This is a genomic window from Eubacterium sp. MSJ-33, from assembly GCF_022174665.1.
Classification (GTDB): domain Bacteria; phylum Bacillota; class Clostridia; order Lachnospirales; family Lachnospiraceae; genus Coprococcus_C.
Map to the genome: position 1 here is coordinate 519,042 of NZ_CP076562.1, position 461,373 is coordinate 980,414.

Annotated in this window: 427 protein-coding genes, 2 tRNA genes and 1 other RNA gene (2 of these 430 running past the window's edge); 125 read left to right on the forward strand and 305 right to left on the reverse strand. The window is 42.4% G+C overall.

Annotated elements, in window-relative coordinates; genetic code table 11:
* The 18 genes from KP625_RS02380 to ssrA form a co-directional block, all read left to right on the forward strand.
* Window positions 1-1,251, forward strand: the 3' portion of a protein-coding gene (locus KP625_RS02380) for a DUF6034 family protein (protein WP_238299081.1). Its footprint begins 396 nt before the window's first position; only the last 1,251 of its 1,647 coding nucleotides appear in the window; the start codon falls outside the window, past its left edge; its stop codon occupies window positions 1,249-1,251.
* A 21-nt stretch (window positions 1,252-1,272) separates the two neighbouring features.
* Window positions 1,273-1,875, forward strand: coding sequence for a hypothetical protein (locus tag KP625_RS02385; RefSeq protein ID WP_238299082.1), 603 nt, complete (start codon window positions 1,273-1,275; stop codon window positions 1,873-1,875).
* On the forward strand, window positions 1,868-2,764 hold the full coding sequence (locus KP625_RS02390; RefSeq protein WP_238299083.1) for a hypothetical protein: 897 nt from the start codon (window positions 1,868-1,870) through the stop codon (window positions 2,762-2,764). The genes KP625_RS02385 and KP625_RS02390 overlap by 8 nt, the downstream gene beginning before the upstream one ends.
* 75 nt (window positions 2,765-2,839) lie before the next feature.
* Window positions 2,840-3,511, forward strand: coding sequence for an ABC transporter ATP-binding protein (locus tag KP625_RS02395; RefSeq protein ID WP_238299084.1), 672 nt, complete (start codon window positions 2,840-2,842; stop codon window positions 3,509-3,511).
* On the forward strand, window positions 3,508-5,058 hold the full coding sequence (locus KP625_RS02400; protein ID WP_238299085.1) for a COG1361 S-layer family protein: 1,551 nt from the start codon (window positions 3,508-3,510) through the stop codon (window positions 5,056-5,058). The genes KP625_RS02395 and KP625_RS02400 overlap by 4 nt, the downstream gene beginning before the upstream one ends.
* Before the next feature lie 39 nt (window positions 5,059-5,097).
* Complete coding sequence (locus KP625_RS02405) at window positions 5,098-5,937, forward strand: hypothetical protein (RefSeq protein WP_238299086.1); 840 nt, start codon at window positions 5,098-5,100, stop codon at window positions 5,935-5,937.
* A gap of 161 nt (window positions 5,938-6,098) precedes the next feature.
* Window positions 6,099-6,446 (forward strand): LytR/AlgR family response regulator transcription factor, encoded by a 348-nt coding sequence (locus tag KP625_RS02410; protein WP_238299087.1) that lies wholly within the window; start codon window positions 6,099-6,101, stop codon window positions 6,444-6,446.
* Between the two features lie 146 nt (window positions 6,447-6,592).
* Entirely contained in the window at window positions 6,593-8,113 is a 1,521-nt protein-coding gene (locus KP625_RS02415) for a glycoside hydrolase family 5 protein (RefSeq protein ID WP_238299088.1), read from the forward strand.
* Window positions 8,114-8,237: 124 nt separating this feature from the next.
* On the forward strand, window positions 8,238-9,779 hold the full coding sequence (gene gpmI / locus KP625_RS02420) for a 2,3-bisphosphoglycerate-independent phosphoglycerate mutase (protein WP_238299089.1): 1,542 nt from the start codon (window positions 8,238-8,240) through the stop codon (window positions 9,777-9,779).
* Between the two features lie 65 nt (window positions 9,780-9,844).
* The gene (gene mscL, locus KP625_RS02425; RefSeq protein ID WP_238299090.1) at window positions 9,845-10,288 is read left to right on the forward strand and encodes a large conductance mechanosensitive channel protein MscL; all 444 of its coding nucleotides are present in this window, start codon (window positions 9,845-9,847) and stop codon (window positions 10,286-10,288) included.
* Window positions 10,289-10,373: 85 nt separating this feature from the next.
* Window positions 10,374-10,958 (forward strand): xanthine phosphoribosyltransferase, encoded by a 585-nt coding sequence (locus KP625_RS02430; protein WP_238299091.1) that lies wholly within the window; start codon window positions 10,374-10,376, stop codon window positions 10,956-10,958.
* Between the two features lies 1 nt (window position 10,959).
* Complete coding sequence (locus KP625_RS02435) at window positions 10,960-12,312, forward strand: uracil-xanthine permease family protein (RefSeq protein ID WP_238299092.1); 1,353 nt, start codon at window positions 10,960-10,962, stop codon at window positions 12,310-12,312.
* A gap of 140 nt (window positions 12,313-12,452) precedes the next feature.
* A complete protein-coding gene (gene eno / locus KP625_RS02440) occupies window positions 12,453-13,742 on the forward strand; it encodes a phosphopyruvate hydratase (protein ID WP_238299093.1) in 1,290 nt (429 codons plus the stop codon).
* 176 nt (window positions 13,743-13,918) lie between these two features.
* The gene (gene secG / locus KP625_RS02445) at window positions 13,919-14,152 is read left to right on the forward strand and encodes a preprotein translocase subunit SecG (RefSeq protein ID WP_370641394.1); all 234 of its coding nucleotides are present in this window, start codon (window positions 13,919-13,921) and stop codon (window positions 14,150-14,152) included.
* Between the two features lie 52 nt (window positions 14,153-14,204).
* Window positions 14,205-16,388 (forward strand): ribonuclease R, encoded by a 2,184-nt coding sequence (rnr, locus tag KP625_RS02450; protein WP_238299094.1) that lies wholly within the window; start codon window positions 14,205-14,207, stop codon window positions 16,386-16,388.
* Window positions 16,351-16,821, forward strand: coding sequence for an SsrA-binding protein SmpB (gene smpB, locus KP625_RS02455; protein WP_238299095.1), 471 nt, complete (start codon window positions 16,351-16,353; stop codon window positions 16,819-16,821). The genes rnr and smpB overlap by 38 nt, the downstream gene beginning before the upstream one ends.
* Window positions 16,822-16,847: 26 nt before the next feature.
* Window positions 16,848-17,165, forward strand: a complete 318-nt coding sequence (locus KP625_RS02460) for a hypothetical protein (protein WP_238299096.1) — start codon at window positions 16,848-16,850, stop codon at window positions 17,163-17,165.
* 53 nt (window positions 17,166-17,218) lie between these two features.
* Window positions 17,219-17,566, forward strand: a transfer-messenger RNA (tmRNA) gene (ssrA, locus tag KP625_RS02465).
* A 37-nt stretch (window positions 17,567-17,603) separates the two neighbouring features.
* Here ssrA and KP625_RS02470 read toward each other — a convergent pair.
* Window positions 17,604-18,065, reverse strand: coding sequence for a hypothetical protein (locus tag KP625_RS02470; protein ID WP_238299097.1), 462 nt, complete (start codon window positions 18,063-18,065; stop codon window positions 17,604-17,606).
* A gap of 191 nt (window positions 18,066-18,256) precedes the next feature.
* Here KP625_RS02470 and KP625_RS02475 point away from each other — a divergent pair, with 191 nt between their 5' ends.
* The 18 genes from KP625_RS02475 (at window position 18,257) to KP625_RS02560 (ending at window position 41,671) form a co-directional block, all read left to right on the forward strand.
* On the forward strand, window positions 18,257-18,925 hold the full coding sequence (locus KP625_RS02475; protein WP_238299098.1) for a GTP pyrophosphokinase: 669 nt from the start codon (window positions 18,257-18,259) through the stop codon (window positions 18,923-18,925).
* Window positions 18,926-19,123: 198 nt separating this feature from the next.
* Window positions 19,124-20,806 (forward strand): Na/Pi cotransporter family protein, encoded by a 1,683-nt coding sequence (locus tag KP625_RS02480; protein WP_238299099.1) that lies wholly within the window; start codon window positions 19,124-19,126, stop codon window positions 20,804-20,806.
* A 1-nt stretch (window position 20,807) separates the two neighbouring features.
* Window positions 20,808-21,722: a substrate-binding domain-containing protein gene (locus tag KP625_RS02485; RefSeq protein WP_238299100.1), complete on the forward strand. Its 915-nt coding sequence runs from the start codon at window positions 20,808-20,810 to the stop codon at window positions 21,720-21,722.
* Between the two features lie 82 nt (window positions 21,723-21,804).
* Window positions 21,805-23,850 carry a polyphosphate kinase 1 gene (gene ppk1, locus KP625_RS02490; protein WP_238299101.1) on the forward strand — a complete coding sequence of 682 codons (2,046 nt, stop codon included), beginning with the start codon at window positions 21,805-21,807 and terminating at the stop codon, window positions 23,848-23,850.
* A gap of 379 nt (window positions 23,851-24,229) precedes the next feature.
* Window positions 24,230-25,195 carry an aldolase catalytic domain-containing protein gene (locus tag KP625_RS02495; protein WP_118373301.1) on the forward strand — a complete coding sequence of 322 codons (966 nt, stop codon included), beginning with the start codon at window positions 24,230-24,232 and terminating at the stop codon, window positions 25,193-25,195.
* 424 nt (window positions 25,196-25,619) lie between these two features.
* Entirely contained in the window at window positions 25,620-26,483 is an 864-nt protein-coding gene (locus KP625_RS02500; protein ID WP_177969928.1) for a substrate-binding domain-containing protein, read from the forward strand.
* 43 nt (window positions 26,484-26,526) lie between these two features.
* On the forward strand, window positions 26,527-27,378 hold the full coding sequence (gene pstC / locus KP625_RS02505) for a phosphate ABC transporter permease subunit PstC (protein WP_021985450.1): 852 nt from the start codon (window positions 26,527-26,529) through the stop codon (window positions 27,376-27,378).
* 2 nt (window positions 27,379-27,380) lie between these two features.
* Window positions 27,381-28,289: a phosphate ABC transporter permease PstA gene (pstA, locus tag KP625_RS02510; protein ID WP_370641396.1), complete on the forward strand. Its 909-nt coding sequence runs from the start codon at window positions 27,381-27,383 to the stop codon at window positions 28,287-28,289.
* Window positions 28,290-28,311: 22 nt separating this feature from the next.
* A complete protein-coding gene (gene pstB / locus KP625_RS02515) occupies window positions 28,312-29,061 on the forward strand; it encodes a phosphate ABC transporter ATP-binding protein PstB (RefSeq protein ID WP_021985452.1) in 750 nt (249 codons plus the stop codon).
* 6 nt (window positions 29,062-29,067) lie between these two features.
* Window positions 29,068-29,706, forward strand: coding sequence for a phosphate signaling complex protein PhoU (gene phoU / locus KP625_RS02520; protein ID WP_238299102.1), 639 nt, complete (start codon window positions 29,068-29,070; stop codon window positions 29,704-29,706).
* Between the two features lies 1 nt (window position 29,707).
* Complete coding sequence (locus KP625_RS02525) at window positions 29,708-30,388, forward strand: response regulator transcription factor (RefSeq protein ID WP_117780931.1); 681 nt, start codon at window positions 29,708-29,710, stop codon at window positions 30,386-30,388.
* A gap of 1 nt (window position 30,389) precedes the next feature.
* Window positions 30,390-32,045, forward strand: coding sequence for a sensor histidine kinase (locus KP625_RS02530; RefSeq protein ID WP_238299103.1), 1,656 nt, complete (start codon window positions 30,390-30,392; stop codon window positions 32,043-32,045).
* A gap of 118 nt (window positions 32,046-32,163) precedes the next feature.
* Entirely contained in the window at window positions 32,164-33,339 is a 1,176-nt protein-coding gene (locus tag KP625_RS02535; RefSeq protein WP_238299104.1) for an L-aspartate oxidase, read from the forward strand.
* A gap of 341 nt (window positions 33,340-33,680) precedes the next feature.
* Window positions 33,681-34,553, forward strand: coding sequence for a carboxylating nicotinate-nucleotide diphosphorylase (gene nadC / locus KP625_RS02540; protein ID WP_238299105.1), 873 nt, complete (start codon window positions 33,681-33,683; stop codon window positions 34,551-34,553).
* A gap of 100 nt (window positions 34,554-34,653) precedes the next feature.
* A complete protein-coding gene (locus KP625_RS02545) occupies window positions 34,654-35,214 on the forward strand; it encodes a transcription repressor NadR (RefSeq protein WP_238299106.1) in 561 nt (186 codons plus the stop codon).
* A gap of 419 nt (window positions 35,215-35,633) precedes the next feature.
* Complete coding sequence (locus tag KP625_RS02550; RefSeq protein ID WP_238299107.1) at window positions 35,634-36,845, forward strand: NADP-dependent isocitrate dehydrogenase; 1,212 nt, start codon at window positions 35,634-35,636, stop codon at window positions 36,843-36,845.
* Window positions 36,845-39,967 (forward strand): tetratricopeptide repeat protein, encoded by a 3,123-nt coding sequence (locus KP625_RS02555; protein WP_238299108.1) that lies wholly within the window; start codon window positions 36,845-36,847, stop codon window positions 39,965-39,967. Before KP625_RS02550 ends, KP625_RS02555 begins: the two co-directional genes overlap by 1 nt.
* Before the next feature lie 9 nt (window positions 39,968-39,976).
* Window positions 39,977-41,671: a molecular chaperone HscC gene (locus KP625_RS02560; protein WP_238299109.1), complete on the forward strand. Its 1,695-nt coding sequence runs from the start codon at window positions 39,977-39,979 to the stop codon at window positions 41,669-41,671.
* A 16-nt stretch (window positions 41,672-41,687) separates the two neighbouring features.
* On the opposite strand, the gene KP625_RS02565 is transcribed toward KP625_RS02560, so the two are convergent.
* A complete protein-coding gene (locus tag KP625_RS02565) occupies window positions 41,688-42,755 on the reverse strand; it encodes a ribonuclease H-like domain-containing protein (protein WP_238299110.1) in 1,068 nt (355 codons plus the stop codon).
* Window positions 42,756-42,902: 147 nt separating this feature from the next.
* Here KP625_RS02565 and KP625_RS02570 point away from each other — a divergent pair, with 147 nt between their 5' ends.
* The 10 genes from KP625_RS02570 to KP625_RS02615 all read left to right on the forward strand — a co-directional run bounded on the left by KP625_RS02570 (window position 42,903) and on the right by KP625_RS02615 (window position 52,335).
* Window positions 42,903-43,475, forward strand: a complete 573-nt coding sequence (locus KP625_RS02570) for a DivIVA domain-containing protein (protein ID WP_238299111.1) — start codon at window positions 42,903-42,905, stop codon at window positions 43,473-43,475.
* Window positions 43,476-43,552: 77 nt separating this feature from the next.
* The gene (ruvA, locus tag KP625_RS02575) at window positions 43,553-44,149 is read left to right on the forward strand and encodes a Holliday junction branch migration protein RuvA (RefSeq protein ID WP_238299112.1); all 597 of its coding nucleotides are present in this window, start codon (window positions 43,553-43,555) and stop codon (window positions 44,147-44,149) included.
* 21 nt (window positions 44,150-44,170) lie between these two features.
* Window positions 44,171-45,169 carry a Holliday junction branch migration DNA helicase RuvB gene (gene ruvB, locus KP625_RS02580; RefSeq protein ID WP_238299113.1) on the forward strand — a complete coding sequence of 333 codons (999 nt, stop codon included), beginning with the start codon at window positions 44,171-44,173 and terminating at the stop codon, window positions 45,167-45,169.
* Between the two features lie 18 nt (window positions 45,170-45,187).
* Complete coding sequence (locus KP625_RS02585; protein ID WP_021985472.1) at window positions 45,188-45,592, forward strand: cell division protein ZapA; 405 nt, start codon at window positions 45,188-45,190, stop codon at window positions 45,590-45,592.
* Window positions 45,585-47,954: a peptidase U32 family protein gene (locus tag KP625_RS02590; RefSeq protein WP_238299114.1), complete on the forward strand. Its 2,370-nt coding sequence runs from the start codon at window positions 45,585-45,587 to the stop codon at window positions 47,952-47,954. The genes KP625_RS02585 and KP625_RS02590 overlap by 8 nt, the downstream gene beginning before the upstream one ends.
* The gene (locus KP625_RS02595) at window positions 47,954-49,390 is read left to right on the forward strand and encodes an FtsW/RodA/SpoVE family cell cycle protein (RefSeq protein WP_238299115.1); all 1,437 of its coding nucleotides are present in this window, start codon (window positions 47,954-47,956) and stop codon (window positions 49,388-49,390) included. The genes KP625_RS02590 and KP625_RS02595 overlap by 1 nt, the downstream gene beginning before the upstream one ends.
* A complete protein-coding gene (locus KP625_RS02600; protein ID WP_238299116.1) occupies window positions 49,284-50,810 on the forward strand; it encodes a peptidoglycan D,D-transpeptidase FtsI family protein in 1,527 nt (508 codons plus the stop codon). The genes KP625_RS02595 and KP625_RS02600 overlap by 107 nt, the downstream gene beginning before the upstream one ends.
* Window positions 50,811-50,892: 82 nt before the next feature.
* Window positions 50,893-51,345, forward strand: coding sequence for an NUDIX hydrolase (locus KP625_RS02605; protein ID WP_021985476.1), 453 nt, complete (start codon window positions 50,893-50,895; stop codon window positions 51,343-51,345).
* A gap of 8 nt (window positions 51,346-51,353) precedes the next feature.
* Window positions 51,354-52,172, forward strand: coding sequence for a class B sortase (locus KP625_RS02610; protein ID WP_238299117.1), 819 nt, complete (start codon window positions 51,354-51,356; stop codon window positions 52,170-52,172).
* A 79-nt stretch (window positions 52,173-52,251) separates the two neighbouring features.
* A tRNA-Leu gene (locus KP625_RS02615) sits at window positions 52,252-52,335 on the forward strand.
* 91 nt (window positions 52,336-52,426) lie between these two features.
* Here KP625_RS02615 and sigE read toward each other — a convergent pair.
* Complete coding sequence (gene sigE, locus KP625_RS02620; RefSeq protein ID WP_238299894.1) at window positions 52,427-53,131, reverse strand: RNA polymerase sporulation sigma factor SigE; 705 nt, start codon at window positions 53,129-53,131, stop codon at window positions 52,427-52,429.
* Between the two features lie 20 nt (window positions 53,132-53,151).
* Complete coding sequence (locus KP625_RS02625) at window positions 53,152-54,021, reverse strand: sigma-E processing peptidase SpoIIGA (RefSeq protein WP_238299118.1); 870 nt, start codon at window positions 54,019-54,021, stop codon at window positions 53,152-53,154.
* A gap of 160 nt (window positions 54,022-54,181) precedes the next feature.
* Between KP625_RS02625 and KP625_RS02630 the strand changes: the two genes are divergently transcribed.
* The 48 genes from KP625_RS02630 (at window position 54,182) to KP625_RS02865 (ending at window position 105,967) form a co-directional block, all read left to right on the forward strand.
* Window positions 54,182-55,831, forward strand: coding sequence for a S8 family serine peptidase (locus KP625_RS02630; protein ID WP_238299895.1), 1,650 nt, complete (start codon window positions 54,182-54,184; stop codon window positions 55,829-55,831).
* Between the two features lie 58 nt (window positions 55,832-55,889).
* The gene (locus tag KP625_RS02635) at window positions 55,890-58,508 is read left to right on the forward strand and encodes a translation factor GTPase family protein (protein WP_238299119.1); all 2,619 of its coding nucleotides are present in this window, start codon (window positions 55,890-55,892) and stop codon (window positions 58,506-58,508) included.
* 124 nt (window positions 58,509-58,632) lie between these two features.
* Window positions 58,633-59,937 (forward strand): phosphomethylpyrimidine synthase ThiC, encoded by a 1,305-nt coding sequence (gene thiC, locus KP625_RS02640; protein WP_238299120.1) that lies wholly within the window; start codon window positions 58,633-58,635, stop codon window positions 59,935-59,937.
* Window positions 59,938-59,959: 22 nt separating this feature from the next.
* Window positions 59,960-60,976, forward strand: a complete 1,017-nt coding sequence (locus KP625_RS02645) for a M15 family metallopeptidase (protein ID WP_238299121.1) — start codon at window positions 59,960-59,962, stop codon at window positions 60,974-60,976.
* A gap of 23 nt (window positions 60,977-60,999) precedes the next feature.
* On the forward strand, window positions 61,000-61,926 hold the full coding sequence (locus KP625_RS02650; RefSeq protein WP_238299122.1) for a tetratricopeptide repeat protein: 927 nt from the start codon (window positions 61,000-61,002) through the stop codon (window positions 61,924-61,926).
* 27 nt (window positions 61,927-61,953) lie between these two features.
* Window positions 61,954-63,189, forward strand: coding sequence for a GTPase HflX (hflX, locus tag KP625_RS02655; protein ID WP_238299123.1), 1,236 nt, complete (start codon window positions 61,954-61,956; stop codon window positions 63,187-63,189).
* Entirely contained in the window at window positions 63,164-64,570 is a 1,407-nt protein-coding gene (locus tag KP625_RS02660) for an RsmF rRNA methyltransferase first C-terminal domain-containing protein (RefSeq protein ID WP_370641398.1), read from the forward strand. Before hflX ends, KP625_RS02660 begins: the two co-directional genes overlap by 26 nt.
* A complete protein-coding gene (locus tag KP625_RS02665) occupies window positions 64,567-65,322 on the forward strand; it encodes an SDR family NAD(P)-dependent oxidoreductase (protein ID WP_238299124.1) in 756 nt (251 codons plus the stop codon). Before KP625_RS02660 ends, KP625_RS02665 begins: the two co-directional genes overlap by 4 nt.
* Window positions 65,323-65,362: 40 nt before the next feature.
* On the forward strand, window positions 65,363-65,932 hold the full coding sequence (locus KP625_RS02670; RefSeq protein ID WP_238299125.1) for a hypothetical protein: 570 nt from the start codon (window positions 65,363-65,365) through the stop codon (window positions 65,930-65,932).
* A 77-nt stretch (window positions 65,933-66,009) separates the two neighbouring features.
* Window positions 66,010-66,978, forward strand: coding sequence for an RluA family pseudouridine synthase (locus tag KP625_RS02675; protein ID WP_238299126.1), 969 nt, complete (start codon window positions 66,010-66,012; stop codon window positions 66,976-66,978).
* A gap of 86 nt (window positions 66,979-67,064) precedes the next feature.
* Window positions 67,065-67,601 (forward strand): Holliday junction resolvase RecU, encoded by a 537-nt coding sequence (locus tag KP625_RS02680; protein WP_177970774.1) that lies wholly within the window; start codon window positions 67,065-67,067, stop codon window positions 67,599-67,601.
* Window positions 67,602-67,604: 3 nt separating this feature from the next.
* Window positions 67,605-69,566, forward strand: coding sequence for an NAD(+) synthase (locus tag KP625_RS02685; protein ID WP_238299127.1), 1,962 nt, complete (start codon window positions 67,605-67,607; stop codon window positions 69,564-69,566).
* 81 nt (window positions 69,567-69,647) lie between these two features.
* Complete coding sequence (locus KP625_RS02690; protein WP_238299128.1) at window positions 69,648-70,175, forward strand: hypothetical protein; 528 nt, start codon at window positions 69,648-69,650, stop codon at window positions 70,173-70,175.
* Complete coding sequence (locus tag KP625_RS02695) at window positions 70,138-70,800, forward strand: hypothetical protein (protein ID WP_238299129.1); 663 nt, start codon at window positions 70,138-70,140, stop codon at window positions 70,798-70,800. The genes KP625_RS02690 and KP625_RS02695 overlap by 38 nt, the downstream gene beginning before the upstream one ends.
* Window positions 70,801-70,983: 183 nt before the next feature.
* On the forward strand, window positions 70,984-71,277 hold the full coding sequence (yneA, locus tag KP625_RS02700) for a cell division suppressor protein YneA (RefSeq protein ID WP_238299130.1): 294 nt from the start codon (window positions 70,984-70,986) through the stop codon (window positions 71,275-71,277).
* Between the two features lie 168 nt (window positions 71,278-71,445).
* Window positions 71,446-72,900, forward strand: a complete 1,455-nt coding sequence (miaB, locus tag KP625_RS02705; protein WP_238299131.1) for a tRNA (N6-isopentenyl adenosine(37)-C2)-methylthiotransferase MiaB — start codon at window positions 71,446-71,448, stop codon at window positions 72,898-72,900.
* A 23-nt stretch (window positions 72,901-72,923) separates the two neighbouring features.
* On the forward strand, window positions 72,924-75,548 hold the full coding sequence (gene mutS, locus KP625_RS02710; protein ID WP_238299897.1) for a DNA mismatch repair protein MutS: 2,625 nt from the start codon (window positions 72,924-72,926) through the stop codon (window positions 75,546-75,548).
* 74 nt (window positions 75,549-75,622) lie between these two features.
* A complete protein-coding gene (gene mutL / locus KP625_RS02715) occupies window positions 75,623-77,668 on the forward strand; it encodes a DNA mismatch repair endonuclease MutL (protein ID WP_238299132.1) in 2,046 nt (681 codons plus the stop codon).
* Between the two features lies 1 nt (window position 77,669).
* Window positions 77,670-78,629 carry a tRNA (adenosine(37)-N6)-dimethylallyltransferase MiaA gene (miaA, locus tag KP625_RS02720; RefSeq protein WP_238299133.1) on the forward strand — a complete coding sequence of 320 codons (960 nt, stop codon included), beginning with the start codon at window positions 77,670-77,672 and terminating at the stop codon, window positions 78,627-78,629.
* Between the two features lie 56 nt (window positions 78,630-78,685).
* On the forward strand, window positions 78,686-79,978 hold the full coding sequence (locus KP625_RS02725) for a methionine gamma-lyase family protein (protein WP_177970850.1): 1,293 nt from the start codon (window positions 78,686-78,688) through the stop codon (window positions 79,976-79,978).
* A 47-nt stretch (window positions 79,979-80,025) separates the two neighbouring features.
* On the forward strand, window positions 80,026-80,715 hold the full coding sequence (gene radC / locus KP625_RS02730; protein ID WP_238299134.1) for a RadC family protein: 690 nt from the start codon (window positions 80,026-80,028) through the stop codon (window positions 80,713-80,715).
* Window positions 80,712-81,566: a rod shape-determining protein MreC gene (gene mreC, locus KP625_RS02735; protein ID WP_238299135.1), complete on the forward strand. Its 855-nt coding sequence runs from the start codon at window positions 80,712-80,714 to the stop codon at window positions 81,564-81,566. Before radC ends, mreC begins: the two co-directional genes overlap by 4 nt.
* A 27-nt stretch (window positions 81,567-81,593) precedes the next feature.
* Window positions 81,594-82,100, forward strand: coding sequence for a rod shape-determining protein MreD (gene mreD / locus KP625_RS02740; RefSeq protein WP_238299136.1), 507 nt, complete (start codon window positions 81,594-81,596; stop codon window positions 82,098-82,100).
* A 3-nt stretch (window positions 82,101-82,103) separates the two neighbouring features.
* The gene (locus tag KP625_RS02745) at window positions 82,104-84,944 is read left to right on the forward strand and encodes a penicillin-binding transpeptidase domain-containing protein (protein ID WP_238299137.1); all 2,841 of its coding nucleotides are present in this window, start codon (window positions 82,104-82,106) and stop codon (window positions 84,942-84,944) included.
* A gap of 32 nt (window positions 84,945-84,976) precedes the next feature.
* A complete protein-coding gene (locus KP625_RS02750; RefSeq protein ID WP_238299138.1) occupies window positions 84,977-85,444 on the forward strand; it encodes a septum site-determining protein MinC in 468 nt (155 codons plus the stop codon).
* A 16-nt stretch (window positions 85,445-85,460) separates the two neighbouring features.
* The gene (minD, locus tag KP625_RS02755) at window positions 85,461-86,270 is read left to right on the forward strand and encodes a septum site-determining protein MinD (RefSeq protein WP_238299139.1); all 810 of its coding nucleotides are present in this window, start codon (window positions 85,461-85,463) and stop codon (window positions 86,268-86,270) included.
* Window positions 86,239-87,357 (forward strand): FtsW/RodA/SpoVE family cell cycle protein, encoded by a 1,119-nt coding sequence (locus KP625_RS02760; RefSeq protein ID WP_238299140.1) that lies wholly within the window; start codon window positions 86,239-86,241, stop codon window positions 87,355-87,357. Before minD ends, KP625_RS02760 begins: the two co-directional genes overlap by 32 nt.
* Before the next feature lie 34 nt (window positions 87,358-87,391).
* Complete coding sequence (locus tag KP625_RS02765; RefSeq protein WP_238299141.1) at window positions 87,392-87,790, forward strand: methylglyoxal synthase; 399 nt, start codon at window positions 87,392-87,394, stop codon at window positions 87,788-87,790.
* 7 nt (window positions 87,791-87,797) lie between these two features.
* The gene (locus tag KP625_RS02770) at window positions 87,798-88,787 is read left to right on the forward strand and encodes a D-alanyl-D-alanine carboxypeptidase family protein (protein WP_238299142.1); all 990 of its coding nucleotides are present in this window, start codon (window positions 87,798-87,800) and stop codon (window positions 88,785-88,787) included.
* A 12-nt stretch (window positions 88,788-88,799) separates the two neighbouring features.
* Window positions 88,800-89,219 carry a twitching motility protein PilT gene (locus KP625_RS02775; protein ID WP_238299143.1) on the forward strand — a complete coding sequence of 140 codons (420 nt, stop codon included), beginning with the start codon at window positions 88,800-88,802 and terminating at the stop codon, window positions 89,217-89,219.
* Window positions 89,220-89,255: 36 nt separating this feature from the next.
* Window positions 89,256-90,641 (forward strand): HlyD family efflux transporter periplasmic adaptor subunit, encoded by a 1,386-nt coding sequence (locus KP625_RS02780; protein WP_238299144.1) that lies wholly within the window; start codon window positions 89,256-89,258, stop codon window positions 90,639-90,641.
* 25 nt (window positions 90,642-90,666) lie between these two features.
* Window positions 90,667-91,359, forward strand: coding sequence for a YggS family pyridoxal phosphate-dependent enzyme (locus tag KP625_RS02785; RefSeq protein WP_238299145.1), 693 nt, complete (start codon window positions 90,667-90,669; stop codon window positions 91,357-91,359).
* A gap of 16 nt (window positions 91,360-91,375) precedes the next feature.
* A complete protein-coding gene (locus tag KP625_RS02790) occupies window positions 91,376-91,999 on the forward strand; it encodes a cell division protein SepF (protein ID WP_238299146.1) in 624 nt (207 codons plus the stop codon).
* Between the two features lie 21 nt (window positions 92,000-92,020).
* The gene (locus tag KP625_RS02795; protein ID WP_238299147.1) at window positions 92,021-93,232 is read left to right on the forward strand and encodes a DivIVA domain-containing protein; all 1,212 of its coding nucleotides are present in this window, start codon (window positions 92,021-92,023) and stop codon (window positions 93,230-93,232) included.
* Between the two features lie 36 nt (window positions 93,233-93,268).
* On the forward strand, window positions 93,269-94,384 hold the full coding sequence (gene aroB / locus KP625_RS02800; RefSeq protein ID WP_238299148.1) for a 3-dehydroquinate synthase: 1,116 nt from the start codon (window positions 93,269-93,271) through the stop codon (window positions 94,382-94,384).
* The gene (gene lspA / locus KP625_RS02805; RefSeq protein ID WP_238299149.1) at window positions 94,362-94,952 is read left to right on the forward strand and encodes a signal peptidase II; all 591 of its coding nucleotides are present in this window, start codon (window positions 94,362-94,364) and stop codon (window positions 94,950-94,952) included. Before aroB ends, lspA begins: the two co-directional genes overlap by 23 nt.
* A 21-nt stretch (window positions 94,953-94,973) precedes the next feature.
* Entirely contained in the window at window positions 94,974-95,891 is a 918-nt protein-coding gene (locus KP625_RS02810; protein ID WP_238299150.1) for an RluA family pseudouridine synthase, read from the forward strand.
* A 177-nt stretch (window positions 95,892-96,068) separates the two neighbouring features.
* Entirely contained in the window at window positions 96,069-97,823 is a 1,755-nt protein-coding gene (locus tag KP625_RS02815) for a 1-deoxy-D-xylulose-5-phosphate synthase (protein WP_238299151.1), read from the forward strand.
* A gap of 679 nt (window positions 97,824-98,502) precedes the next feature.
* Window positions 98,503-98,778: an acylphosphatase gene (locus tag KP625_RS02820; RefSeq protein WP_238299152.1), complete on the forward strand. Its 276-nt coding sequence runs from the start codon at window positions 98,503-98,505 to the stop codon at window positions 98,776-98,778.
* 210 nt (window positions 98,779-98,988) lie between these two features.
* Window positions 98,989-99,174: a hypothetical protein gene (locus tag KP625_RS02825; protein WP_238299153.1), complete on the forward strand. Its 186-nt coding sequence runs from the start codon at window positions 98,989-98,991 to the stop codon at window positions 99,172-99,174.
* Entirely contained in the window at window positions 99,175-100,776 is a 1,602-nt protein-coding gene (locus KP625_RS02830; protein WP_238299154.1) for a DNA cytosine methyltransferase, read from the forward strand.
* A 182-nt stretch (window positions 100,777-100,958) separates the two neighbouring features.
* Window positions 100,959-101,189, forward strand: a complete 231-nt coding sequence (locus KP625_RS02835; RefSeq protein ID WP_238299155.1) for a hypothetical protein — start codon at window positions 100,959-100,961, stop codon at window positions 101,187-101,189.
* Between the two features lie 63 nt (window positions 101,190-101,252).
* The gene (locus KP625_RS02840; RefSeq protein ID WP_238299156.1) at window positions 101,253-103,127 is read left to right on the forward strand and encodes a hypothetical protein; all 1,875 of its coding nucleotides are present in this window, start codon (window positions 101,253-101,255) and stop codon (window positions 103,125-103,127) included.
* On the forward strand, window positions 103,117-104,004 hold the full coding sequence (locus KP625_RS02845) for a hypothetical protein (RefSeq protein ID WP_238299157.1): 888 nt from the start codon (window positions 103,117-103,119) through the stop codon (window positions 104,002-104,004). The genes KP625_RS02840 and KP625_RS02845 overlap by 11 nt, the downstream gene beginning before the upstream one ends.
* The gene (locus KP625_RS02850; protein WP_238299158.1) at window positions 104,001-104,747 is read left to right on the forward strand and encodes a DUF6339 family protein; all 747 of its coding nucleotides are present in this window, start codon (window positions 104,001-104,003) and stop codon (window positions 104,745-104,747) included. Before KP625_RS02845 ends, KP625_RS02850 begins: the two co-directional genes overlap by 4 nt.
* A 113-nt stretch (window positions 104,748-104,860) precedes the next feature.
* Entirely contained in the window at window positions 104,861-105,139 is a 279-nt protein-coding gene (locus tag KP625_RS02855; protein WP_238299159.1) for a DUF1653 domain-containing protein, read from the forward strand.
* Between the two features lie 41 nt (window positions 105,140-105,180).
* Window positions 105,181-105,396, forward strand: coding sequence for an aspartate dehydrogenase (locus tag KP625_RS02860; protein ID WP_238299160.1), 216 nt, complete (start codon window positions 105,181-105,183; stop codon window positions 105,394-105,396).
* A 28-nt stretch (window positions 105,397-105,424) separates the two neighbouring features.
* Window positions 105,425-105,967, forward strand: a complete 543-nt coding sequence (locus tag KP625_RS02865; RefSeq protein WP_370641401.1) for a hypothetical protein — start codon at window positions 105,425-105,427, stop codon at window positions 105,965-105,967.
* 79 nt (window positions 105,968-106,046) lie between these two features.
* Here KP625_RS02865 and KP625_RS02870 read toward each other — a convergent pair whose 3' ends face one another.
* Window positions 106,047-106,952: a hypothetical protein gene (locus KP625_RS02870; RefSeq protein ID WP_238299161.1), complete on the reverse strand. Its 906-nt coding sequence runs from the start codon at window positions 106,950-106,952 to the stop codon at window positions 106,047-106,049.
* 339 nt (window positions 106,953-107,291) lie between these two features.
* Here KP625_RS02870 and KP625_RS02875 point away from each other — a divergent pair, with 339 nt between their 5' ends.
* Window positions 107,292-108,374 carry a tyrosine-type recombinase/integrase gene (locus KP625_RS02875; RefSeq protein WP_305000016.1) on the forward strand — a complete coding sequence of 361 codons (1,083 nt, stop codon included), beginning with the start codon at window positions 107,292-107,294 and terminating at the stop codon, window positions 108,372-108,374.
* A 109-nt stretch (window positions 108,375-108,483) separates the two neighbouring features.
* Here KP625_RS02875 and KP625_RS02880 read toward each other — a convergent pair whose 3' ends face one another.
* From KP625_RS02880 to hisZ, 22 genes are all read right to left on the reverse strand, one after another.
* Complete coding sequence (locus KP625_RS02880) at window positions 108,484-109,098, reverse strand: AAA family ATPase (RefSeq protein ID WP_238299163.1); 615 nt, start codon at window positions 109,096-109,098, stop codon at window positions 108,484-108,486.
* A gap of 85 nt (window positions 109,099-109,183) precedes the next feature.
* Window positions 109,184-110,107, reverse strand: a complete 924-nt coding sequence (locus KP625_RS02885) for a patatin-like phospholipase family protein (protein ID WP_238299165.1) — start codon at window positions 110,105-110,107, stop codon at window positions 109,184-109,186.
* Between the two features lie 79 nt (window positions 110,108-110,186).
* A complete protein-coding gene (locus KP625_RS02890) occupies window positions 110,187-110,750 on the reverse strand; it encodes a 5-formyltetrahydrofolate cyclo-ligase (protein WP_238299167.1) in 564 nt (187 codons plus the stop codon).
* 17 nt (window positions 110,751-110,767) lie between these two features.
* Window positions 110,768-111,013 carry a DUF896 domain-containing protein gene (locus KP625_RS02895; protein ID WP_238299169.1) on the reverse strand — a complete coding sequence of 82 codons (246 nt, stop codon included), beginning with the start codon at window positions 111,011-111,013 and terminating at the stop codon, window positions 110,768-110,770.
* Between the two features lie 22 nt (window positions 111,014-111,035).
* Complete coding sequence (proB, locus tag KP625_RS02900) at window positions 111,036-111,896, reverse strand: glutamate 5-kinase (protein WP_238299170.1); 861 nt, start codon at window positions 111,894-111,896, stop codon at window positions 111,036-111,038.
* 13 nt (window positions 111,897-111,909) lie between these two features.
* Window positions 111,910-113,538: an NAD(P)/FAD-dependent oxidoreductase gene (locus KP625_RS02905; protein WP_238299172.1), complete on the reverse strand. Its 1,629-nt coding sequence runs from the start codon at window positions 113,536-113,538 to the stop codon at window positions 111,910-111,912.
* Window positions 113,525-114,742: an aminoacetone oxidase family FAD-binding enzyme gene (locus KP625_RS02910; RefSeq protein WP_238299174.1), complete on the reverse strand. Its 1,218-nt coding sequence runs from the start codon at window positions 114,740-114,742 to the stop codon at window positions 113,525-113,527. The genes KP625_RS02905 and KP625_RS02910 overlap by 14 nt, the downstream gene beginning before the upstream one ends.
* A gap of 19 nt (window positions 114,743-114,761) precedes the next feature.
* Window positions 114,762-115,118 carry a hypothetical protein gene (locus tag KP625_RS02915; RefSeq protein WP_238299176.1) on the reverse strand — a complete coding sequence of 119 codons (357 nt, stop codon included), beginning with the start codon at window positions 115,116-115,118 and terminating at the stop codon, window positions 114,762-114,764.
* Window positions 115,119-115,161: 43 nt separating this feature from the next.
* Entirely contained in the window at window positions 115,162-116,235 is a 1,074-nt protein-coding gene (locus tag KP625_RS02920; protein ID WP_238299178.1) for a DUF3048 domain-containing protein, read from the reverse strand.
* The gene (gene ybeY, locus KP625_RS02925) at window positions 116,222-116,734 is read right to left on the reverse strand and encodes an rRNA maturation RNase YbeY (protein ID WP_238299187.1); all 513 of its coding nucleotides are present in this window, start codon (window positions 116,732-116,734) and stop codon (window positions 116,222-116,224) included. The genes KP625_RS02920 and ybeY overlap by 14 nt, the downstream gene beginning before the upstream one ends.
* Window positions 116,735-116,803: 69 nt before the next feature.
* Window positions 116,804-117,802 carry a PhoH family protein gene (locus KP625_RS02930; RefSeq protein WP_238299189.1) on the reverse strand — a complete coding sequence of 333 codons (999 nt, stop codon included), beginning with the start codon at window positions 117,800-117,802 and terminating at the stop codon, window positions 116,804-116,806.
* 8 nt (window positions 117,803-117,810) lie between these two features.
* Entirely contained in the window at window positions 117,811-119,028 is a 1,218-nt protein-coding gene (locus KP625_RS02935) for a sporulation protein YqfD (protein ID WP_238299191.1), read from the reverse strand.
* The gene (locus KP625_RS02940; protein ID WP_238299192.1) at window positions 119,021-119,269 is read right to left on the reverse strand and encodes a YabP/YqfC family sporulation protein; all 249 of its coding nucleotides are present in this window, start codon (window positions 119,267-119,269) and stop codon (window positions 119,021-119,023) included. Before KP625_RS02940 ends, KP625_RS02935 begins: the two co-directional genes overlap by 8 nt.
* A 104-nt stretch (window positions 119,270-119,373) precedes the next feature.
* Window positions 119,374-119,550 (reverse strand): 30S ribosomal protein S21, encoded by a 177-nt coding sequence (rpsU, locus tag KP625_RS02945; protein WP_021985542.1) that lies wholly within the window; start codon window positions 119,548-119,550, stop codon window positions 119,374-119,376.
* A gap of 160 nt (window positions 119,551-119,710) precedes the next feature.
* Window positions 119,711-120,310, reverse strand: a complete 600-nt coding sequence (gene clpP / locus KP625_RS02950) for an ATP-dependent Clp endopeptidase proteolytic subunit ClpP (protein WP_238299194.1) — start codon at window positions 120,308-120,310, stop codon at window positions 119,711-119,713.
* A gap of 33 nt (window positions 120,311-120,343) precedes the next feature.
* A complete protein-coding gene (gene alaS, locus KP625_RS02955; RefSeq protein WP_238299196.1) occupies window positions 120,344-122,983 on the reverse strand; it encodes an alanine--tRNA ligase in 2,640 nt (879 codons plus the stop codon).
* A gap of 1 nt (window position 122,984) precedes the next feature.
* Window positions 122,985-123,119, reverse strand: coding sequence for a hypothetical protein (locus tag KP625_RS13555; RefSeq protein WP_255731647.1), 135 nt, complete (start codon window positions 123,117-123,119; stop codon window positions 122,985-122,987).
* A 14-nt stretch (window positions 123,120-123,133) separates the two neighbouring features.
* Window positions 123,134-123,487: a phosphoribosyl-AMP cyclohydrolase gene (hisI, locus tag KP625_RS02960; RefSeq protein ID WP_370641435.1), complete on the reverse strand. Its 354-nt coding sequence runs from the start codon at window positions 123,485-123,487 to the stop codon at window positions 123,134-123,136.
* 35 nt (window positions 123,488-123,522) lie between these two features.
* Entirely contained in the window at window positions 123,523-124,116 is a 594-nt protein-coding gene (hisB, locus tag KP625_RS02965) for an imidazoleglycerol-phosphate dehydratase HisB (protein WP_177970728.1), read from the reverse strand.
* Between the two features lie 15 nt (window positions 124,117-124,131).
* Window positions 124,132-125,424, reverse strand: a complete 1,293-nt coding sequence (hisD, locus tag KP625_RS02970) for a histidinol dehydrogenase (protein ID WP_177970729.1) — start codon at window positions 125,422-125,424, stop codon at window positions 124,132-124,134.
* A gap of 45 nt (window positions 125,425-125,469) precedes the next feature.
* On the reverse strand, window positions 125,470-126,108 hold the full coding sequence (gene hisG / locus KP625_RS02975) for an ATP phosphoribosyltransferase (RefSeq protein ID WP_177970730.1): 639 nt from the start codon (window positions 126,106-126,108) through the stop codon (window positions 125,470-125,472).
* A 9-nt stretch (window positions 126,109-126,117) separates the two neighbouring features.
* Window positions 126,118-127,326, reverse strand: a complete 1,209-nt coding sequence (gene hisZ / locus KP625_RS02980) for an ATP phosphoribosyltransferase regulatory subunit (RefSeq protein ID WP_238299197.1) — start codon at window positions 127,324-127,326, stop codon at window positions 126,118-126,120.
* A gap of 193 nt (window positions 127,327-127,519) precedes the next feature.
* Here hisZ and lexA point away from each other — a divergent pair, with 193 nt between their 5' ends.
* Complete coding sequence (gene lexA, locus KP625_RS02985) at window positions 127,520-128,146, forward strand: transcriptional repressor LexA (RefSeq protein ID WP_238299199.1); 627 nt, start codon at window positions 127,520-127,522, stop codon at window positions 128,144-128,146.
* 77 nt (window positions 128,147-128,223) lie between these two features.
* Here lexA and KP625_RS02990 read toward each other — a convergent pair whose 3' ends face one another.
* The 38 genes from KP625_RS02990 to KP625_RS03175 form a co-directional block, all read right to left on the reverse strand.
* A complete protein-coding gene (locus KP625_RS02990; RefSeq protein WP_238299201.1) occupies window positions 128,224-128,553 on the reverse strand; it encodes a hypothetical protein in 330 nt (109 codons plus the stop codon).
* Between the two features lie 20 nt (window positions 128,554-128,573).
* Entirely contained in the window at window positions 128,574-129,764 is a 1,191-nt protein-coding gene (locus KP625_RS02995; RefSeq protein ID WP_238299202.1) for an HD-GYP domain-containing protein, read from the reverse strand.
* 1 nt (window position 129,765) lies between these two features.
* The gene (gene rsfS / locus KP625_RS03000) at window positions 129,766-130,113 is read right to left on the reverse strand and encodes a ribosome silencing factor (protein WP_177970139.1); all 348 of its coding nucleotides are present in this window, start codon (window positions 130,111-130,113) and stop codon (window positions 129,766-129,768) included.
* A gap of 12 nt (window positions 130,114-130,125) precedes the next feature.
* Window positions 130,126-130,704 (reverse strand): bis(5'-nucleosyl)-tetraphosphatase (symmetrical) YqeK, encoded by a 579-nt coding sequence (gene yqeK / locus KP625_RS03005; RefSeq protein ID WP_238299204.1) that lies wholly within the window; start codon window positions 130,702-130,704, stop codon window positions 130,126-130,128.
* The gene (nadD, locus tag KP625_RS03010) at window positions 130,701-131,354 is read right to left on the reverse strand and encodes a nicotinate (nicotinamide) nucleotide adenylyltransferase (protein WP_238299206.1); all 654 of its coding nucleotides are present in this window, start codon (window positions 131,352-131,354) and stop codon (window positions 130,701-130,703) included. The genes yqeK and nadD overlap by 4 nt, the downstream gene beginning before the upstream one ends.
* A gap of 1 nt (window position 131,355) precedes the next feature.
* Window positions 131,356-131,646 (reverse strand): YhbY family RNA-binding protein, encoded by a 291-nt coding sequence (locus tag KP625_RS03015; RefSeq protein ID WP_021985557.1) that lies wholly within the window; start codon window positions 131,644-131,646, stop codon window positions 131,356-131,358.
* 22 nt (window positions 131,647-131,668) lie between these two features.
* On the reverse strand, window positions 131,669-132,958 hold the full coding sequence (gene obgE, locus KP625_RS03020; protein ID WP_177970137.1) for a GTPase ObgE: 1,290 nt from the start codon (window positions 132,956-132,958) through the stop codon (window positions 131,669-131,671).
* Window positions 132,959-133,048: 90 nt separating this feature from the next.
* Window positions 133,049-133,339, reverse strand: a complete 291-nt coding sequence (rpmA, locus tag KP625_RS03025; RefSeq protein WP_196019899.1) for a 50S ribosomal protein L27 — start codon at window positions 133,337-133,339, stop codon at window positions 133,049-133,051.
* Between the two features lie 5 nt (window positions 133,340-133,344).
* Window positions 133,345-133,671, reverse strand: a complete 327-nt coding sequence (locus tag KP625_RS03030; protein WP_238299209.1) for a ribosomal-processing cysteine protease Prp — start codon at window positions 133,669-133,671, stop codon at window positions 133,345-133,347.
* A gap of 8 nt (window positions 133,672-133,679) precedes the next feature.
* Complete coding sequence (rplU, locus tag KP625_RS03035) at window positions 133,680-133,985, reverse strand: 50S ribosomal protein L21 (protein ID WP_021985561.1); 306 nt, start codon at window positions 133,983-133,985, stop codon at window positions 133,680-133,682.
* Between the two features lie 141 nt (window positions 133,986-134,126).
* Window positions 134,127-135,314 (reverse strand): ribonuclease E/G, encoded by a 1,188-nt coding sequence (locus KP625_RS03040; protein ID WP_238299211.1) that lies wholly within the window; start codon window positions 135,312-135,314, stop codon window positions 134,127-134,129.
* 98 nt (window positions 135,315-135,412) lie between these two features.
* On the reverse strand, window positions 135,413-136,117 hold the full coding sequence (locus KP625_RS03045; protein WP_238299900.1) for a TIGR03936 family radical SAM-associated protein: 705 nt from the start codon (window positions 136,115-136,117) through the stop codon (window positions 135,413-135,415).
* Window positions 136,092-137,963 carry a TIGR03960 family B12-binding radical SAM protein gene (locus KP625_RS03050; protein ID WP_238299212.1) on the reverse strand — a complete coding sequence of 624 codons (1,872 nt, stop codon included), beginning with the start codon at window positions 137,961-137,963 and terminating at the stop codon, window positions 136,092-136,094. The genes KP625_RS03045 and KP625_RS03050 overlap by 26 nt, the downstream gene beginning before the upstream one ends.
* 24 nt (window positions 137,964-137,987) lie before the next feature.
* Window positions 137,988-139,352 carry a PFL family protein gene (locus KP625_RS03055; protein WP_177983172.1) on the reverse strand — a complete coding sequence of 455 codons (1,365 nt, stop codon included), beginning with the start codon at window positions 139,350-139,352 and terminating at the stop codon, window positions 137,988-137,990.
* 18 nt (window positions 139,353-139,370) lie between these two features.
* Window positions 139,371-139,643 (reverse strand): ACT domain-containing protein, encoded by a 273-nt coding sequence (locus tag KP625_RS03060; protein ID WP_238299213.1) that lies wholly within the window; start codon window positions 139,641-139,643, stop codon window positions 139,371-139,373.
* Between the two features lie 31 nt (window positions 139,644-139,674).
* Window positions 139,675-140,472, reverse strand: a complete 798-nt coding sequence (locus tag KP625_RS03065; RefSeq protein WP_238299214.1) for an MBL fold metallo-hydrolase — start codon at window positions 140,470-140,472, stop codon at window positions 139,675-139,677.
* A gap of 3 nt (window positions 140,473-140,475) precedes the next feature.
* On the reverse strand, window positions 140,476-142,212 hold the full coding sequence (locus KP625_RS03070; protein WP_238299215.1) for a serine hydrolase domain-containing protein: 1,737 nt from the start codon (window positions 142,210-142,212) through the stop codon (window positions 140,476-140,478).
* 19 nt (window positions 142,213-142,231) lie between these two features.
* Entirely contained in the window at window positions 142,232-143,404 is a 1,173-nt protein-coding gene (locus KP625_RS03075) for an ASKHA domain-containing protein (RefSeq protein WP_238299216.1), read from the reverse strand.
* Between the two features lie 16 nt (window positions 143,405-143,420).
* Window positions 143,421-144,665 (reverse strand): threonine ammonia-lyase, encoded by a 1,245-nt coding sequence (ilvA, locus tag KP625_RS03080; RefSeq protein WP_238299217.1) that lies wholly within the window; start codon window positions 144,663-144,665, stop codon window positions 143,421-143,423.
* A 49-nt stretch (window positions 144,666-144,714) separates the two neighbouring features.
* Entirely contained in the window at window positions 144,715-145,902 is a 1,188-nt protein-coding gene (gene ftsY / locus KP625_RS03085) for a signal recognition particle-docking protein FtsY (protein ID WP_370641404.1), read from the reverse strand.
* A gap of 13 nt (window positions 145,903-145,915) precedes the next feature.
* Window positions 145,916-149,473 carry a chromosome segregation protein SMC gene (smc, locus tag KP625_RS03090; protein ID WP_238299218.1) on the reverse strand — a complete coding sequence of 1,186 codons (3,558 nt, stop codon included), beginning with the start codon at window positions 149,471-149,473 and terminating at the stop codon, window positions 145,916-145,918.
* A gap of 8 nt (window positions 149,474-149,481) precedes the next feature.
* On the reverse strand, window positions 149,482-150,183 hold the full coding sequence (gene rnc, locus KP625_RS03095; protein WP_370641405.1) for a ribonuclease III: 702 nt from the start codon (window positions 150,181-150,183) through the stop codon (window positions 149,482-149,484).
* Window positions 150,184-150,187: 4 nt separating this feature from the next.
* A complete protein-coding gene (gene plsX, locus KP625_RS03100; protein WP_238299220.1) occupies window positions 150,188-151,180 on the reverse strand; it encodes a phosphate acyltransferase PlsX in 993 nt (330 codons plus the stop codon).
* A 184-nt stretch (window positions 151,181-151,364) separates the two neighbouring features.
* Window positions 151,365-151,544 carry a 50S ribosomal protein L32 gene (gene rpmF / locus KP625_RS03105; protein ID WP_021985575.1) on the reverse strand — a complete coding sequence of 60 codons (180 nt, stop codon included), beginning with the start codon at window positions 151,542-151,544 and terminating at the stop codon, window positions 151,365-151,367.
* Between the two features lie 101 nt (window positions 151,545-151,645).
* On the reverse strand, window positions 151,646-152,836 hold the full coding sequence (locus KP625_RS03110; RefSeq protein WP_238299903.1) for an acetate/propionate family kinase: 1,191 nt from the start codon (window positions 152,834-152,836) through the stop codon (window positions 151,646-151,648).
* Window positions 152,837-152,856: 20 nt separating this feature from the next.
* Window positions 152,857-153,861 (reverse strand): phosphate acetyltransferase, encoded by a 1,005-nt coding sequence (gene pta / locus KP625_RS03115; protein ID WP_238299222.1) that lies wholly within the window; start codon window positions 153,859-153,861, stop codon window positions 152,857-152,859.
* Window positions 153,862-154,000: 139 nt separating this feature from the next.
* Window positions 154,001-155,692 carry a diguanylate cyclase gene (locus tag KP625_RS03120; RefSeq protein WP_238299224.1) on the reverse strand — a complete coding sequence of 564 codons (1,692 nt, stop codon included), beginning with the start codon at window positions 155,690-155,692 and terminating at the stop codon, window positions 154,001-154,003.
* 2 nt (window positions 155,693-155,694) lie between these two features.
* The gene (locus KP625_RS03125; RefSeq protein WP_238299226.1) at window positions 155,695-157,809 is read right to left on the reverse strand and encodes a cell division FtsA domain-containing protein; all 2,115 of its coding nucleotides are present in this window, start codon (window positions 157,807-157,809) and stop codon (window positions 155,695-155,697) included.
* 18 nt (window positions 157,810-157,827) lie between these two features.
* On the reverse strand, window positions 157,828-158,466 hold the full coding sequence (gene coaE, locus KP625_RS03130; RefSeq protein WP_238299228.1) for a dephospho-CoA kinase: 639 nt from the start codon (window positions 158,464-158,466) through the stop codon (window positions 157,828-157,830).
* 60 nt (window positions 158,467-158,526) lie between these two features.
* Window positions 158,527-161,157: a DNA polymerase I gene (polA, locus tag KP625_RS03135; protein ID WP_238299229.1), complete on the reverse strand. Its 2,631-nt coding sequence runs from the start codon at window positions 161,155-161,157 to the stop codon at window positions 158,527-158,529.
* The gene (locus KP625_RS03140) at window positions 161,150-161,659 is read right to left on the reverse strand and encodes a zf-HC2 domain-containing protein (protein ID WP_238299231.1); all 510 of its coding nucleotides are present in this window, start codon (window positions 161,657-161,659) and stop codon (window positions 161,150-161,152) included. Before KP625_RS03140 ends, polA begins: the two co-directional genes overlap by 8 nt.
* Window positions 161,660-161,815: 156 nt before the next feature.
* Entirely contained in the window at window positions 161,816-162,835 is a 1,020-nt protein-coding gene (gene ilvC / locus KP625_RS03145; RefSeq protein ID WP_118545023.1) for a ketol-acid reductoisomerase, read from the reverse strand.
* A 62-nt stretch (window positions 162,836-162,897) separates the two neighbouring features.
* Window positions 162,898-163,389 (reverse strand): acetolactate synthase small subunit, encoded by a 492-nt coding sequence (gene ilvN, locus KP625_RS03150; protein ID WP_021985584.1) that lies wholly within the window; start codon window positions 163,387-163,389, stop codon window positions 162,898-162,900.
* A gap of 61 nt (window positions 163,390-163,450) precedes the next feature.
* Entirely contained in the window at window positions 163,451-165,874 is a 2,424-nt protein-coding gene (locus KP625_RS03155; RefSeq protein WP_238299233.1) for a homocysteine S-methyltransferase family protein, read from the reverse strand.
* Between the two features lie 8 nt (window positions 165,875-165,882).
* Window positions 165,883-166,713, reverse strand: coding sequence for a purine-nucleoside phosphorylase (locus tag KP625_RS03160; RefSeq protein WP_238299242.1), 831 nt, complete (start codon window positions 166,711-166,713; stop codon window positions 165,883-165,885).
* A gap of 23 nt (window positions 166,714-166,736) precedes the next feature.
* Entirely contained in the window at window positions 166,737-168,389 is a 1,653-nt protein-coding gene (locus KP625_RS03165) for a L,D-transpeptidase family protein (protein WP_238299244.1), read from the reverse strand.
* Window positions 168,390-168,514: 125 nt separating this feature from the next.
* Entirely contained in the window at window positions 168,515-169,318 is an 804-nt protein-coding gene (locus tag KP625_RS03170) for a metallophosphoesterase (RefSeq protein WP_238299246.1), read from the reverse strand.
* 24 nt (window positions 169,319-169,342) lie between these two features.
* On the reverse strand, window positions 169,343-170,587 hold the full coding sequence (locus KP625_RS03175; RefSeq protein WP_238299248.1) for a D-alanyl-D-alanine carboxypeptidase family protein: 1,245 nt from the start codon (window positions 170,585-170,587) through the stop codon (window positions 169,343-169,345).
* Between the two features lie 103 nt (window positions 170,588-170,690).
* Here KP625_RS03175 and asnB point away from each other — a divergent pair, with 103 nt between their 5' ends.
* Window positions 170,691-172,529, forward strand: a complete 1,839-nt coding sequence (asnB, locus tag KP625_RS03180; protein WP_238299250.1) for an asparagine synthase (glutamine-hydrolyzing) — start codon at window positions 170,691-170,693, stop codon at window positions 172,527-172,529.
* 76 nt (window positions 172,530-172,605) lie between these two features.
* Here asnB and KP625_RS03185 read toward each other — a convergent pair whose 3' ends face one another.
* From KP625_RS03185 to KP625_RS03195, 3 genes are read right to left on the reverse strand one after another with little or no spacing between them, the layout of a single operon-like run.
* Complete coding sequence (locus KP625_RS03185) at window positions 172,606-173,181, reverse strand: dipicolinate synthase subunit B (protein ID WP_238299252.1); 576 nt, start codon at window positions 173,179-173,181, stop codon at window positions 172,606-172,608.
* A 17-nt stretch (window positions 173,182-173,198) separates the two neighbouring features.
* Window positions 173,199-173,981, reverse strand: a complete 783-nt coding sequence (locus KP625_RS03190) for a hypothetical protein (protein WP_238299254.1) — start codon at window positions 173,979-173,981, stop codon at window positions 173,199-173,201.
* Between the two features lie 41 nt (window positions 173,982-174,022).
* Window positions 174,023-175,183, reverse strand: a complete 1,161-nt coding sequence (locus KP625_RS03195; RefSeq protein ID WP_238299256.1) for a D-alanyl-D-alanine carboxypeptidase family protein — start codon at window positions 175,181-175,183, stop codon at window positions 174,023-174,025.
* A gap of 184 nt (window positions 175,184-175,367) precedes the next feature.
* On the opposite strand from KP625_RS03195, the gene KP625_RS03200 reads away from it, so the two are divergent.
* Window positions 175,368-176,453: an HD-GYP domain-containing protein gene (locus KP625_RS03200; protein ID WP_238299258.1), complete on the forward strand. Its 1,086-nt coding sequence runs from the start codon at window positions 175,368-175,370 to the stop codon at window positions 176,451-176,453.
* A 40-nt stretch (window positions 176,454-176,493) separates the two neighbouring features.
* Here KP625_RS03200 and scpB read toward each other — a convergent pair whose 3' ends face one another.
* The 33 genes from scpB to KP625_RS03365 form a co-directional block, all read right to left on the reverse strand.
* Window positions 176,494-177,069 carry an SMC-Scp complex subunit ScpB gene (scpB, locus tag KP625_RS03205; protein ID WP_238299266.1) on the reverse strand — a complete coding sequence of 192 codons (576 nt, stop codon included), beginning with the start codon at window positions 177,067-177,069 and terminating at the stop codon, window positions 176,494-176,496.
* A gap of 35 nt (window positions 177,070-177,104) precedes the next feature.
* Window positions 177,105-177,857 carry a segregation and condensation protein A gene (locus KP625_RS03210; protein WP_238299274.1) on the reverse strand — a complete coding sequence of 251 codons (753 nt, stop codon included), beginning with the start codon at window positions 177,855-177,857 and terminating at the stop codon, window positions 177,105-177,107.
* A 21-nt stretch (window positions 177,858-177,878) separates the two neighbouring features.
* A complete protein-coding gene (gene spoIVA / locus KP625_RS03215) occupies window positions 177,879-179,339 on the reverse strand; it encodes a stage IV sporulation protein A (protein WP_238299283.1) in 1,461 nt (486 codons plus the stop codon).
* 160 nt (window positions 179,340-179,499) lie between these two features.
* Window positions 179,500-180,510 carry an NAD(P)H-dependent glycerol-3-phosphate dehydrogenase gene (locus KP625_RS03220; RefSeq protein WP_238299285.1) on the reverse strand — a complete coding sequence of 337 codons (1,011 nt, stop codon included), beginning with the start codon at window positions 180,508-180,510 and terminating at the stop codon, window positions 179,500-179,502.
* 44 nt (window positions 180,511-180,554) lie between these two features.
* Window positions 180,555-181,223 carry a glycerol-3-phosphate 1-O-acyltransferase PlsY gene (plsY, locus tag KP625_RS03225; protein WP_177970158.1) on the reverse strand — a complete coding sequence of 223 codons (669 nt, stop codon included), beginning with the start codon at window positions 181,221-181,223 and terminating at the stop codon, window positions 180,555-180,557.
* A 2-nt stretch (window positions 181,224-181,225) separates the two neighbouring features.
* A complete protein-coding gene (gene der, locus KP625_RS03230) occupies window positions 181,226-182,548 on the reverse strand; it encodes a ribosome biogenesis GTPase Der (protein WP_238299291.1) in 1,323 nt (440 codons plus the stop codon).
* A complete protein-coding gene (locus KP625_RS03235; RefSeq protein WP_238299292.1) occupies window positions 182,541-183,881 on the reverse strand; it encodes a DUF512 domain-containing protein in 1,341 nt (446 codons plus the stop codon). Before KP625_RS03235 ends, der begins: the two co-directional genes overlap by 8 nt.
* A gap of 71 nt (window positions 183,882-183,952) precedes the next feature.
* Complete coding sequence (gene pgeF, locus KP625_RS03240) at window positions 183,953-184,879, reverse strand: peptidoglycan editing factor PgeF (RefSeq protein WP_238299297.1); 927 nt, start codon at window positions 184,877-184,879, stop codon at window positions 183,953-183,955.
* A 74-nt stretch (window positions 184,880-184,953) separates the two neighbouring features.
* Window positions 184,954-185,331, reverse strand: a complete 378-nt coding sequence (locus KP625_RS03245) for a YraN family protein (protein ID WP_238299299.1) — start codon at window positions 185,329-185,331, stop codon at window positions 184,954-184,956.
* A 19-nt stretch (window positions 185,332-185,350) separates the two neighbouring features.
* The gene (locus tag KP625_RS03250; RefSeq protein WP_238299301.1) at window positions 185,351-185,656 is read right to left on the reverse strand and encodes an EscU/YscU/HrcU family type III secretion system export apparatus switch protein; all 306 of its coding nucleotides are present in this window, start codon (window positions 185,654-185,656) and stop codon (window positions 185,351-185,353) included.
* A gap of 43 nt (window positions 185,657-185,699) precedes the next feature.
* Window positions 185,700-187,391 (reverse strand): flagellar hook-length control protein FliK, encoded by a 1,692-nt coding sequence (fliK, locus tag KP625_RS03255; protein WP_238299304.1) that lies wholly within the window; start codon window positions 187,389-187,391, stop codon window positions 185,700-185,702.
* On the reverse strand, window positions 187,388-188,170 hold the full coding sequence (locus KP625_RS03260) for a ribonuclease HII (RefSeq protein WP_370641406.1): 783 nt from the start codon (window positions 188,168-188,170) through the stop codon (window positions 187,388-187,390). Before KP625_RS03260 ends, fliK begins: the two co-directional genes overlap by 4 nt.
* A 110-nt stretch (window positions 188,171-188,280) precedes the next feature.
* Window positions 188,281-189,042 carry a signal peptidase I gene (lepB, locus tag KP625_RS03265; RefSeq protein WP_370641407.1) on the reverse strand — a complete coding sequence of 254 codons (762 nt, stop codon included), beginning with the start codon at window positions 189,040-189,042 and terminating at the stop codon, window positions 188,281-188,283.
* An 11-nt stretch (window positions 189,043-189,053) separates the two neighbouring features.
* On the reverse strand, window positions 189,054-189,908 hold the full coding sequence (gene ylqF, locus KP625_RS03270; protein ID WP_238299306.1) for a ribosome biogenesis GTPase YlqF: 855 nt from the start codon (window positions 189,906-189,908) through the stop codon (window positions 189,054-189,056).
* Window positions 189,909-189,911: 3 nt separating this feature from the next.
* A complete protein-coding gene (lepB, locus tag KP625_RS03275; protein ID WP_238299308.1) occupies window positions 189,912-190,517 on the reverse strand; it encodes a signal peptidase I in 606 nt (201 codons plus the stop codon).
* Between the two features lie 91 nt (window positions 190,518-190,608).
* A complete protein-coding gene (rplS, locus tag KP625_RS03280; protein WP_021985611.1) occupies window positions 190,609-190,968 on the reverse strand; it encodes a 50S ribosomal protein L19 in 360 nt (119 codons plus the stop codon).
* 109 nt (window positions 190,969-191,077) lie between these two features.
* Window positions 191,078-191,863 (reverse strand): CheR family methyltransferase, encoded by a 786-nt coding sequence (locus tag KP625_RS03285; protein ID WP_238299310.1) that lies wholly within the window; start codon window positions 191,861-191,863, stop codon window positions 191,078-191,080.
* 2 nt (window positions 191,864-191,865) lie between these two features.
* The gene (locus tag KP625_RS03290; protein WP_238299312.1) at window positions 191,866-193,806 is read right to left on the reverse strand and encodes a bifunctional 4-hydroxy-3-methylbut-2-enyl diphosphate reductase/30S ribosomal protein S1; all 1,941 of its coding nucleotides are present in this window, start codon (window positions 193,804-193,806) and stop codon (window positions 191,866-191,868) included.
* 13 nt (window positions 193,807-193,819) lie between these two features.
* On the reverse strand, window positions 193,820-194,476 hold the full coding sequence (gene cmk / locus KP625_RS03295; protein WP_238299314.1) for a (d)CMP kinase: 657 nt from the start codon (window positions 194,474-194,476) through the stop codon (window positions 193,820-193,822).
* A gap of 112 nt (window positions 194,477-194,588) precedes the next feature.
* The gene (locus KP625_RS03300) at window positions 194,589-195,857 is read right to left on the reverse strand and encodes an NAD(P)/FAD-dependent oxidoreductase (protein WP_238299316.1); all 1,269 of its coding nucleotides are present in this window, start codon (window positions 195,855-195,857) and stop codon (window positions 194,589-194,591) included.
* On the reverse strand, window positions 195,857-196,504 hold the full coding sequence (locus tag KP625_RS03305) for a potassium channel family protein (RefSeq protein ID WP_238299317.1): 648 nt from the start codon (window positions 196,502-196,504) through the stop codon (window positions 195,857-195,859). The genes KP625_RS03300 and KP625_RS03305 overlap by 1 nt, the downstream gene beginning before the upstream one ends.
* A 14-nt stretch (window positions 196,505-196,518) precedes the next feature.
* On the reverse strand, window positions 196,519-197,907 hold the full coding sequence (locus KP625_RS03310; RefSeq protein ID WP_238299318.1) for a TrkH family potassium uptake protein: 1,389 nt from the start codon (window positions 197,905-197,907) through the stop codon (window positions 196,519-196,521).
* Window positions 197,908-198,047: 140 nt separating this feature from the next.
* A complete protein-coding gene (locus KP625_RS03315) occupies window positions 198,048-199,466 on the reverse strand; it encodes an oxaloacetate decarboxylase subunit alpha (RefSeq protein WP_238299320.1) in 1,419 nt (472 codons plus the stop codon).
* Window positions 199,467-199,492: 26 nt separating this feature from the next.
* Entirely contained in the window at window positions 199,493-200,620 is a 1,128-nt protein-coding gene (locus tag KP625_RS03320; RefSeq protein WP_238299322.1) for a sodium ion-translocating decarboxylase subunit beta, read from the reverse strand.
* 49 nt (window positions 200,621-200,669) lie between these two features.
* Window positions 200,670-201,044 carry a biotin/lipoyl-containing protein gene (locus tag KP625_RS03325; RefSeq protein WP_238299324.1) on the reverse strand — a complete coding sequence of 125 codons (375 nt, stop codon included), beginning with the start codon at window positions 201,042-201,044 and terminating at the stop codon, window positions 200,670-200,672.
* Between the two features lie 24 nt (window positions 201,045-201,068).
* The gene (locus tag KP625_RS03330) at window positions 201,069-202,034 is read right to left on the reverse strand and encodes an OadG family protein (protein ID WP_238299326.1); all 966 of its coding nucleotides are present in this window, start codon (window positions 202,032-202,034) and stop codon (window positions 201,069-201,071) included.
* A gap of 17 nt (window positions 202,035-202,051) precedes the next feature.
* A complete protein-coding gene (locus KP625_RS03335) occupies window positions 202,052-203,476 on the reverse strand; it encodes an acyl-CoA carboxylase subunit beta (RefSeq protein WP_177970511.1) in 1,425 nt (474 codons plus the stop codon).
* A gap of 201 nt (window positions 203,477-203,677) precedes the next feature.
* On the reverse strand, window positions 203,678-204,217 hold the full coding sequence (gene pgsA / locus KP625_RS03340; protein WP_177970512.1) for a CDP-diacylglycerol--glycerol-3-phosphate 3-phosphatidyltransferase: 540 nt from the start codon (window positions 204,215-204,217) through the stop codon (window positions 203,678-203,680).
* On the reverse strand, window positions 204,201-205,556 hold the full coding sequence (rimO, locus tag KP625_RS03345; RefSeq protein WP_238299334.1) for a 30S ribosomal protein S12 methylthiotransferase RimO: 1,356 nt from the start codon (window positions 205,554-205,556) through the stop codon (window positions 204,201-204,203). The genes pgsA and rimO overlap by 17 nt, the downstream gene beginning before the upstream one ends.
* Window positions 205,557-205,563: 7 nt before the next feature.
* Window positions 205,564-206,409 carry a bifunctional methylenetetrahydrofolate dehydrogenase/methenyltetrahydrofolate cyclohydrolase FolD gene (gene folD / locus KP625_RS03350; protein ID WP_238299336.1) on the reverse strand — a complete coding sequence of 282 codons (846 nt, stop codon included), beginning with the start codon at window positions 206,407-206,409 and terminating at the stop codon, window positions 205,564-205,566.
* A gap of 144 nt (window positions 206,410-206,553) precedes the next feature.
* Entirely contained in the window at window positions 206,554-208,224 is a 1,671-nt protein-coding gene (locus KP625_RS03355; RefSeq protein WP_238299337.1) for a formate--tetrahydrofolate ligase, read from the reverse strand.
* 23 nt (window positions 208,225-208,247) lie between these two features.
* Window positions 208,248-211,121 carry a DNA translocase FtsK gene (locus KP625_RS03360; RefSeq protein ID WP_238299338.1) on the reverse strand — a complete coding sequence of 958 codons (2,874 nt, stop codon included), beginning with the start codon at window positions 211,119-211,121 and terminating at the stop codon, window positions 208,248-208,250.
* 100 nt (window positions 211,122-211,221) lie between these two features.
* Window positions 211,222-211,998 carry a ClpP family protease gene (locus KP625_RS03365; RefSeq protein ID WP_238299340.1) on the reverse strand — a complete coding sequence of 259 codons (777 nt, stop codon included), beginning with the start codon at window positions 211,996-211,998 and terminating at the stop codon, window positions 211,222-211,224.
* A gap of 136 nt (window positions 211,999-212,134) precedes the next feature.
* On the opposite strand from KP625_RS03365, the gene KP625_RS03370 reads away from it, so the two are divergent.
* Together KP625_RS03370 and KP625_RS03375 are read left to right on the forward strand one after the other, a co-directional pair.
* On the forward strand, window positions 212,135-213,793 hold the full coding sequence (locus KP625_RS03370) for a putative manganese-dependent inorganic diphosphatase (RefSeq protein ID WP_238299341.1): 1,659 nt from the start codon (window positions 212,135-212,137) through the stop codon (window positions 213,791-213,793).
* Between the two features lie 115 nt (window positions 213,794-213,908).
* A protein-coding gene (locus KP625_RS03375; RefSeq protein ID WP_238297613.1) for an IS3 family transposase occupies window positions 213,909-215,332 on the forward strand; the annotation gives its coding sequence in 2 pieces (ribosomal slippage) (window positions 213,909-214,398 and window positions 214,398-215,332; 1,425 coding nt in all).
* A gap of 121 nt (window positions 215,333-215,453) precedes the next feature.
* On the opposite strand, the gene KP625_RS03380 is transcribed toward KP625_RS03375, so the two are convergent.
* The 3 genes from KP625_RS03380 to KP625_RS03390 all read right to left on the reverse strand — a co-directional run bounded on the left by KP625_RS03380 (window position 215,454) and on the right by KP625_RS03390 (window position 221,595).
* On the reverse strand, window positions 215,454-216,848 hold the full coding sequence (locus KP625_RS03380; RefSeq protein ID WP_238299343.1) for an MATE family efflux transporter: 1,395 nt from the start codon (window positions 216,846-216,848) through the stop codon (window positions 215,454-215,456).
* 122 nt (window positions 216,849-216,970) lie between these two features.
* Entirely contained in the window at window positions 216,971-219,373 is a 2,403-nt protein-coding gene (locus KP625_RS03385) for a GH36-type glycosyl hydrolase domain-containing protein (RefSeq protein ID WP_238299345.1), read from the reverse strand.
* A 134-nt stretch (window positions 219,374-219,507) separates the two neighbouring features.
* Complete coding sequence (locus tag KP625_RS03390) at window positions 219,508-221,595, reverse strand: polyribonucleotide nucleotidyltransferase (RefSeq protein ID WP_177969297.1); 2,088 nt, start codon at window positions 221,593-221,595, stop codon at window positions 219,508-219,510.
* 915 nt (window positions 221,596-222,510) lie between these two features.
* Here KP625_RS03390 and KP625_RS03395 point away from each other — a divergent pair.
* Window positions 222,511-223,284, forward strand: coding sequence for a hypothetical protein (locus KP625_RS03395; RefSeq protein WP_238299347.1), 774 nt, complete (start codon window positions 222,511-222,513; stop codon window positions 223,282-223,284).
* 516 nt (window positions 223,285-223,800) lie between these two features.
* Here the strand turns inward: KP625_RS03395 and KP625_RS03400 are convergent.
* The 15 genes from KP625_RS03400 to aroE all read right to left on the reverse strand — a co-directional run bounded on the left by KP625_RS03400 (window position 223,801) and on the right by aroE (window position 244,283).
* On the reverse strand, window positions 223,801-224,316 hold the full coding sequence (locus tag KP625_RS03400; RefSeq protein WP_238299349.1) for a type II secretion system protein: 516 nt from the start codon (window positions 224,314-224,316) through the stop codon (window positions 223,801-223,803).
* 138 nt (window positions 224,317-224,454) lie between these two features.
* On the reverse strand, window positions 224,455-225,501 hold the full coding sequence (locus KP625_RS03405) for a type IV pilus twitching motility protein PilT (RefSeq protein WP_238299351.1): 1,047 nt from the start codon (window positions 225,499-225,501) through the stop codon (window positions 224,455-224,457).
* Between the two features lie 1,320 nt (window positions 225,502-226,821).
* Complete coding sequence (locus KP625_RS03410) at window positions 226,822-226,986, reverse strand: hypothetical protein (RefSeq protein ID WP_238299353.1); 165 nt, start codon at window positions 226,984-226,986, stop codon at window positions 226,822-226,824.
* A 52-nt stretch (window positions 226,987-227,038) separates the two neighbouring features.
* Entirely contained in the window at window positions 227,039-228,724 is a 1,686-nt protein-coding gene (locus KP625_RS03415) for a GspE/PulE family protein (protein WP_238299364.1), read from the reverse strand.
* Window positions 228,708-229,496 carry a hypothetical protein gene (locus KP625_RS03420; protein WP_238299365.1) on the reverse strand — a complete coding sequence of 263 codons (789 nt, stop codon included), beginning with the start codon at window positions 229,494-229,496 and terminating at the stop codon, window positions 228,708-228,710. Before KP625_RS03420 ends, KP625_RS03415 begins: the two co-directional genes overlap by 17 nt.
* A gap of 13 nt (window positions 229,497-229,509) precedes the next feature.
* On the reverse strand, window positions 229,510-231,036 hold the full coding sequence (locus KP625_RS03425; RefSeq protein ID WP_238299367.1) for a hypothetical protein: 1,527 nt from the start codon (window positions 231,034-231,036) through the stop codon (window positions 229,510-229,512).
* 83 nt (window positions 231,037-231,119) lie between these two features.
* Complete coding sequence (locus KP625_RS03430; RefSeq protein ID WP_238299369.1) at window positions 231,120-232,319, reverse strand: type II secretion system F family protein; 1,200 nt, start codon at window positions 232,317-232,319, stop codon at window positions 231,120-231,122.
* A 142-nt stretch (window positions 232,320-232,461) separates the two neighbouring features.
* Entirely contained in the window at window positions 232,462-233,250 is a 789-nt protein-coding gene (locus KP625_RS03435) for a prepilin peptidase (protein WP_238299371.1), read from the reverse strand.
* 12 nt (window positions 233,251-233,262) lie between these two features.
* Complete coding sequence (locus KP625_RS03440; RefSeq protein ID WP_238299373.1) at window positions 233,263-233,943, reverse strand: PilW family protein; 681 nt, start codon at window positions 233,941-233,943, stop codon at window positions 233,263-233,265.
* Between the two features lie 20 nt (window positions 233,944-233,963).
* The gene (locus KP625_RS03445) at window positions 233,964-234,347 is read right to left on the reverse strand and encodes a hypothetical protein (RefSeq protein ID WP_238299375.1); all 384 of its coding nucleotides are present in this window, start codon (window positions 234,345-234,347) and stop codon (window positions 233,964-233,966) included.
* A gap of 1 nt (window position 234,348) precedes the next feature.
* Window positions 234,349-235,035, reverse strand: a complete 687-nt coding sequence (locus KP625_RS03450; protein ID WP_238299381.1) for a hypothetical protein — start codon at window positions 235,033-235,035, stop codon at window positions 234,349-234,351.
* A gap of 21 nt (window positions 235,036-235,056) precedes the next feature.
* The gene (locus KP625_RS03455) at window positions 235,057-241,725 is read right to left on the reverse strand and encodes a type II secretion system protein (protein WP_238299383.1); all 6,669 of its coding nucleotides are present in this window, start codon (window positions 241,723-241,725) and stop codon (window positions 235,057-235,059) included.
* A gap of 122 nt (window positions 241,726-241,847) precedes the next feature.
* Window positions 241,848-242,153 carry an AzlD domain-containing protein gene (locus tag KP625_RS03460; protein WP_238299385.1) on the reverse strand — a complete coding sequence of 102 codons (306 nt, stop codon included), beginning with the start codon at window positions 242,151-242,153 and terminating at the stop codon, window positions 241,848-241,850.
* Window positions 242,143-242,892 carry an AzlC family ABC transporter permease gene (locus KP625_RS03465; RefSeq protein WP_238299387.1) on the reverse strand — a complete coding sequence of 250 codons (750 nt, stop codon included), beginning with the start codon at window positions 242,890-242,892 and terminating at the stop codon, window positions 242,143-242,145. The genes KP625_RS03460 and KP625_RS03465 overlap by 11 nt, the downstream gene beginning before the upstream one ends.
* On the reverse strand, window positions 242,889-244,283 hold the full coding sequence (aroE, locus tag KP625_RS03470; RefSeq protein ID WP_238299389.1) for a shikimate dehydrogenase: 1,395 nt from the start codon (window positions 244,281-244,283) through the stop codon (window positions 242,889-242,891). Before aroE ends, KP625_RS03465 begins: the two co-directional genes overlap by 4 nt.
* A 152-nt stretch (window positions 244,284-244,435) precedes the next feature.
* Between aroE and KP625_RS03475 the strand changes: the two genes are divergently transcribed.
* Window positions 244,436-245,863: a DUF6034 family protein gene (locus KP625_RS03475; RefSeq protein WP_238299390.1), complete on the forward strand. Its 1,428-nt coding sequence runs from the start codon at window positions 244,436-244,438 to the stop codon at window positions 245,861-245,863.
* Window positions 245,864-245,880: 17 nt separating this feature from the next.
* Entirely contained in the window at window positions 245,881-247,392 is a 1,512-nt protein-coding gene (locus KP625_RS03480) for a DUF6034 family protein (protein ID WP_238299391.1), read from the forward strand.
* An 84-nt stretch (window positions 247,393-247,476) separates the two neighbouring features.
* On the opposite strand, the gene rpsO is transcribed toward KP625_RS03480, so the two are convergent.
* Entirely contained in the window at window positions 247,477-247,743 is a 267-nt protein-coding gene (gene rpsO, locus KP625_RS03485) for a 30S ribosomal protein S15 (RefSeq protein WP_021986042.1), read from the reverse strand.
* Window positions 247,744-247,943: 200 nt separating this feature from the next.
* Between rpsO and aroC the strand changes: the two genes are divergently transcribed.
* From aroC to KP625_RS03500, 3 genes are read left to right on the forward strand one after another with little or no spacing between them, the layout of a single operon-like run.
* Entirely contained in the window at window positions 247,944-249,041 is a 1,098-nt protein-coding gene (aroC, locus tag KP625_RS03490) for a chorismate synthase (protein ID WP_238299398.1), read from the forward strand.
* 33 nt (window positions 249,042-249,074) lie between these two features.
* Entirely contained in the window at window positions 249,075-250,499 is a 1,425-nt protein-coding gene (locus KP625_RS03495) for an MBOAT family O-acyltransferase (RefSeq protein ID WP_238299400.1), read from the forward strand.
* 24 nt (window positions 250,500-250,523) lie between these two features.
* On the forward strand, window positions 250,524-251,582 hold the full coding sequence (locus KP625_RS03500; RefSeq protein WP_238299401.1) for a GDSL-type esterase/lipase family protein: 1,059 nt from the start codon (window positions 250,524-250,526) through the stop codon (window positions 251,580-251,582).
* A 134-nt stretch (window positions 251,583-251,716) separates the two neighbouring features.
* On the opposite strand, the gene xerD is transcribed toward KP625_RS03500, so the two are convergent.
* The 6 genes from xerD to recA form a co-directional block, all read right to left on the reverse strand.
* Window positions 251,717-252,604: a site-specific tyrosine recombinase XerD gene (xerD, locus tag KP625_RS03505; protein ID WP_238299403.1), complete on the reverse strand. Its 888-nt coding sequence runs from the start codon at window positions 252,602-252,604 to the stop codon at window positions 251,717-251,719.
* Window positions 252,605-252,776: 172 nt separating this feature from the next.
* Window positions 252,777-253,253 (reverse strand): hypothetical protein, encoded by a 477-nt coding sequence (locus KP625_RS03510; RefSeq protein WP_238299404.1) that lies wholly within the window; start codon window positions 253,251-253,253, stop codon window positions 252,777-252,779.
* 138 nt (window positions 253,254-253,391) lie between these two features.
* Window positions 253,392-253,946: an NUDIX hydrolase gene (locus KP625_RS03515; protein WP_238299406.1), complete on the reverse strand. Its 555-nt coding sequence runs from the start codon at window positions 253,944-253,946 to the stop codon at window positions 253,392-253,394.
* 191 nt (window positions 253,947-254,137) lie between these two features.
* A complete protein-coding gene (rny, locus tag KP625_RS03520) occupies window positions 254,138-255,628 on the reverse strand; it encodes a ribonuclease Y (protein WP_370641436.1) in 1,491 nt (496 codons plus the stop codon).
* 201 nt (window positions 255,629-255,829) lie between these two features.
* Window positions 255,830-256,324: a regulatory protein RecX gene (locus KP625_RS03525; RefSeq protein WP_238299408.1), complete on the reverse strand. Its 495-nt coding sequence runs from the start codon at window positions 256,322-256,324 to the stop codon at window positions 255,830-255,832.
* On the reverse strand, window positions 256,293-257,321 hold the full coding sequence (recA, locus tag KP625_RS03530) for a recombinase RecA (RefSeq protein WP_238299409.1): 1,029 nt from the start codon (window positions 257,319-257,321) through the stop codon (window positions 256,293-256,295). Before recA ends, KP625_RS03525 begins: the two co-directional genes overlap by 32 nt.
* A 384-nt stretch (window positions 257,322-257,705) precedes the next feature.
* Between recA and KP625_RS03535 the strand changes: the two genes are divergently transcribed.
* Complete coding sequence (locus tag KP625_RS03535; protein WP_238299410.1) at window positions 257,706-258,452, forward strand: helix-turn-helix domain-containing protein; 747 nt, start codon at window positions 257,706-257,708, stop codon at window positions 258,450-258,452.
* A gap of 2 nt (window positions 258,453-258,454) precedes the next feature.
* Here KP625_RS03535 and KP625_RS03540 read toward each other — a convergent pair whose 3' ends face one another.
* The 12 genes from KP625_RS03540 to KP625_RS03595 form a co-directional block, all read right to left on the reverse strand.
* Window positions 258,455-260,869 (reverse strand): GH36-type glycosyl hydrolase domain-containing protein, encoded by a 2,415-nt coding sequence (locus KP625_RS03540; protein WP_238299411.1) that lies wholly within the window; start codon window positions 260,867-260,869, stop codon window positions 258,455-258,457.
* A gap of 466 nt (window positions 260,870-261,335) precedes the next feature.
* A complete protein-coding gene (locus tag KP625_RS03545; protein WP_238299412.1) occupies window positions 261,336-261,794 on the reverse strand; it encodes an Hsp20/alpha crystallin family protein in 459 nt (152 codons plus the stop codon).
* Between the two features lie 159 nt (window positions 261,795-261,953).
* Window positions 261,954-262,229, reverse strand: coding sequence for a hypothetical protein (locus KP625_RS03550; RefSeq protein ID WP_238299413.1), 276 nt, complete (start codon window positions 262,227-262,229; stop codon window positions 261,954-261,956).
* A 17-nt stretch (window positions 262,230-262,246) separates the two neighbouring features.
* Window positions 262,247-262,639 (reverse strand): pyridoxamine 5'-phosphate oxidase family protein, encoded by a 393-nt coding sequence (locus KP625_RS03555; protein ID WP_117780230.1) that lies wholly within the window; start codon window positions 262,637-262,639, stop codon window positions 262,247-262,249.
* 28 nt (window positions 262,640-262,667) lie between these two features.
* Window positions 262,668-263,324: a CpXC domain-containing protein gene (locus tag KP625_RS03560; RefSeq protein WP_238299414.1), complete on the reverse strand. Its 657-nt coding sequence runs from the start codon at window positions 263,322-263,324 to the stop codon at window positions 262,668-262,670.
* A 14-nt stretch (window positions 263,325-263,338) separates the two neighbouring features.
* Window positions 263,339-264,385, reverse strand: a complete 1,047-nt coding sequence (locus tag KP625_RS03565; RefSeq protein ID WP_238299415.1) for a hypothetical protein — start codon at window positions 264,383-264,385, stop codon at window positions 263,339-263,341.
* Window positions 264,386-264,387: 2 nt separating this feature from the next.
* Entirely contained in the window at window positions 264,388-265,314 is a 927-nt protein-coding gene (locus KP625_RS03570; RefSeq protein ID WP_238299416.1) for an abortive infection system antitoxin AbiGi family protein, read from the reverse strand.
* A gap of 148 nt (window positions 265,315-265,462) precedes the next feature.
* Window positions 265,463-266,371, reverse strand: a complete 909-nt coding sequence (locus KP625_RS03575) for a DUF4238 domain-containing protein (RefSeq protein ID WP_238299417.1) — start codon at window positions 266,369-266,371, stop codon at window positions 265,463-265,465.
* Window positions 266,372-266,507: 136 nt separating this feature from the next.
* The gene (locus tag KP625_RS03580) at window positions 266,508-268,319 is read right to left on the reverse strand and encodes a GmrSD restriction endonuclease domain-containing protein (protein ID WP_238299418.1); all 1,812 of its coding nucleotides are present in this window, start codon (window positions 268,317-268,319) and stop codon (window positions 266,508-266,510) included.
* Window positions 268,320-268,344: 25 nt separating this feature from the next.
* Window positions 268,345-269,709, reverse strand: a complete 1,365-nt coding sequence (locus KP625_RS03585) for a KAP family P-loop NTPase fold protein (protein ID WP_238299419.1) — start codon at window positions 269,707-269,709, stop codon at window positions 268,345-268,347.
* Window positions 269,710-270,127: 418 nt separating this feature from the next.
* Window positions 270,128-272,605, reverse strand: a complete 2,478-nt coding sequence (locus KP625_RS03590; protein ID WP_238299420.1) for a DEAD/DEAH box helicase family protein — start codon at window positions 272,603-272,605, stop codon at window positions 270,128-270,130.
* Window positions 272,575-273,168: a class I SAM-dependent methyltransferase gene (locus KP625_RS03595; protein ID WP_238299421.1), complete on the reverse strand. Its 594-nt coding sequence runs from the start codon at window positions 273,166-273,168 to the stop codon at window positions 272,575-272,577. The genes KP625_RS03590 and KP625_RS03595 overlap by 31 nt, the downstream gene beginning before the upstream one ends.
* A 278-nt stretch (window positions 273,169-273,446) precedes the next feature.
* Here KP625_RS03595 and KP625_RS03600 point away from each other — a divergent pair, with 278 nt between their 5' ends.
* Window positions 273,447-273,740 (forward strand): hypothetical protein, encoded by a 294-nt coding sequence (locus KP625_RS03600; RefSeq protein WP_238299422.1) that lies wholly within the window; start codon window positions 273,447-273,449, stop codon window positions 273,738-273,740.
* A gap of 116 nt (window positions 273,741-273,856) precedes the next feature.
* On the opposite strand, the gene KP625_RS03605 is transcribed toward KP625_RS03600, so the two are convergent.
* The 10 genes from KP625_RS03605 to KP625_RS03650 form a co-directional block, all read right to left on the reverse strand.
* The gene (locus KP625_RS03605) at window positions 273,857-274,378 is read right to left on the reverse strand and encodes a SprT-like domain-containing protein (RefSeq protein WP_238299423.1); all 522 of its coding nucleotides are present in this window, start codon (window positions 274,376-274,378) and stop codon (window positions 273,857-273,859) included.
* Window positions 274,379-274,455: 77 nt separating this feature from the next.
* Window positions 274,456-274,959, reverse strand: coding sequence for a hypothetical protein (locus KP625_RS03610; protein ID WP_238299424.1), 504 nt, complete (start codon window positions 274,957-274,959; stop codon window positions 274,456-274,458).
* Between the two features lie 142 nt (window positions 274,960-275,101).
* Complete coding sequence (locus tag KP625_RS03615) at window positions 275,102-275,512, reverse strand: peptide deformylase (RefSeq protein ID WP_238299425.1); 411 nt, start codon at window positions 275,510-275,512, stop codon at window positions 275,102-275,104.
* A gap of 53 nt (window positions 275,513-275,565) precedes the next feature.
* A complete protein-coding gene (locus KP625_RS03620) occupies window positions 275,566-276,606 on the reverse strand; it encodes a helix-turn-helix transcriptional regulator (protein ID WP_117780680.1) in 1,041 nt (346 codons plus the stop codon).
* Window positions 276,607-276,811: 205 nt separating this feature from the next.
* A complete protein-coding gene (locus KP625_RS03625; RefSeq protein ID WP_238299426.1) occupies window positions 276,812-278,071 on the reverse strand; it encodes an SHOCT domain-containing protein in 1,260 nt (419 codons plus the stop codon).
* A 107-nt stretch (window positions 278,072-278,178) separates the two neighbouring features.
* On the reverse strand, window positions 278,179-278,631 hold the full coding sequence (locus KP625_RS03630) for a hypothetical protein (RefSeq protein WP_238299427.1): 453 nt from the start codon (window positions 278,629-278,631) through the stop codon (window positions 278,179-278,181).
* A gap of 1 nt (window position 278,632) precedes the next feature.
* Window positions 278,633-279,970, reverse strand: a complete 1,338-nt coding sequence (locus KP625_RS03635; protein WP_238299428.1) for a leucine-rich repeat protein — start codon at window positions 279,968-279,970, stop codon at window positions 278,633-278,635.
* A 12-nt stretch (window positions 279,971-279,982) separates the two neighbouring features.
* The gene (locus KP625_RS03640) at window positions 279,983-280,327 is read right to left on the reverse strand and encodes a helix-turn-helix transcriptional regulator (RefSeq protein WP_238299429.1); all 345 of its coding nucleotides are present in this window, start codon (window positions 280,325-280,327) and stop codon (window positions 279,983-279,985) included.
* 151 nt (window positions 280,328-280,478) lie between these two features.
* Window positions 280,479-280,934, reverse strand: coding sequence for a hypothetical protein (locus KP625_RS03645; protein WP_238299430.1), 456 nt, complete (start codon window positions 280,932-280,934; stop codon window positions 280,479-280,481).
* Entirely contained in the window at window positions 280,927-282,021 is a 1,095-nt protein-coding gene (locus KP625_RS03650) for a protein kinase domain-containing protein (protein ID WP_238299431.1), read from the reverse strand. Before KP625_RS03650 ends, KP625_RS03645 begins: the two co-directional genes overlap by 8 nt.
* Before the next feature lie 264 nt (window positions 282,022-282,285).
* Between KP625_RS03650 and KP625_RS03655 the strand changes: the two genes are divergently transcribed.
* Window positions 282,286-283,614: an MATE family efflux transporter gene (locus KP625_RS03655; RefSeq protein WP_238299432.1), complete on the forward strand. Its 1,329-nt coding sequence runs from the start codon at window positions 282,286-282,288 to the stop codon at window positions 283,612-283,614.
* Window positions 283,615-283,687: 73 nt separating this feature from the next.
* On the opposite strand, the gene KP625_RS03660 is transcribed toward KP625_RS03655, so the two are convergent.
* The 4 genes from KP625_RS03660 to KP625_RS03675 form a co-directional block, all read right to left on the reverse strand.
* Complete coding sequence (locus KP625_RS03660) at window positions 283,688-284,149, reverse strand: NUDIX hydrolase (protein WP_177970540.1); 462 nt, start codon at window positions 284,147-284,149, stop codon at window positions 283,688-283,690.
* Window positions 284,140-285,303, reverse strand: a complete 1,164-nt coding sequence (locus KP625_RS03665) for a MalY/PatB family protein (RefSeq protein WP_238299433.1) — start codon at window positions 285,301-285,303, stop codon at window positions 284,140-284,142. Before KP625_RS03665 ends, KP625_RS03660 begins: the two co-directional genes overlap by 10 nt.
* 95 nt (window positions 285,304-285,398) lie before the next feature.
* A complete protein-coding gene (locus KP625_RS03670) occupies window positions 285,399-286,271 on the reverse strand; it encodes a DUF3737 family protein (protein WP_177970538.1) in 873 nt (290 codons plus the stop codon).
* A gap of 75 nt (window positions 286,272-286,346) precedes the next feature.
* Entirely contained in the window at window positions 286,347-287,285 is a 939-nt protein-coding gene (locus tag KP625_RS03675; protein WP_238299434.1) for a DMT family transporter, read from the reverse strand.
* A 158-nt stretch (window positions 287,286-287,443) separates the two neighbouring features.
* On the opposite strand from KP625_RS03675, the gene KP625_RS03680 reads away from it, so the two are divergent.
* Window positions 287,444-288,679: a tRNA(Met) cytidine acetate ligase gene (locus KP625_RS03680; protein WP_238299435.1), complete on the forward strand. Its 1,236-nt coding sequence runs from the start codon at window positions 287,444-287,446 to the stop codon at window positions 288,677-288,679.
* Window positions 288,680-288,778: 99 nt separating this feature from the next.
* Window positions 288,779-289,747 (forward strand): hypothetical protein, encoded by a 969-nt coding sequence (locus tag KP625_RS03685; RefSeq protein ID WP_238299436.1) that lies wholly within the window; start codon window positions 288,779-288,781, stop codon window positions 289,745-289,747.
* On the opposite strand, the gene KP625_RS03690 is transcribed toward KP625_RS03685, so the two are convergent.
* The 38 genes from KP625_RS03690 to leuC form a co-directional block, all read right to left on the reverse strand.
* Window positions 289,736-290,500: a hypothetical protein gene (locus KP625_RS03690; protein WP_238299437.1), complete on the reverse strand. Its 765-nt coding sequence runs from the start codon at window positions 290,498-290,500 to the stop codon at window positions 289,736-289,738. The genes KP625_RS03685 and KP625_RS03690 overlap by 12 nt on opposite strands.
* Window positions 290,501-290,513: 13 nt before the next feature.
* Window positions 290,514-291,011, reverse strand: coding sequence for a pantetheine-phosphate adenylyltransferase (gene coaD / locus KP625_RS03695; RefSeq protein WP_177970533.1), 498 nt, complete (start codon window positions 291,009-291,011; stop codon window positions 290,514-290,516).
* Entirely contained in the window at window positions 291,008-291,562 is a 555-nt protein-coding gene (gene rsmD / locus KP625_RS03700) for a 16S rRNA (guanine(966)-N(2))-methyltransferase RsmD (RefSeq protein ID WP_177970532.1), read from the reverse strand. Before rsmD ends, coaD begins: the two co-directional genes overlap by 4 nt.
* Window positions 291,563-291,581: 19 nt before the next feature.
* Entirely contained in the window at window positions 291,582-293,132 is a 1,551-nt protein-coding gene (locus KP625_RS03705; protein ID WP_238299438.1) for a cellulase family glycosylhydrolase, read from the reverse strand.
* 27 nt (window positions 293,133-293,159) lie between these two features.
* Window positions 293,160-293,639 (reverse strand): hypothetical protein, encoded by a 480-nt coding sequence (locus KP625_RS03710; RefSeq protein WP_238299439.1) that lies wholly within the window; start codon window positions 293,637-293,639, stop codon window positions 293,160-293,162.
* A 142-nt stretch (window positions 293,640-293,781) separates the two neighbouring features.
* Window positions 293,782-295,794, reverse strand: coding sequence for an ATP-dependent DNA helicase RecG (gene recG / locus KP625_RS03715; protein WP_238299440.1), 2,013 nt, complete (start codon window positions 295,792-295,794; stop codon window positions 293,782-293,784).
* A 146-nt stretch (window positions 295,795-295,940) separates the two neighbouring features.
* Window positions 295,941-297,620 carry a DAK2 domain-containing protein gene (locus tag KP625_RS03720; RefSeq protein WP_238299441.1) on the reverse strand — a complete coding sequence of 560 codons (1,680 nt, stop codon included), beginning with the start codon at window positions 297,618-297,620 and terminating at the stop codon, window positions 295,941-295,943.
* Window positions 297,621-297,651: 31 nt separating this feature from the next.
* On the reverse strand, window positions 297,652-298,011 hold the full coding sequence (locus KP625_RS03725) for an Asp23/Gls24 family envelope stress response protein (protein WP_177970527.1): 360 nt from the start codon (window positions 298,009-298,011) through the stop codon (window positions 297,652-297,654).
* 205 nt (window positions 298,012-298,216) lie between these two features.
* Complete coding sequence (gene rpmB, locus KP625_RS03730) at window positions 298,217-298,402, reverse strand: 50S ribosomal protein L28 (RefSeq protein WP_117780688.1); 186 nt, start codon at window positions 298,400-298,402, stop codon at window positions 298,217-298,219.
* Window positions 298,403-298,563: 161 nt separating this feature from the next.
* On the reverse strand, window positions 298,564-300,705 hold the full coding sequence (locus tag KP625_RS03735) for a Tex family protein (protein ID WP_238299442.1): 2,142 nt from the start codon (window positions 300,703-300,705) through the stop codon (window positions 298,564-298,566).
* A 13-nt stretch (window positions 300,706-300,718) separates the two neighbouring features.
* Complete coding sequence (locus KP625_RS03740; protein WP_238299443.1) at window positions 300,719-301,624, reverse strand: radical SAM protein; 906 nt, start codon at window positions 301,622-301,624, stop codon at window positions 300,719-300,721.
* Between the two features lie 25 nt (window positions 301,625-301,649).
* Window positions 301,650-302,546, reverse strand: coding sequence for a DMT family transporter (locus KP625_RS03745; protein WP_177971167.1), 897 nt, complete (start codon window positions 302,544-302,546; stop codon window positions 301,650-301,652).
* A gap of 59 nt (window positions 302,547-302,605) precedes the next feature.
* Window positions 302,606-303,787, reverse strand: a complete 1,182-nt coding sequence (gene thiI / locus KP625_RS03750) for a tRNA uracil 4-sulfurtransferase ThiI (RefSeq protein ID WP_238299444.1) — start codon at window positions 303,785-303,787, stop codon at window positions 302,606-302,608.
* Window positions 303,788-303,802: 15 nt separating this feature from the next.
* Window positions 303,803-304,948, reverse strand: a complete 1,146-nt coding sequence (locus KP625_RS03755) for a cysteine desulfurase family protein (RefSeq protein ID WP_177969905.1) — start codon at window positions 304,946-304,948, stop codon at window positions 303,803-303,805.
* 2 nt (window positions 304,949-304,950) lie between these two features.
* The gene (locus KP625_RS03760; RefSeq protein WP_238299445.1) at window positions 304,951-305,715 is read right to left on the reverse strand and encodes a 16S rRNA (uracil(1498)-N(3))-methyltransferase; all 765 of its coding nucleotides are present in this window, start codon (window positions 305,713-305,715) and stop codon (window positions 304,951-304,953) included.
* Window positions 305,716-305,845: 130 nt separating this feature from the next.
* Entirely contained in the window at window positions 305,846-306,853 is a 1,008-nt protein-coding gene (gene prmA, locus KP625_RS03765; RefSeq protein ID WP_238299446.1) for a 50S ribosomal protein L11 methyltransferase, read from the reverse strand.
* 10 nt (window positions 306,854-306,863) lie between these two features.
* On the reverse strand, window positions 306,864-308,030 hold the full coding sequence (gene dnaJ, locus KP625_RS03770; protein ID WP_177969902.1) for a molecular chaperone DnaJ: 1,167 nt from the start codon (window positions 308,028-308,030) through the stop codon (window positions 306,864-306,866).
* A gap of 59 nt (window positions 308,031-308,089) precedes the next feature.
* Window positions 308,090-309,934 carry a molecular chaperone DnaK gene (gene dnaK, locus KP625_RS03775; protein WP_021984331.1) on the reverse strand — a complete coding sequence of 615 codons (1,845 nt, stop codon included), beginning with the start codon at window positions 309,932-309,934 and terminating at the stop codon, window positions 308,090-308,092.
* Window positions 309,935-309,993: 59 nt separating this feature from the next.
* On the reverse strand, window positions 309,994-310,647 hold the full coding sequence (grpE, locus tag KP625_RS03780) for a nucleotide exchange factor GrpE (RefSeq protein WP_238299447.1): 654 nt from the start codon (window positions 310,645-310,647) through the stop codon (window positions 309,994-309,996).
* A complete protein-coding gene (hrcA, locus tag KP625_RS03785; RefSeq protein ID WP_238299448.1) occupies window positions 310,637-311,689 on the reverse strand; it encodes a heat-inducible transcriptional repressor HrcA in 1,053 nt (350 codons plus the stop codon). The genes grpE and hrcA overlap by 11 nt, the downstream gene beginning before the upstream one ends.
* A gap of 195 nt (window positions 311,690-311,884) precedes the next feature.
* On the reverse strand, window positions 311,885-313,480 hold the full coding sequence (locus tag KP625_RS03790; RefSeq protein WP_238299449.1) for a S1C family serine protease: 1,596 nt from the start codon (window positions 313,478-313,480) through the stop codon (window positions 311,885-311,887).
* A 111-nt stretch (window positions 313,481-313,591) separates the two neighbouring features.
* The gene (locus KP625_RS03795) at window positions 313,592-314,668 is read right to left on the reverse strand and encodes a metal ABC transporter substrate-binding protein (RefSeq protein ID WP_238299450.1); all 1,077 of its coding nucleotides are present in this window, start codon (window positions 314,666-314,668) and stop codon (window positions 313,592-313,594) included.
* Window positions 314,669-314,676: 8 nt separating this feature from the next.
* Window positions 314,677-315,516: a metal ABC transporter permease gene (locus tag KP625_RS03800; RefSeq protein ID WP_177969494.1), complete on the reverse strand. Its 840-nt coding sequence runs from the start codon at window positions 315,514-315,516 to the stop codon at window positions 314,677-314,679.
* Window positions 315,517-315,518: 2 nt separating this feature from the next.
* Window positions 315,519-316,238: a metal ABC transporter ATP-binding protein gene (locus KP625_RS03805; RefSeq protein WP_238299451.1), complete on the reverse strand. Its 720-nt coding sequence runs from the start codon at window positions 316,236-316,238 to the stop codon at window positions 315,519-315,521.
* Window positions 316,239-316,598: 360 nt separating this feature from the next.
* Entirely contained in the window at window positions 316,599-317,561 is a 963-nt protein-coding gene (locus KP625_RS03810) for a TIGR03943 family putative permease subunit (RefSeq protein WP_177969492.1), read from the reverse strand.
* Window positions 317,562-317,673: 112 nt separating this feature from the next.
* Window positions 317,674-318,828: a CobW family GTP-binding protein gene (locus tag KP625_RS03815; RefSeq protein WP_238299452.1), complete on the reverse strand. Its 1,155-nt coding sequence runs from the start codon at window positions 318,826-318,828 to the stop codon at window positions 317,674-317,676.
* 76 nt (window positions 318,829-318,904) lie between these two features.
* Complete coding sequence (locus KP625_RS03820) at window positions 318,905-319,756, reverse strand: mechanosensitive ion channel family protein (protein WP_177970920.1); 852 nt, start codon at window positions 319,754-319,756, stop codon at window positions 318,905-318,907.
* 109 nt (window positions 319,757-319,865) lie between these two features.
* Complete coding sequence (gene glgB, locus KP625_RS03825; protein ID WP_238299453.1) at window positions 319,866-322,073, reverse strand: 1,4-alpha-glucan branching protein GlgB; 2,208 nt, start codon at window positions 322,071-322,073, stop codon at window positions 319,866-319,868.
* An 18-nt stretch (window positions 322,074-322,091) separates the two neighbouring features.
* Window positions 322,092-323,324 (reverse strand): DUF1015 domain-containing protein, encoded by a 1,233-nt coding sequence (locus tag KP625_RS03830; RefSeq protein WP_238299454.1) that lies wholly within the window; start codon window positions 323,322-323,324, stop codon window positions 322,092-322,094.
* 44 nt (window positions 323,325-323,368) lie between these two features.
* Window positions 323,369-323,935, reverse strand: coding sequence for an AAA family ATPase (locus tag KP625_RS03835; protein WP_216506887.1), 567 nt, complete (start codon window positions 323,933-323,935; stop codon window positions 323,369-323,371).
* Window positions 323,936-324,133: 198 nt separating this feature from the next.
* Complete coding sequence (asd, locus tag KP625_RS03840) at window positions 324,134-325,225, reverse strand: aspartate-semialdehyde dehydrogenase (RefSeq protein WP_177983463.1); 1,092 nt, start codon at window positions 325,223-325,225, stop codon at window positions 324,134-324,136.
* A gap of 22 nt (window positions 325,226-325,247) precedes the next feature.
* Window positions 325,248-326,411 (reverse strand): phosphoglycerate dehydrogenase, encoded by a 1,164-nt coding sequence (locus tag KP625_RS03845; RefSeq protein ID WP_238299455.1) that lies wholly within the window; start codon window positions 326,409-326,411, stop codon window positions 325,248-325,250.
* Between the two features lie 16 nt (window positions 326,412-326,427).
* Complete coding sequence (gene serC / locus KP625_RS03850; RefSeq protein ID WP_238299456.1) at window positions 326,428-327,510, reverse strand: 3-phosphoserine/phosphohydroxythreonine transaminase; 1,083 nt, start codon at window positions 327,508-327,510, stop codon at window positions 326,428-326,430.
* Between the two features lie 14 nt (window positions 327,511-327,524).
* Window positions 327,525-329,207, reverse strand: a complete 1,683-nt coding sequence (gene ilvB / locus KP625_RS03855; RefSeq protein WP_238299457.1) for a biosynthetic-type acetolactate synthase large subunit — start codon at window positions 329,205-329,207, stop codon at window positions 327,525-327,527.
* Between the two features lie 102 nt (window positions 329,208-329,309).
* Window positions 329,310-330,974, reverse strand: coding sequence for a dihydroxy-acid dehydratase (gene ilvD / locus KP625_RS03860; protein ID WP_238299458.1), 1,665 nt, complete (start codon window positions 330,972-330,974; stop codon window positions 329,310-329,312).
* A 365-nt stretch (window positions 330,975-331,339) separates the two neighbouring features.
* Window positions 331,340-332,422, reverse strand: coding sequence for a 3-isopropylmalate dehydrogenase (leuB, locus tag KP625_RS03865; RefSeq protein ID WP_238299459.1), 1,083 nt, complete (start codon window positions 332,420-332,422; stop codon window positions 331,340-331,342).
* 20 nt (window positions 332,423-332,442) lie between these two features.
* Window positions 332,443-332,934, reverse strand: a complete 492-nt coding sequence (leuD, locus tag KP625_RS03870) for a 3-isopropylmalate dehydratase small subunit (RefSeq protein ID WP_238299460.1) — start codon at window positions 332,932-332,934, stop codon at window positions 332,443-332,445.
* Window positions 332,935-332,949: 15 nt separating this feature from the next.
* Complete coding sequence (leuC, locus tag KP625_RS03875; protein ID WP_238299461.1) at window positions 332,950-334,212, reverse strand: 3-isopropylmalate dehydratase large subunit; 1,263 nt, start codon at window positions 334,210-334,212, stop codon at window positions 332,950-332,952.
* A 110-nt stretch (window positions 334,213-334,322) separates the two neighbouring features.
* On the opposite strand from leuC, the gene KP625_RS03880 reads away from it, so the two are divergent.
* Window positions 334,323-335,447, forward strand: coding sequence for a LysR family transcriptional regulator (locus KP625_RS03880; protein WP_238299462.1), 1,125 nt, complete (start codon window positions 334,323-334,325; stop codon window positions 335,445-335,447).
* Here KP625_RS03880 and KP625_RS03885 read toward each other — a convergent pair.
* The 10 genes from KP625_RS03885 to KP625_RS03930 form a co-directional block, all read right to left on the reverse strand.
* Window positions 335,444-335,839, reverse strand: coding sequence for a type II toxin-antitoxin system HicB family antitoxin (locus KP625_RS03885; protein WP_238299463.1), 396 nt, complete (start codon window positions 335,837-335,839; stop codon window positions 335,444-335,446). The two genes, KP625_RS03880 and KP625_RS03885, sit on opposite strands and share 4 nt — an antisense overlap.
* 2 nt (window positions 335,840-335,841) lie before the next feature.
* Window positions 335,842-336,039, reverse strand: a complete 198-nt coding sequence (locus tag KP625_RS03890; protein ID WP_238299464.1) for a type II toxin-antitoxin system HicA family toxin — start codon at window positions 336,037-336,039, stop codon at window positions 335,842-335,844.
* Between the two features lie 278 nt (window positions 336,040-336,317).
* Window positions 336,318-337,946 (reverse strand): chaperonin GroEL, encoded by a 1,629-nt coding sequence (gene groL / locus KP625_RS03895; RefSeq protein ID WP_177970337.1) that lies wholly within the window; start codon window positions 337,944-337,946, stop codon window positions 336,318-336,320.
* A gap of 79 nt (window positions 337,947-338,025) precedes the next feature.
* On the reverse strand, window positions 338,026-338,310 hold the full coding sequence (locus KP625_RS03900; RefSeq protein WP_021984306.1) for a co-chaperone GroES: 285 nt from the start codon (window positions 338,308-338,310) through the stop codon (window positions 338,026-338,028).
* A 268-nt stretch (window positions 338,311-338,578) separates the two neighbouring features.
* Window positions 338,579-339,298 carry a DUF6062 family protein gene (locus KP625_RS03905; protein WP_238299465.1) on the reverse strand — a complete coding sequence of 240 codons (720 nt, stop codon included), beginning with the start codon at window positions 339,296-339,298 and terminating at the stop codon, window positions 338,579-338,581.
* 95 nt (window positions 339,299-339,393) lie between these two features.
* Window positions 339,394-340,035, reverse strand: coding sequence for a hypothetical protein (locus KP625_RS03910; protein ID WP_238299466.1), 642 nt, complete (start codon window positions 340,033-340,035; stop codon window positions 339,394-339,396).
* A gap of 36 nt (window positions 340,036-340,071) precedes the next feature.
* Complete coding sequence (locus tag KP625_RS03915; protein WP_177970352.1) at window positions 340,072-340,941, reverse strand: DUF2225 domain-containing protein; 870 nt, start codon at window positions 340,939-340,941, stop codon at window positions 340,072-340,074.
* Between the two features lie 37 nt (window positions 340,942-340,978).
* Complete coding sequence (locus KP625_RS03920; protein WP_238299467.1) at window positions 340,979-342,646, reverse strand: glutamine--tRNA ligase/YqeY domain fusion protein; 1,668 nt, start codon at window positions 342,644-342,646, stop codon at window positions 340,979-340,981.
* A 63-nt stretch (window positions 342,647-342,709) separates the two neighbouring features.
* A complete protein-coding gene (locus KP625_RS03925; RefSeq protein WP_238299468.1) occupies window positions 342,710-344,641 on the reverse strand; it encodes a cadherin-like beta sandwich domain-containing protein in 1,932 nt (643 codons plus the stop codon).
* A gap of 39 nt (window positions 344,642-344,680) precedes the next feature.
* On the reverse strand, window positions 344,681-346,501 hold the full coding sequence (locus KP625_RS03930; RefSeq protein ID WP_238299469.1) for a dockerin type I domain-containing protein: 1,821 nt from the start codon (window positions 346,499-346,501) through the stop codon (window positions 344,681-344,683).
* A 241-nt stretch (window positions 346,502-346,742) separates the two neighbouring features.
* Here KP625_RS03930 and KP625_RS03935 point away from each other — a divergent pair.
* Window positions 346,743-346,815 (forward strand) — tRNA-Thr (locus tag KP625_RS03935).
* 126 nt (window positions 346,816-346,941) lie between these two features.
* Here the strand turns inward: KP625_RS03935 and KP625_RS03940 are convergent.
* The 37 genes from KP625_RS03940 to KP625_RS04120 form a co-directional block, all read right to left on the reverse strand.
* A complete protein-coding gene (locus tag KP625_RS03940) occupies window positions 346,942-348,288 on the reverse strand; it encodes a hypothetical protein (protein WP_238299470.1) in 1,347 nt (448 codons plus the stop codon).
* Between the two features lies 1 nt (window position 348,289).
* Window positions 348,290-350,752, reverse strand: coding sequence for a hypothetical protein (locus KP625_RS03945; protein WP_238299471.1), 2,463 nt, complete (start codon window positions 350,750-350,752; stop codon window positions 348,290-348,292).
* A gap of 187 nt (window positions 350,753-350,939) precedes the next feature.
* On the reverse strand, window positions 350,940-351,287 hold the full coding sequence (locus KP625_RS03950; protein WP_238299472.1) for a hypothetical protein: 348 nt from the start codon (window positions 351,285-351,287) through the stop codon (window positions 350,940-350,942).
* Window positions 351,287-353,737 (reverse strand): phage tail tape measure protein, encoded by a 2,451-nt coding sequence (locus tag KP625_RS03955; RefSeq protein WP_238299473.1) that lies wholly within the window; start codon window positions 353,735-353,737, stop codon window positions 351,287-351,289. Before KP625_RS03955 ends, KP625_RS03950 begins: the two co-directional genes overlap by 1 nt.
* Window positions 353,738-353,749: 12 nt before the next feature.
* Entirely contained in the window at window positions 353,750-353,923 is a 174-nt protein-coding gene (locus tag KP625_RS03960) for a hypothetical protein (RefSeq protein ID WP_178016600.1), read from the reverse strand.
* Between the two features lie 5 nt (window positions 353,924-353,928).
* Complete coding sequence (locus KP625_RS03965; protein ID WP_195541256.1) at window positions 353,929-354,288, reverse strand: hypothetical protein; 360 nt, start codon at window positions 354,286-354,288, stop codon at window positions 353,929-353,931.
* 92 nt (window positions 354,289-354,380) lie between these two features.
* A complete protein-coding gene (locus KP625_RS03970) occupies window positions 354,381-355,001 on the reverse strand; it encodes a major tail protein (RefSeq protein ID WP_238299474.1) in 621 nt (206 codons plus the stop codon).
* 2 nt (window positions 355,002-355,003) lie between these two features.
* Window positions 355,004-355,321 (reverse strand): hypothetical protein, encoded by a 318-nt coding sequence (locus tag KP625_RS03975; protein WP_238299475.1) that lies wholly within the window; start codon window positions 355,319-355,321, stop codon window positions 355,004-355,006.
* On the reverse strand, window positions 355,318-355,710 hold the full coding sequence (locus KP625_RS03980; RefSeq protein ID WP_238299476.1) for a hypothetical protein: 393 nt from the start codon (window positions 355,708-355,710) through the stop codon (window positions 355,318-355,320). Before KP625_RS03980 ends, KP625_RS03975 begins: the two co-directional genes overlap by 4 nt.
* Window positions 355,691-356,014: a head-tail adaptor protein gene (locus KP625_RS03985; RefSeq protein ID WP_238299477.1), complete on the reverse strand. Its 324-nt coding sequence runs from the start codon at window positions 356,012-356,014 to the stop codon at window positions 355,691-355,693. The genes KP625_RS03980 and KP625_RS03985 overlap by 20 nt, the downstream gene beginning before the upstream one ends.
* Complete coding sequence (locus tag KP625_RS03990) at window positions 356,007-356,291, reverse strand: hypothetical protein (protein ID WP_238299478.1); 285 nt, start codon at window positions 356,289-356,291, stop codon at window positions 356,007-356,009. Before KP625_RS03990 ends, KP625_RS03985 begins: the two co-directional genes overlap by 8 nt.
* A gap of 10 nt (window positions 356,292-356,301) precedes the next feature.
* Complete coding sequence (locus KP625_RS03995; RefSeq protein ID WP_238299479.1) at window positions 356,302-357,702, reverse strand: phage major capsid protein; 1,401 nt, start codon at window positions 357,700-357,702, stop codon at window positions 356,302-356,304.
* Window positions 357,696-358,280 carry an HK97 family phage prohead protease gene (locus KP625_RS04000; protein WP_238299480.1) on the reverse strand — a complete coding sequence of 195 codons (585 nt, stop codon included), beginning with the start codon at window positions 358,278-358,280 and terminating at the stop codon, window positions 357,696-357,698. Before KP625_RS04000 ends, KP625_RS03995 begins: the two co-directional genes overlap by 7 nt.
* Complete coding sequence (locus KP625_RS04005) at window positions 358,273-359,472, reverse strand: phage portal protein (protein WP_238299481.1); 1,200 nt, start codon at window positions 359,470-359,472, stop codon at window positions 358,273-358,275. Before KP625_RS04005 ends, KP625_RS04000 begins: the two co-directional genes overlap by 8 nt.
* Entirely contained in the window at window positions 359,465-361,213 is a 1,749-nt protein-coding gene (locus KP625_RS04010) for a terminase large subunit (protein WP_238299482.1), read from the reverse strand. The genes KP625_RS04005 and KP625_RS04010 overlap by 8 nt, the downstream gene beginning before the upstream one ends.
* Window positions 361,203-361,565: a P27 family phage terminase small subunit gene (locus tag KP625_RS04015; RefSeq protein ID WP_238299483.1), complete on the reverse strand. Its 363-nt coding sequence runs from the start codon at window positions 361,563-361,565 to the stop codon at window positions 361,203-361,205. The genes KP625_RS04010 and KP625_RS04015 overlap by 11 nt, the downstream gene beginning before the upstream one ends.
* 82 nt (window positions 361,566-361,647) lie before the next feature.
* Window positions 361,648-361,944, reverse strand: coding sequence for an HNH endonuclease (locus tag KP625_RS04020; protein ID WP_238299484.1), 297 nt, complete (start codon window positions 361,942-361,944; stop codon window positions 361,648-361,650).
* A complete protein-coding gene (locus KP625_RS04025) occupies window positions 361,941-362,357 on the reverse strand; it encodes a phage holin family protein (protein ID WP_238299485.1) in 417 nt (138 codons plus the stop codon). Before KP625_RS04025 ends, KP625_RS04020 begins: the two co-directional genes overlap by 4 nt.
* Window positions 362,358-362,479: 122 nt before the next feature.
* Entirely contained in the window at window positions 362,480-362,665 is a 186-nt protein-coding gene (locus KP625_RS04030) for a hypothetical protein (protein ID WP_238299486.1), read from the reverse strand.
* Between the two features lie 6 nt (window positions 362,666-362,671).
* Window positions 362,672-363,064 carry a hypothetical protein gene (locus tag KP625_RS04035; protein WP_238299487.1) on the reverse strand — a complete coding sequence of 131 codons (393 nt, stop codon included), beginning with the start codon at window positions 363,062-363,064 and terminating at the stop codon, window positions 362,672-362,674.
* 15 nt (window positions 363,065-363,079) lie between these two features.
* Window positions 363,080-363,889 carry an N-acetylmuramoyl-L-alanine amidase gene (locus KP625_RS04040; protein ID WP_238299488.1) on the reverse strand — a complete coding sequence of 270 codons (810 nt, stop codon included), beginning with the start codon at window positions 363,887-363,889 and terminating at the stop codon, window positions 363,080-363,082.
* Window positions 363,890-364,047: 158 nt separating this feature from the next.
* Entirely contained in the window at window positions 364,048-364,230 is a 183-nt protein-coding gene (locus KP625_RS04045) for a hypothetical protein (RefSeq protein ID WP_227573467.1), read from the reverse strand.
* Window positions 364,211-364,384 (reverse strand): hypothetical protein, encoded by a 174-nt coding sequence (locus KP625_RS04050; RefSeq protein ID WP_238299489.1) that lies wholly within the window; start codon window positions 364,382-364,384, stop codon window positions 364,211-364,213. Before KP625_RS04050 ends, KP625_RS04045 begins: the two co-directional genes overlap by 20 nt.
* 315 nt (window positions 364,385-364,699) lie before the next feature.
* Entirely contained in the window at window positions 364,700-364,999 is a 300-nt protein-coding gene (locus KP625_RS04055; RefSeq protein ID WP_238299490.1) for a hypothetical protein, read from the reverse strand.
* Window positions 364,996-365,289, reverse strand: a complete 294-nt coding sequence (locus KP625_RS04060; RefSeq protein ID WP_238299491.1) for a hypothetical protein — start codon at window positions 365,287-365,289, stop codon at window positions 364,996-364,998. Before KP625_RS04060 ends, KP625_RS04055 begins: the two co-directional genes overlap by 4 nt.
* On the reverse strand, window positions 365,276-365,590 hold the full coding sequence (locus KP625_RS04065; protein WP_238299492.1) for a hypothetical protein: 315 nt from the start codon (window positions 365,588-365,590) through the stop codon (window positions 365,276-365,278). The genes KP625_RS04060 and KP625_RS04065 overlap by 14 nt, the downstream gene beginning before the upstream one ends.
* A gap of 26 nt (window positions 365,591-365,616) precedes the next feature.
* Window positions 365,617-365,754, reverse strand: a complete 138-nt coding sequence (locus KP625_RS04070; RefSeq protein ID WP_238299493.1) for a hypothetical protein — start codon at window positions 365,752-365,754, stop codon at window positions 365,617-365,619.
* Window positions 365,747-366,106 carry a hypothetical protein gene (locus tag KP625_RS04075; protein WP_238299494.1) on the reverse strand — a complete coding sequence of 120 codons (360 nt, stop codon included), beginning with the start codon at window positions 366,104-366,106 and terminating at the stop codon, window positions 365,747-365,749. The genes KP625_RS04070 and KP625_RS04075 overlap by 8 nt, the downstream gene beginning before the upstream one ends.
* Before the next feature lie 271 nt (window positions 366,107-366,377).
* Window positions 366,378-366,626, reverse strand: a complete 249-nt coding sequence (locus KP625_RS04080) for a hypothetical protein (protein ID WP_238299495.1) — start codon at window positions 366,624-366,626, stop codon at window positions 366,378-366,380.
* Window positions 366,627-366,712: 86 nt separating this feature from the next.
* Complete coding sequence (locus KP625_RS04085; RefSeq protein ID WP_370641411.1) at window positions 366,713-368,323, reverse strand: DNA cytosine methyltransferase; 1,611 nt, start codon at window positions 368,321-368,323, stop codon at window positions 366,713-366,715.
* Window positions 368,320-370,842: a DNA methyltransferase gene (locus KP625_RS04090; RefSeq protein WP_238299496.1), complete on the reverse strand. Its 2,523-nt coding sequence runs from the start codon at window positions 370,840-370,842 to the stop codon at window positions 368,320-368,322. Before KP625_RS04090 ends, KP625_RS04085 begins: the two co-directional genes overlap by 4 nt.
* Window position 370,843: 1 nt before the next feature.
* Entirely contained in the window at window positions 370,844-371,377 is a 534-nt protein-coding gene (locus KP625_RS04095; RefSeq protein WP_238299497.1) for a hypothetical protein, read from the reverse strand.
* Window positions 371,378-371,405: 28 nt separating this feature from the next.
* Window positions 371,406-371,864, reverse strand: a complete 459-nt coding sequence (locus KP625_RS04100; RefSeq protein WP_238299498.1) for an RNase H family protein — start codon at window positions 371,862-371,864, stop codon at window positions 371,406-371,408.
* Window positions 371,852-372,694: a rolling circle replication-associated protein gene (locus KP625_RS04105; protein ID WP_238299499.1), complete on the reverse strand. Its 843-nt coding sequence runs from the start codon at window positions 372,692-372,694 to the stop codon at window positions 371,852-371,854. Before KP625_RS04105 ends, KP625_RS04100 begins: the two co-directional genes overlap by 13 nt.
* Window positions 372,695-372,831: 137 nt before the next feature.
* Entirely contained in the window at window positions 372,832-373,365 is a 534-nt protein-coding gene (locus tag KP625_RS04110) for a hypothetical protein (RefSeq protein WP_238299500.1), read from the reverse strand.
* Window positions 373,366-373,378: 13 nt separating this feature from the next.
* Window positions 373,379-373,693 (reverse strand): hypothetical protein, encoded by a 315-nt coding sequence (locus tag KP625_RS04115; protein ID WP_238299501.1) that lies wholly within the window; start codon window positions 373,691-373,693, stop codon window positions 373,379-373,381.
* A gap of 47 nt (window positions 373,694-373,740) precedes the next feature.
* Window positions 373,741-374,037 carry a hypothetical protein gene (locus KP625_RS04120; RefSeq protein WP_238299502.1) on the reverse strand — a complete coding sequence of 99 codons (297 nt, stop codon included), beginning with the start codon at window positions 374,035-374,037 and terminating at the stop codon, window positions 373,741-373,743.
* Between the two features lie 161 nt (window positions 374,038-374,198).
* Between KP625_RS04120 and KP625_RS04125 the strand changes: the two genes are divergently transcribed.
* Window positions 374,199-374,390, forward strand: a complete 192-nt coding sequence (locus tag KP625_RS04125) for a hypothetical protein (protein ID WP_178016573.1) — start codon at window positions 374,199-374,201, stop codon at window positions 374,388-374,390.
* Window positions 374,391-374,428: 38 nt separating this feature from the next.
* Here the strand turns inward: KP625_RS04125 and KP625_RS04130 are convergent, their stop codons facing one another.
* The 4 genes from KP625_RS04130 to KP625_RS04145 form a co-directional block, all read right to left on the reverse strand.
* On the reverse strand, window positions 374,429-374,617 hold the full coding sequence (locus tag KP625_RS04130; RefSeq protein WP_238299503.1) for a hypothetical protein: 189 nt from the start codon (window positions 374,615-374,617) through the stop codon (window positions 374,429-374,431).
* Window positions 374,618-374,684: 67 nt separating this feature from the next.
* On the reverse strand, window positions 374,685-375,002 hold the full coding sequence (locus tag KP625_RS04135; RefSeq protein WP_238299504.1) for a hypothetical protein: 318 nt from the start codon (window positions 375,000-375,002) through the stop codon (window positions 374,685-374,687).
* A gap of 37 nt (window positions 375,003-375,039) precedes the next feature.
* Window positions 375,040-375,249, reverse strand: a complete 210-nt coding sequence (locus KP625_RS04140) for a hypothetical protein (RefSeq protein ID WP_238299505.1) — start codon at window positions 375,247-375,249, stop codon at window positions 375,040-375,042.
* Between the two features lie 137 nt (window positions 375,250-375,386).
* On the reverse strand, window positions 375,387-375,620 hold the full coding sequence (locus tag KP625_RS04145) for a helix-turn-helix transcriptional regulator (RefSeq protein ID WP_238299506.1): 234 nt from the start codon (window positions 375,618-375,620) through the stop codon (window positions 375,387-375,389).
* A 142-nt stretch (window positions 375,621-375,762) separates the two neighbouring features.
* Between KP625_RS04145 and KP625_RS04150 the strand changes: the two genes are divergently transcribed.
* From KP625_RS04150 to KP625_RS04165, 4 genes are all read left to right on the forward strand, one after another.
* On the forward strand, window positions 375,763-376,395 hold the full coding sequence (locus KP625_RS04150) for a LexA family protein (protein WP_238299507.1): 633 nt from the start codon (window positions 375,763-375,765) through the stop codon (window positions 376,393-376,395).
* Window positions 376,396-376,419: 24 nt separating this feature from the next.
* Window positions 376,420-376,887: a hypothetical protein gene (locus tag KP625_RS04155; RefSeq protein ID WP_238299508.1), complete on the forward strand. Its 468-nt coding sequence runs from the start codon at window positions 376,420-376,422 to the stop codon at window positions 376,885-376,887.
* A complete protein-coding gene (locus tag KP625_RS04160; RefSeq protein WP_238299509.1) occupies window positions 376,880-377,641 on the forward strand; it encodes a potassium channel family protein in 762 nt (253 codons plus the stop codon). Before KP625_RS04155 ends, KP625_RS04160 begins: the two co-directional genes overlap by 8 nt.
* Before the next feature lie 489 nt (window positions 377,642-378,130).
* On the forward strand, window positions 378,131-379,273 hold the full coding sequence (locus tag KP625_RS04165) for a tyrosine-type recombinase/integrase (RefSeq protein WP_238299510.1): 1,143 nt from the start codon (window positions 378,131-378,133) through the stop codon (window positions 379,271-379,273).
* Window positions 379,274-379,431: 158 nt separating this feature from the next.
* Here KP625_RS04165 and KP625_RS04170 read toward each other — a convergent pair whose 3' ends face one another.
* From KP625_RS04170 to KP625_RS04195, 6 genes are all read right to left on the reverse strand, one after another.
* Window positions 379,432-380,025, reverse strand: a complete 594-nt coding sequence (locus KP625_RS04170; protein ID WP_238299511.1) for a sigma-70 family RNA polymerase sigma factor — start codon at window positions 380,023-380,025, stop codon at window positions 379,432-379,434.
* A gap of 17 nt (window positions 380,026-380,042) precedes the next feature.
* Entirely contained in the window at window positions 380,043-380,816 is a 774-nt protein-coding gene (rlmB, locus tag KP625_RS04175) for a 23S rRNA (guanosine(2251)-2'-O)-methyltransferase RlmB (RefSeq protein ID WP_238299512.1), read from the reverse strand.
* Window positions 380,817-380,945: 129 nt separating this feature from the next.
* Complete coding sequence (locus tag KP625_RS04180; RefSeq protein ID WP_177970280.1) at window positions 380,946-381,362, reverse strand: Mini-ribonuclease 3; 417 nt, start codon at window positions 381,360-381,362, stop codon at window positions 380,946-380,948.
* The gene (gene cysS / locus KP625_RS04185; RefSeq protein WP_238299513.1) at window positions 381,347-382,756 is read right to left on the reverse strand and encodes a cysteine--tRNA ligase; all 1,410 of its coding nucleotides are present in this window, start codon (window positions 382,754-382,756) and stop codon (window positions 381,347-381,349) included. Before cysS ends, KP625_RS04180 begins: the two co-directional genes overlap by 16 nt.
* Before the next feature lie 82 nt (window positions 382,757-382,838).
* Complete coding sequence (locus tag KP625_RS04190) at window positions 382,839-384,605, reverse strand: ABC transporter ATP-binding protein (RefSeq protein ID WP_238299514.1); 1,767 nt, start codon at window positions 384,603-384,605, stop codon at window positions 382,839-382,841.
* Window positions 384,598-386,334: an ABC transporter ATP-binding protein gene (locus tag KP625_RS04195; protein ID WP_238299515.1), complete on the reverse strand. Its 1,737-nt coding sequence runs from the start codon at window positions 386,332-386,334 to the stop codon at window positions 384,598-384,600. Before KP625_RS04195 ends, KP625_RS04190 begins: the two co-directional genes overlap by 8 nt.
* Window positions 386,335-386,458: 124 nt before the next feature.
* Between KP625_RS04195 and KP625_RS04200 the strand changes: the two genes are divergently transcribed.
* Window positions 386,459-386,773 carry a DUF1292 domain-containing protein gene (locus KP625_RS04200; RefSeq protein WP_238299516.1) on the forward strand — a complete coding sequence of 105 codons (315 nt, stop codon included), beginning with the start codon at window positions 386,459-386,461 and terminating at the stop codon, window positions 386,771-386,773.
* 64 nt (window positions 386,774-386,837) lie between these two features.
* On the opposite strand, the gene KP625_RS04205 is transcribed toward KP625_RS04200, so the two are convergent.
* The 21 genes from KP625_RS04205 to KP625_RS04305 form a co-directional block, all read right to left on the reverse strand.
* Window positions 386,838-388,670, reverse strand: a complete 1,833-nt coding sequence (locus KP625_RS04205) for an ATP-dependent helicase (RefSeq protein WP_238299517.1) — start codon at window positions 388,668-388,670, stop codon at window positions 386,838-386,840.
* A 1-nt stretch (window position 388,671) separates the two neighbouring features.
* Entirely contained in the window at window positions 388,672-389,178 is a 507-nt protein-coding gene (locus KP625_RS04210; protein ID WP_238299518.1) for an SEC-C metal-binding domain-containing protein, read from the reverse strand.
* 86 nt (window positions 389,179-389,264) lie between these two features.
* Entirely contained in the window at window positions 389,265-389,510 is a 246-nt protein-coding gene (locus tag KP625_RS04215; protein ID WP_238299519.1) for a hypothetical protein, read from the reverse strand.
* A gap of 60 nt (window positions 389,511-389,570) precedes the next feature.
* A complete protein-coding gene (locus KP625_RS04220; RefSeq protein WP_238299520.1) occupies window positions 389,571-390,860 on the reverse strand; it encodes an ABC transporter permease in 1,290 nt (429 codons plus the stop codon).
* A gap of 19 nt (window positions 390,861-390,879) precedes the next feature.
* Complete coding sequence (locus tag KP625_RS04225; protein ID WP_177971317.1) at window positions 390,880-392,109, reverse strand: efflux RND transporter periplasmic adaptor subunit; 1,230 nt, start codon at window positions 392,107-392,109, stop codon at window positions 390,880-390,882.
* Window positions 392,102-392,881 carry an ABC transporter ATP-binding protein gene (locus KP625_RS04230; protein ID WP_305000017.1) on the reverse strand — a complete coding sequence of 260 codons (780 nt, stop codon included), beginning with the start codon at window positions 392,879-392,881 and terminating at the stop codon, window positions 392,102-392,104. The genes KP625_RS04225 and KP625_RS04230 overlap by 8 nt, the downstream gene beginning before the upstream one ends.
* Window positions 392,881-394,296 carry an efflux RND transporter periplasmic adaptor subunit gene (locus KP625_RS04235; RefSeq protein ID WP_238299521.1) on the reverse strand — a complete coding sequence of 472 codons (1,416 nt, stop codon included), beginning with the start codon at window positions 394,294-394,296 and terminating at the stop codon, window positions 392,881-392,883. The genes KP625_RS04230 and KP625_RS04235 overlap by 1 nt, the downstream gene beginning before the upstream one ends.
* A gap of 10 nt (window positions 394,297-394,306) precedes the next feature.
* Window positions 394,307-395,632 (reverse strand): replication-associated recombination protein A, encoded by a 1,326-nt coding sequence (locus tag KP625_RS04240; RefSeq protein ID WP_238299522.1) that lies wholly within the window; start codon window positions 395,630-395,632, stop codon window positions 394,307-394,309.
* 10 nt (window positions 395,633-395,642) lie between these two features.
* On the reverse strand, window positions 395,643-396,032 hold the full coding sequence (locus KP625_RS04245) for a response regulator (RefSeq protein WP_238299523.1): 390 nt from the start codon (window positions 396,030-396,032) through the stop codon (window positions 395,643-395,645).
* A gap of 27 nt (window positions 396,033-396,059) precedes the next feature.
* Window positions 396,060-396,653: a TetR/AcrR family transcriptional regulator gene (locus KP625_RS04250; RefSeq protein WP_238299524.1), complete on the reverse strand. Its 594-nt coding sequence runs from the start codon at window positions 396,651-396,653 to the stop codon at window positions 396,060-396,062.
* 214 nt (window positions 396,654-396,867) lie between these two features.
* A complete protein-coding gene (locus KP625_RS04255; RefSeq protein ID WP_178016552.1) occupies window positions 396,868-397,071 on the reverse strand; it encodes a cold-shock protein in 204 nt (67 codons plus the stop codon).
* An 84-nt stretch (window positions 397,072-397,155) separates the two neighbouring features.
* Window positions 397,156-398,043, reverse strand: coding sequence for a DUF5688 family protein (locus KP625_RS04260; RefSeq protein WP_238299525.1), 888 nt, complete (start codon window positions 398,041-398,043; stop codon window positions 397,156-397,158).
* A gap of 120 nt (window positions 398,044-398,163) precedes the next feature.
* Window positions 398,164-399,210 (reverse strand): histidinol-phosphate transaminase, encoded by a 1,047-nt coding sequence (hisC, locus tag KP625_RS04265; RefSeq protein ID WP_238299526.1) that lies wholly within the window; start codon window positions 399,208-399,210, stop codon window positions 398,164-398,166.
* A 41-nt stretch (window positions 399,211-399,251) separates the two neighbouring features.
* Window positions 399,252-400,709 (reverse strand): aminoacyl-histidine dipeptidase, encoded by a 1,458-nt coding sequence (locus KP625_RS04270; protein ID WP_238299527.1) that lies wholly within the window; start codon window positions 400,707-400,709, stop codon window positions 399,252-399,254.
* Between the two features lie 30 nt (window positions 400,710-400,739).
* On the reverse strand, window positions 400,740-403,112 hold the full coding sequence (locus tag KP625_RS04275) for a beta-glucosidase (protein WP_238299528.1): 2,373 nt from the start codon (window positions 403,110-403,112) through the stop codon (window positions 400,740-400,742).
* Window positions 403,113-403,151: 39 nt separating this feature from the next.
* Window positions 403,152-403,985 (reverse strand): undecaprenyl-diphosphate phosphatase, encoded by an 834-nt coding sequence (locus KP625_RS04280; RefSeq protein ID WP_238299529.1) that lies wholly within the window; start codon window positions 403,983-403,985, stop codon window positions 403,152-403,154.
* Window positions 403,986-404,021: 36 nt separating this feature from the next.
* Window positions 404,022-405,497, reverse strand: a complete 1,476-nt coding sequence (gene pap / locus KP625_RS04285; protein WP_238299530.1) for a polyphosphate:AMP phosphotransferase — start codon at window positions 405,495-405,497, stop codon at window positions 404,022-404,024.
* Window positions 405,498-405,518: 21 nt separating this feature from the next.
* Window positions 405,519-406,799 (reverse strand): glutamate-5-semialdehyde dehydrogenase, encoded by a 1,281-nt coding sequence (locus KP625_RS04290; RefSeq protein WP_238299531.1) that lies wholly within the window; start codon window positions 406,797-406,799, stop codon window positions 405,519-405,521.
* Window positions 406,800-406,880: 81 nt separating this feature from the next.
* Window positions 406,881-407,501 carry a flavodoxin family protein gene (locus KP625_RS04295; RefSeq protein WP_177970062.1) on the reverse strand — a complete coding sequence of 207 codons (621 nt, stop codon included), beginning with the start codon at window positions 407,499-407,501 and terminating at the stop codon, window positions 406,881-406,883.
* Window positions 407,502-407,621: 120 nt separating this feature from the next.
* Window positions 407,622-408,398 (reverse strand): ZIP family metal transporter, encoded by a 777-nt coding sequence (locus KP625_RS04300; protein ID WP_238299532.1) that lies wholly within the window; start codon window positions 408,396-408,398, stop codon window positions 407,622-407,624.
* Window positions 408,399-408,529: 131 nt separating this feature from the next.
* Entirely contained in the window at window positions 408,530-409,366 is an 837-nt protein-coding gene (locus tag KP625_RS04305) for a pyridoxamine kinase (RefSeq protein WP_238299533.1), read from the reverse strand.
* 265 nt (window positions 409,367-409,631) lie between these two features.
* Between KP625_RS04305 and pdxR the strand changes: the two genes are divergently transcribed.
* Together pdxR and KP625_RS04315 are read left to right on the forward strand one after the other, a co-directional pair.
* Window positions 409,632-410,987 carry a MocR-like pyridoxine biosynthesis transcription factor PdxR gene (gene pdxR / locus KP625_RS04310; protein WP_370641412.1) on the forward strand — a complete coding sequence of 452 codons (1,356 nt, stop codon included), beginning with the start codon at window positions 409,632-409,634 and terminating at the stop codon, window positions 410,985-410,987.
* 125 nt (window positions 410,988-411,112) lie between these two features.
* Window positions 411,113-411,952, forward strand: coding sequence for a putative ABC transporter permease (locus KP625_RS04315; protein WP_238299535.1), 840 nt, complete (start codon window positions 411,113-411,115; stop codon window positions 411,950-411,952).
* A gap of 24 nt (window positions 411,953-411,976) precedes the next feature.
* Here the strand turns inward: KP625_RS04315 and KP625_RS04320 are convergent, their stop codons facing one another.
* From KP625_RS04320 to rho, 8 genes are all read right to left on the reverse strand, one after another.
* Window positions 411,977-413,932, reverse strand: a complete 1,956-nt coding sequence (locus KP625_RS04320; RefSeq protein ID WP_238299536.1) for an EAL domain-containing protein — start codon at window positions 413,930-413,932, stop codon at window positions 411,977-411,979.
* Window positions 413,933-413,935: 3 nt separating this feature from the next.
* A complete protein-coding gene (locus KP625_RS04325) occupies window positions 413,936-414,736 on the reverse strand; it encodes a hypothetical protein (RefSeq protein WP_238299537.1) in 801 nt (266 codons plus the stop codon).
* Between the two features lie 64 nt (window positions 414,737-414,800).
* On the reverse strand, window positions 414,801-415,238 hold the full coding sequence (locus KP625_RS04330) for a GatB/YqeY domain-containing protein (RefSeq protein ID WP_238299538.1): 438 nt from the start codon (window positions 415,236-415,238) through the stop codon (window positions 414,801-414,803).
* A 109-nt stretch (window positions 415,239-415,347) separates the two neighbouring features.
* Window positions 415,348-416,424: a peptide chain release factor 1 gene (gene prfA / locus KP625_RS04335; RefSeq protein ID WP_238299539.1), complete on the reverse strand. Its 1,077-nt coding sequence runs from the start codon at window positions 416,422-416,424 to the stop codon at window positions 415,348-415,350.
* An 84-nt stretch (window positions 416,425-416,508) separates the two neighbouring features.
* A complete protein-coding gene (gene prmC, locus KP625_RS04340; protein WP_238299540.1) occupies window positions 416,509-417,384 on the reverse strand; it encodes a peptide chain release factor N(5)-glutamine methyltransferase in 876 nt (291 codons plus the stop codon).
* Between the two features lie 8 nt (window positions 417,385-417,392).
* Window positions 417,393-418,340 carry a DUF1385 domain-containing protein gene (locus KP625_RS04345; protein WP_238299541.1) on the reverse strand — a complete coding sequence of 316 codons (948 nt, stop codon included), beginning with the start codon at window positions 418,338-418,340 and terminating at the stop codon, window positions 417,393-417,395.
* 72 nt (window positions 418,341-418,412) lie between these two features.
* Window positions 418,413-418,616, reverse strand: a complete 204-nt coding sequence (rpmE, locus tag KP625_RS04350; RefSeq protein ID WP_177986900.1) for a 50S ribosomal protein L31 — start codon at window positions 418,614-418,616, stop codon at window positions 418,413-418,415.
* A 150-nt stretch (window positions 418,617-418,766) separates the two neighbouring features.
* Window positions 418,767-420,239, reverse strand: coding sequence for a transcription termination factor Rho (gene rho / locus KP625_RS04355; protein ID WP_238299542.1), 1,473 nt, complete (start codon window positions 420,237-420,239; stop codon window positions 418,767-418,769).
* A gap of 235 nt (window positions 420,240-420,474) precedes the next feature.
* Here rho and KP625_RS04360 point away from each other — a divergent pair, with 235 nt between their 5' ends.
* Window positions 420,475-420,993 (forward strand): DUF4364 family protein, encoded by a 519-nt coding sequence (locus tag KP625_RS04360; protein ID WP_238299543.1) that lies wholly within the window; start codon window positions 420,475-420,477, stop codon window positions 420,991-420,993.
* On the opposite strand, the gene yihA is transcribed toward KP625_RS04360, so the two are convergent.
* From yihA to thyA, 22 genes are all read right to left on the reverse strand, one after another.
* Entirely contained in the window at window positions 420,968-421,567 is a 600-nt protein-coding gene (gene yihA / locus KP625_RS04365; RefSeq protein ID WP_238299544.1) for a ribosome biogenesis GTP-binding protein YihA/YsxC, read from the reverse strand. The genes KP625_RS04360 and yihA overlap by 26 nt on opposite strands.
* A complete protein-coding gene (gene clpX, locus KP625_RS04370) occupies window positions 421,567-422,859 on the reverse strand; it encodes an ATP-dependent Clp protease ATP-binding subunit ClpX (protein WP_238299545.1) in 1,293 nt (430 codons plus the stop codon). The genes yihA and clpX overlap by 1 nt, the downstream gene beginning before the upstream one ends.
* Before the next feature lie 35 nt (window positions 422,860-422,894).
* Window positions 422,895-424,181 (reverse strand): trigger factor, encoded by a 1,287-nt coding sequence (gene tig / locus KP625_RS04375; RefSeq protein ID WP_238299546.1) that lies wholly within the window; start codon window positions 424,179-424,181, stop codon window positions 422,895-422,897.
* A 210-nt stretch (window positions 424,182-424,391) separates the two neighbouring features.
* Window positions 424,392-424,595, reverse strand: coding sequence for an alpha/beta-type small acid-soluble spore protein (locus KP625_RS04380; RefSeq protein ID WP_117780736.1), 204 nt, complete (start codon window positions 424,593-424,595; stop codon window positions 424,392-424,394).
* An 87-nt stretch (window positions 424,596-424,682) separates the two neighbouring features.
* A complete protein-coding gene (locus tag KP625_RS04385; protein ID WP_238299547.1) occupies window positions 424,683-430,418 on the reverse strand; it encodes a hypothetical protein in 5,736 nt (1,911 codons plus the stop codon).
* A 204-nt stretch (window positions 430,419-430,622) separates the two neighbouring features.
* Complete coding sequence (locus tag KP625_RS04390) at window positions 430,623-430,841, reverse strand: hypothetical protein (RefSeq protein WP_238299548.1); 219 nt, start codon at window positions 430,839-430,841, stop codon at window positions 430,623-430,625.
* Between the two features lie 161 nt (window positions 430,842-431,002).
* Entirely contained in the window at window positions 431,003-431,482 is a 480-nt protein-coding gene (locus tag KP625_RS04395; RefSeq protein ID WP_238299549.1) for an S-ribosylhomocysteine lyase, read from the reverse strand.
* 167 nt (window positions 431,483-431,649) lie between these two features.
* Complete coding sequence (locus tag KP625_RS04400) at window positions 431,650-432,351, reverse strand: 5'-methylthioadenosine/adenosylhomocysteine nucleosidase (protein ID WP_238299550.1); 702 nt, start codon at window positions 432,349-432,351, stop codon at window positions 431,650-431,652.
* Window positions 432,352-432,679: 328 nt separating this feature from the next.
* On the reverse strand, window positions 432,680-433,393 hold the full coding sequence (locus KP625_RS04405; RefSeq protein ID WP_238299551.1) for a YkgJ family cysteine cluster protein: 714 nt from the start codon (window positions 433,391-433,393) through the stop codon (window positions 432,680-432,682).
* 1,100 nt (window positions 433,394-434,493) lie between these two features.
* Window positions 434,494-435,555, reverse strand: a complete 1,062-nt coding sequence (locus KP625_RS04410; protein ID WP_021986153.1) for an electron transfer flavoprotein subunit alpha/FixB family protein — start codon at window positions 435,553-435,555, stop codon at window positions 434,494-434,496.
* 25 nt (window positions 435,556-435,580) lie between these two features.
* The gene (locus KP625_RS04415; protein ID WP_021986152.1) at window positions 435,581-436,360 is read right to left on the reverse strand and encodes an electron transfer flavoprotein subunit beta/FixA family protein; all 780 of its coding nucleotides are present in this window, start codon (window positions 436,358-436,360) and stop codon (window positions 435,581-435,583) included.
* A gap of 13 nt (window positions 436,361-436,373) precedes the next feature.
* Window positions 436,374-437,540 (reverse strand): acyl-CoA dehydrogenase, encoded by a 1,167-nt coding sequence (locus tag KP625_RS04420; protein WP_238299552.1) that lies wholly within the window; start codon window positions 437,538-437,540, stop codon window positions 436,374-436,376.
* 76 nt (window positions 437,541-437,616) lie between these two features.
* A complete protein-coding gene (locus KP625_RS04425) occupies window positions 437,617-438,489 on the reverse strand; it encodes a 3-hydroxyacyl-CoA dehydrogenase family protein (RefSeq protein WP_238299553.1) in 873 nt (290 codons plus the stop codon).
* 39 nt (window positions 438,490-438,528) lie between these two features.
* On the reverse strand, window positions 438,529-439,320 hold the full coding sequence (locus KP625_RS04430; RefSeq protein ID WP_238299554.1) for an enoyl-CoA hydratase-related protein: 792 nt from the start codon (window positions 439,318-439,320) through the stop codon (window positions 438,529-438,531).
* A gap of 43 nt (window positions 439,321-439,363) precedes the next feature.
* Window positions 439,364-440,548, reverse strand: coding sequence for an acetyl-CoA C-acetyltransferase (locus tag KP625_RS04435; RefSeq protein WP_021986148.1), 1,185 nt, complete (start codon window positions 440,546-440,548; stop codon window positions 439,364-439,366).
* Window positions 440,549-440,663: 115 nt separating this feature from the next.
* A complete protein-coding gene (locus KP625_RS04440) occupies window positions 440,664-442,607 on the reverse strand; it encodes a YgiQ family radical SAM protein (RefSeq protein WP_238299907.1) in 1,944 nt (647 codons plus the stop codon).
* 102 nt (window positions 442,608-442,709) lie between these two features.
* Window positions 442,710-443,711, reverse strand: coding sequence for a rod shape-determining protein (locus tag KP625_RS04445; protein ID WP_238299555.1), 1,002 nt, complete (start codon window positions 443,709-443,711; stop codon window positions 442,710-442,712).
* A gap of 109 nt (window positions 443,712-443,820) precedes the next feature.
* The gene (locus KP625_RS04450) at window positions 443,821-446,553 is read right to left on the reverse strand and encodes a hypothetical protein (RefSeq protein ID WP_238299556.1); all 2,733 of its coding nucleotides are present in this window, start codon (window positions 446,551-446,553) and stop codon (window positions 443,821-443,823) included.
* Between the two features lie 39 nt (window positions 446,554-446,592).
* Window positions 446,593-449,397, reverse strand: a complete 2,805-nt coding sequence (locus KP625_RS04455) for a tetratricopeptide repeat protein (protein WP_238299557.1) — start codon at window positions 449,395-449,397, stop codon at window positions 446,593-446,595.
* A gap of 50 nt (window positions 449,398-449,447) precedes the next feature.
* Window positions 449,448-450,545 (reverse strand): heavy metal-binding domain-containing protein, encoded by a 1,098-nt coding sequence (locus KP625_RS04460; protein WP_238299558.1) that lies wholly within the window; start codon window positions 450,543-450,545, stop codon window positions 449,448-449,450.
* 143 nt (window positions 450,546-450,688) lie between these two features.
* Complete coding sequence (locus tag KP625_RS04465) at window positions 450,689-451,192, reverse strand: dihydrofolate reductase (RefSeq protein WP_238299559.1); 504 nt, start codon at window positions 451,190-451,192, stop codon at window positions 450,689-450,691.
* A gap of 21 nt (window positions 451,193-451,213) precedes the next feature.
* Window positions 451,214-452,044, reverse strand: a complete 831-nt coding sequence (gene thyA / locus KP625_RS04470; RefSeq protein WP_238299560.1) for a thymidylate synthase — start codon at window positions 452,042-452,044, stop codon at window positions 451,214-451,216.
* Between the two features lie 123 nt (window positions 452,045-452,167).
* On the opposite strand from thyA, the gene KP625_RS04475 reads away from it, so the two are divergent.
* On the forward strand, window positions 452,168-452,506 hold the full coding sequence (locus KP625_RS04475; protein WP_238299561.1) for a helix-turn-helix domain-containing protein: 339 nt from the start codon (window positions 452,168-452,170) through the stop codon (window positions 452,504-452,506).
* Window positions 452,431-452,766 (forward strand): helix-turn-helix domain-containing protein, encoded by a 336-nt coding sequence (locus tag KP625_RS13650; RefSeq protein ID WP_370641414.1) that lies wholly within the window; start codon window positions 452,431-452,433, stop codon window positions 452,764-452,766. The genes KP625_RS04475 and KP625_RS13650 overlap by 76 nt, the downstream gene beginning before the upstream one ends.
* On the opposite strand, the gene KP625_RS04480 is transcribed toward KP625_RS13650, so the two are convergent.
* The 4 genes from KP625_RS04480 to KP625_RS04495 all read right to left on the reverse strand — a co-directional run bounded on the left by KP625_RS04480 (window position 452,756) and on the right by KP625_RS04495 (window position 458,275).
* Window positions 452,756-453,220 (reverse strand): hypothetical protein, encoded by a 465-nt coding sequence (locus KP625_RS04480; protein WP_238299562.1) that lies wholly within the window; start codon window positions 453,218-453,220, stop codon window positions 452,756-452,758. The genes KP625_RS13650 and KP625_RS04480 overlap by 11 nt on opposite strands.
* A 60-nt stretch (window positions 453,221-453,280) precedes the next feature.
* On the reverse strand, window positions 453,281-456,481 hold the full coding sequence (gene carB / locus KP625_RS04485; protein ID WP_238299563.1) for a carbamoyl-phosphate synthase large subunit: 3,201 nt from the start codon (window positions 456,479-456,481) through the stop codon (window positions 453,281-453,283).
* Window positions 456,481-457,554, reverse strand: a complete 1,074-nt coding sequence (locus tag KP625_RS04490; RefSeq protein WP_238299564.1) for a carbamoyl phosphate synthase small subunit — start codon at window positions 457,552-457,554, stop codon at window positions 456,481-456,483. The genes carB and KP625_RS04490 overlap by 1 nt, the downstream gene beginning before the upstream one ends.
* Window positions 457,555-457,708: 154 nt before the next feature.
* Window positions 457,709-458,275, reverse strand: a complete 567-nt coding sequence (locus KP625_RS04495) for an epoxyqueuosine reductase QueH (protein WP_370641415.1) — start codon at window positions 458,273-458,275, stop codon at window positions 457,709-457,711.
* Between the two features lie 260 nt (window positions 458,276-458,535).
* Here KP625_RS04495 and KP625_RS04500 point away from each other — a divergent pair, with 260 nt between their 5' ends.
* Window positions 458,536-458,769: a hypothetical protein gene (locus KP625_RS04500; RefSeq protein WP_177983650.1), complete on the forward strand. Its 234-nt coding sequence runs from the start codon at window positions 458,536-458,538 to the stop codon at window positions 458,767-458,769.
* A gap of 50 nt (window positions 458,770-458,819) precedes the next feature.
* Here KP625_RS04500 and KP625_RS04505 read toward each other — a convergent pair whose 3' ends face one another.
* The 3 genes in view from KP625_RS04505 to KP625_RS04515 are tightly spaced (at most 13 nt apart) and all read right to left on the reverse strand, a layout consistent with a single transcriptional unit that may run on beyond the window.
* Entirely contained in the window at window positions 458,820-459,341 is a 522-nt protein-coding gene (locus KP625_RS04505; RefSeq protein WP_238299566.1) for a DUF6106 family protein, read from the reverse strand.
* A 2-nt stretch (window positions 459,342-459,343) separates the two neighbouring features.
* A complete protein-coding gene (gene gltA, locus KP625_RS04510; protein ID WP_117781526.1) occupies window positions 459,344-460,732 on the reverse strand; it encodes an NADPH-dependent glutamate synthase in 1,389 nt (462 codons plus the stop codon).
* Window positions 460,733-460,745: 13 nt separating this feature from the next.
* Window positions 460,746-461,373, reverse strand: partial view of a sulfide/dihydroorotate dehydrogenase-like FAD/NAD-binding protein gene (locus KP625_RS04515; protein WP_118670837.1) — the 3' portion only. It continues 218 nt past the right edge of the window; the window shows 628 of its 846 coding nt (coding positions 219-846); its start codon lies beyond the right edge, outside the window — the gene reads right to left on this strand; the stop codon is at window positions 460,746-460,748.

A 461,373-nucleotide genomic window follows, 5' to 3' on the forward strand; every position in this document is an offset into this window, starting at 1 on the left:
GATATTGAGACAGAAATGCAGGAAAGCAGAAACTCAATTGCAGAATATGAAAATGATACAAACGGATTGTACTCCGAAAGCGACAAAGAGGTTTTGATACAGGAAGTTCAGGATCGTCTGGACAGTCTACAGGAAGAATATGAAAATTCGGATGATGCGATTAATTACACAGCAAATCCATCCGACAATCAAATCCACAGTATAGAAGAATTGCTTGCTCAGAATCCGGACAATGGATATTATCAATGGCAAAATTCATTTGAAGGTGCAGATTCCAGCATCTTTTATGGGATTAATGATGCAGCCAATGGTTCCTATCAGTCTTTGTATCTGCAGAACAATTTAAATTATGGAAATCTAATCCGGTATCGCAGTTCAAGACTCGGATATATCGGTGTTGGTTCATCTGTTATGGATGGAGATTTTTATTCGGAGATTGTAAAGCCGGAATATAATTTTGCAACGCGGGAAGCCAGATGGGTATGGCCGAAAGAAGAAGGCGTTCCGATTGATGCTATTAATAGCGAATTATATGATGAACAAAAAACAGCCGATGATTTTGTTGAAAATCAAAAGGATAAAACAACAATTTCCGAGACAGAAGCCAGAGAGAAGGCAGATGCATTTTTAAACGAGCTCGGTTTGACTGAATTTGCATATTATAATGGCGGTTTGATCAGTGAAGTAACAGAATATAATCGTAATTTGGATATCCAGCAGGAGTTAGGTGCAACACCATATCGAAATGTCTATGCGTTCCGGTATCAGAGATGTATGGATGGTGTTTTCGTGAATAATGATGGTGGCGGAAAAATCGTCGATGAATGGCAGGGAGACAGTTATAAAAAGATGCTTTGGACTGCAGAAGATATCGCAGTGTTTGTGAATGATGATGGAATCGTCGGATTTGATTATATGACGCCACTTACTGTTACAGAAACAGTTGTAGAAAAATCAACATTAAAGAATTTTGATGAGATCAAGGATATCTTTGAGCAGATGGTTGTGACGATGAATGCCGTGGAGTCAGAAGATGCAACGGAAGGAAATGTAACGATTGATATTGATTCTGTGAAGCTTCGTTATACAAGAATCAGCGAGAAGGACAGCTTTGATACCGGACTGTTAGTTCCGGTCTGGGATTTTATCGGAACGAAAACCGACCAGTATGGATATGAGGTACATGACGCTATCATCATGTCTGTCAACGCAATCGATGGAACCGTCATTGATAAAGATCTGGGGTATTAAATGAACAGTTTTGAGACAGACATGAAACGAGCGATAATTTCAAAAGGATTTCTTGCAGGATTTATACTGGAACTACTGATCCTGTGGAAAGCGGGCGGTGACTCGGAGTTATTCCGGGTGACCGTTCCTGTCATATCCACGTTTCCGTATGCAACTGCATGGCTTGCTGATTACCAGAGCGGATATATCAAGGCTTATCTGCCAAGATGCGGAATAACATCTTATATCTGTGGCAAATTCTTCGCATGTGGAATTGCAGGTGGATTGGTCGAGATGCTTCCATGCCTGTTATATCTGCGTTTTGCCAAGAATGCCGTAGCTTTAAAACCAATGCTCATTTTCTCCTCGGCAATGGTGTGGGCACTGCTTTCCGCAACACTTGCAGCCATCTCGAACAGCCGGTATATCGCGTATGGCGGAAGTTTTGTGATCTATTACATACTTGTGATCCTGCATGATCGGTATTTCGAAGAGATTTACTGTCTGTATCCATATGAGTGGATCCAGTTTCAGCATAACTGGATTTTTGACGAACAGGGTATTGTGATCCTGCTCACCGGTCTGTCGATTCTGCTTTTTTTAATCTATTACAATACGGTAAGGAGGTGCATCGAACGTGTATAAGCTAAGACAGATTCTGCTTACCGCATTTGCAAATTTCAGAAGATGGAAGAAGAATCCGCAGATTATCCTCGCGTTCTGCCTTGCATTTATCGTAAGTTTCCTGCTTTCTGACAAAGTGCTTGTGTTTGCAAAGGAGCATGACACGATCCTTCAGTTGGCAGAGCCGTTTATCTGGACGTTTGGTGATGCACAATCGGTGCTGATTATCTCGTTGTTATTGCTTTTATTGTTTGCCGAGATGCCGAACCTTGGAAATGATGTCCCGCTTTTTCTGGTACGGATTGACAGAAAGGTGTGGGTGCTCGGGCAGATTCTGTATCTGATTCTTGCAACGTTTTTCTTCCTTTGCTTTATCCTGCTTTCTACCTGTATCTTGGCAAGCAGTCAGGCATTTGTGGCAAATATGTGGAGCGATACAGCGGCAGTGCTTGGGTATTCGGACATCGGTTATGAGCTGAATGTGCCATCGTTCGTGAAGGTGATGGAGTTGAATTTCCCGTATCAGGTGATGTTCCACATATTTGGACTGATGCTTGGGTATTCAATCGTGATGGCGGGAATCATATTATTTTTCAATATGGTGAAAGACAACGGCGGCATGATCGCAGGTATCATCTATTCGGGATTCGGGTTTCTGCTTACACCGGATACACTGTCGGATATTCTGCATATCCCGGCGGTGCAATCGCGGTATGCCAATATCATATTCGGCTGGATATCGCCGCTCAATCATGCCACGTATTACATGCATAGCTTCGGCTATGATAATCTGCCCAAACTATGGGTGTCGTATGTATTTTTTGCAGGGGTGGCAGTGCTTGTATTCCTGTTATGTCTGCTTCGGATAAGACGGTATACATTTAATTTTACTGGAACACAGATGCGGTAATGGATGGATTTCGTGGCAGTTTATGCGTACATTTTAGAAAAATGATTTGTTGTCACGTGAGAAAGAGGTTCATAGATGGAAGAAACCAGAAATGAAAATAAGAATGAAAAAACAAACGAACGTAAACAGGGAATCGTCGTAGAACATGTCTATAAATCTTTCGGGAAAGAGCAGGTGTTAGTCGATGTGAATCTGGAGATTCCACCGGGAAAGATCTACGGCGTCGTTGGAAATAACGGAAGCGGAAAAACCGTGCTGATGAAATGCATCTGCGGGTTTATGCATCCGGACAAGGGGCAGATTCATGTCGGGGGCATCCGCATCGGGAAGGAATGCGATTTCCCGGACAAGCTCGGTGTGATCATCGAGACACCGGGATTTCTGCCCGGGTTAAGTGGATACAAGAACCTGAAGATTTTAGCGGATTTAAAAGGGCGGATTGGTAAAAACGAGATTATTCAGACTTTGCAGCGCGTCGGCTTAAATCCAAAGATGAAAAAACCGGTTTCGAAATATTCACTCGGTATGCGGCAGAGACTTGGCATTGCACAGGCAATTATGGAGAATCCGGACGTGCTGATCTTGGATGAGCCATTTAACGGACTTGACAAAGCGGGTGTCGCGGAGATGCGGCAGCTCTTATTATCCCTGAAGGAAAGTGGCAAAGCAATTATGCTGGCAAGCCATAATGCACAGGATATCGAGATGTTGTGTGACTGTGTACATGAAATGGAGGACTGGAAATGAAACGAAAGCATATAGCAACAAAAATACTTGCGATGACGATCGCGGCAACGATGTGTATGGGACTATCTCCGGCAGGAAGCGTGTTTGCAGCATCCGGTCAGACGGATATCCATATGTATGCCATGCAGATGGTATCCTATACCGCAGTGCAGGCTGATCCTGCCCAGCCAACGACACAGGAGCCGGCAACGACACAGGCAGACACAAATATAAAAGATGACAAAGATACGCAGAGCGAGGCAGTGACATTGAACATCGACAATGAGAACCAGTACGACGGCATGGAAAAACCCTATGCACAGGGCTATGTGCCAACCAATGCCAACGGCTCGGTCCGCATTGTATTTCCTATACTCAGTGAAGGGGAACTTCGGGGGAACACATTACGGGCGGCGCTTGACTTAGGCGACGCCCAGACAGCACCGTTCGTATTTAAGAACTACGAGAAGGATATCAAGCTGCAGACCGTCAAGGTGAATGCAGATACCAAAGAGGTTTCTGCTTATGTAGCGGATTTTACGGTTGAATTAAAGAAAAAACGAAACAACGGCTCCTACCCGGTGATCCTGAAGGCCACGGCAAAGGATGCAAAGGGCAGTGCGGTAGAGCAGGAATTTACCACGTATGTGACGATCAGTGATGGTATCGATCCGGATGCAACGACGGAAGCCGTGGTAGAGCCTGTAGCCGAAGACCTTCCGACTTTTGCACCGAAGGTCATGGTGGAGTCATATAAATTCTCAAAGGATGAGATTTTATCCGGCGATGAGATTACGGCAGAGATCACATTGCTAAACACAAGTAAGGAAAATACTGTGAAGAATATGACGGTAGCTGTGACTGCAGATACAGAGAGTTTTACCCTGCTGAGTCAGTCCGATAGTGTCTATATAGAAAAGATCGCTCCGCAGGAGAAAACAACGATTTCCTTTTCTTATCGGGTAAATGCGAAGACTGCTGCCGGTCAATATGATTTAGAACTCGCCATGGACTACGCGGACGGCGATGGAAATACATATTCTACTTCCGGTAAGGCTAAGATTACAGTACAGCAATCCTCTGAGATGAAATTTGATACACTGAATTTTCCTGAGAAAGTTGTCGTTTCCGATGTTGTGGAAGCAAAGGTACAGGCGATGAACTTGAGTCGAAGCAGGATTTATAATGTGCGTGCTGAGATTGCAGCAGATGGTCTGAAACCTCAAGGCACGATTTTTATCGGAGATATGGAAGCTGGAACTGCTGCAAGCGGAAGTACGCAGGTGACAGTCAGCTCGTTGTCCGGAAATAAGATGTATGGAACCACAGACGGAACAATTACTTACTACTATGAAGATGAAAGTGGCAAAGAATATACAGAATCAGCAACATTTACGACAACAATCAAATCACCTTTTTCAGATCAGAAAGAACAGACAGTACCGGATGATACAAATCAGTGGTGGGTGATTATGGCGGTTGTGCTCGGCTGTATCATTGCTGCCGCAGGTATGATTATCGTACGGAAAATACGCCTTAAGAAGCAGGAGGAAGATGACACGGAATAGATATTCCGGAGATATCTGTGTGGAGAGATTAGACAGACTATGAAGATACGAGAGTTTCTGCGTCTGCGACGACAGCAGGATGCAGTGAAGATTATAATTTTATATGTAATTGCAATTGGTGTCTGCTGCGGTTCCCTGATTAGGGACGGCTTGCACTATTCAAAAAATTCTCGGACAAAAGAAGAATTCAAACTGATTGGAAATGATCAGGTTTTGACAGACAGCAAAGTACAGCAGATACGGGAAATCGATGGTGTCACAGCCGTAAGCTATGATGTAAGTGATTCTGTTATAGTGACATATCAGACGAATACAACATCATTTGAGGCGGAACTTTTGAGCGAGGCGTATATACAGGAAGTTTACGGCATCTCACAGGAAAGCTCAATGATGACCTATTATGCCAATACTGCCGCATACGAGCAGATCCGTCAGAGTCTGTCACAGAATGTCACACCGATTCAGACAGATGAGATCACAGTCACCTATACTTCTTCCATTGCGAAAAGTCATCACACAGATTCAGCAACAGATGATGATGGTATTGCATCACAGTCAGAAAATAGCCAAACTGCGCGGATTATACGGACGGATATTGGAGGAGATGTACCGTTTATATGTGCCATCGGAGATCCGGTTATACTCAAAAAAACCGGAAATCTGCGTATTCAGATAGCCAGACAGGATCAAAGTCAAAGGGTGCTTACTCTTGCATCGAATTTATCTTTCTCAAACGATAACACACTGGAAATCTATCGGACACAATCGGAACTTGACCGGTTATTTATTCAAATGAAATTTGAACTGTTATTGATAATAACATGTTTGATTGCATCAATTTCCTTGCGTAGGTATGCAGTAAGGCCACTAAAAAAATAGTGGTCTTTCTTTTATAGAAAATTACATAAAGTGTATTTTCCTCTTGAAATTCAATTGGTTGTTTATGCAAGATTATAAGTTGTTTATACAAGGTGCATAGATTTTGTATAATAAACGAAATAATATAGTAATATCGGACTTACGGGGGAGAGTACATATAAATGATGACGATTACGAATGAACCAAAGAATTTATTGACAACCAAAAGCAAATTTATAGAAATTGTGTGTGAGAAGGAGAAAGTTTTAATCAATTTAAATGAAGTGCTGTATATTGAAAGAAACGCACGAAAAATTCGTTTTGTGGCAAAAGGGGTTGAATATACATCCTATATTTCACTGGCATCTTTGTTAAAGCGATTGCCAGACAATTTTGTACGTTGTCATACCGGATATATTGTAAATATGGATTATGTTGTTTCGATTCATTCGAATTATCTTATTATAAACGATGGGAATAAAATCAGTATTGGACGTACTTATAAAAATGCTATAACGACCTGGAGATAAATGTGTAAGAGAGGATTTGCTTTCATGGCAAGAGTGAAAGCAAGCCTCTCTTTTTTTGTAGCATTTTGATTGATGTAGACAGATGTTCATGATAAAATCTGTTATATAACAATTAACGAATAAAAAGGAAGGGTACAGGGGGATATATGAACAAAAATTTAAAAAAAATAGTAGTGGGATTACTGTTTATCATCGTATTTCTATTGGGCATGCTGCTTGGTATGCAGATACAGGGAAAATGGGATAAGGCCGGGAACAACAAGTCTGCATCCGGTTCGGCAGAAGCTCAGGCGGATGCGGAAATAGACGGAAATTCAGACAACCAAAATGATACCTCGACCAATGATTCTGCCACGAACGATACTTCGGATGACTCTGCGAACGAGACAGCATCTGCCAATCATGTGTCCGTAGACCGGGATGTGGATTATGGCGCAATGGATGTGCCGGAACCAACGACAGATGACTGGCTGTTTACGGATGGCAATAAGATCGTAGATGCGGATGGAAACGAAGTGTGGCTGACCGGCATCAACTGGTTTGGCTACAATACGGGAACGAACACATTTGACGGGTTATGGGCTTCCGACCTGAATCAATCGATTCAGGAGATTGCAAACCATGGTTTCAATGTGATACGTGTGCCTTTCTCCGCAGAGCTGATCCTACAGTGGGCAGGCGGCGAGTATCCGGATGCGAACTTCAATCAGGCGACAAACGATTATCTCGTTGGGATGGACAGCCTGCAGATCTTCGAGTATGTGATCGGACAGTGCCGTGCGAATGGGTTGAAGCTGATTATTGATATCCATTGTGCGGAGACAAATGCAAGCGGACATATGGTGAATCTCTGGTACACGGACCGGATATCCACGGACGATTATCTGTATGCACTTTCATGGATGGCTGACCGCTACAAGAACGATGATACAATCATCGCCTACGACCTAAAGAATGAGCCACACGGAAAGCCAAACGAAGGAGACGGTGCGGCAATCTGGAACGATTCCAAATCCGAGAACAACTGGAAGTATATAGCAGAGCGAGCTGCAAATGCTGTGCTGTCGAAGAATCCGAATGTACTCGTGCTCGTCGAAGGAACTGAAATCTATCCGGTTGATATCAAGAAGAACGGCGATTATACATCGACAAATGAGGAGGATTATTATTTCAATTGGTGGGGCGGAAACCTACGAGGTGTCGCAGATTATTCGGTTGAACTTGGCAAATATCAGAACAAGCTTGTATATTCACCGCACGATTATGGCCCGACCGTATACGAACAGCCTTGGTTTCAAGGCAGTTATACCTACGACAGCCTGATGAAGGACTGCTGGCATGATAACTGGTTTTATATCCATGAGGAGAATATCGCGCCACTTCTGATCGGTGAGTGGGGCGGTTTCATGAGTGAACCGAATATTACATGGATGACTTACATGCGGGAGCTCATACAGAAGAACAAGCTGAATCACACATTTTGGTGCTTCAATGCCAATTCTGGGGATACCGGTGGCATGGTCTTAGATGATTTTACAACATGGGACGAGGAGAAGTATGCATTTGTCAAGGAAGTCCTGTGGAACAACGGCGGGAAATTTATCGGTCTTGACCATGCGATTCCGCTTGGCATCAATGGAATCAGTCTGGGAGAGTATTACAAATAACATGTATACATGCAAATATATGATAATTTCATGTCGATAAAATCTTGAAAAATAGCGCATAACTGTATATAATCAAACAGGAAATTACAAAGAATAAATTATTATAATATAAAGGAGATAAACAATGAATAAGAAACCAGTTGTATTGATGGTACTTGATGGCTATGGCATTACAGACAAGACAGAAGGTAATGCAATTTATATGGCAAACACACCTGTGATGGATAAGCTGATGGCAGAGTGCCCATATGTAAGAGGAAACGCTTCCGGGCTTGCAGTCGGACTTCCGGACGGACAGATGGGTAACTCCGAGGTTGGACATATGAATATTGGTGCCGGAAGAATTATTTATCAGGATCTGACATCAATCACAAAGGCAATCGAGGATGGTGATTTCTTCGAGAACGAAGCAATGCTTGAGGCGATTGAAAACTGTAAGAAGAACAATTCAGACCTTCATCTGTGGGGACTTCTTTCCGATGGTGGTGTTCACAGCCACAATACACATCTGTATGGTATCTTAGAGCTTTGCAAGAAGCAGGGCTTTGATCGTGTATATGTACATCCATTCTTAGATGGTAGAGATACACCTCCGGCATCTGGTAAGGACTATGTTGCAGCACTCGTTGACAAGATGCAGGAGATCGGAGTCGGTAAGGTCGCAAGTATTTCTGGCCGTTACTATGCAATGGATCGTGATAACAACTGGGATCGTGTAGAGAAAGCTTATGCAGCTATGGTATATGGCGATGGCGTAAAGGCTGTAGATCCTGTGCAGGCAGTTGCAGATTCTTATGCAAATGATAAGACAGATGAGTTTGTTCTTCCAACCGTCATCGAAGCAGATGGAAAGCCGGTTGCAACGGTAAAGGCAAATGATTCCGTTATCTTCTTTAACTTCCGTCCAGACCGTGCACGTGAGATCACAAGAGCGTTCTGTGCAGATGAGTTTACAGGATTTGAGCGGAAAGGTGGAAAGCTTCCGCTGACATATGTATGCTTCAAGGATTACGATGAGTCTATCCCGAACAAGATTATCGCTTTCAAGAAGCAGGAAATCAAGAATACACTTGGCGAGTATCTTGCTGCAAATGGCTTGAAGCAACTTCGTACCGCTGAAACAGAGAAATATGCGCACGTTACATTCTTCTTTAATGGTGGTGTGGAAGAGCCGAACAAGGATGAGGACAGAGTACTCGTGAAGTCTCCGGCCGTTGCAACTTATGATCTGCAGCCAGAGATGAGTGCACCGGAAGTATCTGAGAAGCTCAATGCAGCCATCCGTTCCGGCAAGTATGATGTCATTATCATCAACTTTGCGAACCCGGACATGGTAGGACATACCGGTGTAATCCCTGCTGCTGTAAAGGCTGTTGAGACAGTTGACCAGTGTGTGGGAACTGCTGTAGAGGCAATCAAGGAAGTAGACGGCGTTCTCTTTATCTGTGCAGACCACGGAAATGCAGAGCAGATGATTGATTACAAGACAAAGGCACCTCATACGGCACATACAACCAACCCGGTTCCATTTATCCTTGTAAATTACGACGACAGCGTAAAGCTTCGTGAGGGTGGATGCTTAGCTGATATCGCTCCGACATTACTTGAGATCATGGGACTTCCACAGCCGGCAGAGATGACAGGTAAGTCATTGATCGTAAGATAATTGATTTCTATGCTGTAGATAAGTCATATAGGTTTTAAGATACTATAAGAGAAAGGACTACAGATATGAAGAAGTTTATTGAAGAATTTAAGAAATTTGCTTTAAAGGGCAATGTGATGGACTTAGCAATCGGTGTTATCATCGGTGCAGCATTTCAGAATATTGTATCTGCGCTGACGAATGATTTTATCACACCGCTGATTGCAGCAATTACAGGTAAGACAGATGAAAATGGCGGTGTTAAGCTCGGTGGACAATTTACCATCAATGGTGCAACCTTCAATTATGGAGATTTTATTTCCTCCATTATCAATTTCCTGATTATGGCACTCATTTTATTCCTTCTGATCAAGGGTGTGAACAAGGTGATGTCACTCGGTCATAAGAAGGAAGAGGAGGAATCAGCTCCGCTTACCAGAAAATGCCCATATTGCTACGGAGAGATCGACATCAAAGCAACGAAATGTATGCATTGTACATCCGACGTCTCTGATAGTGCACAGTTGTAAAATATAAAAAAATAGAAAACCTTTTTCGATAGAGTTATCTACCGCAAAAAGGTTTTTCTTGTTCTAATAGCAGGAGGAAAGAAGATTGAATTTTCTAGAGGAACGTATCTTAAAAGATGGAATAGTAAAAGAAGGAAATGTATTGAAGGTCGACAGCTTTCTGAATCACCAGATGGATGTCCGCCTGTTCGATCAGATCGGTGAGGAGTTCAAGCGCCGGTTTGCAGAGGAGAAGATCAATAAGATCCTGACGATCGAAGCATCCGGCATCGGTATCGCCTGTATCGTTGCAAGACATTTTGATGTACCGGTGATCTTCGCGAAGAAGTCGAAAAGCATCAACATTGAAGGTGATGTGTATGTGGCAGAGGTAGAATCATTCACGCACAAGTGTAAGAATCAGGTTATCGTATCGAAGAAATTCTTACATCCAGAAGATAAAGTACTGATTATCGATGATTTCCTTGCGAACGGTTGTGCTCTGCAGGGACTTATCTCTATCGTGAAATCCGCCGGTGCGGAAGTATCCGGTATCGGTATCGCAATCGAAAAGGGCTTCCAACCGGGCGGACAGGTAATCCGGAATCTCGGATTCCATCTGGAGTCCCTTGCAATCGTAGACAGTATGGATTATACAACAGGCGAAATCAAATTCAGGGAGAATGCATAAGATGAGTAAGACAGAAGCTTCGATTGAAAATATTTATAAACTAGAGGGAAGAGTGCCGGTTGCCAAGGCAATTCCCTTTGGATTACAGCATATTTTGGCAATGTTCGTAGCAAATATTGCACCGATTATCATTGTGGCTGCAGCGTGTGGGTTAGATGCTGGCGAGAGTGCCGGATTGATTCAGAGCGCAATGATTATTGCAGGTATCGGTACACTAATCCAGTTATTCCCGGTATGGAAGATTGGATCAGGGCTGCCGATTGTTATGGGTATCAGCTTTACGTTCGTATCCGTAATGTGCTACATAGGACCAACTTATGGCTATAATGCGGTTGTTGGCGCAGTTCTGGTTGGCGGTATCATCGAAGGTGTGCTTGGACTTTTCGCAAAATACTGGACGAAACTGATCACACCGGTTGTTGCAGCCAGTGTCGTTACAGCGATTGGGTTTTCACTTCTTTCGGTTGGAGCCGCTTCGTTTGGCGGTGGCAGTGGAAGTGAAAATTTCGGATCTGTGGAGAACTGGATCTTAGGAGTTGTAACTCTTTTATGTTGTCTGTTATTCCATATCTTTGCAAAAGGATATTTCAAGCAGCTTTCCGTGTTATTTGGATTAGTTGTCGGTTATATTGTGGCAATTTGTATGCATATGGTAGATTTTTCAGCGATTTCCGGGACATCTGTGATTGCATTGCCGAAGCTTCTGCCAGCAAAGCCGGAATTTAATGTCAATGCAATCGTATCTGTGACATTAATCTTCCTTGTCTCTGCGACAGAGACGATCGGAGATACATCAGCACTTGCAGTATCCGGACTTGGCAGAGATGCAACGACAAAGGAGACTTCCGGTTCGATTGCCTGTGACGGTTTTGTCAGTGCATTATCGTCTGTATTTGGCTGTCTGCCGATTACTTCGTTCAGCCAAAATGTCGGTTTGGTTGCCATGACAAAGGTTGTAAACCGTTTCGCAATTGCAACCGGTGCGGTTATTATGATCTTAGCGGGTATTTTCCCGATTTTCGGAGCTGTGCTTGCAACACTTCCGGATGCAGTACTTGGAGGATGTACGATTATGATGTTCGGTACGATAGTCGTAAGCGGTATCCAGATGCTTGGCAGATGTGGCTATACGCAGAGAAATATCACAATCACTGCACTTTCATTGAGTATCGGTCTTGGGTTTACGCAGGTGCCGGAGATTTTCGCAATCTTCCCACGTATCGTCCAGACGGTATTTGCTGAAAATTGTGTGGCTGTTGTATTTATCGTAGCGATTATCTTGAATCTTGTACTTCCAAAGAATATGGATGCGCATACTCCAGATGCAGAATCAGAAACAATTGCTGAAGAATAAAAACAAAATTCAATATTGAAACGATACAATCGCCCTGTAGCAAAACCGGTTACAGGGCGATTTTTATATGTAAAATGTATAAAAAGCTCCGATTCGGAAATAATTAGCTTAGATGTAAAAATTTTGGGAGGCTGATTTGGATGGATCGGATTAAATATATACACGCAAGAGAAATACTGGATTCCCGTGGAAATCCAACGGTGGAAGTAGAAGTCGTCACAGAGAGTGGTGCGGCAGCAATCGCATCGGTGCCTTCCGGCGCTTCGACCGGAGAATATGAGGCACATGAGCTGCGCGATGATGAGCGTAGATATATGGGAAAAGGTGTGGAGAAGGCTGTGACGAATGTCAATACTCGCATCAGTGACCGGCTGGTTGGTATAGATGTATTCAGTCAGGCGTTGATTGACAAATACCTGACAGAAGCAGATGGTACGGAGAATAAATCCCGGTTTGGTGCTAACGCCATCTTAGGAGTGTCACTGGCAGTTGCCCGTGCGGCAGCAAATTCACTTCGGATGCCATTATACCGTTATATCGGAGGAATCAACGCGAAGAAAATGCCGCTTCCGATGATGAATATATTAAATGGTGGCTGTCATGCGGATAACACGGTAGATCTGCAAGAGTTTATGATTGCTCCGGTCGGTGCAGATGCTTTTAAGCATTGTCTGGAAATGAGTGCAGAGATCTATCACACATTGAAACGCGTGCTGCATGAAAACGGACTTTCAAACGGCGTAGGTGACGAAGGTGGATTTGCACCGAACCTTGCAACTTCTGCGGAGGTACTTGATTATCTGGTACTTGCAATCAAAGAGGCAGGGTATAAGCCATATGAAGATGTGAAGATTGCCATTGATGCAGCCGCAAGTGAGCTATACGATGAGACAAGCGGGCTTTATTATTTCCCTGGCGAAAGTCGTATGGCAGGCAGGGAGATTTATCGGAACTCGGAAGAGATGGTACAGTATTACGAGGATCTGATCGGAAAATATCCGATTTACTCGATTGAAGATGGACTGGATGAAAATGATATGAAAGGCTGGAAGGTGCTTACATTTCGGTTAGGTGACAAAGTGCAGCTTGTTGGAGATGATCTGTTTGTAACGAATGTAGGAAGGCTGAAGCAGGGAATTGATGATGGAATAGCAAATGCAATTTTGATCAAATACAATCAGATTGGTACGCTGACAGAGGCAATGGATGCGATTGAACTTGCAAAAAAATCCGGATATAATACGGTAATTTCACACCGTTCCGGCGAGACAGAAGATTCTTTTATTGCAGATCTGGCAGTAGCTGTGAATGCCGGACAGATTAAGACGGGCGCTCCATGCCGTTCGGATCGCACCTCGAAATATAATCAGCTTCTTCGAATAGAGGAAGAACTTGGAAAACTGGCGATATATAATACAATTTCAAAATGATAAAACAGGATGCATAGCAAAAACCATAATAACCAGATATCTGGAATAGCTATAAATAATGTTCCAAAAAGAATATATTCATATTTGTCTCATATTTTGGAAAATTAATATTGAATTTACAAAATTCTTATGGTAATATATGCAGGTATGAGTTAATATATTAAGGAGGAACTATCGTGAAGACAGCGTTGATTATAGTATTTTTGGTTATATCGGTTATTTTGGCAGTTATTGTTATGATGCAGGAGGGAAAAGGCGGTTTATCCGGTGCGATTAGCGGCGGTGGCGCAGATACCTACTGGAGCAAGAACAAAGGAAAATCCAAAGAGTCTGTATTGAAAAAGATTACAGTCGTACTTGGTATTCTGTATTTTGCACTTGCTTTGTTCCTGTCATCAAAATTCATTTAGATTAGACAAGCTGCTTTGATTAAAAGCAGCTTATTTTTTTGGAGGCGTTACTATGGGAGAAAAAAGAGAACGAATCAAACAGAAGTTATATGATTTTATTTGTGATGAACAATACAAACCGATGCGGTTAAAAGATATCCGTTTTCTGCTTCAGGTTGGGGATGAGGATAAGAAACGCGTCGAAGAAGCTTTGAGCGAACTTGTGGAAGAGGGAAAAATTACAGTCACTCCAAAGGGAAAATATAAGAAGTTAGAGGACAAATTCTTAGTCGGTGATTTTATCGGCAACAAGAAAGGGTATGGTTTTGTACGCGTAGAGGGGTACAAAGACGATTTCTTCATTCCGGCGAAATTCTCTATGGGGGCATTTCATGGAGACCGTGTTATGATTGCTCCGGATTCCTATACAAAACAGGGGAAGAGCACGGAAGCGAAAGTAGTTCAGATCTTAAAGCGCGCTCTTACGACAATTGTCGGAACATATGACAAACAGCAGAATTTCGGCTTTGTAATTCCGGATAATCAGAAGATTTCAGATGATATCTTTGTTGCAAAGAAAGATTCCATGGGTGCCATGACCGGACATAAGGTCGTCTGCCGAATCACAAATTATGGAGAGAATCACAAGTCTCCGGAAGGTGAGATTATCGAGATCTTAGGGCATGTGAATGATCCTGGAACAGACATACTTTCGGTTGTTCGAGCATATGATATTCCTGTGGAGTATCCGGACAAGGTCATGGATTCCCTGAAGGATATTCCGGATGAAGTGGACGAAGCAGATTTTGTTGGACGAACAGATTTCCGCGCACTGCCAACAGTAACGATTGATGGCGAGGATGCGAAGGACTTAGACGATGCAATTACGTTATCATCTGCGGATGGCATTTATACATTGGGTGTTCATATTGCGGATGTATCACATTATGTAAAGGAGAAATCTCCACTTGACAAAGAAGCCTTAAAGCGTGGTACAAGCTGTTATCTTGTGGATAGTGTTATCCCAATGCTTCCGCATAAATTATCCAATGGTATCTGTTCATTGAATGCAGGTACTGATCGTCTGACACTTAGCTGTGTGATGAAGTTCGATAAGAAGGGCAAACTGTTAGACCATACAATCTGTGAAGGTATTCTGCATGTTGATGAGCGAATGACCTATACGAATGTTGAGAAGATCTTAGAGCGGAGTGATGAGAAAGTATTGAAGAGGTATGAGCCACTCATTCCAATGTTTGATTTGATGCTTGAGTTGTCTCAGATTCTCCGTGAGAACCGCCGGAAACGTGGTTCGATTGATTTTGATGTTGCTGAAACAAAAATCATTGTGGATGAAAACCACAAACCGATTGAAATCAAGCCATATGATCGAAATCCCGCAACCAAGATTATTGAAGATTTCATGTTGGCTGCGAATGAGACGATTGCAGAAGATTATTTCTGGCAGGAACTTCCGTTTGAATACCGTGTACATGAACATCCGGACGAAGAAAAGATTGATATTTTAGCTGCATTTATCAATAATTTTGGCTTGTTTATCAAAGCATCCAGAGACGAAACACATCCAAAAGAACTGCAAAAGATTCTGGATCAGATAGAAGGAAAGCCATATGAAGCTTTGATTAGTAAAATGATGCTTCGTTCTATGAAACAGGCTCGTTATTCAACGGAATGTACTGGACATTTTGGCCTTTCCTGCAAGTACTACTGCCATTTTACTTCACCAATCCGGCGGTATCCGGATCTGCAGATACACCGGATCATCAAAGAAAATCTGCATGGAGAACTTTCAGAGAAGCGGATTGAACATTATCGTCATATCCTGCCGACAGTTGCAAATGACAATTCTGCAAAGGAGCGTCGGGCGGAGGAAGCAGAACGGGATGTAATCAAACTCAAAGAAATCGAGTATATGTCCGAACATATTGGAGAAGAATTCGACGGAGTGATTTCAGGCGTTACATCAAACTATATCTTTGTAGAACTGGATAATACGGTAGAAGGCGCAGTATCGGTGGCCTATATGTATGATGATTTTTATTATTTCCGGGAGCAGGATTATGCTATGGTCGGAGAAAAGACAAAAAAGAAATATCAATTGGGTGACAAAGTACGTATCAAAGTGTTAAAATGTGATAAAATTAAGAAAACCATTGATTTTTCACTAATTGATGGTAATATAGAAGGAGTTGAAAAAAGTGGCGAAACAACGAGGGACGAAGCTGATAGCCAATAACAAAAAAGCATATCATGATTACTTTATAGAGGACACATATGAGGCTGGGATTGCTTTAGTTGGTACGGAAGTGAAATCTCTTCGTATGGGAAAATGCAGTATCAAAGAAGCGTTTGTTGGATTGGATGGCGATGAGGTATATGTTTATCGTATGAATATTTCTCCTTATGAGAAGGGAAATATTTTCAATAAAGATCCATTACGGACAAGAAAATTGTTATTGCATCGATATGAAATCAACAAATTAATCGGACAACAGAAGATGAAGGGATATACTTTGGTGCCATTGAAGGTATATTTTAAAGACAGTTTAGTCAAAGTTGAGATTGGACTGGCACGAGGCAAGAAGTTGTACGATAAGAGAGAAGATATCGCCAAGAAAGATATGAAACGTGAAGTTGAACGTGACTTCAAGGTTCGTAATCTTGGATAAAAAGAGTTATTAAGGTAGGAGAACATATGAGTCAGGCAAAAGTAGATCGTTATAAGGAAGAGAAGAAGAATCGTAAAAAAATCCAGAAAAAACAGAGAGTCAAGCAAGTGGTTGAAATCTTAGTATGTGCTGCAATATTAGGTGCTTTGGTTGGCTTTCCTATAGGAAGACACGCATATCAGAAAAGCTATGATACGCGTCAGGCAAATAAGACTATACAAGCATCTATCTACGATTACTGGGGTCAACAGTATTGGGCTGCAAATTATGCAGGCTCTATCTTCCAGACGGCAAGTGACAGTGATGCTACGCCTGTAGATGCATCTGCAACAGATGCAGAATAAATAAATGATATATGCACTGTAAAGTGGTATATATAGATTTTCGTCAAAAACCAGGGGTTGTACTGGTTTCGACGGGGGTTTAGAAATTACGGTAGCCATTCGTGGACCAGGACCACGCTAAAACTTGGAAAATAAATATAAACGCAGACGAAAATTACGCGTACGCTGCCTAGTATGGCAGCTGTCAGCTCTAGGTTCCCCACAACTTAGAATCCTGGCATCGACTTAGTGGGACACTCCGGAGCTTAAGCTTTGCGGTTTCGGAAAATTCATGAAGCTACTATATAGGAAAGCCTGTTTGTAGGCGTTTCTGTATGGGAAATCCAATATACAAACTGTAATGGGAGAAGCTGTAATGGAAGAGCTTTCGGACAGGGGTTCGATTCCCCTCAGCTCCACTAATTTTCATTAGGAGAGAAAAAAGGAAAAGACACGGAACTAATCTTCCGTGTCTTTCTTTGGTAATCGTGCATGCATAAACTCATAGATATTCTCACATAATTCCTTCTGCATTGTAAACGAAATTGTATAACGCTCTTTTTCTGTGAATATATTCAGAATATAGAAGAGCATACTTTCATCTGGAATGACCATCGTCACATGCTTGATCTGGTCAAAATCGTAATGGGTCGTGCCATATTTGTGTTCAATCGTAAATCCGGTATCATCGAAGATATACGTAGCTGAAAACGCCTGCTTTCGGAAGGACATCACTACGAGATAGATTCCGTAGGCTCCAACAAATGTTACAAACAATGAGGTTAATACCAGATGTTTGGCATAACCATGTATCATTGTAAATACCTGCAAAGTAGCAACAAGAAGAAAAACCAATCCTAGGAACCGATAAGCAAGTCGATTTGCTCGCCGTTTATTGACTGTATATTTATACCCCTTCATATTAGAAAATCCTTTCTTTTGGTAATCATCTTATAAGTCTGTATTGGAAATACATAATGTATGATGAATACTCGTACAAGAATAGTATAGGGGCTTAAAACACTTTATGCAAGTGCATTTTGCATGGATTTAACAAACTTTAACCTGATATTGATAGAATAAAAAGAATAAAAGAGGCATATATAAATAGTATGGAACAAGAAAAGCAGTTACAATTACATATTACAAAAAATGACCGTAAGATTATTACGGATTTTGCAAATTCCTTATCCGATAAGGAATATCAGCTTCGGTGCATGTGGGCAATCCAGATCTTAGAGTCGAAGCTCACGATGATTAATCTCGAACTGCAGGAGAATCTGGAACGGGAGGTTGTTGTGCGGCTGACACACCGCATCAAAAGTGCGGAAAGCATCTTCCTGAAGCTTCGACGCAAAGGTTATACCATTAATCTGGATAACGCCAAGAAGAAATTAAACGATATCGTTGGCGTCAGGGTAACCTGTATGTTTCGGGATGATATCTATGCGCTGATGGATTGTCTGAAAATCCAGCATGATATCAAGATATTAAAGATAAAGGATTATATAAAAACGCCGAAATCTTCCGGCTATCAGGGAGTACATATGATTCTGTCTGTGCCAATCTATCTGTCAAAAAAGGCGGACTGGATGAAGGTAGAATTACAGCTTCGGACCGTTGCAATGGATTCATGGTCGGTACTTGATTATCAGCTACTCTATAAGAAGGATCTGGCTGATACCGGAGAAATCGTTCAGGAACTAAAACGATATTCCGATGTGATTGCCGATATGGATACAAATATGATGCGGTTACGGGATAAGATCAAAGAGATTTAAGCGCCGGTCTGGCGTTTTTTCTTATGTCTGGAAATGCCGCTTTACATAGATTTAACAATTCTTTACCTTCTGTTGATAGAAGCCGATTCCATATTTCGATATTATTCAAGCTATGAAAGCCATTCTGCTTACGGGAAATGCTTGCAAAACGGCTTTTAAATCGGTTAAAAATGCCCAAAAGAGGAAGGAAGAATCAAAATGAACGAAAGTATGGCGACTGTGTTCGGTTTGCTGGGAGGTCTGGCACTTTTTATATTCGGAATGAATATGATGAGTGAATCGCTCCAAAAGGTAGCCGGAGACAAAATGAAGAAGGTGTTGGGAGTACTTACACGAAATGCCGTGTGCGGAATGTTGGCGGGCGCACTTGTAACGGCAGTTCTGCAAAGCTCCAGTGCGACAACTGTATTGGTGATTGGTTTTGTCAGTGCCGGATTGATGTCCTTAAAGCAAGGTATCTCTGTTATATTCGGGGCAAACATCGGAACGACAATGACCGCACAGTTGATGGCGTTTAAAATTAGTGATTATATTATGCCGATTGTATTTATCGGATTTCTGATCGCATTTATCGCGAAGAAAGAGAAGATAAAGTTTGTCGGACAGACAATCTTCGCATTCGGTTTGTTGTTTGTTGGTATCGAGATGATGGGCGATGTCATGAAGCCGCTTGCAACAAGCCCGGTATTTATCAATATGATGGAGAAAGTCAGCCATATTCCGGTACTCGGTGTTGGCGTCGGTATGCTTATGACACTCGTTGTACAGAGCAGCTCCGCAACGATTGCGGTATTGCAGAGCTTCGCATCACAGGCAGGCCCGGATGGTGCGAGTGTGATCGGATTAGTTGGCGCAATTCCGATTCTGCTTGGCGATAATATCGGTACAACCATTACCGCATTATTGGCAAGTATCGGTCAGTCCAAGGATGCAAAACGCTGTGCGGTTGCACATAGTGTATTTAATATTACCGGATCCTTTATCTTTATCTGGATCATTAAACCATTTGCAAAGTTTGTGGAGATAATCTCTCCAAAGGGAAATGAACTGGATGTGATTTCAAGACAGATTGCAAATGCACATATGAGCTTTAATATCATCAATACTCTGATCTGGCTACCGCTTCTTCCGGTTATGGTGAAGATTGTTATGTTTATTGTCAGAGATGACAAGAAGGCGGTTGTAAGTGATGACAAAACAAAGAGTTTTCTTGACCGCAATGTCATTGGGCAGCCGGTTGCCGCAATGTACCTTGTCTCACAGGAGATCCGTCGCGCCGGACGTCTTGTTGCTGAAATGATCGGGAATATGAAGGCAATCGTTTTAAACAATGATAGCAAAGCACTTACAAATCTCGAAGAAGATGGAAAGCTGGTAGACCAGATTGATGAAGATACCGTCAGCTATATTTCCAGCATGTTTTCGACAGGTTCGCTTACGGAAGAACAGTCCTCCACAACAGCCGGACTTATGTATGTATTAAACGATATCGCCCGTGTCAGCAAACGGTGCGAGGATATTACACCAGTGCTCCGTGCAAAACTCGAAGGAAAATATAAGTTTTCAAAGGACGCCATGGAAGAGCTTGCCAGAGGAATTGATGCAGTGGAAGTGATGTATCAAACGACAATTTCTGCTCTCGACAATGGTGATTCGAAGCTTGCGAAAAAAGTACTTGATTATAGAAAAGAACTTCGCAGTATGGAGAAACGCTTTAATAAGAACCATTTAAAACGTCTGCGCAAGAAAAATTGCAAACCGGAATTTACCTATCCGTTTTCCAATATGCTTCACAGCTTAGAGCGTATCGGTGACAGCTGTAGCGGCATGGTGGAAGAAGTGATGGACAATGTCCGTTTCCTGGAATTGGAGGAAGCATAGCATGAAGCTTAGAGCAAAACATAGATTTCGAATATGCATCGTAAGTTTTTTGTGCGTGGGTACATTGGCTGCATCCTTATGCAGCTGTGGAAAAAAAGAAACGCAGGACTATGCATTTGCCGGAACAAATGGAGACGCTTCTTCCCTTGGTATGATTTCGGTGCAGGTTCGTGAGGATGGTTCCGGTACCAGGAGCCAGTTTGAAGAATATCTCGGGATTTCCATGTCTGATGATAACACGGATAAATACAAGGATATGAAACAGTGCATGGTTTTATCAAGCGGGAGTGCCATGGCGAGCGCTATTAATGTATTAAAAAACGGAATCGGATATGTATCCTACGGACAAATGCAGGGAGATTCCAAAGCACTTGCTGTAGATGGAATTGTCTGTACCAGAGAAAGTATTGCAGATCATGCGTATCCATTGACCAGAGATTTTACACTTGCATGGGTAGACAGCCCGAATGCACTGCGGGATGATTTTGTCAAATATATAGCAGGTGCCGGTCAGAAAATCGTGGGTCAGACATATGTGCCAGTGGCGGAAGAGACAACATTTCTGGCAGATCCGGATGCACAGGGAACACTCAGCATCCGCGGTTCTTCCTCTATGGCAGAGCTGCTTTCGGAGCTTGCAGATGCGTATATGGCAGTGAATAAAAATGCAACGATCCATGTGTATGCGACAGATTCTACGAAGGGGTTGAACGATGCCATGGAAGGAAAATCCGATATGGCTATGGTATCACGCAGCCTAAAGGATTACGAGACAGATCTTGTAGAATCAACGGTGATCGCAACGGACGGAATCGCAGTGATTGTCCAAAAGGATAATCCGATCAATCAGGTAACAAAAGATGAATTGAAAGGTATCTTCAATGGAAACATCACATCTTGGAATGATATTCAATAAAATAAAAAATCTGTTTCGTAAAATATTAAAGAAACGTAACAAAGAAACAGAAACGATAACCGAAAATACGGAGGAAAATAACATGTTACAGGAAACAATTTATGATAACCGGGAACTTTCCTGGTTAAAGTTCAATAAAAGAGTATTGGAAGAAGCAGTGGATGAGAACAATCCGCTCTGCGAACGTCTGTCGTTCGTGTCAATCTTCCAAAGTAATCTCGATGAGTTCCTAATGGTGCGTGTTGGTTCGTTAGACGCAGGAAAAGACAGTAAAGTCCGCGAAAATAAGACGAATATGACCTGTCAGGAACAGCTTGACCGCATTATCGTCAAGGAGAAGAAGCTTCGGGAGAAGAAGGACGAAATCTACCTGCGCCTGATGTATGAGATGGAAGAATATGGTGTCAAGGAGCTTTTGTATAAGGATCTGAACGAGGATGAGCAGGATTCCATGAAGCTTTACTTTGAGAATGAGATCCAGCCGTTTATTTCACCACAGGTTGTCGGCAAACGCCAGCCATTTCCATTTTTACGTAACAAGGAAATCTACGCTGTGGTAGAGCTGCGAACAAAATCTAACAATACGAAGATTGGCATTATTCCATGTAACAATCCGGTCATTAAGCGCATGATCCCGGTTTCTTCCGACGGAAGACGTTTTATGCTCGCAGAAGAATTGATTCTGCATTTTGTTGGGGAAGTATTCCCGGGTTATAAGGTAATCAGCAAATCCCTGATCCGTATCCTGCGGAGTGCGGAAATAGACGTGGATGATGCATTAGACGATGATGAAAAAGATTACCGCAAGGGGGTGGAGAAGGTGCTTCGTACAAGAAGCCGTTTGTGCCCGCTCCGTATGGAATATACAAGAATGATGAATGACTCCATCATCGAGAAAATGTGTGGATTTTTAGACCTCACAAAAAAGCAGGTATTTCATTCCATCTCACCACTTGACCTGTCGTTCTTATTCAAGGTGGAGGATCTGCTTCGAAATGAAAAGCATTTATTTTACGAACGCCGCGTGCCACAGCAGCCGGCTATGATAGACCGGACACGCCCGGTGATGGAACAGGTTAGAGAGCGTGATTTATTCCTGTCTTACCCATATGAGAGCATGAAGCCTTTTATCCAGCTCTTAAATGAGGCAGCAAATGATCCGGAGGTCGTATCAATCAAGATGACCTTATATCGTCTTGCCAGCGATTCGAAGATTGTAGAGGCGTTGGTTGAAGCCGCAGAGCAGGGCAAAGAGGTTGTTGTGTTAGTCGAACTACGGGCACGTTTTGACGAGGAGAATAACATCCGCTGGTCGAGACAGCTTGAGGATGCCGGATGCCGCGTAATCTATGGATTGAATCATATGAAGGTACATTCCAAACTCTGTCTGATCACAGGAAAGCGGAATAATAAAATCGAATATATCACACAGATTGGTACCGGTAATTACAACGAGAAGACTTCCCGTATATACACTGACTATTCTCTGATCACATCTTCGGTAGATATCGGAAATGAAGCTGCCAATGTGTTCAATCATTTGTCAATGGGAACTACCGTCGATGAGACAGAGCATCTGCTTGTAGCTCCAAACTGCCTGCAGAATAAGGTCCTTGCAATGATTGATGAAGAAATTGCAAAGGCGAAGGAAGGAAAAGAAGGTTATGTCGGTGTGAAAATCAATTCCCTGACGGATAAGAAGATCATCGACAAGCTTATCGAGGCCGGCAAATCCGGCGTGAAAATCCGCATGATCGTGCGTGGAATCTGCTGCCTGAAATCAGGCGTGGCTGGAGAGACGGATAATATCCGAATCATCAGCATTGTAGGAAGATTTCTGGAACATTCCAGAATCTATATATTCGGCAAAGATGACCCGAAGGTGTATATTGCTTCTGCCGATTTTATGACACGGAATACCGTTCACCGTGTAGAGGTAGCGGCTCCGGTCTATGATCCTGCAATCAAAGCCCGGATTCTCGATGATTTTGAATTGTTCTACGAGGATGACCAGAAGGCAAGAGAGCAGATCAACGGTATCTACCTTCCAAAACAGGGAGACTGTCATATCAATGCACAGGAAGCACAATATGCACAAGCTTACAAAAACAATGAGATACATGCATAGGTACATAGACATAGCTTTCCTGTATGCATACTGTTATAACAATTACATCCGCTATACAATACTGCGCCATCAGTATTATGTATAGATTCGAGACTTCCTCTCGACTGACAGTGAATAAATATTACTGTCATAGGAGCGCCTGTTAACGCCATACACAGGCGCTTTTTCTTTCTCCGGGAGTGGAATTTGAGACGGATACTGTGAAAAAAATCCATTATGCATCTGGGACGATTACGCAAAGACGGTGGATTGTCATATGAAAAAGCAGTAGAAAAATATTGGGGTTGACTATCCGGAAAATCTCTGTTAATATATCCATATTCTCTTTATTGCATTAAAGCAGTAACGCGACAGAGAAAGAAAGATGAGGAACAAAGACATGAAAGAATTATCAAATTTACTTGGATTTCGGGAAAGTATCAAGGTAGTAGACGCAACCTTACGTGATGGTGGACTGGTGAATGACTTTTATTTTACAGATGACTTTGTAAAAGCATTGTATCAGGCAAATATCGACGCAGGTGTTGACTATATGGAGATGGGTTATCGTGCATCGAAGAAGGTATTTGATGAATCGAAGTTCGGTAAATGGAAATTCTGTAGTGATGACCATATCCGCGAGATCGTTGGAGATAACGACACAGACTTAAAGCTTGCAATCATGGCAGATATCGGGCGCCATGATAAGAACGATTTCGATGAGAAAGTAAATTCACCGGTTGATTTAGTCCGCGTGGCAGCATACATCCATCAGATGCCGGAAGCAATCGACATGGTAGAGGATGCGGCAAAGAAGGGATACGAGACAAGCTGTAATATCATGGCTATCTCGAATTCACAGGAGGAAGACATCAAGGTTGCACTTGATATGCTTGGCAAGACACCGGTTGATGTTATCTACATTGTGGACAGCTTTGGTTCGCTGTATCCGGAGCAGATTGCCCGTATCGCTGATTTGTACCTGAATTTCGCAGCGAAATACAATAAGAAGATCGGTATCCATGCACACAACAACCAGCAGCTCGCCTTTGCAAATACGATTGAAGCGTGTGGTGATGGTGTAGACTGGTTAGACGGAACCTACCTGTCCATGGGAAGAGGAGCCGGCAACTGCGCGATGGAGCTATTGCTTGGATTCCTGAAAAATCCAAAATACAACGTATACCCGGTATTCAAATTCATTGAAGACCACATGATGAAATTAAAGGATGACGGCATCGTCTGGGGCTACGATCTCCAGTACCTGATGACCGGACTTTTAAACCAGCATCCCCGTTCTGCAATCGCTTTCACAAAAGAGAATCGCCGCGACTACGCAGAATATTACAAGGAACTGTTAATTTAGAATAGAAAGTAATTAAATAACATAAAAGCTGAAAAGTGTGTTATTTCATTAACTCATTATTGTAGTAAAAGAAGTATATTCGATATAAAATGAATTGATGTCATATACATATGTTTGAAACTTAGAAGTGCTTAATGTTCTGTATTACATTAGCAATGTTTGAACACGATGTTCAAACAAGCCGCCACTGAGCCACGGATGGCGAATTGGCGGCGGTTGCGTACGGTAAAATACCGTAGATCAGAACATTTAGCACTTTTTAGTTTCAATACATCGTATATGACATCAATTCATTTTTATACAGACACTTGTTTTACGTACATTTTACAAAACTACGATAACGCACTTTACTTACATTCTGTATATTCTCATTTGTAAGTTAAATCAAAAAGAAAATCTTTAAGAGAAAAAGGAGACAGAGAAAATGAGAAAGTTAAAGAAAGCAATCATTGGAGTTTTAGCATCAGCCATGCTTATGGGAGCAATGACAGGATGTGGTAAAGCAGCAAGTGATGATATCACCGTAATTTCCCGTGAGGATGGATCCGGTACAAGAGGCGCATTTATCGAACTGTTCGGTATCGAGGAGAAGGATGCAGATGGTAACAAGATTGATAATACAATCTCTACTGCAGATATCACAAACTCAACATCCGTTATGATGACGAGCGTAGCAGATGATGAGGCAGCCATCGGATACATATCGCTTGGTTCCCTGGATGATTCTGTAAAGGCATTGAAAATTGATGGTGCGGAAGCAACCGCTGATAATATCTCAAACGGAAGCTACAAGGTATCCCGTCCGTTCAACATTGCAACAAAGGGTACCCCAAATGAAGTAACACAGGATTTCATCAACTTCATCTTAAGTGAGGATGGACAGAAGGTTGTTGAAGATGCAGGATATATCAGCCAGGGTAATACAGGTGCATTCAAGGCTGCAGGCGTAAAGGGTAAGATCAATGTTGCAGGTTCATCTTCCGTAACACCGGTTATGGAGAAGCTCAAGGAGGCATATGTTGCAGTCAATCCGGATGTACAGATTGAAGTACAGCAGAGTGACTCTACAACAGGTATGACAAGTGCGGCAGAAGGTGTCTGCGATATCGGTATGGCATCCAGAGAGCTCAAAGACAGCGAGCTTAGTGCAGGTCTTACACCGACAGTGATCGCAATTGATGGTATCGCAGTTGTTGTAAATAAAAACAACGACGTCGATGGTCTTACAAGCGATCAGGTAAAGAGCATCTACACAGGCTCTATCACAAAGTGGTCAGAAGTAAAGTAATAGATTGATAAAAACTTATCAGAAAGAAAATACGAGGCATACTATGACGAAAGTAAAAGAAAGAACTATGCATATCGTATTCCTGGTGGCTGCCTGTATGTCCATACTGGCAGTCGCCATGATATGTCTGTTCATGTTTGCCAATGGCGTACCTGCCATCCGGCAGATCGGATTTGTGAATTTCATATTTGGTAAAACATGGATGCCGGGTGCGAATAAATTCGGTATCTTCCCTATGATCATCGGCAGTATCTATGTGACAGCAGGTGCAATCATCATCGGTGTTCCAATCGGACTTTTATGTGCCGTATTCATGGCAAAGTTCTGTCCACCGAAGCTTCATAAGATTATGAAACCGGCTGTGGATCTGCTTGCAGGTATTCCATCCATTGTATATGGATTCTTCGGTCTGGTTGTGATCACACCGATGATCCGGAACACATTCGGCGGAAGCGGTAAAAATATTCTGACCGCCTGCATCCTGCTTGGAATCATGATTCTGCCAACTATCATCAGTGTATCGGAATCGGCAATCCGTGCGGTTCCGGAAAGCTATTACGAAGGAGCGTTAGCACTCGGTGATACGCATGAGAGAAGTGTCTTCAAGGCAGTACTCCCTGCAGCAAAATCCGGAATCCTTGCAGCCATCATTCTTGGAATCGGACGTGCGATCGGTGAGACAATGGCAGTCATCATGATTGCCGGAAACCATGCAGTTATGCCGGACAGTTTGTTAGCCGGTGTGCGGACACTTACATCGAATATTGTACTGGAGCTCGGATATGCAACAGATTTGCACAGAGAAGCACTGATAGCAACCGGAGTGGTTCTGTTCGTATTCATCCTGATTATTAATCTGTTGTTCTCAGTTGTGAAAAAGAAAGGGGCGAAATAGGCATGAGTGAACAAGCTGTAGCAGCAAAGGCAGATATGGAAGCAATCAGGCCGATCAATGTCGTTACCTGGAAGGATAAGCTCGCTGCATACAAAAAACGGCCGTTTTCCATGTTTTTACTGATTGCAGTCACTGTATCTGCTGTCATTACGGTTGGCGTGCTCGGCGCACTTGTTATCTATATTCTGGCAAATGGTATCATGAATCTTTCTCCGGAGCTTTTTGCATGGAAATATACAACCGAAAATGTATCGATGCTTCCGGCCATTATCAATACATTTCTTATGACCGCGCTTTCCCTGCTCATCGCAGTTCCAATCGGTATTTGTTCTGCTATTTATCTGGTAGAATATGCCAAGCGCGGAAATAAACTTGTGAGTGTTGTCAGAATCACAACCGAGACATTATCCGGTATCCCTTCCATTGTCTATGGTCTGTTCGGATATCTGATGTTTGTTATCGCATTCGGCTGGGGGCTTTCGTTCTTCGGTGGTGCACTTACACTTTCCATTATGGTGCTTCCAACCATTATGCGTACGACAGAAGAAGCGCTCTTAAGCGTACCGGATTCTTACCGGGAAGGAAGCTTCGGACTTGGAGCCGGTAGACTACGGACGATATTCAAGGTTGTTCTTCCATCTGCGGTACCCGGTATTTTATCCGGAGTTATTCTGGCAATCGGACGTATCGTCGGTGAGACGGCCGCTTTAATCTTTACATCCGGTACAACTGCCGAGATACCAAAAAGCTTATTTGATTCCGGATGTACACTGGCTGTTCATATGTATAAACTGCTTTCGGAAGGACTCTACACAAAGCAGGCATATGCAACCGCCGTTGTGCTGCTTGTAATGGTTGTCATAATCAATGCAGCATCCGGAAAGCTTGCCAAAAAACTGCAGGCAAAATAAGTACTGGAATTTGGAGGAAAAAATGGGTAATTTTAAAATTAAGGACATGGATTTATATTACAGCGATTTCCATGCGTTAAAAGATATCAACTTGGATATTCCATCAACAAAGATTACTGCGTTCATCGGTCCGTCCGGCTGTGGAAAATCCACACTTTTAAAAAGCCTGAATCGAATGAATGATCTGGTCGAAGGATGCAAGATCACAGGCGAGGTAACACTGGATGGCGAAAATATATACAAAGGAATGGATGTCAATACATTGCGCAAGCGCGTCGGCATGGTGTTTCAAAAACCAAATCCGTTTCCGATGAGCATCTACGACAATATTGCATATGGACCGCGTACACACGGAATCCATAAAAAAGCAGAATTAGATGAAATTGTGGAACGTTCCTTAAAGCAGGCTGCTATCTGGGATGAAGTCAAGGACCGTCTGAAGAAAAGCGCGCTCGGTATGTCAGGTGGACAGCAGCAGCGTCTGTGTATTGCGCGTGCACTTGCGGTGGAACCGGATGTGCTTTTGATGGATGAGCCGACATCTGCCCTCGATCCGATTTCCACCTCGAAGATTGAGGATCTGGCTGTCGATCTGAAAGATAAATATACGATCATCATGGTAACACACAATATGCAGCAGGCTGCACGTATCTCAGATAATACAGCATTTTTCCTGCTCGGAGAAGTTGTTGAGTTTGACAATACAGAGAAACTGTTTGCAAATCCAAGCGACAAGCGGACAGAGGATTATATCACAGGAAGGTTTGGTTGATAAATTATGAGAAATGAATACGAGAAGCAATTAGAGAATCTGAATGTCGAACTGATCCGTATGGGTGCACTTTGCGAGAAGGTAATCGCGGGTACTACAAAGGCGCTTTTTTGCGGCGATGCCAAATACACATCGAAATCCCATGCAGTGGAAGAGGAGATCGACAAAAGCGAGCATAATATCGAGCATATCTGTATGAGCCTGCTTTTAAAGCAGCAGCCGGTCGCATCGGATTTCCGTTTTGTATCAGCTGCATTAAAGCTTATATCTGATCTCGAACGGATTGGTGACCAATGCGCCGATATCGCGGATATGATTCGTTTCACAGCACCCTATGACTTAAAGGAATTTAAAGACCTTGAAGAAATGTCAGGTGCTGCGAAAGATATGCTGTCAAATGCTGTGGAGGCATATGTCAAAAAAGACAAGGATCTGGCGATCACTGTGATGCAGGCTGATGATAAAGTCGATGCATTATTTGATTCGGTAAAGAAACGTCTCATTAAAGAGATCGGAAAAAAAGCAGAAGATGGTGAATTTTATATAGACATTATCATGATTGCAAAGTATTATGAAAGAATAGGCGACCATGCAACGAATGTTGCGGAATGGGTGTATTATTCAATCACAGGAGAGCATATATAAAATGATTTATGTTTTAGAAGATGACAATAGCATACGTGAATTTGTAGTTTACACATTATGTCACATGGATTTGGAAGCAAAAGGCTTTGAACGTCCATCAGAATTCTGGGCAGGGATGGAAGAAACACTTCCGTCCCTGATTCTGCTTGATATCATGCTGCCGGAGGAGGATGGCTTGTCTGTCTTAAAAAAGCTGCGGGAACATGCTGATACCAAAGAGGTTCCGGTAATTATGTTAACTGCAAAGGATAGTGAATACGACAAAGTACTGGGGCTTGACAGCGGTGCGGATGACTATGTGCCGAAGCCGTTTGGCATTATGGAGTTAGTTGCCAGAATCAAGGCTTTGCTTCGCCGGACAGAAAACCGTGCAGATACGACAGATGACGGTGAGAAGCTTATTGCAGGAAGTATTGCCTTAGATACAAAGCGCCACATTGTTTTAGTGGATGGAGAGCGCATCAATCTTACATTGAAGGAGTTTGAACTTCTGCATCTGTTTATGGAAAACCAAGGGCAGGTGTTTACACGTGATCAGCTGCTAAACCGTATCTGGGGATATGAATTCGACGGGGAAAGCCGTACGGTTGACGTCCATATACGAAGTCTCCGGATGAAATTAAAGGAAGCCGGGAATATGATTGAAACCGTCCGCGGTGTCGGCTACAAGATCGGAGATTAAGATGAAAAAGAAGATATTCAAGAATACAATTTTAATCATCCTCCTTTTGGTTGTTCTATGCGGCATATCCATCATCGGTGTCTTATACAGCTATTTTAACAAGCAATACGTTGCCTCCCTGAATCAGGCGGCAGGCTATATTGCGGAAGGGGTCAACCTATCCGGACTGGATTTTCTCACTGACCTTGATGAGAATGAAAAGCGTATCACCTGGGTTGCGGCAGACGGAACAGTCCTTTATGACAACAAAGCCGATCCCCATACGATGGAAAATCATAAAAATCGTACAGAGATCAAACAGGCAATGACATCTTCAGCAGGCACAAGCGTAAGGTATTCGAAGACGCTTTCCGAGGAGACAATCTACCACGCCATCCGTATCGCGGACGGAAGTGTAGTCCGTGTCTCTGTAGTCCGTAAATCGGTACCTGCCCTTTTGATGAAGGTGCTGCTTCCGATTATTCTCGTATTACTGCTTGGTGTTGAATTTTCTGCGATTCTTGCCTACCGCTTATCGAGACAGATTACAACACCGTTAGAAGCAATCGACTTAGATCATCCGGATGAATCGACGGTTTATGACGAGTTGTCACCGTTTATCCGTAAAATCCGCATCCAGAATGAACAGATTCAGAAAGCGATGACGCAGCTGCAGACACAGAAAAATGAGTTTGCACTGATTACGGAAAACATGCAGGAAGGTTTTCTTGTTGTGGATAAAAAGGAAATTGTTCTCTCACACAACCGAAGTATCTCAACCTTGTTTGATGTGGATGAATCGGTAGATGGAAAACATGTGTTGGAGATTAACCGGTCGGAAGAGTTTATCGACTGTATCAAGAAGGCGATCCAGGGGATCCACAGCGAGTATATCTGTCCGGTTAAGGGACGCTTTTATAATATCTATGCGAATCCGGTATTCCGGAATAACGAGGTTGCCGGTGCGGTAGTTATCATCACGGATGTCACAGAGAAGGAAGAACGCGAGAATTTGAGACGAGAATTCTCGGCGAACGTATCGCACGAATTAAAGACACCGCTTACTTCCATATCCGGCATTGCAGAAATTATTAAAAATGGAATTGTTGACGAAAAGGATGTCAAAACATTTGCAGGTAAGATCTATGACGAAGCACGCCGGCTGATCCATCTGGTAGAAGATATCATCAAGCTGTCCCAGCTCGATGAGGGAGAGCAGGCAGTGGAAAAAACTCCGATTGATATATATGACCTGTCAAGAATCGAAATCCATCATTTGGAGCCGGTAGCAGAGGAACGGCATATCAAAATCAATCTGCAGGGTGAGCATATGATGATTTCCGGTATACATTCTGTGTTAGAAGAGATGGTATACAATCTGATTGAAAATGCCATTAAATATAACAAAGAGGATGGCACCATAGATGTCACGATCAAAAAGGAAAAACATCGTTGTGAGTTTTGCGTCAAAGATTCCGGCATCGGAATTCCGGCAGACCAGCTTGACCGGATATTTGAACGTTTTTACCGGGTCGATAAGAGCCATTCCAAGGAAATAGGCGGTACGGGGCTTGGACTTTCTATTGTAAAGCATGGCGCAAAGCTGCACAATGCGGAGATCAAGATTGAAAGTGCATTAAATGTCGGAACTGAAATAAAATTAATCTTTCCGATATAGGTGTCTTGTCACCTGTCAAAACATGTGCTATACTGCATGTACATTCGGAGCGAAAACGCAGGCGGAATGTCTGCGTTTTTGAGTTATGTACAGGTATAAATTCAAAGGAGACAGGAAGATGCGAGAATTACATTACGATGTTGTGATCGTCGGCTGCGGTGTCGGTGGATTATATACAGCATTGAATTTACCGGAAGACAAACAGATTTTGATGCTTTCAAAAGCAGAGCTTGAAACCTGTGATTCGATGCTGGCTCAGGGCGGTATCTGCGTGCTGCTAGACGAGGACGACTATGATTCCTATTTTGAGGATACCATGCGTGCCGGTCATTATGAAAACCGCAAGGAAAGTGTTGACATCATGATCCGTGGCAGTCGGGATGTCATCAACGATCTGATCGGATACGGTGTGGAATTTGAGAGAAACGCAGACGGAAGTCTTGCCTATACAAAGGAAGGAGCACATTCTAAGCCGCGTATCTGCTTCCATGAGGATATAACCGGGGAAGAGATTACGACCCGTTTATTATCTGCTGTGAAGCAGTTGAACAATGTTACCATTTTTGAACATACAACAATGACTGATATTATAGAGGATATCAATCATGCCTGCGTGGGTATACTTGCAAAATGTGCGGATGGTGAAGAATTAGAGATCTATGCGGAAAACACAGTATTTGCAACAGGTGGAATCGGCGGACAATACAAACATTCCACGAACTACCCGATCCTGACCGGCGATGGCTGTGAGATTGCGAAAAAACACGGCGTAGAATTAGAGCATATGGACTATGTACAGATTCATCCAACCTGCTTTTACACGGAGAATCCGGGCAGAAGTTTCCTGATTTCAGAGTCGGCAAGAGGTGAGGGTGCAATTATCTTGAATCACAAGAAAGAGCGTTTCGTCGACGAATTGCAGCCGCGAGATGTTGTGACGAAGGCGATTCAGGCAGAGATGGAAAAAGAAGGCGTGAAATACGAATTCTTATCCTTTGAGAATGTTCCACGCGAGACAATCCTGAACCATTTTCCGCATATCTACGAGCATTGCATGAAGTATGGCTTTGATATTCTGATGATGCCGATTCCGATCGTTCCGGCACAGCATTATTTCATGGGAGGTATCCATGTAGATAAGTTTTCACACACAACGATGCCACATTTGTATGCCGTCGGAGAAACAAGCTGTAACGGGGTACACGGAAAGAACCGCTTAGCCAGCAACAGTTTGCTTGAAAGTTTAGTGTTCGCAAAACGTGCTGCAAAGCACATGATTGGTGAGCTTGTGTAAATTTTATAGATCATTGTGCATGATTATTCCATTACGTAGATACATATATTTTATTTTTGAATATGTTCGCATATACAATATGTTTGGAACTTAGAAATTCTTGATGTTCTGTACTATATCAGCAATGATTGAACACGATGTTCAATCAAGCCGCCACTGAGCCATGGATGGCGAATTGGCGGCGGTTGCGTACGGGTTCATAATTTATATCAGAACATCTTAGAATTTCTTAGTTTCAATACATCGTATATGGAACAATTCAAAATAAAATATATGTACTACCAATACAAAAAATCATGTACAATGATCGTGTACATTTAATAAAAAAGGAGATTAGACACATGAATGAGATTACAATGCAGTTAGTTGCAGATAAGTATATTAAGATGGCTTTGGAGGAGGATATCAACAGTGAAGATATCAGCACAAATGCCGTGATGCCGGAGTATAAGAAGGGCGAAGTTACATTGCTTGCGAAACAGGACGGAATCATCGCCGGATTGCAGGTATTTAAGCGTGTATTTACGATGTTGGATCCGAATACGGAAGTGATCTTTGCTAAGAAGGATGGAAAACAGATCAAGGATGGCGATACCGTGACAAACGGTCAGGTGCTTGCAACGGTTGTCGGAGATATCCGTGTGCTGCTATCCGGTGAGCGTACGGCACTGAATTACCTGCAGCGCATGAGTGGTATTGCAACCTATACGAACAATGTTGCAGCACTTTTAAAAGGGACAAATACCAAACTGCTTGACACAAGAAAGACAACACCTTGCATGCGTATCTTCGAGAAATATGCGGTTCGTGCCGGCGGTGGAAATAATCACAGATACAATCTGTCTGATGCCGTTATGCTGAAGGATAATCACATTGATGCTGCAGGCGGTGTGGCAAAGGCAATTCAGATGGCAAGAGATTATGCATCGTTTGTCTGCAAGATTGAAGTAGAAACTGAGAATCTGGATATGGTAAGAGAAGCAGTGGAAGCTGGTGCCGATATTATTATGTTAGATAATATGTCCCCGGATCTGATGGCGGAAGCAATTAAGATCATCGACGGACGTGCCAAAACGGAGTGTTCCGGAAATATTACAAAAGAAAATATTGAGACAATCACAAAGCTTGGTGTAGACTACGTATCCAGTGGTGCACTGACACACTCAGCACCTATTTTAGATATCAGTCTGAAGCATCTGCATTCGGTTGACTAATCATTTTGTATGCCGGGTTACAATAATTTAATTATGTATACTTATCAGCTGTTTTTAATTATGTATGCACGAATGAATATCAATCAAGGAGGAAAAGCAGATGGAGCAGACAATTATATCCGGTGATGAGCGCAGAGAGAAGCTGCTTGCATTGTTACTGCGTTCTGATGAACCGTTGTCGGGTGGAAAAATCGGGGATATCTACCATGTTAGCCGTCAGGTTGTCGTGCAGGATATTGCATTGCTGCGCTCAAAGGGGCATTCAATCGTATCGACACCACGTGGATATATGTATGAGAAAGATGCGGACAATCAGAATTGCCGGCGGATTGTGAAGGTCTGCCACACGGATGATCAGGCAGAAGAAGAATTAAGCACGATTGTCGATTTCGGTGGAGTCGTTTTAGATGTTATGGTCAATCACCGCACCTACGGCAAGGTCACGGCACCGCTGAACATCAAAAGCCGCCGTGACATCCGCAAATTTATTGAAGACCTGAAAGCAAGCAAATCTTCCCTTTTATCAAACACAACTTCCGGCTACCATTTTCACACAATCGAAGCCGAAAGCGAAGATATTCTTGACGAAATTGAAGAAGCCCTGAAGGAAAAACACTTCCTTGTCGACTTCCTCGATTATGAAACCACCTTCAAGCAATAACCCTAAGGTCAAATTTTTGAGGTAATTAACACAGATATTTGTATTTTCGTACACAAATAAATAATCAATCCAACGATTATTATAAAAAGTGATATTTTCAAATAACTGCCAATATGTTACAATAGCAATCGTGTATAACTTATAAGATAACGTAAATAGCGAATTGTATCCATTCAAATTGTATATTGTGTTGTCTGTAATTATTAATTTGTTTGCAGACCATTGGAACACGCTGGTACTTAATGAGCAAGTTCTATATTTTCAACAATGAATTATTATATCTTGCGAATTTAGTACCACTGCGTGTGGAAGTGAGCGAGAGCGCGTCTGCAAGCAATTATATAATTACAGACAATACTTAGATAACGTATAGGATACAATTCGCGAATCAAGCAATTAAACTCAGGAGGATAATTACAATGGCAAAAATTCAGATGAAGACTCCACTGGTAGAGATGGACGGAGACGAGATGACACGAATCCTTTGGAAGATTATCAAGGACGAACTGATCTACCCATTTATCGACTTGAAGTCCGAGTATTACGACCTTGGCCTTGAGTACAGAAACGAGACAAACGATAAGGTTACTTTTGATTCTGCATACGCAACACAGAAGTATGGTGTCGCAGTCAAGTGTGCTACAATCACACCGAACGCTGCCCGTATGACAGAGTACAACCTGAAAGAAATGTGGAAGAGTCCAAACGGAACGATTCGTGCGATCTTAGACGGAACCGTATTCCGTGCCCCAATCGTTGTCAAGGGAATTGAGCCTTGCGTAAAGAACTGGAAGAAACCTATCACAATCGCAAGACATGCATACGGCGATGTGTATAAGAGTGTGGAAATCGATGTGCCGGGTGCCGGTACAGCCGAGCTTGTATTTACAGGTGAGGACGGACAGGTAATCAAGGAAACAATTCATAAGTTTGATGGCCCGGGTGTGATTCAGGGACAGCATAATATCGACAAGTCCATCGAGAGCTTTGCAAGAAGCTGCTTTAACTATGCACTTGATACAAAGCAGACACTGTGGTTTGCTACAAAGGATACGATTTCCAAGAAATACGACCATACATTTAAAGATATCTTCCAGGAGATCTTCGATAAAGAATACAAAGAGAAGTTTGACGCTGCAGGCATCGAGTATTTCTATACACTGATTGATGATGCGGTTGCCCGTGTTATGAAGTCTGAGGGTGGATTTATCTGGGCTTGTAAGAACTACGATGGCGATGTTATGAGTGATATGATTTCGTCTGCATTCGGTTCTCTTGCCATGATGACATCTGTACTTGTTTCTCCGGATGGAAAATATGAGTACGAAGCAGCACACGGAACCGTTCAGAGACATTACTACAAGCACTTAAAAGGTGAGGAAACATCAACAAACTCTGTTGCAACGATTTTCGCTTGGACAGGTGCTTTGAGAAAACGTGGCGAGCTTGACCATATCCCGGAGCTGATGGGATTTGCAGATAAGCTCGAGCAGGCTACAATCAAGACGATTGAAGATGGCAAGATGACTAAGGATCTTGCACTTATTACAACGATGAAAGATGTCACTGTATTAAACAGCGAGAACTTTATCAAAGCAATCCGAGAAACACTTGAGGGAATGTTATCTTAATGAATATATGGGATGTTCTGAAAATTGAACAGACAAAGGATAAAGACGCATTGAAGAAAGCCTATCGAATGCGTCTTTCTTCTGTCAATCCGGAAGATAATCCGGAAGGGTTTATGGAACTTCGGAAAGCGTACGAAGAGGCTGTGCGCCTTGCTGACCAATCGGAAGAAATACCATCGGAAAAATCAAAAAAAACGTCTACAGAAGAACAGGATGCATTGTCCGATATATACAATCATTTTGAACAACGAATCAATCCAGACTGCTGGCAGGCACTTTTTGATACTGATTTCTATGTGGCGCTTGATACTTGCGAAGATGCATTGGATGATCTTATGCATTTTTTACTGGAGCATGTATTCCTGCCACAGAAAGTATGGAAGGTGATTGTAGATCGGTTTGATATTGCAGAAAATAAAAGGGAACTTGCAGAACGTATTCCCGAGAATTTTCTCGATTATATCTTAAATAATGCGAAGTATGATGATATTATCAACTATGAATTATTCAATCTGCAAGGGGACGAGACTCCACAGCAAATTGATGATTATATCCGTGATTATATTGAACTCGACCGGCTGATTCGGGCGCATAACAAAGAAGAAGCAGAAAAAAAGTATATATATATTCGTGATGCCTATTCTTTTAAGAATCAGTATCTTACACTCTGTGCGCTTCGCATCCGGTTACAATTCTGTCATGATGCGTTTGCTGACAAGATTGAAGCTATGTCAGAGGAAGAAAAAGAACATTCCGATCTCGACAATCTTTATGCTGAAACTAACGCGGATGAACTACAATCAATCTTCGTGGATGCTATCAAATTGACAGAAGCAGCCCCTGAGGATATTACGATTTTGTTATTTTGCGGAGATATTGCTATCACCCGGCAGGAATATGTCCAGGCAAAAGAGTTTTACGACAGAGCAAAGTCGTTGGATACGGATAATTATTTTGTGCGCGTCAAACAGGCGGAGATTGCTTTTCGTACCGGACTGTATAAAGAATCCAGAGACTTGTTTATGGATCTGCTTAAGGAAAATCATTATGATGACAATGTACGTATTGGTATGGTACGTGCCAATCAGAAGATGATTGAACAAAACCGGAAGCGCTTGAAAGAATATCCGGATGATTTGAAAGCGAAGATGGAAATCGGTTGGAGTTATTACCAAAGCTATCAGTTTCAAGAAGCAATTGACTTTTTGAAAACAGTAACTCCGGACCAGGAAACAAAATTTGAATATTATAACGTGCTTGGTCGATGTTACCTTGGAAATGCGGATTATAAAAATGCAAGAGAATGTTTTCACACATGGGAAAATCTAATCGAATCCATTCCGGAAAATGATGAATCGGAAAACGCACAAAAGAAGCGGAAACGATATCCGTATGTAAATTTTCTGCTTTCTGACTGCTATATGAAGTTGAAGGACTATACACAGGCAGAGCAATATCTGAAGAAAGCACTATCCACAGAACATGAAGAAATCATTCTGTCTTATGAAGCCCTTTGTGAGTTATCCTATCTTCAGGGGAAATATGCATACTGTCTTAAAGCCTGTGAATTTTTGATTGATAAAGAACCACAGGATTATGTTGGATATCTGTTCAAGGCAAAAGCATGCAGAGAATTGAATTATATACAGGATACTTATAATTCCTGTGAACGTGCCATACATCTATATCCGTATCTTGCACAGCCATATGCTATAGAAGCGGAAATTTTTCTGGATGCACGTCAATATGAAGATGCACAGGCAACAATCAAACGGTTTGATGCTATGAAAAACGGAAGCGACTGGATTGATTACTGCCGCGCAAGGCTTTATTTTGGTAAAGGGAATGTGCAGCAGGCAGTTCAAACATTGGCAAAGATTGTTGCGCAATCCAATTTGAAACTGACCGATATGGATCATTTTGAAGATGTCACAATGCTACTCGGCATCTGTTATAAACAAACCGGTATGTACAAAGAGGCTTTACAGCAATTTATAAAAACCAGAGAGTTAAACGACAGAACGTCTCTTGTAAATTACTATATAGGATCTATGTACCTGAAGCTTGGGGAGTTGAACAAATCCATCACATATCTGGATGTTCAGATAAAAAAATCCCCCATTGCACAGGCATACAGCGACCGCGGAACTGCCTATTTCATTTTGCAGGATTACAATCATGCGATGAGTGATTACCTTACGCTTCTCAAACTGGAACCTGAAAATGCATTTGCATATATGCAGATTGGAAGAATTCATGAGGCAAGGAACAGTTTTAAAGCGGCTGCGGATGCATATCAGAAGGTTTATACACTTGCTCCGGATAATGTCAAATTACTACAGGACTGCATGCAGTTTTTAGCACGTGTATACCAATGTATGAACTGGTTTACAGAAAGCAGAAAGCTCTATGAAACATATCGCGAACGTTTTGAATGGAACGCGGATATTGCATATGACTATGCGGTATTGTTAGTTCGTATAGGAGATGTGAAAACGGCAATCTCCATGCTTCAGCCGTTTATTGATGATCCGGCATGCGCACGTAAACTGATTGAAATCTATGGAGATGAGGAATATATTGATTTAGCTCATGAGACCTTTGAATATATAATTAGCAAAGATGAAAAAGACATCCTTACTTATGGTGTTATGGGTGATGTTTTCCGTAAAAACGGCCTATATGAAGACGCAAAAAATCTTTATGAGAAAGCAATAGAACTTGACACTCGAAAAGAAGCCAATTATTATAGTGAGTGGTTAGAATGCATGCTAAAATTAAAACCTCTTCGAAGTATTAAGAAATATCTTCCACTTGCAACAATTGCCAAAGATCGTATGAATACACCGTTTGCATATATTAAATCGTCCCGGATTTCCCGACTGACCAAAGATTATGCAACCGCATTCACCCTTTTACGTCAGGCATTGAAAGTTCCGCGTTGCAAAGGCTGCTTTTACAGTGTCTGTCATCGAGTGATTTACGAACAAGCTGTCTTGTACGAGAAACAACGTAATTATGCAATGGCACGAAGTATGTACGAAGAAGCAATCAATATATGCGGACAGAACGCTTTTTATGAAGCATGTTTAAAACGAATAGATGATAAAATTAAGAAATAGGATGAATATATGATAGTTGGAATTGATTTAGGAACTACTAACAGTTTAATTGCATATTTTGATGGTGATCACGCGAAGGTCATCCCAAACCGTCTGGGGGAGAATCTTACACCGTCCGTAGTCAGTGTGGATGAGGAAGGGGTTGTCTATGTTGGCAAGACAGCAAAAGAGCGAAAATTGCTGTATCCGGATCAGACAGCAGATGTATTCAAACGGAATATGGGTAGTTCTAAAGTATTTACCCTTGGAACCCGTAAATTCTCTGCGGAGGAACTTTCCAGTCTTGTATTGAAATCATTAAAGGAAGATGCAGAAAGTTATCTCAAATGTGAGATTGCAGAAGCAGTTATCAGCGTACCGGCATATTTTAATGATGCCCAGAGAAAAGCAACAAAAAAAGCCGGAGAACTGGCTGGTTTTATTGTAGAGCGGATTGTAAGTGAACCAACAGCAGCGGCCATTGCATATGGATTGGACAAAAAGAATGCAGATACCAAATTCCTTGTTTTTGATTTGGGCGGTGGTACCTTTGATGTGTCTATTCTGGAATTATATCAGAATATTATGGAGGTTCGCGCGGTTGCAGGAGATAATTTTCTCGGTGGTGAAGATTTCACGGTTGTATTGGAACAGATGTTCTTGCGTGAACATGAGATTGACGAGGATACACTTAATCAGAAAACCCGCGCACACATTCACAAGCAGGCAGAGCTTTGCAAGCTTGGATTTGCAGATGCAAAAACATCAACGATGAAATGTAATATTAACGGAGAAGTTGTTGAAAGCGAAATCGATCTGGATGAATACGAGAAATCCTGTCAGGTATTGCTCGGACGTATCCGAAAGCCTATTGAACGCAGCTTAAAGGATGCAAATATCAAATTAAAAGATATCGAAGAAGTTATATTGGTTGGTGGTTCTACAAAGCTTTCCATCGTACGTCGTTTTGTCAGCCGTTTATTTGGACGTCTGCCGAATACAAGCATCAATCCGGACGAAGTAGTTGCAGTAGGTGCAGCAACACAGGCTGCTATGAAGGAACGGAATGAAGCCGTAAAAGAAATCATTCTGACAGATGTCTGTCCATTTACATTGGGTACAGAAGTTGTATCCAGAAGAGCTGGCGGTGTTATTGAAGCAGGGCATTATCTACCTTTGATTGAGCGTAATTCCGTTATTCCGGTCAGCCATACTGAACGACTCTATACCGTCAGTGACCGCCAGACACATATCAAAGTCGATATTTTACAGGGAGAAAGCCGGCTTGCTGCAAACAATGTCTATCTAGGAAGTATTGAAGTAATGGTTCCTCCCGGACCAGCCGGACAGGAATCAGTTGACGTCACATACACCTATGATGTGAATTCTATATTGGAGGTTATCGTCAAAGTCATTTCTACTAATATAGAAAAAAGGCTGGTGATTAAGAATGAGGAAACCGATTTGACAGATGAAGAGATTGACGCAAGATTTGCAGAACTTTCTTCTTTAAAGATTCATCCACGTGAACAGGAGGCAAACAAGCTGTTACTTCTACGTGCAGACCGTATGTATGAAGAGTCAATCGGAGACAGGCGAAAGCTTTTGGAACATGAGATTAATATGTTTGAAGATATATTAAATAAACAGAATCCATCCGAGATCAGCAGTGCAAGAGAATCCTTCAAAGAATTCCTTGACAATATGGAAGATGATTTATTCTAAGAAAAAGGCTGGCGCTTCAAGAAAGCGCCAGCCTTATTATATGCCTTGCATATGCATGCAGCAAATCAAGATCCTGCAGAAATGAATCCGTTAATTCAATAAAGGATTCATTTTCTGCGTAGGTGCGTTTGTATCCGGACAAAATACCTTCATCAATCTGCGAGATAAAATATCCACGCTTTCGAAGATAACAGTTTTCTTTTTTTGCCGGTTCACGATAGTCTTTATCCACATAGCTTGCAACACTTTTATGTACAGCCATATCTTCAGCAGGCAGATAATAATATTCTTTATAATTATCAAAGAAAAATTTCAGTTCTTCTGTGTAAATCGGAGCATTGATTGTAGCTTCTTTTTGAAAACCGGTAATCATGATGTCATTAATCCCAAGTGTAATCCTGCGTGGAAGCGGGTATTCCAGCTCCAACGAAAAAAGCAATCGGTTCTGACGAACTGACATCTTGCGCACAAGCAGGCATCCTGCTTTCAATCTGCAATAAGCAAGCATACTGGATGCATCCAGCAGGCCTTCCAGATCTTCATAATTATGCTGCAATAAAAGCTGCTTATTGGTCTTGACCGGAAGTTTAACATAATCCTGATATACCTTGATTAAATCCCCACCGGAATATTTATCCAGCCGGTGAATCCCCAGAAAACGTTCTACGCTTTTCTGTTTCATATTTTCCATATGCAAATATTCCTTTAAAAAACGAATCTGCTTATAGATATCAATGCTTTCTTTGTCTGCGAAAGGATTTCCAAGCTTATAATAAGCCGCTTTTTTAGAAAGATAGGGAATGTCAAAGCCATCTCCGTTATAGGTAATCAAATACTTATAATTACACATAAAAGAAAAGAATTGCTCGAGTATATTTTTTTCAGATTGCTCATCCTGATTAAACCACTGGCATATTTTCCATTGATGGTTTTCATAATAGGCGCATCCAATCATGTACAAAACCGTATGTTCTGCTGTAAATCCCGTAGTTTCAATATCAAACACAAGCAGATCTTCCGACGGATAATAATTTTCTAATTTCTGAAATTTGCTTTTATGTGCATTATTTATTATTTTCTCCATGAAAAATACCTTTCCGTTTTATCCATTATAACCTGCCTGATTTGTTTTAAATTATAGCATAAATACCATAGAAGTAAAGAAAATGCTTGTTTTTTTTAGGCAATATGATATAATTTTATCTAAAGTATGATGTACGGAGGAAATAGAATGTTACGACCAGACGATATTAGATCAACAAGCTTTAAAAAAGGCTTATTTGGTTACAAAGCCTCAGATGTTGACAGCTTCAAAGACACTGTATTCAGAGCGTACAGCGACCTTTCCAAAGATTATGAGGAAACAAAAGAAAAATTTGATAAACTCACAAAAGCAATGGAAGAGACCAGACTCAAGTTATTTGATCTTGAGAACAAGCTTCAGCAGGCAGAGAATGTATCAACCGATGCAGGAGACAGCGTAGAAGCCAAGAAACGTGCAGAGCAGATTATCAAGAACGCAGAAGCAACCGCTGCTGATATTATTGCAAAAGCAAAAGCACAGAGTGATAAATTAGAGGGTGTTGCCAAGCCAAAGGCAGAAACTCCAAAAGCAGAGCCGGAACCTGCAAAGGAATCAGCATCATCTAAGTTCTTTAAAAAGGCAGAAGAGGATGTACATACTGCTGCAACAAACGATGATGACGATGAAATCTTCGTAGGTGAGATTGAAGACGCAAGAAAGCCGGATCGCATGATGATCGGAGATGGTGAGGAAGAAGACGAAGGATTTGAATTCTTATAAGCCAGACAATCGGTGTAGGGAAAGACAGGGAGTTGTCGTATTGTTGCGACAACTCCTTTCATTGTTAGGAGAACAAGATGCTTGCATATATTAAAGGTACTATCACAGATATCGGAAGTGATGAAATCATTGTAGAAACAGGTGGTGTTGGCTTTTTAGTATTTACCTCTTCACAGGCAACTACCAGATTGACAAAGAATCAACAGGCAATAATCTACACACATCTGAACGTCCGTGAAGATGATATGAGTCTGTTTGGATTTCTGACAAAAGAAGAACGTTCGGTTTTTCGAATGTTAATCAATGTCAGTGGAGTTGGACCGAAAAGTGCACTTTCCATTCTGTCCTGCCTGTCTGTAGATGAACTACGAATGGCGGTATTATCAGATGATTACAAAGCAATTGCAAAAGCAAATGGTATCGGTCCGAAAACTGCCCAGCGATTAATTATTGAGCTTCGTGACAAATTCCATCTGGAAGATGTTTTGGATAGTTATGAAGAAAATACCACAGATACATCCGTACCGGAAGATCTTATATCTGAAGCAGCCATGGCTTTAAGCAGTCTTGGATATTCCAATGTAGAAGCACTTCGGGCTATCAAAAAAGTACCAAACAGTGAAGGTATGACTGTAGAGCAACTATTAAAAGCTGCTTTAAAGAATATTATCTAAGAATGAGCAGGAGAACAATATATGGAACGAATCATTCAGGCGGATATTATTCCGGAAGATGATAAAATAGAACAAGGATTACGTCCCAGCCATCTGTCTGAATATATCGGACAGGAAAAAGCAAAAAAAAATCTTCGTGTATTTATCGAAGCGGCAAAAAAACGTGGCGAGCCATTAGATCATGTACTTCTGTATGGACCACCGGGACTTGGAAAAACAACACTGGCATCCATTGTCGCAACAGAGATGGGGGTGAATTTGAAGATTACCTCCGGTCCGGCAATTGATAAACCCGGAGACCTGGCTGCAATCTTAAATAACTTATCTGAAAATGATGTGCTGTTTATCGACGAAATCCATCGATTGAATAAACAGGTAGAAGAAGTTTTATATCCGGCAATGGAAGATTTTGCAATTGATATTGTCATTGGCAAAGGTGCTGGTGCCCGTTCAATCCGATTAGATCTTCCCAAATTCACATTAGTCGGTGCAACAACACGAGCTGGCATGTTGACGGCCCCGTTGCGAGATCGGTTCGGCGTAGTAAACCGGTTGGAATTTTACAATGTGACAGAATTAATGCAGATCATCATCCGTTCAGCTTCGGTTCTCGATGTAAAAATCGATGACGAAGGTGCTTTGGAAGTTGCCAAACGTTCACGTGGTACACCGCGTCTTGCAAACAGGCTCTTAAAGCGTGTGCGAGATTTTGCCCAGGTAGAAGGGAATGGCTTCATTGATTATGATGTTGCGAAAACAGCATTGGATCGTCTGGAGGTTGATTCCATGGGATTAGATAATACAGACCGGAATATTCTGGAAACCATGATTCATAAATTCGGTGGTGGTCCGGTCGGCTTAGATACTTTAGCGGCGGCCATCGGAGAAGATTCCGGCACACTGGAAGAAGTGTATGAACCATATTTAATAAAAAATGGCTTTATAAATCGGACACCACGTGGTAGAATTGTTACGGAACATTGTTACCGACATTTTGGATTGGAAAATCTGATAGAATAGCAAAGGAGAATTTGTATTATGGCAAACAAAGTGGATATCCCGGTTGTCATCAACGGGAAGGTATATACATTAAGCGGATACGAAGGTGAGGATTATCTTCAGAATGTCGCAACCTATATAAACGGTAAGATTGCAGAATGTAAAACTTCTGACCAATATCGTCGCATGAATACAGAATATCAGGGTATTTTGCTTGCATTGAATATTGCGGATGATTATTTCAAGGCGAAAAATCAAGCAGATTCCATGGTGACAGAGGATAGCAACAAAGAACAACAGTTATATGATCTTCGCCATGAAGTGATTGAATCCCAGATTAAATTAGAGAGTTCCGCCCGCATGATTGAAGAATATAAGGAACAGATTAACGCATTGCAGCGAAAGATTATTCAGTTAGAGGCAGAGAAAAACCGAAATGAATAACAATCATAAAAAAATTGAAGTGCTCGCACCTTGCGGGTCCTATGACATTTTAATTGCCGCTATACATGCAGGTGCAGATGCCTGCTATATTGGCGGCAATTGTTTTGGTGCACGAGCATATGCAGAAAACTTTGATCAGGAAACAATCGTAAAAGCGGTTTCCTATGCACATCTGCATGGTGTAAAAGTTTATCTGACAGTAAATACATTATTAAAGCAAAATGAACTATCTGAATTATATGATTATATCAAACCATTCTATGAATCAGGCGGAGATGCACTGATTATTCAGGATCTTGGTGTCTTCTCCTATGTAAGAGCGCAGTTTCCGGATATTGACATCCATTGCAGCACACAGATGAATATTACATCCCGTTATGGTGCAAAGCTTATGAAAGAGCAGGGGGCATCCAGAGTTGTCACAGCCCGGGAGATGTCTCTTGCGGAAATTCGTGATATCAAAGAACACGTAGATATCGAAGTGGAAACCTTCGTTCACGGAGCCATGTGCTATTCTTATAGCGGACAATGTCTGATGAGTTCTCTTGCCGGTGGCAGAAGCGGAAATCGCGGACGTTGCGCTCAGCCATGCAGAAAATGTTACGATAACAGCTATTTGCTGTCTATGAAGGATATGTGTGCACTTTTCTATATTCCGGAACTCATAGAAGCCGGTATCGATTCTTTAAAAATTGAAGGTCGTATGAAAAATGCCTACTATGTGGCATCAACCGTTCATGCATACCGTACAATGGTAGACGACTATCAAAAAGGACATTTTAACAAAAAGAAAGCAGAATCGCTTGCCTTTGAACTGGCAAATATTTATAACCGTGGTGGTTTTTCTGATGGATATTTCTTCCGTCACAATGGGCCGGAGATGATTTCATTTGCACGGCCAAACAATCAGGGCGTTGCAATCGGAACACTGGAACAGATCGGTAAAGGAACAGTTACCATGCGTTTGCAGGAAGATGTATATCCACAGGATGTATTAGAATTGGCAACTATTGACGATGATTTTGTTGAGATTACTTCATCAAAAGTCGGAAAAGCAGGACAATCCCTGACATTAAACTGCCCTAAAACCAGGCAGCTGAAAAAAACACAGATCCTATATCGAACAAAATGCCCGCATATTCTAAACCATGTACAGGAAGATTATATCGATAAATTTGCTAAAATACCGATTACTTTTACTTTGAACGCTCACATTGGCATGCCAATATCTGTAACAGTCCAAAGAGAATTATCGGGAACCAATTATGAAGCTACGCTTACAAGCCAGATTGTAGAGCAAAGTCAAAAGCAAAATGCGTCATACGATATGATCAAAAAGCCGTTTTCCCAGCTTGGAAATACGGAATATATACTAAATGATTTTGTTTGCGATATTGATAGAAATGTATTTTTACCAAACAGCGTACTAAAAAATATGCGCAGGGATGTGTTAGAAAAACTGGAAGATAATATTTTAACCGCTCAGCGCCGGGAGGCATCCGGGAAACTCGCATGGGATGCAATTTATGACACACGAAATGTCGAAAAAAATCCAAATATTCCAACTACAGAACATATAACAGATCATATTATCAGTGTATCCGATTTCTCACAGTTTCTGGCTGTAAAGAAAATGCTTTTACAAACGAAACTGAAAGTTGATGCAATCACGGTTCCTGATACAATATATGCCGATTGCATAAAACAGGCTCCCGCATCAATATCTATCTATATAGAACTGCCACATGTCATTCACTCAGATTACGCGTTACATTTGCAAGAAACGCAAATCCGTGGTATATATATTAGAAACATTGATGAACTGGCAATTTTAAACGATTTGGAACTGCCATCCGGATGCAGGATATTATGTGATGCCGGTCTGTATTGTTACAACCGTCTGGCGCATGCATTTATAAAAGGATTGCTTTCTTCTCCGGTTGCTTTTATAACTCCAAGAGAACTAAAGCTGGATGAATTAGCCACGCTTGCAAAAGAGCCTCTCTGCCTGATGCTCTATGAATACCAGCCTGTTATGATTTCTGCGAATTGTGTGAAGAAATCAAAACAGCATTGTACGAAGAAAGATGGTCTGCTTTCCATCACAGATGAGAGAGGGAATACTTTTTATGCAAGAACATACTGCAAATATTGTTACAATGTAATTTACAACAAAGTTCCATATTCTATATTGGATAAATATAAAGAACCCGATTTTTCTGACTTGCATTCTGCCGGTTATATGATGCGTTTCACAATCGAAACAGAAGACCAGACAGTACAGATTCTTCGCATTCTGACAGGAGAAGACAGCAGACTCAAAGAGAAGACGGGCGGACATTTATATCGAGGTGTATTATAATGGTCAACATTATCTGTGAAATTTCAAAGTATCTGGTTTTGCTGTTTATGGTTTTATATACTGTAAAATGCTTTTCTGTACTTTCGTCAAAAGACGAAGAAAAAAAGAGAAAAAATCTGAATAAGCAGATTGGATATGTTTTCATGATCCATTTCCTGTGTTATTTGATTTTGTATCTGCGGTTAGGAGAACTGAAAATCGTAATTTTTTATGTTGCCCAGATCTTTGTAGCCATATTATATATGGTGCTGTATCACAGCATCTACAAAGACTCCTCAAGGCTTCTGACAAACAATGCAGCATTTCTTTTATTAATCGGATATATTATGTTAACGAGATTAAGCTTCAGTCTTGCAGTCAAACAGTTTATCATGGCAACTGCAGGTCTTATCATCACAGCATTTATCCCATATATCATGCTGAAATGGAAGAAGATGAAGGATCTCGGTGTGTTCTATGGGATTACAGGTCTGATTTTCCTTGTTACAGTATTTATACCGGGGCTTGGAAGCGAAAAATATGGTTCCAGAAACTGGATTCATATCGGAAGTTTTTCACTTCAACCGATGGAGTTTGTTAAGATATTATTCGTATTTTTTGTAGCATCCATGCTGGTAAAAGCAAGCACCTTTAAAGAACTTTTTGTGAATGCAGTAATCTCTGCCGCATTTATGGGTGTTTTAGTTTTGGAAAAGGACTTAGGTGCAGCCGTTATTTTTTACATAACCTATGTACTGATGGTTTATGTAGCGACTTCCCGGCCAGTATTTCTAATTGGTGGAATCTCGCTTGGGGCAGGAGCTGTCATGCTTGGATACACGTTGTTTAAAGATTCGCTGTTCCGGCACGTCATGGTCCGGGTTCATGCCTGGCAGAATCCATTTGCAGACATTGATGGTGGCGGATATCAGTTATCCCAGTCACTTTTCGCAATTGGAACCGGCGGATATACAGGTTCCGGTCTGACACAGGGCGCAGCCGGAAGCATACCGGTTAGTGAGAGTGATTTTATATTCTCCGCAATCTGTGAAGAATTAGGTGTCATCTTTGGATTGGCGATGATTCTTGTTATTGTCAGCATTTTTATCTCATTTGCCAATGTGGCAATGAAATGCAAAGAACCATTTTATAAATACGTTGCCCTTGGATTTTCAAGTATTTATATTGTGCAGTGTTTCCTGAATCTTGGCGGTGTTACCAAATTTATCCCGTCAACCGGAGTTACACTTCCACTTGTAAGTTATGGTGTAAGTTCTGTATTAAGCACTTTGATCCTGTTTGCAGTTGCACAGGGGGTCTATCTAATAAGCAGTAGTGAGGCAGTGAAATATGAGCGAGAAAAAGAAAAAGCAAGACAAAAACTCCGCGAACAACAGCAACAGCCGGCCATTAACACCGGAAGAAGAGCTGATCGCGAAAGAAAAACAACGAATTAAGAAAAATAAGATCAAGAACCGTCCTATCATTGTAATTACTTATATGATGGTTACTTTGTTTGTCGGTATGATTGCCTATGTTATCTATTTCATGCAATTCAAATCCGAAACGGTGATTGCAAATTCGCGAAATGTAAGACAGGATTCCTTTGCGAGTACCGTGGAACGCGGAGACATCATCACAAGTGATGGCGTTGTGATTGCAACAAGCGAAACCGACGAAAACGGAAATATAAGCCGTTCTTATCCATACAGCAATATGTTTGCACATCTGGTCGGATACGATGAGTACGGAAAAGCAGGGCTGGAGCTTTCCGGTAACTTTTATATGCTACGTTCCCATATAAATATATTCGAACGCGTCTACCGTGAATTCAAAGAAGAGAAAAACCGCGGTGACAATGTAGTTACTACCGTAGATTACGATTTGCAGGCGGCAGCATACAACGCACTTGGCAGCTGTAAAGGTGCGGTTGTCGCAATAGAACCATCCACAGGAAAGATATTATGTATGGTTTCCAAACCAGATTATGATCCAAACGACATAGAAAATGTATGGAGTTATCTGCAGACAGAAGAAGGGGCGCAGAGTACCATACTTTTGAACCGTGCAACACAGGGATTATATGCACCGGGTTCTACATTCAAGGTCGTATCCCTCTTGGAATTTATACGCGAAAATCCAACAACCTATGACAGTTATCGTTTTCACTGTGACGGAACCTCTACATTTTCAGGTGTCACAATCAGTTGCAGCAACAACAATGTACATGGTGATTTGTCCTTGGCGGATGCCCTTGCATATTCCTGCAATGTCAGTTTTGCTACAATAGGAGAAACGTTAGACAAAGCATCTTATCGTTCCACAGCCGAAGATTTACTTTTTAACAAAGATCTGCCATACGATGGAACATATAATTCTTCCCAATTCAAGATAAACAAAGGCTCTGCAAATGATGAGATTCCGCAGACGGTCATCGGACAGGGAGACACAAAGATTACGCCACTGCACAATGCAATGATCATGTCAGCCATCGCTAACGACGGTGTTTTGATGAAACCATATACAATAGATTCAATTGAAAATGATGATGGTGCAACCATCCGGACATTCCGTTCCAAACAGGCAGGAACCCTTATGAGTGCAGATGAGGCAAACGTACTTACTGAGTATATGAAAGGTGTCTGCGAATATGGTACCGGCTCAGGTTATTTCTCCGGACTTTCGTATCAGGTTGCCGGCAAAACAGGAACTGCCGAGTTTGATAACGAAGGAAACTGTAACTCATGGTTTGTAGGTTTTTCCAACCCGGATGATCCGGATCTCGTTGTCTGTGCAATTGCCGAACAATCTAATGTCACAGGTGTGACCGGTGCATGGGTTGCCAGACAGGTTTTTGATGCCTACTACAGCAAATAGTTAATCTTGCGACATGCTATAGAATCTGCTATAATAAATTCAATTTTGGTACACACCAATGGAAAAAGCAGGAGGAATTGCAATGATTGAAGCAACAAGCTGTGGTGGTGTGGTAATCTTTCGAGGAAAAATCCTGTTATTGTACAAGAATTACAGGAACAAATACGAAGGCTGGGTTCTTCCGAAAGGAACCGTCGAGGAAGGTGAGCAGCATAACGAGACGGCTCTTCGTGAAGTAAAGGAGGAAACCGGCGTAAGCGCGCAGATTATCAAATACGTAGGAAAAAGTAACTACACATTTAACACCTCTTACGATGTCGTAAACAAAGATGTACACTGGTATCTGATGATGGCTGACAGCTATTACAGTAAACCACAACGAGAGGAATATTTTATGGACTCCGGATATTACAAATATCACGAGGCGTATCATTTATTAAAATTTCCGAATGAAAAACAAATTCTGGATCAGGCATATGAAGAATATACTGCCTTAAAACAGAATAATCTATGGGGGAGTAAGAAATATTTTTAATCTGATCTATGAAAAAAAAGAAGCATATCCTATATAATTTATGTTTGATTGTATTAATCTGTGTATTTATCGGCTCTGGCGGATATCTTGCATATTATTTTCTACAAAGCAAAAAAAGCGAAGAGCAATTTCAGGAACTCGAAGCAAAGATTGGAGACCTAACTGACGCAGATGAAACCGCGTATATTGCAACGGATGGGGATGCAGAACCCGGTCTTGAGTTTGTAAATATCAATGGTGTACTAATCCAGAAAAAGTACGCAGCTTTGTATCGTGAAAATCATTCATTTATCGGCTGGCTTTCCATCGAAGATACTAATATTGATTATCCGGTCATGCAGACGCCGGATGATGAAGAGTATTATATTCACCGGGATTTTTATGGTGCATACAGCAGCGCAGGTACATTGTTTGCAGACACAGATTCCAGCATACAAAGACCGTCTGATAACATTCTGATTTATGGTCATAATATGAAAACCGGAAAAATGTTTCATGACCTTCTAAAATACGAAGATGAAGCTTTTTATAAGAATCATAAATATATCCAGTTTGATACCATTTACGGAAATGGAACATATGAGGTAATTGCAGCATTCCGTACAAGGATTATGAATGAAGAAGATCAAGATTTTCGATATTATCAGTTTTTTAATGCTGCAGATGCATCTGAATTCAATCAATTTGTCTCCGGATGTAAAGCTCTTACAAACTATTCCATTGATACAGAAGCTTCTTACGGAGATTCTCTGATTACGCTTTCAACCTGTGCGTACCATACAGAAAACGGAAGATTTGTCGTTGTAGCAAAGAAAATCCAACCCTGAATAACAGTCAAAATGCGTAAATAGAATGTGTTTTTTTATTGACAAGCGTATTCATGTATGATATAGTATCAAATGTTCCGCCGGTGTGTCGGAATTGGCAGACGAGGCAGACTCAAAATCTGTTGATGGCAACATCGTGCGGGTTCAAGTCCCGCCACCGGCATTGAATGAAAAAGCGAGATTCCTTAAAACTTAAGGATTCCCGCTTTTTTTCATTTTATACAATCATCATGCGAAAAGCACAGCTATGATAATTATCCTAGACGAATCATCTCCTTTCTCAGACGCCGGATGATTTTTTTCTCCAGTCGAGAAATATAAGACTGCGAAATCCCTAATAAATCTGCAACTTCCTTTTGCGTCATTTCTTCATCATCATGGCCAATTCCATAACGAAGTTCTATAATGGTACGTTCCCGGTCACTCAAGATATCCATTGCCTGTTCCAAAAGTTTCAAATCCACTTCATCTTCAATATCTTTATAGACTGAGTCTTCCTCTGTGCCAAGAATATCTGATAACAACAATTCATTTCCATCCCAATCCACATTCAATGGCTCATCAATGGAAACTTCCGTTTTGACGCGTAAATTCCGGCGCAGGTGCATCAAAATTTCATTCTCAATACAGCGGCTGGCATAGGTAGCTAACTTAATATTTTTATCGGATTTAAATGTATTGATTGCTTTAATCAGACCGATTGTTCCTATGGATATTAAATCTTCCACACCAACGCCTGTGTTATCGAATTTCTTCGCTATATATACAACCAGACGCAGATTATGTTCAATTAATGTCTGTCTGGCTTCTAAGACATTATCATCGAGATGTGTTAATAGCAGATTTTCTTCTTCTGCTGAAAGCGGGGCCGGAAGGATCTCCGCTCCACCGATGTAATGTACTTCGTTTTTTGGAAATAATAGATAATTGGCTATACTCTTGATATTAAAGCGAATCATATTATTGCTGACGATGCTAATCATACTGGTTCCTCCTTGATTGGTTGTAATTTTTCATTAAGTAATACATCATATTGATTTTCAAAAAATGATTCCCTGCTGATTCCCGCAGTCACAGCATATATGACTGCATGCTCATTTTTATATACGAGCTTAGGAACCGTAATTGCCGGCATAAATGAAAATCGATTTCCGATTGTATGATAGGGGAGAGGATAGAAACTTAATGTGCCATTCCCGTTCATCTTTGTGTACGAAAAATGCCCTGTTTTATGGTATTGTACGAGATACGCATAGCTTTGCTCCGGCAGATACTGTTTTAATAAGTGATAATCAATTACAATTGCCGGTTTATTTGTATACGGATTTTTCAAGCGATTTCCTGTATCCAGAAATGCATTTGCGCGGATTGTTTTATCCGGAAATACAAGTTCTACTACATAATTCTTTTTTTTCGCTGCACGTCGTTCATACAAACACCGAACTATGCGACACAGAAGAATTGATATGATACATGCTTCAAAAAATAATGGATTATGCAGTGCATGACGGCTTTGAACACGAAAAAGCTCCAACATACCTGCAAGCCATATGCAGCATCCGATGACTGTCAGCAAAACAACAATCTGCGACGCATGCGCTCTACAACATTTTGTAAAAAAATATGTCATAAAAAAGCAGCATATGCCATATAATATGTAATAGAGAAAACTATTTGATCTCGTTATTACAAAAATACCGGTTGACAAAGCTGCCATAAGAATCGTCCAAAGTAACGTGCGGGAGATTCTTATGGTCTGGCCAAGAATTGTCTGTACCATAAAAAAGAGTGTTAGATTAATCAGCACATGATACAGAAACAACACATCGGCATAAACAATGTATGTCATATTCACCTCCTTTTCACTGTTCGTAAGTATTATAAAGAATTGTTTCAAAAAACACTGTCGCATTTCGTATTCTGATTTCGTAAAATCACAAGATTATTCGACATAGAAATATATAGCTATAAGAAGAAAAAAAGTATAAAAAAGAGTAAGTGTGAGAATTATGGATGTATTTGTCAATTATTCCGACAAAATAAGCACAGGGCTGCAATTATCACTGGAAACGGAAACTGGCGAACGTGCATATACCATACTATTGCGTTATAGCGGCAATTATAATGAGTTGCATACACAGACTGACATTCTTATGATACCGCTTTTAAATCAGTTCGCAATTGGTTCTGCATCCAAAGAACAGATTCAGGTTCTTGCCTATCTTCCGCAGATTCTATACATTGATCTGACAAGGCGGATGGAATATGAACAGGCTGTCTCAGCCAAAACACGAATTGCGTCCTGTTTTCCCATGTATGATACTTCCGGTCAGGTTCTGCGCGGTAACGGTATTGTCTGTGGCATTGTCGACTCTGGTGTAGATATCAATCATCCTGCATTCCGAAAAAATGACGGAAAAAGCCGTATTGTCACCTATTGGGATCAGATGCAGTCAGGAAATGCACCTGCTCCATACGCTTTTGGAGCTGTCTATACATATAATCAAATTAACGATTTCATCCGCAACGGGCAAAACATTCCGCGATTTGATATAAGTGGGCATGGAACTTCTGTTGCAAGCATAATAAGTGCACTAAGCCCAGAGGCTGAGCTGGCTGTTGTGGCTGCAATGCCGGATACAGCAGCATTTTTATGTGCCATTGATTATCTCGTCCGATATGCAGCAGACCGCAGGCAGCCGCTCGTATTAAACTTAAGCTATGGAAACAATTATGGAGATCATGCCGGAAACTCTCTTATAGAACAATACATAAATACCCTTCGGGCAAATGGAAAGATCACAATCGTTACAGGTACGGGAAATGAAGGCAACACGGGAAGACATCGGTATATCCATGGTTCAAAAGCCCAAAGCGTTGGTATAGCACTTGAAGACGGACTTTCAGTATTCAATCTACAATTCTGGTCTGACCCGGTGAATCCATACCAGTTTCAAGTACGCTCTCCGAGTGGTGAAACCACTATTTTTATGCATTCCGATAATCAGGGACAGTTTTATTCTTATCAGTTTCGCTCAGTCAATATCTCCATTCAGATTGGCAGTCCAAGTCCCTACAATCAAAAGCAGGAGATATTTTTCTCATTTCATGCAGCTTCGGAAGCAATCCAATCCGGTTACTGGAGCATAGAAATACGTCCATTCTTATCCAATTACTATGCAATTGATGCATGGCTTCCGGTTGCAGCATCTACGAGTGCAGACATAGAATTTGAAATACCAACTCCTGATTTGTCATTGACGATACCTGCAACAGCAGATATTGCAATCAGTGTGGCAGCTTACGATCCGTCTTTGCAAAGCATTGCTGTCTTTTCGGGTAAAGGCAGCACCACCATTCAAAAGCCGGATTTTGCCGCCCCGGGAGTCAATATTCTGACAGCACGCAGCGGTGGTGGTTATGTTTTGCAGACTGGTACATCATTTTCGGCACCGTTTGTATCTGCGGCTGCTGCAAATCTTATGCAATGGGGGATTACTGATGGAAATGATCCTTTTTTATATGGTGACCGTATGAAAGCATATCTGAAAAATGGTGCCATTCCGTTGCCTGGTGATTCAAAAATCCCCAATATTTTGGAAGGTTGGGGCAGATTGTGTGCCAATGCCAGCATACCACATAAATCCACCTCGTTGTAATATACATACAAATTCCAATATCGACTAGACAAAAAAACTGTGTTATGATAGTTACTGTATGAACGAAAGAAAAGCGAGGTTGCTGACAATGCCTGAAGGAGAAAAAAAGCATATTACAATTGGAATACTTGCGCATGTTGATGCCGGTAAAACGACACTTTCCGAACAGTTTCTCTATGAAACCGGTGTAAAAAAACAGGCTGGAAGAGTCGATAACGGAGACACCCTGCTCGATCATGACGAAATGGAGCGAAGCCGTGGTATCACTATATTTTCCAAACAGGCAGAGTTCACTGTTTCTGATACACAAATCACGTTACTGGATACGCCCGGTCACGTAGACTTTACAGCAGAGATGGAACGTACATTGCAGGTGCTCGACTATGCCATTCTTGTAATCAGCGCCTCGGATGGAATTCAGGCACATACAAAAACTGTTTGGAGATTGCTGAAAGAGTATCACATTCCGGTATTTATATTTGTGAACAAGATGGATCAGCCGGATACGGTTGAGGCAGAGATTCTTGCCGAATTACAAACATTGTCGGACAAAATCATTCCATTTACACACTATACACAGGGTGAGATTACAATTCCGGATGATCTGTATGAAAATCTGGCAATTGCATCCGGAGATGAAGCAATTTTAAACCGTTTTATGGAAGAAGAAACGCTTTGTGTTCCTGAGATACAGACGCTGATCCATACACGCATGGTTTTCCCTTGCTATTTTGGAAGTGCATTGAAAGAAATTGGCGTGAATATGCTGTTACAGGGGTTGGATATCTATACAAAAGATGTTTATGGAGTCCAAGGTTCCCTGCCATTTGGTGCCCGTGTATACAAGATTACCAGGGACGAGAAAGGAAATCGACTGGCACATATCAAGATTATGCAGGGAAATCTGTCGGTTCGGGATGCAGTCGGAGATGAAAAAATAACCCAGATCCGCGTTTATAACGGAGAACGATTTGAGGCACTGCAACATGCTTCTGCAGGCACAGTCTGCAGTGTGACAGGATTAGAAACCGTCCGGGCTGGTGAAGGCATTGGAAATTACACCGATAATCCAATGGCATGTATTGAACCAGTTATCTCCTATACGATTTACTTTGACGAATCTGTCAGTACACGACTGATGTATACCAAAATCAAGGATCTCGATGAAGAACTCCCGGAACTTCATATGGCGTGGAATGAACATAACGAAACAATCCAAATCATGCTGATGGGACCTGTTCAAATCGAGATTCTGACTGAACTGATTAAAAAACGATGTGGTGCAGTACCAACCTTTGACAGTGGAAGTATTTTATACAAAGAAACGATTGCAAAACCTGTCATCGGGGTTGGACATTTTGAACCTTTGCGTCATTATGCAGAAGCTCATATCCGTATAGAACCGGCTGAACAGGGTAGTGGCGTTGATGCATCTTTGGATTGTTCAGAAGATATCCTGTCCAAAAACTGGCAGAGATTGATCTATACACATTTATTAGAACGGACACATCGGGGTACAAAAATCGGAGCTCCACTAACGGATGTTCATTTCACAGTAGTAAACGGTCGTGCCCATAACAAACACACGGAAGGGGGAGATTTCCGACAGGCAACTTACCGTGCGATCCGTCAGGGACTGATGGAAGCAGGCACTATAATACTGGAACCGGAATATGATTTCACCCTTGATATTCCAAGTTCTATGATTGGACATGCCATGACAGATCTTCAGTCCTTATATGCCGTGATGGAAGCACCTGAGCAAAGCGGTGACAGAGCAATCCTCCGTGGACACGGTCCTGTTGCAACATTACGCGATTATCAGCTTCATGTTCGGGCATACACAAAAGGACAGGGTGAATTTCAGGTTAGTTTTCGCGGATATACACCATGTCATAACGAAGAAGAAATAATCAATACACATCCGTATGACCCGGAAGCAGATCTGCGAAACCCAACGTCATCTGTATTCTGTGCACACGGCTCCGGATTCATCGTTCCATGGGATCAGGTAAAGGCTTATATGCATGTGAGCGATGATACCGATATCCCGGAAACCACACCGGTTGAATATGAGATGCAAAGCCGTGAAACATTTGATTATTCCATTGGTTTAGACGAAATTGATGCAATTTTATCCGGTCAGACAGCCAATCAAAACGCAAAGAAAAAATTATATAAAAAAAGGATGGCAAATCATTCTGAATCCTATACTGCCAAACCATCAAAGGCAATACTGACTCCAAAAGAAAAGCGTCTTATCGTGGATGGCTATAATGTCATATTTGCATGGGAATTATTAACGTCACTTGCAAAAGACAATCTGGATGCTGCAAAAGATAAACTTATTTCCCTGTTATCAAATTATCAGAGCATTACAGGCGTAAAAACATTGCTCGTGTTTGATGGATATAAGGTGAAAGGAAATCATGGAAGCTTTGTAACACAGGAGGAGATTGAAATTATACACACGAAAGAAAATCAGACGGCAGACCAGTTTATTGAAGCCTATACACATGAACATGAAGATCAGTATCTTATGACCGTTGCGACCTCGGATAGATTAATTCAGACAATTACCCGCGGTGCCGGATGCCGGATTATTTCTTCCCGTGAACTCTATGCAAACATAGAAACTGCTGCAAAAGAACTTCGAGAAATATATGATATTCAATGACGGATAACTGCACTTATAAATGAATAATTTATAAGTGCAGTTATTTGTATTTATAGAGAATCTATGCTATAATTTAAATAATTATGACTAGAATAGATATAGTTTGACATAATAGGAGGTTTTAATGAGAGAATATACAACACAGATGGACGCAGCCAGAAAGGGAATTATTACACCGGAACTTTCCAAAGTTGCCGCAAAAGAACATATGCGAGAAGATGAATTACTTCCTCTTGTAGCATCCGGAAAGGTTGTAATCCCTGCAAATAAACTGCATACATGCCTTGATCCGGAAGGTATTGGATCTATGCTTCAGACAAAGATTAATGTCAATCTTGGTATCTCCAGAGATTGTAAGGACTACGACATCGAGATGAAGAAGGTAATGGAAGCTGTTAATTTGGGAGCGCACGCCATTATGGATCTTTCATCCCATGGAAATACAGAACCTTTTCGAAAAAAATTAATTGCTGAGTGCCCGGTTATGGTTGGTACGGTTCCAATCTACGATTCGGTTATTCATTATCAGAGAGATCTGGCAACACTAACAGCCAAAGATTTTATCGATGTTGTACGACTACATGCAGAAAATGGTGTAGACTTCGTAACATTGCATTGTGGTATTACAAGAAAAACAATTGAACAGATCAAGAAACACAAGAGGAAGATGAATATTGTATCCCGTGGTGGTTCTCTTGTTTTTGCATGGATGACTATGACCGGAGAAGAAAATCCTTTCTACGAATATTACGATGAAATTCTGGATATTTGTGCAGAGTATGACGTAACGGTTTCTCTCGGAGATGCCTGTCGACCTGGCTGCCTTACTGATGCAACAGACGTCTGCCAGATTGAAGAATTAGTACGACTCGGAGAACTTACAAAACGCGCTTGGGAAAAAGATGTACAAGTTATGGTCGAGGGGCCCGGACATGTGCCAATGGATCAGATTGCCGCAAATATGAAAGTACAACAGACTATCTGTATGGGAGCTCCATTCTATGTACTTGGACCGCTGGTTACGGATATCGCTCCGGGGTATGACCATATCACTGCTGCAATCGGAGGAGCTATCGCGGCACAGGCCGGAGCGGCATTCTTATGTTATGTTACCCCTGCAGAGCATCTGGCATTGCCGAATGTTGACGATGTAAAACAAGGAATTATTGCATCTAAAATTGCTGCCCATGCTGCAGATATTGCTAAGGGAGTGCGCGGTGCCCGTGATATTGATGACAAGATGGCAGATGCAAGACGGGTGCTTGACTGGGATAAACAGTGGGAATGTGCCTTAGACCCTGAGACAGCGAAAGCCATACGCGCAGACCGCAGCCCGGAACATGAAGATACCTGTTCTATGTGTGGAAAATTCTGTGCTGTACGTAGCATGAACAAAGCATTAGCAGGAGAATACATTGATATTTTATAGTAGATAAAACGGGAGGGTACTTATGGAAAAAAATGAAGTTTGGGAAAATATCAAGAAATACGGGAAAATATTCTTGCAGGGAATCGGATTATTTTTTGCATATGTATTTCACTACATCAGCATATTCTGTGTATTTGTATATAAGAAGCTGAAAATCTTATTTAAAAAGTTATATAAAATCATCCGCAAACATATACGCAGAGTAAAAAAACATATGAAAGCCGGAGATTACAGTCTGTTGTTCTATACAATTCTGGGTGTGGTTATCGTTATTGTATTGCTGATTTTACTGATTCACGGTATAGCAGGTAAGAAAAAAACGGTTCCAAAAACAACAACCGAAACAACAACCGAAGCACCTGCTACCGAAGAAGTTGATACGCAGGCAGTTCTCCGCGAACAGGCAGCTTATATTTATCAGAACAACCCTGATTACCTGATGCTTGTCAATGATACAAATCCAATCGCTGCCGGATATACGTTTGAACAGCATACACTGAACAGTGGATATATCGTAGATGAACGAATCTATAACGATCTGCTTGCTATGCTCGAAGCATGTAATGCTGCCGGAAATGAGTACACAATTAAAGGCGGTTATATCAGCGCAGACACAGAGGGCAGTGGAGAATATGCAACCGGTCTTGCCTTTGATGTTACGGCCCACGACATTGCCGAACTGGATATATCCGTTGTTGCTTCCCTCCCAACCAATCAATGGCTGATGCAAAACTGTTCTTCCTTTGGTTTTATTGTACGATATCCGGAAGGAAAAGAAAGCATTACCGGACATAATTTTGAGCCATGGCATTTCCGTTATGTCGGAAGAGATGCAGCAGTATTTTTAACAACCAATAACCTGACACTGGAAGAATTCTACACTTTATTAAATGGTGGCAGTGTTGCAATCTCCACTTCCACAGATTCGGTTCCTTCCACTGACCCGAGTGCTATAGGAACTGATCCGAATACCGGAGTTACTACATCGGAAGATACTGGTGAAACAACCCAGAGCGAAGCAGTTCCGCAGGGAAATTAAGAGAAAGATGCTAGAGAACATTTATGAGTAAACCAGATAAACATATGAAAAGAGGACAATATGAACGGGAGATGGCACGCCGCAGACGGGAACGTAAGCGGCGTATCCGTCGTTTTCATCTGATTTGTCTTGGGATTATAACACTTGCATTCGTAATTGTATGCTTTCATATATTTTCCCATAAAAAAAGCATTCGTAAGGAAGCGGTTTCTCTCTATGAAGCAGGCAGCTATCAGGAAGCTTTAGACAAATTTCAGGAAGCTTACGCAGAAAAGCAATGGTTTTCTGATTCTGTGAACATTGATATTCTGATGTATCAGGCAGACTGCATGATGCATTTACAGGATTTTTCAAATGCAGAACTGACTTACCTGAAAATTCAGAAGAAATATCGTTCCTCCAAATATGACAGCAAACAGCTTTCCTACCTGACAGAGTTATCTCATGCGCTTGCAAATTACAAGCAGGGAGATTATGTCTCAACCGTTGCAACCTTTACAAAAGCAGTGGAAAATGGGCACAACGATATCAGTATTTATGCTGCAATCTGTTATGAAAACCAAAAAAGCTATGACAAGATGAAACAATACCTTGATATCTATGCGCAATATCACGGTTTGGACGCATATGTAAATTACAAATACGCATCCTATTACTATGATATCAAAGATTATAATCAGGCTTTGACTTATCTTGCACAGGCTGAGACAAGTGGAGAAAGCGACTATACGCAGAAAATATTATACGCAGAGATTATGTGTTATAAGGAACTTCAGAATTATACAGAAGCCTTTTCACGGGCATCTACGTATATTCAGCAATATCCGGATGACACAAGTGGACAGGATATCTATGCCTATCTATATACCCGGGTGAATTTAAATGAAAAACCTGTAAATGACAAATTTCATTTATTCACACCAGAAACGAACGGATTAGCTACACAATAATTATATTATGTAAACTAAAGGTGAACTATGTACGAAAATAAAGTGGAAATTGAAAAGGTTGTTCTTTTTGCCATAGATCTGGATAATGGAGAGAATGTTTCTGCAAACTTAGATGAGCTTGAGGAGCTTGTACAGACCGCCGGTGCAGAAACGCTTGGACGCATGATCCAGAATAAAGATTCTATCGAAAAAGCAACCTACCTTGGAAGCGGTAAGGTCGAGGAGCTTCGTGAAATGGTGGAACGCCTTGGCGCGACCGGCGTTGTATGCGATGATGAGTTATCGCCAATCCAGATGAAAAACCTGGAACAGGAATTAGACACCAAGGTCATGGACCGTACAATGGTGATCTTGGATATCTTCGCCAAGCATGCAACAACAAGGGAAGGTAAGCTTCAAGTAGAGCTGGCACAGCTCAAGTACCGCAGTAACCGCCTGATTGGTATGGGACAGGTATTGTCCCGTCTGGGCGGCGGAATCGGCACGAGAGGTCCCGGTGAGAAGAAGCTCGAAGTCGACCGCCGAATCATTCGGGAACGCATCGCGAAGCTTTCCAGTGACTTAAAAGACGATATCGCTCACCGTGAGGTTATGCGGAAACAGCGTATGAACAGCCATATTCCGATCGTATCAATCGTTGGTTATACAAATGCAGGCAAGTCAACCTTGCTGAATCACATGACGCAGGCAGGTGTCTTAGAAGAGGATAAGCTGTTTGCAACACTTGATCCGACCTCACGGAATTACAAACTGCCGAACGGACAGGAGATCATTCTGACAGACACCGTCGGATTTATCCGAAAACTGCCACATCATCTGATCAACGCGTTTCGTTCCACACTGGAGGAAGCAAAGTTTGCAGATATTATTTTGCATGTGGTTGATATCTCGAATCCACAAGCCGATCTGCATATCTTAACCGTCTATGATACGTTACGTGAGTTAGGCGTAAAGGATAAGCCGGTTATCACATTATTTAATAAAATCGATAAAGTAGACGATCTTCCAGCAGTGAAAGATTTTCAGGCAGACCATACCTTATATATCTCTGCCAAGCAAGAAACCGGATTTGAAAAAATCACAGATATTCTCGCAGAAATCATCAACCAAAGCCGCATATACATCGAACAGACGATTCCATACGCCAAAGCAGGTGTTATCCAGCAGATTCGCAAATCGGGCAATCTGTTAGAAGAAGAATACAGAGAGGACGGCATCTTCGTCCGCGCGTATGTAGATGCAGGCACGAAAGGGCTACTATAACATGGAATTACCTATTAACTTTGAACAAAATATGCGAACACTTCTGCAGGACGATTTTGATTCATATGCAGCCTGTCTTGATCAGCCAATGTATCATGGCATCCGAATCAATACAATGAAGATTTCTGTGGAAGAATTTCTGAAGATTAATCCATTTCATCTGCGTCCGGTTCCATGGTGTAAAAATGGATTTTATTATGATGAGACACTAGATAAACCATCCAAACACCCATATTATTTTGCCGGGCTTTACTATATTCAGGAACCATCTGCCATGACACCGGCAAATGTCCTGCCTGTGGAGGAAGGAGACCGGGTACTTGATATCTGTGCCGCTCCGGGTGGAAAATCAACGGAGCTTGCGGCAAAATTACACGGCACCGGCCTGCTTGTATCAAATGATATCAGTGCTTCACGAGCGAAGGCATTACTGAAAAATCTGGAGGTTTTTGGCATAGAAAATGCACTAATCATCAGTGAAGCCCCCTACAAATTAGCCGAACGTTTTCATGAATATTTTGATAAAATCTTAATTGATGCGCCATGTTCCGGAGAAGGTATGTTCCGCAAATCCACATCCATGATCACCGCATGGGAGAATAACGGCAATCAGTTGTTCGCCGATCTGCAGCGAAGCATCTTAGATCAGGTTGTCACAATGCTCAAGCCGGGTGGCATGCTGCTTTATTCAACTTGTACATTTGCGCCCCTTGAAAATGAGCAGTCCATCGAATATCTTCTTTCGCTGGATGATCATCTGGAGCTGGTGGATTTCCACCCTTATGAGGAATTTGACCACGGACATCCGGAATGGGGCAATACCGGAAACGAAACACTGACACGATGTGCCAGACTCTGGCCACATAAGATTGAGGGTGAGGGACATTTTGTATGTCTTGTAAAAAAACAGGGAGAAAGAGATAATCATGCCAATTATGGTGATTACCCGGTCAAACGTGCAAAACTCCCGGATTCCGTTCTTGATTTTTTATCACATACGACACATAAATTTTCCCCGGAACGATTTGAGATATCAGGCGATAAACTATATTATATACCGGAAAGCTTTCCGACGGTCCGCGGACTCAGAATCTTGCGATGCGGCTTATATGTCGGCGAGATTAAGAAGAACCGATTTGAGCCAAGCCAGTCGCTTGCAATGGCTCTTACGAAGGAAGAGTTCGATAATTGCCTCAACCTACCTGCAGATGATGCAAAGGTTATCAAATACTTAAAGGGTGAAACCATTGATTTTGATGATACATCCGTCAAAAACGGTTATGTATTAGTGTGTGTGGACGGATATCCGCTTGGCTTCGGGAAAGCAAACCAAGGTGTTTTGAAGAATAAATATTTACCTGGATGGAGGTTGATGTCATGAAAATAGCAGTAATCACAGGTGCATCTTCCGGTTTGGGAAGAGAATTTGCCAAGCAGATTAATCAGCATTTTGTCACACTCGACGAGATCTGGCTGATTGCGCGAAGAGAAGAACGTTTGAATGAATTAAAGAGGGCTTTGCATGGAGTACATATACGAACAATTCCGATTGATCTGTGTGATCGGAATGCCATCGGTACTTATGAAGAAATGTTACAAAAATTTCATCCACAGATCCGTGTACTTATAAATGCCGCCGGATATGGAAAGATGGGCTATGTCGAACAGATTTCCGAAGAAGATCTGACAGGCGAGGTGCAGTTAAACTGTGAAGCCTTGACCCGTATGACGAAGCTTTCCCTTCCATACATGGCAAAACACTCAAATATTATCAATATTGCAAGCTCCGCTGCATTTATGCCGCAACCAAACTTTGCGGTTTATGCTGCAAGCAAATCCTATGTACTTTCATTTTCCAGAGCATTACATCAGGAATTGAAGAAGCATGGTATTATTGTAACTGCTGTTTGTCCGGGGCCGGTAAACACCGAATTTTTTGATATAGCAGAAAGCTATACCAAAACCAAAGGATATAAGGTTATCCTACGTGCCAATGCAAGTAAAGTCGTTGCGCTTGCCTTAAAGGACGCAATGAAAGGGAAGACCGTATCAACATATGGTTTTGTCATGAAGGCATTCCGTGTTGTAACAAAGGTTATTCCGCATGGCTTTATTGTTCCATTCATACACTAAACAACTTTTCATACCTATAATAAAGGACAGACTTATTTCAATGAAAAAGAAAGAAAAAGGCCAATATGGCTATATTAATTACTACAAAAAAGGAAAGCTGCTTGTGACTTTGATTCTGGCAATTATGATTGCATCAATCATTCTTTCCATGCTGCTTGCATTTGGCGACACCGGGCGTATCGGTATCGTATTCGCAATTCTTCTTGTTCTGCCATTTGCAAAATTTTTGATTGCCTATATTATGTGTGCGCGGTTTCAGACAATGCCACAGGACGTTTATGACGTGGTACACGGTCAGACCAATGAGACAGACATGATCTACGATCTCGTAATCACTCAAACCGAGGGTATGCATTTTTATGATGCAGTCTGTGTCAGAAACGGAAGCGTATATGCCCTTGTGTTAGATAAACATTTTAAAGAAGAAAAGAAGGAATACGAAACATTCATGCAGCAGGCGCTTGCAAACAGCAAGTACAAATATATTGTCCATCTGTACACTGATACAGACACCTTTACAAAAAAGATTCACGCCATCGGCGAACCGAATGATAAAACAAAAGTGATAGATAAATATATGAGAGAGCAGATACTGACATTCTGCGTATAAAATTTGTGTGTTAAATCTAAAAGAACAGATAAGAATATAAATAAAAGTTGTAATTTGAAGGCAAGGAGGAGATGGATATGCAGGAGCTTACTATCACAGATTTAGATGCCGGACAGCGCTTAAATAAATATATGATGAAATACCTGAATCAGGCGCCTTCTTCCTTTATCTACAAGATGCTCCGCAAGAAAAACATCACCAGAAACGGCAAGAAAGCAACCGGTGATGAAATCTTAAAATGCGGCGATGTAATTAAAGTATTTCTGGCAGATGAGACGATTGAAAAGTTCCGTGTTACGCAGACCGGACAGGTATCCAAACAAAAGCCGGGGATCACGCTTCAGATTCTCTATCAGGATTCGGATATATTAGCGGTGCATAAACCTGTCGGTGTCCTATCACAGAAAGCACAAAAGGATGATTACTCAATCAACGAAGCAATCGTTGATTACTGCCTTTCCATGCGGATTCTAAACGAGAAACAGCTAGAGACGTTCCATCCGTCAATCAGCAACCGCTTAGACCGGAACACATCCGGCATTATCCTTGCCGGAATCTCGTTGAAGGGCAGTCAGATGTTAGCCCGCATATTAAAGGGACATACATGTGAAAAATATTACTACACGATCGTAGCCGGAGAGATGAAGCAACGCATCCATGAGAAAGCCTATATCGTAAAGGATTCAAAGAAGAATCAGTCTAAGATACAGAAACATGAAAGCCCCGGTGCATCGATGATCGAGACCGCATTTACACCGCTTTGCACGAAAAATGGCTTCACCTTATTGCAGGTACAGCTTTTCACCGGAAAATCGCATCAGATTCGTGCGCATCTGCAATCACTCGGATATCCGATGGCTGGCGATACGAAATATGGCAGCCCGGCAGTAAACCGGAAGCTTCGCGAGCGATACAATCTGAATCATCAGTTACTCCACGCAGGCAGACTTGTATTACCGGGCATCCCGGAAATCACAGATCCGTTGCCGGCAAAATTTCAGAAAATAGCGGATGGGCTGGAACTCAAATCCCCAACGAATCACTAAACAACATGGATTGCCGGAGATACAGTCCGGGCGCATTTACATTTCATAACATAGAATTAAAAATAGAAAGCATTAATTATAAAAACATGCCAACATGGAATTCCAGAGGATTACGCGGTTCCACCTTAGAGGAACTCATCAATCTCACCAATGAATTATATACAGAGAAAAACTTAGCGCTCATGCAGAAGATTCCGACACCGATCACTCCCGTTAAGATTGATTCGGAAAGCGGACAGATTAAGCTTGCTTATTTCGAGAAAGATTCCACCGTCGACTATATCGGGGTAGTACAAGGCATTCCGGTCTGCTTCGATGCAAAGGAATGCGCGACAGATACATTTCCGCTTCGAAACATCCACGAACACCAAATACGTTTTATGCGGCAATTTGAGAAGCAGCACGGTGTCAGCTTTTTGCTTGTAATGTTTACCGCACGCAATGAGTTTTATTACCTGCGGTTATGTGAGTTAGAAACCTACCTTGCCCGCGCTGCGCAGGGACATGCAAAGAATTTTAAGTACGAGGAATTAAATCCCGCCTATTTTATAAAGTCACAATCCGGTGCACCGATTCATTATCTGAAGGGATTGCAGCTGGATTTGCAGGAAAGAGAGGACTAAACGATGTATCAATATTACCGTGTAGCAGCCGCAGTTCCGGACATGCGTGTTGCGGATACTGCTTATAATGTCGACCAGATGCTTCAAAAAGTGGAAGAAGCAAAACAAAAAGGTGTCAATCTGATTACATTCCCGGAGCTGTCTGTCACCGGATATACCTGCGGGGATTTATTTCTGCAGCAGACGCTGCTTACAGAAAGTAAAAAAGAAGCTGCCCGTTTTGTACAGACAACCGCAGACTATGATATGGTTGTTGTATTCGGTATGCCGCTTTCGATTGCAAATGCGCTCTATAACGTTGCTGTAACTGCATACCGCGGACATATCTATGGCATCACCGTCAAGACATTTCTCCCGAATTACAATGAATTCTATGAGAAACGCTGGTTTTCTTCTGCGCGGGAATTATCAACGGATCACATCTATGCCTCTGAATTACTTGGCTCTGTGGAGCGTGATTATGATATTCCGCTCGGCAATAACCTAATCTATCATCTGCCGGATGCGTTCTGCTTCGGTGCAGAAATCTGTGAAGACTTATGGGCACCAATCCCACCATCTGCATTTATGGCAATGAGTGGGGCAGAACTGATTTTAAACCTTTCCGCAAGCAACGATACGATTGGAAAGCGTGAATACCGCGAGAAGCTTGTAAAAGAAAAATCAACCTCTCTGATGTGCACCTATCTCTATGCGAGCGCCGGAGCAAACGAGAGTACAACCGACCTGATCTTCTCCGGTCACTGCATGATCTGCGAGGGCGGAAAGATGCTTGCCGAAAACAGCGGGATTGCGGAAAATAACTATCTGCTTGTCGCAGATATTGACATCGAACGGATTCAGGCAGACCGCCTGAAAGGAAAGACCTATCAGGACTGTGCCGGCACCTATGGCAACGCGGTTTCGATGCGTCAGATCTTAATTCCGGTATCCGAAGCTTTCGAAAGCGACGGAAGTCTTCGAAGCGTCAATCCACACCCATTTACACCGGGCGATACAAAGAGACGTCAGAAGCGTTGTATGGATATCTTCCATATGCAGATCGGCGGACTTGCAAAGCGGCTTTCCATCTGTGGCGGAAAGATGGTAATCGGTGTGTCCGGCGGTATGGATTCCACCTTGTCACTGCTTGTGGCTGCACAGACCTTGAAGAAGATGGGGCTTCCTGCTACGAATCTGACCGGAATCACGATGCCAGCCTTCGGCACGACGAACCGCACATACCAAAATTCCCTAACCTTGATGCAGACACTCGGCATCACCGTGAAGGAAATCCCAATCAAGGATGCATGTATAACACATTATGCGGACATCGGACATGATATGGAGATCAAAGACATTACTTATGAGAATGTGCAGGCACGCGAGCGGACACAGGTGCTGATGGACTATGCGAATAAAATCGGTGCCATCGTCGTAGGAACCGGAGATCTGTCAGAGCTTGCCCTTGGCTGGTGTACCTATAACGCCGATCAGATGAGCATGTACGGTGTCAATACCAGCATCCCGAAGACACTTGTCAAATGGATGATTGCCAGCGTGATTGAATGTAACATCTTCCCGGACAGCACGGAAGTCCTGAAGGATATCATTGACACACCGATCAGCCCAGAACTTCTTCCTCCGGATGAACATGGTAATATCGTGCAGAAGACCGAAGATTCGGTCGGTCCTTACGAGCTGCATGATTTCTTCCTGTACTATGTCATGCGTTTTGGATACAGCCCGGAGAAGATCTTCCATCTGGCAAAACGTGCATTTGCAGGAATCTATGATGCTGCAACCATCTTAAAATGGATGAAAATGTTCTATCGCCGTTTCTTCGCCCAGCAGTTCAAGCGGAGCTGTATGCCGGATGGCGTGAAGGTCGGCAGTGTATGCTTATCCCCACGTGGCGACTGGCGTATGCCAAGCGACGCATCCGTGCAGATCTGGATGCGGCAGTTAGAGGAATTTGCAGATTAAGAATTTATTTTCAAACTATATGCAACCTTTTGCCGGGTTATGAAGTGTTATATATAGTAAAGAATCGAGAGGAACTGTAATATGGATTTGGAGACAATTGCACTTATTGCCATGGGTGGATGCTTATTCCTCTGGCTTGTTGTGAATTTCATCATCACACTTCATAATGTCCGCAAAGCAAAAGCTGCGGGGCTTACCGTACAGGTACAATGTGAAAAATGCGGAACGATATATGAAGTAACCGGAAAAGAGGCTACACGCCCGGCTATGGTAAAATATAAGAAGAGCAGCCGTACCCATATATCAAACGGTGCTTTTGTAAATACACAAAATTACAGCCATTATGCAAAGAAATTCCATTGTCCTTGCTGTGATAAGAAGACCTACGGCAAGGTACTTGATATTCAGGAACTGCAATATGAGGGACAGGATAGTACAATAAAAGAACTCGGAAAAGGCTTTTTGCGTATGATCATTGGCTGCACGATTATCCTGATTCTTGCACAAATCCCATTACAGATTGGGAAGAAACAGCGGGAACGTGAAGTGCAGCAGATGAAGGAGCAGCAATATGAAGAGCTTAAGAACAAAGCAAACAATCGAAAATAAAAATGTCCGGCATTTAAAATTTGAACGATATATTCTGACTTTGTGTTTTCTGCTTTTTATAGTTGTGGGCATAACCGGCTGCACAAAAGAGTATACCGCGGACGATATCAAATCATATGCCAAAGAAACCTTATCCATAAGAAGAGTTACTGTGGATAAAATCCCCCATGAATATAAAGATGAGGATGGATACACGGATATTTTATGGACTGTGAAAGATAAGAAAAACAACATTACATTCCATGTATTGGATAACACCTTTTATGGCGTGGAAAGCGTAACCAATATGCTGTTGGATGATTACGATGACTGCGTATTTGCCGCGTATGCAGATAAGCTTCCATCCAACATTTTATCCTATGAAATCACAGAAAATGACCAAACGCATCTGACAAATGCCGAAATCGTTGCTGATTATACAAACGAGACAGAACTTAACGCATGTCTTTGCGCTTTGCAGGATGTATATTCATTCTATGAAGAAAAAGGGTTTGATGATCTAGTTATTGGATATACATTACATTATCAACCAACGGAAAACAACATGGATGCGGAACCGGATACCGATGGAAAAGAATACACCGGTGTTCTTTCCGATATTCCAACTTTATCTGAATTCAAATAATGAATCCCTGAAAAGCGCAGTTTTTACTGCGCTTTTTGTTTACAATAAGACTGTTCCCCTCCTGTTTGGAAGAATATCGAACATTTATTCGAAAAAGATATTGACAAGAGAACAGATGTTCTGTATAATTCAATCATCGAACAGATGTTCATCAGATAGAACAGACACAGGGAGGATATAGATATGAAACGTAAATTGATTTTTGTACTTAGTCTTGTACTTATTCTTTGTATATTATTTGGAGTTAATAGTAAAAAACAAAATGCGGAAGCTGCTACTTCGAATCAAAAATATTATAAATACATAACAATCGAAAAAGATGATACACTCTGGACAATTGCAGAGGAGTATTGTTCGGAAGAATACGATAGTTACCGTGAATACGTAGATGAAGTAAAATTTATCAACAATCTGGAGGACGATACGATTTATTATGGTGGGCAATTAGTAATTCCTTACTACGCACCATCATTATAAATAAATTCCATACCATACCTTATTGGAAGCCGGAATTTAATTTCCGGCTTTTTTCAACAATTTTTTCCCGCTGTATCGGTTGAAAGTTAAGTTGATTTCTTATATAATAATTTAATTGTGGGATTGGAACACACCTCCCACAAATTATATAAGAAAGAGGAAATACAAATGAACAGCGTGTCAATTCCAACGATGGAGCCGGATAGACAATACTATTTTATGAACCAGTGCAAAACACTTGTGCTTGAAAAAAAGGCAGCATTGAATCGACCACTTACCTACAACATCCAGACCTTTGGATGTCAGATGAATTCACACGATTCTGAAAAATTAAAAGGAATCATGGATGAAATCGGGTACGAAGAAGTCGATGACGAGAATGCTGACTTTGTAATCTTTAATACATGCACGATTCGTGAGAATGCGAATCAGAAATTATACGGACATCTCGGCCACGTCAAGACATTAAAGAACAAAAACAAAGACATGATCGTGTGTCTGTGTGGCTGCATGATGCAGGAGCCACATGTCATCGAGACATTGAAACAGAAGTATAAATTCGTAAATATTATCTTTGGAACACATAACATCTACAAATTAGCAGAGCTTATTTACAGCTATTTAGAAACAGGCAAGCAGACAATCGAAGTCTTAGATGAGACAAAACAGACCGTCGAACAGCTTCCTAGAAAGCGGAAATATACATTTAAGTCCGGCGTCAATATCATGTACGGATGCAACAATTTCTGTACATACTGTATCGTGCCATATGTACGCGGACGCGAGCAGAGCCGTAAGAAAGAAGAAGTTCTGGCAGAAGTAGAAGCACTTGCCAAGCAGGGAATTACCGAAGTTATGCTGCTCGGTCAGAATGTAAATTCCTATGGCAATATCTATGAATACAAGGATGGGAAGATTGTCGAAGTGGACGAGAAAGACCGCGTGACATTCCCACAGTTACTTACGGAAGTGTGTAAGATTGATGGCATCGAGCGTGTGCGCTTCATGACCAGCCACCCGAAGGATCTGTCCGATGAGCTAATCGAGGTAATGGCGAAAGAGCCGAAGATCTGCAAGCATCTGCATCTGCCTGTGCAATCAGGATCTACGAACATATTAACACGCATGAACCGACGCTATACGAAGGAACAGTACCTTGCATTAGTTGACCGGATTCGTGCCAAGATGCCGAACATCTCCCTGACAACCGATATCATCGTCGGCTTCCCGGGCGAGACAGAAGAAGATTTTGAGGATACACTGGATATTATCCGGAAAGTAAAATACGATCAGGCGTTTACATTTATCTACTCCAAGCGTACCGGAACACCGGCAGCAACAATGGATAACCAGGTGCCGGAGGATGTCATCAAAGAACGTTTTAACCGTCTTTTGACATTGGTAAATCAAGTATCAAACGGTCAGATCCGCCGATTTAACGGGCAGGTAAAGCCGGTGCTTGTGGAAGAACTGAATACTCACGATGCATCGCTTGTGACCGGACGGACAGAAGAGAATGTAACGGTACATTTCCCGGGAACTGCCGATATGATCGGTACGACTGTCGATGTAAAACTGACAGACTGTAAGGGATTTTACTTCATGGGTGAAAGGATTGGGTGATTGGCGTGGCAAAGCTATCTCCTATGATGGAGCAATACGTTGCAACAAAAGAAAAATATAAAGACTGTATCTTATTTTACCGTCTCGGTGATTTCTATGAGATGTTCTTTGATGATGCAATCTTAGCTTCCAAGGAATTGGAGCTGACTCTTACCGGAAAAGACTGTGGGATGGAGGAACGTGCACCGATGTGCGGCATTCCTTTCCATGCAGCAGATACCTATATTAACCAGCTTGTAAAAAAAGGCTATAAGGTTGCGATTGGTGAACAGGTAGAAGATCCAAAGCTTGCCAAAGGCCTTGTCAAAAGAGAGGTTATCCGTATCGTAACACCCGGTACGAATCTCTCCGCTGAAAGCCTGGAAGAGACAAAGAATAATTATCTGATGTGCATTTCCCATATCGGCAAATATTTCGGCATCTCCGTCACAGACCTGTCTACAGGTGTGTTCAAAACCTGCCAGATCCAGACGGTAGAGAAGGTTGTCGATGAGATCAATAAATTTCAGCCATCCGAGGTATTGTATCACTCCGGTATTGAGCAGATCGAAGATATCCACGCTGTCTGCGAACGGCTGCAGGTCGCACATACAGAAGCACCGGATTATTATTTCGATATAGATACAGACGAAGATACGTTAAAACGGCATTTTCATATCAACAGTCTGGAAGGACTTGGTCTGAAGGATAGCTTGGCGTGTATCGCTTCTTGTGGCGGTCTGATTCAATACCTTCACGAGACACAGATGAACTCCCTGTCCCATATCAACCATATCGAGACCTATTCGGTTGATTCCTATATGATTCTTGATTCTTCTACCAGACGCAATCTGGAACTAACGGAGACCCTGCGGGACAAGCAGAAACGCGGTTCTCTGCTCTGGGTTTTAGACAAGACGAAGACTGCGATGGGAGCCAGAAAGCTACGGGAATATGTAGAGCAGCCACTTCTGGATAAGACAGGAATCGAAAGCCGTCTTGATGCAGTTGAAGCATTGAACGAAGATCTTGTAAACCGCGAGGAGCTTCGTGAATATTTAAACACCATCTATGACCTGGAACGACTGATTACAAGAATTGCGCTGAAAACTGCAAATCCAAGAGACCTGCTTGCATTCAAGACATCCATTCATTATCTGCCTGATATCTACAATATGCTGTCACAATTTCATGCAGCACGTTTTCAGGAGATCTATGAAGATTACGATAGTCTGGAAGATCTATATGATCTGTTAGAGCAGGCAATTGTGGAAGAACCGCCCGTTTCTGTCAAAGAAGGCGGCATCTTCAAAAAAGGATATCGGGATGAGATTGATGAATTACGGCTGGCAAAAACTGAATGTAAAACGTGGCTGGCGGATTTGGAAGCAAAAGAACGGGAAAAGACAGGCATCAAAGGCTTAAAAATTAAATATAACAAGGTATTTGACTATTATTTTGAGGTAACCAACTCCTTTAAGTCCATGGTTCCGGATTATTTTATTCGCAAACAAACACTTGTCAATGCCGAGCGTTTTACAACAGATGAGTTGAACACACTTTCCGGCAAGATTCTGGGTGCAGAAGACAAGCTTTACGCGCTTGAATACGATTGTTATGTGGAATTGCGCGAAACCCTTGCCAAAGCACTTACCCGTGTGCAGAAGATGGCCGGTTATATCGCAGAATTAGATGCCCTTTGCTCACTTGCTTATGTTGCCGATAAGAATCATTATGTTCGTCCGACACTTAATACCGACGGAATCATCGACATCAAAGGCGGCCGCCATCCGGTTGTAGAAAAGATGCTTGCAAATGATAGTTTTGTTGAAAACGATACATATCTTAATAACGCCGAAAGCCGAATTTCTATTATAACAGGACCTAATATGGCAGGTAAATCTACCTATATGCGTCAGACTGCTTTAATCACTCTAATGGCACAGATTGGTTCCTTTGTTCCGGCACAATCTGCTAACATCGGACTCTGCGACCGGATATTTACCCGTGTTGGTGCATCCGATGATCTCGCAAGTGGACAGTCGACCTTTATGATTGAGATGAACGAAGTTGCAAATATTCTTCGCAATGCTACAAAAGACAGTCTGCTTATCTTAGATGAGATTGGACGCGGAACATCCACATTTGACGGATTGTCAATTGCATGGGCTGTAGTAGAATATATTGCCGACCCGAACATTATTGGTGCAAAAACATTGTTTGCAACCCATTATCATGAGCTAACCGAACTCGAAGGGAAATTGTCTTCTGTAAATAATTTCTGTATTGCAGTACAGGAAAACGGCGAAGATATCGTATTTCTGCGTAAGATCATCAAAGGTGGTGCCGATCGGAGCTACGGTATTCAGGTAGCCAGACTTGCTGGTGTTCCGGAACCGGTTTTAACACGTGCGCGTGAGATCTGCAATGAATTGATCGACTCCGACATTACTACGAAAGTCAAAGATATTGATATTAAGACAGACATGACTGAAACACACAAAAAAACAGCAAATAAGTCCGATACTTATGAACAAATGTCCCTGTTTTCTTCCCCTGTTGAGATGTCAATCGCGAACGAGTTAAAAACAATGGATCTGAATAATATGACTCCTATGAAAGCTATGTTATATCTGCAGGAGTTACAAGATCGACTAAAAAATATATAAAGAACAATGCGGGTACAAAAACAAAATCAACAAACATATATGTAAGCAGTTAAATTTATACGAGGAATGCTATCATGATAAAAGTATTAGATAAAGCTACTATCGATAAAATTGCTGCCGGCGAGGTCATCGAACGACCATCATCGGTTGTAAAAGAACTTCTGGAGAATGCCATAGACGCTGGATCTACAGCGATTACTGTAGAAATCAAGGATGGTGGTACTTCTTTTATCCGAGTCACAGACAACGGCTGTGGAATAGAAAAAGAAGAAGTCCGGATGGCATATATGCGACATGCAACAAGTAAAATTGAACATGTTGAAGACTTAAATTCGATTATTTCCTTAGGATTCCGCGGAGAAGCACTCAGCACGATTGCTGCAGTATCCCAGACGGAGATGATCACAAAAACCGCAACAGACCTGACCGGAGTGAAATATGTGATTCATGGCGGAAAGGAAATCGAATACAAAGAGGTTGGTGTTCCAAACGGAACAACCATCGTTGTACGTAATCTTTTTTTTAATACACCTGCTCGGAAAAAATTTTTGAAATCCGCCATGACAGAAGGTTCCTATATTTTTGATTTGTTGACAAGAATTGCTTTGTCTCATCCGGAAATATCCTTTAAACTGATTGCTAACGGACAGACAAAAATTGATACATCCGGAAACGGCAAATTAAAAGATACTATTTATCAGTTGTATGGAAGAGATATTACTGCTAATCTGATTCCGCTTGATTACGTTGACGGTGATATCCATCTGACCGGATTTATCGGCAAACCTTTTATCGCCAGAGGGAACCGTGGATTAGAAAACTATTTTATTAATCACCGCTATATCAAAAGCAGTGTGATAAACCGTGCAATCGAAGAAGGTTATCGCACATTTGTCATGCAGCATAAGTTTCCATTTACTGTGTTATATCTGGAACTGCCGCAGGAAAAATGTGACGTCAATGTCCATCCAACAAAGATGGAATTCAAATATGACAACGAGAAAAAACTTTTTGAGGTCTGTTGTAATGCGGTAAAGCTGGCACTAACCCACAAAGAGATTATCCCTAAGGAGGGTGAAAAGCCAATTCCAAACCCTGTGATATCCGATCCGGAGCACAAACCCGCAGAACCATTTGAAGTACGCCGTACACAGACATCCGTTTCAGCGATTGCAGCTACGGTTCAACCGCATACAGCAACACAGCCTGTCAGCAAACCAGCCCCGTCACATGCAATTCCACAAAAAAATGTACGGGCCGGGAATTACAGTCCAACTTATAAAATTCTCGAATCTCTGCGCAAAGCAGAAGAAGAGGAAGCTGCAAAAAAAGGAACGGCTCTGCCCAATATTGCTGATATGGTAGCTGATGACGGTGTTGTATATTCCGCACAGCCAAACGCAGTACCACAGGAAACTTCACAGAATGACACTGCTGTAAAACAAGTTTCACCCAAAATGGACAAAAACACCGCTGCATATAAATATACCGTTGGAAAGCAGGAAAGTCTCTTTGATGACGATTTCTTAACAGAGAAAGCCAGATTGAAACACCGCGTCATCGGACAGGTTTTTGACACGTATTGGCTTATCGAGTACAACAATAATCTGTATATTATGGATCAGCACGCTGCACACGAAAAGGTAAAATACGAAGAATTGATGGCGAATCTGAAGAGCAAACAGGTTTTGTCCCAGCAGCTTATGCCACCAATGGTGCTTACAGTAACTTATGCAGAGCGGCAGGCAATCCTTGATAATTATGATATGTTTATGAAAATCGGATACGACATCGAGGAATTTGGTGGAAACGAATTCAAGATCAATGCTGTCCCATCCAATCTGTTCGGAATGCATGGACGCGATATGTTTCTGGAGTTTGTAGGTTCCCTGATTCAAAATTCCGGTTATATATCAAACGATGTTTTCATTAAAAAATTATCAACGATGGCATGTAAAGCAGCGGTAAAGGGAAACATGAATTTATCATTTCAGGAAGCTGATGCCCTTGTAGATAAACTTTTAAATCTGGAAAATCCATACACATGTCCTCATGGAAGACCAACGATTATCTCCATGAGCAAAGAAGAATTAGAGAAGAAATTCCACAGGATTGTATAATATGACTCGAACAACCAAAAATAATTTAATTATATTAACCGGTCCAACCGCCGTTGGCAAAACAGCCCTCTCCCTAAAACTTGCTAAAGATATCAAAGGTGAGATTGTCTCTGCCGACTCCATACAGGTATACAGGCATTTTGACATTGGTTCCGCGAAAATCATGCCAGATGAGATGCAGGGAATTCCACATCATCTGATTGATATCTTAGAGCCAAAGGATCGTTTTAATGTCATGGAATTTAAGAAGTATGCGGAAGACGCCATGCAAGGTATCTATGAACGTGGGCATATTCCTATCATAACAGGAGGAACAGGATTTTATATTCAGGCACTGTTATATGATATATCATTTGACGAAGAAACGGTGGATGGCTATCGCCAGGAATTAGAAACACTCGGAGATGCAAAAGGAAACGCATATCTGCATCAGATGCTTATGGATATTGACCCGGCATCCGCTGAAACAATCCACGCAAACAATCGCCAGAGAGTTATTCGAGCTCTTGAATATTATCATCAGACCGGCAAAAAATTCTCTGACCATAACGAGACAGAACGAGAAAAGACATCCCCTTATAATTTTGCTTACTTCGTATTGACACGGGATCGTGCGAAGCTCTATGCAGCAATCGAACAGCGCATCGATGAAATGCTTTCACAAGGACTTGTCGAAGAGGTTCAATCGCTCGTGCAAACTTATCATCTGACTACCGAAGATACAAGTATGCAGGGAATCGGCTATAAGGAAATTCTCGGATACCTGCAGGGAGCCTATGACTTAGAAGAAGCCGTCCGCATCTTAAAACGTGATACACGGCACTTTGCCAAGCGTCAGCTCACCTGGTTCCGTCGTGAACGGGAGGTTATCTGGCTTGACAAAGATATTTTGAACACAGATGAAAAACTGGAAGATGAAATCAAAACTCATCTTGCCGCAAAAAAAATACGATACCAGTAGATGTTTCATATCAAAGTATGTAACATTTGCCAAGATTACCAGAACAGGAGAACATTATGAATAACACGGATGAAATCAAACAATATTATTTAAGTCTTGGAATCAAAGAATCAGTCTATGATTTTTGTGAATGCGTCGAACAGGATCTGCTTCCAAGATTTCAAGAGATTGACCGGATTGCTGAACAGAACCAGATTAAAGTTATTTCTGCTATGCAGAAAGCAGGCTTCTCCGAATCTCACCTGAACGGCACAACCGGATATGGTTATAACGATCGTGGAAGAGAAGCAGTGGAAGAAATCTACGCCCATGTATTCCATACCGAAGATGCGCTGGTACGCCAGCAGATCACCTGCGGTACACATGCACTTTCGATTGCATTATCCGCAAACCTTCGTCCGGGCGATGAAATTTTATCACCGGTCGGAAAAGTGTATGATACACTGGAGGGTGTGATTGGTATCCGTGAATCCAAAGGCTCGCTGGCAGAATTCGGAATCACATTCCGAAAAGTTGATTTATTGCCGGATGGAAGCTTTGACTATGAGAATATCCGAAAAAATATTAATGAGAAAACAAAATTGATAGAAATTCAGCGTTCCAAAGGCTATGATGTACGTCCGACGCTGTCAGTGGAACAGATTGGCGAGTTGATTGCATTCGTAAAATCTGTCAAACCAGATGTGATCTGCATGGTAGATAACTGTTATGGTGAATTTGTGGAAACGATTGAGCCATCCGATGTCGGTGCTGATATGGTTGTAGGCTCCCTGATTAAAAATCCGGGTGGTGGGCTTGCCCCAATCGGCGGATATATCTGCGGCAAGAAAGAATACATCGAAAACTGTGCCTACCGTCTTACAACGCCGGGACTTGGAAAAGAAGTGGGAGCATCCCTAAATGCCACCCGGCCAATTGCACAGGGGTTGTTTCTGGCACCAACGGTAACTGCAGCTGCTTTAAAGGGTGCAATTTTTGCGGCCAATGTATATGAACGCCTGCATTTTAAATCCATTCCGGATGCTACAGAGCCACGTTACGATATCATTCAGGCAGTAGAATTCGGAAAACCGGAATATATTCAGGCATTCTGTGAGGGAATTCAGGCTGCAGCCCCGGTCGATAGCTTTGTAACTCCGATTCCTTGGGATATGCCAGGCTACGACAGTCAGGTTATCATGGCTGCCGGCGCTTTTATATCCGGTGCTTCCATTGAGCTTTCCGCAGATGCTCCGATGAAAGAGCCATATGCAGTATATTTCCAAGGCGGACTGACATATCCACATGCCAAATTCGGCATCATGATGTCCCTGGAAAAAATGGTAGAAAAAGAACTTGTAGTATGTTAGACTAAGCGATGATAAGTCCTGCACCCGGAGAGGTGAGAGGAGCAATCATGCATATCTTAGTTAAAGATTTAGCCGTCTGTGAACGCCCATATGAAAAAGCTGAACGGTACGGCGTATCTGCACTTTCAGATGCAGAGCTGTTATCCCTGATTATGCGGACCGGCACAAAAAAGGCCAGTGTTCTGGATCTGGCAAATCAGGTATTAAATGCACACGAAACGCAAAAAGGATTACTCGGGTTACAGTTTCTGTTGCCACAGGAACTGACAAAAATCCCCGGTATCGGGAATATCAAAGCAATCCAGCTTCTTGCACTGGCTGAGATATCCAAACGGATGAATCTCGAACAATTACAAAAAAAGCTGGAATTTCATACTCCTGACACAATTGGAGCGTATTATAGAGAGAAGTGCAGATTTTTAACCATAGAAAAAACATTTTTATTGTTACTTACAAATGCGCATACTTTAATAAAAGAGATTGAACTATCGTCCGGAACAGTCAACCAGACCTATCTGTCACCAAGAGAGATATTCATACATGCACTCCGCTATGAAGCCGTGCATATCGTGCTGGTACATAACCATCCATCCGGGCGAGTCACACCGAGCGATACGGATATTCAATCCACATTACGCATCCGTGATGCCGGCAAGATGCTTGGCATTCAGGTTTCTGACCATATTATTGTTGCCGGAGATCAATATTTGAGTATGCTGGAGAGAGGCATTTTATGAGATTTGATAGAAGAAAAGATATTCATCCCAAATATCTGTTATTAGCATTTACGATTATTGGCATTCTTTTGATTATCGTATCCTATGCTGCTGCACCAAAAGTAGCGGGAATCAAACGATTCACAAGCAGACTGATCACCCCGATTCAGAAAGGAATCAATGAAATCGGACTGTGGACGGATTCCAAGATGAAAAATCTGAATGAAATCAAAGCCCTGACAGATGAAAACGCCGCATTACAGGCTGAGCTTGCCTCCTGTAAACAGGAGATTACAAATTATCAGAACAAGATGATAGAATTACAGGAACTGCGTGACCTTTATGCATTGGATGAATCCTACCCTGATTATGAAATGACTGCAGCACACGTTTTTGCAAAAGATTCTACTTCATGGTTTTCTACTTTTTATATTGACAAAGGTACAAAACACGGAATCAATAAAGGGGCCAATGTTCTATGCGGAGATGGACTTGCCGGAATCGTAACAGAAAGTTTTGATGATTATGCCAAAGTCCGTGCAGTGATTGATGATGATTCCAACATCAGTGCCAAAGTTATGCCTGCAAATGCACTTTGCACCGTAGAAGGCAACTTAAAGCTCTATGATAAAGGATATCTTCTTGTTGAAAATATTGACAAAGATGCAAATGTTTCTATCGGTGATAAAGTTGTTACCTCACCGATATCGGATCTGTATCATTCTGGTCTTATTATCGGCTATGTTACAAAGACCTCCTATGATACAAACAATCTGACAATGACCGCGTATATTACACCGGCTGTTGATTTTTCAAATATTACAGATGTGCTTGTGATCACTGCCGAAAAAAAGACAGTTCCGCATAACTAATTACAAGAGTAAGGGAAACACCACACTATGAAACATAAATTCAAACGAGCAATCACATTAGCGATTCTGATTGTCATAAATTTTGTATTACAATCTACCGTATTTGGTTTTCACAGTCTGAGTGTAGTCACTCCGAATCTGCTTCTGATTCTTACGATGTCCTTCGGTTTGATGCGGGGCAGAAAAGAGGGATTACTGGTAGGTGCATGCAGCGGCTTGCTTGTCGATGTCTTTTTCTCAAGCATCTTAGGACCGTATATGCTCTTATATATGTTTATCGGATATATCAACGGATTTTTCCACAAAAATTACATGATTGAAGACGTGTTACTTCCTTTAATTGTTATTATAGTGGATGATTTTCTGTTCAACACCATTATCTATATCATCCGTTTTCTGCTGAAAAACAAAACCGACTACGGTTCTTACCTCCTGCATGTAATTCTGCCGGAGATACTGTGTACAGCTTTATTGACTGTGCTGATCTACAAGCTTTATGTTGTGATCAATAAACGCCTGAAGGAAGATGAGTAATCTATGTTACGTGAGATATTACAATCAATTAAAGAAATTATCGTTGACTATGTAAAAAGCCGTCTGTTCCCGGTTACTGTTGTCGTGCTTGTCCTTTTTTCCATACTGATCCACCAGCTTTTCGTGCTTCAGATTAAAGAAGGGCAGGAGCATATGGAGAATTTTGTTTACAAGTCAAAAAAGACATTGACCATCGATTCTGTACGCGGAAATATCTATGACTGCAATGGTAATCTCCTTGCTTACAACGAGCTTTCCTACTCTGTAGTATTCAGCAATGATACCGCTCAGACTACTATGGCAAAAAAACTTGGTATCAGCGAAAATGAAACCAAAAACCAGATTGTCTCCAATACACTCTCTATATTAGAGAAAAACGGAGATTCTCTGACTTTGGACTTTCCAATCAAGCTTGATGCCAACGGAAATTATCAATATACAGTAAAAGATCAGCAGTTAAAGCTGTTTTTAAAGGATGTTTATGCACAGACTGATTTTGATAAGATGACAGATGCTCAGAAAAATTCTACTGCGGATGACATTATGAAATATCTGAATGAAAAAATATTCGATGTTGCAGATACCTATAGCAAAGAGGAAGCTTTAAAGATTGTTGCTGTCCGCTACAAGTTATGGATGAACCGGTATCAGCAGTATGTGCCTGTCACGATTGCTTATGATATCAGTGAGACGAGCAATGCTGCAATCACCGAACATGCAGATGAACTGCCTGGCATGTCTGTATCTGTAAAATCCCTGCGTCATTATAATGATGCCAAGTATTTTGCGCATGTCATCGGCTATATTGGTGCTATATCAGACGAAGAACTGAAAGATAGAAATGCTGATTTATCCGACAATGAAAAATATACGAACGAAGAAATGATCGGAAAAACCGGTATCGAACAGTATTGTGAATCCTATCTGCGCGGCACAAATGGTTCTGAAACCATGTATGTGGATAATCTTGGAAAAGTGATTGAAACTGTAGAATCGAAACCGGCAACTGCAGGAAATGATGTCTATCTGACCTTAGATCTGAATCTGCAAAAATACTGTTATGATACACTTGAGGATGAGATAACCTCTATTATATTGACATATCTGACACCTGCTTATAATGTTGTTGCAGAAGAAAATTCCAGTATTCCTATTACCGATGTATATTTCGGACTGTTCAACAATAATATTTTCTCTCTGGATCATATGCATGCAGACGATGCGACAGACACCGAAAAAGTAACTATATCGGCAATTGAAACACAGACCGAATCAACCATTAACCGGATTGACGACATTCTGACAACATCCTTTACACCACTTTCAGAACTGGATCAGACCTATCAGGATTATATGGAATATATTTGTGAGATTCTAAGTGAAAACGATATATTCCAATCTTCCATGATTGACAAAGAAGATCAAGAATTTATCGACTACACCAGCAATGTTACATCTCTGGAGCATTATCTGAAATATGCGATCAGCCAGGAGGCTATCGACATCTCCGCTTTGCAGGTAGAGAGCGATTATTATGATAATGACGAGATATATAATGCATTATGCGATTATATTATTGAATATTTGAAGCAAGACAGTGAATTCGACAAACTTGTTATTAAAGATATGTTAAAATCCGGAGAGATATCCGGAAATATGGTTGTACAGCTTCTATATGACCAGGGCGTCTTAAATGTAGACGGCGACACCGACTATCAGGAGTATTTAAACGGATCGTCTAGTGCCTATGATTTTATACGAAAGAAGATTCAAAGTCAGGAACTGACCCCGGCTATGCTGGCTCTTGATATCTGTTCCGGCTCTGCTATAGTGACGGATGTAAATACCGGTGATGTAAAAGCATATGTCAGTTATCCAAGTTATGATAACAATTATCTGACAAACGAAGTTGATACCGATTATTACAACAAACTGCTTGCAGATAAAACGACACCGCTTTACAACCGTGCCAGCCAGCAGCGTACCGCACCAGGCTCCACCTATAAGCCTCTTGTTGCAATCGCAGGCTTAACCGAAGGAGTCATCGATACAAGTTCTGTATATTATTGTAACGGATTGTTTGATAAGATTACTCCACCCGCAAAATGCTGGGGAAACAGTGCACACGGTGGTTTGAATGTCGTTGGAGGTATCCAGCATTCCTGTAACCTGTTTTTCTATAACCTTGGATATGATTTGGCAGCCAAGGATGGGAAATACAACGATGCATACGGTGTTGAGCGCATTCAGAAATACGCAGAACTTTTTGGACTTGGCGATAAATCCGGACTGGAATTACCGGAGATCGAACCACATATCTCAGACAACGATTCTGTGCGAAGTGCCATCGGTCAGGCAAAGAACACATATGCACCAATTCAGTTATCACGGTATGTAACGACTGTTGCAAACAGCGGTACCTGTTATAACCTGACATTAATCGACAAAGTGACCGATTACGAAGGAAATATCATATTGAATAATCAGGCAGAGGTAAAAAATACGGTGCAGCTTGCGAAATCTACATGGGACTCTGTCCATCAGGGTATGCGAAACGTAGTTGCTTATTCCGCAGGTTCCAACGAGCTTATCAATCAGATTAATGTAAATGTTGCCGGTAAAACAGGAACTGCGCAGGAGAGTAAGGTCAAACCAGACCACGCCTTGTTTGTTTCCTACGCCCCATACGAAGCACCAGAAGTATCTGTAACCTGTGTTATTCAAAATGGATATTCATCAGCAAATGCAAGAGAGTTAGCTGGCTTTATTTACGCATACATGTATGATCCAGACAAGCTTGTAGGTGCTGAAATGAGTGGTAACGCTGAACCATCTCAAGATTAGTCAAAGAGAGGTGTCGTATGATTAGTCCCGTTATGATGAAAGGTAACAAAGCGGGGATTCGACTGATTATATCGCCGGAAGCTACATTAAGCCAGGTAATTACCTGTCTGTCAGACAAGCTTCAAACGACCGGAAGATATTACTCGAACATAAAACCAATTACAGTTACCTTTGAAGGAAAAGATCTGACTGAGGACGAAAAAAAGCAAATTATTGATACACTGACAGAAAAAGGAATCCTTATAAGTAAAAAAAGAATTCCAGCAGAAAAACCAGCCCCAAAAACAATTCACCCGGATAAAAGCGGCCTGTTCTATATTGGCAGCTTAAAAAACGGACAGTCCATTCAGGCAGCTGCCAGTATTGTGATTGTTGGAGATGTAGAATCAGGTGCCAGTGTAGAATCCGAAGGAAATATTATCGTGATTGGAACATTGAGTGGTATCGCGATATCTGGATGCAAAGGGAAACCTGATACGTTCGTATATAGCCTGAAATAGACTGGGGGATTTTATCATGAGTGAAGTGATTGTTGTTACATCTGGAAAAGGCGGCGTCGGTAAGACAACTACGACCGCAAATATAGGATATGCACTGGCAAAGCATGGCTTTGAGGTACTGTTGATTGATACGGATATCGGACTTCGAAATCTGGATGTTGTTATGGGCCTTGAAAACCGAATTGTCTACAATCTGGTTGATGTAATCGAAGGAAACTGCCGTCATCAGCAGGCAATCATCCGGGACAAGCAGTGTGATACATTATCACTTCTGCCTGCCGCACAGACAAGAGATAAAACCGCTGTATCACCGGAACAGATGGTCAAGTTGATTTCTCAGTTAAAGCCTGACTATGATTACATAATCATTGATTGTCCGGCCGGCATTGAGCAGGGGTTTAAAAACGCCATTGCCGCAGCCAAACGTGCCATCGTTGTAACGACACCGGAAGTATCCGCAATCCGTGACGCAGACCGAATCATCGGCATATTAAATGCAAATGAGATTCCACGCATTGATCTGGTTGTAAACCGTGTTCGTTCTGATATGGTAAAACGGGGAGAGATGATGTCTGTGGAAGATGTCGTAGAAATTCTTGGTGTCAATCACATCGGAAGTGTCTATGATGATGAAAATATTGTTATTTCAAGCAATCGTGGTATTCCGATTGCAACCAGAAACTGCGCAGCAGGAAAAGCATATGAACACATTGCTCTGCGAATCTGCGGTCAGGATCTCGCAAAAGAAGAAAAACGAAGCCGACTATTCGGCTGGATAAAAAAGAAGGATAAAGATGTTCACAAGATTCAGTCTCAAAGACTATAATTTCAAATTACTGATTACTGTTATCATTGCAATGATTTGCGGTGTTGTTATGATTAACAGTGCCGACAGTTCATTTACTTTAAAACAATGTATTGGTGTTGTTTTATCTGTCATCATCATGGTTGTTGTATCTTTATTTAACTATGATTTTGTCTGCCGGTTTTATCGTGCATTTTTTATTATCAATGCAATTATATTACTTTTGGTATTATTATTCGGTGTAGAGGTAAATTTTGCTAAAAGATGGCTTATGATCGGTGGAAGTGGCGGAATCCAGTTCCAGCCGTCTGAGTTTTCCAAGATCCTCATGATTTTATTTACGGCAACCTTTCTGGATAAACTCAAAGAAGATAAAAAAGTCAATACTTTAAAAGGTCTGTGTCTGTTTGCACTTCTTATTGGCTTTTCACTGGCACTGATTGTTTGTGAACCGGACCTGTCAACAACAATCTGTCTGGCCATGGTTCTTATCACGATGTTATATCTGGCAGGACTCAGTTATAAAATCATTGGAATTGCATTGCTTATATTTATCCCACTTGCCGGAAGCTTTCTATGGTATATCCAGCAACCGGACCAGCACTTATTGCGCCAATACCAGGTAAACAGAATTTTGCAGTTCGTCTATCCGGGACAGTATGGCTCTGATTATACGCAGCAAAATAATTCCGTTATGGCAATTGGTTCCGGACAGCTTAACGGAAAAGGCTTAAACACTTCAACGATTGCTACAGTCAAGGACGCAAATTTCATTTCCGAGCAGCAAACAGACTTTATTTTCTCTGTAATCGGAGAGGAACTTGGTTTCATTGGAAGTGTAATAATTATTGCAATTCTACTGTTAATAGTGTTACAATGTATTCATGTAGCGAGAAATGCAAGAGATTCAAAAGGTATGCTGATTGCAGCAGGTATGGGCTGTCTGATTGCATATCAGACTTTCATCAATATTGCCGTAGCAACCGGTGTTATACCAAATACCGGCCTACCGCTTCCGTTTATCAGTTATGGGCTCAGTTCGTTGCTCAGCATTTCGGCGGGAATCGGAGTTGTATTGAATATTAGTATGCAAAAAACAAGCTACTAGGGAAAACTATAATGTTACTTAAGGAGAACCGTACATGAACATCGGTTTAATCGCACATGATGCGAAGAAAAAATTAATGCAGAATTTCTGTATCGCTTATCGGGGGATTATGTCACATCATGAACTTTATGCCACCGGAACAACCGGACGTATGATTGAAGAGGTTACCAATCTGAATGTCCATAAGTTTCTTGCAGGGCATACCGGCGGAGAGCAGCAGCTCGGTGCTATGATTGAAAGTAATGATCTGGACATGATGATTTTTTTGCGCGACCCACAGACAAAGAAGAGCCACGATGTGGATATCAATAACATTTTTTCTTTATGTGATATTCATAATATTCCACTTGCAACCAATCTGGCAACTGCGGAGCTTCTGATTAAAGCGCTGGATCGGGGCGATCTGGATTGGCGCGAGCTTTTTAAGCATTAATGAGATTATGCATAGCAAATATTTAACAAGAAATTTAATAACACTTATACTTCTGGTGCTGTTTTGTTCGATTGTCTGTATTGTCAATAATCATGTAAAGGCGGCATATCCAAATTCAGATTCCGCCACTTATGTGATTGATGCATTGGTTCACCAGTCCGACAAAGTTGATTTCAAACAGGAAGATGCAATTGTTTATCCGGATGCAGATATACAGGCATCCTTATTTCCGGACAGCTATTATACATTGTTAATAGATGAGACTGATCAGACAGTACTTGCTGCAAAGAATACACATCAGCGCATGTATCCGGCCAGTATGACAAAAATGATGACGGCAATCGTTGTTGCTGACGCGATTGAAGCAGGCACGATTTCATTGGATGACATGGTGGAGATTACCCAGAACTATGACTTATCTGCGCAAGATGTTCCACCCAGCCAGTTACATCGTGGATATACGATCAGCGTCAAAAACCTCCTATATGGTCTTATGCTTGAATCGAACAATTATTATGCATTGTATTTAGCTGAGTATGTCGGCGGAACAGTTTCCGGCTTTTGCGACATGATGAATGCAAAAGCCCAGCAGATTGGTGCTACGAATACACATTTTGTAAATCCGCATGGCTTAGATGATCCCAACCATTATTCTACTGCCTATGACATGTACCTTATCATAAAAGAAGTCCACAGCCATCCGGTTCTCACAGACATAGATGGCTTTGATACATATACTTATTCGTACTATGATACAAATGGTCTAGAAATCGAGACAGAATCGACAGCAACAAACCTGTTTATCACCGGTAATGTAGCTCTTCCGGCCACATTCCAGATTGAAGCGTGGAAAACAGGAACTACCAGTGGTGCCGGCAACTGTCTTGCCATGTATCTGACAAAAGGCGGTAAAGAATATGTAGTTGTCGCATCATCCGGCAAATCAAAAGAGGACTTATATGATTCAATCATACGTTTATTATGTTTAACAGACTAAGGAGGACATGACATGCTGGAATTAATTATTGGAGCAAAAGGTAACGGTAAAACAAGGAAGATGGTAGAAAGAGCCAATAACGAAAGCAAACGTTCAAGCGGTTCAATTATTTATATTGATAAGAGCAACAAGCATATGTACGAGCTTTCCAATATTATTCGTCTTGTGAATCTTCATGAGTACGATATCCAGACTCCGGATGCTTTTATGGGGTTTATTCAGGGATTGATCTCTTCAAACCACAATCTGACACACATTTTTTTGGATAACTTTATGATGATGTGTAATATTGAAGCAGATGAATTAGAATCTGCACTGAATGAGATTGATAAGATTTCTGAAAAATATAATGTTACATTTGTTATCAGTACAGCAGTGGAAGAATCCATGTTACCAGCAAATTATGTCGGAAATGTTGTCTGCAAGCTATAAGTAATATACAATAACAGATATATATCAGGTAATACTATGAAACAGCAAAACCAACAACGTATTATACAACTGAATAAAGAAATCCGCGCAAACGCTGCAACTATTGTAATTGCAGCGGTTTTGCTGTATGTAGTTATCAGTGTGTTTATGTCTCTTGGGAAAAAAACAGTTCCGATCTACCAGGTATGTAAAGGGGATGTCAGCAATAATTTTACATTGCAAGGACTTGCAATCCGCGATGAAGTGATTGTAAATACATCTGCCTCCGGCTATATCTGTTACTACATATCCGATGGTGAAAAAGTAAAAAAGAATTCTACTGTTTGCACGATTGATCAGACCGGTGAAATCTATAACACACCACAGGAAAATAACGATTCATATAACAACATTTTGTCAAATGAAGACTATAAAAATATCCGATCTCTGATTTCATCCTACAAATTATCCTACAGCGATGTAACCTTTTATAATGCATACAGTTTCGAAACAAATGCCAATAACCGGGTATTTGAATTGACCAATGAATCAAAAATGCAGCAGAGTGGTACATCCGGCAACAGTATTTCTGCCGTTCATGCACCGGACAGTGGACTTGTCACTTATTATATTGATGGATATGAGAATTATCAGATTTCAGAGAATATTCATGCCTCCGACTTTGATAAAGCCGGCTACGATAAAACGGCAATGAAATCCGGTGATTACGCAGAAGCCGGCAACACAGTTGTGAAGATTATTCCATCGGAACAGTGGAATATTGTTGCACCGTTGACAGAAGAGCAGGTTTCCGAATTAGATGGTCGGTCTTATGTTACATTCCGCATCAACAATTCCAGTTTCAAGATTACGATGCCTTTTACAATTATACAAGGAACTGATGGAAAGTACATCAACATTGCAATTGATAAATACCTTTCCAATTTTTTATCGGAACGTTTTGTGAATGTAGAAATTATTCAGTCAGATGAGAGTGGTTTGAAGATTCCTTCATCCGCACTTGTAGAAAAAGGTGTCTACAAAATTCCTATCGGATATCTGTCTTCAAACATCAATGCCTCGAACGAAAACAGGCTCCAGATACAGAGGATAGATACGAACGGAAATCAATCCATCCAGCAGATACGTCCGATTATCTATATGATTGATGATAAATACGCCTATATCGATCCGGAAGGAATCGAAGATTCTGATGTATTAATGAATGTCAATACGAACAACACAATTGCAGCATCCCTCCTGGAGTTAGAACCTCTTACCGGTGTATATTTTGCCAATCAGGGAATTGCAGAATTCCGAAGAGTTACTATTATAAAAACAATCGATGAATTTGTTCTGATTAAAGGAGATGAAGAGTTAAAAGCTTATGACAATATTATACTTGACTCCGATAGTGTCTCCGAAAATCAGCTCATATATTAAATAATCAGGAAAGGTCTTGATAAAAATGCTATACGAAAATTATGAAAAAGTTGTTGAAAATGTAAAAAAAGCCTGTGAACGTTCCGGACGTAATTTTCAAGATGTCACGATCATCGCAGTGAGCAAAACAAAACCATTATCCGATGTGGAAGAGCTTCTTGCACATGGAATAACCGAATTTGGTGAAAACAAAGTACAGGAGATGGTTGACAAATACGAACATGTATCAAAACCCGTAAACTGGCATTTAATCGGCCACCTTCAAACAAACAAAGTAAAATATATTGTAGATAAAGCATGTCTGATTCACAGTGTGGACTCTGTTCATCTTGCAAAAGAGATTGAAAAAGAAGCAGCAAAGAAAGATGTTGTCGTAAAGGTGCTTATTGAAGTCAATATTGCTCAGGAAGAAAGCAAATTCGGTATTCGAGAAGATGAAGTATACTCTCTGATTGATGCAATCAAGGATATGCCGCATGTACATGTGATGGGGCTCATGACAATTGCTCCTTTTGTGGATAATCCTGAAGAAAATCGTGTTTATTTCCGCAAAATGCATCAATTATTGCTTGACATAAAATCCAAATGCATTGATAATGTTGACATGAATGTTTTATCAATGGGAATGACCAATGATTATGAAATTGCCGTCGAAGAAGGTGCTACGATGATTCGTGTCGGAACCGCCATATTCGGTGCGCGAAATTATAACATATAGTAAGGAGAATAAGGTTATGGCAAAGGATGCAGGTAAAAAGAGTTTTCTTGATTTTTTTAAAGTCAAAAACATAGATGATGATGACGACGAATTCGATGATGATCTGTTTGACGAAGATGATTACGATGACGATGATGACGACTATGATGATGTACAACCATCCCGTGTAAAATCAAAATCATCTTTCGGTAAGACAACCGCTCGTTCAGCTGCTTCATCCAAATACGAAGCAGCCACACAGCAGCCTACAGCTTCCCATAAAAGTCAGGCTGTAAGTTCATCAAGCGGAAAACTTGTAGATTTTAAGGACTCACAAAGACAGTCCTATAGTCGCAGCTCTGATTTCCGCAGCCGAAGTGAAGTATTTGTAATCAAGCCACAGGAAACCGATGAAGCACAATCTGTAATTGATTTTCTGCGTGCAAATAAAACAATTGTGATAAATATAGAGGGATTGGATGTCTCTGTTGCACAACGTATAATCGATTATGTCGGTGGTGCCTGCTATGCAATGGGTGGATCTCTAAATGTTGTATCTTCTAATATATTTATTGCCACACCACAGGATATTGAAGTATCCGGAGATTTGAGAGAGGAACTGGTTAGTCAGGACGCCCTGACACCATACGTACAATACTAAACGAATAGGGGGGTTGAAAAGTTGCTTACACCAGTTGATATTCAACAGAAAAAATTTCATGTCGGATTGGGTTACGACAAGAAAGATGTAAACACATTTTTTGACAGTGTTTCAGAAAGCTATGAGGATTTGTATCGTTCGAATGCGGAGTTAAAAGAGAAGGTCTCCATATTAAATGATACATTGCAGAATTATCGTTCCAAAGAATCGCATCTTGAAAAAAGTTTAAAACGTGCGGAGAAGGATACTGTAGAAACAATTTCCAATGCTACCAAAGAGGCAAAAGGGATTCTTCGAGATGCAAAGATTCAGGCAAATAATATTGTCGCAGACGCAGAGAAACGCTTAGAGCGCCTGGAAGACGAAATAGCATTATTAGAGGCCAAATACACCGCGTACAAATCAAATTTCTGTTCTCTGATTCAAAAACAGTTTGAGTTTTTAGGTGAACAGGATTTCGATCCATCTTCCATGATTGATGATCGCGCCTGGGCGTTAATGGGTGGTGAAGAAAAACAGACCTCTTCATCTGTATCGGATGGATTCGGTGCTTACACAGGTGATCCACAAATGCGTGATGAATCTACATTAGGTGGTTTCGGCAGTGGTGATACAACCAGCACAAGTGCGGTCTATACACAGAGTTTAAGTGCCGGTGAGAATTTCGTAGATCCTTTCAAACCGAAGGATCAGAAGGATTATAATCCATTTGATGCAAAAAATAAGAATACAGAAGAGAAAAAATCCACTTTAAAAGTAGCTAATTCTGCTGAAGAACGTAAAAAGATGAAGCGTGCAACTGTCGGTAGTTCTGAAGCTGCGGCTGCTATGCAAAAAGCAAAAGAAGCAGCTCAAGCAAAGCCGGAATCAAAACCACAAACAAAACCGGATATAAAACCGGAACCTGCTTCACGTTCTGAAGTAAAACAAGAATCAAAGCATAAAGCTGTAGCACCTGAGGTAAAACAAGAGCAAAATACGGAACCTGTAGTATCTGAAGTAAAACCAGAGTCAAAACCGGAACCTGAGAAAAAAGTGGAATCAGTAGATGAGATTCCGACTATTTTATCTCATTTATCAGAATCTACGGATGATAAAGATGATACAATTGCTGAGGATCATACAGAAAGTATCGAAGGTGAGGTAGAAGAAAAGAAAAACGGTCCAGCACTCATCGGAGAAGGTGACGACGAGGACACTGAAACCGATAATGACGGTTTTGAATTTATCTAATCAAATATCGTATTACATACAGAAAGAAGAGTTACCATGAAGAATTTAACTGTACATCTTGATGATAAGCCAATCTATGATATCGTTTATGAAGAAGGCTTTGATGCCCTTTCCGATATGATTCAGAAACTTGGCTACAGTAACCGTAAGATCTGTGTGGTATCCGAAAGTCATGTAGCATCCTTATATTTGGATGCTATATTGCTTTCTATCAAAGATGCCTGCACATATACAACCTCCTTTGTTTTTCCAGAAGGGGAAGCAAGTAAGAATCTCGATGTTGTTCGAAATCTATACACGCATTTAATTGAAGAGAAATTTGACCGCAACGATGTATTAATTGCACTCGGCGGTGGAGTCGTAGGAGATCTGACCGGATATGCAGCCGCCACCTATCTGCGGGGAATTGATTTTATACAGATTCCAACCAGTCTTTTATCCCAGGTTGATTCCAGCATTGGCGGAAAAACCGGTGTGGATTTTGATTCTTATAAAAATATGGTTGGTGCATTCCATATGCCTAAACTTGTGTATATGAATCTATCTGTTCTGAAAACGCTCTCAAACCGACAGTTTTGTTCTGGTATGGGTGAAATCATCAAACATGGGCTCATAAAAAACGCACCATATTTTACATGGTTAAAGGAAAACGAATCAAAGATTGCATCTCTTGATCTTCAAACAGTCGGAGAGATGATCTATGAGAGTAATATCGTCAAGAAAAATGTTGTAGAGAATGATCCAACAGAAAAAGGAGAGCGTGCACTTCTTAATTTTGGACATACACTCGGACATGCTATCGAAAAATACATGAACTTTGAATTTCTTCATGGAGAATGCGTCTTTATCGGATGTGCTCTGGCAAGTATTATTTCTTATAAAAAAGGGAATATTACCGAAGCAGAGCTGCGTGATATATTACACAGCATGAAACCATATCATGTACCGAAGTTACCAGCAGATGCTGATTTGAAGAAAATTATCTCCTATACCAAAAACGACAAAAAAGCTATTGGTGGAAAAATTAAATTTATTTTATTAGAGACAGTCGGTCACGCTTATATCGATATGGATGTAAGCGATGAAGACATGCTTCTTGCATTAAAAGAATTACAGGAACGATATCAAGATGAATACGAAACAAAAAATTAAAATTTATATAATACCGATACTCTGCATTGGCTTGCTGGTTGCATTTGATCAGGTTACAAAGCTTATGGTACGTGGCTCCTTTGCTCTACATGAATCCCGTCCGCTGATTCAAAATGTATTCCATCTGACATACATTCAAAACACAGGAATTGCCTGGGGAATGTTTAAAAATGGCAGAATTATATTTCTGATTCTGACGATTGCTATATTACTTGTCTGTGCTTGCGTCTATGCAAAACTACCACAGAGCAAACGATTTTTGCCATTGCGCATCTGTCTGGTAGTCCTTGTGTCCGGAGCCATCGGAAACATGATTGATCGCATCTATCTGCATTACGTAGTAGATTTCTTCGATTTCCGGTTAATCAATTTCCCGATTTTCAATGTTGCAGACATCTATGTAACTGTCAGTATGATCGTATTGATTCTGCTGTGTGCATTTTACTACCACGATCATGAGATTGATGCATTATTTTCTAAATCAGAGTCTAAAACATCCCATCACGAGCAAGAAGATGGGAACGATACTTTTGTAGAAACCGACTCAGATTCAAAAAAGACAACATAAAAAAGATTAAGATAATATATAATGGAAACCTTCGAATTCAAGATTGAAACAGCCTCCACAGAAATAGGCATGCGATTGGACAAATATCTGACAGAACAGATTTCTGACCAATCGCGTTCATATATCCAGAAGCTGTTAGATGATAATTTCATACTGGTAAACGGCAGATCTGCCAAGTCTAATTACAAGCTACGGACAGGCGATACAATCTCAGTAGAAATCCCCGAAGCAGAAGAATTGGATATCGAACCAGAAGACATCCCTCTTGATATCGTATATGAAGATGCAGATATCATCGTCGTAAATAAGCCAAAGGGAATGGTTGTGCACCCAGCGCCGGGACATACAAGCGGAACTCTCGTCAGTGCTTTGATGTATCATTGCAAAGATTCCCTATCTTCGATCAATGGAGTATTACGACCAGGTATCGTACATCGGATTGATATGGATACAACAGGGCTTTTAGTTGCCTGCAAAAGCGATCAGGCCCATCGCATTTTATCTGACAAGTTTAAGATACACGATATTCACAGAATCTATACAGCAATTGTCTATAACCAATTTACAACAGACGAGGGAACGATTGACAAGTCAATTGCCAGACACAAAACCGACCGCAAGAAGATGGCAATTGACCCAAACGGCAGACATGCGGTCACACATTACCGTGTAATTGAACGATTAAAGCAGAACTTTTCACTTGTGGAATGCGAGCTTGAAACCGGTCGGACACATCAGATCCGTGTGCATATGGCAAGCATCAATCATCCGTTGCTCGGAGATGATGTTTATGGTCCAAAGCAGAAGCCATTTACCACACAGGGACAGGTATTACACGCAGGAGTACTTGGATTTGAACATCCAATCACCGGAGAATATATGGAATGGCATGCAGAACTTCCGGACTATTTTCAGAATATACTAAAGAAACTTCGATAGATGGATTTATTTAAAAATCTGACAGATTGAATGGGCATTTAAGCTGTTAATTTTATATTTTTTACTTGACCTAAAGCTAAGTTTAGGTTGTATAGTATACATAAAAAGGATGAATAAAGATAGTTTTCATCCTTTTTATAAATTACACAATAGGAAAAATCAGGAGGTACAAACGTTATGTACATTGAGAAAATCAACGGTCCGGATGATGTGAAGAAGCTTTCAGGAGATGAACTTACAAGTTTGGCTGCTGAAATACGGCAGGCCCTCTTAAAACGCGCCAGCATCCACGGCGGACATTTTGGTCCAAACTTCGGTATGGTAGAAGCAACGATTGCTTTGCACTATGTATTTGAATCTCCGAAGGATAAATTTGTATTTGACGTATCACATCAGACCTACCCACACAAGATGCTTACAGGAAGGAAAGACGCCTACCTCTACGAGGATCATTACGACGATGTATCCGGCTACAGCAATCCGGAAGAAACCGACCATGACCATTTCATAATCGGTCATACATCTACCTCTATCAGCCTGGCATGTGGTCTGGCAAAGGGACGTGATGTTCGGGGTGAGAACGGAAATGTAATTGCAATCATCGGTGATGGCTCTTTGAGTGGTGGTGAAGCATTAGAGGGTTTGGATTTTGCTTCTGAACTGCAAAGCAATTTGATCATCGTTGTGAACGATAACGATATGTCAATCGCAGAAAATCATGGTGGACTATATCAGAACTTAAAACTCCTGCGCGAGACAAACGGCCAGGCTGAATGTAACCTTTTTAAGGCGATGGGGCTTGACTATGTGTATGTTCATGAGGGAAATGATATTCAGTCGTTAATCAAGGCGTTTGAGAGCGTCAAGGACAGTACAAAACCAGTCGTGGTACATATTCGTACTCTGAAAGGAAAAGGCTACAAGCTCGCCGAAACACACAAGGAAGAGTGGCACTGGCATCTGCCATTTGATATCGAGACCGGAGAAGTAATTGCTGATTTCGGTGGAGAAGATTATTCAAGCGTTACCTGTGATTATCTGATGAAAAAAATGAAAGAAGATCCAAGCATTGTGACGATCACATCCGCTACACCAACCGTTATGGGCTTCACAGAAGACAAACGCAAAGAAGCAGGCAGACAGTTTGTGGACGTTGGAATCGCAGAGGAAACAGCAGTGGCTCTCGCTTCCGGTATTGCGAAAAGCGGCGGCAAGCCAGTCTACGGCGTATACAGCACATTTATCCAGAGAACCTATGACCAGTTGGCGCAGGATCTGTGTGTAAATGGCAATCCGGCTACAATCCTGACTTTCTCTGCATCGATTTACGGGATGAACGATGTCACACACCTTGGCATCTATGACATTCCTATGATGGCAAATATCCCTGGTCTTGTCTACCTCGCCCCAACAACAAAGGAAGAATATCTTGCCATGTTAGACTGGAGCATCGCACAGACAGAGCATCCGGTAGCGATCCGCGTACCAGGCGGCGCATTTGTCTCCGATGGTAAGACAGTCACAAAAGACTTCTCAAAGCTGAACAAATATGAGATTACAAAGCAGGGCAACAAGGTTGCTATCATCGGTCTTGGCTCGTTTTACGGACTTGGTGTGGAAGCAGCAGAAGCATTAAAAGCAGAAACCGACATCGAAGCAACCATTATCAATCCATATTACATTACCGGTCTCGATTCGGCAATGCTCGAAGACTTGAAGGCAAACCACGATGTCGTCATCACACTCGAAGATGGAATCTTAGATGGTGGTTTTGGTGAGAAGATTGCTCGTTTCTATGGAGCATCTGATATGAAGGTATTAAACTTCGGTATCAAGAAGGAATTCTTAGATCGCTATGATGTAAACGATGTTCTGAAGGACAACCACCTGACTGTGGAGCAGATTTTAGATGATGTGAAGAAGTGTCTGTAATCTGTAACTATCTGTGATCAGATTATGGATGCTATTAGGATGTATAATAGAATATATTTGAAACACTTTTTGTTATAACTAACGATATGCGCTGAAAGAGATAATCATTTCTAATTTTTTTGGAATGATTATCTCTTTTTATATGCACATATTATTAATTTATTGGCTACATTTATTATTTACAATTTAGTTATCGACAGCTTCTTACAGATTATCTGATGGTAAATTTGAGTTCTCTTATACCTATTCCATTGCAACCATATAGGAAATGTCTTATAATTACATTATTATAGATTATGAAACGAAAAACCGACAGAAAAACACACTCTGGAAACTAATTGATACATCATGGAACAAAAGTGTGTGTATGAGAGAAGAAATAAGTAGAAAAACACATATTGTGTGTTTTCAGAATAAAAATAAAGCAAAATAACACACCTGGGAATCTAATTGATACATCATGGAACAAAAAGTGTGTGTATGAGACAAGATAATAGGTAAAAAACACATATTATGTGTTTCTAAAATATAGAGTAAGTAAAAAAACACACCCGGAAACTAATCGATACATCATAGAACTAAAAGTGTGTGTTTGAGACAAGAAATAAGTAGAGAAACACATATCGAGTGTTTTCAGAATATAAAGTAAGCAAAAAAACACATATAAACGGAGAACAACATGTCAGATATCATCAGAAAACATATTATATTTCACGGAAATGTACAAGGTGTCGGCTTCCGGTACTATTCCGAGCACAAAGCAAACCAGCTTAGGCTTACCGGCTGGGTGAAGAACCTGTATAACGGTGATGTCGAGATGGAAGTGCAGGGATCAGAAGCAGCCATTGATGAGCTGGTCGCATTCCTCGCCGGACGTCGATTTGTCCAGATCACAGGGATGGATGTCAAGAAACTGGATGTGGTGGAAGATGAACGGAGTTTTGGGATTGATTAATCCTCATCCAAAGATAATTTCAACCACACGCAAGCAGTCGCGTATCTGTTATGGATATGCGGCTTTATTGTATTTATGAATTCATAAATCAAATAAATGTTAATTTTAGTAAGATACTTATTATTCTATTTATCCAAATGTTTTTTCCACTATGTTTGAGTTTTTTTCCCCTCTATGTTAAAATGTACATTATTCGAGGAGGAAATCATAATGAGAAATAAACGCTGGAGATACACAGGAAAAATATGCAACAATGTATTCCAAGACTCTATAAAAAAAATGATAATGTTCAAAAATATGCTAGTCTACAACCTTGTTATTAAATGGAAATCTATAATTAATGAATGGCTCCACAAGCAAAGTGGTCTATCACTCAAAGAAAGAGAGGCTATATAAATGCTAAAAACAATTGACTTATTTGCCGGTGCTGGTGGTTTAAGTCTTGGTTTTGAAATGACTGGCAAATTTCAAATTCTCGCCGCTGCTGAAATAAATAAAAATGCTCAAGCTACATACAAAAAAAACTTAGTAAATTCAAAAAATAATTTTGTTTTTATAGATAATGTTCTCGGATATGATTTTTCTGCATTAAATAATTCTTTAGGCGGAATTGATGTTGTAATTGGTGGTCCTCCGTGTCAAGGTTTTTCAAATGCAAATAGGCAAAAGAACCATCTCATTAGCATGAACAATTCTCTTATTAAAGAGTTTTTTAGGGCAATAAAAGAAATTAAGCCCAAAGCCTTTATTATGGAAAATGTTAGTATGCTTAGGTCAAATACTCATAGATTTTATGAATCAGAAAAGGATTACAATGAAATAAACCAACTTATAAAAAACGGATTTAACATTCCGAAAAGGAAAGACACTATATACATAAGCAATCAATTATTTGAGAACATAGATTATACACAAATAGAAAATGAAAATTTAGAGCATTTCACCATCCCTGCAGAATTACTACATTTATTAAGTGTATTAAATAAAAATATCAGTAAACAAGACCGTCTAATAAAATATATAAATAACAATGGCGAAAAAATTATTAAACAAATTACAACCTTATTAAATTCACAACAAAATATATATGATTTTTTAGATGAATCAATTATTAATAGACTTGTTGTTATAAATGAATCAATTAGCAAAAACAACATTGTCTCCAAAACACAAGAAATATCTTATATTGTCAACTTACAAAAAATGATTTCAACTATTAAGGAAATTAAAAGTAATAAATTAATTGGTCATTTCAGCGTTGATAAAAATGGTTTTTTAATTTACAACGTAAATTCATATTCGGTTATTGATTATATAAATGCTATTCTTGGCGGTGAATATATCCAAGTCGGCAATACCGTAAATGCCAAATGGTTTGGTGTTCCACAAGAACGAAAAAGATACATTGTCATGGGAATAAAAAATGATTTATATCATAATATTGAACCACAATTACCTACAAAACCAGAGAAATTAAAAAATATTACTGTCGGAGATGCAATAATGGATTTGTCCACATACACTGCTGGTTACGAAAAAGACTTTCCTGAGATTCCATATAATAAAAACGACACACTTAGCGAATATGCAAAATTAATGAGAGCTGGATGTAATTCTATCAAAAACCATATTACTACAAAATCAACAGTTACCGCTAAAGAACGATTCAAAAAAATAATGCAAGGGAAAAATTTCCATAGTCTTTCCGATGAAATGAAATCAACTTATTCAAAACCGGAAAGAACTCAAAACACTATTTATTTAAGACTAAATCCAAACGAAGCATCTGGTACTGTTTGCAATGTAAGAAAATCAATGTGGATACATCCAACATTGAATCGCGCAGTAACAATAAGAGAAGCAGCAAGATTACAGTCATTTCCTGATTCTTTTGAATTTGTTGGAACTAAAGATTCACAATTTCAACAGGTTGGAAATGCTGTTCCACCTTTACTTGCCAAAGGAATAGCCGATAACCTTCTTAAATACTTATCATAATCTTTATCCGCAACTAATGTTGCGGATTTTTTGCAATATTTGTTTTTTATTACATATATTTTTACAATAATGTTGACATTTTCTTTTTCTGAGATATATAATATACATATCTTATATATTCAAAAAATATTCTTATTTATATATTAGATTTATTAATAAAGTATTAGAAAGAGGATTGATATATGATGGAATCTAAAAGAGAAAAATTTGTTAGACTTGCTGAAGCTCGAACGAATAAAACAATAAAAATGCTTCAGTTAATTGGAAATTTGTCAGATAGGCGCTCATATGAATATTCAGATAAAGACATATCAGTTATTTTCAATACAATTGAAAAAGAATTAAAAATTTCACGTCAAAAATTTGAAACCTCTAGCTTGAATAAAAATAATACTTTTAAGCTAGGTACATGAAATATTTTTGTAAAAAATTCATTGAAAACAAAACTTTATTAATTAACAAAGGAGGGATAAGAAATGGATTGGTTTTTTCCAAAAAACGATGGAGGACAGTTCCATGGTATAGGTGATTCTGGAATAGATTTATTTAAGGGAGAGCCTGTCAAATCATTAACACGAGAAATTTGTCAAAATTCAATTGATGCTGGTACAAGCGAAGAACCTGTAAAAATTCAATTTGATTTATTTCGAATGGACTCTCATAATATTCCAGGCTATCAAAATCTAAAATATTTTTATGATAAAGCAAATACTTTTTGCCAAAAACAAAAATTTGTTAAAGCGTTAAAATATTTTGAAAAAAGCATCCCCATACTCAATGCATCACAAATTGATGTTCTAAGGATTAGTGATTTTAATACTTCCGGTTTACCTGGTGCTACAACTGCAAATAGTAATTTTACATCCCCTTGGTTTCGCTTAGTAAGATCTGTAGGATCGTCAGATAAAGTCGATGGGGCAATCGGTTCTTACGGAAGTGGGAAAATGGCTACATTTAGTTGTTCAGATATACAAACGGTATTTTATAATACATATGTTGAAAATGAATGCGAAGCACACCAGGGTGTCACAAAATTAATCGGTTTTCTTGATGAGGAAAACCATTTATATTCAGATATCGGTTATTACTGTGAGGAATTATCTATGCCGATTCTTTCTCAACTTAAACTAGAGGATAATTATATCAGAAAAACGCCTGGAACTGATATCTATATTATTGGCTTTAAGTTTAGCAAAGATAATTGGAAAAAAGACCTTATTACTTCTGTATTAGACGGATTCTTTTATGCAATTCAAGAAAATCACTTAATAGTAGAAGTTGGTAACACTACAATAAACAGCCAAGAATTACCTAGGCTAATAGAAGAATACAAAAATGATATCGATGACAAAACATATGACTATTATCGCATAATGACATCTGGCAAAGCAACTACACGTTCTTATTCCTTACTGGAAAATAATGATGTAGAAATAAGCATGCTAGTTGAGTCTGGCTATCATAAACGAGTAGCTATAATAAGATACCCAGGGATGAAAATTTTTGATAAAGGTAATATTTCAACGACTGTTCCATTCTCTGGTATCTGTGTAATAAAAGGAACTGAAATATCAAAATTACTTGGTGGACTAGAAAATATTCAACATAACAAATGGGAATTGTCAAGATATGATAATTCCGATTTAAAAAACGCAGCAAGAAAGCAAAGAGATGCATTATACAATGAGCTTCAAAAATTATTTAAGGAATTGCGTGGACAGGACTCAGAAGGGGAGATTGATCCCCATATTGGTGACTGCCTTCCTGACCTTTTTTCAAAAACAGAAGAAATACAACAAACATTAACAGATGAAATATTGGAAATAAGCCAAACAAAAGAATTAAAGGTTGTTCCCCCTAGCAATGTAGATATAAAAAACGAAGATGGTGAAACATCCAGTCATGGTGATTCAAAACAGGGAACAAGCGGTGGCGAACGTATGCATGAGCATAAAACTGGTCCAAAACCTGGTTCAGAACCAGGTCCTGGACCGGGTGAACTCCCAGGCTCTAATCCACCATTGATAGATCAATCTGGAGAAGCAGAAAGCATTAGATCCATTCACTCAAATATACATTTTAGGCCAATTGACATTTTAAGTGGAAAATATGAAATAACCATTTCTACCAGACAAGATATCATTGATGGTATTATTTACATTAACATTGGCGCAGAAAACGGAGCATATAACGCATTCATAAAATCAGCATCCATTAATGGGATTCCATTAAAAACACATGGTGCAAAGATAGAAGGCATAAATATTAGTAAAGGCGCAACAACTACTCTAAATGTAACAATTGACTATTCAGATATATGTTCTTTGGAGGTGAGAGTATATGGACATTAAATATAGGCTTTACCCATATCCTGTATTGGCAGAATTTAATGACAGTTATTTAAATGCAGAATTTAAAGTAAAGGCGGAGATACTCCGTGACGGTTTTGATTTATTAATAAACGTAAATGCGTTACTTACAGATTCCAAGTTACAAGAATTAATATCATGTGGAAAGGCAACATTTCTTTATCATGTTGAATGTTCTAGAACTGGGTATCGAGAAATATTTGAAACAGATTGCAACGAATATAAAATAATTACAAAAGGCACAAAGATATCTGGAGAATTACATTTTTGTCCATTTATCGTTGCAAAGGAAACTCTCACAAATTATCAAAGCATAAACTTTAATCCATATTATTCAAGTCCAATTCCCAAAATAGAGAAAGGCGGTTTATTAGCAATAGGGAAGCAGCATAATTGGCAGATTGAAAAAAGCGTACATGATCTCTTGAATAGTTCATCACCATTCAGAATTTTGAAAAATATGGATGGTAGTCAATATCATATGGTAATCGAATATGCAAGCGAAGAAAGAATAAAAATTAAATTAAATGAAAAAGATTTTGCCCTATTCCGTTCAATGTCCAATGATTCAAAATTGCATGATATTTTAAATTCAGCAATTGTTTTTCCTGCTTTGCTTTATGTTTTAAGTGAATTACAAAAAATGGATCATGAAAGCATTGAATCAAATTTTGGAAATCTATCATGGTTTAAATCAATTCAAGAAGCTCTTAATAAAAATTTTAATAAAAATATATTCATGATAGATAACGAAGATATTTATGAATTGGCACAAAAAATGCTAAAAACACCAATAAATAATGCACTAGAAAACCTTGCCAACCTAGGTTGCAATAACAATGAAGAGGAGGACAAATGATACTTCAGATTTTAGATATTGATAGTTTGAATCTACTTAAAGATAAAGCGTGTATAACATTGTGCTTAAATAAATACAAAAATTACAATAACAATAGTTGGATTCAAGATGTTTGTGGAAAAAATCCATTTATTAATACTAAATATACAGATTTACCAGAAATAATCTTTGACATGTCAAAAGACAAACCAATTGATACAGACTTTGAAAATGTTAAAAGAGTTTATGATACATTAAACTTTTTATCTGATTCTAATGCATCCGAAGAAAGATTATGGGCAGCATTATGTTTAGGATCTGGATATAATTATGTGCAATATAGATGGCCCACACAAACTGTTGAAAATGTATTACAACACTATTTCTTCGGATTCGGAGGCAGAAGATCCTTAAACCGTAATGCAATTGCAAGACTTTGGTGGATAGGTAGACTAACTTATGATAAAGAGCGCAAAGACCATTACGAATTAACAAAATTTGTATGCAATCATTCTGATTACATAATGCATTTCATGGAAAGAAATACATCCAATAATATCCACATCTTAAGACCTTTTATTGAGGCGATAATGGATGCTCACACTAAAGGATATAATATAAATACCGATGATGTAGGTTTTTTATCAAAGTATCTTAATCAGCTTGGTGGAATGTATATCCTCGATTTCGTATCAGAGGATTGGATAAAAAATAAAATTTCAAAGAAAATAGAATCATTAAAAAATATTAATACAATTATATAATAAATTGGAAATTAATATTAATAATGAATAAAAAGTTGATTGTAAAAGTAAGCTTGTTATTCAAAATATTAATAGTTGAAAAATTATTTTGTATGTGGAAAGGATGTTAATTTATGCATAATTTTACCATCGGTGCCATCGTGCGCCATTTCAAAAGAGAATATATTACCGATCCGCACTCAGCCGAATATCTCTACAAGATATTAGCATTTGCTTCCCACACAGAGACAGGAGAGAAGCTTGTGATCTATCAGGCACTTTATCCTCCATACAAAACGTGTGCGCGTCCATATGACATGTTTATAAGCGAAGTGGATCATGTGAAATACCCTAATATCAAGCAGAAATATCGTTTTGAAGTAATTGAAACTGACCTTTTTCCACAAGCATAATAGGGTATATAATGACTCAATCTCTCACAAAGGAGCCCACCATGAAACTTTTCCACAAAAAATCACACACCACCTACAACCCAGCCGAGAAAACACCTGTCATCAAATGCAGTATCTGCACAGGAGAGCAGGTGGCTGGATTTCAGGATAATGCAACAAAAGCATTTGAAGATATTATGTTGATACAGGATGCTTCCGATCTTGTACATTTCCGGGAGATGTATGGTATAATCGAAGATATTAAGAAGATTTATTAAGGAACTACAAGAATCGAAAGGATATATTATGTCATACATAACCACTTACACTGGAAAACATTTTGACCCAGTTAATCCAGACGTGTCACTTCTATGTATCGAAGATATTGCACATGCCTTATCTCTCCTGTGCCGCGGAAACGGGCATGTACAGACCTTTTTCTCAGTCGGGCAGCATTGTATTGCCTGTGCGAAGGAAGCTCAGGCACAAGGACTATCAGCACGTCTTATTCTGGCATGCCTGCTACATGATGCAAGCGAATGTTATATGTCAGACGTTCCGCGACCGTTTAAACAGACGCTACCAGAATATAACCGGCTGGAAGATCAATTACTCGACGTAATTTACACACATTTTCTTGGAAGTACATTAGATAATGTTGAACAGGAAATCCTGAAAGAAATCGATAATGCTATGCTATGGTACGATCTTACATATCTATTGCATGAGAAGCAGCCTTTACCGAAACCACAGATTCATGATAAACCAGATTATACAGTACGACCATTTGAGGACGTAGAAGAGGAGTATTTGCAGATCTATCGGACTTTGATCCAGAAGCTCCATTGACATGTTATTTACAAAAATGTCTAAAAATAATAAGAGCCGCCTGTCACAATTTGATAAGCGGCTCTTGGCTATTTAATCTTTACCATTTTTTCTTTCTGTTGATATCATAGACACCCCAGTTGCATTCGGAAGCGGCAGGAGAAGATGGATCCTTCCACAACTCATCAAAGGCTTCGAAGATAAAACCAACAATTTGTTCCTTTTCCAGATATTCAGCAAACTCGGTCAGATAACGTTTTTGATTTGCAACAGAAGCATATCCGGCATGATCATCATGCGATGTGTTTGTTGTCCAGCCTGCTTCTGTAAAACAAATCTGTTTATCAGGATAAATAGCGCAGGCATTTTCAAAGCTTTCCTTTGTCATCTGCATCGCACTCTCAATTGGCACATCCATATGATATGGATATGTATGAATTCCAATCACATCGATTTCATCTGCGATAGACTTCAGATTTTCCCAGTCCACATCAACTTCACAGAATGCAACCGGCTGTTTCACCGCTGTGTGCAATTTCTTCGCATGAAATACCAGACGTTCTTCGGATACCAGATGTCCTACAAAAGGAAAACGATTCTCATTTCCTACAGAAACAGCAATGATCTCATCTGTATATTCGTTTGCAAGTGAAATTAATCTATCTAATTGTGCATCGTTACTTGCAGCATGCGCAGCCAATTCTTCCTCACTATAGTTCTGTGGACCACCATAAAACTCCGGAGAATTGATCTCTGGCATAGAATCAATACCTATCATACACTGCAATGGAAGCTTTTCCTCTCGGATAACCTGCAGAGCAGTAATGGCATGTGCATTCGGCTCATACATACGAATATATCCATATCCATCTGCAACTAATAAATTTAAGTCTTCAGATATTTGTTCTCTGGATGGTATTTCACCAGAAGGGCTTTGTCCTTCACGATAACCAGAATAACAAATTGCTTTCTTGTACGGTATTTTTTTCTCAAACGTGTTTCCCATAATTTTTAATTCTCCTTTGCTAAATTATTTATATTTGGTTACTATCTGAAATGTGTAATTATATATTAACACAAATTTTCTTAAAAAGACTATCATGGTTTTGTCGTTATTTTCAAATAAATGATTCTGATTTCATACAGTCATTTTCAAATTGAAAACCAACCGGAATCAACATAATTTAAACATTGTAAGATAGCAGAAGTGCATCCCGTCTCACGCATATATTTCTTCGCAAAACTCAGGTTTTACGAATTTATCTATTGATTTTCTTACAGAGTAGTGGTATCCTGTAAACATAGAAAACTCAACACTTCACATGTATTTTGGGAGGCTTAAAATATGGCTGATATTACATATCATGAAAAGGAAGAACAACATAATTTAGATTTAATTCGTAACGTATGTAATAATCTTCCTGATTACATCAAACGGTTTGTTCGTGGTATGCAACAGGAAACTTCACCGCGAACCCGACTTGGCTATGTTCGGGACATAAAAATATTTTTTGAGTATATTTGTGAGGTATATACGGAACATCCATGTAATACCCCAAAAGATGTCTCCTTGGATGTTTTGGCGTCCTTAGATACATTTTTCATTGAAGACTATCTCGATTACCTTCAGAAATACGAAAAAAACGGTCGCATTTACACGAATGGGAAATCTTCCTTAAAAAGGAAACTCTGTGCATTAAGCGTGCTATTCAATTACTTGTACAAACACAATATGCTGCATGAGAATATATTTGATAAGGTAGATCGTCCTAAAATTCCGGAAAAACCTATTACACGTATGGATCCGGCGGAAACAGCTAATTTTCTGGATACCGTGGAATATGGAACCAATTTGACTGACCGTCAGCTTAAATTTCACGAGAAAACCAAAGTACGTGACCTGGCAATTATGACTCTTATGTTATCCACAGGTATCCGTATCTCCGAATGCGTTGGTTTAGATCTTCGTGATATTGATTTTGAGAATACAAGTATCCGTGTAGTTCGAAAAGGTGGCAAAGAAGCTATTGTTTATTTCAGTGATGAAGCAGCTGAACCTTTGCAGGAATATCTGGAACAACGCAAGAAAATAGAACCTGCCAAAGGCTCTGAAAATGCGCTGTTTCTCTCCTCTCACAACTCACGGATTAATGTTCGGACTATCCAGAACATGGTAAAAAAATATTCTCAGGTTGCAGTACCGTTAAAGCATATTACACCACATAAGCTTCGTAGTACATTTGGCACAGCTTTGTATCAGGAAACCGATGATATCTACCTTGTTGCAGATGTACTCGGGCACTCTGATGTAAATACAACCAAGAAGCACTATGCCGATATGGATGATTACAGAAAACGGCGTGCCAGAAATACGGTACAACTCCGAGAACATGCATTGCCTTCGAATTCTGATTCAAAAAAATTATGACATATACAACGTAATAACTGTATACAAAAATACCATCAACTCATAATTTGTTGATGGTATTTTATATGTTTGCTTTTATAAGTTATCCATGAATTATCAGACTTCTTTTCTACTTTATCTTATCTATGTAGTCAATGATGAAATCGACAGTATCATCTTCGCTCATCAGACTACTATTGATAAATATATCATAGCTTTCAAGCGCACCCCATTTTTTGGAAGTGTAATAGTTATAATACGATGCACGTGCCTTATCTTCCTTTACAATCTGCGCCTTTGCTTTATCCGGAGTAAGATTAAAACGCTCGGAAACGTTCTTAATACGTTCCTCCAATGGCGAATGTATAAAGATACGAACCAGATTCGTATTGTGACGCAATGCGTAGTCTGCACAACGACCTACGAACACTGATGGTCCTTTATCTGCAAGTTTTTTTATCGTATCATATGTTGCCTGAAATGCCTGTTGATTCAGATTTGTCTGATAGCCTGCACTTGTAAATCCATAGCTGTATGGATCTGAAACAAGCGAATACAGAAAACTTCTTGTTGGTTTCTCATCCAGCGATTTTAAGAATTCCTCGCTCAATCCGCTTTCTTTTGCCGTCTCATTGATCAATTCCTTATCATAGAAGTTCGCGGAAATTTTTTCAGCAAGCTTTCTACCAATGTTACGACCATTACTACCAAACTGTCTACCAATCGTGATAATTGTCTTTGCCATAGATAAGCCCCCTTTACACGCCTTGTATAAGTCATTTTTGACTTATTACAATTATACATTTTTTTGTGCAAATTGTCAAAATATTTTATAAATTTTCGTACTTTTTAGCTATATTGTTGAACTTTTCAATATTGGAATTCAAACGATTTTCCATCGTTTTGTATGTATGGTTTACACGCATCTGCATCACGATATCGTTGTAATCATTCTGTGCCAGCACCGGTTCCATCCGGATATACAGATCATCCGGTTGAAATTTTGTTTTTAATGACCGAAGTGCATCCTTCTCTCCAAGCATCTGCCGAAATTCCTTTGCCCGTCCCGTAAAATTCAGCGTTCCATCAATCAAATCCCCCAGATCATGACTCGGATAGATTGTGATAAATTGTGCATCCGGCCATTTATCTGTGTTTAAAACCTTTCCCGCACGCATACCAATCACGATAAACTGGCGGATTCCAAGATCATAGAGTGGCTGGATCGGTTCATTGTCCAACAATCCTCCATCCCGGTATTTCTTCCCATCAATCTCAACCGCCTCATACATGACAGGAAGTGCTGTGGATGCAAGCAAAATCTTCCGGATTGTATCTGCATCATAATCCTCCAGCCTGCGATATTCTACCTGCTCCGGCTGCTGCGTCTCATTTAAACGGCTGATTGATACATAGATGTCGCGGGAATCCGCTTTGATCTTCTCCATATCAATATATTTCTCAAACATTGCAAGCATTTCATTCCGGGAGAAATACATACGGTTTTCGGCAAGCATATTCAGATCAACATCAAAGACTGTATCCATATCAATCTCATTCCACGCCTGATACATCCGGTCCATATTATCCATCGAATATAACATGGCATTCACTGCGCCGATTGATGCGCCTGAAATCACTGATACATCCTGCAATAAGCCTTGTTCCTGCAGCACCTTTAATACCCCAACCTGATATGCACCCTTACCGCCACCACCGGCAAGAACCAGGCCGATTCCTTTTTTTTCACCCATATACATAACCTCCATCGTTCCCTTTTTCCATTTTGCCCAACGTTTCTATGTTTTTGTGCCTATAGTTTACATAATATTTTTATTGTTCAGTATTGTATAGTATCAGCTCCGGTTTGATATCCGTTTCCTCTGTCTTGATGGAATCTACAATCTGGACTGCATAACCGACAGCTACCGTATGACAATCCGGATGTACTGCCAGATACCGATCATAATACCCACCACCGTAACCGATCCGGTCACAGTTTTTCGTGAATACTGCCCCCGGCATCACGATCAGACATATATCATCTGTATTTTCCGGTTCAAGTTGCACACGACTGTCCGGTTCCAATATATGATATGCGCCCTCCACAAGCGCAGTCTGTTCATTATATGCATAAAAATCCATGGTATGCCCGTTGACACGCGGCAGATAGATTTGCTTTCCATCCGCACGGAATTCCGGAATATATTGAAATAAGTCGACTTCTTTGTGAATCGGTACATAGAGACACAGTACCGTTGCTTCTTTATACACAGCAAGCGCACGGAGCTTCTCATAGATTTCTTTCGCTGCCTGCTTTTGATATGCTTCGGACAGATTCCTGCGCTTTGCAAGAATCTCCTTCCGAAGTGCTTTCTTTGATTCTGAAATTGTCATGTAAACCATTCCTTTATCTATTTTAAGCGGATCTGGATATACTCTCCCCTCTTATTCTTCGGTATATCCTTCACATGCGTGATACTTCCATCTGCTTCCTTGATATCGATATTATCAAGCTGTGATTTCAGGTTCCGCTTCACATTTGCAATATATGCCTTACGCAGAGATGCCTGTTCCGCAAGCTCCGCTTCCGTCAGACCTTCCACGGTCTTGCTTTTTCTTGCTAATTCATTAATTCTCTGGATATCTGCTTCGTTCATGCGATATTCTCCATTTCTATTCTTATTTCTGGTATCCTTTATTCACGATAAAATCTACCGTATCAAAATCATCAGTTTCATGTGCCAGAAACAAAGTACCAACTGATTTTCCTTCCATCAGATCATAGATCTGCGTCAGTTTCTTAGCGTCCATAATTGCCATATCTGCACCGGAATCCGTTGCGATCCGTGCAGCAGCAATCTTCGTGGACATACCACCTGTACCATAAGTTGTCACAGCGCCCTTGGCCATATTCTTCATTGAATCATCAATAGTCTCTACTAACGTCAATTTTGTTGCATCCGGATTTTTGTGTGGATCATCCGTATAGAATCCATCAATATCCGTAAGCAGGATCAAAAGATCTGCCTTGATCAGATGTGCCACAATTGCCGACATCGTATCATTGTCACCAAACTCGATTTCTTCGGTTGCAACGGTATCGTTCTCATTTACAACCGGAATAACTCCCTGCTGTAACAGCTCATTTAATGTATTCTCAGCATTTCTGCGGCGTTCCGGATCGGTAATCGCATCAAATGTCAGAAGTACCTGTGCAGCCATATGATTATATTCCATAAAAAGCTTCTGATAGATCATCATAAGCTGTCCCTGGCCAATTGCCGCACATGCCTGCTTCAGGGACACTGTCTTCGGCTTGTTGCGCAGTCCTAACATCTCGAATCCGACACCAATTGCACCAGATGATACTAATACCACATCCTTTCCCTGATTTTTCAGATCACAGATAATGCGCACCAATGTCTCCAGTTTCCGGTAATCCGTACCTCCGGTCTCTTCATGTATGATAGATGACGAACCGATCTTAAATACGATTCGCTGTTTATCCTTCAATGTTTCTCTGATTCGTTTCTCATCCACGTCTTTTCCCTCTTTATTCTATGTTGTTAATATATTCCGCAACCGCTTCTGCTACTTTAATTCCATCCACCGCTGCAGAAGTAATCCCTCCTGCATATCCAGCACCTTCACCACATGGAAATAATCCTGTGTAAGCACTTTGATATGCTTCATCACGTACGATCCGCACCGGCGATGATGTGCGTGATTCAATACCTGACAATACAGCATCCCCGGTCGAAAAGCCTTTTAATTTGCGGTCATAATCCAAAATCCCTTCAATTATAGCATCATTTATATAGGCTGGCAAACAATTATTCAGGTTCGCAAATTGATAACTGCCACGGATATTTGGCTTCACACTTCCAAAAGCTGTCGATACCCGATTCGCCCGATAATCCTCAAACCTCTGTACCGGAATTCTACCATTTCCTTCTTCGTAAGCAAGCCGTTCATATTTTTTTTGAAATTCTATACCGGCAAGCACACCATATTCTGCAAATCCATCTGCTATGAAATCCTCTGGTGTTACATTCACAACAATGGCAGAATTTGCATTTTCCTCGTCTCTTCCATGGTTGCTCATACCATTTACCACACTCTGCCCTTCACCAGATGACGCATTTACAACAAATCCACCCGGGCACATACAGAAGCTATATACACTACGTCCTTTACTGGAACGGTATGTCATCTTATAATCCGCCGCAGGAAGCAGTTTTGCCTGCTCACTCGTACCATACTGACTTGCATTCACCATTGCCTGCGCATGTTCGATACGAAGTCCCATTGCAAATGATTTTGCCTCCATTGTAACACCTGTATCATGTAACATCGCAAATGTATCTCTCGCACTATGTCCAATCGCAAGTATACATGCATTTGTAATCACACTTTTTGGCTCCTGTGTCTTCAGGTCTTTTATCTCCAGTTCTAGATTTCCTGATTTTGTATGGGATATTTTGACAAACTGGTGAGAAAAAAAGATTTCTCCACCACAGGCGCGGATTTCGCTTCGCATATTCTTCATAACATGCTTTAAAACATCGGTTCCTATGTGAGGTTTGTTCAGATATGCAATCTCCTCCGGAGCACCAAACCGAATAAAATCGCGGATAACTGCCTGTATTCTTCCAGATTTATCTTTGATTCCCGTATTCAGTTTTCCATCTGAAAATGTACCGGCTCCTCCTTCACCAAAAGAAACATTCGAATTGGCGCAGATCAATTGCATGCCATTCCAGAACGCTTCTACATCTATCGTTCGCTCTTCGACACTTTTTCCACGTTCAAATACAAGTGGACAATATCCGGCACGAGCTAACTGCAAAGCTGCAAAATATCCTGCCGGACCAGCTCCAATAATAACCGGACGCAAAGGATTTTTCTTTGTTGTCAGATACGGAAAATTATATTTTGCTTCTTTGGTTGACATAATATTCTTATTGTCAATTATTTTATTAGAAATGGAATGTAAATCATCTAATTCTATATCAACCGTATAAATATGCATCAAATTCATCTTATCCCGCGCATCTAAAGATTTGCGGATTATATGAAACCGATAAGGCTGCCTGCACCGAAGCATCTTATCAATCTTTTTCTTTAATGCCGGCAGTTCATCTTCCTGTACCGGTATTTTTATCTGATTAATTCTTAACATGGCATGCTCTCCCTGCACGTAATCCGGTCAATATTGCAAACGTCAAATTGTATCCACCGCAGTCACCATCAATATCTAACATTTCTCCGGTCGCATAAAGACCCGGATATTTCCTACATTCCATAGTTTCCGGATACACTTCTTCCAGGCAAATCCCGCCTGCCGTCACCTGCGCCTGTTCAAAATCCTTTAGTGCCTGTATATGAAAAGGAAATCTTCTACACCTTCTGTATATCTTCTGCGCTTGAGATTTCTGTATTTCTAACAGCTTTTGCTTTGGATTTTGTCCACATGCTTTTAGAATATATAAAGCAAGTTTATCCGGGATATACGCATTCAGATATCCATAGACACTTCGATTCAGTTCTATACCTGCCAGAAAGTCAGACTCTTCTACTGCAGATAAGAAGTCCAGATATACAACTGCGGATTCTCCTTTATCAAGTGCATCTCCGATTTCAGAAGACAAATTAAACATCATAATCCCCGACAATCCATAATCTGTAAACTGAAGTTCTCCCAGCTGACGATATTTTTCCTGTTCTTTTTCATACTCTACGGAACAGGCAACTCGAACGCCTTTGATTTCCTCTGTATCTTCTTCTGTCAGCACTGCACAAAGTGCCGGGCGCTGCTGTTCTTGTTTGATGCCTAGTATATCTGCAATCCGGTATCCACAGTCACATCCACCTAACGATGCATAGGATCGGCCGCCACAGGCAAGTATAACCTGTGATGCTATAATTGTATCATTCCCTAGAAAGATCTTATAACAAGTTTTCTGTTTTTGTATCCGAGTAGCAGTCTGTCCAAGGCAAATCTCGACCGGTAATGTCCGTAGCTTGTCTGTAAAAGCCCACACCACCGCCGATGCCTGCATTGACCTTGGATAATAATATCCATCTACACAATGTTCAAAAATACCAATCGTATGTAAAAAGGAAAACAACTGACTATTCGGCTTGTCGCCCATGCATTTTTCTAAAAAAACACCTGCCTTCTTGGACGACGAATGAAAATGGTTGTAAACCATATCTATATTTGCAAGATTACATCTCCCGTTTCCGGTTGCATACAGTTTTTTTCCAAGCTTTTTATTTTTATCAATGATGCAGACACTGCAGCCTTTTTCCGCAGCGGCAATTGCGGCTGTCATTCCAGCCGCTCCGCCTCCAACTACACACACATCGTACTTTCCCATCATAGGCATCCTCACCGTATTCTTAACTTGATAATGACTCCAAATATCGATACATTTCTTTCTTTGAATCGAACGGCACTGTCTTTAATAAATCCTGATACAATGCCGGATGCAGACGTTCTATCAGATCTGCATCAATTTCTGTATATTCATATACTTGATCCGTATCTGATTCATATACAACAACCCTTCCATTGCGGATTCCAACATAATACTCTGTTTGTTCATCATTCACTTCAATCGATATCGAATCTTGGGCGATATCCATCTTTTCTCCCTGTTTTTCTATCATTTTCTGATTGAAATACTCATTGGCAAGTATAAAGCACAATACAAATATTCCGACAAACAAAACAAAATATAAAAATAATTTCTTCATGGCATCAACTCCTTGAAGAAATTATTTCCATATATTTATTTAATTATTCAAAAGTAATCTGATCTGTTTTTGTCTCATCAAATACTGTGATGAATGTCTTACCCGGATTCATCTTTAACTGATTTCCATCCGCTGTATAATACTTAATTACACCATCATCCAGCCTCCAGGATATCGTTTCATACTCACCATCTGTGACATAATATCCTGTACCTGTCTTCTCCCATGCAATATTCTGAAGTCCTCCACCAATATCGGAATACTCTACAAACATAACAATCAGATTTTTGTAACGAAGCTGCTCATTTGTCTGATCATCAATCTGCTTCTCACCATACTGAAAACGATAATAAAGTTTTTCATCTGCATTGTACTCATACCATCTGGTACTGCTACTATCATAGGCTGTTGTTACCTTTGTTGCCTTCTGTCCATTGCCTAATCCTGTATCCTCTGTATTAAAAGCAAATGCCTTTTTACGAGCGTTCGTGTATTCTGTATTATATCCAGCTTCCGCAATTCCTTGTTTTAATTTCTCACTGTCTGTATAACAGTTATGCGGGGCTACTCTGGAGTTATCTCTATAAAAAGTTGTAGAATCATACAATCCATTCAGGTTATTTGTACCGCTTGCCTTAATCTGATCCTCGGCAAAGGTCGACCATCCAACATGTGCATAAATACCATCCAACATATTTGCCATCTGAACATAATAATGTCTTGCACTACGAACCGGTCCCAGCTTGCTCAGATTTGAATAATCCTTAAACACACACATATATCTTGTAATTCCACCTTCTACTAGCATCTCATACGTGATATCTGCCTGAGATATACCGGACTGCGGCATAGCATCCACGATGTTATTAATCATAATACAAAGTGGTCTTTGGTTCTCCAAGCTTTCATCAATCCATTCACCGGAAAATTCGTTGATTACATATCCTTCTCTTGTCGGTGCCAGTTCAATATTCGCATCCGACATAGTAGCGGCCGCCTCTGTAGTGATTACTGCCTGCTCTTTATCATCTTTCTTTCCGCATCCTGCCAAGCATGATACTGTAAGTGCTGTTGTCAGTGCAAATACAGACAACTTTTTTAATTTATTCTTCTTCATTGTCCCTAGTATATCCTTTCTTTGTTAAAATCTCTTCCTGAAGTTTTTCCATATGCAGACGTTCTGAATCATCAATATGATCATATCCTGCCAGATGCAACATACTGTGTGCAGTCAAAAATGCAACTTCGCGTCGTCTGGTATGTCCATATTCCTTCGCCTGTTCGGCAATTCGGTCTACATTCAAAATGATATCACCGAGCATCAGTTCTCCACTATCCTGATTGAAATAATCGAGAGGACTTTGTTCACAGAAGTCAAACTCCCCCGGCACTTCATATTCAATCATCGGAAAAGAAAGAACGTCCGTTGGTGCATCGATATCTCGATATTCTTTATTGATTGCCTGGATTCCTGCATGATCTGTAAAAATCACATTCACCTCACATTCATACGGACATTTCAAAAAATCGAGAGAAGCCTCAACGATATCTTCAACAATATCCTGATAATGTGCAGGAATTTCAGTATCTAATTCATTCTCAAAAAATACGCTCAATGTATCGCTCCTTTATTGCCTGTTACATTTTATCCCAAATATATCAGATAATCAAGTTTTATCTTCATTTTAATGTTTGTTTTGTGCTGTTTTCCTATCCTTGTTATGTCTGTTTTCGTATACCTCATAAGCATTCACAATCTTCTGTACAAGCGGATGACGTACCACATCCTCGCTTGTAAAGCGTATCACCGAAATCTCATCGATTTCATGTAATACCCGAAGTGCAACCTCCAATCCCGACTGCGTATCCTTCGGCAGATCCTTCTGCGACAGATCCCCGGTTATAATTGCTTTTGAACCAAACCCTATGCGCGTCAGAAACATCTTCATCTGTGCCGGTGTCGTATTCTGTGCCTCGTCCAATACAATATATGCATTATCTAAAGTTCGACCGCGCATATAAGCAAGCGGAGCCACCTCTATTAATCCCTTCTCCATGTTCTTCATAAACGCTTCTGCACCCATAATCTCATACAATGCATCATAAAGCGGACGCAGATAGGGGTCTACTTTACTTTGTAAATCTCCAGGAAGGAATCCAAGTTTCTCTCCGGCTTCAATTGCCGGTCGTGTAAGGATAATGCGATTTACCTCATTGTTTTTAAATGCTGTGATTGCTTTTGCCATCGCCAGGTATGTCTTTCCTGTACCTGCCGGTCCAACGCCAAACACAATCATGTCCTTATCGATTGCCTCCACATAGTTCTTCTGTCCAAGCGTCTTTGCTTTCACTGGTTTTCCGTTTGTCGTATGACAGATGATATTCGAATCAGCCGCAAGTGTGGAAACCGCCGCTTCCTCTCCAGTCTTTGACAAGGATATTGCATAATTCACATTCTGATCGGTAATTTCTTCCCCTTTGTCTGCTAACGCCACGAGCTGCTCAATCACAGAAACTGCCCGTTTTACACTTCCTTCCGATCCGGTTATACGCAGTTTATCATCCCTTAATACAACTGCCACATGATATGCTTTTTCCAGATTTTTAATGTTCCGGTCAAACTGCCCAAACACTGCCTGTATCTGACTCGCCGGTACTGTAATTGTCTCAAAATATGCACTCATAAATGATCTTATTCCTCATTTTTCTGTATCGTTGATTCTGGAATTGTAAATACTTCCGGAGCTCCGATAATTTCTCTTACAACTAAAGTTCCTGCCGCTGTACAGATTCCATCCTTGATTTCTATTGTAACATTATTTTCCAGTATTTCCACCCCTTTTTTCTTCAGGTCCCCGATATACTTCTGAAGCATACGGTTCTGCTTTTCTTTAGCTTCCTGTTCTGTATATGTGTTTGTTTTATATTCAGGCATATAATATTTTGTGATTATAAACGAAAGCGGAAGATAATATGCATTTCCAATATGAAATGTATGAATCGAAGCTACCTGTTCGTACCCTTCTGTATCATATGGTTCATACAACGTCTTTACTTTTGTTCCAAGCTGTATGCCATATCCCGTCTTTTTCTTTTTTCCTTGTTTTTTTTCAGTAAAATCCATTGAAAATGACTGCAAATATTCATATTTCGTCTGTCCATACACCAATCCATCTGCAGCAACATAATTTGTCTCTATCAATTCCTCATATTCATTATAGACATTTACAACACCTGTAATCAAAATGTCTCCTTTTTTCACTTCATCTCCGGGTGCAGCAACTTTTTTTCCGCTTTTTGCAAGCAGATCCAGAACAACACCATCTTTGATTGCCACAATATTACATGGCGTATCAAAACTTTTGATTTCTTCTTTATCAATTGTTTCTACAATCCGTACAATCAGTCTTGTTCCATCTGTCTCACAGGTAATCCAAGCCATCTGATCGTATTGTATACGCAGATTTTTTTCTAGTTGAGCAATCGAAACATCGCTTCTTTTTGTCCCTATCGGAACAAGATTATGACTGATATACTCCACGATTTCCTCCTCGGTATATATCTCTGTCCCCTCTACATCGATATGCCAGATGAATAAAGAAGAATAAAAGACAATTCCAAAACACAGGCAAAGACTAATGAGAAATGCAATTCTTTTTTTATATTTGAGCAGAAACGGAACCATGCCCATCTCAGTCACAATGTTACATTGTACCTGACATTTTTCTTTTAATTCGCATACCCGTTTCCATTGCTTGTATGTTATAGTAGCAAAAATTCCAGTCTTATCCGTTATAATATCAGAAAAAGAAACTTGATTGTGTTTACAGATATTTAAAAATCTTTCCACTTCCCAGCCACTTATATGAATCACACAACGATGTGCACAGATTTCCCATATTTTACGCACGGACTTCAACCTCCTCTGTCTTCCAGCGCACACCTGTTATATTCCCACGGACTGTCATTTCCGTTCCATCAAAAGAAGCAATACGAAGCGATTTTCCTTCAATAAGCAACAGATTTTTTTTACATTGAAGCAGAATCTGTTCCGTATCAAAACAGAGAATCTGCCTGTATCCATCCACATGTACACATACCTGATCATAAAAATGCACCTGCGTCATATTCCATCTCCGGATCGGTTTCATTTCAATATATGCAGAGGAATGCTTCTTTATGTGTTGATTCAATACCAGTATCTGAATACAAATAAAAAAGGTGCTACTAAAATAGTAACACCTTAATGTCTGTATTATTTGAACTTGCGCTTTCTAGCTGCCTCAGACTTCTTCTTACGCTTTACGCTTGGCTTCTCGTAATGCTCTCTCTTACGAATCTCCTGCTGAATACCGGCTTTCGCACAGTTTCTCTTGAATCTGCGAAGAGCGCTATCTAAAGTCTCATTCTCTTTTACGATTACGTTTGACATACTTCTCTCACCCTCCCTCCAGTTGTAAAATATCTCGTGTTTGTGCGTTTCATAAACAACTGTTTGGGTATTTACCAAATTGCACAAGTTAGATTATAACACATAAATCAAATTCGTCAACCAAAAATTGAAATTTATTGTCACGAATTTACATTTTTTCTTATTTCACTTCATCTCTACTTGAAAAAATGTGATCAATCAGACCATATTCAAGTGCCTGATCGGCTGTCATCCAATTGTTACGATCGGTATCCCGCTCGATTTCCTCCATGGACTTACCAGTATTCGCACTTAAAATACGATTTAAACGGTCCTTTGTACGAAGAATGTTATCGGTTGCAATCTTCATATCTGTTGCCTGATTGTGTCCCGGAAGACCACCCAGTGGCTGATGGATCATGATTTCTGAGTTTGGAAGTGCAATTCGTTTTCCCTTTGTTCCGCCTGCCAGAAGGAATGCTCCCATGCTGGCTGCCATACCAACGCAGATTGTTGATACATCACATTTGATATAATTCATCGTATCATAGATACCAAATCCGGCTGACACAGATCCACCCGGACTGTTGATATAGAGGCTGATATCCTTAGAAGGATCCTCTGATTCCAAAAACAGAAGCTGTGCGATAACCAGACTTGCGGTTGTATCGTTTACTTCGTCTGCAAGAAAGATAATTCTCTCCTTTAACAATCTTGAATAAATATCGTAAGCGCGCTCGCCTCGGCTCGTCTGCTCTACGACGGTAGGTACTAATGCCATATTATATTCCTCACTTTCTAATTATGTCAAAATCTATGAAAGCTGTGCTTCAGCTTCCTTAATTCCCTCTATAAGTGCACCCTTGATACCTGCAGGATTCTTACCACCTGCCTGTGCCATGTTTGGACGGCCACCACCGCCACCACCAACCATCGGTGCAATCTTCTTAATGATATTTCCAGCGTGTGCGCCAGACTTAACTGCATCATCTGTTGCCATAACAATCAGGTTAACCTTATCTCCCATATCGGAAGCTAAGATGACTACGCCGGATGCAATCTTTGTCTTCATCTCATCGCCTAGATTGCGAAGAGCGTTCATATCAACGCCATTTACAGATACCGGAAGCAGCTTATAATCGCCAACTGCAACTGCATCGGACAATACATCTCCAACTGCAGCCTTTGCCATCTTATCTTTGAGTTTCTGGTTCTCAGACTGTAACTGTTTGATTTCAGCAAGCATTGATTCAATCTTCTCTACAAGGTTGGTCGGTTCTGCCTTTGCTGCAACACATGCCTGTTTCAATGTATTCTCCAGATTATGATAATATGCAAATGCACCACGGGAAGTAAGTGCCTCAATACGACGAACACCCGCTGCAACACCTGTCTCTGACACTATCTTAAATGTTGCAATCACACCTGTTTTTTCTACATGTGTACCGCCACAAAGCTCAATCGAGAAATCTCCCATATTGACAACACGTACCGTCTCACCATACTTCTCTCCAAAAAGTGCCATAGCACCTGTTTTCTTTGCCTCCTCCAGGCTCATAACCTTCGTTACGACTGAAAGATCCTCTGCAATCTTCTCGTTGACAATTGCCTCTACCTTCTCGATTTCTTCTTTGCTAAGTGCCTGATTGTGTGTAAAGTCAAACCGGAGACGATCCTGATCTACATAAGAACCCGCCTGTTCGACATGTCCGCCGAGAACTGTCTTCAATGCCTTCTGCAGCAAATGTGTTGCAGAATGATTCATACAGGTATGCAGACGCTTATCTGCATCGACATAAAGATTTGCTGTATCAGAAAGTTTAATCTCGCCATTTTCTACATAACCGATATGTGCAATCTTGCCACCGACAACCTTAATCGTATCTTTAACAATGAATTTACCAGTTGCTGTCTCAATTACACCAGAATCACCACACTGACCACCCATCGTTGCATAAAATGGTGTCTCTTTGACAAGAATCGAACCATTTTCGCCCTCGGAAAGGCTGTCTACAACCGCATCTTCCCCTGCGATTGCCACAATCTCAGATTTATGTGCCAGTCTGTCATAACCAACAAATTCCGTTGTGATTGCAACATCAATCTGCTCATAGACTGTCGCATCAGCGCCCATATAGTTGGTTGTTTTTCTTGCTTTTCTTGCACGCTCACGCTGTTCCTGCATACAAGCCTTAAACCCTTCCTCATCTGCAGCAAATCCGGACTCTTCCAGAATTTCAACGGTAAGATCAAGTGGGAAACCATAAGTATCATACAACTTAAATGCGTGTTCGCCAGAGAGAGTTTTCTCTCCCTTTGCTTTCATATCTTCCACATATCCGTTCAGAATGGAAAGTCCCTGATCAATCGTCTTATTGAAGTTTTCTTCCTCAGTATTTAAAGTTGCGAAAATATGCTCCTGCTTCTCCGCAAGCTCTGGATAAGCATCCTTGGATACTTCGATTACTGTCTTGGAAAGCTCTGCTAAAAAAGCGCCCTTGATGCCGAGCAGCCTGCCATGTCTTGCTGCACGACGAAGAAGACGACGTAGTACATAACCACGGCCTTCGTTGGATGGCAGAATACCATCAGATGTCATAAATGTAACTGAGCGGATATGGTCAGTGATAACACGGATGCTGACATCTGTATTTGCATCTTCTTCATATGTAACACCTGCCATACCACATACCTTATCACGCAGTGCTTTGATCGTGTCTACATCGAAGATAGAGTCTACATCCTGTACAACAACTGCCAGACGCTCCAGACCCATACCGGTATCAATATTTTTCTGTTCAAGTTCAGTATAATTGTTATGGCCATCGTTATCAAACTGCGTGAATACGTTGTTCCATACTTCCATATAACGGTCACAATCACAGCCAACTGTACAGCCCGGCTTGCCACAGCCATACTTTTCTCCACGGTCATAATAGACCTCGGAACATGGGCCACAAGGACCTGCGCCATGCTCCCAGAAATTATCTTCTTTACCAAAACGGAAGATACGATCTTTGTCTACCCCGATTTCCTTATTCCAGATATCGAATGCCTCATCATCTTCAAGATAAACAGAAGGATACAAACGATTCTTATCAAGTCCGACAACCTCTGTCAAAAACTCCCATGTCCAGTGAATCGCATCATGTTTAAAATAATCACCAAACGAGAAGTTTCCAAGCATCTCAAAGAATGTGCCATGTCTGGCTGTCTTACCTACATTCTCGATATCTCCGGTACGGATACATTTCTGACAAGTTGTCACACGTCTGCGTGGCGGGATCTCCTGTCCGGTAAAATAAGGCTTCAGCGGTGCCATGCCGGAGTTAATCAAAAGCAGGCTGTTATCGTTGTGTGGAATCAGCGAAAAGCTGTTCATCTTCAAATGGCCCTTGCTCTCAAAGAACTCCAAAAACATCTTACGTAATTCATTCACGCCGTAATTTTTCACGTCAAATTTCCTCCTGGTTTTTTGCATCTTTATTCTTGCGGATTTTCTTTCCGACCATAATTCCAAGGCCAGCACAAACAAGCATAGCCAGGAACTTTATCACATAAATAAGTAACTCGCTCCATACATGTATCATAGTTTACCCTCCAATTACGCATCTTTCAACATATTTTTAAAAAAACAGCTCCTGCTTCCGGTATGGCAGGCTGCACCAACCTGTTTTACCCGTGCGAGAATTGTATCATTATCGCAATCCAGATACAGGCTCTGTACATATTGATAATGTCCGCTTGTCTCACCTTTTAACCACAAACTTTGACGACTCCGGCTGAAATACGTCATAAGTCCGGTTTCCATAGTTTTCTGATAAGACTGCTCATTCATATATGCAAGCATCAATACATCACCGGTCTCATCATCCTGCACAATTGCAGGAATCAACCCTGCATCATTTAATTTGAACTCCGAAAAAGGAATTGCAGCCGTAAGCGTTTTATAGCCAATCTTCTTTTCTTCCATTCTATCCTCCTGCATATATTTTACAAACTTCCCTTGGTTGAAAGTACCTGTCCGGAAAGCCTGCTGTCATACTGTGTTGCCTCATCCAATGCTTTTGCAAACGCTTTAAACGCTGCCTCAATAATATGATGATCGTTGGAACCGGCAAGCTGTTTGATATGCAGATTCATCATCGCGGAATACGAAACTGCATAGAAGAACTCCTTCACCATCTGTGTGTCAAAATAACCTACCTGCGGTGTAGAAAGCTGCAGATCATATACCAGATACGGACGCCCGGATAAATCCAACGCCGAAAGCACCAATGTCTCATCCATCGGAAGCATAAAAGAGCCAAAGCGCTTAATCCCCTGCTTGTCACCGACTGCCTTCGCAATTGCCTGTCCAAGCACAATTCCGGTATCCTCAATTGTATGATGGCTATCGACAAACAGGTCTCCTGTCACCTTGCAATTCAGATCAAAAAATCCATGCTTTGCAAAACTTGCAAGCATATGATCCAGAAATCCGATCCCGGTATCTATCTTTGCATATCCGCTTCCATCCAAATTCAGCTCCATCTGGATATCCGTCTCATTTGTCTTTCTTGATACAACACCTATGCGATTTGCCATATGCCATACCCCCTGTTATTTTTCAAATCTTACTTTAATTGAATTTGCATGTGCAGTCAGATACTCAGCCTCCGCAAAATCAATAATGTCCTGATGGACTTCCTCTAACGCTTCTCTCGAGTAGTAAATAATGCTGGACTTCTTAATAAAATCATCCACAGAAAGAGGCGAGAAGAACTTCGCGGTTCCGTTTGTCGGGAGCACATGGTTTGGTCCAGCGAAGTAATCGCCGAGCGGCTCGGAAGAATAACTTCCAAGGAAGATTGCACCGGCATTCTGAATCCGTGTCATCGTATCAAACGGATTTGCTGTAACAACCTCCAAGTGTTCACTTGCGATCTCATTGACGGTATCAATTGCGTCCTGCATCGTATCCGCAACAAGAATATATCCATAGTTATCCAGAGATTTCTGAATAATATCTTTTCTGGATAATTCCTTTACAAAACCATCCACTTCCGCACTTACCTTCTTTGCAAGCTCCCCGGAAGTCGTAACAAGAATTGCAGATGCCATCTCATCATGCTCTGCCTGTGAAAGAAGATCTGCAGCAACATATCTTGCGTTGGCGGTCTCATCAGCAAGCACCATAATCTCACTCGGTCCTGCAACCGAATCAATGCTGACATGTCCGAATACACACCGTTTTGCGAGTGCAACGAAGATATTCCCGGGTCCTACGATCTTATCAACCTTTGGAATGGATTCTGTTCCATAAGCAAGCGCGGCAATCGCCTGAGCACCACCGGCCTTATAAACCTCATCCACACCGGCTTCCTTTGCGGCAACCAGCGTTGTCGGATACACCTTTCCCTCTGCATTACAAGGCGTTGTCATTATAATCTTACCAACACCTGCAACTTTGGCAGGGATGACATTCATAAGTACAGAAGAAGGATACGCAGCCTTGCCACCCGGTACATATACGCCAACCTTCGCAAGTGGTGTTACCTTCTGACCTAGCAGAGTACCGTTATTCTCAGAATCAAACCAACTATACTGCTTCTGTTTTTCATGATAGGTGCGGATATTCACGATTGCTTTACGAATGGTTTCCAAAAGCTTTGCATCTATCTGATTATACGCTTCTTCAATCTCTGCCTCTGTCACACGCACATTGTCCGCATTAATCTTCGCATGATCGAACTTCTCAGTATATTCAAATAATGCTGCATCTCTTCTGTCATGAATATCAGAAACGATATTCTTTACGGTCTCCTCATAGCTTCCATAATTATCCGGGCTACGCTTCAAGAGATTGGTCAAAATGTCTTTCTTGGTATCTTCTGTCAACTTTACAATACGCATCTTAAAAGCCTCCTTATGTACTTACATATACTTACTGCACCATTTCTAGTGAATAATCTCATTCAAATCATTTAACAGCTTCCGGATTCTCTCATGTTCCATCTTGAGACTGACCTGATTGACAACCACACGTGCAGAAAGCGGACAGATTTCTTCTAAAACTTCCAATCCATTTTCCCGTAAAGTTGAACCAGTCTCCACAATATCCACGATTACCTCCGACAGATCCACAAGTGGTGCCAGCTCCACTGAACCGTTCAGCTTGATAATCTCCACTGTCTGGTTTTTCTTCTCACTAAAATAATTCTTTGCAATATTCGGATATTTACTCGCCACACGGATAATTTCATTTTTAGAAAGCAATTCCCGTGCAGATGCCGGTCCGCATACGCACATCCGGCACTTTCCAAAGCCAAGATCCATAACCTCGTACAGATTACGGCCTTCTTCCATGATTGTATCCTTTCCAACAACACCGATATCCGCTGCTCCATACTCCACATACGTTGGTACATCGGACGCTTTTGCTAAGAAAAATCGGATTTTGTACTCCTCATTTGTAAAAATCAATTTTCTTGTATCGGGATCTTTTGCCTCTGCACAGGTGATACCCATCTGTTCAAACATCGCAAGTGTCTTTTTGGCAAGACGTCCCTTTGCCAATGCAAATGTTAAATAACGCATAGTCTCTCCTTAATATTCTGTAATCTTATCCGCAGCCTCAAAGTAACATAATTTTGCAAAATGCATCTTATGTGCATAATCAATATACTCCTGCAAATCATGTCGTCTGGACATCCGAACAAGTTCCACCTTCTGATCTTCAGCACGCAGCTTACATGCATATGCAATTGCGTCCTTTTGATTTTCCTCTTTGTACAGAACAAGTACATTGGAATAATCAAGTCCTACATCAATCTTATTTCTGGCGATTGCACTCATCAAATCATCGACATAAATCGCGAATCCAACAGATGGAGCTTTCTTACCAAATTTCTCCATTAGGTTGTTGTAACGGCCACCCTTAACGATTGCATCTCCTGTTCCGTATGTATAACCGCGGAACACAATTCCGGTATAATAATTAAATCGGTTAATCATAGACAGATCAAAGCTGATGTATTTTTCATACCCATAACTTGTAAGCGCATTATATACCTTCCGCATACGTGCAATCGCTTCCAACGATGCATCATTTGTCACAAGCTTTTCTGCATAATCAAGCATATCCAGACCACCAAACAGACTCTCAAAGCTTTTCAAAGCAACCTTGCGTTCCTCCGGAATTTCCAGTGTATTCACAAATTCTGTCAAACCAAAGAAATTCTTTGAATGAATGTACTCCTTGATTCGCTGTTCTGTCTCATCGTCCAGCCCAGCTTCTTCAATCATCCCCTTGAAAAATTCAACTTCGCCAATTTCAATCTGGAACTCCTTTAAGCCCGCTGCAAGCAGGCAATGAATCACACAGGCAATAATCTCTGCATCGGCAGCAGAACTGTCATCATTGATAAGTTCCCCACCAATCTGAGTAAACTCAGAAAGCTTTCCCTGATGCTGATGTGTATTCAAAAATGTATTTCCTGAATAGCAAAGACGAATCGGAAGCTGTTCCTCGGGATAATATTTTGCGACGCTTCTTGCGATACTTGGTGTGATGTCCGGACGCAGAACCAATGTATTGTTATTGCGGTCAAAAAACTTATACATTTCATTGGAAGCTGCAGACCCCTTATCCATATTAAAAATATCAAAATATTCAAAACTCGGTGTATCAATGTCCTGATAACTGTACAGCTCTAACACATGATGAATCCGTGAAATCACTTTCTTTTTCTTCTTACACTCGGCATCGTAGATATCCCGGACGCCCTCGGGTGTATGTAATAACTTTTCGTTCAAAACCTGCTCTCCTTTTATATCTCATTTCTAACGACATACAAAGTCTAGGATATTATACTGCATTTCTTACGAAAATTCAAAGTTTTTCCGATGTTTTTTGTTTTGAAACGGAAAGCAGAACATTTGTTTGCATTTTTTTGTATTCTATGCTATCATAGTTTTAGTTTATAAATCGAAAGAAAGGGGATATGATATGGCGAATCGAAACCTGACTGATAAACAGCGGGAAATATTGGAATATCTAAAAGAATGCATCTTGCAAAAGGGCTATCCACCTGCTGTACGGGAGATTTGTGAGGCAGTTCATTTAAAATCCACCTCTTCTGTTCATGCACATCTGGAATCATTGGAGGAAAAAGGATATATCCGCAAAGATCCAACTAAACCACGCGCAATTGAAATCTTGGATGATGAATTTAATCTTTCCAGAAGAGAAGTTATCAATGTACCGATTGTCGGTACTGTCACCTGTGGGGAACCAATTCTTGCAGAGCAGAACATTCAAGGGTATTTTCCAATTCCACCGGAATATCTGCACGCGAACGGGAAAAATACATTCATGTTAAAGGTCAAAGGCGACAGTATGATCAATGCCGGTATCTTCGACGGGGATTTGGTTATGTGTGAAGAAGCTCAGACTGCAAGAAATACAGAGATGGTTGTTGCTCTGATTGATGATTCCGCAACCGTAAAAACCTACTACAAAGAATCCGGTTATTATCGGTTACAGCCGGAAAATGATACGATGGATCCTATCATCGTACAGGACGGAGAACTTCAGATTCTTGGAAAGGTCATTGGTCTTTTCCGAACATTCTAATTATAGAATTTAACTTCATTAATACAAAAGACAGATTTCATATCTAATGAAATCTGTCTTTTTACTTACTATACTATCTAACTGAATATAAAATCACAGTAAATCCCCTGTTTATCTTCCCTACATGTAATAAACCGGTATCGTACACATCTTCCCTCGTTAAACCGGACATAAAATGCCGAATAAGGACTCGCAATCTTCCCTTGCAATTCATGAAAAACTGCCGCTGCTTTTTCCACAGAGAACGACTGCAGTTTCATATTAATCGCAAATTGTTTAAAGTGTTCTGTGACCGAAAAACTCTTAATCTCTTTTATACTATTTACAATGTCACAAAGTCTTTGCTGCAGTTCCGGTCCCGATTGTAGCTGAACCTTGCTCATGTATGCATTCATAATTTTATACATAGCAGGTACTCCATTTCTCTTTAGTATTTTTGCTTGTCCGGTATACGGTTATGTATCTCTTTGAATTCATCAAAATGCTGAATGAATAATTTGACAACCTTCGGATCAAAGCTCTTGCCCGATAACCGAATAATCTCATCAAACGTATCTTCCAACGACCAGCCCTTCTTATAATATCTGTCAGAGGTCAATGCATCAAACACATCACAAACTGCCATCAGGCGGCTGATATAAGCAATTTCCTCGCCCTTCATACCTAGATAGCCGGTTCCATCCCAGCGTTCATGATGTTCTTTCGCCAGAACGCACGCCAGATGCATCAATTCACCCGGACATTTCTCCAGAAGTGCCTCTCCATATAAGACATGATTCTTCATAATCTGATATTCTTCGTCCGTCAGCTTATCCGGTTTATCAAGAATTTCTTCGCTGATCATCAGTTTACCGATATCGTGCATCATTGATGCCGTTGATACCATCTCCACATATTCATCATCAAAACCGGATGCCTTCGCTAATACACGCATATAGGCTGCAACACGCTTGATATGTTCCCCGGTAAACTTCGATTTACTCTCGCTGATCTCCGCAAACGAGAAGATAAGCCCCGTCTGGTTATCCTGCATAGTAACCGCCATATTGATTGCCGAATTAATCATCATGGAATTTCGCTGTACAATAAAATATGCAGCAACAGAAAGTCCGAATACAACCACAATCTGCGGAACCACATAAGATAACATTGCCTCTTCGAACGTCTCGCACGGAAATCCAATAAATACATTTGAAAAACGGTATGAAAAATAATTAGATACAACAATACCGCATGACATCAGCAGTGATGCAAACAGAACAAGTGTCTGGTTATAATAAAGTGATGCCAAAAGAATTGGGAACAACATGATTGGATATGCATACGTTGACAAAAGTGTCAGCATCAGTGTTGCAATCAGACAGACACAGATAATGACAATATGCTTTGTCACAGGTGCATGATCGAATTTTAATATGTTGATAATCAGAGTAGGAATCAACGCAATAAAAATTGCCGACGCAAAGAAAACAATCAATACGGAATCATCCATATCCGTACCGAAATAACAATACAAAAACGCAAGTGCCAGAATTGCTACAATCACACGCATGCATCTGGCAGATATCTGATTTACTTTCTTATAGTTATCCTGAATCAGTTTTTCTTTACTATTCAAATTAATATTCCCCCGGTTGTAAAAGCTCTCCATCCCTCCAGATATGATCTAAATCATAGAAGGATCTCTCTTTTTCTGAAAATACATGAATAATTATATCATAATAATCCAGCAAAATCCATCCTCCATTTGCATAACCTTCCCGATTTTTCATTTCCGCACCAGCTTCCCGCATCGCATGCTCCACATTATTGCACATTGCCTGTACCTGATTACGGTTGGAACCATCTGCAATCACCAGATAATCGCACATGGAAGAAATTTCAGATATCCGAATTACACGGATATTATTTCCTTTTTTATCATCAAGCGCTTTTACAATTGTTCGAAGAAATTTATTCTCACCCATATCCTGTCTCCCTTACAGTTCCATATTATGAACTACATAAAAATCATATGTTTTCTGCGTCATATAGTCCATCTCTGCCGTCGTCTTGCTCAGATAATCAAGCGTATTCTTCAATATATGGATCACACAAACATCCAGATTCGTAAAAGCTTCCTTCCGAATTTCTTCCATCTCCGGGAGCATCTTCCGATTTGGTTCAATATAATCCGCAACGAAGATAATTTTATCCAATATTGTCATGTTCGGACGACCGGTTGTATGATACGTAATTGCATCTAAAATCACCTGATCGACCACATCATATTTATATCTTGCATAATACGCTCCAAGTTTCGCGTGCAACATATCTGGGTTCTTCTCCTCATACTTGCTGACCGGAAGTCCATGTTTTCTCGCTTTTTCCAGTTTTGTCTTCGTCGGAAGCCCCTTTGCACAATCATGTAGCAGTCCTGCCACGCGGGCCTTCTCCACATCTTCTCCATACACCATTGCCAGACAGGCCGCAGTATACTCAACTCCAAGAGAATGTGTCAGTCTGGCCGCACTGATTTTTCCCTTTAAACGTGTTAACATTTTTTCTCGTGTCATCATATCTGTCTTCTCCCAGCCTCCTGCTTATAAAGCGCATGTGTTTCTATATACTCTAATACATCGTCCGGTACAAGTCCCTGTATGGATTCTCCCTTAGCGATCCTGGCTCGTATCTCACTCGATGAAACCATAACTTGCGGCATCTTCACATAGGAAATCCGGAATGCCGGATACCTTGTACAAAACTCACGGATATACGTTTCAATCATATCCTGCTGTTTACCCCTCGCGACAACCAGTATCTCACAGAGATCAGCCAGTTGTTCAAACGCATACCACTTGTGTAACTGAAACAACGAATCATCGCCAATCACAAATTCAATCTGAAGCTTCGGATACAACTGTTTCAACCGCGTAAATGTATCCACCGTATATGTGTATCCATCCCGTTTCAATTCAAAGCCACTGACCGAAACCCTTGGAATGTGTGCCATCGCCAGCCGCAGCATATCCAGCCGCATGCTTCCGTCCACAATTGCAGCGTTCTCTTTGTATGCCGGTATATGGTTCGGCATACAGATAAGCTGTTCTATTTTCGGCCGCGTTTTTAAGACCGCCTGTACAATTGCCACATGTCCTGCATGCACCGGGTTAAACGTTCCCCCAAGAATTGCAATCCTATGAAATTGATCAAAATTAACCTCTGCCATCTTATTCCGGTAGAACAATCTTCGGATCTTTCTTTCTCTTCTTATACAATACGATCTTCTTGCCAATGACCTGTACGACCTGACTATGTGTACGCTCTGCCATCACAGCCGCGATTTCCTTCGGATCATCAAGACAGTTTTTCAACACGCCGATTTTCACCAGTTCACGCTTTTCTAATGCCTCACTGACTGCCGTACAGACCTCCGGTGTCAGGCTGGATTTTCCAATATTCATAATCGTATCGGCATTCATTGCCAGACTCTTTAGATAAGCTCTCTGCTTACTTGTCATATTCTTTCCTCTTTCCTTTTCATTAACGATAATAATCAAACTCCAAACCGTACAATCTTACAGTATCTCCCTCTTCAATGCCAAGATCTTCAAGCATCTGCAAGATTCCATTGTCCTTTAAGAAACGCTGAAAGAAAGCAAATCCCTTCTCGGACTCCAGATTCGTATAACCAAGCATCTTCTCGATTCTTGGGCCTTCTACAAGGAATACATGTTCTTCCTCTGACTTTGTTACTTCGAATGGAAGTTCCGGATCATCCATGAACTCAACATCCATCTCCGGAGCAAATTCAATCACCTCATCCGGTGCTTCCTTCACTAATTTATTTACATACCACAGCAATTCCTCAACGCCCTTACCGGATACTGCTGATATTGGAAATACTTTGATTCCCTTTGGTTCATATTCATCTTTCAATAACTGGATGACTGTCTCGTAATCCTCACCATACAATGCATCACACTTATTCGCTGCGATCACCATCGGACGGCTTGCCAATTCTTCATTGTACTGACGCAATTCCTTATTGATTGCCTCGATATCCACAATTGGATCTCTGCCTTCCGTTGATGCAGCATCAACGATGTGAATCAGCACTTTTGTTCGCTCGATGTGACGTAAGAATTCGATTCCAAGTCCTACACCTTCTGATGCCCCTTCGATAATACCCGGAATATCTGCGATTACAAATCCCTGTTTTTCTCCAAGATCTACCACACCGAGATTCGGATTGAGTGTAGTGAAATGGTAGTTTGCAATCTTCGGTTTTGCATTCGTCACACGTGACAGGAATGTAGATTTTCCGACATTCGGAAATCCAACCAGTCCGACATCCGCGATCATCTTAAGCTCCAGAGTTACCCAAAGCTCTTTCGCCGGTTTTCCCGGCTGTGCATATTTCGGTGCCTGCATGACCGATGTCACATACTGACGATTTCCTTTGCCACCTCTGCCGCCTTTGAGCAGCGTCACCGGTTCTGTCTTATTCGACATATCCAGGATTATTTTTCCGGTCTCCGCATCCTTTACAACCGTACCTGCCGGAACCTTCAGTATAATATCTTTTCCGTTGGCACCATGGCAGTTTCTTTTTCCACCTTCCTCTCCATCCTGTGCCACATATTTACGCACATGACGGAAATCCGTAAGCGTATTTAATCCGGGATCTACCACGAAGATAACATCGCCGCCATCACCGCCGTCGCCGCCGTCCGGACCACCATCCGGCACATATAATTCCCGACGAAATGACACATGTCCATCGCCGCCTTTTCCTGATCTTATAAATATTTTCGCTCTATCTGCAAACATGGGACACCCTCCCTCATAAATACGATTACCAAATTAACTCATAAATCCAGAAAAAGCCGGGATATAACTCCCGGCTCTTCTAGTGCTTTCTTACTCAGCTGATTCAACAGGGTATACAGAAGCCTGCTTCTTATCTCTACCCTTTCTCTCGAAACGTAAAACACCATCTACAAGTGCAAATAATGTGTCGTCTCCGCCGATACCAACGTTTACACCAGGATGAATCTTAGTTCCACGCTGTCTGAATAAAATATTACCAGCCTTTACAAACTGTCCGTCTGCTCTCTTAGCGCCAAGTCTCTTAGACTCTGAATCTCTACCGTTCTTAGTAGAACCAACACCCTTCTTATGAGCAAAGAACTGTAAATTCATTCTTAACATAGTCGTTACACCTCCTTGTAGTGTACTTGCAAATACTTCTTTCCGTATTCCTTCTCAATATTGGAAAGTCCCAAATCTAAGGTACGGATCAATAATTGTCCTTGTTCATCGCCACTCGATGAAAACTTAAATTTTATGCTTCCGGAAGAATCCTGCTCGCATACACAAACATTTTCTGTGAGTGCATCTACCGCATTCACTGTATTAATAACAAGCGCTGATACGGAAGCACAGATAATATCTCTGCCTGCGTTCTCATAGCCTGCATGTCCGCTTACCGAAAAACCCCGATAAGTCTTGTCCGGATACATATAAAACATTGCCTGTATCATAGTTTCAATTAAGCGTTGATTGCTTCAATCTTAACCTGAGTAAACGGCTGTCTGTGACCCTGCTTCTTGTGATAGCCGGTCTTTCTCTTGTACTTGTAAACAACAACCTTCTTACCCTTACCTTCACCAAGAACAGTTGCCTTTACAGAAGCGCTCTTGCAAGCATCTCCACAAAGTACATCTTTGTCAGTATTCACTGCAACTACGTCGAATGATACCTCTGAGCCTTCCTCAGCATTAAGCTTCTCTACCTTAATGATATCTCCTTCAGCTACCTTGTACTGCTTTCCGCCTGTTGCTATAATTGCGTACATATGGTTTCCTCCTATTATCATTACTCGCCAGTTTCGGTGCTGCATGATTGCAGACTTGTACCCCACTGTGCGGCACACTCGTATATATTAGCATCTGAATAGATGTTTGTCAACACAAAAAATATAATATTTTGTATTTTTTTATGTCAACTTATTATTTTCAGAAAATACTTCGTGCAATGCACGTTTTCCTTTTTGTCTTGTTAACTCGATAAGACCAAGTTTTGTCATATCTACCACAGTTGTCCGAACCGGATCGGTACGTACAAATTCTGCCAGCCGTTTCACAAGCTCCTGATTGTGTGTGTCTTCCTTCATGTTGATGAAATCAATCATCACAATTCCGGAGACATTCCGCAGGCGAAGCTGTCTTGCAATCTCTTTTGCCGCTTCAATATTGATCTTTAGGAACTGTTCCTCCGCATTTTTCCCTTTGATCGACTTTCCGCTATTGACATCAATCACCGTCATTGCTTCCGTCGGTTCAATCACCAGATACGCCCCGGACTTTAAGTATGCACGCTTTGAAAGTGTCTTCTTAAGCAGACTTGCAAACGAATATCGAAGCGCAAGTGTATATGCATCCGTATAGAGCGGAATCTCCGGGATTGCTTCCGTTACCTCTGAAATATCAGTCACAATCTCCACATCCTGTAACGCATGCATCCGCCGGATATCCTTGATGTATTCGACTTCTGTGTGATACAGGCAGGTATATTGTGTTGCATATTCCGCTTTTTTCATAATTGAATAAAGCAGTCTCGCCTGTGTTTCAATCTCCCGTTCAATCACAGCATCTTCCGCATACTCTGCTTGTGTCCGGATAATACCGCCGATGTCAATCTTTTTTATTCGTTCAGTCTCTACCGCATTCCCTTCCGCCAGATAGAGCTGTGCTTCCTGCTCTGCCAAAAGGATTTTCTGCATCAAAGTCTTTAAATTTTTCTTCCTTGAACTGTCTGTAATCTTGGTGGAAACTCCGACCGGTGCAAAAAGGGTTGTCACCGCATAATCTCCCTGCAACGAAATATCCGTCGTCACCGCATAGCGTTTTGTCTTAATCTTGTCCCGCACAACCTGCACCGTCAGCAGATCACCAACCCTTAATTTCTCACCATGGTAATCGTCCATCGACAGATAACAGCTCTCACCCTTCTGGATATCCACGAACGCTGCATTGATGTTCGGTGACAGGTTCGAGACTCTCGCCCTATAAACATTTCCAAGAATACTGCCATCCTCATAACATCGGATTTCCATTGCTTTTCCATCCTCAAACAGGATACCAAGCTTCTTCTTATTCCATTCTGTAAATACAAACTGCTTCATACTCTCTTATCTGCATACTTACATCATATGTCACCACGCGCCAGCGTGATGACCTGCGCGTGCATCAGCACGCTTCATTATATCATGCAGCACTTCAATTAAAATCTTGTTCCACTTGCAGAAAGCGGCTGTAAATTCTTTTTCTCACCCATGTAGGTCTCCAGCCGATGAATCCGGTAATCATACCGGTTAAACGGTACATCTGCTTCGTTACATATTGCCTCTACGACAAGCTCCGGCTTTAAGTTATCCTTACTTCCGGATGCAAGCAGCATATAGATGCCATCCTTATATTCTTTGATTTCATAGATGAGGGGGCGGATATCCGTCAGTTCCTCTTTGGACTTTGTCTTTTTAATAATCTCAACCTTCTCTTTTCCCGCAAATGCAGGCAATGCCTGCATAAGCTGCGGCATCGTATCATTCTCACATTCATCGTTTTTGTAGATATAATAATCAGACGCAGTCACGATTGCCATCGACGGCTTCGCATTGTCCGGAAGCTCGATGATATCTAACACCTGAATCTCCGGCGGCATCGTTGCATTCAGACGTGCCATCATATCTTCGGTTGTTGTCACACTTTCAAACTCTCCATCAAAATACTCACCATCCGATGTCATACCGAGCGGCATCGGTGCCGCAAAGGAGATCATCTGGTGAGGCGAAAATCCTTTGGAATATGAGACATCCAGTTTTGCACGCCGGATTGCCTTCTGAAAAAAACGCATAATATCGAGATGTCCGATAAACCGGAGACTTCCAAGCTTCGTGTATTTAATTCTTAGCTTCAAAGCAGACACCTCCTCCATATGTGGCAGAACCACAGCCTGAACACTGCATGCGGCAGTTTCCGGTTGTCTTTCCTTCCTGTGCCTTATGCCACTCCTGTAACAGGAACCGACGGCTTACCCCGACATCCAAATGTTCCCATGGGAACACTTCATCATCCGGTCTTTTTCTTGCTGTATAAAATTCAATATCAACATGATGGTTTGCAAATGCATTCTCATACCGCTGCATATCAAAATACTCTGTCCATGCATCGAAGATGCCACCTTGTTCATACACATCTAAGATTGCCGCACCCAGCCTTCGGTCACCTCTAGCGAGCACACCCTCTAATATCGAGATTCCAGCATCGTGATATGAAAACTTCAGACTCTTCTGGTTGCGCTGCGCCCGGAAGGAATCCTTCACATATCTTGCCCGGCGTGTAAATTCGTCCGGCAGGATCATCGGTGCCCATTGGAACGGTGTAAATGGCTTCGGCACAAAATACGATGCCGATGCATTAATCATGACCCGTCCGTTTCTCTTTTCCTTCGGTACATTGTCAAAATACACCTCAGAGATGCGCTCTGCCAGATCTGCAATTCCATACAGATCCTCGTCCGTCTCGGTTGGAAGTCCGAGCATGAAATAAAGTTTCACCTTATCCCAGCCGCCAAGAAACGCCTGTCTGCTTCCCTCGAGCAGATTCTCGTCTGTGATTCCTTTATTGATGACATCACGCAGCCTCTGAGTTCCGGCTTCAGATGCAAATGTCAGGGAAGACTTCTTAATATCCTGCACCTTGCTCATAACATCAAGAGAAAAAGCATCAATACGAAGTGATGGCAGCGACACATTTACATGATCCGTATCACGCAGTGTAATCAGATAATTCAGCAACACATCGAGATCCTCGTAATCACTGGAACTGAGCGAGCTTAACGAAATCTCCTCGTAACCGGTATTATCGAGCATCGTACGAGCATATGCTTTAAGCATCTCCACATTCTTCTGCCGCGTCGGACGATAGATCATTCCCGCCTGACAGAACCTGCAGCCACGGATACAGCCACGCATGATTTCTAAGCAGACACGATCCTGGGTTGCGCGGATATACGGCACAACCGGCTTCATCGGATATGATACGTTTTCAAAATCAACAACAACCTGACGCTTTACCTTCGCCGGTACATCCTCATATTTCGGTACAACCTGCCTGATGGTTCCATCTTCCTGATACGAAACCTCGTACATGGACGGCACATAAATACCAGGAATCGAAGATGCTTTCCTTAAGAAATCTTCCCGGCTCATATCCGAGTGCTTGTATTGTTTGTACAAATCAAGCAATGCATCATAGCTTGTCTCACCCTCTCCGATATAGAAGATATCAAAGAAATCTGCCATTGGCTCCGGATTCACCGTACATGGTCCACCACCGATCACGATCGGATGCTCCTTCGTACGCTCCTTCGCAAGCAGCGGGATACCGGATAAGTCAATCACCTGTAATATATTCGTATAACACATCTCATACTGGATTGTGATTGCAAGCCAGTCAAACTCTGAGATTGTCGTCTGGGTCTCCAAAGAAAAAAGCGGAATCTGTTCTTTCCGCATAATCGCATCCAAGTCCGGCCACGGGCTGTACACACGCTCGCAATACACGTCCTTTCTGCGGTTAAACATGTCATATAAGATCTGAATCCCAAGATACGACATGCCAATCTCATAGACATCCGGAAAGCACATGGCAATCCGGACATCTACATCACCTAAGTTCTTACGAACCATATTTACTTCATTTCCGATATAACGGGCCGGCTTTTCAATCTGCATCAAAACCCGTTCCGGAAGTGCTAATCTTTGTTCCATTCAATCTGACCTTTATTATTAATATTAGTTCTTAAAGCTGTGGATTGGTGCCGGGATTCTTCCGCCACGATTGATAAATGCATCGCAGGAATACTGGTTTACCGGCATGATTGGGGCATAGCCGAGCAATCCACCAAACTCTGCCTTATCACCAACCGTCTTTCCGATTACCGGGATAATACGGACAGCCGTTGTCTTCTGATTTACCATGCCAAGTGCCATCTCATCTGCGATAATACCGGAAATTGTCGTCGCCTTTGTATCACCGGGGATTGCAAGCATATCCAGGCCTACAGAGCAGACACAGGTCATTGCCTCAAGCTTCTCGATTGTAAGTGCTCCTGCCTCTACCGCATCAATCATACGCTGATCCTCGCTGACCGGAATAAACGCGCCGGAAAGTCCACCGACATAGGAAGATGCCATGACGCCGCCCTTCTTTACCTGATCGTTCAGCATGGCAAGTGCCGCTGTCGTACCGGGTGCACCGGAAAATTCCAAGCCAATCTCCTCTAAGATCTCACCAACACTATCACCGACTGCAGGTGTTGGAGCAAGGGAAAGATCGATAATACCAAACGGAACACCCAGTCTTGCAGATGCTTCCTTCGCTACAAGCTGTCCAACTCTTGTGATCTTAAATGCAGTCTTCTTGATTGTCTCACAGAGCACCTCGAAATTCTCACCGCGCACTGCCTCAAGTGCTGCCTTTACAACACCCGGGCCGCTAACACCGACGTTAATGATGCAATCCGCCTCTGTAACACCATGGAATGCACCTGCCATAAATGGGTTGTCATCCGGTGCATTACAGAATACAACAAACTTTGCACAACCGATGGAATCCTGATCCTTCGTAAGCTCTGCTGTCTCCAATACAATTTCACCGATCAGCTTGACTGCATCCATATTAATACCGGTCTTTGTGGAACCGGTATTGACGGAAGAACAAACCTTCCCGGTCTTGGCAAGTGCCTTTGGAATGGAACGGATCAAAAGTTCATCTGCCTTTGTCATACTCTTTGAAACAAGGGCTGAATATCCACCGATAAAATTAACACCCACCTTATCTGCCGCACGATCGAGTGTCTTTGCAATCTCAACGAAATCATCACTTGTCTTGCAGACACTGCCACCTACCAGTGCGATTGGTGTAACAGATATACGCTTATTTACGATAGGTATACCATATTTCTTGGAAATCTCTTCTCCTGTATAAACCAGATCCTTTGCCTTTGTTGTAATTTTATTATAGATATTATCACAGGTTTCCTTAAGCGTACCACCCACGCAGTCAAGCAGGCTGATACCCATCGTGATCGTACGGACATCAAGATTCATCCGGGAGATCATTGCATTGGTTTCAATTACTTCATTTATGCTAATCATTTGCTTTCCTCCATCCAATTACAGTCTGTGCATCATGTCAAAGATTTCTTCCTGCTGTGCCTTAATCTGCACACCAAGTTCTCCTCCGATACCAGCAAGATCCTCCGCAATCTGGTCATGGTCTTTGGATGCAGCCTCTGCGTTTACAACCATCATCATGTTGAAATAGCCATCTACGATTGTCTGGGCAATATCCAGGATATTGATATTGTTCTCGGCAAGGTATACACACACTTTTGCAATAATACCGACTCTGTCTTTTCCTACTACCGTGATAATTGTTTTCTTCATCTTACTCTTCCTCCGTGTATTTAAAATATACTTAAATATCAAGCAGCGCACTGTGTGTATCTCTGTTTGCCACCTGCAAATGAAAATCCCTCACATCATCTGTGAACGGGTTTCCTTCTAACTCCGCCGCAACTGCCGCGTAGGCAAGCTCCGGCAAGTTATTTTCCTTTGACAAATGTCCAAGAAAAATAGTTTTTATATGATCATTGAGCACTGCGCGGATCAGTTTTCCTCCCGCTTCGTTACACAAATGTCCATAACTGCTTAGAATTCGCTGCTTAGTCGAATACGGATACGGTCCTACCTGCAGCATGCGGATATCATGATTGGCCTCCACTAAAAGTGCATCAGCATCTTTGAGTGCCTGTACCATATAGCCATCATAACCACCCATATCAGTTGCGACAACAATCTTCTTTTCCCCACATAACAGACTATAGCAAACCGGATCGGCTGCATCGTGCCATGTGCTGTGTGCCCGGACTTCAATATTTCCAACCATAAATGGTTCGTCCGGTTTAATACTGTGAAACAATTCATAATCAAGTGTTCCAAGACTTGTCGTGTATTTGATTTCCTCTATTGTCGCTTCTGTCGCATAAATCGGAATACCATATGCTCTTGATATTACACCGAGGCCGCGTATATGGTCAATATGTTCATGTGTAATCACGATACCTTTAATGTCTGTAAACGTCCGGTCTACATCCTGTAGCGCATCTGATATTTTCTTCTTGCTGACACCGACATCAACTAATATCCCTGTATTTTCACTGCCAACGTATGTGCAGTTTCCACTGCTCCCACTGGCAATTGTCATCATCTTCATAGTTTATCTCGCGATTCCCTCACTCTCCGGGAATAACACTTTCTTCATTTTTTCTTTTAGAAATGCAGAATCCTTCCACCGTCCCAGCTTCTTTGTGCGCTGCATCATCACTTCCCCAAACAATTTCTCCATAAACTTCACAAGGTTCGGCGTACCGACTGCCCGGATCTTTACCTTATCTCCTTCAAACCGCAGATCGATCACCTTGTTTGCAACCTCCTCGAGATAAATGATGCGGATCTTCAATCCAAATCCTTTCTCCGTTCGATCCATCAGCTCACAGCCCGCTGCAACCGGAAGTTTCTTTCCACCGATATCTAAGATCTGATAGATATATGGATGTGCCGACAGATACCCGACGCGGATATGATACACCTTTTTTCCATCCCGCACATGCAGTACCAGGTATTCCTTTTTGTACGAGATGCCCAGCTGCTCGATGCCTGTCATATACAGAGAATAAAACATCTGATTCGCATTTGGCAGGATACTTGATGCATAATCGGTCACATCGTAGGTTCTGCCTGTATATGGCTTTACCACACGTTCTATATAGGCTGCATACGCCGGATCAAGCTGCTTTGCATTCTTTTGATACCGTTTTTCTGCAATATAGTTTTGAACTGTATCTCCAATTGCAGCAAATGGTTTACGGATAAAGGTCTCTTCCTCTGCTACAAATTTACAGATTCTCGAAATCAGATGTCCCTCCGGAAATACTTCATAGCCACCTGCGGTACAAGCAATCACCAGATTTTTTTTCTGATTAATGTAGACATTCTGTCCAAATACACCATTGAACAGCCATGCACCATCTTTTAAGCACCAGATTTGATAACCGTATCCCTTGGTAAGCGTTGTATCTTCAAACTCCACATGCGTCTGTGTCGATTCTCGGATCCATGCCTTGCTTAAAAGCTGGATGCGCTTTCCATCCCGGATGATGGCTCCATTATTTAAATATAATTCACCAAGTTTTACCATATCCTGCAGGGAAAGTTTCATGCCCCAGCCACCGCGTTCGATGCCCTTCGGGCAACAGTCCCATGTGATATTATGGATGCCGAGCGGACGAAGCAGACGGGATTTCAAATAGGCAAGCATGGAACATCCCGCCCGTCTCGTCACGATTGCAGCAAGCATATAGGTATTTAAGCTATTATACGTAAAATCTGTCCCCGGTGCAAAGCTTACATCACTGCCGATAAATGCCTTGCGCCAGTCCTCCGCAAAATACGAGCTTACCTCATCGAATTTTACGCCGGCAGTCATTGTAAGCAGATGCTTCACCGTGACTTCCTTCATTGCCTTCTTCGTGAAAAGTCCGGTGTACTCCGGGAAGATATCCACCAGCTTCTCATCCAGCGACAAAAGTCCTTCTTCCATCGCAAGTCCGACTGCCATGGATGTCACCGATTTGCACATAGAAAATGATACATGCCGGTATCCTGCACCATAAGGCGGTACATAATGCTCCGCCACAAGCTTTCCATCCTTCAAAATTGCGATTCCGGCAAGTCCTACCTTTTTGTCCTCTGCAAGAGAACAAATAAAAGCATGTACTTTCGGCAGATTGATATTTGCAGCAAGTGGATTGCAGACTTTTTTGTTTTCTGCTGTATAAGCAGGCACAAAATGCTTGTTATCATTTCCATGATAGATTGGCAGATTCGACTTTTTTGTCGTTACCATATCATAAAACATATCAACCAACTTTATTTTTAATCCACGTTGTTCCATCGGCAATCTCCCATTTCATTTATGTAAGACGGACGAAGCTGCAGGCATCAATCAAATTATCCTGAAATCCTTCCACTTGTGTCAGGTCAATCACCTGAATTTTTTCCCGATATTCTTCAAAATCATGGCTTAATGGTCCATGCACCAGAAGATCCACAGCTCCTGCCAGTGATGTATTTCCAACCACTTCCATTTTATCCATAAAGTCTTGTGGCATCATACCAAGATCAATAGCATCCCGTGCATTCAGGTAAAATCCGAACCCTCCGGCAATATATACCGTATCAACATCCTTTGCATGAAGCCCTGCTGTCCTTAACAGGCACTTGATTCCGGCATATACTGCCGCTTTTGCAAGCATAATAGACTGCAATATTTCCGAATTAATGCTGATTCCATGAATCACAATACCACTATCCAGAAACTCTTCTGCCAGTGTTCCGTTTGCATGAATCTTCTCCAACCGTCTGCCAAGCGCGATTGCTTCAAGCAGACTGTTTCCATAAGCATGCTGCTTTCTTGCACATCCCTCGAATGCCGGACCACACGCAGTACTTGTCGCCAGATACCGTTCACCGTCCTTTAAGACCATCTCACCATTTGTACCAAGATCTAAAAGCAGATATCGTTGTGGCACATCTTTATTCCAGTTCTTCTCGATATGCATCAAACCGGCAATCACATCTCCGCCTAAGAAAGCACTACTGCAGCCGGCCAGAAATACATTACAATCTTCTTCTAAGAACTCCGGATATTCTTCCTCTATCTCTGCCATCCGCGCATCCTTAAACAATTCCTGCCCCGGCATGATTACACTGCCATGTAAGATTGTCGGAAACGGAGCTTCACCCATATCTGAAATATCATAACCAAGCAAAATACTGATCATAGTTGTATTTCCGGTAATTGCTGCTGCATCAAGCTTTACAAGCTCATGTTCCTGCTCTGTATGCTCTACCTTTTTCTTTAAATCAGCAAGCATTTCCTGTAACAGTTCCACAATTGCGGATACTGCCTGTTCGCGCATCTTCATCAGATAATCAATATCTCTTTTTACTGTCAGTATTCGATTTATCACATCGCTGCCATATAAACGCTGTGGATTTTTTATGCTTCGCTGCGCAAGCACACCTTTATCCTCAGCATCGATCAGGCAGCTGTCAACCATGGTAGAACCTAGGTCTACCGCCATATATATGTGCCTCATCTTAGAATATCGCCTTCGGTTTCTTCTCAATTGGACGATATCCCTGATCCGAAAGTACACGCAGAATCTGTTCCTTGTGTTCCGGTCCAAACGCTTCAATCGTAATTACAAGTTCCACAGCGGAATTACGATTGATTGTTACAAACTGATTGTGTTCCAACTTGATGATATTTCCATTTTCTCCGGCAATCACACCTGCGACACGCTGCAGTTCACCCGGCTTATCCGGAAGTAATACAGATACGGTAAAGATACGGCTTCTCGCGATCAGACCATGCTGTACAACAGAGGAGAATGTAATCACATCCATATTACCACCACTTAAGATGCTGACAACCTTCTGTCCCTTCGGTTCAAGGTGTTTCAGCGCTGCAACCGTAAGCAGACCACTGTTTTCAACAAGCATCTTATGATTCTCTAACATATCCAGGAATGATACAATCAATTCACTGTCCTCTACCGTAATAATATCATCGAGATTTTCCTTCAGATATGGGAAAATCTTTGTTCCCGGTGTCTTTACAGCGGTACCGTCTGCAATCGTATCAACCTTTGGCAATGTTGTTACTTTATCATTTGCAAGGGATGCTTTAAGACAAGCTGCTCCTGCAGGCTCCACACCTATTACCTTGATGTTTGGATTGAGCATCTTAGCAAGTGTTGATACACCTGTTGCAAGTCCGCCACCACCAACCGGCACTAATATAATGTCTACAAACGGAAGATCCTTTAAGATTTCCATTGCTACGGTACTCTGTCCGGTTGCAACATCCAAATCATCAAACGGATGAATAAATGTATATCCTTTTTCTTCTGCAAGCTTCAATGCATACTGACAGGCATCGTCATAGACATCTCCATACAATACTACCTCAGCGCCATATGACTTCGTACGGTTTACCTTGATAAGTGGTGTGGACGTAGGCATAACAATCGTTGCTTTCACGCCATATGCCTTTGCAGCATACGCAACCCCCTGTGCATGGTTTCCTGCGGATGCAGTGATAAGGCCTTTCTTACGGTCTGCATCGGACAACGTACTAATCTTATAATATGCACCACGAATCTTATAAGCTCCTGTCACCTGCATATTCTCCGGCTTCAAATATACTTTATTACCGCAAGATTGTGAGAAAAATTCACTCTCAATCAGCCCGGTCGGTTTCGTCACTTTCTTCACAATCTCATATGCCTGCTCGAATTTCCCGAGTGTCAGTTTCTGTTCTGCCTGAGTTTTTTCTGCCATTTTTTATCCTTCTTTCCTGTGTGTTTCTTCTTAAAATATCCAATCAAACTTATTTCACATCAAATAAATCATCGTCCTTCGGAATACTCTCTATATTCTCATCCACGAGAATCTCTACATCCGAACGCATATCAAAATCTGCAAACAACGCATTCACATAGCTGTTCGGATCAAACTTCTGAAGATCATCAATCTGCTCACCGATACCAATGTATTTAACCGGAACATTAAGTTCAGACTGAATTGCAATTGCAATACCACCCTTTGCGGTTCCGTCCAGTTTCGTAATAATAATACCATTAATCTCGGTCACTGAACTAAATTGTCTTGCCTGTTCCAATGCATTCTGTCCGGTTGTACCATCTAATACGATTAAAGATTCTACATTTGCTTCCGGATATTCCCTCGTGATGATACGGCGCATCTTCGCAAGTTCATCCATCAAATTCTTCTTGTTGTGCAGACGTCCGGCTGTATCAATCAGCAAAATATCTGTATTTCTGCTCTTAGCTGCTGCAACTGCATCATAGACCACTGCCGATGGATCTGCACCTTCATTTTGTGCAATAATATCTACACCGGCACGATTTGCCCACGTCTTTAATTGATCAATTGCCGCTGCTCGGAATGTATCTGCCGCCGCCATCAGCACCTTCTTGCCACGTGCCTTATACTGAGCCGCCAACTTTCCAATGGATGTCGTCTTTCCAACACCATTAACACCAATTACAAGTACAACCGTTTTTTTGTTTTCAAAATCATATGCCGTCTCATCAACCTGCATCTGATCTCTTATAATGTTGATTACCAGGTCGCGGCATGCCTGTGCTTCCTTGATGTGTTCTTCCTTGACACGTGCCTTCAGATCCTCGACGATCCGCTCTGTTGTCTCATAGCCCATATCGGACATCACCAGTGTCTCTTCGAGTTCATCATAGAAATCATCATCAAGCTCACTCGCCTTAAACAGGTTATTGAAGCTGTCAGAGATACTGTTACGAGTCTTCGTAAGTCCTTCTTTCAAACGTGTAAAGAAACCTTTCTTTTGTGGAATCGGAGCCTCTTCCGGTATCGTTGTCTGGCTTTCCGAGCTTATCGCCTCCACAGATATTTCAGTTTCTTCCGTAGCCTGCATTTCTTCTGTGTCTGTGCGTTCCTCTGCAACAGCTTCCTGTATCTGTAATACCTGTTCCTCTTCTGTAGTTTCCCCTTTTTTCTTCTTGGTAAACCAACCCATATCTTACACCTCCTTAATCATCCAATTCATTTTCTATCATATTTACCGATACGAGTGTCGAAACGCCCTTTTCCTGCATTGTAATACCGTACAGAATATCCGCCGCTTCCATCGTACCTTTACGGTGTGTAATAACAATAAACTGTGTATCCTTCGTCAGTTTGGACAGATATTTGGCAAATCGCTTGACATTTGAATCATCAAGTGCCGCCTCAATCTCATCCAGAAGGCAGAACGGAGATGGTTTTAAGCTCTGAATTGCAAAGAGCAGCGAAATCGCTGTCAAACTCTTCTCCCCACCGGAAAGCTGCATCATATTCTGTAGTTTTTTCCCCGGCGGCTGTGCGATGATTTTGATTCCTGTCTCCAGAAGATCTTCCTCATCTACAAGTTCGAGATCAGCCTTACCACCTCCGAACAGCTCCTTGAATACCTTCGAGAACATCACGCGGATCTCCTTGAATTTCTCTGCAAACTGTTCCCGCATTGCACGGTCAAGCTCTGCAATGATATTTACCAGATTTGCCTCTGCCTTACAGATGTCGTCATGCTGTCCTTTTAAGAACTCATATCGCTCGGATACCTGCTTATAATCTTCTATGGCATTGACATTGACATCACCGAGCTGTTTGATTTTATTCTTCACCGCGGAAATCTCCCGCTTGAGTGATGAGATATCGTTGAATCCGGCATCCTTATAGTCAAGTGCCAGATTATAGGTCAGCTCATATTCTTCCCACATATAATTATTCAGGTTTTCTGCCTGTTCGGACAGCTTCTCAATCGACGCATTGATTTTGAATGCCGATTTGTCCAATCCGTTAATCTGCTCCGACAATTCCTCACGTTTATGGAAGAATTCTTTGTGACTCTCGTTCAAAGCATCTTTACCGGAAATGAGTTCTTCCAGCTTCTTCTCCTTGATTGCAATCATACGAATGTTTTCATCAAACTGCTGTTTTAAGATGTCTGTCCGATTCGTGAGCGTCGTAACCTCTTCGTTACCATTATTCCGCTTCAGATTGAGCGTCTGCAGATTTTCCTTTGCAGCCTGCTCCTCTGTTTTGATACGGTGAATATTCTGCATCAGGAACTCGTATTGCTGCTGTACAGTATTGAACTCCAGATTCAACTTGTTAATCAAATCTGAAGCGCCCTGCAGTTTGCCTTTTTCCTCGATCACTGCCTGCTCAAGCTTTGCAATCTCTGCTTCCAGTTCGTGAATGGCTTCCTCCTGTTTCTGATTGTTATCCTTTAACTCCTGCTTATTTGCATTGATCTCATCAATTTGCGCTGCAAGCTCACTATTCTCCCGGTTAATACTTCCAAATCCACGTTCTACCTCGGCAAGCTTTTCCTGTACCTGTTCAAGATTCAGCGTATATGTATTCATACGAATATTCATATTCTGAATTCCAGTATTTAACGCATCTCGAATTTTCTTTTGTTTTTCCCGGTCTTCCGTCAAAAATGTGATCTGCTTTTTATGTTCCTCTAACTGCACTGAAAGATTCTCGATCTGTTCATCGATTTCTTCAAGTTCCCTCTTTCGTCCAAGCAGATTCGATGAATTTTTAAATGCTCCACCCGTCAGTGCACCGCCCGGATTGATCAGTTCTCCCTCCAGTGTTACAATACGCAGACTCTGTTTATATTTTTTTGCAAGTGTCATTGCATGGTCAATATTGTCAACAACCACAATTCGTCCAAGCAAATGCCCAATAATAGACTGGAATTTCTTATCATATCCAACCAGTTCCGACGCGATACCTATGACCCCTGACTCACGCTTTATATCTCCGTTGACACCGGAACGATCCACAATCGACTGAATCGGAAGAAACGTCGCACGTCCATACCGATTCTGCTTCAGATACGCGATCATATTCTTGGCAGTTACATCATCTTCGGTAACAATATTCTGAATACTTCCACCAAGCGCTGTCTCAATTGCCGTCTCATACCGCTTATCTACCTGTATAATATCTGCCACAACACCGACAATCTTCGGATTCTTCGCCTTCTGTTCCATAACACGTCGGATACTGTTTCCATAGCCTTCATAACGTTCTGTCAGATTACGCAAGGCTTCCTTCTTAGATTTCAGGCTGACAATCCGGTTGCTCGTCTCCGTAACGCCCCTGCGATTTTCTTCCAGCTTCTGACTGTGATCGCCAATCAAATTCTGGACAGATGCAAATTGTCCGTTTTTCTCGTGCAATTCACTTTCTAATTCTTTGATGCCGGACGAAAGCTGTATCTCCTCCGATTTTGCTTTTTCCTGTTCACTTGTATATTCCAGCAGCCGTTTCTTAAGTTCCGTCTTGCGAAGGTTGATATTTTCGAGCATCGTGTCGTATCTGCCAACCTTAGCCTTTAATGTACCACCTTCATTTAAATATTCTATAATATCACTTTTTGCAGTTTCAATCGCCTGTTCCTTGGCTGCTATTCCCTGTTCCAGATCGTGATACTGTTTTTTTGCATCATCAAGCACATCATCTGCATGGTCAAGCTTCTCGTCCAACTGGGATTTTTCTTCGTATAACCCGGCTAGATCTGCTTTGTGCTTTTCTAAATTCTTTGTCTCTTTCTCAATCTGTTCCTGAAGTCCCGCATCGCTTTGCTGATATGAGAGAATCTGTTGATTGATGACATTCATCTCGCCTTCTAACCGCTGATTGCTAAGCTTCTTCTCATGAATTTCGTTTTTTGATGCATCAATCTTCTCATTGTAGGATTCCAACTGCTGTTCAATGCGTTCATATTCATCCTTCGCTGCCTCAAACTCATCTTTCAATCTGGATGCATCGGTTTCCACGACAGAAAGCTTCTCCTCGTAAGATTCCAGCTTTACCTGTGTGTCATCAACATCTAAAAGAAACGCATTAATATCCAGTTTTTTCAATTCGTCCTTGAAAATCAGGTATTTTCTCGCCGTTTCCGACTGCTCCTTCAATGGACCGACCTGTTTTTCCAATTCCCCGAGAATGTCCTTCACACGGGAGAGATTTGCCCGTTCATTTTCCAGCGACTTCTCAGTGGCCGCCTTATTTTTCTTATACTTTACAATTCCGGCTGCCTCATCAAACAACTCCCGACGTTCCTCAGGTTTACCGGACAAAATTCGTTCAATCTGTCCCTGTCCGATAATCGAATATCCCTCTTTACCGATACCGGTATCGAAGAACAGCGAATTGACATCCTTCAAACGGCTGACCACTCCATTGATTAGGTACTCACTCTCTCCGGAACGATACACGCGTCTTGCAACTGTTACCTCATTATAATCTATCGGCAGGCTGTGGTCGCTGTTATCGAGTGTAATTGCCACATACGCAGATCCCTGCGGTTTCCGAAGCTCCGTACCGGAGAAAATAACATCCTCCATCTTAGAACCACGCAGCTGCTTTGCACTCTGTTCACCAAGCACCCAGCGCACAGCATCGCCAACATTACTCTTACCCGAGCCATTTGGTCCGACAATGCCCGTAATCCCATTATTAAACTTAAATATTATCTTATTTGCAAAAGACTTAAATCCATATATTTCTATACTTTTTAAATACATACATTACCTTACCTTTTTTTCGTCGACTGGTGCAGCATTTCCAGTGTTTCAAATGCAGCATATTGCTCTGCTGTTTTTTTTGAATGCGCCACCTTACGAGACATTTCTTTTCCATTCAGGACAACACGCACCGTAAATTGCTTATTGTGATCCGGTCCTTCTTCTGCCAGCAGTTCATATGTAAGATCCAGCTTATGTTTCTGCACATATTCCTGCAGCTTCGATTTTGCATCATGGAATCGCTGTTTATGTTCAATATCCTGTAACAAAAAGTTTTTAACATAAGTTGCTGCCTGTTTTAATCCTCCATCCAGATAGATTGCACCCAACACAGATTCAAACAAGTCACATAAGATAGAATCCCTGTTTGCACCACCCGTCTGCTGTTCGCCCTTACTAAAACGCGCATGTTCTCCGAGTTTCAAATCCCGGGCAATCTTAGACAATGTAAACTCACATACCAGACTGGAACGAAGCTTTGAAAGATCTCCCTCCGGCATGTCCGGATAATGTTCAAACAAATATTTACTGACGATAAACTCCAAAATCGCATCGCCTAAAAACTCATATCGCTCATAGGACATATATCGTCCAATCATCTTTTCATTCACAAAAGATTTATGTGTAATTGCTGTTTCTAAATATTTTTTATCCTGAAAAGAATATCCAATCAGCGTTTCTAATTCACTGAGTGATTCTTCCATCTCCATAATATTAATTCTCCCCTTTGTTTTCTTCCGCTACAAATGTCTCAATAATCTGATTCGTAACATCCTTCTTTACAAAATTACGACACTGCTCAATCGCGGAACGTACTTCCGTATTTTTGCTATTTCCATGAATCTTAACAACCAAACCTTTCAATCCAAGCAATGGAGCTCCTCCTTTATCATCTGCCATGTATCGTTTGAAGGTTTGCTTAATCGGTTTATAGATCATTGCTCCGCCAATCTTTGTTTTTAGGCTGCTTTTTAATGTATCTTTGATTTCTGCCATAAACATCTTGCCAAGTCCCTCAAAGAACTTCAGCAGGACATTTCCGACAAATGCCTCACAGACCAAAACATCTGCGGAACCATTCGGAATATCACGTGATTCCACACTACCGATAAAGTTAATATCTTTGCATTCACGCAGCAACGGAATCGTCGATTTTACAAGTTCATTTCCCTTCTCATCCTCAGCACCAATATTGATGATACCGACACGTGGGTTCTCGATCCCCTCAATATTCTTCATATAGATTGAACCCATTTTTGCAAACTGTACCAGATTTTCCGGTTTTGCATCTACATTTGCACCACAATCAATCAGGAGTGATGACCCGTATCGATGCGGAATTAATGGTGCTAACGGTGTCCGCTTTACCCCTTTTGCGCGTCCAACTAAAAACTGTCCTCCTGCAAGCAATGCTCCGGAATTACCACCGGAAATACACGCTGCCGCCCTTCCTTCTTTTACCGCATTTAATGCCAGTACCATAGAAGAATTTTTCTTTTTTCGAATTGCATCCACAGGAGCATCATGACAAGTAATCTCCTCCGTTGCATTTAAAATCTCAATTCGTGTTTTATCGCATCCATATTCCTCTATATGTTGTTTTAATTCCTGTTCATTACCAGTCACAATAAATGAAATATCATCATACTGATCCATTGCCTCTGCAATTCCTTGAATAAAATATGCGCTTCCATTATCTGTTCCCATTGTATCTATTGCTATAACAATTTTTTCCATTCTTATCCGAACCTTTCCTTACTGCAAAACATCATAGACCACATAATCTTTTATATTATAGTTGTATCGCTTTCTTTCGTCAAGAAACCCAGTATAAAAAAAAGACTTTTCAACGAGAAGCTCTCGATGAAAAGTCTTTTTTCATTTCAGTGAATTACTCAGCAGAGATGATTTCTTTCTTATTATAGGAACCGCAAGCCTTGCATACTCTGTGTGGCATCATAAGCGCTCCACACTTGCTGCACTTTACCAAGCCAGGAACTGTCATCTTCCAGTTTGCTCTACGCTTGTCACGTCTTGCTTTTGAACTTTTATTCTTAGGACAAATGGACATCCTTACACCTCCTTCAAGAATACACTTAAAATCACACTTTGCTTATTATACAAACAATTCTATATGATGTCAACGGTATTTTTCATTTTTTGATAAAATATTTATTTTGCAAGAGCAACAGTTTCTCTTGCGATTGCAAGTTCTTCATTTGTCGGTACAACATATACCGGAACCTTGGAACCTTCCGTTGATATCTTTACTTCTTCTCCACGAAGCTTATTTGTCTCATCATTAATCTCAACACCCAGATATCCAAGATGGCTGCATGTATCTTTTCTTACCTTTGGATCGTTCTCACCAACACCGGCTGTAAATACGATTGCATCCACTCCGTTCATCGCTGCCACATAACCACCGATAAACTTCGCTGCCTGATAAGTAAATACATTCATGGCAATCTCGCAACGCTTGTCACCTTCCGCAATTCCCTTATTCAAATCACGGAAATCGCTGGACTTTCCCGAGATACCATAGACACCGGACTCCTTATTCAGCATGTTAATGATCTCTGTGAGTGTCTTACCTTCTTTATTCGCGATATATTCAATGATTGCAGGATCAATATTACCACTTCTTGTTCCCATCGTGATACCTTCCAGAGGTGTAAGTCCCATGGTTGTATCAATTGACTTTCCGCCTTCTACCGCACAGATGCTGGCACCACCACCCAAATGGCATACAATAATCTTTGTGTCCTTAATATCCTTGCCGAGCAGTTCTGCTGTTCGCTTGGATACAAAGCTGTGGCTCGTTCCGTGGAAACCATAACGGCGAACCTTATATTTTTCATAATATTCATATGGAATACCATATGTATATGCATAATCAGGCATAGTCTGATGGAATGCCGTATCAAAAACCGCAACCTGTGGAACACCCGGCATCAGTTCCTGACATGCACGAATACCAATCAGATTAGCTGGGTTGTGAAGTGGAGCCAGATCACAACACTCCTCTATCGCTGCAAGCACTTCTTCATCAATCAAAACTGCAGAAGAAAACTTTTCTCCACCATGTACAACACGATGTCCAACAGCCGCAATCTCATCCAAACTTGCAATCGCACCAAGCTTCTCATCCAGAAGATACTGCAACACAAGTTTTACCGCTGCGCTATGATCCGGCATTGGTGCCACAATCTGTATCTTTTCCTTTCCGGTTGCCTGATGAGTCAGAGATCCATCCAGCTTAATTCTCTCACAAATACCTTTTGCCAATACCTGCTCAGACTCAGAATCAATCAACTGATACTTGAGTGATGAGCTTCCACAATTAATGACTAATACCTTCATATTCTTCACCCTTTTACCTTTTACTGATTATCAAGTGCCTGCGCCTGAACTGCCGTAATCGCTACAACACCGACGATATCATCTGCCGAACATCCTCGTGACAAATCATTAACCGGCTTTGCAATACCTTGTGTGATCGGACCATACGCATCCGCTTTTGCAAGACGCTGTACAAGCTTGTATCCGATATTTCCGGCATCAAGATCCGGGAAGATTAATACATTCGCTTTTCCGGCCACATCGCTGCCCGGTGCTTTTGAAGCAGCTACTTCCGGCACGATAGCGGCATCACTCTGCAGTTCACCGTCACACTTCAAATTCGGACATTCTTCATTAACGATTCTGCATGCCTCAATCACCTTATCAATCTCCGGATGATGTGCACTGCCCTTTGTGGAATGTGATAACATAGCTACTACCGGTTCTGCCTCTACCAAAAGTTCAAACGACTTTGCAGAACTCTCTGCAATTGCTGCAAGTTCTCTTGCATCCGGGAACTGATTCAATCCTGCATCCGAGAAAATAAATGTTCCATGCTCACCCATCTCACAATTCGGTACTACTACTAAGAAAAATGCAGATACGAGTTTTGTATCCGGTGCAGTCTTTAAGATCTGCAATGCTGCACGCAACACATTTGCAGACGAATTTACAGCTCCTGCAACCATGCCGTCTGCATCCCCAGCCTTAACCATGATGCAGCCAAAGTACAACACGTTTGTCAAAAGCAGTTCTTTTGCCTCTTCCGGTGTCATGCCCTTCTTCTTACGAAGCTCCACCAGAATTGATACATAGTCATTTAACTTATCACAGTCATATGGATCTACAAATTTGGCTCCTGTCAAATCCAAACCAGCCGCCTTCTTTATAATCGTCTGTTTATCACCAACTAAGATAATATCGGCAATCCCTTCATGCAAAATCTTATGTGCTGCCTCTAATGTACGCATATCCGCAGTTTCCGGTAATACAATTGTTTTTTTGTTCTGTTTTGCTCTTTTTTTAATTGAATCAATAAATGCCACTGTTCTTCTCCTCTGCTTTTATAGTTTCAACTCACATCTTTTTACATTATAAACAAATCAGGTTTTGTATACAACCAAAATTCTGTAAATAAATGTCTTTTTTCACGTACAATCTATGTTCTTTCCCACCATCAAAAACTTACATCTCATCCACATCCGGATTATCTACAACCAGTCTGCCCCGGCCATGTTTTTTCCCGTAATACATCGACTTATCTGCACGGTTGACAAGGATGTTTGTATCCTTACAAATAGATGGATAAGACGATAAACCAATACATACATTTACCGGAATCTCCTTGTCATTATAATGCACAATCGTAGACTGAATTTCTTTATGCATTTGCTCCAGAACCGGTAACGCCTGTTTTTCATCATATCCCGGAAGGACAAGCAAAAACTCTTCTCCGCCATACCTGCAGGCAATTCCCCCGTTTTCTTTTGCATATTTATCGTCCAAAGATGCAACCATCTTGATTACTTTATCACCTGCTAAATGTCCATATGTATCATTGATATTTTTAAACTTATCTATATCAAACAATGCCACAGAAAGTGGCTGCTGTTTCTTCGTCGCTTTCTCTGCCGCCTTTGTAAATAATTCCCCAAAATAGACGCGATTGTAAATCTGTGTTAAACCATCCTTGCGTGCCATATCCTGTGTCTGCAGATAAAGCTTCGTTGTTTTTAAAGAAACATTGTATTCCACCAGACAAGTCTCGTAGTAGGAAATACCCTTCTCAAAGAAATTCTCCACATCCGATGCGACAATCATCATGCCATACTGCTTATTATCATCGATGAGCGCAAGCTTCACCAGACTTTTAATATTCGTTTCACCTATAAACCGAAGTTCCTTTAATTCTTCGCCTGTGAGCAGTTCCGTTGTCTTTCTGCTGTTTTCAAAATCAATATATATCTTTTGAATATCCTTCCGAAGACGACGTTCCATAGATGAATAATCTGTCTTAACAATAGAAAGTCCATGTTTCTCGTTGCAAACAGACTCATCCAGATACACTGCACAAAGCTTTGGATTTTTCACATCCATGATTGCATCCACAATCACATTGATATTTTTATTGATATCGAACGACGATGCCATATATCGCATAATTTCTGTCTGTGACTCAATCTCACGATTTGCCTGTTCCAGATCGCTGACAACCCGTGCAAGCTCAATTTTCTGATAATTCACACGTTCATTGACTGTCTTCACTTTCTCTTGATATTCTTTCAGTTTTTCATTTTTATCCTGCACATCATTTCGTTCCAACATAAGTTTTGTACAGTATGACTCGTACGCATCGTAGGAATACTCCAGAAGCTCTGTCACGAAAAACACTGTAATCGCAATAACCGCCAGCACCAGTACATAACAAAACCAGAACTTCTCGGTCCGGAACCGTAATGACAGGCACAGATTCACAAATATCGGAAGAACTAAAAACATTTTTCTTAAAACGATTGTGGATTTATCATAATCAGATCCAAAAATAATAAACTCAATCATCAACATAAACAGGAATATAAACATTCCAACAAGTAAAACTCCCTGATATGGAATAAATGCCATAAAAACACTGTATGTAACAATTTCTATCATACGGAACACAGTATTTACATGAATATTCTTGAATACTCCCGTATGATAAAATACACTGTCAAGCACGCCAAACAAAAAAATCACAGATGCGAAGGTTACACATACCGGTGTATCATCCGAGAAATTCATCACGCGCGTCAATACTGTAAGCAATACCATAAAAATATAGATTAATTTATGATAGATTGTATAATTTTTTATCAGCTTTTCAGTAATATCCTGCATGTCTAATTCTCCCAATAAATATCAATTACAGCCCCTTCATCTATCGGCTGTATAAATTCTGCATGTGTTCCGTTAACATTTGTAACTAATCGTTTTCCGCGCATAGTTGTAAGATCAAACGGATAAAAATCGAGAATATCCACAAATGTATAACTTTCTTTTCCTCGAAGCGTCACAGGCGTTTTATTGACAATAACTGTAATTTCCCGTTTTGTACCTGGCATCATATGTGGTTGTGATATCATTTTCTGCTCCGGCACTGTCTTTTCGGCTTTATCCGCGGCTTTCTCCATGGCAGCCGCTTCTTCCCCTACTGTTTCCACAATCTCATCGTCCGGTATAATCGGAGTCTCTTCTTTCCGAGTTACAAACTCGACTTCAAAATTCTCATAGATTTTCTCATCTTCCTCTGCAATCTGATGATTGACATATGCATAAAAATCCGTTGTCAGATCCATAAATGTCCGAAGCTGTCCCACTGTATAATAATTGCGCATACATACTTCATCCCCATCCTGAATCTGGTACATGGATGACGCAAATTTTCCATTTACAGTTGCAAATTTCGGACAGGATACATTGTTTCCATTTACTCTAAAGGTCAACATGCCCGCATATTCCGGCAATGTTGACAACTCAATCTCCGCGGATTTTCCTTTCGTGGATGGTTGAATCCGAATATTGTCATTTGCCTCAATCACAGCATTCATACCGACATTCTTACCATTCTGGCTGATAACCGCAGCTTCCCCGCTATATCCACGCACGATCCGTGTTTTTTCGTTTATCTTAAACGTGATATCTTCGCCCCGCTTCGGAAAGATATCTTCATTTGGTATTCCATATTGTACCGCCGCATCAAAAATCGTCAGTTTATCATTGTTGTACAACTTCACGCGTTCCCCATTCACATTGACAAAAATGAAGTTGTTCTTCTGGTCAAAGAAGTTCAGACAGATACCAATCGGCGTCACATAGAGCGGGTCTTTTTTGATTCCCTCTACCTGAAAATCAATTGTATTCATCACTTCTTCTCCACGCAATGCCACTCGTTCCGCCGGAAGATTTAAATCCACTGCCAATGTATCCGTAAATCCAGGCAGCTTGCCTCCGCCACCGACTACAAACACTGCACTGACACTCGTGCCGCCGTTTAACTCTATGATTTTATCTGCAATCTTCTTTGAGATTGTCTCTTTCACTTCCTCCGTAGTTTGATAGATTTCCGCAGGAGTGATCTTATGGGATATCCCCATAATATCTTTGTATGTAACTGATTTCCGACGTGCACTGACCGTCTTTAACTTCTCTGCGGTTTGGAAATCAATCAGATATTTCTTTACAAGTGCTTCGGTCAACTCATCTCCGGCTGCTGGAATCATACCATACGCAATCACACTTCCGTCCTTTGTGATACAGATATCAGATGTTCCGGCTCCAATATCAATCAAAGCAATATTCAAAAGACGGTACTGCTCCGGAATCGCCACTGTCATAGCCGCAATAGGCTCCAGTGTAAGGTTCGTCACATACAACCCAGCCTGTTCCACTGCCGCATACAGACTGTCCACAACCTCCTCCGGAAGAAATGTTGCAAGCACATCTGCCGCAATCTTCGTTCCCTTGTGTCCTTCCAGATTCGTAATCTCGTAATTATTCAGAAAATATTTCACAACCGTATATCCAACGCAAAAATATTTTGTTGTCTCATGGCTCTCATTTAATTCCTGAAGAATCTCATTGTGTGCCTGCTCCACACCTATCAGATCGATGGAATGAATATATTCCTGTGTAATAACCGTATTCTCGGAAAATTCGTATTCCCCGTGTCCGATTGCGGTTTTCAAGACACGACCAGCCGCCGCAATACAGACATCATGCAGCTTACGTCCACCTAACTGTTTCTCTAACTGCTGTTTTACCTCGATAATATCCTGACTGACCTTCGCAATATCATGAATCTGTCCATCAATCATCGAACGGGTATCATGATATCTGACAGCCATCGCAACCACATGAAACCGCTCCTGTTCTCTGTAACCAACTGTGCCGACGATACTTCGAGTACCGATGTCCAGTCCAAATATTAAAGGTTCCGGATATTTCACTGTTGCCACGCCTGTTCCCTCCTGAAATTAGTCTGTTTTCCCATGAATAGATAAAATTATATCATTTCCCAATAATATATTCAACCGCTCTTTTAGTTGTTTTGATGAATTTTCATAGTCTAATTGATTATTTATAGTGAAATCTGCATATTTTTTATAATATGATTCCGGCTCCTGACTGCGAAACATGGCACGACAGCGTTCCACAGTATAACCACGCTGTTTCATCAAACGTTTAATCCGTGTATCTTCATCAGCATAAATATACCAAATCTCATCACAGATTTCCTTATATCCATCCTGAATCAAAAGCGCCGCCTCAATCACATAGATTTTCATACCCTGTTTCTTTTTTTCCTCGATATCATTCCGAATCCACACTTTGACTGCAGGATGAGTAAGTGCATTCAATTGTTCGAGTTTTTCCCGATCCGAAAATACAATCTGTGCGAACTTTTTCCGATCAATCGCATACGGTGCCTCCGGCTGCAAAATCTCCGTGCCAAACGCGTCCACAACCGACTGATATACCGTCTGTCCCGGCTCCATCAGTGTATGCGCAAGCTTGTCGGTTTCTACAATATATGCACCATATATACTTGACAAGTCATATAGTATCTTACTTTTTCCGGAACCAACACCTCCGGTAATTCCTAATATCAGCATCTGTTTCTCCTGCTATTTTTCTGTTTTTCGTATTTCTTTCCCACATCCACAGGCACGTCATCACTTCGCATCATACCAGCTATCACCGACATTTGCATCCACAAGAAGTGGTACAGAAAGATCTGCCGCATGCATCATTTCTTCTACAAGAAGATTCTGTACGGTCTCCAATTCTTCCTTTTTTGTCTCAATAATCAGCTCATCATGGATTTGAAGCACAAGTTTTGACTGCAAATGTTCTTCTTTGAGACGGCGATTGACACGTACCATCGCAATCTTAATGATATCTGCCGCAGTTCCCTGTACCGGAGCATTCATAGCCGCACGTTCACCAAAGCTCCGTGTCATAAAGTTTGAAGAAGCAAGTTCGGGAATTGGCCGTCTCCTTCCAAACATCGTGACGGTGTAGCCGTTTTTCTTCGCATCTTCTACAGTACGATCCAGAAATTCCTTAACCTTTCCATATGTTGCAAAATACTTCTCGATATAACTTTCTGCTTCTTTACGTGAGATATCAAGATCCTGCCCCAGCCCAAAAGAGCTGATACCATATACAATCCCAAAGTTCACCGCCTTTGCCTTCCGGCGCAGACTGCTGTCCACCTGATTAAGAGGAACATCGAACACCTGTGATGCTGTAATCGCATGAATATCCTCATCTGCCCGATATGCAGCAATCAATGCTTCATCCCCAGACATATGGGCAAGTACCCGAAGTTCGATCTGCGAATAATCAGCATCGACAAACACCGCCCCCTCTGCCGGGATAAATACCTTACGTATCTCCCTGCCAAGTGGCATACGTGTCGGAATATTCTGAAGATTCGGATCTGTCGAACTGATACGTCCCGTTACAGTCACGGTCTGATGGAATTTACCATGAATTCTTCCATCTGCCTGAATATAACCTGACAGTCCTTCCGCATAAGTTGAATTTAACTTCGTAAGCTGTCGGTATTCTAAAATCTTCGGAATGATCGGATGTGCATTTGCAAGCTTCTCTAACACTTCTGCACTTGTTGAATATCCGGTCTTTGTCTTCTTTCCATTCTTCAGTCCCAGCTTCTCAAATAAAATCTCACCAAGCTTCTTTGTTGAATTGATGTTGAATTCTTCACCCGCTATCGCATGAATCTCTGCAGTAAGTTCCGCAATTCGGGAACGAAGCTTTTCCCCATACTGATACAATGCCTCGCCATCGACACGGATACCATTTTTCTCCATCTCATATAATGTATACAGGCACGGAAGTTCCATCTCGTCATATAGTATTTCCATTCCCGTTGCTTTTAATTTTTCACGCAAAAGTGCCTTTACCTTATATGGCACAATTGCCTGATACGCCATCCACTTTTGCAATCTTTCATCTTCAAAGGAAAAATAACCAAGCCTCTCTTTACCAATCACATCCTTCTCGGATGGCAACGCCAGATCCAGATACACCTTTGCAAGTGTGTCATATTCATATTCTGACTGGTTCGGCTGTAAGAGATATGCTGCCAGTCCTACATCAAATACAGCATCCTCCTCGCGAAAATCCAGAAACGGAAGCAGTTTTTTCACATGCATGCAGGTTAACCGCACCCCATACTCCCGGCTTAATGCAAGAAGATTATCCGCAACCATCACTTCTGTGATGAACATCATAAACCGAATCAGATATACATGTTCCAAATCCATGCAGACAGCAATACCAAGTGATTCACCATCTTGTGCAATCCACGCAAAGGAAACCTCCTTTGCCCTTTGCAGCTTCGCAAGCAACGCATTGTAGCCGTCGATTTCATCAATCAACACCGTTTCAAAGGTCAGTGTTTCTTTCTTCTCAACTAAAAATCGCTTATAAAAGCTCTTCAATTCCAAATCCTCGAATAAAGTGTACGCATCTGCATTAAAAGGATCATTATAACGTGCCTCCGTAAATTCAAATGGAATTGGACAGTCCAGTTTGATTGTTGCCAGTGTTTTGGAAAGATATGCCAGATCTTTATTGGCGATCAGATTTTCCTTCATCTTACTTGCCTTCATGCTTTCCACCGCAGCATAAACACCATCCAGATCTCCATACTCCTTTAAAAGCTTAGCGGCTGTTTTTTCGCCAATTCCCGGAACCCCCGGAATATTATCCGATGTATCCCCCATCAACCCCTTCATATCAATAAAGATAAGCGGTGTTACACCGTAGGTTTCCTCCACATTTTTAGCATAATAATCTTCTATTTCCGTTTTTCCATGCTTTGTCTTCGGGATACGAACCAGCACAGTGTCTGTTGCAAGTTGCAGCAAATCCCGGTCTCCTGACAAAATCGTAACAGCAAATCCTTCCCGCGCCCCCTTTTTTGACAACGTTCCAATCAGATCATCAGCTTCAAAGCCTTCCTGTTCTACGATGCGAATATGCATCGCCCGTAAAATTTCTTTGATCCGCGGCATCTGTTCATGCAATTCTTCGGGCATGCCCTTTCTTGTTCCTTTATATGCTTCATACATTTCATGTCGAAATGTTTTCTTCTTTAAATCAAAGGCAACACATATATGTGTTGCCTGTTCTTCCTCAATCACCTTTAAAATTATATTTAAAAAACCATAAACTGCATTTGTATGTCTTCCATCATTTGTTGTCATATCTGGAATTCCATAAAATGCACGATTCATGATGCTGTTTCCGTCAACCAATAACAATTTATTCATTACTCTCAGTTTCCTCACTTTCCGGGTGGGTTAATTGATATTCTCTTAATTTTTCATAAAATGTAGACTCTTTCGGTTTGTTTGTCATCTGCGCCTCCTGAACAATATCATTCATGCAGACAGACATCTCCGGTCCAAATGTATCATAAAAATAAGTTTCCCCCTGTGCTTCCAGTTTCATCCGCTGCTCAATATTATATACCTTATCCAGACACTGATTATACACAAAAAGCAACGATACAACAGCCGCACCAAATACGATTCCAAATGTAGAAAGCTTAAAACGCTTTGCCTGTTTTACACGATGTTCCAGCCGATTCAGCTCATTCTCCAGATCCTTAGCAAAATTCTGTGACAGCTCCTGGTTGTTATCGACCTGATGCGTACCGATGATCAATGTATAATAGATTTCCAGTTCCTCCCTGCAGTTTTTACAATACCGCATATGTTTTACAAACCCCGGTATTACATCGTCAGGAAGTTTCTTTTCTATAAAAGCCATAATATTTGATTGTGCTTCCAAACATGTCATAACTTACACCACCTGTCATATGTCACCACGCAGCAGCGTGATAGCCTGCACACGCATCCGCGTGCCCCATATCAAAAAACAAAGAACCTAGATCGAAACGGATCTAGGTTCTTCATAATGTAAATCTTAGTTATCGATAAGCTTTCCTTCACCATTCCAGCTATATAACTTACGGATTTCTTCTCCAACCTTCTCTGATGGATGCTCAGAAGCAAGCTTTCTAAGTGCTTTGAAATGAGCCTGTCCACCTGCAGAAGACATATCAAGCAGGAAGTCTTTTGCGAATGTACCATCCTGGATATCTTTCAGGATCTTCTTCATTGTCTTCTTTGTCTCTTCTGTTACAAGCTTAGGACCTGTGATGTAATCACCATACTCAGCTGTATTAGAGATAGAATATCTCATGCCTGCGAAACCTGACTGGTAGATCAGATCTACGATCAGCTTCATCTCATGGATACACTCAAAGTAAGCATTTCTTGGGTCATAGCCAGCTTCACAAAGAGTCTCAAAACCAGCCTGCATAAGTGCACATACACCACCGCAAAGAACTGCCTGCTCACCAAAGAGGTCTGTCTCTGTCTCTGTTCTGAATGTTGTCTCAAGAATACCGGCTCTTGCTCCACCGATACCAAGGCCATAAGCAAGCGCAAGATCCTGAGCCTTACCTGTTGCATCCTGATATACAGCGATCAGACAAGGTGTACCCTTGCCAGCCTGATACTCACTACGTACTGTATGACCCGGTGCCTTCGGTGCGATCATTGTTACATCCACATCCTTAGGTGGGATGATCTGGTTGAAATGAATATTGAAACCATGTGCAAACATAAGCATGTTGCCTGGCTCAAGGTTTGGCTCAATATCGTTCTTGTAAAGACCTGCCTGCAACTCATCATTGATTAAAATCATAATGATATCTGCACGCTTAGCTGCTTCTGCAGATGTATATACTTCAAATCCCTGTGCTTCAGCCTTAGCCCATGACTTACTTCCCTCATAAAGACCGATGATGACGTGGCATCCGCTGTCCTTTAAGTTCAAAGCATGTGCATGTCCCTGGCTACCATAGCCGATGATTGCAATTGTCTTGCCATCTAAGAGTGACAGATTACAATCTTCCTGATAAAAAATCTTTGCTGACATTATCATATCCTCCTGATTTTGTAAAAAAATTTATCGTTACTACTTAATCGTAAGTAATGACCTTAGTTACCGCTTACAGCGCCTCTGGTAAGACCTGTCAAGCCTGTGCGCACCATCTCAGAAATCTCAAATCCATCAAGAAGCGAGATAAATGCCTCAATCTTGTTAACATTTCCTGTAATCTCAATCATAACGGAATCTGTTGATACATCAACGACCTTTGCACGGAATACATCTGTAAGGGAAATAATCTGCTGTCTCTCTTCTAAGCTTGCTTTGATTTTGACAAGCACAAGCTCGCGGCATACAGACTCTCCATCCTTTAATTCTGTAATCTCACAAACATCCTCCAACTTCAAAAGCTGTTTTTTGATCTGGCTCAAAATACGATCGTCACCGCTCACAGCTACCGTCATACGGGAATATCTTGGATTTTCTGTCACGCCAACTGACAAGCTGTCAATATTATATCCTCTACGGCTAAACATTCCGGACACACGGCTCAGTACACCGGATGTATTATCTACCAAAAGGGATAAGACCATTTTTTTCATAAAATGTTCCACCTTTCTCCTATTATCATCAAAAATCATTATCTGCTATTTTAACCCTTTGTTACTTGTCTGTCAATAGTTTGTCAACAAGCTTTACAGCTTCATTTGCATCCTTGGAATACCCATCTGCACCAATCTCATCTGCAAAATTCTGCGATACAACCGCTCCTCCGATGATGACCTTATATGGAAGATTATTTGCACGTACATAATCAACCGCATCCTTCATACGCATCATCGTTGTTGTCATAAGCGCGGATAAACCAATGATATCTGCCTGTTCTGCCTGTGCTACCGCAATGATTTTGTCAAGTGGCACATCTTTTCCCAAATCCACAACCTTATAACCATAATTTTTCAACATTAATACGACAAGATTTTTACCGATATCATGAATATCTCCTTCAACGGTTGCCATGATGACAGTGCCCTTCGGCTTGGCATTCTCTTCGATATGAAGCAATGGCGTAATATATTCAATCGCAAGATCCATGGCTGTCGCGCCCGCAATCAACTGTGGCAGGAAATATTTTTTCTGTTCGAACAGTTCGCCGACCTTGTTGACTGCCGGGATCAAATCCTCGTCAATGATTGCCTGCGGATCTTTTCCGGTCTCTAATTCGTGTTTCACATTCTCCACGATACTGCCTTTATTACCCTTTACTACATCATGATAGACTCGGCTTCCTTCTTCGGATTCGCCCGCCACATTCTTGGCTGCTGTCTGTTCGGTCTGGGATAACGCCACAACGTTTTCCACATAGATATTATCAGAATCTTTTTTGGCAAGCAGTAGATCCGCAGCAAGGCTTGCATTCACAAGCATTGCCTGTCCCGGATTACAGATTGCCATCGTCAGGCCGTTTGCAATTGCCATCGTAAGAAATGCTGTATTCACATTGATCCGCTCCGGCAGGCCGAACGAAATATTCGACAAACCACAGATCGTTGGGATCTGCAGCTCATTCTTGCAATAGGCAATCGTATCGAGTGTTTCAAGTGCCGCCATCCGGTTTGCACCAACGGTTGCAACCAGACCATCAATAATCAGAGAGTCACGTGACAACCCTTCCTCGTCTGCGATCTCTAACAGACGACGGATAATCTCTTTTTTCTCATCGAGACTCTCCGGCAGTCCCTTGTCCGAAAGTGGAAGCAAAATAGCCATCGCACCATATTTCTTTGCGATTTTCATAAGCGGACGGCATTTTTTTTCTTCTAACGAGATTGAATTGATAAGTGCACGCCCCGGATAGATACGAAGTGCAGCTTCTATAATTTCTACATGACTCGAATCAATACATAACGGTAGATTCGTCACAGAAATCACTTCATAAATAGCACGTTTCATCATTTCCAGCTCATCAATGCCATTCATACCCATATTGATATCCAGAATCTTCGCGCCACGCTCAGTCTGTTCCTCCGCCATCTGCACAACCAGATCCATATTGCCTGCACGAAGCATCTCCTGTAATTTTTTCTTTCCGGTCGGGTTGATACGCTCACCAACCACAAGAAAATTCCCATCAAGATGAATCTCCTGCACCGCACTCTCACTCGCTAAGACACGGGTGCAGACCGGTTTTGTTGTCTCCGGCTCCACGGAACGAACAACCTTCTTTAACATCTCAATATGCTTCGGAGTAGAACCACAACATCCGCCAACAGCCCTTGCTCCGGCTTCAACCAAGGCTCGGCCATACTCTGCAAAGGTCTCCGGTGTCATTGTATATTTCGTCTCACCATCGATCAGTTCCGGCATACCGTTGTTCGGTTTTGCAAATACCGGAATCGTCGCATAGCGCACCATACGCTTAATCAGTGTTTCCATTTCCTTCGGTCCAGTAGAACAGTTGATGCCAACTGCATCCACACCAAGTGACTGTAATACGATTACAGATGCCTCCGGCGTGGAACCAAACAACGTCTTTCCATCGCTGTTAAAGGTCATGCTGACCATGATCGGCAGATCACAGACCTCCTTGATTGCAATCACACACGCACGTGCTTCTGCAAGGCTCATCATCGTCTCTACAAAGAACAAATCCACACCCGCTTCCACAAGAATTTCTGCCTGTTCTTTATATACATCCACTAATTCCTCAAACGCCAGATCTCCAACCGGCTGAAGCTGTCTGCCGGTCATCGTCATATCTCCGGCAATAAATCCCCGGTGATTCTCCTGTTCAATTGCCGTCCGTGTCAGATTGACAAGCTGCATATTCATCTCATGAATGCTGTCTTCGAGATGATACTCCGCAAGCTTAATCCGGTTCGCGGTAAATGTCGGTGCAAGCAGAATATTTGTACCTGCCTGAATATATGCGCGCTGCAGCTTGATTAGGTGCTGTGGGTGCTCTAAAATCCATTTCTCCGGGCATACACCAACCGGCATACCCGCCTGCATCAGATTGCTGCCGGTTGCACCATCTAACATAACAATTCTCTCTTCAAATAATCTGCGAAAAATTTTTCTATCCATCTTTTGTCTTACCCTATTTCTGCTATAAATTTATATATTAATGTTTGAAAATCCTGTGCTACTCTGTCCGCTGTTTCCTGCACTTCTTTATGGTTTAGTTCCACTTTGCTCATACCGGCAGCCATATTTGTCACACACGATACACCGACAACCCGCATTCCGGCATGTCTGGCTGCCATCGCCTCACAGGCAGTACTCATTCCAACCAGATCCGCGCCAAGTGTCCGGAACATACGAATCTCCGCAGGTGTCTCATAATTCGGTCCGGTCGTCTGTAAATACACGCCCTCTTCAAGAGCAATCCTCTGTTTTTTTGCAACCGCTTCCATCTGTTCTCCAAGCTCTGTGTCATATACATGGCTCATATCCGGAAACCTTGTACCAATTGAATCCAGGTTTGCACCAATCAATGGAGATGGCACAAATGATGTGATCTGATCTGTAATACGAACCAGAATTCCCGGTTTATATGACGCATTTATCCCGCCTGCCGCATTCGTTAAAATCAGGATTTTTGCTCCAAGCATCTGCATTACCCGCACCGGCATCACAACCTCCTGCATGGAATACCCTTCGTAATAATGCACACGTCCTTTCATAATCAGCACCGGGCAGCCTTCCACCCTGCCAAGCATGAAACATCCATCATGCCCAGCCACAGTGGAAACCGGAAAATGTGGTATATCCGCGTACGGAATTTTCGCATCAATCGTCAATTGATCCGCAAATTCACCCAGACCGGATCCTAAGGCCAAAGCAACTTTCGGTTGATACGGCAGCCGTGTCTGCACATATATACAAGCCTCCTGTAACTCCTTATAAGTAATTTTCTTTTTCATGTTGTATCCTCCTGCAAATCCAATCATCTATTTACAAAAGTCACTTCATCCCTCCAATAACAGACTACCGGTAATCCGGCCTCCAAGTAATCATACAATTCACCAGCCTTCGATGGCGGCAGATTCACACAGCCATGTGATCCATTATATGTATAGATTTCTCCGCCAAAGCTGCCTCTCCAGTTTGCATCATGCAATCCGATTCCACCGTTGAATGGCATCCAGTATGCGACCGGTGTCTCATAATCAGCTCCGACTAAAGTAGCATTTCTTTCTTTATAGGTTATGCTGTATAAACCACCAGGTGTCTTATGTCCCGGTGTCTGACCTGTAACACAGTCACTATCCCACTTCAATGTTCCATCCTGATAAAAATATACATGCTGGTTTGTAAGGTCGATTTCTACATAAGTAGAACCAATATCATTCTGTTTCGTATAAGCATATCCGTGTCTGCTGCAGTTTAAGTCTTTTTCAAAACTCTTTTTTTCACTCAGAGCAGCATACAGTTCCTCTGTCTCCGCCTCTACATCAACTCTCCAGCCATAATTTCTGCCATGTACCAGTATTGTCTTTTTATCATGTGTCACAAACTCACGATCCGTGTCCACTGTGGAGAACTGTTCTTTTAATTTTTCTACATATGCCTCGACATTACTCTTACTGATCCGGATTGATCCATCATCACTCACATATGCCATCTTCGTAAGCTCTTCCTTCGGGATTTCATATGTATAATCATCAATATGATACACTGCATCTATACTTATAAACGCATCCGCATTTTCCTTTGCGCGCAGAATGCTTTCCGAATCTGTAAGTACATGTGCCGGGACATAACAATCCTCCTGTGCCACATCAAAAGTTTCTTCATAATTTTTTAATGCATTTGTCAATTTGTCATACAATTTCTCTGTATCGATTCTGGTTCCGGTCTCGTCCGGAATAATCTTTGCCTCTCCATCCTGTAATACAACTTTTGCATTTCTTGATTCCACCATAGACGTCTCATCCAGTGCCGGGCATTCTGTCAGACAATCTTTCAGTTTCTGTTCATCACAGACAACTGTATAACCAATTTTATAGTCATATTTGCGGAAGCAGTCTGCAAACCACATAAACGGTGTATTTTTTTTTAACAACGACTGCACAGTATCCGTCAATTCGACCGTTGAATCTCCATCTCCAACCGCAAAATGAAATTCTGCATTTTTGAATTTGATATCAAGATTATATTTTTCTGCATCTGCCAGTAACAATTCCCGTGTCTTTTTTACAGATCTTCCGGATACATCAATTCCATTGATGTATGTCATTGTTCCAAAATGATTCATATGGAAAATCACGCCACCGAAGTAAACAACAAATAACGAAAGAACGGTAATGACTGTAATTTTCTTCGTCAGCTTTTTTCTCCGTTTCTGTCGATAGATTGAAGGATCTATAAATGGGTCCGTCTCATACAGGCTGACAGATTCTTCCTTTTTTTCTGCCCCATCTTCTTTTTCGTTTTCCGGTTTCATCTCTGCAGAATCTGTTTTTTCCTCTGTCCCTGTATGTGTCTCAGATTCCGTATTCTCTTCAGCTGCTGTTATAGCCTCTGTTTTATCCGTATCTTTTTTTGTTTCAATTTCCGATTCCTGTTTTTTATTTTTTTCGTCTCTTCCCCTGCTCATATTTACATCCTTTTTATTTATTATACAGAACACCCCTTCTGTACTATTTATCTGTTGGTATCATATCCCATAGTCATCATGATTGCAACTAAATGCCGAAAAAATGCTGTTTTGATACAACTAATTTACATATTATTTACATGTATCACAACCATCTCCGGCGGATTGTTGATTCGAACATGAATCGAATGCATGCCACAACCACTGGTGACTATCATCCTGGTTGTATGCATTTTATTCTCGTAAACTCCATAATCGTATTTCGGGAACGGATGAAGCCGTGGCGAAACCACCCCGCCAAGTCCCGGTAAACGTATCATCCCGCCATGGTTATGCCCCGACAGAATAATATCCGGATTCTGTCTGCAATACGCACGGAAATAATCTGGATTATGTGCCAGCAGAATATTACAGTATTCCGACTGTAATGGTTTAATCATAGATGTCAGTGTATCAGTGCGGAGAGGTTTTTTTACAATTCTCTTATAATATCCTCTCGGAAGATCCAACCCGGTAATACATAAATTCCACGCTTCTAATACAATGCTGTCATTTACAAGCATATGAAGATCTTTCATATTCCGCAGGTTCTGTACATACATATCCCACAGACCCTCCGTTTCACGCACATCTTCCGCAAGTCCACGTTCATGGTTGCCATATGCATAATAAACAGGTGCAATCTCCGTCATCTTCTGAATCGTTTCCGCAGTTGAAAGATTATTTTCTGCTTCGCTCTTCCGACAGACAATCATATCTCCGGGAAGCAGGATTATATCCGGCTGCTCTTTCTTTATTGCCGCAAGAAGCTCCGTGTTTCCGATTCCATACACCTGATTATGCAGATCCGCAATCATGACTATCTGAAGCGGCCTGCTTATTTTTTTATTGATAAAATTGTATCTCGTAATTTGAAACTTTTTACTCATAGTCTGATTATACTCTATCTTTATCTATTTCGCCATAAATATTCTTCCGGCAATTTCCGTAAGGCTGTATTTCATATCCAGTTTAGGAACTGTCTGCTCTGCATACAAAACTACCTCACTGATACAATTGCCATTATACAAATACTGAACTACCCCAACGGCATCTCCCTCCCGGATTGGAGCTTTTAAATTCTCGTATGCAATGACCTGTTTTTCTATCTGATCCGGATTGATAGCTGCAAGCGTAATCGTATGTTGCTCTACCGGTTTGACCGCCACAGATTTACTGGTACCCTTCTGTACCGGTATATACAATGTTTCCGGAAGCACATCCATATCCACATAAGACCTGCACTGGGCAAACCCATAATCCAATAACTTCATCGCCTCACTGTTTCGTATTTCCTTCGTATCTGCTCCCATAACAACGGCAATCAGGGTGACCCCGTCTCTTGTAGCTGTAGCTGACATACAATATTTTGCCTGCGATGTATAACCTGTCTTTAATCCATTGGCTCCGGTATACAGATTCAGGAATTTGTTTGTATTTGCAAGATCAAATCGTGATTCCCCGCGCCTTGTTTTATGAGTTATGGAATCCATCCAGATGGTTGAATATGTAAGAATGTCCGGATGATACAAAAGCAGTTGTCTTGACATAATTGCGATATCACGCGCCGAGGTCAGATGTGTCTCTACTTCCAGGCCACAGGCATTGTCAAAATGTGTATGCTCCATGCCTAATTCCTTTGCCCGATCATTCATCTTTTGAACAAACGCCGTTTCGGATCCAGCCAGATGTTCCGCCATCGCAACCGCAGCATCATTGCCAGATGCAACCTCAATACATTTTATCATATCCTGCACAGTCTGCTCTTCTCCTGCCTCAAAAAAGCATTGAGATCCTCCCATAGATGCAGCGTGTTCTGTAACAACAACCGTATCTTCCAACGTGATATCTCCCCGCTCCAACGCCTCAAAAATCAGCAGCAATGTCATAATTTTTGTCACAGATGCCGGGCGCAGCATCTCATCTGCATTTTTCTCATAGAGTACGGTTCCACTTTCCAATTCCATCAAAAGAACTGATTTTGACCGGATGGAAAGCGGATCATCCGCTGTTTCCCCCGCGATTGTCTCTACCGTTTCCCTCTTTTCATTTTCTGTATCTGTCTCTGCAGCCGTCTCCACCAGTTCATCTGCCCGTACCGTCACGAAACTTCCAACCACAAACACCAAAGTCATAATTATCAATATAACTTTCTTCATTTCCACTCCTTTTATAATTTTTGTCTTCTTCCAATTTGTACATTATACGAAACAACCTTACAGAAAATGAATATAATAAGAAAAAGTGTGAAGGAGCATCTGTATGTGTGGTATTGCGGGATACTTTAACCCAAAACAAAACTATGCGGAAAATCCAAAACAAAACTTCCATACACTTTCCAACATGATCAATACAATGAATCATCGCGGTCCCGACACGTATGGTCATAAAATTATAAATTCCTGTTGCCTTGCACACACGCGTCTGTCTATTATTGATCTCGAAAACGGAAGACAGCCTATGGCTTATAAAAGAGATGAAAACACTTACTATATTGTATACAATGGTGAAATCTACAACTATAAAGAAGTAAAAAAACAACTGCTCGAAAAAAACTATACGTTCCACACGAATTCCGATACAGAAGTCATTGTTGCTGCCTTCTGCCACTACGGTCCTGAATTTGTCAGAGAATTAAATGGTATTTTTGCAATCGCCATTTATGACAGCATGCGAAATACCCTTTACCTCTACCGGGACCGTTTTGGTGTCAAACCACTATATTATACCAAAACCGGTGATACGCTCGTATTTGCCTCGCGGATTGATACTCTGTTTGAATATCCCCGCGTGCGTCCATGTATTGACATGAACAGTTTAAACGAAATCTTCTCTCTTGGTCCTGCCAAGACCTACGGAAAGGGTGTATTTTCAGGAATCAAAGAAATCAAACCCGGTGAATATCTGACCTATACGCCACAATACATGTCAGCCAGATTATATTACCGTATTGAGAGTCATCCCCATACCGACAGCTATGAAGAAACAATTGAAAAAACATCTTATCTTCTGGAAGACAGTGTACGGATGCAGATGGTATCCGATGTTCCGATCTCTACACTGCTTTCCGGTGGGGTTGATTCCTCTTATGTATCTGCCGTATGCAGGCATTTCCTGCCAAAAGATACCCCACTTACCACCTACTCCTTTGATTATACGGATAACGCTGTCTATTTTCAGTCAAACAGCTTCCAGCCAAGCGAAGACCGCCCTTATGTCGACATCATGAAAGATTACCTGAAATCCGACCATATCTATCTGACCTGCTCCTACACCAAGCTTGCAGATCTTCTTGAGGCGTCCGTTGACAGCCGATGTCTTCCAACTATGGCAGATGTAGACTCTTCTCTGCTTTACTTCTGTGGGGAAGTTTCCAAACATCATAAAGTCACCCTGACCGGAGAATGTGCCGATGAAATCTTCGGCGGTTATCCATGGTTTCACCGGGATGCCATGCTGCAATCAAACACCTTCCCCTGGACAATGGATATCTCATTCCGTAAATCCCTGCTCCATCCGGAATTTGCAGCCAGTATGCAGATGGAAAAATATATTGACCGCGCATATCGCACAACTTTATCCGAAGTAGATATCCTGCCGGAAGAATCACCGATTGATACAAAAAAACGTCAGATTGCATATCTGAACATCCGCTGGTTCATGCAGACGCTCCTTGATCGTATGGATCGGACTTCTATGCAGCATGGACTTGAAGCGAGAGTTCCTTTTGCTGATTATCGCGTCATCGACTATGTATTTAATGTTCCATGGAGCATCAAATCCAAAGATGGAATTCCGAAGAGTCTGCTTCGCACCTGTGCAGCAAAATATCTTCCGGATACAATTATGAACCGTCCAAAGAGTCCGTATCCGAAAACATATCATCCGGAATATGAACACGTCCTCGCCAGCCGTCTGCGGGAAGTAATCACAGATACCGCTTCTCCACTCCGCAGCTACCTGAACATTCCTGCTGTCCTGAAATTCCTGGATGAGCCAAAGGAATACGGAAAACCATGGTTCGGACAGCTCATGGCCGGTCCACAGATGATCGCGTATCTGCTTCAAGTCGACTACTGGATGCGGAAATACATGCTATAACGTCCGTCTTCCTATATTAATCAATATAAAAAGCAAGCACTATCGGAAATATACGTGCTTGCTTTTTTCATATTCTCTATAATAATACCGGCTGAATCTGTTCATTCGCCAGTGCATATTCTACTGTCTCTGCAATCTTTGTCATATCCGCCACGCAGGAATTTGGTTTTTTCACTGCATCATCCTGACCAAACGGGACAAAATAGATATGTTTCATCACCATCAGTCGTCCAATGTTCTGTAAATTTATTCCAAGTGCATCATTTGTAGAAATTGCAATGATTACCGGACGTCCGTTTCGAAGATGCGACTTCGCAGCCATCAAAACAGGAGTATCCGTAATTCCATTTGCGAGTTTTGCTGCTGTATTTCCTGTACAGGGTGCAATCACTAACGCGTCAAATAATTTCTTCGGTCCAATCGGTTCCGCTCCCTGTATCGTATGAATTGCTTTTTTTCCTGTGATAGCTTCGATTTCCCGCACAAAGCCTTCCGCCTCTGCAAAACGCGTATCCAATTCATAGGCATGCTGTGAAAAAATCGGCGTTATACCAGATACTTCATCCCGTAGAAGCTCTATCTGTTTTTTTATCTTGTCGAAGGTACAAAATGATCCGGTGATTGCAAATCCCAGATTACAGTCTGCTCGCATACCCTGGGCTCCTTTTTTTATTCTGAAGGAGTCTCCATGGCAAATTCATGCTCATAAATACCGGAAGCAATCACACGTCCCGCTTCCTTCGGATATAATTTCCCCGGAATCCCCAGATACAGATCCGCACGTATCCCATGCGCCCTACAGTATCCAAAGTCTGTACCACCCGGACTTGATGCAATATCATAGATGAGAATCGTCTCTGAAAATTTCTGCAGATGTGCTGGATCCAGCACCAGGGCAGGTATTGTATTAAATACATAGCTATACTTGTCATACGCGTACCGTTCCCACTGCATAAGATTCAAGTATCCATACCCATGCCGTTCAAGTTCCGGTTTCAGCTCTTTTCGTCTCACTGCAACATCCACATTTGCTCCTGCGTATACAAGTGCATCCGCGATTGCCTTACCGCAATGTCCATATCCAAGAACCAGGCAATGACTCTCGAATAATACAGCATCTCTTCCTGCAATCGTTAAAATCCCCTGCGCTGTCAATACCGCATTCTCTGTAACGAGCTTTTCCAATTTTAGATAGGCTTTACAGGTAATATTCTTTTCAGCCATCTTCTCCAGACATTTCTTTGACAAAATCCCATAATACAGGATATGACTGTCCGTTACATAATTGCAAAGTGCATCCTCCTCTGACTCAGACAGCTTCGGAGAGGTTATGATATATGCATCCGCAATCATTTCTTCCGGGTTCTCATACACATCATATCCAAGATTATAAAAATATCCGGCAACACTTTCCATCCGCGGATCGTGCCCAAAAATAATGATATCCCGCATAATCTGCCACATCCTCCTTACGATACTCTATTATATGCATATCAGTAAAAAAATGTATCAAACACAGTTTCAATATAATAACAAAAATCCTTTTTGTCTACCGTTTCTGCTGTATATACCGGATATCCGGCAAGCAGTTCATCCCCCACATACACCTGTAACACACCAATCCTGTCACCTTTTTCAACCGGAGCTTTTACTTTATGCTCCAATTCAAAACGGGTTTGTACCTGCTCGTCATCGGCAAGCAGGATCGTCAGGCGTTCGAAACAGGTACATGAAACTGTTTGCTGTAATCCATTTTGTACAGAAACTTCATGAAGCGGATAATTCGCAAGCTTAATTTCTCTGAATTGAAACTTTGCATCCCCATAGGCAAGCAATGCTTTCGTATCTGCCCATTTATAATGTTTATTATGCGGCCACCCGCATGCAAGTAACGCTACAATAAAATGCTTTCCATTTACCGTCACTGCACAGACATAACAATATCCTGCATCACCGGTAAATCCTGTTTTCCCGGCTAACACACCATCCATCTTATCTAACAGGGCATTCTTATTGTATACCGTAAACTGCCGGGCGCCCGAGCAATCCGTAAATGTATAATTTCTGGTCTGGCAGATCTCCTGAAATTTTTCTTTTTGATTAGAAACAAACACGCAATACCGCATCAGTTTTGCCAGATCCCACGCAGTCGTACTGTGAATCCCCTGCGCATCTTCTGCATCCAGCCCATTCGGCGTAATAAAATATGTCGATGTAAGACCGATTTCTGCCGCCTTTGTATTCATCATATCTGCAAATTCTGAAACGCTCCCTCCCACCTGCTCTGCAACGGCACAGGCACTGTCATTGTGGCTTTCCAGCATCATCGAATACATAAGATCAGAAAGCCGGTATTGGTCTCCCGCACGTAATCCAAGTTTAACATCCGGCATTTTAGATGCATAACTGCTCACTGTCACAATATCGTCCGGATTTCCATATTCCAATGCCAGAATAAGTGTCATAATCTTCGTTGTGCTTGCCATCGGCAGAACTTCTGTCTGCGCCTTTCCATACAGCACACGCCCGGTATCCCCATCCATCAGCACCGCAGCTTTCGCATATAACTGTGGCTCATCCGCTGCATGCACCACGTCAGGGCACCCAATGATTACAATAATCGCAACAAGCACATACACAATATATTTTTTCACGCTTTTGTCTCCCAACAATAAAGTAGCTGCAACACATCCATACGCTGTTTCACTGTACAAGCGATGTAATATGCAGACATCTAATCCATTATATGGATATTTGTTTCCAGTTAGACTTTCTAATTGAAATCAGATACAAAATCCTGTAAAATATAATAAGACTTTACGACAAAGGATGACGGATATGGCAACATTATTTACATCAGAATTAGAGGAAGGCATGGTCACTCTGACTGACACCTATTCCAATAACGGGAAACTGATCGTTCCAAAAGATACAGTTCTCACCAGAAACATCATTCAGATGCTCGCTGGCAATGATGTTGTATTTGTCGACATCTCTGACATGATTGATCCCGCCATAAAAGAACCGGAAAATGATCTGTCTTTTGCCTTAAATGAAGAAAAAATCAAAGAAAAACCACAATACAAAAAATTTGTTCACCGTTACGAAAAAAGCATTACGGAAATGGGCGACCATTTAAATGATATTGTATACAAAAATGCACCGATTGACGTTGACATGATGATCCAGAATACCATGACAACGATGAAAGCTTTAAATGATTCTCCATTAAGTATCTTCACCATGCTGTCCACGATGAAAAATTATGATGATTCCACCTTTAACCACTCTTTAAACGTGGCTCTTATCTGCAATATTTTTTCGGACTGGCTTGGTCTGTCCGAAGAAGATAAAAAACTACTCACTGCCTGTGGTCTTTTTCACGATATTGGGAAATTGCTGATTCCGGATGCCATATTAAAAAAGCCGGGAAAATTAACCAAAGATGAGTTTGATATTATAAAAACACATCCGATAAAGGGATATCAGTTGTTAAAGAAAAATAACACGGAGCCACATATTCAATATGCAGCCTTGATGCACCATGAAAAATGTGATGGTTCCGGTTATCCGATTGGCTTAAGAGCAGAACAGATCGACTGGTGTGCACAGATTGTCACGATTGCGGATATTTATGAAGCCATGACCGCCAAACGTGTCTATCGCGGCCCGATCAGTCCTTTTAAAGTAATCAATATGTTTGAAGATGATGGTTTAAAAAAATACAACCCCAAATACCTGCTTACATTTCTTGAACACGTGGTAAACAGCTACATGAATTGTAAAGTACGTCTAAGCAACGGAGAAGAAGGTGACATTGTCTTTATCAACAAAGTACGCCTCTCCAAGCCAATGGTTAAAACAAAAAATAATTTTATTGATCTGTCCAAGCAGACAGATATCAATATTGACAGTATATTATAAAAGGGTATCTGTTTACAGATACCCTTTTTTCTAACTTTCTTTACACTTCTACTTTGATATTCACTTCGTCCATTGCTTCCTGCCGGAACTTCTCGATCTTGTCAGGAGTAATCGACGGAAGCTCGTCCATAGATGAAACGCCGAAGCATCTTAAGAAATCTTCCGTTGTACCAAATAAGATGGGACGTCCAACGGCATCTAACCTTCCAACCTCGGTAATCAGATTGTACTCAACCAGACGATTGATTGCATGTACACACGACACGCCACGGATTGCCTCGATCTCCTGCCTTGTCACCGGCTGCTTATATGCCACAATAGAAAGCGTCTCCATCAAGGAATCCGTCAGACTGTGTTTCTTCGGAATATTCACCAGAGTGGATAAAATATCATAATATTCATTTTTGGTACAAAGCTGATAAGCATTTTCCAGTTTCACAATCTTGATACCACGATCTTCCTCTTCATACCTTACCATCATATCATCCAAGATCTTCTGCAAGGCCTTTCCATCCATCTGCAGCACATCCGCAAGATCTTTGAGTTCCACTGCAGCTCCCATGGAAAAAAGAATCGCCTCTATCGCTGCTTCTGTCTTTTTTACGCTTTCTTCCATCTGTGTATCTTCCTCTCACTTTCCATCACTCTATTCTACGCTTCCAGAGAATCAATAATGATATCACCAAACAGCTCATCCTGCCGGATTGTTATATCTCCCACCTTCATCAACTCTAAAATTGCCATAAATGTCACAATAATATTGATTTTCGTTGCCTGTATTTCTAACAAAGTCTTAAAATTAATTCCCTTCAACCCACGAATACTTGCCCGGATATCTTCCATCTTATCTTCAATCCGGACTTCATCCTTCTCGATTGTTCCAAATTTACTTCTCACAGGATCTACACGATCAACCGTACGCTTCATCACCTGCGAGAAAATCTCATTGAGTTTCGCCAGTGTAACATCACCAATTACATCTGCAGGATCAATTTCCTCTTTGTACTCTAACACCTCTTTCGGAATAGTTGCCGGTTTGTAGTAATTTTTTCCAGCATCCAGATTCATATCCTTTAACTCCAGCGAAGCATATTTGTACATCTTATATTCCAACAGACGGCGCACAAGCTCAGCACGCGGATCCTCCTCTTCTTCCTCTTCCTTTTCCTCGCGTGGCAGCAGCATCTTCGCCTTAATCGAAATCAATGTCGCTGCCATCACGAGAAACTCACTCATCACGTCCAGATTTTCCTCCTGCATCCGATTCACATAGTCCAGATACTGCTCGGTAATCTCAACGATTGGAATATCAAATATATTAAATTTATTCTTATCAATCAAATGCAGAAGAAGGTCTAACGGCCCCTCGAACTGATTGATTTTAAATTCTAATTTTTCGTCCATACCACGCTATTTTATCATCTTTTAGATAATAATGCAAACCATTCCACCATTGGAATCATTGACGATTTTCTCCATTGTATCCTGTAATTTCTGCTGACTTTCCTGTGTAATCTTATTCACCTTTGCAGACAATCCATCTTCCACAAGCTGCCGTACAGTCTTCCCAAATATGTTGACATCCCAGATACCATCCCGTTTGTCTCCATCCTGATGAATGTAAGCAATCAGATCCTTTGCCTGTTCTTCCGAACCAACAATCGGTGCAATCTCTGTCGTGATATTTGCCTTGATTAGATGAATAGATGGTGCCTGTGCCGTAAGCTTCACACCAAACTTATTTCCAGACTTAATAATCTCCGGTTCGCCCAAACGAATATCTGCCGCATCCGGTGTTACGGAACCATATCCGGTTTTAAATGACTGCATCAGGGCGGTACTCACCTTTGCACATTGGGATTTTGTCGCTGACAACGTCTTAATCGCTTTCATGAAATCATATTCATTCCGTATCGGTTCTCCCATGATTTCTGAAAGCATCGCATAATAATATTCCGGCTTTAAGACAAGGCGGATCTCGACAGAGCCATCTGCCAGATTAAGTGCCTGCATCTCAATAGATTGCAGATACTCATCATTATCAAACACATAATTTGTCGCATCCTTCATCAGATACATCTGACTGAATATCTGATTTGTCTTTTCAACTACCTTCTGTTTGATCTCATCCTTCATATCAAGTGCTTCCACCCATTTTGGAATGTCAAATTTCACACATGTAACAGGAAAATCCAACAAAAGTGCTTCAAAAATATGTACCACATCTGTCTTCCTGAGCTGGTCACAATTGATTGGAAGCACAGAAACACCATATTCCTCTTCCATCTGTCTGGCAAGCTCCACCGTCTCCATACTTGCCGGTTTTCGACTGTTTAAAACAACGATAAATGGTTTTCCCAGCGACTTGAGTTCATTCATGGTCTGTGTTTCCGGTTGTATGTACGCACTTCGATTCAGTTCTGAAATCGTATCATCACAGGTAACCACGATTCCAACTGTTGAATGATCGTAAATAACCTTCTTTGTACCGATTTCCGCCGCCTTTGTAAATGGAATATCATAGTCAAACCATGGTGTTTTCACCAGACGTTCCTTTCCATCCTCCTCATGACCTTCCGCCCCCTGTACCATATATCCGACACAATCAATCATGCGGCATTTAAAGTGAACACCATCCTCAAAAAACACCTCTACCGCTTCTTTGGGGATAAATTTGGGTTCTGTCGTCATAACAGTTTTTCCGGCTGCCGACTGAGGCAGCTCATCCATAGCACGCTTCCGGTTGTTCTCATCCGTAATCGCCGGAAGTACCATCAATTCCATAAACCGCTTAATAAAGGTTGATTTTCCTGTCCGCACCGGTCCAACCACCCCGATATAGATCTCGCCATTGGTTCGTGTTTCTATATCCTTATAAATGTTCATCTAAGCACTGGCCTCCTATATTTTCCTGCCTATGTTCAATAACTCAATATAATATATGTATAGAAATATTTTTTATGACAACCAATACTTTTAATGATGCCGAACGATCTAATTATGTAAAATAAAAACTGCCGGGATTTCCCGACAGTTTGTTTTTTCATTATTTATTCCACGCAAGCCGTGTGGATTCAGATGTACGATTTCTCGTAAGCAGCATCTTCATTCCCTCCGCCGCGCTCAGATCCTCAAACAACACCCGATTCACAACAGACACAATTGGCATTTCCACGCCGTATTTCTGACTGAGCTTATAAGCAGCTTTCGCAGAATATACACCTTCCACAACCATCTGCACTTCGTCCATTGCTTCCTTATAGGTCTTTCCCTGTCCCATCAGATATCCTGCCTTCCGGTTCCGGCTATGTTTGGACTCGCAGGTTACGATTAGATCTCCGATTCCGGAAAGTCCCGCAAATGTCTCAAGTTGTCCTCCCATCGCTGTTCCAAGACGGATAATCTCCGCAATACCACGTGTGATGATCGCCGCCTTTGCGTTATCACCACAACCAAGTCCATCACCAACACCTGCCGCGAGTGCAATGACATTTTTCAGAGAACCACCAAGCTCGATTCCAATCACATCCGGGCTTGCATACACACGGAAATAATCGTTCATGAATGCATCCTGAATCATCAGTGCTGTTTCTTCCTTCTCTGCACCAGCAACCACAGTCGTCGGCATACGTTTTCCGACCTCCTCTGCGTGGCTTGGTCCGGATAAAACACCAACCTTGCAGTTTGGAATCTCATCATGGATTACTTCCGTCAATGTCATAAGTGTCTCTTCCTCAATACCCTTTGACACATTGACAATCGTCTGTGCACCTGTTATGTATGGTGCAATCCGCTTCGCCGTGCTTCTGACAAACGGCGATGGAACTACCATAACAAGAAGTTCTGCATCCTTACATACCTCTTTTTCATCTGTTGTAAAATGAACGGAATCCGGAAGTTTGACGCCCGGAAGTTTTGTCAGATGCTCCCGCTTCGAATCTAACATCTCAATTTCCTTTGCATCCACAGACCAGACCGTAACATCATGTCCATTGTCTGATAATAATACCGTCAACGCTGTCCCCCAGCTTCCGGCACCTAATATACCAATCTTCATTTTGTTTACCCCCTGCCTGATAGGCATTCATGTCTATCTCTTATCTACGCTGTTTTCTTTGCGCCTAATTTATTTTCCTCATGATGCAGTAACCGTACAATATTTGCATGATGCCGCACGATTGCCATTCCGCATATCACGGCTACCACAATCACACTCTCCACCATCGCATGATACGATGCTGCATTTGCCAGATCAAAGCTGTATTTTCCATGGAATGCGAAAATCGCATACTCGATACAGAACATCGTCACAATCGTAATTGAACCAAGGGAAACATATCTGGTGATTGCCACAATCACAATAAACGCAATCAGACAACTGATAATGATTACAGGATCTAAAAAACCAACGATAATACCCGCTGTCGTTGCGATACCCTTTCCTCCCTTGAAATGCAGATAACAAGGAAAATTATGTCCAAGCACGGTACCAAGTCCGGCATATGCAAGATACAAATACACCTCGTTTGGATACAGATGTCCAATCACAATATGGACAATCGCACTGATAATGATTGCCTTGAACAGATCACCGATAAATACAATCAGTCCGGCTTTCTTTCCGAGTACCCGGAGGGCATTTGTTGTTCCGGCGTTACCACTTCCATGCTCTCTGATATCAATGCCTTTCATTCTTCCATAGATATAGGATGTCTGAAGCAGTCCAAATGCATAGCCTGCCGCCAGACAGATCACTCTCGCTAATATCATGATTATTTTTCTTTCCTCTCCCGTATAATAAACTTTAACGGCGTTCCCTTAAAGCCAAATGCGTCACGTATTTTATTCTCAATGTATCTCGTATAAGAAAAATGCATCAATTCTTTATCGTTCACAAAGATAACAAACGTCGGCGGCTTCACAGAAACCTGTGTAATATAGTAAAGCCTCAACCGTTTTCCCTTATCGGAAGGTGGCTGATTCAAAGCAACTGCCTCTGCCATGATTTCATTTAATACACCCGTTGCCACACGAAGTGAATGATTCTCAATAACCATATCGATCGTCTCAAAAAGCTTCGGCAGACGCTGTCCGGTCTCTGCAGAAATAAACAGTAACTCTGCATACGGCATATAGGAAAGTTTCTCACGAACATCCTCCGTGAACTTCTTCATCGTCTTGTCGTTCTTCTCGATTGCATCCCATTTATTCACGGCAATAATCATACCCTTACCGCGCTCATGAGCAATACCTGCAATTTTTGTATCCTGATCCGTAATTCCCTCTGTCGCATCAATGACGAGCACCGCTACATTGCATCGCTCCACCGCTGACACCGTACGGATGATGCTGTACCGTTCAATTTCTTCCTTAATCTTATTCTTTCTGCGAAGTCCTGCCGTATCAATAAAGACATACTCTGTGCCGTTTCGCTTGATTGTTGTGTCGATTGCATCACGCGTTGTACCTGCAATATTTGATACAATTACACGATCCTCGCCAAGCAGCTTGTTGATAATGGATGATTTACCAACATTCGGTTTTCCGATAATCGCGATACGTGGGCGCTCATCCTCTTCTTCGTTTAATGCATTCTCACCGAAATGCTTGACTACTTCATCCAGCATATCACCAAGTCCAAGCTGGGATGCCGCAGAGATTGGCTGTGGATCACCCAGTCCCAGGTTGTAAAACTCGTATACATCCGGCATAAACTTCTCGAAGCTGTCCACCTTATTGACAACCAGCACGATCGGCTTCTTCGAACGTCGCAGCATGTCCGCAACCTTTCCGTCCGCATCGACAAGCCCCTGACGGACATCTGTGACAAACATGATCACATCTGCGGTCTCAATCGCGATCTCCGCCTGTTCGCGCATACTCTTCAATATAATATCGTTGGATTCCGGCTCGATACCGCCTGTATCCACGATCGTAAAATTATAATTTAACCATGTCACATCGGCATAGATCCGATCCCGCGTAACACCCGGCGTATCCTGTACGATTGAAATACGATCGCCCGCCAGCGTGTTAAACAATGTAGATTTACCGACATTAGGTCTGCCGACAATGGCAACAACCGGTCTACTCATGTTCGTTCTCCATTTCTATCATTCTGTTAAATAATCCCACACCGCTTGATTGTACAATAATCACCGGTACTTGTAAAGCACTTTGCAATTCCTCGACTGTCATATCATCGAGAAAGATTGGCTCATCCGCCTTTACGACCTGACTTGGAAGAAATAATGCCTCTCCAAGTTCTCTGCCCTGTAACTGTTTCACGATATCCTGTCCGGTCAAAAGTCCGGTTACAGTAATCTTCTCGCCAAAAAATTCATTCCGGATTGGAAATACCTGCAGATCAAGCCCCGGTGCTGCCTGCTTGTATATCTGTGCCGCCTGACAGACATAATCATAGGCGATCAATCCGGTTACCGTTGAAACTTTCCGCTTACCATCCCACGTCTTTCCGCCATGGTCTTCAAGATAGATGTCAACCGCATCCTGCGCCTCTGTCAGGAAAAGCCGTGTCATGCCAACGCCATTTTCCAACTGAATATAGCCATCGTAGCGGTCTTCTCCCGGCATATCATAACCTGCAGTAATATACCATTCATCACTCGCATGCACGAAATGTTGTCCGAACTTTTCCATTGCCTGCTGCTGGAAACCCTCAATAATGGAGATTACCTCTCTGGCGTCCTCTTTCGTGAAACTCTCCAGCTTACAGAGTCCATCCCGGTACTTAGACAGTCCAACCGGAACAACCGACAGACTCTCGATTGTCGGCGCATAGGCAAGCAAATCCTCGATTGTCCGGCGCAGTTCATCACCATCATTTAAGCCCTTACAGAGCACAACCTGCGCATTCATCGGAATATCTGCATCATAGAGCATCTGAATATAGTCCATGACCTTTCCGGCAAACCGATTATGCAGCATCTGACACCGGAGTTCCGGATTCGTTGTATGCACAGAAATGTTGATAGGTGCCAGTTTATAGTCAATAATCCGTTGTATATCCTTCTCCTTCATGTTCGTGAGTGTCACGTAATTACCCTGCAGGAAGGACAGTCTCGTATCGTCATCCTTGAAATAAATTGTCTCCCGCATACCCGGCGGATTCTGGTCGATAAAACAGAATACACACTTATTAAAGCAGCTTCTATATTCGTCCATCAGTGACTCGCCGAACTCCATGCCAAGATCCTCATCGTAGTCCTTCTCAACCTCTAACAGCCATTCCTCGCCGTCTGCCTTCTCAATCAGCACTTCAAGGTATTCATCATTCACGATAAAGTCGTAGTCAAATATATCTTCAATTTCTTTGTCATTGATAGCAAGCAGAAAATCGCCTTCCTCGATTCCGAGTTCCTCTGCAATTCCTCCCTCATCAATCTTCGTTATTTTATGTCGTTTCATGTCTATATCCTAAATTTATGAATTGTTTTCTTTCTATTATATTACCTGTCACCACGCATCAGCGTGCTACATTATCTTCTATCACACAGCATAATCACGCCTCCCAGATTACCGCGCTTACCACCGGATGCCCGATGGGAGAATAACAATTCCGGATTGCAGCAGGTACAGATATCCGGCATCGCTATATGCTCCGGCAGTACACCCGCATCCGTAAAATTATAATAGCACGCCTGATGTAAATCAAGCTGGTATTTGCCATTTCCTTTGTCTTCTAACAGTATCTTCCGTTGTTCCTCTGTATATACCCCGCATGCATCTGCCACATCTTTGCTTACCTCGTAGCATGCTTTGCAGATCGATGGACCGATCGCACAGATGATATCCTCCGGCTTAGAACCATAGAGTTCCTGCATCTTACGGACAACAACCATACCGATACGTCCAACCGTACCGCGCCAGCCGGAATGCGCTGACGCAATCACACGCTGCACCGGATCGTATAAGAATAACGGAACACAGTCCGCATAGAACGTCATAAGCGGAATTCCTGCCTCCTGCGTGATAAGACCATCGATTTTAGCAAAATCACGTTCCCGCATGATACCCTTTCCACAGTCTTCTTTCGTCACGATCCGCAGATTTGTTTTATGCACCTGATCTGAAAACACGAGCTTCGTATAATCATAACCACATGCCTGTGCAAACCGTCTGTGATTCTCCATCACTGATGATTCTTCATCGCCTCGGGTGAAGCTTAGGTTCATGCTTCCGAGATACCCCTTACTCACACCTCCAAGCCGTGTAGAAAACCCGACAACAATCTCCGGATATGCATCAAATATTTTATACCGAAGTACCGGAACCGGCACCGGCACTCCTTCTATCTCCGCATTCTCAAAGTACGTTGTGCGTTTCCGTAAGAATTTCAGATTCTCTTCTGCCCGCTCCACAAGTGCTTCCGGATTTAATTTCAGATTAAACTGTACTGGTTTCATTTCCCTGTTCCTGTCTCTTCCTGATTATTCTTATTGATTCCTGTTTCACTCTGTCTTTTTTATCTTTCCTACGCTTACCTTGTCATCACAAAGTCAAACGCATTCTCAATATGTGTGATCGTATCCCCGTTGATTCCGATTACATCAAAACGGATTGGTGTGTTGTCGATACTGATTTTTTTCTGGCTCAGATAATAAAGTGCTGTCCTTGATATCTGCCGTATCTTCGTTCCTGTGACTGCCTCTAATGCATCACCGCTTCTGCCATCTACCCGGTATTTTACCTCAACGAACACGATACACACGCCATCCCGCGCAACCAGATCAATTTCTCCCTGCCGTACCCGATAGTTTTTCTCAATGATAAAATACCCTTTCTTTTTCAGATATTCCGCAGCAAGTGTCTCCTTTTCCGTGCCAACCTGCCTTTTATTATACGATTGTTTCTCCATAGTTATCCCCCTGCTTGATCTATTTTCCAAGCTTTGCGCGCAGTTTATCCATCCGGTCAACATACACTAAGATCTCCGCAACAACACCGTAAAGTTCCGGCGGGATACATTCCCCGATGTCAAGATTCAACAGTGTATTCGTAAGATCCGTATCCTTATAAAGCGGCACGTCACTCTTCTTCGCCGTATCTATGATACGCTCCGCAATCACGCCTTTTCCGGATGCAACAACCTGCGGCGCCTCGTTCCCCGGCTCATAGACTAAGGCAACTGCCTTTTTCTTCTCTTCTTTTTTCTTTGTATCCACATTGAAATTCTGTGCCATCCGTCTATCCCTCTGCTATATCCAAACTACTTATACCCGACCATTACGTCCGCACATCGAATGAGTACCGCTTCACACGCTTCTCTATATCGTCGCCAAACATTTCTTTTACCACGGCATTTTTCTCTGTCTCCGGATGCAACGTTGGCTCCCGCATGATTACTTCATTCGTAAGAGAATATCCATTCTCCGCGATTGCCTGTTCAAGCTGTGTCATATGTGCATCGATAATCTTCGCACTTTCTTCGTCTTCCACATAAAACTTCGTGTGCACCATCGTCCCGCGCAGAGACACATGTACATCTGTCGGTCCCAAATATTCCATATCCAGATGCAGCAGGGCACTAACATCTTCCTTTTTCTCCTGCATCCTTTTTTTGTTCATATAGACGAACAGATCTGCATTTCCATCTCTGCCCTCCATCCGCACCGGAATCTGCGCATACGGGAACAGATTACTTAAGTTCTGCAGGAAATCAATCCGCTCCTGCATGCCCTTCGCAGATTCGGACAAGTGTTCTCCGGATGAGCCTGTATGCCCACTCATCTGCTGCATCAGACGGTCCATCTTCTCATAGATTCCCTTATACAGATCAGAAACCTCCTGTGGATTCTGCATCTTCTCCGGGTTCAGCGTGAACTTTTCCTTCACGGCTGTTTCTAACAGATCCTTCATACCATCCGACATGAAAAAATCTTTCATTGTCTCAGCATCAATCATTGATTTATCGGAGGCACCTGCGACAAGCGCCTGCAGATGGTTTACAAGCTGCATCGTTGTATCTGACTGCGTATACAGTGTCCGTATCGTCTGTGCATCGAAATGCATATCCTGTAACTGCTTCGTAAAATCCGTAAGCTGTTCCTCTGTCATCCCGAACTTCTCCGCAAATGCAGAAAGCTGCTCCGCAGACAACACCTGCGAATTATCTGTCATATCCGTAGCTTGCAGTTCCATACCCGCATTTATCCGTCCCTGCACAAACAGGAAATCACCTGTCGTCTGCTCTAATTCCTGTAACATCGCATCTGCATTTAACACCGGAAGATCCTGTGCATCTGATAACACCTGCAGCATCTCCCGCATACCGTCCGGCTCGGACATATACGCGGTGATTTCTTCTGTCATCCCGGACAACGCCTGCATCATCGCATGCTGGTTTGTCTGATACTGTTCAAATCCTGCTATTGTCTGCTCTGTCACAGGAAGCTGCATCTTGTTCATAGATACCAACGTCTGTATCGATGCATCCGGATATTTATACGCCTGTTGTAATACCTTCTGCATACTGGCACGATCAACCGGCATATTTTCATTTAATAGTGTCTCAGCAATCTGATAATTCTTATCGGATGGAGATAGCTGGTTTTTTTCTAATAAATCAAAGATTGTCTGATTCTTCATTGCCTGCAGATCCGATGCGAGAGGTTGTATCATAACGGTGTTCCCTGAATTTTCCTTCACAAGGAAAGCAATCGTATCACCCATGTTCAGATTTACCGTCTCCGACATCCGAGCCTGCAGCATCAGATTTCCTTCCATCTGGATCGTCACCTGCGAGCCATTCACATCAACGATCTGCCCGGTAAAGGTCTGTCCCTGTTCTGCCTGGGCCAATGCCACGTTACCGGATGCCACCTGCGTGTCATTATTCACCACAGTTTCCGGTCTGGTACCTGTTACATTTCCGGTCTGGTAACGATTAAATTGAAGATTTCCACTATCTATATTCATACATAACCCTTAATATACGTCCTTCGGTGAATCTCACATGGACCAAGCTTGTCAAGTCCTGCATAATGCTTCGCACTTCCATAGCCCACATTACTTGCAAAATCATAACCCGGATAGACCTTATCATATTCAACCATCATACGGTCTCTTGTTACCTTTGCTACAATACTTGCCGCTGCAATACTTGCAGATAACGTGTCCCCCTTAATGATTGGCACCTGTTTTATATCAACCATCGGAATCTTAACGGCATCATTTAACAACAAATCCGGTTTTACCTGCAGATTTGCAATTGCCATGCGCATCGCTTCATAGGTTGCCTGTAGGATATTAATCTCATCAATTCGTTTCTCAGAGACAACTCCAATTCCATAAGCAACTGCTTTTTCCCGGATAATATCGTACAGAATTTCCCGTTTTTTTCTTGGCACCTGTTTGGAATCATTCAGATGCAATATCATTTCATCCTCCGGCAGAATCACAGCACATGCCACAACCGGACCTGCGAGCGGTCCTCTGCCGACTTCGTCTATCCCACATATATATCGGCTTCCCATAGCATGATACTTATGCTCAAACGCAAGCATTTTCTCAGAACGTTCATATTCTGCCTCAAGCTGAGACAACTTCTTTCTTGTCTGCTCCACAAGTGCCTGCACACCACTTCTCTCATCGACAGCATAAGTATGTATAAACTGTTGTAACATCGGCTCATCATCCGGATTTAATGCCTGATATACTGCTTTTATCTCCTGTATCTTCACTTTTTCTCCCATCATTTTTTCTCTTTCCTTTTCGTTCTGTGTTTTTGTTTTCTCAGCCATCTGATTCTGTTATGATTACACAAAATGCAAAATAAGGACTGTGTAGAAAACACAGTCCTATATTGTTATTTTATGAATCCAAAGCTCTTGAACGGATAAATCCTCAATACAGCCTTTCCGATAATATCGTCCCTCTTGACATTACCCACATCTGCCCATCGGCTGTCCCGACTATTATTCCGGTTATCTCCCAGCACAAAATATTCATCAGAGCCAAGATACACCTCAGATCCGGCACGTCCATTATTCAGCATTGCTTCTTTACCATAATTTTCATTGAGTAACTTTTCATTCACGTAAATATTTCCATTCTCATCAATCCGAACAGTCTCTCCCGGAAGACCAATCACACGTTTTACATAAGTAGTATTCTCATCATATTTGAAGATAACAATATCAAAACGCTTTGGATCTCCAAATGTATAGGATAATTTATCCACCCACAAATTATCGCCATCCTCTAACGTCGGATTCATAGATGAACCATCTACCTTGGAACGGCAGCCTACAAAATTCAGGATAAAATAACAAATCAAAACTACAATTCCAATATAAATAATCAGACTCAGCAGTTCTTTGACTATGTTAACCTCTTCCGGTTTCTGTGACTTTTTCTTCTTGCTTTTTCTCTTCTTTTTCTTTTTCAGGATTGGATTTCCCTCTGCATCGTATGCTTCAATCTCCGTAGCTTCCTCTTCTGCCTTTTTCTCGATATCCTCCGGTGTCTCTGCCACCGCCTTTTCATTCTCAGACGTTTTCGTCTCCTCCATGACAGAATCCGTAAGCTCCGTCTCTACAGCATCCGCATTCTTTTTCTTCTTCATCATCTATAAACTCCCTATTCCGGTATCTCCTCCAGCGTCATACGCCCCAGTCTGCCGCTTCGAAAATCATCAAATAGAATTGCTGCAGCCTTATCAAGATCCGGTTCATTTCCTTTTAATAAGCACAATCTCGCAATTGCAATCTGCTTTAGTATCTCAAAATTCTCAGAATTTGGTACATCAATATCTATATTATACCTGTCTGTGAGTGCATTACAATAATTTATTTTTAAAAATTCTATGAATTTTAAAGCAAGTTCACTTTTTGTCAGGATCTCGTCATTGATTGACCCAATGTATGCAAGGCGGAGACCAACCTCCTGATCATCAAATTTGGGCCATAAAATTCCCGGTGTATCAAGAAGTTCCACATCTCTTCCGATTCGAATCCACTGTTTTCCCTTCGTGACACCCGGCTTATTTCCAACCTTAGTACAAGATTTCTTCGCATAAGAATTGATAAATGTAGATTTGCCGACATTTGGGATACCAACGATCATCGCCCGAATCGGACGGTTAATAATGCCACGTTTTCGATCACGTGCAATTTTCTCCTTACACGCTTCCCGAATCGTATCCGATACCGGTTTCATGCCGGAATTTTTTCTGGAGTCCATACTCAGCACGAAAAATCCTTTTGATTTAAAATACGCTTCCCATTTTGCCGTTTTTCGTGCATCCGCCATATCCGCCTTATTCAGGATAACCATACGTGACTTGTTCGCAGCCAGATTATCAATATCCGGATTTTTGCTGGATAACGGTGTCCTTGCATCCAGTAATTCTATCACGATATCTATCAACTTTATATCTTCCTGCATCATCCGCTTTGCTTTCGTCATATGTCCCGGATACCATTGAATATTCATCGCTTATTTTACCTTTCCTTTATCGCTGTTCGGAAGAAGGATCCGTACAACCTTCCCCGTTATCTCTGTCTTTGCTATATTTCCAACATTCGTATATCGACTGTCCTCGCTGTTATTTACATTGTCTCCCATTACGAAATACTCATTGTCTCCTAATGTAACCGGCTCTTCAGCCACACCACTGATCTGAATTGTCATTCCAAAAGGAGCATCACTCTGACGCTCACCATTAATGTAGATTTCTCCATTCAAAATCTGAACCGTCTCTCCCGGTAGGCCAATCACCCGTTTGATATCAAAATACCCATCCTCATTTACGCGAGAATATGCGATTACATCATATCGTTTCACATCCGAGAAATTGTATATCATCTTATTTATAAGAACGACCTGCGAATCCGAAAAAGTTGGATTCATAGACGGTCCAACAACGGTTACTGTCTGAAAGCAAAATGTAACAAAAGCATATCCGAATATGATGGCAACAAAAATCAACAAAATCCAACGGCTAAAGCCCCGAAAAAAACGCTTTACCTTAGAATTTCTCTTTGATGCATGTCTGGATAAATTATGTTTATCATAATAACTTTTTTGTCCTCTATGTTTCAATACAATCCTCCATAATGATGCTTTTTCTTATAATAGGAAACCCCCAGATTAAAATGAATCTGGGGGCAAGTTTCCATTGTCTCTGCAAGTATTACTTTACAAGTTCCTTAACCTTAGCCTTCTTACCAACACGATCACGTAAGTAGTTAAGTTTTGCACGTCTTACTTTACCTCTACGAATAACCTCGATCTTCTCGATCGTTGGGCTATGCAGCGGCCATGTCTTCTCAACGCCAACGCCATTTGAATTCTTACGAACTGTGAATGTCTCACGGTTGCTTCCACCCTGTCTCTTCAGTACAGTACCTTCAAATGCCTGAACTCTTTCTCTGTTACCCTCTTTAATCTTAGCGTATACCTTAATAGTATCTCCAACGTTAAAGTCTGTAACATCCTGCTTCAACTGTGCTGTCTCAATGTTCTTAATGATTTCGTTTGCACTTAATGCCATTTGTGTGACCTCCTAAATAATTTAGACGTTCTTAATGCTCATTGCACCAGAGGACCATCCCTTTTTTCACAACCACATAACTATATCATAGGATAATTGTTCGCGCAAGCTATATTTTCATTTTTTTATAAAAAAATGTGCGCAACGACTCAAATCCCAATTCTTTTGCATGTAAAATCTGTTCGGTACTACCGATAAACAAGATTCCATCATCCACAAGCGAACTATGAAAATTCTCGTACACCCGATCTTTCGCTTCATCTGTAAAATAAATGACAACATTCCGACAGACGATCATATGAATATGCTGGAAATACCGGTCTTTGAGCAGATTATGTTTCTTAAATTCCACACATTTCTTAATCTCCGAACTGATTGCATAATGTGTGTCGTCTACTTTCTTGAAATGCTTATCCAGATACTTCTTCGGCAGATCGGACAGACTCTTTGCCGGATAGACACCTTCCTTTGCAAAGGCAAGCACATCTTCATCCAGATCTGTTGCAATAATCCGAATCTTCGACAACGGCACATACTCTGACAAAATCATTGCAATCGTATATGGTTCATCACCTGTCGAACATGCAGCACTCCAGATTGTGAGCATATCTCCATATTTTTTTCGCAAATACGGAATAATATCCTGTTCAAAATTCATCCATTGCTGTGGATTCCGATAAAACTGAGACACATTAATCGTCAGATAACTAACAAAGGTACGAAGTAGACCTTCGTCCTGCTTCATACCTTTGTAAAAGTTTTCAAATCCATCAAACCCTTTACGGGCAATTAGAGATTCTATTCTTCTTTTCATCTGGCGTTCTTTATAAAGGTCTAAGTCAATATCGGTCAATGCATATACATCCCGCTTAAACTCTTCATATTGATATGCCATGCTTACTCCTCTTCAGAAGCCTCCTGCGCATCATCTAAGGCACGAATGCTCAGGCTGATCTTCTTCTCAGCAGCCTTGAAATCTACAACCTTAGCTGTAATCTCCTGACCTACCTTCAAAACATCTTCCGGCTTCTCTACACGCTCCTTAGAAATCTGAGAAACATGAAGGAGTCCATCTACACCCGGCTCAAGCTCTACGAATGCACCAAAGCTTGCAAAACGTACAACCTTACCTGTTACAACATTACCGATTGCATATTTTTCAGCAGCCTTTGCCCAAGGATTCTCATCCTCGAACTTCATGCTGAGGGCAATCTTCTCACCGTTGATATCCTTGATGAATGTCTTAACAACATCACCAACCTTAACAACGCTGCTTGGATCATTGACTCTTCCCCATGACATCTCAGAGATGTGAAGGAGTCCGTCTGCACCGCCAAGATCGATAAATGCACCAAAAGAAGTTACATTCTTAACTGTTCCTTCTACTACATCGCCAACCTTGATATTCTCAAATAACTTCTTAGCAAGCTCTGCCTTCTTTGCAACAAGGAGCTGCTTTCTATTACCGATTACTCTACGCTTCTTAGGATTGAACTCTGTCAATACGAATTCAACATCCTGATCCTGATACTTTGTAAGATCCTTCTCAAATGTATCAGATACAAGGCTTGCAGGAATGAATACCTTACACTCATTTACAACGACATTCAAACCACCGTCAACAACCTGTGTTACCTTACCTGTAAGAACTTCACCGTTGTTGTATGCTTCCTCTAACTTGTCATAAGACTCATCTGCAGCAACTCTCTTGTATGAGAGGAGAACCTGTCCCTCGCCATCGTTTGTCTTAATAACCTTTACCTTGATTGGATCACCAACATTAACAACTGTTGTGAGATCTAAGTTTGGAGTACTAGAGTACTCATTTCTGGTAACGATACCGTCAGCCTTGTACTGGATATCTACGATGATCTCCTCCGGCTTAACAGCAATAACCTTTCCTTCAACTACGCTTCCAACCCGAATCTTGTTACCATTCTCTTCGGACTGCTTTAACAATTCTTCAAAACTTAATTCTGACATACTGTCATGAACCTCCTTAATAATATAATTTGGGGTAGATGCCCCAGCTGTAATACCTACCCTCTTAGCGGATTCAATAACAGTTAAATCCAAGTCAACGAGTGTCTGAATATAGTAAGTATTTTCGCATTCTCTGCGACAGATCTCATACAGTTTCTGTGTATTCGAACTGCTCTTACCACCAATCACTATCATGGTATCAACATCAGCTGCAAGTGTTCTTGCTTCTCTCTGTCGTTCCTCGGTAGCATTACATATGGTATTATAAACAATGACATTATATCCTTTATTTCTAAAAAATTCAACTATATCTTTAAATTTTACGTCATTAAATGTCGTTTGTGCGACAATATACAAGTTTTTATCAAGAAAAACCAGTTTTTCCTGTGCCTGTTCCACAGAATTTACAATAATTGGTTCCCGTACACACCAGCCACGGATTCCCTGTACTTCCGGATGATTTTCATCTCCGACAATCACCACAGTATGCCCCTGTTCTGTTTCCTCTCGCACAATCCGATGAATTTTTTTGACAAACGGACATGTAGCATCCACAATCTCAAATCCCAGTTTTTCCAAAGTCTGATAGACTGCTTCACCAACTCCATGAGAACGAATTATGATTTCTTTTGTCGTATTATCAAAATCTGTATTATCCTGCATAGCCAGAATATCCGACTCTGATAAGACATGTACCCCTTTTTGTTCCAGATCACGCACAACCTCTTCGTTGTGTATAATCGGTCCATATGTGTACACTTTTTTAGTCTCGGCATCCTGGTCATAGACGAGATTTACCGCCCGCTTTACACCAAAACAAAATCCTGCCGATTTTGCGACTCTGATTTCTCTCATATCTGCAAATCTCCTACGATTCCGGTATTTTCGAACAGATTACATCGACAACCTCATCAATCGTGAGATCCGATGAATCCAGATAATATGCATCCTCCGCCTGGGAAAGCGGTGCAATCTCGCGGTGCATATCCTGATAATCTCTGGCCTCAATATCCTTTTTGATCTCTTCAAGATCTGCCGGCATATTTTTTTCTACCAACTCTTTATATCGTCTGCCAGCTCTGGTATCTACAGATGCCGTCAGATAAATCTTCAGTTCTGCATTCGGAAGTACAAATGTTCCAATATCTCTTCCATCCATGACAACATCCTGCGTTGCAGCAAGATTTCTTTGCAGGGAAAGCAATTTATCTCTTACCTCCTGCTTGGTTGCAACTTTTGAAGCCATATTTCCTACCGCTTCCTGCCGGATTTCCTTTGATACGTTCTTCCCGTTCAAATATACCTGCTGTTCTGCATTTTCATATTTGATTTCTACCTGAATCGCAGCAAGTGCCGTCAGAACCGCAGATGCATTTTCTGCATCTACGCCTTCATTCATAAAATAAAGTCCAATTGCACGGTACATTGCTCCGGTATCAACGTAGATATAACCTTTTTCTTTTGCAACACGACGTGCAATCGTGCTTTTTCCGGCACCTGCCGGTCCATCAATTGCAATATTCATATTCTTTTATTCCTCCAGTCAGTATTTATATTTTATCTTCATGCTTATATATATTGAAACACACTGATACGTACGTAGTTCATCACTCTGTCGCGTGGTGACACATAATATATCACTGCGTAAGCAGGACTGTGGCTGCTGTCGACCACGCAATCTGCAGATTAAAACCTCCGGTCAAGGCATCCACATCGAGTACTTCTCCGATAAAGTAAAGACCCGGAATCCTCTTTGCCTCCATTGTCTTCGGGTTGATTTCCTTCACGCTTACGCCACCCCTGGTGATGATAGCTTCCTCGTAACCTCGTGTGCCAACCACATGCAGCGTAAGCTTCTTCAGGCAGGCGGTAAGCCGCTCGCGTTCTTCCTTCGTCACGGCATTCACCTGCTTGAACGGATCAATCTGTGCAAGTTCTATCATGACCGGAATCAGTTTCTTCGGGAGCAGATCATCGAGTGCATTCCGCACCTGCTTGTTCTTTGCCGCATCAAAATCCCGCAGGATACGTGCATCAAGCTGTTCCATGGTAAGTGCCGGTTTCAAGTCAATCTCGACCCAGATCGGTTCCCCGTTTGCCTTTGCTGTATATGCCGATGCAGAAAGCACAAGCGGACCGCTGATACCAAAATGTGTAAACAGCATTTCGCCCTGTTCCTGATACAAAAGCTTATCTTTGTTTTTCTTCTTCATATAGCACGACAATGTGACATTCCGAAGCGAAAGTCCCATCAGCTCCCGGCAGAAGTCCTCCTCGATTTCAAATGGCACAAGCGACGGCAGACATTCTGTTACCTGAAGTCCAAGATCTCTGGCAAACTTCAGACCGTCTCCGGTTGAACCGGTTCGCTCATAGGAAAGTCCTCCAGTAGCCACAATCACCGCATCAAAATGTTCCTGTTTTTGCAGTCCCTTCTCGTCCTTCACGCAAATGCCTGTCACACGCATCTGATCCTGCATCCGGTCATGCACCGGTTCCGTCAGGATTCTCGTTACCGTATGTTGAAGACATACTGTTACCTTACGCTTGTTTAACGCCTGCTCGAGTGTTTTTATCACATCCGAAGAATGATCCGATGCAGGGAAAACCCGGTTTCCGCGTTCCGTCTTTAATTCCAGTCCATTTTGCTCAAAAAACTGCATCACATCCTGTGCATTACAATTATAAAATGCACTATACAAAAACTTTGGATTTGTCACCACATGTTTCATCAGCTCTTCCACTTCACAATTGTTTGTCAGATTGCATCTGCCTTTTCCTGTGATGAAAAGTTTTTTGCCAAGTTTTTCATTTTTTTCATATATTGTCACGGAGTGCCCTGCCTGTGCAAGCATAACTGCTGCATACATACCGGCAGCTCCTCCACCTATGATAGCTGCTCGCATTATCTCTCAAACCTCTTCAAATCCGACTTTTTCATGATAATCAGCAACGGCTCGTCCGCCTTTAGCGGCGTATCCGGATCCATAGCGATATTGAATTCATCATTCTGGATCACAGCGACAACATTGATTTTATATTCTTTTCTAAGATTCAGCTCCCGCAGATTCTTACCAACCCACTCCGCACGTGGAAGAATCTCCACAAGGCTCGTGCTGTCCGACAAGTCAAAATAATCGACAAGATGTTCTGAGATCAGTTTGTGCGACAGACGGATTCCGGATTCTTTCTCCGGAAAAACAACCTGGTCTGCTCCAACCCGCTTCAGGATTTTCTCCATCATCTCATCCTTTGCCTTTGCAATTACCTTTGGCACGCCAAGTTCCTTTGCAGACATCACGCCCATGATGCTGGAATCTAAGCTGTCAGCCATCGCCACAACTACCGCATCCATGTTCGAGATACCTGCCTCTCTTAGTGCATCCATATCACAGACATCCAGACTCATGGCACAAGTCACACTGTCCGCAATCTCATTTACAATCTCTGGATTTCCATCGATTGCAAGCACATCTGCGCCGTTTTTATACAATTCTGTTGCAATGCTTTTCCCATACCGTCCAAGACCGATAACCGCGATCGATTTATTCATATATTTCATTCCTCCTACCCTACAATAATTTCCGCATCCGCATATTTTACAGAGTTGTGGTTTGTCGCACGCTGTCCGAAGAACATGAACATCGTGATTGGTCCCACTCTGCCAAGATACATACATAATATGATAATCACTTTTCCAATCACATTCAGCCCCGGAGTCACGTCCCGTGACAACCCGACTGTTGCGATTGCACTTGTCACTTCGAAGACACCATCCGACAGGGAAAGTGGATTTGTCGCCAGAAGCAGAACAGAAAACAAAATCAATGTGCCAAAACCAATAACTGTCACAGCCAGCGACCGACGGACGATAGATGCCGGGATTGTTTTTTTAAATGCGACCGTCTCTTTGCGTCCCTGTACTACAGCCAAAACTGCAAACACAAGTGTCGCAGCCGTCATCGTCTTGATGCCACCGGCAGTTCCGACCGGCGAACCACCAACAAACATGATTACACAACTCACAAGTACCGTCGGCTCTGTCAATCCTTTCTGGCTGATTGATGCAAATCCAGCTGTTCGGAGTGTCACAGACTGAAAAAATGCATTGAGCATTTTCTTTCCAAGTGACATATTTCCGAGCGTGAGCGGATTGTTACATTCAAATAGAAATGTGACAACCATGCCGGATAAAATCAATGCAAATGTCATCATCAATATGATTTTTGTATGTGTATTGAATCGACGCCAGATATCACGGGCCGGTATCTTTTTTGCACGCACGTTTGAAAGCACATCTACCACATCCCACCAGACAACGAATCCAAGTCCACCACAGATGATCAGAAACGACGACGTGAGCAGTACAAGCGGGGAATCCGCATACGTCATCAGACTGTCCGGTCCAATGATATCGATTCCTGCATTGCAAAACGCTGAAATCGCATTGAATACAGAATACCAGATTCCATGCGCCACACCAAACTGTGGGATAAACGCAAACATATATAAGACCGCGCCTAACATCTCCACAATCACAGTTCCTTTGATCACTCGTTTTATAAATACAACCATGCCCTGCATCGTACTTAATCCAAAAGCATCCTGAATCATCATACGATTGCGCAAAGAGAATTTTCGATTCATAAGCAGCATAACAAATGACGTCAATGCCACAATTCCAAGTCCCCCGAGCTGTATCAGCGCGAGAATTACAATCTTACCAAATAATGTCCAATACGAAAAGGTCGGAACAACTACAAGCCCCGTCACGCAGACGGAAGTCGTTGCAGTAAATAACGCGGTCAGAAAATCCGATTCTCCGGTTATCGTTGCAGCCGGCAGTGTAAGCAGGATCGCTCCAATCAAAATCGCAATCAGAAATCCAAGCAATATCTTTGATGTCGTCCGCATCTGCCGCCTTAATTTCTTTTCATTTTTTTCCGCTACATCCATATTTTTTCTCCACACTTATATCTTTTATTGCAGGTAATTGCGAAACACGTAATTGTATATCGCAATTACCTGCTCTATATTATGAAAGAATAAGGCGGAGAAAAAGCTCTCCGCCTTTTGATATCTTTTATCCTGTCGTATTACACCGGATATGTCTTATTCTCTGTATTTGCTGCTGTTACATCCACACCTGTCTGCTGCGCTTCTCTATACTTGAAGAATTCTGTTGCAACCTGTGGGAACAATGCATAAGAAAGAACATCCTCATCCTGCTGCTTGTACTGTGCCATTTCCTTCTCGAACTTGTCAAGAGATGGCTCTAAGTCGTCTGCCGGACGATATGTGATAGGCTCCTTCATTCCAAGACTGTCAAGTGCCTTCTTCTGAATCTCCTTGTTTACAGGTACAGTTGTTCTACCATACTTACCAACGAGCATATCCTTTGCCTCTTTTGTAAGAGTCTTGTAACGCTCACCCATAACGACGTTCAATACAGCCTGTGTACCAACGATCTGTGAAGATGGTGTAACAAGCGGAATCTCACCAAAGTCCTTACGAACACGTGGGATCTCTTCGAGTACTTCGTCGTACTTATCCTCTGCCTTCATTTCCTTCAACTGGGATACCATGTTGGAAAGCATACCACCCGGTACCTGGTAAAGCAGAGTCTTGATATTTACGCCCATTACCTTTGGACTGAGCAGTCCGGACTCCAGCCACTGCTCACGAAGTGGACGGAAGTAATCAGCGATCTCAGCAAGAAGGTTCTGGTCAAATCCAGGATCGAACTCTGTACCCTCGAATGCCTTAGCCATAACCTCTGTTGCAGGCTGTGATGTACCCATAGCAAGTGGTGACATTGCTGTATCGATGATGTCACATCCGGCTTCGACTGCCTTCATATATGTCATAGAAGCAACACCTGATGTGTAATGTGTATGAAGCTGAATCGGAAGCTTTGTACCTTCCTTCAAAGCCTTTACAAGCTTTGTAGCCTCGTTTGGTACAAGAAGTCCGGCCATATCCTTGATACAGATAGAATCTGCACCCATCTCTTCAATCTGTCTTGCCATGTTCTTCCAATAATCCATTGTATAAGCATCACCAAGTGTATAAGAAAGTGCAACCTGTGCATGTCCTTTCTCCTTGTTTGCTGCCTTAACGGCTGTCTCAAGGTTACGGATATCATTCAGACAGTCAAAGATACGAATGATATCAATACCATTTGCGATACTCTTCTGTACGAAGTACTCTACAACGTCGTCCGAATATGGGCTGTATCCAAGGATATTCTGTCCACGGAACAACATCTGAAGCTTTGTATTCTTAAATCCGTCACGGAGCTTACGAAGTCTGTCCCATGGATCCTCTTTCAGGAAACGGAGACAAGCGTCGAATGTAGCACCACCCCAGCACTCTACGGAATGGTAACCAACTTTATCCATTTTATCAATAATTGGCAACATCTGCTCTGTTGTCATACGAGTTGCAATCAAAGACTGGTGTGCATCTCTCAGCACAGTTTCGGTAATCTTTACCGGTTTCTTTTCTTCTGCCATTAGTCTGACCTCCTAAATTCTCTATACTATACACCAAAGATTGCGAGGAATGTTCCGGCTGCAACCGCAGTACCGATAACACCTGCAACGTTTGGTCCCATGGCGTTCATCAAAAGGAAGTTTGTAGGATCTGCCTCTGCACCAACCTTCTGTGATACACGCGCTGCCATAGGAACGGCAGATACACCCGCAGAACCGATCAGCGGATTTACCTTACCGTGCGTTACCTTGCACATAATCTTACCGAACAATACACCTGCCGCTGTACCAAACGCAAATGCGATCAGTCCAAGTGCAACGATCTTCAATGTACTTGTCTTCAGGAATGCTTCTGCACTTGTCGATGCACCTACGGATGTACCAAGCAGGATAACAACGATATACATCATTGCATTACTTGCTGTCTCTGTTAACTGCTTAACAACACCACTCTCACGGAACAGGTTACCAAGCATCAGCATACCAACCAGCGGAGCTGTTGTCGGAAGAATCAATACAACAACTAATGTAACGATGATCGGGAACAGGATCTTCTCCATCTTGGATACCGGACGGAGCTGAGCCATCTTGATCTTTCTCTCCTTCTCTGTTGTAAGGAGCTTCATGATCGGCGGCTGGATAACCGGCACCAGTGACATATACGAATATGCGGCAACGGCAATCGGTCCCATCAGAGTTCCACCCATTCCGAGCTTACCGGCAAGAAAGATCGATGTAGGGCCATCGGCACCACCGATGATAGAGATTGCAGCTGCTTCCTTTCCGTTGAATCCCATCAGGAATGCAAGGAAGTATGCAGCATAAATACCAAACTGTGCGGCTGCACCAAGCAGGAAGCTCTTCGGGTTCGCAATCAGCGGACCGAAGTCTGTCATGGCACCAACGCCCATGAAGATAAGGGAAGGCAAAATACTCCACTCATCCAACAAATAGAAATAATGTAACAATCCGCCATCAGCAATAATATCCGGGAACATGTTTACCAGGAACATACCGAAGGAGATTGGAACCAAAAGCAACGGCTCGAAGCCTTTCACGATTGCAAGATACATGAATACACATGCAATGAGAATCATTACATAATGCTTCCATGTCAGGGTTGCAAATCCTGTCTGGAGAGCCAGATTTTTAAATACATCTGCAAAACTACTCACTTATGTTTACCTCCTGTTATTGTAGGAACCAGTTACTTAGGAACTCTGATTAGTTCAAAGTAGCCAGTACGTCGCCAGCCTCAACTGCATCACCTGCAGAAACATTGATGCTTGCAACCGTTCCGTCTTCCGGAGCTACCACATCATTTTCCATCTTCATAGCCTCAAGGATCAGGATCACATCACCCTTCTTTACAGCTGTACCAACACTTGCCTTTACATTCAGGATCTTACCAGGCATCGGAGCTGCAACCTCGATAGAGCCTGCGGCTGCTGCTGGAGCTGCCGGAGCTGCTGGAGCCGGAGCTGCTGCTGCAACCGGTGCCGGAGTTGCTGCGGCTGCTGCTGGAGCTGCACCTGCACCCAATTCTTCTACTGCTACATCATAAGCTGTACCATTTACAGTAATTCTATAATTCTTCATGTTAATTTCCTCCTAATATATCAATTATTTTCTTGCACGACGAATCGAACGTACAACGAGTTTATCCTTACTTACTGCACCATTGCCTGCCTGTCCTTCGGCTGCATAAATAGCGGCTGTGATAACGGCTACAAGCTCTGCGTCGTTCATCAAATTGCCTGCGGCTGGTGCCGGTGTAGCAGCCTTTGCCGGAGCTGCCGGCTTGCTCTCTTCCTTCTTCAGATCTTCGATCTTTGGCTTCTTTGCAAAAAGTGCCGGAAGGAACTTAAACAGCGAAATAATAAATGAGATGAAAATCAATACTACAAATACAGTACCCATACCGAGCAATGTATTCATACCGGCCTGCTTCATCAGCTCTGTCTTGGAGTATACGGCAGAAACTACCATCTCTTCTGGAAGATAAGAGGCAATTGCCTTGTTATACATCTCATTGCTAACCAGTATCTGTCTTGCTTCTTCTACACTTGAAATTCCAGTCTCATCATAGAACTGAGCTAAGGAGTCATAATCCTGCAGAATAATTTTCTCTGTCTCAGCCAGTGTATACTTCTGCATAACCTGATCCAACTCCATAAAATATTCTGGATTTTCAACATATTTTACTGTAATTTCCACATTTCTGTTTTTGGCTTTATTTATAACAGTAACTGATACAGAATCAGAAGCATTTTCAATCTTATAATCGTCTTTGCTTACCGCTTTATTTCCTTCGATATAAGGTGTAAAATCTTCAAACGCTCCAACTTTATCTGTATCCTGTGCCTGTTTGATGCCCTTTACTGCGGACTGCTCAAATTCGGTTCCGTTATTGATATAATAATCAGCGAATTCATCATTCACGTTACGATACTCTTCAAATGCATACATCGTATCGCGTACAATCGCACTGTCATCATAATCAAACGGCTTTTCAACCTCATTGCTGCAGGCAGTCAAGGAAAACATCATAGCTAACATGGAAATCAGAATTAATAATTTTTTCTTCATTTCATTGTCACCTTTCCTTATACTGCTCCGTGCTTCTTATATGGTCTTTCCTCGTTCTTTGTGCTAAGCATATCAAACGCTGCGATCACACGCTTTCTTGTAGCATCCGGCTCGATGATATCATCAATATAACCACGCTTTGCTGCTGCAAGTGCGCTTGACTGAAGCTCTGTATAAGCCTTCTTCTTTTCTGCGATAAATGTAACCTTATCAGCTGCATCTGCGATTTCCTTCTCGTACATGATCTTGACAGCCATCTCTGGATCCATTGTACCGATCTTTGCACATGGCCATGCATATACCATGTCTGCGCCAATTGCCTTGGAGTTCATGATAGTGTAAGCTGTTCCGAATGCATCGCCCATCACAACGGTTACCTTAGGTACGGTTGCATCTGCAAATGCGTATGTGAGTTTTGCTGCTGCATCTGCGATTGTTCTCTCGTTTGATACAGTTGCCACAAATCCCTTTGCATTTACAAGTGTCAATACAGGGATATTGAATGCATCACAGAACTTCACGAAGTCTGCTGCAATATAAGCGCCGCTTGTAGAGAGAAGTTCTCCACCATCGGCTGCCTGGTTTGCTACACATCCAACTGTCGCACCGTTCAGCTTGATCAGGCCAAGTACCATGTCTTTTGCGTAATCTTTCTTTACTTCTACAAATACGTTGTTATCTGCGATGTTCTGAAGGACGGCTCTTGCATCCTTTGCAAATCCATCGAGGTTCGGAATGATACGGTTCAGATCATCTGTACAATCGGACTCTGCATCTTCCATGTTGTTGTCAGGGAGCATATCCACAAGGCTTCTGATGTTTGCAAGTGTCGTTGCATCATCCTCGAATACACCATCCACAAGAGAAGAATTCTCGCTAAGGTAAGCGGCAGATGCTGTATCAAGCTTTGCCTGATAATTTCCATCGAGTGCATTTGGGCTGTTGACAAATAACTTGCCTCCCTCTGCTGTCATAAATGTAAAGTCTGTAAGTGTTGGAATAAGCGCTGCTCCACCACCGCATGTTCCAAAAATTGCAGTAATCTGTGGGATTACTCCAGATGCAAGTGTCTGCTTCAGGTATACTTCGCCGAATGCATTTAACGCATCTGTAGCCTCTTGTAAACGGAGTCCTGCACAATCAATTAAACCGACTACCGGTGCGCCTACCTTCATCGCCATGTCATAAATCTTTGCAATCTTCTTTGCGTGCATCTCTCCGATTGCACCACCAAGAACTGTTGCATCCTGGCTATACACATAAACCAGTTTTCCATTGATGACACCATATCCAGTAATAACACCGTCTTTTGGAGTATCATTTTCCTGCATGTTGAAGTCCGTATTTCTAGCTGTTACATATGCACCAACTTCAACAAAGCTCGCTTCGTCAAGCAAAGAAGAAATTCTATCACTTGCTGACAATGTAAGTTTGTTACTCATTTTAAGCCCTCCACTTTTATTTATTATGGGTTTTCTGATTAGAAACCCAATTTCTTCCGATTGTAATTGTAAATCTTTTTTCACCCGAAATCAAGTAAAAATCACATTCTTTGTCACAGTTTTGCAATAAAAAAGAAAAATCTGCAAAAAGCCTTAAACATTTATGTTTGATCCGCTTTTTACAGATTTTTAAAGCCACTCTTATTTTGTTTCAGAAAGCACATTTTTATTCTTCACAAGATAGTCAATCAGGGAAATAATCGTCAGTGCCAATGCCAGATAAATCAGTACATTTTCAATGATATGAATCGTACTTCCTCCAAAGTCACAGATCAATAAAATCACCATGAACATCTGACAGACTGTCTTAATCTTACCCCACCATCCGGCAGCAATCACTACACCGTTATCCGATGCAACAAGACGGAAACCACTGATGATAAACTCTCTTGCGATAATCACGATTACAACCCACGCCGGAATCCGGTCAAGGTCGATTAAAGCGATCATCGCTGAGCAGACAAGCAGTTTATCTGCAAGTGGATCCATAAACTTACCAAAATCCGTGATCAGGTTATATTTTCTTGCAATCTTTCCATCGAGCATATCCGTAAGGCTTGCCAGGCAGAACAGCGCAAGTGCGATCCATTTTCCTCCCGGAATTCCCGGCACCATCAGGGCAACTAAGAAAAATGGTATCATGATCATTCTGAGTATCGTTAATTTATTCGGCAGATTCATTTAAAATCCCTCCTATCATATCATATGGTCCTACCTCATCAATCCGGACATCTACAATCTGTCCGGACATCAATTCATAATCACAGCCTACAAACACCAGTCCATCCACGCCCGGGGCATCCCGGTATGTCCGTCCGACATAGACATCATCGTCGGAAGAATATCCCTCAATGATGACCTGCATGGTCTTCCCGACAAATGTCTCGTTTTTATCTAAGGAGATTTCCTGCTGCAGTTCCATAATCTCATTGCGCCACTGCTCCGCTGTCTCCTCATCAATCTGGTTTTCAAATGTTGCCGCCGGTGTTCCATCTTCTCTGGAATAAGTAAACACGCCTACCCGGTCAAGCTCCTGTTCGTCTAAGAACGCCATCAGCGCCTCATGTTCTTCCTGCGTCTCACCAGGGAATCCGGAAATCAGGGAAGTACGAATTGCGATATCTGGTGCTACCTCCCGCAACTTCTTTATCACGGCCTCGATACTTGCGCGGTCTGTGCGTCTGCCCATCCGTTTTAAGATTGCATCTTCGCTGTGCTGCATTGGCATATCGATATAATGCAGCAGCTTCGGTTCTTCCTTGAAGCAGTCAATCAGTTCATCATAGATTTCCTCCGGATAGCAGTACATCAGGCGGATCCATTTGATTCCTTCAATCTTCGCAAGTTCACGGACTAACACATGCAGCCGTTTCTCACCGTACACATCTTTTCCATAGCAGGTCGTCTCCTGTGCAACAAGCACCAGCTCCTCAATACCCTGCGATGCCATATATTCCGCTTCTTTTAAGAGCTGCTCCATCGGCACACTCCGATAATGTCCTCGGATATGCGGGATGACACAGTAGGTACAGAATTTATCACAGCCCTCCGCGATCTTTAAGTATCCCATAAATGTTCCGGATGTGATAACCTTGTTCGATTCTGTAATCGTTGCCAGACGGTCAATATCATCATAGACACTGATTTCTTCCGCATCTTCGATACCATCCCGTGCCTTCAGCTCCTCGATCACGTCTAAGATCTTGTCGAAGCTGCTCGTTCCAAGACATGCATCAATCTCCGGGATTTCGTCAAAGATTTCATCCTTAAACCGCTGAGCCATACATCCGGTCACAATCAGGTATTTTAAATTCTGTTGTTTGAGCTTTGCCATCTCCAATACCGTATTCACGCTTTCTTCCATCGCATCTTTGATAAAGCTGCATGTATTTACGATGATTGCATCGGCTTCCTGCTCATCGTTCGTAATATTGTAATTGTGCTTTGCGAGCAGACCAAGCATTGCCTCACTGTCGCAAAGGTTCTTGTCACAGCCAAGTGACACCATCAGTATATTCATACGTTTCTTATTCCTCACGCTCTGCAGCTTCCACGCAGTTATTCATCAGCATCGCGATCGTCATCGGTCCAACACCGCCCGGAACCGGTGTAATGGCACCGGCTACCGGCTCCACCGATGCAAAATCGACATCTCCACATAATTTGTTGTTGGCATCTCTGTGGATACCGACATCAATGACTGTTGCACCATCCTTCACATACGATGCGTCGATCATCTTCGGCTTTCCGATCGCAACAATCAGAATATCTGCCTCTTTACAGATTTCTTTCAGATTCTTTGTTCTCGAATGACAGATTGTTACGGTTGCATTCTCACGTAACATCAAAAGTGCCATTGGCTTTCCAACGATATTGCTTCTTCCAATCACAACGCAGTGTTTCCCTTCGATATCAATATCCGAACGCTTCAAAAGCTGAATGATTCCCGCCGGCGTACAAGATACGAAGCCCGTTCTGCCAATACACAGACTTCCGACACTCTCCGGGTGGAACCCGTCCACATCCTTCTTTGGAGAGATTGCACCTATAATCTTCTCCTCATTGATATGCTTTGGAACCGGAAGCTGGACTAAGATTCCATGTACACTATCATCCTCATTCAGATCCTTAATAATAGAAAGAAGTTCTTCCTCTGTTGTCTCCTCTGGAAGCTCAAATGCACGTGACTCGATTCCGATATACGCACATGCTTTCTTCTTATTCCCAACATATACAGACGATGCCGGATCATTTCCGACCTGAATCACTGCCAGACAGATATTCCTGCCCTGTGCCTTCAACACAGAAACCTTCTCTTTTAATTCATCCTTGATCTGCTGGGAGATTTCTTTTCCGTTAATCAACTTTGCCATTGTTCTATCCCTCTTTCTTTACAACATTGTACACGATTCCATATGCCATGTACCATGCATCTGAATTCATAAATATACGATGTATATTTAGAATTCAGATGCATGGTACATATACATATAGAATTGTATACAAATTGGTACTTCTTAGAATAAACCGTGTGTCACGCCCGCATCATCTACGAAAATACGCTCTGCGGCCGGAACCTTAGGAAGTCCCGGCATCGTCATGATGGCTCCTGTGATTGCTACAACGAATCCGGCGCCGGCACTTACATATACCTCACGGATATTCACTGTAAATCCGGTCGGCCTGCCAAGCTTCTTCGCATCATCAGACAGGGAATACTGGTTTTTCGCCATGCAGACCGGCATATCTGCAAATCCCATCTCTTCGATCTTTGCAATCGCACGATCTGCTTCTGCAGAATATGTTACACCATCTGCACCATAGATTTTCTTCGCGATTGTCTCAATCTTCTCCTTGATTGGAAGATGGTCTTCATATAATACCTTGAAGCGGCTTTTCTTTGTCTCAAGTGTGTTAAGCACAGCCTTTGCCAGCTCAACACCACCTTCGCCGCCTTTCTCCCATACATTTGCAAGGGCGAAATCACAGCCTCGTTTCTCACAGAATTCCCGTACATATGCAAGCTCTGCATCTGTATCGGATACGAAACGGTTCAGCGTTACAACTACCGGCACGCCGTAGAGCTGTAAGTTCTCGATGTGCTTCTCTAAGTTTACAATGCCCTTCTCTAATGCTTCTAAGTTCTCAGCGCCAAGGTCTGCCTTTGCCACGCCGCCGTTATATTTGAGTGCACGTACGGTTGCTACAAGCACAACTGCATCCGGCTTTAAGCCGGTCATACGACACTTGATATCGAAGAATTTCTCAGCACCGAGATCGGCACCGAAGCCCGCCTCTGTGATTACATAATCTGCAATCTTAAGCGCGGTCTGTGTTGCACGGACAGAGTTACATCCATGCGCGATATTTGCAAATGGTCCGCCATGCACAAGTGCCGGCGTATGCTCTAAGGTCTGGATCAGGTTTGGCTTGATCGCATCCTTCAAAAGTGCTGTCATCGAACCGACACATTTTAATTCTCCGGCCGTAACAGGCTCGTTATCCACGTTATATGCAACGATGATTCTAGCAAGGCGCTCCTGCAGATCCTTGATGTCCGTTGCAAGACAGAGGATTGCCATGATCTCTGATGCAACTGTGATGACGAATCCATCCTGACGCATCACACCATCACCCTTCTTGCCCATACCGACGATGATGTTACGAAGTACACGATCATTCATGTCAAGACAACGCTTAAATACAATACGCTTCGGGTCGATCCGGAGTGTATTTCCCTGATGCATATGGTTATCCATAACGGCTGCAAGAAGATTATTCGCAGATGTGATCGCATGGAAATCCCCTGTAAAATGCAGATTTAAGTCTTCCATTGGTACAACCTGTGCATATCCTCCACCGGCTGCTCCACCCTTTACACCGAAGCATGGTCCAAGGGAAGGCTCACGCAGTGCAATGACTGCCTTCTTACCAAGCTTGCACATCGCCTGGCCAAGTCCTACGGTTACTGTTGTCTTTCCTTCTCCTGCCGGAGTCGGGTTAATGGCTGTCACCAGAACCAATTTTCCGTTCTCATTATTTTTTACAGACTGCATATACTCATCGGAGAGCTTTGCCTTGTACTTTCCGTACATCTCGATATCATCCTCCGACATACCAAGCTTTGCTGCCACGTTCTTAATCGGTTCCATCTCTGCCTGCTGTGCGATTTCAATGTCTGTTAACATACTCTTTTGTCCTCCTGACTCCCTTATAAATATTCCTCTACATAATTTTCAAATTCTTCCATGCTCATAAGCACTTTCCGTGGTTTTGTCCCCTCTTCCGGTCCGACCACACCAGCTTCGGAAAGCTGATCCATAATGCGTGCCGCACGGTTAAATCCGATTTTATATACTCTTTGCAGCATGCCAATAGAAGCTTTATCTTTTCCGATAATAAACTTTCCGGCGTCTACAAAGTAGTCATCATATTCCGGTTCTGCAGACGAGGCTCCGCCGCCAGAACCGCCAACCTTTGTATTTGCAATCTCATTTGAGATTGACTCATCATAAATCGCTTCGCCGCTTTCCTCCTTCAGAAAGTCCACGACATCTGCTATTTCATCATCCGACAGAAATGCACCCTGCACACGTACCGGTTTCGGATAACCCGTTGGATAAAATAACATGTCTCCTTTACCAAGCAATTTTTCTGCGCCATTCATATCGAGAATTGTTCTTGAATCCACACCTGATGACACTGTCATTGCGATTCGGGATGGTACATTTGCCTTAATCAACCCGGTAATAACATCGACAGATGGACGCTGTGTTGCAATTACCAGATGGATACCCGCTGCACGTGCAAGCTGTGACAGACGCACAATCGCATCCTCTACTTCACCGTGTGCTACCATCATCAAGTCTGCGAGCTCGTCGACAATAATCACAATCTGCGGCAACTTCTTCAAATCCTCGCTACCTTCTTCCGAGCCTGTCACCGCCTTTACCTTTTCATTATATCCCTGCAGGTTTCGCACATTATACTGTGCAAACAACTGGTATCGATTTGTCATCTCAAGCACTGCCCAATTCAAGGCACCTGCCGCTTTCTTCGGATCAGTCACAACCGGAATCAGCATATGTGGAATTCCATTATAGATACTAAGTTCTACCTGTTTCGGATCAACCATGATGAGTTTCACGTCATCCGGCTTTGCCTTATATAAGATACTCATGATCAATGTATTAATGCATACAGATTTACCGGAACCGGTCGCACCTGCGATCAGCAAGTGAGGCATCTTCGCGATATCTGCCACAACAACCTGTCCACTGATATCTTTACCGACTGCAAATGCAATGTTAGACGGAAACTTCTGGAAGTTATCCGATTCAAGCAAATCCCTGAAAAATACCGGCTGACTCTCCTTGTTCGGTACCTCGATACCTACGGCCGGCTTGCCCGGAATCGGTGCTTCGATACGGATATCTGCCGCCGCCAGATTCAGCTTGATGTCATCCGCTAAGTTCGTGATTTTCGATACCTTCACGCCCTGTTCCGGCTGTAATTCATACCGGGTAACAGATGGACCGCAGCTATAATCGGTTACAGTGACATTGACACCGAAATTCTCGAGCGTACTCTTTAACTTCATCGCTGTTTCCCGGACGGATGCTTCGTTTGACTTCGTGCCCTTTCCCCTGCCACTCTTTAAGAGCTTAAGTGGTGGAAATTTATATTCTTTCACTGGTTTGTACTCACTGTTTTCCTGAATCGTCTCTGCAATCTGGTCACGTTCCGAAAGCATTTCCTGCTCCGATTCTTTCGTCTTCTTACGTTTTCTGGTAACAGTCTCTGTGACTGCCGTATTCTCTTCATTCTGAATGGATGTTTCATCTGCAGAAGCGGAAATTTCATTCTTTGTCATTCCTGTTTTTATATCCGTAGCTTCTGCATTCTGCGATATTTCATACGTTTCCGTCGCTGCTGCATCATATACCGTATTTTCCCCTTCAAGCTTTGATGATACTTCTTTCTCCCACGCCTGATCTTCTTCAATACTGCCGGCGTAATCCGGTCGGTCAAAGAAATCAACCGTTTCTTCCTTCACAGATTCCGGCACCGGTGGAATATCCGCTTTTGCACTGCGAAGTTCAGTCACGCCACCTTTTTTCTTCTTCAATAAGGACAAATCCACATATCCCTCCGAGACATCTTTTGCATCCTGCAGTGTCAGATTCGGATTGAACAGGTCTTCATGCGGAAGCGGTTTTAGCTCATGTACTTCTTCTCCCTCAACCTTTTTATTTTTCACTTTCTTCTTTTTCTTCTTTACAGGCGTTGCCGGCTTCTCCTGCTCCACCTTGATATTATCTAACTTCGTTCTGCGCTTTGCCTCCAAAGCCGCCTCCGGATCGATATCTTCCTCGTCATCATCCTCATACAAGGCATTGTAGCGGTTCTTGAACTGCACAGAACGTTCTCTTGCAAAATCAATCAGCGATACATTCATTACCACAATAATTCCGATGATGATCAAAAGTGCAATCACGATGATTGCGCCCGGCTTTCCGATCAGATTATGCAACACAACGAGCAATCCGCCTAAGATAAACCCGCCGCCTTTCTTTTCCTGGGCCCCCTGCTCATACAGAAGCTTCGCCGTCATATGATCGGCCCCGGCCGTAAGCTGGAAAATAAATGCTGCCGCTACAATAAACAATCCCACACAAAGTACACGGTTTACAACTGCCTTTTTTGCACCGTTCGAAAGCAAAAATGCCTCTGTCAAAAAAATGTATAACGGAAGCACGTATTCTACAACGCCGAACAACCCAAACATAAACTTTGCAAAGAAATTGCCTACAACACCACACCAGCCAAAGTTGCTGATAAAGAAAAATGTACAGACTGCCATGCAAATAAATAAATGAATCTCATTTTTTCTAGCCTGCTCCTGTGCAAGCTGCGCCTTTGTCTTCCTTCCCCCCGTACGGGAAGCAGATGTTGATCTGGACGCTTGTGCAGATCTGGTTTTCTGTGACGAACTTGCCGCCGACGCCGAACGGCTGGCTGTCGTTTTACTTCTCGTATTCGATTGTGAACCCTTATTATATGTACTGTTGTTTCCCGTTGCCACGGTATGCACTCCTTCTCTTTTCCCTCATTTGTTCAAACATTCATTTCCTGCATGGCAATTTATATCCGTTAATATAAACTGCCACACAGGCATATTTATGTCAGTTTAAATGCTCATATTGCTCTATTTTACTATTTTTCTTAGTATTTATCAAGTCATATAAACAATTCATTGCAGTATGAATGCCTCCCATCCGGTCAATGATTCCAACCTCTACCGCCTGTCTGCCGACTAACACTGACCCAATGTCCTTTGTCAGTTCCTTCGTATTAAACATGATTTCCCGCAATTCCTCTTCCTTGATAGAACAATGATTCGATGTGAATTCAATGATACGATCCTGCATACGTTCTATATATTCGTAGTTCTGTGTCACTCCAAGTACCGTTCCATTCATTCGGATCGGATGCACAACCATGGTTGCCGATGGCACAATAAACGTCACATCCCCCGATACCGCCAGTGGTACACCAATCGAATGTCCACCTCCAAGCACAAGACACACCTTCGGTTTACTCAGAGATGCAATCATTTCCGCAATCGCAAGTCCCGCCTCTACATCGCCGCCTACAGTATTCAAAAGCACCATCAGTCCATCAATATCCTCATCATCCTCCACCGCCGCAAGCTGTGGCAGGATATGTTCATACTTACTTGTCTTCGAGGACGAGCCGAGATTTTCATGCCCCTCAATTTCCCCTATGATGTTTAAGAGATGAATTCGATGATGATACCTGTTTTTCGACAAAGTGATCTGTCCATAATCAGTGATCAGACTTCCCTGTTTTTGCTGGTTATCCATCCCGCTTCCTTCCTGTTTCTGCCGGCTATCCATATGAAATGCCTGATTCTTCGCTGTTTCTTCCTGTCTCTCCAATGTTTCTTACCTCCGTTCACAAAATTTTCTCATAGATATTATGCACATTTTGTTTGACTTTTATAAATGCGGAAACTATAATAGCAACGCAAAGTAGCTAATTTTGATTTTTCTATAAATTACGGAGGTTTGATGAATGGAAACACAAAACAAAGACAAAGTATATGTTATCGGACACAAAAATCCGGATACTGACTCTATCTGTTCTTCCATCTGCTACGCCTATTTAAAACGGCAGATCACCGGAAATGATTACGTGCCAATGCGTGCTGGAGAAATCAACGCCGAAACCAAATACGTACTGAATGCATTTTCAGCAACCGTACCCGAATATATGGAGAATGTCTCCACACAGGTAAAGGACGTGGAATATCGTCATATTGACGGCGTTGACGGAGAGATTTCCATCAAAAATGCATGGGAAATCCTGAGTGAATCCGGTGCCACCACCCTTCCATCAGTGAATGAAAACGGCAACTTAGTCGGACTGATCACCGTGCGTGACATTGCCATGACTTACATGGAAGTCTACGACAACCGAGTCATTGCATCCGCACACACGCCATATAAAAACATTATCAACACACTCTCCGCCGATCTGATTGTCGGCGATGAGAAAGATTATGTACATACCGGAAAGGTGCTGATTTCCGCCGCCAACCCGGACATGATGGAAAACTACATTGAAAAAGGCGATATCGTCATCCTCGGTAACCGTTACGAGTCACAGCTTTGCGCAATCGAGATGGATGCGCAGTGTATCATCATCTGTGACGGTGCGGTCGTATCGAAGACGATCACAAAACTCGCTGAAGATCACAACTGCTCGATCATCCGTACGCCATATGATACTTATACGGCAGCACGTCTGATCAACCAGAGTATTCCAATCCGTTACTTTATGAAGAAGGATAATCTGATCACTTTCTCGACCGAAGATTATATCCGGGATATCCGTACGGTTATGGCAGGCAAGCGCCACCAGTACTATCCTGTCCTGAATGAATATGGAAAATACGTGGGACTGATCTCCCAGCGAAATTATTTGAATGCGAACCCGAAGAAGGTCATCTTGGTTGACCACAACGAACATGCACAGGCAGTTGACGGTATCGAAGAAGTCCAGCTTCTTGAAATCATTGATCACCACAGACTGGGCGGACTGCAGACAATGAATCCGGTTTATTTCCGCAACCAGCCACTTGGCTGTACCGCAACGATCATCTATCAGATGTTCGAAGAAAACCATGTTGAAATTCCGAAGCAGATTGCCGGACTGTTATGTTCTGCGATCATTTCCGATACTTTGATGTTCCGCTCTCCGACCTGCACACAGATCGATGAGCATACCTGTCGGAAGCTTGCAAAGATCGCGAACATCGATATCGAAGCGTATGCAATCGCCATGTTTAACGCCGGAAGCAAGCTGATGAACGAGACAGACGAAGAGATCTTCCATCAGGATTACAAAGTGTTCTCCTCCGAGAACCTGAAATTCGGTATCGGACAGATCACAGCATTTAACTCTACGATGTTAGATGCCGTCAAGCCACGTATCCTGAAATACATGGAAAGCATCTACAACCAGAGTGAAGCCGATATGCTGTTCTTCATGCTGACAAATATCTTCAAAGAAAGCACTGAGCTTTTATACTATGGCAAGAACTCCGAAGAACTGCTTGAAAAAGCCTTCAAGCTCGACGAAGTATCCGGCGGCAGCATCAATCTGCCGGGTGTTGTATCCAGAAAGAAGCAGATCTTGCCGATGATCGTAAATGCCGCGAATAATATGTAGGATATGCAATCAGAAAATGCCTATAACGCAAAAAAGACATTTCCAAGCAACTCAGATTTGTACCGACCCCCAAAAGTTAGACCAAAAATCTAACGATTGGGAGGTCGGTATTTTTATGGCAAAATATAGTTTTGAATTTAAGAAAAAAGTAGTAATTGCTTATTTGAACGGCGAAGGAGGGTACAACTATCTAGCACAAAAGTACAATGTAAAAAACAAAAGACAAGTGTTAAATTGGGTGGACTATTATAATAAATTCGGCGATGCTGGTTTGATGCGATCAAGAGAAAAAAAGAATTATTCTTTTGAATTTAAGCTTCATGTGGTAGAGTTATATTTATCAAGTGAGGTTTCATATCAGGAGTTAGCATTGTCTCAAGGAATAAATAATGCAGCAATGATTGCTCAATGGGTTCAAGGCTTTCGGATTGCTGGTCCTGACGCATTGAGACCTAAGAAGAAAGGTCGTAAGAAAACATTGAATCAAAAAGACAATCATAAAACTAAAACCTCTTCGTTTGAAGAGCGTGCAGTGGATACCAGCGCAGAACATGTCAAAGAACTTGAAGATGAGTTATTAAAGTTAAGGATAGAGAACGCCTTTTTAAAAGAACTGAGGAGACTGCGTTTAGAGGACGAAGCAAAAATGAGAGATGTGCAAGAGTCATCCACAGCCTCCGAAGAGAATTCAAACTAAAAGATCTTCTCTCATATACAGGTATGCCGAAAGCAACCTACATGTACTGGCAAAAGCGATTTGATAGAGAAAATCCGGATGCTGAATTAGAGGCTAAAATGCTAGAACTACACGCAGAGCACAAAGACTACGGCTATCGAAGAATGAAGGCAGAATTATGCAATCAAGGCTACGTGGTGAATAAAAAGAAAGTACAGAAGTTAATGCAACGACTAAATCTTCAAGTGACATCTTTCACTAGAAAATCTCGTAAGTATAGCTCTTATCGTGGAAAAGTGGGAACAGTTGCTCCGAATAGAATTAGACGACGATTTCACACCAATATACCGCATCAGAAGATTACAACAGATACAACAGAGTTTAAGTATTACGAGATAGATGAAAAAGGACGAATGGTGATGCAGAAGTTATATCTTGACCCATTTATGGATATGTATAATGGAGAAATCATAAGCTTTGGTATTGATAAACGACCATCTGCACAAAGTGTAATGACTGCTCTGGAAGAAGCAATCACAATCACTTCTGATTGTCGGTTTAGGAGAACATTTCACTCGGATCAAGGGTGGGCATATCAGATGAAGACTTACTCTCATAGATTAAGAGAAAATCGTATTTTTCAAAGTATGTCACGGAAAGGGAACTGCTATGATAATTCTGTTATGGAGAACTTCTTTGGATTATTAAAACAGGAAATATACTATGGTGTTGTATACTATAGCTTTGATGAACTTAAATTGGCGATTGAAAAATATATCAAGTATTACAATGAAAAACGTATCAAAGAGAAACTAGGATGGCTCAGCCCTGTACAATACAGGAAACGCCTCTTGGCTGCATAAATGAAAAATGCGAAGTGGAAAATCCACTTCGCAATAAAGTCTAACTTTTGGGGGTCACCTCAATTGGGAATGTCTCTTTTTATTTTTAAATATAATATATTCCATTATAAGCAAGATGTTATTATACCATTTGTACCAACCAGACGTCACTCTTCACCATAAAAAATCCGATTGTCGCCTTAATTAATTCTGTTGCCTGTACCAAAAAATACACGCTCACAATGCCAAGTCCCGTAAAATGCGCCAGCACATACGCACACGGAACAACAATTACCCACGTATACACGGAGTCAAACAAGAACGTAACCAATGTCTTACCACCCGACCGTAAGGTGAAATAAAAAGTATGGCTCATGGAACAAATCGGCATCAAAAGTGCAGATATACTCATGAACGATGTAGCAAGCATCTTAATTTCATCCGTTGTGTTATAGATATGTGGGAAAAACCTGCCAACTACAAACATCACTGCTGCAACAAGGATACAACAAAATACACTGAACACGATCATCTTATTATCAGCGTCTTTCGCCTGTTCCAATTCTCCAGCTCCCAGATACTGTCCCACAATAATGCTTATGCAGGCACCAAGCTGAATATATACAATATTAAACAGATTCGTTATTGTCGTTGCAATGTTTAAACCGGCAACCACTTCGAGTCCACGCACCGAATAGCACTGTGTCACTGCTGTCATTCCCGCCGCCCAAAGAAGTTCATTCAGCATAAGTGGAAATCCTTTGATTAAAATTGCCTTAAATTCTTCTACCGGCATACCGAATCCCCGGTATGCACCAATCAAATACTTATTCTTTTCTTTATGGGTATGTGCCCAGATCACGATAATTGCAGCTTCTATATAACGAGCCAGTATCGTTGCAAGTGCTGCTCCCATAACACCAAGTTCTGGGAATGGTCCAATCCCAAATATCAGCAGATAATCTAACACTGCATTGCTACCAACTGCCACAAAACTTGCAACCATCGGTACAAATGTCTGTCCGGTTTCCTTAATGTTAGTCGCATATGACTGTGTAATCGCAAAAGGAACCAGACCTATCATCATAATGGACAGATACTGTTTTCCATACCGCAACGCAACTTCTGTTGCACCCGTTCCTGCCGTGTCCGTAAGATACAGCGATATCAGATTCCCGCCATTCGTGACAAATAACGTAATTGCAAGTATTGTCACAAACATAGTTGCATACAGTTTAAATCGGAATGAGTACATATGTCCCTCATGGTTTCCTTTTCCAAAATACTGTGCGCCAAAAATACTTGCCGCCGACGCCGCGCCAAAGATTGCCAGATTATATACAAAAATCAGCTGGTTTACAATCGCGACACCAGACATTTGCTCGGTGCCAAGCTGTCCGACCATAATATTATCTAAAAAACTAACCAGATTTGTAATCGCATTCTGTAAAATCATCGGCAAAGCAAGTAGTAAATATCGTTTATAGAACGCACGATCACCAATAAAATTTTTGATTTGAAATTTTCTTTTTTCCATTTCAGCAGATTCCCCCTTCCTATATTTAATAATAACGAGTCATACGACAAAATATGGTGGGCATAGAATCTACCCACCATATCACATAATCATAATATTATATTTACGTCTTATATCTGCAATTACATCGTCAGAACAATCTCATTTACATCTGCAAGCTCGCTTGCCGCAATGTAGTTATCATTCATTTCCTTGCCATTTACAACAAGACTTGTATAACCGCTCTCTGCGCCATTTGGATTCTTTACAACAATATGAAGCTTCTTTCCGCGGAAGTCCTTGTTGATCTCGAATTCCTTCCAGTCAGATGGAATCGATGGTGCAATACGAAGTCCGTCGAAGTCCGGACGCATACCAAGGATACCCTCGACACATCCAACCATAACTGTCGATGCTGTACCGGTCAGCCAGTGTACATGTGCTCTGCCCTCGAATGGGCTTTCTGAACTCTCTGTAAACTGTCCATGGCAATATGGCTCCAGCTTTCTGATCTCTGCCTTATCATTCATGGATGCAGGTGAGCTCTCTGTGAAATACTCAAATGCACGGTTTCCATGTCCCATCAGAGATTCTGCCAAGATGATCCAGCCCTGCGGCTGTGAGAAGATACCACCGTTTTCCTTTGTGGATGGATTGAACAAAAGCATCAATGCTCCCTCAAACGCATGATCCACATAGGATGGTGCCATCAGACGTACGCCATATGGTGTATTTAATTCTCTATGTACAGACTCCAGTGCCTTCTCTGCCTGATCCTTTGTAGCAAGGCCACTGATAACTGCCCATGACTGTGGATTCAACCACATATTTGCCTCAGGATCATGTTTAGAACCGATAATCATGCCGTCTTCCTTGTATCCACGGATATAACGATCATCCTCCCAGCACTTTGTCTGAATGATATCGCCAAGTTCCTTCTGAATCTTATCCAGATATGCGATATATTCTGTATCATTTTTCTGCTTTGCGAAGATACGGAGCACGCTCATCGCATAGTAAAGCTGCATTGCAACAAATGTTGACTCGCCCTGCTTGCCAAGACGTAAGCAGTCATTCCAGTCTGCATGCAGACCTGCCGGCATACGATTGTTTCCAAGATGATTCATAGAGAAATCAATCGCTCGCTTCAAATGCTCATATACCGTACCCTCTCCGCCATTTGCGAACAGGATTACCTCATCGATAAAGTCTGTATTTCCAGACTCTGCAATATACTTATAAACTGTTGGGAACAGCCACAATGCATCATCTGCACGGTATGCCGGATGTCCGGTTGCACGTACATAAGACTCATCATCCGGTGTATCCTCATGACCTGCATTATGATCAAACTTTACAAGCGGAAGTCCACCGCCATTGTCTACCTGTGCAGACAACATGAAACGGATCTTCTCTAGCGCCATTTCCGGTGCTAAGTGAATCACACCCTGGATATCCTGAACGGTATCACGGTATCCGTATCCATTTCGAAGACCACAATAGGAAAATGATGCGGCTCTCGACCAGATAAATGTCATGAAACACTGATATGCATTCCATGTATTGATCATCGCATTGAATGATTCACTTGGTGTCTTTACCTGGAAATGAGACAGTTTTCCATGCCAGTATTCCTTCAACTCCGCAAGCTCTGCTTCACTCTGTGCATGCACATCTGCATAGCTGTTCATCACTGCCTCTGTCTCTGCATCATTCTTCATACCGAGTACAAATGCAATCTCCTTGCTCTCGCCCGGTGCGAGTGTGATCTTAGTCTCCAAAGCGCCGCAGGCGTTACTGTTATAATTGAGACTATTTCCACAATCACCGTTTTCAACACCGGCCGGATTGCCATAACCATGATATCTGCCAAGAAACGCTTCCTTATCTCCGGCATAGCTTGCAACCTCTGCGCCAGCCAAACCAAAGAATCTTGTAAATGCAACACTTCCGTTGATGGCCGCACCCTTATTCACGTTCTCATTGATTACCTGCTTGATGCGGTTTCCCATAAAATACGTTCTTGTGATAAAGAGTGTATACTGCAGATTGACCTGATCCTGCTCATAGTTGTTATCATTTGTAAATTCACAGTAACCAAAGACGGACAGGTTACGAGGCTTGTCAGAATCATTCGTAACCTTCAACTTCCATACCTCATGTGTCTTATCAAGTGGTACATAGTAAAGCACAGAGCTCTTGATGCCTGCATATTCTGCATTCATATACGTATAGCCTGTACCGTGATGACACTCACTCTTGTAGCTGTCCAAATCTTTTCCTACCGGCTGCCAGGAAGCTGACCAGTAATCTTTGCTGTCATTGTCACGCAAATAGATATATCTGCCCGGCTGGTCAAAGCTGTTGAAGATATATCGAAGAATTCTTCCGTTTGCACCAGACTTTACAAAGCTATATCCACCGGCATTGTTGGAAATGATTGCGCCGTATTCCGGAGAACCAAGGTAGTTCGCCCAAGGTGCCGGTGTGTCCGGTCTGTCAATCACATATTCCTTATTTGCCTCATCAAAGTATCCATATCTCATGAGGTACCCTCCCTAATTTATAGTTTTTTGCTTTAGATAAGTAGTGCATAATCACCATCTTATACAAACGCATCGCCTGTTTTAAGAAATGGCAATTATGCACAACTCTATTTGAAACCTATTTAATTCGTTTTTTACTGCTCTGCGTCCTTCAGGCTCAGGCTGATCTTACCCATACGGTCAACCTCAAGAACCTTAACCTTGACTACATCGCCGATATTTACAACATCCTCTACCTTCTCTACGCGGCGATCTGCCAGCTTAGAGATATGAATCAAACCGTCCTTATTTGGTGACAGTTCTACGAATGCACCGAAGTTCATGATACGAACAACCTTACCTTCGTAAGTCTTACCAACCTCGATTGGGTCTACGATAGAACGGATGATCTTTAATGCTTTGTCCATACCTGCCTGCTCAACACCGCAGATAAATACATTTCCATCATCATCGATATCGATCTTAACGCCTGTCTCTTCGATAATTGCGTTGATTGTCTTTCCTCTCTGTCCGATGATCTCACCGATCTTCTCCGGATCAACCTTTGTCTGGATAATCTTCGGAGCAAGTTCGCCAACGTGATCTCTTGGAGCTGCAATAGCCGGCTTCATACATGTATCCATGATGAAAAGTCTTGCCTCACGACATCTTGCAATCGCGCCCTCTACGATTGGACGTGTCAGACCATGAATCTTGATATCCATCTGGATTGCTGTGATACCTTCGGTTGTACCTGTTACCTTGAAGTCCATGTCGCCGAAGAAATCTTCGAGTCCCTGAATATCTGTCAACAGTACATAATCATCATCTGTCTCACCGGTTACAAGACCACAGGAAATACCTGCTACCATCTTCTTGATTGGAACACCTGCAGCCATCAGTGACATACAAGATGCACATGTGGAAGCCATAGATGTAGAACCGTTTGACTCAAATGTCTCAGATACGGAACGGATTGCATATGGGAACTCGTCCTCACTTGGAAGTACAGGAACAAGTGCACGCTCAGCAAGTGCGCCATGTCCGATTTCACGGCGTCCCGGTCCTCTGGACGGCTTTGTCTCACCAACAGAGTATGATGGGAAGTTGTAGTGATGCATATATCTCTTAGATGTAACGTTTGTGTCAAGGCCATCTAACTTCTGCGCTTCAGAAAGTGGAGCCAATGTTACAACGTTACAGATCTGTGTCTGTCCTCTTGTGAACATAGCAGAACCATGCACTCTAGGAATGATATCAACCTCAGCAGCCAGTGGACGGATCTGTGTGATCTGTCTGCCATCCGGACGCTTGTGATCCTTCAGAATCATCTTACGGACTGTCTTCTTCTGATACTGGTAAACAGCCTCATCAAGAACTGCCAGCCAATCTTCCTTATCTGCAAATGCCTCTTCAAGTTTCTCCTTGATCTGGCGGATATTCTCCTCACGCACCTGCTTCTCATCCGTAAAGACTGCCTCTTCCATTGCTGCCGGCGGAACAAGCTCCTTAATTGCCTCAAACAGTTCTTCCGGAACTGCGCAACTTGTATAAGAATGCTTTGGCTTACCACACTCAGCTACGATCTTATCGATAAATGCGATTACTTTCTGGTTTAACTCATGGGCTGCATAAATAGCCTCGATCATCTTCGCCTCCGGCACTTCGTTCGCACCAGCCTCAATCATGATAACCTTATCTCTTGTAGATGCAACCGTAAGCTTCAGATCTGACTCCAGATTCTGTGTAGAATTTGGGTTGAAGATCAGTTCGCCGTTGATCATACCAACCTGTGTCGTTGCACATGGACCATCAAACGGGATATCAGAAATTGCTGTTGCAATGGCTGAACCAAGCATAGCGGTAAGCTCTGGAGAACACTCCGGATCTACTGACATAACCATGTTATTAAGTGTAACATCATTTCTGTAATCCTTTGGGAACAATGGTCTCATCGGACGGTCGATAACACGGGATGTAAGGATTGCATTCTCGCTTGCCTTACCCTCACGCTTGTTGAATCCTCCAGGGATCTTTCCAACAGAGTACATCTTCTCCTCATACTCAACTGAAAGTGGGAAGAAATCGATACCATCTCTTGGTTTTTCTGATGCAGTTGCTGTTGAAAGCACAACTGTATCTCCGTAGTGCATCAAAGCTGCACCGTTTGCCTGCTTTGCAACTCTGCCTACATCGACACGCAAGGTTCTTCCGGCAAGTTCCATCTCAAACTTCTTGTACATAATAAATTCTCCTTGAAATATTTTTTTCTGCATTCAGACTCCGAAACGACTGAAAACACCACTTTGTGTCAGAAAATGATTTTTTCAGTTGTCTCGGTTTTGTCTTCATGCAATCTTTTAGATTATACCATCTATTTCCTTTGGCTTCAAGATAGGAATGGATGAAATATGGGATTTTTTGCTTGTGATTTTTGTTTGGAGGCTGTTATGTTTGGTGGTGTCTGCTTGCTGTGGGTTTTTCTGCTTGCTTTTCATGCCCTACGCCCACGCTATGGGTTTCCCCGCCTACTTTTCTACTCCCACGCCCAGTTTCCTCTCCGCGACATATCGATTAGCTTCCAGGGTGGGTTTTCTCGCTTGCTTTTCTTCTCCTACGCCCACGCCGTGGGTTTTCCCTGCCTACTTTTCTGCTCCCTCGCCCAGTTTTCTCTCCGCAACATATCGATAAGCTTCCAGGGTGGGTTTTCTGCTTGCTTTTCACTCCCTACGCCCACGCTATGGGTTTCCCCGCCTACTTTTCTGCTCCCTCGCCCAGTTTTCTCTCCGCAACATATCAATTAGCATCCAGGGTGGGCTTTTCTGCTTGCTTTTCTTCTCCTACGCCCACACCGTGGGTTTTCCCGCCTACTTTTCTACTCACACACCCAAGTCAATATATTCGTCAAAAGAAATTATGTATTTTCTGTGATAAAATCATGTATCCCATTTACGAAACAACACATATATGCTACATTAAACACAACTCGTTTATCGAGTTTAAGCGCATCGTATTTCATACAGAAAATCTGTTTTACAATCCAGATTTTCACCCATCCACACAGACTACATTTTACCGTGTTGTCTGACAATTCCACATGTTTTCGTATTAAACCAGCTATATAAATACAATCATTTTAATACCCATTATGAAAAGAGGTGTTTATCATATTTATACAAAATATTCTTGAACAACAAAAACAACTAAATAGAAGAATCGAAAACTATAAGAAACTAATCAGCAGATTTCCAGCTGGAAAACTACAATGTTTCAAGAACGGAAAGCATATCAAATCATACAAAGTGAATGGCAATCTGAAAAAATACATTCCAACCAAAGAATCTGCCACTATTGAGAAATTAGCTTTAAAGAAATATTATGAAAGTTGTCTGGATGATTGCATCAAAGAAAAAACACTTCTTGATCAATTTATTCAAGATGTTCAAACTTTGCCGAATACATCTCAGAAGCTTCTGGCGACGGATTCAAATTATCACACATATTTAGCTAAGGCACTAATCCCTGACACATGGGCAAGTGTTCCATATGAGCAAAACCCATATAAGCGCGAAGACCTCATCCACAACACGTTTTCCGGAATGAAGGTACGCTCAAAATCAGAGGAAATTATAGCAAATATTTTATTCACAAACCATATTCCGTTTCGATATGAAGCACCGCTCACACTAAACGGAGCAACCATGTATCCTGATTTTACAGTTAAAAATCCAAAGAATAATTCCTATACTTATTGGGAGCATTTGGGGTTGATGGACAAAAAGGAATACAAAGATCATGCCATGGAGAAAATCAGTACATATTGTGACTGCAATATCATTCCGGATGTTAATCTGATTCTAACTTATGAGACACAGCAGCATCCGCTCGATTCCAGTTGGGTGCAACAATTGGTAATGCGGAATTTCATGTAGAGTTTGGCTTAATTAGAATCCAGCTTGTCTTTTTGTTGTAAATAAGTTCACCCCGGAAACCTTTTTTACAAGTTTCCGGGATGGGTTTCTGTTTGTTTTCTGTTTTGGTTTTTCTAGCTTGCTTTTTTCTTCCTCGGGTGTCACCACATCGCTATCGCTCTGTATATATCGTCGGGAGCACCCTAAATATGTGTTTCGCACATATGCGCCCTCCTCGCACTCATGTCGTGTTTTTTCCGCTTACTTTCATGCTCCCACACCCGGTTTTCGTTCCGAAACTGCACGATTAGCTTTCAAGATGGGTTTTCTCGCTTGTTTTTGTTCTCCTCGGGTGTCACCACATCGTGGATTTTCCCGCCTACTTTTCTACTCCCACGCCCAGTTTTCGTTCCGGGGCTATGCGATATGTTTCCAGAGTAGTTCTTTCTATACGTCTATTTTTCATTTCACAACTCTTACGATAATATATAAAAAAGCTTCGGAACAATATCCGAAGCTTTCAAATCTTATAAAATATTAATTATCATCGTTTGTTGGCCCATTACCGCTCAACACAATCGTTTTTCCAAATGTATCAGCCGAAAAATCTGCGTATGTAGCATCCCATGAACCAGTTCCGTTAGTAGAGTTATATGTATAATAAATCCACTGACCACCTTCTTTGTACGCAACAGCTCTTACAGTAAATTCCTCATGGTTGTTTGTAACGCCTGTTGCACTCTTACCTGTTTTAATTACTGCAGATTCACACTTACTTACATCTGCTGTTGCCATAACCTGATTTACAAACGCTGCATTTTTGCTAGAATCAGCCAAATCAGCTACCTTAGATCCCTTTGCATACTCGCTTGAAAGCTCTGCCTGTGCGGCTGTAAGTACGCTCTTACCATTCAATACAATCTGCTGCCCCTTTGCTCTGTCAATATAACCAAGCAATGCTGGTACGAGGATTGCTGCCAAAATTGCGAGAATTACGATAACAACAATCAGCTCTACCAAAGTAAAACCTTTGTTTTCTTTCATTTTTTTCATAATCATTTCCTCCTTAGTTCTTTTGTTTTTTTGATATGAAAAATCTTTATAAAGTATAGCAAAATCTGCTATTACTATCAACTTTTTTCTCTCTTTTTTGAGAGATATTCTTTTGGTATTTTTTACCACATTTTGAATTTACAAATATTGATCAAGCTCTGCAACATCGTTCGAATATTTGTACGCCATCTGACGGTTAATCATACCGCTCTGAACCAAACGGGACAAATCACCATTTAATGTATGCATGCCAACGGATGAACCGGACTGCATCAGGGATCCAAGCTGGTGACATTTGTTCTCACGAATCTGGTTGCAAACCGCATCCGTACCAACTAAGATTTCTGTTGCTACAACACGTCCATTTCCACGCGCATTCGGAATCAGGCACTGGGTAATAACTCCATTTAGAACGCTTGCAAGCTGTGTCCGTACCTGATTCTGCATTCCTGCCGGACATGCATCAATAATTCGGTCAATCGTCTGCGCCGCACCTGTCGTATGAAGAGTGGACATAACCAAATGTCCGGTTTCTGCAGCGGTCAGTGCTGCCGAGATTGTCTCGTAATCACGCATCTCTCCTACCAGAATAATATCCGGATCTTCACGGAGTGCGCTTCGAAGTGCGGATGCGAAGTTTGTGACATCTCTGCCCACCTCTCTTTGATGGATGAGTGCCATCTTTCTGTCGTATACATACTCAACCGGATCTTCAATCGTAATGATATGTTCCGGGCGATTTGCATTGATATAATCAATCATAGAAGCCAGTGTGGTTGATTTACCGGAACCGGTCGGTCCTGTCACAAGAATCATGCCTCGCGGCTTATCTGCCAGTTCCCGAAGCACGCTTGGAAGTCCAAGCATCTCCATCGACGGAATCGAAGAATTGAGCAGTCGAATTGTCGCCGCCATCTTACCATCCTGCTTGAACACATTCACACGCTGACGGTTACCATCCGGGGTACGGATTGCAAAATCCGCATCTATGCCCCGCTCGAGATTCTCCCGCTGTTCATCGGTCAGAAGTTCTGCGAGCATCGCGATAATCTCGCCATCACTTGGATTGGTCGGTGCATTCTGCAAGCGGCCGTTGATTCGATACATAAGTGTCATCCCTACTGTGATATGAATATCCGAGCATCCCATTGAACGCGCTTCCATAATCATCTGATCTATCATCATATATATCGACCTCCTCTCGTATTATTTAATCTTTTTATTATGTTTTTTTATCATAATTTTTACTTGTTTTTTCTTCTACCTGCCAATCAGCTTCCGGTTTGGTTTTTCTCGCTTGCTTCTCTCTTCCTACGCCCACGGCACGGGCTTTCAAGCTTAGATTCTTACTTTCACGCCCAATTTTTTCTCCGCTACCTGCCCATTAGCTTCCAGTTTGGGTTTTCTCGCTTGCTTTTCTCTTCCTACGCCCACAACATGGGCTTTCAAGCTTAGATTCTTACTTTCGCGCCCAGTTTTCTCTCCGCCACCTACCTATTAGCTTCCGGTTTGGGTTTTCTCGCTTGCTTTTCTCTTCCTACGCCCACAACATGGGCTTTCAAGCTTAGATTCTTACTTTCACGCCCAGTTTTCTCTCCGCTACCTGCCCATTAGCTTCCGGTTTGGGTTTTCTCGCTTGCTTCTCTCTTCCTACGCCCACGGCATGGGCTTTCAAGCTTAGATTCTTTTACTTTCACGCCCAATTTTTTCTCCGCTACCTGCCAATCAGCTTCCAGTTTGGGTTTTCTCGCTTGCTTTTCTCTTCCTACGCCCACAACATGGGCTTTCAAGCTTAGATTCTTACTTTCACGCCCAGTTTTCTCTCCACTACCTGCCTATTAGCTTCCAGTTTGGGTTTTCTCGCTTGCTTTTCTCTTCCTACGCCCACAACACGGGCTTTCAAGCTTAGATTCTTACTTTCACGCCCAGTTTTCTCTCCGCTACCTGCCAATCAACTTCCAGTTTGGGTTTTCTCGCTTGCTTTTCTCTTCCTACGCCCACAGCATGGGCTTTCAAGCTTAGATTCTTACTTTCACGCCCAGTTTTCTCTCCGCTACCTGCCCATTAGCTTCCGGTTTGGGTTTTCTCGCTTGCTTTTCTCTTCCTACGCCCACAACACGGGCTTTCAAGCTTAGATTCTTACTTTCACGCCCAGTTTTCTCTCCGCTACCTGCCAATCAACTTCCAGTTTGGGTTTTCTCGCTTGCTTTTCTCTTCCTACGCCCACAGCATGGGCTTTCAAGCTTAGATTCTTACTTTCACGCCCTGTTTTCTCTCCGCTAACTGCCCATTAACTTCCGGAATGTGTTTTTCTGCTTGCTTTTCTTTCAAAAAGCACATGCCGTGTGTTTTCTGACTTCGATTCTCGCTTTTTCACACACTCTTCTCTTATCTACCTGTCAATCAGCTTCCGGAATGTGTTTTTCTGCTTGCTTTTCTTTCAAAAAGCACATGGCGTGTGTTTTCTGACTTCAATTCTTGCTTTTATACACACTTTTCCCTTCTCTACCTGGCAATCAGCTTCCGGTTTGTGTTTTTCTGCTTGCTTTCCTCTTCAAAAAAACATACCGTGTGTTTTCCGACTTCAATTCTCGCTTTTTCACACACTTTTCCCTTCTCTACCTGCCAATCAGCTTCCGGTTTGTGTTTTTCTGCTTGCTTTTCTCTCAAAAAACAACTTTCTAAATATGTGCTTCAAACATACAATTTTCCCGTTCTCATCCTACTCATAATAAGACACGCGCAACAGTTCATCCACCGTTGTCGTACCATTTTCCACAAGTTCAAGTGCACTCTTCTTCAAAGTGCTCATGCCCTGTTCCTGTACAGCATATTCCTTGATATCCTCAACGGAAGCGCCCTTCGTAATCATCTCACGCACCTTCTTGTCAATCATTAAGATTTCATGGATGGAAATACGTCCCTTATATCCTGTGTTGTTACACTGTCTGCAACCCTTGGCATGCTTGATCTGAGGAAAATGTATGCCTGCGATTGCTTCCTCCTGCTCGGTCATCGGTCCCCATTCGCCACAGAATGGACACACCTTACGCACAAGTCTCTGTGCCACGATACCAACCAGAGAGCTGGCAATCATATATGGCTCCACTCCCATGTCTGTCAATCGAACAACCGAAGATGCTGCATCGTTCGTATGTAACGTAGAAAGCACCAAATGTCCGGTGATTGCGGCACGGACAGAAATCGATGCGGTCTCTGCATCACGCGTCTCACCAACCATGATAATATCCGGATCCTGCCGAAGCAAGGCACGAAGCCCAACCTCAAACGTCAGTCCCGCGGTGTTATTTACCTGCATCTGATTGAGTTTTGCCACATTCTTCTCGACCGGATCCTCAATAGTCGAGATATTTACACTACGCTTTGCAAGCTCTTCAAGAATCATATACAGTGTCGTTGATTTACCGGAACCAGTCGGCCCAGTCAAATAGATAATGCCGTTTGGCGACTGCAGCATCCGCATGACAAGCTTGTAGTTTCGCTCTGTCATACCAAAAGTTCCCATATGATCAATCGAACCTGCCGATGCAAGAAGTCTCAAAACTGCCTTCTCGCCGAATACAGTCGGAATCACTGACACACGGACATTCAGGTTCACGCCTTCAATATTGATACGGAAATGTCCATCCTGCGGAATTCTTCTTTCCGCAATATCAAGGTCTCCGAGAATCTTGATACGTGCCAGCAGGGAATTGTGAATATTCTTTTGCAGCGTCATGAAATCGCAGATAACACCATCCATACGCATTCGCACACTTGTATGGTTCTCAAACGGTTCGATATGAATGTCGGAAGCATTTGAGTTATAGGCACGGACAAGCAGACTGTTGAACAGGTTGATAATCGGCGTATCATCATCGCCTTCCTCCACACTAATCTCCATAACCTCACTTGTCTGCGTTGTGTTCGCGGATGCCTTCTGTGCTGCCTGTCTGGCAGACACTTCAGAATAATAATACTGAATTGAATTTTCGAGTGGTGCCTTCTCACACAAAGAAATATGTACTTCCCGGCCGACAATCTGACGAATATCTTCAATTCCATAGAAATTCAAAGGATCATCCACTAGAAGATAATACATCGTATCCTCTACCTTGTATCCCATCATATTATATTTCTCAGCAAGAACACGTGGAATCATCTCCACCGCCTTCACATCCACTGACAAATCAGAGATATTGACAACATCATAATTCAGACGTTTTCCAAGTGCTTCTAACATCTGTTTTTCTGTGATAAAGCCAAGCGCAATCAGCGCTGCACCAAGACGGACACCTTTGTTCTCCTTCTGGTATGCAACCGCCTGATTAATCTGGTCTTCGTTGATATAACCAAGCTCCTGCAATACATCACCGATTCGGATATTTTTATTACTGCGCATTTCCATCGTCCGGCACCTCCTCGTACATGTAAATCTCCAGTGTCAATGTCAAAACGCGCTCGGTCTTGATATCGTACTCGCCTTCCTCTGTCAGGTTCGTGATACTCCGCTCCTCGGACCATGAATAATTACACACACGAATCTTCTTGTCGCTGTTCGAAAGATCTTCAATCAACCGAAGCAGATCACTCTCTTTTCCACCCATACGAAGTGTCACCGTAGCATTATATATGCCGGTTGTTACCTCTTCATCAAATGCCGGAAGTGTACTCATTTCACTGTCTGTTGACATACCACCGCTCTCCTCGGCAGCCTCTATCTCGGAACGTTCTGCCTTTGCACCTTGCGTAGACTCTGTTGTAGTAGTCTCTTCCTGTGCCGCAAGCATCGCCGCACGCTTTGAATTCACATATGGTTCCAAAGATGTTTCTTCCTGTGGCATCTGGATGGACAAGTCATAAGAAGAAAGGTTATATCCCAACACAAGCTCGGTAAAATACTTATCAATCTCCGCACTCTCCATCATCGGGAAGAATGATTCACGTACCTCCTGTATCTCACTTGAACACCGCTCGTTATCTGCCTCCATCATCGGCACCTGCATGAGTTTCAGCTCATTTTCTTCCTGTGTTTCTTTCTGTGCCGTAATCTCTTTGTTTGTATTTACGATACCCTTTACCACCGGGTAGATTCCCCAATAGCCGATACAGACTACAATCACAAATATAGAAAGCATGATCAGGAGGTTTTTGTCTTTTTGTGTCATTTCTAACTTCATAACGGTTTCCTCCTTATTCTGATTCTGTATCACCGGCATCCGGAAAAACAATTGTTTCTGTTGTTTCCGGATGTGCATCCGTATCGGTATGTCTGCCTGCAGACTCTGCCAATGTACATGTTACATGAATATCCCACATTTCATCAGATTCCGCAAATGAATATCCGGTATAATCAACATTACTGAATATATCCACACCACAAAGATTGCGGATAAATTTATTAATATTATCCACGGTATCGGCACGCGCTGTCATCGTCAGTACACCCACATCTGCATCGAACGAATTAAAGGTCACTGTTGCAAGTCCCTGTGCACAATCGTTAACCTCTTTCATCACCTCACGGTTGCAGACCGGATACGTGTATAAATTCTGATTTACTCCCACGATTGCATTGTATTGGTTCATCAGATATGAGGTTTCCTCCATAAGCACATCATACCGCGCGACCTCCATGATTGTCGCAGGAGATTCATTATAATCCTTCAACTTCTGCAATTCCTGTTTTTTGAGTGTGCGTATAGTAATACATACGGCAAATCCCACAAGCATCACAGCAAGAGTAATCAGAATCGCCAGAAATCCCTTTCCGATTCCACCCGCTTCCGTATCCTTCTTTTTTCCGGCATGATAGCCATCCAGGAAGTTCTGTTTGCCTGCACTTCCTGTAACCAGACCACTGATCGGATGAAAATGTGCCTGTACATCCAAACCATTTGTCATTACATGCGTATCTGTAAATGTTTCCACCCGTGCGTAAATATCAAGCTGTGAAATCGCGTTCTGATATAACGGCAGATCCTGTGGATTCACACCGGCAAGCAAAACTGCTTCAATCGGATAATCCAACTGATTTGCCTGCATAAACTGGCGGATCTGGCTAACGGAACGTGCGATATCCTGTGCATAGTCCTCAGTTCCCTGATCATGAAAACAACGAGTACTGTTGAAATAGTAAAATTCTCCGTTTACCCAGAGAATTGTTGTAATCGTCATACGGTCTGCAATCTGCAGGACAAATGTCTTATACTGCTGTGCCGACGTCAATGCAGTCAGACGGATCAGACTACTCTCACCGGAATAAACCGCTTTGAGCTTTACGCCAATCTCTGTAAAAATATCCACATAATCTTTGATAAAATCGGTCGTGATAATTTCAGCATAAATTTTCTTTGTTGCTTTATTCTGTCCGATCAGAAAATATCCGCAGATATAATCCTCTCCCTGTTTGATATCTGTAAACTCACGGTTGATAAACTCTTCTGTCTTCTTCGGGTTGAGCAGAGGCATCTCAATATTTTTGCCGATAAACTTCGTCGAATTAATGACTAAGATCACATCCTTCGTTGGAAGATTATGTGTCGTCCAGAAATTCTGCATGAAGCTCACGAATGCATCCGTATCCATGATCATTCCATTGATGATGCAGCCATCCGGTGCATCTTCTGTGTAACAATCCGCGACAGAAATCTTTCGATTTCCGGGAGTACCGGTGATCACTTGTATCTGTTGGTTTGCCAGATAAATGACTGTACTCATATGTATGTTCTCCTTCCATGGTAGATTTCAATCTTACTGTAATATCTAATACCCAGAATCAATACATTGACTCTGAAACAAAATTAGTATGAATTTGCAATCGTCGCATATGAACCATAGATTGGCTGGATTACAGAAATAATAACAAATCCAACAACCGCCGCCATCACGACAATCATCGCAGGCTCCAGATAAGAAACCAGCTTATTCATAGCGACCTCAGAATCATATTCCATCTGGTTTGCAATCGATACAAGCATCGTATCGAGCGCACCAGTTTCTTCGCCTACAGAGATAGAGGAAGAAAGTTTCTTCGTGAATCCATCTACGCGGTCAATACTCTCACTTAAATTCATACCACCACGGACATCCGCGATGACCTGATCAAACTGTTTTTCAATATAAGAATTGCCGATTGTATTACGAGCGATCTGCAGACAATTGATAATTGAAATGCCTGCCGAATACAAACTTGACAATGTTCGTGCAAACCGGGCGGTATAAATGACGCGGCGCAGTTTTCCGATCACCGGCAGCTTCAACTCTAACTTGTCCTTTGCATACCGGACACCCGGTATTGCAAAAAGAACGTGAAAGAAAATATACAATACAACTGCCACAATAATTAAGACATACCACTTATTTTTGACAAAATTACTGATTGCAAGCAGGATTGTAGTTGAAGCAGGAAGTGCATCCATCTGTGAGAAAAGATCCTTAAACTGTGGAATAACATAACCCATGATAATTGCCACAACAACCACAATCAATACGCACAGGATTTTCGGATAGGTCATCGAACTTTTGACCTTCTGATTCAACCGGTATTCCTTCTCGTAATGCACGGACATCTGCAGCGCAATCTTATCCATGCTTCCGCTGCTCTCCGCACTTTTAATCATGTTGACGAAAAGCGGCGGAAATGCATCACCGCTCGCAGACATCGCCTCCGAAAGCGGCACACCGGAACGCACCTGTTTTAACAACCCGGTATAAACTTCGCGTTCCTTCGGCTTGATGGACTCATCTTCAGATATGATACGCAGTGCCTTTACGAGCGTCACGCCCGCCCCGAGCAGTTCACCGATGTTCTTTGCAAATTCAGAGACAACATCTGAACGCAGACGTTTGATATTAACCTTATCGGCCTGTGCCTTCGCCTGAATCAGATATTTATTTTCCTGTTTTAACCGCGCATGCAGATCAAGCTCATCCGTTGCCTGCATCGTACCGGAAACCACCTTTCCGTTTTCATCCTGCGCTCTGTATTTATAGTTTACCAAGGAAGCATCCTCCTTTTTATCTCAAGTTCAGACACAGCCTGTAAATCCACAGGCAAAAACTTATTTCCGGTTTGCAATTAGCAAGTCCATCTCACAATACGGATTTTCTTTTCTTGTGTCTATCACTTTCATGTTTTTTCTTTTAATATGTTGAAGTCATCATACTCTTCACATAATCAATATACATAGAAATCATCGTATCACCCAGATTCTGTGTCAGCGATACAAGTACACCAAACGCCAGAAATGGCCCAAATGCGAACTGCTCTTTTCTGCCTTTTTTCTTCTTGACAAGCAGATATACCGCATACGCACCGCCGACGATAATTCCTACAAAAAAGGCCGCTACAACGCCCTTCCATCCAAGCAGGAATCCGGCTGCAAACATCATCTTCACATCGCCGCCGCCAAAGCCGTTGAATAGCATCAGAATAAACATCGGCACACTGATTGCAAACAGTCCAATGACACGCTCTATGATCGTTGGCCCCGGCAGTACCCAGATAGCAGGGATACCAAGCAACAGCAAAATCACATTCAACTGCGGAGGAATCTCCTGTGTGTCCGCATCGATCATTGTGATTACCATCAGATCACAGATTACAAGAAAGAACAACAGAGCGGACAGATGAATCCCATACATAGCAAGAGAGAACACCGCAAATACACCACCAACCAGTTCAATGATAAGCGGACGTTTTGGAAGCACGGAACCACAGTATTTGCATCGATTTTGGTAACAAATCCGGGAAAAGATCGGAATAACATCCCTCCAAGTCTGCTCGTGATCGCACTGCTTACAATGTGAATGACGGATCGTCAGCTTCTCCTTCTTCGGAAGCCGTTCAATGACAAGATTCAGATACGAAAATACGGTCACGCCCATCAAAAATACCAATATGTATATTATTGCATATAAAAAATAATTCATTTTCTACCCCTTTTACTCTGTTTTACAGTTAATCTGTGTGTCGGAATTTGCATCTAAATTATAACAATGGATATATTCCGTGTATGTAAAATCGCCATACCGCGGGCTATGCAGTGTCAGACTCATATAAATGATATTATCCGCATAAGCCCCCTTCGGCTGCGTAAATTTCAACTCCTTAATGGAATACCCCATATACGCTTTCTGGTCAAATACCCAGTCCGTACTCTTCACTTCACCACTTGCAATCACCACCGGATAATAATGCACAACAAGATATCCTTTTTCATTCACACCGATAAAGACATGACTGCCCTGTGCATCGGTAAACTCGATCTTATTATACCCTGTCGTTCCATTCTGTCCACCCAGCGTTGTATCTGTCGACAACTGCATGACATATGGCAAAGTGACCTCACTCGTCGTTCCATCCTCATTTTTTACCTCCGTTGTGATTGTCACATTCCGCGCGCCCTCAATCTCACTTCGGATCTTTGAGGCAATGATGGATGATACCTGCATGCCATCTGCCGTACCCTTCGCTGCATAATAGACGCTCACCGTATTCGCAATCACCTTGCTCGCCGCAATCATAAAAAGCCCAACCAGCATAAATGTCACGATCATTTCCACCAGTGTGAGTCCCTGATTCTTATTATGAAATTTTTGAAAAAGCTGCTTCAGTTTTTTCATTTCAACACTTGACTCCTCTTTTATTCTGATGGTTCATTTTTATGCATCACCCGAAAGACCGCCAGATCTGCACGCTCACTATAATAACGATATAAATCTGCTTCCATCACAAAGCTCGCGTCTTTCGGTGTATTCATCGTATCCGTCTTATCTGTATCAACGGTCAATGAGATCTCTGCACTGTCAAGTTTCTCAAAACCTGCATCCTTTTTGTACATTTCCTCATTTAATATACGCTGGTCTTCCTGCATATCCTTACTTTTCTTTACAAGTTCCCCGGATACACCGAGCAGATGGACCATGCATTCTGCCAGAACCATAACCAAGATCACAAACCCAACGATTACTTCCACCATTGTCGAACCTGCATTATTCATTTGCCGCACGATTTTTCTTCTCTTCATGTTACTCACGCTCCAGAAAACTCCAGCTCCAATATTCTTTCTTCTCGATTGCATTATTCGATGGATTTACAGTTTTATTCCCAGTATCCACGCCTTCCTCTGCACTCTCATACACCATACAGGACAGATTATACTTTGACAGCATAGATGCTGTCTGGTCGCCCTTTGTACAGGTTACTTTGACACAAAGTACAATGTCATTTTTTGACGTCTGATAGCTTCCATCATTTTCCCAATAGATACAGACTGAAATATCACCCGCCATTGCTGCATATTTTGTTGTATCTCCGCCTGTCGCTGCAAGTGTAAAATACCGGTACGCTGCCTTCTCCCCATGATCGGTTGAACTTTCAGATTCAAAATACGGCCAGTTGACCTGACACACGTTATAGCGAAGATACTGCCACAGCAGATTCCTGCCCTTATCCAGATCCTGCTTTTGCTTATCAAAACTCGTGTATGCCGGTGTCGTCAATTCTTTCTCAATCTCGATACTGATCGTCTTCGAAAGCTCCCGACACTGGTTCTGTGTCACCCGGCGCACCGAAGACGAAAACAATGCATAACTCACAAGCAGTAACGATAAGCAGAACACAACAACAACCATGCTGACGACAATCGCCACGATCATCGCGGAACCACGATTTTCTTCTTTATTAAATTGTCTAAGCTTTCTTTTCCTCAGCATGTATCTGTTACTGTCTTTCTATTATTTTGATATTCCGGTGATACTTAAAGTCTGTGGCTGTGTCCACTCGGCAAGTCCATCTTGTGAAATTGCTGCAAATCGAATCTTCACATCCTTCATATCATCCGTAAACCATGTATCTTTCTCCAGCATAAAGCTTGCGCTTGTCTGATCCGCTGTATAATAAACGGACTGTACCAGTGCGCCTTCTGCATCAAATCCAAGTACCTGTACCAACATCGGCTGTTCAATCGCGACTGTATAATTCACGACTTCTTTTGCAGCTGTGCCACTTCCTACTGTCACCGTTGTTCCCGCAAGCTTCGGAAACTCTGTATTTACTGCCTCCTTTTTCACCACACCTGTCCAGATCACTATGTCATCTTCATCAGTTTCTGTAATTTCACCGGCATCTGTCGTAGTTGCATCATCAACCGGAATCAGCTTCCACACTGCGACATCCGAGCTTTCATATGTATCCAGATGCTCCTCGCCGACAACCGCCTGTACCGCAACCGAAGTTGTTGTATCCGGAAGCAACACAGAAATCTGATTTTCTTCTGCGACAACCTTTGCACTGATTGCAGTCGTTGTATCCTCCAGTCGTACATTTATGGCATAGCTTACGTTCACTGGTTTTTCCTCTGTCAGAATACCTGCAAACTCGGTATATGGATTTGCCTCACACAGACTTTCTCTGCGCACACGCGCATTCGTTCCTGCATAATATACATAATATTTATCGGTCTTTGGCTCCACATACATCACACCATATGCGCCGCTTGCATCTTTGATCTGCACCTCATAATAATCGGCGCCATCCTGTACCTCGAACCGATATGCCCGTGACTCATATGTTCCAACCAAATCCTCTTCCTTTTCCGGTGCGGTCAAAGTCCAGCTCTTACCATCATAATACTGCAGGACACGCGCATCCTCTGCCAAACGCTTGACGTCCGGTGTCTCCAGTTTCCGGACTGTCTGTATTTCCTCGGTTGCTGCTTCTGCTGTAGCATGCTGTGTATCCACATCAATCACAGCTTGTTCTGTCTCATCCGGCTGTTCCGCCGTTCCAGCCGTTGTCTCTGCTTCCTTTTTATCCTCTGAAGCATCCATAACAGCCTGTTCATCTTCTGTTCTATTCAACGCAAGCTGTGTAGTCTTTGAATACTTCTTTCCATTGACTGTACAATCCACATATTGATTATTATTTTCGATATCGGCATCTGCATATCCAACCATCGCATCTACTGTACCACCTGTCACGACTCCATCACTTGCACAGCTATTAAACTTCACGCCCTTATAGCGCAGATATCCAATCATACCGCCCGTGTACCATGTTCCGGTAACCGCACCGTAATTATCGCATTTTGTAAATGTCATCGAACCACTGGTCTGATTCTCCATCTGTCCTACAATACCACCAACTGCAATATTTCCGGATGCAGTCGTCTTAACTTCTGCATAATTCGTAAGGTACTCCAGATTCTCGCCAGACATCGAATGTCCGATGATACCACCCACAGCCGTATTTTCTCCTGCTGCTTTCGCTGTCACATACCATTTATCCGCTGTAATAATCTGTTCCGTCTGCGTGCCCTTTACAATGGCATCCTTCCGGTTACATCCGACAATACCACCGGTATAACCAAGATAGTTGTCGATTGTCGTATTTCCATTTGCCTCTGCTTTATTATCCGTTGAGGAGACCGTTCCATAATTTGTACCGACGATGCCTCCGACATTCGTTGTCGACATATCATAGGTTGCTGTACCTGCCATGCCACCATGCACGCTTGTCTCTTTGCTTCCAACGGTGCTTGCCTTGACCGTTGAATTATATCCATTAGCACCAACGACTCCACCGACATGTGCCGTTATATTATTTCCGACACCGGATATACTTCCTGTAAATCTACATTCTGTTATCTGGGCTGCATCCACATCCCCTGTCTTTTCTGAGGCAATGCCACTCACTCCGACAATACCGCCGTAGCTTGCAATGGACGTACCAAGATTGCCAACAATCGTTGCATCTACAGTACACTGACTGACCGTACCTTTGTTCTCGCCGACAATACCACCCGCAACTTCTTTCGCCGTGATGGCCCCATAATTTTTGCTTGTCTGAATCTTGTTATTTGACTTGCGGCTCGCACTGATTATACCTCCTGCATGGCCGGTCTTCGCTGTTACGGATGCCTTATTCGTCGCATTTTCGATACGCAAAAAGGTGTTTGCATCATCGTATCCAACAAGTCCGCCGACATAGGTATCGGCTGTCACACTTCCACTGCCAACTTCGCCGGTCACATACATCTGCACTTCACTTGACTTAATATCCGCATTGCATACTGCATCAACCACGTTCTGTGTTGACGTCTGGTTCGTCATACTTCTAAGCGTTTCCGCTGTCGTTCTCGCATAGGTTGTATCCGTGCTGTTTACAAGCATCGTGTAACCGATGTAACCACCGGTAAATGCACTGCCCGTAATCGTGCCGGAAAAATTAGACATGTCCGCATTAGTTTTTATTCGATAATATTGAATATTATCTGCTTCCTGAACCAACTCCGTTGTATAAAATATCAATCTTGCTTTTTGTTTTATTTTATCAAATGTGTCCTGAGAAGTAATATTTATAGGTATACCGCTAAGTTGTAAATATTCTCCCTTTGACAACTTACCCCTATAATAATTATTGGAACTTTTCTTTTGTGTTATCTCTAATCGTTTTAATTCTTTATTATTTACAACTTCTGCATCTCCATAATTATACTCATTTACCCCAAATTCTCCTTCATCATATGGCAAAAGTATCTTCAAATTAAAAATATCTGAATCACTGTTGTTTGTTACCTTAAAATACCAATACCATTGATTTCCCAATAGTTCTAATGTATAAAGACTATCATTCATGCCAACTTCATGTTCATTTTTCTTTGTAATAACGGTATTTCCAGGTTTCAAACTTCCTTTATTATCATCTCCTCCATCGTAGAAAAATTCAATATCAGTCAAATCAAATGAGTACATGTCATCATAAGACAAAAACGTTAATTCCATCTTCCTCGGTCTACTTTGAGATTTCGCCTGAACAGCATTATTCTCATTAGTATGGTCAGCATCTGATTTGAAAGTTTCATACGTTATAACTGTTTCTTTTTCAGTTTCTTCTCTAAGAGTCGTAGATCCACCGTCTGCGTTATATAAATCTGCATCTGCACCTTTTCCCAAATGTAATTTCATACTCCAATTATACAAAAGATTATCACTTTCATTATGTATAACATATGTATACTGTGCTCTTACTTTACCATCATAATATCCCACTGTTTCCCTTTGCAATGTCACATAACAAAGTTTCGTTGTATTACCAGCCGAAGAATCGGTTGCCGTATCGGAAGATCCACTCTGTCCGGGTTCCGTAACCATATTCTGGTTATAACCATTCGTATTAATAATGTTCGCGCCAATCACACCACCGACAAAATATTTGCCGCTGATGTTCTGTGTACTTACATATAATTTTTTCGCAGTTCCATTTGTATCCTGCAACATGGCTATCGACGCATTGCATCCGGCAAGTCCGCCGACATAACTTCCGTTTTCCGTATCTCCGTTTATACTTCCAGCCGTCACAGCGTAGTTTGTAACTTCCGCGTCACTGTCATTATAACCAACGATACCGCCGACATAGTTTTTACCTACAATGCGTACATTGTTATCTATTCTGTCTGTTGCTTTAATCACACCATGATTGTAACCAGTGATACCACCGACATAATCGGCTGCACTAGAAACCGGATATATTCCTGCAACAGTCGCTTCACCCGATGTATCACGATTTTCAAGCAAGGAACCTGCATTGTAGCCACTGATACCTCCTGCATATATACCGGTTGCATAGACAACACCCTTATTCTGCCAGTTTGATACAGTGTTGTTCGGATTCACGGTATCGGATACAACGATTGGACTTGCTCCCTCTTCAACCAATACCAAAGTATCTGTGCTATTATTTCCTGTCGCTTTCTGTGTTTTGGTCAAATCTATATCTGCATTTGCGCCAATCACACCACCGACATAGGAACAACCAATCACATAGTTGTCATTTCTGCCGGTCGCATTCGTCCCATCCGCACCTGAAAGCTCCGCAGAACCGGTTGCATAACCGACAATACCTCCGACATAATCATGTCCAAATACATAGCTGTGCCTGCCGTTATCCAATTCCGCACGCACACCCTGAAGCGTACTAAAATAACTGTAACCGGTAATACCGCCTACATAAGTTCCAACGACCTTGTCCGCATAGTTTTCAAACACTGCTCCATCCTGATTTCCAAGGAACTCAGTCAAATCATCTTCTGAATAAAACGGTGTACTGTTGCTGTTTTTGATTGTGATATTCGCTAATGCAGATGCGTTATCTACATGATTTGCTGCATACACATTCACACAGCTTCCTGCTATACCGCCGATAAATTTGCTGTCCTTTTTATCTTCACCATCCTTCACGACCGCATATACGGCACCTGTATTCTCACAGTCTTCCAATGTAATGGCTGTATGGCGATTCTTCTCTGTCCGAAGTTCACCAACAACTCCTCCCACGCGTGAAAGTCCGGTCACCTTCGCAGCATTGGAAAGCTTCTTCCATGTAACCGCTGACACAACCGAATCCGAATCTGCAATCAGTGTTCCTGTAATACCACCGACATAAGACTTGCCTTTTACATAGCTGGCTGTCTCTGCATCCACATTATCATTTACGACTTCCAGGTTTTCTAAGATACCTGCTGCCTCTCCAATCAGATTCTCACCATACACCGTGATTCCGGCAAAAGAACCAACATAATCACCCGGAGACGTTACCTGTACTTCATCCAGTTTCAGATTTCCGATCTTACCATAATTTGTGATGAATAAACCAACCGGCTTTTTCTCATCATCTGCTTTACCGGTATCCGTGTCTGTATACAACATGCACAGGGCATTTCCTGCCTGCGACATATTAAGTCCCTTAATCGTATACGACTCGCCATCCGCGTTCTTACCATCCAGAGAATCTTCCGCACGAAGCTGTTTCATCGAGATAAAGAACTCTGCCAGACTTTCTGTCTCATCCTCTAATTTGATATCATTTCCATTCGTATTATAAAATGCACCGGATTCTACAAACTCTGTCCAATTGATATCCTTCGACAACTGGAAATGACAGGCTATTTTCTTCTTTTTGTCCTGCTCATAATGCGCACTGCTCAGGCGCAGTTCATCCACAGATTTATCAGTATTTGCTGTCACGTCTGTCACATAACGCATATTATAAAGATGTCTTGCATTTGCAATCGAATAGTTGTAATTCACAACCTTGTTATCTTCGCTTATATTGTTATTTTCCTCTGCAAAATAAACATATGACTGATTGCTCTGCCGCTCCGTTGTTGTATCATATGCTGCACCATAACCCTTGATGGAGCACTTGATCTTATTTGCATCCAGACCAAACCGATGAAACGTATAGGTTGTCTTGAACTTAAAGTTTGCATTTGCAACCGCTTCTGGTTTTGATGTATTCATCAATGTCTGCAGTTTCATCGCATAGCTGGCAGAGGTTGCCTGAAAATCCGCTGCATCCAATACGACACGGATTGTTCCATCTGTATCACTCCACGCAAGAATCGGAAACTCCCCCAGTTCCTGTGTACTCCAATTATTAGTTGTTTCATCCTTCACATACCGAGTGATTACACAGTTCTGTGCCTGTCGGTTCGCATAATTCTTGATCTTCGCTCCTTCTAATGTGAACTTCATAACCGGAACGCCATCCGCCATATTCTCACCGGCACAGAAATCAGAATCCACATCATAGACAGTAACGTCATAATTCATCTTCTGTGCGGCATTTGCCGGCTTGCTGACCTTGAATGACAGATTTAACGTATCTTCATTATTCAATTTCACATCGTCAATGGATGGCTTTTCCTTTGTTCCCTTTAATGCCATTGACAATGTATCCACACCATAGTAACCTACCATCCGGTCTTTTCTGTATGATTCATACCGGGTAGCAATATTGACTGTACCACGCAAAGACGTATTCTTGTTGTCGTAAACAAACACTTCCTGCTCTTCGCTATTTGATTTGGATGAATAAAGAACTGAGAACACCTGTCCATCCTCTAGGGAAAATTCGACGCAGATCGCGTCATTCAAGATAGAAGTATCATACAGATACCCCTCTAAAAGCTGATATACAATCGGTGCAGTCGGGCTTGTCGTAGTTTTCCCTGCTGCATACCGACTATAGTCACCCTTATTTGCACGCACAGAAACAAGCGTACCCTTATTTACCGTTACCCAAACGGATTCATCACTGTACGCCTTTCCTTCTTCGTAATATATGGAATCCAGATTCACCGCATCCGGACTTAAATTTTTTGTCTGCTTTGCAAAATCCTCGAGTGTTCCATTTGCATTATATTCCGACAACTGATTCTGCGCTGCCAAAAACATGGTCTCTGCATACTCATTCGCCTGGTTGAAGTCCGACCAGTCCTGCCATGCCATAAGCCCCATGACTGATATTGTGAGCAATATCGACAGCAACATCATCGTCACGATCATCTCAACAAGCGTGAAACCCCGATTGGATCCGCATCGTCTCTCTTGTGTCGATCTCATATTTATCACCTACTGTATAAAACTATTCGCTTTATTATACAAATATATCGAAAAAAAGGCAAACTTTATCAAGAGATTTTTTTTGCATATTTTTGTCATTTCAGTGAAAATTGTGTGATATCTTACACAAACAACTCCAGTATGTACACAATAGCACATGAAACAAGAGACACCACGAACATACTTGTTCTGCGCCACGCAAGGATCAGCGCCACGACGAATCCAATGCCTGCTGCAACCATACTGTTGCTCGCTGTGAGAATCGCCGGAAATGTCATAACTGCCAGCGTCACATAAGGCACATAGAATAAAAACGACCGCACCATCTTGTTCTTAATCTCTTTCTTGATCAATGTGAGTGGCAGAACACGGATTAGATATGTGACTACTGCCATCACAAGGATGTACAGATAAATATTATGCTTCATAGTCTGCCTCCTCATCTCCCGTGTTTTCATCCGGAATCGGGAACAATACGGCTGCCACCGCAGAAATCACAACGGTCAGAATAATCACTTTCATACCGGAAGAAATATTCTTAATCACCGGTATCTTCGTGAAAAGGAAGCTGGCTGCCATCGCAATGATGACAAGTCCACAGATTACCTTATTGTCTCTGGCTGGAGGAATAATGATTGCTAAGAACATACCATATAATGCGACCGAAAGCGCACTAACCACACCGCCCGGCAGTACATTGCCAAGTACCACACCGAGACAGGTGCCTATTGTCCATGCCGGAATCGCAATCGACATCGCACCATACATGTAGCACGGATTCAATTTACCTTTTCTGGCAACCGAGATGCCGAAGATCTCATCCGTCACGCCAAACCCAATAAAAAACCGGTGTATAATTGAAAATTTGGGATCAAGCTTCTGTGTCAGCGCACACGACATCAGCATATAACGTAAGTTTATGACGAGCTGCATCAGTGCAAGCTCCGCATACCCCACACCGCCGGCAATCGCTGTGATTGCAGCAAATTCTCCCGCCGATGTCGTATTCGTCAAGCTCATGATTGTTGCCGGAAGTGCATGCACCCCCGCATTTCGCGCCGCAATCCCAAGGGTAAATGCGACCGCAAGATATCCAAGTGCGATTGGAATCGCATCCCGCATCCCATCACAGTAATTTTTTCGATTTATATTCTCTGCTCCACTCATTTTATCTCATCCATCACTTCTTCTAAAGTTCCACGATCTGTCCGCACGCGGATATGGCAGGCACGTGCATAAATCGGTCCCCGTTCCTCCATCATCGACTGAATCTTCGCGTATGGGTTGTCACACTGCAGCAGTGGGCGGTTCGTACAATGCTTTACACGTGCATAGGTCGTATCCGCATCTGCCATCAGGTAATATACCGTTCCGACTTCTTTCAATAAATCACTGTTTTCCTTGCGAAGCGGAAGTCCACCGCCAGTCGCAATTACACAATGTATCTTCTCCCGAAGCTCCCTTATAACATTCGTCTCCAATGTCCGGAAATAAGCTTCCCCCTTCTTCTCGAAGATCTCAGGAATCGTCATTCCCTCCTGTGATTCGATATAAAGGTCGGTATCGACAAATTCATACCCAAGCTTTCCTGCAAGTGCCTTTCCGACCGTTGTCTTTCCGGCACCCATATATCCGATTAAGACGATGTTATCGCCACGGTTTTTCCCGTAGATTGCATCCTGCAGCGCCAGATACACTTTATCTGTGAGCGTCTCAGAAACCGTCAGATTATTCCAAAGTTCATATGCAAGGATTCCCTGATAGAGCAACATTTTTAAGCCATTTACCGCCGGCACACCAAGCTTCTCCATCTCCTTTAAGAATGGTGTCTGTGCCGGGTTGTAGATCAGATCCACACCTGCCTTTGCCATCGCATAAAAGGAATCTCCGAAATCAAACGGCATTCCATCACCCTCATGCAAACCAACGGATGTACACTGGATCATCAGGTACTTTCCATCCGGAATGCTCTTATAATCATCCGAAGCCACTGCCTGCACAACGTCTTTTCCGGCGAACATATTCATATCCTCTGCAATGGCCTGCGCACGTGCAAATGTCCGGTTTACAATATACACCTGCTTTGCGCCATAGCTGACACACATATATGCAACTGCACGTGCAGCACCGCCTGCGCCAAGCATGATAACCTTCTCATCCTTTAGCGCAATTCCTTCTGTCTCTAAGGCTTTTGCCAATCCCGGCATATCTGTGTTGTAACCCTTATAGCCACCTTCCACACGAACCAGCGTGTTGACTGCACCGATCGTCTTCGCGGCTACATCAACATCCACAAGACTCTCCATCACATGCTGTTTATGCGGCACGGTAATATTCAGTCCAAGCACACCTTCATCATATGCAAGCTTCACACAATGAGAAAGCTCCTCGTCCTCCACACAGAATGGCACATATCGTTCTGACAGTCCAAGCGCATCACTGAGTGTATCATGAATCACCGGTGACAATGTATGTTTGATTGGGTTGCCGAAGATTCCAAGCAATTGTTCCGCTTTCACATCTTCGTATCCCTGTATCGCATATTTCATGATTTCCATATCATTTTTCCTCTGCTTCATCTATAATTGTCTATAAACAGACACATTCTTCAATATAATACCATAAAAGTTAAATACTTCAACTGTTTAGATACATTTCAGATACAATTGTATTTTATAATTTAAAAAAATAAACAAGGGGGAAATTTCATATGAAAAAACATATTACAGGAATTCTCATATCTTTGCTCGTACTGTCTACCATGTCTGGCTGCGGAAAGGACAAAAAAATTACATATATGGACGAACAGGCAACGACAAGCGATGCAACAAACGCTTCAGAAATACACTTAAACTATGACATCGCAGACGAACGCATGAGCTTTACGATCGACGCAGACGTAGACACTACCCTGTCGAACCAGAGCGCACCGGTTGCAAAAGCTTCCCGGTGTGATTATACCGATGACGATATCAAACGCATTGCAGATGCCATCTTTGACACAGGCAGCTACTCTTTATTTATCCCATACGCATTTCGTTCAATGGAAGATGTGAAAAGTGCGTGTGATATCATGCAGGAAGAAATTGCACAGTATAGCGATATTGCCGACGTTCCATATACTTTGTTGCAGGAATGTTATGATGCACAGAAACGTTTAGAAGATGGTTTCTCTGCAGATCCCATCCAAAATAACGGCGAGCTGAAATGGTACACAGCTCCTGTTTCTGACAACTCAAATATAGATATAAACTCCCAATTCTGCACAATCAAGGGTACTGTCAATAACAAACCATACTATTTGTCTTTTACACGAACAGACTCCTGTTGTATGATGGTTCTCCACGCAAACTATGAGCCATATACGCCATATGCATGGTTTCTCAATCAGGATGCAAACGCTGTATATGAAAACGATTTATTTCCAAACGAATGCCAGTATTCCCAGACAGATGCAAAATCCATCGTTCTTGATACACTCCAGACTATTGGCATTACCGACTATCAAATTACCGATATCAGGGAAGCTCAGACAGCCAAAACTAATTACGAAATAAGCTCCAGCGGTCAGGTTACAGAAAGTCAAATCAACACGGATCCTTCTTACGACTCATATCTGCTCTACGGTGGCATAGTCATTGACAATCTTTCACCAATACATACAGATGCCAATTTTTCTTCTGAAATAACGCCGGAGACAGCCGATGAGAATGAGGACCCAAGCACTTCTTATACAGATACAAAATTTGGTTTTGAAGCTGTCATTGCCAATGTCGGAAATGATGGTATCAATTATTTAATTGTTCAAAATCCAATGAAAGTTGATGAAATATTAGAAACAAAAGCACACACGCTTTCTTTTGACCAGATTGATGCTATCGCACAGGATTATATCACAAAACATGACGGTTCAAATCTGCCATATTATATAACCGGCACCTATATGGTTCGTGATATTCAATATGGCTTAATCCGTGTTTCTGACGAAGATACCTCGTCCTATATGTATATCCCTGCATGGTATTATATGGTTGATGGAGAATCTTCTTCTACACAATACTGTACATTTTCGTCCTACGTTATAATCAGTGCAATTGATGGAAGTATCTATAATAATTATTCCGGAGATATCAACTAACAAAGGAGGAAACGACTATGAAAAAACTATCATGGATTTTAATTCTTATCCTTACTGTCTCCTTACTATCCGCCTGCGGAAGAAAAGAAACCGTCATCTATCACGAAGATACCGCATCCATCTCGGATGCAGCTGATAATTCCATCCGCACACTGGACTACTCTATCCCGGGTGATTTCGGTACTTTGCATGTGCAGGCACAGGTAGATACATCCCTTGCTGCACAGAATGCACCGGTTGCTACGCTGTCCCGAAACGATTTTACAGATGAGGATATAACTGCGATTGCGAAAGCGCTGTTCGACGAGAAAAGCTATACCCTCTTTGTTCCTTATGCATATCGTTCAATAGACGATTTATCTGCTGCATGTACTGCATGGGAAGAACTGTTCAAATCCTACGAGGATTTCGCTGATATTCCTTCTTACATGATTGCAGAATATTCCGATGCCAAATCTACGCTTTCACAGAAAAAACAGGATACAGTGAAAGCCGCAAAGATTCTCGAAACAGATGGAGAAATAAAATGGTATGACTACCCGGAAAATGAAAACGGGCAATATATCGATCAGCCACAGAAGTTTTGTATGTTAGAAGGAACCATCAATGGTGTACATTACTATCTGACTTTCCTGCAATCCGCAGTATCTTCCCGTATGATGTTATATCGTGATTATTGTTGTGATACGATTGACTATTCTGCAAGCCACAATACAGGCATTCCATTCTTCGAAGATTATGCAGAACAAAACGGTGAAAATTCATGTTCTTACACTCGCACAGAAGCCGACGAAATCACCGAAGACTATATGGATAAGCTGCATATACAGGACTACTCCATTCTTCAGACTCTGGATGCTTTCTGTTATCCTTACGATTTTAAAATTAACGACTCCCTTGTTGTAGAAGATCCATCAAATGATATGGCAGCGGAAGCAAACTCATATCTTGTCTATGCCGGAAGAAATCTCAATGGAATTGCACCAATCTATACAGATGCAACATTCCAACCATATCTTAGGGATCTATCTGATGCCGAAATAATGCCCGGAATCAACGATGATGGCAGCGATGGCTCAGGCTATATATTCTCACCGGATGAAAGCAATACCTATTATGGGTATGAATCATTCCTTGCCAATATCGAAAGTGATGGTCTGTCTTACCTGATCTGGAACAATCCAATGAAACAGGACACCATCAAAGAAGAACATGCTGTCACACTCTCCTTTGACCAGATTGATGCCATCGCAAAAACCTACCTTGATTCCCACTCTGACTCACAGGATGCGATATTATCTACACCAGACCCTTCCTATGAAATCTCAGTACGAAATATCTGCTATGGTATGATTCGTGTCTCCGATGCAGATCATAGTTCCTACTCCTATATTCCTGCCTGGTATTACCTGACAGATACCGGTCATGACAGTTTTTTCATCCAGAGCAGTTACGTAATCATAAGTGCAATTGATGGCGGATTCTATGATCCGTATACCGGAACTGTCAGTCAGATAAATTCAAATTAACATGAATGAAAAAAGGGATTGCTTAATGCAATCCCTTTTGTAGTGTGTGTGATTTTAAGTTTATTTACTATTGTTTTGTTTTTATTACTTTCTAAGACCAAGCTGCTCGATAAGTGTTCTGTAACGCTCGATATCCTTGCTCTTAAGGTATGCGAGAAGGTTTCTTCTCTGACCTACCATCTTAAGAAGACCTCTTCTTGAGTGGTGATCCTTTGGATGTACCTTGAAGTGCTCATTCAGGTCGTTGATTCTTGCTGTAAGAAGAGCAACCTGTACCTCCGGTGAACCTGTATCACCTGCTGTACGAGCATACTTCTCAATGATCTCTTTCTTCTGATCTGCTGTAATCATGCTTTTTTCCTCCATTTTCTTATTTTTGTCCGGTCGCTGAGTTATGGTCGGAGTGATCCTATAACCAAGTGACGGCATTTGCTATATTATCACAAGATTTTCATCTTGTAAAGCACTATTTTATACTTCCTATTTCCTTCAAAAAGATGTATAATTTCTCCAAATGTATTCTATTATAAATATGAAAGGATTTCAATACCATGGCAGGTTCTATATACGGAAAATTATTTACAGTAACAACATGGGGAGAATCTCACGGAAAAGGATTAGGGGTCGTGATTGACGGCTGTCCGGCCGGCATTTCCTTAACGGAAGAAGATATTCAGATTTACCTCGACCGCAGAAAGCCGGGACAAAATGAATTTACTACCAAACGAAACGAGGGAGACAAGGTATCTATCTTATCCGGTGTATTTGAAGGCAAAACAACCGGAACTCCTATCTCACTCGTTGTCATGAATGAAGATCAGAAGTCAAAGGATTACGGTACAATCGCAGAAAGCTACCGACCGGGACATGCCGATTACTGTTTTGACGAAAAATACGGCTTCCGGGATTACCGCGGTGGCGGACGTTCCTCCGGGCGGGAAACCATCGGCCGTGTGGCTGCCGGTGCAGTTGCCGCTAAAGTATTAAAGGAACTCGGCATTACACTTACTGCATATACACGCGCCATTGGCACTTATCGCGTTGCAGATGAGAATTTGAATCTGGATGTGATCAACAAGAATCCTCTGTATATGCCAGATATGGAATGTGCAAGCCAGGCTGCAGCCTATCTTCAGGACATGATGGAGAAAAAAGACTCTGTCGGTTCTATGGTGGAATGTATTATAACCGGAGTTCCTGCCGGGGTCGGAGAACCAGTATTTGACAAGTTGGACGCAAAACTTGCACAGGCGGTTATGTCCATCGGTGCAGTAAAAGCAATTGAAATCGGAGACGGAACCGCCGTTGCAGCATCCATCGGCTCTGAAAACAACGATAATTTCTATATAGATCACGGGACTGTCAAAAAACATACAAACCATTCAGGCGGTACGTTGGGTGGCATGAGCGATGGAAGTCCGATTTTGCTTCGTGCTTCCTTTAAACCGACTCCATCTATCTTTCAGGAGCAGGATACGATCAACCGCTCCCATGAAGAAATAAAAATGGAGATCAAAGGTCGCCACGATCCAATCATCGGTCCACGTGCAGTTGTTGTTGTGGAATCCATGTGTGCAATTACTGTATTGGATCTCCTGATGCAGAATGCCACAGTGCGGCTGGACAACCTGAAAAAGATTTACCAATAAAATAATAACTAACTATAAGAAGGATTTATTAATATGGTTTTTTCAAGTATAGAATTTATGTTCCGTTTCCTTCCGATATTTCTGATCGTATATTTTGCAGTACCACAGAGATACCGGAATCCTGTTTTGCTTATTGGAAGCTTGATTTTTTATGGAGTCGGAGAACCATCGTATATTATACTGATGATTATCTCCATTCTGGTCAATCATGGCGCGGCAGCTCTGATTTACCGCGCATGGAAACAAGAAGACGAATCAAATACATCAACAAAGACAATACGGAAAATCTGGCTGATACTTGCCATGGTTTTTAACTTTGGAATGTTGTTTATCTTTAAGTACCTGAATTTTTTTATTGGCATCATCAATGGAATCGCGGGTACAACTGTACTGAAACTAGTATCTCTCACTCTACCGCTTGGAATCAGTTTTTATACATTTCAGGCAGCATCCTATGTGATTGATATCTACCGCAGAAAATATGCGATTGCTGATGGTATTTTAGATTTTGCAACCTATCTGTGTATGTTTCCACAGCTCATTGCCGGGCCAATCGTGAATTTTGACGAAGTTAAAGATGATATGCGCAAGCGCAAAACAAGTCTGTCTAAAATCGAATGGGGCACGACTATCTTTGTGCTGGGACTCGCTTATAAGGTGTTGCTTGCAAACAAGATCGCATCCTTGTGGAATACGATCATGGTTGCCGGTGTCATGGGTATCCACCCACTCACCGCGTGGCTTGGCTCCTGGGGATTCTCGATGCAGCTTTTCTTCGACTTCTTCGGCTATTCCCTGATGGCAATTGGTCTGGGACGTATACTTGGATTTAAGTTTCCTACGAACTTCAAGAATCCATACTGTGCAACCTCTGCTACTGATTTCTGGAGAAGATGGCATACCACACTTGGACGCTGGTTCCGGGAATATGTATACATTCCTCTCGGTGGCAACCGCAAAGGCCAGAAACGTATGATAATCAATACATTTATTGTATGGTTACTGACCGGATTATGGCATGGAGCCAACTGGAACTTCCTAATATGGGGCATGTACTTTTTTGTATTACTCACGGTCGAGAAATTATTTTTACTGGATAAACTGGAAAAGCACAGGATTCTATCCCATATTTATATGCTGTTTGTAATTCCAATCTCGTGGACGATCTTCAACATTACTGATCTGCCTACACTCGGAAATTACTTAAAACGGCTGTTTTTCCTGCCGGTCAAAGGTTCGATTGAAGCAAACACATTTCCAAAGTTTCTGGAATTGTTTGGCACCTATTGGTGGCTGCTCGCAATCTGCGCTGTATGCTGTACGCCTGTACCGATCAAACTGTTGAGACGTTTTTATAAGACATGGGTTTGCAAAGTCATACTCCTTGTACTCTTCTGGCTCTCTGTCTATCAGATTGCTTCCGGAGCAAACAACCCATTTTTGTATTTTAGATTCTGATATAAAAGAAAAGGATGAATGGTGATGAACAGACAATCCAAAAAGCCAAAAAATATATGGGAATTCCTTCGGGAATGTCCCCTTGTATCTATGATCCTGCTCTCGGTAGCCGGATATACCATCTATGCTTTGTTTGGTGCCATGAGTGGTGAATTCAAATTGAAGATTTCCAAAGATCATACGATTTTTATGTCCGCAATGATTAAAGAAAAACCATTTACAGATAACGATGATTCTTCTGGCAGTCCTACCACACAGACATCGACAACAGAAGCAGATTCCGGTATTGATGCAACGGATTCCGATGCAACTATACCGGCTGTTCCTTCAGATAACCAGATTAACAATGGTCCAAAACCAATTGATCCGGTTTTTGCAACCGTCCCACTGCGAAAAGCACGTTCTGCCTATTATGACGACAATGACCGTGTAGCTCAGACAACCCCATATAATTACACAACTGTGGATTCTGATTATTTTAATGATGCTGCATTTATTGGCGACTCCCGTATTGAGGGTCTGCATGATTATGGAAGTCTCCGCATCAATTCAAGCGCAGACTTCTATTACCGGGATGGCGTCTCCATCTGGGATCTGATGGATAAAACCATGTCGAACGGTGAAACTATTCCGAATGCACTTGCCACAAAGCAATACAAGAAGATATTTATCATGTGCGGTGTAAATGAGCTCGGAACCGGTTATGCAAAAAACTATCAGGAACAATACAAAAAAGTTCTTGATCAGATTCAGGAATTACAACCAAATGCAATTATATTTATTAACGGAATCATGCATGTAACCCAAAGCTATGCAGATAATTCCGACGTCTATAATAACGATAATATTGACTGTCGAAATGCGCTTGTCTCTGAATATGCAGATGGCATACATATCTTCTACCTGGATATGAACCCATCTGTCTGTGACATGGACAACTCGATTCCTATGGGCGTGAAAGCAGATTATTCCAACGATGGCATTCACCTGCAGGCACAGTATTACTCTCTGTGGGAAGATTTCCTGATGCAACATGGTGTAAGCGATGATGCTTTTACCACTTTGCAGGAAAGTTCCAAATAATCCCTTCAACATCAGAGTTTGAAAGATGATATTCGTATTTATATAACACAAAAATCCTCACCATCAAATCATATGACGGTGAGGATTTTTCTTTTACTTATTATATGAATTGTGCATATCCAACTGCATATAAATTATGCCATCTTCGCACGTGGATGTGCCTTATCGTACTCTTCTTTCAACTTACTCTGTCTGCTGCGCAGATAAATCTGTGTCGTAGAAATATCGGAATGTCCGAGCATCTCCTGTACCGCCTTTAAATCTGCCCCATTCGATACCAGATGGGATGCAAAAGAATGCCGGATCATATGTGGTGTGATATCCTTTTCGATACCTGCCTTCGTCGCATATGCTTTGATCAACTTCCAAAAGCCCTGTCTTGTCATCGGCTGTCCCTTCATATTAGTAAACAGGAACATACTGCCATGACTGATTGACTCACGTACAGATTTGATATAGTTTTCAAGTGCCACCTTTGCAACATTCTCAATCGGAATGACACGTTCCTTCGATACATCCCTGCACAAAATATAATTCATCGTCAGATTCACATCTGTAATCTTCAGATTAATCAATTCGGATACCCGCATGCCTGTCGCGTACAAAAGCTCCAACATTGCCTTATCCCGAATCTCCTTCGGTGTCAAACGTGATGGCTGATCCAAAAGCAGGTTGATCTCCTCAATCGAAAGCGTTTCAGGTGTCCTCTTCTCAATCTTAGGCGGTTTCAATGCGTCCGCATAATCTTCTGTAATCACTCCCTGTTTCAAAAGAAACAGAAAAAACGATTTCATACTTGCAATACTTCTGGATATGGTTGCAGTGGACATCCCCTGACTCTCCATCTGAAGTACATAAGCATTCAGATCTGTTCCCCGAGCCTCGCGTACATCAACGCACCCTCTATCAGCTAAAAACCGGCTCATCTTCTTCAGATCTCTTCGATAAGAAGCAACCGTATTTGCACTTGCATGTTTCACATTATTCAAGTAATCAATGTAATTATCAATCTGTGTTTCCATACCCAAAGTCCTTCCATTCCCTCGACAAAAAGCAATCTTTTCCGACTGCTTTTCGTCTTTATCTATTACATTATAATTACTATTCAGGCTAAAATCAAACATATTTTTTTCATATTTTTTCAAATTTTGTAACATTTTGTAACATTTCTACAATATATTGAAATGCTTGTTTTTACTTACCTATATATTGCAGAAAATTTTTTAAAAAAATTTTTGAAAGGATACTCTCAGATAGGATTCCGACAAAAAACATCATAATTAGAATCAGTGCTGTTATCTGTTTTTTCTTCCTGTCTTCACCAACTTTTTGCACTTGTATCGCCAGATAATAAAGCAAACCTATATAGATTAGATAATGAGGAAACAAACACAACAGAAAAAACCAGACACCGGATATTCCTAAATAAAACATCTGGCAACTAATTCCAAAGCCAAACAAGAACAAAAGCACACTTAACCCAATTGCAAAAACCGCCTTTGACGGAAATACCTTATAAAACAGATATACAACAACTGCCTGCTTTGTGCGCTGCCAAAAGACATGTAACATTGTTTGACGCATAGTTGTCTTCATCAGTCTATCACTATCAACAAAGGGAAGCACAAACATCTGCAGATCACGATCACATCGTAACACAATATTTGCCATAATACAGCCAGCTAACACGATACACAGATAATAGAAGATTCGTCCTTTTACTTTTTCAATTTCATACGGCATACTATTTACTCCCACATCATAAAAATTAGGGAGTGATTGCTCACTCCCTAAAACATATGTGCCTGTCTACTTAAATATTCCTCGACTCTTCTTATCATAATAAGCAAGAATCGCGACAATCGTCTTGCTATCTACAATTTTACCCGAATAGATCATTTCTCTGGCTTCTTCCATAGGAACTCGAACTATCTCGATAAATTCCGTAGGATCTAAATGCCTCTGTCCTTTCTTCAGGCTGCGTCCAATATAGACATCCGTCTTTTCATCAAATGTTCCAACAGAAGAAATCATATTGCTTACATGATAGATGTCTTGCGGAATCCAGCCTGTTTCTTCCTCTGCCTCCCGCAGTGCACAGATTTCACCAGGTTCTCCATGGTAACTATACCCTCCTGCCGGGATCTCCAAATCCACCGCATCCAGAGAGTTTCGATACTGCCGTACCAAATATGTGTACTCTTGTTCATCGACCAGTAAAATACCTGCACCACCACCGGATTTATGTTTGATCAAATCATATACTACTTGTCCGCCATCCGGTGTTTCTAATATATCCTTATACAAAGCAACAATCTTTGCATCATACAATAATTCCAGGCTTTTTCTTTTAAATTCTACCATATTTATATCCTCTTTCTATCTATTTTCATTCATCATATAATTACAAACAGAATAAATTTATATTATCTACAATTTGTTCCATCCTCAATCACAGCTCACTCTATACATAATACAGGAAATAAACAAAAAAGGAAAGTATTGAAAATGTTGTATTCTCAATACTTTCCATAAATTTCATTGATAACAAATAATTACTTTGCGTAATCGGTTACCCTGGACTCTCGGATCAAGTTTACCTTGATTGTTCCCGGATACTCAAGTTCAGATTCAATCTTCTTTGAGATATCACGTGCGAGTAATACCATATCCGCATCTGTTACCTGCTCTGGAACTACCATTACTCGAATTTCTCGTCCCGCCTGAATAGCAAAAGTCTTATCAACACCCTTAAATCCATTGGCAATATCTTCCAAGGACTTCAAACGTGTTGTATATGTCTCCAACGTCTCGCGTCTTGCACCCGGACGTGCAGCGGATATTGCATCTGCAGCCTGTACAATACATGCGATCAAACTCTGTGGCTCTACATCTCCATGGTGTGCCTCAACAGCATTGATAATCGTTGCTGACTCTTTGTATTTTCTACAAAGATCGACACCAATTGATACATGTGAACCCTCCATACCTGCATCATGATCAATAGATTTTCCGATATCATGTAACAAACCTGCCCGCTTTGCCACACGAACATCAAGCCCAAGCTCTCCGGCAAGCAAACCGGACAAATGAGCTACTTCAATTGAATGCTTCAACGCATTCTGTCCATAACTTGTTCTGAACTTCATCTTACCAAGAAGACGTACCAGCTCAGGATGCAAGCCATGTACACCGACTTCCAGGGTCGCAGCCTCTCCCTCTTCACGCATCATGGTCTCAACTTCTTTTTGAGCCTTCTCAACCATCTCTTCAATACGTGCCGGATGGATTCTTCCATCCACAATCAGCTTCTCAAGTGCGATTCTGGCTACTTCTCTACGAACCGGATCAAAACTTGAAAGCAAAACTGCTTCCGGTGTATCATCAATAATTAAATCAACACCTGTCATAGTCTCCAAAGTACGAATATTTCGTCCTTCACGTCCTATGATTCTTCCCTTCATCTCATCATTAGGCAACTGTACTAAGGATATCGTTGTCTCTGATACATGATCAACCGCACATTTCTGAATGGCTGTCACAACGTAATCCTTTGCCTTCTTATCTGCTTCTTCTTTTGCTCGTGTTTCTAATTCTTTGATCATGACTGCTGTTTCATGTTTAACTTCGTCTTCAACAGTCTTTAATAAGTATTCCTTTGCTTGTTCAGAGGTTAATCCAGAAATTCTTTCCAGTTCCTGAGTTCTTTTTGCTTCCAAATCTGAAACTTCCTGCTTCAGCTTTGTGAGTTCTGCTTCTTTACGTGATAATGAAGCTTCCTTCTTCTCTACGGCTTCGGTCTTTCGATCAAGATTTTCCTCTCTGGAAAGAACACGTTTTTCCATACGCTGAAGTTCATTCCGACGATCCTTGACTTCTTTGTCAATCTCATTCTTCGTCTTCATGGCTTCTTCCTTCGCCTCAAGAAGTGTCTCACGTTTCTTTGCCTCCGCAGCTTTCAGTGCTTCATCTATAATCTCTCTAGCCTTATCCTCTGCTTTACCAAGCTTTGCTTCTGCCACATTCTTACGATACGCAATAGCCAGAAACCAGGTAACGAGAATTGCAACCACGAGTATTACAGCGAAAATCACATACTTGATTGCTTCGTCTGACAACTCAGGAGCACCTCCTTATTTAGTTTTGTTGCATAACTACAACACTTAAATATTATACTTTTTTTATACTAGTGTCAAGGAATACTTTGTTTTTTTTATGCAATTTGTAAGAAAAAAACGAATACTTTTCTATATTTTTTCAATATTTTTTCTATATTCTGACACTGCTCTGCGAATATCCTCATACCTAAATCCCCGGCGTGCGAAGAAAGAATACATGCGCCTCATCTGTCCCGCATCTGTAAAATTCAGGTTACCATAACGTCTTTCCAGTAAATCGTAAATGGTCTCCGCTTCGTCCGGCACCAGTTCTGTACACAATTCTCGCGTCATCTCGGAGTCTACCCCTTTACCGGATAATTCCATTGTAATGCGCCGTCTGCCTTTTCCCCGCATCTGACTTCGAATATAGGATGTGGCATATCGTTCATCATTGATATAGCCATAAGACATCAACTTCTCGATGGTCTCTGTAATCTCCGCTTCCTCATATCCCTTCTCTGTCAATTTATCACAAAGTTCCTTCCGGGAACGATCCCGGAAGGTAAGATAGTAAATTGCTGTATCAAATGCACTGTATGTAGTTGGTTGCTTATGACTCTTCGTTCTCTGTCTGTTCTGCATCTACGCCAATCCCACACTTATTTCGTACCTGCTGCTCGATCTCTTCCATCACTTCCGGATTATTCGCAAGATAGAGCTTTGTATTCTCACGTCCCTGTCCGATCTTCTCACCATTGTAAGAGTACCACGCACCTGCCTTGTTGATGATATCATGCAAAACAGCCAGATCCAGAATATCACCTTCCTTGGAAATACCCTTACCAAACATAATATCAAACTCAGCTTCCTTAAATGGTGGCGCAACCTTATTCTTTACAACTTTGACTCTTGTACGGTTACCAACGACTTCGCCGCCAACCTTCAGTGTCTCAATCCGACGTACATCCAGACGAACGGATGCATAGAACTTCAATGCACGTCCACCGGTTGTTGTCTCCGGGTTACCAAACATCACGCCTACCTTCTCACGAAGCTGATTAATAAAGATAACCACACAATTGGACTTACTGATAATTCCGGTCAGCTTCCGAAGTGCCTGAGACATCAATCTCGCATGCAGACCAACATGTGAATCACCCATCTCTCCGTCAATCTCTGCCTTCGGTACAAGTGCTGCCACAGAGTCCACAATAATTACATCTACCGCACCGGAACGAACCATCGTCTCTGTAATCTCCAATGCCTGCTCACCGTTATCCGGCTGTGAAATATACAGGTTATCAATATCAACGCCAATGTGAGCCGCATAAGTCGGATCGAGTGCATGCTCTGCATCAATAAATCCTGCAATACCACCCATCTTCTGTACTTCTGCAACAACATGCAATGCAACCGTTGTCTTACCACTTGACTCCGGGCCATAAATCTCAATAATACGTCCTCTTGGCATACCGCCGAGTCCAAGTGCCAGATCCAGACTCAGAGAACCTGTCGGAACTACATCAATTCCCATATTTGCGGACTGATCTCCGAGCTTCATCACAGAACCCTTACCATACTGCTTCTCAATCTGCGCCAGTGCCGCATCCAATGCTTTCATCTTTTCTTCGCTTGCCATACCATAAACCTCCGTTATCTTCCATCTATGTTATCAAAACATATGTTCGTTTCGTTTGTTCTACTATACTACACTTCTGTTCGAAAAGTCAACAGGAAATTCGAACATTTGTTCATTTTATTATCTCTTTTGTAAATCGAAACAATGCGCTGTGAAAATTGTACCTTATACATTCTACAAAGTAAAGCAATTATTTGTAGCATTTTGTTCGATTGTACCTGATCAAAATCTCTGATATAATACATTATAATTATTATAACACATGTCACCACGCGCCAGCGTGATGACCTACGCACGCATCAGCGTGCTTCATTATAACATTAAGATTTAAAACACTATTATTACATTAATCATATCTATAACTTTCAATCTGACGAGGAAAATATGAAAATTAATCAGCAATTATATCGAGATTATTTATTCAAGGATAAAACGGTGTTACGTGCCCAATACGATCCTGAATTAGAATTCTACGCTACAATTAAATCCGGCAATACAGAAAAGACCAAAGAACTTTGCCTTACACCTTTCACCGAAAAAAAAGGACTTGGGGAACTAGCTGTCACACATTTACAAAGTATGAAATATCATTTTGCCATCACTATGGCTATGCTCGCCCGTTACTGCATAGAAGGCGGACTTGATTTATCCACCTCCTATACCATCAGTGATTTCTATATCCGTAAAGCTGATCACGTCCGAAACACAGCAGAATTAAATGCTTTGCATATGACGGCCTGTATGGACTATGCTAAGCGTATGAAAAACCTGCGCACGGGAAAAATCACATCGAAACCAATTGCAAAATGTATTGATTATATTTATGATCACCTGCATACAAAAATCACATTAACCGAGCTTGGAGAATTAACTGAACTTAACCCGTCATATCTTTCCAGACTTTTTCACAAGGAAACAGGCATGTCACTTCTAAAATATGTTCAACATACAAAAATTGAAACAGCGAAAAATATGTTGCTATATTCTTCCTACTCTGTTGCAGAGATTGCATCTATTCTGGCTTTTTCTGATCAGAGCTATTTTTCTGAGATATTTAAAAAACAAACAGGACTGACACCAAAGCAGTATCAGTCCATGTATTTAAATACCTCTGGTCTTACAAATCATTAAACCTATGACATATATAAGACTATCCGGTTTTCTGATGTCAGCCACTCTTCCTTGATGTAATTATCTCGAAGAGCCAGACCATTTAGTTCCATACTTTTAAATCCTGTTTCTACATGGTTTGGATTTTTTACTTCAATGTGTAAATATTTTCCACGGAAATCTTTCTCGATAACAAATCCATCCCACTCGGCAGGAATTGATGGTGCAATCCGAAGTCCATAGAAATCAGGTCTCATACCAAGAATACCTTCCACACTTCCAACCATGACAGTAGATGCAGTTCCTGTCAGCCAGTGCACATGTGAACGTCCAAAATGAGGACTTGCCTTACCTTCTGTAAATTGACCATAGCAATAAGGTTCAAGCTTTCTTACTTCTGCTTTATCGTTCTGTGCTGCCGGTGAATTCTCCATATAATACTCAAACGCACGGTTTCCATGTCCAAGTAATGCTTCGGCCAGAATCAACCACCCCTGAGACTGAGAGAAAATACCAGCATTTTCCTTTACACCCTGATTATAGATAACCGCCAGAGCGCCATCAAATGCATGCGCATGATATGGCGGATCCATAAGCACGGCACCAAATGCTGTATTTAACTGTTTATGCACATTCTCCATCGCAGTTTCAGCCTGTTCCTTAGAGGCAAATCCACTGATAACCGCCCAGCTCTGTGGATTCAGCCACATATTTGCCTCCGGATCTGTCCTTTGACCGATCACTTCTCCTTTTTCTGTAAAGCCCCTGATAAATCGGTCTTCATTCCAACAGAGATCCTGAATCACATTCCAGAGATCTTTCTGGCTCTTATCCAGATAAGAAATGTACTCAGAATCATTTTTATACTCAGCGAATTTACGAAGAATCGTCATTGCATAATAAAACTGCAATGCAACAAAGGATGACTCTCCATCCTTTCCAAGCCGCAGGCAGTCATTCCAGTCTGCATAGAGTCCTGCCGGCATCCCATGTCTTCCAAGATGTTTCATAGAGAAATCAATCGCACGTTTCAGATGATCATAAACCGTTCCTTCATCTTTATTTGCATAAGGAATCACTTCATCCATAAATGCCAGATTTCCGGTTTCAGTCACATATTTGTAAATCGTTGGGAACAGCCACAATGCATCATCTGCTCGATATGCCGGATGTCCTGTCTCTTTCACATAAGAAGCATCGTCCGGTGTGTCCTCATGTCCGGCATTATGTGTGAACTTTACAAGTGGAAGTCCACCTCCATTATCAACCTGTGCAGAAAGCATAAATCGAATTTTGTCCACAGCCATCTCCGGTGCCAGATGAATAATTCCCTGAATATCCTGTACCGTGTCACGATATCCGTATCCATTACGAAGTCCACAATAGATGAATGATGCGGCTCTCGACCAGATAAATGTCATGAAACAATTATAGGCATGCCAGGTGTTGATCATTGAATCAAATTCCTTGCTTGGTGTCTGTACCTGGAAATGTGAGAATTTCTCACCCCAGTAAGTCTTTAACTCAGCCAGTTCCTTCTCACAGACATCCGCTGGATCCGTATAGCTGTTCATGATAGCTTCTGCCTCATCATTTTCCTTTAATCCAAGGATAAACGCAATATTCTTTGTCTCACCCGGCATAAGCTCAACAACAGTAGAAAGTGCGCCACAAGAATTTTCATTATAGCTTAAAGCATTTCCAAGATCTCCGTTTACCACGCCATCCGGATTGCCATAGCCATTACATCTTCCAATAAATACTTCCTTATCTCCACAATAGGAAGAAACATCTGCTCCGGCAAGTCCGAAGATCCGGTCTGTCGGACGCTTATCATCTACAGTCTCACCAGCTCCGAGCACATCCAGATTCCCATGCACTGTCTGGCGGATCCGATTTTCCACAAAGCTTGTTCTGGAAATAAATAATGAATACTGCAGATTCACCTGATCCTGCTCATAATTGCTGTTGTTTGTAAATTCTGCATAACCGGTCAAGGTGAGATTTCTCTTTACAGAACCATTGTTAGTTACCTTCAGATTCCATACTTCATATGTCTTATTCAATGGTACATAATACAATGCCTCTGTGTGAATATCACTGTAATCTGCCATAATCTTCGTATACGAAATGCCATGATGACACTCGCTCTTATACACATCCAGGCTTTTCCCTACCGGCTGCCAGGATGCAGACCAGTAATCTTTGCTCTCATTATCACGAATATAAATGTAACGTCCCGGCTGATCGAAATTATTGAATACATAGCGCAGGATTCTGCCATTCGCACCAGACTTTGCAAAACTGTAACCACCTGCATTGTTTGAAATCAAGGCACCATATTCCGGGGAGCCTAAGTAGTTCGCCCAAGGTGCCGGTGTCTTTGGATTTGTAATTACATACTCCCGATTCTCATTGTCAAAATAACCAAACTGCATACCGAATCTCCTTTTCTTTTTCGTTTTCCATGATATAGTCAATGCCCATATACTTTTACTTTGGTACCGTATCAAATAACCTGTAAATATATTATATCAGATTCTTGCATGCATTTGTATTGTTATCTTGATATTATTATGGTAATTTTTACGTGTGTAGAAATACATATATCTTTCAAAAATTATGTAAGAAATCAGCAAAAGAAATGCCCCGCATGTTCTTTCAACATGCAGGGCATTTCTTATATCTTACTAATGTTTCTTCTTTGAAGAAGCTGCCATCTCCGGCTGATCTGCGTTATGATTTGCTGTTGCACAAACCTTCGGCATAACTTTCTTTTTCTTCAATGGATGTTTTGGATTCTTGTCCATATCTCACACTTCCTTCCCTTACTTTACGTTAAGTTTCAAAGTCGATTGTGTATATGGTGTAGATTTATATGCACCGCAGCTACATTCTCATAAATTATTCAATGGCAATGTAGTTATTCTGCGCAATGGCTTTTGCTTCTTTCTTCGGAATTGACAACTGCAGGATACCATTTTCAAACTTTGCATGAATGTCTTCCTGCTTAATATCATCACCAACATAAAAGCTTCTCATCATGCTGCCTGCATAACGTTCACGGCGGATATACTTACCGGTCTTCTTATCCTTCTCGTCCTTATCCAGACCCTTCGCAGCGGATATCGTAATGTATCCATCATGCAGCTGTGCATTGACTTCGTCTTTCTTGAATCCAGGTAAGTCAATATCAACTTCATAGGAATCATCTGTCTCACGGACATCTGTCTTCATCATGTTCTTCGCATGCTTACCATAAAGCGGATTCTTCGCTGGCCGGAGTTCCTTGTCAAACTCCTTCTCAAAATCGTCCATCCAATCGTCAAACAAATTTTCTCCAAAAATACTAGGTGTAAACATAAGTCATATCTCCTTTCATACTTAAACAACCAATGTCTACGGTATTCTTTAAGCACTATCAGAGAAATCTGAGGTGTCGTTTGAATATCACAACTTCGCAATCTCTAAGGGATTTTCTCTATTTCTTCTTTCCTTTTCTTTTCCCTTTCTTGATTGTGACTATACTATACACCCGGTTGTTAGCACTGTCAAGAGTCGAGTGCTAATTTTATTGTGAACCTTTTGTGAAGTGTGCGCCCAGTCTGCGCCATATCGTCGATCTGCGCATTGGTAAGCACTGCGATTCATCGCCTCGATATATCTGCTCACACAAAGTTTCACCGTCTCTGCAATCAGCTCCCGCAGGCTGCCCGGTGCCGCCGCATAGCTAAATGGCACCTGATCCACCGTATTCCTGCGCTTGCCAAGCTGTTTCATATTCATGTATAAAACCATGTACTACCCCTACTCTACTAGAACTTCACAACCTTCGGTTCCTGTGTAAATGAAGAAAATGTAGCTGTCGCGTTCTTGAAATAAAATACTTCTGTGTTGCCATCATCCGCAGAGTACATCTTCTGCAGGGATGGATATGCGTCGAGCATCGACTGTCTCGCCTCTCTGCGGTCATCCTCAACAAGTTCGCCTGCGACACGCAGCCATTCTCCGCCCTTAAATGCACAAATCTCTACCTTCGGATTCGCATGAATCTGCTTCGAAACTGCCTTCGACTTGCCTGTCTGGATATAGAGCTTTCCTTCAAAAATATGAGCCGTGCCAAATGGTCGTACTCTCGGCTGGTCACCCTCGACCGTTGCCAGATAATATGTATCTGCTTCCTTCAAAAATTTTGCTACCTGTTCCATATGGTTGCCCTCCTGTAATTATGTCAATTTATTTATTCTTCAAGCATTCAACTGCCCAATTCATATCAACGATATAATCCCGCTTGCCATCGCCCTTGGAATCAATGTACTCCTCCTTGACTGCATCATACACCTTCTGGGTAAATGGGCTGTTGCCCAATACGCCATTCTTCAACCGGATCACAAATCGTTCCGGCTTTCCCTTGGTGATCTCTAAGAATATATCTCCAACCTCCAGATCCGGATTCGTCTGCGACAAATGCGCCACCGTCATAACCTTCATGATCTCAACGACGCGGTCATCGAGTCCCATATCGAAGATATACGCTTTCTCCCGGAGCTGATTCTGAGAATGAACTACTCGTAATGTATAGTCCGTACGCTCCATGCCCGGAAGCATGTCACCATTCTCCATCTTGGCAAATGTGTCTAAAATCTCCTTCTCATCTTCCTTCGAGATTGCATAATAAATCATCAGCTGCTTCTCCATCTGATGATACAAAAGTCTATAATTAATATAATGGACTTTCTTGCATTTCGGGCAGGTATACGCGAATAACTTGCCAGACAAAAGATCCTCCTTTGCCTGTGGGTTTAATTTCGTATTGATGCTCTGCCATATTGTAAATTCGCCTTCTGTGCCACAATCCGGGCATTTGATTTTCTGCGTGTTTTTTAAGGACATGGGGTTCTCCTTTTTCAGACTACTTCAAGTAATTTTTTCAATTGATCGGTAAAATGCTCTGCATGAATATACTCTTCATGTTTATCCATAATGTGTTTTATTTCAAACTGTGCCTCCTCTTCTGTCAAATAAGCCGAATACGACATAAACATAGGTTTATCTTTTTTTCCCTCAAAATAAATTGTCTTCTTTCCATCTTCAGATTCTTCAATTGATTTTATTCTTGCACCAAAAACACATTTTACTATATAAAAATTTCTATTCTGGTTGGCAAAACTAAAGACACACTTATCAATATATGATGCAAATAATTCTTGTCCAACTTGTGGTGCCTCAACATCTGCAGTACTTATATAATTTAACTTATCATTTTTTTTAATAATTTTTTTCTGAACCAAAAGTAAGTACATTTCTTCAATCACAAAATTAGGATTGGATTCATTTATTGCAGTTTTGGAATCAACTTCTATTGAAAATACATCTAATAACTCCCTAATTCGCTGATAGTAATCAGAAGACTGCTTAAATTGCTTTCTAATTTTTAACAATTGTTCAGATTGAAATCCTTTTTTTAATAACGCATCAAGCAATGCAACAAATTTTTTACTCTCATAAACTAAATTTTGCAATGTCTCATTATCTAATAATTCATACTTATATGTTAATCGCATCTTATATTCTTCTAACACAAATTCAATATTGATTTTAAATAATGACATATCTTTTGATTCGAGTCTCACAAATTTCTTTGAAACAGTACGAATAAAATCAATTTTTTCAGCGTGACCATCTAAATTCAATTTCAAACTGTATAGATCATACGGTGGCGCTAACATCACTTTTTCTATAGTTTTATGTCTTTCTATCGGATACTGGCTTTCATTAATATTTTTAGTAATGTCTATAGAAGGGGAAAATGGCACTTTTCTTGGCTCTCCATATGTATCTATGTATTCTATTGCTTCAAGAAACTCTTTTCTCTCTTCTTCGTTTTTAAAATGTACAGTCAAGGTATAATTTTCATCCTTATGACTTAACATACTTCTTAATTTATTTCCCATATTTACCAATCCTTCTGAATATCTTCTATTACGAAAATCTTGCTAACCAGAATTAATTTTTTTAAAGTTATCATATCATCCTTTTCTCCAACAAAATTTTCTTCTGGTAACCCCATTATTTTTTCTATAAGTAAATTTCTATTATAATCGTCCGGAACAAATAAATATTTAATATCTTCATAATTGAATTTTAACCATAATTCCGAATAATTTTCTTTCATCAAATTTCTACTTATCTGCCAGCCTTTATTTTGTAATTCTTCATCAAATAAAATAACATCCACCTTGCTAATCTCTAACTGTTTCTGATCTGGTATATATCTCCACTCACATTCATCATGAAAATTTTTTCTAATTCGTACTTCTTGTGCATCTATTTCTCTTCTCATCGTTCCATATAGCGGCTTAATATATGCAAGTTTATTCAATAACTCATCCGCAATAATGTCATCTATATCTTCCTTGTCCAATACGCATTCAAAAGACTGTCTAAACTGCTTTATCATAGCCGACTTTTCATTTATATATTGAATCGGTTGCAAATTATTGTCAATACACCACTGCTTTGTAAATGCAATTCCATAACTACCATACAATGATACATGTGTATTTTTAGTTCTTATTTGTTCCCTTTGATTATCACTTAGTTCCTTATCATCTTGTTCAATAATCTCAATAGGGAAAGCTCTTGTAATATTATGTAATGGAATATCACAAAAGCACTTTTGTAAAACATGAATTTTCTCAATTGCTTTTCCGTTAAAATGTAATTTTAAATAACCAATATCTTCTTCGCAATATCTTGGAACCAATGCTTTTTTCTCTAGGGATTCCACTAAATAATCTAATCTTCCAACAAAATTGAATAATGCATTTGCACTTTGTACATCATCAGGATTTGCAAGTGCTAAGTCAACTTTTTCGCCCATTTTCTCTCCTTCAACTATGTAAATTATCACTTTAGCTTGCTTTGATTTACTTTATCACCCAATTATCTAACATATCAAAAATAAATTACAAACGTTATAATATTTTTTCTATTTTGAATTTATTATATTTTTCTATACAAATTACATTTTAATCTAATGTATTTGCTCTATTTTTTATCAAGACATCCTTAATAAATCTCATTTCTCTCTTATCAGGTAAATGGTTTGCATATATTTTCTTTTGTGAAGATGCTACCATTGATTTTAATATTTCTTCTCGATTATTCTCATTAATATTAAACAAAAAATTTTTAGGAACATGTTTCTTATGTTCTTCCCCAAATAAAAACAAACACAGCTCTGAAGTAATTGGGAAAATTATTTTTCCATATTCAATACAAGGATACTTCTTTGAATGTATAAATACTGGTTTGTCAGAAGTTACTATTTTCGCCTGCTTATCAACGCCAATACCAAACGACATCTTTTTTATTGGGTCTATCAAAGCATTAAATACTTGCAACTCTTTGCTATCATTTTTGATTTCATAAAAAAAAGGTAAACAAAACAGCCTTGCTATATTTTTTGCCTGTTTAACATTAATTTTATCTCCCCATGTTTCAAATCCAACTTTTTCAGCCAATTTCAAAGTCAGCGGCATCCTCAATATCTGAATTACAATATATGTTGCCCAAAAACTTTTTTCTTTATTTGAGAGAAAACATTTTGTTTTTAAATTATCTTTTAAAAAAGCTTTTCTCTCAAGTATATCTCTATATTCACTAAACATTCTTTCCATTATAGAGAAAAATTTTTCCAAATAATTTGAACATACAATTTCTCCATCATTTCCTGTAACTTCATACAAATACTCACTATAACAAATAGATTTAATTGGAACTGGCTTCATAATATGATTTTGTCCTTTATCCCAAAAATAAATTGTATACTCTTTTGATAATCGTATGTCTCCCTTATGGTATTCTGGTGAAAACCCTCTCAAATATACCTGTGGAATATAATGTTGTTTCTTTGTAATATCACTTTTCTTTGACATTTTAGTTCACTTTCTAAAATAATATCTTCTCTCTTCAACTCAAAATTTTATTCAAAGGCGTTTTTATTAGCCTCTACGCAAGCCCCCACTTATTAAAGCTCAAATATTATTAACATTTTATCGACAAGGTAAATCTCTACAACCCCTTATAATACTTTTCCACCAGTTTTGCCATCAGTTTTCTTCTTTCAACCAAGAAAGCATCATAATCATCAACTGTCATCCCTATAACATCTTGTGGAATAGCGTTTTCGTCAAGATTTCTCATCAAACTGTCTCTATCCGCTATATTACCAAATGCTATAGAATTATTTTCACATTGTTCAATTACTTTTCCAAAATATATATTAGGAGCATCATCCTTAACTGCCTTATTAACCTGTGTATCAAGATAAGTGAAATTCGCAACCTGATTATATCTTCCTTTGGAATCTACACCATTCTTCTTCAGATATGCTTTAGGGAAGATATGGTGCACATCCCCTGATATATTAATAAGATCTGAAATCATTGTTCCATGCATAAATAGCGAATTACAATTCAGATTCACCTGTGCTGCAAGAAATGTATTAAATGCCGGGCTATTTGTCGATGTCGTCTCCAAATTCTGCGGTAATGTAATATTCCAAAATGTGTCTGATAAAACAGAAGCCTCCACCTCGTTAAAAAAGTTTATAAAACCTTTTTCATTTATAAGCCTAATATCTCTACTCATAACAGATTCTGGTGAAGTTATATACCTTCCTGTTAATGTTGACAACACAAACCATTTCTGTACATGATGCTTTATCTGATCGCGCGGAATCGTAGTATCTTTCAATAATTTCAGATATAACATATATGCAAAATCAAGGGTCATTTGCGAATTAAGCTGCTTACTGGACTTATACCCCGCCCCTTTGATTGCAATCACAAACTGATTGAAGTTATATTCGTTTATAAACACTTTTATTCCTTCGCCCAGTTTATAATAGGAATCTTCCACAATATCATCTTTAAACTCACGTGTTACAAAATCTCTTCCAGAAAGCAAGCTTACCAAATCTGCCAATTTTGCTCTATCAAAACTATACATAAATGAAACACGTAACATATCTCCATAATCTGGATCATAGATATCTTCATTATCTCTTGCCAGCCATTTTATCTTTGCAGCATATTCTGTCTTTTCAAATTCTTCATCTTTTATCATTTGTGGATAAAAATCCGGCTTCACAGCTAAATGACAGAAGTAATCCACCACTTTTCGTAAAGTATTTCCACCATGTATTGTATCAGATGCCATCTTTGACATAACAAAATCAGATTGACTCAACGCAGTTCCCTTTGAGTTGATTCGAATAAATATCTCGGTTACCTCATCAATATCCAATGTATGATCCAGTTCGATAACTCCAATCTGTCGATTTGCAATTCCCTTCAAACTCATAATTGCATTATTTATTTCGTTTGGTTTCACATCTGAATTATTCTCACAATATTTAATTGCAAAATCAAATGGATCAAACTCATTCTTAAATACTTCTGCTATATCAGGAATCCACTTCTTATCCTTGAGGTGTGAAGCATCTTGAACTGCAAACATCTTGTCCGAATCCTTCGCAAGCGGATTGAAAGCAATTTTTATTCTATCTTTATTAAAATCTTCATCCAACACCTCAAGTCCTGAAACAGCCGCCATAAGAGCAGTAATTCTTTGCTGCCCATCAATAAGTACACGTTTACCATTTGCCACTGAACCATCCTTTGTATGAACATCCGGATTTTTCCACGTAATAATATATCCTGTAGGATATCCATTATAAAGTGAATCAATCAAATCCCTTACCTGTGCTCTCTTCCATACAAAAGGTCTTTGAATCTCTGGTATAACAAAATCTCCCGCTTCTATAAAACCGAGTATTGCACTAATATTATACTGCATTAATGTAAATTTCTCACCCTGCATACTTTTATCTCCTTCTTTATTATTGTTATATCAAATCCGCATAATCCGACAATACACTTGCTGTCCTAATTGCCATTATTTTTGATCCTTTGAAAAACTCATACTCCCCTAATGTAACGCTATCTTCCCCTTCGTATGTATTAACAAATATGGCTTCATATAATCGCTTAATTACTTGTTCTGGTGAGACAATTTCCTTTTTTTCTGCATCTTTATCAAAATCTTCATTACCACCTAACATACCTTTTAATATACGTTTACCACGATCAGAATTCAATAATTTTATTAATGGAGTGACATCTTTCCCACTGACAAAATCATCGTATCGAGAAATATCTACAATCTTTAATCCTATTAACAATGGAACAATATACACGATAATAATCCACCTTCCTGCACCTTCCGAAAAACTAAAATTATAATTCTTACTATTACGTATTGGCTTAAAAATTGCTGTTTTTACTTGTAAATAAAATTTTGTAATTTCTCGCAATTCAAAATTATACATTTTTATTATTCTTTTCATTATCGTATCTACATAATGTATAGACGAAAATCCTATTTCATCATAAAAAAGATCAATATCGGCTGGTGGCAAAGCAATCCTTAATCCAAAAAAGCGATCCAAATATCTGCTCGCATCAAATTCCGTACCATAATGATGTTTTATTGTATGTTGTAACTGATCTAAATTAACAGAAAAAACAAACGTGATTCTTTCATCGATCAAATAATGTTTTACCTGTTCAAGTAGTTGAACAGCAAAACGCGGGTTGCATCGATCCAATTCATCAATAAAAATCACTAATCGATTTGCCCTTTCCCCTAGTAGGCCTGTGAGAAATTCTTTAATTTTTCCTTCAATATTCTTTTGCTCCTTAAACTTTGTAAACGGATCTTCTGATGTGAATGCATCTTTAATTTTTTTTATGTTCCATCCACTTATTGATTCAATAATTACGTCTGCCACATTTACAATTTTTTTATCTGACAAAGAAAAATCAACACTTAATTGTTTTGTGATTTCATATATTAATGATAGTATAGGTTCAGTATCATTATCATTTTCCCATGCATCGTAATACACTGAAATAATTGAAGTCTCTGTATTTTCATCTACGTTTAATTGTGGTAATTTTGATATTATTTTATTTCTTAAATTTCCTTCCATATTGCTATAAGAATTAAAAGCACTAATTACCATTTTAGTTTGACGAACAAAAAATGTTTTTCCACTTCCCCACCTACCATCAATTGCAATTGCACTCTGCTGTTCCTGACATTGTAATATCTTGTAAAAATTTGCAATATCTTTATTTCGTTTAATTGCGTCTTTGACGAAAAAATCAATTAAATTTTCTTCCGTTGGTAACATTTCATAGCTCTTCATAATTTAATCCCCCTTTGTTCCATTAAATTCATATTAATCCTAACTTACCAATTCCTTTTTCTTCGTTGCCAAATCAGATATATAGCAAAAGCACTCCCAAATACTCCTATTCCACATACCAAAATCCACCATTTATAATTTGGTATTTGGGAAACCCTCTTATATATTCTTATAATTGTCGCAGTCATATAAAAAATGCTAACAAATACTACAAACCTAATTGTCCAATGAAGAATATGTCCTGCCCCGCGACTATTTATAGAATTGTTTCGATACAATCGTCCCACCAAACTATAAGCCACATGATATGAAATGATACCAATACATCCCATCACAAGATAATCATAAATTACATTATCAAATAAAGAAAATGAATCCACTAAATAATTGAACAAATATTTCAATTGTTATCCTCCTTTTACACATCTACATTCCTATACCTTCTCTGATAATAATCCATCGTCCGATACCTAATCACATCCCTCATCTGATCTACGAACACTGGATTATCAATTACATCTTGCAGTTTCTCGCTAAGTGCCAGCGCACATCCATCACGTTTCACAAAGAATCCATCTCCAGATAACTGCAAGTAATTCACTGGCATTTTCAGAATCTTATTTATATGCTCTTTATCTGAAATCGCCATGTACTTCTCATAGGTCATATTCTTGTCCAAGTCCTTCCAGTTTGTTCCGGTTGAGAAGAACTCTTTCCAGCTTGCAAGCAACTGCTGCTCCGTGACTTCCATTCGGATGTCTCCATGATTGTAAAATGCCATAAGCACCGGCATCTTATAGACTTTTGACATCTTTGTTGTCTCAATCAAACAGACAAATTTGTAACCTTCTCCCTGTAAAAATTCCTTTTCTTCTTCTGATAACTCATTCAAATTCTTTTTATAATCCAAATAAAAATTAAATGGATTCTCCTTGGAATGCTGCATCGCTAACTGATATACGTCATCATCCATATATGTAAATAATTCCAGTCTGGACGGGGATTTATCAAGCAGATTCTTCACACGATAATATTCACCACGTATGCAATCCTTTACCCGCAGGGTACGTTTATCCATCTCCGCAAAAAGATCAATAAGTTCCAGATCAAAATCAATCATGCAATCATCTGGGAAATCTGTCCGATCCGCTGGATTGTATGTCTTTGTCTCCGAAAATGTCTTTCCTGTCAGTAAGAATCGTACACGTCCAGCTTTCTCATAATTTCCGATAAAATCAAGGACATTCAGATACTCTTTGCCTCTGTTCTTTCGAAGTCCCCTGCCAAGCTGCTGCAGGAAAACAATTGGTGATTCCGTTGGGCGCAGGAACATCACCATATCAACAGCCGGTATATCCACGCCTTCATTGAACATATCTACAGAGAAAATCACTCTGATTTCGCCCTGCATCAGTTTTTGGATTGCTATACTTCTATCTTCTGTGTACTCTCCATGTGCATCGCTATACACCGCCACCGAAGGAATGCCCCTTCTGCAGAATTCCTTTGCCATATCCTTTGCATGCTCCTTGGAACAGCAGAACCCTAATGCACGCTTCGAGCCATATTTACAATAATTTTTATAAATCAATTCATACCGACGTTCATTTCCGATATATGTTTTATTCAATTCCCTGTCATCATATTTTCCTCGCACCTGATGCAATTGCGAATAATCTGTCTTATCGAAGATTCCATAGTAATGAAACGGAACCAGCATCCCCTTATTAATCGCATCTTTGAGCGAAATCTCATATGGCACGTTATAGTCACAGATTTCATAGATGTTTCTACCATCCATGCGTTCCGGAGTCGCAGTCAATCCAAGCAGAAACTGTGGTTTGAAATACTCCACAATCCGCATATACTGATCATTTACTGCATGGTGGAATTCATCTATGACCACATAATCAAAATAATTCTTTGGAAAATACGTTTCATTTAGATATTCGGATTTTCCTAAGGTTGCAACTGATGCAAATATCACAGATTTATCTGTGCATTTCTCATTGCCATCGAAAAATCCATAATCATCTGATTTTCTGACATTTTTGAATGAGTTCGCCGCCTGCCTCAGGATTTCTTCCTTGTGTGCCACAAATAAAACCCGCTTGTACTTTTCTGAATCAAATGCCGCAAGATAGGTCTTTCCTACACCGGTTGCCGCCGATATCAGTGCGCGTCTGGCTCCCTCTGCGCGCGTGTGTTCCAAGGTGCATAGTGCTTCTATCTGAGCATCTCTTGGCTCAAATAATTCTTTAACTTTCTCGTCTTCCGACTCCGCATCATACCGTTCCAAATCCTTTGATACTGCCGGCTTGTGCCAATTTTTTGAATATTTACGCAGCTCTTCGTCATCAATTGCAATGGAATGATTCTGAAACAGATCTTCAAATGTCTCGTAAAACTTATCGTAACTCTCCGGATCTGTTGTACTACGGAAGCGATAGTTCCACTCAATACCAGAAGTGAGCGCACTTCTTGATACATTCGAAGAACCTATGTAAATTTCACTATAATCTTCGTAATGGAAAATATAAGATTTTGGATGAAACGAGCGATTTTTCTCGTTATAAAAACGTAGATCTATCTGATCTCCCAATTTGCGTTTAATTAGATACAATGCAGACGGCTGTGTAATCCCGAGATAATTTCCTGTTAAAATACGTATCTTTGCTCCGCGCTTCAATGCATTCTCCAGATCTTCAATCAGCATTTTTACACCAGATTCCATCAGAAAAGAAACAATGATATCAACGCTGTCTGCTTTTTGAAAGCTATGAAGCAACTGAAAATAGAGATGCATCCTTGCATCTCTATCACCAGTCATAGCATCTGTTATAAAATCATAGTCCACATTTGTATTTAATTCTTTCGCATGATTAAATTCAGCCATTTTTCTTCATTTCTCCCTTGTCTGACGTCCCCTGTAATCCAAGCTTCTTCTATCTGTATCTCTGCAATATCTGCAATGAAATCACGGAATGCATCTTCCGTGAAGTCCGTGAAATACCGTCCGTTTCGTTCCCCTTCGAAATCCCCGTACTTAAAAGAAGTATAGATAATGCCCTGTTCTTTCAACGCATCTGCCATCTTCACCAAGACAGCCTTCAATTCCTGTTTCGGAAGATGCAGAATCGATGAACACGCCCATATGCCATCGTATTTTTCTGCTTCCTTAAGTTCTTGGAACAGCATCTGCTTTACAGATATCCCAGCATAATCACTCGCAATCCTGCATAGCTCTTCGGAACCATCGGTTGCCTCTACATGCATACCGTGTTCCTGAAAATATTTTGTATCTCTTCCAGATCCACAGCCAAAATCTAGTACAAGGCTTCCTTTGTCCAGTAGCTTCAGGAATCTGTCCTGCGTTTCGTGGAAATCTACAGATACAGTTCCTGTTGCAAAGCTTTGTGCATTCTGATTGTAATAATCAAGTGTTGGTGTGCTGTTCATTTACCTATATTTCTCTTTCTTTTTTACCGATACTTAATGTATTTATTATAGTTGATTTTCCTTGTAGTTGCAACGGTATTTCCCTTACCAGTTTTCTTCGTTTCTATAAATTTACAGAAGAAAACAAATTTTCTAATGTCCTTGACATACTTAAATCAAACCTGTTATATATAAATCAAGGTTTGAATACACTCTCGCAGTCGTTTTCAGCCAAATCATTGTCATATTTACATGCTTTACCACACGCTCAAAATATTATTACAAGGGGGATTATAATTATGTTTTTAACAAATGCCGATTCATTACTCAACATCAGAGTTGTATCTCTGATAATCTATATTTGCATTATATTATTAGTTGCTATATTGGTAGGATATCTTTTCAATTATACACTGATTAAAGAGATCAAAAAACTGACCACAAAGGTTGACGAGTTGAGCTATCCTCTCAGTCAAATTGCAAATAACACAAGCGCACAGATCTCAAAACAACCTCATTCGGAAAATACCCAGGTAAAAAATACTGTAAACTATGGAACGGAATCTAACTTAAACAACCCCAATAACAACTAATTCATAATCAAGATTTCTGCTTATTTGAAGTTTGATTGGAGGTAAAATAATTTTTATTATTTATAATATTTCGCCATCCAATCCAACTTCTCCTCTTAAGCCAACCATGCAAAATTTCATTGCATATATTTCACCTTATGAAATGCCCGCTTCCTTCCACATATCCCGCACGTACAATTGCGGTAATACTTCGTGAATTCACACTGTTTTTTTCTTTTGATAATCTGTCCACAATTCTCGCATATGAAACAATATTTATAATCAAGTCTTTTAGAGGCGGTGTAATTCTCCACGCCCTTTTCCTCGCCGGAGGTGGTTCGCTTTATATGATATCCATATTTCTTATTCATGATATTCGCATATACGAGCCACAATCCGGTATGTCCCTTACAGCCTTTGCAGGTATGTAGGATCTCGTGGATCATAGTTTCCTTGCATGCTTGTTCGGATATACGCTCATCCTCGATCAGTCTGGCCGCAATCTGTATAATGCATGTTCCATCCGGATTTTTCGTGCACATTCCCCATCTTGTTTTTGCGCGGCGGTTTATAACCCATGAGACAATATTTCCCGGCTCGATACCTGCGCCAAGGACTTCATCTATACACACCTTCTGCAGCATCTCAAAATTCTTCATATATACATCCTTTATTTCGTCGTTACACCGTCTTTTGCGTTTCCGTTCCTGATATAAGAAATTCCCGGATATTTCCCTTACCAGTCCCCTTCGTCTCCATCCTCGATATCATCCTCGATAGCATCATCCACGCCGGTTGCATAATCATCATCCCGGTCGTACCGGTCCTGATCGTAATCGCCATCCATGTAGACATCATCGTAGCCGCTATCGTAAGAATCATGCGAATGGCTGCTGTTATACTTGCTGTTCGAACTGCTTGGCTTGTAACTGCTAGACGATGAACCGGAATTCGAACTGCTGCCCGAACTATTTGATGTGGAACCGCTGCCTATCGTACTGCTTGTTGTAGAATGACTGTGCGAGCTGCTTGTTCCATATGTAGCCTTCCTGCGCTTTCCGGGTGTGTTGTGCTGATAGCAGTAACCGCCCTCCGTCGATACCGTGTTATCGCATCCTGCAAATGCACACTTCGGATCTTCTTTTTCGGTCAAAGATACGAAGAATCCGATTATTGCGAACACTATGATAACTCCAAGTATTGCATAACCTACTGATTTCTGATTATTATTTCCGCTCATAATGATAACCTCCGTGAATCTTACGACTCCATGCTTCTTATTTCCGTTTCTTTGTATCTCCATCCTACGCAAAGCAACTGTCATAAATAAGTACTTGCATTATGAACATTCAAGTATTATCTTCTCTTTTTGTAACATAAAGTTATATCACAACTCCGTTGCAATGATCCACTTCATGCTGAATAATCTGAGCCACCCAGCCGGAATATTTCCCATGCTGCTTCTTGAAATGCTGGTCGAGGTAATCGACTTCTATCTCCTGATATCTCGTACATGGGCGTGTCCCGTCGAGCGACAGGCATCCCTCTTCCACCTGATACGCGCCCGTTTTCTTCGTGATAACCGGATTCACCATCGCGAATTGGAACGGTCCGCTTGCCACGACGATGATATTCTTCTTTACGCCGATCATATTGGCCGCCATGCCGACGCAATGATCCAGATTCGCCCGGAGTGTATCGAGCAAATCTGTTATAACCTGTTTATCTGCTTCCGTTGCATACACCGATTTCTGTGCCAGGAACAGCGGATCCCGCATAATTTTCTTTACCATATTTATCCTTTCAGTTCAATTACACATACAAAATTATTAGACCCATCCCTCTCTTACAAGTACATTTCCTGCAGCCGCTTAATCTCTGATTTCATCATATCTACCGTACGCTCGGGAGCCACGATCTTCACTCCCGGAATTGCCATGATCCAGCTAAGGAACAATTTACTGACAGATACCCGTACCCGGACTGTGAAATGCTCTGCGTCGGTCTTCATGAGCGGAATATCGGTTCCGAACCGGTCAATGATCACATTTGCGGCATGGTTTTCACACAGAAGCGTTACTGTTTCCAGATTGCCATCGAACATGCCGAAGAGCCTGTTCGTGTACTCCGACATCTGCATTTTCGAGAATTCCTCTTTTCCTTCCCGCTCCTCATAGACCACGGACACGTCTGCCATCTTATCGACACGGAAATGCTTGATCTTGTATTCTCTGTTATCATATCCTACCAAATAGTATTTCTCGTCATCCCAGCACAGTGCCCACGGGCTGACACTATAGTAAGCCCCACCATGCTTCAGTTCCATCTTCTTATCTGCCGTCCATGTGAAATATTGGAATTTGATCTGGCTCTCCTCATTTAACGCCTCGTGAATCTTATCCACGCTGTAATAGATGCGTTCGTTCATCGTCTTCACGCGTCCATTTACATTGACCTGACGTGCCAGCTTCTTCGCCTCGTATTTGCTTGCGTAGCTCTCAAGCTTCGCGATCAGCTCGTCGGATTTCTTCTCTGTGATGAATCTGGAGGACTGCACCGCATCTACGAGAAGCTTCAGCTCGACAAGCTGGAATTGCCGGCTTGCAACCTTATAATGGTAGGTCTTGCCATATTGCATGCCTATGATATCCAGACCAAACGTGCGCAGATTCTCGATGTCGCTGTACAGGCTCTTCCGCTCTGCTGTGACATTGTATGCTTTCAGTTTCTCAACGATTTCATTCAGTGTCAGGTCATGATCTTCGTCTGTCTCTTCGAGCAGAATCTTCATCAGATACATGATTTTTAGTTTCTGGTTGAGTCTTGGTCCCCGGACAATCTTCTTTTTTTCCTGATTTTCTGTTTTCTGTTCTGATGTGTTATCCATCGTGTAATCCCCTTCTTATAGTATAATTCTATGACTCTTCCAAGCCCGCTACCTGCATCAGCCTTGTGTTTATCTTATTTTACACCCAAATAGCAAAAAGTGATAGCTCTGAAATATCTGGCTATCACTTTTTATATTTTGTATATACTACGACACTCTAAAATCACAATAAATTTATCCATTATTTCTTCATTAATAATTAGGATTAAATACCTAGCAATTGTTTCTTTTTTTGATTAAACTCATCTTCCGATATAATGCCTTCATCAAACAACTCTTTATACCTGCGAATTTCTTCAAAAATATCTTCTTGATGTGTTTGATCTAATGTTCCTTTATTTATTGAATCTCCATAAACGTTTTGCGCTAATATATTGTTTGGTGACGCCTGATTCATTGGTGCCATTTGGTTCATCGGTGTCATTTGATTCATTGGCATCATCTGATTCATCGGTGCCATTTGATTCATTGGCATCATCTGATTCATCGGTGCCATTTGGTTCATCGGTGCCATTTGATTCATTGGCATCATCTGATTCATCGGTGCCATTTGGTTCATCGGTGCCATTTGATTCATTGGCATCATCTGATTCATCGGTGCCATTTGGTTCATCGGTGCCATTTGGTTCATCGGTGCCATTTGGTTCATCGGTGCCATTTGGTTCATTGGCATCATCTGATTCATTGGTACCATTTTAATGTTATTGCATTGATAGATTCTATCCTGCATATAATTAAATGCATAATTTACGGCTTGATTCATTTTTTTCGTCTTAAACGGTATCGTCGTATCGAAGAAAAAATACATACACGAATAATAATCATTATCTTCAATTCCGTTTGGAATAAATCGTATAACCCCTGCCGAGCTACTATTTTTTAATTCAATCCTCGATATATTATTATAATTAATTCTATATTCTCCTGATGGTATAATTTGCAAAGCCTTACCATGTCTTTCATCTTCTTCTGCTTCCTTTGTAACATTATCTATAATTGCAGCTGTTGCATATCCAATGCCTGTATTTAGTATTTTTCCTTTCATAACTCCTTTTACAATGTTATCTTTTTCGGAAACATACAACGGCTGTTTTTTCTCTGAAAACATACCATTAAACAAACTTGCTATATTTCCTCTATTTGCTTCTTTGGTATATATTACACAAAAATCAGAAAAGACTTTTATGATTTGTCCTTCCTTTCCATTAACACATGTATCAAATCCAGCAGAAATATACTCGTCAAAATAATAGCATATCTGATTAATTGTTTCTTGTGGAAAACGAGCTTCCATCGCTGACTGCAATGCTTTATTTTTTTGATTAACCAGCTCTTCCATTGATTGAAAATCTCTTTTTCTCCAATTTTGAAAATAGATTTTTCCAGAGCAACTTCCACACAATTTACCATTTCCCAATTCTGTTCCAGTTAAGATTGTTTTTCCACACCCCATACATTTTGCCATATTTTTCTCTCCCTTAGTAATATAAATTATTTTTCATTAAAATCTAATTTAAAACAATTATACTACTTACTTTATCTATTGAACAGCAGTCTGTAAATATTTAATCATCATTTATTCATATTCCGTTTATCAATTATCCTCAAAACACATCCCAAAATCATAACCGTAAACGCAATATAAATAAATGTAAATGCAATTCCTTTTTCACAAGCTCCCGGAACCACTCTACGATCTGCAAAGTCCCACTTCATAAATTCATACACGGCAATCGTTAATATATTAAACACTACCATTCCTGCTGTTTTCATTTTAATACACTTAATTAAATATATCAGCATAAAAATAAATATTAATGCAACTGCTACCGGAACAAATATTTTATAAACCATCTCTGCTTCTTTGTCATTATTCCAATCTGCTGAACTTGACAAAACATACAGCTTTGCCATACCAACCATAGAATAACTTTCTTTCCATTGTTTTGCAAATGGCAGGAACAAGGATATAATCCCCATAAGTACACCTGCTATACCAATCATAAGTCCTGTATTTTTCTTCATTCTAATACTCCTTCTCCTCAAATGCTTCTTCATTAAATGTTTCACCATTTACATTTATAACCAAATCATCCGGACAATTATAAAATATATATGAACCTTTTTTCTCTATTGTTCCCGTTATACTAACGGCAAGAAGACCATCATTATATGCAAACACATCATCTCCCATTTTTATTGTCCCACATGTTATTGATATCTTCTCACAATCATCTCCTAATCCGGAAAATGCCGAATCTTTCAATTCTATTTGCCCATTACCTGCATTTATCGTTATCTCTGCCAGATTATCATCATTATAAAATGCATATTCCCCTATTTTCATATCTGTACCGGAAATATTTACTGATTCTAAATCGTCACTATAAGCAATCGCATTATCTCCCATCTCTAACGCTACACAATTCAACATATCCAACGTCTCAAATTCATTTCCCGACAGTGCAGAATCCTGCATCGTAATATCACACTCATCAAATACAACGCTTGTGCTGTCCCCCGTAGCGTAAAATATGTATTCGTCCATAGTTATTTCACAATTTTCAAATTTCACATCCGTAATATCATCTGAATAAGCAAACGCATTACTTCCCATATCAATCTTAGAATTACATACCAGAAGGATGTCTTCATTACTTCCCGAAACTGCTGAATCTTCCATCACAATTGTTGAATCTGTAATCCCAATCGTCATATGTTTTCCGGTATTATATAATGCATATTCATCAAACGAACATTCGCTATTCAATATTGTTACAGATTCTGCTTTATCATTATAAGCAAATGCATTTTCTCCTATTGTTAAATTTGAATTGTTAATAACGAGATTCTTATACTCGGAACTACTGAACGCCGAATCATTTACCGCCATAGTCACATTATCAAACACAATATAGTCACATTCCAATCTATAAAATGCATCTTCTGAAATTTCCGTCACAGTATCTCCTTCCGGACTTGTTTGCGGTATAATTAAATCGTTTTCTTCAAACGTTCCCACAGATTTTATTGCACATGTGCCATCTCCATTGCTCTCAAATTCAAGTCCCTCTGAAGGAGTTAAATCACCCATATATATGTTCTCAACTTTCGTCTCAACTGGCTCTACAGACGAATTCTGTTCTTTTGTTTTCTCTGCATTTTCAGATAATTCTGATTTGTCATTTTCTTTTTTCTGTTCTGAAATCGCTTCATTATCATCTATCTGTTCTAATTCTTGTGCAGTTTGTTCTGTAATTTCATTTATATTTTCTGTCTTATCATTTTTTCCGCATGAACAAAATATCATACTGCTTAAAACGCAGCTAATACCAATCAAAAATCCTGCATATTTCTTCTTCATCTTCATTTCCTCCTACTTATTCCCCTCATTTTTTTCTTTACCCTGCGGTCGTATAACCTTATACCCATACGATTCCAAAATTGCTATCACATCTGGTGTAATATTCACCATAAGATCCGCATCCTTATAATCCTTACTGCGTATAATCTGATGCATATCATTGACAGATACACCCATCGTTTCTGCTAGTTTATACAGATTATCCCGATCCGGAATCCCTCCATCCGTTTCCCATTTTGCGATTGCTGATTTTGATACATTTAACGTTGCCGCAAGTTCTTCCTGTGTCAAAGACATTCTTTTTCTCCGTGTTGCTATAAATCGTCCTAAGCTCATTTTCATCTCATCCTTTTCCATCTCCTTCTCTTTCCATAATATAAAACCAGTCTCTTCAATTCAAATCACTTTTTGATTACTCTGTGTAACTTTTCCTGTAATCTATGTATCAAGCATATACGTTTAAGCAGAAAAAAATCCCCACCAAAATGGTGAGGATTTCATTTGAGTATTAAGTTTTTTCATCTGGCGAAAGCTTTTTTAAGCCTTGTTCCACCAGCATATCATCGATTTCGAACAACTGATATTTTCGATTATTGATTGCCACAATCATGCATGCATCCCGCTTATCTTTCGCATACAAAGGCTGCATCCCATAGAGCTTCAACGACCGGTTTATCTCGTCCAAAGTAAGTCGCCCGGCTACACACAAACGAATAATTACATCCCTGTCTTTTGTATGCTTTCTCATATTCAATATCTGTTCTCCATAAGATTCCGAAAGTCCGGCAAATGAATATACATCCTTAAGTCTTATATTTTTTGCCTGAATTACATCCTTTGCGTAATAAGTAAACGTCTTCTCTTCATTCATAGAATCACGGTTTTCTTTGTAATAGTTGTCCAGATCCTTTGGATTCATATCCCGTAATAACGCATCAAGTTCATTTGTTGATTTCTTATTCATCCTGTTCCCCCTGATAATCCGTTAACATATTTATAAGCTCATCATCCGAATACCGCTCTTCCGGATTCAAACGAATACACCTCTGAATCACATCCCAGATTACACCCGTGGCACGTTCCTCTTTGGGGAATCTGCCTGTAATCATCTTATTCAACAACATTCCAACTGCATAGATGTCTGTCTTTTCCGTGGATGCTGTAAATCCATAGCCAAACTGCTCCGGTGCAGCATAATATAAGGTTCCAAGCAATTTCGTATCTTCTGCTTCTTCCGGATTACACCATTTCGCTACATTCACATCCAGCAGATATACGGAGCCATCCTGACAAAGCATAACATTTGACGGTTTGACATCCCGGTGTATAATTGGCATTCCCTGGCTATGCAGTTTCTTCAGGATTTTACAAATATCACAGGCAATCCTTACCGCCTCCCTCTCCTTAATGGTATACTCCTGCAATATATCCTCAATCGTAACCCCATCAATCCATTGTTCTATAATGACCAGTTTCGTAATTCCTCTATACACGCTCATAATTTGAGGCATATTCGCAATAGGATGTTCCACCAGATATTGATATATACTCTCGTCAAACGTATCAAGAATCTTCTCGACATACAAATTGCCATCTTCATCTTTTACAATTAACACATCTTCCCGGTTTTCAATACTCCCTATCACCTCATAGCTCATAAGTGCAAGTATATCCTCATCCGACATGCCATTATAAGGTGCGTTTACCGCTGCCTGATATTCATCTTCCGATACATAAACATGATTTTTATCCAATGAATTTACAAAGCCACATGCAGTACATTTCCAGCTGCCATTTTTTTCTGTAAAACCGGGTTGTTCATTCAATAGCGTTTCACAGCCATCGCAAGTCCAGATAATATCCGAATCCGTATTCAAATCAGGGTTTATCAGCATCTGTCCACAACCTTTGCAAACCCAGTATGGCAAATCATTACTATAGCCTTTTTGCAATGTCAGATTTGCCTCACAATATCTACAATATTCGTATCCATCATCTGTAACATATGGTATTTGATTTTTGTTTGCAAATTTTCTAAATATGTTTTTCATAGTTATATCGTAGTCTGTATATCCAAATATGTCAATTCTAACCTTGACAAATATCCTCCCACCCGCTAAAATACGGAAGGTGTCCGGAATCCTACCGGATACGCAATCACATACCAAAACCCTTCATGGGAGTGGATTTTTGAAGAGAATTCTTTTTTCGCCACACAGTATATTTGCTGTGTGGCTTTTTTTATGCAAGACAATCCTTCTTGCTCTGCCCACAGACAGGATGATATACACAATAATTACACAGGAGTGAAAAACATGAACCAGAATTTTATGAAAGAAAAACCGATTTTACCGTTGGTTATTTCGATGTCATTGCCGATGGTTATTTCCATGGCGATCAATTCCCTATACAACATCGTCGACAGCTATTTTGTGGCGAAGATCAGTGAGGATGCCATGACCGCAATCTCGCTGGTATATCCGCTGCAGAATCTGATGACTGCGATTGCGGTTGGATTCGGTATCGCGATGAATGCAAGAATTGCATTTTGTCTTGGTGCGAAGGATCAGGAGAAAGCGGACGAGGCAGCGGTCACAGGCATGTTCTTAAGTGTGATTCACGGAATCATACTGATGGTTGCCTGTATGGCTGGTATGCCGCATTTTCTGAGACTTTATACGAAGGATGAAACGATCATCGAAATGGGACTTACCTACGCCAACCGCGTATTCGTGTTCTCGATCATCATTATGCTCGGAATCTCGCTGGAGAAAATCTTCCAGTCGGTCGGCAGAATGAAGGTTTCCATGCTCAGTATGATGTGCGGCTTTATCTCCAACATCGTACTCGATCCGCTGATGATCTTCGGCATCGGACCATTTCCGAAGATGGGGATGGCCGGTGCTGCTTACGCAACCGGCATCGGACAGACGATCACATTACTTGTCTATGTGCTATTCTGCATCTTCCGTCCATTGCCGCTTTCCTTCAAGCGTAAGAATCTGTCGTTTAACAAGGCATTGCTTGGGAATCTATATGCTGTCGGTATTCCGGCTTCACTGAACATGGCCCTGCCGTCACTCATGATTTCCTGTCTGAACGGTATTCTGACGGCATTTTCGGAGAAATATGTCCTCGTGCTTGGTGCCTATTATAAGCTGCAGACATTTATTTACCTGTCTGCCAATGGAATCATCCAGGGTATCCGCCCAATCATCAGCTTCAACTACGGTGCCGGTGAGAAAAAACGTGTCCGGCAGATCTTCCGGACTACGCTCTGCCTGACCGCCGGTGTGATGGCGGTCGGTGTGTTGCTCTCTCTGCTCATACCTGGACAGATGATCGGACTTTTCACCGACAATGAGACGACGATCGAGATCGGTATCAAGGCACTCACGATCATATGTATCGGCTTTATCATCTCTGCAGTTTCCGTCACTTGTTGCGGTGCACTTGAAGCTCTGCAAAAAGGAATGGCATCCCTGTTGATTTCGTTGTCACGGTATGCCGTTGTCATGATTCCAGCAGCATTTCTGCTCAGCCGCGTTCTCGGTGCCAACGGTGTGTTCTGGGCATTCCCGGTCACAGAGACCATCTCCGCGGTTGCCGCGTATGCGATTTACCGCAAGAGCTCGCGTATCTGAAAATTTGCATAACTAATAAATGCACCGTAAATGTGAAATCTGCTTACATTTACGGTGCATTTTTATATGTATTCTAATAAAATTGTAACCGGTGTTCCACCAGCGTATCGCCCACATATACGAGCCGCAGTGTGAAAAACCTTGGATCGTCTGACAGGATCTGCTTCAAGAATATAGCGTCTCCGCTCCAGGTCGGAAGCTCCGGCACCTGCGCTTTATCCACCCAGACCAGATCCCCTTCATTGCAGGTGATCAGCTCCCCGGTGAATCCATCTGCCGTAAAAAGGCACATCAGCTCCGGCTCACACTCGTTGCTGATAAACGTAATCAATCCGCGGAACCGGTACGATGTAAGCGTCAGCCCTGTCTCTTCCTTCACTTCGCGAAGCAGACATTCTTCCGGTCCTTCACCTTCTTCGGCATGCCCGCCGACACCGATCCATTTATCCTTGTTGATATCCTTCTTTTTCTTCGTCCGATGCAGCATGAGGTATTTCCCATCCTGCTCGATATAACATAATGTTGTCATTCGCATAATGATTCCACCCCACGTTTCAACCGCTCCATACCGTCTTTTAACAACGCTCTTGGACAGGCGATATTCAGTCGCAGGAATCGGTCTCCATCCCCGGAGAATCCACTTCCGGCGGACAGGAACAACCCTGTCTTCTTGCGGATACGGTGTGCGATCTCGCGCGAATTTCCCGGAAGATCCTTGCAGTAGATCCAGAGCAAGTAGGTTGCCTCCGAAGGAAGAATCTCCACTTCCGGAATCTGTTCCTTCACATACTGTACTGCGTACTGCTTGTTCTCGTAGATATAGGCACGGAGCGCATCTAACCAGTCTGCGCCCTTGGTAAATGCCGCGATTGCTACGTCAACCGCAAATGCATTCGGCTCTGCGACTTCATCGGTGTTGATTCCACGCCATACCTTATGGCGAATCACCGGATTCGGTACAGAGATGGCTGCCGTCTGCAAGCCTGCGAGATTGAATGTCTTCGTCGGTGCAATACATGTAATACTGTTATTCCGGCAGATATCGGATACCGATGCAAACGGGATATATCCACATCCCGGATCAGTCAGATCACAATGAATCTCATCCGAAAGCACAATCACATGATGCTTCGCACACAATGCACCGATTCGTTCCAATGTCGCTTTGTCCCAGATCTTTCCGATCGGATTGTGTGGATTACAGAGAATCATCAACGTTGTCTGCGGATCTGCAAGCTTCTTTTCCAAGTCTTCAAAATCAATATGATATGCATTTCCATCGAATACAAGCGGACTTTCCAACACCTGTCTGCCATTATTGAGAATCGAGTTAAAAAATATATTGTACACCGGTGTCTGCACCAGCACCTTCTCGGCTGGTGTTGTCAGTTTCCGCACGATTGACGAGATTGCCGGTATTACACCGGTACAAAACATCAGCCAGTCCTTCTCCATTTTAAAATCATGACGCACCTTCCACCAGTCGATATATGCCTGATACCATGCAACCGGCACCTCTGTATAGCCGAAGCAGCCGTGCCGCGCGCGCTTGCTGATTGCTTCCATAATTACCGGTGCGGTCTCGAAATCCATATCCGCTACCCACATCGGAAGTTCGCCTTCTGCCACGTTCCATTTCATGGAATTCGTATTGGAACGATCTACTATTTTATCAAAATCATATGCCATAATCTATTCTCCATCTGCAATATTCATATCATTGTCACCTCGCGATAGCGTGATGACCTACGTACCCATCAACCTACTTCATTATAGCCTTAATTTTACTTCGGAGCATGATTCTTCTTCTCTTTAATCTCTTTGCAGATAATCTCCGTATCTGCAGGATTTACTCGCTCCGGCTCCAGGATGAGCGTTCCGATTGAATCTGCCCGTATCACACCGGCTGTTGGATTAATCACGCTGTCGATACCGCCCTGTATCTCCACATCGACAGTCGAATACTCAAACGCAAGTGTTGTATTGACGAGCTTGCAGTTTCTCATCACGAGATTCTCAATATAACACATGCCCTGCAGGCTCTCAATCGTACAGTTAATCAGTGTCAGATTCTTCGAATTCCAGCCCAGATATTCGCCGGAAATAACCGAATCATAGACGGTCACATTCTCGCTGTTCCAGAATGCATCCTTCGAGAGCAGCTTCGCATTGTGGATCTCCACATTCTTCGCTCCATCGAATGAATAATTTCCCGCAAGCTGGAAGTCCTGAATCTTCATATTCTCGCAGTCCATCGCAAAATAATCGCCCTTTGCCATCACGTGATCGAGTGTCACATCCATACAATGCCACAGTGTCTCTAACGCATTTGGCAGGGCAACCTCTTTGAGCGTCAGTCTGCGACAGCGCCGGAAATTCTTCGGTGCCTCGATCAACGCGCGCTCGACTGTCATATCATCGGTGTACCAGACACCTGCACGTGCCATTTCCGCCCATGTGCCGTCTTTCACCGCAATATTCTTACTGTACCAGAGCGGATATTTCCACTGGAAGATGCTTCCCTCCAACGAAATATCACGGCTCTCCTTGAGTGGGGATTCTCCTTCTCCGAAAATCGTATCTTGAATAGACAGATTCTCCGCACCAAACAATGGGCGTTCGCCCTCAAAATATGCCTGTCTGATCTGCTTTTCCATCTTGTTTCATCTCCTGTATCTATAATTGTTCTCTTCCTTTATACCACCTACACCTACCTTTAGGTCAAGAGCAAATTAACAATTCGCATTTCTTTTATTGACAATATAGATTCCCACACAGACAAGCGCAAGCGAAACTAGACTCAGTACCCCAAATGCCTGCTCCCGTTCATTCAGCAGCCATGCCGATAAGATCACGCCGAACACCGGATTCATGAATCCGAACACCGCCACCTTCGATACCGGATTGTATTTTAAGAGCAATCCCCACAGGGAGTAGGCAACGGCGGACACGAACGCCAGATACACAAGAATTCCGATGGCGGATGCTGATACCGCACCCATCCGTCCGCCAAGCAGCAGACCACACAGGATCAAAATGATGCCACCCACGATGAACTGATATCCGGAAAGCATCACCGGATTGTGTTTTGCAGAATACCGCTTTAGGAACACGGATGAAAATGCATAGGCAATCGTCGATAACAGGATAAAGCCCTCTCCATTTGCCTGCATATGGAAGTCTACGCCATTTAAGTTAATCAGTACCACGCCCGCAAATCCGATCAGACAGCCGATCATCTGTCTTATGTAGATTGTCTCCTGCCGGAACAGACACCCCGATACAAGGATTGCGACAAACACATTGACTGCCTCTATGATGGACGCCTTCACGCCGCTTGTATGTGCCAGTCCGATATAGAAAAACATATACTGTGCAACCGTCTGCAGAAGCGACAGCCACAGAATCTTCCCTGCCGCGCCCTGCTCCGGTTTCAGAAACCGCCGTTCGAGAATACTGCCAAGCACGATTGCCAGTATGCCCGCAAGCAGGAACCGCATGCCTGCGAACAGGATCTGCGATGCTGTGTCCAGCGAATTGATATCCCACAGCTTATAGCCGATCTTGATGCACGGAAATGCACTTCCCCACAGGAAGCAGCAAAGCATCGCGCCAAGCCATACTACAACGGGTTTCTGCATCCATTCTGTTTTTTCTCGTTCGTTCTTCATCTTCTATTCTCCATTTTATCCCTGAATATCAATGTCCTATATCCTCAACGATTCCATATTATATATCATAGGAAAAAAAATGCCAACCAAAATAAGTTTCCACCAAATCCCAGATGGCAACCCTTGCTGAATTCTAGCCAGATTGGTATAATAACAATATGAGTAATGTAGCAGTCATCGCAGAATTTCATCCATATCACAACGGACATCACTATCTCTTTGAAGAAGCGATGTCTCTTTCGCATGCCGATCATGCAATCGCACTGATGAGCGGGAATTTCTTACAGCGTGGCAGTATTGCTCTGTGGGACAAATACACGCGTGCGGAAATGGCAGTTGCGGATGGCTTCGACCTGTGTTTAGAGCTTCCGTTTGTGTATGCAACGGGAAGCGCCGGAGATTTTTCGGATGGTGCTGTTGCAATCTTAAGTAAGCTTCATGCCATTGACTATCTGGCGTTTGGCGTCGAAGAAGCAGAACCGGAAGTATTTGAACAGATGGCTGATATTCTGACTGTGGAACCGGAGAATTATCAGCTTGCCTTAAAGCAGGCATTAAAAGACGGAGCTTCCTACCCCAAAGCCAGACAGACCGCAATCGCCGCAATCTGCGGAAATTCGGCAGCAGCCCTTCTTAAGACACCGAACAATACACTCGCACTCTCCTATCTGTGCGCAATCAAGAAGCTACATACAGATATCAAACCAATCTTTATCAAACGGATCTCAAACGACTACCATGATACCGATCTGCAGGCACAGATCAGTTCCGCAACTGCCATCCGGACAGCCCTTGCAAAAGGAGCAGACTTTTCATCACTTGCCGCACAGGTTCCACCGGCAACCTATTTGCGCATGGGGACACCCGACCACACCTATCTGTCGGATGCAATGCTGACACCATTTGTTCAGGCATGTCGGCTGCGGGAACCGGATCTGACAAATATCTGTGATATCTCTCCTGCACTTGCCGATAAGCTGAAGCGTATGCCTTATCCGACCGGTTATGAAGCACTTGTTGAGCAGTTAAAGACGAAGGATATCACAAGAAGCCGGATTGCCCGTGCGCTCCTGCATCTGCTGCTTGGCTATACCGAGTCTGACCGGCAGAAGTTTATCGGATCCGGCTATGCATATTATGCCAATATCCTTGCACTGAAGAAGGATTCCAGCGGGCTTATCCGCCAGTTACATGCGGCATCTGAGATTCCGGTCATCACGAAGAAAGCAGATTTTGATTCCATGCTTTCCTCCTACCCTGCCACTCACGCCGGACCCGCACGAACCATGTGGCAATATGATCTGCGCGCGACCGAGCTTTACAATTGCATCTATTATAATCATTACGGCATCACACTTCCAAACGATTATACAAGAAAACTCCCGGTTCTATAACTACAGAGCATGCCATTTTACCCATATTTCCATGCTGATTGGTTCTACATGATATTTCATGCTCATACATTTTATTATGGAAGATATGGGAGTTTTTCTATGATTTTTTGTCTGATTGTATTCCTTCTGACACTGATTGGTGAAAATCAGGTCGTAGTCACCGGGGCGCGTGCAGGACTTATGCTCTGGTTTCACGATGTTCTGCCCTTACTTCTTCCTTTCATGCTCTTATCGAATCTCTTCGTCCTAAAAATCCGCACAAAAAAAACAGGTGCCGCCTATGCAATTCCTGTCTTATTCCTGCTTGGACTTCTATGTGGCTATCCGCTCGGTGCAAAGATGGCAGCTGACTTTACGAAGGAAGGCTATATCAAGTCTTCCACCGCAACTATATTGCTCCCACTCTGCAATAATATCAGTCCAATGTTTCTGTCCGGCTATATCGGACACACTGTACTGCAGAATCAGCTTCCGTTCTGGTTTCTGCTTACGATTCTCTATGTGCCGTATGTGCTTGTCACTTCCATCGCATTTTTCATTTTACACACTATAAATAAGCACAAACAAAGATTCTTATATTCCAACAAAGAAACGAAACGGGCTATTTCAGCTCAGGAAGCAGCTATCACTCATCATTCATCAAATCCAACCGATTATACATCTGAATGTTCAACGAAATATATACCACAGCAATCCACATCCACTCTGGCAAACGATCTGCTGTTACAATCTGTCATCCAGATTACCTATGTCGGTCTGTATATCATGATCTGTTCCATCCTGTTTGCGCTTGTCTGTGCCATCCCGCACCTGCCTTCTGATGTATCGACCGTCTTATGCGGCATACTTGAAATCACCCAAGGCAGCACGGTCCTTGCAGCAAGCACATTTCCCCCTGCAAACAAAACAGCCCTGATTCTTGCGTGTACCTCATTTGGCGGCATCTCTGCCTTTCTCCAAACCCTACAGGTCACGAAACAATCCGGGCTGTCCATGATTTTCTATTTATCTGTCAAATGTATATGCGGATGTATGACCGGTTTTTTCCTGTATCTCTTACTCATCTAAGAAATCATCAAAATCATCGTCATCCTCATCGTCATCATCGTCACGCTCACCATATACATTGATGTCATCATCTTCTTCTGTTTCTTCCTCTGCAGCTTCCTCAGAATGGCTTGGAGCCGGCTGTGGTGCAGGAGCTGGTTCATTTGAGAATGCACTGTCAAGATCATCTTTCTCCTCATAAGACATGTTCGAAGAAGCTGTAAACATATTGATATTTGTATCCATCTCCGTCATATTTGTCTCAATCACATAAGTGTCATTCTCCAGAGACTCAATCAGAACACGGTAATTTTCTTTCTCCATATCATGAATCTTCTGGAAGATATCACGCATCTCTGTAAGCTTATCCTTTGTGTAATACATTGCGCCAAGACGAATCTCATTTGCCTCCTCAGAAGCCTGATCTACGATCTGCTGTGCCTGATTTCTGGCATTCTCCAGAATCTCGTCCGCACGAATATTAGCAAGACGTGTAATCTCATTCTGCTCGATCATACGGTTTGCCTCATTGACGGACTCCGTAATGATTGCATCGGAACGTGTTCTTGCATCGGCAAGAATCATCTCCTTGTTACGCATAATCTTCTTGCAACGCTCAATCTCACCCGGAAGCTTTAGCTCTAACTCATCTAACATCGAGAGAAGCTCCGGCTTCTGTACTGAAATCTTTGTCTGTGACAATGGCATTGGCTTACAATTTTCAATATATACCTTGATCTCCTCGATCATACTTTCAACGCCTTTTTTACCCATCTTAAGAATCCTCCTATGACCTCTTTATATCCAATTCATTCATTCGCTCGATTAATTTGGGAATAATGCATGCGGGAACAAATTCAGTCAGGTCAACACCATACCTTGCATATTCCTTAACCACGCTGGAACTCAGATACGAGTACTGCGTACTTGTCGACAAAAATACCGTGTCGACATCCTTTGCAACCATACGGTTGCTCTGTGCCATCTGCATCTCTAAATCAAAATCTGTCAAGGCACGAAGTCCCCGGATAATCACGTTCGTATTCTTCTGACGAACGAAGTCTACCAGCAGTCCGTCAAACGATTCTACCGATACATTTTCAATCTCGGAAACTACATCTTTCAACATATTAACACGTTCTCCCAAAGAAAACAATGGTTTTTTCGATGTATTATTCAAAACTCCGACAATTACATGGTCGAATACCGCCGCAGATCTGCGAATAATATCCAGATGTCCAAGCGTAACCGGATCAAAACTGCCAGGGTAAACTGCTATACTCATATATTCTCCTTCTGCATCAAAAAGACATGTTTGTTCGTCTTATAATGCTTGTCTTTTGTTATTTCAAATCCGAGTGCATCCACATAGGAGAAATCCTCATCCAACGCGGCCTCTACCACGATCAGTGTATCTGTCGTAAATTTCTTCGTGGAAAGCACCTCTAATACTCTGCGCTCTAATCCCTTGCTATATGGGGGATCCATAAATATCACATCATAATCAACCACCGGCAAGGATGATACAAAGCTTACCGCATCAAACTTCCGCACCTGTGCCTTGTCCGCAAGCTTTGTAAATTTCAAATTATCTTCGATACAGGCGGCTGCATTTTTTGCCTGCTCAACAAAGGTACAGCTCTCTGCCCCGCGGGACAATGCCTCGATACCAATCCCACCGCTTCCTGCAAATAAATCCAGGAATTTTGCCTGCGGAACATATCCGGTCAGCATATTAAACAATGTCTCTTTGATCCGGTCTGTCGTCGGTCGCGTCTCCAGACCTTCTATCGTTTTTAACGGCAGGCTTCGTGCCGTTCCAGCAATCACTCGCATACTCATTTCCCTTTTCTAATTAATTCTCTCCATGCATCTGCTTTTTGAGCCATTTACCTGTCTCAGAATAATCATCATCGGTCCAGCCGGATGTCTTCGTACAAGGCGAATCAATCAGGGACGATGTTTCTGCCTTGTTCGATAAATTCCAAGCCGCATATGAAAGGTTATTCGTATCGATCAGATCAAACCATTTTGCCGCCTGATCGTAATCGATTCCACCGTTTCCGGATGCATCACAGATGGAAAACTCACTGACAAAGATCGGAAGTCCCTTGGAAAGTGCCGTTGTCACCTTGTTTCGGATATTATCTGTATGTGTTGCTGCATAGAAATGCACCGCATACATGATATTGTCATATCCGGTAATCGGATCATCTGCCGCGATATCAACATCCTGCGACCAGGTCGGTGTTCCTACGATGATCAGGGAATCCTTTGCGTTCTTACGGATGATCGGAATGACCTCTTCCGCATAAGACTTCACATCTGCCCATGTTGTTCCGCCGTTTGGCTCGTTACAGATCTCGTAAATGACATTGTCGTAATCCTTATACAACGCAGACATCTCTTCGAAAAATGCTTTTGCCTCTTCCTTATAGGTCTGTGGATTCTGGTCACCTAATACATGCCAGTCGATAATGACATACATCCCAAGATTTGTCGCCGCATCCACACCTGTTTTTACCAGATTCTTTAACTGTTGCTGGTCACCTCCGGTACAATACCCGTTGTTCTCACCGGAATACATCGCGATACGGATCAGATTCGCTCCCATATCATCGCGCAGACTCTGGAACGCATCCTGATTCACATATTCCGGGAACCATGCGATACCATGTGTACTGACTCCCTTTAACTGATATTTGTCTCCATTTTTATCTACAATATCCGTGCCCTTGAGCGTAAGCTTACCATGATTGTCGACCGGGGTTCCACTCTCTGCTTCCACCTTTTCCTTCGGCTTTGTCTCTTCCTTTGCCGCGGCTGCCTCTGTCGTAGAAGAATCGCTGTTTCCTTTGTATTCTTTTCCATCCACATAAAGCACTGCACTGTCACAGATGGCTTTCAGATCCGCCTGCGATGGCACAGTCACAATAGCTCCGATATCCTTCAGAGTGCCATTTGCCGGAACCTCCGCATTATAATCCACACATGTAACCGATAATGTCGTTCCTTCCAGCTTGAATGTTCCATTCCATGAGCTGTCCAGCGTTGTCTTATCCGGAACAGTCATCTTGATTTCCCAGTTTTTGAGTGCATTTCCTGTCTTATTCGTAATCGTTGAATCCAACTGTCCGCTATATCCGTTTGCACTCTCCCATGAATTGCTGTTTGTCACTTTGACAAAGCAGTCCTGTGTTGCCTGTGCCTCGGTTGTTGCCTCTTCCGTCGCATCCGATGCTGTTTCCGGTGCAGCCTCTGTCTCTGTCTGTACAGTCTCTTCTGAAGTTGCTTTTTCTACCTCATTCTTAGGTTTTCTGCGTACCATCACAATCACAAGTGCCGCAATGATAACAACCAGTACAGCTATCACCGCAATCAAAATTTTATTGCTGCTTTTCTTCATACCTGTTTCCTTCCCCCTGTAACCCTCTTACTTTGTTCTTTTTTCCTGCAGCCAGATATATAACCGGTGCAGATCTACTTCATTATATGCCTGTCCTCTGGCACGCTCCGACTCAATCTGATATTTCTTCTTATCCGTCTTGATCACCAGCAGATATGCCAGATTCGTCTTACTCGTCTGTCCAAGTGTGATCGGCTGGATGTCTACACTCTTAATCGCATCCATCGCTACCTGTACATGCCGCTTCTTATCATGATAGATAAATATACCATCTTCAATCGCTGCAATCCCTTCGCCTTCAAAACGCTCCCATTTATCACTCAAAACGAGGACAAATAAAATAATACATACCAATAGCGCTAACACACTCACCATATTGGATATGAGTGGTGTGCCGATCAACTTCGCACATACGGTAGATATCAGTCCAAATACAACTATACATCCAACCAAAGTAAAGAAAATAGCTCTTCTCCAGCTTGTGATATACCCTACTTTTACTTTCATGTCATTCCTCTTATCTTATATAATCAAACACGTGCCTATTATATGCTTTTTTGCCCTTTTCGGCAACCGTTTTCTATGGAAAACTAGCGTTTTCCGTCTTTTTTCACAATTACAGCTTAACGAAATATACATGTCCTGATTTCTACAACACCGTCTCAGAGATTCCTCCCCTGTTTCTACGAACCGGCTGCATCGACCTGCCATATTCTTTTAACAGATCCTGTGCAAGCTGCAACATATCTGCATGATTATAGATATCTGCAAGTTCAAACAATGCATCGCCACTTTGCCGGATTCCGAAGAAATCTCCCGGTCCACGGAGTTTCAGATCTTCGCTTGCAATAAAGAATCCATCATTAGAATTTTCCAGTACTCGCAGACGGTCCATAGACTCTTCCGATTCCTTTCCATTGATAAATATACAATACGACTGCTTCTTTCCACGCCCGACTCTGCCACGAAGCTGGTGAAGCTGCGCAAGTCCGAACCGTTCTGCATTTTCCACCATCATAACGGTTGCATTCGGATTATTGACTCCAACCTCGATAACCGTCGTCGATACAAGCACATCAATCTCACCTTCCGAAAATCGTTTCATAATCTCATTTTTCTCTTCTGCCCGCATCTGTCCATGCAGCATCTCGATCCGTGTGCCTGCTGGCAGGTTCGCCCGCATCGTATCCACATATTCCGTGACATTCGTCACGTCGAGCGTCTCACTTTCTTCCACCATCGGGCAGACGACGTAGACCTGACTGTGTTCTGCGATCTGCCCGGCAATAAACTGATATGCTGTCTGGCGGTAATTCGTGCCAACCACGCAGTTTTTGATTGGCTTTCTGCCCTTCGGAAGTTCTTTAATGATCGAAATATCCATATCCGCATATAAAATAATGGCTAACGTCCGTGGAATTGGTGTGGCAGACATCACAAGCGTATGCACACCATAGCCCTTATCCGATAATCTCTTTCGCTGATTCACACCAAACCGATGCTGTTCATCCGTCACAACCAGTGCCAGATCTTTGAATTCCACCTTATCTTCCAACAATGCATGCGTGCCGATTACAATATCAATACCACCCTGCTGGATTGCTTCGTAGATTCTCCGCTTCTCCTTTAATGGTGTCGAACCAACCAGACATGCCGTGCGGATATCATAATGTGAAAACTGCTCCGACAGTTCCTCGTAATGCTGTCTCGCAAGAACTTCCGTCGGTGCCATAAGGGCGCCCTGATACCCGGCCTTCGCACACGCAAGCAAAGCTGCCGCCGCAACAACCGTCTTTCCGGAACCAACATCCCCCTGGATCAGGCGATTCATCACACCGTTGCCTCCCATATCCGCCAAAATATCCTCGATGGCCTGCTGTTGTCCTTTCGTAAGCGAAAACGGCAGATCCGATATGTAATCCGCAACCGCCTTTCCCTGCACGATCTTGTGCAGATTCTCCTGTAACTGCGTTGTCTTCTTCATAGATGCCATATCATAGAGGAACTGATAAAACTCATCAAAAGCAAGTCTTCGTATCGCATTTTTTAAGACTGCCTGATTCATCGGGAAATGGATGTTCTCATACGCTTCCGATAGTTCCATCAGATTGTGTTCTGCCCGTACCTCCGCCGGTACATAATCCTCCATCTGGCAGATCAACTCCCGCGTCGCGATAATTGCTTTCTGGAAGGTCTTGTTGGAAAGCCCGCTCGTAAGTGGGTAGACCGGCTGCATCTCCTGCTGCATCCCCGCATACACCGGAAGCTTGTAATACTCTGCCTGTTCCATCACACGCATGCCATTTTTTACCTTAACCATTCCGACAAAGATATAAGAATCCCCTTTATGGAATACATTTCTTAAAAATGGCTGGTTAAACCATGTCATATGCATCGTCGCATCACCATCGCTGACCGTAAGAATCGTAAGTTTTAAGCTTCGTACCTGTTTGACTGTCACATATGAGGTGATCATCGCCCGGACTGCGTGTCGTTCACCAACAGCTGCATCCCGGATATGAACCGGCTCGCCATAACTTAAATAATTGCGTGGATAAGTATGCAGCAGATCATCAATCGTAAAAATCCCAAGCCGCGCAAAGCTTTCCGCTGTCTTTTCTCCAATGCCTTTAATTGTCTGAATACTGTCTTCTTTTCTCATAATAAAATATTATAACAAATTTACAATCTAACTTCCATAAAAAAGCAGATGCAAAATCAATTTGCGTCTGCCTTCTCTACATTATGTGAACAAAAAAAGATGTACCGAATCGTTTACATGATTCGATACATCTCGGATTTTCCCTCTTATTCCAAAGACAAAATATAATAATAGATTGGCTGTCCGCCCGCATGGGCTTCCACTTCAAAATCAGGGTAAGCTGCCTGTACGGCTTCTACAAGTGCATTTGCTTTTTCCTCTTCAACATCACTGCCGTAGTAGATGCTCAGAAGCTCGGAATCTTCATCTGCCATTGCACCGATCAGATCCTTTACCACCTCCGTGATATCCTGTCCAACCGCCTGGATACCCGCATCATCAATACCCATATAATCACCGGTCTTGATTTCCTTGCCATCGATGGAAGTATCGCGCACAGCATAAGTAACCTGTCCGCTCTTCACTGCCGTGATTGCATCCTCCATACCTGCCTGATTCGCCTCTGCAGTTGCACCCTCATCAAAGGAGATTAGTGCACTGATTCCCTGCGGGATCGTCTTCGTCGGAATGACAATAACCTTCTTCTCTTCTTCAATCTCAGCTGCCTGATTGGCTGCTAAGATAATATTCTTGTTGTTCGGGAACACAAATATGGTTTCTGCATTTACCTTGGAAATTGCATCTAACACATCCTCCGTACTTGGATTCATCGTCTGTCCACCTTCGATGATATGATCAACACCGAGATCCTTAAAGATGTCATTTAAACCTTCTCCGACAGAAACTGCCACAAAACCAAATGGTTTCTTCGGTTCTTCCTTCTTTGCTTCCTGTGCAGCTTCCTGCTCGGCTGCCTTCTTGCGATCCTGCTCGTGGATGACCTTCTCCTTGTGTTCCTCACGCATATTGTCTATCTTCATACTCGTAAGTGAACCATATTCCAGTCCCTTCTCAAATGCAAGTCCCGGATGGTTCGTATGCACATGCACCTTAACAATCTCATCATCGGATACAACTACGAGCGAATCACCAATAGAAGTCAAAAACTCCTTGAACTTTGTTTCAATCTCTGCATTGTATTCCTTTTCGAGCATAATGATAAATTCGGTACAATAACCATATTTGATATGGGATGTATCAATCTCTTCGGAAGACATTGTCTGCGTCTTCGCTGCACCACCGGATGTAAGAGGCTCATTGATCACTTCTTTTCCTGTCAGACCATTATACGCACCTGTTAAAAACTCCATCAGGCCCTGTCCGCCGGAATCAACCACGCCTGCTTCCTTTAATACCGGCAGCAACTCCGGTGTCTGTTTTAACACTTCATTACCATGGTCAAGAATCTCCTGTCCGAGTGTCTCAAAATCCATATCCATCTCAGAAAGCTCCACCGCCTTCTCCGCAACACCCTTTGCCACGGTCAGGATTGTTCCTTCCTTCGGCTTCATAACTGCCTTATATGCGGTCTCTACAGCACGTACAAATCCTTCAGAAAGTACTGATACTGTAATCTGCTTCTTGCCTTTGATTTCCTTACAGAAACCACGCAGAAGCTGAGATAAGATAACGCCTGAATTTCCTCTTGATCCCCGCAGGGAACCGCTTGAAATTGTCTTGGAAAGCTCATCCATAGACGGATTTTCAAGTGCACTTACCTCTCTGGCAGCTGCCATGATTGTAAGTGACATATTGGAACCGGTATCACCATCCGGTACCGGGAATACGTTCAATTCATTGATATAATCTTTATTTTTCTCTAAGTTATATGCGCCAGCAATAAATGCTTTCTGTAACAACTGGGCATCAATTACCTTTGTAGCCACTTTGTCTATCCTCCTGATTTATACGTGTTTATTAATCTATCACGCGAACACCCTCAACATAAATGTTGATTGCCTTCACCTTCATACCTGTCATCTCTTCGATGGAATACTGTACAGTACTAATCAGATTATCACATACTGTTGAAATACTGACACCATATGCCACAATAATGTGGAAATCAATAGATAACTCATTATTCTCACCGATCACTACATTGACACCCTTGCTGATACTGTCGCCCTTCAACAGCTTTGCAATACCATCCTTCATGCTGATGGTTGCCATACCAACAATACCGAAGCACTCCAATGCAGCATGTCCTGCGTACTGGGCAATTACTTCATTCTCTATAATGATTTCACCGTTTTCATTCGATAAATAACCCTTCATGCGTTTACCTCCGTTTCCGTGATAAGCCGGACTGCCTCCGGCTATATAAAGTCATATAATGGCATTATACCCTTTTTAACAGGATTTAGCAACTTTTACCTGCTATGCATTTTTTTATATTTGTCGTTGGAATATATAGAAAATCACGTTTACTGACACACATAAAAAAAACAGCATATCAATATGCTGTTTTTTTACTATCTGCTTAGGCTCTCTCAACCTTACCAGACTTCAAGCACTGTGTGCAAACATAAATCTTCTTAGGAGTACCGTTAACTACTGCCTTCACAGACTTGATGTTTGATTTCCACATTCTGTTTGATCTTCTATGAGAATGGCTCACATTGTTACCGAAATGAGCTCCTTTTTCACAAATACTACACTTTGCCACCGTTAGCACCTCCTTGACAAATATTAAGCCCTACCTGCATATTTCTTCTTTGCGGGCTCACAACATAGGCTATTTTACCAAATAACTTTTCAATATGCAAGAAAAATTTCTATATTTTTCAATTTTTTTGAAAAAAATTATTATATTCGGATTTTCCTGTCCTATTTCACCATAGATAACTGGATTCGATGTTTGTCAAGATCGACACTCAGCACCGTCACATCCACAATATCTCCAACGGATACAACTTCAAGCGGATGTTTGATATATTTGTCTGACATCCGAGAGATATGCACAAGACCATCCTGATGCACACCGATGTCAACAAATGCTCCAAAATCAATGACATTTCGAACAGTTCCCTTTAATTCCATGCCGGGTTTTAAGTCCTTCATCTCGAGTACATCGCTTCGAAGAATCGGCTTTGGCATCTCCTCTCGCGGATCTCTGCCGGGCTTTTCAAGTTCCTTCACGATATCGACAAGCGTCGGTTCACCAATACCAAGCTCATCCGCAAGCTTCTTCTTATCCTTTGTTTTCTTGCCGATCCCCTTCATTCCACCATGCTTGATATCATCCTCGGATACACCGATCTTCTCCATCAAAGCCTTGGCCGCCTCATAGCTTTCCGGATGAACACTTGTCGCATCAAGAGCCTCACTTCCGCCATGAATCCGTAGGAATCCGGCACACTGTTCATATGCCTTCGGTCCAAGCTTCGGAACCTTCAGAAGGTCTTTCCGGTTTCTGAAACTTCCGTTTGCCTCCCGGTATGTCACGATAGATTTTGCCAAAGTCTTATTGATACCGGACACATACGAAAGCAGTGCCGGGCTGGCCGTATTCAAATCAATTCCGACCGAGTTTACACAATCTTCTACAACAGTGTTAAGCGCATTGCCAAGGTTTTTCTGGTTCATATCATGCTGGTACTGTCCGACACCGATGGATTTCGGATCAATCTTCACAAGTTCTGCCAAAGGATCCTGAATTCTTCTTGCAATACTTGCCGCACTTCTCTGCCACTCATCGAAATCCGGAAATTCTTCGGTTGCTTCCTTGCTGGCTGAATAGATGGATGCACCCGCTTCATCTGTAATCACATATTTTAAGTCCACATCCAGTTCCTTCATCAGCTCGACGATCATCGCCTCTGATTCCCGGCTGGCAGTACCATTTCCAAGCGAAATAAGTGTTACATGGTATTTTGCAATCAGATTCTTTAATACCTGTTTTGCCGCATCGTAGTTTCTCTGTCCTTTTGTCGGATAAATAATAACAGTATCAAGCACTTTTCCGGTCTCATCGACAACTGCAAGTTTGCTTCCGTGTGCAAATCCGGGATCCCAGCCAAGTACAACCTGACCGGAGATTGGCGGCTGCATCAGAAGCTGATGCAGATTCTTGCCAAATACGCTAATCGCACCTTCTTCTGCCTTCTCTGTCAGCTCATTTCGTATCTCACGCTCGATAGCAGGCGCGATCAAACGATCATAGCTGTCCGTAATTGCCTCATACAGATAACTTGCACTGTCATGCTTCATATTTCCAATAATCTGCTTTACAAGCCAAAGCAGTATCTCCTGTCTTGGTGCTTCAACCTTGACGGTCAAGAATTTCTCTGTCTCTCCTCGGTTGATTGCCAAGATTCTGTGACCAACCAGCTTCTTGATTGGCTCTGAGAAATCATAATACATCTCGTAAACAGAATCCGCATCCGCATCCTTCGCCTTTGCAACGAGACTTCCACTCTCCTTCGTCATCGCACGAAGCTTCGTCCGGTAATCTGCATTATCCGCATACACCTCAGCAAGAATATCTTTTGCACCGTCGATTGCATCCTGCACGCTTTCTACGCCTTTTTCTGCATCGACAAAAGCTGCTGCCTCTTCCTCGATTGTCTTTGTCGTCTCCTGTGCACGTAAAATCTCTGCAAGAGGTTCCAGACCCTTCTCCTTGGCAATCGTTGCTCTTGTCCGGCGTTTCGGACGGTATGGACGGTATAAATCCTCAAGCGCTACCATTGTCATCGCCGCACCGATTTGTTTCCTCAATTCATCTGTCAGCTTGCCCTGTTCTTCAATCGTTGCAAGCACAGATGTTTTCTTCTCCTCTAAGTTTCGCAGATAAATCAGTCGCTCAGATAAAGCTCGCAATTGCTCATCATTTAAGGAACCTGTCACTTCCTTCCGGTATCTTGCGATAAACGGAATCGTTGCACCCTCGTCGATAAGTTCCACCGACTTTTCCACCTGTACTTTCTTAATCTGTAATTCATCTGCGATTATCTGTAATATATCCATGTTGTCTCTCCTGTTATTCTTTGTAAAATTCTGGGATAAAGCTTTCTTTTGCCACTTCTCCCTCCTGATAAAATGCCTGTTCCACACCCAGGTTCACTGCATAATCAATCAGCCTGCGGTACGATTTCCGACGAACTCTGTTTCCAAGTTCCGGAAACCTTACCCCGATATCGCCAATTGGTGTGTACTGGCTCATCATACTAATATAGATTTGATTTTCATATGTCTCATAGAGATACCGCACGATCTTCTCTGCTTCTAACAAATGCTCCGGCAGTAACATATGACGTACAATCACGCCCTGCCGAATATACACATTCTCGGCATCAAAAACAACTTTACCACACTGGCGTACCATTTCCGCAATTGCAGACTTCGCCACCTCCGGATAATCCGGTGCATGGGAATACTTCATTGCTGTCTCTGCATCCATATATTTCATATCCGGCAGATAAACATCCACCAGTCCTTCTAACATATGCAGGGCTTCCACCTGTACATAACCGCTCGTATTATAGATAAACGGCAAGGAAAATCCATACTGCTTTGCCTGCCGGATTGCCTGTGCCACCTGTGGGATAAAATGATCAGCTGTCACCAGATTGATATTCGCTGCGCCTTGCGCTTCCAATTCATAGAATATCTGTACCAGTTCTTCCACCGTAATCCGTCTTCCGGCACCTCCGTCTGAGATTGCATAATTCTGACAATACACACAATGAAGCGGACATCCGGTAAAAAATACCGCACCGGACCCCTTCTCACCGGAAATACACGGTTCCTCCCACATATGCAGTGCCGCCCTTCCAATCCGCAATATTGCAGTCTCTCCACAGACACCAATCTCGCCTTCCACACGTTTTTTCTTACAATTCCGCGGGCACAATGTACAGACCAAACTCCCTGTATCTTTTTTCATATTCTTCCTCTGACTGTTATCTATATTATTTACCCTTCAGCTCATGTTCCCTGTGTAATTCCAGTCTGCGCGGTCGTTCAATCGTAATATACCACTTCACCACAGATGCTCCAATGATTACCACATATCCAATCACACTCAGATAATCCGGGATCTGGTCTAAAAACAGGAATCCCCACAATGCCGTAAAAAGCACGATAGAGAAATCATACACCGATATTTCCTTTGCCGGCGCATACGAATACGCCTTCGTGATAAATATCTGACCTCCAGCCGCTGAAATTCCTGTACAAATCAGAAACAGCCATTGAAGACCGCTCATCGGCTGATACTGAAACACAAAAAACGGCAATGTCACCAAACAGGAAAAGGCAGAGAAAAATAATACAATAATCATGCTGTTTTCTCCGCGCTGTCCCAGTTTTCGGACAAATGTATACGCAAAACCGGCACCAAATCCACCGAGCGCACCAACAAGTGCCGGCATAACCTCCATGCTCATCGTCGGCTTCACGACAAGCAGCATTCCAACAAATGCGGCTGCCACTGTCACCCAGTCCAGCTTACTTGCGACCTCCTTCAAAACAAAGAACGAGCAAATGATGGCAAAAAACGGTGATAGTTTATTGAGCATGGAAGCATCCGAGATAGAAATATGATCGACCGCATAAAAGTTGCAGATTAATCCGCAGGTACCTCCAATAGCACGGCAAAACAGATACTTTAGATTTCCCTTCCCGATTCGAAACGGCTGATGTGCCCTTACCAATGCTGTAATTGCAATCAGCATGGCAACCAGATTCCGAAAGAAACATTTCTGCATCGTCGGCACATCTCCGGCCAACCGGATAAATAAACTCATAAGAGAAAAACAAAATGCAGATAACAAAATGCATACGATTCCCTTTTTACTCTTTTCCACGCATCTCACTTCCTGTCTCACTCATCCAACATGTATTTATCTACCATCAAATATAGTTATTAACGACAATATACAATCTCAACATCCTCAATTGCCTTTGCGATCAAAGCCTCTACTTTGCCTTGAAGTGCCTTCTCAGACTCTAAAATCTGCTCCATCTTCGGCTTTGTAACTGGATGCTGTGCCACAAACGTTGTACAACAATCCTCATACGGAAGGATTGACGTCTCGTAGGTTCCGATTTTCTCCGAGATATCAATAATCTCCTGCTTATCCATACCGATACATGGACGGAATACCGGAAGCTTATCGATTGCACTGTCAATGACGAGCAGACTCTGTGTTGTCTGGCTCGATACCTGACCGATACTCTCTCCGGTGATCAGGCACTGACAGTCTTCTTTTAATGCAATCTCCTGTGCGATCTGATACATAATCCGCTTCATGATGATTGTCAGCTCATCATGCGGGCAATTATCATAGATAGCAAGCTGTACATCTGTAAACGGCACAACATGTAGTTTGATTACCCCTGAATATTTTGACACAATCTTTGCAAGGTCGATAACCTTTGTACGTGCCTGTTCACTTGTAAATGGTGGCGCATGGAAATACACTGCCTCGATTTCCACACCTCGTTTGGCAATCATATATGCCGCAACCGGACTGTCGATACCTCCTGACAAAAGCGTCATGCCCTTTCCGTTCGTGCCGACCGGAAGTCCGCCCGGTCCCGGAATAATCTGGGAATAAATATATGTGACATTCCGTACTTCCACATTGATAAATACATCCGGCTTATGAATATCGACCGTCATATCCGGATACGCATTTAATAAATCTGCACCCAGATCACAGTTTAACTCCATCGAAGTCTTTGGAAATGTCTTATTATTTCTTCTTGCATTTACCTTGAATGTAAAATGCTTGTCATTATATTCTTCCGCCACATGTGCAACGACTGCCTCTGAGATTGCTTCATAGTTTAACTCCTCCACAACCTTGACCGGGCAGACACCTACGATACCGAAGATCGTTGTAAGCACCTTCATCACATCATCATAATCATAGTCTGAAAATGCTTCCACGAAAATACGTCCATATTCCCGCCGCACCTCGAATTTACCGAGCGGCTTTAAACGTGCACGCATACGCTTACACATAATTTCCTCGAATACGTAACGGTTCTTTCCCTTCGTACCGATCTCCGCATATTTAATCAAAAACATTTTATACTGCATACTCATCCTCATTTCTTATTTTTTCCTTGTGTATCTTCGAAGCATCGGCAATGTTTCTTTCAATACACCGATACAATAATCAACCTCTTCTTTTGTATTCCACTCACAAAAGCTAAATCGGAGTGTTGATTCTAGCTGTTCCTGTGACAGACCGATTGCTGTTAATACATGACTCACCTGCGGCTTATTCGAAGAACAGGCAGACCCCGCGGATACATAGATTCCCTTATCTCCGATCGCACGCATCAGCACTGCCGCACGCACCCCTTCAAAACTGATACTTGCGATATGCGGTGCCTCACCGGAATGGTCATACACCCCCTCGATCTTCGTTACTTCCGACACAAGGTAATCCCTTACCTCTCGTACATGCTGCATCTTCGCCTCATGATCCGTATAGATCAACTCTGCCGCAAGCCCCATCCCTGCAATTCCCGGCAGATTCTCTGTGCCCGAACGCATAAAATTCTGCTGTCCACCACCATAGATGATTGGACGAATCAATGTCTTATCCTTGATATATAATGCCCCGCTTCCTTTTGGACCATGTATCTTATGTCCACTTACAGAAAGCAGATCCACACCTAACTGCTTCGGAGAGAATTTTAACTTTCCATATGCCTGCACAGCATCTACATGCACCAACGTCTGTGAATTGTTCGCCTTCACCATCTTCACCAATTGCTCGATTGGCTGAATTGTTCCAATCTCATTATTTACATACATGCAACTGACAAGTATCGTATCTTCACGCAAAAGCTTTGCCAGACTTTCCAAGTCCACTTTACCGTCGGAACCAACCGTAAGAAAACTGATTTCAAAGCCTTCCTTCTGCAAAAAATCCACCGTAGAAAGTACAGACGCATGCTCGATCGGCGTAGTAATAATATGTTTTCCTGCCCGGCGATGCGCCAGTGCCGCACCGATCAGAGCAAGGTTATTTGCCTCTGTACCACCCGATGTAAATACGATTTCTTTCGGCATACATTTGAGCGTCCTTGCCACCTGTTCTGTCGCAGTACGCTCATAATCCTTCGCTGTTAATCCTTTCTTATGCTGCGATGACGGATTTCCATAATCCACATCCAACAGCGTCATCATCCGTTCTTTTACCTCCGGAAATACAGCCGTTGTCGCTGCATTATCAAAATAGCATTCCATTCTTATTTCCTTCTATCCATTCTACTTTCCATCTGAAACATTAAAATCGACAAAACAGCAAGCCCTGCTGTCTCTGTTCGTAAAATACGATTTCCAAGTGTGATGATCTTCGCGCCGGCGTCTTTTGCCGCATCAATTTCTTCCTTGGCAAATCCACCTTCCGGTCCGATAAATATCCCGATTGACGCTCCGTCTGCAAGATTTGCAGCCTGCGTAACCATCTCCTGTGCATAGGCAATTCCATCTGCACTCTCATATGGCACAAGCAGAAAATCAAAACTTTCCGCGTACTGCAGTGCTTCCCGAAAGGTCATAAATCCAGCCACCTCGGGTATAATCCCGCGTCCAGACTGCTTCGCGGCTGATTCCGCGATCATCTGATAACGTTCCCGTTTCTTATCCTTTTTCTTATCTTCCAGCTTCACAACCGTTCGTTTCATCATCACCGGAACAATCTGTGCTGCTCCAAGTTCCACTGCCTTCTGAATGATAAATTCCATCTTATCAGACTTTGGCATTCCCTGAAACAGCGTGATCTTACACGGAAGTTCTGCCGCATTCTGATTGATATCCACAATCGTTGCATAGACATATTCTTTCGATATCTCCGCAATCTCACATTCATATTCTTTGCCTGCGCCATCACATATCGTGATTGCATCTCCCATCGACAAACGAAGAACATTTTTTATATGATTCACATCTTCGCCGGTAATGGTTATGCCGGTCTGCGCATCCTGACAATCTTCCACATAAAATCTCGGCATACTGAAATGTACCTCCTATATTTCTGCACGTTCCCTATCATACCGCATCTAGTAAGGTTTTGAAAGATATTTTTTGAAATAATCCTGCATATAAAAAAATCGAGTACGTTACATACCCGATTTTATTATTTCATATTCTTTTTTTTCCAATCACAGATACCCAATCGTTCATATGCACGACATCGATAACTTCGAAGCCATTTGCAATCATTGCATCTGTGACATCTTTTTCCTTCACATCCAAAATCCCGGATGTAATGAAATATCCATCATCCTTTAAATATGACCCAATCACTGCTGAGAGTGGTACGATTACATCTGCCAGAATATTGGCAACAACAATATCATACTGTCTGTCTGCATCCAGATGCTGTGTTTCCTTAATCGTCGAACGATCAAGCTGGAATGTCGTTCCCTTGCCAATATAATTATCTGCAAGCAGATTTCCACAGGAGAACTTAATCTTATCCTCACCCATATGATTGAGCTTCGCATTTTCTTCACTCGCCCGTACAGCAAGCTCATCAATATCCATGCCATGTACAAAGCCTGCACCAAGTCTTGACGCAATCATGGATAAGATCCCGCTGCCACAGCCGACATCAAACACCGTATCGCCCGGCTTTAAGTATTTCTTTATCTGTCCGATACAGAGTTTCGTTGTCTCATGGGAACCTGTTCCAAATGCAATCCCGGGATCGATCTCAATCACAATATCATCCGGTTTCGCATCTTCGACTGTCTCCCATGTCGGTTTAATTACAATATCATCGTAGAGACGGATTGGATGGAAAAACTGCTTCCAGTTGTTCATCCAGTCTTTGTCCTCTGTATTCGAAAGTGTTATGTTCTTGCTGCCTACCGGTATAAACGTTTCAAGGCGGGTAAGCTCTGCAGCTATATCCGCCCTTAACGTTTCTATATTGAAAGAGTCGTCTATGTAGCAGGAAACCTTTGCAGTTCCATCATCCACGCCATCAACAAGCGGAATATCCACATACATAGCAGCCTTATCTTCCTCGGTAAGTGGCACATGATCTTCTATCATCACACCTTCCACACCCTTTTCATCTAAAAATGCAGAGATGAGATCAACAGCTTCCACCGTTGTATCGATGGTCAGTTTTGTCCACATCATTTTACCTTACCTATAATCCTTTTTTGAACCCTTTCTTTCTCTTATGATCACCAAAAATCGAAGAACCGGAAGATGCCGCATCCGTAGAAGAACGTGCATTCACCGTTGTATTGGCATACTGGTTCAAGATCGATTTCTGTTCTTCTGTCAGCTTATCCGGTACCTGAACAACCAGAGTGATGTAGTGATCACCACGTACTGTCTTGTTACGAAGTGTCGGAACACCCTTGCCCTTCAGTTTTACCTTTGTATCTGTCTGCGTACCCGGCTTAATCTCCAATTCATAAGGACCGTCAATTGTTGTAACGGTGATCTTGCCACCAAGCGCTGCCTGTGTAAATGTAATCGGCTCAGAAGAATAAAGATCATACTCCTGTCTCTGGAATCTAGGATCCCGATCAACAAGCACGGTTACAAGCAGGTCACCACGTTCACCGCCGTTGATACCCGGCTCGCCCTTTGCACGAATACGGATACTCTGACCATTGTCAATACCTGCCGGAATGGCAACCTGAATCTTCTTCTTACTCTTTACATAACCAGAACCTGCACAATTGCTGCACTTGTACTTGATAATCTTTCCTGATCCACCACAATCCGGACATGCGGATACAGTTCTTGCCATACCGAACAATGACTGCTGGGTATAGACAACCTGACCTTTTCCGGCACATTTGCTACAAGTCTCCGGCTGATGTCCCGGCTGCGCTCCTGTACCATGACAGACCGTACACTCATCTTTCAACGGAAGCTCCAGCTCTGTCTGTGTACCAAATACAGCATCTGTAAAACTTACACGTACGGTTGTCTTAATATTCGCACCCTTAACCGGACCATTGGACTGTCTCTGACGGCTGCCGCCACCGAACATATCTCCGAAGATATCTCCGAAGATATCTCCCATATCTGAGAAGTCAAATCCACCGAAGCCGCCCGGACCACCGCCCTGCTCGAATGCAGCATGACCATACTGGTCATACTTTGCACGCTTCTCAGGATCGGACAGTACAGCATATGCCTCTGCAGCCTCTTTGAACTTTTCTTCTGCTTCTTTGTCTCCCGGGTTTGTGTCCGGGTGATATTTTTTCGCTACCTTACGGTAAGCTTTTTTCAAATCCGCCTCGGAGACACCTTTCGTGACTCCGAGGACTTCATAATAATCTCTTTTATCAGACATCTGCACTCACCCTTATTATTCGTAATCTGCTTTTATCAACTTGCTCCCCGTCTTAACGCTTAGACTTCCTTGTAGTCTCCATCCACTACATCGTCTGAATAATCTGGTGTGCCTGTGCCTGTACCAGCGTTTGCACCAGGACCGTTCTGCTCATAGAGCTTTGAGAACAATTCCTGTGCGCTGTTCATCAATGTTTCCTTACCAGCCTTGATCTTCTCTACATCGTAGTCTGTCATGGCATCCGGATCTGTGCTCTCGATGATATCCTTCAAAGCCTTCAGATCAGCCTCTACCTTTGTCTTATCTGTTGCAGAAAGCTTATCTCCTACATCGGAAAGTGCTCTCTCTGTCTGGAATACCATAGCATCTGCATCGTTACGTACTTCGATTGCTTCCTTACGCTTCTTATCCTGTGCCTCGTACTCAGCAGCTTCCTTCACTGCTCTATCGATATCCTCATCGGAAAGGGATGTTCCGGATGTGATTGTGATATGCTGCTCACGACCTGTTCCAAGATCCTTTGCAGATACGTTTACAATACCGTTTGCATCGATATCGAATGTAACCTCGATCTGTGGAACACCACGTCTTGCAGGAGCGATACCATCCAGTCTGAAACGTCCAAGACTCTTGTTATCTCTTGCGAACTCACGCTCACCCTGTACGATGTTGATATCAACGGCATCCTGATTATCCTGGGCTGTTGAGAAAATCTGGCTCTTGTTTGTAGGAATCGTTGTGTTTCTCTCGATCAGGTGTGTAGCGATACCACCCATTGTCTCGATAGAAAGTGTAAGTGGTGTAACATCCAGCAGAAGGATTTCGCCGGCACCTGCATCACCTGCAAGCTTACCACCCTGAATAGAAGCACCGATTGCAACACACTCATCCGGGTTGATACCCTTGAATGGATCCTTGCCTGTCAGCTTCTTAACCATATCCTGAACAGCGATGATACGTGTAGAACCACCGACCAGAAGTACCTTATCAAGCTCTGCTGCTGTCAGATCTGCATCCTTCAATGCTGTCTGTACAGGAACTCTTGTCTTATCTACCAGATGTGCTGTCAGTTCATCAAACTTTGCACGTGTCAGATCCATATCAAAGTGCTTTGGACCGTCCTGAGTAGCTGTGATGAATGGAAGGTTAATGTTTGTTGTTGTAGCGGATGAAAGCTCTTTCTTTGCCTTCTCTGCTGCTTCCTTCAATCTCTGCATAGCCATCTTATCTGTTGAAAGGTCTACGCCCTCAGCCTTCTTGAACTCTTCGAGCATATACTGTGTAATTGCATTATCGAAATCATCACCACCAAGCTTGTTATCACCGGCTGTCGCAAGAACCTCGATGACACCGTCACCAATCTCAATGATAGATACATCGAATGTACCACCACCAAGGTCGTATACCATGATCTTCTGCTCTTCTTCGTTATCCAGACCATAAGAAAGAGCTGCTGCTGTAGGCTCGTTGATGATACGCTTTACATCAAGACCTGCGATCTTACCTGCATCCTTTGTTGCCTGTCTCTGTGCATCTGTGAAGTATGCAGGAACTGTGATAACTGCTTCTGTAACCGGCTCACCGATATAACTCTCGGCATCTCTCTTCAGCTTAGAAAGGATCATAGCTGAAATCTCCTGTGGAGAATACTTCTTACCATCGATGTCTACCTTGTAATCGCTGCCCATATGTCTCTTGATGGAAGCGATTGTCTTATCTGCGTTTGTAACTGCCTGACGCTTTGCTGCATCACCAACGACACGCTCTCCGGTCTTTGTAAATGCAACAACAGATGGTGTTGTTCTTGAGCCTTCTGCATTTGTGATAACAACCGGCTTACCACCTTCCATAACTGCTACACATGAATTTGTTGTACCTAAGTCAATACCAATAATCTTACCCATAATATTTTTCCTCCTAATTATTATCTTTTAAAATATACTAATTGATTTATTGTAAAAGGTTAATTTGCAACCTTTACCATGCTGTATCGCAACACCTGATCTTTGTACATATAGCCCTTCTGCATCTCTTCGGCTACAACGTTCTCTCCGAAATTCTCATCCTCCACATGTGTTACCGCATTGTGGTAATCCGGATCAAATGTTTTACCTTCTGCATCCATCGGCTTTACGCCAAGACTCTCAAGTGATACCATGAGCTGCCGATAGATCTTATCGACGCCCTGTTCAAATGCCCGGTCCATATCCTCTTCCGGAATACTAGAAAGGGCACGTTCCAAATTATCTACAACCGGAAGCAACTTCTCTAAAACTTCCTTTGCTCCGATGTCGTACATTTTTTTGGATTCCTTCTCGTTTCGCTGACGCATGTTCTCGAACTCTGCCAGCAGGCGCTTATATTTCTCTTCGTTGCCGGCTGCCAGCTCCTTTGCCTTCTCCAGCTCGAGCTGAAGAGCCTTGCTGCCTCTGCGGTTTCCTTTTGAAACCGGCTTTGGCTTTGCTGCCTCCGCTTCTTCCTTATTGTCTGCCGGAACAGTTTCTTCCTCGTTCACCTGCACGTCGGTTCCTTCTGTTACCGGAGCATCATCCACAGCCTTAACTTCTTCGACTGTCTCCGCTTCTTTATTTGCATTTACATTTGTCTTATTGGCCATTCTCATTCACCCCTTCGCCTTTCTTGAATATCTCATCGAGTTCGATTGTCAGATTCTTCAGTGTACTGACAACCTTCTTATAATCCATTCTCTTCGGTCCCAATATTCCAATTGTTCCCTTTGCGCCTTCCGGCATCTGGTAGGTCGCTGTAACAAGAGAGCAATCTTTCAGGCTTGGTGTCTCATCTCCAATATATACCTGAATTCCGGATTCGTTCGTCTTTCCGGTTGTCTCTTCCAGCAAATGGGATACTTCGTTCTTATCCTCGAGTTTCTCAAGCAATTCACTCGTCTTGGATATATCTCCAAGCTCCGGATACTTCAGAATATTCGTTGCACCGCTGGTATAAACCTCAAGTTCCTGTGCCTCATGTATTGCTTCCACAATCCCCTGGAAGATCTGGTCTAATATCTCACCGTACCCTCCGGACTGCTTCTTCATCGCCTGGATCATCTCCAGATTGATGTCCTCTAAGCTTGCACCTTGTAAGAAGGTATTCAATAAGATATTAAATTTCAGAACATCTTCATTATCAAGGTCTACATTGATGTGAATCATCTGATTCTTAATAATGTTACCCTCAACCACAATGACTGCCAGAAGTGTCTTATCATCTACAAGAGAAAGCTGGATAAACTTGACTGTCTTCTCGTAATTCGGTGCCGTAACCATCGTTGCATAATTGGTATTGTACGCCAGTACCTTCGCAACCTGCTTCAAGAGCACCTCCATGCGGTCCACCCGCTCTAACAGTGTGTCACGCTCCTGCTTTGCAACCTCTGCAAATTCTTCCTTCTCATCCATCAGCTGATCAACATAGAACCGATATCCGGCATCTGTCGGGATTCGTCCTGCCGATGTATGCGGCTGAATAATGTATCCCATTTCCTCCAGATCTGCCATCTCGTTCCGGATTGTTGCGGAACTTAAATTCAGATCGGTGTACTTTGAGATTGTTCTGGAACCTACCGGTTCCCCAGTCTCCAGGTAATTGGAAATAATGGCTTTCAGGATTTTCACCTTACGCTCATCTAATTCCATCTTATCACCTCTTTGAAAACTTGTTTATTTATTAGCACTCATTTCTATCGAGTGCTAACCTTATTGGTAGACTACCACTACATATAGTAATTGTCAAGGAAAAATATCATATTTTTGTGAAAAAATTGTGTATTTTCTTCCATAATAAAAGAGTGCGGAAAACCGCACTCTTTGGGAAGTAAAATCACGAATGATTTATTTATTGTTTGGATTATCCATCAAAGTGACATCCACTGTCTTCTCTGTATATTCATTATTCTTCATATACTCATACGTAACCGGAACTGTCTCACCGGATTTATAATAATTGAGTTTTTCTGTAAGTTCCTCTGCGCTGCTGATAGACTGTCCATCGATCTTTGTAATTACGTAATTCTTCTTAATTCCGGCTTTCTCTGCAGCACTGCCGCTCTGTACTTCAGCGACAAGCACGCCTGCCGGTATTCCGTATGCTTCAGATACATCCGAAGATACTGTCTGGCATGAGATACCGAGATAGCCCTTCTCTTCCTCGGAAACCTTCTCACGTGTCTGACGATTCATCAGATCATCCAGACGATCTTGTACGGCCGTAATCGGAATTGCATATCCCATGCCTTCAACGGTTGTATCAGAATACTTCGAAGAGTTAATTCCAATGACTTCGCCCTTCATATTCAGAAGTGCGCCGCCACTGTTACCCGGGTTAATGGCTGCATCGGTCTGAATCAGCGGTGTTGTATTCGTGCTGTTTGTACGATCCTTTGCGCTGACAATACCGGTTGTAACGGACTGTCCATAGCCAAGTGCATTACCGATAGCTACAACCTGCTCGCCCACCTTCAATGAATCTGAATCACCGATGGTAGCAATTTTTATCTGATTCATCGTGGATTCCTTTATATCACTGAGTTTTACAACAACGATTGCAAGATCCGTGTCGCTATCGGTACTCTTTACCTGTGCCTCGTAGCTCTCACCATCTGCAAACGTTACATTTACGGTTGTAGCATCACTGACAACATGGTTGTTTGTTACCATCAAAAGCTCACTGTCATTCTCTCCGATGATAATACCGGAACCGGAGCCTTCCGCCTCATACTGCTGTGTATAGCCAAACATACCCTGCTGCTCTACAATTGCCGAAATATTAATTGCAACAACGCTCGGCATAACATTTTCAGCGATTGTGGAGACATCCATACCATTTCCAACGGAAGCTGTCGATGTCAGGCTCAGAGACTCTGTTGTCGGTGCGGATGTGGTTGAAGCGACTTCTGTTGTCGTGTTAGTAAGTGCATCCAGCTTCTTGATCTGTTGTCCTGCAATCCCATAGAATGCGCCACCGGCTACGCCGCCGAAGACGACTGCACTTGCGACAACTGCCACGCCCTTCTTCCAGAATGTATGCTTGTTGTGAGGTGTCTTCGTCTTTTTGACTCTCTGCTTCTTTGCTTTCTTCACCTTTATCTTTTGCTGTTCCGGATTCGCATTTTGATATGCATTTCCATAATAATTATTCTGTCCATATCCATATGCATTCTGATTAGGCTGGTAATTATTATTGTAGTAGTGTTCTGTACCCTGGCTCATCTGCTGGGCGCGTTCTGCCATCGCCTGCATGTATTCCTGTGTACGCATATCGCTGTAATATGTGTTACCATACTGCTGTGCATGTGTATAATCGTCTGCGTGTTGTTCACTGCGTTTTAAGTTATCTGTATTCCCATCTCCGTTCTCCTGTACAGTTTCTTCCGGAGTCCGTGCATCCGCATGTTCATTTCCTCTGTTATTTCCAAATTCATCCATCATATCAATTCCTCCATTCGATATAAGTTTTGTTACTTATCTTTGTTATGGTTTAATCATAACCCCAAGCTATGGTTAAATTTTGAAGAAAATGTCAAGAAAATGTGAATTCATCTATGGCGCCTGCAGACCGTCCTTTAGCATCTGCAGATTTTCTTCCATATAAGATAGGTATGTGCATCCCTTTTGTATGTCTTCCTTTGTTACTGACTGCATAGACGAAAGATGCAGGAGCTCCGGCGTCATATCCGCCGACTCTGCAATCGTATTGGCAAGACTGTCTGTGCCATTGTCCACCACATAGATGGCAGGCAATTTGTATTCCCGCAATTTTTCTGCCAGATATGTGACAGTATGCACACTTGCCTCGGCATCGGCAGAACAACCGGAATATGCTGCAAAATAATGTATATCATAATCTTCTGCCAGATACAGAAACGGGAAACGGTCTCCGACCAGAATTGTCGTCTGTGTGGCTGCATCCCGCATTGTCTGATAGTCTGCATCCAACGCTTCGAGCTTTGCAGTATAAGCTTTTGCATTTGCAGCATATTGTTTTGAATTATCAACATCCAGTTTCGTAATAGTATCTGCCAACGTCTCTGTACAGACAATCGCATTTTTCAACGATAGCCACACATGCTCATCGTAATGGTTGCCATGGTCTTCCTCTGCCATGTTCTGTCCATCTGTACTCTCTGCTGCATGCTCTATAGTTTCTGCTTCATGTCCGTGGTCATCATGATCATGGTCTTCATCGCCATGATCGTGATGATGGTGTTCTTCTACACCCTCTAACTCTACTTCATTTAACGCACGGTCACCAACCAGATCTAACAGACTGATGGCAATGATATCTTCATTTCCGGACTCCTCCAGCGCATCACTCACCCATGTATCGCTCTCGCCGCCGACATAGACTAACATCCGGCAATCCGCAATCTTCATGATATCCTGTGCGCTCGGCTGATAACTGTGTAAATCCACACCGTTATCGACCAGCATCCGGCATGTAAATGCATCTGTATCACCAAGGATTTCCCGCACCCAGTCATATGCCGCAAAGGTCGTACATAAAATCACGTTTTCGGCCCCCTCCTCCGTTGTCACCGGCTTGGCACACCCGGAAAGCAAAGTCAGGCAAAGTATGAGGGCAATCCCGATTGATTTTAAATATCTGTGTTTCAACATCGTCACCTCTACTCTCTGTGCAACGCAATTCCGATGATACTGAAAATCACAAATAACACAATATCAATCGCTACAATCGTTGCACTGACCGGTGTCGATGCCGCAATGGAAATCAGAATTCCCGCGCATGAGGATACAACGCCATATACGGCGGAACAGATAAATACACTCTTATAATTCTTAAATACACGCATCGCAGACAGTGCCGGGAATATAATCAACGCCGATACAAGAAGGGATCCGACGATGTTCATCGCAACTACGATCACTACAGCTGTGACAACCGCCATCAACACATTATAGGCGCCGGTATGAATACCGGTTGCGCGCGCAAAATTCTCATCGAAAGTCACCGAGAAAATCTTGTGATAATACAAAATGTAGAACACAAGCACCAACAGCGACATAATCAGGCAGATCCAAACATCCGTATTCGATAATGTAAGTATCGACGCTGCCCCAAAGAGTGTCGAGCATACATCTCCGGATACATTTTGGGATGTCCCGGATACGTTCATGATCAGATATCCAAACGCGAGTGATCCGACAGAAAGCATCGCAATCACAGCATCACCGTTTATTTTTGCATTCTGCCCGGTCTTTAACATCAATATTGCCGCCACGACCGTGATTGGCAATATAATCAGTGTATTGTTTGTCATCCGCAGCACCATTGCAATCGCCATTGCCGCAAATGCCACATGTGACAATCCGTCTCCAATATAAGAAAACCGCTTTAACACAAGTGTCACACCAAGCATAGATGCGCAAAAAGCAACCAGCACACCGGCAGCTAAGATTCGTTGGACAAATGGATATTGCAGGTATTCAACTAATGTATTCCACATATCTATACTCCTTCTTGTTCTCTTGTTACTGCGTAATCCGCATACTGTCTGCCAATTGCACTTTTTAGATACGCTTCCTTGGAATCAAAAAACTCCGGTGTATCACTCACATGAAGCACCTTATTCGCATATTGTGCGGCTGCCTGTGTATCGTGCGATACCATTATTATCGTGATTCCTTCCCGGTTCAGCCTCTGAATCAGTTCATACATCTCGGCGGTCACACGCGGATCCAATCCTGCCACCGGTTCATCAAGAAGCAGAAGCTTCGATGTCGCACAGAGTGCACGTGCAAGCAATACGCGCTGCTGCTGTCCACCGGACAGGTCACGGTAGCACTTCTTCATAAACGGCTGAATCTCCAGCCGCTCCATATTCTTCTGTGCGATTTTGCGTTCTTCTTTGTTATAGAACGGACGCATGCCACGCTTCGACAAAAAACCCGACAACACAATTTCCTGCACAGATGCAGGGAAATCGCGTTGCGTCACAGTCTGCTGTGGCAGATATCCGATTTCATTAGCTTTCAAATCTTCACCCCTGACAAGCTTTCCCTGCATCGGATTTTTCAGTCCCAGAATTGCTTTCATCAGAGTACTTTTTCCGGAACCGTTCTCTCCAAGGATGCAGAGATAATCTCCTTGCTCGATACGGAAATTCAGATGTTCAACCACCGGTTTTCCTTCGTATCCAAGGGATACATCTTCACATGATAGAACCATCGCGGTTCCTCCTTTCTTTTTTACTCAAATGAGAAATATACAGCACATACCCGACATATATTTCAATATTGCTTCATGTTATATACAATGTATTGAAGCTAAGAAGTTCTATATGCTCTGATTTACGTATCTGTATCATACGCCACCACCGCCAATTCGCCATCCATGGCTCAGTGGCGGCTTGTTTGAACATCGTGTTCAAACATGGCTTATGTTCGACAGAGCATCAAGAACTTCTAAGCTCCAAACATATCGTATATAATCATGAAGCAATATTGAAATATATGTCATTGGATGTTCCTGATATTTCTCATTTGTTCTATTTTCTTTCTTCGAACCTCTTGTTCTAATTTTCCTTAATTAGTTGAAATATACAAGTTCTTCTTCGGCTGGCTTGGCTGGTTCGATCTTGGTGGCGCGGATCACAGGTCCTTCACCCTCAAACTCCGGATAGAATTCTTTATCAATCGTTCCCGTAACCGTTACCCACTGTCTGTCCTTCAGATGCTTTGTCAGATCGGAATAGCACTTAAAACCAATAAATGCAACATCTTCAGCACAGCAGGTCATTGCAAAACGTCCCGGCACGAATTCATTTGCCTTGTAGCTCTTTGGCTTGTGTACCATCGCCTTGAATGTGATCTGCTTTCCGACGTATTTGTCCGGATTGTCGCAGGCATCAATATAGAAGATACCGTAATCTTCATCTTCAAGCGTAATGCTTGGCTTATCAATCTCATATGGCAGATCCAACTCCTCATCACCGACATCGGCAGCTCCATCCTTGTTCTCGAAGATAACCTGTGCACGACGATTTACCGCGCGGATACTCCGGCGGTACTCCGCACGCCTTGTATTCTCATCGCAGCGGTTGAAGATAATCATATCTGCGCTTGATAACTGCTCCATCATCATTGCCTTCATATTTGCTACATATACATCAAAGGTGGATGCATCGACAAATGTGATTACCTGTACAATCGTCCAGCCCTTTGGCACGCGGATGGAAAAAAGCTTATCCATCTTCCATGTACCGTTATACTCGATCATCACGCGGGTCGGCTTATACTTATCCTGCAGATCAAGCAGATATTCCGTATTCAGATTGGATTCCTCCAGATACTCCACGAAAATATTCTGGCTTTTCAGATACTCCTCGTCATACTCCTCAATTCCCTCTTCGCAGACAAGCAGAAGGGTCGGTTCGCCTTCTGTAAATCCACGGTCAATCAGAGTTTCGTTCGCAAAGGTTGTCTTTCCGCTCTCCAGAAAGCCCATGAACATATATACCGGAATCTCTTCTACTTCCTTTGTTGGTCCCATACTCTATTTCCTTTCTTCTCTATCTGTCCTTCAGCCGGGAAGCGAGGCAGATCCCACATACCGGATCGTACCACTTCTCAACCGCCTATTATTTTCTACCCGTTGCTTTGGTTTATGCAACCCCGAACAACTCTGCCAGCTTGTCTTCCTTCAGATTGCTTCCGATCACGCAAAGCTTTCCTGTATAATCGGCTGCGCCCTTACGAATCTCATATTCGCCCGGTGTCAGATCAAAATGAATCCACTCGCCATCTGTATTCGGAACGATTCCTTTTGCACGGAGGATAATTCCATATTCCTCTGCATTGTCAGCCAATGTCTTCAGGATCTGTTCCATATCGGCATCTGCAAACTTCTTGGCAGTCTCCTTACCCCAGCTTGTAAATACCTCGTCTGCATGATGATCATGATGGTGGTCATGATCGTGGCATCCGCATGTACAACCAGGTCCATGCTCGTGATGGTCGTGATCGTGATGATGCTCGTGCTCCTCATGCTCATGGTCGTGCTCATGATGGTGTTCATGCTCCTCATGGTCGTGCTCATGATCATGATGATGCTCATGTTCCTCATGGTCGTGCTCGTGATCGTGGTCATGATGATGGTGATGATGCTCTTCCTCGTGCTTTCTTGCAATCTCCACTGCCTCTTTGATCAGCTTATCCAGTGTATTTGCATGCTCCATAGCATCTAAGATTACCTTACCGTCGATGTCATCCCAAGGAGTTGTGATGATGGCTGCATCCTTGTTATGCTCACGCAGCATGGCAACGGTATCGCTTACCTTCTTCTCCGGTACATTCTGTGTACGGGAAAGAACGATGGTCCCTGCACTTTCCACCTGATTGTTAAAGAACTCCCCGAAGTTCTTCATATACATCTTGCACTTTGCCACATCAACAACGGTTGTTGCACTGTTAATCACAACATCGGCATCCTGCTTTGCATCTTCAACTGCCTTCATAACATCTGACAGCTTGCCAACGCCGGATGGCTCAATAATTACACGGTCCGGTGCATAATCCACGATTACCTTCTTCAACGCTGTACCAAAATCTCCGACAAGGGAACAGCAGATACATCCGGAATTCATCTCTGTGACTTCCACACCTGCATCCTTCATGAATCCACCATCAATACCAATCTCACCAAACTCATTTTCAATCAATACAAGCTTCTCGCCCTGATATGCCTCAGCAATCAGCTTCTTAATCAATGTTGTCTTACCTGCACCTAAAAATCCTGAAAGAATATCAATCTTTGTCATCTCTATTGCCTCCTAAAAAACATTTCTTTTTTGTCAACTTTATATAATAGCACATTTCCATTATTTTTTCCATATGCTATACATCCTTATTCTTCAAGGTCACTTCCATCTGGTCAAACGGAATCTCAATACCCTGCGCATCAAATGCATACTTAATGGCTTCCTGGATCTCCCATTTTGCCTTCCAATAATTTTCTGTCGCTACCATACAACGGACACCCATCTTGATACTACTATCTCCGAAGGAATCCACAAACACATCAACTTCCTTCGTCTTATCATAATACTGGTTTTCCGTCACAACCTGATACAATGTATCCTTTACTTTCTTCAAATCCGAATTATAGGCTACGCCGACCGCGATATCCAGTTTTCTTGTTCCTGCCGCTGTCACATTGACAATCGAATGAGACGTAATATTTCCGTTCGGAATCACAACAATCCGGTTGTCATACGTCTGCAGCTTCGTATAGAAGATGTCAATTGACACAACCATACCTTCACACTGCTTGTCATTCTCGATGATGTAATCGCCGACTCGAAACGGTTTCAATATAAGTATCAGGACGCCACCTGCGAAGTTTGCCAGACTGCCCTGCAGTGCAAGACCGATTGCCAGACTGGCGGTACCAAGAATCGTGACTAACGATGTTACCTGGAATCCGACAATAGACGCAGCCGTAATAAATACAATGGCATAAAATGTGAATTTAATCAGTGACAGCAGAAATGATGCAACACTTTCCTCCATGCTTGATTTTTTGAAGGATTTGCGTATCATCTTCACGATCAGCTTCGACAGCTTCATCCCAATATACATGCACAGGATTGCAAGCAATAGCTGAAACCCTTTGTTTAATGCCCAGTCTCCAAGCTTATTGAGATATTCTTCAAGCTTAGACGGTTCAATCTCCTTGATGTCTTCCAAACAAGACCCTCCTTTTATGTTTCATTTTTGTTCATATAAGTAAATATTCATTTATCCCGAAAACTTCACAAGCTGCCCTTCTCACGAAGGACAGCCTGTTTCATCTTAATTATTTGCCGATTTTCTTTTTAAATACGCTGATAGAAAGGGGTGGTACGGTAACGGATATATAATGTTCCTGTCCGTCACACTCTGCTTTCTTCGCCTGTTTCACTGTCTTGTTATTTCTGCCCTCGCCACCATAACGGCTGTTATCGCTGGAGAAAATCTCCTGCCATCTTCCGCCGGATGGAGTAGCAAGCTTATATGCCTTGTGTTCCATCGGTGTGAAGTTACAGATGATCAAAAGCGTATCGCTCTCCTTCTTACCTTTTCTAACATAAGAAAGAAGGCTTGTATTTGCACTATTACAGTTGATCCATGTGAATCCTTCCGGAGAAGAATCGAGTTCATACAGTGCCGGTTCTGTCTTATAAAGCTCATTTAATTCCTTGACATACCCCTGCATAAATACATGTGCATCAAACTCGAACAGTGACCAGTCTACTTCTGCATTCTCGTTGAACTCTGCAAACTGTGCAATCTCCTGTCCCATAAACAGAAGCTTCTTACCCGGATGTGTCATCATATACCCATATGCTACACGCAGATTCGAGAATTTATCTTCGTATCCTCCCGGCATCTTCGCAATCATAGATCCTTTCTCATGAACAACCTCGTCATGGGAAAGTACGAGAATAAATTTCTCACTGTATGCATATACCATACTGAACGTCAAATCGTTGTGATGATATTTGCGGTACAACGGATCAAGCTTCATATAGTTCAGGAAATCATTCATCCAGCCCATATTCCACTTGTAATCAAATCCAAGTCCGCCAGCCTCAACCGGATGCGTCATCATCGGCCATGCCGTTGACTCCTCCGCAATCATGATAACACCCTTGTGCAGCTCATGCATCTTACTATTGACTTCCTTAATGAAATCAATTGCTTCGAGATTCTCATTACCTCCATAGATGTTCGGCAGCCACTCACCATCGCCGCGTCCATAATCGAGATACAGCATCGATGCGACCGCGTCAATGCGGATACCATCGATATGATATTTTTCAGCCCAGTAAAGTGCATTTGCAACTAAGAAATTCCGAACTTCATTGCGTCCGTAATTGTATATATACGTACCCCAGTGTGGGTGTTCGCCACGCCGTGGGTCCTCATGCTCATACAGTGCTGTACCGTCAAATCTGCCAAGTCCATGCTCGTCCTTCGGGAAATGTGCCGGTACCCAGTCTAAAATCACGCCGATTCCCTTGCTGTGCAGATAATCCACAAAATACATGAAGTCTGCCGGCGAACCATAACGGGATGTCGGTGCATAATATCCGGTTACCTGATATCCCCAGGACGGATCATACGGATGCTCCATGATTGGCATCAGCTCAACATAATTATAATTCATCATCAACAGATAATCTGCAAGCAGGCTTGCAATATCGCGGTAATTATAAAACTCTCTGCCATCGGTCGGGCGCTTCCAGGAGCCAAGATGCATCTCATAGATTGCCATCGGCTGTGCGTCTGTATCTTTCGTCTCCCGCTTCTCCATCCATGCGGTATCTTTCCACTTATAGGAAATATCCACGATACGGGATGCATTTGCCGGACGGACCTCGTTGCTGAACGCATACGGATCACTCTTCATGAATACCTGTCCGGACTTTGCCTTAATCTCATACTTGTAGATCTCACCAACGAGCTTACCCGGGATAAACAACTCATAAATACCGGAATAATCCAGTTTCCGCATCGGATGTCGTCTGCCATCCCAGTTGTTGAAATTACCAACCACCGATACACGGTCTGCGTTCGGTGCCCATACAGCAAAGAGCACACCTTCCACGCCATCGACGGTCATTGGATGTGCACCCATCTTTTCATAGATGCTGTAATGTTTTCCCTCGTTGAACAAACTGATATCAATCGGATCAATCACCGGTTCAAACACATACGGATCAAAGTATGTCACTTCGTCACCGTTGTCAAACCGGACGTTTAATTTATATTCAAACGGTTTCTTATCTTTAATTACCACAGAGAAAAATCCCGGCACACGCTCCGATACAAGTGTGTACTTCTTTCTTGTGGACACTTCAATGGCATTTACAACCTTTGCACCCGGCAGATATGCATTGATATACAAATCATCAATACACTCATGCATACCAAGAATATGATGTGGGTTGTTGTGAATACCCTGGACCAAAGCATCGACTTCCATCCAGTTTATAGCAAAAACTGCCTTTCTTTTGGACATGTCAAATGTGTCTCCTCTCTACAATTTATGAATGAAGATTCCACTTCTTAGCTTTGGTTCAAACCATGTTGACTTCGGCGGCATCAACCGCTTCGCATCAGCTACTGCAAAAAGCTCTTCGATGGATGTCGGATACATCGAAAATGCCAGTTTCATATCGCTGTTTGCGCGTCGTTCCAACTCTGCAAGGCCGCGGATTCCTCCGATAAAATCGATTCTTTTATCTGTTCTCGGATCTTCGATTCCTAGCACCGGCGCCAGCAGATAATCCTGTAAGATTGAGACATCCAGACCATCGACCGGATCTTCGGATAGTATGTGTGACTTGGCACGTAATTTATACCATGCACCATCGAGATACATGCCAAATGTTGCTTTTTCCTCTGGCTGATACGCATCAGCAACCGGCTCCACCTCAAAATCTGCCTTGATTTTCTCCATAAATGTCTCTGCTGTATAGCCGTTTAAGTCGCGTACGACACGGTTATATGGCAAAATCTTCAACTGGTCATGTGGAAACAGAACCGACAGGAAAAAATTGTATTCTTCCTCTCCGGTATGATTTGGATTTGCATTTCTGCGCTTGATTCCAACCTTTACCGCCGATGCCGCCCTGTGATGTCCATCCGCAATATAAATCTGTGACATCTCAGAAAATGCATGCTCAATTGCCACGATATCTGCTGCGTCTGTCACCAGCCACACGCGATGTGTGATTCCATCCTCAGAGACAAAATCATTCTCTGCCGGACGAGCCTTGATCTTTTCCACAATTGCATCAATCACCGTCTGTGCACGGTATGCAAGAAAAATCGGACCCGTCTGCGCATTGCATGTATCCACATGTGTGATACGATCAATTTCCTTATCTTCCCGTGTATTCTCATGTTTCATGATAACCCCGGATTCATAATCCTCGATGGACGCACATGCCACAATTCCGGTCTGTGCTCTTCCATCCATCACCAACTCATATAAATAATACATCGGGACCGTATCTTCCACGTAATCACCACGCTCAATCATGCTATCCAGCAATTGCTTTGCTTTCTCATATACGCACGGTGCATAAATATCCACACTGTCATCAAACGCTGTCTCCGCACGGTCAATACGCAGGAATGATAAAGGTTTTTCCTCCACTGCTTTTTTTGCTTCTTCCCGGTTATATACATCATATGGCAACGCTGCAACTTCACTGACAATTTCTTTTCTCGGTCTATACGCTTTAAAAGGTTTAATAATTGCCATGTATCTTCTCCTCTAAGTATCGCCTCTGCCTCCCACGGACAGTTTTATCCGCGGATTGCCTTCACTGCTGCATCGATAGACTTCTTGTAATCTTCCTCGGAAGAATTGTTGAACACAAACAACTCAGGAATATTATCCGGCTGTTTAAAGTTCTGTGTTGCGATATATTCATCCCAATGAGCAAGCTTCCATGCATCACGGTCAGACGCACGCTTAATCATACGCTCATGGCATACTTCCACATCTGTATGTACCCATACTACGAATAATTCTGCATCTTTTTCCTTTAACTTTGCACGAAGATTGTCAAGATATTCGTTATCACGAATCTCGTCTGTAAACGGTGCATTAATTAAAACAGTATCATTGTACTCCAATGCTTCAAATGCAAAATCAAGAACAGCATAATACTCGTAATCACGAATCTCTCTCTGGAAGAAATCAGATGAACGGTTGTACTCTTCTCCAGCAACCTTGAAAATCTGCTTAGACAATACAATTAATGTATCCTTGTCGAGATATACGCAGTTTGGAAGTGCTTTTGCTAGCTTACGTGAAATAAATGTCTTGCCGCAAGCAGGTGGTGAAGTTACTAAAATCAATTTCTTCATGGTTGATGCCTCCTATATATGTACATTAAAATTCTCTATATGTTCTACTCTGTATGCCATGCATACAATAAGAACCTAATTATTTCAATATTACCACAAAAGAAAAGAACAAACAAGCATTTCCATTCCGTTTCGCCATGAAAAATGTCTGTTTGTTCTTTTTATTAATTTTATTTACTTCTTACGCAATCGCATAAATTATTTCTTTGTGATATATCCCTGTGCCTTGAGAAGCTCTGCACATAACACAGCACCACCTGCGGCGCCCCGAACCGTGTTGTGGGAAAGTCCGACAAACTTCCAGTCATAAACAGAATCCTCACGGATACGTCCAACAGAAATACCCATGCCATTCTCATAATCTACATCCAGAGTAACCTGTGGACGGTTATCCTCTTCCATATAACGGATGAACTGCTTCGGAGCACTCGGAAGTCCAAGTTCCTGCGGAACGCCCTTGTAAGACTCCAGCTTCTCGATCAGCTGTTCCTTCGTTGGGTTCTTCTTGAACTTTACAAATACGGCTGCTGTATGTCCGTTCAATACCGGTACACGGATACACTGGCATGTGATGATCGGGCTTGTCGCAGGAACGATTTCACCCTTCTCCTCATCAATATGTCCCCAGATGCGAAGTGGTTCTTTCTCAGATTTTTCTTCCTCGCCACCGATAAATGGAATAATATTTCCAACCATTTCCGGCCAGTCCTTGAATGTCTTTCCTGCTCCGGAGATTGCCTGATAGGTTGTTGCAACAACCTCATATGGTTCAAATTCCTTCCATGCGGTAAGCACCGGTGCGTAAGACTGGATGGAGCAGTTCGGCTTTACTGCTACGAAACCTCTGGTTGTACCAAGACGTTTCTTCTGGAACTCGATGACCTTCATATGCTCCGGGTTGATTTCAGGAACTACCATCGGTACGTCCGGAGTCCAGCGGTGAGCGCTGTTGTTTGAGACAACCGGTGTCTCTGTCTTCGCATATGCATCCTCGATTGCCTTGATCTCGTCCTTGGACATATCAACCGCACTGAATACGAAATCAACGGTAGAAGCAACCTCTTCTACTTCGTTTACATTGTGTACGATCAGCTTCTTAACAGCTTCCGGCATCGGTGTATCCATCTTCCAACGATCACCAACTGCCTCTTCGTAAGTCTTGCCTGCACTACGTGGGCTGGCTGCAACTGTCACAACCTCAAACCATGGATGGTTCTCAAGAAGTGAAATAAATCTCTGTCCAACCATACCGGTTGCGCCAAGAATACCTACCTTTAACTTATCACTCATTTTATTATCCTCCAACTCCTGTTTACTGAATTACACGTACTTTCAATACGCCATCGATACTTGAAATAGACTTTACAGTATCTTCATCTGCCTTCTCAGAAATATCAAATACCGAGTAAGCATAATCACCTTTCGACTTGCTTACCATGTCAGACACATTGATACCCTTGGAAGCAAATGCACCAGTAAACTGCGTGATCATATTCGGAATATTCTTGTGACATACACAAACTCTTGCTGCTTCCGAACACTTGCCGGCATCGCAAGCCGGATAGTTTACGGAATTTTTGATGTTACCATTCTCAACGAAATCCACGATTTCCTTCACTGCCATCACTGCGCAGTTGTCTTCGGATTCCTCTGTCGATGCGCCAAGGTGTGGCAATGTAATTACGTTATCAACTCCGGCAATCTTCGCATTTGGGAAATCTGTTACATACTTTGCAACCTTTCCGCTTGCAAGTGCCTCAATCATGTCGTCGTCATTTACAAGAATATCTCTTGCAAAGTTCAGGACCTTCACGCCATCCTTCATCATGGCAAATGCATCCTTATTGATCATGCCCTTCGTAGAATCAAGGGCCGGTACATGTACAGTAATGTAATCACACTCTTTGTAAATATCTTCAACATTCTTGATGTGTTTTACATGGCTTGAAAGTCTCCATGCTGCATCGACAGAGACATATGGATCATAGCCATATACTTCCATACCAAGTCGGAAAGCAATGTTTGCGACCTTGGCACCGATCGCACCAAGACCGATAACTCCGAGCTTCTTACCCATGATCTCACAGCCGGCATAGTGTTTCTTCTGCTTCTCGACTGTCTTAGCAATATTCTCATCCGATGCATTCTCCTTTACCCAGTTATAACCACCCATCAGATCTCTGGATGCGAGCAAAAGTCCTGCGATCACAAGTTCCTTTACACCGTTTGCATTGGCGCCCGGTGTGTTGAATACAACGATTCCCTTATCTGCGCACTTGTCAAGCGGGATGTTGTTGACACCTGCACCTGCACGTGCAATTGCAAGCAGATTATCGGAAAGCTCTAAATCATGCATCGCTGCACTTCTGACAAGTACCGCGTCTGCTGCTGCAAAATCATCTACTACTTCATATGTATCATTGAACAAATCCATACCACAGGCTGCGATCGGATTCAAGCAATTAATCTTAGCCATTTTCTTCTCTCCCTTATTATGAGTTCTTCTCCTCGAAGTCCTTCATGAATGCAACTAACTTCTCAACACCCTCGATTGGCATTGCGTTGTAGATACTTGCACGCATACCACCGACTGTTCTGTGTCCCTTCAGATTTACAAAACCTGCGGCTGTTGCTTCCTTTACGAACTTGGCATCAAGTTCTTCGTCGCCAGTTACGAACGGAACATTCATCAGGGAACGATCTTCCTTCACAACAGTTCCGCGGAACATCTTAGAAGAATCCAGGAAATCATACAGGATAGCTGCCTTCTTCTCGTTGTGAATCTTCATAGCGGAAAGTCCACCCATTTCTTTTACCCACTTGAACACCAGACCACAGATGTAAATACCGTAGCATGGAGGTGTGTTGTATAAGCTGTCGTTATCTGCCTGTGTCTTGTACTTAAGCATGGTCGGGCAGTAAGTTGGAACATCATCACGGATCAGATCCTCACGGATGATTACAACAACGACACCAGCCGGTCCTACGTTCTTCTGTACTCCAAAGTAGATCAGTCCATAGTCAGACACATTGACTGGCTGTGACAGAATATCGGAAGACATATCAGCAACAAGGATCTTGCCCTTTGTGTTTGGAAGCTTCTTGTAAGTAGTTCCGTAAATTGTATTGTTATGGCAGATATACACATAATCTGCATCCTCAGAAATCGGAAGGTCAGAGCAATCCGGAATATAGCTGAAGGTCTTGTCAGCTGACGATGCAACAATATTTACCTTTCCGTACTTTTTTGCTTCTTCGCTTGCCTTCTTTGCCCACTGACCGGTAATAATATAGTCAGCGACACCGTTTTTCATCAGGTTCATAGGAATTGCTGCAAACTGCTGTGATGCGCCGCCCTGCAGGAACAATACCTTGTAATTATCCGGAATATCCATCAGATCACGAAGGTCTTTTTCTGCTTCTTTGATGATGTTATCATACACTTTCGAGCGATGACTCATCTCCATTACGCTCATGCCGGAACCTTTGTAATCCAGCATCTCATCTGCTGCCTGCTTCAACACTACTTCCGGTAATACGGAAGGACCTGCTGAAAAGTTAAATACTCTTGCCATTTTTCCTCTTCCTCCTACTTATTATCTAAATCCTGCTGGTCAAAACAGGTTTCCAAAGCTGCTCCTGCAGCAACCATTGGCCATACCTTATCATCCTTACCGATGATACAATCAATCACAACCGGCTTATTTAATTCGATTGCCTGCTTCATGGCATCCTCAAACTCCTGAAGATTTGTAGCTCTAAAACCAGTCGCTCCAAGTGCATCCGCTACCTTCACGAAGTCAACCGAATCATCTAAGATTGTATTCGAATAACGCTTATCGTAGAACAATGTCTGCCACTGACGCACCATACCAAGCACATGGTTGTTGATTACAACCTGGATGATCGGCACATTATAACGGCTTGCCGTAGCGATCTCGTTCATATTCATACGGAAACATCCGTCTCCCGCAATGTTGATTGCCACACGGTCCGGACGTCCGTACTTGGCACCGATACAGGCACCAACGCCGTAGCCCATTGTTCCGAGTCCGCCGGATGTCAGAAGCTGTCTTGGCTCTTTGAATTTATAATACTGGGCTGCCCACATCTGATGCTGTCCTACATCAGTTGTAATTGTTGCATTGCCCTCTGTCAGCTCATAGATCTTGTTGATGATCGCCGGTCCCGAGAATTCATTCATATCTGCATGATCCGGATACTGTTCTTTGAGTGCATCAATCTGTGCTCTCCACTCCGGTTTCTTAGACGCCTTGATTCTGGTAGAGATCATCTTCAGTATTTCTTTGGCATCACCGACAACACTTGCATCAACTTCCACGTTCTTATTGATTTCTGCTGCATCAACATCAATATGTAAAATCTTTGCCTGATTTGCAAACTTACTTGCATTACCGGTTACACGGTCTGAGAATCTCGCACCAACGACAATCACAAGGTCTGCCTGATTGATACCAAAGTTTGAAACCTTGGTTCCATGCATACCGATCATTCCCGTGTAACGGTCATCCGTTCCCGGAAATGCACCCTTACCCATCAATGTATCACAGACAACTGCATCAATTTTCTCTGCAAATTTTTTCAGTTCCTTGGACGCATCTGCCGCAACAACACCACCACCGACAAGAATCATCGGTTTCTTCGAATTCTCAATCATCTTAATAGCTGTGTCGATATCCTCTGCACGGATTGTCTTGGTCACGCGTTCGATTGGCTCCGGTGCCTTCGGCTCATAGTCTGCAACATTTGCAGTAACATCCTTTGTAATATCGACAAGAACCGGGCCCGGTCTGCCTGACTGCGCGATTTTAAACGCACGGCGGATTGTATCTGCCAGTTCATGTACATTCTTTACAATAAAGCTATGCTTCGTGATCGGCATAACTACACCTGCAATATCAATCTCCTGAAAGCTGTCTTTTCCAAGAAGAGAAACACCTACGTTTGCAGTGATTGCAACAAGTGGAATTGAATCCATATATGCGGTTGCAATACCGGTTACAAGATTTGTTGCACCCGGACCGGAAGTTGCCATACATACGCCAACCTTACCAGTCGCTCTTGCATATCCATCTGCTGCATGGCTTGCGCCCTGCTCATGGGATGTCAGGACATGGTGAATCTCATCCTGATGCTTATACAATGCATCATAGACATTCAGGATCGTTCCTCCCGGATATCCAAATACTGTGTCAACGCCCTGTTCTTTCAGACATTCAATCACTATTTCTGATCCAGTTAATTGTTTCATAAACTTCTCCTTATCTACATACAACTTGATTTATCCTTTTCTTCCTGTCAGATAACCAATATCTGATAGGATAGCACATTGTTTTGAATTATTCAATATATTTTACTTCAACTCCAAAACTGCACCGCGGTTGCCGGATGTTACCATCTTTGCATATCTTGCCAGATATCCGGTTGTTACCTTTGGTTCTCTTGGTGTCCATGCCTCTTTCCGTTTTGCAAGTTCCTCATCGGAAACCTTCACATTGATCGTACATGCATCAATATCAATACTGATGATATCACCCTCTTCAATCAAAGCGATCGGACCTCCAACAGCTGCCTCCGGTGAGATATGTCCGATAGAAGCACCACGGCTTGCACCTGAGAAACGGCCATCTGTAATCAGTGCTACCGAAGAGCCAAGTCCCATACCCGCAATCGCAGATGTCGGGTTCAGCATCTCACGCATACCAGGACCGCCCTTTGGTCCTTCGTAACGGATAACAACAACATCACCTTCCACAATTTTGCCACCCTTAATAGCCGCAATTGCATCTTCTTCACATTCAAACACACGTGCCGGACCTTCATGCTGCAGCATCTCCGGAACAACCGCAGACCGCTTGACTACAGAGCCGTCCGGTGCGATATTTCCCTTCAATACGGCAAGTCCGCCGGTTGAGCTGTATGGGTTTGCCATCGGGCGGATAACTTCCGGATTCAGGTTCTTATGTCCCTTTACAGCCTCTCCGATTGTCTTGCCGGTTACTGTCATGCAATCTTCATTGATCAGTCCTGCCTCACAGAGCTGGTTGATAACCGCATACACGCCTCCAGCCTCATTTAAGTCCTCCATATATGTCGGGCCTGCCGGTGCTAAGTGGCAGAGATTCGGTGTCTTTGCACTGATCTCATTTGCCATGGAAATATCAAAGTCAAATCCGATTTCATGTGCGATTGCCGGGATGTGAAGCATGGAGTTTGTAGAGCATCCAAGTGCCATATCCACTGTCAACGCATTCATGATAGCATCCTTTGTAATAATATCTCTCGGACAGATATTCTTCTTGTACATCTCCATAACGGCATAACCGGCACGCTTTGCAAGCTTCAGTCTCTCAGAATATACTGCCGGGATTGTTCCGTTTCCAGGGAGTCCCATACCAAGTGCCTCTGTCAGACAGTTCATAGAGTTTGCAGTATACATACCGGAGCATGATCCACAGGTCGGACATGCATGGCACTCGAAATCGTTAACATCCTCTTCGCTCATCTTGCCTGCCGCATAAGAACCAACTGCCTCGAACATAGATGAAAGGCTTGTCTTATGTCCTTTCACATGTCCCGCAAGCATCGGGCCGCCGGATACGAATACAGTCGGTACATTGACTCTGGCTGCCGCCATCAGAAGTCCCGGTACATTCTTATCGCAGTTCGGAATCATGACAAGTGCATCAAACTGATGTGCGACTGCCATACACTCGGTTGAATCTGCAATCAGGTCTCTTGTTACAAGGGAATACTTCATTCCGATATGTCCCATCGCGATACCATCACAGACAGCAATTGCCGGGAACATCACAGGTGTTCCGCCTGCTTCTGCCACGCCAAGCTTAACTGCCTGTGCGATCTTATCCAAGTTCATATGTCCGGGTACGATCTCGTTGTAAGAACATACGATACCGACCAACGGTTTCTTCATTTCTTCTTCTGTCATTCCAAGGGCATTGAACAAGCTTCTGTGTGGTGCCTGCTGCATGCCAACCTTTACGTTATCACTCTTCATCTTTTTTCTTCCTTTCTCTTCACATACTGCTAGCAATTATGAAACATCTACATATTCCACATATATTTCAATTTGATTCATTCCATATACAATGTATTGAAACTAAGAAGTACTAGATGTTCTGATTTACACTGTCTATGTATACGCAACCGCCGTCAATTCGCCATCCATGGCTCAGTGACGGCTTGTTTGAACATCGTGTTCAAACATTGCTTCTTTATTTTCAGAACATCAAGAACTTCTAAGTTTCAAACATATCGCATATATTCATGAATCAAAATTGAAATATACGAACGATTTCTTCTCCGTTTCACAATTGTCTATCTCTCACTTCAAAATTATCATAATAATTCTTCCTTACTACCCTAAATCCGTTCTACAATCTTGTCGCCCATCTCGTTACAGCCGACAAGTGTTGTACCTTCTGACACGATATCGCATGTACGGAAACCATCTATAAGCACCTGCTTGACTGCATTCTCGATTGCATCTGCCTCTTTGTCAAGATCGAATGTGTAGCGGAGCATCATCGCTGCAGAAAGAATCGTTGCGATTGGGTTTGCCTTATCCTGTCCGGCAATATCCGGTGCTGAACCGCCACTTGGCTCATACATACCGAATTTTGTTTCATTCAGGGATGCGGATGCAAGCATACCGATAGAACCTGTAATCATAGATGCCTCATCGGATAAGATGTCACCAAACATATTCTCTGTTAATACGACATCGAACTGTGCCGGATCCTTGACAAGCTGCATTGCACAGTTATCAACAAGCATATGCTCATATGTTACTTCCGGATAATCCTTGGCAACTTCTTCTACAATTTTCCTCCAAAGTCTGGATGAGTCAAGCACATTTGCCTTATCGACACTTGTTACCTTCTTGCGGCGCTTCATTGCAATATCAAAGCCCTTGATTGCGATACGACGGATCTCATTTTCGTTGTAAGTCAATGTATCAACGGCTGTCATCACACCGTCTACTTCCTTTGTCTCTCTTGCTCCGAAGTAAAGGCCACCAGTCAGCTCACGCATGATCATCATATCGAAGCCGCGGTCTGCGATTTCTTCTTTCAAAGGACATGCACCCTTTAACTGCTCATAGAGATTGGCTGGTCTTAAGTTTGCAAAAAGTCCTAACTCCTTACGGATCTTCAGAAGTCCGGCTTCCGGTCTTTTCTCCGGTGGAAGCTTATACCAAGGTGATGTACTTGTATTGCCACCAATGGAACCAAGCAACACCGCATCACTTGCCTTCGCTCTTGCAACTGCTTCATCCGTAAGAGGAACACCATATGCATCAATGGAACATCCGCCCATCAGAAGCTGCTCATAATTAAATGTATGTCCAAACTTTTCTCCGACTGCATCTAACACCTTCATTGCCTGTGTGACAACCTCAGGTCCGATACCGTCACCCTTGATTACTGCTATATTACAATTCATGATTATTTCTCCTAAACTCATTAATTTTCTTTTGCATTGATATAATTAATCAATCCGCCATCTTTGATAATCTTCTGCATGAACGGAGGGAATGCCTGACCCTTAAACTCAGTTCCCTTTGTCCTGTTATAGATCATACCACTGTCAAAATCAACCTCTACCATATCGCCTGCTTCAATTCCCTTAGCAGCTTCCGGACATTCAATGATCGGAAGTCCGATGTTGATTGCATTACGATAGAAAATTCTTGCAAATGTCTCAGCGATTACACAACTGATACCGGATGCTTTGATTGCGATTGGTGCATGTTCTCTGGATGAACCGCATCCAAAGTTCTTGTTTGCTACCATGATATCGCCCGGTTTCACACGCTTTACGAAGTCCTTATCAATATCTTCCATACAGTTTTTCGCAAGTTCCGCAGGATCTGAGGAATTCAGATATCTTGCCGGAATGATTACGTCTGTATCCACATTGTCGCCATATTTATGTACTGTTCCGTATGCTTTCATAATTTCTCCCTCCATCTAGTTCAATTCACATGGGCAGCTGATTTTGCCCGTAATCGCAGATACTGCTGCAACAGCAGGACTTGCCAGATATACCTCGGAATCCACATGTCCCATTCGTCCGACAAAGTTACGGTTTGTTGTAGAAACGCACTTTTCACCGGCTGCCATAACACCCATATGTCCACCTAAGCATGGTCCACAGGTTGGAGTTGATACGATTGCGCCTGCCTCGATAAATGCCTTTGTCAGACCTTCCTCAAGCATCTGTAAGTAAACCTCCTGTGTGCCCGGGATTACAATCACACGCACACCCTTTGCCACATGTCTGCCCTTGATGATATCCGCAGCAATACGCATATCGGAGATTCTTCCGTTTGTACAAGAACCGATTACTACCTGATCAATCTTGATATCACCAACTTCATCGATTGTCTTTGTGTTCTCCGGAAGATGTGGGAATGCAACGGTTGGCTTCAAAGTCGAGAGATCAATCGTATATTCCTCATCGTATACTGCGTCGGCGTCTGCCTCGTACTTTGTATACGACTTTGTAGAATGTTCCTTCATGTAAGCTTCTGTCTGCTCATCGACTGGGAAGATACCGTTCTTTGCGCCTGCCTCGATTGCCATGTTTGCAATCGTGAAACGATCATCCATAGTAAGGTTCTTGATACCATCACCAACAAACTCCATAGACTTATAGAGAGCGCCGTCTACACCAATCATACCAATGATGTGAAGAATCACGTCTTTACCACTGATATATGGTGCCTTCTCTCCTATGATATTAAACTTGATTGCAGATGGCACCTTAAACCATGCCTTACCTGTTACCATACCGGCTGCCATATCCGTACTGCCGACACCTGTGGAGAATGCGCCAAGGGCACCATAGGTACATGTATGTGAATCGGCACCGATGCATGTCTCGCCTGCAACGATCAATCCTTTTTCCGGAAGCAATGCATGCTCGATTCCCATCTCTCCGACATCAAAGAAATTCACGATTTCATTTTCACCGGAGAACTCACGTACGCATTTACAATGCTCTGCGCTCTTAATATCTTTATTCGGTGTGAAGTGATCCATAACAAGCGCAATCTTGCTCTTATCAAACACTTCTTTCTTATTAAACTTTTCCATCTCATGAATGGCAACCGGTGTTGTGACATCGTTACCAAGCACTAAATCCAAATCTGCCTCAATCAACTGTCCTGCTTCCACACTTGCAAGACCTGCATGTTTCGCAAGTATTTTCTGCGTCATGGTCATTCCCATAATCATTTCCTCCTGGTTCTACTAATAATGTCTGAATCATACCATATTTCTTTCCATAATTACAATATATAATATGAATATTAATCATAACTTGTAGTTATATGTCAATTATGTTATCATATAAACACAATCACGATCGTTGCTATACAGAATTTTTGTTTACTCATTATGTGGAAGGGTTGATTTATATGTTCGATAATCTGAATTATTACAGAGTATTTTATACCGTTGCAAATACCGGAAATATCAGCAAAGCCGCCGATATGCTTTTCATCAGCCAGCCTGCAATCTCAAAAGCGATTGCAAAACTCGAGGATGGGCTACACGTGAAGCTTTTTTTGCGTTCTTCCAAGGGCGTGACGCTGACTGACGAAGGACAGGTTCTATACAACCATATCGAGAAAGCATTCTCGAATATCTCACAAGGCGAAGATGAAATACGACATATCCATGAACTCGGCATCGGGCAGTTAAAGATCGGGGTCAGCACTTCACTTTGCAAACATATTTTATTGGACAAACTGCAGACCTTTATCTCACAAAATCCACATATCAAGATTATCATCGACTGTCATTCCACAGTCAATACACTGAAGCTTCTAAATGACGGACGCATCGACATCGGGCTGATCTGCAAGACAGATATTCCGTCCGGCTTTGAATACCAGGATATCAGCACAATCCACGACATCTTCGTCGTAAATGAAACTTACCTCTCCAACCTGCACCTGCGGGAACAGGAGGAACTTGCACCGGAGACTGTAAATCCGTGGCTTTTTTCCGGAAATCTGACCGGCATTATGGGAAATTTGGATGAAAGTGACATCAAAAATGAAAAGTCTGCTGATTCAGCTTTCGCCTCGATAAATTCTGCATCTTCCACAGACGAATCCGAATTCGCCATAAAGGATATTCTGGAGAAGTCCAATCTTATGTTGCTGGAGAAAAATAACATCACACGTACGCATATTGATGATTATCTGGAATCGCAGGGAATCCATCCGCAACAGATTCTTGAAATCAACAACATGGATCTGCTCATTGATTTTGCTGCTATCGGCATGGGGGTTGCAAGTGTCGTACGGGAATTTGCGACGGACTATCTGGCTTCCGGGCAGATCTTAGAGCTTCCGCTCTTCCATCCAGTTGCAGAACGCACTGTCGGATTCGTGTACCCGAAGAGCCGTGGAAAGTCCGAAGTGTTACGGAAGTTTCTGGGAATGTGGGGGTGTTAAATTCCTATTTTCTTCATCAATGCCTCTTGAAGTACCTGTGAAAAATTGATATCATGCTCCATCGCTGCTTCATTTAACCATTCCGGAATACTGAGTGTTTTCTTCACAGATTTTGTGTTGTGTTTTTTCCTGTACTGTACCAGATCAAATTCAATCAGGCAGGAAAAATCGCCCTCCTGCAGTATATAATCCACTGGAGCGGACACTTCCGGCAACGATTCTTCGTTTCTTAACCGGTCATCAATGCACAATCCCATTGCCTCTACAGCCATCTCGTATGCTTCTTCCATTGTTTCTCCCTGTGTCATGCATTCCGGGAAGTCTGGAAATGAAATCCAATAGCCACCCTTCTCGTCGTTATGAAATATAGCCGGATAAAAATAATGATGCATAGTTATTTCTCCTCCTTTATTCCTGCCTGTTTTAATATTGCCTGTTCTAAACCTGTTTTCAAATCTCTACAGTGATATGGCACAATCACTGTTTTGTGCGTTTCTTTATTCGTTAATTTCACATGTGATCCATTTTGCGATATAATTTCAAATCCATGTTTCTTTAGTTTTTTGATCATTGCTTTTGATGTTGTTGGCATATTGTTCTCCTTTTTATTATTGTATACGTATTTATACGTATTGTCAATATAAAAGGTGGAATTGTAATAACCTGAGCACACAGCCACAAGATGCTTCGCGACTTGCCGGCTGTAGTGCTGCGCACAGAATAATAAACTGAGCAACGCTACTTCGCTTTCGCTTCGCTCCAGCTCAGTATGTTGCTTCGCAACATACATAAAAATAAAAACACGGCGGTTACCACAAGTAAACTTGCGTAACCGCCGTGTTTTTATTTTTCTATGCGTTGCTCAGGTTATTACATCATTCCCATGCCGCCGCCCATGCCACCTGCTGGCATAGCCGGAGCATCTTCCTTGATATCAGCAACAACAGACTCTGTTGTAAGGAATGTAGAAGCAACGGATGTTGCATTCTGCAATGCTGTTCTTGTAACCTTCACAGGATCAATGATACCTGCTTCGATCATGTTTACATACTCTTCCTTGTAAGCATCAAATCCAACACCAACCTCAGACTCTTTAATCTTGTTGATGATGACTGCACCTTCAAGACCTGCATTTGCTGCGATATGAGCAAGCGGTGCTGCCAGTGCCTTTGCGATGATTGTTGCACCGGTCTTCTCGTCTCCTTCCAATGTATCAATCAGAGCATTCAGCTTCTTAGAAGCATGGATATATGCAGATCCACCACCTGCGATGATACCCTCTTCTACGGCTGCTCTTGTAGCGTTCAAAGCATCTTCGAGACGAAGCTTTGCTTCCTTCATCTCTGTCTCAGTTGCAGCACCAACACGGATAACAGCAACTCCGCCGGCAAGCTTTGCCAGTCTCTCCTGCAGCTTCTCCTTATCGAACTCAGATGTTGTCTCAGCAAGCTGTGCCTTGATTACATTCACTCTTGCCTCGATATCTGCCTTTGCACCACAACCATCAACGATGACTGTATTCTCCTTGGCAACCTTTACACTCTTTGCACGTCCGAGCTGATCCAGAGTTGTCTCCTTTAAGTCATAACCAAGCTCCTCAGAGATGACTGTACCACCTGTCAGGATTGCGATATCCTGCAGCATTTCTTTTCTTCTGTCACCATAGCCAGGTGCCTTTACACCTACGACTGAAAATGTACCACGCAGCTTATTTACGATCAATGTTGTAAGAGCCTCGCCCTCGATATCCTCAGCGATGATCAAAAGCTTCTGTCCACCCTGTACAATCTGCTCCAAAAGCGGAAGAATATCCTGAATATTGGAAATCTTCTTATCTGTAATCAAAATATATGGATTATCCAGTTCTGCAACCATCTTCTCCATATCTGTTGCCATATAAGCACTTACATAGCCACGGTCAAACTGCATACCTTCTACCAGGTCAAGCTCTGTCTTCATTGTCTTAGACTCTTCGATTGTGATAACGCCGTCCTTAGAAACCTTCTCCATTGCATCTGCAACGAGCTCACCGACACCATCATCACCGGCAGAGATAGAAGCAACTCTTGCAATCTGCTCTTTGCCATTGATAGACTCACTCATCTCTGAGATTGCATCTACGGCTGCATCACAAGCCTTCTTCATACCCTTACGAAGTACGATTGGATTTGCTCCGGCTGCTAAGTTCTTCATACCTTCATTGATCATTGCCTGTGCAAGAACGGTTGCTGTTGTTGTACCATCACCGGCAACATCATTTGTCTTGGTTGCAACTTCCTTTACAATCTGTGCACCCATATCCTCAAACGGATCTTCAAGAGAAATCTCCTTTGCAATTGTCACACCATCATTTGTGATGAGTGGGGAACCAAATGACTTTGCAAGAACTACGTTTCTTCCTTTTGGTCCGAGTGTTACGCTAACTGTATCTGCAAGCTGGTTTACGCCTGCTTCCAAAGCCTTTCTGGCTTCTGCTCCATACTTAATTTCCTTTGCCATTGTATTACGCCTCCTAGTTTTTTTCGCATCTTCTAATGATAACGGCAATACTTTCTTCGTACCCATACTGCCTTACCTGTTACTGAACGATTGCAAGAATATCTGCCTGCTTAACAATGATGTACTCATCATCCCCAAGCTTTACTTCTGTTCCTGCATATCTTGAATAGATTACTTTATCGCCAGCCTTTACTTCCATCGGAACCTTCTCGCCATCTACAACAGCGCCAGGACCAACTTCAACGACCTCTGCATACTGTGGCTTTTCCTGTGACTGTGTCGGAAGAACGATACCTGATTTTGTCGTCTCTTCTGCAACGGACTGCTTCAATACAACTCTGTCTCCTAATGGTGTTAACTTCATAATATACCCGACCTCCTAATTTTTACTTTTAGCACTCATATTGGTTGAGTGCTAACATAATTCTTATTGTACTCATTTTTCCAAAAAAATCAACCCCTAATTTGTAAATTTAACCAAATGGACACAATTTACCGGACAGCCTGTATATAATGTATGATTCCCTTCCTGTTTTTATGATAGATTCTATTATATATGCGTAAATATAAAACAGACAGAAAAGCTTCTTCCGCTCTCCTGTCTGCTTGTATTCTTATCGAACTAATCATGTTTACGATTCTATGATTGTATGGTTCGTCTTGATGATTCCCCGTGGCAGCGAATCCTTCGCATTCTTCCATGGTTCATCTTTATACCGGTAATCAAACTTATCGATAAACCAGCCAATATCTCCATTCACACGCTCCATACCGGCAAAATACGTCTTATTCAGAATCTCCTGAAACTCCGCATAGGCATCCTTCGCAAGCTTTACACTGCCCGCATCATACAGAATTCCATAATGATAGGTACAAAAGCCCTTACAGTTTGCAAACTTCTCGTGAAACTCCGGATCTTTCTTCCACAGATGAAAGATCGTATCGATATACCTCATGGACGTCTCCTTCATCCGGTTGCAAATAAAGCACGAATCCTCCAGCCGTTTGATATAATCCCCAACCGAAGAACTCGCCTGTTTCTTAAAAAGTCCTCCTGATACAACCGGTTTTCCGGTACTCAGTGCCTTCAGATCCCGGATAGTCTTATCCGTATGTGTCTTTAACATCAGAGCAAGTCCCAGCCGGTTCTTCTCCGCGTAAAGCATCCGCACATGATGCGCACAAAAGCCTTGTTCATCCGTCATCGCCCGGTTATCGTCCTCCATATAACTTGGTCCCATCGTATATTCGATTGCATTTCGTTCCAATTGCCGGTTCATCTCACAGATTGGGCATTCGCAATCCATCGTAAATGCATCGTTCACCGGAATCGTATACAACTGTTCTGCCATTTTTCGTTCCTCCTCTTCATTTCCAAGCCAAATAGTTTTTCTTGTGTTCATTGTACAAAAAAGAGCACAGCGGTTTTTCGTTGTGCTCTCTTTACTTAGTTTACAATATAATCGCCTGTCTCAGCATCCCGCAGGAAATGCAGTTTCAGATAATTCCTGTAATTACGAAGCTTTCCCTCATAGATGATCTCCAAGTCATCACACATCCGAAAATCGCGCGGACAGGTCAGCCCCGGTTTCTTCGTAATCAGGGGGATTCCCGCTTTACGCAGAACATAAGATACAAACTGTGAGCAGAAATAATTGTATCTCCGTTCCACGGATTTCCGGCACATCACGCCTAAAATACCGAGATAATTATAGTGATAAAATGCTTTTTCACTCTTAAATTGTTCCAGTATTTCCATAATCTTTTCATACTGTTGTTTCGTTACACGCAGTCTTCCGATCCTGCACGTTGTCTGGACATCGCGTCCAAAAACTCCCGTCGTGATATCCTCATTGATAAATCCACAATCAAACGGATTATGTAAATGCTTTCTTGCAAAGCTGTACATTTCCTTTAATTCCACATCCATAGCAAGCGATGTATGCGCATATGGTTCACGCGTCCATAATTTAATCACACGTGACGGAAGTGTCTGTGTTTTTGACAACACAATATAAATACTGTAGTCTTCCTCATCCGGTTTATACACGTGTAAAGGAATGTCTGTCATGATATTATTTGCATCCATACTAAATCAATCTGTTATTACAGATTATGCTCCATCTCATTTATTGTTCTTAATACTATCCCGAATCATATCCTTCAGCTTGAGTGCTTCATCCTTCATACGGGAAGATGCGCTGCGCGATGTAATCACCAACGACAGCAGCCGCAATGCATCCTCGTTTTTTCCAAGTCTCCGCGCCAGATCCGCAAGCAGATAATTCAGTGTATTTTCATCCATTCCCGCAATCGGGAAAGTCTCTGATGAGATTGCTTTCAAAAAACCTTCATACGCATTTTTCAAACATTCTCTTTCATCCATGTATAAAGAGCGATTCTCTTCCGGTTTGATTCCTTCTGGTCTCGCTGCCAGATACTGTCTTTTCCCACGCAGTACCCATGCGTATTTCAGACAAGTATATGCCCGTTCACTACTCTTTGCTTTTTTTACCATAGCTGTGATCAAAGCAAGCTGATATCTTGTAATCGCATCATCATAAGTAAAAATATCCTTACCAACAGCAGACTCAATACCATTAAACTTCGCACCAATCTGTTCACTGATATCTTTCATCTGTCGGTTCATCAGCTTTCCGAAATACCTTCCAAGTGCAGAATATCCACATTTTTCACAGGTAATCACATCATATTTGATTGGGTCAATAAGGTTGTATATCGGGCGAAGATCGCTATCCTTGCCCTCCAGTCGAACCTTTCCTGCCCGCACGCATTTTGTCTTAAATGTCAGGTTACAGACCGGACATTCGTAAGTCTTATCAAACAGTACTTCCTTTTCCAACTCCTCCGGTGATTTTGTCTCCTTGATTTCCGCCGCACCATGCTTATTCGCAGTACCGGAATCTGTCTCCATAATCTTCGACTCGTCAAAATCACCCAGGCCAAGTTTTCCCATTGTGGAAAAAATGCCCATAGCAATCCTCCTCTGCCTTACACCCCTGTTACTTAACTTATTTACCCGGCTTGTATGAACTCTTCAATGATACAATCCGGTTGAATACCAAATGATTTTCTGTCGTATCTTTTGCATCTACACAAAAATATCCATGCCGTAAGAACTGGAATTTATCTCCCTTTACGGCCTTTCCAAGTGCCGCCTCAAGCTTACAATTCTTCAAAACCGTCAAAGAGTTTGGATTATAGTTCAGGGTACCATCTTCATTAAGTTTACCCTTTTCCTCATCCACGATATTTTCATACAGGCGCACTTCTGCATCGACTGCACTCTCCGCTGATACCCAATGAATCGTTCCTTTAACCTTTCTTCCTTCAAATCCGGAACCACTTCTCGTCTCCGGATCGTAGGTACAGTGAATCTCCGTTACAACTCCGTTTTCATCCTTCTTATAATCCACGCACTTTACGAAATAAGCACCCTTTAAGCGCACTTCATTTCCAGGGAACAATCGGAAATATTTCTTCGGCGGCTCCTCCATAAAGTCTTCGCGGTCAATATATAACTCTCTGGAGAACGCAACCTGGCGTTTGCCGGCCGATTCATCCTCCTGATTGTTATCGATATCGAAATACTCAACCTGTCCTTCCGGATAGTTATCAATGATTAACTTAATTGGATCCAATACCGCCATCATACGGTTTGCCTTCAAGCGCAAATCCTCACGGATACAATACTCAAGCATCGCATAATCCGCGGAACTCTGTGACTTGGAAACACCAACAAGTTCCATAAACATCTTGATGGATTCTTTTGTAAATCCCCGTCTCCGAAGTGCAGCGATGGAAACCAGTCTTGGGTCATCCCAACCATCTACGATACCATCTTCTACAAGTTTCTTGATATATCGCTTTCCGGTCACAACGTTTGTCAGATACAGCTTAGAAAACTCAATCTGTCTCGGTGGGTTCTTGTATTCCAGTTCCCGTACAACCCAGTCATACAGTGGTCTGTGATCCTCAAACTCCAATGTACAGATGGAATGTGTAATCCCTTCCTCGGCATCCTCAATCGGATGTGCGAAATCATACATCGGATAGATGCACCACTTGTCACCGGTGTTATGATGTGTCATACGTGCAATACGATAGATAACCGGATCACGCATGTTGATATTCGGACTAGCCATATCAATCTTCGCACGCAATACCTTGCTTCCATCCGGATATTCTCCGTTCTTCATGCCCTCAAACAATCTCAGGTTTTCCTCTACGCTTCTGTCACGATATGGGCTGTTCTTGCCCGGCTCCTTCAGTGTTCCACGATATTCGCGGATCTCATCGGCTGACAGATCGCAGACATATGCTTTTCCCTTCTTGATCAGCTTGATTGCTGCATCATACATCGCGTCAAAATAATTCGATGCGAAATAAATCTTATCTCCATAATCAGCGCCCAGCCACTTGATATCATCAATGATAGACTGTACATATTCGGTCTTTTCCTTTGTAGGGTTCGTGTCATCGAACCGAAAATGGAATGTTCCTCCATACTCCTTGGCAAGACCGTAATTTAAAAGAATTGACTTTGCATGTCCAATATGCAGATATCCGTTTGGCTCCGGTGGGAAACGTGTTACTACCTCTGTATATTTTCCCTCTGCCAGATCTTTATCTATCTCCTGTTCAATAAAATTTTTTGAAACTGTTGCTTCACCTTCCATGAACGTACTCCTTTTTACTAGTATTTTTTTATCATATCATTGTATCGTAGTTTCGTCAATTTCCTATTTGTTCTCCGGTTCTTTCGGTTTTGCATCGTCCGCAAACACACTGTCCTTCTGCGAATCATAATTCGTCATAATTCGATTGTTAATCTCCATAGAACGCTTCTCGTAATCCTCATGTGCCAGTTCTTTCTCTGACTTCTCCACATAAGATTCTCCGGCAGCCATATTCGCAAAATCGCGGTTCACTTCTTCTACCAATGCATCCACCTCGGATGTCAAAACCGAATTATTTGTCTTTGGTATTTCAGATGTATGTTCTGTTTTGGTTTCTTCCGTCTTCACCGTTTTCGTTTCATCTGCATTTTCAATCGGAGCCACTGTTTCTTCCACGATTGCATCTGCTAATTTTTCCTCGGCAGTCTCATCCTGTACTTCTACTTTTGCTTCCGTTTCTTCCGGTCTGTCAAGCCCAAGTTTCTGCAGTAATTCCGGATTCACATCCTTGTTTGCATTTGCAAGCTGCGCAATCATATCTTCTGCATCCAGCATTTCCTTGTTCTGTTTATTGATCCGGCCCGCAAATATTACAAGACATATAATCAATATTACAATAATCAATGCTGCCCCTGCGAAAATACCAATCACAAGCGGGCTGCTAAAAGGACTTTTCTCAACCGGCACCTCCACCGGTGCAGCCGGTGTCGCTTCCGCCGGAGTTGCCGGAACTAAAACCTCCTCCGATACAATCATTGGCACGTATCTCAAAAATGACTGTTCCTTCGCATCATATTCATAGAAGCCTTCTTCGCCTTCCACATTGACAGCATATACCAGATACAGATCTTTGTCTGCTACATCCGCCGACTGGTATGCCACAACCTCATTATCACCAATCTTCAACGTGGTTTCTGTGAATCCTTCCGGAATCCCCACACCTTCCGGTGCCGCTATAATAATATATCGATTATACTGGGATGAATACTCCTGATATGGGGTAAATGTATCCTTCTCTGCATCCATGATGTACCAATGATTCTCACCATCTTCATCCTTCAGACACACAACGGTGATCTTCTTGTTCGGAGACTGGAAGGAAAGGACATCCCAATCCTTGTAGGTTGTCGTACCTGCTGTAAAGCCTTCCGGTGCTTCAAGTCCATCCTCACTCATCACAAATTCATAGTCTGCGCCATCTATCGTAGCTACCGGATCTCCTACATCTTCACCAGCCTGTACATTGATTGTATAGACCTTTACCGCACCATTTTCTGCCGTAACCGTTACCCGGACTGTATTTCTGCCCTTCTGAATGGAGTTGGCACCGGAAACACTTGTCGTTGCCTTGCTGTCTGCCGCTGTTGCACTGACAACAATACTTGTAACATCCTCTGCTACCTGCATGGCATATGTTGTCCGGCCTGCCGAAAACGCCGGTGACAATGTACCCGGAGATACCTGTAGGCTTGACAAACTGCAGTCTGTGGATCTTCCATCCTCCTCTGTTGTCTCTGTCGTCTGTCCGTCATCCCCATTGTTATCATTATCTCCGTTGTTATTATTTGATGCAGTTGCTACAGTTACAGTTGCGCCCGCATGGGAAATCGAGATTGCATTTCCGTTTATATCGTAAACATCACTTCCACTCGTGGAGATACTGCCACTTCCGTTTGCAATCGCTGTAAACGAAATACTAAAAGAACCCGCAGCCGTTCCACTTGCGGTAACAGTTCCACCGCCGCCATTCACAATGGCACTTCCGCTTGCCGAATTATACTGAAGCACACTTGAATTATAGGAAACATAAATCGTATATGCCGATATATCGGAACCGGTGACGGAAATCGTCGCCGTAACATTATTTCCCACACTAACTGTACTCGCACTCAACGCAATTACAACATTCGCCGCCTGCGTATCAATATTTCCAAAATTCAAGCACATGATTAATGCTGTCAAAATTGCCAGTCCACATTTTAAAATCTTCTTCATGATATTCCTCCTGTTTTCATCCTGTCGTGTATCATGTTTTTACTGAATTGTTTCCAGTCCAACAATATGCCGCTGGATCTTTACAATATCAAGTGCCGTTACTTTTCCGTCTCCGTTCACATCTGCGACTGCAAGCACATTGCTATTCAATGCATCCAATCCAACAATCAGTCTCTGTAATTTTACGATATCAAGCGCCGTAATCTTCCCGTCTCCATTCAGATCGCCCCGCTTGCTGCCAGCTGCCGGTGTAGATGGGGTATTCGTTGCGGTTCCCCGGACAACCGTTAATTTATAAGTTCTCGTTGCACCGCTTTGCGCTGTCACAACGATATCAACAATGTTCGTACCCTTGGATAGACTTACGGTTCCTGCTCCACTCACACGCGCATTTTTATTGACCGGTGTTGCGGATATTGAGATCTTATCCACAGATTCAGACACGATCAGCGAATAATCCGTGATATTGTTCACCGCATAGGATGGTGTCAGACCATATCCCTGAATTGTAAGGGATTTCAACCAGTTATTCGGATTACCGGAATCTGCCGGTTTGGATACCGCCTGCGATGGCATGTTGGAATACACAGGGATTTCAAATACCATAGATGAATCCAGCAGATTATTATTTTTATAGGCATTGTAATTTGTCAGGCATTCTGTCGACGGCGATTGGATATTCGTCATATACTGATGGCTGAACAAACTGTTTTTGTTCGTTACATTAAACTTCTGTGTGTACAGTGTATTCTGACCCACACTGATATAAGATGCTCCCAGATACTGGGCACCTCCGACAATCGACTTTGCAGCCGTATTCCACGGACGTCCATATGAGCCGCTGCCCGCTGCCCACTTCAAACCTTTCACCGCTGCATTTCCGTTTGCCGTGTCAAAAGCGCCGATATTATAGAAATTATAAATACCAGGATAGCTTGAATTCGTACCGGAACATGCAGTTCCGATCGTCGTTCCCATCTCCAGCCGGATCCGACTCGCTATATGATACGGGCTTACACCGGATTGTGAAGCAGCCTCCATGATAATCTGCGCATATGTCCGACTATCTCCGGATGGACACGTCTGAGACATAAATGTACCTTTCAGGATTGCCTCTACGCCGGTCTCATTCTGCATACCTGCCTGGTAGGACAGACTCTCAAAAGCAAATATGTAATTCTCATACAGATATGTACGCGGATCCAGATAATAAGCGACCAGATCATCCGATGCCGCAAACCAGGTTCTCCCATCAAAAGAACTCCATGTATCGGTTGCCGCATTATAACCGATCGTTGTAGATCTCCAGTTATAATGTGGATAAGAGTTTGTTCCATAAATCAAGTTTTTTACCTGACCTGATTTGGATACTTCATTTGCAAGTAATGTATTCCAGTCCACTCCTGTCTGCACAGCCCGAAACTCCCAGTTTGGATATCTCTCATGAATAGCCCGAAGATATGGTTTATAGCTGTCCGGGAATCCCTGTGACGAAAGCTTCGTCTCAAAGTCCCCATCAGAACTCGGCGTGGACGTCGGCTGCTGATCACCCGCTACAACATATTGGGAACTGACATATCCTGTAAATGTAGCACCATTATAAGTCAATGTTACTTTATACCAACTGGAATTTGATGTGTCCTGAATTGTCAGTGTCTGTCCACCATTCAAAAAGATCGTATTCCCATACGTATCCTTAAGCGGTGTCCCGCCCGGAGTCTCCCGGAAATAAACACCTGAAACACCTGATTTAATAGAACCATCGGTTGCCGCCGAAACACGGACCTCCGGAATATATTGAAAAAGCAGTGCAATCATGCAGATTACAACCACTATCGAAACCCATCGTTTTCTTATCATTTGACCACACCTTTTCTGATTTTAAGCCCAATTATACAGAGATAGTATAGCACAATATATAGCGATGTACAGCCTTTTTTCAGCAAATTTTGTACTTTTCTTCGTTTTATTTTGAAATTTTACTGTATCTTGTGTTTATTTCCAGTATACATATCCCTCTGCCATCTCCCTGTCAGCAATATTTCTCTTGACAGGAAACGAATAATACAGTATTATCTCTGTTGTGCTTTGTAAAAAGCAGGCTGGTATGGCTCAGTCGGTAGAGCGTCGCATTGGTAGTGCGGAGGTCACGGGTTCGATTCCCGTTACCAGCTTATTCTATTTCTTCCTATTATATATAATCTATGCAATTGCCTATAATTTCCGTGCTTTATGATATCTGTATCACACTCCGGATTGCACATATACGCACTTTTTTTGCACACCTGCTGCACACCAAATTACTCCTGCTGAATCGTATATGTAACCTTCATCGTTTTGTCGGCTGTCTTCTGCACAGATTTATCCAAATTACTGATTGTGCCCAAATACAGTGCAAGCTTTGTTTCTTTAATAAAATTATCCCCGTTTGTCATATACATATGTATCGCAGATAACGGATTTACATTTGCTATACCATAATTATACCCATAACTTCCAAGTTTAGATGCTTTAATTGTTTTTGTTATACAATCAAAAATCAAATTTTTGCCTCCTTCTTTTTTCATGTAAATTTTACCTGTTGAAGCATTTGTTACAGTATTAAGGACTATATTGTTACCAGGTAACGGATATTCTTTAATATCGCTTGCATTTGACATATTTATTTCTATTAACTTATTTAAATTTCCATTTAATGTATATAAATAATTCTGATAACACATAAATCCCTTATCAAAACGTATCGTTTCTCCAGTTGAATTTTTTAATTCAATTGTTTTCACTGTCATATTTGAAGTGTTTATAATTGTACATATACCTGTAGACCCAGGGGTTAGCCAATAGTAATTCCAAAAGTATATTTTTGTACCATCTGTGCAACTCTTATAGACATCAACTTTTGTATCTGATTCAATTTTAAATTCTTTATAGTTAATCTTTTCTTTTGTAGTAACATTGTTAAATGGTGTATCAGAAAATGGTGCTATAGAATTTCGATTCGAGTCATATCGCGTTACTATTATTGTATTATTATTTTGTTCGACCGCATACTGATATTGATCCGTTATTAAACATACATTTGCACCTTTTGCACAATATACATTTGTAGTATTGCCAATTAATTCAGATATATCACTTGCATTTCCATTAATTGATATACCCGAATCCCCATACCCACACAGTCCCGCTTTTGCATTACAAAGTGCCGCTGCTGCAATTGTTCCATTTCCCTGATTCGTTGTCCAATCATATACATATGTCATCTTTTTGCTTGCCCAATCTAACACACTTTCATTAACATTATAACTTCCCTGTGTAAGTGCACTATCATTATTCACAACATTGTACGAACCACATGCTGTAACCTCTATTCCTCCAGGCAGCATCACGGAATCATCCGGAATACTTTTATCTGTTAGTAAAATTCCACCGAATGCTTTTTGATATGTTGGACATAATGTTTTCCATAGTTCAACTACATTCCCCCAAAGGCCTGTCTCTATAATTTGTTCCAGTGCATCCGTCATATGATTGTCATGCTCTACAACTTCTTTTTCTCTACATCCCTGAAGTTCCAATCGGATATGTCCGTGAAACTTCGGTATCTGAATTTTGTTGATATATACATTTTTAAGTACTGATTCCATCTTAATCCTCCTCATTTTTAAATTGATACTGAAACTCTGTCAAACTGTCTATTACTGTTGATACTATGAATGCGACTGTAAGTATCTTTGATTGCCCTACACTCTCATATGCCTGTAACATACTTCCTTCCAATGCATCCGTCAAAGTTTCCTCTTCCGTCCAGGTCATACCTGCATCATAGGATAGCTTAACTTTTATACCTTCATGGATTGCTGTTGCTCCGGTGATTCCATAGATACTTACATCCGACATATCACACGTTGCCTGTACGATCTGCGCATGCGGTACCGCCGTGATCGTAATCATTGTATCTAGGATTGTGTCAGCTGCAGTCCATTTGTATATCTTCGGTGATTCTAATTGCAAGATATAGTCCGATGCCGGTGCTGTATCTAATCCATGTGTCTCGAAATCTGCTGCCTGCAGGGTATCACTCGAAAGTGTTATTTCACTTACAACATCATCCTGAATCGTGTAATACTTGTTTTTCGACCAGAGTAGATACTTTACAACCTGTTCTGTCTCACTCACAAAATCTCCATTCTCACTCGCAGAATTGAACACATCACTAACAATAACACTCTGGATCGATTCAAATTCTGTCGAATCCAGCTCAAGAACATTCATCATACCACGGTCTATGCTCTTATTTGCCGATTTGTTCACAAATTCCGTTGCAAGTCTAAATGCCCCGTCTTCCGTTGATACATATCTTGACGAGTACGTGCATTCACTGTCTGTCGAAAATGTCCAACTAACGATTCCCCAGCGAATTTCCGCCTTATCAAGCAAATTCCCAACAGCCACAATATTCTTCACTTGAATCGTCTGAAGCCGATTTTCCATAACATTTCTGTCTACATCAATTAATCCCGCAACTACAGTACATATCATATTTTTTGATACCGTAATAGAATCTGTTACAGCTATTCTTGTAAGCTTCTCTTCCAGTGTGATGAATCCATCCCACTCAACCGTACCAACTAAGCCCTGTCCGTAAATAACCGCACGTATGCCGCCTTGTGCAATTGCTACACTGCCGCCGGCTATAGACAGCTTAACCAGCCATCGGTTGATTGAATTTGCATCAATCATTAGCATGTACATCAAGCTCAGTATATGCTTTCCATTTTTCCATGTTTCCGTTGGATTGTAACCAATAATCGTCACTTCGTTTAATGTGTACTCGATTGATGCAATTACATCCTCTTCTGTTGCAGTTGCTTCCAGCAACACTTCCGCTTGAAAAAGCACACCTATTGAGACGGACGATGTAAAACGGATATCTATGATTGCCTTGGAATCTCCATCCCCAAGCTGAAGCGCAGACGCATTTTCGTAATTGAAAAAGAGAATGTCTGAAGAAGATACCGAGTTTCGCAGCCCTTCCAGATTCTTATCCGTCTTGCTCTTTGCCGTTGCAAGCGCTGGATCCGATCCAAAGCCTGTGATCTTATATCCTCCGTTGAATATATAATCATACATCATCACACATCCAAGCTTTCCCGGAGCAATACCATCCGTGCACCGGATGATATCGCCAAGGTCATACATCGCCCCACATAAGCAGCTCGTCTCGAATGGCACATAGTCTATTTTCAAAAGCGCATCCAGCACCGCGCGCCGGATCTGCTCTTTGTAGCTGTCTACACCATATTGCAGAAACGGATTCGATCCAAGATTGTATGTCAGATAATTATCCGGATCAGATCCATAATAGCTTGTAGTGTCGTTTTCCATATTCACACAGGATAATCCAGAGTAGCGTGTCTCAAACTTACTGAACTTTGAGCCGGTAAACCGTTCATGATTCGTAAGTGTATCAACAACATTCTGCGTGTAGCTTCTAAGTACAAGCTTTCCTTCGCGATCCATCGTCGCAATGGTACCTGTAGCCTGTGCTACCCAGAATACAAAATCCTGCCATGTCTCGATATCATTCTCTGTATAAAGCGAAAGACTCTCCGTTCCGTTCGGAAGTGCATCTACATCTGCCTGTGTCAGTCCCAACTCTACCTCACAGGTTGTGCAAGCAAGCGTTAACAACTCATATGGTGTGCCAATTGTAATATCTACCGTACAGGATCGATTGAAGCGAGCCATGTTGTCGTATGCTGTGATATCAACGCCATACTCTGTGTCATTTGCTTCTGATACTGTATAGACGCCAAGCGGTACATCTTCCCATGCAGTACCGTCAATCAAGAGTCCTTCTGAGACTATAATCTGTGCATTCGTCCAGTCCGGCACCTGCAGATCCGGCTTGAATGTGCATTTTAATTCTCCAATATACACAGAGCCGATCTTGACATCGTTCTGCTCGCTGCACTGATTCGTTATCGTGAAAGAACCGCTTAATATGTCATGATTGGTAAATGCAATCTTATTTACTGTTCCGGCCAGGCGGAACGTCTGTACTTTTCTTTTTGTTTGTTTCAGATATTCTTCTGATACCTGATACATGCTACCGCCTCCTCATATAATATGTATCGCCCCCTCACATTCGGGTAACACCACATCGCTTTCGCTCTGTGATATATCGTCGGACACATCCTAAATATGTGCTTTGCACATATGTGTCCTCCTCGTTCGGCGGCAAGTCGTCGGAAGCATCCTAAATCATTCTCTTCGTTCATGATGCTTCCTCCTCTTATAGCTCTTCCGCACTAAAAGATACCGTCCAGTATCCTTGCGTATTCTGACTGTACTCCGAATTTTTCTCCAAATTGCAATCAATACTCTTAACACGCACCGTATACTCCGCTTCATCAATCTGCAGTTTTACCGACTGCATCTTTGCATATCCAAGCAGCTTGTTCTTCCATCTCGAAGATACCTGGAACTTCAACGAGCCGGAATACTTCCCGGCTCGCACGTCAATTGCAAGATCATCCCCTGCTTCTGACTGAAATGTATTTGATACTTTGCTGAAGCTCTCTGAATAATTGATTGGATTTGGTACACGTTCGCCATTGATTTTTACATATTTGTTCAGCATTATCTTCCTCCTGATCTGTAATTATTGATCTGGTTCGCACGTACAATGATTTCAGTTAATTTCGACTGTCCGATTTGCACCGGGATTATAATATCGCCTGCTGCCATCGCTGTCTGATTACCTGCAAGTGCGGCTTTCATCTCACGTGCCACGGCCGCAATCCACTTCTCGTTCTGATCGAGCGGTACAACCGCCTCGGCGCCATTACCTTCCAAAAGTCCGACCTGTCCTTTTGCAAGCACACCACCTCGCTCAAGCTGTGGCACACCGAGCTTACTGATCTTCGACAGACTGACACCCGGTATCTTGTTGATCACACCGATTACCGCATTGATCGCACCGATGAATCCGTTTATAATTCCGATTGCCTTGGATAAGACAAAATTAACGGCTGTTTTTACTGCTCCGGAAATCGCATTGCCGATTGCCATACCTGCACTTTTGAAGATGCCTGTAACAGAGTTCCACACACCTGAAAAGAAACCGCCTAATCGATTGAAGATACTTGTTATGCCATTCCACGCCTGTTGGAATATGCCTGTGAAGAAACTTCCAACCGTGCTGAATACATTCCTTATGCTTGACCATGCATTTGTCGCTACCGACACGATCCCATTCCATATGCCTGTAAAGAAGCTTCCTATCGCCTGAAATGCAGACGTAAAGAATTCCTTAAACGCCGTGACAAGCTGTGACACCTTCTCACAGAAGGTTTCCCAGACAAACTGTGCCACCTCGACGATTGCATCCCAGTTCTTTATAACTACGATAATTGCAGTAATCACGGCAATAACCGCTGCGGCAATCAGCAGAAATGGTCCTATTGCGGTGATAACCCCTGTGATGGCCGGAATCATGGTTCCTGTAATAAACGTAGATGCGGTACCCATCCATGTTGTGATAGAACCGACTAAAGACACTATCTGACCGCCATAAAATATGACCTTACCTACTGAATTTATAAGCGTTCCTATCAATACTATTAACGGTCCTATTGCCGCCGCAACGCCTGCAATCGCTATAATATGCTGTTGCTGAGAATCTGATAAACTATTCCATTTTTCACCTAATCCTCTTATCTTTTCTGAAATATTCTCTAATATCGGTGCTAACATAGATGCAAGTGTTGATCCAACCTCACTTGCCGCAGCCTTTACAGTATTCATAGTTGTTTTCAATTTGTCTGTATCATCAAGCATTGCGTCATATGTTGTATTTACATTTCCGATATTGTCTGTCATTGATGCACTTAATTCCTGAAAACTAAGCGATCCACTCTTACATGCTTGATAAACTGCAGCTCCTGCTTTTGTACCAAACAAATCATATGCCGCCTGCAAACCCTCTGTTTCTGTTTTTGCATCAACCATACTTGATTGAATCTCAGTCAATGCTTCATCTAAAGGTTTTCCATCTGCCGTTGCATTCTTTAATGCCTTCGACAGACCACTCATAACCTGTGATGTATCTGCACCTGACATTTCTACTTTTCCAAGAAAATTTGCACTCGATGCTGCATTCAATCCCATCTGTTGCATTGCTGCTGAATTCGTAACCATAAGAGACGCAAGTGTGTCTACACTAATCCCCGTCGCTTGTCCTGTTGCATTTAATGTATCGAGCAAGCCTCCTGTATGACTGATATCTACATTGTACGCGGCCATTACCTTTTGAACATTATCAATAGATCCTGATACATCTGTATCATTCAGTTCTGCAAATTTAATAAACCGCGTAGACAAGTCTTCCAACGTAGACCCCGTCACACCAAACCTTGTATTGACTTCACCTACTGCTGCACCTGCTGTCTCGAAAGATGTTGGAATATCCTGTGCAATTCTTTTTGCAATATCTTCAAACCCTTCTAATGTCTTTCCTGTTGCACCAGTTTTTTTCACAATAATATCCATTCCAGCATCAACTTCATTAAACGCTGCAATAGATGCTGTACCAGCGGCAACAATTGGTGCTGTAACATTTTTTGTCATGCTACTTCCAAAACTACTGATTGAACTTCCAACATCCTGTACTTTTGTACCAACCTCCTGCATCTGCGCGCCCGCTGCCTGCATCTGGCTTCCAAGCACCGACGCGGATTGTCTTGCCTGTTTCTCCAGGTCTTCCAGATTCTTCGTCGTCGTGACAATCTCTGCCTGTAGCGCATCATATTCGCCCTGTGTGATATTTCCAAGCTCCAGCTCTTTCTTAGCTGATTCTGCCGCCTGCTTTTCCATATCCAGCTTTTCTTTTGTCTCTTTGATGACCTCATTCAAGGCATTCTGCTTTGCTTTAAGCAGATCTACATTCTTCGGATCCAGCTTCAGGGCCTTCTCCATTGCTTTCAAATTGCTTTGTGTAGATTTGATTTCCGCATTTGCTGATTTCAGTGCCTTTGTAAGTCCTGTTGTCTTTCCATCGATTTCAATTGTAATTCCCTTGATCTGTCCCACGTAGCCACCTCCTTACATAGCTGCAAATTTATCAAAATCATCCTGCGTCGCCTTGAGTGGGTAGTTGTATGTGTCGTTGCTGCTCTCAATCATCATGTCGAGCACATCTCCATGTGTTAACTCCTCAAGGTCCTGCATCGATATGTGTAATGAAAAAGCCCGCAGCATAAAGATGTTTGTATTCATCTCCCTTACTGTGGGCTTTGGTCTTTTTTTAATTCACTTGTGGTCGTGATATTTCGATTCCAAACGTTCAGGATGGATGTGATTGCCGCAGGATCCTGGAAGTCTGCTTCCTCAAATTCTTCCATCCATGCAATATATCCTTCTTCTGAAGCTTCTTTAATCTCCTTCCGGTTCTGCATGTTCATCACATACGCAAGCTTCGATGTATATTCGATTGCATCAAGCTTGTCTACGTCTTCTACGTTCTCCAGCTTCGCAAGATCCTTTAACAGCTCGCGCTTAAAAATCTGCTTGTATCGAATCGCAGTTGCTGCGTTGCTTTCAACTGCTACCTCTCTCTGTCCAATTCTGATCACTGATCTCATAGTATCCTCCGTTTCTGTTGCACCGGTGCAACTTTATATTTTTGCAAGAAAAATGGGACGGTATCTTCTACCATCCCATTTCATAATTGATATTAACCTGCTGCCTGTTCTGATGCAGTCGGCTCCCATACTTTTGTATACCAGCTCTTATACGCGCCATCTGTTGTATTGGATCCGGTTGTTGCTTTAACCAGATTCTTTTCCTTGCCATTGATCACGTTGACATCCGGACGTGGTGTAGCCTTAATTGTCACAGATTCTGTCACAGGCTCCGTGCTGTCTTCCTTGGTCTGGGACGCAACGGAGTGTCGTGTCAGTGAGCAACGATACAGTACATGTCTGCGTGCCTTTTTATCGCCTGAAAACTCAAACAAAAGAGCAATATACTTCTGTTCGTCTGTCGAAGATTCAACAAGCACACCATCGACTTCTTCCTGTCCCATCACCTCAATCTCTACGTCCTCCGGTACTAGTGCAGATTCGAAATCTCCCTCATAGCCGGAATTGCTTGATAATACGGCATACGCGGTATCATCCGCATAAAACGTGTTGGATTCTCCGGACGGATCAAGCGACATACTTACTGCTCCCGGCCATTTTTTCGGCGTACTGTATGTACTCTTGATTGTTCCATCCTCCTGTTCCGTCTCTGTGATAATCGCATAGTGCGTATTTTTCAGTCCAAACTTAATCTTATTTTTTTCTTTATCCATCTTTATATTACCTCCACTTCGTATATGGTCATAAATACTTTCTGCTCGTTCTTGAACTCGTCTGTCATGCTCCACGGGATTTCTGCTTCATTCAAAGCATCTTCGATCATCGCTTCCAGCTTCTCATCCTTCTTCGTGCTGTACAGCACAGCATGTATGGAGCTGATTTTCTGATACACCTTGTCATCTGCAAAGAAATTGCTGTCCGCATGGCATGTGTACGTGATAAAAGGTACTTTCGTGCCTTCCGGTGCATGGTCATAGTGTACAGTCACCCCCGGTACCGACAAGACTTTCTTTACATCTGCAATCGTCATCATTTTTCCACCTGCCTTTTGAATTCTTCTGGAAACTCATCCTGCGCCCAGGCTTCCACCGGTGCAATATGCACGTGTGCATCAGCGTGTCCTCGCACTTCTCCATTGATGATGATGTCATGACCGTTCTCAAGAAGATGTGTCAGCCGGTACTGCTCGTTGTGCAATATCATACCGCGTTTCGTCTTTTCATATTTCCATCCATTTTTGTACTTTTTTCTTCTTTTTGCATGCTTGTTTTTGGGTGAGGTCTTTTTCAGCTTCTTTATTGCTTTCTCTGCTACATTCTCCGCTGCCGTATCGACCGCGGTATTCACATGATGCTTAAACGCTGAAAAAATCGACTGTAATTCCATATCAAGCTGTCCAATTTTAATCGTCTTGTTCGACATACGTCACCCCTGCTTTCTCTTCAGCATAAAGCTCGATCGTATCGGAATCTGTACGCTCATAGGTGCGATAGATCCCATATACCTTGTCTTTGTACTTCACAAGCTCTTCGCCGTTGTAATTTACCTTATCTGTGTCAAAGCGATACTTCGGATTCATACCGACCTGCCCGGCTTTGAAGAACTCCTGGCGATCAACAGACTGTACCTTGCATATCACCGGGTGTTCGATTGTCTCTATAATAATCGTATTCCCGATATCATCCTGGTCGGTCTTCGTTTCAAGCAATATGATTTCATCATCCATCTTCCGTCCTCGCTTTCTGTGACAACAGGCGGTTATTCAGCGCATACCGGAGCATCCGCGGCATACCCTCTCCGGTTGCTCGTTGCCGCCATTTCCACGCGGCATAGCTTATGATCAGCTCCTCATCATCTACAGGCGGCTCCGGCGGGAAGGTAATACCCTCCCGCTCTATCTCCGTCTGTGCTGCCTGCAGATACCGTGTCAGCCGCTGATCGTACACCTCAGCCGATATGCCGAGGTCAATCTTCAACATCGTCAATCTATCTGCATCTGTCATACGCTACCTCTTATTCCTTTGTTCCTGCTGCCGCCTTGGCATTTACTGTATCGTCCGCAAAGGTCATGTCGGCTGTCGGTTTTGTGCCGGAGATGCCGATTGCGACAAAGCCCTCTGCGATTGACGGGATACCATCGTATCTTGCGGTACCCTTGAAAACTGTCTGATCTTCCAGGAACTTCACATGCTCGGACTGTGCGATGCTTGTACCCTCGCGCTCTGCAAGCAGATAGAGATCCCCATAACCGCCGATGATCACATTGTCCGGGATAAAATCAAGTGTCTCGATGGTGCCGCCGATGATTGGCATGGTGTCGTTCATGCCTGTCGCAATAGCACCGGCCGCATTGAAGGAAAGCGCCTCTGATACAAGCGTTGTCTTCGTCGTCTCGTTCAGTGCCCAGAATCGTGTACCGGTCGAATACTTACCCTTTGCCGCACCGGATGCTTTGATGATCTCCTTGAAGAGCTCTACACCGGTCTTGGCAGCCGCAATCGACTTGATATTTGTTGATGACAGATCAACCCATGTACGTGCAGTTTCCGGGTAGCTCTCCGGCTTTGCTGCCTGTGCAAGGCGTGTCACGATACCAAGCGGCATCTTTGTGCCTTTTCCATACAGGATTGCCTTATCGAGTGCCAATCCAATCGCCTGTCCAAGTGCTGTAACGATCGTCTCAGCAAGATTGACATCAGAATCCTTCAGTACCGCATTGTTGATTACAAGATATCCACCGACCTTGTAGCCGTCTACTTCTGTATTGTTGAACGAAAGCGAAAGCTCGTTCAGTGCGGCGTACATCTCGGTCCAGACACCTTCCGGGATGGTGCCCTGGATGTTCTGACGTGCCTTTCCCGGTACGCTCTTTACGTTGACATACTTATAAAGCTTGGAATATCCTTCGATATTCTCACGGAGCAGCTCCAGCATTACATCCGGGATAGTAAGCTCCGCATTGGTAATTGAGCGGTTCTCTGTACCAAGTGTACGCACACGCTCCAGGAAGGTATGTACGTCCTCCCGCGCAAGGAACGCATCACGCTCCTGATTGTTCATTCCAAAAAACTTCTTTCTTGTGGTCATTGTCTTCACTTTATCTTCTCCTCTCTTTGTTGTATCTGCTGCCGGTGCAGCCTGTCTCTGTTTCTCCTCCAGATCAGCAAGCTCTTTCTCTGTATCAGATACTTCCTGTTCCAGATTCCGGACGGATTCCTCATTTTCCGCCTTGTCCTTCTCGTACTGTTCGACTTCCTGATTGACCGCCTCCTTCTCTTCCTCAGTCTGTGCTTCGTCGATGGCTGCCTCAAGCTCCTTCTCACGTGTTGCAAGCTCCTTTGCCTTCTCACGTGCCTCTGTGAGCTTCTTTGTGACTTCGCTCAGCTTCTTTCTGAGCATGATTGCTTTTAACATGATTCGCTTCCTCCTTTTAATTTTTTCTTCATGTCAAGCTTCCATACCTCGGTCTGTCGCGCCCGGATGGTATCTGCATCCTTCTTTCGCGCATTGACACTTGTCTCTTCGTATGCCGGGAAGGTGCATACCGACACCTCGTACAGTTCCACTTTCCGGATTGTCCAGTGTACGGATCCGTCCTTGCGGACTTCCGTCTCTTCCTCCAGAATGTCAAAGCCGAAGCTGCACTGATCTACGTCGTGACGTTTCACTCTTGCATATAAGTTCATCGCGTCCGAATCATCCGGATTGATATCGATATGTCCCCAGAGTCCGCGTTCATCCTGCCGCAGTGTCAATGTGCCTGCTTTGGTTCTTCCGAGCACAAGCCCTGTATCATGGTTGATCAGTGCACGTACATCGCCGGATATCGTATCTGTAAACGCCCCAGGCGCTACACTCTCACTCATCCCCGGCATGATGTTATAGGTGCTATTAAAAACGGCGAAGTAACCTTCTATCGAAAGTGTCTCGCCGTCTTCCCGCGTATTAAATTCCGATGCGACAGACCGTGTCTGTCGAATATGTCTATCCATTGTTATCTCCCTTCTGTACCAGTTTCTTCTGTGCCGCTGCCATATCCCACGGGATATAGTTTTCAAGCACTCTAAGTTCATCCAATCCTTCCTTTGGTGACATGCCTATCTTGTCTCTGACTTCATTTCCAGTCACAAATCCACGGTCTGACAGCGAACCGAATACGGATGCTATCGTCGTCAGATCCCAGTCCATCACGGACAGGACATTGAACTTGATATACATATTCGGACTGTATATCAGTTTCCGCGTCATCTCCTGCTGTAAGCCTGTCACGATTTCTCGTACTTTGGTCTTGACAAAGTAATTCCATTCTTCCTGCTTGTACTCGCCTACGCCCAGTACAAACGACGGAACACCAAGGATTGCCGCGACTGTCTGCTTATCCAGCTTCACATTATCCGCAATTGCAAGATCGGATAAGGAAAGCGGTTTGACCTGGTTTATCTCAAACTGTTCCGCAGGTATCAGCCACGGTGCTCCGGCTTCCCCGGATGTCATATACTCGTCTATCAGCTTCTTTCTGCCCTTCGGGCTTGAAAACTCTTCTACCATGCCATCTACCTTGATGATCAGTGATGGCTTCCATTTGCTCTTCATAAAAGCGTTTGTAGTGACCTGTGCCTGCCGCAGGTTATCCGCAACATCCTTAAGCTGTGCTGTCACGCCCTGCCCCCGGTACATGTATGTCTTGTCCGGATTATAGACGAAATGCAGCACGTCATCCGGCTGGTATGGGATGCCGTCAATCAGTATCCGGTAATTTCTATAGTCGCCCTGATAGGTGACTCTGCCTGCTGCCACTGGCTCCATATCGGCGAGATAGCCGTCCTCTGTATAGACCTTTACAACCGAATTACCTTTTCCATACAGGAGCAGGTTCATCACCACCGCTTCTATGAACGTCTGCCGTGTCATGGTGCTGCATGGATTGATGTCAATCTTTCTCGACAGCTCATTGATCACACGCTCGTCGCCGCGTTCGGTGTTCTGCATGATATGAATCGTCATGGCTCCGATAACTTCCGCAATCTTCCGGCAGGCGGCTACAATCTCCGGATTCTGGTCTAATGATGTATACCCGGCACCGCATAACAGATCATATGCTTCGTTGCTTCCGATCAGCACTGCTGACCGCTTTCTTCCTGCCTTTTTTAGCGCCCGCTGGATGGCGTTTTCTTTCTTACTCATCTTCATTCTCACCTCCCCACCAGCTCTTTGATTTCTCACTCTTTTCAAGTGAATTCAAATATCTGACGCACGCAAACACGCTCGAATCGAACAAGTCAATACGTGCCGTCGGTTCTATCTTTTCAAACTGGATCATGTCGTCGGTCTTTTCAATGGCGTGTACATTCTGCACACAGTATTCGTATGCATCCGAATGGCAGTAATACAATTTGCCATCCTTCGCCGACTTCTCAATATGCCGGAAGCCTTCTGACTTCACATAGAAATACTGTGGCTGATCTATGATCTTAAAGCCCGCTTTCTTCATCTGGATAAAATACTCACGTGCAAATTTCTTGTCATGGCCAACCTGCTTGATCTTGAAGCCCTTGCTCCGCATCTCCTTAAACCAATTTACAATGTCACCGACATTGACCGTTGGTGTATTGCACATGGTCAGCCATCCATCGTCCCGCCATCCAAACAGCGGTATGTTGTCTTCATCTGCTTTCCTTGCTGCTTCCACAACCGGGAAGAATGCATGCGTGATAATGATATCCACACCTTTATAGTGTCCGAACAGCGCCGCCGCAGTAAGATCGTGCAGCTTCGACAGGTCGGCACCGCCGTACCAGTCGATTTTGAGTTTTGCCAGCTCCTCTATGCTCCAGTTGTACTGCTTATCCGAATTCCTAAACTCTTTGATGTCGAAATATGCCTTCATCGCCGTGGTATATACATTCAACTGACGACTTAAAAAGTCCTTCCGCTGTTGCGGATCGTTCTGCGCCTGTATGGAATCGTTCAGGATAGCTTCCGGCCGGATTGTCACACCATATCCCGGATTTGCTTTTTCGTGCTGGATTGGATTCGTAAAATCTACATTTCCTTTCTCGTCCTGATCCGCACGGGATACAAAGCAGAACAATGTATCATCCTTCACGATGCCATCCAGCACTTTGTTGGCATATTCCAACCGGCGATAGCAGAAGGAATTCATATTATCGCCTGCTGTGGTGATGCCGATCATCAGCTTGTTCGTGTATGCAGCCATCGCTTCTTTGAACCGGTTGTACTGGGATGCACGCTTGAATGCATGCACTTCGTCCGCGATTGCGATATTGCAGTTAAAAGAGTCCTGCGTGTCCGGATTGCTGGCGAGTGCTTCGATGTACAAGGAACCTTCCGGCTCTTCGTCCTCGTTGTAAAACGTGTACTCGATGGAATGCTGTGCATTGTTATTCAGCACCTTAAACTCGTTAATCATGCCACGGTACCGCAATGTATGCAGGATGTCGTCAAAGCTCTGTTTCGCCTGCTTCAAGGCGGCGGCCACAATATAGATTGTTGCACCCGACCGCCTTTCAAGAAGTCCAAGTGCAAACGCAAGCGCCGCCACAAACAGCGTCTTACCCTGCTTTCTCGGAATAAAAATAAAGGCCTCTTTGTATCGTCTGATCTGAGTACCTTTATAGTAAAAGCCTATTAAGTTATATACGATAAATATCTGCCACGGCTGCAATATCAGCGGTGTGTTCCGCAGGGAATGTCCTTGCAGGTCCTCGCCTTTCACATGCACCATCACCCGCTCGATGATATTGATCACAAAATCCGGCTCTTTCGTGTGCAGCTCAAGATCATCGCGTTCCAGATCCGCCAGGAACCGTTTGCACTCTCGTACATTGTTTCCGGCAATGATCTTTCCTGCGACCACATCTTTCGCGTAGCGGATTGCCGCCTGCTTGTATGACTTAGCCGCCAATGTCCCGCAGGATGTCTCCTAATGCAGACACCTTTTTCCCTTTGATTGCTGATTCGTCGATTTTTTTCAGCCCTGCCGGTGTGAGCCCAAGATCTCTCCAGTATGAAAGTGCAGATGTATTCATGTCGCCCCAGCTCACCAGCAGCGGATTCTTGGTCATGTTGGTACTTCCGTTTTTGTTTGTATGCCCCACTACAGGTTTGGCACCGGTTTCGACGTATTCCTGATAGATTTTGTCACGCTCTGCAAGTATATTTGCGAGCGTATCGATCATCGGAAGAAAAGCATCTCGATACGTGCCAACCGCCTTGGTTGCTGATATTATTCGATTTTTCCATGCTGTCTTTTTCACCCGGTTTCCCCCTTTCTCAAAAAATCCCGCGTATTTGGAAATGCTTCCACCCACCGTTCTATCCTCACCCGCTCCAAAATCGCTAGAGAGGGGGGAGTCTGCTGCCGTATCGCTTCTTTATACGCATTTGTAACTGCTTTCCCTTTGCTGTCAGCTCATGCGAATCCCTGTCATGCATCTTGTTATGGCAGGACTGGCACAAGGTTATCAGGTTGCAGTCGTTGTATCTCTCATCCGGATAGTATTCAACCGGGAATACATGATGCACATGCTCTCCCTGTTTTCGCTTTCCGTAGCGTCTGCACTCCTGACACTGATATGCATCCCGTCTCAATACGGATGCGCGTTTCCTTTTCCATCTGGTATCGTTATACATCATTCTTCCTCTGATTTCTTCTGAAGGACATCGATCGCCTTTGTGATTACTGCCGGGAGCTTTACGCCCATAAGTCCTGCGTTTTCTACCAGTGATATCGTTTCATTTGCGATAAATGCAATCACAACCGCGTCGCGGATATAATTAGTACCAATCACTAAATCCAATCTGTATGCTACGATCACGAACATAAGTGTCATACACTTCCGGCATAAACCTTTCCATCCCGCTTTACTCTCTAAGCTGCCTGTATCAGTTTTGGGACTGTTCTTGAAAACACCAGCCACAACGAGTCCGGATACATAATCGATTGCCATGAATATGAACAGAGTCCTAATACCTGCATCCCATCCGCCGAATACACTTGCTATTGCGGATCCAATCATGCCTACTACTGTACAAATCGCCTGTTTCATCTTCTCTCCTTTCCAACGTAAAACAGCAGCTATATGACTCCCATACAACTGCTGTTCCCGTTTTTTTCAACTATCTGATGCTATCATAATATCACTTAATTTGTCCCCCGAGTACTCCACTTTCAGTTTTTCTTAAAACTTCCGAAGAACTCTCTCACTCTTACATAAAGCTTAAAAAACAAATATGCGTATGTCTCTCTTAATGCAAGTCTATACAGCATCTGTTCCTGCAACGTCAGGCTATCTACAAATTTCTTTTCGTTAAAGTAATCAATATACTCCTCAATGATCTCATACTCCGTTTTCATATCTTCTCACTTCACTTTCTTAGATAACAGATAATAGAACTTCCTCCGGCTGCGATAGTATAACGCGCGCGACGCTGGCATCCCACGTGCCTCAAGCACCGGATATGTACATTCAGTATCTGTCACTCCTGCCAGAATGTATTGTGCAAGTTCCCTGTTTGCTTCCACTGCCGTATTTTCAATCAGCTTGCATCGCTTGCTTAGTTCCGCTGCCTTGATGGCTGCACTTGCGGTCGGGTTTGATAATCCATTTCCTGTTGCTCCGGTTTCATGCGATCGTAGTCCGCGCAGTTCTCTAATTTCTTTTATCCAGTCCGGGTACTGCATGCAATAGTGGTACAGTTCTAAAAATCTATGCTTGCCAATGTTATAGCTTGCAACCGCATTTCTTTGTCTCACCTTGCTCACGCTCCTTTATACTTTCTTTGTGTACTCCAGACATATCCAGCCTGCACCGCTTTTGAGCTTTCCCCATTTCTGTCCGGATATCGTCTTATCCGCCACAATCGTATATACGCCCTTGTCCCGGATCACTCCGGTTATTGCATTTGCTGTACCTGCATCCTTGCGGATATTCAACGCCGATGCTGTGACTTTGACTCTATATGTACTCGCTTGTGTCTGTTCTGGTTTGACTGCTGCCTGTTCCGGTGTCTTTGTTTCTCCGTTTGCATTCTGTTCTGTATTCATACCAAGCGTTGCAAGGATTCCTTTCGCATATGCTACACCAAACGCCCGGCACTTCTCTTCTGTATCCGCTTTTGCCGCATCAGCTTTATTGTCTACAAATACACCTTCGCAGATAATCGCCGGGCATTTCGTCTGTCTAATAAAACCAAAATAATCACTTCCGTAAGAATTCTTTTTTGTCTTTAAGCCTCGGCTGCTCTGTCCAATCTTCAAAACTTCTTTCTCGATATTTTGTGCAAGCCCCTTCCCTTTGCCACCAACAATACTATGAAAGACCTCAAATCCTTCTCCGCCACCTGCATTGTTATGTATATCAAGTGCCAGATCTGCACCCCAGCGATTACACTCATATGTTTTCGCATTTACTGATCCATCAATATCTGCGTCTCTGCTCATCTGAACATCAACGCCATGTGCTCTCAAATAGTCCCTGCATCCTCTCGCCATCTGTAAATCAATATCTTTTTCTACTAAATACTTCACTGCTCCGGGGTCGCTTCCGCCATGTCCTACTCCAATATATACTTTTGCCATCTTTATATCCTCCAATCTGCATTTATATGTTTCTGTTCTTTCGTTTTCCTAGATTCTCACCCCCTTCCTTCTTTAGATTTATGATATATTTTCTTAGTGCCAAAATAAAAAAGGTACCAACCAATGAATACTGGTCAGTACCTTTCCTTTTCTAGTATTTACTTGTTTTTCTCGATGAATTCTCTCATCATCATGCTAAGCTGTCCGGCTTGACTTACTCCTGCCTTCTCACATGCATCTGCAAATGCCTCCACCAGCTCTCGCTTCAGCTTATAAGATTTGCTTATCAAGCCAGCTTTTGCATTCCACTTGTCCTGCGGTCTAATCTTTTTTTCTTCCATCGTGCACCTCGCAATATATATTTAATCCAATTGATGCCACACTCAGTACAAGTGCTACTGCAATTGCCGCATCCAATCCTTTTCTGATTGCATAGTACACAAGAACCGCCGCCGAACAGGTGCTAATAATTGTTAATACTTTTCTTATAGACATATCTTCAAAAATGGCTTAGAATAAAATTAGGCGGTGGGTGGGATATTCCCACCGCCTGTGCCCTTACTTGAAGAAGGTTTCGTAGATCAAGCATACGATGGTTGCTATGCCTTGCAGGATGCTTACTACGATTGCAACCTTTTCAAGTTTGGGCTTTTTCTTTTGTTTTTTCTTAGCCATTACTTATTCACCTCCTTACAAGTATTATAATATCATACGGTACACCGTATGTCAATACTTTTTAATAAAAAAGATGAAAATTTCTGACCTGTATTCACTTTTCAATGTGCATCTTTATTTAGTATTTACTAGACTTTACAGGTAATTCTTCCCGAAGATCTCCCGGAAACTCTTATCTGGATAGTACTCCTCAAAAGCTTTCTGTGCGGCTTCGTGCAATATCTGCATATAGTCGCTGTTCTGGTGTACCGCATCCGGTCCTGTCCGGTGATGTTCCGGGCACAGGTACACCTTCAAGCCGTACTTTTCTGACAATTTCCTATTCGAACCTCCAAAGCAATGATGCTCCTCAATCGTATAGCCCTGCTGCCATGTTCCAAGCAGATCACACATGTAACAGCATCCGTCTTTGTTCTGCATGATAGATCTACTCATGATTTCCCTCCTTGCTTTACTATCTCGATCGCTCTATCCAGTCCTCTGTGGTACAAGTCATCATATTCTGCATCCAAGCAAGGACATACTTTATCCACATACTCGTCAAAATCGGCATATGAAAGCTCTTTTTCCTCGTTCAGTTGCTCCAAAACCTTGTCTACATCAAAGGCGGTCGGCTGGCTATCCACTATATGTATATATCTGTCCATTATTCTTGCTGTTGTTTCGCCTAAAATAGTTTGCGAAAGTATAGACTCTTTTATTTTATCCGCATCAATCAATCTCATCTTCATCACTCCAATCTAATCTTTGACCACAATCTGGACAATGTTTACAAAATCCAATTTCAACATTTCCGCAAGCAGGGCATTCTTTATACATGCATCTGTCGATAGGTTTCTTCGGAATCTGCTTATCTCTTGCAAACCTGCATTCTTCTACAGTTCCAACTTCCCTGTACTTCTGTACTTCTTCAAGTGCCTGTATTGCCATTTGTAACGCTTCACTTAATTCATCTGCGTTTACAAAAGCTTCATTTAGTCCATTGTTAAGTATTCCCAAGCCTTCTATTGCTTCGCTCTCCGTCATATTATCCCTCGCTTTCTAATAACTCTTTACTCTCCAAGTTTCTTGCATATTTCGTAACAGAAATCACATTCATTACACTTCTCTGATGTACCAACACCATCGCATCTTTCAATGCATTCTGGATAATAGTAATCTCCTTTATTGGTCTTTGTCAGTCTACTCATCGTATACCACATCCTTACTTACTTTTTTCGTTACCTTGATTGTGTCCTTATTTGTCTTGCTGATTGTAACCTTAACACCTCGACCGTTATCAACTGTTATTTTTGCGATTGTTCTCTGATCAACTAACTCCACACACTGCTTCAGATACTCGCACACTGCCTCGTCCGTCTCATGAATTGCCAGCTCGATATTGTCCTTTGCTTTCTCCTGCCGTACTTTTGCAGTCTGATAAATTCTTGCTCCCTTACAGTCGCACATCATGATTGCACGCTCCTCTGCCTGCTCATCTGGTATCTCGTCGCCGAAAAATACAGTATTCATGCAATACTTACATGTCCCTTTATTTACCATTACGCATCCTCCTTTTTGCTCTCTTTACACATTCCTGTTTCATATCAAGATACTCACTCAATGCTTCTTTCTGTTTTCTTATACATTCATTCTTTTTTCGTTGTGTCTCTGTGAATGCTTTATACTTCCCGCATTCACTGTGACAACCAACTTTCCTGTCTACGCATTCCTTACATGGACAGTTTTTCACAACTTCCACTCCTTCCAATCCCTATTTTTGCGCAAAAAAATACCAACCATCGAATAATGATGGTTGGTGTTAATACATTTCTTACTCTTCATATTTAGGGTATCTATCTTTATACGTTTGTCCTTTTTCACAATATGGACAATAAAAATAATCTTTTCGACAGCCTTCTGCAGCTTTCTTATAAACCTGATCAGCTCCAAAACATCCCATATTATCAAGTCTATCATATTCTTGATCGAATTTGTCCATATCGGATTTACTAATAGTTTCTATTACCCCTTTGTTATCACATTTTGAGCAGAACTGTTTTGTATTGTCAATTAAATCCATGATACATATCCTCCTTCGTATTGGTAAAGATATTATACCATTCCAACCATCACTATTCAATTTTCAAAGTTCGACAAATTTCGACACTATGCAAACATCTTCATCTGTCCGCTTGCTTCTTCTGCAACCCTCATATTTGCCATTCGGCTTGCAACACACAGCTCCGGCAGATTCGCCCTGACAAGTGCAGCCGGTATCGGTGGACACACTGCATTGCCGCATCTTCTTACCTGCTCCGTTCTCGGATATGTCTTGCCAGTATAATCATGATCAATAATGTAATCTTCTGGAAATCCCTGACATCCATATAACTCTCGTGGTTCCAACATTCGAAGTCCGATATCCGCAATCTGGTAATCAACACCTTCAATCGTTACAAGACCAAATCTATCCTTTGTGGTAACCGTGTCTAATGGTTGTTCAATGTCCTGTCCAATAGCATCACCATAGTATTTAATCAGAAATGCCCGGACTTCTCCAAAATGCCCCGCAGACGTTGTCACTGTATGTAACGGCTCTCTTTCGTCCTGCCCGATGCACGTCTTATAGAACTTACTGAGAAACGATGTAACCAGTCCGTACCGGTTCGAACCATCAATTGTCATGATTGGTTCTTCTATGGTTTGCCCCCGAACTTCTCCTTGCGATGTCTCGGAATGATACTGAATCAGAGTGGGAACCACCAGCCTGTTATGATCGACTGTAGTAATTGTATCTATTGGTTCGTCCGCTCTGCTTCCATTCCCATGATAATTACCGCCATATGCCTTATCGATAATCGGGGCAAGCGTTGGCTCCACAACTCCATATCCATGCTTTCCTGTTATGGTTGGCATCGGCTCCCGGATATCGTTTGGTCTACGATCGCCGCTATGGTTGCACTGAATGATAAACGGCTCTGGATTTCCTATCACAAATTTCTTTAGTCCTCTTGCAATCCGTTCCATCGTCTTCGCAGCCAGCGGTCGTACCGCCCGGATACCATATTTTTCTTTAATCTCTTCAGAAGTGTCAAAAATGCTCGGACAAGGCAGGCTAAAATCAAGTTGCGTGTAGGCTCCAACATAAGGTTTAAGTAACCCTGCCTTGACTTCCTCACTGTCTGCCGGTGCATGTGTAGGCTCTGGCCATATGATTGATTTTCCATCGCAGCGTGCAATCATAAAGAATCTCTTGCGCATTGTTGGAGCTCCATAGTCCGCTGCCACAAGCTCCTTGAATTGCACTTCATACCCTAACTCTTCAAGCTGTCTTACAAACCGTTCAAAGGTCTTGCCCTGTTTGTTCTTAATTGGGTGGTGACCTCTATTTAATGGTCCCCAAGTTTTAAATTCTTCTACATTTTCAAGCATGATAACCCTTGGCCGAACAAGTCCAGCCCACCGGCATGCTACCCATGCTAAACCGCGAATAAACTTGTCCTTGGGTTTGCCACCCTTTGCCTTACTGAAATGCTTACAGTCCGGCGAAAACCAAGCAAGTCCTACCGGATTTCCTTTACATGCTGCGATCGGATCTACCTGCCACACATCTTCACAATAATGCTTTGTTCTTGGATGGTTGGTTTTGTGCATCTGTATAGCTTTCGGATCATGATTGATGGCTATATCAACGCTGTATCCTGTTGCCATTTCGATGCCTGTCGAAGCTCCGCCACCGCCAGCAAAGTTGTCTACAATAAGCTCTCCATGTATCACTCCATCACCCCCGGCATAAAATCGAACAGCGTCAGCTCGTCCATCTCATTTTCTGCTGCCTGCAGATATCCAACTCCATCTCGGAAATAATCAGGATTCAACTCACAGCCTTTACCATATCTTCCCATCTTAACCGCCGTCATTGGTACCGTCATAAGTCCGCCGAACGGATCATATACGACATCTCCCGGATTGCTGTATCTATTGATGATCCGCTCCACAATATCAAGCTGAAGCGGACATACATGCATCTGCGCTCTTCTGCGGCTCTGTGTCGTGTTAAGTGTCCGCATCCGGTTGATATCATCCCATACCTCAAGTTGGTTCCATGATCCCGGAGCAACCACCATGAATGTTGCCGGCAGTCTGCCGTCCTTATCAAGCTCTTTTGCAAGCTTCACATGCTCTTCATAGTTGTAAACGCTCTCTCTGCTGTATTTCCTGTATGCTTTCTGCAGATTATCCACCGATATCTCTTTCAGCTCATCCTTACTGATCAGACGATCACCAGATGATCTCCAATATCCGTGTGCATCTATCTGCCATTGCGCTCTTGTGTATTCTTCCTTTCCCTTTGATACCGGATTATCTGCATATGCTTTGCTGTGATCCGTTGGGAGCTTTCTGAACAGCAGAATATATTCCGGGCATCCTACACCCATCTTGGTACCGTCCTTGCACTGTTCAGACCAGCCAAGGCGATATGTCTGGTTATTCTCTCGTACAACATCCGTCACAACAGTGATCATGCCGAAATACATAAAACCATGCTTCATGTAATGTTCGATACAATCCGCATGAAACGGCTCAATCGTCGGCATACCGGTACCAGTCGCATTTCCAAACAGCACCCGATCTTTAACATGTACCGCCGCCACTCTGCCCGGCTTTAACACTCGCAGAAGCTCCGGCGTCAGGTAGTCCATCTGTTCAAAGAACCGCTCTGTATCCTGATTGTGTCCAAAGTCGTTATAATTTGCACTGTACTCGTAGTGATTGCCAAACGGTATCGACGTATGTATCAGATCAACGCTGTTGCCTTCCATGACACGTGTTTCTTCCACACAATCGCCATACACCGCTTCATAGTGATTACCTCGCACGGTTCGTTCTTCTCTTGTTCCTTCCACTCCCATCTTCCTTTCCAATCGTTCAGCTTTATTCGCTGAATTCAGTCCATATTTCTTCACGATCTCAACCATCCGCTGGACCATGTAATTGTGATTCTTCCACTTTTCAATCAACGCTTCCTTTATCTGTCTCTCGTTCTCCATGTAGATAATGTCAATCACTACCGGTTCTGTCTGCAAGAACCGGTAACACCTGTGGATTGCCTGTATGAAGTCATTAAATTCATAATCAATGCCAAGGAATATTTCCCGGTGGCAATACCGCTGGAAATTACACCCTGAGCCGGACAGCGATTTCTTCGTTGCAAACAGACGTGTCTTTCCATTCGAGAAATCAATTACACGCTGTTCTCTTGTCTCATAGTCCATGGATCCATAGATATCAACCGTCTCTGGCAACGCCTTCTTGATTGCATGGCGTTCACTCTCCAGGTCGTGCCACAACAAGAAATGATCATCCGGCGAAGCATCTACAATCTCCTTCATCTTCTGTACCCGGATGTCTATGCTGTCCCGCTTAACTGCTGCCGCTTCTTTCAATCCTTCTGCCGCTTCCTGAAAGAGCTGCATCTGGCCGTCCCTGTCTGCTGTATCTCCGTAATGAATCGGTATCTCATGCCATCTGACATCGAGCGGTGGTAGATCATACCCTGCATCGGAATAATCCGGATTGAGATCTGACGGCTTTGTAACGAACAGCGCCCAGCTTGACACCCACAGCCAAAATTCATCTTCCATATTCGGATACAGCGTCAGGTTGTTTGCCTTTGTACTATCCCGCTGGAAGAATCTTGTCAGTGCCTGTCCGGTGTCCATGACTTCCAGATATCCGGCATAGTGTATAAGCTCCTTGTACTTATTCGGCGATGGTGTAGCCGTTGCTACGAGCTTATATGGAACGTTCTTGAATTTATCCAAGAATGTCTGATAGGTCTTACTTCCAAAGCTCCGGAGTACACTTGCTTCATCCAGTGACGTTGCGTCGAAGTACGCTGGATCTATATCACCATCTCTCACTCGCTCATAGTTCGTCAGCACGATCTGACTGTCACACGCCATGACCTCTTCCATCGTCCGGCAGTACTCCGGCTTCTCATATCCGAGCAGTTCCACCGCATCTCTGGTGAACTCCTGCTTCACGCCAAGCGGCAATACGATCAAAGCTCTGCCACCGGTATGTTCTGCTGCTAGATGGCAAAACTCTATCTCCTGTACCGTTTTTCCAAGTCCGAACGCTTCAAACAATGCCCGGCGTCCGCCCTTAAGTGCCCATGCAACAGCGTCTGCCTGATGCGGTTTCAACGCCGGATTGATTTTAGAACGATCAACCACAAATCCGCTGTCTGTCGCAAGATCAATTTTACTTTCTAAAAAATCTCTATATGTCATATCACACCTCACTTGCGACCAGCTCTCTATTACACAGCTTCTTGATCTGTCTCACTCGCTCAAACGATATACCACACATTTTTGCTGTATCGGTCATGCCATATCCCTGCAGCATGCACCGCATCGGCTTCTGTGTTCTCGGAGACAACTGATCCACCATATGTCCGAAATCTATCATAGTAACCAGATCACCAATATAATCATGAGTATCTGCAAGAAATACATCTGCATAAGATTCTCCATCTTCATTAACCGACTTATCCGCTGCAACATATTGTGGTTTTTCTATATCTGGTCGATTGAATTGTGTCCGGACCGGTACATCTTCATAATTAACAAACCGCTCCACATATCCACGTATATAGAGTCCGATATAATTACGATTCAGATGCTCCAGATCCTTGCTTCTGTCGATAGCTTCCACCAGAGCCAGCATACCCACCTGGACAATGTCCTCATAATTGGGAAATCCACGATATTTGTTCAGATGGAAATACACCAGCTTGATATTTTCTATAATCTTCTGATTACGCATTTCTATATTTGACAATTTTTTCACCTTCTTAACATGCTTCCTTTTTCTTCATCTTCTCCTGCATCCAAGTCTTCCACTTATGCGTGTCCTCGGATACAGTCCAACTTTCATTTTTATTGAGTAAGTACTCAATTTTTTCCCACATTTCTACATTCTTGATAGCGACACCTCTTGCCGACTTCCAGCCGTTTTTCTTCCAGCCACCTAACCAGTCATTTTTGAGCGTCCAGAAGACATATTCTGTGCGTGTATGGATGTTCACAATACAATCTTTCTGCATGCGCTCCAGCGCCGCAATGAGCATTGTCAGCGTGATTATATTCGTATTGCAGTGTTCAAACTGCATCATGTCATATACAATCACCGGCTCGCCTTTGTACATCATCGGTTTACCATTCTCGTAAGCCTCCATCACATACATTCCGGCCGCTTTCGTCACACGTGGAGCTATAGTGGATGGCTCGATATAAATATTTACTTCCTGCATTTTCGTCTCTTCCTTTCGTTGCACCGGTGCAACTTCGGCCAATCGTCGCCCGGCGCTCGTATCACTCTCTTGGTCTGCTGTATCTTTACTTCGGTGTAATAGACATAGCTGTACCCTGTTACCCGATTTATGCCAATTCGAATTGATTTTTTATCTATGTAATACCCAGGACGGGCTACCGGTCCATCCGTGATGATCTTCTTCATTGTCCGCCGGACATATGCTTTCTTCTCCGGTTCCGGACGTACTAAGTTTCTGCTTGAAGAAAGACTGGATGCGCGCTTGATCTCTTCCGGGTCAAATATGCTTTCCTGTTCAAGCTCTTCCGGAAGCGGTTTGCACAGATATGATGCAAGCTGTCCGAAGCCTTCCTCATCCCGGACCGGTTCACTATGATGTGACAATCCCGGCCAGTTCTTCGCTATTAGCAGCTCCGTGTTCCAAATCCGATTACAGATCAGGTGGATGTGGATACCGCCCCGCTTGCCAATCTCTACGCGCCTGATCCACTTCCACTTCTCGCCGTGTGCTGCATAATCTCTCCGCATGCGCTTATCAAACAGTGCCAAATCCTGCTTGACGGCATCCATGCTTTTTCGCGTACCTGCCGGATACTTCAATGTAATCCAGCAATCGCCGGGTAGGAAGTTCGCTTTCAGCAAATGTCTATATTTGTTCGCTTTATTGATTTGATTCTGCCGCTTCACCTGTTCCGGTGTCGGTTTCTTCCGCTTCGCCCGATGCTCGCCTTTTGCTCCTATATGCCCTTTGAACCCATATCCATGCTCTATTGAATTTGGAAAATAAAATGTATGTTTTCTGTATGCCATCTAGTGTATCCTTGTCCCTAACTTTAATATGCTTATACTGTCTCAAAGCGAGCTTTTATCCCGCTTTTCTTGACGATATAAGCTTTGTGTGATACACTCAAATTGTCAGATTCGAGGTATTACACCTGAGCCGGTTTTCAGCCGGCTCTTTTTCTTTTCAGCGCAGCTTCGCCAGTTGATTCCTGGTAGTATGTACCATCTTCCGCTACCCAGTACCGGTACCGGTCGCCATTCGCGATCCTGCTGCCTATGTACAAGCATCCTGCCGGTGGCTCCAATCCCGCGAAGCTCTTTGCACTCATATATGCCTTGTGCATAATCTCATCCATCTTCGTCACTTGTACGCCACCCTTCTTCGGTCTGACGTCTTGCTCTTCACGATGATGTGATCTGCGCAGTCTGCTTCCACATTCCAGTTTTCCCAGCGCAATCCGTTTTTTGCCATGATTTCTTTTTGCTTTCGCGTCGGCTTTGCCGGGCGCTTCAGTTTCTCGTCTTTCAATCTCATCTTCTTCCTCCGTTTCATTCGCCAGGGCGATCAACTGCTGCCAGATTGTGCCTACCAACATGATTCCAAATCCGTAAATCATACCCATCCAAAGTAGTACAGCACCTTCCACCATCGCGATCGTCGCCAGTTTATATGTTGTAAATATCATCTCATTACTCATCCTCTCATCCCTTCTACTGATATTCCGCCTGCAGGTTACCCCAGCCGATCTGACGTGCCACTGCAGTCGGATTGAACGCCGGCACTCTGTGTCCTGCCTTCAGATCCTTCCTGTATTTGAGAAAATCGATAAATGCCAGATAATTGACGTATGTCACACCGCATCCATCCAATATCGTGTATGCACCGTATCTGCCCTTCAGAACGTACTCGTCGATCTCTGCCAGCCGGTTCGATACCGTCCGCGCTGATATATCCAACGCCTTCTGTATCTGCGCCTTCGTCACGTACGGCGATGCGCTGATATACTTAATTGCTGTTATCTCCATCTTCTTTGCCTCCTTCTTTCTTCAACCGGTGACAAATTGTCACCAGTTCAACTATCTTCGTTTCCCATCTTCAACCGCTTCAGCTTGTCAACCATGTCAACCAGCTCTGCCCGTGTCTTATCGAGCATTTGAATATTCACTTCGATTTCCTTTGCCTTTTTTGCTCTTGGATACATATCATAGAAGATCACTATCCCGAAGCTCTTATACAGCTCTGCTGCTACTTCTTCCTTCCCGGATGTATTTCGAATTGCCGGATGCCACATGTATACGGTCTCGATCAGCTCGTACTCCTCATCCGTCACAGATCCGTGAATCAGGTATTCAAATTCACTCTTTGTCATTTCCCTCATATCCTCCTGTTTATAGTTTGTCTCCAAAAAATTTTTTTAATAGACGTCTCTTCTGCAGCCTCCCGTCTGCTTGACTATTTCTCCCACAGCTTCTATACTTTCCCTACAGGTTCCTGCCAGAACCGAGTAAATATGAAAGGGGGAATTTCTATATGCCAACTTCTGATTCTTTATACACATTTCCGTCTAATCAGCAGGAAGCATTAGCTATGCTCTATCTCCAGAATCAGGACTTATCTGGTTTAACGCCGGCACAGCTTGCCGATAAGTACAACTCTGTTCGCGATGAGATTAAACAACGTTTCTCAGAAATTCGTGCGGAAAAGCGGAAAGGCATGTACTAATTACACTTGCCTATATCGCATATTGCGGTATAGGCTTTTTATAATGCTCTCAACATAGCCGCTTTTGCATTGATCAGCTCTGCAACTGCATTCACTGTATCTACATATTTCTCATCTTTTTTTGCATCAAGATTCTGTATCTGCTGACATACCGATATAATCGTTGCATCGATTTCTATATCAACTTTCTGCAGATTCATTTGTGCTTCTGTTTCTTTCATCGCCATACTCACGCCTCCTTCCCTTTACCCTGCTTCCTACGTGTTTCTCTATTGACCATTAACACATCCACCTCTATACTTTCCTTACAGGCTCCCGCCAGCTGCTATTTCTGGCAGGATTTTCTAACGCAAATAACTGACTTCGATAATTCCCTATTGCACTTATTGCGTTTGATAATGCATTGATTACATCAAGATCTATTTTTGTGCCTCCATGAATGTCCAAATCACTTGCTTTTTCCTGAATAAGCTCACATATCTTGATAGCCGCTGTATCCAATGTTTCAATTTTTTCGAGAGTAAATATATATCTGCTTTTTCTATCTATCTCTCTGTTCAACAAATCCATTTTTTTACATAATGAATCATATTCTTCCTGTTTCTCTTCCATCTTCCTATTCTCGCCTCCTTCCCTTTGCCCTGCTGCCCTATTGGGTATCCTCTTTGATCGCCCCAAACTGAACTCCATTGATAATTTCATATCCATTCTTGCAATATCCCAGTCTCTTCAATCTACCCATTGCCTGGGATATTGCTTTGTTTACTGGCTCCATTTCGTCCTTGGGAGCTGCAACGACGATCTTTGTGCATTTCGTCGGATCTGCTCCCCTGCTCCATCGGATCATAGGTACTTCCATATTCTCGCCCCCTTCCCTTTGCTCCGCTGCCTCCTGTTATGGTCCTACATGTGTAGTAAGACGACATCGAACAGAAAAAAAACTATAAATGAGATTTTTTTTAAAATTTTTCTTTTGTTCTGCTTCCGTATCAAATTCTATATAGAATTTACGGTTTTATCGTAATCTAAAGGTAAAAAAATAAGTCGATTATATGGCACTCCATATAACTCCTCAATTCTTCGAATGATCGGAACATCAGGATAGCTCTTCCCTCTTTCATAATTACCAAGCGTATCCTTGCTTATACCAATGAGTTTTGCTGCTTCTTCCTGATTATATCCCTTTAATTCTCTAGCCTGTTTTAACGTCATTGCAACCGGAAAATCCACAACTTTCTTCCTCCTTTCGTAATTTTCAAGTGTATCTTACTACGCTTTAACCGTAATGTCAACGTTTTTTTCGTAATTTTTTCAATTTATATTGATTTTTTTACGTTTTAATCTTATACTAACATCCAAGGAGGTGATTTTTATGGGTAGTCTTGGTAATAAACAAATTATGGCCAGGAACATACAGTACTATATGTCCTTACATCATAAAGATAGAAACGATATGTGTGAGGCATTGGGGGTTAAATATACTACCTTTACGGATTGGGTTAAAGGAAACTCTTATCCAAGAATTGATAAGATAGAACTTATGGCTAATTATTTTGGAATCAGCAAATCTGATCTAGTCGAGGAACATTCTTCTCAATCCAATAGTACTAAAGGGCGCACTATCAATGTTCTTGGTCGAGTTGCTGCAGGTATTCCAATCAATGCAATTACTGAAATAATCGACACCGAAGAGATATCTGAAGAAATGTCCAAGACTGGTGAATACTTTGGCTTGAAGATCCGTGGTGATTCTATGGAGCCGCGCATCTGCGATGGCGATGTTGTAATTGTTCGCCAACAGGACGATGCAGAATCCGGAGATATTGTAATTGCTATGGTCAATGGGGACGATGCGACATGTAAGCGATTAGTCAAATACGCTTCCAGCATCGCGCTTGTTTCTCTCAATAGCAAGTATGAACCTATGATGTTTACAAATGAAGAGATAATGTCCAAGCCGGTACGTGTGATCGGTAAGGTAGTTGAATTAAGAGGAAAATTCTAATCTATTGAGAAAAGGGGATACACAATGGAAACAAATGTTAAAAAGGAACCTAATAAAAAAGGAGCTGGATGTCTTACTCTTATCATCCTATTTGCAATTATTGTTATTGTAGCTGTTAGTTGTGGTAAAAAGAAATCCAATAACGGAGATTCCCAACACATATATGATAACGCTCAGGTACGTGATGTTATAAACGGAAGTGGTAACGCAAAAATTGGTGAGTATTCTATTGTCAAGGCTTCATCAAGTGAAATTACAGATGATGTGCTTAATGATTGGTATTTTAATTATGTGAAGAAGAATAATTACAATTATTGTATGATTGTTTATACTGATATGGATGGAGTTGGTGTCTATTCAAGTTCAGGAATGGTTGTAAAGGATGCCGGTCTTGATATTGACTCCAATGGCGTTTATACATATACATCTCGTAGCGGCGAAACAACTTATTGGGAAAAGAACAATACATTGGAATTAGATAAACATGAATAAGAAAAATGTATTTTTCAAAACTGCATATGATATCACATTCTCAATTCTGGCAATTATCGCTGTTGCCCTATCGGTTTACGATATACGAGTCGGATGCGAGCCTTGGCAGCTTATAGCGGATGAAGTTATCACAATCATTTTTATTATCGATTATTTTGTTCGCTTATTCCTAGCGAAAGATAAAAAGGATTTTATCCGGAAGAATGTACTGGATCTGATTGCAATCATTCCATTTACTTCGATATTTAAGATATTCCGGATATTCAAACTCTTCCGCTTTGCAAAGATAGCAAAGGTTTTGAAGCTTGCCCGCCTTGGAGCCTACTTCGGTCGGTTATATGATCGGATCCGATTCTTCTTTGAATTGAATGGCTTGAAGTACATGGTGTTTGCAAGTGTTGTCTGCATCTTGATCGGTGGCGTGTCGATACACTACGCTGAAGGGATGTCGATATCAGATGGTGTCTGGTGGAGCTTCGTTACAGCAACGACCGTCGGCTATGGTGATATATCTCCAAGCTCACTTGTTGGCCGCATCATAGCATCCGTGCTTATGATCGTGGGAATTGGTTTGATTGGTTCTCTCACGAGTACCATCACCGCATTGTTTTTCCAGAAGAAAAAGAAATCGTCCGGCTCCTCCGAAGAACAGCTCATTGCTACTATTCAGACACAACTGGATGATTTCGATAACCTGTCCGATTCTGACATTCAAACAATATGTAATACGCTGTATGCGTTGCATAATAAATAAACAATATAATACACTTAACCGGGCAGCTGAGAGGTGTTACACCATATCCGTTCGAGTCTTGGAAGGGAGTGGTGCCTTATGAGTACATATGAGGAATTCATGGTGTTACTTACCATTGCAATACTTATTGTAACGATTCTGAATCATAGAAAGTAAGAAAAACACCTCAGCCGGTCAAGCACAAGGTGTTTTTCTTTGAATAGTTTGCCGGACGGATAGGTCGTATCTATCGCTCGGCTGTCTTGTTAAGTGTATTATATGTTATTTGGTTGATTTTTTCAACCCCAAATCACCTGCAGTTGTTGCACCGGTGCAACTTTTACAACCAGGGTACAGATTGTACCTTGCTTCATAACTTCATAACAAAAAGAATCCCCCGTGTTGGCGCACGAGGGACTCAGATACACCATCTAAGGGGATGGCATACCAAAACATACGAACATATTATACCATCCCCTTCTTTACAAATCAATAAAGGAGGGATTTTTTATGTGGTGTGAACCTAGAAAAAATGGAACGGTTGTCTACCGGGAACGGTATAAGGATCCTTTGACGGAGAAAACCAAGATAGTATCGGTTGTCAAGCCGAAGGATACTCCGCAGAATAAGAACAAGGCGCTCAGAGAGCTTTCTGCTAAGATAGAGGTACTAATTCAAACTACGCAGTCTAAAAATGTCTCTGTGACGCTCTCACAGCTTCAGAGTGAGTATCTGAAGGCACAGGCACTTGTATTCAAACAAGCAACCGTTAAAAGAAATCGAGTAATTACATCTAAGATGATTGACCTGCTTGGTCCGTGTTCTATCGTTGATAATCTAACTGCGCAATATGTAAATTCGATGCTTCTCAATTCAAGTAAGCCAATTAGCACAATCAACAACTACTTAACAAGGTTTAAGGCTATGCTAAATTGGGGGTATGAAAACGATTATCACGATAATTTGAAATTGATTAGCAAACTCAAGCTATTTCAAGATACAAATTCTGAAACATCAGATATGTCCGAAAAAATAACGGAAAAGTATCTGGAACCAAACGAAGTGCACACCATGCTTGATTATATGAAAAAAGGAAATCTATGGCATTGGTACTATGTTACTTCAATCCTTGTTCTTACAGGTCTGCGCTTCGGAGAGCTCACAGCGCTCGAAATAAATGATGTTGATATGGAGCATCGGACAATTCATATCACTAAGAATTACGATCCAAACAATGACATTTTGACAACACCAAAAACTGCTACTTCCATCCGAGATGTTCACATTCAACCGGATTTATATACAGAGTTAAAAAAATGTATTTTGTGGAGGAATGAAATATTGTTGGAAAAAGGATTTCGAACGTCTTTATTGATTCCAAACATTCGAACCGGATATTATATGAGTCATCGAGCCTTTGAAAAATTTTTTGGTGAGGCAACAGAGCAACAGCTTGGCCGTCATCTATCTCCACACGCATTACGACACACACATGCATCGCTTTTGGCGGAAAACGGTATGACTACTGATGAAATAGCAAGAAGACTTGGACACAACAGAAGTGTTGTAACAAAACAGATATATATCCATGTAACCAAAAAGGTAAAGGAAAATGACAATCAGAAATTGGATAAAATCAAATTGTTTTCATGATTCTGCACACTTTTTGCACACCTGCCAATTTTTCAGAATCAAAAAGCTGGCTGAAACCCTTGATAATACAAGGGTTTCTTCTTTTCTGTTCGATTCCCGTTACCAGCTTAAAAAAAGGAACTTCGCAATCGAAGTTCCTTTTCTTTTTGCTTTATTCATTATTTTCTGGACAACTTGGCCCGGATTCGCTGCAACGCATTATCAACCGCTTTTTCTGTCTTTCCTAACTGCTCCGCTATCGCATCATAGGATAACCCCTGTAAATACAAAGTCAGCACCTGCTGTTCTAATATGCTTAACTCCTTCCGGATTCGCTCCTTCCGGTCCTTCTGCTGTTCTTTTGCAAGAAGAAGCTTCTCCGGGTCTTCCTGTCTGGCAGACTCAAGCCGCTCCCCCAGCATGAAATTGTCACTGTCCTCTGCATTCATATACAGAGAAACATACGAATTTAACGGCACGTGTTTCTTGCGGTTGGAATTTGTAATTGCATTCTGTATCTGTCTGCGGACACAAAGCGTTGCAAATGTTGCAAACCCGGCAGCTTTCTCCGGCCGGTAATCCCGGATTGCTTTGAACAACCCTATCATGCCTTCCTGTGCCAAATCCTCCGTCTCTGCACCAATCAGATACACCGTACGCACCTCGCGCTTGACCAGATATCCGTACTTTTGCAGCATGAATTCCATTGCCTCATCATCACCTGACCGTCCAAGCACAAGTATTTGATTGTCATCCATCTTTGTATAATCCAACGCCTCTACTCCGTATCCTACTTCATTCTCTGTCGCACAACCTCATACGCAAGCACACCAGCCGCCACAGACGCATTCAGAGAGTCTATATCGCCCTTCATCGGAATTGATACGACATAATCACATTTTTCTTTCACCAAGCGGCTCACACCACTTCCTTCATTCCCGATTACCAATCCAATTGGTCCGGTCAGATTTGCACGATACATCACTTCTCCACCCATATCCGCGCATGCAAACCATAAACCTTTCTCCTTTAACTCCTCGATTGTCTTGGCAATATTCGTGACCTTCGCCACCGGTGTATAATGGATCGCACCTGCCGAAGCTTTGACAACCGTTGCAGTCAGTCCCACTGCCCGGCGCTTCGGAATAATCACGCCATGTGCCCCACACAGATTGGCAGTACGGATGATTGCCCCTAAATTATGCGGGTCTTCAATCTCATCTAAGATAAAGATAAACGGATCTTCTCCCTTTTCCTTTGCCACATTCAAAATATCGTCCACTTCCGCATACGAAAATGCCGCTGTAATCGCCATTACGCCCTGATGTTTGCGGTCCGGGGACATCTGGTCTAGCTTCTCCTTGCTCACGAAATTAACGATCACATCTTTCTTCTTCGCATCACGCAGGATAGATGCGATTACGCCATCGCGTAAACCGTCCTGAATATACAGTTTGTCAATCGTCTTTCCGGCACGAAACGCCTCTAACACAGCATTTCTGCCTTCAATCAGATGATCGTCCTTTTGTTCCTGTTCATTTATGATATTCTTATTCTCACTCATTTTGTTTTCCTTCTTCATTTCTACCCGGACATGCTTCACATATTTATACACACTTCCTGTTCACCCACATATGATACACATATCCTGCCCGGTCATGCTGCAAATCCGTTATTTCAGTTTTCATCATACCTATGATTCTTTGCTTTCAAGATACTTACGGATCATGCCATCCACAAAATATTGCAGCCGTTCCATATCACCCTTCAAGTACAGATAGCCATACAGGGCCTCTAATCCGGTTGCTTTCCGGTACTGTCCCATCGTCGCATTCTTCGCCTTGGAGTGTGTATTCGTATTTCTGCCACGCTTGTAGACATCCAGTTCATCCTCAGACAGTTCTTCCATAATCCGGTCAATATAATCTGCCTGATTCACCGCCTTGACGATTTTACTGACTTCCACATGATACTTATGTGGCTGCATATTGGAATGTGTGACGAAATATTTCTTCACAAGCAGATCCAATATACTGTCACCCATATAGGCAAGTGCGAGCGGCGAATACTGATATGCATTTACCGGCTCATTCTTTACGCTCTCTTCCATCTTACACCTTCTCTGGTATCTTCCAGAATAATTCCCTTCTCTGTAAGCAGATCACGAATCTCGTCTGCTCTTGCAAAGTTCTTTGCCTTTCTGGCTGCCTGCCGCTCCGCAATCAGATTCTCGATTTCTTCATCCAGAAGAACTTCCTGTTCCTTGATATCAATACCGAGAATATCCATCAACTGCTTCATTGTATCATAAAGTTTCTGTGCAAATGCCTTACTTGTCGAACCAACTGCCACATTGGTATTCGCGAATTTTACAAGTTCGAAAATAACAGAGATTGCATCCGCTGTATTCAAGTCATCTTCCATTGCATCCTCAAACCGCTTTACATAGGCCGGAATCTCTTCAGCAAGCTTTGTCTCTGCCTCGGTCATCTCGGAAGCTGTGCCGTTGTTGATTGCCTCTTCTATCTTTGATGCCGAAGTACGGATTCTGTCCAGTCCGTTCTTAGAACTCTCCACAAGGTCTGCAGAGAAGTTAAGCGGACTTCTGTAATGTGCGGAAAGCATGAAGAAACGGATCACCTGCAAATCATATTTTTCTCCAATCTCTCTTACCGTAAAGAAGTTTCCAAGTGACTTTGACATCTTCTCATTGTTGATCTTCAAAAATCCATTGTGCATCCAATAACGTGAAAACTCCTTATCGTTAGCTGCCTCACTCTGTGCGATCTCATTTTCATGGTGTGGGAAGATCAGATCCTCTCCACCTGCATGAATATCAATCACATCGCCAATATATTTCTTGGACATAACGGAACATTCCAGATGCCAGCCAGGTCTTCCATCGCCCCAAGGAGATGGCCATGATGGTTCGCCTTCTTTCTTCGGTTTCCAGAGTACGAAATCAAGCGGATCTTCCTTCTCATCCTCGCCGGATACAAGAAGTTCACGGTTACCTGCACGCAGATCGTCAATATTTTTCTTTGAAAGCTTTCCATAGTCGGAGAACTTTCTTGTACGGAAATATACCGTTCCGTTTACTTCATATGCATAGCCTTTTTCAATCAAAGTCTCTACCATTGCAATCATATCCGGGATCTCTTCCGTTGCCTTTGGATGTGTCGTTGCCTCCTGTACATGGAGTGCTGCCATATCCTTTTTACATTCTGCAATGTAACGCTCTGAAATAACGGAGGCATCTACACCTTCCTCATTTGCACGCTTGATAATCTTGTCATCGACATCGGTAAAGTTCGATACATAATTTACCTCGTAGCCCTTATACTCAAAATATCTGCGCAATGTATCAAATACGATCATCGGTCTTGCATTTCCGATGTGAATATAGTCATATACGGTTGGTCCACAGACATAGATGCCTACCTTGCCCTCATTAATTGGGTAAAATTCATCCTTATGTCTGGTAAGTGTATTAAAAATCTTCATACCTGTTCGTTCCTCCTACGATTATTCCATCTGTTTTCTTTTTCAAATATGTCATGCAATCTGCGGTTTGTCAAGCAAAAGCTTAATGAGCAAACTGCGAGTTGTACAAATTCGTATAGAAGCCATTTTGTGCCATGAGCTGCTCATGATTCCCCTTCTCGATGATATTTCCATCCTTCATAACTAAAATCACGTCTGCCTCTCGAATAGTGGAAAGTCTGTGCGCCACGATAAAGCTTGTTCTGCCCTGCATCATACGATTAAATGCTTTCTGAATCCGAATCTCTGTACGTGTATCAATCGAAGATGTCGCCTCATCTAATATAAGCATCGGTGGCAACAGAAGCATAACCCGTGTGATACACAAAAGCTGTTTCTGACCCTGTGACAGATTGCCACCATCCTCGGCGATAACCGTATCATAGCCCTGTGGCAAACGACGGATAAAGCTGTCGGAATGTGCAAGCTTCGCTGCCTGTACAATCTCCTCATCCGTTGCATCCGGCTTTCCATACGCTATATTCTCACGGATTGTACCGCTCTTTAACCATGTTTCCTGCAATACCATACCATAATTCTGACGCAGGCTGTCTCTCGTCATATCTCGGATATCTGTACCATCCACAGAGATTGCCCCCGCATCTACATCGTAAAAACGCATCAACAGATTGATAAGTGTACTCTTTCCACAGCCGGTCGGTCCGACGATTGCTACACGCATACCAGGCTTTACAGAGAGGTTCAGGTCTGTGATTAGTTTTTTATCCTTCACATATGAGAAGTTTACATCATTAATTTCGATTGCTCCCTGTGTATCCTTCAACACATGTGCATTCTCTTTCTCCGGTATCTGTGGCGTCTCATCCAAAAGCTCAAACACACGTCCGGCACACGCCATCGCATTCTGAAGTTCCGTGATGACATTCGATATCTCATTAAACGGCTTTGTATATTGGTTTGCATAGCTTAAGAAGCATGTAAGCTGTCCAACGGTAAATCCGGTTGAAATCACGGAAACCGCACCGATGATACCAACTGCCGCATATACAAGGTTGTTGAGAAATCTCGTACATGGATTGACAATGGACGAATAAAAGGTCGCTGACATACTGTCTTTCTCCAAACGGTCATTGATCTCCCCAAAACGCTCCAACGCTTCATCCTCGTAGCCAAAAGCCTGAACGATCTTCTGCTGCCCGATCATCTCATCAACAAGCGATGTGATATCTCCACGTGTCTCAGACTGCCGGTGAAACAGATGATACGTCCGCTTCGCAATGAACGATGCCACAAACAAAGAAAGCGGTGTCAATACAATCACAACCAAGGCTATCGGTACATTTACGGCTATCATAAATCCAAGCGTTGCAAGAATCGTTACGATTCCGGAGAACAACTGCGTAAATCCCATCAGAAGTCCGTCTGCAAACTGATCAATATCCGATACGATACGGCTCACGATGTCACCATGTTTGTGTGAGTCGATATAGGAAAGCGGAAGCTCCTCCATATGATTGAACACTTCAATACGGATATCACGCACAACGGAGTATGTGATATGGTTGTTAATTATATTCATAAACCATTGCGAAAGCACTGTCACAACAGTTACCATCAAGAATGTATATATAATGTCTTTGATTCCATCAAAGTCAACCATTCCTTTTCCGACGATCAAATCAATCGCATCACCGGTCAGAATCGGTGCATACAAGGTAGAAGCAACGGTGATCATCGCACAGATAAAGGAAAAGACGACCAGAATACGATATTTTTTAATATGTGTCAGTACACGTTTTAATACGGCTTTGTCAAATCCCTGAAGCTTCTTTTTCTTATCCTTAGGCATTCTCCTTCACCTCCTTGTTCTGTGATGCATAGATTTCCTGATATACGGAACAATCTTTCATTAACGTATCATGATTGCCAATGCCTGCAATCTTACCATCATCCAAAACAACGATCTTATCTGCATACATAATCGATGATGCACGCTGCGATACAAGGAATACGGTTGTGTGATCTGTCTTCTCCTTGATTGCCTTCCGGAGAGCTGCGTCCGTTGCATAGTCAAGTGCGGAAGAACTGTCATCCAGAATCAGGATTTCAGGTTTCTTTACAAGCGCACGTGCAATCGTCAGTCTCTGTTTTTGTCCACCGGACAGATTCTTACCACCCTGATTCAGCATAAACTTAATACCGCCCTCTTTTTGCTGCACAAAATCCTCCGCCTGGGCAATAGAAAGTGCCTCCTCAATTTCCTCTTCCGTTGCGTCTTCCTTTCCCCATCTTATGTTATCTTCGATTGTTCCCGAGAAAAGCACTGCCTTTTGTGGAACAACACCGATTTTAGAGGTCAACTGCTCTTTCGGATATTTCTTTACATCCACACCATCGATTTTGACGCTTCCCTGTGTGCAGTCATAAAAACGAGGAATCAGATTCACAAGTGTGGACTTGCCGGAACCGGTACCACCGATAATACCAATCGTCTCGCCACGTTTCACCTTCAGGGAAAGTCCCTCGATGGAAGTTTCCTTTGCGTCCGCATAAGTAAGTCCGGCATCCACGAATTCTACCTTTGGAGTTTCTGTACCTGACACCTGCTCGACCGATGTTACCGGATATTCCTGGCTGCTTATCGTCTCAAAAATCACGCCCAGACGATTTGCACAGGCAACTGCCTTTGTCTCTGTAATAATCAGATTTGCAAGCTTCACAAGCTCAATCAGAATCTGTGACATGTAGTTTACAAGCGCATATACTTGTCCCTGCTTTAAAATACCGAGATCAACCTGCTTTGCACCACCCCAGATCAGCGCCACAATAGACAAATTGATGACTGCATATGTGAGTGGATTTAAGAAAGAAGAAATCTTTCCGACAAAAAGCTGTCCCTTTGTCAGGGCCTCTGTTACCTCAGCAAATTCTTCTTTTTCCTTCTTCTCCTGATTAAATGCCCGGATGACACGCACACCGGACAGGTTCTCTCTGGACTTCAATGTCACCGTGTCAAGCTTACTCTGCACTTTCTTATATAATGGAATGGATACAAGCATAATTCCAAATACAATTACGATCAGAACCGGAAGCGTGATAAAGAACACACGTGAGGCCTTTGCATTGACTGTAAATGCCATAATCGTTGCTCCAAACACGATAAAAGGTGAACGCATAAACAAACGCAGGAACATATTGATTCCCGTCTGTACCTGATTAACGTCACTCGTCATACGCGTAATCAGCGTTGCACTACCAAGCTTGTCAATCTCTGTATAGGAAAGTGTCTCAATATGCTTGAACAGGTCATACCGGATTTCCTTTCCGATTCCCATTGCGGTTTTTGCCGAAAAATACTGTGCCGTAATTGAACATCCCAGCCCGATCACGCCAAGCCCGACCATGACAAATGCCATCTTATAAATATATGGCTTATCATTTCCTGCGATACCATTATCAATAATTGCTGCCATAACAAGTGGTACTAAAAGCTCGAAGGCAGCTTCTAACATCTTGAATAACGGTGCTAAAATTGCTTTCCATCTGTAATTTTTGAAATAATGTAGTACTTGTTTCACTTTTTCTTCCTTTTCTCTTTCCCTTATTTTTTATTGACCTTTCAAACAAATTCCCTTAAACTATTATAGACAAGGATTATTCTTTTTCAATATAAAATCCAAAAAATGTAAAGGAGTATTTGATATGGATGATAAAAACAGACCATTTCCGGTTGACAACACCGATGATGACGACTACGTAGATATGGTATTAGACGATGGTACCGAACTGCATTGCAGTGTAATCGCAATCTTCCCGGTCGAAGGTCAACAGTATATCGCATTGCTTCCGGACAAGCTGATTGAAGGCTATGAAGAAGATGATGTATTTCTCTACCGTTATACGGACAAAGGAGATGACAACATCGAACTTGGCATGATTGATTCCGAAGAGGAATATGAGATTGTTGCCGATGCATTCGATGAGCTTTTGGACAACGAAGCTTACGAAGATATGTAATTTTTCTGTTTTCGCACGATATAAGACTGAGAAACACCCTATCTTTTAGAAAGATGGGTGTTTCTTATTTTTTACCCCATGTAATGTCCTGGACAAACCGGCTCGGTTCCTTCGCTTTGCCTGCAAGAATCTTCGGCACATAGATATGAAGTTCATGTCTTGCCCGCGTCATTGCCACATAAAACATCCGGCGTTCTTCTTCTAATTCAGCTGCCGTTTTTGCCTTTTTATATGGTGTTATCTCCTCCACAGCATCCAGAATGTATACCGTATCAAATTCCAGCCCTTTCGAGCTGTGCATCGTCATGAGATTCACACCTTTTCGCATATGGTTCTTTTCCTGTTGTTTTATGAGCACTTCCTTATAATCTCCTATAAATGCAAACATCTCTTCATAGCTTTGCATATCCTTGATCATATACGAAAACTCATCAAGCACATCATACATTTCGGAAGCATCCAGCTGCCGATACTCTGCATAAGCTTTGATATAACCGTCATACCCGACAAAATTGCGGATAAAATTCAGTGCCGGCCACGGGCGCATCTTACTTAACAGTTTCACATCGGCCATCAGTTTATCAAGATTTTCAACCAGTGACTCCTTGTTCCGCAATCGGAATCGAAGCTTATCATAATCAACCGGATCTTCCAGCAGAACATCCCGGCTGATATAACGGGATGGCTTGTTCACAATCCGAAGGAATGTCGCCCGGGACAAATCTCCCATCGCCATACGCATATAATCAAGCACATAACGAACTACAAAATGGTCAAACAGATTCGGCAATGTATCACTCAATGTATATGGAATATTATATTGATTCAGTTTATAGGCAAGTCTTCTCGGCTGCAGATTCGTACGATATAAAACCGCCTGTCTCTCATAATCAATTCCAGCCTGATGCTGTTCCCGTATTCTACGGATGATACATTCATTTTCCTCCGACTCATCCCTCACTGTATGTTTTTGCACGACTCCCGGCTCTTTCGATTCTGCCTGAAGCAGCTTCTTAAATCTCGTTTTATTTTTTTCAATCACCTGCACAGATGCCTGTACGATTCGAAAATCACACCGGTAATTCTCACCCAGATATACAATCCTGCATTCCGGGAAATCTTTTCGAAATTGCTGCATGATCTCCGGTCTCGCACCCCGGAATCCATAGACTGACTGATCATCATCCCCGACAATACATGCATTTTTACGTGGATAGGCAAGCATCCGGAAAATCTCATATTGTATGCGGTTACTGTCCTGAAACTCATCCACCATAATATACGGAAATAATCTCCGGCATTTCTCTAATATATCCGGTCTTTTGGACAAAAGATCATAGCAAAGCACCATCATATCGTCAAAATCAATCATCTTATATCGTTTCATCTGTTCATCCAGTCTACGATATAGCTCACGAAAGGCATACTCCGGCATATCTTTGCTATAATAATTTTCCACATCCATCATATCGCATTTCACAAGACTTATCTGAGAGACAATGCTGCTAATTATGTCTTCTTTATTCTCATAGCTTATGTTCATAGTCTGTAATAGCTGCTCGATCCATCTTCGTTTTTCTTCTTCGGAAATCACTTGCAGCATAGATGCCCCATATGCAGTTTTTAAAATCCAATAAAAGATGGAGTGAAAGGTTCCAAACCGAACCGGATATTCTTTACCCGGCGTCATTTTGCGAAAACGCTGCTGCATCTCGCCCGCTGCCGCCCGTGTAAAGCTTATAACAAGAATATCTGCGGGCGAAACACCCGCAGATTCTATAAGATACTTGATTCGTTGTGTAATCACAGTCGTCTTCCCGGAGCCGGGTCCTGCAATTACCATCATAGGTCCATCCACATGCGAAATCGCTGTAGACTGTGCCTCATTAAAATTCATATTATGCATTTGCTCCACAACACTTCTTATACTTCTTACCGCTTCCGCAAGGACATGGATCGTTACGTCCAACCTTTGGCGGCTTTACGATCGTCTTAGAAGATTTCTGAATCTTATACAACTCTTTTCTTCTCTCAGCAGTCAGAATCTTATCCCACTGTGGAAGTGTATACAACCATTCTGCGTTGCAGTCTACCATGTTCATATACAACTTCTCCGGATCAAATCCAAGTGCTACCTTTGAATCTTCCTCAAGATCATCAACATTATTCGGAACGATCAAGCTGTCCTCTATACCATCCAGAAATCCAACCATAAGTTCAATACTCATATTGTATTTTTCAGCCAATTCCTTAACTGTACCACTGACAATCTCAGCCGGTGTTTCTAATATCTGCTCATAAATTGCTTTTTCTCTCTGAAAATAGTCAAGCCAGAATTCCTTTCCTTCCGGTGTTCTATCATCAAGACTATATGCATGTTCACGCCATTTTGCTAATAAACTCATAACTGTACCTACACAGCCTGTATCCTGCACTGTGCTTTCCTTTCATTTTTTCATCTAACCTAGTATAGCAAACCATCCCTTATTTTTCAAGACCGATTCTGTCTATGATTTTGAAGGACTTTTCCAAGCCAAAGCACCACATAGATCAGAATTGGGACAATCATCAATAAGGCAAGACTCGGAAGGAAATACCTGCTTCCTGTCACACCTGTCACAATCACCAACCCAATCAATGCTATGATCAAAACGATTCCAACCCACGCCATCGCACGTAAAACCGGTCGTCTGCGTATACTTTCTTCATATGATTCTGTCTTCTTTTCTTCGTTCATACTCTACCTTGCCTGTCCTGTTTGCTATTACACATTTTATGCACTTACCTCTCCTTCGCACTACTCATAGCGAAGTGCATCAATTGGATTTAAGTTGGATGCCTTGACAGATGGAATAAATCCAAACACAATTCCGATTACCATAGAGAACACAACCGATACGGCGATTGCAGCTCCACTGATCGCTACCGGCACAGACGCAACATCCGAAATCAGATAAGCAAGTCCAACGCCGGCACCAACACCGATAATTCCTCCCATGCTTGTAAGCACAGCTGCCTCTGTCAGAAACTGAAGCAGTATTGCTTTCTTTCTCGCACCGAGCGCTTTCTTCAATCCAATTTCTCTCGTTCGCTCTGTTACGGATACCAGCATGATATTCATAACACCGATGCCACCAACAAGAAGCGAGATACTTGCGATCCAGATCAACTGCTGACTTGTAGAAGCACTGACCTCCTGCATCGCCTTTGCTGTCTCCAAAAGATCCTCACTCTTATACTTAAATGACGAGCCGCTATCCTCTGAATCCGAACCATCCTCACTGCTGGTTACGGGCATATAAGAATTCATAATATCCGCTGTTTTCTTACCAGCATTTGTCATCGCCTCAGTTCCTGCCGGCTTCACAACAATGTTGTATGGTTCATCAAACGAGAAAACCAAAGGCCAGTTTACATCTGTAATAAACACCTGACCCGATGTGGTATTTCCATAATAGGTATACCAGTCATTTATGTTGGTTACCTTCGGGGTAAATCCATCTAACTGCTCAACAACTCCGACAATGATAAACGGCTCCCCTTTGATTTCCAATGTTTTACCAATCGGATTCTCACTTGCAAACAAAGAATTGGCTGCCACCGTATCAAGGATTACAGATTTTGTATAGTTTGTCCAATCTTTCTCGTCAAACAATCGTCCTGTCTGAACAGTATATCCCATCACACTAAAATAATCTTTATCTACACCATAGACCGGTGCATTTCCAAGATCCTTTGTTCCACAGTTAATTCCCTCATACAAAGCACCATAACGGTAAGCTGCCACAGCTGTCACCTCATCAATATCCATTATTTGCTTCTTGATATCATCTGTTACCATCGGCATATTCTCCGGTGTAGAAGAATCTCCGGACGAATAGGTCCAATCCCCCTGATACAATTTTATATTCACGATATTGTTTCCTGAACCGACCAGATTCTCCTTGATCTGCTCACTTGTTCCCTTGATTGTCGATACGATTGCAATAATCGCCGCAATACCTATAATGATGCCTAACATGGTAAGAAGGGAACGCATCTTATGTGCCCAGATACCTTGGAACGATAATCTTATATTTTCTAACATAGACTGATTTCCTTTCTTATCAATTATACAGGTCATCCGTTGTCTTCTGTACAGTTTTTACACCTTCCACCGCCTCATCGAGATATGGAAATGCAATGTAATCCTGCATCGTCAGACCACCAAGTACCAAAACAGCGTCTCCGGATGTTTTATTGCCAACCTTAATGTAGGTCTTCTTCAATCTTCCGTCAACATCCTTCATAACATAGTAGTTGCTTCCTTCCTGCTTCATAAATGCTTTCGACAGATAAAAACCTCCACTTGTATCCTCTGAACCGGAATTCAAGGTTATCTCCATATACATATTCTGACTGATATCCGTTGCATCGTTTAACGCAATCTTGATCGGATAATATGTCTCAACTTTGGAATTATAATTGCTATATCCATCTGCCGGAAATGTAGAAATCTCCGTGATTGTACCATCATAATTCATTCCTGTATCATAACAGTACATGGATACGGTATCTCCTACCCTGACTGTTGACATCGCAAGTTCTCCGATCTGGCTCTCTACCAGATATCCATCTGCCGCGCTGACAACAAGAACCGGATTTCCACTGGAAGCAGCTTCATCCGCAGTTGTTACACTCTTAACCACACCATCAAAATTCGCAAGCACTTCTCCCGTTGAGTTCTGCAGTTCCTCCATCTGAAGCTTGACCTGCGCAATCTCGTACTGTGTCTGCATCGATTTGATTTCCTGCTCCTTCTGTGCAATCTGTTTTTTCAGTTCCTCCCTTGTCGGAGGCACATCTACATCCGGAATTTCATCCGGCTTGGGTGCATCAGAATCAGTTGCAATAATTGGTGCCTCAGTTGTCGGAATATCTTCTAACGGTGTTGTCTGCTTTAATTTTTCAAGTTCCCGTTGTGCATCAATAATTGACACACGTGACAACTCCAGTTCTGATTTTTGCAGTTGCAGCTGAAGATCATTTGCTGTCGTATCATAGACTAAAAGTACATCTCCCGCCTTTACGCTCTGTCCTTCCGTTACCTTAATCTCCGAAACAGACTGTTTCTTTCCGACATAGACCTTCTGCTCTGAATTCACTGTAACATTTCCGCTCAATGTACTGTTATCCCACATATTTGACGCATCATATCCAATCTCACTAACAGCATACACACCCACAGTCTTACTGTTCTGATTCTTCTGTTTTAAAAAATGAAGCGCAAAATAAATACCAGCGAGCACAACAATACAGGAAATAACAATAATAATGATTTTCTTCGTCTTATTCATGCTCATCACCTCCGGTCACCGGGGTTTGTGCCTGTTCTGGCTGTACAACTTCTGTCAAATTATCCTGTTCCTTCTGCGCTGACGCTGCATTCACAGGTTGTGCATCTCCCTCATATAATTCGCCATCAATGATTTTTACTACACGGTCCGCATAAGACGCGATCTCATCCGAGTGCGTTATCATAATGATTGTAACCCCCTGCTTATGAAGGGTATCAAACAACTCCATAACCTGCAGTCCGGATTTGGAATCAAGGGCTCCTGTTGGTTCATCAGCAAGCAGAATCTTCGGATCTGCCACCATTGCACGCGCAATTGCCACACGTTGCTTCTGTCCACCGGAAAGCTGTGTCGGTTTGAAATTGACACGATCTGCCAGATCAACCATCTCAAGCATTTCTTTCGCCTTTTGTTTTCTCTTTTTAATCGGCACCTTTGCATACTGTAGCGGAAGTGCTACATTGTCGAGCGCGCTCTGTCTTGGCAGCAAATTAAAATTCTGAAATACAAATCCAATCTTTTGATTCCGTACTGCCGACAGTTCTTTATCTTTGCATTTCTCAATCTCCACGTCATCAAGCAGATACGTTCCGGATGTTGGTTTATCAATACATCCAATAATGTTCATCAAGGTAGACTTTCCTGAACCGGACGGTCCCATGATTGCCACATATTCGCCCTCTTCTACACAGAGGTTGATATCTTTTAATACAGGGACTTCCATCGTACCCTGAATGTAATTTTTATAGATATTTTTGAGTTCCAGTAACACTATTGCACCACCTCGCTATCGCTGTCTGGCACAGGCTCTTCCTCCGGTGCAACCTCTTCAACCGAACCGTCAATACTATCCATATTGGCGCCATCATCAATGTTATTTATGATGCCATCATCTGTATAACCGTCCATGCTGCCATCATCCGTGTATCCATCATCATAAAAGGCATCTCCGCCGGTTGCATCCTCTATCGTATCGTCAATCACAACGTCCTCATAGTTATGTGTGACCTTCATGCCTTCCTTCACACGGTCTTCCGGGTATGCAATATAATCATCCTCTGTGAGTCCGGAAAGAATCTGATACCGCATCAAATTCTCGTCATATTCCCCAAGTTCTACCTTACGCTTCTCAATATAACCCTTGGCATTTTCTGCCCATACATAAGCGCCATCATCCTCCTGCATGATATAGAAATCATCCAGCCATAAACCTTCCTTTACATCACCCTGACCATAATCCGCCTCTACATACACATGCTGTCCAAGCATCAGACCATCTGTGTTGTCCAGACTAATATAAAATGGGTACTTTGTTGCTGTTGTTCCACCGGAGCCCATAAAATAACCATCGTTATTTCCATTGTCCGGATGTTCGAGATCAATCTTCGATACAGTACCTGTCCATGTAGAATCATCTACTCTGGAACGGATAATCATACTCTGTCCTTCGGACATACTACGGACTGTCAGCTCACTTGCGGTTGCCTTGATTCTATAATCACCCTTTGCCATGATTGTGATATAAGCATTGCTTGTAGAGTCTGAACTGTTGTTTGAATTATCATAGTTACTGTTATCATCGGAACTACTTGTCGAATTATTTTCATTAATCGTCTTAATAATGCCATCCATCGGTGCTACAACCTTTGTATTCTCCATGGATAACTTCTGGCGGTCAATCTCTAATTGCTTTGCACTTGCATCATAGTTTGCCTGATTAACCTGTGCCTGCAAATTCTGAATCTGCGCACTGTAGCCTAACTGTTCTTCGGCCGGCGCTGCTGCCTTCTCTGTTGTGAGTGAAGCAATCTGCTGGTTCAATGTTGCTATATTATTGTTGATGCTCGTAAGCTCCAATTCCAACTGGCGAAGCTGTAATTCCATTGACTCTGTATCATATTCAAATAAGACATCGCCTGCCTTGACTTCATCTTCTTCTTTTACATATAATTCCTTAATCTTCTTATCACTGTCTCGATTGACGCCTTTTACTTCCTGTGATTCCACAGTTCCCATATACCGGCTTTCCATGAGATCATATCCACCATTTAATTCAGATATCTTTGTTGCATATACTAGTTCCTCGTCAGATGTCTTTTTATTATGCAGAACATAATAGATAACACCGGCTGCACCTGCAAGAACCAGCAGCACTACAATTAAAATAATGATTCCTTTTTTCTTCATTTCCACACCTCTACTTTTCTTTTTTTATCAGGTGAAACCAATCCTGTATATGCTTTTCATATCCGAGATTCCCCGGCTTATAGAATGTTCTCCCTACTAACTGATCCGGCAGATACTGCTGCTCCACATAATGATTCTCATAATCGTGGGCATATTTGTATCCGACATTGCCAAGCTTTGCCGCTCCGGAATAATGTGCATCCCGAAGATGTACCGGCACCTGACAGTTTCCAACCTCTTTCACTGCATGCATCGCATCAAAAATCGCATTGACAACCGCGTTACTCTTCGGTGCACACGCCACATAGGTTGCTGCCTGCGTCAGTATGATCTGTGCCTCCGGCATTCCGACACGTTCCACTGCCTGTGCACATGCCGTTGCAACCTGTATTGCCTGTGGATCCGCATTGCCTACATCCTCACTGGCACAAATCATAATTCTTCTCGCAATAAATGTCACGCTCTCCCCTGCGTATAACATCTTTGCCAGATAGTATACAGCAGCATCCGGGTCGGACCCGCGCATACTTTTTATAAATGCAGAGATAATATCATAGTGATTATCCCCATCTTTATCATATCGTATAGAACGTCTCTGAATGCATTCTTCCGCAACCGAAAGATCAATCACAATCTTCCCGGTCTCCGGGTCACGTTCCGTCGACAGGATTCCAAGCTCAACCGCATTTAACGCATGTCTCGCATCCCCCTCCGACATATCAGCTAAAAAATCAACCGCTTCCTCTGTGATCTCTGCATCATAGCTTCCCATACCTTTTTCTGTATCGGTGACCGCACGATGCACCAATGTTTTGATATTCTCCTTTGACAGCGGTTTTAGCTGAAAAATAGAAGAGCGCGATATCAACGCAGAATTCACTTCAAAATACGGATTCTCCGTTGTCGCGCCTATCAGTATTACCGTTCCATCCTCCACAAACGGGAGAAGATAATCCTGTTGCGCTTTATTAAATCGATGAATCTCGTCTACAAAAAGAATCGTCTTTTTGCCATACATACCGAGATTGTCTTTGGATTCTTTTACAACTGCCTCAATATCCTTCTTCCCGGCAGTTGTTGCGTTCAGTTCCTTAAATACCGCGCTCGTCGTATTGGCTATTACCATGGCAAGCGTCGTCTTCCCCGTTCCTGGTGGTCCATATAAGATAATGGAGCTTAGCTTATCCGCCTGTATCACACGGTACAGCAGCTTATCCTTTCCAAGAATATGCTCCTGCCCCACTACCTCATCCAATGAAGTCGGTCGAAGCCGCTTTGCAAGCGGCGATTCTCCTTTCTTCATATTTGTCTCTCGCATATAGTCAAATAAATCCATTTACCTTTACCTAGATGATCTCAAGCTTACGAATCAAGCTGTCAAACTTCATGATGTCAATCGGTTTACACATGTACTCCTCATAATCATCACTCGCATAGCTTGCATCAAACCCTTCATCAAGTGCACTGATCATAATTACTTTACAGCGCTTGTCCCGCGGTGTACCAAGCTTCCGCTCCGCATCACGAATCGACGCCAGCGCCTTATATCCATCTATCTTTGGCATCATAATATCCATACAGATCAAATCAAATCTCTCGTTCGCGCTGACTGCATTTACAAATTCATCCACTGCCGCGATACCATCTCTTGCCAGCACGACTTCGCCGTACTTTGACAACAACTTCTGCATGAACTTTCCACTCGCCAAATCGTCCTCTGCTACCAATACTTTCATAACTGCCTCCCAATCCTGTTTTCACGCTTATTTTTCTATCCGAAGTAAACCCATCCACTTCCGAACATTATCCATATATTCTTCTTTGAATGATTTTTTATGGTAAAAAATTCTGCGTTCCAGTATATGGCTCATCGCCATACCTGTCACATTATTTGCCAAAACAGACGCAGAAAATACATCTGAGATTTCTCCTGCATCCATTGCGTTTTGGAACAACTGCTCTAGAAATACCAAACGTTCGGTAATGCACCATGCAATCTTCTCCCGCGTTTCCATGATGTGTAATAGCTCCTCATATTGAAGCATCAATGTTGAGATCGCGTAATAATTATCATAATAGGTCGCATACGCTTCCAGATACTCCATTATCTTCTCCACATTTGATGTTTCTTTTGCCTGCACGGTCTGACGAATTCCTTTGTCAAACTTGGAATATGTCTCGACCACCTCCACTAGCACTTCATCAATACCGCCAAAGTATTTATACAAAAGTGTCTCGGACATATTTTCCTTCAATGCAAGATTTTTAGTTGTAAGAGCTGATAATCCGGATTCGCTGATAATTTCGACTGCAGATGCAATTATTCTGTCTTTTCTTGAAACAAAGCTATCCCCCAATATTTTTCCTCTCCGTCCTGTTTTATCATATGTTCATTCTATGCCATTTGCCTTGTTTTGTCAATAAAATACAAAAATAGGAGCCATCCGTTTTAAACGGTGACTCCTACTTTGTTTCACTCAATAAATATAACAAATCCCAATTCAAAATTCAGTATAACAATGCATGCAGAATCTATAAAATATAGGTACCCTGTTACTTGATTAAGTTAAACTACTTGATAACAGTTACGTTTGTAGCCTGTGGTCCCTTCTCGCCATCAACAACATCAAACTCAACCTGCTGGTTCTCTTCAAGGTTCTTGTAACCTTCCATGTTAAGACCAGAGTAATGTACGAATACATCCTTGCCGTTCTCATCTGTGATGAAACCAAAACCCTTCTGACCGTTGAACCACTTTACTGTACCTTTTGTCATGACAAATCCTCCAATTTTTAAAATCGCATTTCTATCTGAAAATGCGTTTTAACAATAGCACACACACGTCCATTCGTCAAGCGTTTATGCTACAATATTTCCCAATTCTTTGTCATAAAAATAGACCTCATCTGACAAAAAATCAGTGTCTGAAACGACAAATTCATTTACTTCACGCAAGGTATTTTCCAGCAGAGTTTTTTCTCTTTTTTCGTTTGTCAGGCAGAGCAGTACCTCATTGACGCTGGATGGAACAATATACACATTTTTTCCCATCTGTTCTGCAAACTCCGCGACCACATCCTTATAGATCATCATCGTGGCCCCGTATATAAACTGCTGGTTGGACAAAATATAGACCTCTGGTTCTTCCGGGTAGGACTGTTCCTGTGGATACCGTGATTCCAGAAACTGATCTAACCGCATCAGAAATGGCGGAAATAACCGTAACGTATTTTCTCTCGCCACGTTATACAGTTCTTCCACTGTGATTGCAGCATTCTTCAGATTATCATAATTAATCAATGCAGATGCAATCCCGGCTTCATCCTTCCGTACCAGATAGCGGAATGTAATTGCCATATCATGAAATAGTATGTATGGACACTTCTCTAACATCTCCCGGTTGCGTTCATAATTTACAAGCCGTAAAAATACATGCTCCCGTATTGCGTCCATGTCAACAGCCAGCGTCTCCTGCTGTTCCATACATGCACGAATGCGTTGGTATTCTGTTGCAATCAGAGATAACACCTGCTCTATCGACTGGTTCTGCCTTACCATATACGCATGATACTGTTCCAGATAAATGGTCGGAGAAACACATTCTCCACACTGCAGAATAACCAGGCCTACATGTTCCACGCCATTGTTATGACATACGGTTTCCAAGCGGATCTGCTCAATTTCATACTGTAGTAGATATTCGCCAATGCTGTTTTGAACAGCATCGCAAAAAGATTTAAAATCCATACGCTCCATACTTAAAACTCCTTTATGTTTCTAAATAATTCGCGTAGGAAAATCCAGACCGGACATGTCTGAATGATGACAAACTCTATTATATTTTCTTTTTCAGCAAAGCACAACCACTTATAGTAAAGTTTTTAAAAATGCAACAAATAATTGCATTTCTTCATCTGTTCCAATACTGATACGCAGATAGTTATCAATACGCGGCTTGTCAAAATACCGGACAAATATTTTATGTTCTCTTGCTTTTTCAAATATCTCTTTTGCCGGAATTGTCTTATGTGACGCAAATACAAAATTAGCACTTGATGGAAGTACCGTAAACCCAAGTTCTTCTATTTCCTTCACAAACCAGGTTCTTGTATCTACTACCTTCTTGACCATCTTCTTGAAATAGTCATCCGCTTTGATTGAGCATGTTCCAAGCTCAATACTGGTCAAATCCATCGTATAAGAATTGTAGGAATATTTTACATCATTTAAATAACCAATCAGCTTTTCATTTCCTATCGCATATCCAATACGAAGTCCTGCCATCGAACGTGATTTCGAGAAAGTACGCACAACAAGCAGATTGTCAAACTCATCAAGAAGAGGCAGTGCTGTCTGTCCGCCGAAGTCCACATATGCCTCATCCACGATCACAATCACATCCGGGTTGTGGCTGACGATATCACGCACGAATTCAACCGGCTCTGCAATTCCGGTCGGTGCATTCGGGTTCGGAAATACAACACCACCATTTTCACCATAATAATCGGATGCATGAATACGGAAGTTCACATCGAGTGGTTTTGTCTCGTACGGAATCCGGAGCATATCTGCCCACACGTCATAAAATGAATATGTAATATCCGGGAAGAAGATTGGCTTTCCCGAATTGAAAAACGTCATAAAGGACATCGCAAGCACATCATCACTTCCAACACCGACAAACACCTGCTTTTTATCCACACCATGATACTGTGCAATCGCCTCAACTAATTTCGTTGCTGCCGGATCCGGATACAGACGCAGATTCGCTAATTCCACCTGCTTATCCAGCACTTCCGGTGCCGGTGGGTATGGATTTTCATTTGTATTCAGCTTGATAATGTCCTGTTCCTTCGGCTGTTCGCCCGGTACATACGGCACAACCTTTCGTATATTTGCTTCCCAGTTTCCCATAAGTCTCGTTCCTCCGTTTTCTAGGCTGTTTGTATTTCCATTTATTTCAGTCTCTTTAAGATTTCAAGAGTATATTCCCACGTTCTCTGCACGCTGTCAACATGCAATCTCTCGTTCGGTGTGTGGATATCATACATCTGCGGGCCATATGATACGCAATCCAGGTCTTTCATCTTATCCATAAATAGACCACATTCCACTCCTGCATGAATCACATCCAGTTTTGGTTTTTCTCCGTATAGTTCCTCGTAAACAGCAACCATCACATCACGTAACTTTGAATCCTGCTTATACTCCCATGCCGGGTATGCACCACTCTCCGTATACATTCCTCCCAAACGCTCACACAATGCTCGAATCTGTAAAGCAAGAAGATTCTTCTCACTGCCAACGCTGCTGCGCACAGAAAAGCCCATCTGCACTTCATCTTGTTTCATCGTGAGAATGCCAAGATTGAGTGACGTCTGTACCAGTCCCGGCATTGCATCACTCATCTTCTGCACACCGTTTGGAAGCAGAAAAAGCGCATCGATAATTGCATCGCCACTCGCACGGTTCATCGTCTCTACCACTGCCTCTGTGCATTCTTTCATCTTCAATGTCACATCCGGATCACTTACCTCATATTCATGGCTGATCGCGGCCTGCAGCGTCTGCACTGCCCGCTGTATGGCAGGCTGTTTTTCTGTTTCTGCGACAAATACTGCCTGTGCCGCACGTGGAATCGCATTATCCTTCTTGCCTCCATCGATTGACACAAGCCGGATATCTGCCACTGCCTGTATCGCTTTCAATGTTCTGCCAAGCACCTTGTTTGCATTTGCCCGCTGTTTAATAATCTCCATGCCGGAATGCCCACCGAGTAATCCATCCACGTCAAGCTGCATACATACCGGATGTGCCAGATCACAATTTTCCCACTGAACCGGCATATGGCAGACAGCCGTCATACCACCGGCACAACCAACCAGAAGCTGACCTTCGTCTTCAGAATCAAGATTCAGCATATACGACGCCTGCAGATCTTCTGTTGTGATTCCTGCCGCGCCAAGCATACCGATTTCCTCGTCGACCGTAATCACAACTTCAAGTGCCGGATGAGGAATATCATCGGCATCTAAGATTGCTAGCGCAAATGCAACTGCGATACCATCATCCCCGCCAAGGGTTGTCCGATCCGCATGGATTACATTTTCATCGAGCACCAGATCCAATCCCTGCGTATGAAAATCAATCTCCTTGTCATCCGTCTTCTCACAGACCATATCCATATGCCCCTGGATCATCACGACCGGTGCATCCTCATAGCCTCTTGTTGCCGGCTTCTTCATGATGACATTTCCAAGTGTATCCTGTCTGACATAGAGATTTCGTTTTTTCGCAAATGCAGCCAGATAATCACTGATTGCCTGTGTGTCTGAAGATCCATGCGGAATCCCACAGATTTCCTCAAAATAACGAAAGACCGCTTTCGGTTCTAACTGTGCAAGCACTGCCATTTTTCTGCCTCCTGACAATTCTATATTGTCCTACTTTTTCTTAATTGGTTTTATCTTATTTTCAAATGATTCAATAAATGCCTTCTGTTTTTCCTCACTGCACAAATGCTTATCCACATAAATCAATATCTCACGCAGCGTTTTCTGCGGCGAATACTGGCAGTTATTTCTTATAATTCCGACATCCCAGCCTTGTTCTTCCCATGCTTCGTCTGCTGCCTTTAACAGATCTTCTTCTGCACTGATTACCCGAAGCGGCGTATCAACACAATAAGAATATGGAGATTTTATATCCAGATAGATTCTCTCCGTACCAAAAATATCTCCCTCTGCGGAAGAAGTTGCGGCTATCACATCATAATATCCTTCTTCCACCGTAAACTTCTCCCGGTCCATATCGTAAGAAGCAAGTTTTGATGTCGGAATTTCAAACACGATTGTCTTCTTCTCTCCCGGAGCAAGCTTTACTTTCTCAAATGCCTTCAATTCCTTCTCCGGTTTTGGAAGTGTGCTGTATGGATCATGGATATAAATCTGTACCACTTCACTTCCAACACAATCTCCTGTATTTGTAACCGTCACCTTGGCTGTAATCTTCTCTGTATCGGACGTTACATAATCAAGTATACATGCAAATGATGTATAGGATAATCCATGCCCAAACGCATACCTTGGATGTATTTTCTTCTTGTCATAATAGCGATATCCAATATAGATTCCCTCACCATAGTTTACATGATATCCCTCTCCCGGAAAATTCATATAGGTTGGTGCATCTTCCAGACGCTCCGGAAATGTAATCGTCAGCTTTCCGGACGGATTCACAACACCTGCAATCATATCGGATAATGCCTTTGCACCCGCCATACCCGGAAGAAATGTACAAAATACCGTCTTCACATTCTCTGTCTCGATTTCCCGCATATCGACCGGTCCGCATGTATTTAACACCAGAATCACATTTTTATTCTGTTTTTTCAGCTCAGCCAGAATATCCAGATCCTCTCTGGCAAGGAACAGGTTCTCTCGATCATTACCCTCCATTCCCGAAATCACTGCAATAACAACAACATACTCTGCTTCTGCTGTATCTACAAGTTCAAAATATCGGGCAAACTCTGCTTTGACATCTCCGTGTCTGCTTGTATCAATTCCTGCTGAACCGGAACCACACTCTAACATCTGCTTGCTTCCACTTCCAAGGATTGCAAGCTTTGTCTGTTTTGCAAGCGGACAACTGCCATCATTTTTCAGAAGAACAATACCCTCACACGCTGCATCATAAGCTGCAGCATCTGTCTTCTCCAGAACAGCTTCGATTGGAAGTGCATCCACTTCTTCTTTTCTGTAATGCTCCAGAATCCATGAATAAACAGACAAAATCCGCTTGCATGCACGGTCAAGCACCTCTTCTGATACCTCACCGTTTTTCACTGCTTCATAAATTGCTTTAGGATTTGCAGGTCCCGGCATCGCAAGATCAGTTCCACCATCCAATGCCTTTGCCGGATCAAGTGCAGCGCCCCAGTCCGACATTACCATGCCTTCAAAGCCAAAATCATCCCGAAGCTTATCCTGCAGCAGCCATTTATTCTCTGTGCATCGTGCACCATTAATCTTATTGTAAGCGTTCATGATTGTTTTCGTGCCGCCCTCTTTTACACAGGCGCAAAATCCCGGCAGAAAGATTTCTTCCAGCGCGCGCTTGGTAATTCTCTCATCGATATCCAGACGATTTGTTTCCTGACTGTTTGCAGCATAATGTTTGACCGTTGCCGAAACACCATAACTCTGGATTCCCTTTACAATCTCAGGAGCCAGCTTTGTCACTAGATATGGATCTTCAGAATATCCCTCGAATAATCTTCCGTTTCTTGGATCTCTTAAAATATTCACATTCGGTCCAAGCAGAAAATGTACACCATACAGACAGCTCTCCATGCCGAGTGCCTCTCCAACCTTCCGGATTACTTCCGGCTTCCATGTACAGCCAAGCAGAATCCCCGGCGGATAACAGCCCGGTGCATAATCCTTTCCATTCAGTCTGGCATCCATATGTTTCTTGATCCAGCGATACAGAACTTTTTCTTTGTCTGTCAGTTTTTCCGGTTCAAAATAATTCTCGATTACATCAACCAGCATCGTGCTTCCAATCATATTGACCGATTTGCTTGTATCTGCATCAATTTCTTTTCTTTCTTCCGCATCCGACCAGTTTTCATACTCCGTCATGTCTCCAAACACCTGTTCCAGATTCATACCGGTTGCTCCATCCAACGTCTGCATACGCGGAATATCCAGCCGTTCAACCGGATATGTTCCAAAGAACGTAGCGCCATTCACCAAATGTGCTTTCTCATCCAATGTCATCTTTTCTACCAATTCATCTATTTTTTTGGTCATTCGAACTTCCTCCTTATAGTATGGTAAAATTTTTTTCTTTTATGCTGTCAAAGCAAAATATGCGATTACCGCAATACCCAGTATAATCCGGTAAACACCAAATGCCTGGAAATCATGTTTTTTGATGTAGCTCATCAGGAACTTGATGACAACGAGTGATACAGCAAATGCAACAGCACAGCCAACGATCAGGATAACAAGTTCCGAGCTTGTGATTGCCACACTCATCTTGATTACCTTCAAAAGTGAATACCCAAACATAACCGGAACTGCCAGGAAAAATGTAAATTCAGCAGCAGCCACACGGGATACACCAATCAGCAGTGCACCGATAATCGTTGAACCGGAGCGGGATGTACCCGGAACAATGGATAATACCTGAAAAAGTCCAATTAAAAGCGCTGTCTTATACGTGATATCCTCCAGCTTCTCTACCTTTGGTGTCCGCTTCTTGTTCCAGCGTTCCACGATAATAAATACAATACCGTAGAAGATCAGAGCACCTGCAATCACATATGGTGTCTCAAAATGTGCACTGATATAATCATCAAAAAGCAGCGTCACAATTGCACCCGGGATGCAGGCAACAATAACCTTAAACCACAGTGAGAACTTTTCCTTCACACAGACAGGTTTCGTCTTGTCCTTCATCTGGAACGGCCACATTTTGTCCCAGAACAACAGGATTACCGCAAGAATCGCACCAAGCTGAATCACAACAAAGAACATATCCTTAAACTCATCGGATGCCTGAATCTGAATAAACTCATCTACCAACAGCATATGGCCGGTACTACTGATCGGGAGCCACTCGGTGATTCCCTCTACGATACCTAAAAATACGACCTTCAAAATCTCTACTAAACTTAACATGTTTTCCTCCTGCATACACATAGGTGCATGCCTGCATTATTTATTTTTTATTTTTTCTTCTATCGCATGGATCACTGTTTCCAGTGCTTTGATCCGCGCGTATTTTTTATCATTGGATTCCAGAATCTTCCAAGGTGCATACGTCGTGTTCGTCTTCCGGAGCATCTCATTCACTGCCTCCTCATATGCATCCCACTTCTCGCGGTTCCGCCAGTCCTCCTCTGTAATCTTCCATTGTTTCTCCGGAGTATTCTGACGAAGTGTAAACCGTTCTAACTGGGTATCCTTGTCAATCTGCACCCAGAATTTTACGATGACTGCCCCCCAGTCATTAAGCTCTTTCTCGAACTCGTTGATCTCGTTGTAAGCCCTCTGCCAGTCGTTCTCAAAACAGAAACCTTCCAAACGCTCCACCATCACACGTCCATACCAGGTACGGTCAAAGATTGCAATATGCCCGCTCTTTGGCAGTCTCGTCCAGAATCGCCACAGGAAATGCCGGTTCTTCTCATGCGGCTCCGGACTTGCAATCGGATACACTTCATAGCCACGTGCATCGAGTGCCGACGCAATCCGCTTGATATTGCCACCCTTTCCGGCAGCATCCCAGCCCTCGTAAGCAATAATAACCGGAATCTTTTTCCGATAGATTACATTATGAAGCTCCGACAACCGCTTTTGCAGTTTCGACAGCTTCTCCTGATATTCTTCCTCGGTAAGCGATTTATTCAAATCCACATCCGCAAGCTTTGGGATTGGTGCCAAAGGGAACAGGTTCGGCAGAATCGGAACTGCCCTCCCATTATTCGCAAGCGCTGTCTCGATATTCTGATTGATACGCTCTAAGATCTGCAGTTCCGCCCATTTCTTGCTTTGGGCATCGACCGCATACCACGGTGCATACGACTGGTTTGTCTGCTCCATGTATTCCTGATAGGCTTCCGCACACTTCTTATGTTTTTTGTTCTGCCACAAGTCTTCTTCTGAGACACGCCATGCGGTGTTCTCGTCTGCAAGCAGTTCCTCCATCCGCTTCTTCTGCTCTTTCTCATCGATATAGAAGAAGAATTTCAGGATTGTGTAACCATTGTCAGAAAGCGTGCGTTCAAATCGTTTCACGCTGCGGATCCTCTTCTCAAACGTTTCATCATCCAACTGCTCATGTACGCGGTCTTTCACAATTTCTTCCATCCAGCCTCCATCCATGAATGTAAACTGCCCATTCTCCGGAATCCTTTTAAAATACCTGTACAAAAAAGGTTTCCGAAGCTCGGTCGGTTCCGGCTGTTCCATCGTCTCAACATGAAAAAAACGCGGATCCATATTCTTAATGATCTTACTCAGCACACTGCCCTTCCCGGCAGCGCCAAAACCTTCCAGCACAACAAGTACCGGTATCTTTGCTTCTTTGACCTTGATCTGTAAGGTGGCAAGCTTCTCTCTCGCTGCAGACAATCGTTCCTTGAGTTCCTCATCCTTCGGTTTCGTGATTGATGCAATCGTTTTCTCCATAGGCATCCTCCTTCTTACCTCTTACGGCAAATCGACAAAATGGAACTTCTTTCTTCCCTGTGCATAGTCATCAACGATATGACCATCGCCAAATAATTTATATTTATAGCTGAGCAGTCCCTCTAATCCAACCGGACCTCTCGCATGTAATTTACTTGTACTGATACCGACCTCTGCGCCGAATCCATAACGGTAGCCGTCGGCAAACCGTGTAGAACAGTTCTGGTATACGCCTGCCGAATCAACCATTCGCATGAAATGCAACGCTGTCTCCTTATTCTCCGTTACAATACTATCCGTATGATGAGAACCATGCCGGTTGATATGATCGATTGCCTCATCCACCGACGCTACAACCTTGGCTGAAAGAATATAATCAAGGTACTCCGTATCATCATCCTTCTCCGTTGCAGGTATGCAATCTACAAGTGCCTGAATCTCCTTTGTTCCACGAAGCTCAACTTTCTTCTCTTTGAGTGCCTGCGCAAGCTTCGGAACCAGATTTTGTGCAATATCCTTGTGTACCAGTAAGGTCTCTACGGTATTGCAGGCGCTGACATACTGCGTCTTTGCATCTAAGATAATCGGAATCGCCTTCTCGATATCTGCATCCTTATCCACATAGATATGGCATATTCCATCCGCATGCCCCATAACCGGAATATTCGTATGGCTCATAATATACTGTACAAATGCATTTGATCCACGCGGGATTAACAGATCAACTGAACCCTGACATGTGAGCAGCTCATTGATCTCACTTCTTGCTTCGAGCTGCAGCATGCAGTGCTCCGGAAGTCCCGCTTCCCGTACCGCTGCATAGATCGTATCAAATAAAATCTTGTTGCTCTTTGCAGCCTCACTGCCACCCTTTAAGATTACACAGTTTCCACTCTTGATACAGAGTGCAGATATCTGCACGAGTGCATCCGGTCTTGCCTCGAAGATTACACCGATCACACCAATCGGGCACGTCTCACGGTACAATGTAAGCCCTTCATCAAGTTCTCTTGCAAGCTTCGTCTGAAACAACGGATCCGGCATCTGCACCAGATCGTGAATGCCATTTATAACATCGCGCAGCTTTCCCGCGTCGAATTTCAGACGCTTTAAGACAGGAGCTGCAATCCCATCTGCCTCTGCCTGTTCCATATCCTGTCTGTTTGCTTCAAAGATTGCATCCTTGTTATCCGTCAATGCTTTCGCAACTGCCAAAAGTGCCTGGTCGCGAAGCTCTCCGGTTGTACCTGCCAGCTTTGGGCTGGCAAGCTTTACAAGTCCTGCCTGTTGTTCTATCGTCATATGCTCCTCCTTACTGTGCATTCCACCAAGATTTTCAAACGCACATTGCTTTTCCAACTTTCTTTTTTCTATATCCACTCACTATCGAATAAAATTCGTCTGATTGGAGCGATCCGCTGTCGGTGGCACAAGTCCCTTCTCTCTACCGGCTTCTAAGCATTTTAATACCCATGCCATATTATGTCCAAGATTCCGCATCGTCTGCATCCCCTCGAGATCCTTCGCCGCATCCTCTGCGCATCTTCCATGTACCTGGTTCCAATAAGTAGAACCAACCGTGATCATCTGCGTAATACCGAAATATTTGTTCAGCACATCAAATGTCGTTGCTGTACCTCCACGTCTGGCAACCGCCACCGAAGCACCCGGTTTATGTGCAAAATGCTTGCCGCTGCTATAAAATACCCGGTCTAAAAATGACTGGATCCGTCCGCTTGGATGCGCATAGTAAACAGGGGTGCCAAATATGTATCCATCCGCCGTTTTTGCCTTCTCCACAAAGGCATTTACTGCATCGTCCGAGAAGATACATCCATTCTCCGTACACTGTCCGCAGCCAAGGCAATCTGCGATCGGCCCACCACCGATCTGAAAAATCTCATATTCTACACCATCTTCTTCGAGTGCCTTTCCAACCTCGTTCAAAGCTGCCATCGTTGTTCCGTTAATATGGGAGCTTCCGTTTAACATCAAAACTTTCATCTTATATATCTACTCCTTTCAAACTTTGCACAATCCATATAATGTGTACATCCACACGGCACATGAAGTGATACCGCGCCGGACGTATTTTGTGAACGGTTATTTATCCTCGTTCTATCATCATCCAAGTGCTACATCGAGCACCATCATCAGCGCAAAGCCAATCGCTGTCCCGATCGTTCCGATATTCGTATGCTCACCTGCCTGTGCTTCCGGAATCAGTTCCTCCACAACGACATAGATCATCGCACCGGCCGCAAAAGACAGAAAATACGGAAGGATCCGCGTCATCTGTGCTGCAAGCAGAATCGTCAGAAATCCGAACACAGGCTCCACTGCACCGGATGCCATGCCACATAAGAAGGCTTTTGGCTTTCCCATTCCCTCGCCCTTTAACGGCATGGAGACAATCGCACCTTCCGGGAAATTCTGAATTGCAATACCAAGTGACAGGGCAAACGCACCCGTAATCGTAATTCCTGCATTGCCCGCAAGCGCACCCGCGATCGTAACGCCGACCGCCATACCTTCCGGTATATTGTGCAAAGTAATTGCAAACAGCATCATCATGGTCTTACTAATCTTCGTATGTACGCCTTCCGGTTTATCGCTGTTTAAGTGCAGATGCGGAATCAGGGTATCCAATAACAATAAAAATGCGATGCCCAGCAAAAAACCGACTACCGCGGGCACCCACGCGATGCCCCCCTGTGCCACCGTCATATCAATAGAAGGAATCAGAAGTGACCAGACAGACGCCGCAATCATCACGCCGGACGCAAAACCGAGCAACGCTTTCTCAAGCTTCGGAGCAATCTTTTCTTTCATAAAAAATACCATTGCCGCACCAAGAGTTGTTCCTATAAAAGGTATGCCAAGGGCAATCAATATATTCATATATGCCTCCTTATTTCATAGATATTCATATTATATACAAAATAACCTGAATCGGCAACAAAGAATAAAGGATTGCACGGTCAAAACCAGCGCAATCCTTTCTTTGGGATTCAGATATATGAAGTTGACATTTATTTGTTCAATTCTGTCACAAGCATCGGCAATGCACGTTCAAAGCATACACCATACCAATGTCCGTCGTCTGTTTTTTTAATACTGTCTACCACAAAATCGGCTGCAATCTTCGCAGCTTCAAGGATCGTCTTTCCCTGCATCATCGCGCCTGTAAAAGCTGCCGCATAACAGTCACCGGTTCCATGTGAACTCTTTGGCACCTTCTCTGTGAAATAATATTCTGCTTTTTTCTCTGCGCAGTTATATACGACAACTCCGATTTTATCATTTTCAAAGCTGATACCTTTTAAAACAATCTTTTTGCAGCCAAGTTTCGCAAGAGCCTCTAAAATCATCTGTACATATGCTTCATCCTGTCCCTCTAACCGAAGTTCACTTCCTGTCATGAATGCTGCCTCTGTGATATTGGGCAAAATAATATCTGCACTGCCGCAAAGCTTTGCCATCTGTGCAACAAAAGCTTCATCAAATCCATAATACAGATTTCCGTTATCTGCCATTGCCGGATCCACAATTAACAAGCCATCCTCTTTTACAACCTGATTTTTTAAATCATACACATATTCGATCTGTGTGATACTGCCAAGATATCCGGTATACAAGCAGTCAAACTGAATATTTTCCTTCTTCCAGTGATTCATGATTCCAGGAATATCTTCCGTCAGATCACGGAATGTATATCCGGTAAATCCCCCGGTATGTGTTGATAATACAGCAGAAGGCAGAATAACAGTCTCCACACCACACGCCGAAATAATCGGAAGTGCAACTGTAAGCGAACACTGCCCCATACATGAAATATCCTGAATCGTCAAAACCTTTTTATCTGTCATGTTAAAACACCTCTTTTTTTATTTTCTCTAACGATATAGTTATTTTGACCTTATGTAAATCTCCAATCATAAATTATATGGAAATGTCAGATTTACAAAAATATAAATATAGTTTATACTTTTTAAAAGAAAACATCTGATTCTATATAAAATAACGGCATTTTCATCTAACAATGCCAGAATACAGAAAAAGGAGCTTATCATGTTAACCTATTCTTTCGATAAACGAGGTAGTCAAAGCTTATATGAATACCTTTATAACTGCATGAAAACTGACATTATAAACGGTGTTTTATCCCCAAACGAAAAGCTGCCATCCAAACGTGCATTTGCAAGCAATCACGGTATCAGCATTGTCACTGTTGAAAACACGTATGGGCAGCTTATGGCAGAAGGTTACATCTATTCCAAACCAAAGAGTGGATTCTTTGTTTCTCCAATACAAAGTCAGATTGTTTCTGTAAATAATGAATCTGACCTTATTACAATAGAAAAATCTTCCAGTCATGACAATTCCATCAACCTGATTTCTAATCATACAGCTCCGGAGAATTTTCCTTTTTCTATCTGGGCAAAGCTGACTCGCCAGATTTTAAGTGAGCAAAGTCCGGATCTATTAGTACCCCCACCTGCCGGCGGTGTACCAAAATTACGTACAGCCATTGCCAGACATCTGCACGAATTTCGTGGCATCAACGCATCCCCGGAACAGATCATGATCGGTGCCGGAACAGAATACTTATATGGTATGATTGTACAACTGCTTGGGCGGGACCTTGTCTACGGACTGGAAAATCCGAGTTCCAAGAAGATCCGCAGCATTTACGAAGCGCTCGGCGTGAAGGTTGCACCACTTGAGATGGACGAAGAGGGGATTCAATTAGATGCCCGAAACCTGACAATTCCAGACATCATACAGATATCTCCATCCCACCACTTTCCAACCGGCATTGTGACTTCTGTAAGCCGCCGTTACGGACTTTTGCAATGGGCAAATGAATCAAATTCCCGCTATATTATTGAAGATGATTTTGACAGTGAATTTCGTCTGCAGGGAAAACCGATTCCATCCCTATTCTCAATGGATACTACGGACAAGGTTATTTATTTTAACACCTTTACCAAAAGCCTTGCCTCAACGATTCGTATCAGCTATATGGTTCTTCCCAAGTCCCTGCTGCACCAGTATTACAACAAGCTTGGTTTTTATGCCTGTACGGTATCGAATTTCGAGCAGTATACACTTGCGTCCTTTATCAAAGATCAATATTTTGAGAAACACATCAATCGTATGCGTAACCATTATCGCAGTCTGCGTGACGAACTGATTGCAGGATTTAGGGAAAGTCCACTTGCAGATAGGATTTCAATCAGTCAGGAAAATGCAGGACTGCATTTTCTGCTGCATATTGGCAGTAAAAAAAGTGATCAGGAATTACAAATTCTGGCTCAGGCTCATAATATCACACTCGCATTTGTCTCCGATTATTACAGCTTTGATTTCAAATCCGATATAAGCCGGTACGACCACACTGCGATCATCAATTATTCCGGACTTAACATGGACGATATCCCGGTCGTGATCGAACGGCTCAGCAGTGCCTGGAGCGATTCACTATGATGCCTGCAAAAACATTTCAATTATTTGAAATGTTCCATATACATCCTTAAAAATGTATATTTTCTTCGCAAGCAACAAATGTTATACTTATGTTATCTTTATACACAAACGCAAAGGAGGATATTATGTTCGCTTATAATCTCTGGCAATGGATTGCCTTTTTCATCATCTACTGCCTCATCGGCTGGATCGGTGAAAGCTTATATGTATCATGGGAACACAGGAAATGGGTCAATCGCGGATTCCTACATGGTCCGTTTCTTCCGATTTACGGCTTTGGCGCCGTGATTATTCTGATTTCCACCATTCCTGTCCGCAATAACTACTTTTTAATCTTCCTGTTCGGTATGCTTGGCGCTACCTTGCTTGAGTATTTCACCGGATGGGCGATGGAACAGATTTTCCATGTGAAATACTGGGATTACACCTACGACTTCTGTAACCTGCACGGTTATATCTGTCTCGGATGTTCTCTGACCTGGGGTGTCTGCGCTCTGCTTCTGACCGGACTGGTGCATACCCCGATTGAGAAACTCGTCTTATCCTTGCCGTCCGTCCCGCTGATCGTCGTTGATCTTGTATTTGCTGTTTATTTCATCTGGGATATGATTACGTCTGCACAAGAAGCATTCGATTTAAAGAAAATCATCCTCGAAAACGAAGAAGTCCAGCGTATGCAGAAACGTCTTGACGTGGTACTTGCATTTGCCGAGGATGACAAGGCGAAGTTCCAGGATTATCTGAAAGAAAAAGGATTGGAATTCAACAAGAGTAAGGAAGAACTCACAGCAGAATTTCAGGATCGGCTCCAGTCAGCAAAGGATCGTGTTGAACATCGCTCCCAGAAGATGCGCAAACATGCAACCCGTATCTTAAGCCGTAACCCGGGTTCCGTATCCTTCAAACACAAGATAGAATTTGATTCCATCAAAGAACGCCTGAATGAGTTTAGAAAGAATAATTAGTATTTAAAAATCCAGACATTCCTCTTACGAGGATGTCTGGATAAATTTTACAAACTCAGAACGTGGGATTGGCTTTGAAAAGTAATATCCCTGAATATATTCACACTCTAAATCCGAAAACAGTTTTAACATCTCTGCTGTTTCCACACCTTCTACTACAATCTTCATCTTCATTGCCTTAATCATATTGATTGTGTTCATGAGCACAATCCCAAGCTTTGGATTGTCATATAATTCTGTAAATGTCCGGTCTAATTTAATAATATTGAACGGCAATTTTACGATGCGCTGCATATTCGAATATCCGGTTCCAAAATCGTCCAAAGAAAATTTCATTCCCATATTGGTCAGATCTTCAATATTATCCTCAAGTGCCTGTTGCGAGATGGATGCAGCTGTCTCTGTAATCTCCAGATTCAGTTGTTCCGGTCGAACTCCATAGCGGGTTAAAATGTCCATAATATGATTTGCGAGTTTCGGCTGCATGCACTGTACCACAGACAAATTCACTTCAATGTAAGAAAGTCCCAGTTTCTTATACTCATCACTCGCAATAAATGCACAAACCTGTTCAAGAACAAAATCACCAATCTTATGAATCGCACCACTTTTTTCTGCCACCGGGATAAAAATCTCCGGTGAGATAAAACCATACTTCTCATCCTTCAACCGTATCAACGCTTCTGCAGAATGGAATTTTTTTTCTTCTACAGAATAGATCGGCTGATAATATACTTCGAACCGATTAGCGGACAATGCTGCTTCAATAATCGCATCCATATCATGCATCATACCGTAATGCAATCGTTTCAGCAATTCAGAAGCTGCCATAATATCTCCGGTATATGGAATCTTCTGTAATGTATCACCAAACGCCATCAATGTATCAACATCAGAGATATCCTGTGGACAATCCGCGATACAGACATTCGTAATCATACTGACTGCCATCTGGTTAATGACAAAATTCTCTTTCATAATCCGGTTCATCTCTGACGCTGCATCCCAGACACGCCGGAATCTTTTTTCCTCTACAACAAACCGAAATTTTCCCTGTTCCAGATTATACAGTTCTGCTCGAAGATCCATTTTCTTATCAAGCCGTACCATATACGCTGCAACCTGCTCCATTGCATGCATACATTGTACATAACCAAGCAGTTCCCGTATCGATGCATAATTTGTAATGTTCACCATGATAATACGGATTGGTTTCTTAGTAAAAAACGCCTGCCGCATATCTTCCATATAAGCTGTAACCTTATCTAAACCGGTCACAACTTCCAATCGTTCCTCCGGCCGCTGAATCATAAACGAAAGCACCATCAGGCTAACCGCCATGCAGAACATCTCGATCAATATATCCGGTTTAAAATACTGGATTAAAATTCCAGCTACTACCGCCAGAAACGCAACAGCAATTGAAGCCAAATGCCTACGCCAGAACATCTGTCTGTGCAATACCAGATATACGATACCATAAATCATATAGACCGCCGCACAAACATACAGCAGCTCAAAATACAATCCACGCACATAACTGTACTGCTCATCAATATAGAAAATCCATTTTGTAAATGGACTGGTAATGGTCAGGCTAACAATAACTAATTCGGGAAAAGCGGACAAAAAGATAAACAATCGTTTTGCTTTAAACTGATGCCAAGTATCTGTCATCGCAATAATATATGCCACATAAAAAGGCATTGCCAGACTATGAAACACCAGATATCCCATATGTGCTACATACTTTGAAAATATCTGCGCAGTTCCCAGATTATCCAGATTGACCGCCCAAATATCAAAAAAAATCGTAAGCCACGCAACAACCAGCAGCTCTATAAAACACCGATTTAATTTTCCCTTGACCATACGACGCAGGATTGTCGTTACAAGTAAAATTGTAATAATAATTATTGCGCAGTAATCGAAATTCAGATTCTTAATATGTATAACCCCTTTTCTTTCGCTTCCATACATTTCTTACAAATCCGGATATAAGAAATGAACTATACTCTCTGCATGCATCTCCTGCAAATGATACGGATCCGTTATTTCATCCGTATACCATCGCATGGAAACCGAATCTTCCAGATAAAAATACCCAACTCCGCACTCCGGATATCTGGCATACCAAGCCGGATATTTCCGTTTCATCACCCGCTCTGCAAGCATAACTGCCTGACTTTTCATACCGTCTGCGAGATACGTTCCACAGATGCGCACTCCCGGCGGGCTTGCATGTACAAGCAATACACTTCCATCCATGCATCTCCCTAAACTCATCCAGACATGCCCTTCCATACTGCATATATCACCCGGACGGTAATCATTTCTGATCAGATATCCCCAGCCACGCATAGCACAGGCGCGTGCCATCTTTGACGCACCAACCACGTATCCGGTCTCCCCATTACGGGTATGAAATACATTATACAATAACCATCCGATATATCCGGAACAATCGAGTCCATCATGGTTTTGATATCTTGTCTTATCAAAATCATACAGCTCCGTCTGCCGTGCGGCATATTCTGCCCACTGTTTCGAGACACCAAGTGTGACTGCTTCGATTCCAGCCACTGCATCATCTTCGCTCCAGCCTCCGCCCCAGATATACATCGTCTGTCCGACCGGAAGCAATGACGTCCGAAGCAGCCGTTCCATCGAAAACTCCCTCAGATGTTCCGGTGGCATTCTCTGTAATATAAGATCCGCAAAAAATATAATCAGAAATAGCAGGACACCGGCCGTTATCTGTCTGTTTTGTTTTGATTTTCCCATCATTGTTCTTCCAACATGCTTTGTTTCAACATATGATGGAATACCGGAACAATATAACTCTTTTTTACTTACAAAGGTCTGCTACCACAGCATTAATCACCTTACCGTCTGCCTTACCCTTTAGCTGAGGCATAACCGTCTTCATGATCATACCTTTGTTCTTTGTAGCGATTACCTCTGCACATTTATCTGTCAGGAATGCTCTCACCTCATCCTCGCTCATCAGAGATGGTGCATACTCGTTAATCACATCGTAACGAGCCTGATACTCTGCAAGCAGGTCCGTACGTTCTGCCGGGCATGTATCAATCTGCTCTTTCGCTGTCTTTAACTCCTTTAAGATCACGCGGTCTACCAGTTCTTCCTTGATATCATCGCGGCATCCTTCATCGATGGCAACCTTCTTCACTGCGGAAATCAGAGAAGAAATAGAGTCCTTTCTTGCCTTATCTCTTGCCTTCATAGCGGCAATCATGTCTTTCTGTAATGTTTCTAACTGCATAATTTTATTCCTCCTGTTCAAATTTATATGGGTATGAACACACCATCCCACGGATGCTGTGTCAGGTCGTAATCACCATCCTAAAATGTGACTTCATCACATTGGGCGATTACTCCTCATTCATCTTAGCAAGCTTCGCCGCCTGATCAGCGGCGATACATGCATCGATAATCTCCTGAATATCACCATTCATAATCTTGTCCAATTTGTATAATGTCAGTCCAATCCGGTGATCCGTTACACGTCCCTGTGGGAAGTTATACGTACGGATTTTCTCGGAACGGTCGCCTGTACCAACCTGGCTCTTACGAAGATCCGCTTCCGCATCATGACGCTTCTGCATCTCGATATCTAACAGCTTTGTACGAAGCAGCGCAAACGCCTTTGCCTTATTCTGAAGCTGAGACTTCTCTGTCTGGCTGTAGATTACGATTCCGGTTGGAATATGAGTCAAACGTACCGCAGAATCGGTTGTATTGACACACTGTCCACCGTTACCGGATGCACGCATGACATCAATACGGATATCCTTATCCGGAATATCGATTTCATCCACTTCCTCAGCCTCCGGAAGCACTGCTACACTGGCGGTACTGGTATGGATTCGTCCACCGCTCTCTGTCTCCGGCACACGCTGTACACGATGGACGCCACTCTCATATTTCAATACAGAATACGCACCGTTTCCGGTTACCATCGCTGTTACCGACTTCATGCCTCCGATACCGATCTCCTCTGCTTCCATCAGCTCCACCTTCCAGCGGCGGCTCTCTGCATAATGCACATACATACGATAAAGCTCCGCTGCAAAAAGGGCAGCCTCATCCCCACCGGCACCTGCACGAATTTCTAAGATAACGTTTCTCTCATCGTTCGGATCTTTCGGCAGAAGCAGGATTTTCAGTTCATTCTCACACTTCTCAACCTGCTGCTTTGCAGAAGAAAGCTCCTCCTTAAGCATCTCACGCATCTCTTCATCGCTTTCACCTTCCAGCATAGAAACACTATCTTCTATCGTCTGCTTTGCTTCCTTATATTCCTGATATTTCTCTACGATTGGAGCTAAGTTTGCCTGCTCCTTCATCAGATTCCGGAAACGTTCTGCATTGCTTGCCACATTCGGATCCGAAAGTTCATTTTGAAGCTCATCCAAACGTGCTACCAAATCTTCTAATTTATCAAACATGATTTCATCCTCCAACTATTCTCACTTCCGTCCAATCAATCATGATTGAACCGGTACTTAACTCACATTTATGTAATTCTGAATCTACACAGACGCCGGATAACGTGCCATTACAATTCGGTCCAGCCCCGCATAATCTTTCAGACCCTTTATATCCACATATCCGTTCTCTACAAATAATCCTCGTACAGCTTCCAGTTGATCCTGTCCGATTTCAAACAATACATATCCATCTTCATGAAGGTATTCCCTCGCTTCCCGAATGATCTTATCATAAAAATACAATCCATCTGCCTTCCCGTCAAGTGCCAGATGTGGTTCAAAATCCCGCACTTCTTCCATCAGCTTTGGTATCTCATCTGTCCGGATATACGGCGGGTTCGATATTATCATATCATATTTTTCTTTAATCTGCGCAAATAAATCGGTCTGTATTACCGTACAATCTGCCTGTAACCGCTCCCGGTTTTTCTTCGTAAGAGTGATTGCCGCATCCGAAATATCCGCAAGGTCAACCGATACAGCCGGAACAAGCTTTGCTACACTGATTCCGATACAGCCACTCCCACAACACATATCTAACACACGCAGCTTTCCGTCACCGGTTTGTTTCCGTTTTTTCTCTCTGAGTTTCTCCAGCTTTCCGCATGCCTGTTCCACAAGAAGCTCCGTCTCCGGTCTTGGTATCAATACACCTTCGGCTGTTGCAAACTCAAACCCCATAAACTCCTGTGTTCCAAGAATATACTGACATGGTTTATGTGTCGTACGTTCCATAACATATGCGCGGAATTTCTGCTCTTGCTCCTCCGTTGCCTCATCTGTCATATGCAAAATCAGCATAGAATATGTACATTTCATCACGTCCATCGCCAAAAGCCGAATATCACTGTCCGCATCCGGTATATCTGCCTGTCTCAGATTTTCCAGCCCTTCCTTCATCAATGCCTGCCACGTCATAGCTTTCCTCATTTCTCACACTTTGCCTGTTCGTCCAAATAAGCTCGCCAATCCAAAACAGCTTCCACAGACGCAATTGCAACCTCCACCATATCCTCTGTCGGCTCCTTTGTCGTCAGTCTCTGAATCAGAAGACCCGGCTTACTAAGCAGATTTGCAATCCTTGATTCACTATTTCCTGCAAAACGGATAAATTCATACGAAATTCCTGCAATCACCGGAACTAGCAGAACACGAAGCAAAAGCCGCAGCCACATCGTATCTACCGTAATACACATAAAAACCAAAATACTTACAATCATCACAATAAACAAAAAACTTGTTCCACACCGCTTATGAAACCGGGATGCCTGCATGACATTCTCAACTGTCAACTCATGTCCATGCTCCAGGCAGTTGATTGTCTTATGTTCTGCACCATGATACATATATGTCCGCTTGATATCTTCCATCCGTGATATTGCAATCACATAGCCCAGGAAAATCACAAGACGTATCACACCCTCAATAAGTCCGATAACAATATGATTTTTTATCATATCATCCAGTAAAGACGCAATCCACGCCGGCAGCAGCATAAAAAGTCCAATGGCAATCACAATCGAAAATGCAACTGTACCTGCCATCTCTGCCTTTTCTGTTTTTTCAATCTGTTCTTTTGTCTTTTCTTTTGTCTTTTTTTTCTCTTTCTTCGGTGTTTCCTCTTCTTCATCCTCAAAGAACTGTGCCGAATACATCAATGTTTTTACACCGATAGCAAGTGACTGCACAAAACTGAACACACCACGTACAATCGGACAATTACAGATAGCCGGTCTTTCTTCCGTACCTGCACACTGATTTACTTTCACTTCAATTTCATGATCCGGTTTTCGGACAGCTACTGCGTACCGGTTGTCATTCCGCATCATGACACCTTCCATAACTGCCTGTCCGCCAATATTTATTCTGCTCATACTTCACCTTTTTATACATATGAAAAGAGGCCTGCTACATATTGTAACAAGCCTTTCCATGTCATTTCCGTATTATGCCTGAACACCGTACTTACGATTGAACTTATCAATTCTACCACGAGCCTGTGCAGCCTTCTGCTGACCTGTGTAGAATGAATGGCACTTTGAACAAATTTCAACGTGAATATCTTCCTTTGTTGAACCTGTTACGAACTCGTTACCACAGTTGCAAACAACCTTTGCCTGATAGTACGCTGGATGGATTCCTTCTTTCATTTCTTTCACCTCTTAACTTATACTTGCTACCATGTGCTAGACATAGCAGACTGTTCATTACATAACATACGGATTTTATCATACCATATCAAGAATTTCAAGCATTTTTTGATATTTTATAATTATTTTTACCGTACATTATTCTTATCCCTACGATCTTCTGCTATATGGTAAAATCTTCTTCACCATCTCGATAAATTCATGGTTATTCTTGGTTCTTGCAAATAATTTCAATATCTCATCCGTGAACTCTTCCGCTTTTGAAGAAGTCAGCGCCTTATGAATCAGATTCACAGCTTCCTGTTCCTCCGGTGTCAGAAGCAGATCATCTCTTCTTGTACCTGATTTTGCAATATCAATTGCCGGGAAGATACGTTTTTCAGAAAGCTTCCGGTCAAGCACCAGTTCCATATTACCGGTACCCTTGAACTCCTCGAATACAACATCGTCCATACGGCTTCCGGTCTCTACCAATGCCGTTGCAAGAATCGTCAGGCTTCCACCTTCGCGCATATTACGCGCTGCACCGAAGAACCGTTTCGGCATATGCAGAGCTGCCGGATCCAGACCACCGGATAAAGTTCTTCCACTTGGCGGAACTGTCAGGTTGTAGGCTCTTGCAAGACGTGTGATACTGTCAAGCAGAATCACAACATCCTTTCCATGCTCTACCAGACGTTTTGCTCGCTCGATTACCATCTCCGATACACGCTTATGATGATCCGGAAGTTCATCAAACGTCGAATAGATAACCTCCACATTCTCACCTTCGATTGACTCACGTATATCTGTCACTTCCTCCGGACGCTCATCAATCAAAAGCACAATCAAATGCATATCCCGATTTCTTGTACTAATACTCTTTGCTATCGCTTTTAATAAGGTTGTCTTACCTGCCTTTGGTGGTGATACGATCATACCTCTCTGTCCTTTACCGATTGGTGAGAGTAAATCCACTATACGGATTGCAACCGGTGCTCCTGTTTCATCCAGTGAAATTCTCTGATTTGGAAAGATCGGTGTCAATTCTTCAAACGGCTTACGTTTCGCTGCAACCGATGGGAGCATACCATTCACATGGCGGATAAACAAAAGTGCCGAGAACTTCTCTCCCTGTGTCTTATTCCGAACCGGCCCTCCGATCACATCGCCCTTCTTCAGACAGAACTTGCGAATCTGTACCGGTGACACATAGATATCACGATCTCCCGGCAGATAATTTGCACTTCGAATAAATCCATACCCTTCTGCCATAACCTCAAGAATACCATTGGCTTCTGATCCACTATCCAGCTTCGGATTATATTCCTGCCCATCAAACACCTGAATCTCCGCTTCTGTCTCGCCTTCCTCCGGCTCGATATTCCGCAATTCCTGATAATTCTCTGCTGGATTTTTCATCCGGTTTGCCTGCCTTGTATCCGGGCGAACCTTTGCCATCTCCTGTGTTTTCCGTTCTGCCGTCTTTTTTTGTTCTGCCTCTTTTTTCTTTGCTGCCATCATCTTCTCCATGTTCTCAAGAAGCTCGGCAAGCTCCGCTTTTTTGAGTGTTGAAATATTTCGGATTCCCTTTTCCTTCGCATATTCCCGCAACTCAGCTAAAGACATTTTTCTAAATTCCATGCGTGTCTCCTTTTTCATATACTAATTACCAATATAACATCCATACTTATGAATTCAATTCTCTAGTTCTGGGGCATCTCACTGAAAAATGAAGTGATAGTTACTACCTTTAAGAAAGATTAAGCATATCTTAGCACACTTAACGTAACTCGTAAACCTTTATTTTTGCTTTTTTTCTTGATTTTTGCTTTCCCGTATCGTAAAGTAAGGAAGGACACATGAGGAGGATTTTATAATGGAAGGATTATTGCTTTATAAATTGATGATTTTATATATGTTAGACCGCACAGATTACACAATGACGAATTCTTTGATTTCTGATTTCATCGTTGGAAAAGAATATACCAGTGTTTTCAATCTTCACGAATCATTAAGTGAATTAATCAATGATGATTTTATTTCCACAGACACAATCCGTGACACGATTCATTACAAAATCACAAGTACTGGTGAAGAAGCACTCTCCTACTTTGAAAACCGTCTTCCTTACGCGATCAAAGAAGACATATTAGAGTATTTAAAAGCAGAACGTATCAACGTAAAAAAAGAGTCCGAGATTTATGCGGACTACTTTAATAATGATTCAAACTGGTACACCGTACAATGTATCATCAAGGACCGTAAAGAAACCCTGATGGATTTGAAATTTGATGTTCCAACAAAATCACAAGCCGAAACTATCTGCAACAACTGGCGTAGCAAAAGTTCCGGCATTTATGAATATTTGATTAATCAACTATGGATGTCTGAATAGAATCCTCAATAAGATTCCATATTTCCTCTTTTCCCTGTTTTGATACAGCGGAGAAGGGGATTATTTTTGTCTCTTTTCCACATCCAAGCGTCTCCCGAATCACTTTTATGTTCTTGTCTTTTTGACTCCGCTTGATCTTGTCGAGCTTCGTCGCGATAATAACCGGTTCATATCCGTTTGCCACAATCCAGTTATACATCGTTACATCATTTTCTCCCGGCGCATGCCTGATATCAATCAAAAGCAGCACTGCCTTTAACTGTGTTGACGCATGCAGATACCGTTCGATCATCCTGCCCCATTTGTTACGGATTTCCTGCGATACTTTCGCATAACCATACCCCGGCAGATCTACAAAGTATAAATCTTTATTGATATTGTAGAAATTAATCGTCTGTGTCTTTCCGGGCGATGCCGAAGTCCTCGCCAGTGATTTCCGGTTTAATAAACCATTGATCAGCGAAGACTTTCCAACATTTGATTTGCCCGCAAAAGCAATCTCCGGGAATGTATTCTCCGGCAATTTACTCGTAATGCCGCATACTGTTTCTAATTCTGCTGATTTAATAACCATTACGCAATTGAATCCTCTTGCTTTATCCGCTTACGAGAAGCGTTTTTCTTTGTTCTCGGTTCATCCGAACGCTCAATGACCGGACCCGCAATGCCATCCACCATATCTTTTGTAATACGACAGCTCACTACAGTATCATCGGAAGGAATCTCATACATCTGTTCCATAATTGTCTTCTCAATGATTGCACGTAATCCTCTTGCACCCGTCTTTCTTGTCATTGCTTCCTTCGCAATCTCACGAAGTGCTTCCTCATCAAAGATCAGTTCCACACCATCTAATTCAAACAATTTCTTGTACTGCTTACAGATAGAACTCTTCGGCTCTGACAAAATCCGTACCAATGCATCCTCATCCAATAAATCTAACGTCACACTTACCGGTACACGTCCGATAAACTCCGGAATCAGACCATATTTTACAAAATCCTCCGGCAATACCTGCTTTAAGATTTCACCAACCTTCTTGTCGGAAGATCGATCTGCGATTTCCGCATTAAATCCGATGGATTTCTTACCGATACGATTGTCGATAATCTTCTCCATACCTTCAAACGCACCACCACAGATAAAGAGAATATTCGTTGTATCAATCTGAATAAACTCCTGCTGCGGATGCTTTCTTCCACCCTGTGGCGGAACAGAAGCAACTGTACCCTCGATGATCTTCAAAAGTGCCTGCTGTACACCTTCTCCTGATACATCTCGTGTAATAGATACATTTTCTGACTTCTTCGTAATCTTATCAATCTCGTCTATATAGATAATACCGTGCTGTGCACGCTCAATATCATAATCAGCCGCCTGAATCAGCTTCAATAAGATATTCTCTACATCTTCGCCGACATAACCAGCCTCCGTCAACGCAGTCGCATCTGCGATTGCAAAAGGTACATTCAAAAGCTTTGCCAGTGTCTGCGCCAGATATGTCTTACCGGAACCCGTAGGTCCAATCATGATAATATTACTCTTCTGAAGCTCGACATCGAAATCCTTCTCTGCCAGTATACGCTTATAATGATTGTACACTGCTACAGAAAGAACCTTCTTTGCCTGTTCCTGTCCAATGACATAATCATCCAGGAATTCTTTGATTTCCTTCGGTTTCAAGAGATTGATCTCAGAATCGGAAGGTTCATTATCAAATTCATCCTGTATGATCTCAGAACAAATCTCAATACACTCATCACAGATATATACATTTGGTCCCGCAATCAGCTTACGAACCTGCTCCTGTGACTTGTTACAGAACGAACATCTTACTTTTTTCTTATCGTCTGAACGATTTGCCATTCTAATTATCTCCTAACTCATGCGAAGCTTTTTGATTAAACTTCCTTACAATTCTCGCCAAGGAACTCAAGCGCTTTTCTCGAAGCGATATCTTTCTTGATATTCTCTAACTCCGGAGCACCGATCATATCCTTTAATTCCTCTGGCTTCATCTGATACTGTGCAGCCATATCCTGAATCTCTGCATCTACATCGTCATCACTTGCTACGATATTCTCAGCGGCTGCAACTGCCTCAAGCACAAGGCTTGTCTTGATTCTTGCGATTGCATCCGGTTTTACACGCTCTAAGAACTCTTCCTTTGTTGTTCCCATAAGCTGGAGATACTGCTCCATCTGAAGTCCCTGATACATCATTCTCTGAGACATCTCATTGACGATTCTTTCCTGATTATACTTAATCATTGCTTCCGGAATCTCAACCTCTGCCGCCTCAGCAATCTTCTCAACTACCTTAGACTGCTTCTCACGCTTTGCCTGTTCTTCCTTCTTTACTTCCAATGTTTTCTTCTTGTCTTCCTTGTACTCAGCAAAAGTCTCGAAAGAAGAAACATCACTTGCAAACTCATCATCCAGTTCAGGAAGCTCTAATGCAGAAATTGCAAGAAGCTCTACCTTAAATACGGCTGGCTTGCCCTTCAGATCATCTACATGGTACTCTTCCGGGAATGTTACATTTACGTCAAACTTATCGCCAATATTCTTGCCAACGATCTGATCCTCGAATGTATCGATGAATGAGTGTGAACCAAGTGTAAGCTTGTAGTTCTCGCCCTTTCCACCTTCAAATGCAACATCGTCTACAAAGCCTTCGAAGTTGATTGTAACTTCATCGTCCATCTGTGCTGCTCTGTCTGTTACATCGATCTTTCTTCCGTTTTCTTTCTGATCCTTCAGAATCTCTGCCATAACATCTTCATCTGTTACAGTTGTATCAATCTTCTCAATCTCTACGCCCTTATAGTCACCGATTTTGATCTCCGGCTTAACAGCAACAGTTGCAGTAAAGATGAAATCCTTACCTTTCTCGATCTGTGTTACATCAATCTCCGGATTCGATGTAATCTCTTCCTCGCAGTTTTCGAGTTCCTTTGGATAATACTCATTTATAAGCTGATTTGCAGCATCTTCATAAAAGATAGCAGCACCGTACATTTTCTCGATAAATGCCTGTGGTACTTTTCCCTTACGGAATCCAGGAACAGAGAATTTACTCTTCTGCTTGTTGTATGCAGAAGTAATTGCCTTTGTAAACTCCTCGGCTGGTACTGTAATTGTTAATTTTGCCATGCTTCCGTCTAATTTTTCTACTGCTAAACTCATTTGTTTTTTTCCTCCTTAACTTGCAACGCCTACGTTCCATTGTAAGCACTATTCTCTGCATTATAACATAAGATTTTTTGCAAGTCTATATTTTTGCTCAAAAAAAGAGCTTGTTTCTATATCTTATGCAATAATGTTTTCCATTATCACTGATATAGAAACAAACTCCCTTACATGGTCTTACTTAAACAGCTTGACAAAAAGGTAAGATTACTTACCAGACATCTGCTGCTCCTGCTTTTTAATCATCTGTCTTACCATCTCGCCACCGATAGAACCGCTCTCACGGGAAGTAAGATCTCCGTTGTAACCCTGCTTCAGGTTTACACCAAGCTCATTTGCCACTTCCATCTTGAACTTGTTCATAGCTTCCTTAGCCTCTGGTACGCTTGTTGTGTTGTTTGAGTTCTTCATAATTATCTACCTCCATACTTTTGAATTAAGACATGTTTGTCTTACTCTTATTATGTTCGGTATGTGAAGAACTATAACTGTTAATTTTTAGAAACTTTTTCTCTTTTTTATTGTAAACACAATTCCCGCACCTGCGAATACCATCGCACACACAAGCAATACAATTGGTGCCGCATCCCCTGTTTTTGGAGATCCTGACGCTCCCATATACGTATACTTAACCGGATTCTTCGAAGTGTTCTGTCCACCGTTTGTTCCATTATCACCATGTGTCACATTTGCATCCGGTGCCTTTGGTCCTTCCGTTGTGCCCGGCTGTTCCGTTGTGCCCGGATTCTCAGTCGTACCCGGATCCTCTGTATCATTCTGCTTTGTCGAATAGAACCACGCAAGAATAACCATATCCTTCGTGACATTGCTGTAATCCTGATCCCAGCCCTCAAAAGTATATGTATAATCCTTTGTCGGTGTCTTCGTCGGTGTTCCTTCCGGTGGTGTCGCAGAAGTTCCTTCTTCTACTGTCTCAGTCTTCAAAACATTGCCATCGCCATCTTTCCATACAACCGTATAAGTATTTGGCTGCAATACCCGATACAACGCATAGGTTGAAAAACGGTTTGTCGTAATGATGACATAATCATGTGTCAAAACAGTACCTTCTGCGCCTGCCCAGTTTTCAAACATATAATCATTTGAACTCTGTCTGTGCAGAGAAGCCACCTGAATATTCTGCCCTGCCAGATCTTCCAATGGGAAAGAAATCGTAACCGGATCTGCAAGCTGCGTCAGATTATTCGACTGGTCAGGAATATAATTTCCGTTTTCGTCATAAACATTCTTTTCAATGTACAAATTAATATATCGAACAATCTCCGCTTTCTTTCCAAGTTTATCTGCAAAGATTCCCTGTTCTGCGGATGCTACATCACTTACCTTGATATAGCTTGCATGAAGCACAATATCAATCCTGCCTCCACGTTCTACGACTTCCATATCTGCATCTGTGATATTTCCCTTGTAGATGCTTCTGTCATAGATTTTCTCCAATCCGGATACTGCAACTTCTACATCCCCATCATCTAACACAACTCTTGTAGATAATCCGGTCAGTTCAAAGTTCACTCCACCTACAGTCATGTAATTCTCCGGATATGTCACCTTTCCATCTTCAATCGTAACGAATGCTTCCTGAGAAAGCGTTCCGTTCGTTGCAACAATACGATATGTTCCATTGGAAATACCGTTGAAGATATACTGCTGTTCTTCCATAGATTCCGTATCCGGTTTCACAACAGCTCCACCAATAATCGTATTTCCGCTGTAAAGATTTACATAAATTGGTTTTTTCTTCTGACCATCCGGAAGATCCTTATCATAGCTTGCATATCCGCAGATTGCTACCGATGAATCTCCTGCCAATGTCTTGAAACTTCCTTCTACGACACGCTCCTCGGATGAGTTTAATGTAGCCGCATGCACACGGTAATTGTATACCGTATCTGCCTTCAGTTTGCTGAAGTTGTAAATCATTTCAATGTTGCCATCCGCATCAACTTCTTTGTTTACAAGCACAGAACTGTATGTAGTATCTGTATCCTTCTTATATTCAATATAGCATAGACTTGCTGACAGTGCATTGGTTCCCTTTATAACATTCGCTTCAATATGTGCAGTGGAACCAGTGACTGACGTAATTGGTGAAACCTGCAATTCAAGCGGTTCAAAGCGTACTTCCTCAGACTGATTGCCTGCATTGTCATATGCAGCAATCGTATACGTTGCGCTTCCATCCGCCTTGAAGCTGCCTTTGGTAACGCCATCTGTATCTGTCACTGTAACCGCATTACCATTGACAAATACCTTTTCTGTATCCACGCCACTGACCAGATCAATTGCCTGGAAATTAATCGTCACGTCACCATCCGCATCCACAACAGACTCTGTAATCTGTACAACCGGACCATCGATATCTACCTTTGTCGATTCAGATGCTGTATCACTCCTGCAATCAGCTTCACTGACCGCCCACGCTTCCACTGTCACATCCCCCTGTGCATCAATCGGGAATGTTTTGCTTTCCTCTGAAAAACTATCGGAGAAATCATGTGTTCCGGAAGCATCCTTATAAGTAACCTTGTAGTAGGTCTTAACAGGCACATTGTCGCTCGTCTTTGTTGTTGAATTGATTGTAACATTCGGCTTATCCTTGATCAGCCAGCCTGCATTTCCAATCTCACCATTTTCGCCCTTTGTGATAGATACACTCGGCTTATCTGGTCTTGTTGAAGAAATATAACTGTATTTTACTGTCTTTTCTGCTACATTTCCTGCCACATCTGTTGCAACCAGGATATACGTTCCACTATCTGTCACATCATAAGTATCGGACCAATGCTTTTCTCCACCTACATTCCATGTCTTAAGTGGTTCTCCATCCGTATTATCTTTGTAAAGTGCAACACTGAAAATTCCACTTTCCTTTTCCTGCTCTGTAACTTCCATTGTAATCGTTACATCCGACTGAAATTTCGAATCACTCTTTCCGTCATCCTTCAAAGTGATTTCCGGCTTAATACCATCAAACAGGAACGGACCCTGTTTTTGCACATCAACAATATTTCCCGCATTATCTTTTACAACTGCCGAGAAATAATATTCACCCGGAACATAGCTGGCATTGTCATCTCCGCTGACTTCATATCTAAATGTATAATCCTTCGTCTTTGCATCCTTTGTGACATTGTCTCCATATACAGATGTAGTGCCATTCAGCGGTGTACTCGGCGTCCTAACTGTCCATTCTGCTTCATCCAGACCACTGTCTGCATCCGATGCTTTGATCTGTGCATCCAATACATGATACCACTTACCTGTCGATGCCTGTGTTCCATCATTGCCAAATACCGTCATCGTTGCAGAAGGAGGATTATCTTCGACCATCCACTCATAATACTTGTCTTTAAGCTCTGCATTTGTATTGGTTCCGTCGTAACATACCAGCTTTGTATGTATTGATTCTTTCTGTTTCGTATCTGTTGCCCATAATACGAGCTGTCCGGAATATCCACTTCCTACCAGAATGGATGCCTCATACAGATTATTTCCGATTGAACGCATATCCGTTTGCCATTTCGTCGCTGGCACTGTTTCTGCATTCTCTCCCGCAAAATAATAATTCAGATATTCACATGGACTTTCCTCTGAACGGTAAGTCACCGTCAAAGTCATTCCTGTTATATTATCCTGAGAATGATAGTACGAACCAAAGCCAAGCTGGTTTACATATTTGTTTGGCTCCACCGTATAGCTAAAATATTCAGGCACCTTATTATCAATCTTGATCTCTTCGGATATAGTATAAATCGTTGAGATTGCACCAGTCTTGGAATCCCGAAGCTGGAACTGAATGTTCTTATACGTTCCATCCTTCGTAATTGCAGCTTTTCCTGATGAGAAGAGCTTAACTGCATCTGCCTCGCTCATTGATTCATCGATATCACTCTCTCCTGCCCCAAGAATACGAACCATATCATATCCATTCTGGGCAACGATTGTATAGCTGGAATAATATCCCCCTGTCGGTGTCTCTTCCACCGCAAATTTTCCATTCGAAGTATCTCTCGTCACAGAAAATGTCGGTACTGTAAGAATCACTTCATAATTGCCGCCGGTTGCAAATACAGGTTGGGTTTCATAACCGGAACCCGGTCGACTGTATAATTTACGGGTTGATTTCCACTTTTTCTGATCCGGTTCCAATCCGGCATACGTTTCCAGAAATGCACTTGGATTTTCCGGATTGTAGGCATTTACCTCTTCTCCATTATTTCCATCCGCAATATTATTTGCATCTGTAATCGTCAATGTACAATTCGGTGACTGCTCGCCAAATCGAACCGATGTCTGATCGTAAGCAACCGAAACATGCAGTGTTCTCGGTGTTACACTTGCCGCATTTGGCACATCCAGACAACTTCCATCCTCCGATGTACCAACCAGTTCATAACAATCAACATGCTGATTACCGGTCAGCTTAGGATTTTTCAGTTGAATGGTCTTTCCTTCCCCTACATCTTCCCCGCTGCCGGATGCGTCTGAAAGTAAGGTTGCAGTCGGATCAAACGACACTTTAATTCCATCCTGCCCAATGCATGCCGGTGAAGTTTCATCGGCTGCCTTCACGTCTGCTGTCTCTTTGACAGAAATCGTATTGGAATTATCATATACCTTTGTCAAAGAACCACTCGTCGTTGAGCTCTTTACAACTCCGATCTTCACAGGAAGCGGTGTTACCTTGAATTCCAAAGTGAAATTCATCTGATAGGTTCCGTTTTTCCTGTTCGTATCTGTAACAGAAAATGTATACTGCTTCTCTGCAATATTATTTGGTGTTCCTAAAATTGAAAATGAATTTGCTGCCGGTGTTACCGCAAGTCCATACTGGCCCAGTCCGCCTTTCGCTGATGTAAGTTCATCCATGCCACTTAACTGAATTGTATCACTTGAAGTTGAATCCTTATATTTGGCAGTAATCGTATACTTCATTTCCTGTCCGTATGTGCCGGTAATCGGAATCGTTGTTCCATCCACTTTTGTATCATTTACATAGATGTCAATATTCTTATATTCCCACTGTCCAACCAGTGTCACACCCTGTACATTCGGATTTGCAGTCAGGCTGCCATCCTTCTTTGTTACAATTCCACTATCCAAATCTGCAACAACGGTAGAATCTGTTATGATTGTATCAGTACCTTCAATCTTCCATCCGGCAAATTGATATCCCTTATTTTCAATCAGGGACTCATCCAATGTCAAAAGATCAATCTCATCTCCATACCGGAAAGGGTCACTCGGCTTAGATGTGGCATCCGGATTAAGCGGTTTTAACTCATCTACAATTGAAGAATCGTAATATTTATAGGTAATATTCAAATCAGAAACCGGCGTCCATTTCACCGAAAGATTGAGCTCGTTCTGATTTACATTGTCAAATTTTATAGCAATATCTGAGTTGATTCCATACGCACCAAGGCCGTCATATACATAGCCCCATTTGTAAAATTTATACGCATCCGCTGTTTTAACAGAATACGTTACTTCCGGATTCAAAAGTCCGTTGCCACTCGGTACTTCTACTTTCTCGCTTATCTTTGCGTCCGGATCCACTCCTGTATTTTCAAAAGTCACTTTATATGCGGTTCTTACAATCTTCACATATACATCATAAACGATTGTGCCATCGATTGTCTGAATCGTTGTTATCGGATTCTGGCATTCCGGATCCGAATACAGAAAACCGTCTGTTTTAAAATAATCTTTATCCAGCTTGAAGGCTGTCACTATATCATCAGAGGTAGATGTAGGAGTAATCACACTTTGATCCGGAGTAAAAGGCAATGTAATATTATCCAAAACGCCTGCCGGATCCGTTACGGCATGGTATGTAACATTGACACTACCTGTCTGTGTGCTTCCATCTGCATTATCTGCCTGCATAAGATTCCCTTGCATATCTAACGTCTGAACCGCATACGCGCTGTCATCGTCTGCATTTACGGCGTCTGTCGCAGTGTTCGTAAGTGCTGCGTTGGGATCATCCCCATTGTTCACAGCCGATGATGTCAGGAACAACGACTGGGTAATAAGCAGCGCCACGACCATGATGGATGCCACCATCTTCTTGCCATTTCCCCGTCCCCAGCAAACCGCATGGGAGATTGCCGTCACAATCGCAACCAAGGCAAGCATCGGATAGATCAAAATCCGATGTTTCTTACCGATATCCAATAATTTACTTACCAACTTGTCCTTTAAGTTCATAGTTACACCTCTCTACCTTATAAACTTTTTATATTCGATACAACTTATATTTTCTTATGTCTAGCTATACTAATCCGCAATTATAATTTATTGTATCATACTGGTTTGCAAATTCAAATACTTTTTATGAAATTTCCACAAAATATTGGGGTTTGGTTAGAAATAATGACTTATTTTGTACTTTCAGATGCTGGCCAAAGCTTCCTAATGATACCACGTCTGCTTCCAGAGTGGTATATACGATCCATCATAGAACGATGGAAGATTCTGATTGAGATATGCAAGTTCCGCTTCATACTGGCTTCTGCTTATCCCCTTGTAATAAAATGGTTGTTCTTCCACAATCGAAGGATTACGGAATGAATCATACTCCACAAAACTCTCGTATTCGAGTTTTTTCGGGCTCTCTGGTTCCTCTCCCATACAACCCCTCCTTCCATACCTTATTATAATAAGATAATAAAGGGTTTGTATGGGATTTTCAAGACTTATTCCAAAGTGCAACAAATACGAGCATTTTGTGGATATTGTGGATATCTGTCCGCACGTTTTCATGATATCCGCATATACTCTATCTGCCGGATTTATTCCGGATAGATCAATCGGTCTTCCGAAATATTCTCCAACACATCGGTCAGATACTTTTTACTTAAATATTTCGCCATCGGCAGGTTCATATCAAGATAATTTCCGCAATCCCGTGCACACGCGCCCGGTACATCCCCCTCAAACTCACTCATAAATGTATAAAGTTCTTTCAACAGTGGCACGATATCTTTTGATTCATACTCGCCCGCCAGAATCAGATAAAAACCTGTCCGGCATCCCATCGGTCCAAAATAAATGATCTTATCTCCATATTCCTTATGATTCCGAAGAAATGTTGCTGCAAGATGCTCAATCGTATGCACCTCTGCCGTATTCATCACCGGTTCATAGTTCGGTCTTGTCATACGAAGATCGAATGTCGTAATTACATTTCCACCGACATTGTCCTTTCTTGACACATATACGCCTGGCAACAAATTCAAATGATTCACTGTAAAGCTTGCTATCTTTTTCATATTTTCTTCCTACTCTCCTATTGATTCTATATTACTATTTTCATGCTATATAATTGCCATCTTATATAATTCTTGTTCTTTGTGATTCTTACTCTATGTTTCTATCCATCAATATTTGACTTGTAATTTTTTACATTTTATCACATATAGGATTGGCTCTTATTATTTTATGAATTCACATATCCTGCAACAATCGCCTGCACAAGTTTCACGCTGTGTGCGATAGCTTTCGCCTCAAAGGTTGGATAATCTTCCGTTGCACTGTCATCCGCCTTGTCTGAAATCGCACGGATGATCAGAAATGGAATCTGATTCAAATAAGCGGCCTGTGCAATCGCAGCGCCTTCCATCTCGGTGCAATCACCTGCAAATGTATCTAAGATGAATTCCTTCTTCGCCTTATCGGAGATAAACTGATCACCGCTGACAACGCGTCCTTCAAATACATGAACATCCGGGTTCACACGCTCACAACATTCCTTCGCCAGCTTTCGAAGCTTCTCATCTGCGACAAAAGTCGATGTCTCCATCCGTGGAATCACACCCGGTGCATAACCAAATCCTGTTGCATCCATATCATGCTGCAGAGCGTCTGTCGAAAGTACGATATCGCCGATATCAATCTTTGCGTTCAAGCTTCCGGCGATTCCTGTGTTGATTACGGCATCAACATGATACCGGTCGCATAGAATCTGTGTGCAGATTCCCGCATTGACCTTTCCGATTCCGGAGCGGACAACGACAACATCCTTACCGCTCATCGTTCCCTTATAGAATTCCATAGATGCCTTTGTCTCGACTGTGACATCCTGCATTGTTTCCTTTAATTTTGCAACTTCTTCATCCATTGCGCCGATAATTCCAAGCATTTTTCTTTCCTCCTTAATAAATATAATTGCAAATTCAAGTATTTCTATCTTCCATATTTATAGTTTAAGCTTCAATCCTATGCGATGTATTGGAACTAAGAATTACTAAATGTTCCAATACACTCCATCACTTCGTACGAAACCGTCGCCAATTCGCCATCCATGGCTCAGTGGCGGCTTGATTGAACATCGTGTTCAATCATTTCTGTTTATGTCACAGAACATTAAGTAATTCTAAGTTCCAAACATATGCATATCCTTGAATTTCAAACTATAAATATGGAAATACACTTATCGCATTTTGCAATTATGCATTTACTTCATCATTTCAAAAATGTTCAAGAGATTCTCTTGCATTTTCTATCTTATTGCATAAGATTTCGTAAATGGTTGTGATTCCTGCATCGTCGTATGCAGCTTCCGGCAGGTCCGCAACATAGAATTCGTTCAGAATATACATCGCCAATTCCTGAAGCTTCTCACCGCGACCGCTCTGTTTATGCTCCACCATCTTCTGTCCGGCTGTGCGTATAAGCGCATGCCACTCCGTGACAAATTTGCGGTTCTTCTCCGGGCATCGCATGGATATCCACTTTTTGACCTTGATCTTTGCCAGATTATTTTTCGCGCACTCACCGGTCTGCAGGAAATAGGAAAATTTCCCTTTTTCATCATAGACTCTTCCAAGCGGGAACAACCGGCAGATGCCCGGTCGTATATCATGAATCCGGCATCGTCCCTCGTCGTTTAGATAAGCGCAGCTATCTTGTTCCTTTTTCATGCTGAGATTCGGCAGGATCAATCCATCTACGATATTCAACTCTACATTTCCGGTTGCAAGAAGCTGTTCAAAAGTGAGCTTCTTTTCTTCTGAGAAACTCTTCAAAAGCCAGATATCATAGGGATCTAAGATGATAGAATTTCCCATGCCTGTACAGCATTTGAAACAGCCATCACACCCAGCGGTATCCGCTTTTACCATATCATTTTCTCTGTATGTCCGTCCATCGGATATCTCTTCCAGACTACATTCGCGTATCATATGTAACTCCTTTTTCTGTAACTTTTCCACGTAACGATAATAGCACAATTTACAGACGATTTTCAATATAAAAGCAATTTTCAATAATTTGAAAGATACTGCTTTTCAATATCAATCATCCTCATGATATTGGATCACCTCCCATCTTTTCCATACATTGTATGTATATTCATCGCGTTTGTGCTTTTCAAAGCAACACCTCATCACAGCTACCACAATCATTTTTCTTATCTTTTTAATCATTTTTTCTCCTTTAAATAATGTTTTTATTTTTCTATTTGACCTCCTTATTTATAGAATGTATGATTTTTTTATTTTTCCCCACGCTTCATGAATTTTTTTATTTTTTTGTAAAAGAAAAAGTCGTTTTTCATCAAATTTGATAAATAACGACTTTTTCTTTTTCCTCTATAAAATTTAATTATTACTTTATTTCAGCATTCCCCAAATCAATATACACTTTTCACCATTACACATACCGACTAGCTTCCGGAGTGGGTTTTCTTGCTTGCTTTTCTCTTCCTACGCCCACGCCGTGGGTTTTTCCGCTTACTTCTTCCCTCCCACACCCAGTTTTCTCTCCTCAACATATCAATAAGCTTCCGGGATGGGTTTTCTTGCTTGCTTTTCTCTTCCTACGCCCACGCCGTGGGTTTTTCCGCTCGCCAATTTCTCTCCACGCCCACTTTTTCCTCCATAACCTAGCGACAAGCTTCCAGAGTGGGTTTTCTCGCTTGCTTCTCTCTTCCTACGCCCACGTCGTGGGTTTTTCCGCTTGCCACTTTCTCTCCACGCCCACTTTTCTCCCCGCAACCCAACAATAAGCTTCCAGGGTGGGCTTTCTCGCCTGCTTCTCTCTTCCTACGCCCACGTCGTGGGTTTTTCCGCTTGCCACTTTCTCACCACGCCCACTTTGAGTCAACAAGCTTGCACAGAGACAAGATGGCGCTCTGCACATCTTGTCTCTGATTAGCGGTCGTCAAATGCACCGCATAAATGCGTGCATTTTCCTCGTCGCTATAGCAAAAAACCACCGTATATCTTACGATACACGGTGGTTCTGAACTCTTATTTAGTATTTACTTTCGCAAATAATCAAATTACTTTGCAGCAAGCTCAGCTTTGATAGCCTCTGTCAGTGCCGGAACGATCTTGTTCAGATCACCAACAACACCATAATCAGCTACATCAAAGATTGGAGCGTCTGGATCCTTATTGATTGCAATAATGATATCAGACTCTTCCATACCGGCTACGTGCTGGATTGCTCCTGAGATACCGATTGCGAAGTAGAGCTGTGGACGTACAGTCTTACCTGTCTGACCAACCTGAAGCTCCTTTGGCTTCCAGCCTGAATCTACAACGGCACGTGAGCATGAAACCTGTCCGCCAAGTACGTCTGCAAGATCTTCCAAAAGCTTGAAGTTCTCAGCAGAACCAACACCACGACCACCAGATACAAGAATCTTTGCATCCATGATATCCTTGATGTCTGAAACAGCCTTAGAAATCTCAAGGATCTCTACATATCTGTTATTTGGTGTGAAACCTGGGTTGTAGTTGATAACCTCAGCCTTTGCGCCCTCAACCTTATCAAGCTTCTGCATAACACCCGGACGTACAGTAGCCATCTGAGGACGGTTGTCAGGACATGCGATTGTAGCGATTGTGTTACCACCAAATGCTGGACGAGTCATAAGCAGCTGATTGTGCTTCTGCTCTTTTCCAGGAATTGGATTAACAGGGAAATCACCGATCTCAAGTAATGTACAGTCTGCTGTAAGTCCTGTCTGAACTCTAGCTGAAACTGTAGGGCCAAGATCACGACCGATTGCTGTTGCACCAACCAACATGATTTCTGGCTTGAATTCATTGATAACTGAAGCAAGTGCGTGTGCATATGGCTCAGTTCTGTAATTCTTCAACTCTGGATCGTCTACTACGATTACCTTATCTGCACCGTAAGCAGCAAGCTCGTCTACAAGTCCTGAAACATCAGAACCAACCAATACTGCTGTTACTTCTGTGCCTAACTTCTCTGCAAGTCTCTTTCCTTCGCCAACAAGCTCGAAAGAGATTCCGCTTAATACATTATCTACCTGCTGTGCAAAGACGAATACGCCCTTGTACTTTGCTAATTCTTCTGCATTCATTGCTCCCATTTTATTCACCACTTTTCCTTTTTAATTAAATTACGTGCTTATCCTTCAGTTTACCAACAATATAGCTTACTGGATCTGCGTCTTCTGGAGCCATCTCGCCCTGACCCTTCTTAACCTTGTCAGAAGCTCTGGCGATCTTTGTTGGAGAACCATTCAAACCGATGTTTGAATCATCAACATCTACAAGATCTGCTCTACCAAGAGTTGTAATCTCTGCATTCACTGCATCGAAGATTCCGCCTGGTGTCATATATCTTGGATCATTTAATTCAGAAAGTGCTGTGATAAGACATGGCATCTGAGCCTTTACCATATGGTAACCATCGTCATACTGACGCTTAACGATTACGCTGTCTCCATCCACCTTGATCTCCTGTGCATAAGAGATAACTGGAAGTCCAAGGTGCTCAGCGATCTGAGGACCAACCTGAGCTGTATCACCATCGATAGCCTGACGGCCTGTAATGATCAGATCATAGTCAAGCTTTCTGATCGCACCAGCGATTGTTGTAGATGTTGCCCAAGTATCAGCACCACCAAGTACACGGTCTGTTACAAGAACACCCTTGTCAGCGCCCATAGCGATTGCTTCCTGAAGAACATCTGCAGCCTTTGGAAGTCCCATTGTAAGAACTGTAACCTCAGCGCCATACTGATCCTTCAGTCTAAGAGCTGCCTCAAGACCAGCCTTATCATCTGGGTTCATAATTGTGAGCATTGCTCCTCTATTCAATGTACCATCTGGGTTGAACTGTACGCCACCCTTTGTATCAGGTACCTGCTTAATACATACGATAATTTTCACGATAAGTACCTCCTTACTTTAACAAGTTTGCTGAGATAACCATACGCTGTACTTCTGAAGTACCTTCGTAGATCTCTGTGATCTTAGCATCTCTCATCATACGCTCAACGTCATACTCCTTGATGTAACCATAACCACCATGAAGCTGTACACACTTTGTTGTTACTTCCATAGCAACCTCAGCAGCATAAAGCTTAGCCATAGCAGCTTCTACAGAGTAAGAAACCTTAGCGCCACTCTGATACTCATCTTTCTTTCTTGCAGCCTTGTATACAAGAAGCTTAGCAGCCTCGATCTTTGTAGCAAGATCAGCAAGTACAAACTGTGTATTCTGGAACTGAGCAATTGATCTACCAAACTGCTTTCTTTCCTTTACATAGTTTACAGTTGTCTCAAGAGCGCCCTCAGCGATACCAAGTGCCTGAGCAGCGATACCGATACGACCACCATCGAGTGTGTGCATAGCGATATTGAAGCCCTTGCCCTTCTGTCCAAGAAGTGCATCCTTAGGGATACGGCAGTCTGTGAAGATCAACTCATATGTAGAAGAACCACAGATACCCATCTTGTTTTCCTTAGTACCGAATGTAAATCCAGGTGTTCCCTTCTCTACGATAAATGCAGAAATCTCTTTCATCTTTCTGCCACGCTTCTCAACGATACCTGTAACAGCGATAACGATATATACATCAGCTTCCTTACCATTTGTAATGAAGCACTTAGAACCGTTCAATACCCACTCATCACCATCGAGAACTGCCTTTGTCTGCTGACCCTGTGCATCTGTACCAGCACCTGGCTCTGTCAGACCGAACGCACCGAGCTTCTTACCAGATGCAAGATCTGGAACATACTTTTCCTTCTGTGCTGGTGTACCAAATGTTACGATAGGGTCTACACACAGAGATGTATGTGCAGATACGATAACACCTGTTGTACCACAAACCTTAGAAAGCTCTTCTACGCACATAGCATATGTGAGAATATCACAGCCCTGTCCGCCTAATTCCTTAGAAACTGGAATTCCTAAGAATCCATACTTTGCCATCTTGTCTACAGTCTCTCTTGGAAATCTGTGCTGCTCATCAATTTCCTGCGCAAGAGGCTTTACTTCGTTCTGCGCAAAATCCTTGAACAGAGTCTGCGCCATTTCATACTTCTTGTCTAAAGTGAAATCCATTCTTTCTATCCTCCATAATAGATTGTTTATTACACCCGCACGCGACTAACAGCCACGTGCGGAAATTGTACGCTTATTACTGAGCGTCAACAGGTGTCTTTGTACGATCTGCATTGTATACGTAGAATCCCTTGCCTGTCTTACAGCCGAGGTTTCCACCACGTACCATCTTACGAAGCAATGGACATGCACGATACTTGCTGTCACCTGTTTCCTTGTACAGAACATCCATGATTGCAAGGCAGATATCCAGACCTACGAAATCACCTAACTCAAGTGGTCCCATTGGGTGGTTTGCACCAAGCTTCATAGCTGCATCGATACCGGCGATATCAGAAACACCTTCCATCTTGATGAAAGCTGCTTCGTTAATCATTGGGATAAGGATACGGTTTACAACGAAACCAGCAGCCTCATTTACCTGTACAGGTGTCTTGCCAATCTCTTCAGAGATCTTGATGATCTTATCAACTGTCTCCTGTGGAGTATTTACACCGGCGATAACTTCAACAAGCTTCATTCTGTCAGCAGGATTGAAGAAATGCATACCGATCATAGGACGTGTAAGGCCATTTCCAATCTCTGTGATAGAAAGTGAAGATGTGTTAGAAGCGAAGATACACTCTGGCTTTGCAATCTTGTCAAGCTCTGAAAATGTTGTCTTCTTAACTCCCATATCCTCAAATGCAGCTTCCACAATCAGATCGCAGTCTGCACAGAGATCTTCCTTCAGACCAGGTGTGATGCTTGCAAGAATTGCATCTACCTTCTCCTGTGTCATCTTTCCTTTTTCTACAAGTCTTGCGTAGCCTTTCGCGATCTTATCCTTTCCGCCTTCAGCCCACTCCTGCTTGATGTCGCAAAGTGCAACTTCATAACCATCAACCATAGCAAATGCCTTTGCAATGCCCTGTCCCATGGTACCTGCACCAATAATGCCAACCTTCATGTTTATTTCCTCCTTAAATTTTAATTACTTATTTGTTTATTATTTGTTCTGGAATGGAACAACCTTTAACTTCTTCTCCTTATCTTTCTCAAGGAAGTTGCCCATACCAGCCTTCTGATCTTCTGTCTCGAAGCAGTTACCGAAGAGCTTCTCTTCGATCACGATTGCCTGATCCATATCTACCTGAAGTCCATCGTTGATTGCCTTCTTGCAGTTTCTGACAGCGATCGGAGCATTTGCTGCGATGCCTGCTGCCATCTTCTTTGCTGCCGGAAGAAGCTCTTCCAATGGATATACAGCGTTTACAAGGCCGATTCTGTATGCCTCATCCGCTTTAATATTTCTTGCTGTGTAGATCATCTGCTTTGCCATACCGGCACCTACCAGACGCGCAAGTCTCTGTGTTCCACCAAATCCAGGTGTGATACCAAGACCTGCCTCCGGCTGACCGAATACTGCATTCTCAGAACAGATACGGATGTCACAGCTCATAGAAATCTCACAGCCACCGCCAAGTGCAAATCCGTTGATTGCAGCGATTACCGGGATTGGGAATGTCTCGATCTTACGGAATACATCATTTCCCTTCTTACCAAACGCTTCGCCTTCAGCCTTTGTGAGTGTAGACATCTCGCCGATATCTGCACCTGCAACAAATGACTTCTCGCCAGCGCCTGTAAGAACTACGGCTCTTGTTGTATCCAGATCGATTGCATCAAATGTAGCTTCAAGCTCATCCAACACCTGACTATTCAACGCATTCAAAGCCTTTGGTCTGTTGATCGTTACAACGCCTACAAAGCCTTCCTGCTCATAAGTAATAAATTCCATGTTAATCTCCTTCAACTCTATCCAAGTATGTTACGCGGCTCAATTAGTCCTCAATCTTAACGATTGTAGAGCAGCCCATACCACCACCGATACACAGTGTAGCAAGACCTGTCTTAGCGCCTCTTGCCTGCATCTCATGAAGCAATGTAACAAGGATACGGCATCCGGAAGCTCCAACCGGATGACCAAGTGCGATTGCACCACCGTTTGGATTAAGCTGCTTTTCTGTGTCAATACCAAGATCCTTACCAACTGCGACTGACTGTGCAGCGAATGCCTCATTTGCCTCGATGATATCGAAATCTTCGATCTTCATGCCTGTCTTAGCCATAACCTTCTTTGTTGCAGCAACAGGTCCGATACCCATGATTGAAGGATCAACACCTGCAAGTGCACCTGCAACGAATGTAGCCATAGGCTTAACACCAAGCTCCTTCGCCTTCTCCTCAGACATAACAACGATTGCTGCTGCACCGTCGTTGATACCGGAAGCGTTACCAGCTGTAACAAATCCGCCTGGATTGATTGTACGAAGCTTAGCCAGAGTCTCAACAGTTGTTCCAGGACGAGGGCCCTCATCCTTCTTGAACTCGATTGTCTCTTTCTTCTTCTTAACCATAACTGGAACGATCTCTGCGTCAAATGCACCAGACTCCTGAGCTGCTGCTGCCTTCTGCTGGCTGTTTGCTGCAAATACATCAAGCTCTTCACGAGTCAGTCCCCACTGCTCACAGATGTTATCAGCTGTCTTGATCATGTGGTAATCGTTGAATGCATCCCAAAGAGCATCGTTTACCATTGTATCAACAAGCTTGCCGTTGTTCATTCTGTAACCAAAACGAGCGTTCATGGCTGCATAAGGAGCCATAGACATGTTCTCCATACCACCTGCTACAACGATGTCAGCATCGCCAGCCTGAATCATCTGAGCTGCCATGTTAACACAGTTCAAACCGGAACCACAAACTACGTTTACTGTAACAGCAGGTGTCTCGATTGGAAGGCCAGCCTTCAGAGATGCCTGACGAGCTACGTTCTGTCCAAGGCCTGCCTGGATAACGCAACCCATATATACATGATCGACCTGATCTGCAGGAACACCTGCTCTGTTCAGAGCCTCCTTGATTACGATAGAACCTAACACTGGTGCCGGTGTTGTCGAAAGTGCACCACCCATAGTACCGATTGCTGTACGACATGCGCCAGCCAAAACTACTTTCTTTGCCATGTTGAAATTTTCCTCCATTTCGTTTTATTGTTTCTATCTGTGCCGATCATGCATATGTCGACACGCCTAGATAGATAATATCATAATTTCTATGGTTTCGCAATAAAAGAAACCTTTACTTTTGTTTCTTTTTATGTACATTACGTATACTTTTTTTGTCTTTTGTATTCATTTGCAGCTTCTGATTTCCACCTTGTTTCTGCGCAGATTTTTTGTGTTGTGCACTGGAACAATTTGCAGATGTGTTATATTTTGTATTCTTTTGAGATTTTTTCTCATTTGCAGAATTTTTCATCTTCCTTGGCTTAATCAGGCAGTTCTTATCAAATCCAATCAAATCCGTCCGTCCTGCTTTCACAAGTGCCTCATGTACCAGATCATAATTATCCGGATTCCGATACTGGATCAGGGCACGCTGCATTGCCTTTTCATGCGGAGAATTCGGTACATACACCTTCTCCATTGTCCGCGGATCAACGCCCGTATAATACATGCAGGTCGATATCGTTGAAGGTGTTGGATAGAAATCCTGCACCTGCTCCGGCATATATCCTAAATCACGCAGATATTCCGCCAGTTCCACCGCTTCTTTCAGCGTAGAACCCGGATGCGATGACATGAGATACGGCACCATATACTGTTTTAAGCCAAGCTCCTCATTGATCCGTTTGTATTTCCTGCAAAATGCCTGAAAGACTGCATTTTCCGGCTTTCCAAGCTTCATCAGCACCTTGTCGGAGATATGCTCCGGTGCCACCTTCAGCTGTCCACTGACATGATATTTACAAAGTTCCCGGAAGAATGTGTCATCCTTATCCGCCATCAGATAATCAAACCGGATACCCGAACGGATAAATACCTTCTTCACCTTCGGCAGACTCCGAAGCTCCCGCAACAGCTTCAGATAATCCGAATGATCCACGATCAGGTTCGGACACGGTTTCGGGAATAAGCACTGCCGATTCGCACAGACACCGTATTTCTCCTGTTTTTTGCAGGCACGCTGCCGGAAATTTGCCGTTGGGCCACCCACATCATGGATATAGCCTTTAAAATCCGGATCTTTTGTCATCTCCTTCGCCTCTTCTATAATAGAAGCATGGCTGCGTGTCTGCAATGTACGTCCCTGATGGAAGGTAAGCGCGCAGAAGCTGCATCCGCCAAAGCACCCACGATTGCTGACAAGCGAGAATTTAATCTCTGATATTGCAGGAATCCCACCCTGCGCTTCATAGATCGGATGATATGTCTTCGTGTACGGAAGTGCATACACTTCATCCATCTCCGGTTCTGTCAACGGTTCCGCCGGCGGGTTCTGAATGACATACAAATAATCCTTATATTTTTCTACCAGAATCTTCGCTGTGATATGGTCCGTGTTGTCATATTGAATTTTGAAGCTTCGTGCATAATTGAGCTTATCTTCCTGTAATGCATCATACGACGGAAGTTCAATATAGTCCTCATACAGATGTTCCAGATTCCTTGCTTTATAAACCGTTCCATGGATAAAGCTTAAATCTTTGATGTCGATACCACTTTCCAGTGCATCGGCAATCTCCACGATTGCATGCTCTCCCATGCCATAGATTACAATATCCGCCTGTGCATCAACGAGAATCGAATGCTTCAGTTTATTTGACCAATAATCATAGTGTGCCAACCGACGCAGGCTCGCCTCAATACCGCCCGCCACAATTGCAGCATCCTTGTATTTCTTCCGAATTAAATTACAGTATACAATCGTCGCATAATCCGGTCGTTTTCCCATCTCACCGCCCGGTGTATATGCATCCGTATGCCGTCTCTTCTTGGAAACAGTATAATGATTCACCATAGAATCCATATTTCCCGCGCACACCAAAAAGGCAAGCCTTGGCCTACCATAAATTGCAATTGAATTTTCATTTTTCCAATCCGGTTGCGAAATAATTGCAACCTTATATCCATGTGCTTCTAAAACACGGCTGATGATAGCCGGTCCGAAAGAAGGATGATCCACATACGCATCTCCGATCACGTACACAAAATCCGGCTGTTCCCATCCTTTTAATTGCATTTCTTTCTGTGTGAGCGGAAGGAATCGATCATCATAGATGTATTCCTCTCCATTCTCACACAATATTTTCTTATTATTTTCCACTAATCTCTATCCTGTCTCTTACTCTTCCAAGGTTCTTCCATCCTTGATATAATAATGTGCTGTTCCGGCACCTGTTGCCACAACCTGATCCGGATTTTTGATATTCACTACCGGAACACCAATCTTGTCCATAATCAGTTTATCCATACCGAAAATCTTGCTCCCACCTCCGGCAAGAATAATCCCATGCTCAGAAATATCAGAAACCAATTCCGGCGGAGCCCCCTCCAGCATGACACGGATAGAATCCATGATCTGATCCGTCTCTTCCTGACACGCCTCAATCATCTCCGAAGATTTGACTGCCATTTTCGTTGGAAGTCCACGCACCAGTTCCTTTCCACGCGCATAACCGATCGCATCCTGTTCCCGCGGATACACAGAACCAATATCCTTCTTCAACTGCTCTGCAGAGCTCTCGCCAAGCAGCACATTATGACGTTTCCGCATATAGCGGATGATTGCCTCATCAAAATCATCACCGCCAATCTTGATGGAACTACTCTGTTGTACGCCTCCTCTTGCCACAATCGCAATATCTGTTGTCCCAGCTCCGATATCCACAACCATTGCACCGACTGCAGACTCAATATCTACGCCTGCACCGATAGCTGCCGCAAATGGTTCCTCAAGCACATACACATTCTTGGCTCCCGTCCGGTATACCGCATCGCACGCTGCACGGCGCTGTACATCTGTAACACCACTCGGCACACAGACACAAATGTTTGGTTTTCCCCATATCTTTCGTTTTGCAATCGCCGACTTTACATAGATTTTGAGCATACGCTCCGTCATAATATAATCCGAGATAACCCCATTCCGAATCGGGCGTGTCACCTCGATATCTTCCGGCGTCTTGCCAAGCATCTTTTTTGCTTTATTTCCAACTGCAATGATCTTTTTGCTCTTCGCCTCATACGCGACCACAGACGGCTGGTTGACTACGATTCCTTTGTCTTTTATGTATATGACCGTATTCGATGTTCCAAGGTCTATACCAATATCTATATTTACCACGTTTCATACCTCTTATCTTCTGGTTTCTTATTTATCTTCTTGTCTGTCAGCTTATTACACAAAAAGCCGATGCTTAAATTATAAGCATCGGCTCTTATTTTTTCAACGATTATTTAAAATCTTCACTTAGTAAATATTTCCGAACGGAACCTTTCGTCTTCTCACGGTCATCACACTTAAGCATTGCATCATCGCAAGCCTTAAGCATACGATCGATATTTCCGGACTCCATTGCCATCAGGAGATTTTTCACAGTACCCTCTACAGAATCATCTGTCTTAAAGCCCTGCTGTTTGAAATAACCTTTTGCAATCGCAAGCATATCCTGTGTAGAAATGCCTTCCATATTGATCTGATGTGTAAACTTGTCCTTTGCGTCTCCAGCCGCGCCAAACAAACGATTAATTGACTCAGTTGCTCCAGTCAGGATAACTACAACATCGTTTGCATCCTTGGCTGTAAGCTTCATCAGTTCTGTCATCTTATCCGGTGCGATCAGACCTGCATTTTCAACAACCATACATCCACCGGCAAGTTTTGACATTGCATCCGCAAGTTTTACCTTGTTCAATGCCTGCGCCTTAATCTTCGCGATTGTTTTTGCCTTGCAGATTCCCATATCATAAAAACTTCTTGCAAAATCTTCTCCGATGCTGGTCAGTCCAAATCCATGATCACCCATCATACATACATTGCGGTTTTCCGGATTGACCGTAATTGCATTAAATGTATCAACGAGATTCTTTCCGGATTTCTCCATCTTTGTATACTTTTCAAGGTAAGATGCAGCAAGTGGAAGTTTTCCTTCCTCTGCCGGCTGTGTCAGGTCGATCTGAATGCTATCTGCCTGTTCCGCAGCCTTCAACGCTTCCTCTTCTGCTTTCTTTGCAGCCTCTAAAATCTTACGAGCTTCCTCAGCCTTTGCTTTTGCTTCTGCTTCCGCCTTTGCAGCTTCTTCAGCAGCTTTCTTACGAGCCTCTTCTTCTGCCTTCGCAGCAAGTTCTTCCGCCGCTTTCTTCTTGGCTTCCTCTTCCGCTTTCTTACGAGCTTCTGCTTCAGCCTTCTTCTTGGCTTCTTCTTCGGCTTTCTTACGCTTCTCTTCCTCAGCCTTTGCCTTTGCAGCTTCCTCTGCGGCCTTCTTTGCATCTGCCTCGGCTTTCTTACGAGCTTCCTCTGCGGCCTTTAACGCTGCCTCTTCGGCCTTCTTTGCTTCCTCCAAGATGCGCATAGCCTCTTCCGCTTTCTTACGAGCTTCCTCTGCGGCTTTCTTTGCCTCTTCCTCAGCTTTTTTACGGGCTTTTTCTTCCGCTTTCTTCTTGGCTTCTGCTTCCGCCTTCTTCTTGGCTTCTTCTTCGGCTTTCTTACGAGCTTCCGCTTCTGCCTTCTTCTTAGCCTCTTCCTCAGCCTTCTTCTTAGCCTCTTCCTCGGCTTTCTTCTTTGCTTCTGTTTCGGCCTTCTTCTTAGCTTCTTCCTCCGCGCGCTTCCGGTTCTCTTCTGCACGTTTCGTAGCTTCTTCTTCTGCCTTCTGAGCCTGCTCTAAGATACGCTTTGCTTCTTCGGCTTTCTTCTTTGCCTCTTCGGCCTTCTTCAAAGCCTCCTGTTTCGCCTTTGCTCTCGCTTCTTCTTCCGCCTTCTTACGAGCTTCCTCTGCAGCTTTCAGGCGAGCTTCCTCTGCCTTCTTACGTTTCTCTTCCTCTTCTGCCTTAATACGGGCTTCCTCAGCCGCTCGTTTCTCAGCTGCTGCCGCTGCACGCTGTCTGGCTGCCGCTTCTGCAATTCTGCGTTCCTGTGCAGCCGCCTTTTCCTCAGCTTCCTTCAGTTTCTTTCTTCTTGCTTCTTCCTTCCGTTCAGCTTCCTCAATAGCCGCCTTCTTCTTTGCCGCTTCTGCCTCTGCTGCCTTCTTTGCCTTCTCTTCCTGTACCTTTTTCTTTTCTTCCTCTGCCTTATTCTCAGCATCGCCATACCGTGCAAGCTTCGATATTTCTGCGCCCAGAGCATCCTCATCCTCATCGCCAAGATCATACATACTCTTCACATCGTTGGTCGGAGTACTCCGATTTGGCACAATACTGATGATGTCATCCCCATCATCCTTAGATGTTTTCTTCTCCTGCGCCTTCCACTCTACACCATCAGAAATAATAGTTGTATTTCCCTGTTTTGTAAATGATTCGTCTTCTGCGTCATCTTCTCCGATTACCTTGACATCGCCACTGCCACCGGATAACTTTGTAGGGCGTAATTTTGCTTTCTCATCATTCTGAGGATTTTTCTTCTCAGGAGCTTTTACTTTTTCATCCTGCTTTTTACCCATGTCAATATTGAGTCCAAGACCTCCAGATGGTTCTGCAGCTCCAAGGCCACCGCCCAATCCTCCAAGTCCTTTGCTCTCTGTCTTGCTTCCGGATAATCCACCTTCCACCGGTGCACCAAGACCACCGCCAGCCGGCTTATCCAAAGATTTACCAGACTTATCTGCCTGAATGCCAACACTCATGCCAAGCCCTTCATCGCTTGTCTTCTTCGATTCTTCTTTGCCGGTTTTTTCTTTGACAGCTTCTTCTTTTGCAGATGCCTGTTCCGGTTCCTCATCCTCCAATTTAATACCAAGTTCTGCAGCTCTCTTACGACGTTTCTTCTCTTCAATTTTCGCAAGCTCCTCCGCTGACAGAGTTTTGTATTTTGGCTTATTGTGGTCCGCAGCAGTTTCTCCAGCCTCTGCAGCCCCAGACAATTGCATTGCTTCCTGCTCTTTTTTCAATTTTGCAGCCTTGGCAGCTTTTTCCTTTTCCACCTGTGCTCTTACCGCAGCAATCAACGCTTCTCTTTGATCAATAGCCACTCCCATTGCCTCCTTTCAGTCATACCTTCTCGTCAAGAATTATCTGTATTCTTTCACATGCTTCAGCAAATTCTTCTTAACAGTATCTATCTTCAAAGATGCTTTTAACTCATCTCGTGAAGGTCCTTTTTGTACCGGTTGTTCCTCTTTTTCCGCAGTCTTGGGTGTTGCCGGTATTGAATCCATGCTGATTCCAAGAGTGGCAAGCAGCGCTTCCGCTTCTCTCTGCATCTGCTCCTCTTTACGCATGTTTTCTGTTATCTTATCCCGCGCTTCTTCCATAATCTCATTGAAATTGTTCTCAACGACTTTCGTTTCCTTATGATAATCCGGGAATAACGATGATTTGAATACCGGGAAGTCGAGCTTCTTTTTTTCCGGTTTTGTTGTAAATGGAGCTACGCGAAATTCTGTTTTTTCTTCCGCCTCTTCCATTTCCGGTTTCTCAACCTCCGCTTTTTCGACTTCTTCCACAGTCTCTTCGGTCTCTTCAACCACCAGTTCTTCGACTTCTTCCACAGTCTCTTCGGTCTCTTCAGCCGCCGGTTCTTCGACTTCTTCCACAGTCTCTTCAACCGCCGATTCTTCGACTTCTTCCACTGTCTCTTTGGTCTCTTCAACCACCGGTTCTTCGACTTCTTCCACAGTCTCTTCGGTCTCTTCAACTGCTTCCATAATCTCTTCGGTCTCTTCAGCCTCCGGTTCTTCGACTTCTTCCACAGTCTCTTCGATTTCTTCAACCGCCGGCTCTTCGACCTCTTCCACAGTTTCTTCGGTCTCTTCAACTGCTTCCATAATCTCTTCAGTCTCTTCAGCCTCTGGTTCTTCGACTTCTTCCACAGTCTCCTCAACCACCGGTTCTTCGACTTCTTCCACTGTCTCTTCGGTCTCTTCAGCCGCCGGTTCTTCGACTTCTTCCACAGTCTCTTCAGTCTCTTCAACCGCCGGTTCTTCGACTTCCTCCACAGTCTCTACGGTCTCTTCAACCGCCGGTTCTTCGACTTCCTCCACAGTTTCTTCGTTCTCTTCAACTGCTTCCACTGTCTCTTCAACCTTATCACTCTTTGGTTTTTCAGGTATCAGTTCTCCGATATCAAACGGTTTTTCCGCTTCAACCGTCTTCATCTCACCAAACTCTTCATCGATTTTTTCTGAGAAATCATCCACTTGATATTCATCATCAAAATCTTCCGGTGCCAGATCCACCATCTGAAATTCAAAAGCCGGTTTTGAAACAGTTGTTGCAGTATCCAAACTCGCATTTTTGATTTTTGACTGTTCTTGAGCTTCCAGTTCTTCCACCGTCTCTGCTTCTGCTTCAAATCCATCATCTTCATCGACTACAACTACATCTTTTGAAATTATATTCTTTCTATGTATCATATCATCCGCCTGCCCTGTTGTCTCTATATTTTCTGATGAACTTTCAATATTTGATTCTTCTGATTTTATTTCACTCGTAGTATCTTCGGTATTCTTTACCTCTTTCTGTTCAGCTGTATTTTCTTCATCCGCAGTCTCTATCTTCTCAGACGTATCCTTCTGTCCGTCCTCCTGTTCAGTTTCCCTTTTTTCTATATCTTCTGTCTCTCCCCGAGCGGATTTTTTCTTTCTTCTAAACTTATCAAAAAAACTCTTTCTCTCTTTTGTTTTTTCCGTTTCGTCATCTTCCGCATTCCAAAACTCATCGAAGGCAGCCTCTTTTTCTTCCTCCGGCTGTTTTTCTGAATTCTGCGTATTTTCTGTCTTTACTGCTTTTGCCTGCACATCTTCGTTATCTTTTTTTTCTTCAGTTCCCATCTGTTCCGGTTCAGTCAATTTCTTTTCTGTTTCATCATTCTGTTGTTTTTCCTCTGTAGCCGTTTCATTCACTTCCATACCCGACCCTGCCACAGTAGTCGTTGAGTCTTTTTCTGTTTTAGCCTCAATTCCAACAGTCGTTGTTTCCTCTTCTGTGTTCGACTCTGTCACAGCAGACACGTTTTCCTCTTCCGTGCTTATCTCTGCCGCAGCATTCTCTGCTTCCGCCTTCTCCTGCTGTTTTAATTTCTTCTGCAGTTTCTTTTCCTTACGTTGTTCTTCCCGTTCCTGCTTTTTCAGCATCTTCTGCACTTTTTTCTCCGAACCCGCAGGAGTATAGGAATCCTCATACATAACCGTTATTTCTGCTTCCTTCGGATGCATCCGAAGGTCATCTGCCTCTAACAGTTCTTTTTCTTCCATACGCAGTGATTCCAGATCCGGATCATCGTCCGGTTGTTCTTCTGCCGCATATACGTCAAAATAAGCATCTACCGTTGTCTTTCCGGATTCTATGTCCGCAATTATCTGACTGTTCTCTGAATTCTGATATGATGCATGATACAGTTCTGCCAAAGTATCCGCTTCTTTCTGCTTGCCTTCTTTTTTATAAAGCAAATACAATTCAAAGCTCCACTCATAATCCAGATTATGCATATATCCATCCAACAGAACATCAAGCGAACCGTATTCCTCCGGATGTTCATGTTTATTCCAGATATACTCAATCTCCCTGCTATCATACGCCGAAGCATCAAACATATACATATCATAATAAGTCTTTGCTAACCGGAAATATCCCATCCGCAAATACAGCTCTACAAATGTATATATAATTCTTTTGGACTCAGGTGCAAGACGATGTGCCATAAGCAGGCAACGTCTTGCATCTGCGTACCGGTTATTTTTTATGTATATCTCACCGCACAGTCTTAAAAACTGTGGATTCAAAGATTTCGTCAGATCCTGATGTTCCACTAACTCAAGCGCCAGACTGTACTCTCTGGAATTCGCCAACTCTTTAATTTTATTTACACTCGTCATACTGAGTCCTGCGCCCATTTTTCTGCCACCTCTGTCAGTTTGCTTTCTACCTAGCGTCCTTCAAAAACCTTTTCAACCTTCTCAATCACCGTGTCTTTCATATTGCCACGTGTCTTCTCATACTGTAATCCGGACTCCATAATCTCCAGCAATTCCATTCGATACTCTGTATCGATCTCCTTAATATATTCCATCAACACATCTTTAAGTTCTATTACATATTCCTTCGTCTGCATCTTTGCAAGCATTTCATCCGGATTGAACTTGGATGTACTCTTCATATCTTCCTGCTTACGTCCACAAATCAAACACTCATCTGCGCCCGCTTCGTTCACATAACCACAGTTACATGTCCAGATCATACCATCTGTACGATATTTCTCTACTGCATCAATACCACGCTTCTCTTTGAGTGCAGCCAGCCTATGCAACGGCATATTGACATCAATCGGCTGATCGTTGCATGCAAATACACCACGGCTTGTCACATATTTGGAAATACGAACTTTTGCATCCTTCAACAGTAAAATATCCTTAGCCGGAAGCTTACACTCCATCGGATTCGCTTCAATCAGAGAAACATTTCCCTTTTCAAACACAAAATCCAGATCTTTCAGCAGCAATCTCTCCTCATACAAATTGGTGAATTCTACATCCGCACGAATGGCTTTGATATCATCTTTGTTATAATTAAAGAAGTCTGTTGAGATTGTAACTCCCCTTTTGGATCCCTTCAGATTCACACGTACCGGTCTTGGAACCAAACGGTTATAATAATTACTTACATACAGTGATTTTTCCGTTACCGGATCTTCTTCTGCTTTCTTTTTCAGACGGACTGCTGTTCCCGAAGCAATCGTTCCTACCGAATAGCTGGCGAACTGTGTATAATTCAGTTCCACACCTATCACCGCATCTGCTTTCTTTTTGGATGCAATCTTCTGCAAACGCTTCAAAGCAGTTTCATTTACCTGTTCCAGCTTACCTGTCAGTTTTTCACTCTCCGAATCTGACATTTCACTTACACCTGCCGCGAAGCCTTTAAAGAAATTAGAACTAAGTACAGATTGTACATTCAAAAAGCCCAAATACTCTACGATTTCGTAACCCTCAAAGCCCTGTCCGGACGTCAACATTACATCTGCCATTTTTTACCCTCCCAAATAAAAATAATCGCTCAAATATACATAAAATAATACCATACTTCTCTCATATTTGAAAGACTTTTTGTATGATTTATAACATTTTTATCAATTATTTTGTGCATTTTATGCAAAAATCACTAATTTTTTCAAAAGGATAATGGATTTTTATTCTCATACTTATAAAAGTAAAACTCCAAATCAAAATAAGTATGCTCGTCACTATCCCCAATCAGCTCCCAATTCTCCATCTCGTCCAGATTCGGGAAATGTGTATCTGCTGCATAATCATAATTAATTTTCGTCACATGCGCATACTTACAATACGGCAACAGCATATTGTAGATTTGTCCGCCACCAATCACAAAAATTTCTTTATCTTCATACTGTTTCAGCACCTCAAACAGTTCTTCTTTTGAATGCACAACTACGCCCCCACGCACCGTATAATCCGGGTCTGTCGATAAAATAATATTATCTCGTCCCGCAAGAGGCAGTCCATTTGGAAATCCTGCAAGCGTCTTTCTTCCAAGAATAACAACATTCCCCATCGTTGTCTGCCGGAAAAACTTGTGATCCTCCGGTATAGAAACAAGCAAATCCCCTTTGTTTCCAATCGCCCAGTTATTATCCACTGCTACTATTAAGTCCATGTCACCCTCCTTGTATTCATCTTAAATCGCTATCGGTATATTCTTGATCTGTGGTCCGGTCTGGTAATCCTCAATCGTAAAATCATCAACTGTAAAGTCATAAAAATCCTTGATGTCCGGGTTTATCTTAAATTTCGGTGCCGGATACGTCGGTCGACTGATCAGTTCCTGTACGATCGGAACATGACGATCGTAAATATGAGCATCCGCAATTACATGTACCAATTCTCCGGGTTCAAATCCGGTCACCTGCGCCAGCATGTAAACAAGAACTGCATACTGTACAACATTCCAGTTATTTGCTGCAAGTACATCCTGGGAACGCTGATTCAAAATTGCATTCAGCTTATTGCCAGTAACATTAAAAGTTACACTATATGCGCACGGATACAGGTTCATCTCCGACAAATCCTGATGTACGTAGATGTTCGTCATGATCCGGCGGCTATATGGATTATTCTTCAAATCATAGATTACACGGTCTACCTGATCCATCATACCCTCTTTGTATTTGTGTTTCACGCCCAGCTGATAGCCATACGCCTTTCCGATTGATCCATCCTCATCTGCCCATGCATCCCAGATATGGCTATGCAGATCATGCACATTATTTGATTTCTTCTGCCAGATCCAGAGCAGCTCATCAATCGCTGACTTCACATAGGTTTTGCGAAGTGTGATTGCCGGAAATTCTTCCGCAAGATTGTAACGGTTTACAACACCGAACCTCTTGATCGTATACGCGGATGTTCCATCCTCCCATTTCGGGCGGACCTTCTCTCCTTTTGTATCGTAGCCATTCTCTATGATATCCTTGCACATCGCAATAAATAAATCATCCGCTTTACTCATTTCCTATCTCCTTCTCTTTTGTGCAGTATTCACAGTTTTGACTGTGAATATGTGCCAATCTTACTTTTTTTGCTTGTATTATTTTCTTTTTCTGATAACATAATGCCCATGGAGGTACATTCTATGATTCCAAAAGAATTCGGGCCTCGTCTAAAGATCTCGCGTCGTAAAAAACATCTGAATCAAATCGACATTTCCACACGACTCAATATTTCAAGACAAGCCTACAGTAACTACGAAACGGGAAGATGTATTCCGCCGGTCGACGTTCTGGCTGAATTAACTATTCTTCTCGAATATGATTTCTTTTCTATTTTTCTGGAAGCAGCCGCTTCCAAATTATTCCATTCTAATTTTCAATCAATCCCAGAAAGTGAGGTTTCATCATGTCAGATTCTAACAAATTCGGAGACACCCTCATCAAACTACGTCTCCAGTCCGGTTACACCCAAAATGAAATAGCCAGCTTCACAGGCATATCACGTTCCTGTTACTGCCACTTCGAGTCAAACTACAGAATGCCCAAAATTGATTTTCTGATCAGGCTTTGCATTCTATACAAAGCCAATCCTGTCCAGTTACTTCTTCCGATATTCCCGGATGAATGTACAGATTCTCAAAAAAGCTATCTGCAATACCTGAAATCGCTATGCACCATCAAATATAAACCTGACACAAAACGCAGCCGTAAACGCAAGTCCAAGTGCTGGTCTAAGAAATAGCATCAAAATTATTCCCGATCAGAAATCCCGCTTCTGCCTGTTTCCGGTTTTTCTCATATGGATTACTCTCTGAATACTGAATCTGTGTGGTCGTCTCGCCGCCAGCGACATATGTTCTGCCGCATTCCGGACAAACGCCCATCTTCAATGTCACATTTGCAGATATCAGTTTTGCGCCCGGCTTGCTGCTCTTCTGAATCGCATTTGCCACGTGCTCGCGTTCATGTGCACTCACCTTCGCATATGACTCACCTGCCGCAATCTTCCCCGGTGTCTTGAATGACACATCCGGTTCATTCGAACCATCCACATACTCCCGGTTCTTACACGTCTGACACTCAACAGGTTTCACCTTCGAAGATGTATCAACCGTATTGTCTGCATTGACCGGAGTGACTCTGCCGACATTGCTGTACGGAATTATATAATTGTTGCTCATAGATCCAATATTCATTCCATCACCTCAAAAAATAAGGTAACCAAGCAGGTTATCTGCATGGTTACCTTTATTTTACTATATTTCACTTATATCTACAAGAGAAAGATTATGTCTGTCAGATGACTCCAAGCTTGTCAGAAGCGCATGCGCGGTATCTAAACTTGTAAGTACCGTCACGCCTGTCTCGATTGCATTTCGGCGAATCACAAAGCCGTCCTTGCTATGTTCTACACCCTGTGATGGTGTATCGATAACAAGATCAATCTCATGCGACAAAATCAGATCCAACAAGTTCGGAGAAGGTTCCTCCACCTTGTTGATCGGTTTTGCCGGAACACCGTTTTCATTTAAAACACGGCAGGTACTTCTTGTGGAGTAAATCTCATAGCCAAGTGCTGTAAACCGCTGTCCGATCTCTACGGCATCTAATTTATCCGAATCCTTTACTGTCAGAATCATCTTCTTGTACTTCGGCAGGTTCACGCCATTTCCAAGGAACGCCTTGAATAACGCTTCATTGTAATTCTTAGAAATACCCAGGCACTCACCCGTCGATTTCATCTCCGGTCCAAGGCTGATCTCAGCACCACGAATCTTCTCAAAGGAGAATACCGGCATCTTGATTGCGAAGTATTCAGATTCTGGCTGTAATCCCGGTGTATAACCCATATCCTTGATCTTCTCGCCTGTGATAACTCTCGTTGCAAGATCAACAATCGGAATGCCGGTCACCTTGCTGATATATGGCACGGTACGGCTCGAACGTGGGTTAACCTCGATGACATATACCTCATCCTGATATACAATGAACTGAATATTGATCAATCCGATGACATGCAGGCTGTTCGCAAGCTTCTTCGTGTAGCCTTCCAGTACACGTTTGATCTTCGGCGTAATGGTCTGTGCCGGATATACGGAAATACTATCACCGGAATGGATACCTGCACGCTCAATATGCTCCATGATACCCGGAATCAGAATATCGTCGCCGTCACATACAGCATCGACCTCGATTTCCTTACCCATCAGATATTTGTCAACCAGAACCGGATGTTCCTGTTCATGGCGATTGATAATCTCCATAAATTCGATGATGTCTTTATCAGAGATTGCAATCTGCATGCCCTGTCCACCCAATACATAAGAAGGACGGACAAGAACCGGATAGCCAAGCTCATTGGCTGCTTCCAGTGCTTCCTTTACTGTAAATACCGTCTTGCCGGCTGCTCTTGGAATACAGCACTTCTCCAGAATCTCATCGAACAGCTCACGGTCTTCAGCCGCATCGACATTCTCAGCACTTGTACCAAGGATTGGTACACCCATCTCTAAAAGGGCTTCCGTCAATTTGATAGCAGTCTGTCCACCGAACTGTACAACTGCGCCATCCGGCTTCTCGATATTCACGATAGATTCTACATCCTCTGCCGTAAGCGGCTCAAAATACAGACGATCTGCGATATCAAAGTCCGTACTTACCGTCTCAGGGTTATTATTTACAATAATTGTCTCATAGCCCTTGTTCTTCAATGTCCATGTGCTGTGTACGGAGCAGTAATCGAACTCAATACCCTGACCGATACGGATTGGTCCGGAACCAAGTACCATGATCTTCTTCTTATTCTCATCCACTTCGACTTCCGATTCTCCATCGTAGCAGGAATAGTAATATGGTGTCTCCGCCTCAAACTCCGCCGCACAGGTATCTACGATCTTGTAGGATGCATGGATGCCATAGCCATAACGAAGCTCCTTGATTTCCTTTTCCTTCTTGCCTGTAATCTGTGCGATCACCTTGTCCGGGAACTCCATGCGCTTTGCTTCCTGCATCATTTCCTTTGTGATCTCAGGTGTCTCACGCAGTAATTTTTCTTCCTGTACGATATTATTGATCTTGTCAATAAACCAGATATCGACCTTTGTGATATCATGAATTTCCTCTGCTGAGATACCACGGCGCAGCGCTTCTGCGATAACGAAGATTCGACGGTCATCAACGCGGTGAAGCATCTCATGAATCTCCTCTGTCGGAAGATCGTTGTAGTTCTCATAGATCAAACTGTCCACATGCTGTTCAAGGGAACGGAGCGCCTTCATCAGCGCGCCCTCAAAGTTCGTACAGATACTCATGACCTCACCGGTTGCTTTCATCTGCGTCGTCAGTTTCCGGCTTGCCTTGATAAACTTGTCAAATGGCAGTCTCGGCATCTTGACTACAACATAATCAAGTGCCGGTTCAAAACTCGCATATGTCTTACCTGTGATAGCATTCTTGATTTCATCAAGATTATATCCAAGCGCAATTTTTGCAGCTACCTTTGCAATCGGATAACCGGTTGCCTTAGAAGCAAGTGCAGAAGAACGGCTCACTCGCGGGTTTACCTCGATAACACAATATTCAAATGTCGTCGGATGCAATGCGAACTGTACGTTACATCCGCCCTGAATACCAAGCTCTGTAATGATATTTAATGCTGCACTACGAAGCATCTGATATTCCTTATCTGCCAGTGTCTGTGATGGCGCAACAACGATAGAATCTCCTGTATGGACACCAACCGGATCCAGATTCTCCATATTACATACGGTAATACAGGTACCGTTCGCATCACGCATAACCTCGTACTCAATCTCTTTCCAGCCCGCGATACAACGCTCAACCAATACCTGACCGACACGTGACAGACGCAGTCCGTTCATCAGTATCTCTACGAATTCTTCTTCGTTGTGCGCGATACCGCCGCCGCTTCCGCCAAGCGTATATGCCGGTCGCAATACGATTGGATATCCGATTTTTTCAACAAACGCCAGACCATCCTTAATGTTCGTTACGACTTCGGATGGTGCACATGGCTCATGGATCTTCTCCATAGTCTTCTTGAATTCCAGACGATCCTCTGCTTTCTTGATCGTCTTAGAAGATGTACCAAGCAGCCTTACATTATGTTCCTTCAGGAAACCGGACTCTTCCAGTTCCATCGCGATATTTAACGCTGCCTGACCACCCAGTGTCGGAAGCACGCTATCCGGCTTTTCCTTCTTGATAACTGCCTTCACAACCTCCGGTGTCAAAGGCTCAATATATACCTTATCTGCAATATCCTTATCTGTCATGATGGTGGCAGGATTTGAGTTAATCAACACAACGCAGATGCCCTCTTCCTTCAGAGAACGACATGCCTGTGTACCGGCATAATCAAACTCTGCCGCCTGTCCGATGACAATCGGACCGGATCCAATAACTACAACCTTTTTTACGTGTGGATTCTTTGGCATTATTTAGACACCTCCATCATATTCATAAACTCATCAAACAAAAATCCGGTATCAAGCGGGCCTGCACAGGCTTCCGGATGGAACTGTACCGTCTGTACATTCTTTCCAAGGTAATGAACACCCTCAATTGTCTTATCATTTACATTGATAAAGCTTGGCTCTGCAATATCACGATCCAAAGATTCTTCTTTTACCACATAGCCATGATTTTGTGTAGAAATATATACTTTTCCTGTCTTCAAATCCTTTACCGGATGATTTGCTCCACGATGTCCATATTTCATCTTCTGTGTATCTGCACCGTTTGCAAGCGCCAGAAGCTGATGTCCAAGACAGATTGCGAAGATTGGAATCTTCGTAGCAAAAAGCTTCTTGATTTCTTCGATCGTCTTCACGTTATCCTTCGGATCTCCGGGGCCGTTCGTCAGCATAATTCCATCCGGTGCATCCGCGATAATCTCCTCTGCAGGAGTCTCCGCCGGATATACAGTCACTGAACAACCACGCTCCAACAGACAACGCACAATGTTCTTCTTCACACCAAGGTCGATGACCGCAACCTTATAACCATCGCCTGGGAAGCTCATCTTCTCCTTGCATGTGACATCCAGCACAACATGTCCCATGCTCCATGCCTTGATCCTTTTGATACAATCGTCCTTATCAAAATTCTCATCCGTTGTAATCATGCCCTTCATCGTACCTTTGTCCCGCAGAATCTTCGTTAATGCACGTGTATCAATTGCCTCAATTCCGGTAATATCATTTTCTATAAGAAATGACTCGACACTTTCCTCGCTTCGGAAGTTGCTTGGCCGCTTCGCCAGTTCTCTGACAATAAAGCCAGACTGCCATGGGCGCTCCGCCTCCATATCTTCCTTACAAATACCATAGTTACCAATCAACGGATACGTCATACACACAGACTGTCCTGCATAAGAAGGATCCGTCAGTACTTCCAGATAACCAGTCATCGATGTGTTAAATACGATCTCACTGATAATTTCCTTGGTTGAACCGACGCTTTTCCCCTCGAATACATGGCCATCTTCCAGTATCAGAAATGCTTTCATAGTCTTTGTCCTTTCTTCTTAGATTTACTTGCAAAACAAGAAATTTGCTCAAAAAAAAAGAGTGAAACGGAAAAATTGCATAGTTATCCGAAGCTCTTTTTTCTCAAATTGCAAAAATTATACATCAATTTTCGTCATAGCACAACCCCTTTTGTCAGATTCTTTTATTCTTCTTTTGTTCTTCCCTTTCCAAGCGGCTGTATATACATCCGCAATAGTCCTGCCGGTACAGGTGATACTCCCGTGACAACTCGATGGAATGAGCATATCCATTCTTTTTCTTGAAATCACTGTACAGATAAGAAACACCATATTTTTCTGCCATCCTCTCACCAATCTCATTTAACCATGCTGCGTTTTTGTGTGGACTGATTGACAGTGTCGTTGTGAAAATATCGAATCCATGTGCCTTCGCATACCGGGCTGTCTCCTCCAGCCGGAGTTCATAACATTTGTAACATCGGCGTCCGCGCTCCGGTTCCTTCTCCAAGCCTCTCGCAATCTCGTAGAATTTCTCCGGTTCGTATTCGCCGTCACACACAGACACATCCCTCGCAAACTCTGCTTCCTGTGTAAACCGCTTCAGTTCCTCTATGCGTTTTTCATACTCTTCTTTTTCTGTAATATTCGGATTGTAAAAAAAAGCCGTAATATCATATTCTTCATATAATACACTCAGCACATGAGAACTACACGGCGCACAGCACACATGTAATAGCATTTTTTTTGTTTTTTTTGCATATTGTTTTATTCCCTCGTTCATTTTTATCCTTTCCTTGTCACTTCGCCGAAAAAAGGCGTCCATTCAGCCTATAAAAATAACGTTTTTTGTGCAATATTCACAGTTGACTTTAGCAATAATATACAATATACTAAAGTCAATGAAAGAACTATAATATAATTAGTTATGATTATATAATTTTACAGCTTGAAGGGCAAGAGTAAAAGACTATGGAATTGCTATATGGGAGGTAAGGAACTATGACAGTGGATCAGGCAGTTAAGAAATTCAAATTAGAGCCACTTAACGTATATACGGCAAAGGCAAAAGCAAAGGAATTGAACGTGGATGAAGTATTGTACATGAATGTTCAAAAGAACAAATATGCCTATGTTGTAAAAGACGGCGCACGCGGATATGTGCTTTATCAGGATGAGAAAAGCATCTACACCAAGATGTACAAAGGTCTTAAGATGACTCCTCTCGAGCCGTAATCATACATATTCTTAATAAAAAACGGAGCTTTTCAAAGCTCCGTTTTTTATTATTCCATATATTTGTTTTTATAGAAAAGTTTGACATGTTCTATAGATTTGTCATTCAATTCCAACACAACTGCTTCTGTACGATTCTTTCCATTGTTAAAAAAAGCATACCAATCAGCTTTCTTATCTGCATGACCGGATGTAAAATCCCGAATCAAAAGCATCGGATCTGCCTGACAAGCATTATCAAACAAGATAGATTCATAAGGAACCACCTTTTGTATCTTTCCCATTTCGAATTCATATATTTTCTTTCTAGTAGAACGTTTCACGATTTTGGATATCTCGCAATCTCCGTTTACAAAAATATATTCATACTCTATTTCCTGTCTGGATACAGTAATTACAGTACAGACTATACCCGCCAAAATAACAAGCGGTCCAACCGGTCCGGATACAAACATCCATATTACAAATCCAACAACAGCAGCTAAGACCGATGCCACAACAGGCATCCGGTCCTTTGCTTTTAATTTCTTTTGTACTGCGTATTCCGCATAACCTTCCAAGTTATTTACCATATTTACATTTCCTTTAACGACTCATCAATTGCCTTCGCTGCTTTCTTGCCGGCACCCATTGCAAGGATAACGGTTGCTGCACCTGTAACAACATCACCGCCGGCATACACATGCTCGCGTGTACTCTCACCGGTCTCTTCATTGACAATGATACCGCCCCACTTCTGTGTCTCTAAACCTTCTGTTGTCTGGCGGATCAGAGGATTTGGAGACTGACCGATTGCGATAACAACTGTCTCTACCGGAATAACCGTATTTGAACCTTCGATTGGCTGTGGACGTCTACGTCCGGAAGCGTCCGGTTCACCAAGCTCCTGTGCTACGACTTCAATACCGGTTACCCATCCATCTTCTCCATGGATTTCTACAGGGTTGTTAAGTAACTTGAAGATTACGCCCTCTTCCTTTGCATGCTCGACTTCTTCCTTACGGGCAGGTACTTCTTCTGCTCCACGACGATATACAATATAAACTTCCTCTGCGCCAAGTCTCTTTGCGGTTCTTGCTGCATCCATCGCTACATTACCGGCACCGACAACAGCTACACGCTTACCTACCTTGACAGGTGTTGGAACTTCGCCCTTCTTATAACCCTTCATCAGGTTGACACGTGTTAAGAACTCATTTGCGGAATATACACCAAGCAGGTTCTCACCCGGAATCCGAAGGAAGTTCGGAAGTCCGGCACCGGTTCCAAGGAATACAGCGTCAAACCCACGTGCAAACAGATCATCCACAGTCAGAGAACGTCCGATTACAACATTTGTTTCAAGATCTACACCAAGATCTGTAATATTTTCAAGTTCCTTTGCAACCAGAGACTTTGGAAGACGGAACTCAGGAATACCATAGCTCAACACGCCGCCAGCTTTATGTAATGCCTCGAAGATTGTTACATCATACCCCTTCTTTGCAAGCTCGCCTGCACAAGTAATACCGGCAGGACCAGAACCAACAACCGCTACACGCTTGCCGTTTTTCTCGATGTTCAGCTCCGCCTTCTCACCGTGCGCCATATGATAATCTGCCACAAAACGTTCCAGACGCCCGATAGATACAGACTCCCCTTTGATACCACGGATACATTTACCTTCACACTGGTTTTCCTGTGGGCAGACACGTCCGCAAATAGCAGGAAGTGCATTCTCACTTGTAATTATCTCGTATGCTTTCTCAAAATTACCTGCAGCTACCTGCTCGATAAATCCGGGAATCGGTACATTAACCGGGCATCCTGTCATACAAGGTCTGTTCTTACAATTAATACATCTGGTTGCTTCCTCCATTGCCATCTCGGCTGTATAACCGGTTGCAACCTCTTCAAAATTCTTATTTCGTACATTCGGATCCTGCTGTGGCATAGGAACCTTTGTTGGACTCATATTTGGCATCTTTCGTTCCCTCCTAATTCTGCATCTGATCTGCCTGAAGCTTCATCATACATTCATGTTCTTCTTCCTTAAAGAACGTCTGGCGCTTCATACACTGATCGAAATCAACTTCAAATCCATCGAAGTCCGGTCCATCTACACAGGCAAACTTTGTCTCGCCACCAACTGTGACACGACATCCACCGCACATACCTGTACCATCGATCATGATCGGATTCAAAGAAACGGCTGTCGGAAGGTTGTATTCCGGCTTCTTCGTAAGTGCTACTACAAACTTCATCATGATAAGCGGGCCTATCGCAATCGCATGATCATACTGCACACCGGCATCTAAAAGTTCCTGCAATTTCTTCGTAACAACACCCTGCTCGCCAAGAGAGCCATCATCCGTCATAATATATACATTATCACAGAACTTCTCGAACTTCTCCTTGAGAAGCACAAGCTCTGCGGTACGTCCACCGATAATCACATCTACCTTTGTACCCTGCTCTGCAAGTTTCTTTGCCTGTGGGTAAAGCGGAGCTGCTCCAACACCACCTGCAATACCAATTACACGCTTCCATTCTTTGTTGAGTGGTGCCGGCTGTCCAAGCGGACCTACAAAATCCTGAAGATAATCGCCTTCATTCAGCTTTGCC

Excerpts from the sequence above, each read along its gene's own strand:
- KP625_RS02385 (WP_238299082.1), top strand. The coding sequence starts at position 1,273 with ATGAAACGAGCGATAATTTCAAAAGGATTTCTTGCAGGATTTATACTG.
- KP625_RS02395 (WP_238299084.1), top strand. The coding sequence starts at position 2,840 with ATGGAAGAAACCAGAAATGAAAATAAGAATGAAAAAACAAACGAACGT.
- KP625_RS02400 (WP_238299085.1), top strand. The coding sequence starts at position 3,508 with ATGAAACGAAAGCATATAGCAACAAAAATACTTGCGATGACGATCGCG.
- KP625_RS02405 (WP_238299086.1), top strand. The coding sequence starts at position 5,098 with ATGAAGATACGAGAGTTTCTGCGTCTGCGACGACAGCAGGATGCAGTG.
- KP625_RS02410 (WP_238299087.1), top strand. The coding sequence starts at position 6,099 with ATGATGACGATTACGAATGAACCAAAGAATTTATTGACAACCAAAAGC.
- KP625_RS02415 (WP_238299088.1), top strand. The coding sequence starts at position 6,593 with ATGAACAAAAATTTAAAAAAAATAGTAGTGGGATTACTGTTTATCATC.
- gpmI (WP_238299089.1), top strand. The coding sequence starts at position 8,238 with ATGAATAAGAAACCAGTTGTATTGATGGTACTTGATGGCTATGGCATT.
- mscL (WP_238299090.1), top strand. The coding sequence starts at position 9,845 with ATGAAGAAGTTTATTGAAGAATTTAAGAAATTTGCTTTAAAGGGCAAT.
- KP625_RS02435 (WP_238299092.1), top strand. The coding sequence starts at position 10,960 with ATGAGTAAGACAGAAGCTTCGATTGAAAATATTTATAAACTAGAGGGA.
- eno (WP_238299093.1), top strand. The coding sequence starts at position 12,453 with ATGGATCGGATTAAATATATACACGCAAGAGAAATACTGGATTCCCGT.
- rnr (WP_238299094.1), top strand. The coding sequence starts at position 14,205 with ATGGGAGAAAAAAGAGAACGAATCAAACAGAAGTTATATGATTTTATT.
- KP625_RS02460 (WP_238299096.1), top strand. The coding sequence starts at position 16,848 with ATGAGTCAGGCAAAAGTAGATCGTTATAAGGAAGAGAAGAAGAATCGT.
- KP625_RS02470 (WP_238299097.1), bottom strand. The coding sequence starts at position 18,065 with ATGAAGGGGTATAAATATACAGTCAATAAACGGCGAGCAAATCGACTT.
- KP625_RS02475 (WP_238299098.1), top strand. The coding sequence starts at position 18,257 with ATGGAACAAGAAAAGCAGTTACAATTACATATTACAAAAAATGACCGT.
- KP625_RS02480 (WP_238299099.1), top strand. The coding sequence starts at position 19,124 with ATGAACGAAAGTATGGCGACTGTGTTCGGTTTGCTGGGAGGTCTGGCA.
- KP625_RS02485 (WP_238299100.1), top strand. The coding sequence starts at position 20,808 with ATGAAGCTTAGAGCAAAACATAGATTTCGAATATGCATCGTAAGTTTT.
- ppk1 (WP_238299101.1), top strand. The coding sequence starts at position 21,805 with ATGTTACAGGAAACAATTTATGATAACCGGGAACTTTCCTGGTTAAAG.
- KP625_RS02495 (WP_118373301.1), top strand. The coding sequence starts at position 24,230 with ATGAAAGAATTATCAAATTTACTTGGATTTCGGGAAAGTATCAAGGTA.
- KP625_RS02500 (WP_177969928.1), top strand. The coding sequence starts at position 25,620 with ATGAGAAAGTTAAAGAAAGCAATCATTGGAGTTTTAGCATCAGCCATG.
- pstC (WP_021985450.1), top strand. The coding sequence starts at position 26,527 with ATGACGAAAGTAAAAGAAAGAACTATGCATATCGTATTCCTGGTGGCT.
- pstA (WP_370641396.1), top strand. The coding sequence starts at position 27,381 with ATGAGTGAACAAGCTGTAGCAGCAAAGGCAGATATGGAAGCAATCAGG.
- pstB (WP_021985452.1), top strand. The coding sequence starts at position 28,312 with ATGGGTAATTTTAAAATTAAGGACATGGATTTATATTACAGCGATTTC.
- phoU (WP_238299102.1), top strand. The coding sequence starts at position 29,068 with ATGAGAAATGAATACGAGAAGCAATTAGAGAATCTGAATGTCGAACTG.
- KP625_RS02525 (WP_117780931.1), top strand. The coding sequence starts at position 29,708 with ATGATTTATGTTTTAGAAGATGACAATAGCATACGTGAATTTGTAGTT.
- KP625_RS02530 (WP_238299103.1), top strand. The coding sequence starts at position 30,390 with ATGAAAAAGAAGATATTCAAGAATACAATTTTAATCATCCTCCTTTTG.
- KP625_RS02535 (WP_238299104.1), top strand. The coding sequence starts at position 32,164 with ATGCGAGAATTACATTACGATGTTGTGATCGTCGGCTGCGGTGTCGGT.
- nadC (WP_238299105.1), top strand. The coding sequence starts at position 33,681 with ATGAATGAGATTACAATGCAGTTAGTTGCAGATAAGTATATTAAGATG.
- KP625_RS02545 (WP_238299106.1), top strand. The coding sequence starts at position 34,654 with ATGGAGCAGACAATTATATCCGGTGATGAGCGCAGAGAGAAGCTGCTT.
- KP625_RS02550 (WP_238299107.1), top strand. The coding sequence starts at position 35,634 with ATGGCAAAAATTCAGATGAAGACTCCACTGGTAGAGATGGACGGAGAC.
- KP625_RS02555 (WP_238299108.1), top strand. The coding sequence starts at position 36,845 with ATGAATATATGGGATGTTCTGAAAATTGAACAGACAAAGGATAAAGAC.
- KP625_RS02560 (WP_238299109.1), top strand. The coding sequence starts at position 39,977 with ATGATAGTTGGAATTGATTTAGGAACTACTAACAGTTTAATTGCATAT.
- KP625_RS02565 (WP_238299110.1), bottom strand. The coding sequence starts at position 42,755 with ATGGAGAAAATAATAAATAATGCACATAAAAGCAAATTTCAGAAATTA.
- KP625_RS02570 (WP_238299111.1), top strand. The coding sequence starts at position 42,903 with ATGTTACGACCAGACGATATTAGATCAACAAGCTTTAAAAAAGGCTTA.
- ruvA (WP_238299112.1), top strand. The coding sequence starts at position 43,553 with ATGCTTGCATATATTAAAGGTACTATCACAGATATCGGAAGTGATGAA.
- ruvB (WP_238299113.1), top strand. The coding sequence starts at position 44,171 with ATGGAACGAATCATTCAGGCGGATATTATTCCGGAAGATGATAAAATA.
- KP625_RS02585 (WP_021985472.1), top strand. The coding sequence starts at position 45,188 with ATGGCAAACAAAGTGGATATCCCGGTTGTCATCAACGGGAAGGTATAT.
- KP625_RS02590 (WP_238299114.1), top strand. The coding sequence starts at position 45,585 with ATGAATAACAATCATAAAAAAATTGAAGTGCTCGCACCTTGCGGGTCC.
- KP625_RS02595 (WP_238299115.1), top strand. The coding sequence starts at position 47,954 with ATGGTCAACATTATCTGTGAAATTTCAAAGTATCTGGTTTTGCTGTTT.
- KP625_RS02600 (WP_238299116.1), top strand. The coding sequence starts at position 49,284 with ATGAGCGAGAAAAAGAAAAAGCAAGACAAAAACTCCGCGAACAACAGC.
- KP625_RS02605 (WP_021985476.1), top strand. The coding sequence starts at position 50,893 with ATGATTGAAGCAACAAGCTGTGGTGGTGTGGTAATCTTTCGAGGAAAA.
- KP625_RS02610 (WP_238299117.1), top strand. The coding sequence starts at position 51,354 with ATGAAAAAAAAGAAGCATATCCTATATAATTTATGTTTGATTGTATTA.
- sigE (WP_238299894.1), bottom strand. The coding sequence starts at position 53,131 with ATGATTCGCTTTAATATCAAGAGTATAGCCAATTATCTATTATTTCCA.
- KP625_RS02625 (WP_238299118.1), bottom strand. The coding sequence starts at position 54,021 with ATGACATACATTGTTTATGCCGATGTGTTGTTTCTGTATCATGTGCTG.
- KP625_RS02630 (WP_238299895.1), top strand. The coding sequence starts at position 54,182 with ATGGATGTATTTGTCAATTATTCCGACAAAATAAGCACAGGGCTGCAA.
- KP625_RS02635 (WP_238299119.1), top strand. The coding sequence starts at position 55,890 with ATGAACGAAAGAAAAGCGAGGTTGCTGACAATGCCTGAAGGAGAAAAA.
- thiC (WP_238299120.1), top strand. The coding sequence starts at position 58,633 with ATGAGAGAATATACAACACAGATGGACGCAGCCAGAAAGGGAATTATT.
- KP625_RS02645 (WP_238299121.1), top strand. The coding sequence starts at position 59,960 with ATGGAAAAAAATGAAGTTTGGGAAAATATCAAGAAATACGGGAAAATA.
- KP625_RS02650 (WP_238299122.1), top strand. The coding sequence starts at position 61,000 with ATGAGTAAACCAGATAAACATATGAAAAGAGGACAATATGAACGGGAG.
- hflX (WP_238299123.1), top strand. The coding sequence starts at position 61,954 with ATGTACGAAAATAAAGTGGAAATTGAAAAGGTTGTTCTTTTTGCCATA.
- KP625_RS02660 (WP_370641398.1), top strand. The coding sequence starts at position 63,164 with ATGCAGGCACGAAAGGGCTACTATAACATGGAATTACCTATTAACTTT.
- KP625_RS02665 (WP_238299124.1), top strand. The coding sequence starts at position 64,567 with ATGAAAATAGCAGTAATCACAGGTGCATCTTCCGGTTTGGGAAGAGAA.
- KP625_RS02670 (WP_238299125.1), top strand. The coding sequence starts at position 65,363 with ATGAAAAAGAAAGAAAAAGGCCAATATGGCTATATTAATTACTACAAA.
- KP625_RS02675 (WP_238299126.1), top strand. The coding sequence starts at position 66,010 with ATGCAGGAGCTTACTATCACAGATTTAGATGCCGGACAGCGCTTAAAT.
- KP625_RS02680 (WP_177970774.1), top strand. The coding sequence starts at position 67,065 with ATGCCAACATGGAATTCCAGAGGATTACGCGGTTCCACCTTAGAGGAA.
- KP625_RS02685 (WP_238299127.1), top strand. The coding sequence starts at position 67,605 with ATGTATCAATATTACCGTGTAGCAGCCGCAGTTCCGGACATGCGTGTT.
- KP625_RS02690 (WP_238299128.1), top strand. The coding sequence starts at position 69,648 with ATGGATTTGGAGACAATTGCACTTATTGCCATGGGTGGATGCTTATTC.
- KP625_RS02695 (WP_238299129.1), top strand. The coding sequence starts at position 70,138 with ATGAAGAGCTTAAGAACAAAGCAAACAATCGAAAATAAAAATGTCCGG.
- yneA (WP_238299130.1), top strand. The coding sequence starts at position 70,984 with ATGAAACGTAAATTGATTTTTGTACTTAGTCTTGTACTTATTCTTTGT.
- miaB (WP_238299131.1), top strand. The coding sequence starts at position 71,446 with ATGAACAGCGTGTCAATTCCAACGATGGAGCCGGATAGACAATACTAT.
- mutS (WP_238299897.1), top strand. The coding sequence starts at position 72,924 with ATGATGGAGCAATACGTTGCAACAAAAGAAAAATATAAAGACTGTATC.
- mutL (WP_238299132.1), top strand. The coding sequence starts at position 75,623 with ATGATAAAAGTATTAGATAAAGCTACTATCGATAAAATTGCTGCCGGC.
- miaA (WP_238299133.1), top strand. The coding sequence starts at position 77,670 with ATGACTCGAACAACCAAAAATAATTTAATTATATTAACCGGTCCAACC.
- KP625_RS02725 (WP_177970850.1), top strand. The coding sequence starts at position 78,686 with ATGAATAACACGGATGAAATCAAACAATATTATTTAAGTCTTGGAATC.
- radC (WP_238299134.1), top strand. The coding sequence starts at position 80,026 with ATGCATATCTTAGTTAAAGATTTAGCCGTCTGTGAACGCCCATATGAA.
- mreC (WP_238299135.1), top strand. The coding sequence starts at position 80,712 with ATGAGATTTGATAGAAGAAAAGATATTCATCCCAAATATCTGTTATTA.
- mreD (WP_238299136.1), top strand. The coding sequence starts at position 81,594 with ATGAAACATAAATTCAAACGAGCAATCACATTAGCGATTCTGATTGTC.
- KP625_RS02745 (WP_238299137.1), top strand. The coding sequence starts at position 82,104 with ATGTTACGTGAGATATTACAATCAATTAAAGAAATTATCGTTGACTAT.
- KP625_RS02750 (WP_238299138.1), top strand. The coding sequence starts at position 84,977 with ATGATGAAAGGTAACAAAGCGGGGATTCGACTGATTATATCGCCGGAA.
- minD (WP_238299139.1), top strand. The coding sequence starts at position 85,461 with ATGAGTGAAGTGATTGTTGTTACATCTGGAAAAGGCGGCGTCGGTAAG.
- KP625_RS02760 (WP_238299140.1), top strand. The coding sequence starts at position 86,239 with ATGTTCACAAGATTCAGTCTCAAAGACTATAATTTCAAATTACTGATT.
- KP625_RS02765 (WP_238299141.1), top strand. The coding sequence starts at position 87,392 with ATGAACATCGGTTTAATCGCACATGATGCGAAGAAAAAATTAATGCAG.
- KP625_RS02770 (WP_238299142.1), top strand. The coding sequence starts at position 87,798 with ATGCATAGCAAATATTTAACAAGAAATTTAATAACACTTATACTTCTG.
- KP625_RS02775 (WP_238299143.1), top strand. The coding sequence starts at position 88,800 with ATGCTGGAATTAATTATTGGAGCAAAAGGTAACGGTAAAACAAGGAAG.
- KP625_RS02780 (WP_238299144.1), top strand. The coding sequence starts at position 89,256 with ATGAAACAGCAAAACCAACAACGTATTATACAACTGAATAAAGAAATC.
- KP625_RS02785 (WP_238299145.1), top strand. The coding sequence starts at position 90,667 with ATGCTATACGAAAATTATGAAAAAGTTGTTGAAAATGTAAAAAAAGCC.
- KP625_RS02790 (WP_238299146.1), top strand. The coding sequence starts at position 91,376 with ATGGCAAAGGATGCAGGTAAAAAGAGTTTTCTTGATTTTTTTAAAGTC.
- aroB (WP_238299148.1), top strand. The coding sequence starts at position 93,269 with ATGAAGAATTTAACTGTACATCTTGATGATAAGCCAATCTATGATATC.
- lspA (WP_238299149.1), top strand. The coding sequence starts at position 94,362 with ATGAATACGAAACAAAAAATTAAAATTTATATAATACCGATACTCTGC.
- KP625_RS02810 (WP_238299150.1), top strand. The coding sequence starts at position 94,974 with ATGGAAACCTTCGAATTCAAGATTGAAACAGCCTCCACAGAAATAGGC.
- KP625_RS02815 (WP_238299151.1), top strand. The coding sequence starts at position 96,069 with ATGTACATTGAGAAAATCAACGGTCCGGATGATGTGAAGAAGCTTTCA.
- KP625_RS02820 (WP_238299152.1), top strand. The coding sequence starts at position 98,503 with ATGTCAGATATCATCAGAAAACATATTATATTTCACGGAAATGTACAA.
- KP625_RS02825 (WP_238299153.1), top strand. The coding sequence starts at position 98,989 with ATGAGAAATAAACGCTGGAGATACACAGGAAAAATATGCAACAATGTA.
- KP625_RS02830 (WP_238299154.1), top strand. The coding sequence starts at position 99,175 with ATGCTAAAAACAATTGACTTATTTGCCGGTGCTGGTGGTTTAAGTCTT.
- KP625_RS02835 (WP_238299155.1), top strand. The coding sequence starts at position 100,959 with ATGATGGAATCTAAAAGAGAAAAATTTGTTAGACTTGCTGAAGCTCGA.
- KP625_RS02840 (WP_238299156.1), top strand. The coding sequence starts at position 101,253 with ATGGATTGGTTTTTTCCAAAAAACGATGGAGGACAGTTCCATGGTATA.
- KP625_RS02845 (WP_238299157.1), top strand. The coding sequence starts at position 103,117 with ATGGACATTAAATATAGGCTTTACCCATATCCTGTATTGGCAGAATTT.
- KP625_RS02850 (WP_238299158.1), top strand. The coding sequence starts at position 104,001 with ATGATACTTCAGATTTTAGATATTGATAGTTTGAATCTACTTAAAGAT.
- KP625_RS02855 (WP_238299159.1), top strand. The coding sequence starts at position 104,861 with ATGCATAATTTTACCATCGGTGCCATCGTGCGCCATTTCAAAAGAGAA.
- KP625_RS02860 (WP_238299160.1), top strand. The coding sequence starts at position 105,181 with ATGAAACTTTTCCACAAAAAATCACACACCACCTACAACCCAGCCGAG.
- KP625_RS02865 (WP_370641401.1), top strand. The coding sequence starts at position 105,425 with ATGTCATACATAACCACTTACACTGGAAAACATTTTGACCCAGTTAAT.
- KP625_RS02870 (WP_238299161.1), bottom strand. The coding sequence starts at position 106,952 with ATGGGAAACACGTTTGAGAAAAAAATACCGTACAAGAAAGCAATTTGT.
- KP625_RS02875 (WP_305000016.1), top strand. The coding sequence starts at position 107,292 with ATGGCTGATATTACATATCATGAAAAGGAAGAACAACATAATTTAGAT.
- KP625_RS02880 (WP_238299163.1), bottom strand. The coding sequence starts at position 109,098 with ATGGCAAAGACAATTATCACGATTGGTAGACAGTTTGGTAGTAATGGT.
- KP625_RS02885 (WP_238299165.1), bottom strand. The coding sequence starts at position 110,107 with ATGGGTGAAAAAAAAGGAATCGGCCTGGTTCTTGCCGGTGGTGGCGGT.
- KP625_RS02890 (WP_238299167.1), bottom strand. The coding sequence starts at position 110,750 with ATGACAATTTCAGAATCAAAGAAAGCACTTCGGAAGGAGATTCTTGCA.
- KP625_RS02895 (WP_238299169.1), bottom strand. The coding sequence starts at position 111,013 with ATGAACGAAGCAGATATCCAGAGAATTAATGAATTAGCAAGAAAAAGC.
- KP625_RS02905 (WP_238299172.1), bottom strand. The coding sequence starts at position 113,538 with ATGTTAAGAATTAATCAGATAAAAATACCGGTACAGGAAGATGAACTG.
- KP625_RS02910 (WP_238299174.1), bottom strand. The coding sequence starts at position 114,742 with ATGATGGGAAAGTACGATGTGTGTGTAGTTGGAGGCGGAGCGGCTGGA.
- KP625_RS02915 (WP_238299176.1), bottom strand. The coding sequence starts at position 115,118 with ATGAAGAAATTATTTTTATATTTTGTTTTGTTTGTCGGAATATTTGTA.
- KP625_RS02920 (WP_238299178.1), bottom strand. The coding sequence starts at position 116,235 with ATGAAGAAGAATAAATTAAAAAAGTTGTCTGTATTTGCACTGACAACA.
- KP625_RS02930 (WP_238299189.1), bottom strand. The coding sequence starts at position 117,802 with ATGAGTGCATATTTTGAGACAATTACAGTACCGGCGAGTCAGATACAG.
- KP625_RS02940 (WP_238299192.1), bottom strand. The coding sequence starts at position 119,269 with ATGAAACCGATCCGGAGATGGAATATGACGCAGGTGCATTTTTATGAT.
- rpsU (WP_021985542.1), bottom strand. The coding sequence starts at position 119,550 with ATGTCAAACGTAATCGTAAAAGAGAATGAGACTTTAGATAGCGCTCTT.
- clpP (WP_238299194.1), bottom strand. The coding sequence starts at position 120,310 with ATGGCATTAGTACCTACCGTCGTAGAGCAGACGAGCCGAGGCGAGCGC.
- KP625_RS13555 (WP_255731647.1), bottom strand. The coding sequence starts at position 123,119 with ATGATACATGTATGGAGCGAGTTACTTATTTATGTGATAAAGTTCCTG.
- hisB (WP_177970728.1), bottom strand. The coding sequence starts at position 124,116 with ATGGCAAATCGCATAGGTGTTGTATCAAGAAAGACAAATGAGACGGAT.
- hisD (WP_177970729.1), bottom strand. The coding sequence starts at position 125,424 with ATGCGTATTGTAAAGTTGACAGAAGATACCAAGAAAGACATTTTGACC.
- hisG (WP_177970730.1), bottom strand. The coding sequence starts at position 126,108 with ATGCGTTATTTAACATTTGCATTGGCAAAGGGACGTCTTGCCAAAAAG.
- lexA (WP_238299199.1), top strand. The coding sequence starts at position 127,520 with ATGGCGAATCGAAACCTGACTGATAAACAGCGGGAAATATTGGAATAT.
- KP625_RS02990 (WP_238299201.1), bottom strand. The coding sequence starts at position 128,553 with ATGTATAAAATTATGAATGCATACATGAGCAAGGTTCAGCTACAATCG.
- rsfS (WP_177970139.1), bottom strand. The coding sequence starts at position 130,113 with ATGGGTGAGAATAAATTTCTTCGAACAATTGTAAAAGCGCTTGATGAT.
- yqeK (WP_238299204.1), bottom strand. The coding sequence starts at position 130,704 with ATGATGACACGAGAAAAAATGTTAACACGTTTAAAGGGAAAAATCAGT.
- nadD (WP_238299206.1), bottom strand. The coding sequence starts at position 131,354 with ATGGCAGAGGTTAATTTTGATCAATTTCATAGGATTGCAATTCTTGGG.
- KP625_RS03015 (WP_021985557.1), bottom strand. The coding sequence starts at position 131,646 with ATGACAAGTAAGCAGAGAGCTTATCTAAAGAGTCTGGCAATGAATGCC.
- obgE (WP_177970137.1), bottom strand. The coding sequence starts at position 132,958 with ATGTTTGCAGATAGAGCGAAAATATTTATAAGATCAGGAAAAGGCGGC.
- rpmA (WP_196019899.1), bottom strand. The coding sequence starts at position 133,339 with ATGTTAAGAATGAATTTACAGTTCTTTGCTCATAAGAAGGGTGTTGGT.
- KP625_RS03030 (WP_238299209.1), bottom strand. The coding sequence starts at position 133,671 with ATGATACAGGCAATGTTTTATATGTATCCGGACAAGACTTATCGGGGT.
- rplU (WP_021985561.1), bottom strand. The coding sequence starts at position 133,985 with ATGTACGCAATTATAGCAACAGGCGGAAAGCAGTACAAGGTAGCTGAA.
- KP625_RS03040 (WP_238299211.1), bottom strand. The coding sequence starts at position 135,314 with ATGAAGCAGTTTGTATTTACAGAATGGAATAAGAAGAAGCTTGGTATC.
- KP625_RS03050 (WP_238299212.1), bottom strand. The coding sequence starts at position 137,963 with ATGGAACAAAGATTAGCACTTCCGGAACGGGTTTTGATGCAGATTGAA.
- KP625_RS03055 (WP_177983172.1), bottom strand. The coding sequence starts at position 139,352 with ATGATTAGCATAAATGAAGTAATTGAAACCAATGCAATGATCTCCCGG.
- KP625_RS03060 (WP_238299213.1), bottom strand. The coding sequence starts at position 139,643 with ATGAAGAAAACAATTATCACGGTAGTAGGAAAAGACAGAGTCGGTATT.
- KP625_RS03065 (WP_238299214.1), bottom strand. The coding sequence starts at position 140,472 with ATGAAGATGATGACAATTGCCAGTGGGAGCAGTGGAAACTGCACATAC.
- KP625_RS03070 (WP_238299215.1), bottom strand. The coding sequence starts at position 142,212 with ATGGAACAACGTGGATTAAAAATAAAGTTGGTTGATATGTTTTATGAT.
- KP625_RS03075 (WP_238299216.1), bottom strand. The coding sequence starts at position 143,404 with ATGGCGGTAGACCTAGGTTCTACCATGGTTGACAGCTGCCTGATCGAT.
- ilvA (WP_238299217.1), bottom strand. The coding sequence starts at position 144,665 with ATGGCAGAAAAAACTCAGGCAGAACAGAAACTGACACTCGGGAAATTC.
- ftsY (WP_370641404.1), bottom strand. The coding sequence starts at position 145,902 with ATGGGTTGGTTTACCAAGAAGAAAAAAGGGGAAACTACAGAAGAGGAA.
- smc (WP_238299218.1), bottom strand. The coding sequence starts at position 149,473 with ATGTATTTAAAAAGTATAGAAATATATGGATTTAAGTCTTTTGCAAAT.
- rnc (WP_370641405.1), bottom strand. The coding sequence starts at position 150,183 with ATGGAGATGGAAGAATCACTCAGTGAATTAGAAACGCTGATTGGATAT.
- plsX (WP_238299220.1), bottom strand. The coding sequence starts at position 151,180 with ATGGGAACAGATAATGGAAGCGCATATTTTATTCAAGGAATTGCAGAG.
- rpmF (WP_021985575.1), bottom strand. The coding sequence starts at position 151,544 with ATGTCCATTTGTCCTAAGAATAAAAGTTCAAAAGCAAGACGTGACAAG.
- KP625_RS03110 (WP_238299903.1), bottom strand. The coding sequence starts at position 152,836 with ATGAAGGTATTAGTCATTAATTGTGGAAGCTCATCACTCAAGTATCAG.
- KP625_RS03120 (WP_238299224.1), bottom strand. The coding sequence starts at position 155,692 with ATGCAGGATATTACTGAAAAGCTGATAAAAAATTATACAATCTATCAT.
- coaE (WP_238299228.1), bottom strand. The coding sequence starts at position 158,466 with ATGCTGATATTAGGAATTACCGGAGGTGTTGGTTCCGGAAAAAGTAAG.
- polA (WP_238299229.1), bottom strand. The coding sequence starts at position 161,157 with ATGAATAAATTGTTATTGGTTGACGGAAACAGCATCATGAATCGTGCA.
- KP625_RS03140 (WP_238299231.1), bottom strand. The coding sequence starts at position 161,659 with ATGGCTTTTATAGAAAAGAAACTTCCTGACGATGTAATACCGGGGTTT.
- ilvC (WP_118545023.1), bottom strand. The coding sequence starts at position 162,835 with ATGTCAGCAAAGATTTTTTATCAGGAAGATTGTAATCTGTCACTCTTA.
- ilvN (WP_021985584.1), bottom strand. The coding sequence starts at position 163,389 with ATGAAAAAAATGGTCTTATCCCTTTTGGTAGATAATACATCCGGTGTA.
- KP625_RS03155 (WP_238299233.1), bottom strand. The coding sequence starts at position 165,874 with ATGGATAGAAAAATTTTTCGCAGATTATTTGAAGAGAGAATTGTTATG.
- KP625_RS03160 (WP_238299242.1), bottom strand. The coding sequence starts at position 166,713 with ATGAAAAAGAAAATTACTTATAAGGAGTTACAGGAGGCTTGTATATAT.
- KP625_RS03165 (WP_238299244.1), bottom strand. The coding sequence starts at position 168,389 with ATGAGCAGGGGAAGAGACGAAAAAAATAAAAAACAGGAATCGGAAATT.
- KP625_RS03170 (WP_238299246.1), bottom strand. The coding sequence starts at position 169,318 with ATGAGTAAAAAGTTTCAAATTACGAGATACAATTTTATCAATAAAAAA.
- KP625_RS03175 (WP_238299248.1), bottom strand. The coding sequence starts at position 170,587 with ATGAAGAAAGTTATATTGATAATTATGACTTTGGTGTTTGTGGTTGGA.
- asnB (WP_238299250.1), top strand. The coding sequence starts at position 170,691 with ATGTGTGGTATTGCGGGATACTTTAACCCAAAACAAAACTATGCGGAA.
- KP625_RS03185 (WP_238299252.1), bottom strand. The coding sequence starts at position 173,181 with ATGCGAGCAGACTGTAATCTGGGATTTGCAATCACCGGATCATTTTGT.
- KP625_RS03190 (WP_238299254.1), bottom strand. The coding sequence starts at position 173,981 with ATGCGGGATATCATTATTTTTGGGCACGATCCGCGGATGGAAAGTGTT.
- KP625_RS03200 (WP_238299258.1), top strand. The coding sequence starts at position 175,368 with ATGGCAACATTATTTACATCAGAATTAGAGGAAGGCATGGTCACTCTG.
- scpB (WP_238299266.1), bottom strand. The coding sequence starts at position 177,069 with ATGGAAGAAAGCGTAAAAAAGACAGAAGCAGCGATAGAGGCGATTCTT.
- KP625_RS03210 (WP_238299274.1), bottom strand. The coding sequence starts at position 177,857 with ATGGACGAAAAATTAGAATTTAAAATCAATCAGTTCGAGGGGCCGTTA.
- spoIVA (WP_238299283.1), bottom strand. The coding sequence starts at position 179,339 with ATGAACATTTATAAGGATATAGAAACACGAACCAATGGCGAGATCTAT.
- KP625_RS03220 (WP_238299285.1), bottom strand. The coding sequence starts at position 180,510 with ATGAAGATTGGTATATTAGGTGCCGGAAGCTGGGGGACAGCGTTGACG.
- plsY (WP_177970158.1), bottom strand. The coding sequence starts at position 181,223 with ATGATATTAGCGAGAGTGATCTGTCTGGCGGCAGGCTATGCATTTGGA.
- der (WP_238299291.1), bottom strand. The coding sequence starts at position 182,548 with ATGAGTAGACCGGTTGTTGCCATTGTCGGCAGACCTAATGTCGGTAAA.
- KP625_RS03235 (WP_238299292.1), bottom strand. The coding sequence starts at position 183,881 with ATGAAACGACATAAAATAACGAAGATTGATGAGGGAGGAATTGCAGAG.
- pgeF (WP_238299297.1), bottom strand. The coding sequence starts at position 184,879 with ATGAAACCAGTACAGTTTAATCTGAAATTAAATCCGGAAGCACTTGTG.
- KP625_RS03245 (WP_238299299.1), bottom strand. The coding sequence starts at position 185,331 with ATGGAGAAACAATCGTATAATAAAAGGCAGGTTGGCACGGAAAAGGAG.
- KP625_RS03250 (WP_238299301.1), bottom strand. The coding sequence starts at position 185,656 with ATGGCACAGAATTTCAATGTGGATACAAAGAAAAAAGAAGAGAAGAAA.
- fliK (WP_238299304.1), bottom strand. The coding sequence starts at position 187,391 with ATGAATATAGATAGTGGAAATCTTCAATTTAATCGTTACCAGACCGGA.
- KP625_RS03260 (WP_370641406.1), bottom strand. The coding sequence starts at position 188,170 with ATGATGGGAGAAAAAGTGAAGATACAGGAGATAAAAGCAGTATATCAG.
- lepB (WP_370641407.1), bottom strand. The coding sequence starts at position 189,042 with ATGATGAAGAAGAAAAAGAATGCGGATGCTGTAGAGACGGAGCTTACG.
- ylqF (WP_238299306.1), bottom strand. The coding sequence starts at position 189,908 with ATGAATATTCAATGGTATCCGGGACATATGACGAAAGCAAAGCGGATG.
- rplS (WP_021985611.1), bottom strand. The coding sequence starts at position 190,968 with ATGGCATTAAGTGCAAACGAAATCATTAAGAACATTGAGACAGCACAG.
- KP625_RS03285 (WP_238299310.1), bottom strand. The coding sequence starts at position 191,863 with ATGGCATATCAATATGAAGAGTTTAAGCGGGATGTATATGCATTGACC.
- KP625_RS03290 (WP_238299312.1), bottom strand. The coding sequence starts at position 193,806 with ATGAGAGAAATCAGAGTCGCAAAATCGGCAGGATTTTGTTTTGGTGTA.
- cmk (WP_238299314.1), bottom strand. The coding sequence starts at position 194,476 with ATGAATATTGCAATTGATGGACCGGCAGGTGCCGGAAAAAGCACGATT.
- KP625_RS03300 (WP_238299316.1), bottom strand. The coding sequence starts at position 195,857 with ATGCGAGCAGCTATCATAGGTGGAGGAGCTGCCGGTATGTATGCAGCA.
- KP625_RS03305 (WP_238299317.1), bottom strand. The coding sequence starts at position 196,504 with ATGAATAAATCGATCGCGGTTATCGGTCTTGGACGGTATGGGAAAAGC.
- KP625_RS03310 (WP_238299318.1), bottom strand. The coding sequence starts at position 197,907 with ATGGATGTAGCGGAAAAAAATGAAAAGAAATTAAGGCGGCAGATGCGG.
- KP625_RS03315 (WP_238299320.1), bottom strand. The coding sequence starts at position 199,466 with ATGGCAGAAGAAAAGAAACCGGTAAAGATTACCGAAACTGTGCTGAGA.
- KP625_RS03325 (WP_238299324.1), bottom strand. The coding sequence starts at position 201,044 with ATGAAGAATTATAGAATTACTGTAAATGGTACAGCTTATGATGTAGCA.
- KP625_RS03330 (WP_238299326.1), bottom strand. The coding sequence starts at position 202,034 with ATGAAGAAAAAATTATTAATTCTGATTTCCATGTTAGCTATGATGTTT.
- KP625_RS03335 (WP_177970511.1), bottom strand. The coding sequence starts at position 203,476 with ATGAGTAACAAACTTACATTGTCAGCAAGTGATAGAATTTCTTCTTTG.
- pgsA (WP_177970512.1), bottom strand. The coding sequence starts at position 204,217 with ATGAATCTGCCGAATAAATTAACGATACTCAGAATGATCATGATACCA.
- rimO (WP_238299334.1), bottom strand. The coding sequence starts at position 205,556 with ATGAATATACTGATGGTGTCACTTGGCTGTGACAAGAACCTTTGCGAC.
- folD (WP_238299336.1), bottom strand. The coding sequence starts at position 206,409 with ATGGCAAAGTTGATTAACGGAAAAGAAATCTCCCAGCAGATCAAGGAT.
- KP625_RS03355 (WP_238299337.1), bottom strand. The coding sequence starts at position 208,224 with ATGTTAACAGACATTGAAATCGCACAGCAGGCAGAGATGGAACCGATT.
- KP625_RS03370 (WP_238299341.1), top strand. The coding sequence starts at position 212,135 with ATGGAAACACAAAACAAAGACAAAGTATATGTTATCGGACACAAAAAT.
- KP625_RS03380 (WP_238299343.1), bottom strand. The coding sequence starts at position 216,848 with ATGGAAAAAAGAAAATTTCAAATCAAAAATTTTATTGGTGATCGTGCG.
- KP625_RS03385 (WP_238299345.1), bottom strand. The coding sequence starts at position 219,373 with ATGAGATATGGATACTTTGATGAGGCAAATAAGGAATATGTGATTGAC.
- KP625_RS03390 (WP_177969297.1), bottom strand. The coding sequence starts at position 221,595 with ATGTACAAGAAGTTTGAGATGGAACTTGCCGGAAGAACCTTGCGTGTC.
- KP625_RS03400 (WP_238299349.1), bottom strand. The coding sequence starts at position 224,316 with ATGAAAAAAATGAAAGAAAACAAAGGTTTTACTTTGGTAGAGCTGATT.
- KP625_RS03405 (WP_238299351.1), bottom strand. The coding sequence starts at position 225,501 with ATGATGATAGATCAGATGATTATGGAAGCGCGTTCAATGGGATGCTCG.
- KP625_RS03415 (WP_238299364.1), bottom strand. The coding sequence starts at position 228,724 with ATGGAAATGCGCAGTAATAAAAATATCCGAATCGGTGATGTATTGCAG.
- KP625_RS03420 (WP_238299365.1), bottom strand. The coding sequence starts at position 229,496 with ATGAAGTTAGAAATGACACAAAAAGACAAAAACCTCCTGATCATGCTT.
- KP625_RS03425 (WP_238299367.1), bottom strand. The coding sequence starts at position 231,036 with ATGAGTACAGTCATTTATCTGGCAAACCAACAGATACAAGTGATCACC.
- KP625_RS03435 (WP_238299371.1), bottom strand. The coding sequence starts at position 233,250 with ATGAATTATTTTTTATATGCAATAATATACATATTGGTATTTTTGATG.
- KP625_RS03440 (WP_238299373.1), bottom strand. The coding sequence starts at position 233,943 with ATGAAAAAACTGAAGCAGCTTTTTCAAAAATTTCATAATAAGAATCAG.
- KP625_RS03445 (WP_238299375.1), bottom strand. The coding sequence starts at position 234,347 with ATGAAGAGAAGAAAAATCGTGCGGCAAATGAATAATGCAGGTTCGACA.
- KP625_RS03450 (WP_238299381.1), bottom strand. The coding sequence starts at position 235,035 with ATGCTGAGGAAAAGAAAGCTTAGACAATTTAATAAAGAAGAAAATCGT.
- KP625_RS03455 (WP_238299383.1), bottom strand. The coding sequence starts at position 241,725 with ATGAGATCGACACAAGAGAGACGATGCGGATCCAATCGGGGTTTCACG.
- KP625_RS03460 (WP_238299385.1), bottom strand. The coding sequence starts at position 242,153 with ATGAAGCATAATATTTATCTGTACATCCTTGTGATGGCAGTAGTCACA.
- KP625_RS03465 (WP_238299387.1), bottom strand. The coding sequence starts at position 242,892 with ATGAGTGGAGCAGAGAATATAAATCGAAAAAATTACTGTGATGGGATG.
- aroE (WP_238299389.1), bottom strand. The coding sequence starts at position 244,283 with ATGGAAATCATGAAATATGCGATACAGGGATACGAAGATGTGAAAGCG.
- KP625_RS03475 (WP_238299390.1), top strand. The coding sequence starts at position 244,436 with ATGAAAAAACATATTACAGGAATTCTCATATCTTTGCTCGTACTGTCT.
- KP625_RS03480 (WP_238299391.1), top strand. The coding sequence starts at position 245,881 with ATGAAAAAACTATCATGGATTTTAATTCTTATCCTTACTGTCTCCTTA.
- rpsO (WP_021986042.1), bottom strand. The coding sequence starts at position 247,743 with ATGATTACAGCAGATCAGAAGAAAGAGATCATTGAGAAGTATGCTCGT.
- aroC (WP_238299398.1), top strand. The coding sequence starts at position 247,944 with ATGGCAGGTTCTATATACGGAAAATTATTTACAGTAACAACATGGGGA.
- KP625_RS03495 (WP_238299400.1), top strand. The coding sequence starts at position 249,075 with ATGGTTTTTTCAAGTATAGAATTTATGTTCCGTTTCCTTCCGATATTT.
- KP625_RS03500 (WP_238299401.1), top strand. The coding sequence starts at position 250,524 with ATGAACAGACAATCCAAAAAGCCAAAAAATATATGGGAATTCCTTCGG.
- xerD (WP_238299403.1), bottom strand. The coding sequence starts at position 252,604 with ATGGAAACACAGATTGATAATTACATTGATTACTTGAATAATGTGAAA.
- KP625_RS03510 (WP_238299404.1), bottom strand. The coding sequence starts at position 253,253 with ATGGCAAATATTGTGTTACGATGTGATCGTGATCTGCAGATGTTTGTG.
- KP625_RS03515 (WP_238299406.1), bottom strand. The coding sequence starts at position 253,946 with ATGGTAGAATTTAAAAGAAAAAGCCTGGAATTATTGTATGATGCAAAG.
- KP625_RS03525 (WP_238299408.1), bottom strand. The coding sequence starts at position 256,324 with ATGCAGAACAGACAGAGAACGAAGAGTCATAAGCAACCAACTACATAC.
- recA (WP_238299409.1), bottom strand. The coding sequence starts at position 257,321 with ATGGCAAGCGAAGAAAAGATGAAAGCATTGGATGCGGCACTGGCGCAG.
- KP625_RS03535 (WP_238299410.1), top strand. The coding sequence starts at position 257,706 with ATGAAAATTAATCAGCAATTATATCGAGATTATTTATTCAAGGATAAA.
- KP625_RS03540 (WP_238299411.1), bottom strand. The coding sequence starts at position 260,869 with ATGCAGTTTGGTTATTTTGACAATGAGAATCGGGAGTATGTAATTACA.
- KP625_RS03545 (WP_238299412.1), bottom strand. The coding sequence starts at position 261,794 with ATGTTTACACCTAGTATTTTTGGAGAAAATTTGTTTGACGATTGGATG.
- KP625_RS03550 (WP_238299413.1), bottom strand. The coding sequence starts at position 262,229 with ATGGTTTTATACATGAATATGAAACAGCTTGGCAAGCGCAGGAATACG.
- KP625_RS03555 (WP_117780230.1), bottom strand. The coding sequence starts at position 262,639 with ATGGAACAGGTAGCAAAATTTTTGAAGGAAGCAGATACATATTATCTG.
- KP625_RS03560 (WP_238299414.1), bottom strand. The coding sequence starts at position 263,324 with ATGTCCTTAAAAAACACGCAGAAAATCAAATGCCCGGATTGTGGCACA.
- KP625_RS03565 (WP_238299415.1), bottom strand. The coding sequence starts at position 264,385 with ATGGGAAATAAATTAAGAAGTATGTTAAGTCATAAGGATGAAAATTAT.
- KP625_RS03570 (WP_238299416.1), bottom strand. The coding sequence starts at position 265,314 with ATGGGCGAAAAAGTTGACTTAGCACTTGCAAATCCTGATGATGTACAA.
- KP625_RS03575 (WP_238299417.1), bottom strand. The coding sequence starts at position 266,371 with ATGTCAAAGAAAAGTGATATTACAAAGAAACAACATTATATTCCACAG.
- KP625_RS03580 (WP_238299418.1), bottom strand. The coding sequence starts at position 268,319 with ATGCAGGGTGAGAAATTTACATTAATGCAGTATAATATTAGTGCAATA.
- KP625_RS03585 (WP_238299419.1), bottom strand. The coding sequence starts at position 269,709 with ATGAAGAGCTATGAAATGTTACCAACGGAAGAAAATTTAATTGATTTT.
- KP625_RS03590 (WP_238299420.1), bottom strand. The coding sequence starts at position 272,605 with ATGGCTGAATTTAATCATGCGAAAGAATTAAATACAAATGTGGACTAT.
- KP625_RS03595 (WP_238299421.1), bottom strand. The coding sequence starts at position 273,168 with ATGAACAGCACACCAACACTTGATTATTACAATCAGAATGCACAAAGC.
- KP625_RS03600 (WP_238299422.1), top strand. The coding sequence starts at position 273,447 with ATGTTTTTAACAAATGCCGATTCATTACTCAACATCAGAGTTGTATCT.
- KP625_RS03605 (WP_238299423.1), bottom strand. The coding sequence starts at position 274,378 with ATGAAGAATTTTGAGATGCTGCAGAAGGTGTGTATAGATGAAGTCCTT.
- KP625_RS03610 (WP_238299424.1), bottom strand. The coding sequence starts at position 274,959 with ATGAGCGGAAATAATAATCAGAAATCAGTAGGTTATGCAATACTTGGA.
- KP625_RS03615 (WP_238299425.1), bottom strand. The coding sequence starts at position 275,512 with ATGGTAAAGAAAATTATGCGGGATCCGCTGTTCCTGGCACAGAAATCG.
- KP625_RS03620 (WP_117780680.1), bottom strand. The coding sequence starts at position 276,606 with ATGGATAACACATCAGAACAGAAAACAGAAAATCAGGAAAAAAAGAAG.
- KP625_RS03625 (WP_238299426.1), bottom strand. The coding sequence starts at position 278,071 with ATGGCAAAATGTATGGGGTGTGGAAAAACAATCTTAACTGGAACAGAA.
- KP625_RS03630 (WP_238299427.1), bottom strand. The coding sequence starts at position 278,631 with ATGAAGAAAAATACAGGACTTATGATTGGTATAGCAGGTGTACTTATG.
- KP625_RS03635 (WP_238299428.1), bottom strand. The coding sequence starts at position 279,970 with ATGAAGAAGAAATATGCAGGATTTTTGATTGGTATTAGCTGCGTTTTA.
- KP625_RS03640 (WP_238299429.1), bottom strand. The coding sequence starts at position 280,327 with ATGGAAAAGGATGAGATGAAAATGAGCTTAGGACGATTTATAGCAACA.
- KP625_RS03645 (WP_238299430.1), bottom strand. The coding sequence starts at position 280,934 with ATGAATAAGAAATCAACAAATGAACTTGATGCGTTATTACGGGATATG.
- KP625_RS03650 (WP_238299431.1), bottom strand. The coding sequence starts at position 282,021 with ATGAAAAACATATTTAGAAAATTTGCAAACAAAAATCAAATACCATAT.
- KP625_RS03655 (WP_238299432.1), top strand. The coding sequence starts at position 282,286 with ATGAACCAGAATTTTATGAAAGAAAAACCGATTTTACCGTTGGTTATT.
- KP625_RS03660 (WP_177970540.1), bottom strand. The coding sequence starts at position 284,149 with ATGCGAATGACAACATTATGTTATATCGAGCAGGATGGGAAATACCTC.
- KP625_RS03665 (WP_238299433.1), bottom strand. The coding sequence starts at position 285,303 with ATGGCATATGATTTTGATAAAATAGTAGATCGTTCCAATACGAATTCC.
- KP625_RS03670 (WP_177970538.1), bottom strand. The coding sequence starts at position 286,271 with ATGGAAAAGCAGATCAGACAGGCATATTTTGAGGGCGAACGCCCATTG.
- KP625_RS03675 (WP_238299434.1), bottom strand. The coding sequence starts at position 287,285 with ATGAAGAACGAACGAGAAAAAACAGAATGGATGCAGAAACCCGTTGTA.
- KP625_RS03680 (WP_238299435.1), top strand. The coding sequence starts at position 287,444 with ATGAGTAATGTAGCAGTCATCGCAGAATTTCATCCATATCACAACGGA.
- KP625_RS03685 (WP_238299436.1), top strand. The coding sequence starts at position 288,779 with ATGATTTTTTGTCTGATTGTATTCCTTCTGACACTGATTGGTGAAAAT.
- KP625_RS03690 (WP_238299437.1), bottom strand. The coding sequence starts at position 290,500 with ATGGGTAAAAAAGGCGTTGAAAGTATGATCGAGGAGATCAAGGTATAT.
- coaD (WP_177970533.1), bottom strand. The coding sequence starts at position 291,011 with ATGAGTATAGCAGTTTACCCTGGCAGTTTTGATCCGGTTACGCTTGGA.
- rsmD (WP_177970532.1), bottom strand. The coding sequence starts at position 291,562 with ATGCGAGTGATTGCTGGAACGGCACGAAGCCTGCCGTTAAAAACGATA.
- KP625_RS03705 (WP_238299438.1), bottom strand. The coding sequence starts at position 293,132 with ATGAAGAAAAGCAGCAATAAAATTTTGATTGCGGTGATAGCTGTACTG.
- KP625_RS03710 (WP_238299439.1), bottom strand. The coding sequence starts at position 293,639 with ATGAAAGTAAAAGTAGGGTATATCACAAGCTGGAGAAGAGCTATTTTC.
- recG (WP_238299440.1), bottom strand. The coding sequence starts at position 295,794 with ATGAGAAAAGAAGACAGTATTCAGACAATTAAAGGCATTGGAGAAAAG.
- KP625_RS03725 (WP_177970527.1), bottom strand. The coding sequence starts at position 298,011 with ATGAAGGGTTATTTATCGAATGAAAACGGTGAAATCATTATAGAGAAT.
- KP625_RS03735 (WP_238299442.1), bottom strand. The coding sequence starts at position 300,705 with ATGGATATATTACAGATAATCGCAGATGAATTACAGATTAAGAAAGTA.
- KP625_RS03740 (WP_238299443.1), bottom strand. The coding sequence starts at position 301,624 with ATGAAAAAAGATACAGGGAGTTTGGTCTGTACATTGTGCCCGCGGAAT.
- thiI (WP_238299444.1), bottom strand. The coding sequence starts at position 303,787 with ATGCAGTATAAAATGTTTTTGATTAAATATGCGGAGATCGGTACGAAG.
- KP625_RS03755 (WP_177969905.1), bottom strand. The coding sequence starts at position 304,948 with ATGGAATGCTATTTTGATAATGCAGCGACAACGGCTGTATTTCCGGAG.
- KP625_RS03760 (WP_238299445.1), bottom strand. The coding sequence starts at position 305,715 with ATGCCGAGATTTTATGTGGAAGATTGTCAGGATGCGCAGACCGGCATA.
- prmA (WP_238299446.1), bottom strand. The coding sequence starts at position 306,853 with ATGATGTGGACAAAACTGACCATCGATACAACGGTGGAAGCTGTTGAT.
- dnaJ (WP_177969902.1), bottom strand. The coding sequence starts at position 308,030 with ATGTCTGATAAAAGAGATTATTATGAAGTCCTCGGAGTCACGAAAGGT.
- dnaK (WP_021984331.1), bottom strand. The coding sequence starts at position 309,934 with ATGGGTAAGATTATTGGTATTGACTTAGGTACAACAAATTCATGTGTA.
- grpE (WP_238299447.1), bottom strand. The coding sequence starts at position 310,647 with ATGGCCAATAAGACAAATGTAAATGCAAATAAAGAAGCGGAGACAGTC.
- hrcA (WP_238299448.1), bottom strand. The coding sequence starts at position 311,689 with ATGGAATTAGATGAGCGTAAGGTGAAAATCCTGAAAGCCATTATTTCC.
- KP625_RS03790 (WP_238299449.1), bottom strand. The coding sequence starts at position 313,480 with ATGATGGATGAATTTGGAAATAACAGAGGAAATGAACATGCGGATGCA.
- KP625_RS03795 (WP_238299450.1), bottom strand. The coding sequence starts at position 314,668 with ATGTTGAAACACAGATATTTAAAATCAATCGGGATTGCCCTCATACTT.
- KP625_RS03800 (WP_177969494.1), bottom strand. The coding sequence starts at position 315,516 with ATGTGGAATACATTAGTTGAATACCTGCAATATCCATTTGTCCAACGA.
- KP625_RS03805 (WP_238299451.1), bottom strand. The coding sequence starts at position 316,238 with ATGGTTCTATCATGTGAAGATGTATCCCTTGGATACGAAGGAAAACCG.
- KP625_RS03810 (WP_177969492.1), bottom strand. The coding sequence starts at position 317,561 with ATGGGACCAACAAAGGAAGTAGAAGAGATTCCGGTATATATGTTCATG.
- KP625_RS03815 (WP_238299452.1), bottom strand. The coding sequence starts at position 318,828 with ATGACAAAGATTGATATTCTTTCAGGATTTTTAGGTGCAGGTAAGACA.
- glgB (WP_238299453.1), bottom strand. The coding sequence starts at position 322,073 with ATGTCCAAAAGAAAGGCAGTTTTTGCTATAAACTGGATGGAAGTCGAT.
- KP625_RS03830 (WP_238299454.1), bottom strand. The coding sequence starts at position 323,324 with ATGGCAATTATTAAACCTTTTAAAGCGTATAGACCGAGAAAAGAAATT.
- KP625_RS03835 (WP_216506887.1), bottom strand. The coding sequence starts at position 323,935 with ATGAAGAAATTGATTTTAGTAACTTCACCACCTGCTTGCGGCAAGACA.
- asd (WP_177983463.1), bottom strand. The coding sequence starts at position 325,225 with ATGAGTGATAAGTTAAAGGTAGGTATTCTTGGCGCAACCGGTATGGTT.
- KP625_RS03845 (WP_238299455.1), bottom strand. The coding sequence starts at position 326,411 with ATGGCTAAGATTAATTGCTTGAATCCGATCGCAGCCTGTGGTATGGAT.
- serC (WP_238299456.1), bottom strand. The coding sequence starts at position 327,510 with ATGGCAAGAGTATTTAACTTTTCAGCAGGTCCTTCCGTATTACCGGAA.
- ilvB (WP_238299457.1), bottom strand. The coding sequence starts at position 329,207 with ATGAAACAATTAACTGGATCAGAAATAGTGATTGAATGTCTGAAAGAA.
- ilvD (WP_238299458.1), bottom strand. The coding sequence starts at position 330,974 with ATGAAGAGTGATAACGTAAAGGTTGGCATGCAGCAGGCACCACACAGA.
- leuB (WP_238299459.1), bottom strand. The coding sequence starts at position 332,422 with ATGAATTGTAATATAGCAGTAATCAAGGGTGACGGTATCGGACCTGAG.
- leuD (WP_238299460.1), bottom strand. The coding sequence starts at position 332,934 with ATGAAAGCATACGGAACAGTACATAAATATGGCGACAATGTGGATACA.
- leuC (WP_238299461.1), bottom strand. The coding sequence starts at position 334,212 with ATGGGAATGACCATGACGCAGAAAATACTTGCGAAACATGCAGGTCTT.
- KP625_RS03880 (WP_238299462.1), top strand. The coding sequence starts at position 334,323 with ATGTTATCATATAAACACAATCACGATCGTTGCTATACAGAATTTTTG.
- KP625_RS03885 (WP_238299463.1), bottom strand. The coding sequence starts at position 335,839 with ATGCATCATTATTTTTATCCGGCTATATTTCATAACGACGAGAAGGGT.
- KP625_RS03890 (WP_238299464.1), bottom strand. The coding sequence starts at position 336,039 with ATGCCAACAACATCAAAAGCAATGATCAAAAAACTAAAGAAACATGGA.
- groL (WP_177970337.1), bottom strand. The coding sequence starts at position 337,946 with ATGGCAAAGGAAATTAAGTATGGAGCAGAAGCCAGAAAGGCTTTGGAA.
- KP625_RS03900 (WP_021984306.1), bottom strand. The coding sequence starts at position 338,310 with ATGAAGTTAACACCATTAGGAGACAGAGTTGTATTGAAGCAGTCCGTT.
- KP625_RS03905 (WP_238299465.1), bottom strand. The coding sequence starts at position 339,298 with ATGGCAGAACAGTTGTATACGATTCCGGTGAACGATGCATTTACGATG.
- KP625_RS03910 (WP_238299466.1), bottom strand. The coding sequence starts at position 340,035 with ATGGATGCAAATAATATCATGACAGACATTCCTTTACACGTGTATAAA.
- KP625_RS03915 (WP_177970352.1), bottom strand. The coding sequence starts at position 340,941 with ATGGGCATTTTTTCCACAATGGGAAAACTTGGCCTGGGTGATTTTGAC.
- KP625_RS03920 (WP_238299467.1), bottom strand. The coding sequence starts at position 342,646 with ATGGAAGGTGAAGCAACAGTTTCAAAAAATTTTATTGAACAGGAGATA.
- KP625_RS03925 (WP_238299468.1), bottom strand. The coding sequence starts at position 344,641 with ATGAAGAAGATTTTAAAATGTGGACTGGCAATTTTGACAGCATTAATC.
- KP625_RS03930 (WP_238299469.1), bottom strand. The coding sequence starts at position 346,501 with ATGATAAGAAAACGATGGGTTTCGATAGTGGTTGTAATCTGCATGATT.
- KP625_RS03940 (WP_238299470.1), bottom strand. The coding sequence starts at position 348,288 with ATGGAATCAGTACTTAAAAATGTATATATCAACAAAATTCAGATACCG.
- KP625_RS03945 (WP_238299471.1), bottom strand. The coding sequence starts at position 350,752 with ATGTATCAGGTATCAGAAGAATATCTGAAACAAACAAAAAGAAAAGTA.
- KP625_RS03950 (WP_238299472.1), bottom strand. The coding sequence starts at position 351,287 with ATGCTGAACAAATATGTAAAAATCAATGGCGAACGTGTACCAAATCCA.
- KP625_RS03960 (WP_178016600.1), bottom strand. The coding sequence starts at position 353,923 with ATGAATACAAACATCTTTATGCTGCGGGCTTTTTCATTACACATATCG.
- KP625_RS03965 (WP_195541256.1), bottom strand. The coding sequence starts at position 354,288 with ATGAGATCAGTGATCAGAATTGGACAGAGAGAGGTAGCAGTTGAAAGC.
- KP625_RS03970 (WP_238299474.1), bottom strand. The coding sequence starts at position 355,001 with ATGGATAAAGAAAAAAATAAGATTAAGTTTGGACTGAAAAATACGCAC.
- KP625_RS03975 (WP_238299475.1), bottom strand. The coding sequence starts at position 355,321 with ATGATGACGATTGCAGATGTAAAGAAAGTCTTGTCGGTACCGGGGGTG.
- KP625_RS03980 (WP_238299476.1), bottom strand. The coding sequence starts at position 355,710 with ATGTCGAACAAGACGATTAAAATTGGACAGCTTGATATGGAATTACAG.
- KP625_RS03985 (WP_238299477.1), bottom strand. The coding sequence starts at position 356,014 with ATGGATGATGAAATCATATTGCTTGAAACGAAGACCGACCAGGATGAT.
- KP625_RS03990 (WP_238299478.1), bottom strand. The coding sequence starts at position 356,291 with ATGACAGATGCAGATAGATTGACGATGTTGAAGATTGACCTCGGCATA.
- KP625_RS03995 (WP_238299479.1), bottom strand. The coding sequence starts at position 357,702 with ATGTTAAAAGCAATCATGCTCAGAAAGAAGCTGAGCGAAGTCACAAAG.
- KP625_RS04000 (WP_238299480.1), bottom strand. The coding sequence starts at position 358,280 with ATGGATAGACATATTCGACAGACACGGTCTGTCGCATCGGAATTTAAT.
- KP625_RS04005 (WP_238299481.1), bottom strand. The coding sequence starts at position 359,472 with ATGAGTAAGAAAGAAAACGCCATCCAGCGGGCGCTAAAAAAGGCAGGA.
- KP625_RS04020 (WP_238299484.1), bottom strand. The coding sequence starts at position 361,944 with ATGATGTATAACGATACCAGATGGAAAAGGAAACGCGCATCCGTATTG.
- KP625_RS04025 (WP_238299485.1), bottom strand. The coding sequence starts at position 362,357 with ATGAAACAGGCGATTTGTACAGTAGTAGGCATGATTGGATCCGCAATA.
- KP625_RS04030 (WP_238299486.1), bottom strand. The coding sequence starts at position 362,665 with ATGAAAACGGAGTATGAGATCATTGAGGAGTATATTGATTACTTTAAC.
- KP625_RS04040 (WP_238299488.1), bottom strand. The coding sequence starts at position 363,889 with ATGGCAAAAGTATATATTGGAGTAGGACATGGCGGAAGCGACCCCGGA.
- KP625_RS04045 (WP_227573467.1), bottom strand. The coding sequence starts at position 364,230 with ATGGAAGAAAAAAAGATTAGACCGCAGGACAAGTGGAATGCAAAAGCT.
- KP625_RS04050 (WP_238299489.1), bottom strand. The coding sequence starts at position 364,384 with ATGTCTATAAGAAAAGTATTAACAATTATTAGCACCTGTTCGGCGGCG.
- KP625_RS04055 (WP_238299490.1), bottom strand. The coding sequence starts at position 364,999 with ATGAGTAGATCTATCATGCAGAACAAAGACGGATGCTGTTACATGTGT.
- KP625_RS04060 (WP_238299491.1), bottom strand. The coding sequence starts at position 365,289 with ATGAGATTGATTGATGCGGATAAAATAAAAGAGTCTATACTTTCGCAA.
- KP625_RS04065 (WP_238299492.1), bottom strand. The coding sequence starts at position 365,590 with ATGACGGAGAGCGAAGCAATAGAAGGCTTGGGAATACTTAACAATGGA.
- KP625_RS04070 (WP_238299493.1), bottom strand. The coding sequence starts at position 365,754 with ATGAGTAGACTGACAAAGACCAATAAAGGAGATTACTATTATCCAGAA.
- KP625_RS04075 (WP_238299494.1), bottom strand. The coding sequence starts at position 366,106 with ATGGTAAATAAAGGGACATGTAAGTATTGCATGAATACTGTATTTTTC.
- KP625_RS04080 (WP_238299495.1), bottom strand. The coding sequence starts at position 366,626 with ATGGATTTAATTGACAATACAAAACAGTTCTGCTCAAAATGTGATAAC.
- KP625_RS04090 (WP_238299496.1), bottom strand. The coding sequence starts at position 370,842 with ATGACATATAGAGATTTTTTAGAAAGTAAAATTGATCTTGCGACAGAC.
- KP625_RS04095 (WP_238299497.1), bottom strand. The coding sequence starts at position 371,377 with ATGCGTAATCAGAAGATTATAGAAAATATCAAGCTGGTGTATTTCCAT.
- KP625_RS04100 (WP_238299498.1), bottom strand. The coding sequence starts at position 371,864 with ATGCAGGAAGTAAATATTTATATCGAGCCATCCACTATAGCTCCACGT.
- KP625_RS04105 (WP_238299499.1), bottom strand. The coding sequence starts at position 372,694 with ATGGCATACAGAAAACATACATTTTATTTTCCAAATTCAATAGAGCAT.
- KP625_RS04110 (WP_238299500.1), bottom strand. The coding sequence starts at position 373,365 with ATGAGTAATGAGATGATATTTACAACATATAAACTGGCGACGATCGCG.
- KP625_RS04115 (WP_238299501.1), bottom strand. The coding sequence starts at position 373,693 with ATGGAGATAACAGCAATTAAGTATATCAGCGCATCGCCGTACGTGACG.
- KP625_RS04120 (WP_238299502.1), bottom strand. The coding sequence starts at position 374,037 with ATGACAAAGAGTGAATTTGAATACCTGATTCACGGATCTGTGACGGAT.
- KP625_RS04125 (WP_178016573.1), top strand. The coding sequence starts at position 374,199 with ATGCCAACTTCTGATTCTTTATACACATTTCCGTCTAATCAGCAGGAA.
- KP625_RS04130 (WP_238299503.1), bottom strand. The coding sequence starts at position 374,617 with ATGGCGATGAAAGAAACAGAAGCACAAATGAATCTGCAGAAAGTTGAT.
- KP625_RS04135 (WP_238299504.1), bottom strand. The coding sequence starts at position 375,002 with ATGGAAGAGAAACAGGAAGAATATGATTCATTATGTAAAAAAATGGAT.
- KP625_RS04140 (WP_238299505.1), bottom strand. The coding sequence starts at position 375,249 with ATGGAAGTACCTATGATCCGATGGAGCAGGGGAGCAGATCCGACGAAA.
- KP625_RS04150 (WP_238299507.1), top strand. The coding sequence starts at position 375,763 with ATGGGTAGTCTTGGTAATAAACAAATTATGGCCAGGAACATACAGTAC.
- KP625_RS04155 (WP_238299508.1), top strand. The coding sequence starts at position 376,420 with ATGGAAACAAATGTTAAAAAGGAACCTAATAAAAAAGGAGCTGGATGT.
- KP625_RS04160 (WP_238299509.1), top strand. The coding sequence starts at position 376,880 with ATGAATAAGAAAAATGTATTTTTCAAAACTGCATATGATATCACATTC.
- KP625_RS04165 (WP_238299510.1), top strand. The coding sequence starts at position 378,131 with ATGTGGTGTGAACCTAGAAAAAATGGAACGGTTGTCTACCGGGAACGG.
- rlmB (WP_238299512.1), bottom strand. The coding sequence starts at position 380,816 with ATGAGTGAGAATAAGAATATCATAAATGAACAGGAACAAAAGGACGAT.
- KP625_RS04180 (WP_177970280.1), bottom strand. The coding sequence starts at position 381,362 with ATGGAAGAGAGCGTAAAGAATGAGCCGGTAAATGCATATCAGTATTCG.
- cysS (WP_238299513.1), bottom strand. The coding sequence starts at position 382,756 with ATGAAGATTTTTAATACACTTACCAGACATAAGGATGAATTTTACCCA.
- KP625_RS04190 (WP_238299514.1), bottom strand. The coding sequence starts at position 384,605 with ATGCCTAAGGATAAGAAAAAGAAGCTTCAGGGATTTGACAAAGCCGTA.
- KP625_RS04200 (WP_238299516.1), top strand. The coding sequence starts at position 386,459 with ATGGATGATAAAAACAGACCATTTCCGGTTGACAACACCGATGATGAC.
- KP625_RS04205 (WP_238299517.1), bottom strand. The coding sequence starts at position 388,670 with ATGAATTTTAATGAGGCACAGTCTACAGCGATTTCGCATGTGGATGGA.
- KP625_RS04210 (WP_238299518.1), bottom strand. The coding sequence starts at position 389,178 with ATGAGTTTATTAGCAAAATGGCGTGAACATGCATATAGTCTTGATGAT.
- KP625_RS04215 (WP_238299519.1), bottom strand. The coding sequence starts at position 389,510 with ATGAACGAAGAAAAGAAGACAGAATCATATGAAGAAAGTATACGCAGA.
- KP625_RS04220 (WP_238299520.1), bottom strand. The coding sequence starts at position 390,860 with ATGTTAGAAAATATAAGATTATCGTTCCAAGGTATCTGGGCACATAAG.
- KP625_RS04225 (WP_177971317.1), bottom strand. The coding sequence starts at position 392,109 with ATGAATAAGACGAAGAAAATCATTATTATTGTTATTTCCTGTATTGTT.
- KP625_RS04235 (WP_238299521.1), bottom strand. The coding sequence starts at position 394,296 with ATGAAGAAAAAAGGAATCATTATTTTAATTGTAGTGCTGCTGGTTCTT.
- KP625_RS04240 (WP_238299522.1), bottom strand. The coding sequence starts at position 395,632 with ATGGATTTATTTGACTATATGCGAGAGACAAATATGAAGAAAGGAGAA.
- KP625_RS04245 (WP_238299523.1), bottom strand. The coding sequence starts at position 396,032 with ATGAAAGTATTGGTAGCAGAGGACGATTTGGCGAGTGGAAAGTTCATG.
- KP625_RS04255 (WP_178016552.1), bottom strand. The coding sequence starts at position 397,071 with ATGACAAAAGGTACAGTAAAGTGGTTCAACGGTCAGAAGGGTTTTGGT.
- KP625_RS04260 (WP_238299525.1), bottom strand. The coding sequence starts at position 398,043 with ATGGATTTTAAATCTTTTTGCGATGCTGTTCAAAACAGCATTGGCGAA.
- hisC (WP_238299526.1), bottom strand. The coding sequence starts at position 399,210 with ATGGGAAACTGGGAAGCAAATATACGAAAGGTTGTGCCGTATGTACCG.
- KP625_RS04270 (WP_238299527.1), bottom strand. The coding sequence starts at position 400,709 with ATGGCAGTGCTTGCACAGTTAGAACCGAAAGCGGTCTTTCGTTATTTT.
- KP625_RS04275 (WP_238299528.1), bottom strand. The coding sequence starts at position 403,112 with ATGACCAAAAAAATAGATGAATTGGTAGAAAAGATGACATTGGATGAG.
- KP625_RS04280 (WP_238299529.1), bottom strand. The coding sequence starts at position 403,985 with ATGTTAAGTTTAGTAGAGATTTTGAAGGTCGTATTTTTAGGTATCGTA.
- pap (WP_238299530.1), bottom strand. The coding sequence starts at position 405,497 with ATGGAGAAAACGATTGCATCAATCACGAAACCGAAGGATGAGGAACTC.
- KP625_RS04290 (WP_238299531.1), bottom strand. The coding sequence starts at position 406,799 with ATGACGATAGAACAACAGGCAGGACTTGTAAAGCTTGCCAGCCCAAAG.
- KP625_RS04295 (WP_177970062.1), bottom strand. The coding sequence starts at position 407,501 with ATGAAAGTTTTGATGTTAAACGGAAGCTCCCATATTAACGGAACAACG.
- KP625_RS04300 (WP_238299532.1), bottom strand. The coding sequence starts at position 408,398 with ATGAATATATTGATTGCCCTTGGCATACCTTTTATAGGAACAACTCTT.
- KP625_RS04305 (WP_238299533.1), bottom strand. The coding sequence starts at position 409,366 with ATGACAGATAAAAAGGTTTTGACGATTCAGGATATTTCATGTATGGGG.
- pdxR (WP_370641412.1), top strand. The coding sequence starts at position 409,632 with ATGAAAACTGACATTATAAACGGTGTTTTATCCCCAAACGAAAAGCTG.
- KP625_RS04315 (WP_238299535.1), top strand. The coding sequence starts at position 411,113 with ATGTTCGCTTATAATCTCTGGCAATGGATTGCCTTTTTCATCATCTAC.
- KP625_RS04320 (WP_238299536.1), bottom strand. The coding sequence starts at position 413,932 with ATGTATGGAAGCGAAAGAAAAGGGGTTATACATATTAAGAATCTGAAT.
- KP625_RS04325 (WP_238299537.1), bottom strand. The coding sequence starts at position 414,736 with ATGGGAAAATCAAAACAAAACAGACAGATAACGGCCGGTGTCCTGCTA.
- KP625_RS04330 (WP_238299538.1), bottom strand. The coding sequence starts at position 415,238 with ATGCAGTTAGAAACATTACAGAAAGACATGATTGCCGCTATGAAGGCA.
- prfA (WP_238299539.1), bottom strand. The coding sequence starts at position 416,424 with ATGTTTGATAAATTAGAAGATTTGGTAGCACGTTTGGATGAGCTTCAA.
- prmC (WP_238299540.1), bottom strand. The coding sequence starts at position 417,384 with ATGACGTGGCAGGCATTGATGAAGGAAGGGCTGGAAAATCTGAGACAG.
- KP625_RS04345 (WP_238299541.1), bottom strand. The coding sequence starts at position 418,340 with ATGAGCAGAATAAATATTGGCGGACAGGCAGTTATGGAAGGTGTCATG.
- rpmE (WP_177986900.1), bottom strand. The coding sequence starts at position 418,616 with ATGAAAGAAGGAATCCATCCAGCGTACTATCAGGCAAAGGTTGTTTGC.
- rho (WP_238299542.1), bottom strand. The coding sequence starts at position 420,239 with ATGGAATTTAGAAAAATGTCTTTAGCTGAGTTGCGGGAATATGCGAAG.
- KP625_RS04360 (WP_238299543.1), top strand. The coding sequence starts at position 420,475 with ATGGAAGGATTATTGCTTTATAAATTGATGATTTTATATATGTTAGAC.
- yihA (WP_238299544.1), bottom strand. The coding sequence starts at position 421,567 with ATGGTTATTAAATCAGCAGAATTAGAAACAGTATGCGGCATTACGAGT.
- clpX (WP_238299545.1), bottom strand. The coding sequence starts at position 422,859 with ATGGCAAATCGTTCAGACGATAAGAAAAAAGTAAGATGTTCGTTCTGT.
- tig (WP_238299546.1), bottom strand. The coding sequence starts at position 424,181 with ATGAGTTTAGCAGTAGAAAAATTAGACGGAAGCATGGCAAAATTAACA.
- KP625_RS04380 (WP_117780736.1), bottom strand. The coding sequence starts at position 424,595 with ATGAAGAACTCAAACAACACAACAAGCGTACCAGAGGCTAAGGAAGCT.
- KP625_RS04385 (WP_238299547.1), bottom strand. The coding sequence starts at position 430,418 with ATGAACTTAAAGGACAAGTTGGTAAGTAAATTATTGGATATCGGTAAG.
- KP625_RS04390 (WP_238299548.1), bottom strand. The coding sequence starts at position 430,841 with ATGGGAGAGGAACCAGAGAGCCCGAAAAAACTCGAATACGAGAGTTTT.
- KP625_RS04395 (WP_238299549.1), bottom strand. The coding sequence starts at position 431,482 with ATGAAAAAGATAGCAAGCTTTACAGTGAATCATTTGAATTTGTTGCCA.
- KP625_RS04400 (WP_238299550.1), bottom strand. The coding sequence starts at position 432,351 with ATGCTTGGAATTATCGGCGCAATGGATGAAGAAGTTGCAAAATTAAAG.
- KP625_RS04405 (WP_238299551.1), bottom strand. The coding sequence starts at position 433,393 with ATGATACGCGAATGTAGTCTGGAAGAGATATCCGATGGACGGACATAC.
- KP625_RS04410 (WP_021986153.1), bottom strand. The coding sequence starts at position 435,555 with ATGGGAGCAATGAATGCAGAAGAATTAGCAAAGTACAAGGGCGTATTC.
- KP625_RS04420 (WP_238299552.1), bottom strand. The coding sequence starts at position 437,540 with ATGGATTTCACTTTAGACAAGAAGTATGAAATGGCGCAGACTCTGTTC.
- KP625_RS04425 (WP_238299553.1), bottom strand. The coding sequence starts at position 438,489 with ATGAAGGTTGGCATTATTGGTGCAGGTACCATGGGACAGGGCATTGCA.
- KP625_RS04430 (WP_238299554.1), bottom strand. The coding sequence starts at position 439,320 with ATGGAATTTATTACTTATGAGCAGGAAGGCTTTGTAGGCGTTGTAACG.
- KP625_RS04435 (WP_021986148.1), bottom strand. The coding sequence starts at position 440,548 with ATGGCAAAGAAAGTAGTTTTGGCTGGCGCATGTCGTACAGCAATCGGT.
- KP625_RS04440 (WP_238299907.1), bottom strand. The coding sequence starts at position 442,607 with ATGCAATTAAAAGGATGGGAACAGCCGGATTTTGTGTACGTGATCGGA.
- KP625_RS04455 (WP_238299557.1), bottom strand. The coding sequence starts at position 449,397 with ATGACGAGTGTAAATAAAATTAAAGAGTTGGCGAATTCCAGAGAGTAC.
- KP625_RS04460 (WP_238299558.1), bottom strand. The coding sequence starts at position 450,545 with ATGGCAGATGTAATGTTGACGTCCGGACAGGGCTTTGAGGGTTACGAA.
- KP625_RS04465 (WP_238299559.1), bottom strand. The coding sequence starts at position 451,192 with ATGGACTTAATAGTAGCAGTGGATAATAACTGGGCGATTGGAAACAAA.
- thyA (WP_238299560.1), bottom strand. The coding sequence starts at position 452,044 with ATGAGTAAAGCGGATGATTTATTTATTGCGATGTGCAAGGATATCATA.
- KP625_RS04475 (WP_238299561.1), top strand. The coding sequence starts at position 452,168 with ATGATTCCAAAAGAATTCGGGCCTCGTCTAAAGATCTCGCGTCGTAAA.
- KP625_RS13650 (WP_370641414.1), top strand. The coding sequence starts at position 452,431 with ATGTCAGATTCTAACAAATTCGGAGACACCCTCATCAAACTACGTCTC.
- KP625_RS04480 (WP_238299562.1), bottom strand. The coding sequence starts at position 453,220 with ATGAATATTGGATCTATGAGCAACAATTATATAATTCCGTACAGCAAT.
- carB (WP_238299563.1), bottom strand. The coding sequence starts at position 456,481 with ATGCCAAAGAATCCACACGTAAAAAAGGTTGTAGTTATTGGATCCGGT.
- KP625_RS04490 (WP_238299564.1), bottom strand. The coding sequence starts at position 457,554 with ATGAAAGCATTTCTGATACTGGAAGATGGCCATGTATTCGAGGGGAAA.
- KP625_RS04495 (WP_370641415.1), bottom strand. The coding sequence starts at position 458,275 with ATGCTATTACATGTGTGCTGTGCGCCGTGTAGTTCTCATGTGCTGAGT.
- KP625_RS04500 (WP_177983650.1), top strand. The coding sequence starts at position 458,536 with ATGACAGTGGATCAGGCAGTTAAGAAATTCAAATTAGAGCCACTTAAC.
- KP625_RS04505 (WP_238299566.1), bottom strand. The coding sequence starts at position 459,341 with ATGGTAAATAACTTGGAAGGTTATGCGGAATACGCAGTACAAAAGAAA.
- gltA (WP_117781526.1), bottom strand. The coding sequence starts at position 460,732 with ATGCCAAATATGAGTCCAACAAAGGTTCCTATGCCACAGCAGGATCCG.